At 71.5% G+C, this 461,373-nt stretch carries 380 protein-coding genes, 9 tRNA genes and 7 pseudogenes (2 of these 396 only partly in view); 169 read left to right on the top strand and 227 right to left on the bottom strand.

Features of this window, described 5'->3' with window-relative positions; genetic code table 11:
* The 6 genes from IE264_RS03060 to IE264_RS03035 all read right to left on the bottom strand — a co-directional run.
* Window positions 1-5,586 carry the 5' portion of an RHS repeat-associated core domain-containing protein gene (locus IE264_RS03060; protein WP_051821662.1) on the bottom strand. It extends 945 nt beyond the left edge of the window, so the window shows 5,586 of its 6,531 coding nt (coding positions 1-5,586); the start codon lies at window positions 5,584-5,586; its stop codon lies off the left edge, out of view.
* Window positions 5,587-5,811: 225 nt separating this feature from the next.
* Window positions 5,812-9,411, bottom strand: a complete 3,600-nt coding sequence (locus tag IE264_RS03055) for a laminin G domain-containing protein (protein ID WP_032753153.1) — start codon at window positions 9,409-9,411, stop codon at window positions 5,812-5,814.
* A gap of 422 nt (window positions 9,412-9,833) precedes the next feature.
* Entirely contained in the window at window positions 9,834-10,067 is a 234-nt protein-coding gene (locus IE264_RS03050) for a hypothetical protein (RefSeq protein WP_158706480.1), read from the bottom strand.
* Window positions 10,068-10,107: 40 nt separating this feature from the next.
* Window positions 10,108-10,181 (bottom strand) — tRNA-Ile (locus IE264_RS03045).
* A 234-nt stretch (window positions 10,182-10,415) separates the two neighbouring features.
* A tRNA-Asn gene (locus IE264_RS03040) sits at window positions 10,416-10,488 on the bottom strand.
* Between the two features lie 5 nt (window positions 10,489-10,493).
* A tRNA-Asn gene (locus tag IE264_RS03035) sits at window positions 10,494-10,566 on the bottom strand.
* Window positions 10,567-10,748: 182 nt separating this feature from the next.
* Between IE264_RS03035 and IE264_RS03030 the strand changes: the two genes are divergently transcribed.
* The 4 genes from IE264_RS03030 (at window position 10,749) to IE264_RS03015 (ending at window position 16,381) form a co-directional block, all read left to right on the top strand.
* Window positions 10,749-11,057 (top strand): secreted protein, encoded by a 309-nt coding sequence (locus IE264_RS03030; RefSeq protein ID WP_015608334.1) that lies wholly within the window; start codon window positions 10,749-10,751, stop codon window positions 11,055-11,057.
* A 66-nt stretch (window positions 11,058-11,123) separates the two neighbouring features.
* Window positions 11,124-12,578 carry an FGGY family carbohydrate kinase gene (locus IE264_RS03025; protein WP_032753156.1) on the top strand — a complete coding sequence of 485 codons (1,455 nt, stop codon included), beginning with the start codon at window positions 11,124-11,126 and terminating at the stop codon, window positions 12,576-12,578.
* 141 nt (window positions 12,579-12,719) lie between these two features.
* Window positions 12,720-14,453 (top strand): ABC transporter ATP-binding protein, encoded by a 1,734-nt coding sequence (locus tag IE264_RS03020; protein ID WP_032753158.1) that lies wholly within the window; start codon window positions 12,720-12,722, stop codon window positions 14,451-14,453.
* Window positions 14,453-16,381 carry an ABC transporter ATP-binding protein gene (locus IE264_RS03015; RefSeq protein ID WP_032753159.1) on the top strand — a complete coding sequence of 643 codons (1,929 nt, stop codon included), beginning with the start codon at window positions 14,453-14,455 and terminating at the stop codon, window positions 16,379-16,381. Before IE264_RS03020 ends, IE264_RS03015 begins: the two co-directional genes overlap by 1 nt.
* Window positions 16,382-16,396: 15 nt before the next feature.
* Here IE264_RS03015 and IE264_RS03010 read toward each other — a convergent pair whose 3' ends face one another.
* From IE264_RS03010 to IE264_RS02995, 4 genes are all read right to left on the bottom strand, one after another.
* Window positions 16,397-17,557, bottom strand: coding sequence for an RNA polymerase sigma factor (locus IE264_RS03010; RefSeq protein WP_032753160.1), 1,161 nt, complete (start codon window positions 17,555-17,557; stop codon window positions 16,397-16,399).
* A gap of 159 nt (window positions 17,558-17,716) precedes the next feature.
* Window positions 17,717-19,648: a DNA primase gene (dnaG, locus tag IE264_RS03005; RefSeq protein WP_078657312.1), complete on the bottom strand. Its 1,932-nt coding sequence runs from the start codon at window positions 19,646-19,648 to the stop codon at window positions 17,717-17,719.
* Between the two features lie 100 nt (window positions 19,649-19,748).
* Window positions 19,749-20,609 (bottom strand): class I SAM-dependent methyltransferase, encoded by an 861-nt coding sequence (locus IE264_RS03000; RefSeq protein WP_032753162.1) that lies wholly within the window; start codon window positions 20,607-20,609, stop codon window positions 19,749-19,751.
* A 113-nt stretch (window positions 20,610-20,722) separates the two neighbouring features.
* Window positions 20,723-21,331 carry a helix-turn-helix domain-containing protein gene (locus tag IE264_RS02995; protein WP_032753389.1) on the bottom strand — a complete coding sequence of 203 codons (609 nt, stop codon included), beginning with the start codon at window positions 21,329-21,331 and terminating at the stop codon, window positions 20,723-20,725.
* 93 nt (window positions 21,332-21,424) lie between these two features.
* Between IE264_RS02995 and IE264_RS02990 the strand changes: the two genes are divergently transcribed.
* Complete coding sequence (locus IE264_RS02990) at window positions 21,425-23,137, top strand: MFS transporter (protein ID WP_078657313.1); 1,713 nt, start codon at window positions 21,425-21,427, stop codon at window positions 23,135-23,137.
* Here the strand turns inward: IE264_RS02990 and IE264_RS02985 are convergent.
* The 3 genes from IE264_RS02985 to IE264_RS02975 all read right to left on the bottom strand — a co-directional run bounded on the left by IE264_RS02985 (window position 23,028) and on the right by IE264_RS02975 (window position 26,814).
* On the bottom strand, window positions 23,028-24,287 hold the full coding sequence (locus tag IE264_RS02985) for an NAD(P)/FAD-dependent oxidoreductase (protein WP_032753163.1): 1,260 nt from the start codon (window positions 24,285-24,287) through the stop codon (window positions 23,028-23,030). The two genes, IE264_RS02990 and IE264_RS02985, sit on opposite strands and share 110 nt — an antisense overlap.
* Before the next feature lie 125 nt (window positions 24,288-24,412).
* Complete coding sequence (locus IE264_RS02980) at window positions 24,413-25,765, bottom strand: deoxyguanosinetriphosphate triphosphohydrolase (RefSeq protein WP_032753164.1); 1,353 nt, start codon at window positions 25,763-25,765, stop codon at window positions 24,413-24,415.
* A 53-nt stretch (window positions 25,766-25,818) separates the two neighbouring features.
* Complete coding sequence (locus tag IE264_RS02975; RefSeq protein WP_032753165.1) at window positions 25,819-26,814, bottom strand: sirohydrochlorin chelatase; 996 nt, start codon at window positions 26,812-26,814, stop codon at window positions 25,819-25,821.
* 208 nt (window positions 26,815-27,022) lie between these two features.
* Here IE264_RS02975 and IE264_RS02970 point away from each other — a divergent pair, with 208 nt between their 5' ends.
* Window positions 27,023-27,802 carry a SanA/YdcF family protein gene (locus IE264_RS02970; protein ID WP_229887363.1) on the top strand — a complete coding sequence of 260 codons (780 nt, stop codon included), beginning with the start codon at window positions 27,023-27,025 and terminating at the stop codon, window positions 27,800-27,802.
* Window positions 27,803-27,910: 108 nt separating this feature from the next.
* Window positions 27,911-29,989 carry a molybdopterin oxidoreductase family protein gene (locus IE264_RS02965; RefSeq protein WP_032753167.1) on the top strand — a complete coding sequence of 693 codons (2,079 nt, stop codon included), beginning with the start codon at window positions 27,911-27,913 and terminating at the stop codon, window positions 29,987-29,989.
* Here IE264_RS02965 and IE264_RS02960 read toward each other — a convergent pair.
* The 3 genes from IE264_RS02960 to IE264_RS02950 all read right to left on the bottom strand — a co-directional run bounded on the left by IE264_RS02960 (window position 29,952) and on the right by IE264_RS02950 (window position 31,532).
* A complete protein-coding gene (locus IE264_RS02960; RefSeq protein WP_106973053.1) occupies window positions 29,952-30,509 on the bottom strand; it encodes a gamma-glutamylcyclotransferase family protein in 558 nt (185 codons plus the stop codon). The genes IE264_RS02965 and IE264_RS02960 overlap by 38 nt on opposite strands.
* 8 nt (window positions 30,510-30,517) lie before the next feature.
* Window positions 30,518-30,859, bottom strand: a complete 342-nt coding sequence (cutA, locus tag IE264_RS02955; RefSeq protein ID WP_015608349.1) for a divalent-cation tolerance protein CutA — start codon at window positions 30,857-30,859, stop codon at window positions 30,518-30,520.
* A 64-nt stretch (window positions 30,860-30,923) separates the two neighbouring features.
* Window positions 30,924-31,532, bottom strand: coding sequence for an NADPH-dependent FMN reductase (locus tag IE264_RS02950; RefSeq protein ID WP_032753394.1), 609 nt, complete (start codon window positions 31,530-31,532; stop codon window positions 30,924-30,926).
* 75 nt (window positions 31,533-31,607) lie between these two features.
* Here IE264_RS02950 and IE264_RS02945 point away from each other — a divergent pair, with 75 nt between their 5' ends.
* The 4 genes from IE264_RS02945 to IE264_RS02930 all read left to right on the top strand — a co-directional run bounded on the left by IE264_RS02945 (window position 31,608) and on the right by IE264_RS02930 (window position 34,696).
* Window positions 31,608-32,432, top strand: coding sequence for an aminotransferase class IV (locus IE264_RS02945; protein WP_032753169.1), 825 nt, complete (start codon window positions 31,608-31,610; stop codon window positions 32,430-32,432).
* Window positions 32,433-32,503: 71 nt separating this feature from the next.
* Window positions 32,504-32,962 (top strand): DUF5990 family protein, encoded by a 459-nt coding sequence (locus tag IE264_RS02940; RefSeq protein ID WP_032753170.1) that lies wholly within the window; start codon window positions 32,504-32,506, stop codon window positions 32,960-32,962.
* Window positions 32,963-33,352: 390 nt separating this feature from the next.
* Complete coding sequence (locus IE264_RS02935; protein WP_015608353.1) at window positions 33,353-33,898, top strand: GVDTG sorting domain-containing protein; 546 nt, start codon at window positions 33,353-33,355, stop codon at window positions 33,896-33,898.
* Between the two features lie 165 nt (window positions 33,899-34,063).
* Window positions 34,064-34,696 carry a class F sortase gene (locus IE264_RS02930; protein ID WP_015608354.1) on the top strand — a complete coding sequence of 211 codons (633 nt, stop codon included), beginning with the start codon at window positions 34,064-34,066 and terminating at the stop codon, window positions 34,694-34,696.
* 16 nt (window positions 34,697-34,712) lie between these two features.
* Here IE264_RS02930 and IE264_RS02925 read toward each other — a convergent pair whose 3' ends face one another.
* Window positions 34,713-35,504 (bottom strand): TSUP family transporter, encoded by a 792-nt coding sequence (locus tag IE264_RS02925; RefSeq protein WP_031126034.1) that lies wholly within the window; start codon window positions 35,502-35,504, stop codon window positions 34,713-34,715.
* 193 nt (window positions 35,505-35,697) lie between these two features.
* Between IE264_RS02925 and IE264_RS02920 the strand changes: the two genes are divergently transcribed.
* From IE264_RS02920 to IE264_RS02905, 4 genes are all read left to right on the top strand, one after another.
* Entirely contained in the window at window positions 35,698-36,918 is a 1,221-nt protein-coding gene (locus IE264_RS02920) for an NAD(P)/FAD-dependent oxidoreductase (RefSeq protein WP_032753171.1), read from the top strand.
* 1 nt (window position 36,919) lies between these two features.
* Complete coding sequence (gene nirB / locus IE264_RS02915) at window positions 36,920-39,490, top strand: nitrite reductase large subunit NirB (RefSeq protein WP_032753172.1); 2,571 nt, start codon at window positions 36,920-36,922, stop codon at window positions 39,488-39,490.
* Window positions 39,490-39,843 carry a nitrite reductase small subunit NirD gene (gene nirD, locus IE264_RS02910; protein ID WP_015608358.1) on the top strand — a complete coding sequence of 118 codons (354 nt, stop codon included), beginning with the start codon at window positions 39,490-39,492 and terminating at the stop codon, window positions 39,841-39,843. The genes nirB and nirD overlap by 1 nt, the downstream gene beginning before the upstream one ends.
* Window positions 39,844-39,977: 134 nt before the next feature.
* Complete coding sequence (locus tag IE264_RS02905; protein WP_032753396.1) at window positions 39,978-41,144, top strand: alkaline phosphatase PhoX; 1,167 nt, start codon at window positions 39,978-39,980, stop codon at window positions 41,142-41,144.
* Window positions 41,145-41,225: 81 nt separating this feature from the next.
* Here the strand turns inward: IE264_RS02905 and IE264_RS02900 are convergent, their stop codons facing one another.
* From IE264_RS02900 to IE264_RS02865, 8 genes are all read right to left on the bottom strand, one after another.
* Window positions 41,226-41,636 carry a VOC family protein gene (locus IE264_RS02900; protein ID WP_015608360.1) on the bottom strand — a complete coding sequence of 137 codons (411 nt, stop codon included), beginning with the start codon at window positions 41,634-41,636 and terminating at the stop codon, window positions 41,226-41,228.
* A 171-nt stretch (window positions 41,637-41,807) separates the two neighbouring features.
* Window positions 41,808-42,845 (bottom strand): ArsR/SmtB family transcription factor, encoded by a 1,038-nt coding sequence (locus IE264_RS02895; RefSeq protein WP_015608361.1) that lies wholly within the window; start codon window positions 42,843-42,845, stop codon window positions 41,808-41,810.
* Between the two features lie 533 nt (window positions 42,846-43,378).
* Window positions 43,379-46,090: a pyruvate, phosphate dikinase gene (gene ppdK, locus IE264_RS02890; RefSeq protein ID WP_032753173.1), complete on the bottom strand. Its 2,712-nt coding sequence runs from the start codon at window positions 46,088-46,090 to the stop codon at window positions 43,379-43,381.
* A gap of 381 nt (window positions 46,091-46,471) precedes the next feature.
* Window positions 46,472-47,173, bottom strand: a complete 702-nt coding sequence (locus IE264_RS02885) for an HAD family hydrolase (protein WP_015608363.1) — start codon at window positions 47,171-47,173, stop codon at window positions 46,472-46,474.
* Entirely contained in the window at window positions 47,170-48,345 is a 1,176-nt protein-coding gene (locus IE264_RS02880) for an ABC transporter ATP-binding protein (protein ID WP_190167566.1), read from the bottom strand. The genes IE264_RS02885 and IE264_RS02880 overlap by 4 nt, the downstream gene beginning before the upstream one ends.
* Window positions 48,346-48,351: 6 nt before the next feature.
* Window positions 48,352-49,251 carry an ABC transporter permease gene (locus IE264_RS02875; protein ID WP_015608365.1) on the bottom strand — a complete coding sequence of 300 codons (900 nt, stop codon included), beginning with the start codon at window positions 49,249-49,251 and terminating at the stop codon, window positions 48,352-48,354.
* The gene (locus tag IE264_RS02870; protein WP_015608366.1) at window positions 49,239-50,156 is read right to left on the bottom strand and encodes an ABC transporter permease; all 918 of its coding nucleotides are present in this window, start codon (window positions 50,154-50,156) and stop codon (window positions 49,239-49,241) included. Before IE264_RS02870 ends, IE264_RS02875 begins: the two co-directional genes overlap by 13 nt.
* Window positions 50,156-51,334 (bottom strand): ABC transporter substrate-binding protein, encoded by a 1,179-nt coding sequence (locus IE264_RS02865; protein ID WP_051821647.1) that lies wholly within the window; start codon window positions 51,332-51,334, stop codon window positions 50,156-50,158. The genes IE264_RS02870 and IE264_RS02865 overlap by 1 nt, the downstream gene beginning before the upstream one ends.
* Window positions 51,335-51,601: 267 nt before the next feature.
* Here IE264_RS02865 and IE264_RS02860 point away from each other — a divergent pair, with 267 nt between their 5' ends.
* Window positions 51,602-52,357, top strand: a complete 756-nt coding sequence (locus IE264_RS02860; protein WP_015608368.1) for a GntR family transcriptional regulator — start codon at window positions 51,602-51,604, stop codon at window positions 52,355-52,357.
* Window positions 52,358-52,419: 62 nt separating this feature from the next.
* On the opposite strand, the gene dusB is transcribed toward IE264_RS02860, so the two are convergent.
* Window positions 52,420-53,568 (bottom strand): tRNA dihydrouridine synthase DusB, encoded by a 1,149-nt coding sequence (gene dusB, locus IE264_RS02855; RefSeq protein WP_032753174.1) that lies wholly within the window; start codon window positions 53,566-53,568, stop codon window positions 52,420-52,422.
* A gap of 114 nt (window positions 53,569-53,682) precedes the next feature.
* On the bottom strand, window positions 53,683-54,225 hold the full coding sequence (locus tag IE264_RS02850; protein ID WP_032753175.1) for a DapH/DapD/GlmU-related protein: 543 nt from the start codon (window positions 54,223-54,225) through the stop codon (window positions 53,683-53,685).
* A gap of 332 nt (window positions 54,226-54,557) precedes the next feature.
* On the opposite strand from IE264_RS02850, the gene IE264_RS02845 reads away from it, so the two are divergent.
* Window positions 54,558-55,049: a hypothetical protein gene (locus tag IE264_RS02845; RefSeq protein ID WP_229887359.1), complete on the top strand. Its 492-nt coding sequence runs from the start codon at window positions 54,558-54,560 to the stop codon at window positions 55,047-55,049.
* A 33-nt stretch (window positions 55,050-55,082) separates the two neighbouring features.
* Window positions 55,083-55,448 (top strand): hypothetical protein, encoded by a 366-nt coding sequence (locus IE264_RS02840; RefSeq protein ID WP_015608372.1) that lies wholly within the window; start codon window positions 55,083-55,085, stop codon window positions 55,446-55,448.
* 162 nt (window positions 55,449-55,610) lie between these two features.
* Here IE264_RS02840 and IE264_RS02835 read toward each other — a convergent pair whose 3' ends face one another.
* Window positions 55,611-56,498, bottom strand: a complete 888-nt coding sequence (locus tag IE264_RS02835; RefSeq protein WP_032753177.1) for an MmyB family transcriptional regulator — start codon at window positions 56,496-56,498, stop codon at window positions 55,611-55,613.
* A 101-nt stretch (window positions 56,499-56,599) separates the two neighbouring features.
* Between IE264_RS02835 and IE264_RS02830 the strand changes: the two genes are divergently transcribed.
* The 3 genes from IE264_RS02830 (at window position 56,600) to IE264_RS02820 (ending at window position 59,424) form a co-directional block, all read left to right on the top strand.
* Window positions 56,600-58,078: an MFS transporter gene (locus IE264_RS02830; protein ID WP_373301902.1), complete on the top strand. Its 1,479-nt coding sequence runs from the start codon at window positions 56,600-56,602 to the stop codon at window positions 58,076-58,078.
* Between the two features lie 26 nt (window positions 58,079-58,104).
* Window positions 58,105-58,842, top strand: a complete 738-nt coding sequence (locus IE264_RS02825; RefSeq protein WP_032753181.1) for a class I SAM-dependent methyltransferase — start codon at window positions 58,105-58,107, stop codon at window positions 58,840-58,842.
* A 63-nt stretch (window positions 58,843-58,905) separates the two neighbouring features.
* Window positions 58,906-59,424: a pyridoxamine 5'-phosphate oxidase family protein gene (locus IE264_RS02820; RefSeq protein WP_032753406.1), complete on the top strand. Its 519-nt coding sequence runs from the start codon at window positions 58,906-58,908 to the stop codon at window positions 59,422-59,424.
* A 26-nt stretch (window positions 59,425-59,450) separates the two neighbouring features.
* On the opposite strand, the gene IE264_RS02815 is transcribed toward IE264_RS02820, so the two are convergent.
* From IE264_RS02815 to IE264_RS02805, 3 genes are all read right to left on the bottom strand, one after another.
* Complete coding sequence (locus tag IE264_RS02815) at window positions 59,451-59,954, bottom strand: DinB family protein (protein WP_032753182.1); 504 nt, start codon at window positions 59,952-59,954, stop codon at window positions 59,451-59,453.
* Window positions 59,955-60,023: 69 nt separating this feature from the next.
* Entirely contained in the window at window positions 60,024-60,992 is a 969-nt protein-coding gene (locus IE264_RS02810) for a glutaminase (protein ID WP_032753184.1), read from the bottom strand.
* A gap of 162 nt (window positions 60,993-61,154) precedes the next feature.
* Window positions 61,155-62,339, bottom strand: coding sequence for an alpha/beta hydrolase family protein (locus IE264_RS02805; protein ID WP_032753186.1), 1,185 nt, complete (start codon window positions 62,337-62,339; stop codon window positions 61,155-61,157).
* 200 nt (window positions 62,340-62,539) lie between these two features.
* Here IE264_RS02805 and IE264_RS02800 point away from each other — a divergent pair, with 200 nt between their 5' ends.
* On the top strand, window positions 62,540-63,031 hold the full coding sequence (locus IE264_RS02800) for an NUDIX hydrolase (RefSeq protein WP_032753188.1): 492 nt from the start codon (window positions 62,540-62,542) through the stop codon (window positions 63,029-63,031).
* Window positions 63,032-63,141: 110 nt separating this feature from the next.
* On the opposite strand, the pseudogene IE264_RS02795 reads toward IE264_RS02800, so the two are convergent.
* From IE264_RS02795 to IE264_RS02770, 7 genes and pseudogenes are all read right to left on the bottom strand, one after another.
* Window positions 63,142-63,367 (bottom strand): annotated as a pseudogene (locus IE264_RS02795) (AraC family transcriptional regulator); the annotation flags it as partial.
* A gap of 318 nt (window positions 63,368-63,685) precedes the next feature.
* A pseudogene (locus IE264_RS37840) lies at window positions 63,686-63,902 on the bottom strand (IS5/IS1182 family transposase); the annotation flags it as partial.
* Between the two features lie 33 nt (window positions 63,903-63,935).
* Window positions 63,936-64,619: a hypothetical protein gene (locus IE264_RS02790; RefSeq protein ID WP_032753192.1), complete on the bottom strand. Its 684-nt coding sequence runs from the start codon at window positions 64,617-64,619 to the stop codon at window positions 63,936-63,938.
* A gap of 289 nt (window positions 64,620-64,908) precedes the next feature.
* Complete coding sequence (locus IE264_RS02785) at window positions 64,909-65,676, bottom strand: dienelactone hydrolase family protein (protein WP_032753407.1); 768 nt, start codon at window positions 65,674-65,676, stop codon at window positions 64,909-64,911.
* Between the two features lie 197 nt (window positions 65,677-65,873).
* A complete protein-coding gene (locus tag IE264_RS02780; RefSeq protein ID WP_015608385.1) occupies window positions 65,874-66,095 on the bottom strand; it encodes a helix-turn-helix domain-containing protein in 222 nt (73 codons plus the stop codon).
* Entirely contained in the window at window positions 66,095-66,586 is a 492-nt protein-coding gene (locus IE264_RS02775; protein WP_032753194.1) for a DUF2975 domain-containing protein, read from the bottom strand. Before IE264_RS02775 ends, IE264_RS02780 begins: the two co-directional genes overlap by 1 nt.
* A 253-nt stretch (window positions 66,587-66,839) precedes the next feature.
* On the bottom strand, window positions 66,840-67,277 hold the full coding sequence (locus IE264_RS02770; RefSeq protein WP_032753196.1) for a hypothetical protein: 438 nt from the start codon (window positions 67,275-67,277) through the stop codon (window positions 66,840-66,842).
* A 625-nt stretch (window positions 67,278-67,902) separates the two neighbouring features.
* Here IE264_RS02770 and IE264_RS02765 point away from each other — a divergent pair.
* The gene (locus tag IE264_RS02765; RefSeq protein ID WP_051821648.1) at window positions 67,903-68,268 is read left to right on the top strand and encodes a DUF2834 domain-containing protein; all 366 of its coding nucleotides are present in this window, start codon (window positions 67,903-67,905) and stop codon (window positions 68,266-68,268) included.
* An 88-nt stretch (window positions 68,269-68,356) separates the two neighbouring features.
* A complete protein-coding gene (locus IE264_RS02760) occupies window positions 68,357-68,770 on the top strand; it encodes a hypothetical protein (RefSeq protein WP_032753198.1) in 414 nt (137 codons plus the stop codon).
* Between the two features lie 91 nt (window positions 68,771-68,861).
* Here IE264_RS02760 and IE264_RS02755 read toward each other — a convergent pair whose 3' ends face one another.
* The 8 genes and pseudogenes from IE264_RS02755 to IE264_RS02720 form a co-directional block, all read right to left on the bottom strand.
* Entirely contained in the window at window positions 68,862-69,818 is a 957-nt protein-coding gene (locus IE264_RS02755) for an alpha/beta fold hydrolase (RefSeq protein WP_032753201.1), read from the bottom strand.
* Between the two features lie 121 nt (window positions 69,819-69,939).
* Window positions 69,940-70,521, bottom strand: a complete 582-nt coding sequence (locus IE264_RS02750; protein ID WP_051821649.1) for a YdeI/OmpD-associated family protein — start codon at window positions 70,519-70,521, stop codon at window positions 69,940-69,942.
* 328 nt (window positions 70,522-70,849) lie between these two features.
* Window positions 70,850-71,059 (bottom strand): DUF397 domain-containing protein, encoded by a 210-nt coding sequence (locus tag IE264_RS02745; protein ID WP_032753202.1) that lies wholly within the window; start codon window positions 71,057-71,059, stop codon window positions 70,850-70,852.
* Between the two features lie 77 nt (window positions 71,060-71,136).
* A pseudogene (locus IE264_RS02740) lies at window positions 71,137-71,673 on the bottom strand (GntR family transcriptional regulator); the annotation flags it as partial.
* Window positions 71,674-71,735: 62 nt separating this feature from the next.
* Window positions 71,736-72,173 (bottom strand): annotated as a pseudogene (locus tag IE264_RS02735) (NsdA family TPR-like regulatory protein); the annotation flags it as partial.
* A 5-nt stretch (window positions 72,174-72,178) separates the two neighbouring features.
* Window positions 72,179-72,385 (bottom strand): DUF397 domain-containing protein, encoded by a 207-nt coding sequence (locus tag IE264_RS02730; protein ID WP_032753203.1) that lies wholly within the window; start codon window positions 72,383-72,385, stop codon window positions 72,179-72,181.
* 148 nt (window positions 72,386-72,533) lie between these two features.
* Window positions 72,534-72,743: a DUF397 domain-containing protein gene (locus IE264_RS02725; RefSeq protein ID WP_032753204.1), complete on the bottom strand. Its 210-nt coding sequence runs from the start codon at window positions 72,741-72,743 to the stop codon at window positions 72,534-72,536.
* On the bottom strand, window positions 72,740-73,579 hold the full coding sequence (locus IE264_RS02720) for a helix-turn-helix domain-containing protein (protein WP_032753205.1): 840 nt from the start codon (window positions 73,577-73,579) through the stop codon (window positions 72,740-72,742). The genes IE264_RS02725 and IE264_RS02720 overlap by 4 nt, the downstream gene beginning before the upstream one ends.
* A 106-nt stretch (window positions 73,580-73,685) precedes the next feature.
* On the opposite strand from IE264_RS02720, the gene IE264_RS02715 reads away from it, so the two are divergent.
* From IE264_RS02715 to IE264_RS02695, 5 genes are read left to right on the top strand one after another with little or no spacing between them, the layout of a single operon-like run.
* Entirely contained in the window at window positions 73,686-73,949 is a 264-nt protein-coding gene (locus tag IE264_RS02715) for a hypothetical protein (RefSeq protein WP_032753206.1), read from the top strand.
* The gene (locus tag IE264_RS02710; RefSeq protein ID WP_032753207.1) at window positions 73,946-74,257 is read left to right on the top strand and encodes a hypothetical protein; all 312 of its coding nucleotides are present in this window, start codon (window positions 73,946-73,948) and stop codon (window positions 74,255-74,257) included. The genes IE264_RS02715 and IE264_RS02710 overlap by 4 nt, the downstream gene beginning before the upstream one ends.
* Window positions 74,257-74,619, top strand: a complete 363-nt coding sequence (locus tag IE264_RS02705) for a hypothetical protein (protein WP_032753208.1) — start codon at window positions 74,257-74,259, stop codon at window positions 74,617-74,619. Before IE264_RS02710 ends, IE264_RS02705 begins: the two co-directional genes overlap by 1 nt.
* 38 nt (window positions 74,620-74,657) lie before the next feature.
* Window positions 74,658-75,083, top strand: coding sequence for a hypothetical protein (locus IE264_RS02700; protein ID WP_032753209.1), 426 nt, complete (start codon window positions 74,658-74,660; stop codon window positions 75,081-75,083).
* Complete coding sequence (locus IE264_RS02695; RefSeq protein ID WP_032753210.1) at window positions 75,080-75,469, top strand: hypothetical protein; 390 nt, start codon at window positions 75,080-75,082, stop codon at window positions 75,467-75,469. The genes IE264_RS02700 and IE264_RS02695 overlap by 4 nt, the downstream gene beginning before the upstream one ends.
* 12 nt (window positions 75,470-75,481) lie before the next feature.
* On the opposite strand, the gene IE264_RS02690 is transcribed toward IE264_RS02695, so the two are convergent.
* Window positions 75,482-76,324, bottom strand: a complete 843-nt coding sequence (locus IE264_RS02690; RefSeq protein ID WP_015608403.1) for a helix-turn-helix transcriptional regulator — start codon at window positions 76,322-76,324, stop codon at window positions 75,482-75,484.
* A 323-nt stretch (window positions 76,325-76,647) separates the two neighbouring features.
* Between IE264_RS02690 and IE264_RS02685 the strand changes: the two genes are divergently transcribed.
* The 8 genes and pseudogenes from IE264_RS02685 to IE264_RS37835 form a co-directional block, all read left to right on the top strand.
* A complete protein-coding gene (locus IE264_RS02685) occupies window positions 76,648-77,601 on the top strand; it encodes an SDR family oxidoreductase (protein ID WP_032753211.1) in 954 nt (317 codons plus the stop codon).
* A gap of 352 nt (window positions 77,602-77,953) precedes the next feature.
* Window positions 77,954-79,030, top strand: a complete 1,077-nt coding sequence (locus IE264_RS02680; RefSeq protein ID WP_229887357.1) for an SAM-dependent methyltransferase — start codon at window positions 77,954-77,956, stop codon at window positions 79,028-79,030.
* A gap of 82 nt (window positions 79,031-79,112) precedes the next feature.
* Entirely contained in the window at window positions 79,113-80,819 is a 1,707-nt protein-coding gene (locus IE264_RS02675) for a WD40 repeat domain-containing protein (protein WP_032753214.1), read from the top strand.
* Complete coding sequence (locus tag IE264_RS02670; protein WP_032753215.1) at window positions 80,819-82,012, top strand: glycosyltransferase family 2 protein; 1,194 nt, start codon at window positions 80,819-80,821, stop codon at window positions 82,010-82,012. The genes IE264_RS02675 and IE264_RS02670 overlap by 1 nt, the downstream gene beginning before the upstream one ends.
* Entirely contained in the window at window positions 82,002-83,174 is a 1,173-nt protein-coding gene (locus IE264_RS02665; protein ID WP_032753216.1) for a hypothetical protein, read from the top strand. The genes IE264_RS02670 and IE264_RS02665 overlap by 11 nt, the downstream gene beginning before the upstream one ends.
* On the top strand, window positions 83,171-84,055 hold the full coding sequence (locus tag IE264_RS02660; RefSeq protein ID WP_051821652.1) for a PIG-L deacetylase family protein: 885 nt from the start codon (window positions 83,171-83,173) through the stop codon (window positions 84,053-84,055). Before IE264_RS02665 ends, IE264_RS02660 begins: the two co-directional genes overlap by 4 nt.
* Complete coding sequence (locus IE264_RS02655) at window positions 84,052-84,711, top strand: GTP cyclohydrolase II (protein WP_015608410.1); 660 nt, start codon at window positions 84,052-84,054, stop codon at window positions 84,709-84,711. Before IE264_RS02660 ends, IE264_RS02655 begins: the two co-directional genes overlap by 4 nt.
* Window positions 84,708-85,955: pseudogene (locus IE264_RS37835) on the top strand (MFS transporter); the annotation flags it as partial. The gene IE264_RS02655 and the pseudogene IE264_RS37835, both read left to right, overlap by 4 nt.
* 70 nt (window positions 85,956-86,025) lie before the next feature.
* Here IE264_RS37835 and IE264_RS02650 read toward each other — a convergent pair.
* The 4 genes from IE264_RS02650 to IE264_RS02635 all read right to left on the bottom strand — a co-directional run bounded on the left by IE264_RS02650 (window position 86,026) and on the right by IE264_RS02635 (window position 88,990).
* Window positions 86,026-86,799, bottom strand: a complete 774-nt coding sequence (locus tag IE264_RS02650) for a formylglycine-generating enzyme family protein (RefSeq protein ID WP_373301901.1) — start codon at window positions 86,797-86,799, stop codon at window positions 86,026-86,028.
* Window positions 86,800-86,896: 97 nt separating this feature from the next.
* Window positions 86,897-87,115 (bottom strand): DUF6243 family protein, encoded by a 219-nt coding sequence (locus IE264_RS02645; protein WP_015608413.1) that lies wholly within the window; start codon window positions 87,113-87,115, stop codon window positions 86,897-86,899.
* Window positions 87,116-87,287: 172 nt separating this feature from the next.
* Window positions 87,288-87,491: a hypothetical protein gene (locus IE264_RS02640; protein WP_015608414.1), complete on the bottom strand. Its 204-nt coding sequence runs from the start codon at window positions 87,489-87,491 to the stop codon at window positions 87,288-87,290.
* A 116-nt stretch (window positions 87,492-87,607) separates the two neighbouring features.
* Window positions 87,608-88,990 carry a glycine--tRNA ligase gene (locus IE264_RS02635; protein ID WP_015608415.1) on the bottom strand — a complete coding sequence of 461 codons (1,383 nt, stop codon included), beginning with the start codon at window positions 88,988-88,990 and terminating at the stop codon, window positions 87,608-87,610.
* A 177-nt stretch (window positions 88,991-89,167) separates the two neighbouring features.
* On the opposite strand from IE264_RS02635, the gene IE264_RS02630 reads away from it, so the two are divergent.
* From IE264_RS02630 to IE264_RS02615, 4 genes are all read left to right on the top strand, one after another.
* The gene (locus tag IE264_RS02630; protein ID WP_032753217.1) at window positions 89,168-90,190 is read left to right on the top strand and encodes a metal ABC transporter substrate-binding protein; all 1,023 of its coding nucleotides are present in this window, start codon (window positions 89,168-89,170) and stop codon (window positions 90,188-90,190) included.
* A 36-nt stretch (window positions 90,191-90,226) separates the two neighbouring features.
* A complete protein-coding gene (locus IE264_RS02625) occupies window positions 90,227-91,009 on the top strand; it encodes a metal ABC transporter ATP-binding protein (RefSeq protein ID WP_032753218.1) in 783 nt (260 codons plus the stop codon).
* Window positions 91,009-91,908, top strand: coding sequence for a metal ABC transporter permease (locus IE264_RS02620; RefSeq protein ID WP_015608418.1), 900 nt, complete (start codon window positions 91,009-91,011; stop codon window positions 91,906-91,908). The genes IE264_RS02625 and IE264_RS02620 overlap by 1 nt, the downstream gene beginning before the upstream one ends.
* Window positions 91,909-91,973: 65 nt before the next feature.
* Window positions 91,974-92,408, top strand: a complete 435-nt coding sequence (locus IE264_RS02615; protein ID WP_015608419.1) for a Fur family transcriptional regulator — start codon at window positions 91,974-91,976, stop codon at window positions 92,406-92,408.
* A 57-nt stretch (window positions 92,409-92,465) separates the two neighbouring features.
* Here IE264_RS02615 and IE264_RS02610 read toward each other — a convergent pair whose 3' ends face one another.
* The 4 genes from IE264_RS02610 to leuA all read right to left on the bottom strand — a co-directional run bounded on the left by IE264_RS02610 (window position 92,466) and on the right by leuA (window position 96,890).
* Window positions 92,466-93,296 (bottom strand): isoprenyl transferase, encoded by an 831-nt coding sequence (locus tag IE264_RS02610; protein WP_015608420.1) that lies wholly within the window; start codon window positions 93,294-93,296, stop codon window positions 92,466-92,468.
* Between the two features lie 61 nt (window positions 93,297-93,357).
* The gene (recO, locus tag IE264_RS02605; protein ID WP_015608421.1) at window positions 93,358-94,104 is read right to left on the bottom strand and encodes a DNA repair protein RecO; all 747 of its coding nucleotides are present in this window, start codon (window positions 94,102-94,104) and stop codon (window positions 93,358-93,360) included.
* A 69-nt stretch (window positions 94,105-94,173) separates the two neighbouring features.
* Complete coding sequence (locus IE264_RS02600) at window positions 94,174-94,878, bottom strand: tellurite resistance TerB family protein (protein ID WP_015608422.1); 705 nt, start codon at window positions 94,876-94,878, stop codon at window positions 94,174-94,176.
* Between the two features lie 206 nt (window positions 94,879-95,084).
* Complete coding sequence (gene leuA, locus IE264_RS02595; RefSeq protein WP_032753220.1) at window positions 95,085-96,890, bottom strand: 2-isopropylmalate synthase; 1,806 nt, start codon at window positions 96,888-96,890, stop codon at window positions 95,085-95,087.
* 292 nt (window positions 96,891-97,182) lie between these two features.
* Between leuA and IE264_RS02590 the strand changes: the two genes are divergently transcribed.
* Together IE264_RS02590 and IE264_RS02585 are read left to right on the top strand one after the other, a co-directional pair.
* Window positions 97,183-98,262: a M4 family metallopeptidase gene (locus IE264_RS02590; RefSeq protein WP_015608424.1), complete on the top strand. Its 1,080-nt coding sequence runs from the start codon at window positions 97,183-97,185 to the stop codon at window positions 98,260-98,262.
* Between the two features lie 57 nt (window positions 98,263-98,319).
* Entirely contained in the window at window positions 98,320-98,586 is a 267-nt protein-coding gene (locus IE264_RS02585; protein ID WP_015608425.1) for a protealysin inhibitor emfourin, read from the top strand.
* Between the two features lie 46 nt (window positions 98,587-98,632).
* Here the strand turns inward: IE264_RS02585 and era are convergent, their stop codons facing one another.
* The 3 genes from era to IE264_RS02570 all read right to left on the bottom strand — a co-directional run bounded on the left by era (window position 98,633) and on the right by IE264_RS02570 (window position 101,061).
* A complete protein-coding gene (era, locus tag IE264_RS02580; RefSeq protein WP_015608426.1) occupies window positions 98,633-99,607 on the bottom strand; it encodes a GTPase Era in 975 nt (324 codons plus the stop codon).
* Between the two features lie 120 nt (window positions 99,608-99,727).
* A complete protein-coding gene (locus IE264_RS02575; RefSeq protein ID WP_032753222.1) occupies window positions 99,728-100,099 on the bottom strand; it encodes a cytidine deaminase-like protein in 372 nt (123 codons plus the stop codon).
* 38 nt (window positions 100,100-100,137) lie between these two features.
* Entirely contained in the window at window positions 100,138-101,061 is a 924-nt protein-coding gene (locus IE264_RS02570) for a helix-turn-helix transcriptional regulator (protein WP_015608428.1), read from the bottom strand.
* Window positions 101,062-101,159: 98 nt separating this feature from the next.
* On the opposite strand from IE264_RS02570, the gene IE264_RS02565 reads away from it, so the two are divergent.
* A complete protein-coding gene (locus tag IE264_RS02565) occupies window positions 101,160-102,584 on the top strand; it encodes an MFS transporter (RefSeq protein WP_032753224.1) in 1,425 nt (474 codons plus the stop codon).
* Between the two features lie 75 nt (window positions 102,585-102,659).
* On the opposite strand, the gene IE264_RS02560 is transcribed toward IE264_RS02565, so the two are convergent.
* The 5 genes from IE264_RS02560 to IE264_RS02540 form a co-directional block, all read right to left on the bottom strand.
* The gene (locus IE264_RS02560; protein ID WP_015608430.1) at window positions 102,660-103,016 is read right to left on the bottom strand and encodes an MmcQ/YjbR family DNA-binding protein; all 357 of its coding nucleotides are present in this window, start codon (window positions 103,014-103,016) and stop codon (window positions 102,660-102,662) included.
* Entirely contained in the window at window positions 103,013-104,308 is a 1,296-nt protein-coding gene (locus tag IE264_RS02555) for a hemolysin family protein (protein ID WP_015608431.1), read from the bottom strand. Before IE264_RS02555 ends, IE264_RS02560 begins: the two co-directional genes overlap by 4 nt.
* Entirely contained in the window at window positions 104,305-104,802 is a 498-nt protein-coding gene (ybeY, locus tag IE264_RS02550) for an rRNA maturation RNase YbeY (protein ID WP_015608432.1), read from the bottom strand. Before ybeY ends, IE264_RS02555 begins: the two co-directional genes overlap by 4 nt.
* A 12-nt stretch (window positions 104,803-104,814) precedes the next feature.
* Window positions 104,815-105,879 carry a PhoH family protein gene (locus IE264_RS02545; RefSeq protein ID WP_015608433.1) on the bottom strand — a complete coding sequence of 355 codons (1,065 nt, stop codon included), beginning with the start codon at window positions 105,877-105,879 and terminating at the stop codon, window positions 104,815-104,817.
* Window positions 105,880-106,020: 141 nt separating this feature from the next.
* On the bottom strand, window positions 106,021-107,139 hold the full coding sequence (locus tag IE264_RS02540) for a carbohydrate kinase family protein (RefSeq protein WP_032753228.1): 1,119 nt from the start codon (window positions 107,137-107,139) through the stop codon (window positions 106,021-106,023).
* A gap of 413 nt (window positions 107,140-107,552) precedes the next feature.
* Here IE264_RS02540 and IE264_RS02535 point away from each other — a divergent pair, with 413 nt between their 5' ends.
* Window positions 107,553-108,905, top strand: coding sequence for an MFS transporter (locus IE264_RS02535; protein WP_032753230.1), 1,353 nt, complete (start codon window positions 107,553-107,555; stop codon window positions 108,903-108,905).
* Here IE264_RS02535 and IE264_RS02530 read toward each other — a convergent pair.
* The 7 genes from IE264_RS02530 to hrcA all read right to left on the bottom strand — a co-directional run bounded on the left by IE264_RS02530 (window position 108,869) and on the right by hrcA (window position 115,383).
* Window positions 108,869-109,861: an adenosine deaminase gene (locus IE264_RS02530; RefSeq protein ID WP_032753418.1), complete on the bottom strand. Its 993-nt coding sequence runs from the start codon at window positions 109,859-109,861 to the stop codon at window positions 108,869-108,871. The two genes, IE264_RS02535 and IE264_RS02530, sit on opposite strands and share 37 nt — an antisense overlap.
* Window positions 109,862-109,905: 44 nt before the next feature.
* On the bottom strand, window positions 109,906-110,823 hold the full coding sequence (locus IE264_RS02525; protein ID WP_032753232.1) for a ribonuclease Z: 918 nt from the start codon (window positions 110,821-110,823) through the stop codon (window positions 109,906-109,908).
* A gap of 25 nt (window positions 110,824-110,848) precedes the next feature.
* Entirely contained in the window at window positions 110,849-111,208 is a 360-nt protein-coding gene (locus tag IE264_RS02520) for a histidine triad nucleotide-binding protein (protein ID WP_015608438.1), read from the bottom strand.
* Between the two features lie 68 nt (window positions 111,209-111,276).
* Complete coding sequence (locus IE264_RS02515) at window positions 111,277-112,023, bottom strand: 16S rRNA (uracil(1498)-N(3))-methyltransferase (protein ID WP_032753234.1); 747 nt, start codon at window positions 112,021-112,023, stop codon at window positions 111,277-111,279.
* A complete protein-coding gene (locus IE264_RS02510) occupies window positions 112,020-113,093 on the bottom strand; it encodes a nitronate monooxygenase (RefSeq protein ID WP_032753235.1) in 1,074 nt (357 codons plus the stop codon). The genes IE264_RS02515 and IE264_RS02510 overlap by 4 nt, the downstream gene beginning before the upstream one ends.
* Window positions 113,094-113,226: 133 nt before the next feature.
* On the bottom strand, window positions 113,227-114,366 hold the full coding sequence (gene dnaJ, locus IE264_RS02505; RefSeq protein WP_015608441.1) for a molecular chaperone DnaJ: 1,140 nt from the start codon (window positions 114,364-114,366) through the stop codon (window positions 113,227-113,229).
* Window positions 114,367-115,383, bottom strand: coding sequence for a heat-inducible transcriptional repressor HrcA (gene hrcA, locus IE264_RS02500; protein ID WP_015608442.1), 1,017 nt, complete (start codon window positions 115,381-115,383; stop codon window positions 114,367-114,369). It lies immediately after the preceding gene.
* Window positions 115,384-115,545: 162 nt separating this feature from the next.
* On the opposite strand from hrcA, the gene IE264_RS02495 reads away from it, so the two are divergent.
* The 3 genes from IE264_RS02495 to IE264_RS02485 all read left to right on the top strand — a co-directional run bounded on the left by IE264_RS02495 (window position 115,546) and on the right by IE264_RS02485 (window position 120,188).
* Entirely contained in the window at window positions 115,546-116,277 is a 732-nt protein-coding gene (locus IE264_RS02495; protein ID WP_015608443.1) for an MBL fold metallo-hydrolase, read from the top strand.
* Window positions 116,278-116,360: 83 nt separating this feature from the next.
* Window positions 116,361-117,179, top strand: coding sequence for a DUF3097 domain-containing protein (locus tag IE264_RS02490; RefSeq protein ID WP_032753236.1), 819 nt, complete (start codon window positions 116,361-116,363; stop codon window positions 117,177-117,179).
* 135 nt (window positions 117,180-117,314) lie between these two features.
* Window positions 117,315-120,188, top strand: coding sequence for an ABC transporter substrate-binding protein (locus IE264_RS02485; protein ID WP_032753237.1), 2,874 nt, complete (start codon window positions 117,315-117,317; stop codon window positions 120,186-120,188).
* Between the two features lie 25 nt (window positions 120,189-120,213).
* On the opposite strand, the gene hemW is transcribed toward IE264_RS02485, so the two are convergent.
* The 4 genes and pseudogenes from hemW to lepA all read right to left on the bottom strand — a co-directional run bounded on the left by hemW (window position 120,214) and on the right by lepA (window position 127,764).
* Window positions 120,214-121,455 carry a radical SAM family heme chaperone HemW gene (gene hemW, locus IE264_RS02480; protein WP_032753238.1) on the bottom strand — a complete coding sequence of 414 codons (1,242 nt, stop codon included), beginning with the start codon at window positions 121,453-121,455 and terminating at the stop codon, window positions 120,214-120,216.
* A 68-nt stretch (window positions 121,456-121,523) separates the two neighbouring features.
* Window positions 121,524-123,500: pseudogene (locus IE264_RS02475) on the bottom strand (SpoIIE family protein phosphatase).
* 218 nt (window positions 123,501-123,718) lie between these two features.
* Complete coding sequence (locus IE264_RS02470) at window positions 123,719-125,608, bottom strand: AMP-dependent synthetase/ligase (protein WP_032753240.1); 1,890 nt, start codon at window positions 125,606-125,608, stop codon at window positions 123,719-123,721.
* A 281-nt stretch (window positions 125,609-125,889) separates the two neighbouring features.
* Complete coding sequence (gene lepA, locus IE264_RS02465) at window positions 125,890-127,764, bottom strand: translation elongation factor 4 (RefSeq protein WP_015608449.1); 1,875 nt, start codon at window positions 127,762-127,764, stop codon at window positions 125,890-125,892.
* 228 nt (window positions 127,765-127,992) lie between these two features.
* Here lepA and rpsT point away from each other — a divergent pair, with 228 nt between their 5' ends.
* Window positions 127,993-128,259: a 30S ribosomal protein S20 gene (gene rpsT, locus IE264_RS02460; protein WP_015608450.1), complete on the top strand. Its 267-nt coding sequence runs from the start codon at window positions 127,993-127,995 to the stop codon at window positions 128,257-128,259.
* 361 nt (window positions 128,260-128,620) lie between these two features.
* Here rpsT and holA read toward each other — a convergent pair whose 3' ends face one another.
* The gene (gene holA / locus IE264_RS02455; protein WP_032753241.1) at window positions 128,621-129,607 is read right to left on the bottom strand and encodes a DNA polymerase III subunit delta; all 987 of its coding nucleotides are present in this window, start codon (window positions 129,605-129,607) and stop codon (window positions 128,621-128,623) included.
* Between the two features lie 83 nt (window positions 129,608-129,690).
* On the opposite strand from holA, the gene IE264_RS02450 reads away from it, so the two are divergent.
* Complete coding sequence (locus tag IE264_RS02450) at window positions 129,691-129,936, top strand: hypothetical protein (protein WP_015608452.1); 246 nt, start codon at window positions 129,691-129,693, stop codon at window positions 129,934-129,936.
* A gap of 121 nt (window positions 129,937-130,057) precedes the next feature.
* Window positions 130,058-130,546 (top strand): pyridoxamine 5'-phosphate oxidase family protein, encoded by a 489-nt coding sequence (locus IE264_RS02445; RefSeq protein ID WP_051821654.1) that lies wholly within the window; start codon window positions 130,058-130,060, stop codon window positions 130,544-130,546.
* Here IE264_RS02445 and IE264_RS02440 read toward each other — a convergent pair.
* The 5 genes from IE264_RS02440 to leuS all read right to left on the bottom strand — a co-directional run bounded on the left by IE264_RS02440 (window position 130,529) and on the right by leuS (window position 139,453).
* Window positions 130,529-133,069: a ComEC/Rec2 family competence protein gene (locus IE264_RS02440; protein WP_032753242.1), complete on the bottom strand. Its 2,541-nt coding sequence runs from the start codon at window positions 133,067-133,069 to the stop codon at window positions 130,529-130,531. The two genes, IE264_RS02445 and IE264_RS02440, sit on opposite strands and share 18 nt — an antisense overlap.
* Complete coding sequence (locus tag IE264_RS02435) at window positions 133,066-133,812, bottom strand: ComEA family DNA-binding protein (RefSeq protein WP_051821664.1); 747 nt, start codon at window positions 133,810-133,812, stop codon at window positions 133,066-133,068. The genes IE264_RS02440 and IE264_RS02435 overlap by 4 nt, the downstream gene beginning before the upstream one ends.
* 824 nt (window positions 133,813-134,636) lie before the next feature.
* Window positions 134,637-135,482 (bottom strand): DegV family protein, encoded by an 846-nt coding sequence (locus IE264_RS02430; RefSeq protein ID WP_032753243.1) that lies wholly within the window; start codon window positions 135,480-135,482, stop codon window positions 134,637-134,639.
* Between the two features lie 155 nt (window positions 135,483-135,637).
* Complete coding sequence (locus IE264_RS02425; protein WP_015608457.1) at window positions 135,638-136,429, bottom strand: hypothetical protein; 792 nt, start codon at window positions 136,427-136,429, stop codon at window positions 135,638-135,640.
* A 150-nt stretch (window positions 136,430-136,579) separates the two neighbouring features.
* Complete coding sequence (gene leuS, locus IE264_RS02420; RefSeq protein WP_032753244.1) at window positions 136,580-139,453, bottom strand: leucine--tRNA ligase; 2,874 nt, start codon at window positions 139,451-139,453, stop codon at window positions 136,580-136,582.
* A 531-nt stretch (window positions 139,454-139,984) separates the two neighbouring features.
* Here leuS and IE264_RS02415 point away from each other — a divergent pair.
* On the top strand, window positions 139,985-141,544 hold the full coding sequence (locus IE264_RS02415; RefSeq protein WP_032753245.1) for a ferric reductase-like transmembrane domain-containing protein: 1,560 nt from the start codon (window positions 139,985-139,987) through the stop codon (window positions 141,542-141,544).
* On the top strand, window positions 141,541-143,121 hold the full coding sequence (locus IE264_RS02410; RefSeq protein ID WP_015608460.1) for an NADH-quinone oxidoreductase subunit NuoF family protein: 1,581 nt from the start codon (window positions 141,541-141,543) through the stop codon (window positions 143,119-143,121). The genes IE264_RS02415 and IE264_RS02410 overlap by 4 nt, the downstream gene beginning before the upstream one ends.
* A gap of 66 nt (window positions 143,122-143,187) precedes the next feature.
* Here the strand turns inward: IE264_RS02410 and IE264_RS02405 are convergent.
* The 10 genes from IE264_RS02405 to IE264_RS02360 form a co-directional block, all read right to left on the bottom strand.
* Window positions 143,188-143,260, bottom strand: a tRNA-Ala gene (locus tag IE264_RS02405).
* A 148-nt stretch (window positions 143,261-143,408) separates the two neighbouring features.
* On the bottom strand, window positions 143,409-143,642 hold the full coding sequence (locus IE264_RS02400; RefSeq protein ID WP_015608461.1) for a hypothetical protein: 234 nt from the start codon (window positions 143,640-143,642) through the stop codon (window positions 143,409-143,411).
* A gap of 3 nt (window positions 143,643-143,645) precedes the next feature.
* On the bottom strand, window positions 143,646-143,834 hold the full coding sequence (locus tag IE264_RS02395) for a hypothetical protein (protein ID WP_078618663.1): 189 nt from the start codon (window positions 143,832-143,834) through the stop codon (window positions 143,646-143,648).
* Window positions 143,835-143,965: 131 nt separating this feature from the next.
* Window positions 143,966-144,038 (bottom strand) — tRNA-Ala (locus tag IE264_RS02390).
* Between the two features lie 126 nt (window positions 144,039-144,164).
* Window positions 144,165-144,818 (bottom strand): histidine phosphatase family protein, encoded by a 654-nt coding sequence (locus tag IE264_RS02385; protein WP_032753247.1) that lies wholly within the window; start codon window positions 144,816-144,818, stop codon window positions 144,165-144,167.
* Window positions 144,815-145,246 carry a ribosome silencing factor gene (rsfS, locus tag IE264_RS02380; protein ID WP_015608463.1) on the bottom strand — a complete coding sequence of 144 codons (432 nt, stop codon included), beginning with the start codon at window positions 145,244-145,246 and terminating at the stop codon, window positions 144,815-144,817. Before rsfS ends, IE264_RS02385 begins: the two co-directional genes overlap by 4 nt.
* A gap of 74 nt (window positions 145,247-145,320) precedes the next feature.
* Entirely contained in the window at window positions 145,321-147,153 is a 1,833-nt protein-coding gene (locus tag IE264_RS02375; protein WP_032753248.1) for an LCP family protein, read from the bottom strand.
* Between the two features lie 19 nt (window positions 147,154-147,172).
* Entirely contained in the window at window positions 147,173-147,790 is a 618-nt protein-coding gene (gene nadD, locus IE264_RS02370; protein ID WP_015608465.1) for a nicotinate-nucleotide adenylyltransferase, read from the bottom strand.
* Window positions 147,791-147,828: 38 nt separating this feature from the next.
* Complete coding sequence (locus IE264_RS02365) at window positions 147,829-147,990, bottom strand: hypothetical protein (RefSeq protein WP_015608466.1); 162 nt, start codon at window positions 147,988-147,990, stop codon at window positions 147,829-147,831.
* Window positions 147,991-148,074: 84 nt separating this feature from the next.
* Window positions 148,075-148,227, bottom strand: a complete 153-nt coding sequence (locus IE264_RS02360; protein WP_015608467.1) for a hypothetical protein — start codon at window positions 148,225-148,227, stop codon at window positions 148,075-148,077.
* A gap of 111 nt (window positions 148,228-148,338) precedes the next feature.
* On the opposite strand from IE264_RS02360, the gene IE264_RS02355 reads away from it, so the two are divergent.
* Window positions 148,339-149,475, top strand: coding sequence for a M48 family metallopeptidase (locus IE264_RS02355; RefSeq protein ID WP_032753249.1), 1,137 nt, complete (start codon window positions 148,339-148,341; stop codon window positions 149,473-149,475).
* On the opposite strand, the gene IE264_RS02350 is transcribed toward IE264_RS02355, so the two are convergent.
* The 13 genes from IE264_RS02350 to IE264_RS02290 all read right to left on the bottom strand — a co-directional run bounded on the left by IE264_RS02350 (window position 149,393) and on the right by IE264_RS02290 (window position 166,828).
* A complete protein-coding gene (locus IE264_RS02350) occupies window positions 149,393-150,541 on the bottom strand; it encodes an SCO2583 family membrane protein (RefSeq protein WP_032753251.1) in 1,149 nt (382 codons plus the stop codon). The genes IE264_RS02355 and IE264_RS02350 overlap by 83 nt on opposite strands.
* A gap of 230 nt (window positions 150,542-150,771) precedes the next feature.
* A complete protein-coding gene (locus IE264_RS02345) occupies window positions 150,772-151,347 on the bottom strand; it encodes an SCO2584 family spore wall biosynthesis protein (protein ID WP_032753253.1) in 576 nt (191 codons plus the stop codon).
* A gap of 156 nt (window positions 151,348-151,503) precedes the next feature.
* A complete protein-coding gene (locus IE264_RS02340) occupies window positions 151,504-152,787 on the bottom strand; it encodes a glutamate-5-semialdehyde dehydrogenase (RefSeq protein WP_032753255.1) in 1,284 nt (427 codons plus the stop codon).
* Window positions 152,788-152,884: 97 nt separating this feature from the next.
* A complete protein-coding gene (locus tag IE264_RS02335; protein WP_015608472.1) occupies window positions 152,885-153,376 on the bottom strand; it encodes a DUF8830 family protein in 492 nt (163 codons plus the stop codon).
* A gap of 127 nt (window positions 153,377-153,503) precedes the next feature.
* Window positions 153,504-154,622, bottom strand: a complete 1,119-nt coding sequence (gene proB, locus IE264_RS02330) for a glutamate 5-kinase (protein WP_031122788.1) — start codon at window positions 154,620-154,622, stop codon at window positions 153,504-153,506.
* A gap of 265 nt (window positions 154,623-154,887) precedes the next feature.
* Window positions 154,888-157,656 (bottom strand): CDP-glycerol glycerophosphotransferase family protein, encoded by a 2,769-nt coding sequence (locus IE264_RS02325; protein WP_015608474.1) that lies wholly within the window; start codon window positions 157,654-157,656, stop codon window positions 154,888-154,890.
* Window positions 157,657-157,806: 150 nt separating this feature from the next.
* Window positions 157,807-159,048 (bottom strand): glycosyltransferase family 2 protein, encoded by a 1,242-nt coding sequence (locus tag IE264_RS02320; protein ID WP_190167565.1) that lies wholly within the window; start codon window positions 159,046-159,048, stop codon window positions 157,807-157,809.
* A gap of 161 nt (window positions 159,049-159,209) precedes the next feature.
* Entirely contained in the window at window positions 159,210-161,330 is a 2,121-nt protein-coding gene (locus tag IE264_RS02315) for a hypothetical protein (protein ID WP_229887353.1), read from the bottom strand.
* 227 nt (window positions 161,331-161,557) lie between these two features.
* Window positions 161,558-163,057 carry a bifunctional cytidylyltransferase/SDR family oxidoreductase gene (locus tag IE264_RS02310; protein WP_015608477.1) on the bottom strand — a complete coding sequence of 500 codons (1,500 nt, stop codon included), beginning with the start codon at window positions 163,055-163,057 and terminating at the stop codon, window positions 161,558-161,560.
* 358 nt (window positions 163,058-163,415) lie between these two features.
* Complete coding sequence (obgE, locus tag IE264_RS02305; protein WP_032753260.1) at window positions 163,416-164,852, bottom strand: GTPase ObgE; 1,437 nt, start codon at window positions 164,850-164,852, stop codon at window positions 163,416-163,418.
* A 143-nt stretch (window positions 164,853-164,995) separates the two neighbouring features.
* On the bottom strand, window positions 164,996-165,253 hold the full coding sequence (gene rpmA, locus IE264_RS02300; RefSeq protein ID WP_015608479.1) for a 50S ribosomal protein L27: 258 nt from the start codon (window positions 165,251-165,253) through the stop codon (window positions 164,996-164,998).
* 14 nt (window positions 165,254-165,267) lie between these two features.
* Window positions 165,268-165,588 (bottom strand): 50S ribosomal protein L21, encoded by a 321-nt coding sequence (gene rplU / locus IE264_RS02295; protein WP_003969204.1) that lies wholly within the window; start codon window positions 165,586-165,588, stop codon window positions 165,268-165,270.
* A 253-nt stretch (window positions 165,589-165,841) separates the two neighbouring features.
* Window positions 165,842-166,828 (bottom strand): helix-turn-helix transcriptional regulator, encoded by a 987-nt coding sequence (locus tag IE264_RS02290; protein ID WP_032753261.1) that lies wholly within the window; start codon window positions 166,826-166,828, stop codon window positions 165,842-165,844.
* Window positions 166,829-166,995: 167 nt separating this feature from the next.
* Between IE264_RS02290 and IE264_RS02285 the strand changes: the two genes are divergently transcribed.
* From IE264_RS02285 to IE264_RS02265, 5 genes are all read left to right on the top strand, one after another.
* Complete coding sequence (locus IE264_RS02285) at window positions 166,996-167,343, top strand: hypothetical protein (protein ID WP_015608481.1); 348 nt, start codon at window positions 166,996-166,998, stop codon at window positions 167,341-167,343.
* Window positions 167,344-167,456: 113 nt separating this feature from the next.
* A complete protein-coding gene (locus IE264_RS02280) occupies window positions 167,457-167,639 on the top strand; it encodes a hypothetical protein (protein ID WP_032753263.1) in 183 nt (60 codons plus the stop codon).
* A 203-nt stretch (window positions 167,640-167,842) separates the two neighbouring features.
* Entirely contained in the window at window positions 167,843-169,249 is a 1,407-nt protein-coding gene (locus tag IE264_RS37830) for a C40 family peptidase (RefSeq protein ID WP_229887350.1), read from the top strand.
* A 115-nt stretch (window positions 169,250-169,364) separates the two neighbouring features.
* Window positions 169,365-169,967 carry an acyltransferase gene (locus IE264_RS02270; RefSeq protein WP_032753427.1) on the top strand — a complete coding sequence of 201 codons (603 nt, stop codon included), beginning with the start codon at window positions 169,365-169,367 and terminating at the stop codon, window positions 169,965-169,967.
* A gap of 70 nt (window positions 169,968-170,037) precedes the next feature.
* Window positions 170,038-171,183: an acyltransferase family protein gene (locus IE264_RS02265; RefSeq protein WP_229887348.1), complete on the top strand. Its 1,146-nt coding sequence runs from the start codon at window positions 170,038-170,040 to the stop codon at window positions 171,181-171,183.
* A 78-nt stretch (window positions 171,184-171,261) separates the two neighbouring features.
* Here IE264_RS02265 and IE264_RS02260 read toward each other — a convergent pair whose 3' ends face one another.
* On the bottom strand, window positions 171,262-172,869 hold the full coding sequence (locus IE264_RS02260) for a glycosyltransferase family 4 protein (protein WP_032753265.1): 1,608 nt from the start codon (window positions 172,867-172,869) through the stop codon (window positions 171,262-171,264).
* A gap of 173 nt (window positions 172,870-173,042) precedes the next feature.
* Between IE264_RS02260 and wecB the strand changes: the two genes are divergently transcribed.
* Window positions 173,043-174,134: a non-hydrolyzing UDP-N-acetylglucosamine 2-epimerase gene (wecB, locus tag IE264_RS02255; protein WP_015608488.1), complete on the top strand. Its 1,092-nt coding sequence runs from the start codon at window positions 173,043-173,045 to the stop codon at window positions 174,132-174,134.
* A gap of 80 nt (window positions 174,135-174,214) precedes the next feature.
* Here wecB and IE264_RS02250 read toward each other — a convergent pair whose 3' ends face one another.
* From IE264_RS02250 to IE264_RS02160, 19 genes are all read right to left on the bottom strand, one after another.
* On the bottom strand, window positions 174,215-176,854 hold the full coding sequence (locus IE264_RS02250; protein WP_032753266.1) for a glycosyltransferase family 4 protein: 2,640 nt from the start codon (window positions 176,852-176,854) through the stop codon (window positions 174,215-174,217).
* A gap of 79 nt (window positions 176,855-176,933) precedes the next feature.
* On the bottom strand, window positions 176,934-178,217 hold the full coding sequence (locus IE264_RS02245; protein WP_032753267.1) for a nucleotide sugar dehydrogenase: 1,284 nt from the start codon (window positions 178,215-178,217) through the stop codon (window positions 176,934-176,936).
* 4 nt (window positions 178,218-178,221) lie between these two features.
* Window positions 178,222-179,838 carry a glycosyltransferase family 2 protein gene (locus tag IE264_RS02240; protein WP_015608491.1) on the bottom strand — a complete coding sequence of 539 codons (1,617 nt, stop codon included), beginning with the start codon at window positions 179,836-179,838 and terminating at the stop codon, window positions 178,222-178,224.
* Window positions 179,835-180,860 (bottom strand): Gfo/Idh/MocA family protein, encoded by a 1,026-nt coding sequence (locus IE264_RS02235; RefSeq protein WP_015608492.1) that lies wholly within the window; start codon window positions 180,858-180,860, stop codon window positions 179,835-179,837. The genes IE264_RS02240 and IE264_RS02235 overlap by 4 nt, the downstream gene beginning before the upstream one ends.
* Window positions 180,857-181,975 (bottom strand): DegT/DnrJ/EryC1/StrS family aminotransferase, encoded by a 1,119-nt coding sequence (locus IE264_RS02230; protein WP_015608493.1) that lies wholly within the window; start codon window positions 181,973-181,975, stop codon window positions 180,857-180,859. The genes IE264_RS02235 and IE264_RS02230 overlap by 4 nt, the downstream gene beginning before the upstream one ends.
* A 346-nt stretch (window positions 181,976-182,321) precedes the next feature.
* Window positions 182,322-186,599 carry an Rne/Rng family ribonuclease gene (locus IE264_RS02225; RefSeq protein ID WP_032753268.1) on the bottom strand — a complete coding sequence of 1,426 codons (4,278 nt, stop codon included), beginning with the start codon at window positions 186,597-186,599 and terminating at the stop codon, window positions 182,322-182,324.
* 230 nt (window positions 186,600-186,829) lie between these two features.
* A complete protein-coding gene (locus IE264_RS02220; protein ID WP_015608495.1) occupies window positions 186,830-187,609 on the bottom strand; it encodes a TIGR03936 family radical SAM-associated protein in 780 nt (259 codons plus the stop codon).
* A gap of 124 nt (window positions 187,610-187,733) precedes the next feature.
* A complete protein-coding gene (locus IE264_RS02215) occupies window positions 187,734-188,867 on the bottom strand; it encodes a phage tail tape measure protein (RefSeq protein ID WP_032753269.1) in 1,134 nt (377 codons plus the stop codon).
* 94 nt (window positions 188,868-188,961) lie between these two features.
* Window positions 188,962-190,890 carry a TIGR03960 family B12-binding radical SAM protein gene (locus IE264_RS02210; RefSeq protein WP_031122772.1) on the bottom strand — a complete coding sequence of 643 codons (1,929 nt, stop codon included), beginning with the start codon at window positions 190,888-190,890 and terminating at the stop codon, window positions 188,962-188,964.
* Between the two features lie 52 nt (window positions 190,891-190,942).
* A complete protein-coding gene (locus IE264_RS02205) occupies window positions 190,943-192,469 on the bottom strand; it encodes a CYTH and CHAD domain-containing protein (RefSeq protein WP_032753270.1) in 1,527 nt (508 codons plus the stop codon).
* A 29-nt stretch (window positions 192,470-192,498) separates the two neighbouring features.
* Entirely contained in the window at window positions 192,499-193,692 is a 1,194-nt protein-coding gene (gene rodA / locus IE264_RS02200; RefSeq protein ID WP_015608499.1) for a rod shape-determining protein RodA, read from the bottom strand.
* Window positions 193,692-195,911 carry a penicillin-binding protein 2 gene (gene mrdA, locus IE264_RS02195; protein WP_032753271.1) on the bottom strand — a complete coding sequence of 740 codons (2,220 nt, stop codon included), beginning with the start codon at window positions 195,909-195,911 and terminating at the stop codon, window positions 193,692-193,694. Before mrdA ends, rodA begins: the two co-directional genes overlap by 1 nt.
* A gap of 99 nt (window positions 195,912-196,010) precedes the next feature.
* Window positions 196,011-196,676: a rod shape-determining protein MreD gene (mreD, locus tag IE264_RS02190; protein WP_015608501.1), complete on the bottom strand. Its 666-nt coding sequence runs from the start codon at window positions 196,674-196,676 to the stop codon at window positions 196,011-196,013.
* An 11-nt stretch (window positions 196,677-196,687) separates the two neighbouring features.
* Window positions 196,688-197,758, bottom strand: a complete 1,071-nt coding sequence (gene mreC, locus IE264_RS02185; protein ID WP_032753272.1) for a rod shape-determining protein MreC — start codon at window positions 197,756-197,758, stop codon at window positions 196,688-196,690.
* Window positions 197,759-197,935: 177 nt separating this feature from the next.
* Entirely contained in the window at window positions 197,936-198,955 is a 1,020-nt protein-coding gene (locus IE264_RS02180; protein WP_015608503.1) for a rod shape-determining protein, read from the bottom strand.
* 288 nt (window positions 198,956-199,243) lie between these two features.
* Window positions 199,244-199,657: a nucleoside-diphosphate kinase gene (ndk, locus tag IE264_RS02175; RefSeq protein WP_032753273.1), complete on the bottom strand. Its 414-nt coding sequence runs from the start codon at window positions 199,655-199,657 to the stop codon at window positions 199,244-199,246.
* A 117-nt stretch (window positions 199,658-199,774) separates the two neighbouring features.
* Window positions 199,775-200,137: a DUF4233 domain-containing protein gene (locus IE264_RS02170; RefSeq protein ID WP_015608505.1), complete on the bottom strand. Its 363-nt coding sequence runs from the start codon at window positions 200,135-200,137 to the stop codon at window positions 199,775-199,777.
* Window positions 200,138-200,145: 8 nt separating this feature from the next.
* On the bottom strand, window positions 200,146-201,678 hold the full coding sequence (folC, locus tag IE264_RS02165) for a bifunctional tetrahydrofolate synthase/dihydrofolate synthase (RefSeq protein ID WP_015608506.1): 1,533 nt from the start codon (window positions 201,676-201,678) through the stop codon (window positions 200,146-200,148).
* Between the two features lie 124 nt (window positions 201,679-201,802).
* Window positions 201,803-204,424: a valine--tRNA ligase gene (locus IE264_RS02160; RefSeq protein ID WP_032753275.1), complete on the bottom strand. Its 2,622-nt coding sequence runs from the start codon at window positions 204,422-204,424 to the stop codon at window positions 201,803-201,805.
* A gap of 138 nt (window positions 204,425-204,562) precedes the next feature.
* Between IE264_RS02160 and IE264_RS02155 the strand changes: the two genes are divergently transcribed.
* Window positions 204,563-205,600, top strand: coding sequence for a hypothetical protein (locus IE264_RS02155; RefSeq protein WP_032753276.1), 1,038 nt, complete (start codon window positions 204,563-204,565; stop codon window positions 205,598-205,600).
* 72 nt (window positions 205,601-205,672) lie between these two features.
* On the opposite strand, the gene clpX is transcribed toward IE264_RS02155, so the two are convergent.
* From clpX to IE264_RS02130, 5 genes are all read right to left on the bottom strand, one after another.
* Window positions 205,673-206,974: an ATP-dependent Clp protease ATP-binding subunit ClpX gene (gene clpX, locus IE264_RS02150; RefSeq protein WP_015608509.1), complete on the bottom strand. Its 1,302-nt coding sequence runs from the start codon at window positions 206,972-206,974 to the stop codon at window positions 205,673-205,675.
* 157 nt (window positions 206,975-207,131) lie between these two features.
* Window positions 207,132-207,815, bottom strand: a complete 684-nt coding sequence (locus IE264_RS02145) for an ATP-dependent Clp protease proteolytic subunit (RefSeq protein WP_032753278.1) — start codon at window positions 207,813-207,815, stop codon at window positions 207,132-207,134.
* 79 nt (window positions 207,816-207,894) lie between these two features.
* Window positions 207,895-208,500 carry an ATP-dependent Clp protease proteolytic subunit gene (locus IE264_RS02140; protein ID WP_043974348.1) on the bottom strand — a complete coding sequence of 202 codons (606 nt, stop codon included), beginning with the start codon at window positions 208,498-208,500 and terminating at the stop codon, window positions 207,895-207,897.
* Window positions 208,501-208,798: 298 nt separating this feature from the next.
* Window positions 208,799-210,193, bottom strand: a complete 1,395-nt coding sequence (gene tig / locus IE264_RS02135; RefSeq protein ID WP_015608512.1) for a trigger factor — start codon at window positions 210,191-210,193, stop codon at window positions 208,799-208,801.
* Window positions 210,194-210,343: 150 nt separating this feature from the next.
* A tRNA-Pro gene (locus IE264_RS02130) sits at window positions 210,344-210,420 on the bottom strand.
* Between the two features lie 184 nt (window positions 210,421-210,604).
* Here IE264_RS02130 and IE264_RS02125 point away from each other — a divergent pair.
* A tRNA-Gly gene (locus tag IE264_RS02125) sits at window positions 210,605-210,678 on the top strand.
* Between the two features lie 93 nt (window positions 210,679-210,771).
* Here IE264_RS02125 and IE264_RS02120 read toward each other — a convergent pair.
* Entirely contained in the window at window positions 210,772-210,966 is a 195-nt protein-coding gene (locus tag IE264_RS02120) for a hypothetical protein (RefSeq protein WP_015608513.1), read from the bottom strand.
* 446 nt (window positions 210,967-211,412) lie between these two features.
* Here IE264_RS02120 and IE264_RS02115 point away from each other — a divergent pair, with 446 nt between their 5' ends.
* A complete protein-coding gene (locus IE264_RS02115) occupies window positions 211,413-212,573 on the top strand; it encodes an acyltransferase family protein (RefSeq protein WP_015608514.1) in 1,161 nt (386 codons plus the stop codon).
* Between the two features lie 62 nt (window positions 212,574-212,635).
* Here IE264_RS02115 and IE264_RS02110 read toward each other — a convergent pair whose 3' ends face one another.
* On the bottom strand, window positions 212,636-213,127 hold the full coding sequence (locus IE264_RS02110) for an HD domain-containing protein (RefSeq protein WP_032753279.1): 492 nt from the start codon (window positions 213,125-213,127) through the stop codon (window positions 212,636-212,638).
* Window positions 213,128-213,352: 225 nt separating this feature from the next.
* On the opposite strand from IE264_RS02110, the gene IE264_RS02105 reads away from it, so the two are divergent.
* On the top strand, window positions 213,353-214,537 hold the full coding sequence (locus IE264_RS02105; RefSeq protein WP_015608516.1) for a cation:proton antiporter: 1,185 nt from the start codon (window positions 213,353-213,355) through the stop codon (window positions 214,535-214,537).
* A gap of 166 nt (window positions 214,538-214,703) precedes the next feature.
* Here the strand turns inward: IE264_RS02105 and IE264_RS02100 are convergent, their stop codons facing one another.
* Complete coding sequence (locus IE264_RS02100) at window positions 214,704-215,849, bottom strand: PP2C family protein-serine/threonine phosphatase (protein ID WP_015608517.1); 1,146 nt, start codon at window positions 215,847-215,849, stop codon at window positions 214,704-214,706.
* A 104-nt stretch (window positions 215,850-215,953) separates the two neighbouring features.
* Between IE264_RS02100 and IE264_RS02095 the strand changes: the two genes are divergently transcribed.
* Window positions 215,954-217,189: a GNAT family N-acetyltransferase gene (locus IE264_RS02095; RefSeq protein ID WP_078657317.1), complete on the top strand. Its 1,236-nt coding sequence runs from the start codon at window positions 215,954-215,956 to the stop codon at window positions 217,187-217,189.
* Between the two features lie 30 nt (window positions 217,190-217,219).
* On the opposite strand, the gene IE264_RS02090 is transcribed toward IE264_RS02095, so the two are convergent.
* Both IE264_RS02090 and IE264_RS02085 read right to left on the bottom strand, forming a co-directional pair.
* Window positions 217,220-218,047 carry an Fpg/Nei family DNA glycosylase gene (locus tag IE264_RS02090; RefSeq protein ID WP_032753280.1) on the bottom strand — a complete coding sequence of 276 codons (828 nt, stop codon included), beginning with the start codon at window positions 218,045-218,047 and terminating at the stop codon, window positions 217,220-217,222.
* An 89-nt stretch (window positions 218,048-218,136) separates the two neighbouring features.
* The gene (locus tag IE264_RS02085) at window positions 218,137-218,625 is read right to left on the bottom strand and encodes a ribose-5-phosphate isomerase (protein WP_015608520.1); all 489 of its coding nucleotides are present in this window, start codon (window positions 218,623-218,625) and stop codon (window positions 218,137-218,139) included.
* Window positions 218,626-218,885: 260 nt separating this feature from the next.
* On the opposite strand from IE264_RS02085, the gene IE264_RS02080 reads away from it, so the two are divergent.
* Window positions 218,886-220,319 carry an amino acid permease gene (locus IE264_RS02080; protein ID WP_015608521.1) on the top strand — a complete coding sequence of 478 codons (1,434 nt, stop codon included), beginning with the start codon at window positions 218,886-218,888 and terminating at the stop codon, window positions 220,317-220,319.
* 94 nt (window positions 220,320-220,413) lie between these two features.
* Here IE264_RS02080 and IE264_RS02075 read toward each other — a convergent pair whose 3' ends face one another.
* Window positions 220,414-221,007 (bottom strand): biotin transporter BioY, encoded by a 594-nt coding sequence (locus IE264_RS02075; RefSeq protein ID WP_015608522.1) that lies wholly within the window; start codon window positions 221,005-221,007, stop codon window positions 220,414-220,416.
* 286 nt (window positions 221,008-221,293) lie between these two features.
* Here IE264_RS02075 and IE264_RS02070 point away from each other — a divergent pair, with 286 nt between their 5' ends.
* Window positions 221,294-222,724 (top strand): amino acid permease, encoded by a 1,431-nt coding sequence (locus IE264_RS02070; protein WP_032753282.1) that lies wholly within the window; start codon window positions 221,294-221,296, stop codon window positions 222,722-222,724.
* A gap of 120 nt (window positions 222,725-222,844) precedes the next feature.
* Window positions 222,845-224,296 carry an amino acid permease gene (locus IE264_RS02065; protein ID WP_015608524.1) on the top strand — a complete coding sequence of 484 codons (1,452 nt, stop codon included), beginning with the start codon at window positions 222,845-222,847 and terminating at the stop codon, window positions 224,294-224,296.
* Between the two features lie 33 nt (window positions 224,297-224,329).
* Here IE264_RS02065 and IE264_RS02060 read toward each other — a convergent pair whose 3' ends face one another.
* Window positions 224,330-226,357, bottom strand: a complete 2,028-nt coding sequence (locus IE264_RS02060) for a hypothetical protein (RefSeq protein WP_229887346.1) — start codon at window positions 226,355-226,357, stop codon at window positions 224,330-224,332.
* Window positions 226,358-226,400: 43 nt separating this feature from the next.
* Between IE264_RS02060 and IE264_RS02055 the strand changes: the two genes are divergently transcribed.
* On the top strand, window positions 226,401-227,462 hold the full coding sequence (locus tag IE264_RS02055) for a glycerophosphodiester phosphodiesterase family protein (protein ID WP_032753284.1): 1,062 nt from the start codon (window positions 226,401-226,403) through the stop codon (window positions 227,460-227,462).
* Window positions 227,463-227,498: 36 nt separating this feature from the next.
* Here the strand turns inward: IE264_RS02055 and IE264_RS02050 are convergent, their stop codons facing one another.
* Window positions 227,499-228,179, bottom strand: coding sequence for a Dps family protein (locus IE264_RS02050; protein WP_015608527.1), 681 nt, complete (start codon window positions 228,177-228,179; stop codon window positions 227,499-227,501).
* Between the two features lie 55 nt (window positions 228,180-228,234).
* Window positions 228,235-230,460 (bottom strand): transketolase, encoded by a 2,226-nt coding sequence (gene tkt / locus IE264_RS02045; protein WP_032753286.1) that lies wholly within the window; start codon window positions 230,458-230,460, stop codon window positions 228,235-228,237.
* 207 nt (window positions 230,461-230,667) lie between these two features.
* On the opposite strand from tkt, the gene IE264_RS02040 reads away from it, so the two are divergent.
* From IE264_RS02040 to IE264_RS02020, 5 genes are all read left to right on the top strand, one after another.
* The gene (locus IE264_RS02040) at window positions 230,668-231,042 is read left to right on the top strand and encodes a hypothetical protein (RefSeq protein ID WP_015608529.1); all 375 of its coding nucleotides are present in this window, start codon (window positions 230,668-230,670) and stop codon (window positions 231,040-231,042) included.
* 204 nt (window positions 231,043-231,246) lie between these two features.
* Entirely contained in the window at window positions 231,247-231,888 is a 642-nt protein-coding gene (locus IE264_RS02035) for a superoxide dismutase (protein WP_015608530.1), read from the top strand.
* A gap of 163 nt (window positions 231,889-232,051) precedes the next feature.
* The gene (locus IE264_RS02030) at window positions 232,052-232,417 is read left to right on the top strand and encodes a metalloregulator ArsR/SmtB family transcription factor (protein ID WP_015608531.1); all 366 of its coding nucleotides are present in this window, start codon (window positions 232,052-232,054) and stop codon (window positions 232,415-232,417) included.
* Entirely contained in the window at window positions 232,414-233,259 is an 846-nt protein-coding gene (locus IE264_RS02025) for a DUF2071 domain-containing protein (protein WP_229887345.1), read from the top strand. The genes IE264_RS02030 and IE264_RS02025 overlap by 4 nt, the downstream gene beginning before the upstream one ends.
* Window positions 233,249-233,905: a CatB-related O-acetyltransferase gene (locus IE264_RS02020; RefSeq protein WP_032753288.1), complete on the top strand. Its 657-nt coding sequence runs from the start codon at window positions 233,249-233,251 to the stop codon at window positions 233,903-233,905. Before IE264_RS02025 ends, IE264_RS02020 begins: the two co-directional genes overlap by 11 nt.
* Window positions 233,906-233,958: 53 nt before the next feature.
* On the opposite strand, the gene IE264_RS02015 is transcribed toward IE264_RS02020, so the two are convergent.
* From IE264_RS02015 to IE264_RS01995, 5 genes are all read right to left on the bottom strand, one after another.
* On the bottom strand, window positions 233,959-234,222 hold the full coding sequence (locus tag IE264_RS02015) for a hypothetical protein (protein ID WP_015608534.1): 264 nt from the start codon (window positions 234,220-234,222) through the stop codon (window positions 233,959-233,961).
* Between the two features lie 153 nt (window positions 234,223-234,375).
* Window positions 234,376-235,890: a pyridoxal phosphate-dependent decarboxylase family protein gene (locus tag IE264_RS02010; protein ID WP_032753290.1), complete on the bottom strand. Its 1,515-nt coding sequence runs from the start codon at window positions 235,888-235,890 to the stop codon at window positions 234,376-234,378.
* Window positions 235,880-237,259: an MFS transporter gene (locus IE264_RS02005; protein WP_032753292.1), complete on the bottom strand. Its 1,380-nt coding sequence runs from the start codon at window positions 237,257-237,259 to the stop codon at window positions 235,880-235,882. Before IE264_RS02005 ends, IE264_RS02010 begins: the two co-directional genes overlap by 11 nt.
* 108 nt (window positions 237,260-237,367) lie before the next feature.
* Window positions 237,368-237,715, bottom strand: coding sequence for a VOC family protein (locus IE264_RS02000; RefSeq protein WP_015608537.1), 348 nt, complete (start codon window positions 237,713-237,715; stop codon window positions 237,368-237,370).
* An 80-nt stretch (window positions 237,716-237,795) separates the two neighbouring features.
* Window positions 237,796-238,446 (bottom strand): mycothiol-dependent nitroreductase Rv2466c family protein, encoded by a 651-nt coding sequence (locus IE264_RS01995; protein WP_032753294.1) that lies wholly within the window; start codon window positions 238,444-238,446, stop codon window positions 237,796-237,798.
* A gap of 145 nt (window positions 238,447-238,591) precedes the next feature.
* Between IE264_RS01995 and pepN (IE264_RS01990) the strand changes: the two genes are divergently transcribed.
* From pepN (IE264_RS01990) to IE264_RS01975, 4 genes are all read left to right on the top strand, one after another.
* Window positions 238,592-241,204: an aminopeptidase N gene (gene pepN / locus IE264_RS01990; protein WP_032753296.1), complete on the top strand. Its 2,613-nt coding sequence runs from the start codon at window positions 238,592-238,594 to the stop codon at window positions 241,202-241,204.
* A gap of 283 nt (window positions 241,205-241,487) precedes the next feature.
* Window positions 241,488-242,582 (top strand): hypothetical protein, encoded by a 1,095-nt coding sequence (locus IE264_RS01985; RefSeq protein ID WP_032753298.1) that lies wholly within the window; start codon window positions 241,488-241,490, stop codon window positions 242,580-242,582.
* A gap of 230 nt (window positions 242,583-242,812) precedes the next feature.
* Entirely contained in the window at window positions 242,813-246,121 is a 3,309-nt protein-coding gene (locus tag IE264_RS01980) for a S8 family serine peptidase (RefSeq protein ID WP_190167564.1), read from the top strand.
* A gap of 270 nt (window positions 246,122-246,391) precedes the next feature.
* The gene (locus tag IE264_RS01975) at window positions 246,392-247,420 is read left to right on the top strand and encodes an aspartate-semialdehyde dehydrogenase (protein ID WP_015608542.1); all 1,029 of its coding nucleotides are present in this window, start codon (window positions 246,392-246,394) and stop codon (window positions 247,418-247,420) included.
* A gap of 78 nt (window positions 247,421-247,498) precedes the next feature.
* Here IE264_RS01975 and IE264_RS01970 read toward each other — a convergent pair whose 3' ends face one another.
* Together IE264_RS01970 and IE264_RS01965 are read right to left on the bottom strand one after the other, a co-directional pair.
* Window positions 247,499-247,846, bottom strand: a complete 348-nt coding sequence (locus IE264_RS01970; protein WP_032753300.1) for a type II toxin-antitoxin system PemK/MazF family toxin — start codon at window positions 247,844-247,846, stop codon at window positions 247,499-247,501.
* Window positions 247,839-248,063, bottom strand: coding sequence for a ribbon-helix-helix domain-containing protein (locus IE264_RS01965; RefSeq protein WP_015608544.1), 225 nt, complete (start codon window positions 248,061-248,063; stop codon window positions 247,839-247,841). Before IE264_RS01965 ends, IE264_RS01970 begins: the two co-directional genes overlap by 8 nt.
* A 103-nt stretch (window positions 248,064-248,166) precedes the next feature.
* Between IE264_RS01965 and pepN (IE264_RS01960) the strand changes: the two genes are divergently transcribed.
* Together pepN (IE264_RS01960) and IE264_RS01955 are read left to right on the top strand one after the other, a co-directional pair.
* Window positions 248,167-250,743 (top strand): aminopeptidase N, encoded by a 2,577-nt coding sequence (pepN, locus tag IE264_RS01960; RefSeq protein ID WP_032753302.1) that lies wholly within the window; start codon window positions 248,167-248,169, stop codon window positions 250,741-250,743.
* A 176-nt stretch (window positions 250,744-250,919) separates the two neighbouring features.
* Window positions 250,920-251,450 carry a hypothetical protein gene (locus IE264_RS01955; protein WP_015608546.1) on the top strand — a complete coding sequence of 177 codons (531 nt, stop codon included), beginning with the start codon at window positions 250,920-250,922 and terminating at the stop codon, window positions 251,448-251,450.
* Window positions 251,451-251,550: 100 nt separating this feature from the next.
* On the opposite strand, the gene alc is transcribed toward IE264_RS01955, so the two are convergent.
* From alc to IE264_RS01930, 5 genes are all read right to left on the bottom strand, one after another.
* A complete protein-coding gene (gene alc / locus IE264_RS01950; RefSeq protein ID WP_032753304.1) occupies window positions 251,551-252,705 on the bottom strand; it encodes an allantoicase in 1,155 nt (384 codons plus the stop codon).
* 64 nt (window positions 252,706-252,769) lie between these two features.
* Window positions 252,770-253,699, bottom strand: coding sequence for a LysR family transcriptional regulator (locus IE264_RS01945; RefSeq protein WP_015608548.1), 930 nt, complete (start codon window positions 253,697-253,699; stop codon window positions 252,770-252,772).
* A 130-nt stretch (window positions 253,700-253,829) separates the two neighbouring features.
* Window positions 253,830-254,060 (bottom strand): hypothetical protein, encoded by a 231-nt coding sequence (locus tag IE264_RS01940; protein WP_015608549.1) that lies wholly within the window; start codon window positions 254,058-254,060, stop codon window positions 253,830-253,832.
* 20 nt (window positions 254,061-254,080) lie between these two features.
* The gene (gene malQ, locus IE264_RS01935) at window positions 254,081-256,306 is read right to left on the bottom strand and encodes a 4-alpha-glucanotransferase (RefSeq protein ID WP_032753306.1); all 2,226 of its coding nucleotides are present in this window, start codon (window positions 256,304-256,306) and stop codon (window positions 254,081-254,083) included.
* Window positions 256,307-256,618 carry a secreted protein gene (locus IE264_RS01930; protein ID WP_015608551.1) on the bottom strand — a complete coding sequence of 104 codons (312 nt, stop codon included), beginning with the start codon at window positions 256,616-256,618 and terminating at the stop codon, window positions 256,307-256,309. It abuts the gene before it with no gap.
* A gap of 325 nt (window positions 256,619-256,943) precedes the next feature.
* Between IE264_RS01930 and IE264_RS01925 the strand changes: the two genes are divergently transcribed.
* The gene (locus IE264_RS01925) at window positions 256,944-259,928 is read left to right on the top strand and encodes a beta-N-acetylglucosaminidase domain-containing protein (protein WP_032753307.1); all 2,985 of its coding nucleotides are present in this window, start codon (window positions 256,944-256,946) and stop codon (window positions 259,926-259,928) included.
* 39 nt (window positions 259,929-259,967) lie between these two features.
* Here IE264_RS01925 and IE264_RS01920 read toward each other — a convergent pair whose 3' ends face one another.
* Window positions 259,968-260,504, bottom strand: a complete 537-nt coding sequence (locus tag IE264_RS01920; protein ID WP_031122726.1) for an HNH endonuclease — start codon at window positions 260,502-260,504, stop codon at window positions 259,968-259,970.
* A gap of 315 nt (window positions 260,505-260,819) precedes the next feature.
* On the opposite strand from IE264_RS01920, the gene IE264_RS01915 reads away from it, so the two are divergent.
* The 14 genes from IE264_RS01915 (at window position 260,820) to IE264_RS01850 (ending at window position 280,469) form a co-directional block, all read left to right on the top strand.
* Window positions 260,820-261,890 carry a mechanosensitive ion channel family protein gene (locus IE264_RS01915; protein WP_015608554.1) on the top strand — a complete coding sequence of 357 codons (1,071 nt, stop codon included), beginning with the start codon at window positions 260,820-260,822 and terminating at the stop codon, window positions 261,888-261,890.
* Window positions 261,891-262,076: 186 nt separating this feature from the next.
* A complete protein-coding gene (locus IE264_RS01910) occupies window positions 262,077-263,282 on the top strand; it encodes an ROK family transcriptional regulator (protein WP_015608555.1) in 1,206 nt (401 codons plus the stop codon).
* A gap of 82 nt (window positions 263,283-263,364) precedes the next feature.
* Window positions 263,365-264,696 carry an ABC transporter substrate-binding protein gene (locus tag IE264_RS01905; RefSeq protein ID WP_015608556.1) on the top strand — a complete coding sequence of 444 codons (1,332 nt, stop codon included), beginning with the start codon at window positions 263,365-263,367 and terminating at the stop codon, window positions 264,694-264,696.
* 7 nt (window positions 264,697-264,703) lie between these two features.
* Window positions 264,704-265,645, top strand: a complete 942-nt coding sequence (locus tag IE264_RS01900) for a carbohydrate ABC transporter permease (protein ID WP_015608557.1) — start codon at window positions 264,704-264,706, stop codon at window positions 265,643-265,645.
* Window positions 265,646-265,648: 3 nt separating this feature from the next.
* Complete coding sequence (locus IE264_RS01895; protein WP_032753308.1) at window positions 265,649-266,551, top strand: carbohydrate ABC transporter permease; 903 nt, start codon at window positions 265,649-265,651, stop codon at window positions 266,549-266,551.
* Between the two features lie 2 nt (window positions 266,552-266,553).
* A complete protein-coding gene (locus IE264_RS01890) occupies window positions 266,554-267,819 on the top strand; it encodes a 6-phospho-beta-glucosidase (RefSeq protein WP_015608559.1) in 1,266 nt (421 codons plus the stop codon).
* Window positions 267,810-268,784, top strand: a complete 975-nt coding sequence (locus IE264_RS01885; RefSeq protein WP_032753310.1) for an N-acetylglucosamine kinase — start codon at window positions 267,810-267,812, stop codon at window positions 268,782-268,784. The genes IE264_RS01890 and IE264_RS01885 overlap by 10 nt, the downstream gene beginning before the upstream one ends.
* Window positions 268,785-269,224: 440 nt before the next feature.
* A complete protein-coding gene (locus tag IE264_RS01880; protein ID WP_015608561.1) occupies window positions 269,225-270,613 on the top strand; it encodes a GlnX family signal transduction membrane protein in 1,389 nt (462 codons plus the stop codon).
* Between the two features lie 11 nt (window positions 270,614-270,624).
* Window positions 270,625-271,674, top strand: coding sequence for a glutamate ABC transporter substrate-binding protein (locus IE264_RS01875; RefSeq protein ID WP_032753312.1), 1,050 nt, complete (start codon window positions 270,625-270,627; stop codon window positions 271,672-271,674).
* An 86-nt stretch (window positions 271,675-271,760) separates the two neighbouring features.
* Window positions 271,761-273,131 (top strand): hypothetical protein, encoded by a 1,371-nt coding sequence (locus tag IE264_RS01870; protein WP_032753314.1) that lies wholly within the window; start codon window positions 271,761-271,763, stop codon window positions 273,129-273,131.
* Window positions 273,128-276,043, top strand: coding sequence for a serine/threonine-protein kinase (locus tag IE264_RS01865; RefSeq protein WP_078657319.1), 2,916 nt, complete (start codon window positions 273,128-273,130; stop codon window positions 276,041-276,043). The genes IE264_RS01870 and IE264_RS01865 overlap by 4 nt, the downstream gene beginning before the upstream one ends.
* Before the next feature lie 2 nt (window positions 276,044-276,045).
* The gene (locus tag IE264_RS01860) at window positions 276,046-277,536 is read left to right on the top strand and encodes a protein phosphatase 2C domain-containing protein (RefSeq protein ID WP_032753436.1); all 1,491 of its coding nucleotides are present in this window, start codon (window positions 276,046-276,048) and stop codon (window positions 277,534-277,536) included.
* A gap of 19 nt (window positions 277,537-277,555) precedes the next feature.
* Window positions 277,556-278,917, top strand: coding sequence for a vWA domain-containing protein (locus tag IE264_RS01855; RefSeq protein WP_032753318.1), 1,362 nt, complete (start codon window positions 277,556-277,558; stop codon window positions 278,915-278,917).
* A 79-nt stretch (window positions 278,918-278,996) separates the two neighbouring features.
* Window positions 278,997-280,469 carry an FHA domain-containing protein gene (locus IE264_RS01850; protein WP_032753320.1) on the top strand — a complete coding sequence of 491 codons (1,473 nt, stop codon included), beginning with the start codon at window positions 278,997-278,999 and terminating at the stop codon, window positions 280,467-280,469.
* Window positions 280,470-280,494: 25 nt separating this feature from the next.
* Here the strand turns inward: IE264_RS01850 and IE264_RS01845 are convergent, their stop codons facing one another.
* Window positions 280,495-281,523: a methyltransferase domain-containing protein gene (locus tag IE264_RS01845; protein WP_032753437.1), complete on the bottom strand. Its 1,029-nt coding sequence runs from the start codon at window positions 281,521-281,523 to the stop codon at window positions 280,495-280,497.
* Between the two features lie 112 nt (window positions 281,524-281,635).
* Here IE264_RS01845 and IE264_RS01840 point away from each other — a divergent pair, with 112 nt between their 5' ends.
* Window positions 281,636-282,040, top strand: coding sequence for a globin (locus IE264_RS01840; RefSeq protein ID WP_015608569.1), 405 nt, complete (start codon window positions 281,636-281,638; stop codon window positions 282,038-282,040).
* Between the two features lie 48 nt (window positions 282,041-282,088).
* On the opposite strand, the gene IE264_RS01835 is transcribed toward IE264_RS01840, so the two are convergent.
* From IE264_RS01835 to IE264_RS01805, 7 genes are all read right to left on the bottom strand, one after another.
* A complete protein-coding gene (locus IE264_RS01835; protein WP_015608570.1) occupies window positions 282,089-282,790 on the bottom strand; it encodes a DUF8010 domain-containing protein in 702 nt (233 codons plus the stop codon).
* Entirely contained in the window at window positions 282,787-283,209 is a 423-nt protein-coding gene (locus tag IE264_RS01830) for an acyl-CoA thioesterase (RefSeq protein ID WP_015608571.1), read from the bottom strand. Before IE264_RS01830 ends, IE264_RS01835 begins: the two co-directional genes overlap by 4 nt.
* Window positions 283,210-283,214: 5 nt before the next feature.
* Window positions 283,215-284,879 carry an energy-dependent translational throttle protein EttA gene (gene ettA, locus IE264_RS01825; RefSeq protein WP_015608572.1) on the bottom strand — a complete coding sequence of 555 codons (1,665 nt, stop codon included), beginning with the start codon at window positions 284,877-284,879 and terminating at the stop codon, window positions 283,215-283,217.
* Between the two features lie 125 nt (window positions 284,880-285,004).
* Window positions 285,005-286,591, bottom strand: coding sequence for a Cys-Gln thioester bond-forming surface protein (locus IE264_RS01820; RefSeq protein ID WP_032753323.1), 1,587 nt, complete (start codon window positions 286,589-286,591; stop codon window positions 285,005-285,007).
* Window positions 286,592-286,798: 207 nt separating this feature from the next.
* Window positions 286,799-287,272, bottom strand: a complete 474-nt coding sequence (locus IE264_RS01815) for a single-stranded DNA-binding protein (protein WP_032753326.1) — start codon at window positions 287,270-287,272, stop codon at window positions 286,799-286,801.
* 132 nt (window positions 287,273-287,404) lie between these two features.
* Entirely contained in the window at window positions 287,405-289,369 is a 1,965-nt protein-coding gene (locus IE264_RS01810) for a YfjP family GTPase (protein WP_032753328.1), read from the bottom strand.
* Complete coding sequence (locus IE264_RS01805) at window positions 289,366-291,009, bottom strand: ATP-binding protein (protein WP_032753329.1); 1,644 nt, start codon at window positions 291,007-291,009, stop codon at window positions 289,366-289,368. Before IE264_RS01805 ends, IE264_RS01810 begins: the two co-directional genes overlap by 4 nt.
* 307 nt (window positions 291,010-291,316) lie before the next feature.
* On the opposite strand from IE264_RS01805, the gene IE264_RS01800 reads away from it, so the two are divergent.
* A tRNA-Arg gene (locus IE264_RS01800) sits at window positions 291,317-291,389 on the top strand.
* Window positions 291,390-291,500: 111 nt separating this feature from the next.
* Here the strand turns inward: IE264_RS01800 and IE264_RS01795 are convergent.
* From IE264_RS01795 to IE264_RS01770, 6 genes are all read right to left on the bottom strand, one after another.
* Window positions 291,501-294,113 (bottom strand): ATP-binding protein, encoded by a 2,613-nt coding sequence (locus IE264_RS01795; RefSeq protein WP_051821655.1) that lies wholly within the window; start codon window positions 294,111-294,113, stop codon window positions 291,501-291,503.
* On the bottom strand, window positions 294,110-294,436 hold the full coding sequence (locus IE264_RS01790; protein ID WP_158706481.1) for a hypothetical protein: 327 nt from the start codon (window positions 294,434-294,436) through the stop codon (window positions 294,110-294,112). The genes IE264_RS01795 and IE264_RS01790 overlap by 4 nt, the downstream gene beginning before the upstream one ends.
* Before the next feature lie 329 nt (window positions 294,437-294,765).
* Window positions 294,766-295,548: an ABC transporter permease gene (locus IE264_RS01785; RefSeq protein ID WP_051821656.1), complete on the bottom strand. Its 783-nt coding sequence runs from the start codon at window positions 295,546-295,548 to the stop codon at window positions 294,766-294,768.
* The gene (locus IE264_RS01780; RefSeq protein WP_032753330.1) at window positions 295,545-296,498 is read right to left on the bottom strand and encodes an ABC transporter ATP-binding protein; all 954 of its coding nucleotides are present in this window, start codon (window positions 296,496-296,498) and stop codon (window positions 295,545-295,547) included. The genes IE264_RS01785 and IE264_RS01780 overlap by 4 nt, the downstream gene beginning before the upstream one ends.
* An 86-nt stretch (window positions 296,499-296,584) precedes the next feature.
* On the bottom strand, window positions 296,585-297,253 hold the full coding sequence (locus IE264_RS01775) for a response regulator (protein WP_015608581.1): 669 nt from the start codon (window positions 297,251-297,253) through the stop codon (window positions 296,585-296,587).
* Window positions 297,250-298,419 (bottom strand): sensor histidine kinase, encoded by a 1,170-nt coding sequence (locus IE264_RS01770; RefSeq protein WP_373301900.1) that lies wholly within the window; start codon window positions 298,417-298,419, stop codon window positions 297,250-297,252. The genes IE264_RS01775 and IE264_RS01770 overlap by 4 nt, the downstream gene beginning before the upstream one ends.
* Window positions 298,420-298,815: 396 nt before the next feature.
* On the opposite strand from IE264_RS01770, the gene IE264_RS01765 reads away from it, so the two are divergent.
* Window positions 298,816-299,691 (top strand): peptidoglycan-binding protein, encoded by an 876-nt coding sequence (locus IE264_RS01765; RefSeq protein ID WP_015608583.1) that lies wholly within the window; start codon window positions 298,816-298,818, stop codon window positions 299,689-299,691.
* Window positions 299,692-299,725: 34 nt separating this feature from the next.
* Here IE264_RS01765 and IE264_RS01760 read toward each other — a convergent pair whose 3' ends face one another.
* From IE264_RS01760 to IE264_RS01745, 4 genes are all read right to left on the bottom strand, one after another.
* Window positions 299,726-300,193: an anthrone oxygenase family protein gene (locus IE264_RS01760; RefSeq protein WP_032753443.1), complete on the bottom strand. Its 468-nt coding sequence runs from the start codon at window positions 300,191-300,193 to the stop codon at window positions 299,726-299,728.
* An 83-nt stretch (window positions 300,194-300,276) separates the two neighbouring features.
* Window positions 300,277-301,914, bottom strand: a complete 1,638-nt coding sequence (locus IE264_RS01755; RefSeq protein ID WP_051821657.1) for a vWA domain-containing protein — start codon at window positions 301,912-301,914, stop codon at window positions 300,277-300,279.
* 170 nt (window positions 301,915-302,084) lie between these two features.
* A complete protein-coding gene (locus IE264_RS01750) occupies window positions 302,085-302,993 on the bottom strand; it encodes an ABC transporter permease (RefSeq protein WP_031122698.1) in 909 nt (302 codons plus the stop codon).
* Entirely contained in the window at window positions 302,990-305,782 is a 2,793-nt protein-coding gene (locus IE264_RS01745) for an alpha/beta fold hydrolase (RefSeq protein WP_032753333.1), read from the bottom strand. Before IE264_RS01745 ends, IE264_RS01750 begins: the two co-directional genes overlap by 4 nt.
* Window positions 305,783-306,118: 336 nt before the next feature.
* Here IE264_RS01745 and IE264_RS01740 point away from each other — a divergent pair, with 336 nt between their 5' ends.
* Window positions 306,119-307,558, top strand: a complete 1,440-nt coding sequence (locus IE264_RS01740; RefSeq protein WP_491590361.1) for an NsdA family TPR-like regulatory protein — start codon at window positions 306,119-306,121, stop codon at window positions 307,556-307,558.
* Window positions 307,559-307,644: 86 nt separating this feature from the next.
* On the opposite strand, the gene IE264_RS01735 is transcribed toward IE264_RS01740, so the two are convergent.
* Window positions 307,645-308,250: a DUF4291 domain-containing protein gene (locus tag IE264_RS01735; RefSeq protein WP_032753334.1), complete on the bottom strand. Its 606-nt coding sequence runs from the start codon at window positions 308,248-308,250 to the stop codon at window positions 307,645-307,647.
* A 179-nt stretch (window positions 308,251-308,429) separates the two neighbouring features.
* On the opposite strand from IE264_RS01735, the gene IE264_RS01730 reads away from it, so the two are divergent.
* The gene (locus tag IE264_RS01730; RefSeq protein WP_078657320.1) at window positions 308,430-309,374 is read left to right on the top strand and encodes a DUF4258 domain-containing protein; all 945 of its coding nucleotides are present in this window, start codon (window positions 308,430-308,432) and stop codon (window positions 309,372-309,374) included.
* A gap of 44 nt (window positions 309,375-309,418) precedes the next feature.
* Complete coding sequence (locus IE264_RS01725; RefSeq protein WP_032753335.1) at window positions 309,419-309,643, top strand: DUF2283 domain-containing protein; 225 nt, start codon at window positions 309,419-309,421, stop codon at window positions 309,641-309,643.
* Between the two features lie 94 nt (window positions 309,644-309,737).
* Here the strand turns inward: IE264_RS01725 and IE264_RS01720 are convergent, their stop codons facing one another.
* From IE264_RS01720 to iolC, 7 genes are all read right to left on the bottom strand, one after another.
* On the bottom strand, window positions 309,738-311,003 hold the full coding sequence (locus tag IE264_RS01720; RefSeq protein WP_032753336.1) for a sensor histidine kinase: 1,266 nt from the start codon (window positions 311,001-311,003) through the stop codon (window positions 309,738-309,740).
* Complete coding sequence (locus IE264_RS01715; protein WP_051821659.1) at window positions 311,000-311,713, bottom strand: response regulator; 714 nt, start codon at window positions 311,711-311,713, stop codon at window positions 311,000-311,002. The genes IE264_RS01720 and IE264_RS01715 overlap by 4 nt, the downstream gene beginning before the upstream one ends.
* 111 nt (window positions 311,714-311,824) lie before the next feature.
* Window positions 311,825-313,327, bottom strand: coding sequence for a CoA-acylating methylmalonate-semialdehyde dehydrogenase (locus IE264_RS01710; protein WP_032753337.1), 1,503 nt, complete (start codon window positions 313,325-313,327; stop codon window positions 311,825-311,827).
* Between the two features lie 18 nt (window positions 313,328-313,345).
* A complete protein-coding gene (gene iolD / locus IE264_RS01705; RefSeq protein ID WP_032753338.1) occupies window positions 313,346-315,289 on the bottom strand; it encodes a 3D-(3,5/4)-trihydroxycyclohexane-1,2-dione acylhydrolase (decyclizing) in 1,944 nt (647 codons plus the stop codon).
* Window positions 315,286-316,269 carry a 5-deoxy-glucuronate isomerase gene (gene iolB, locus IE264_RS01700; protein ID WP_032753339.1) on the bottom strand — a complete coding sequence of 328 codons (984 nt, stop codon included), beginning with the start codon at window positions 316,267-316,269 and terminating at the stop codon, window positions 315,286-315,288. Before iolB ends, iolD begins: the two co-directional genes overlap by 4 nt.
* A 27-nt stretch (window positions 316,270-316,296) precedes the next feature.
* A complete protein-coding gene (locus IE264_RS01695) occupies window positions 316,297-317,259 on the bottom strand; it encodes a Cgl0159 family (beta/alpha)8-fold protein (protein ID WP_032753340.1) in 963 nt (320 codons plus the stop codon).
* Window positions 317,256-318,308, bottom strand: coding sequence for a 5-dehydro-2-deoxygluconokinase (iolC, locus tag IE264_RS01690; RefSeq protein WP_032753341.1), 1,053 nt, complete (start codon window positions 318,306-318,308; stop codon window positions 317,256-317,258). Before iolC ends, IE264_RS01695 begins: the two co-directional genes overlap by 4 nt.
* A 145-nt stretch (window positions 318,309-318,453) precedes the next feature.
* On the opposite strand from iolC, the gene IE264_RS01685 reads away from it, so the two are divergent.
* Entirely contained in the window at window positions 318,454-319,407 is a 954-nt protein-coding gene (locus tag IE264_RS01685) for a sugar phosphate isomerase/epimerase family protein (RefSeq protein ID WP_032753342.1), read from the top strand.
* A gap of 56 nt (window positions 319,408-319,463) precedes the next feature.
* On the opposite strand, the gene IE264_RS01680 is transcribed toward IE264_RS01685, so the two are convergent.
* Window positions 319,464-319,982: a DinB family protein gene (locus IE264_RS01680; protein WP_190167563.1), complete on the bottom strand. Its 519-nt coding sequence runs from the start codon at window positions 319,980-319,982 to the stop codon at window positions 319,464-319,466.
* Between the two features lie 240 nt (window positions 319,983-320,222).
* Between IE264_RS01680 and IE264_RS01675 the strand changes: the two genes are divergently transcribed.
* Window positions 320,223-320,414, top strand: a complete 192-nt coding sequence (locus tag IE264_RS01675) for a helix-turn-helix transcriptional regulator (RefSeq protein ID WP_010064909.1) — start codon at window positions 320,223-320,225, stop codon at window positions 320,412-320,414.
* A gap of 43 nt (window positions 320,415-320,457) precedes the next feature.
* Here IE264_RS01675 and IE264_RS01670 read toward each other — a convergent pair whose 3' ends face one another.
* Window positions 320,458-321,204, bottom strand: coding sequence for a class I SAM-dependent methyltransferase (locus IE264_RS01670; protein WP_032753344.1), 747 nt, complete (start codon window positions 321,202-321,204; stop codon window positions 320,458-320,460).
* Between the two features lie 273 nt (window positions 321,205-321,477).
* Window positions 321,478-323,841 carry an MMPL family transporter gene (locus tag IE264_RS01665; RefSeq protein WP_032753345.1) on the bottom strand — a complete coding sequence of 788 codons (2,364 nt, stop codon included), beginning with the start codon at window positions 323,839-323,841 and terminating at the stop codon, window positions 321,478-321,480.
* 157 nt (window positions 323,842-323,998) lie between these two features.
* Between IE264_RS01665 and IE264_RS01660 the strand changes: the two genes are divergently transcribed.
* The 3 genes from IE264_RS01660 (at window position 323,999) to IE264_RS01650 (ending at window position 327,813) form a co-directional block, all read left to right on the top strand.
* Window positions 323,999-324,757 carry a TetR/AcrR family transcriptional regulator gene (locus IE264_RS01660; protein WP_032753346.1) on the top strand — a complete coding sequence of 253 codons (759 nt, stop codon included), beginning with the start codon at window positions 323,999-324,001 and terminating at the stop codon, window positions 324,755-324,757.
* Between the two features lie 194 nt (window positions 324,758-324,951).
* Window positions 324,952-325,275 (top strand): heavy-metal-associated domain-containing protein, encoded by a 324-nt coding sequence (locus tag IE264_RS01655; RefSeq protein WP_015608606.1) that lies wholly within the window; start codon window positions 324,952-324,954, stop codon window positions 325,273-325,275.
* Between the two features lie 102 nt (window positions 325,276-325,377).
* Window positions 325,378-327,813 (top strand): heavy metal translocating P-type ATPase, encoded by a 2,436-nt coding sequence (locus IE264_RS01650; protein ID WP_190167562.1) that lies wholly within the window; start codon window positions 325,378-325,380, stop codon window positions 327,811-327,813.
* A 541-nt stretch (window positions 327,814-328,354) separates the two neighbouring features.
* On the opposite strand, the gene IE264_RS01645 is transcribed toward IE264_RS01650, so the two are convergent.
* The 3 genes from IE264_RS01645 to IE264_RS01635 all read right to left on the bottom strand — a co-directional run bounded on the left by IE264_RS01645 (window position 328,355) and on the right by IE264_RS01635 (window position 332,660).
* The gene (locus tag IE264_RS01645) at window positions 328,355-329,644 is read right to left on the bottom strand and encodes a citrate synthase (RefSeq protein ID WP_031122682.1); all 1,290 of its coding nucleotides are present in this window, start codon (window positions 329,642-329,644) and stop codon (window positions 328,355-328,357) included.
* A 214-nt stretch (window positions 329,645-329,858) separates the two neighbouring features.
* On the bottom strand, window positions 329,859-332,084 hold the full coding sequence (gene recD2, locus IE264_RS01640; RefSeq protein WP_032758555.1) for an SF1B family DNA helicase RecD2: 2,226 nt from the start codon (window positions 332,082-332,084) through the stop codon (window positions 329,859-329,861).
* A 54-nt stretch (window positions 332,085-332,138) separates the two neighbouring features.
* Entirely contained in the window at window positions 332,139-332,660 is a 522-nt protein-coding gene (locus IE264_RS01635; protein ID WP_032758554.1) for a MarR family winged helix-turn-helix transcriptional regulator, read from the bottom strand.
* Between the two features lie 120 nt (window positions 332,661-332,780).
* Between IE264_RS01635 and IE264_RS01630 the strand changes: the two genes are divergently transcribed.
* Both IE264_RS01630 and IE264_RS01625 read left to right on the top strand, forming a co-directional pair.
* Window positions 332,781-334,454 (top strand): MFS transporter, encoded by a 1,674-nt coding sequence (locus IE264_RS01630; protein ID WP_032758553.1) that lies wholly within the window; start codon window positions 332,781-332,783, stop codon window positions 334,452-334,454.
* 79 nt (window positions 334,455-334,533) lie between these two features.
* Window positions 334,534-335,040, top strand: a complete 507-nt coding sequence (locus IE264_RS01625; RefSeq protein WP_032758552.1) for a DUF6584 family protein — start codon at window positions 334,534-334,536, stop codon at window positions 335,038-335,040.
* Here IE264_RS01625 and IE264_RS01620 read toward each other — a convergent pair.
* Window positions 335,013-335,387, bottom strand: coding sequence for a hypothetical protein (locus IE264_RS01620; protein ID WP_032758551.1), 375 nt, complete (start codon window positions 335,385-335,387; stop codon window positions 335,013-335,015). The two genes, IE264_RS01625 and IE264_RS01620, sit on opposite strands and share 28 nt — an antisense overlap.
* A gap of 227 nt (window positions 335,388-335,614) precedes the next feature.
* On the opposite strand from IE264_RS01620, the gene IE264_RS01615 reads away from it, so the two are divergent.
* From IE264_RS01615 to IE264_RS01605, 3 genes are all read left to right on the top strand, one after another.
* A complete protein-coding gene (locus IE264_RS01615; protein ID WP_032758550.1) occupies window positions 335,615-336,439 on the top strand; it encodes a helix-turn-helix domain-containing protein in 825 nt (274 codons plus the stop codon).
* On the top strand, window positions 336,426-336,650 hold the full coding sequence (locus tag IE264_RS01610) for a DUF397 domain-containing protein (RefSeq protein ID WP_032758549.1): 225 nt from the start codon (window positions 336,426-336,428) through the stop codon (window positions 336,648-336,650). Before IE264_RS01615 ends, IE264_RS01610 begins: the two co-directional genes overlap by 14 nt.
* A 101-nt stretch (window positions 336,651-336,751) precedes the next feature.
* On the top strand, window positions 336,752-337,465 hold the full coding sequence (locus IE264_RS01605; protein WP_032758548.1) for a bleomycin resistance protein: 714 nt from the start codon (window positions 336,752-336,754) through the stop codon (window positions 337,463-337,465).
* A gap of 17 nt (window positions 337,466-337,482) precedes the next feature.
* On the opposite strand, the gene IE264_RS01600 is transcribed toward IE264_RS01605, so the two are convergent.
* From IE264_RS01600 to IE264_RS01580, 5 genes are all read right to left on the bottom strand, one after another.
* On the bottom strand, window positions 337,483-338,712 hold the full coding sequence (locus IE264_RS01600; RefSeq protein ID WP_229887342.1) for an eCIS core domain-containing protein: 1,230 nt from the start codon (window positions 338,710-338,712) through the stop codon (window positions 337,483-337,485).
* Between the two features lie 300 nt (window positions 338,713-339,012).
* Window positions 339,013-339,483 (bottom strand): hypothetical protein, encoded by a 471-nt coding sequence (locus IE264_RS01595; protein ID WP_229887339.1) that lies wholly within the window; start codon window positions 339,481-339,483, stop codon window positions 339,013-339,015.
* Between the two features lie 825 nt (window positions 339,484-340,308).
* A complete protein-coding gene (locus IE264_RS01590; RefSeq protein ID WP_032758544.1) occupies window positions 340,309-340,800 on the bottom strand; it encodes a hypothetical protein in 492 nt (163 codons plus the stop codon).
* Between the two features lie 565 nt (window positions 340,801-341,365).
* Window positions 341,366-341,632, bottom strand: coding sequence for a hypothetical protein (locus tag IE264_RS01585; RefSeq protein ID WP_032758543.1), 267 nt, complete (start codon window positions 341,630-341,632; stop codon window positions 341,366-341,368).
* A 76-nt stretch (window positions 341,633-341,708) separates the two neighbouring features.
* Window positions 341,709-342,449, bottom strand: a complete 741-nt coding sequence (locus IE264_RS01580; protein WP_032758542.1) for a class I SAM-dependent DNA methyltransferase — start codon at window positions 342,447-342,449, stop codon at window positions 341,709-341,711.
* A 446-nt stretch (window positions 342,450-342,895) separates the two neighbouring features.
* On the opposite strand from IE264_RS01580, the gene IE264_RS01575 reads away from it, so the two are divergent.
* Together IE264_RS01575 and IE264_RS01570 are read left to right on the top strand one after the other, a co-directional pair.
* Window positions 342,896-343,237 carry an RNHCP domain-containing protein gene (locus IE264_RS01575; protein ID WP_032758577.1) on the top strand — a complete coding sequence of 114 codons (342 nt, stop codon included), beginning with the start codon at window positions 342,896-342,898 and terminating at the stop codon, window positions 343,235-343,237.
* On the top strand, window positions 343,234-343,650 hold the full coding sequence (locus IE264_RS01570; RefSeq protein ID WP_032758541.1) for an RNHCP domain-containing protein: 417 nt from the start codon (window positions 343,234-343,236) through the stop codon (window positions 343,648-343,650). Before IE264_RS01575 ends, IE264_RS01570 begins: the two co-directional genes overlap by 4 nt.
* A gap of 291 nt (window positions 343,651-343,941) precedes the next feature.
* Here IE264_RS01570 and IE264_RS01565 read toward each other — a convergent pair whose 3' ends face one another.
* Genes IE264_RS01565 through IE264_RS01555 form a run of 3 tightly spaced genes read right to left on the bottom strand, consistent with a single transcriptional unit; the run spans window position 343,942 to window position 347,083 of the window.
* Complete coding sequence (locus IE264_RS01565; RefSeq protein ID WP_032758540.1) at window positions 343,942-344,784, bottom strand: sugar phosphate isomerase/epimerase family protein; 843 nt, start codon at window positions 344,782-344,784, stop codon at window positions 343,942-343,944.
* Window positions 344,781-345,935, bottom strand: coding sequence for a dihydrodipicolinate synthase family protein (locus IE264_RS01560; protein ID WP_032758539.1), 1,155 nt, complete (start codon window positions 345,933-345,935; stop codon window positions 344,781-344,783). Before IE264_RS01560 ends, IE264_RS01565 begins: the two co-directional genes overlap by 4 nt.
* The gene (locus IE264_RS01555; protein WP_032758538.1) at window positions 345,932-347,083 is read right to left on the bottom strand and encodes a Gfo/Idh/MocA family protein; all 1,152 of its coding nucleotides are present in this window, start codon (window positions 347,081-347,083) and stop codon (window positions 345,932-345,934) included. The genes IE264_RS01560 and IE264_RS01555 overlap by 4 nt, the downstream gene beginning before the upstream one ends.
* 109 nt (window positions 347,084-347,192) lie before the next feature.
* Between IE264_RS01555 and IE264_RS01550 the strand changes: the two genes are divergently transcribed.
* From IE264_RS01550 to IE264_RS01530, 5 genes are all read left to right on the top strand, one after another.
* Window positions 347,193-348,269 (top strand): LacI family DNA-binding transcriptional regulator, encoded by a 1,077-nt coding sequence (locus tag IE264_RS01550; RefSeq protein ID WP_032758537.1) that lies wholly within the window; start codon window positions 347,193-347,195, stop codon window positions 348,267-348,269.
* A 120-nt stretch (window positions 348,270-348,389) separates the two neighbouring features.
* Complete coding sequence (locus IE264_RS01545) at window positions 348,390-351,683, top strand: type 2 lanthipeptide synthetase LanM family protein (protein ID WP_032758536.1); 3,294 nt, start codon at window positions 348,390-348,392, stop codon at window positions 351,681-351,683.
* A gap of 92 nt (window positions 351,684-351,775) precedes the next feature.
* Window positions 351,776-351,970, top strand: coding sequence for a hypothetical protein (locus IE264_RS01540; RefSeq protein WP_015608631.1), 195 nt, complete (start codon window positions 351,776-351,778; stop codon window positions 351,968-351,970).
* A 71-nt stretch (window positions 351,971-352,041) separates the two neighbouring features.
* The gene (locus tag IE264_RS01535) at window positions 352,042-354,957 is read left to right on the top strand and encodes a helix-turn-helix transcriptional regulator (RefSeq protein WP_032758535.1); all 2,916 of its coding nucleotides are present in this window, start codon (window positions 352,042-352,044) and stop codon (window positions 354,955-354,957) included.
* Between the two features lie 191 nt (window positions 354,958-355,148).
* Complete coding sequence (locus tag IE264_RS01530; RefSeq protein ID WP_015608633.1) at window positions 355,149-357,002, top strand: AfsR/SARP family transcriptional regulator; 1,854 nt, start codon at window positions 355,149-355,151, stop codon at window positions 357,000-357,002.
* 56 nt (window positions 357,003-357,058) lie between these two features.
* Here IE264_RS01530 and lanKC read toward each other — a convergent pair whose 3' ends face one another.
* From lanKC to IE264_RS01515, 3 genes are all read right to left on the bottom strand, one after another.
* Complete coding sequence (lanKC, locus tag IE264_RS01525; protein ID WP_032758534.1) at window positions 357,059-359,635, bottom strand: class III lanthionine synthetase LanKC; 2,577 nt, start codon at window positions 359,633-359,635, stop codon at window positions 357,059-357,061.
* Between the two features lie 64 nt (window positions 359,636-359,699).
* Window positions 359,700-360,995 carry an MFS transporter gene (locus IE264_RS01520; RefSeq protein WP_032758533.1) on the bottom strand — a complete coding sequence of 432 codons (1,296 nt, stop codon included), beginning with the start codon at window positions 360,993-360,995 and terminating at the stop codon, window positions 359,700-359,702.
* Between the two features lie 250 nt (window positions 360,996-361,245).
* Entirely contained in the window at window positions 361,246-361,404 is a 159-nt protein-coding gene (locus IE264_RS01515; RefSeq protein WP_015608636.1) for a hypothetical protein, read from the bottom strand.
* A gap of 338 nt (window positions 361,405-361,742) precedes the next feature.
* Here IE264_RS01515 and IE264_RS01510 point away from each other — a divergent pair, with 338 nt between their 5' ends.
* The 7 genes from IE264_RS01510 to IE264_RS01480 all read left to right on the top strand — a co-directional run bounded on the left by IE264_RS01510 (window position 361,743) and on the right by IE264_RS01480 (window position 369,529).
* Window positions 361,743-362,813, top strand: coding sequence for a radical SAM protein (locus IE264_RS01510; protein WP_032758532.1), 1,071 nt, complete (start codon window positions 361,743-361,745; stop codon window positions 362,811-362,813).
* An 11-nt stretch (window positions 362,814-362,824) separates the two neighbouring features.
* On the top strand, window positions 362,825-363,538 hold the full coding sequence (locus IE264_RS01505; protein ID WP_032758576.1) for an iron-containing redox enzyme family protein: 714 nt from the start codon (window positions 362,825-362,827) through the stop codon (window positions 363,536-363,538).
* Window positions 363,535-363,756, top strand: a complete 222-nt coding sequence (locus IE264_RS01500) for an aroma-sacti cluster domain-containing protein (protein ID WP_015608639.1) — start codon at window positions 363,535-363,537, stop codon at window positions 363,754-363,756. Before IE264_RS01505 ends, IE264_RS01500 begins: the two co-directional genes overlap by 4 nt.
* A 126-nt stretch (window positions 363,757-363,882) precedes the next feature.
* Window positions 363,883-367,110, top strand: a complete 3,228-nt coding sequence (locus IE264_RS01495; protein ID WP_032758531.1) for an adenylate/guanylate cyclase domain-containing protein — start codon at window positions 363,883-363,885, stop codon at window positions 367,108-367,110.
* A 3-nt stretch (window positions 367,111-367,113) separates the two neighbouring features.
* The gene (locus IE264_RS01490) at window positions 367,114-368,043 is read left to right on the top strand and encodes a S8 family peptidase (RefSeq protein ID WP_032758530.1); all 930 of its coding nucleotides are present in this window, start codon (window positions 367,114-367,116) and stop codon (window positions 368,041-368,043) included.
* Complete coding sequence (locus IE264_RS01485; RefSeq protein WP_032758575.1) at window positions 368,027-368,623, top strand: GAF domain-containing protein; 597 nt, start codon at window positions 368,027-368,029, stop codon at window positions 368,621-368,623. Before IE264_RS01490 ends, IE264_RS01485 begins: the two co-directional genes overlap by 17 nt.
* Before the next feature lie 117 nt (window positions 368,624-368,740).
* Window positions 368,741-369,529, top strand: a complete 789-nt coding sequence (locus tag IE264_RS01480) for a sugar phosphate isomerase/epimerase family protein (RefSeq protein WP_031122654.1) — start codon at window positions 368,741-368,743, stop codon at window positions 369,527-369,529.
* A gap of 10 nt (window positions 369,530-369,539) precedes the next feature.
* On the opposite strand, the gene IE264_RS01475 is transcribed toward IE264_RS01480, so the two are convergent.
* Window positions 369,540-370,748, bottom strand: a complete 1,209-nt coding sequence (locus IE264_RS01475; protein WP_032758529.1) for a hypothetical protein — start codon at window positions 370,746-370,748, stop codon at window positions 369,540-369,542.
* A 169-nt stretch (window positions 370,749-370,917) separates the two neighbouring features.
* The gene (locus IE264_RS01470; protein WP_032758528.1) at window positions 370,918-372,351 is read right to left on the bottom strand and encodes an NsdA family TPR-like regulatory protein; all 1,434 of its coding nucleotides are present in this window, start codon (window positions 372,349-372,351) and stop codon (window positions 370,918-370,920) included.
* A 314-nt stretch (window positions 372,352-372,665) separates the two neighbouring features.
* Between IE264_RS01470 and IE264_RS01465 the strand changes: the two genes are divergently transcribed.
* From IE264_RS01465 to IE264_RS01430, 8 genes are all read left to right on the top strand, one after another.
* A complete protein-coding gene (locus tag IE264_RS01465) occupies window positions 372,666-373,664 on the top strand; it encodes an acyltransferase domain-containing protein (protein ID WP_032758527.1) in 999 nt (332 codons plus the stop codon).
* Between the two features lie 132 nt (window positions 373,665-373,796).
* A complete protein-coding gene (locus IE264_RS01460) occupies window positions 373,797-375,644 on the top strand; it encodes an acyl-CoA dehydrogenase family protein (RefSeq protein ID WP_032758526.1) in 1,848 nt (615 codons plus the stop codon).
* Window positions 375,641-376,708 (top strand): 3-oxoacyl-ACP synthase III family protein, encoded by a 1,068-nt coding sequence (locus IE264_RS01455; protein WP_032758525.1) that lies wholly within the window; start codon window positions 375,641-375,643, stop codon window positions 376,706-376,708. The genes IE264_RS01460 and IE264_RS01455 overlap by 4 nt, the downstream gene beginning before the upstream one ends.
* Window positions 376,705-377,547 carry an SDR family NAD(P)-dependent oxidoreductase gene (locus IE264_RS01450; protein ID WP_032758524.1) on the top strand — a complete coding sequence of 281 codons (843 nt, stop codon included), beginning with the start codon at window positions 376,705-376,707 and terminating at the stop codon, window positions 377,545-377,547. Before IE264_RS01455 ends, IE264_RS01450 begins: the two co-directional genes overlap by 4 nt.
* 2 nt (window positions 377,548-377,549) lie before the next feature.
* Window positions 377,550-378,683 (top strand): beta-ketoacyl-ACP synthase III, encoded by a 1,134-nt coding sequence (locus tag IE264_RS01445; protein ID WP_190167561.1) that lies wholly within the window; start codon window positions 377,550-377,552, stop codon window positions 378,681-378,683.
* On the top strand, window positions 378,656-378,919 hold the full coding sequence (locus tag IE264_RS01440; protein WP_190167560.1) for an acyl carrier protein: 264 nt from the start codon (window positions 378,656-378,658) through the stop codon (window positions 378,917-378,919). The genes IE264_RS01445 and IE264_RS01440 overlap by 28 nt, the downstream gene beginning before the upstream one ends.
* Window positions 378,916-380,175, top strand: coding sequence for a beta-ketoacyl-[acyl-carrier-protein] synthase family protein (locus tag IE264_RS01435; protein ID WP_032758522.1), 1,260 nt, complete (start codon window positions 378,916-378,918; stop codon window positions 380,173-380,175). The genes IE264_RS01440 and IE264_RS01435 overlap by 4 nt, the downstream gene beginning before the upstream one ends.
* Before the next feature lie 124 nt (window positions 380,176-380,299).
* Entirely contained in the window at window positions 380,300-382,132 is a 1,833-nt protein-coding gene (locus IE264_RS01430) for a glycoside hydrolase family 3 protein (protein WP_032758520.1), read from the top strand.
* An 85-nt stretch (window positions 382,133-382,217) separates the two neighbouring features.
* Here IE264_RS01430 and IE264_RS01425 read toward each other — a convergent pair whose 3' ends face one another.
* The 3 genes from IE264_RS01425 to IE264_RS01415 all read right to left on the bottom strand — a co-directional run bounded on the left by IE264_RS01425 (window position 382,218) and on the right by IE264_RS01415 (window position 388,122).
* Complete coding sequence (locus IE264_RS01425; protein WP_032758519.1) at window positions 382,218-383,705, bottom strand: S28 family serine protease; 1,488 nt, start codon at window positions 383,703-383,705, stop codon at window positions 382,218-382,220.
* A gap of 153 nt (window positions 383,706-383,858) precedes the next feature.
* A complete protein-coding gene (locus IE264_RS01420) occupies window positions 383,859-384,227 on the bottom strand; it encodes a hypothetical protein (protein WP_032758518.1) in 369 nt (122 codons plus the stop codon).
* Between the two features lie 151 nt (window positions 384,228-384,378).
* Window positions 384,379-388,122, bottom strand: coding sequence for an ABC transporter ATP-binding protein (locus tag IE264_RS01415; RefSeq protein WP_032758517.1), 3,744 nt, complete (start codon window positions 388,120-388,122; stop codon window positions 384,379-384,381).
* 196 nt (window positions 388,123-388,318) lie between these two features.
* Here IE264_RS01415 and IE264_RS01410 point away from each other — a divergent pair.
* Window positions 388,319-388,684: pseudogene (locus IE264_RS01410) on the top strand (type II toxin-antitoxin system RelE/ParE family toxin); the annotation flags it as partial.
* Between the two features lie 30 nt (window positions 388,685-388,714).
* Window positions 388,715-389,170 (top strand): helix-turn-helix domain-containing protein, encoded by a 456-nt coding sequence (locus IE264_RS01405; RefSeq protein ID WP_032758572.1) that lies wholly within the window; start codon window positions 388,715-388,717, stop codon window positions 389,168-389,170.
* 22 nt (window positions 389,171-389,192) lie between these two features.
* Here IE264_RS01405 and IE264_RS01400 read toward each other — a convergent pair whose 3' ends face one another.
* The 3 genes from IE264_RS01400 to IE264_RS01390 form a co-directional block, all read right to left on the bottom strand.
* Window positions 389,193-390,875 carry a thiamine pyrophosphate-binding protein gene (locus tag IE264_RS01400; protein ID WP_015608659.1) on the bottom strand — a complete coding sequence of 561 codons (1,683 nt, stop codon included), beginning with the start codon at window positions 390,873-390,875 and terminating at the stop codon, window positions 389,193-389,195.
* A complete protein-coding gene (gene speB, locus IE264_RS01395) occupies window positions 390,872-391,852 on the bottom strand; it encodes an agmatinase (protein WP_015608660.1) in 981 nt (326 codons plus the stop codon). The genes IE264_RS01400 and speB overlap by 4 nt, the downstream gene beginning before the upstream one ends.
* Window positions 391,853-391,947: 95 nt before the next feature.
* Window positions 391,948-393,420 carry a sodium:solute symporter family protein gene (locus IE264_RS01390; RefSeq protein ID WP_032758515.1) on the bottom strand — a complete coding sequence of 491 codons (1,473 nt, stop codon included), beginning with the start codon at window positions 393,418-393,420 and terminating at the stop codon, window positions 391,948-391,950.
* Between the two features lie 117 nt (window positions 393,421-393,537).
* Here IE264_RS01390 and IE264_RS01385 point away from each other — a divergent pair, with 117 nt between their 5' ends.
* Entirely contained in the window at window positions 393,538-395,157 is a 1,620-nt protein-coding gene (locus tag IE264_RS01385) for a PucR family transcriptional regulator ligand-binding domain-containing protein (protein WP_063605768.1), read from the top strand.
* 35 nt (window positions 395,158-395,192) lie between these two features.
* Here IE264_RS01385 and IE264_RS01380 read toward each other — a convergent pair whose 3' ends face one another.
* Window positions 395,193-395,603: a hypothetical protein gene (locus tag IE264_RS01380; protein ID WP_032758514.1), complete on the bottom strand. Its 411-nt coding sequence runs from the start codon at window positions 395,601-395,603 to the stop codon at window positions 395,193-395,195.
* Window positions 395,604-395,700: 97 nt separating this feature from the next.
* Window positions 395,701-397,452 carry a hypothetical protein gene (locus IE264_RS01375; protein WP_229887337.1) on the bottom strand — a complete coding sequence of 584 codons (1,752 nt, stop codon included), beginning with the start codon at window positions 397,450-397,452 and terminating at the stop codon, window positions 395,701-395,703.
* A 307-nt stretch (window positions 397,453-397,759) separates the two neighbouring features.
* On the opposite strand from IE264_RS01375, the gene IE264_RS01370 reads away from it, so the two are divergent.
* On the top strand, window positions 397,760-398,557 hold the full coding sequence (locus tag IE264_RS01370; RefSeq protein ID WP_032758512.1) for a GNAT family N-acetyltransferase: 798 nt from the start codon (window positions 397,760-397,762) through the stop codon (window positions 398,555-398,557).
* A 27-nt stretch (window positions 398,558-398,584) separates the two neighbouring features.
* Here the strand turns inward: IE264_RS01370 and IE264_RS01365 are convergent, their stop codons facing one another.
* The gene (locus tag IE264_RS01365) at window positions 398,585-398,947 is read right to left on the bottom strand and encodes a hypothetical protein (RefSeq protein WP_051821899.1); all 363 of its coding nucleotides are present in this window, start codon (window positions 398,945-398,947) and stop codon (window positions 398,585-398,587) included.
* A 99-nt stretch (window positions 398,948-399,046) separates the two neighbouring features.
* On the opposite strand from IE264_RS01365, the gene IE264_RS01360 reads away from it, so the two are divergent.
* Window positions 399,047-399,541 (top strand): winged helix-turn-helix transcriptional regulator, encoded by a 495-nt coding sequence (locus IE264_RS01360; RefSeq protein ID WP_190167559.1) that lies wholly within the window; start codon window positions 399,047-399,049, stop codon window positions 399,539-399,541.
* 230 nt (window positions 399,542-399,771) lie between these two features.
* Here the strand turns inward: IE264_RS01360 and IE264_RS01355 are convergent, their stop codons facing one another.
* A complete protein-coding gene (locus tag IE264_RS01355; protein WP_015608668.1) occupies window positions 399,772-400,221 on the bottom strand; it encodes a hypothetical protein in 450 nt (149 codons plus the stop codon).
* A gap of 53 nt (window positions 400,222-400,274) precedes the next feature.
* Window positions 400,275-401,318: a hypothetical protein gene (locus tag IE264_RS01350; RefSeq protein ID WP_032758511.1), complete on the bottom strand. Its 1,044-nt coding sequence runs from the start codon at window positions 401,316-401,318 to the stop codon at window positions 400,275-400,277.
* 412 nt (window positions 401,319-401,730) lie between these two features.
* Here IE264_RS01350 and IE264_RS01345 point away from each other — a divergent pair, with 412 nt between their 5' ends.
* Both IE264_RS01345 and IE264_RS01340 read left to right on the top strand, forming a co-directional pair.
* Window positions 401,731-402,135, top strand: coding sequence for a hypothetical protein (locus tag IE264_RS01345; RefSeq protein ID WP_158706551.1), 405 nt, complete (start codon window positions 401,731-401,733; stop codon window positions 402,133-402,135).
* 5 nt (window positions 402,136-402,140) lie between these two features.
* On the top strand, window positions 402,141-402,650 hold the full coding sequence (locus tag IE264_RS01340; RefSeq protein WP_032758509.1) for a hypothetical protein: 510 nt from the start codon (window positions 402,141-402,143) through the stop codon (window positions 402,648-402,650).
* Between the two features lie 241 nt (window positions 402,651-402,891).
* Here the strand turns inward: IE264_RS01340 and IE264_RS01335 are convergent, their stop codons facing one another.
* Window positions 402,892-403,356: a MarR family winged helix-turn-helix transcriptional regulator gene (locus IE264_RS01335; RefSeq protein ID WP_032758507.1), complete on the bottom strand. Its 465-nt coding sequence runs from the start codon at window positions 403,354-403,356 to the stop codon at window positions 402,892-402,894.
* Window positions 403,357-403,419: 63 nt separating this feature from the next.
* On the opposite strand from IE264_RS01335, the gene IE264_RS01330 reads away from it, so the two are divergent.
* Entirely contained in the window at window positions 403,420-403,788 is a 369-nt protein-coding gene (locus tag IE264_RS01330; protein ID WP_032758506.1) for a VOC family protein, read from the top strand.
* 158 nt (window positions 403,789-403,946) lie between these two features.
* On the opposite strand, the gene IE264_RS01325 is transcribed toward IE264_RS01330, so the two are convergent.
* Window positions 403,947-404,300 carry a PRC-barrel domain-containing protein gene (locus IE264_RS01325; RefSeq protein ID WP_015608672.1) on the bottom strand — a complete coding sequence of 118 codons (354 nt, stop codon included), beginning with the start codon at window positions 404,298-404,300 and terminating at the stop codon, window positions 403,947-403,949.
* Window positions 404,301-404,659: 359 nt separating this feature from the next.
* Here IE264_RS01325 and IE264_RS01320 point away from each other — a divergent pair, with 359 nt between their 5' ends.
* Together IE264_RS01320 and IE264_RS01315 are read left to right on the top strand one after the other, a co-directional pair.
* Window positions 404,660-405,130 carry a MarR family winged helix-turn-helix transcriptional regulator gene (locus IE264_RS01320; protein ID WP_063605766.1) on the top strand — a complete coding sequence of 157 codons (471 nt, stop codon included), beginning with the start codon at window positions 404,660-404,662 and terminating at the stop codon, window positions 405,128-405,130.
* 216 nt (window positions 405,131-405,346) lie between these two features.
* Complete coding sequence (locus tag IE264_RS01315; RefSeq protein WP_032758504.1) at window positions 405,347-405,919, top strand: hypothetical protein; 573 nt, start codon at window positions 405,347-405,349, stop codon at window positions 405,917-405,919.
* A gap of 16 nt (window positions 405,920-405,935) precedes the next feature.
* Here IE264_RS01315 and IE264_RS01310 read toward each other — a convergent pair whose 3' ends face one another.
* Complete coding sequence (locus IE264_RS01310) at window positions 405,936-406,277, bottom strand: DUF5713 family protein (RefSeq protein ID WP_032758566.1); 342 nt, start codon at window positions 406,275-406,277, stop codon at window positions 405,936-405,938.
* A gap of 270 nt (window positions 406,278-406,547) precedes the next feature.
* On the opposite strand from IE264_RS01310, the gene IE264_RS01305 reads away from it, so the two are divergent.
* From IE264_RS01305 to IE264_RS01295, 3 genes are read left to right on the top strand one after another with little or no spacing between them, the layout of a single operon-like run.
* On the top strand, window positions 406,548-407,705 hold the full coding sequence (locus tag IE264_RS01305; protein ID WP_015608676.1) for an acyl-CoA dehydrogenase family protein: 1,158 nt from the start codon (window positions 406,548-406,550) through the stop codon (window positions 407,703-407,705).
* A 39-nt stretch (window positions 407,706-407,744) separates the two neighbouring features.
* Window positions 407,745-408,638, top strand: a complete 894-nt coding sequence (locus IE264_RS01300; protein WP_015608677.1) for an acyl-CoA thioesterase — start codon at window positions 407,745-407,747, stop codon at window positions 408,636-408,638.
* 27 nt (window positions 408,639-408,665) lie between these two features.
* A complete protein-coding gene (locus tag IE264_RS01295) occupies window positions 408,666-409,646 on the top strand; it encodes a cation diffusion facilitator family transporter (protein WP_032758502.1) in 981 nt (326 codons plus the stop codon).
* A 98-nt stretch (window positions 409,647-409,744) separates the two neighbouring features.
* Here IE264_RS01295 and IE264_RS01290 read toward each other — a convergent pair whose 3' ends face one another.
* Window positions 409,745-410,578 carry a phosphatase gene (locus IE264_RS01290; RefSeq protein WP_032758565.1) on the bottom strand — a complete coding sequence of 278 codons (834 nt, stop codon included), beginning with the start codon at window positions 410,576-410,578 and terminating at the stop codon, window positions 409,745-409,747.
* A 317-nt stretch (window positions 410,579-410,895) separates the two neighbouring features.
* Between IE264_RS01290 and IE264_RS01285 the strand changes: the two genes are divergently transcribed.
* Together IE264_RS01285 and IE264_RS01280 are read left to right on the top strand one after the other, a co-directional pair.
* Entirely contained in the window at window positions 410,896-412,611 is a 1,716-nt protein-coding gene (locus tag IE264_RS01285; protein ID WP_032758501.1) for a glycosyltransferase family 2 protein, read from the top strand.
* Window positions 412,612-412,625: 14 nt separating this feature from the next.
* Window positions 412,626-415,661 (top strand): acyltransferase family protein, encoded by a 3,036-nt coding sequence (locus IE264_RS01280; protein ID WP_032758500.1) that lies wholly within the window; start codon window positions 412,626-412,628, stop codon window positions 415,659-415,661.
* Here the strand turns inward: IE264_RS01280 and IE264_RS01275 are convergent.
* Entirely contained in the window at window positions 415,627-416,229 is a 603-nt protein-coding gene (locus tag IE264_RS01275) for a TetR/AcrR family transcriptional regulator (protein ID WP_032758499.1), read from the bottom strand. The genes IE264_RS01280 and IE264_RS01275 overlap by 35 nt on opposite strands.
* A 139-nt stretch (window positions 416,230-416,368) precedes the next feature.
* Between IE264_RS01275 and IE264_RS01270 the strand changes: the two genes are divergently transcribed.
* Window positions 416,369-417,277, top strand: a complete 909-nt coding sequence (locus IE264_RS01270) for an NmrA family NAD(P)-binding protein (protein ID WP_032758498.1) — start codon at window positions 416,369-416,371, stop codon at window positions 417,275-417,277.
* Between the two features lie 290 nt (window positions 417,278-417,567).
* On the opposite strand, the gene IE264_RS01265 is transcribed toward IE264_RS01270, so the two are convergent.
* Entirely contained in the window at window positions 417,568-418,872 is a 1,305-nt protein-coding gene (locus tag IE264_RS01265) for a DUF418 domain-containing protein (RefSeq protein WP_032758496.1), read from the bottom strand.
* Window positions 418,869-419,534, bottom strand: coding sequence for a GOLPH3/VPS74 family protein (locus IE264_RS01260; protein ID WP_032758495.1), 666 nt, complete (start codon window positions 419,532-419,534; stop codon window positions 418,869-418,871). The genes IE264_RS01265 and IE264_RS01260 overlap by 4 nt, the downstream gene beginning before the upstream one ends.
* Between IE264_RS01260 and IE264_RS01255 the strand changes: the two genes are divergently transcribed.
* Window positions 419,533-419,685 (top strand): hypothetical protein, encoded by a 153-nt coding sequence (locus IE264_RS01255; protein ID WP_158706550.1) that lies wholly within the window; start codon window positions 419,533-419,535, stop codon window positions 419,683-419,685. The genes IE264_RS01260 and IE264_RS01255 overlap by 2 nt on opposite strands.
* Before the next feature lie 39 nt (window positions 419,686-419,724).
* Here the strand turns inward: IE264_RS01255 and IE264_RS01250 are convergent, their stop codons facing one another.
* Window positions 419,725-420,345 carry an SACE_7040 family transcriptional regulator gene (locus tag IE264_RS01250; protein WP_015608686.1) on the bottom strand — a complete coding sequence of 207 codons (621 nt, stop codon included), beginning with the start codon at window positions 420,343-420,345 and terminating at the stop codon, window positions 419,725-419,727.
* Between the two features lie 121 nt (window positions 420,346-420,466).
* Here IE264_RS01250 and IE264_RS01245 point away from each other — a divergent pair, with 121 nt between their 5' ends.
* From IE264_RS01245 to IE264_RS01230, 4 genes are read left to right on the top strand one after another with little or no spacing between them, the layout of a single operon-like run.
* Complete coding sequence (locus IE264_RS01245; RefSeq protein ID WP_032758494.1) at window positions 420,467-422,089, top strand: carboxyl transferase domain-containing protein; 1,623 nt, start codon at window positions 420,467-420,469, stop codon at window positions 422,087-422,089.
* A gap of 7 nt (window positions 422,090-422,096) precedes the next feature.
* Window positions 422,097-424,040 carry an acetyl-CoA carboxylase biotin carboxylase subunit gene (locus IE264_RS01240; protein ID WP_032758493.1) on the top strand — a complete coding sequence of 648 codons (1,944 nt, stop codon included), beginning with the start codon at window positions 422,097-422,099 and terminating at the stop codon, window positions 424,038-424,040.
* Window positions 424,037-425,005 (top strand): hydroxymethylglutaryl-CoA lyase, encoded by a 969-nt coding sequence (locus IE264_RS01235; RefSeq protein ID WP_032758491.1) that lies wholly within the window; start codon window positions 424,037-424,039, stop codon window positions 425,003-425,005. Before IE264_RS01240 ends, IE264_RS01235 begins: the two co-directional genes overlap by 4 nt.
* Before the next feature lie 8 nt (window positions 425,006-425,013).
* Complete coding sequence (locus tag IE264_RS01230; RefSeq protein WP_032758490.1) at window positions 425,014-426,180, top strand: acyl-CoA dehydrogenase family protein; 1,167 nt, start codon at window positions 425,014-425,016, stop codon at window positions 426,178-426,180.
* A gap of 82 nt (window positions 426,181-426,262) precedes the next feature.
* On the opposite strand, the gene IE264_RS01225 is transcribed toward IE264_RS01230, so the two are convergent.
* The 3 genes from IE264_RS01225 to IE264_RS01215 form a co-directional block, all read right to left on the bottom strand.
* The gene (locus IE264_RS01225) at window positions 426,263-426,967 is read right to left on the bottom strand and encodes a putative adhesin (protein WP_032758489.1); all 705 of its coding nucleotides are present in this window, start codon (window positions 426,965-426,967) and stop codon (window positions 426,263-426,265) included.
* A gap of 336 nt (window positions 426,968-427,303) precedes the next feature.
* Window positions 427,304-431,659, bottom strand: a complete 4,356-nt coding sequence (locus IE264_RS01220; protein ID WP_032758488.1) for a GH92 family glycosyl hydrolase — start codon at window positions 431,657-431,659, stop codon at window positions 427,304-427,306.
* 223 nt (window positions 431,660-431,882) lie between these two features.
* Window positions 431,883-432,326, bottom strand: coding sequence for a winged helix-turn-helix transcriptional regulator (locus IE264_RS01215; RefSeq protein ID WP_032758487.1), 444 nt, complete (start codon window positions 432,324-432,326; stop codon window positions 431,883-431,885).
* 213 nt (window positions 432,327-432,539) lie between these two features.
* On the opposite strand from IE264_RS01215, the gene IE264_RS01210 reads away from it, so the two are divergent.
* The 7 genes from IE264_RS01210 (at window position 432,540) to IE264_RS01180 (ending at window position 441,073) form a co-directional block, all read left to right on the top strand.
* Complete coding sequence (locus tag IE264_RS01210) at window positions 432,540-433,982, top strand: MFS transporter (protein ID WP_032758564.1); 1,443 nt, start codon at window positions 432,540-432,542, stop codon at window positions 433,980-433,982.
* Complete coding sequence (locus tag IE264_RS01205; RefSeq protein WP_032758486.1) at window positions 433,979-434,620, top strand: GNAT family N-acetyltransferase; 642 nt, start codon at window positions 433,979-433,981, stop codon at window positions 434,618-434,620. The genes IE264_RS01210 and IE264_RS01205 overlap by 4 nt, the downstream gene beginning before the upstream one ends.
* 355 nt (window positions 434,621-434,975) lie before the next feature.
* Window positions 434,976-435,830, top strand: a complete 855-nt coding sequence (locus tag IE264_RS01200) for a siderophore-interacting protein (RefSeq protein WP_032758485.1) — start codon at window positions 434,976-434,978, stop codon at window positions 435,828-435,830.
* A 189-nt stretch (window positions 435,831-436,019) separates the two neighbouring features.
* Window positions 436,020-437,468 carry a pyridoxal phosphate-dependent decarboxylase family protein gene (locus tag IE264_RS01195; protein ID WP_032758484.1) on the top strand — a complete coding sequence of 483 codons (1,449 nt, stop codon included), beginning with the start codon at window positions 436,020-436,022 and terminating at the stop codon, window positions 437,466-437,468.
* Window positions 437,452-438,729: a lysine N(6)-hydroxylase/L-ornithine N(5)-oxygenase family protein gene (locus IE264_RS01190; RefSeq protein WP_015608698.1), complete on the top strand. Its 1,278-nt coding sequence runs from the start codon at window positions 437,452-437,454 to the stop codon at window positions 438,727-438,729. Before IE264_RS01195 ends, IE264_RS01190 begins: the two co-directional genes overlap by 17 nt.
* Entirely contained in the window at window positions 438,726-439,298 is a 573-nt protein-coding gene (locus IE264_RS01185; protein ID WP_015608699.1) for a GNAT family N-acetyltransferase, read from the top strand. Before IE264_RS01190 ends, IE264_RS01185 begins: the two co-directional genes overlap by 4 nt.
* Window positions 439,295-441,073: an IucA/IucC family protein gene (locus IE264_RS01180; RefSeq protein ID WP_032758483.1), complete on the top strand. Its 1,779-nt coding sequence runs from the start codon at window positions 439,295-439,297 to the stop codon at window positions 441,071-441,073. Before IE264_RS01185 ends, IE264_RS01180 begins: the two co-directional genes overlap by 4 nt.
* A gap of 59 nt (window positions 441,074-441,132) precedes the next feature.
* On the opposite strand, the gene IE264_RS01175 is transcribed toward IE264_RS01180, so the two are convergent.
* Entirely contained in the window at window positions 441,133-442,797 is a 1,665-nt protein-coding gene (locus IE264_RS01175) for a beta-N-acetylhexosaminidase (protein ID WP_373301899.1), read from the bottom strand.
* A 131-nt stretch (window positions 442,798-442,928) separates the two neighbouring features.
* On the opposite strand from IE264_RS01175, the gene IE264_RS01170 reads away from it, so the two are divergent.
* From IE264_RS01170 to glmS, 3 genes are all read left to right on the top strand, one after another.
* The gene (locus tag IE264_RS01170) at window positions 442,929-443,816 is read left to right on the top strand and encodes a DUF4429 domain-containing protein (RefSeq protein WP_032758481.1); all 888 of its coding nucleotides are present in this window, start codon (window positions 442,929-442,931) and stop codon (window positions 443,814-443,816) included.
* Between the two features lie 129 nt (window positions 443,817-443,945).
* Window positions 443,946-444,221 carry a hypothetical protein gene (locus IE264_RS01165; protein ID WP_015608703.1) on the top strand — a complete coding sequence of 92 codons (276 nt, stop codon included), beginning with the start codon at window positions 443,946-443,948 and terminating at the stop codon, window positions 444,219-444,221.
* An 83-nt stretch (window positions 444,222-444,304) separates the two neighbouring features.
* On the top strand, window positions 444,305-446,134 hold the full coding sequence (glmS, locus tag IE264_RS01160; RefSeq protein ID WP_015608704.1) for a glutamine--fructose-6-phosphate transaminase (isomerizing): 1,830 nt from the start codon (window positions 444,305-444,307) through the stop codon (window positions 446,132-446,134).
* Window positions 446,135-446,263: 129 nt separating this feature from the next.
* Here the strand turns inward: glmS and IE264_RS01155 are convergent, their stop codons facing one another.
* Window positions 446,264-446,785 carry a universal stress protein gene (locus tag IE264_RS01155; RefSeq protein WP_015608705.1) on the bottom strand — a complete coding sequence of 174 codons (522 nt, stop codon included), beginning with the start codon at window positions 446,783-446,785 and terminating at the stop codon, window positions 446,264-446,266.
* A gap of 886 nt (window positions 446,786-447,671) precedes the next feature.
* Here IE264_RS01155 and IE264_RS01150 point away from each other — a divergent pair.
* The 3 genes from IE264_RS01150 to IE264_RS01140 all read left to right on the top strand — a co-directional run bounded on the left by IE264_RS01150 (window position 447,672) and on the right by IE264_RS01140 (window position 449,683).
* The gene (locus IE264_RS01150) at window positions 447,672-448,874 is read left to right on the top strand and encodes a helix-turn-helix domain-containing protein (protein ID WP_015608706.1); all 1,203 of its coding nucleotides are present in this window, start codon (window positions 447,672-447,674) and stop codon (window positions 448,872-448,874) included.
* 10 nt (window positions 448,875-448,884) lie between these two features.
* On the top strand, window positions 448,885-449,490 hold the full coding sequence (gene orn, locus IE264_RS01145) for an oligoribonuclease (RefSeq protein WP_015608707.1): 606 nt from the start codon (window positions 448,885-448,887) through the stop codon (window positions 449,488-449,490).
* Between the two features lie 120 nt (window positions 449,491-449,610).
* Window positions 449,611-449,683, top strand: a tRNA-His gene (locus tag IE264_RS01140).
* 86 nt (window positions 449,684-449,769) lie between these two features.
* Here IE264_RS01140 and IE264_RS01135 read toward each other — a convergent pair.
* The 7 genes from IE264_RS01135 to IE264_RS01105 form a co-directional block, all read right to left on the bottom strand.
* On the bottom strand, window positions 449,770-450,360 hold the full coding sequence (locus IE264_RS01135) for a lytic polysaccharide monooxygenase auxiliary activity family 9 protein (protein ID WP_031126139.1): 591 nt from the start codon (window positions 450,358-450,360) through the stop codon (window positions 449,770-449,772).
* A gap of 170 nt (window positions 450,361-450,530) precedes the next feature.
* On the bottom strand, window positions 450,531-452,594 hold the full coding sequence (locus tag IE264_RS01130) for a TerD family protein (RefSeq protein ID WP_032758561.1): 2,064 nt from the start codon (window positions 452,592-452,594) through the stop codon (window positions 450,531-450,533).
* Between the two features lie 190 nt (window positions 452,595-452,784).
* Complete coding sequence (locus IE264_RS01125; RefSeq protein WP_015608710.1) at window positions 452,785-453,816, bottom strand: LacI family DNA-binding transcriptional regulator; 1,032 nt, start codon at window positions 453,814-453,816, stop codon at window positions 452,785-452,787.
* 165 nt (window positions 453,817-453,981) lie between these two features.
* Window positions 453,982-455,439: a GH1 family beta-glucosidase gene (locus tag IE264_RS01120; protein ID WP_032758480.1), complete on the bottom strand. Its 1,458-nt coding sequence runs from the start codon at window positions 455,437-455,439 to the stop codon at window positions 453,982-453,984.
* An 82-nt stretch (window positions 455,440-455,521) separates the two neighbouring features.
* On the bottom strand, window positions 455,522-456,442 hold the full coding sequence (locus tag IE264_RS01115) for a carbohydrate ABC transporter permease (RefSeq protein WP_015608712.1): 921 nt from the start codon (window positions 456,440-456,442) through the stop codon (window positions 455,522-455,524).
* A gap of 14 nt (window positions 456,443-456,456) precedes the next feature.
* Window positions 456,457-457,455, bottom strand: coding sequence for a carbohydrate ABC transporter permease (locus IE264_RS01110; RefSeq protein ID WP_032758479.1), 999 nt, complete (start codon window positions 457,453-457,455; stop codon window positions 456,457-456,459).
* 139 nt (window positions 457,456-457,594) lie between these two features.
* Window positions 457,595-458,920 (bottom strand): ABC transporter substrate-binding protein, encoded by a 1,326-nt coding sequence (locus tag IE264_RS01105; protein ID WP_015608714.1) that lies wholly within the window; start codon window positions 458,918-458,920, stop codon window positions 457,595-457,597.
* A 320-nt stretch (window positions 458,921-459,240) separates the two neighbouring features.
* On the opposite strand from IE264_RS01105, the gene aspT reads away from it, so the two are divergent.
* Window positions 459,241-460,917: an aspartate-alanine antiporter gene (aspT, locus tag IE264_RS01100; RefSeq protein ID WP_032758478.1), complete on the top strand. Its 1,677-nt coding sequence runs from the start codon at window positions 459,241-459,243 to the stop codon at window positions 460,915-460,917.
* 55 nt (window positions 460,918-460,972) lie between these two features.
* Window positions 460,973-461,373: the 5' end (the start) of a bifunctional aspartate transaminase/aspartate 4-decarboxylase gene (locus IE264_RS01095; RefSeq protein WP_032758560.1), read on the top strand. It continues 1,255 nt past the right edge of the window; the window shows 401 of its 1,656 coding nt (coding positions 1-401); the start codon lies at window positions 460,973-460,975; its stop codon lies beyond the right edge, outside the window.

Below are 461,373 nucleotides of genomic sequence, written 5' to 3'. Positions count from 1 at the left end.
GTCACTGTTCGTGGCGGGGTTCTGGTTGGCGTACGTGTAGCCGTTGAGCGACTGGTGCTGTTCGATGCTCAGGACCGGATCGACGCTGAGGAACTGGCCGACTCCTGTGTCGTACTCACGGGCGCCTATGTGCGTGAGCCCCGTGGTGATGTCGGCGGGCTTGCCCAGGAAAGCCTTGTCGTCGGGCCATGTGGTCGTCGGCTGGTCTCCCCTGGGCGCACCGAACGGCGTGCTGTAGCGCTTCGTCACCGCCTGGGTGACTGCCTCGATGGCGAGGCTGGACGTGCCGTGGTGGTCGGCGGTGAGGAAGCTGAGCTGGGTGCTCGCGGTACCGGCCGTGGCCGTCCGGACGGCGAGCGTGCGCCCTGCGGCGCTGTAGTAGCGCGTTCCGGAAAGGGACTTGGCTGTCCCCTTCACGGTGAGGCGTACCTCGGTCGCACCGAGGTAGAGGACCGTGTCACCGGCGCCGGCGGCCCGACGGATCAGGAGCTCGCCGTCGGCGTCGTAGAGGTAGCCCGTGTCGAGCGCCGGCTTCGAGCCGACCGCGGGTTCTGTCGTCCGGCTGAGATTGCCCTCGCTGTCCCAGTCCAGGGTCTGAGTGGCCTGAACACCGGGTCGCTTGGTGGTGTTGCCGGACTTGTCATAGACGTAGGCGCCGGCCTTCGCGCCCGTGGTTCTGTTCAGGGGATGGGGCTGGCCCGTCGCGGTGCCGTACTCGTATGCCGTTGTGGTTGTCGAAGCGTTCACCGAAGTGGCGTGCGTGGTCTCGGTATCACGCTGCCCCGCCGCCGTGTAGGTGTAGCTGGTCCAGTAGGGCGCGGCGCCCGTGATACCGGCCGCGGTCCGGCCGGTGGTGGCGCAGTCCGCGGTCTGCGGGGTCCAGGCCTCGGTGAGGCGCCGACGGGCGTCGTAGACGAAGCACTGGTGGTCGGCCTTGCCCGTGCCGCCGAGGGTGGCGCCGTCGGAGATCGACGTCATGTTCCCCGCTTCGTCCTGGGTGTACTTGAGGTCCTGGAGCATGTACGGGTGGGTCTGGTCCGTGACATGGCTGCGGGTGAGCCGGGCTGTCCCCTCCTCATAGGTGTTGGTGACATAGACGTTCTTGGCTCCCTCGCCACCGGTGCCCAGAGTCAGTTGCTGTACCTGGCCGAGGGCGGAGTAGTCGACGGCCCGAAGGTAGCCGGTGGCTCCGGTGACGGACGTCGCCTGGCCGAGGGCGTTGTAGCGGTGCTCGACCGTCTCCTTTGCCAACCCTCCGACCGCGGGCTCGGTGCCGTTCTGCAGTGTGCCGTCGATGCGGTAGTGGCTGGTGAAGTCCAGCGTGGCCGACACACCCGCCTTCACCAGCGGATCGGAGTCCGGAAGTGTGATCCGGGTGCCGACGGCACGGTTCAAGCTGTCGTAGGCGGTGACGGATTTCGTATAGCGCACGCCGCTCGAACCGCCGGTGTAGCGGGTGGAGGAGGTCATCTGCCCCTTCGCGAGGGTGTCGTACACGCGGCTGGTCAGCAGGTTGGCGTCGGCCTTCTCCTTGGACCAGGTGCTCTCCACGCGGCCGAGTTGGTCGTAGCCGGTGATGATGGACGCGTCGCGCGCGTCCGTCACCTTCACGGCCCGGTCGAGAGTGTCGTACTCGGTGGCGCTCCGTCCCATGTCCGGGTCGGTCTCGCTCACCTTCCGGCCGAAGAGGTCGTAGGTGTAGATCCACTTCGACCCGTCCTGGGCACTGGTGATCACGTCCTTCAGCCCGTCGGGCGTGTACGTGGTCGCGGTGGAGGTGTATGGGATTCCGAGCGTGCTGCCGTAGGCCGCGTCGTCCGGCTTCTGGCCCGCGTACTCTCGCTTCTCCACCTCGCGGCCGCGGGCGTCGGTGATGGTGCGGGTCGCGGATCCGCCCTTCACCGCGGTGGTGGCCGTCGAGTCCCCGGTGTAGCTGGTGCTGGTGGTCCACCTCTTGACACCGAAGGTGTAGAGGGCTGTCGTCGTGGGCCTCCCGGCGCCGTCGAACACCGTCTCGTTCTGCCTGGGAGCCTCGCCGTACTCGGCCCGGGTGTAGACCCCCTTCGGCGTGCTCGTGCTGTCGAAGATGTCCGCGTACGTCTCGTACTCCAGGCCGCGGCTGTCGTAGCGGGTGTCGGTCAGGAGCCGGCCGCCGAGCGGGGTCGGCGACTGGGTCTGCAGTGGCCGCAGGAGCGCGTCGTACACCGTGTAGGTGGTGTTGTACGTCTCGCCGTCGGCCTTGAGCGTGGAGGTGGCCACCGAGGACGGTTCGGTCCTGCTCAGGTGGTACGCGAAGGTCGAGTTGGGGCTCTGGCTGCCGCGGATGCGGTCGGGCGCCCAGACCTGTGTCAGCCGGCCCAGCCCGTCGTAAGCCTGTTCCGTCTTGTTCTGGTTGTTGTCATAGGTGCGCTCGGGAAGCGCGCGGCGCGGATCGAGGAAGGTGACGGCCGTGTGTCCCTTGGCGTTGGTGAGGACCGTCTTGGTCAGCGGCCCGGCAGCAACCGGGGTGTAGGCGGTGCGTGAGACGTTGTTCTGGGCATCGGTGACGGTCAGCGTACGGCCGAGGGCGTCGTAGGTTGTCGCGAGCTGCCGCTGCCAGCCGGTGGGGTTGCGCTCGCCGCCGGTCGCCGTGGCAGGGTAACCGGTGGCCCGGCCCGTCCAGGTGCCGGCTCCCTTCGTCGGCTTCTGGTCCGGCGTCCAGCCGGCGACGGTGCCGGTGTCGTAGACCGTCGCGGTGTCGGACAGTACGTCACCGCGTGTGTCCTTGTTGGCGGGAAGAGCGAGTGCGGCTTCGGTCACCGAACACGCCTTCGCCACCGTGCGGGTACGGGAGACAAGGCTGGTCAGCCCCGCTGCTTCGTTGCGGGCGTACCAGAGACGCGTGCAGGTCTCGTCTCCGGACTTCGCCAGGTCACCGAGGTCGGAGGTGGTCCTGGCCATGCCGAAGTCGTCGAAGGAACTGGCTGTTCCTGTAGAGCGCCAGGTCTTCGGCACGGTCAGATAGGTGTAGCTCGTCGATGCCGCGGTACGGACGTAGCGGGCCACCTGGTCGCCCGCTCCCGGTACGGACTGGCGGGCGGTCTCCTTGGACCAAGGCACGTTCATGGTGGCCGAGATGGGGGTGGCACCGTCGTAGACGACACTCTGCCGCAGTTCGCCGGCGTACTGCTCGGCATCCTTGAGCGCCGGGATGCCGAGTGCCGGAGCGGTGAGCGCGGGAACAGTCACGGCACGGGTGGTGCCGTCCTTCTTCTTGTCCCCGTCCATGCCCTGCAGATAGAGCGAAACCGTCTTGGAGCGGGCGGCGTCCTTCGCCCCGCCGTAGACGGTGACCTGACGGTATCCACGCCAGTCGGACCAGGTCCGCTCGTCCTTGGGCGTGAACGGCTCGTCGCTGTAGTGCCAGGCGGCGCCGCTGTACGCGTACTCGTTCTCCACCGTGTCGTTCTGACCCGCGGGATCGGAGACGGTGACGGCCAGGACCCGGTACTTCTGGAACCAGTCGACCGACGCCTCCGAAGCGCCGTTGATGTTCCAGTACTGCGGGTAGCACGAGCGGGTGTTGGAGTCCTCCTCCGCCCCGACGACCTGGGCACGCGTGCATTCGGCGCTGGACAGCGTCACTGTGGTGATCGAGCCGGTCTCGGACGTGATGGTCGACATGCGCGGCCTGGTCAGCGGCAGAATGTCGTCGGTGCCGTCCACCCGGTTCGGCCGCATCTGATAGGTGAAGGAGACGGGGTCGAGGGTGACGGCGGTGCCGGTCAGGCCAGTCCGCTTGATCGACTTCAGGGTCAGGACCTGATCGGATGTGTCTCCGATGTCCCCACCGTCCAGGTACTGCTGGGTGAAGTCCCAGGAGTCCACCGGGGCGTACTTCTTCTCCGCGGCCGACCAGGAGAAGGTGTTGACACCGGTCAGCCGCTTTCGGGAGAAGAACGCGGGCCCCTCCGCCAGGCAGTCGTCGGAGTCCTTGGCGCAGATCGCGTCGAAGGGAACGTCCGGCCAGTTGTCGGCGGTGTCCTCGTTCAGGCTGGAGCAGTCCGAGGCGGTGCAGCGTTCGGCGTAGTCGAAGGTGACCTTGGCGTCCGCGTCATCGGTGAAGAGGGCATCCTTGCGCAGTCCGTATCTGACCTCCTTCAGGTATCCACCGCGGGTGTAGGCCACTCCGGCCTTCGTCGCCTCGCTCTTCTTGTAGTAGTTCGCTTCCGCCGCGTACCAGTACGTGGCGGCGTTGTTGTTCGTGTCGACCGTGTAGTCGAGGTTCCACCGCCAGGCCTGCTTGACGGAACGGTCCGCGAAGGAACCGCCCGCGTCGTATCCGGGCTCCCCACTGTCGTCGCCGTACACAGGCACGGTCCAGGTGGAGTTGGTGCGCTCGGTGCCGGCACCGTCGAGCTTGTCGCGGCCGAAGACGTACGACGTGCCGTCTCCCTTGACGACGGTCCAGTACTCACCGTCGTTGTCCCCGTTGTCCGCGCCTGTCGACCGTGTCACCTGTGAGGCGTCGTCCCCTTCGAGCCTCCACTTGCCGGAGGTGTCGTCCTTGACCAGGCGGGACGAAACGCCGTTGAGCACCAGACGCGCGTTGTCGTACTTCCAGCACTGTTCGGAGACGTCGTCGTGGCCGTCGTCGTCACAACTGCCGTACGTGCGCTCGATGTACGACTCGGTCATCGAGAAGCCTTCACCGACCGAGGTGCCCTGGTTGTTCGTCGTCGCCGTTCGCCCGTCGACACTTCCCGAGTCGTAGGACAGCCCGAAGGACGGGGAGGGACCGGCGGCCGCGGCCGGCAGATCGAGTGCGTACGACCAGGTGAAGGAGCCGGAACTCGCGCCCGCCTGCCACGAGGACGACTCCGACAGGGCGGTGGCGCTGTAGTCGCCGACGCCCTTGGCGGACTCACCGGCGCCGGCCGCCGTCGCGGTCAGCGCGAGAACCTGCCTGCCCGAGGCGGCCCCGCCGGACCGCTTCCCGGCGGCACTCCCGGCGAGGGTGATCTGCGCGGTGACTGTGCGCTTCTTCGTATCGTTCCGCGAATCCAGAGGAGTCTGCGTCCGGCACTCGGTCTTCTCCGGCGTGGTCAGCGCACAGTCGGGCAACCGCACCAGGCGCAGCCTCCCCGACCAGCCGCCGCCGACCGCGGAGGCGAAGGAGCTGTAGTCGATGCCGACTTCGGCACGCCCTTCCCGGCCCGCCTCCGCGGTGAGGACCACACCCGTGACCCCGAGCCTGTCCGTGGCCTTCCGGTCCAGAGTGGTGAGCTTGACGTCGGTGCTCCCCTGGGCGTCGCTCCGGGTGCGGGAAGGGGCGACCGTCAGCGGCAGGCCGCCGGGCTTCGCCTCGGCCCTGCCGGCCGGTTCGAGCGTGACCTTCGCAGTGGCGGGAGCCGGCCAGGTGACCTGTTGCTCCTCCTTGGCCGTCCTCGCTTGCGCGGCGTTGGCCTCGCGGTCCTTCGCCACCCGGGTTCGGGCCTCTCTCGCACCCGGGCCGGTGACCTCCTTGACCTTGCTGACCCGCTGTTCGGGCAGGTCCGGACGTCCCAGGCCGCCCGGCTGCGCCGAAGCCACAGGGGCCAGACCCACGGGCACAGCCAGTGCCAGAACCAGGGATGCCACCAGGAGGCGGCTCTCCGGGCGTCTCGATGCCCTTCTCCATCTTCGTGACGTGCCTATGCCAAATGCCATAATGTCTGTCCCCACCCAAAGAGTCGTGTCTGAGAAGAAGTCGGTCCTCGCGGCGTCTCCTCGACGGAAACGCCGGAGCCGGGCGGGGGCGGCACGGCATTGCCGTGCCGCCCCGGCCTCCGACTAGTCGCCGGTCAGGAATTCGGCCTGTTCGTGGCTCGCCACTGCTCCGGCCCACACCCGGACTTCGGCGATGCGGCCGGGCAGGAAGTACTTCCACGTCCCGCCGCCGACCCCCTTGCCGAGGGCGAACTCACCCGAGCCGGCCTGCGCCGTGAACAGCTTCGGTTCTCCGTTGAGGACATAGCCCACCCGGAGCGAAACCGTCGCATCCTGTGCGTCGAAGATGCCCGTCAGACGCACCGGCGCGTCGATCGCCGCCTCCTCGTCGGATACCACCGAGGTGGAAGTGCCGTCCGCGTTCAGACGCCCGAAGCGCCAGAACCCGGTCGGTACCTGCCTCTCCTCCAGCGTCTCCTCGTCCAGAACGGTCCTGTGGCCCGTGACTTCGTACCAGAGCCCCCACGACGAGCCGTCGGCCGTCCGCTGGCCGAGGACCTGTCCGATGTAGCCGACCGGTTTCGCGGCCAGCTTCGTCTCGTCCAGGGAGACCAGGGTGGTCACCGTGAACGAGCCGGTGTCGTCCACCAAGGGGACATTCGCCACGGCCGCGTCGTCCACGCCGTCCAGGACCAGTTCCTCACCGTCCAGCGACGCACCACCGGTCAGTGTCAGATCACGTCTGTATCCGGAGGTGGTGTCACCGATGACCGAACCACTGCCCCGTGACGGCGACCAGTCCGCGATGAGCTCGGTGGCCGCGAACCCGGGAGCTGTGCTCACCCTCGCCTCATCGGCGACCTCGTCCGGCAGCAGGGCCCTCTGCCATACGGCGACCTCGTCGATGCTGCCGGGGAAGTAGTACTGGTGGACGTCGGCCCACTTGTAGCGGCCGATCTGCAGGGCGCCGGACGTCTGCCAGGCACCCTTGGCCGTCCTCTTGCCCTGGGAAACGCCGTTGACGTACAGCACCACCTCCTGCGTGACGGGGTCATAGGTACCCGCGAGGTGTGTCCACACCCCGACCACCGGCGGGTTCTTCGCTGCGATCCCGAAGTAGCCGACTGCCGTGGCCTCGGTCTCCTTCACACCGAAGAACCACCTGCCCACGTCCTTCGAATAGCTGAGGATGAACGGCGAGTAGCGGGCTCCATCCTGGGAGGCCACGATTCCCACGCCTGTCGTGCGGTCGAGCCGGGCCCAGGCGGAAACGGTGTAGGCGGACCGGGTCTCCAGCGCCGGACCGCCGGTCGCCGCGTACCCGGTGGTGCCGTTCAACGACAGCCCCTTGTCCGTGACCGGGTTCGCGAGCGGATCACCTGAGCTGTCGTGCGTGAGCAGGCCGCGGCGCCCGCGGTCGTCCCGCACAGCCCCTCCGGCCAGGGTGGCGTCGTCGGCGCCGTCGGCCGTGGCCGCGTCCTTGGCGACTCCGTCCGCCTCGTCGAAGCGCCACCGACCGACCGGTCCCGCACCCGCCGCGACGAGGAAGTCCACGAGGTTCTGCGCACCCCACCGGCCGACCGTGTCCTTGGCCCGCACGTACAACCGGAACGTGCCCGGCTTCGCAGGCGTGATCGTCTCCTTGACCGTCGCACCGGCACGCTCCGTCGACCATGCGGCATCCTGCGAGAGCCGGTACTGGTACGCCACGTTGGTGTCACCCGTCGCGGCGGAGAAAGTGAACGCGTCCTTCACTCCGGGGGCGCCACCGGGCGCACACGCGTTGGTGGTGCACTCGGTGTAGGTCGCGCCGAAGGCGATCTTCGGGGCCTTCGGAGCGGTCGGGTCGACCTTGAAGTAGCACCAACCGGTCGTCGAGGCGTTCGACGGACCCGGCAATTGGCTCTTGCCTCCGTTGTAGTACGAGCGCGTCCACGACCGGTACCGGTACAGCGTGCCCTCCGCGAGAGTCGCGGACGACGCCGAGAGCTTCACGTTGTCGCCGACGTATCCGCTGGTCGGACGCTCCATCTCGGTGATCGCGTTCGACCACGTCCCGTTGGCCGCCTTCTTGTCGACGTCCATCGCGACCCGCAGCTGTGCGTCCTTCTCGCCCCCGGACGCGGTCTGAGGAGTGGCGGTCAGCGTCGGCGTGGGGTCGGACACGATCGCAGGATCGGACTCCTTGGTCTCACATACCGTTCCCGATCCGGTCACCAACCCGATACCGCTCGGCTTGGCCGGCAGCCCCACGAAGTCCACGGCCAGGACAGCGTCGTTCTTGAACCGCTTCCACGCCGCGGTGTCACCCTCATCGTTCGCCTTGAGCATCAGCGTCAGCCGGGAGAATTTGCCCGCGGCGAAATCGCGCACCGTGGGCGTCAAATTCTCGTTCGTCTCATCCGGGTTGTCCTTGAACTCGATCGGCGCGTCCGGCGAATCCGGATCACACAACGAACCCCGCCCGGCAGAAACGTGCCGGTCCACCATCAAGTCCAGATTCTTCGGCCGCGACGACCACGTGGTGGATGAAGAGATGTTGTTCGTACGCACCAGATCCACCCACCGCGGATCGCACTGGAATGCCCATGGCTCCGTCACGCGGAATGTCGCGCCCAGTACCTGCTTGCCCTTCAGTTCCGCCGGGGAGAACTCGAAGTAGAGCCGCTGCACGTAACCGGGCCCGCAGTAATAGCCGGCCCACGTACCGCACTTTCCGACGCCCTTGCCCTGGCCGTCGTCCCCGTTGCCCCACCCGTAGGATTCATAGCCGTCCGAACGCAGCAGCGTCCGCTCCGACTCCCCCCACGTCACCGTCGGGTCGATGAACAGCGGGAACGCCTTTCCGTCGGTCTTCGCCAGCATGTCGGCGTCCGGGACGACGGCCAGGGCGTCCTTCGCGACCTCGACGTCGATGCGGGCGACGTTGTCCCCCTGACCGGGCTCGATGCCGGAGCCGGACGGCGCCGCCTCCGCGGCATCGCCCGGTACTGCCTGGTTCCCGGCCGCCGGCCGCGCCGCACCGTGCGCGAGCGACGTGGGAGCGTCCACGGCCGCCGCACCCGCCGAGTCCCACATCCGGGCGGGCGGCGCGCGGAAGACCGTCTTCCCGTTCCCGTCCACTGCGGTGAGGTTCCCCGAGGCGCCCGTGCGGACCTCGAGTCCGTTCGTCCTCAGCCGGAACGACAGCTTCTTCAACTCCGGTGCCGCGGCCGCCTCCGGCGTCCTGACCACCAGCACCTGCTGGAAGCTCTCGGGCGTTGCCGTGACCATCAGGTCCACATCCGGCAACACATCCTCGTAGACCGCGCTCGGGCCATCGAGCCGAGGTACCGGAAGATCCGTCGGCCACGCCAGTTCGAGGGACTGCTGATGCTTGGACAGCTTCACCAGCGGGTCGTCACCACCGCCGGAGAACTCCATGCCCACCGCGGCGGCCTTCGGCCCGACGGATCCGTCCGGCCGGCGCTCCAGCGTGGCGTCCGGCGCCTGCCAGCCGCCCCCGCCCTTGGCCACCCGCACAGGGACGACCGACTGTTCAAGGGTGAAAGTGAAACCGTCGGGATTCGCGAACACCGTCGTCCGCTCCGAACGCTCCCCGACCACCTCCACGCGACTTCCTGAGGCCACCGCCTCCGCCAGGGCCCTGCCGCCCTCGCTCAGTTCACCCGATCCCGCAGAATCGGTATCCGCAAAGCTCTCCTGGGTCGGCAACACGAGCATTGCCAGTGCGGCGGCCACCGCCACGCCACCTCTGCCCCGTCTTCGAGCACGCCGAAACCTCGCTCTGAACTCCACTAGCCCCCACCTCAGAGTTGCCTGACCTTCACAAACAGAGGCGGAGTCAACTCCAGCAGGAACCGGACGTCAACAGAGTTTTCCTTGCACGCGCGACCAAAAAGCCCCTTGGACCATGAAATCGACGCGGGTGCCCCAATTATCAGATGCGCCCGCGATCTCACCTTGCGTAAACGCCCACCGGAACCAATCGGACAGGTCCGCACCAGAAAGGCACCAAGCCGTACGCTTCCGGCGAGAAATGGAATACGGGCAACCGGTTGGACTACTGGCAGCCACTTTCCCTCCGCCAATACGAAGGTGACCCACATCACACTGCGGGCGAGGGGCGGGTCCCGCAAAGGCGGTCACGGAATCTTCGGCGGGGCAAGGGCCCGGGTGAACGAGGCGCGCTCAGCGATACCGCCCGGTTCCAGGGGGGCGGTCTCCTCCAGCAGACCCTGGATGGAGGAGTACGCGGCCAGGTGCGCGCAGGGCTCCCTGCCGCACACCGTCCGGCGGCTGCGAGCCGAGTGCGGCCTGCCGCGTCGGTGGGTCTTGACCTGGTCGAAGACCAGCGGTCCCCCAGCCCCGGGAAACACGTATCCCCAGGCCAGAACGATTCTGCCTGGGGACACTCGGTGGGGCGGGTGGGACTCGAACCCACGGCCGACGGATTATGAGTCCGCTGCTCTAACCGGCTGAGCTACCGCCCCGTTTCGGCGTGGCGCGTACAAGTGTGCGCACCGTCTGCCGCAGCATAGCCGGTCATACGATCTCTCGCTTCGGATGGTCGACTTCGCCTGATCTTGAGGACGGCGCTGCGTGCTGCCCGGTTGCAGGGGAGTTGAAGGAGACCCGAAAGAGTCACTCCGGGGGCCCTCGGGCACCCCGGGACGGCATCGGCCGGGCACGCGAAAGAGGACCCCGAGGGGCCCTCTTCCGTTCCGCTCCCCCGACTGGACTCGAACCAGTAACCCTCCGGTTAACAGCCGAATGCTCTGCCAATTGAGCTACAGGGGATCGCGCTCCCCCGACTGGACTCGAACCAGTAACCTGCCGGTTAACAGCCGGCTGCTCTGCCAATTGAGCTACAGGGGATTGCTGCGTTGCTTCGAAATCGTACCTGCCTGGCGGCTGCCGGGCGGCGCGCGTTCGCTGCGACACATACATTAGCGCAAGCAGGGGGGTGCTCCGCCAATCGGTAGCGCCCGGGGTGATCTCGGGTGCTCGCGGGTAGGCGGGCTGCACACGTCGCACCAAGCGTAGGAAGGGTGGCAGCCATGCGGTACCGGCTCACGTTCATCGCCGGAGTGGCCCTCGGTTACGTGCTCGGCACGCGAGCCGGGCGCGAGCGTTACGAGCAGTTGAAGAAGTCGGCCCGCCAGTTCACGGAGAACCCCGCCGTGCGCAACGCCGCCGAGAGTGCCGCGCACAGCGGCCGGGACTTCGCCGGCAAGGCGTACCACTCGGTCAGCGACAAGGTCGGGGACAAGGTGCCCGCCTCCGTCGCCGAGCGCGTCCGGTCGCTGCGGGACCGCAGCAGCCAGAACGGCGGTGCCGAGGACGACTGGGGGACCACCAACACCTAGGCCCCGGGGACGGCAGGCGGGAGGCGGCGGTTACGGGAAAGTCCCGCGGTGCGGCAGAATCTGTGTATGGGCATAGTCGCGGGGCTGGACAGTTCTTCCGCCTTCACTCACATCGTCGTCTGCGACGCGGACTCGGGCGCCGTGCTCCGGGAGGGGTATGCCGCCCACCCGGTCGAGGCCAAAGCAGCCGAGGTCGATCCGCAGGTCTGGCTCCTCTCCCTCGGTGAGGCGGCCTCCGGCGGGCTGCTCGAAGGTGTGCAGGCCATCGGTGTCTCCGCCCAGCAGCACGGGCTCGTACCGCTGGACCGGCAGGGCAACCTCGTACGCCCCGCCCTGCTCGGCAACGACCGGCGGGCGCAGGTGGCCGCGGCCGATCTGGTCGACGCGCTGGGCGGGCGGCAGGCCTGGGCCGAGGCGGTCGGGGCCGTACCGCAGGCCGCGCAGCCCGTGGCGAAGCTGCGGTGGCTGGCGCGGACCGAGCCGGAGAACGCCCAGCGGGTCGCTGCCGTGCTCCAGCCGCACGACTGGCTCGTGTGGCAGTTGCTCGGGCGGCCCGCCCGGCGGACCACGGACCGGGGCGCCGCCTCGGGGACCGGGTACTGGTCGGCCGGGTCCGCCGCCTACCGGCCCGATCTGGTGGAGCTCGCGCTCGGGCATCCCGCCGCGCTGCCCGAGGTGCTCGGGCCCGCCGACTCCGCCGGGATGACGCCCGAGGGGCTCCTCATCTCCGCGGGCACCGGCGAGATCATGGCCGCGGCCTTCGGGCTCGGGGTCGCGGTGGGCGACGCGGTGGTGTCGCTGGGGGCCTCCGGGTCCGTGATGGCGGTCCACCACGAGGCGCTCGCCGATCCGAGCGGGATGATCACCTCCTTCGCCGACGCCACCGGGATGCATCTGCCGGTGGTGCACGTCTCCAATGCCGTACGCGCGTTGCGCGGCACCGCCGAGATGCTCGGCCTGGACGGGCTGGAGGAGTTGTCGGCGCTGGCGCTGAAGTCCACGCCCGGCGCCTCCGGGCTGGTGCTGCTGCCGTACCTGGAGGGCGAGCGCACTCCGCAGCTCCCGCACACCGCCGGCACCCTCAGCGGGCTGCGGCGTGAGTCGATGAAGCCCGAGCACCTGGCGCGCGCCTCGTTCGAGGGGATGCTGTGCTCGCTGGCCGACGCCCTGGACGTGCTGCGCGGGCGGGGCGTGGAGGTGCGGCGGGTGTTCCTGCTGGGGGCCTCCGCCGAACTCCCCGCCGTACAGGCGCTGGCTCCGGCGGTGTTCGGCACCCAGGTCGTCGTACCGCAGCCCGCCCAGTACGCGGCGATCGGCGCCGCCCGGCAGGCGGCCTGGGCGCTCGGGGTGTCGCAGGGCACCCTCGACCCCCGCACTCCCCCGGCCTGGCAGGGCGCAGCCGCCCAGGTGCTGGAGCCGGGCGACGAGCTGGCGGTCGGTCGGGCCGTGCGCCAGCAGTACGGGGCGACCCGGGATCAGCTCCATCCCGGGGCGTTCGGCGGGGCCCAGCAGGCGGAGTGAGCCAGGTATGGGTGGAGCGCGCGTGCTCACGAACGCGCGCTCCAGCCTTGACCTGAGTTTGGGGAAAAGGGTTCGCCGCGGGAGTACGGCGTACGCGAAACTTGGTCGGCCTCTTCCCTCCGCCGACTCCGAGAGACACGCGTGCTCATAAAACTCCTGCGGGCCCATCTGGCCCCGTACAAGAAACCCATCGCGCTGCTGGTCTTCCTGCAGCTGCTCCAGACCTGCGCCACCCTGTATCTGCCCAGCCTGAACGCGGACATCATCGACAACGGTGTCATCACAGGCGATACCGGTTATATCCTGGAGTTCGGCGGTCTCATGATCGCCGTCAGCGTGCTGCAGGTGCTCTGCAATGTGGGGGCCGTCTTCTACGGGGCCCGGACGGCGTCGGCGCTGGGGCGGGACGTGCGGGGTGCCGTCTTCGACCGGGTGCAGTCGTTCTCGGCCCGGGAGCTCGGGCGGTTCGGGGCGCCCTCACTGATCACCCGCACCACCAATGACGTCCAGCAGGTCCAGATGCTGGTGCTGATGGCGTTCACCCTGATGGTCTCGGCGCCGATCATGTGTGTCGGCGGCATCATCATGGCGCTCGGGCAGGACGTTCCGCTGTCGGCGGTACTGCTGGCGGTGGTGCCGGTGCTCGGCATCTCGGTGAGCCTCATCGTGAAGAGGATGCGGCCGCTGTTCCGGACGATGCAGGAGCGGCTGGACACCGTGAACCGGGTGCTGCGCGAGCAGATCACCGGCAACCGGGTGATCCGGGCGTTCGTCCGCGACGGGTACGAGGAGAAGCGGTTCCGGGGTGCCAACACCGAGCTGACCGATGTGTCGGTGGCGACGGGGCGGCTGATGGCGCTGATGTTCCCGACCGTGATGACGGTGGTCAACCTGTCGTCCGTCGCGGTGGTGTGGTTCGGCGCGCACCGCATCGACAGCGGGGGGATGCAGATAGGGGCGCTGACCGCGTTCCTCGCCTATCTGATGCAGATCGTGATGGCAGTGATGATGGCCACCTTCATGTTCATGATGGTGCCGCGCGCCGAGGTGTGCGCCGAGCGCATCGAGGAGGTGCTCGGTACCGAGTCGAGCGTCGTGCCGCCCGTCTCCCCCGTCACCGAGCTGCGGCGGCACGGGCATCTGGAGGTGCGGGGCGCGGAGTTCCGGTACCCGGGTGCCGAGGAGCCGGTGCTGCGGGCCGTGGATCTGGTGGCGCGGCCCGGGGAGACCACCGCGATCATCGGGTCGACGGGGAGCGGGAAGTCCACGCTGCTCGGTCTCGTACCCCGGCTGTTCGATGTGACGGACGGCGAGGTGCTGGTCGACGGCGAGGACGTGCGGACGCTCGATCCGGTGCTGCTGGCGAAGACGGTGAGCCTGGTGCCGCAGAAGCCGTACCTCTTCTCGGGGACGGTCTCGACGAACCTGCGGTACGGGAATCCGGACGCGACCGACGAGGAGCTGTGGCACGCGCTGGAGGTGGCGCAGGCCAAGGGGTTCGTGGAGGGCCTTGAGCACGGTCTTGAGGCGCCGATCGCGCAGGGCGGCACCAATGTGTCGGGCGGTCAGCGGCAGCGGCTCGCCATCGCCCGGACGCTGGTGCAGCGGCCGGAGATCTATCTCTTCGACGACTCGTTCTCGGCGCTGGACTACGCGACCGATGCCGCGCTGCGGGCGGCGCTGGCGCGGGAGACGGCCGGGGCGACCGTGGTGATCGTGGCGCAGCGGGTCTCCACCATCCGCGACGCCGACCGGATCCTGGTGCTGGACGAGGGGCGGGTCGTGGGCAGCGGTACCCATCACGAGTTGATGGACGGCAATGAAACGTACCGGGAGATCGTGCTCTCCCAGCTGACGGAAGCGGAGGCCGCGTAATGGCCGGTCCGGGCGGACGGATGATGGCCGGGGGCGCGCCCACCGAGCGGTCGATGGACTTCAAGGGGTCCAGCAAGCGGCTGCTGAAGCGGTTCGGCCAGGAGAAGGCGTCGCTGTATCTGATGCTGGGCGCGGTGACCGTCAGCGTGGCGCTGTCGGTGGCCGGGCCGAAGATCCTCGGGAAGGCGACCGACCTGATCTTCGCGGGGGTCGTCGGCCGGCAGATGCGGGAGGGCACCACCAAGGCGGAGGCGATCGAGGGGCTGCGCCGGGAGGGCAGCGGTTCGATGGCCGACATGCTCTCGGGGGTGGACTTCACCCCGGGCGAGGGCATCGACTTCGGCGCGGTGGGCAGCGTCCTGCTGGCGGTGCTGGTGATCTATGTCGGCGCGGGGCTGCTGATGCTGGTCTCCACGCGGCTGTCGATCCGGGTGATCAACCGGATCGTCTTCCAGCTGCGGGAGGACCTCCAGACGAAGCTGTCGCGGCTGCCGCTGTCGTACTTCGACCGGGCCAAGCGCGGTGAGGTGCTGAGCCGGGCGACCAACGACATCGACAACATCTCGCAGACGCTCCAGCAGACGATGGGCCAGCTCATCAACTCGCTGCTGACCATCGTCGGCGTACTGATCATGATGGTCTGGATCTCGCCGCTGCTGGCCCTGGTGGCGCTGGTGACGATCCCGCTGTCGGTGGTCGTGGCGACGCAGGTCGGCAAGCGGTCGCAGCCGCAGTTCGTGCAGCAGTGGCGGGTTACGGGGAAGCTCAACGCCCATATCGAGGAGATGTACACCGGGCACAACCTGGTGAAGGTCTTCGGGCGGCAGGAGGAGTCGGCGAAGGACTTCGCCGAGCAGAACGACGCGCTGTACGAGGCCGGGTTCAAGGCGCAGTTCGCCAGCGGGATCATGCAGCCGCTGATGATGTTCATCTCGAACCTCAACTATGTGCTGGTGGCCGTCGTCGGTGGTCTGCGGGTCGCCTCGGGCACCCTGTCGATCGGTGACGTGCAGGCGTTCATCCAGTACTCCCGGCAGTTCTCGATGCCGCTGACGCAGGTCGCCTCGATGGCGAACCTGGTGCAGTCCGGGATCGCCTCGGCCGAGCGGATCTTCGAGCTGCTGGACGCCGAGGAGCAGGGCGCGGACCCGGTGGACGGTGAGCGTCCGAAGGAGCTGCTGGGGCGGGTGTCGCTGGAGAAGGTCTCCTTCCGCTACGACCCGGAGAAGCCGCTCATCGAGGATCTGTCGCTGAGCGTGGAGCCGGGGCAGACGGTCGCGATCGTCGGTCCGACCGGTGCGGGCAAGACCACGCTGGTCAATCTGCTGATGCGGTTCTACGAGGTGACCGGCGGGCGGATAGCGCTCGACGGGGTCGACGTGGCGCGGATGAGCCGGGACGATCTGCGGTCCCGGATCGGCATGGTGCTCCAGGACACCTGGCTGTTCGGCGGTTCCATAGCCGAGAACATCGCGTACGGCGCTGCGCGCGCGGTCACCCGGGAGGAGATCGAGGAGGCGGCCCGGGCGGCGCACGCGGACCGGTTCATCCGGACGCTGCCCGACGGGTACGACTCGGTGATCGACGACGAGGGGTCCGGGGTCAGCGCGGGCGAGAAGCAACTGATCACCATCGCCCGGGCGTTCCTCTCCGACCCGGTGATCCTGGTCCTGGACGAGGCGACGAGCTCGGTGGACACCCGGACCGAGGTGCTGATCCAGAAGGCGATGGCGCGGCTGGCCCACGGGCGTACGTCGTTCGTGATCGCGCACCGGCTCTCCACGATCCGGGACGCCGACGTCATCCTGGTCATGGAGAACGGGGCCATCGTCGAACAGGGCACGCACGAGGAGCTGTTGGCGGCCGGGGGCGCCTATGCCCGGCTGTACGCGGCCCAGTTCGCGGAGGCGCTGGCCGAGGTGGACTAGGGCCTGTCCGGTGGATCAGTCGAGGTAGCCGCGGAGTTGGTCGGCGAAGGCGTGGTCCCGCAGCCTGCTGAGGGTCTTGGACTCGATCTGGCGGATGCGTTCGCGTGTCACGCCGAAGATCCGGCCGATCTCCTCCAGGGTGCGGGGCCGCCCGTCCTCCAGCCCGTACCGCAGCTGTACGACCTTGCGTTCGCGCTCCCCGAGCGTGGAGAGCACCGCTTCCAGGTGTTCGCGCAGCAGCAGGAAGGCGGCGGACTCCACGGGTGAGGCGGCGTCGCCGTCCTCGATGAGGTCGCCGAAGGAGACGTCGTCCTCCTCGCCCACGGGGGCGTGCAGGGAGACCGGCTCCTGGGCCAGGCGCAGGACTTCGGTGACCCGCTCCGGGGTCAGGTCGAGCTGGCCCGCGACCTCTTCGGCGGTCGGCTCGTACCCGCGCTCCTGGAGCATGCGGCGCTGGACGCGGACCACGCGGTTGATCAGCTCCACGACGTGGACGGGGACGCGGATGGTGCGGGCCTGGTCGGCCAGGGCGCGGGACATGGCCTGGCGGATCCACCAGGTGGCGTACGTGGAGAACTTGTAGCCCCGGGCGTAGTCGAACTTCTCCACCGCCCGGATCAGGCCGAGGTTCCCCTCCTGGACCAGGTCGAGCATGGTGAGGCCCCGGCCCACGTACCGTTTGGCGACGGAGACGACCAGGCGGAGGTTGGCCTCGATGAGCCGGCGCTTGGCGGTGCGGCCCATGACGACGAGCCGGTCCAGGTCGACGGCGAGCCGGGAGTCCAGGTCCGGGGTGTTGGCGAGGCGCTCCTCGGCGAAGAGCCCGGCCTCGACGCGGCGGGCCAGCTCGACCTCGTCGGCGGCGTTGAGCAGCGGGATGCGGCCGATCTCACGCAGGTACTGCCGGAAGAGGTCGGAGGTGGGGCCGCCGTTGTCGGTCCGGCTCCGCGCCTCGCGGGGTTCGGGGACGTGCTCCGCTTCCTCCATGACGGCCTCGGGTGCGCTCATGACCACCTCGGGTGCCCTCGCGGGCGGTCCGGCCGCGGCTCCCGGGTCGTTCTCCGGGTGGTCCTCCCGGTGGTTCTCCCGGTGGTTCTCCGGGTGGTGGACGGCCCGGTTCTGCACGGGAATCGCCGACATGTGCTCGGTCGTGGTCGTCACGGTCCGGGTCTGCACGGGGGCGACCTCCAGGTGATCGCTGCCGGATGACTCTGGCAGCCCCAGTGTGGGGCACGGCACAGGGTTGCCACGAGGGGCGTGCGGGGACTTTTTGATTCCGGTCGGTCACCGGCCGGTTACTGCTCCCGGAGCCGTCGGGCCGTGCGGGTCCGGCGCTCAGAGCGCGTCGGCGCCCTTCGCCCGCAGGGACTGCGCGTACTGCTGGAGGACCCAGACCTCGTTCTGCGCGGCCGCCAGATCCTCGGGGGCCACGTTGCTGCCGAGGCGGGCGAGGCTGCCCTGGACGTCGTTGATCCGGCGGTCGACGGCGCGCAGCCGGACGTGGACGAGCTGCATGCCGGCGTACGTCTCGTCGATCGTCTTGCCGATGAAGACCTCGACGGCGAGCTCGGTGACGAGGCTGCGCACGGTGTTGTTGGGGGCCGCGTCCATGACGGCGACCAGATACTCGCGGTTGTCGCCGAGGCCCCGCTCGGCGCCGCCCGCCTCCTCGATGCACTGGCGGACGGCCGCGTAGGGCGGGGCGGTGAACTCGTCCACGCCGTACGCGTCGAAGGCCGGGGAGACCAGGGCGGGCTTCTGGAGGGCGAGCTTGAGCAGCTCGCGCTCGGTGCGGTGGGCGGGGCTGCGGAGGTTGAGCGCGGGGCCGGAGGGGGCGGTGGGGGCCTGGACGGCCTGGTGCGATGCGCCCCCGCGCCGGTCCTGGGGGCCGGGCCCCCGGCCGCCTCGTCCCTCGCCCCGGCCGTCGCCGCCCTTGTCACGGGCCCAGCGGGCGAGCTGGGCGACGCGGTGGACGACGAACTCCTGGTCGAGGATGCCGACGAGTCCGGCGAGCTGGACCGCCACCTCGCGCTGCACGCTGCTGGTCTTGATCTTGGCGACGACGGCCGCCGCCTCGTCGAGCGCGGCCGCGCGGCCCGCCGGGGTCTCCAGGTCGTACCGGCCGACGATCTGGCGCAGGGCGAACTCGAAGAGCGGGGTGCGCGGCTCGACCAGGTCGCGTACGGCGTCGTCGCCCTTGGCGAGCCGCAGGTCGCACGGGTCCATGTTGTCCGGGGCGATGGCGATGTAGGTCTCGGCGGCGAACTTCTGGTCGTCCTCGAAGGCGCGCAGGGCGGCCTTCTGGCCGGCCGAGTCGCCGTCGAAGGTGAAGATCACGCGGGCGCTGCCGTTGTCCATGAGGAGGCGGCGCAGGATCTTGATGTGGTCGTTGCCGAAGGCGGTGCCGCAGGTGGCGATGGCGGTGGTGACCCCGGCGAGGTGGCAGGCCATGACGTCGGTGTAGCCCTCGACGACGACGGCCCGGCTGGCCTTGGCGATGTCCTTCTTGGCCAGGTCGATGCCGTACAGCACCTGGGACTTCTTGTAGACGGGGGTCTCGGGGGTGTTCAGGTACTTCGGGCCGTTGTCGTCGTCGCGGAGCTTGCGGGCGCCGAAGCCGACGATCTCCCCGGCGGTGTCGCTGATCGGCCACATGAGCCGGCCGCGGAAGCGGTCGATGGGGCCGCGGCGGCCGTCCTGGGAGAGGCCGGAGGTGATCAGCTCCTTGTCGCTGAACCCCTTGCCGCGCAGATAGCGGGTGAGGTGGTCCCAGCCGGCCGGGCTGTAGCCGACGCGGAAGTGGGTCGCGGCGTCCTGGTCGAAGCCGCGCTCGGCGAGGAACTTCCGGCCGATCTCGGCCTCGGGGCTCTCCAGCTGTTGTACGTAGAACTCGGCGGCGGCCTGGTGGGCCTCGATCAGCCGGATGCGTTCGCCGCGCTGGTGGGAGGGGTTGTAGCCGCCCTCCTCGTACCGCAGGGTGATGCCCGCCTTGGCGGCGAGGCGCTCGACCGTCTCCGAGAAGGAGAGGTGGTCGATCTTCATCACGAACGCGATGGTGTCGCCGCCCTCCTGGCAGCCGAAGCAGTGGAACAGGCCCTTGCCGGGACTGACCTGGAAGGAGGGGGACTTCTCGTCGTGGAAGGGGCAGAGTCCCTTGAGGTTTCCGCCGCCCGCGTTGCGCAGCTGGAGGTATTCGGACACGACGGAGTCGATCGGGACCGCGTCCCGTACCGCCTTCACGTCGTCGTCATTGATCCTGCCAGCCACGGATGAAGTCTACGGGTGGCCGACGACAACCCGACGCCCGCAGGGCTCCGCCCCGGCCGGTGCGGGGGCCGGCCGGGGCTGGGGCCGTGGTCCGCCGGGGTCAGCCGGTGCGGCGGGCGGCCCAGACGGAGCGTTCGGTGCGTACGACGAGGTCGTCGCGGCGCAGTACGGAGCCGGGCCCTTCGGGGTCGAGGAGCCGGTCGAGCGCGGCGAGGTCCTCGGGCGTGAGCGCCTCGGCCACGCTGTGGCGCAGGCGCTGCAGGCTGCCGAGGGCGTAGGCGCCGACCGCCTCGCTGCGGGAGCCGTCGGTGTTGTCGATGTTCACCGTGATGACCCGCTCGTCCTCGACCGTGAATCCGGCCCCGGTCAGCTTCGGGCCCCAGTCGGCGCCGCGGTGGGGCACGTGTTCGGCGTGGAAGCGGTCGCTCGCCCCGTGGCAGCGCTCCTCCAGGCCGGGCCGGTCCTCGGGGGCGCCCGCGGGGAGGAAGCGGGGGAAGCCGGACAGCTCCACCACGGCGAACAGTCCGCCGGGGGCGAGCAGGTCGTGGACGGCCTTCAGCGCCCGGTCCGGGTCGGCCATGTGGTGCATCGAGGCCGACGCCCACACCAGGTCGGGGGCGCCGAGGTCGGGCCAGTCGGCGGCGTCGAGGTCGGCCTGCACGGTCCGTACGCGCCCCTCCGCACCACGGGCGCACGCCTTCTCGCGGAGGCGCTGGAGGTGCGCGGCCGAGGTGTCGACGGCGGTGATGTGCGCCTCGGGGAAGCGGTCGAGGAGGGCGAAGGTACCCGTTCCCGTTCCGCAGCCCAGGTCGACGATCCGGCGGGGCGGTGCCTGGACGGGCAGCCATCCGGTGAGGGCGGTGATGTGCCCGGCGAGGACCTGGGCGTCCAGGTCGAGGATGTCCGCCTCGCCGTGCCAGCCGTGGCTGTGGCTGTGGGTGGGGGTGTGTGCGTGCGTCATGGACCCCACGCTAGGGCAGTCATGCCTGTGTGGCACGAGTTCTCCCGGTACGGGCAAGAAGGTCGCCGCCGGTGATGCCGGGCGCGCAAGCGGAGCGCGTACCCCGCCGGCTGTCACGTCGTGTGCGGGAGGTCCGGTGCGCAGTCGTCCCCGGTGCGCCGGGTGTCGCGCAGGTGGCCTCGGCGGGCGTCGCGGTCGAAGATCCCCAGGATCTCGCACGGGCCGCCCTCGGCGCCGATCGCGTGCGGCAGCATCGTGGGGAACTCGGCGGCCTGGTTGGTCTCCACCCGGAAGCGGCGGTGGCCCAGCATGAGGACGGCGGTGCCGGAGAGGACGACCAGCCACTCCCGGCCGGGGTGCGCGCGCATCCGGGCGGGGTTGTCCGGGGGCGGCTCGGTCATCCGCTGCCGTACGACGGTCATGCCGGGGTCGCCCTTCACGGGCCAGCGCATCAGCCCGTGGGCGCCGTCGATCATCGGGCTGATGATGACGTCGTCGGATGCGGTCTCCACCAGCTGGTCGAGGGTGGTGTCCAGGGCCCGGGCGAGCGTGACGAGCTGGTCGAGGGCGAGCCGCCGCTGCCCGTTCTCGATGCGGCTGAGCGAGGACTGGCTGAGGTTGGCCCGGCCGGCCAGCTCCTCCAGGGACCAGCCCTGTGCCACCCGCAGGGCGCGGATGCGTTTGCGTACGAGGCCGTCCAGCTCGTCATTGTTTTGCTCCATGCGCAACATCGTATGCCCCTGATGCAAAGCGTGCTTAGCGTCGTGAGCTCAGGCCCGGGACAGCCGGGGCCACGCATCAGGTGAGAGGGACCCATGAGAGACCGACAGCCCGCAGAGGGAGCGTTCGCGGAACCCGGGCCAGGGAGCCCCGACGGCACCGGCACGCCGGGGCCGCGTCAGCTCCGTATGATCCTGGTCGCCGTCTCGGTCGCGTTGATGGCGGTCATCGCTTCGGTGTCCGGGCTGAACGTGGCCCAGACCGACCTGGCCGTCGAGTTCGGCGCCTCCCAGTCCACGGTCCTGTGGATCATCAACATCTACACCCTCGCCCTGGCCGCACTCCTGCTGCCGCTGGGCGCGATCGGCGACCGGATCGGCCGGAAGCCGATGCTGATCGCGGGCCTGATCGTCTTCGGCGTCGCGAGCGTGCTCGCGGGGCTGGCGCCGACGGCCGGGATCATGCTCGCCGCCCGCGTCCTCAGTGGCGTCGGGGCGGCGATGATCATGCCGATCACCCTGGCCGTGATCACCTCCACCTTCCCCGAGGCGGAGCGCGGAAAGGCGATCGGCGTCTGGACCGGGGTCGCCGGGGGCGGCGGCGTCATCGGGATGTTCCTCTCCGCGCTGCTCGTGGACGTGGCGAGCTGGCGGTGGCTGTTCGTCCTGCCGGTCGCGCTGGTCGGGGTGGCGCTCGCCCTGACGCTGCGCTCGGTCCCCGACTCCCGGGAGCACGCCGGGCACTCCTTCGACACCGTCGGCGCGCTGACCTCGGTCGTCGCGGTGACCGGCCTCATCTTCGCCCTCCAGGAGGGCCCGGAGAAGGGCTGGAGCGCCCCCGTCACCCTCGCCGCCCTCACCGTCGGCGTCCTCGCCGCCGCCGCCTTCGTGGCCCGGGAGCTGTCCCGCCGGGAGGCCGCCCTGCTGGATGTGCGGCTCTTCCGGGAGCGGCGACTGGCGAGCGGTTCGGTCACGCTGCTGGTGGTCTTCGGCGTCCAGGCGGGGATCGCCGTGGTCCTCTTCCCGTTCCTCCAGGCGGTGCTGGGCTGGTCCGGGCTGCTGTCCACCCTCGCGCTGATGCCGATGGCGGTCCTGATGATGCTGACGTCGGGGCTCGCCCCGCGGCTGGCGGCGCGGGTCGGGGCCCGTACGACGATGGCGACGGGGATCGCGCTGGGCGGCGCCGGACTCGCCCTGATGGCCCTGTTCGTCTCGGTCGGCGGCGGCTACCTGTCCATCCTGCCCGGCATGCTCGCCATGGGCCTCGGCATGGGTCTGGCGATGACGCCCTCCACCGAGGCCATCACCGCGTCCCTGCCGCGCGAGCGCCAGGGCGTGGCGTCCGCCCTCAACGACGTCACCCGCGAGTTCGGCACCGCGCTCGGGGTGGCCCTGCTCGGTGCGCTGCTGTCGGCGGGCTACCGGAGCGCCGTGGACGACCGGCTGAGCGGCATCCCCCGGGACGCGGCGGACACCGCGCGTGAGGGCGTCGCCAACGCGGTCGAGGCGGCGGGCGGTGCGGGCCCGCACCGCCAGGCGCTCCTGGACGCCGCCCAGCGGTCGTTCGTGGACGGCTGGCAGCAGGCCATGTGGGCGGGGGTCGCCGTGATGGCCGCCCTGCTCCTCCTCGTACTCCTGCGGGGGCCGAAGGGGCAGGGCCCGGGGGCGGGGGCCGGCGCCCCCGCCCTCCGGGAGGCCGTCAGAGCAGGGAGTCCAGCGGCACCGACGGATCGGCCAGTGCCTCCGGGTCATGCTGCTGACCTGCCCGGATCAGCTCCTGGATCGTCTCCGTCACGTCCCACACGTTGACGTTCATCCCGGCCAGGACGCGGCGGTCCTTGAGCCAGAACGCGATGAACTCCCGCTTCCCCGCGTCACCCCGGATGATCACCTCGTCGTAGGTGCCGGGCGGCGCCCAGCCGGAGTATTCGAGGCCCAGGTCGTACTGGTCGGAGAAGAAGTACGGCACCCGGTCGTACGTCACGTCCTGGCCGAGCATCGCGCGGGCGGCGGCGGGACCGCTGTTGAGGGCGTTGGCCCAGTGCTCCACGCGCAGCCGGACGCCGAGCAGCGGGTGGGCGACGGCGGCGACATCCCCGGCGGCGTAGATGTGCGGGTCGGAGGTGCGCAGCGAGGCGTCCACGGCGATGCCGCCGCCGTGCGCCCGCTCGGCCATCTCCAGTCCCGCGGCCTCGGCGAGGGCGGAGCGCGGGGCGGCGCCGATCGCGGCGAGGACGTCGTGGGCGGGGTGCTCCTCGCCGTCGTCGGTGCGGGCGGCCAGCACCATGCCGTCCTGGCCGACGATCTCGGTGAGGCGGGCGCCGAAGTGGAAGCGGACGCCGTGGGAGCTGTGCAGTTCGGTGAAGATCTGGCCCAGTTCGGGGCCGACGACCTGGTGCAGCGGGGTGGCCTCCGACTCGACGACGGTGACCTCGGCCCCGTATCCCCGGGCGGCGGCGGCGACCTCCAGGCCGATCCAGCCGCCTCCGGCGATCACCAGGTGGCCGTTGTCGCGGCCGAGGGCGGCCAGGACGTTGCGCAGCCGGTCGGCGTGGGCGAGCCGGCGCAGGTGGTGGACGCCCACCAGGTCGGTGCCGGGTACGTCGAGGCGGCGCGGTTCGGAGCCGGTGGCGAGCAGCAGCTTGTCGTAGTGGATGAGGGTGTTGTCACCGAGCTGCACGGTCTTCGCGTACCGGTCGAGCACCGTGACGGGCTGGCCCAGGTGCAGTTCGATGTCGGCGCCCGCGTACCAGGCGGCTTCGTGGACGAAGACGCTGTCGCGTTCCTCCTTGCCGCCGAGGTAGCCCTTGGAGAGCGGCGGCCGCTCATAGGGGTGGTCGCGCTCGTCCCCGATGAGGATCACCCGGCCGGTGAACCCTTCCGCGCGGAGCGTTTCGGCCGCCTTCGCCCCTGCGAGTCCCGCTCCGACGATGACGAATGTCCGATGTGCGTCGACCACTTGATGCCTCCTCAGTGCTGTGCTGCGCGGCGCCCCCGGCTGCGAGCGTCCCGCACGCAGCGTGATGGCGAAAGAGGGTGTGCCCCGGACAGGTCACACCCAGTGGTCAGGTTCCAGTCTGCCCCTCAGCCGCGGCGGGCGGTGAGTGCGGCGTGCAGGGATCGTGCGGAGGCGTCGGTGAGGGCCGCGATCTGGTCGACCAGGACGCGCTTACGGGTGTGGTCGTCGGGCGCCTGGTCGAACAGGGCGCGGAAGTGCGGCTCCAGGCCCTCGGGGGCGCGGGCGGTGAGGGCGGCGGCCAGCTCGGCGATGACGATGCGCTGGTCGGCGCGGAGGGTCTCCTGCTCGGCGCGCTGCATCACGTAACGGTCGGCGACCGCCTTGAGCACCGCGCACTCGTTGCGGACCGTGCGCGGAACGACGAGCTCCGCCCCGTACCGGGTGAGGCGGCCGGGGCCGTAGACCTCACGGGTGGCGGTCTCGGCCTCGGTGCAGAACCGGCCGATGAGCTGGCTGGTGGCGTCCTTCAGGCGGGCCTGGGCCACGGCGGAGCCGTCGTAGCCGTGCGGCCACCAGTCCTGGTCGATCAGCCGGTCCAGGGCCTCCCCCAGCTCCTGCGGGTCGGTGTCGGCGGGGACGTACCGGCCGATGGCGACGGCCCAGATCTCCTGGCGCTCCGGCTCGGCGTAGAGGCAGTTGGGGTCGATGTGGCCGGCGTGCAGCCCGTCCTCGAAGTCGTGCACCGAGTACGCCACGTCGTCGGACCAGTCCATCACCTGGGCCTCGAAGCAGGTGCGGTCCTCGGGCGCCCCCTTTCGGGCCCACTCGAAGACCGGGAGGTCGTCCGCGTACACCCCGAACTTCACCGAATGCGGGTCGGTGGGGTGCGCGCCGCGCGGCCAGGGGTACTTGGTCGCGGCGTCCAGGGCGGCCCGGGTCAGGTTGAGGCCAACGCTGACCAGCTCGCCGGTGCGCGGGTCGCGGACGAACCGCTTCGGCTCCAGGCGGGTCAGCAGCCGCAGCGACTGGGCGTTGCCCTCGAAGCCGCCGCAGTCGGAGGCGAAGTCGTTGAGCGCCTGCTCGCCGTTGTGGCCGAACGGGGGGTGGCCCATGTCGTGGGAGAGGCAGGCCGTCTCCACCAGGTCCGGGTCGCAGCCGAGGACCGCGCCCAGCTCGCGGCCGACCTGCGCGCACTCCAGGGAGTGGGTGAGCCGGGTGCGGGGGCTGGCGTCCCAGACGAGGGAGCGGGTCCCGGGGGTGACCACCTGGGTCTTCCCGGCGAGCCGGCGCAGGGCCGCGGAGTGCAGCACCCGGGCCCGGTCGCGCTGGAAGGCGGTACGGCCGGGGCGCTTGTCCTGCTCGGTGTCGAAGCGCTCGGTGTCGGCGGGCCCGTAGCTGCTCCCGGTGTCCCGCTCACTGTGTGTGCCTGGTGTGCCGTGTGTCTGATCTGCCCCGTGTACGCCCTGTGTGCCGTCCATGGTTCCGACAGTAGCGACCGGGACGGACAACGTGTCGTGAGCGGGCCGGGGAGTCAGGCGGAAGCGAGCAAGCTCACCATCTCGGAGGGCGCGGTGGCGGACAGTGCCTGGTCGTAGCGGTGCAGGAGCAGGCGGGCCATGGCGGGGTGGGCGCCGAGCGGAAGGGCGGCGGTGCGGGGCGCGGCCCCGGCGGCGGCGCTCGCGAAGCGGCCGGGCGCGGTGAAGTACGAGGCGACGAACGTACGGTGGCGGCCCCGGGCGGCCAGCGCGCGCAGCGCCGCGGGGACGGTGGGGGTGGCGGCGGAGGCGTACGCGGGGACCACGGGCGCCCCGAGCCGCTCGGCGAGCATCCGGGCCGTACGCCGGGTGTCCTGGGCGGAGTCGGGGTCGCGGGACCCGGCGGCGGCGAGGACCACGGCGGCGCTGCGGCTCCCCTGGTCGGCGGGGTCCCAGCCCGCCTCCACGAGCCGCCCGTACAGGGCCTCCACCAGCAGCGGGTGCGGCCCGAGGGGGGCGGCGACCCGGGTCCGTACGGCGGGGGCGGCGGCCGCCGCGGCGGGCAGGTCGTGCTTGACGTGGTGGCCGCGCCCCAGGAGCAGCGGTACGAGGACGGCGTCGGCCCCGCGCAGGCCGTCCAGGGTGTCCGGGAGGAGCGGCCGGTTCAGCTCGATGTGGCCGAGGCGGACGTCGAGGCCGGGGCGCAGGTCGCGGACCCGGTCCAGGAGCGCCAGGACGGTGCGCAGGGCCTGCGGGTCGCGGCTGCCGTGGGCGACGACGAGCAGGGTGGGCGCGTCGGGTGACCGGGGCGCGGCGGGCGGCCTGGGGGCGGCGGAGGGCCTGAGCGTGTCGGAGGGCCGGAGCGCTTCGGAGGGCCGGGTGCGGTGCATGGGCCTGCGGGTTCCGTTCCGGGAGACGAGGCTGAGCTGGGTGCCGAGCTGGGCGGTGATGCGGGTGAGGAGCTGCGCGGTGCTGTCGAGGGGCACGGTGCCTCCGCTCCCGGCGGGCGGGGGCGGTGACTGGCGAGGCTGCTGCGTGGACGGCTCCGTCATGGACCGATGGTGCCGGGTGGAGGTTGCCGGGCCGTTGCGCGAGGGTCACGGGGGTTTTCCGCAGTCTCACGGTGGGGTGGTGGCCGGTGTGCGGGGCGGGGGCCTGCACCCGTTTCTGCCGATCGGCGAACCTTTCGGGCGTTTCGCTCGTCAGGTGGGATGGGACCGAACAACGGTACGGACGACGAGGGGGGCTCCCGTGCGAGGGATGCGAGGGCTGCGAGGCCTGCGAAGGGCTCGGGAGACGCGGGAGTCGTCGGAGGCGTCGGAGGCCGGCGCGAAGAGGCAGAGACCGTGGCTGCGCCTGCCCCGGCTCTCCGTGCTCCGGCTGCCGCGCTCGCGTCGGGGCCGACGGCTCGCGGTGCAGGGCGTGATGGCCCTCTGCGTGCTGGCGCTGCTGCCCGCGACCTGGATGCGGGTGGGCACCGGATCGCAGGTGGGGACGACGGCGGACGCCCCGGCCCGCGAGGTCGCCATGGTGTTCGGCGCCGGGCTGTGGAAGGGCCGGCCGACCCCGTATCTCGCCCACCGCCTGGACGCGGCGGCCGAGCTGTACCGGGCCGGGAAGGTGAAGGTCGTCCTGGTCACCGGGGACAACAGCCGGGTGGAGTACGACGAGCCGGACGCGATGCGCACGTACCTCACCGAGCGCGGGGTGCCGGACGACCGGATCGTCAGCGACTACGCCGGGTTCGACAGCTGGGACTCCTGCGTGCGCGCCAAGAAGATATTCGGGGTCGACCGGGCGGTGCTGGTGAGCCAGGGCTTCCACATCCACCGGGCGACCACGCTGTGCCGCTCCGCCGGGATCGACGCGTACGGGGTCGGGGTCGACGAGCCACGGGACGCGACCTGGTATTACGGCGGGACCCGGGAGCTGGCCGCGTCGGGGAAGGCAGCCCTCGACGCCCTGCTGAGGCCCGACCCGCGCTTCCTGGGGCCCCAGGAGGCGGGCGTGGCGGAGGCGCTGGCCTCGGCGGCGCCGTGACGTGACGTGGGACCTCACAGCGCTCCGGGCGGCGGGCTGAGGTGCGCGTTCCGGGGGCGTAACCGGGTTCCCCCGTCCCCGTAATACCCCTCTCGCAGGCTGGGCCCCATGACCGGTGCCGAGACCCCCACCCACTGCCCGTACTGCGCCCTCCAGTGCGGGATGACCCTGCGCCCGGTACCGGGCCCGGAGGTGGCCGAGGTGGTGGAGCGCACCGGGTTCCCCGTCAACCGGGGCGCGTTGTGCGGCAAGGGGCGGACCGCGCCCGCCGTGCTGCGCCGGGGGGTGCGGCCGGCCTCCCCGCTGGTACGGAGGCGGCCCGGCGGTGAGCTGGAGGAGGCGGGCTGGGACGAGGCGCTGGGGCGGATCGCCGAGGGGCTCGGCGGGGTGCGGGCGGCGCACGGCGCGGACGCGGTGGGCGTGTTCGGCGGGGGCGGGCTGACCAACGAGAAGGCGTACGCGCTCGGGAAGTTCGCCCGGGTGGTGCTCGGGACCTCGCAGATCGACTACAACGGGCGGTTCTGCATGTCGTCGGCGGCGGCCGCCCACCAGCGGGCGTTCGGGCTCGACCGGGGGCTGCCGTTCCCGCTGGAGGACATCCCGCGCTCGGGGTGCGTGATCCTCGTCGGGTCGAACCTCGCCGAGACGATGCCGCCCGCGCTGCGGTATCTGACGGAGCTGCGGGAGAACGGGGGCCGGCTGATCGTCATCGACCCGCGTCGCACCCGTACCGCCGAGCAGGCGGATCTGCATCTGGCGCCGCGCCCCGGCACCGATCTGGCCCTCGCACTGGGGCTGTTGCACCTGGTGGTGGCGGAGGGCCGGGTGGACGAGGAGTTCGTGCGGACCAGGACCCGGGGGTGGGAGGAGGCGCGGGCCGGGGCGATGGCGCACTGGCCGGAGCTGGTGGAGCGGATCTGCGGGGTGCCGGTGACGCGGCTGCGGGAGGCGGTGGAGCTGTTCTGCGGGGCGGAGAGCGGGATGGTGCTGACCGCGCGGGGGCCCGAGCAGCAGGCCAAGGGCACCGACACGGTGGGCGCGTGGATCAACTTCTGCCTGGCCACCGGGCGGGCGGGGAGGCCGTTCTCCGGGTACGGGTGCCTGACCGGGCAGGGCAACGGGCAGGGCGGCCGGGAGCACGGCCAGAAGGCCGACCAGCTGCCCGGCTACCGCAAGCTGACCGATCCGGCCGCCCGCCGCCATGTCGCCGGGGTGTGGGGCGTCGACCCGGACAGCCTGCCGGGGCCGGGGCGGAGCGCGTACGAGCTGCTGGACGCGCTCGGCCAGGACGTGCGGGCGCTGCTGGTGATGGGCTCCAACCCGGTGGTCTCCGCCCCGCACGCCTCGCACGTGGAACAGCGGCTGGCGTCCCTGGACTTCCTCGTGGTCGCGGATGTCGTCCTCTCCGAGACGGCGGCGCTGGCGGATGTGGTGCTGCCGGTGACCCAGTGGGCGGAGGAGAGCGGGACCACCACCAGCCTGGAGGGCCGGGTGCTGCTGCGGCGGCGGGCGCTGGACCCGCCGGAGGGGGTGCGCAGCGATCTGGAGGTGCTGCACGCCCTGGCCGGACTGCTGGGCCACGGCAAGGGGTTCCCGGCCGACCCGGCCGAGGTCTTCGAGGAGCTGCGGCGGGCCTCGGCGGGCGGCGCGGCCGACTACGCGGGCATCACCTACGAGCGGATCGCGGCCGAGGACGGCGTCTTCTGGCCCTGCCCCGACGAGGACCATCCGGGGACGCCCCGGCTCTTCCTGGACCGGTTCGCGACGGAGGACGGGCGGGCCTCCTTCGTGCCGGTGGTGCACCGCGCGGCGGCCGAGGAGACGGACCGGGAGTACCCGGTGGTGCTGACGACGGGGCGGGTGGTCGCGCAGTACCAGTCGGGGGCCCAGACCCGCCGGGTCGCCGAGCTGAACGCGGCGGCCCCCGGCCCCTTCGTGGAGCTGCACCCGCGCCTCGCGGAGCGGATCGGGGTGGCCGAGGGCGAGCTCGTCGCGGTGACGTCCCGGCGCGGGCGGGCGGTGGCTCCGGCCCGGATCACCGGGGCGATCCGGGCGGACACGGTGTTCATGCCGTTCCACTGGCCGGGTGAGGGCCGGGCCAACACGCTGACCAACCCGGCGCTCGACCCGGTGTCGCGGATGCCGGAGTTCAAGGTGTGCGCGGTCCGCCTGGAGGCCGTCGGGTGACCCACCGTCCGCCGTCGATGACGCTGCCGCCGGTACGGAGGGAGCGGGTGACGGCGGCCGCGGCGAGGTAGACCCAGGCGCGCACGGTTCCCTCCCCCGGCGCGCGTTCCTCCGGAGTGCCCTCCCCCGGCGCGCGTTCCTCCGGAGTGCCTTCCCCCGGTTGCCCCTTTCCTGCTTGCTCCTCCCCCGGCAGCTCGATCTCGCGGACGACCCGCTCGTACAGATTGCGCGGGTGGCCGGGCCCCAGGTACTCCTCCAGGTGGTCCAGGAGCCCGAGCAGCTCCTCGTACACCCCGGGCGCGGCGGCGAGCAGGGTGCCGTGGACGCGGCCGTGGCCGTCGATGGCGTACGGGTAGCCGGGGCCGTCGTACAGCAGGGCCCGGGGCAGGACGGCCGCCCGCTCCCCCGACGTACGGCCCCGGAGAAACAGGTCGTGGTTGGGTTCGCCGGGGAGCAGCGTCCCGTACACGAAGAACGGCAGCTCGCCGGTGGGCGGGGAGGCGGGGTCCAGGGTGCTCATGGCCGCCGTCACAGAGCGGCTGCGGGGGCCGTCTCCGCCGTGACCCAGCCGAGGTAACGGGCGCTGCCACGGATCACCGGGATCGCGATGATCTCGGGTGTGTCGTAGTCGTGCGCCCCCTGGAGGTACTCCTCCAGCTCCTCGTAGCGCTCGGCCGCCGTCTTGAACAGCACCTGCCACTCCTGGGAGGACTCGATGGCGTTCTGCCACCGGTAGACGGAAGTGACGGGCGCGGAAATCTGCGCGCAGGCCGCCAGCCTGCCCTCCACCGCCCCCTGCGCCAGTTCGTGGGCCTTCTCCTCGCTGTCGGTCGTGGTCAGTACGGTCAGCCATGCCGGCGGCGCTGTCATCGTCCATCTCCTCGGAGTGCGGTGGGCTTCTCCGCCCGTGCACCGATTGTCGGCCCGGAGGGCGTCAGGCGCTGTACGGATGCCGGTTTCTGGCGTCGCGCAGGGCATTGCCCCACCAGGTGAGCTGGTCCAGGAGCGCCTTGGCCGCCCCGTCGGCGTCCGCCGGGTCGCGGTGGTTCCCCTCGTCGTCGAAGAGGGCGCCCGCGTTGTGGAAGGAGACGGTGTCGCGGACGGAGACGGTGTGCATCTCGGCGAAGACCTGGCGGAGCTGCTCGACGGCCCGCAGCCCGCCGGACCTGCCGCCGTACGAGACGAAGGCGACGGGTTTGGCCTGCCACTCGGCGCGGTGCCAGTCGATGAGGTTCTTGAGCGGGGCGGGGAAGGAGTGGTTGTACTCGGGGGTGAGCACGACGAACGCGTCGGCAGCCGCCAGCCGCCCCGAGACCGCCTCGACGCGGGCCGCCTCCTCGGGCGGCGGGCTGAAGGAGAGCGCGTCGGGGAGGCGGGCGGTGACGACGTCGATGAGCTCGGTCTCGATGCCGTCGTACCGGGCCGCGCGCTCCAGGAACCAGTCGGCGATGACCGGGCCGAAGCGGCCTTCGCGGTTGCTGCCGAGGATGACGGCGACCTTGAGGGGGGCGGGGGATGTCGTGGGTGCGGTTGCGGTGTCCATGGCGTCGAGCATTGAGCCTCAACCTTGGTTGAGGTCAAGTCACCGGCGGAGGAAGCCGCGATCTACGGTTGCCCCATGACGACCACCACCTCCCCACCGCCGCCGTACGTCGAGATGGACGGACACCCCGCCACCGAGGACGACCTGCGCGTCCCCGCCCTCTTCGGGTTCGGGCACTTCACCGCCATGCAGGTCAGGGACCGGAAGGTGCGGGGGCTCGGGCTGCACCTCGGCCGGCTGGAGGGGGCAAACCGGGAGCTGTTCCAACTGCCCCTGGACGGGGGCCGGGTGCGGGAGCTGGTCCGGCACGCCCTGGACGGTGCCGGGCTGCGGGACGCCTCCGTGCGGGTGCACGGGTTTCTGCCGCCGGGGGAGAGCCGTACGCGGGTCATGGTCACCGTGCGCGAGCCCGCCGCGATGGCGCCCGGGACCCGGAGCCTGATGTCGGTGCCGTACGCCCGGGCGGTGCCGCACATCAAGCGGCCGGGCGAGTTCGGGCAGACCTACTACGGGATGCTCGCCGCGCGGGCCGGGTTCGACGAGGCGCTGCTGACCGCGCCGGGCGGGGTGGTGACCGAGGGTGCCGTCACCAACGTCGGGTTCTGGGACGGCACTTCGGTGGTGTGGCCGGACGCCCCCGCACTCATCGGGATCACCATGGCTCTGCTGGAGCGCGGCCTCGCGGCGGCCGGGGAGCCGTCGGTGCGGCGGGCGGTGACGCTGGACGGGCTGGGTGCCTACCGGGGCGCGTTCATCTGCAACTCGCAGGGGATCGCGCCGGTGCGGCGGATCGACGCGGTGGAGTTCACGAGCGGTGACGGGGAGCTGGAGGGGGAGATGGTCGGAGTGATGGAACGGCTGGAGGCCGCGTACGGGAGCGCGTCGGCGGATCCCCTGTAGCCGGAAGTCAGCTCTGTCCGAAAACCGACGGTGGCGCGGCCGGTCCGCCGCCGTGACGGACCATGGGGAGCATGCAGATCCATATCGAGGCCTCAGCGCTCCCCGGCCGCACCTGCGGGCCGGACTACGACTTTCCCGGGTACGAGAACATCCACGTCGGCGTCCAGCGCAAGGACCGGCCCGGCGAGCTGCTCGGCCTGCACCCCGGGGACGCCCCGGCCGCCTCCTGGACCCTGGAGTGCACGGCGAGGAGCACGGCGGACGGGGTCGAGGTCTCGGGGCCGTACATCCAGAACCGGCTGGGCGGGCGGTTCGTCTATCTGTCGTGGGGCACCGTGGACGAGACCGGGCTGTTCAGCATGTTCCGGCGCGCCAAGCTGATGTTCAGCGACATCGAACCGGAGGTCCTCGAAGCCGCCGCGCGCTCCGGGCACCTCACCGGGCGGCTGGGGCTGACCGACGCCAAGGGGCAGCCGTTGTGTGCGCGGGTGCGGCCGCCGCTGATCTCCTGGAGTGCGACGACCCCCTGAGGCCCGAGGGAGGGGAGCCTGCCCGCCCGGATCCGACACCGCCCCCACCGGGCCCAGGGGGGGTGGGCCCGGTGGGGGCGGGTGCCGTGGGGGGCGGGGATCCGTCCCGTGGGGGGGATGTCTTGCGTGTGCCCTCGACCGGGAAGCCCATGTGTGTGATGTGCATCACATTCACCTTCCGGGGCTCACCCGATCGGCACCCGGCCCGGCAGCACGGACCGAACGGCCCAGCCGCACCGCCATGACCTGCGGCGATCCCCGGCGGCAAGGGTGCCGCGCCGGTCCGTACGGGTGAAAGCTGACCTGGCGTCAGAAGGCACCCGGTGTCGACTGCCCGTTAGGTCAGGGGCAGGACACAACCGCTCGCGCCGTCTGCCCGGAGGAATCCCCATGCGCAGTCCTGCCCGCCTCGTGACCGGTACCGCCACCGCCGCGGTCACCGTCATAGCGCTCGGTCTCACCGTCGCCCCGTCCGCGTACGCAGGCGACGACTTCGGCCGACTGGAGATCACCCCCGCGACCGCACCCCCCGGCTCCACGGTCACCGTGAACACCACCGCCTGCGGCCCCAAGGGCTCGGGCATCGGTGACGCGAACTCCCTGGACGCCGGGGACTTCGAGGTCCGCAAGGGTACGCACAAGGAGGTGCTCGTCGGCCAGTTCACCGTGCCGCACGACACCCGGCCCGGGGTCTACGAGATCGTCGTCTCCTGCGACGACGGCAAGGACGCCGTCGGGGACCTCAAGGTGATCGGCGGCGGCAAGCACGAGAAGCCGGACCACGACCGTCCGTCCGGCCATGTGCGGACCGGGGTCGGCGGCAGCGTCGAGCCGAACTCCACCCAGGTCGCCCTCGGCGTCGGGGTGATCGGCATGGCGGCGGTCGGCGGCCTGTGGCTGCTGCGCCGCCGGACCGAGTCCACCGAGGGCAGCTGAGGCCGGACGCCGGCCTGGGGCCGTGAGGCCGAGGGCCGCCGGCCCCGGCCCACGCCCCCAGGGGGAGCCCCGCCGCTCCCCCGCACCGACCGGGCCGGGCGCGTCCCCGAGCGCGCCCGGCCCGCCTTCGATCCGAGACTCACCCAGGCCTACGAGGACGACGACGTGTCCCAGAGCGCGCAGAAAGCCAGGGGCTGGCTGGTGGGCATCGCCGTACTGTGCGGCATCTGGCTCATCCAGAACGGCTCCGGCGACCAGCTGATCCCGCCGCAGCCCTCCAGCGCCCAGGCCTTCGCCGCCGGGCCCCAGCTCCAGCCCGGCTCCCCGGTCGCCGAACCGCTGCGCCCCTCCGACCCGGTCCGCATCCGCATCCCGAGCATCGAGGTGGACGCGCCGATGATGCGGCTGGGCCTCGGCCCCGACGGCAGCCTGGCCGTGCCGCCGGACGAGAACCGCAACCTCGCGGGCTGGTACGCCGACGGGGTCCCGCCCGGCGCCCGGGGCACCGCGATCGTCGCCGGGCACGTCGACAACGCCGAGGGGCCCTCCGTCTTCTACGCCCTCGGCGCCCTGACCAAGGGCACCCGGGTCGAGGTCGTCCGCGAGGACGGGCGCACGGCGGTCTTCTCGATCGACGCCATCGAGGTGTACGACAACAAGGACTTCCCCGACCAGCGCGTCTACGGCGACTCCCCGCACGCCTCGCTACGGCTGATCACCTGCGGCGGCGGGTTCTCGAAGGAGACCGGCTACCAGGGCAATGTGGTGGCCTACGCCCATCTCACCGACGTGCGGTGAGCCCCTGGAACCCCGGCTACGCCGTCCACTGGTCGTAGCCCAGCTTGGCCACCAGCGAGAACACCACGGTCAGCAGCACCGCCCGGACGAAGCCGCTCCCCCGGCTCAGCGCCATCCGGGCCCCGGCCATCCCGCCCGCCAGGTTGAAGACGGCCATCACGGCGGCCAGCTGCCACAGGACCGTGCCCTGGTAGGCGAACATCGCCAGCGCCCCCGCGTTCGTGCACACGTTGACGATCTTGGCGGTGGCCGAGGCGGTCACCAGGTCCAGGTGGAGCACGGCGGTCAGGGCCAGCACCAGGAACGTGCCGGTGCCCGGGCCGAACAGGCCGTCGTAGAAGCCGATCCCGCCGCCGACCAGCACGACCGCGGTGACGATCCGGGCCCGGGTGACCGGCCGGGCGTCGGTGTCGCCCGCCGCCGCCGTGCCGAAGGACGGGCGCAGCAGGACGAAGGCGGCCACCCCGAGCAGCGCCACCATGATCACCGGGCGCAACACCTCGCTGCTGATCCCGGCGGCGAAGAACGCCCCGGCCATCGATCCGGCCAGCGCCATCAGCCCCACCCGTACCGCCAGCCCCACCCGTACCGGGGCCCTGCGGACATAGGTGATCGCGGCGCCCGAGGTGCCGACGATCGCCACGGCCTTGTTGGTACCGAGAACATGGGCCGCCGGAACGTTCGGCAGGCCGAGCAGCAGCGCGGGCAGGAGCAGCAGCCCGCCGCCGCCCACCACCGCGTCGATCCAGCCGGCGGCGGCCGCGGCCAGACAGAGGAGAACCAGGGTGGTCAGGGTGATGTCGGGCATGTACTCGACACTAAGGGGCGGTCCGTGGGGGGATCTCTTGGGGTCCGCGGCGCGTGCAGGGGGCCGGTCCGCCGGTGGTTCCCCCGGTGTCCGTCGTCCTCACAAGGCCCGCCGGCCCGTGCTGAGCGCACGGTTCCGCCCGGGAAACCGGCGGGATGCGGCTGGGTAACACCCGCCGCCCACTGTCTTCCTCATGAGGAAGAAGACGGAGAGCGCCTTGCCCGTCGTGGTGATCGGGGCCGGTATGGCCGGTGCCCGGCTCGCCGCCCGGGTCCCCGGGGTCACCGTCGTCGGCGAGGAGCGGCACGCGCCCTACAACCGGGTACTGCTGGCGGATGTACTGGCCGGGCGGTACGCCCCGGACGTCATCGCCCTGCCGGCCACCGAGGTGCGGCGCGGGGTGCGGGCGGTCCGGATCGACCGGGCCGACCGGCTGGTCCACTGCGACGACGGCAGCGTCCTGCACTACGGGCGCCTGGTCCTGGCCACCGGCTCCAACCCGGTGCTGCCGCCGCTGCGCGGGCTCGGCGACACCCTGCCCGACGGAGTGCACCCCTTCCGCACGCTCGACGACGCCCTGGCTCTGCGCGCCGCCGTACGGCCCGGAGTGCGCGCGGTCGTCATCGGCGGCGGGCTCCTCGGGGTGTCGGCGGCCCGGGCGCTCGCGGAGTGCGGCGCACAGGTGGTGCTGGCCCAGCAGGGCGAGCACCTCATGGAGCGCCAGCTCGACCCGGAGGCGGCCGCCCTGCTCCGCGTCCACCTCGAAGCGCTCGGCGTGGAGGTGCACACCGAGTGCCGGGTGCGCGGGCTGCGCTGCACGACCGCGACCACGACGGAGTCCGTACGGGCGGTCGAGCTGGCCGACGGCTACGAGCTCGCCGCCGACCTCACCGTCCTGGCCTGCGGGGTGCGGCCCCGGACCGGTCTCGCCCTGGCCGCCGGGCTCGACGTCCGCAAGGGGATCGTGGTCGACGACGAGCTGCGCACCTCGGACCCGTACATCCACGCCCTCGGCGACTGTGCCGAGCATCGCTCCACGCTCTACGGGCTGGCCGGCCCGGCGCTGGAGCAGGCCGACGTCCTGGCCGAGGTCCTGGCCGGGCGGCCCGCCCGCTACGAGGGCACCCGGGCCCTGACCCGGCTGACCCTGCGCTCCCCGGACCCCCTGCACGCTCTCGACCTGGCCGCTTTCGGCGAGGCCCGTCCACTGCCGGGCGACGACGTGGTCCGGCTGGCCGATGCCACCCGGGGCGCGTACCGCACGGTCGTCGTCCGCGAGGGCCGGCTGGCCGGCGGGGTGCTCCTGGGCGACCTCGGCGCGGTCTCCGGCCTCGCCCGTACCTGGCAGGACGACGAACCGCTGCCGCCCGCCATGTCCCTGCTCCACCTGCTCATCGACGACGGAGGCCACTGAGATGCCGGAAACCACCATCCCGAACACCCCCACCTTCGTCCTCGTCGGGCACGGCATGGTCGGCCAGCGGTTCCTGGAGTCGCTGGCCGCGCGCGGGCTGACCCCGGCCGCCGGGCGGGCCCGGGTCGTCGTGCTCTGCGAGGAGCCCCGGCCCGCCTACGACCGGGTGCAGCTCACCTCGTACTTCGCCGGGCGCTCCCCCGAGGAACTCTCGCTGGTGGAGCCGGAGTTCATGGAGAAGCACGGCTTCGAGCTGTACGTCGGCGACCCGGCGGGGAGCGTCGACCGCGAGGCCCGGACGGTGACCGCGCGGTCCGGGGCGGTGTTCCCGTACGACACGCTGGTGCTGGCGACGGGCTCGTACCCGTTCGTGCCGCCGGTGCCGGGGAAGGACACCCGGGGCTGTTTCGTGTACCGGACCATCGAGGACCTGCTGGCGATCGAGGAGTACGCGAAGGGGGCGGAGACCGGCGCGGTGGTCGGGGGCGGGCTGCTCGGCCTGGAGGCGGCGGGGGCGCTCAAGGGACTCGGACTGCGCACCCATGTCGTGGAGTTCGCGCCCCGGCTGATGCCGGTGCAGGTGGACGAGGGCGGGGGCGCGGCTCTGCTGCGGACGATCGAGGGGATGGGGCTGACCGTCCACACCGGCGTCGGTACGCAGGAGGTCACCGCGGGCGAGGACGGGGCGGTGAACGGGATGGCGCTCTCCGACGGGTCCTCCCTCGCCACCGATCTCGTGGTCTTCTCGGCGGGCGTGCGCCCGCGCGATCAGCTGGCCCGGGAGTGCGGGCTCGCGGTCGGGGAGCGCGGGGGGATCGTGGTCGACGCGGAGTGCCGGACCTCCGATCCGGCGGTGTTCGCGATCGGTGAGTGCGCGCTCGCCTCGGACGGGCGGGTCTACGGGCTGGTGGCGCCCGGCTACGAGATGGCGGAGACCGTGGCCGAGGTGCTCGGCGGCGGGCGGGCCGGGTTCACCGGGGCGGACATGTCGACCAAGCTCAAGCTGCTCGGCGTGGACGTGGCCTCGTTCGGTGACGCGCACGGGACGGCGGAGGGCGCGCTCGACGTGGTGTACGCCGACTCCCGCTCCGGGGTCTACAAGAAGCTGGTCGTTACGGCGGACGGCACCCTGCTGGGCGGGGTGCTGGTCGGGGACGCCGACGACTACGGCACCCTGCGGCCGATGACGGGCAGCGTCCTGCCGGTCTCCCCCGAGCAGCTGGTGCTGCCGGCCGGCGCGGGCGGCCCGGTCACGCTCGGCCCGTCCGCGCTCCCGGACGACGCCGTCATCTGCTCCTGCCACAACGTGACCAAGGGCGCGATCTGCGAGCACACCACCCTGCCCGAGGTGAAGAAGTGCACCCGGGCGGGGACGGGCTGCGGCAGTTGCGTCAAGGTGATCGGGCAGCTGCTGCCGCAGAGCCAGGACACCGGCCTCTGCGGCTGCTTCCCCTACAGCCGGGCGGAGTTGTACGAGATCGTCCGGACCCTGAGGGTCACCTCCTTCACCGCTCTGCTCGACTCGCACGGCCGTGAGGAGGCGCGCGGCGGGGAGGGCTGCGAGGTCTGCAAGCCGACGGTCGGCTCGGTCATCGCCTCGCTCGCCCCGACCGTCGGCGCCAGCGGCTATGTGCTGGACGGGGAGCAGGCGGCGCTCCAGGACACCAACGACCACTTCCTCGCCAACCTCCAGCGCAACGGCTCCTATTCGGTGGTGCCGCGCATCCCGGGCGGTGAGATCACCCCGGAGAAGCTCATCGTGATCGGTGAGGTGGCCCGCGACTTCGGCCTCTACACGAAGATCACCGGCGGCCAGCGCATCGACCTCTTCGGCGCCCGGGTCGACCAGCTGCCACTGATCTGGACCCGGCTGGTGGACGCGGGCTTCGAGTCCGGGCACGCGTACGGGAAGTCGCTGCGTACGGTCAAGTCCTGTGTGGGGCAGACCTGGTGCCGCTACGGCGTACAGGACTCCGTGAAGATGGCGATCGACCTGGAGCTGCGCTACCGGGGCCTGCGCTCCCCGCACAAGCTGAAGTCGGCGGTCTCCGGCTGCGCCCGGGAGTGCGCGGAGGCCCGGGGCAAGGACTTCGGGATCATCGCCACCGCCGGCGGCTGGAACCTCTATGTCGGGGGCAACGGCGGGGCCACCCCGCGCCACGCCGATCTGCTGGCGCAGGACCTCTCGGACGCCGAACTGGTGCGGCTGATCGACCGGTTCCTGATGTTCTACATCCGTACGGCGGACCGTCTGGAGCGCACCTCTGCCTGGCTGGAGCGGATCGACGGCGGTCTGGAGCACGTACGGGATGTCGTCGTCCATGACTCGCTGGGGCTCTGCGACGAGTTGGAACGGCTGATGGCCGACCATGTGACCGGCTACCGCGACGAGTGGGCCGAGACGATCGACGACCCGGAGCGGCTGCGGCGGTTCGTGACCTTCGTCAACGCCCCCGACGCCCCGGACCCCTCGGTGAGGTTCGTCCCGGAGCGGGACCAGATGAAACCCGATCTGGAGCTGCTCGCGGGTCCCGTGCTCGCCGTCCGCACCCTCGAAGGGACCTCCTCCTGATGACCACCGACACGCTGAGCGCCCCTGTGGCCGTCGTCCGCATCGCCCACGCCGACGGCTGGGTCACGGTCTGCGACCGGGCCCTGCTGAGCCCGGGGCGCGGTGCCGCGGTGCTGCTGCCGGACGGCGGGCAGGCCGCCCTGTTCATGGACCGGTCGGGTGCGGTGCGCGCGATCGGCAACCGGGACCCGTTCACCGGGGCGTACGTCCTCTCCCGCGGGCTCCTCGGCACGGCGGACGGGCGGCCGTTCGTGGCCTCGCCGCTGCTGAAGCAGCGCTTCGACCTGGCCACGGGGGTGTGCCTGGACGACGAGGAGGTCTCGGTGCCGGTGTATGCCGTACGGGTGGAGTGACGGCCCGGACCGCCACCATCCGCCCGCCGTTCACCGCGAATTGACACTCCGTCAATGGGGCGCTCCTACAGTCCTGACGCGCGACCCGCCGGTCCGTCCGGAGCGGCGGGCCCTCACTCATCCGTGGAGTGATCGTGGAACGTCGGACCTTCTTGCGCACGGCGGTGGTCGGCACCTCGGCGGCGGCCTTCGGCGGCACCCTGTGGCGCGGCGCCGCCTTCGCCGGACCCGCCCAGCCGGCCACCGGCCCGTACGGCGCACTGCAGGCGGCCAACGGCAACGGCATCCAGCTGCCGAGCGGTTTCACCAGCCGCATCATCGCCCGGTCGGGGCAGACCGTGGCGGGCACCTCCTACCGTTGGCACAGCGCCCCCGACGGCGGGGCGACCTACGCCGACGGCTCGGGCTGGATCTACGTCTCCAACGCCGAGGTCTCCTCGGGCAGCGGCGGCGGGGCGAGCGCCGTGCGGTTCAACTCCTCGGGCACGGTGACGTCCGCGTACCGGATCCTGTCGGGGACGAACAACAACTGCGCGGGCGGCGCCACCCCGTGGAACACCTGGCTCTCCTGCGAGGAGGTCACCCGGGGGTACGTCTACGAGACCGACCCGTGGGGTGTGAACGCCTCCGTGCGGCGGCCCGCGCTCGGCCGGTTCAAGCACGAGGCGGCGGCAGCGGACCCCGACCACGGGTACATCTACCTCACCGAGGACGAGAGCGACGGCCGCTTCTACCGCTTCCGGCCCACCACCTGGGGCAACCTGTCGAGCGGCACGCTCCAGGTCCTGGTCGCGGGTACGGGCACCTCGGGGCCGGTGACCTGGGCGAACGTGCCGGACCCGGCCGCCTCCTCCACCCAGACCCGCCACCAGGTCTCCGGCGCCAAGGTGTTCAACGGCGGCGAGGGCTGCTTCTACGCGGCGGGCACCTGCTGGTTCACCACCAAGGGCGACAACCGGGTGTGGGCGTACGACGCGAACACCTCGTCGATCTCCCTGACGTACGACGACTCCCTGGTGACGGGCGGCGCGGCCCCGCTGACCGGTGTCGACAACGTCACCCGGGCCGGCTCCGGCGACCTGTACGTGGCGGAGGACGGCGGAAACATGGAGATCTGCCTGATCACGCCCGCCGACACGGTCGCCCCGTTCCTGCGGATCACCGGCCAGTCCGGCTCGGAGATCACCGGTCCGGCGTTCTCCCCGGACGGGAAGCGGCTCTACTTCTCCTCGCAGCGCGGCACCAGCGGCAGCTCGTCGGGCGGCATCACGTACGAGGTGACGGGCCCGTTCCGCAGCTGACGCACGCGGGGTGTGCGCCGGGGCTCCCCCGTGGCCCCGGCGCACACCCCGCGGTTCAGCCCCCTCGTGCGGCCGCGCGGTTCAGCCCTGGCCCTCGACGGCGGCCGGGTCCATCCACATGACCTCCCAGATGTGGTGGTCGGGGTCCTGGAACGAGCGGCCGTACATGAAGCCCAGGTCCTGGGTCTCGCCCGCCGGGAACCCGCCGGCCGCCAGCGCCGCGTCGGCGAGTTCGTCGACCTTCTCGCGGCTGTCGGCGCTGAGCGCCAGGATGACCTCGGTCGTCCTCGACGCGTCCGCGATCTCCTTCTTGGTGAAGTCCTTGAAGCGCGGCTCGGTCAGCAGCATGACGAAGATCGTGTCGCTGAGGACCACACACGCGGTCTTGTCGTCGCTGAACTGCGGGTTGATCCCGTATCCCAGCTTCTCGAAGAATCCCTTCGAGGTCGCCAGGTCCTTCACCGGCAGGTTCACGAAGATCATCTGAGCCATGGTCGTTTCCTCTTCCCGCGTACCGTCGTGCGCCGCGGTGATCCGTCCGGCGCCTTCGAGGGGGTAGACGGCGGGGCCGCCGGGAACTCATCGCCGTACACCGGACGAGTTCTCATGAGTTCCGGGCGGCCTCCGGTCAGGACATGGCGAGGGTTCAGACACCGCGAGGGTTCAGGACATGGCGAGCGGGGCGCCGCCCCGGAGCAGGGAGCCGCCCAGCGGGGTCAGCGTGTGCAGCACCGAGGAGCCGTGGCGCAGGGTGAGGACCAGGCCCGCCTCGCGCAGGACGGAGGCGTGCTGGCTCGCCGAGGCGAGCGACACCCCGGCCCGGCGGGCCAGTTCGCTCGTCGTGCAGCCGTTGCCTATGGCCTGGAGGACGGCGGAGCGGGTGTGGCCGACCAGGCGGCCGAGCCAGGGCCCGGGCTCGGCGAACTCCGGGGCGCCGGTGTGGGTGACCGGGTAGACGAGCACGGGCGGGAGCGACGGGTCGCGGTAGACGACCGGGGTGCCCCGGCAGAAGAAGGACGGCTGGAGGAGCAGCCCGCGCCCGTCCAGATACAGATCGCGGTCGACCGGGTAGTCCGCCTCCAGCACGGGCGCCCGCCACCGGATCATCGGCGGCAGGGTCGCCAGCAGCCCGTCGGCCCCGCCGTCCAGGAGCGCGCGGCCCCGCACGGCCCGGTCGGCCTCGATGCTGGCCCTGATGTGCGGCCAGTAGGGCTCGACGGCGGCGTCGTGGTAGCTGCGCAGGGCGCCGATGAGCCGGCCGAGGGGCTCGGCGCGGCCCTCGGAGAGCGCGGCGGGCAGCGCGGCCGTGAGCCGCCCGGCACCGGCGTCCTGGCCCCCGGCCCCCCGCATGCCGCGCTGCCGCCGCCGTCCGGCCGCCATCAGGTCCAGCTCGTGGCGGATGCGGTCGGCGGGGGTGTCGCGCAGGGCCTCCATTCCGACATCGAGCCCGAAGGGCTCGGCGCCTTCCTGTGAGGGGGTCAGGAAATCCGGGAAATAGCCGCGGGGCGGGACGACCGCCGCCAGCAGTTGTGCTTCACCATTCAACCGAGCTCGCGTTTCTGTCCGCCATTTCCCGAACACCGTCGAAGCCCGTCGGTCTCTCAGCCGGTGAAAACTGAGAATCGTTTCCCACATCGCGTCCGGTCTCGTGGCCATCCGCACCCGCGAAAGGTCCAGCCTGGACACATGGATACGCAGCACTACTCCCCCACCTGTTGCATCCGCAATTGCCCCCACCGAAGGGTATGCGGACCGTCACAGGAGGTCACCACGGGGTTTCGGCCAGAAGTGAAACGTCTCGCCCCGTTCCGCTTCACCCGAAAAGCTGTACGACGTCGGGTACGCATCCGGTGCCTGCCGGATGAGCACGTGAAGGCCGTGGGGGGCTTTGTGTGTTCGGCGGCGGTGGGCAACGGTGCGGCTCCGTACCCGACGGGGGTAAGCCGGGTGCGGTCCATGGGTGGGGATCCATGGACCGCACCCCGGTCCACCGGATGGCTACCCACACTTCTTTGCGCATTAAACGAAGCAATGTGCTCCAGGACACATCGGTAGCGCACATTCCGCTCCGGTCCGAGGGGCGCACATATTCCGCAGGCAAGACGAAGCGGCGGCACCCCCGCACAGGGTGCCGCCGCTTCTCGGTGTTCCGGAGATGTCATCAGGGTGGCGGGCCGATGAGGGACCCGGCCCAATTCCCTTATAAATCCCCGGAGTTGGTCATGCGTGCCGCATCAGCGGCTGTCGCTCCCCCGCGACTGGGCCGCCGCCCGGCCCGCTTCGAGGCGGGCCACCGGGATGCGGAACGGCGAGCAGGAGACGTAGTCCAGGCCCACCTCGTGGAAGAAGTGCACCGACTCCGGGTCACCGCCGTGCTCGCCGCAGACGCCGAGCTTGAGGTCCGGGCGGGTGGCCCGGCCGGCCTCCACGGCGCTGCGCACCAGCGCGCCCACGCCGTCCTTGTCGATCGTCTCGAACGGGGAGACCCCGAAGATGCCCTTCTCCAGGTACGCGGTGAAGAACGAGGCCTCCACGTCGTCGCGGGAGAAGCCCCACACCGTCTGGGTCAGGTCGTTGGTGCCGAACGAGAAGAACTGGGCGGCCTCGGCGATCTGGCCCGCCGTCAGCGCGGCGCGCGGCAGCTCGATCATGGTGCCGATGGTCAGCTTCAGGTCGGTGCCGGTGGCCGCCTGGACCTCCGCGATGACCCGGTCGGCCTCCTCGCGGACGATCTCCAGCTCCTGGACCGTGCCGACGAGCGGAATCATGATCTCGGGGCGCGGGTCGCCCTTGGCGTTCTTGCGCTGGGCGGCCGCCTCCGCGATGGCCCGCACCTGCATGGCGAACAGGCCGGGGATGACGAGCCCGAGGCGTACCCCGCGCAGACCCAGCATCGGGTTCTGCTCGTGCAGCTTGTGAACCGCCTGGAGGAGGCGCAGGTCGTTCTCGTTGGCGTCCTTGCGGGACTCCGCGAGCGCGACCCGGACGGAGAGCTCGGTGATGTCGGGGAGGAACTCGTGCAGCGGCGGGTCGAGCAGCCGTACGGTGACGGGCAGCCCGTCCATCGACTCGAACAGCTCGATGAAGTCGGCCTTCTGGAGCGGGAGGAGCGCGGCGAGGGCGGTCTCGCGCTCGTCGTCGGTGTCCGCCAGGATCAGCTTCTCGACCATCTCGCGGCGCTCACCGAGGAACATGTGCTCGGTGCGGCACAGCCCGATGCCCTGGGCGCCGAAGCGGCGGGCCCGCAGGGCGTCCTCGGCGTTGTCCGCGTTGGCCCGCACCCGCAGCCGGCGCACCCGGTCCGCGTACGCCATGATCCGGTGCACGGCTGCGACCAGCTCGTCGGCGTCGTCGGCCCCGGCGTGCATCCGGCCCTCGAAGTACTCGACGACCGGCGACGGTACGACGGGTACCTCGCCCAGGTAGACCTTGCCGGTGGAGCCGTCGATCGAGACGAGGTCGCCCTCCTCGATCACCTTGCCGCCCACCGTCATCCGGCGGCGCTTGGTGTCGACCTCCAGGTCCTCGGCGCCGCAGACACAGGTCTTGCCCATGCCGCGCGCCACGACCGCCGCGTGCGAGGTCTTGCCGCCGCGCGAGGTCAGGATGCCCTCGGCGGCGATCATGCCTTCGAGGTCGTCGGGGTTGGTCTCGCGGCGGATCAGGATGACCTTCTCGCCGGAGCGGGACCACTTGATCGCGGTGTACGAGTCGAAGACGGCCTTGCCGACGGCGGCACCGGGCGATGCGGCGATGCCCCGGCCGAGCAGCTCGGTCTTCGCCTCGTCGTCGAAGCGCGGGAACATCAGCTGCGCGAGCTGGGCGCCGTTGACGCGCTGGAGGGCCTCGGCCTCGTCGATCAGGCCCTGGTCGACGAGCTGGGTGGCGATCCGGAAGGCGGCACCGGCGGTGCGCTTGCCGACCCGGGTCTGGAGCATCCAGAGCTGGCCGCGCTCGATGGTGAACTCGATGTCGCAGAGATCCTTGTAGTGGTTCTCCAGCGTCTTCATGATCTGCATGAGCTGGTCGTACGACTTCTTGTCGATCGACTCCAGATCGGCGAGCGGCACCGTGTTGCGGATACCGGCGACGACGTCCTCGCCCTGCGCGTTCTGGAGGTAGTCGCCGTAGACGCCCTGGTGGCCGCTGGCCGGGTCGCGGGTGAAGGCGACGCCCGTACCGGAGTCGGGGCCGAGGTTGCCGAAGACCATCGAACAGACGTTGACGGCCGTGCCGAGGTCGCCGGGGATGCGCTCCTGGCGGCGGTAGAGCTTGGCCCGGTCGGTGTTCCACGAGTCGAAGACCGCGTTTATGGCCAGGTCCATCTGCTCCCGCGCGTTCTGCGGGAACTCGCGTCCGGCCTGCGTCTCGACGATCTTCTTGAACTGCTTGACGAGCTTCTTGAGGTCGGCCGCGGCCAGGTCGGTGTCGACCGTGACCTTCTTGGCCGCCTTGGCGTCCTCCAGGGCCTCCTCGAAGAGGTCGCCGTCGACGCCGAGGACGGTCTTGCCGAACATCTGGATGAGGCGCCGGTAGGAGTCCCAGGCGAAGCGCTCGTCGCCGGACTGGGTGGCGAGGCCGACCACCGAGGCGTCGGAGAGGCCGATGTTGAGGACCGTGTCCATCATGCCGGGCATGGAGAACTTGGCGCCCGAGCGGACGGAGACCAGCAGCGGGTCGTCGGCCTGGCCGAGCTGCTTGCCCATCCGGGCTTCCAGCGCCGAGAGGTGCGCACTCACCTCGTCGCGCAGCGCGGTCGGCGCCTCGCCGCTCTCCAGGTAGACCTTGCAGGCCTCGGTGGTGATCGTGAAGCCCGGAGGGACGGGCAACCCGAGGTTGGTCATCTCGGCGAGGTTGGCACCCTTGCCGCCCAGAAGATCCTTCAGATCCTTGTTGCCCTCGGTGAAGTCGTAGACGAACTTCTGGGGATCTTTGTTTTCCGACACGGGTCTCGACTCCTCGAGGACGCGGTGGCTGCCCTGACGGCCAGGAACATACCCAGATCGAAGGTGTATGGGTACGTCCACTTGGTCGTCATGCGGCCGCAACCACCCGTCCGCCAGCAGATCTAAAGAAACTCGCCGACGAGCGGGCTGCGGCCATCCGTTCAGCTCTTGAAGGCAGCATGGTCATTTCTTGACCCTCAGCTCTCATCTGAGCGGACCAGCCTGCACCTGAGTGCACTTCTCGAAGACTGTTACGTGGCACTGAGTGCCAGGTCTTCCAGAAGTGCAGCCACCACCAAAACGCTCATCTGAGCACACCCCCGATCAAGGGTGGCGCGAATCACGCTCGTTTCGGACCCCAAATTTCAGGATCCGGACGCCTCAGGGACGTCGGAGGCAGTCGCTCAGCACCCCGAGGTCCACCTCTTCCAGGCTACGGGCGAACGTCCGCCCCCGCCCCGGGGCCACCGGCAGCAGCGACGGGACGACCAGCACCGCGCACCCCGCCGCGTCGGCGGATGCGGTGCCGTCCGGGGAGTCCTCCACCGCCACACAGGCGGCGGGGTCGGCCGCGAACCGCTCGGCCGCCGTGCGGTACGGGTCCGGGTGCGGCTTGGTCCGTACGGTGTCGTCGGCCGACAGCGTGAAGGCGAAGTCCACCCCGGCCAGCGACCCGGCCACCACCGCGTCCACGACGCTCCTGGGCGAGGCGCTGACCAGGGCGAACGGCACACCGGCGCCCTCCAGCGAGGCCAGCAGCGCGGCGGCTCCGGGGCGCAGCGGGGCGCCCGCGTCGACCTTCCGGAAGAAGGAGTCGGTCAGCTCGGCTGCGGTGCGCGCCAGCGCGGCGGCCCGGTCGTCGGCGGTGGAGGGGAGGGCGGAGGCGTCGCCCCCGGTCACCCCGATCAGATGAGCGGCGGTGTCGGCGACGGCCCGGCCGACCACCTCCGGCGCGTCCGCGTCGGTCAGCCGGTGGCCGAGCCCGGCCGCGACCTCACGGGCGGTCTCCCACCAGAGCACCTCGGTGTCGACGAGGGTGCCGTCCATGTCGAAGAGGACGGCGGCGGGGGCGGAGGTCCTCACGCGTCCACCTTGTCGCCGGGGGCGGCGGCTTCCGGGGCCGCCGTCGTCTCCCGTACGGGCACGACGAGCACCGGGCGGCGGACCGGGGTGACCCGTACCCGTACACCCGGAGCGAGCTCCGTGGCGTCCCGCGAGGGCAGGTCGGCCTTGGCCGCGACGCCGTCCGGGAGGTCGAGCAGGACCCGGGTGACCGAGCCGAGGAAGGAGGCCGAGACGACCGTGGCGATGCCCTCGGGGTCGGCGGTGACGCCGATGCTCTCGGGGCGGATCAGGACGTCGACCGCGCCCCGGCCCGCGGGGATGTCCCCGTCGACCGGCAGCGAGGCGCCCGCGACCTGCACGGACCCGTCGCCGGTCAGCCGGCCGGGCAGCCGGTTCATGGTGCCGACGAACTCGGCGACGAACGGCGTGGCGGGGCGCTCGTACAGCTCGGCCGGGGGCGCGCACTGCTCCAGGCGGCCCGCGTTGAGGACGGCGACCCGGTCGGCCATGGAGAGGGCCTCCTCCTGGTCGTGGGTGACGAAGATGGTGGTGATGCCGAGCGAGAGCTGGAGGCGGCGGATCTCCTCGCGGAGTGTGAGCCGGACCTTGGCATCGAGTGCCGAGAGCGGTTCGTCCAGGAGCAGGACCCGGGGGCGCAGGGCGAGGGCGCGGGCCAGGGCGACGCGCTGCTGCTGGCCGCCGGACATCTGGTGCGGGAAGCGGCTGCCGTGGTCGGGCAGCCCGACGAGTTCGAGGAGCTCGCCCGCGGTGGCGTGCCGTTCGGCGGTGGAGACGCCCCGCATCCGGGGGCCGAAGGCCACGTTGTCGCGGGCGTTGAGGTGCGGGAAGAGGCTGTAGGACTGGAAGACCATCCCGGCGTCACGCCGGTTGGCGGGGACCGGGGTGATGTCCTCGCCGTCGACCAGGACCTCGCCGGAGTCCGGCTGCTCGAACCCGGCGAGGACCCGCAGCGCGGTGGTCTTGCCGCAGCCGGAGGGGCCCAGCAGGGCGAGGAGCTCGCCCGGTTCGGCGGTGAGGTCGAGTCCGTCGAGGGCCACGGTGGGGCCGAACGCCCGGCGCAGGGAGCGGAACTCCACCCGCGCTCCGGTGGCGGCCCGCCCTTCGGAGGCGGCGGTCCTGGCCGCCTCGGGGTGTCCGGCGGTGGTGGACGGGGCTGGCAGGGCTGACATGGGTGGCTACTCCTTGCCGGGTACGGGGGTGGGGGCGGCGGCCGGGACGGCGGTGGTGGCGGACCCGGTTCCGGCGCGTGAGAGGACGAGCAGCAGGGCCCAGGTGATGAGCAGGGAGAGCAGGGAGACGGCGACCGACATCCGGGCCTCGGCGCCGGAGACGGTGACGATCCACACCGCGAAGGGCCGGAAGCCCAGCAGCGAGGCCACGGTGTACTCGCCGAGCACCAGCGCCAGGGTGAGGAAGGAGGCCCCGGCGAGCGAGGAGCGCAGGTTGGGCAGGATGACGCCCACGATCACCTGCAGCCGGCTCGCCCCGCAGTTACGGGCCGCCTCCACCAGCGTGGGGACGTCGACCGCGCGCAGTCCCGCGTCCAGCGAGCGGTGCACGAACGGCAGCGCCAGCACGGTGTAGGCGAGGACCAGCACCACCGGGAACGACTCGTTCTGCACGGCGAGGAAGGTCTGGTAGAGCGGGGTGCGCGAGAAGTGGTCGGGCCCCCAGCGCAGGACGGTGGCGATCCCGGTGACCAGGGCGATCGGCGGCACCACCAGCGGCAGCATGCAGACGACCTCGACCACGGCCCTCAGCCGGGGCGGCCCGAGCCGCACCGCGACGAGCGCGGGGACGACGAGCAGCAGGGCGAGGGCGATGGTGGCGGCGGCGAGGGAGAGCGAGAGGAAGAGGCTCTCGGTGAAGCCGTCGGCCGACAGGATGCCGCTGTACGCCTCGAAGGTGAGGCCCTGGTTCGGTACGTGGACGGTGAAGACGAACGAGGAGAGCAGCGGGGTGACGAAGTAGAGCCCGGCGATCGCCAGGACGGCACCGCGCCAGTAGCGGGGGCGCGTACGGCGGGCCTTCACCGGGGCGAGGGCCTCGGGGGCGGCGGTGGTCAGTGCAGCCATCGGGAGCTCCGTCGCTGGAGGGGCAGATAGACCGCCATCACCAGTCCGGCGATCACGATCATGTCGAGGCTCAGCGCCAGCGCCACGTTCTCCTGGCCGACCAGGACGTTCCCGGAGAGCGCGTCGGCGATCTTCAGGGTGACCAGCGGTACGGAGCCGCCGACGAGGGCGGCGGCCGTGGCGTGCGCGGCGAAGGCGCTGCCGAAGAGGAGGACGAACCCGCCGAGCAGCGAGGGCGCGAGCACCGGCAGGCCGACGTGGCGCCAGAACTGCCAGGTGGTGGCGCCGGTGTTGCGGGCGGCCTCGCGCCACTGGGGGCGCAGCCCGTCCAGTGCCGGGACGACGACGATCACCATGAGCGGGATGAGGAAGTAGAGGTAGATGACGGTGAGCCCGGTGAAGGAGTAGAGGTTCCAGCCGAGCGCGTCCAGGTGGCCGAGCTGGGTGACCACACCGGAGATGCCGAGGGTGGCGACGAAGGCGAAGGCCAGCGGGATCCCGCCGAAGTTGGCGAGCACCCCGGAGGCGGTGAGCACGGCCCCGCGCAGCGCGCCGCGCCGGGAGGTGACGACGGCCTGGGCGATCAGCACGCCGAAGACGGTGGCGATGGCCGCGGTCAGCGCGGAGAGTTCGACGCTGCCGGTGAGCGAGGTGAGGTAGGGCCCCTGGAGCGAGCGCTGGAGGTGCTCGCCGGTGAACTCGGTGGTGCCGGCGACCGGGTCGGTACGGGTGATGGCCCCGTACAGCAGGGCGCCGGCGGGCAGTCCGAAGCAGAGTCCGGCGAAGACGAGGAGCGGGAGCGCGCCGAGCCAGGCGCGGGCCGGCCGGCGGCGGCGCGTACGGCCACCGGCCTTCACAGGGGCCGCCCCGGGTCCCGGGGCGGCGGTCGGGTGGGAAGGGGTCATCAGGAGACGGCCTTGTCCCAGTTCTCGGAGAGCGTTGCGTTGGCCTTGTCGAGCTCCTCGGAGGAGGGGAACGTCGGCGTGCCCTCGACGGCGGGAAGCTTGGCGACGAAGGTCTTGTCGGCCGTCCCGTCCTCGGTCATGGCGGGCAGCAGCACCGGGCGGGCGTACCCCTTCAGCCAGAGGTTCTGGCCCTCGGCGCTGTACAGGTACTCCATCCACAGGCGGGCGGCCGCCGGGTGCGGGGCGTCCTTGTTGATGGCCTGCGAGTAGAACTGGGCGTACACGCCGTCGGTCGGTACGGAGACCTTCCAGTCGACGCCCTTGCCCTTGAACTGGTCGGCGTACCCGGCGTTCAGGTAGTCCCAGTCGATGCTGATCGGCGTCTCGCCCTTCTCGACGGTCGCCGGGGTGGACTCGACGGGAATGAAGTTGCCGCTCTTCTTCAGCTTGCCGAAGAAGTCGATGCCGGGCTGGATGTCCCCGAACGAGCCCTTGTTGGCCAGGGACGCCGCGTACACGCCGCCGAAGGCGGAGCCGGACTTGGTCGGGTTGCCGTTGAGGGCGACCTTGCCCTTGTACTCCGGCTTCAGCAGGTCCGCGAAGGTCTCGGGGCAGGTCTTGATGCGGGCGGCGTCGCAGCCGATGGAGACGTAGCCGCCGTAGTCGTTGTACCAGCGGCCGTCCGCGTCCTTCTGGCTGTCGGGGATCTTGTCCCAGGAGGCGACCTTGTACGGGGCGAAGAGGTTCTCGGCGGCGCCGCTGCGGGCGAAGGCGATGCCGAGGTCGAGGACGTCGGGGGCGCGCTTCTGGCCCTTGCGGGACTTGACGGCGGCTATCTCGTCGGAGCTGGAGCCGTCCGGGTTCTCGCTCTTGATCTTGACCTTGTACTTGGCCTGGAAGCTCTTGATCAGCTCGCCGTAGTTCGCCCAGTCCGGCGGCAGGGCGATCACGTTGAGCTCGCCCTCCTTCTCGGCGGCGGCGACGAGCTTCTCCAGCCCGCCGAAGTCGGCGACGGAGGCGGCCTCGGTGGACTTCACCCCGTTGGCACCGGTCGCGGCCTTCTCCTCGGGCGCGGCACCGCATGCGGTGAGGGCGGTGAGGGCTGCGGTGGAGAGGGCGAGGGCGGCAACGGCACGGCTGTTGGCGCGGATACGGGGGCGGGGTCGGGCTCTGCGCACGGTAGGTCTCCCAGGAGCGAAGCGTGAGGGCCACTTGTTCATACAAGCTGGCACCAGTTCGCCCGGGCCAGGTGTCCGGGAAGTTAACGTCCCATGTCCGCCGCCGCAAGAGGGCGGGAAGAGGAAAGCGCACTATCCAGGGGTTCTGGTAGATAACGACCTCGCATCGAAACGCGTCGCGACGAGGCTAGAGTGAGCGGCAGGACCGTCACCGAAGAGCGGACCTGTACACAGCGCATCCTGCGCATGGACGGCCGAGGGGGACGTGTGGGCGCTACGCGCTACCGGGAGATCGCCGAGTCGCTGCGGCACGCCATCCGCACCGGCACCTACCCGCTCGGCTCCCGGCTGCCGTCGGAGAGCGACCTCTCCGCCCGCTGGGAGGTCTCGCGCGGCACGGTCCGCCAGGCGGTGGCACTGCTCGCGTCCGAGGGCCTGATCGGCTCCCGGCAAGGGGCCCGCCGGGTCGTGCTGCGCCAGGAGCGGCGCCAGAGCTTCCAGCAGCTCAACAGCTTCGCCCAGTGGGCGCAGGCGATGGGGTGCGAGGTGGCCAGCCGCATCCTGACCCGCACGGTGCGGACGGCGACCGATGAGGAGGCCGGGCGCCTGGACGCGGAGCCGGGCAGCGAGGTGCTGTACGTGCTGCGGCTGCGGTGGCTGGACGGGGAGCCGGTGATGGTCGAGCGGACGGTGTACGCGGGCTGGGTGGCGCCGGCCGTCCTGGAGCTGCCGGAGGACTGCGTCTCGATCATGGACAGCATCGCGGAGCGGGCGGATATCGTCGCGCACTACGGCGAGCACCTGATCGACGCGGTCGCGGCGGGCAGCGAGGACGCCCGGCTGCTGCGGGTGCGCCGGGCGAGCCCGCTGCTGCGCCAGCGCCACCTGACGTACACGGCGGCGGGCCGGGCCATCGAGTGGACGGACGACCGCTACCGGGCGGGCAGCGTGGTCTTCAACGTGATGAACTCCGCGGGGGCGGCCCCGCTGGAGCGCAGGGCGGGGCCGGACGTGCGGGGCTGAGACCTTCCCGTACGCGTACGGGCTCAGCAGTCTCGCAGCGCCGCGCTCGTACGCGTACGGACTCAGCCGCCGGAGGTGTCCAGCTCCGCCTCGGCGCTGATGCCCGAGCAGTCGTACGGGTCCTTGAGCCAGCCGTCCGGCAGGACGACCCGGTTGTTGCCCGAGGTGCGCCCGCGCGGCCCGTCGGCGCCGTCCGGCCAGGGCTGGTCGAGGTCCAGCCCGTGCAGCTGACCGCCCAGCTCCTCCAGCGAGGAGGTGATCGCCAGCTTCTTGCGCATCTCGGAGCCGACGGCGAAGCCCTTCAGGTACCAGGCGACGTGCTTACGGAAGTCGATCACGCCACGGGTCTCGTCGCCGATCCACTCCCCCAGCAGCGTCGCGTGGCGCACCATGACGTCCGCGACCTCGCGCAGGGTGGGCGCGTGCCGGGTGGGGCTGCCCTCCATGGCGCTCACGAGGTCGGCGAAGAGCCAGGGCCGCCCGAGGCAGCCGCGCCCGACGACGACTCCGTCGCAGCCGGTCTCCCGCATCATCCGCAGGGCGTCGTCGGCACACCAGATGTCCCCGTTGCCGAGGACGGGGATCTCGGGGACGTGCTCCTTGAGCCGGGCGATGGCGTCCCAGTCGGCGGTGCCGCCGTAGTGCTGGGCGGCGGTCCTGCCGTGCAGGGCGACGGCGGTGACGCCCTCCTCGACGGCGATGCGGCCCGCGTCGAGGAAGGTGATGTGGTCGTCGTCGATACCCTTGCGCATCTTGATGGTGACGGGGAGGTCACCGGCGTTGGAGACGGCCTGGTTGAGGATGGCCCGCAGCAGGGGCCGCTTGTACGGGAGCGCTGAGCCGCCGCCCTTGCGGGTGACCTTGGGGACCGGGCAGCCGAAGTTCAGGTCGATGTGGTCGGCGAGGTTCTCGTCGACGATCATCCGGACCGCCTTGCCGACGGTGACCGGGTCCACTCCGTACAGCTGGATCGAGCGCGGGGTCTCGGTCGCGTCGAAGTGGATCAGCTGCATGGTCTTCTCGTTGCGCTCGACCAGCGCCCGCGTGGTGATCATCTCGCTGACGAACAGCCCCTTGCCCCCGGAGAACTCCCGGCACAGCGTCCGGAACGGGGCGTTGGTGATGCCGGCCATGGGCGCGAGCACCACCGGCGGCTGCACGGTGTGCGGGCCGATGCGGAGCTGCGGGAGAGCGGGGGCGAGCGTGGTCATTGCTCCATTGTCGCGTACGCCGGAGGGGTGGCCGCATCAGCGCCCGGGAGGGCGCTTCGGACGGTGGCCCAGCGGGGCGGCCCAGGGCCGGAGCGAACACCCGTGCGAGGTCTGTCACCACTGGCGGTTCACCGTGGCCTTCGGGCCGGTCACCAGGGTCGCCGCCGGAACGTCCTCGGCCACCACCGCACCGGCGGCGATCACGGCGTCCTTGCCGATGGTGACGCCGGGCAGGATCGTGGCGCCGGCTCCGATCCAGACGTTCTCCTCCACGTGGATGGGGCCGCCGGTGAGGTAGTGCCTCCGCTCCTCCGGGTCGACCGGGTGGCCGCTGGTGATGAAGGTCGCCTTCGGGCCGACCATCACGCGCTCGTCGAGCCGGATCCCGGCGTAGTCCAGGAACGTGCAGTTCTGGTTGATGAACACCCGCTCGGCCAGATCGAGCCGTAGGCCGTGGTCGGTGAAGAAGGGCGGGTAGATCGTGACCCGCGGGGGCAGCGGTCTGCCGAGGATCTGCGCGAACAGGGCCGCTCTGCCCTCCTCGTCGTCGAAGGGCAGGACGTTCAGCCGGGAGGTCAGCTCGGTGGCTCGGAGGACCCGGTCGGCCATGGCCCGGAACTCGGGGCTGTGGATGCGCATGAGGCGGTCGCTGGGCATGGGTGTCACCCTGCCATCCGCCCGATCCGGGACACAGAGACCCGGGTGACCGCGCCGGCTGATATAACGTCATAACCCTTTCCACGGAGCGTATTTGAGAGCAGCCGCGGATCACCCGGAGAAATTCCCCGGTCACCATCGGCAGCCCCGACGGAATTACCGCACCTGGGGTTGCCTTTGCACGCAATGACTCTTTTCACTGCCGAGCGGTCTTCTGCGCACCTTCCCCGCGCTGAAAAGGTCTCTCCGTCGCCACCCTCCTGACCTGTAGGTGGCGACAGCGAAATCAATCAATAGGGGGATCAGTCGTGTTGAAAACCAGCACCCGCCGTATGACGCTGTCCGGAATCGCCGTCCTCACGAGCGGGGCCCTGCTCGCCACCGTGGCTCCCGTCGCCATGGCCGCCGACCGCACGCAGGAAAGGACCGTCGCGGTGGACGCGGCGGAGCAGGCGCCGCCGCTCACCGCCGAGCAGCGCCGGTTCATCGAGACGGGAATGGGCCCGGAGGCGATGGCCGAGCTGGAGAAGGCGATGAGCCAGGGCTCCTCCGGCACCGTCCAGCCCCGCGCGTTCCCGATCGCCGCCGCGGCCATCGCCGCTGCCGCCTGGTGCGCCAAGGGGGCTCTGGGCTCCATTCCCACCTCCGTGCTCAGCGATATCGCGGCTGGCAAGGCGTCCGGCAAGAAGACCTACGTCCGTAATGCCGTCATCGGCTGCATAGGCGGGGAGATCGGTGGCGTCGTCTGGAAGTTCCTGCCGGGCTGGGTGAAGGACAAGGCCGTCAATATGGTCATCGCCTTCATCATCAAGTACATCCGCTAGGGTTTCCCGGCACGACGAGCCCGCGAGGTATACATGGCCTACCTGTTTCTCTTCGGCTGCTTCCTCCTGCTGGGAGTGGCCGGCTCGCTGGCGGCCCGCGTCGGATATCGGGGCAAGGTCTGCGACGGGTCCGTCGGTTACGAGGTTCCCGCCGCGGTGAAATCGGACCCCGCGCTACGGAAGCGGGCGAACGACCTGGTGGCCTTCTGGTGCACCGGGGCCGCGATTCTCAGCTTCGCTCCTCTGGTGCCCCTCGGAAGCGTCATTCTGAGCGGCGGCGGGAAGTCGGTCTCCACCTGGGGGCTGGTCGCCTTCGCGGCCTACGGCCTGGTCATCGCGACCGTGGGCGGCTACCCCTTCGAGAAGATCAAGCAACTCGGCGCGTCCGTCGAGCGCTGAGAACACCCGGGGGCCCGAGGCGGACTACGCCTCGGGCCCCCGGTCCTCACCCGGCTCACATACTCGCGAAGGCGGAGCCGAGGACCATGCCGCCCACCAGCCCGCTGGAGCTGACGGCGCTGACAGCGAAGTGCCCTGCGGACACGACTACTTGTGACACGACTACTTGGCGGCGAGCGCGATCCGGTGCAGCCGCTCCAGCCGCGCGCGGGTCTCGTCGTCCACCGGCGGGTAGCTGACCAGGCGCGGCCCGCTCGCCGGGCCGAGCCAGAGGTTGGTGTGCTCGACGTGGAGCAGCCCCACCCGCGCGTTGCGGATGTACTTGGTCCGCCCCCGCTGGTCGACCACCTCGTGGCGCTCCCACACCTCCCGGAACTCCGGCGACTGCCGCTCCAGCCGGTGCAGCAGCGCCTTCCAGGCGGGCTCGGCCAGGTGCCCGGCCATCGAGGCCCGGAACTTGGCGGCCATCATCCGGGTGACCTCGGGCAGGTCGACGACGGAGGCCCGCCACTCGTCGTGGGTGAAGGCCAGCAGCAGGCAGTTGCGGTCCTCCGGCGGCAGCGCGTCGAGGTCGCAGAGCAGCCGGGAGTAGGTGCGGTTGTACGCGAGGACGTCGTACCGGCTGTTCTGGACGCAGGCCGGAATGGGGTCCAGCTGCTCCAGCATGGTCCGCAGAGCCGGGGTCACGGTGGGGCATTCCGTGCCGGGGGCCGGGTCGGGGGCCTCGGAGAGCGCGAAGAGGTGGGCGCGCTCGCTGGGGTCGAGCAGCAGGGCGCGGGCGAGGGCGTCCAGCACCTGGGCGGAGACCTGGATGTCCCGGGCCTGTTCCAGCCAGGTGTACCAGGTGACGCCGACCGCCGAGAGCTGGGCGACCTCCTCCCGGCGTAGCCCGGGGGTGCGCCGGCGGCGGCCGCGGACGAGGCCGACCTGTTCGGGGGTGATGCGCTCGCGGCGGCTGCGCAGGAAGGCGGCGAGCTCGTGCCGCCGCATCTCGGACGCGGACGCGGTGCCGGTCGGCGCGGTCAGCGGATCGGCTGCCATGGTCGTCATGCCTCCAGCGTGCCGGATGCCCCGGCCTGTTGCCAGGTAGCACTGGTACCAGGATAAATGGACTCTGGTACCAGGCTGGGATCGGCGGCAGAGTCGGCAGCGTGACTGAATCATCCGTACACACGTCCCCCGGTGCGGCGGTCCGGCCGACCCCCGCCGTCCGCCATCACGACCACTCCGCCCCGGTGCTCAGCACGCTGGGCCTGTTCACCGTGCTGTTGGGCGCCGCGCTCCCGCTCATCGACTTCTTCATCGTCAACGTGGCCCTGCCCACGATCGACCGCGATCTGAACGCGGGCCCCGCCCTGCTCGAACTCGTCGTCGCGGGCTACGGCCTGGCGTACGCCGTCCTGCTGGTCCTCGGCGGTCGGCTCGGCGACATGGTGGGCCGGAGGCGGCTGTTCCTCGTCGGGATGGCGGCCTTCGGAATCACGTCACTGGTCTGCGGGCTCGCCCCCGACGCCTGGACGCTCGTCGGCGCCCGGGTGGCGCAGGGCGCCGCCGCCGCGCTGATGCTGCCGCAGGTGCTGGCCACGATCCAGGCGGCGACGCGGGGCCCGCGCCGGGCCCGGGCGATGAGCCTGTACGGGGCGACGGCCGGGCTCTCCATGGTCGCGGGCCAGATCCTGGGCGGAGTGCTGGTGGCCGCCGCCCCGATGTCCTCGGTGTTCGGCGAGAGCGCGGGCTGGCGGTCGGTGTTCCTGGTGAACGTGCCGGTGGCGGTGGTGGGCCTGATCCTGGCCGCCCGCGCGGTGCCGGAGACCCGCTCGGACCGCCCGGCGCCCGTCGACGTACCCGGAACGCTGCTCCTGGCCCTGTCCCTGGTGACGCTGCTGGCCCCGCTCACGGAGGGGCGGGCCGCCGGGTGGCCGCTGTGGACCTGGGTATCGCTGGGGCTGTTCCCCTTCTCCGCGTACGCCTTCTACCGGGTGGAGCGGCGGGCGGACCGGCTGGGCCGGGTGCCGCTGGTGCCGCCGAGCCTGCTGCGGCTGGACTCGCTGCGGCGGGGCCTGGCGCTGGTTGTGCCGTTCTCGATCGGGTTCGGCGGCTTCATGTTCGTGATCGCGGTGGCGCTCCAGCAGGGCCTGCGGATGGGCCCGGCGGCGGCCGGCCTCTCGCTGGCCCCGATGGCCCTGGCGTTCTTCGCGGCCTCACTCGCGGGCCCCCGCCTGATCCGCCGCCACGGCACCCGGGTCGTCACGGCGGGCGGGCTGATCCAGGCGGTGGGCGTGGTGGTGCTGGTGCTGACCGTGCACTTCGCGTGGCAGGGCCTCGGCCTGTGGGGCCTGCTGCCGGGTGTGGCCATAGCGGGCCTCGGCCAGGGCCTCCAGCTCCCCGTACTCTTCCGGATCGTGCTCTCCGACGTACCGCCGGAGAAGGCCGGGGTGGGCGGCGGCGTGATGACGACGACGCAGCAGGCGGCACTGGCCCTCGGGGTGGCCACGCTCGGCACCCTGTTCCTGGCCCTGGTGCCCGGCCTGGGGATGCGGGACGCCCTGGTCGTGACGCTGCTGGTGCAGCTGGCGGCGGTGGCACTGACGGTCGGACTGAGCCTGCGGCTGCCGCGTACGGTGGCCTGAGCAGGCCGGGGAGGGGACGGGGACAGGTGCTGGATTACGACGACGAGGCCCGGGACTACGACGCGTCCCGCGGCGGCGAACCGAGGGCCCGGGCCGCGGCGGACGCAGTGGAACGGCTGCTGCCGCAGGGGCCTTGCACGGTCCTGGACATCGCGTGCGGCACGGGCATCGTGACCGGACGGCTGCTGCGCCCGGGGCGGACGGTGGTGGGCGTCGACCGTTCGCCCGGGATGCTGGGCCTTGCCGGAGGGCGGGTGCCGGGAGGTGTCGTACGGGGCGACGCCACGAGGCTGCCCTTCGCGTCGGACGCGGTGGACGCGGTCGTGATCGTCTGGTTGCTCCACCTGCTGCCGCGCCCCGAACCGGTGCTGGCCGAGGCGGCCAGGGTGCTGCGGCCCGGCGGGGTGCTGATCACCACCGTCGACAAGAACGACGCGTACTTCGCCGAGGACAGCGACATCGCGCGGGTCACGGCGGACCTGCGGCGCCGGTACGCACCCCACGTGCCCGACAGCACCACCCGCGTGCTCGACCGGGCGACGGAACTGGGGCTGGCGCTCACGGACCGGACGGAGTTCCCCGGCACCGGGCAGGGCCGCAGCCCCCGCGGCTGGCGCGAGGCGATCGACGCGGGCCACATCGCCTGGTGCACGCACGCCTCCCCGGACGAGGTGACCGACGTACGCCGCCGACTCGCCGCCCTACCGGACCAGGACACGGCCCGCCCGGACCCGCAGTACCGTCTGGTCGCTTTGAAGGCGTGACGCTGCGGCGGTAGTCGGCGGTCGGCGGCCGAAGCCGATGGGCCAGGCATGGGAGACTCGATCATGCCTGTGACCAACCCGTGGCTGGCCGGCCCGTCACCGAAGAAGCGGCTCGATCGCGAGCGTCTGGAAGAACGCATACTCAACCTGCTGTCGACGCAGAACATGTGCGTGCTCGCGACGGCAGGCCCGGAAGGGCCCCTCGCAACGCCCGTGCGGTACTTCCACCTCGACTTCGCGGTCATGTTCAGCACGGCTCCCGGTTCCCCCAAGATGAGGAACCTCGCCGCCGATCCCCGTATCTCCGTGGGGATCTTCGCCCCGCTGGTCGGACAGGCCGGCAGCCGAGGAGCTCAGCTCTTCGGGCGGGCCCGCGTGCTGTCCGAGGACGACCCCGACTTCGAGCACTACTGGCCGGCCTTCCGCTGGCAGTCCGACCATGTCGAGCGGTCACGTTCTCTGGACGAACCCCAGTCGGGCCCTCTCGTCGTGATCGAGGCCGAGCGGATCGTCTATACGGAGCACTGGCTGCGCCGCGAGGGCTTCGCACCACGCCAGTTCTGGACCAAGTCGGACTGTTAGGGCCAGGCCGGCGGATCGTGTGACTGTCAGCCGGTCGTGCCGTCGAGCATCTCGCGCAGGATGTCCAGGTGGCCGTTGTGGCGGGCCGTCTCCTCGGTGAGGTGGAGGAGGATCCAGCGCAGGTCGACATGGAGGCCGTTACGGATGGTTCCCTGGGCCTGCTTGTCCAGGTCGTTCCCGGCGACCAGTTCGCGGTAGCGAGCGCTCTGTTCGGCGTATTCGTCGAGCAGCTGCGTGAGCGGGAAGTCGACGGCGATACGCATCTCGCGGTCGGGGTCCTCATCCGTCATGGGGGCCCGGTCCTCCTCGCCGAGGAAGATCACCTGGAACCAGTAGTACTCGACCCAGCGGAGGTGGTTGATCACTCCGCTCATGGTCATCAGCGGTGAGCCCGGCAGAAGCGCCTTGCGTGCGTTCTCCGCAGAGACACCGTCGCACTTGGCGCGGGCGGTGCCACGTGCGTAGTCGAGGAACGTGGTGAGCTGGGTGCGGTCGTCCCACGCGGGCGGTGTGTCGTCGATTTTGGTCATCGCGCGAAGCGTCCCCGATCGCCGCGCCCGTTGTCGAGGTATTTAACGGCGGACCGGGCCTGCTCACCGTCAGAAGACGGACAGCCCGGTGAGCGTGGTGAAGCGGTCGAGGGCCGACACGCCCGCCACCGAGTTGCCGCGCCGGTCGAGGCCCGGGCTCCAGACGCACAAGGTGCACACCCCGGGCACGATGGCGATGATCCCGCCGCCGACGCCGCTCTTGCCCGGCAGCCCCACCCGGTAGGCGAACTCTCCGGCCGCGTCGTACGTCCCGCAGGTGAGCATGACCGCGTTGACCTGCTTGGCCTGGCTGCGGGTCAGCAGCGCGGAGCCGTCGGCCCGGACTCCGTGGCGGGCCAGGAACCCGGCGGAGAGGGCCAGGTCCGCGCAGGACGCCTCGATGGAGCACTGGCGGAAGTAGGCGGCGAGCAAGGTGGGGACCGGGAGCGTGATGTTGCCGTAGGAGGCCATGAAGTGGGCCAGCGCGGCATTGCGGTCACCGAAGGCCGCCTCGGAGGCGGCGACCTCCGGCATGAAGTCGATGGCGGGATTCCCGCTCTCCGAGCGCAGCAGCTCCCGCACCTGGCCCGCCGCGTCGCCGGTCAGGGCCTGCAGCCGGTCGGTCACCACCAGGGCACCGGCGTTGATGAACGGGTTACGGGGGATCCCGTTCTCGTACTCCAGCTGAACCAGGGAGTTGAAGGGGTTGCCCGAGGGCTCGCGGCCCACGCCCCGCCATATCTGCTCGCCGTCCAGGGAGAGCGCCAGGGCCAGGGCGAACACCTTGGAGATGGACTGCGTCGAGAAGGGCTGCTGCCAGTCGCCGACCCCGTAGACGGTCCCGTCCGGCTCGGCGACGGCCATGCCGAACCGCCGGGGGTCGGCACCGGCGAGCATCGGTATGTAGTCGGCGGGGGTGCCGTGGTCGGCGAGCGAGGCCATCTCCTCGGCGATGCGGCTGATCACAGCGCTGAAGCGGTGGGACCCGGCGCGCGGAGCCGGACTGCTTGCCCGAGGGGCGGCGGAGGCGTGGGACACGGCAATTCCTGACGGCGAGGGGAGCGAGGGGGCCCGGCGGGCGGAGTCGGAGCGGGAGGTCGCCCATAGTGTGACCCGCCGACCGAAATCGGCCAAGAATCCCCTCGCGCCGCCCGCCTTCAGGCCCCGGAGCCGTGCTCCTGGACCTGGCCCCCGGCCGGTTCACGCCCCCCGTGTCCAGAGGAACCGGAGCTCGGGATAGCGGTGGGTGGGGGCATCGAGCAGCGGCCGGTGGAGCCCGAGCAGGAACCGGTCGAAGAACGCGGTGGCACAGGCGCGGGTGACCGTCGCTGCGCGGTGCGGTGCGATCGTGCCGAGGTAGTCGCTGAAGAGCGGCTCGGGCCACCGCTCCCGGAGCCCGGCGGCGGCCGCGAGGGCGGGCACATCGGTGGCCGAGAGGTGACCGCCGCCCGTCAGGTGCAGGTGACGACCCCAATTTCGGTGGTGGGCCCGCCACCGCGCCCACGTCTCGTGGTCCGGTGAGGAGGTCAGCAGCAGGAAGGGCCGGTCGAGACCGGTCTCCGCCACCGTGGTGCCGAACAGGCCGCCGTCCAGGTCGAGCCCGGCGACGAAGCGCCGGTCGGTCCGCATGGCCTCGGCTGCGGCGGCACCGCCCAGGGAGTGGCCGAGCAGCCCGATGCGCTGGACGGCGACCCCGGCGAGGGGGCGGGTACGACGGCACAGCGCATCCGCGACGCAGCGCAGGTCCGCAGCCCGCACGGCGACCTCCAGCCGGTCCTGGGCATCCCAGTCCTCCGGTTCGGCCGGCAGGGCGCCGAGCACCAGGCGCCCGTCGGGGAAGCGGACGGCCGCGGCATCGTAGGTGTGGTCGACGGCCGCGACGAGGTGACCGTGGGAGGCGAGCTCCTCGGCCAGGCCGCTGGTGAGGATGCGCGAGGCGCCGCGTCCATGGCTCAGCACCACGGCGGAACGGGTCCCGGGAGCGGGGAGGCCTCCGGCACGCGCGTGCGTGCCGACGCCCTTCAGCACGCCCGGCCGCATTCCCCAGTCGCCTTCCAGCGCCGCGGCGGTGCCCGGGTCGGTGTAGGGGGCGACGGGGTTACGGCGGTGGGGCGAGGGAGCCCGGGAGCCGGCGGGGTACCAGAGCTGCACCATGAGCCTGCGGGGGCCGGGACGCGAGGCGAACGGGTCCGGGCGCCCGAGATCGGTGAGCGGCAGGGAGCGGGTGGAGACGGAGTGCCTGCCGGTGGGGCGCGGCAGCATGGCGCGCGTGACCGGCGGGGTGGTGGCCGGGGAGCGAGGGAGAGCGGCGGCGGGGGCGGTCGGCAGTGCGCCGGAGCCGAGGGCCGCGAGGGCGACGGTGAGCGCTGCGCGTCGGGTGAACACCGGTATCTCCTCGGAGGAGGGGGCGATCGGGGGAGAAATCCAGCCACACCATATTTGGTCTGGACCAATAGCGGGAGGGGTCTCGCCGCGCGCTTGCCGATCCGCCCGGAAACGCCCTGGCCCAGGGCCTGTTGCGGAAGTAGATCTTGGTGACGCCAGGGTCCCTCTCCGGCGGCTTCGCGTAGGGAGGGGCAGGAACCATGGACGCTCACGTACGGACTCGTGTTTCGGCATACGCCATCGCGGTGGAGGACGAACGGCTGCTGCTGACCCGGCTGTCGGACGCCTCACCCGTCTTCGCACCGGGTCTGTGGCACATGCCGGGCGGCGGAATCGACCCGGGCGAGCAGCCCGTGGAGGCCCTGTCCCGTGAACTCCGGGAGGAGACGGGACGTGAACTCGCCGATGCCCGACTGCTCGACGCGCGGACCTACGCGGTCCGGCGGAACGGAGTGAGCTGGAGCCTCACGGCGTTGTTCTACGCCGTTGCCCTCAAGGACGGGGCGAGCGAGGTGACCGAGATCGACGGCTCCACCGACGCGGTGATGTGGATCCCTCTGGCCGACCTCCAGGACGACACCATGCTGTCACCGGCAGCGGCCGACGCTCTCCGCATGCTCGAACAGGCTGAAGGAACTGGCCACATAGGCTCGTTGAGGACTGCGCATGCGGCAGACCGGTTGCACCTCTGAGAGTGGATCCGCGAGCAGCGTGGGGCCGCTGTCACCGCCGAGGGCATTGCGCAGTGACGAGAGTTCATTGAGCCGTTTCAACGTGCCCACGATCGAGTGACGGCGGGGTCACGACGGCTCATGTACGCCAGCCTCTCCACGTCCAACTGCTCGTGGAGGTGCTCCAGCGCCCGGGCGACGACCTCGGCGAGTAGGTCGGCGCCGATCTCCTCCGGTAAAGACCTGTCGAGGTAGCGCTCCTGACCGCCCGATCGGCGCGGCGGGACCACCAGTCGGCAGCCAGGGCCCTGCCGCCTCGTTGCCGTGGTCCGTCCGCACGATGTGGAGAGGGTCGTCTCGGGCACCCGGCATGTCAGCCAAGTCGACAACGCCCACTGAACCGCTCCGGATCGATGGAGGCCCCGGGTGAGGCTTCGCACTGACAGTGGCGGGTACATCCGCAAGCATGGATGCCGGCGCATGGATATCGCTGATAGCTACGGGGATCGTCCTGCTCGTCGGGGCGGGGCTCATCTGCTACGAGCATTGGGGATCCGGCGCGAACCGGAGCCGGAAGCATGACCTCGGTCCGGACCACACCAGCGGCGGAGGCGGAGGCGGCTGACGCTGACGGTTCGACCGAACCGCTTCAGCCCGAACCTGCCGTAGATCTCACGACCGCGCTGCAGCAGAGCATCGAACAACGGCGGCCTGTTGGGTCGGCGTGAGGCCACGGCCCGGTGAGCGTCTGAGGGGCGTCGTCACCCACGGTCCGGCTCCCATGTAGGCGCGGTCGGCCAGGACTGGAACGCCCTGACGCTCGCAGATCCCGGTGACCCGGTGCGCGGGCCGCTGTGAGGTTGTGGGCGCGGCCGGGCAGCGCAGGCCAGATCTGACCCGCCCTCTGGGCGATGCCATCCGGTGCTTAATCTCTGGGTGCCGCCAGCCAGGTCTGCCAGACGTGACGCGTATTCGGCACCTCGGGGTGGTCCAGGAGCCAGAGAACGTATCCGGCATGGCGCCGCGCCCACGGATTGTCCGAACGGGCGGCAGTTTCAAGCCGGCTGTGCAGGTCATCACTGTCCACAGCCCGGGCCACGCGCACGTACTCGCGGTCCTTGCACCGGTAAGGCCGCTGGACAACGATCTCGATCAGGTCGGCAAGCTTGGTTCTGACCGTCTCCTCGTGGTGAGCGACAGCCACGTCTCGGATGAGGCCCTGCTTTGTTCCCCATGCCTTGGCATGCCGTGTCCACTCCTGCGGGTATCTCGCCTCCCACTCCAGGAAGAGCAGTGCGTAGGAGAGACCCGGCCACGCGACGATGTCGGGACCGGCCGGCCGCTCCCACAACGCGTGGGGCAGCGAATACTTGCGGATCTCCTCGTAGTTCCTGCTCGCCGCTTTCCTCCTCAGCGAATACCCACGTCGCCACGTCCTGTTGTACCGATCCAAGGCATCCCGGGTGTTCCTCTCGGCGTCAGCCAGACGGACGAGCGCCGCAGCACGTAGAGCCGGATCGCTAGCTATCAGCCCGTACGCCCAACCCAGCCGCTCATACCACACATCGGCACCATCGATGCCCACGCCCGTATCCGCTTCCGTCGTCATCTGCTAGATCATGCTCTACCCTTCACTGCCGTCCTCCCATCAGAGCGGCCACTCCGATGGGAGGACGGCAAGGCCGGCCGCAACGCACGAGACACCCGTGCCGTCGAGGGAGGCGTTCGAGGTCTCAACCCACATGCACCGGTGTCTCGTTGGTCTCCTGTCCCGCCGCACCAACGCGCGCTCGTCTCACTGGTGTACCTGCGCGAGCACGAACCGGAGTACGTCCTGCTCGACGGGACGCTCGCCGAGTGCGACCGCGTGGGCGTGCGGACTTGAGGGGCGGGGGCTGTCAGTACCCGGCGCCGGGATGCTCACCTGGGCCATGCCCCGGATCCTCCGTCACGGGCAGGCACTCGGCGAGCAGGTCGACGACGTCGCGCCAGGCTCGCTGCGCGTGCTGAGGGTGGTAGCCGACGCCGGGGACCACAGGGTGGCCGACCGGTGGGTGGTGGAAGGCGTGCAGGGCGCCGCCGTAGACCGTGAGGCGCCAGTCGACGCCCGCGGCCTGCATCTCGGCGGTGAACGCGTCCCGTTGCGCGGGCGGCATGATCGGGTCTTCCGACCCGACCCCGGCCCACACCGGGCAGCGAATGCGCGCCGTCTCGCCCGGTCGGCCCGTGGTAGTTGCGTTGACTGTCCCGATCGCGCGCAGGCTGACGCCGTCGCGCCCTAGTTCCAGCCCGACGGCGCCCCCGGTGCCGTAGCCGACGGCGGCGATCCGGTCGGGGTCGGTCCGCGGTTCGGTGCGCAACACGTCGAGCGCCGCATGGCCGATGCCCCGCATCCGGTCGGGATCAGCGAGCAGCGGCAGGCAACGGGCCAGCATCTCCTCCGGGTCGCCCAAATAGCGCCCACCGTGAAGGTCGAAGGCCAGCGCCACATATCCCAGCTCGGCGAGAGCATCGGCCCTGCGACGCTCGACGTCGCTGAGCCCCATGCCCTCCGGTCCGAGCAGCACCGCGGGCCGACGGTCGACACCGGCCGGGAGCGCGAGGTGCCCGATCATCGTCAGACCGTCGGCCGGATACTCGACCGTACGCGTCGTAATCGTCGCCATGAGACGGGACTGTAGTGATCGTCGAGCCCGGATCGGCCGGTGCTCTGCCGCCAGCAGAACCAAGGGCTCCGGCGTAGTCGCGTCGCCCATTTCGTGATCATGTGAGTACGAGGAGGGCGAGAGGTCGGCGGGGCGTCGGTGATCCACTCACCCGCCGCCGGCAGGGAGATCGGCGATGACACGTCGGCAGGCACGGTTCATTCGCCCGCGGTGTCCTCGGCCTCCCAGCGCAGCAGGTCACCCGGCTGGCACTTGAGCACCTCGCAGAGGGCGGCGAGCGTCGTGAAGCGTACCGCCTTGGCGCGGCCGTTCTTGAGTACTGCCAGGTTGGCGGGGGTGATCCCTATGCGGTCCGCGAGTTCGCCCACGGACATCTTCCGCCTGGCCAGCATCACGTCGATGTCGACGACGATCGGCATCAGATGACCTCGCCCAATTCGGCCTGCATCTGCGCCGCTTCGACGTCGCGCGCGACCGCCTGCGCGAGCAGCATCCGCAGTACGAGCACGATGAGCGCGACCCCCAGGATGGCCACGCCGATCCCGCCCATGATGAGGGTGACGCCCGGGTCCTCCCGCTGGCCGGGCGCATTGATGGTCGTGACCGCGAACCATACGAGAGCAGCCGCAACGATCGCGCCGATGATGACGTCCACGTACCGGAAGGCGGCGTGGGAGAACACGGTTCCCCGCCGCACCATCGTTACCAGCCGCCATACACAGACCAGGGCGACCTGGGCTGTCCCGATGCCCAGGATCGTGATCACACGCAGCGGGGTCAGCGGGAGCGATCCGTCCTCCGGGTCGTTCCCGCTGACCAACGCCCACACCATCAATGCCTGTACGAACACGGTGCCGGTGAGCACCACCACGAGCACGGCGCGCAGCGCGCGCACTGTCAGCTTTCCCATGACCCATCCTTCCATCGAGTTGCGATGGGAATCTATCGACTTTCGATAGGCGAGGCAAGGGTTGGGGCATCGGTTTCGCACCATGGCGGGCTGCAACCTGATCCGCTGAGATCTCTGCGGCATGGATTGCCGCAGCCCGGCCGAAGGACACTGTCAGCGCCACGACCGCCGCTGTGAAAGCCCGCATGTCGTCCACTCCGGAGAGCAGACGGCCCGGCCCCTGGGGGCCGGGCCGCTTGCGATGCTCAGCCGGTCAGACCGGCGGGTTCGAGTACGCCTTGCGCCGGAACGCCGCCTTGGTACCCGGTCCGGCGATGCCGTCGATGTCACCGGTGTAGCCGTTGAACTTCTTCAGGTTGGCCTGGAGCGACGCGATCGTCTTGGGCCCCACGATCCCGTCGATGTCACCCTTGTAGGGAAGGGGCTGGCCGGGCCAAGTGGCCAGGAAGCGCTGCATCGCCTTCCAACTGTTGGTTCCGAGCACCCCGTCGATCTTGCCCTTGTAGCCGTACATGGTGAGGGTCCACCGCTGAATCCGCTGGGCGCCCTGCTTGTCGAGGCCGAGATTGATCGCGGCCGCGCTCGCCGGCCCGGCGAGGCCGACCACCGCCACGCCCGATGCCGCCACCGCCAGCAGCCCGCCTCTGATCAGTCCACGACGCGAGACGCCGTTCCGCCTGTTCTGCTTCATGATCTTCCCTCCGTTGGCCGGGGGTCTTCTCCCGGCTTGGCGCACACGCTAACCCGGACCATCATCGGACCCATCTTGGTTCCGGAGAAGCTCTTCCTCGTGCTGCCGATGCGCTCGGGAAGGGGTCGGTACGCGGAGGAATCTGGGCCCCGGCCGGACGTACAGCGGCAGACAAATACCCCTGGAAGCCAGGACCTTGGGCGGGTTCGCCACATCGGCGTAGCCGACCCGCGGAGGACTTCATCCTCGTACAGCAGGACGCCCCACCGCGCTCGACACGATGAGCGACGCGGAGCCGGGACTTCGAGTTCGGACTCGGCCAGCCAGTCGTACCAGGCGACTTCCCGGGGGTCGAGCGTGATCCGTGTCGTGACGACGGTTTCGCGGAGGCCTGACCAGTAGGGGCTGATCACGCCCGTTGCACAGAAATTTGAGGACGAAGCGAGGGGCCACATGCACGCTTGGCCCCTCTGCCGATTCCCGCGGCTGCGGCTTGCGCGCAACAGTCCCCCTGACCGGTCGCAGACCCCTCACAGCTATCCTCGTAACGAGCCAGCTGATCTTGCAGAGCCCTACTCCGAGGTACTCACCACCCGTATCCTCGGATTGAATTCTGGAGTGGTCGATGAACGGTCAGGACGAGACCGACAGAACCCGGCAGCGCGGCAATCGCACTCTTGAGGCCGTATTCGCTTTGCTGCTGGTTGCCGGCATCGCTCTCCCCTATGCCCAAGCAATTCCATGGCTGGCAGAGAACGGGCTGGACCTGCACCGTCTGATCGATGAGATCTTCGCGACCCGAATCAGCAGCTTCTTCGGCTGGGACGTGATCGTCGCCGTCGTCGTGCTGCTGACTGCCGTATCCGTCGACACGCACCTGTCCAAAGGCCAGAAGGCTTTGGTAGGCCTCGGCGCACTACTCGGCGCCTCGGTCGGGCTGCCGCTCTACCTCCTGCCACGCCAGCGCAACCTGCGACGCGACCCGCCCTGAACCACCGCAAAGGTCGTAGAGGTCTTCCCGAAACGCTTCAAGTACGACAACGGAGAGCCAATGCCCGAGCGAGGAAGAGGGACTCATCGTGACAGATTTCATTCGTGAAGGGCGACTCTTCAGAGTAAGTGGGTTCATTCCCTCTCACAGGCAGCTCTTTCTGACCAGCGAAGCCACATTCGAGAACGGAACCACGACGACGGTCGAGGTTTACATCGGGCATGTGGAACTGATGTTCCTCAAGCCCTACTACAGGAACGGGCTCCACATCCGGCGAGCGGCCGCCGAAGAGTTCGACGTGCTCAGTGAACGGCACGGCATTCCGGCAGAGGATGCTGCTTACACCTGGATGCTGGAGCGGGATGGCGGCAGCTTCGTGGTCGGAGGCAAACCCTCCTGGCGGGAGGCTGAGTATGAGGTGACCGGAGAGCGGAAATCGTTGTACGACCCGCGTGAACCCTGGCCGCCGGACTTCCCCGCCCACTGGGGGCAGATCGGCTGACGGCCTTCCGACCCAGCACACTGCGGCGGGCAGGGTCCATGTCCACGGTCAGGCGGCGTCGCACTTTGCGGCCTGCACGCCCGCGACGGAATCAAGATCGGACGGTGGCATCCTGCTGTTCCAGCCATCGTGAAATCACTTGGTTTGTCTCTTCGGGCATCTCCTCCTGAATCCAGTGACCGCAGTCCAGGCCGACCACTTCCACATGGGGCACGAACTCTGTCAGGTTCTCGGACCTCGGGATCGCCCAGTCCTGGTCGCCGTAGATCATGAGGGCGGGCTGCTGGATGATCGGGTCCACGTCTGCCAGCAAGCGCCAGTTGCGGTCGAGGTTCCTGTACCAGTTGATGCCACCCGTAAATCCCGATGATGCGAACGCGGAGACGTAGACGGCCAGTTCGCTGTCGCTCATGACGGGCTCACCGCGTGGTGTTACTGATCTGGCGAGATTGATCATCGCCATGCCCGGCTCAGGGGGCGCGGGGGGCACGTTCTTCCGGTAGAGGTTGCGGAGGAACTGGAATGCGTTCTCATCGAACACGGCGTCCGCAACGCCCGGCTGTCGGTTGAAGTGGACAAAGTAGAAGTCGCCACCGAGGAATTCCTCCATGGCCTCGATCCACGGCTTTTCTCCGCGCACCTGGTAAGGCAAGCTCAAATTGATCACCTTGTTCACCCGGTTGGGGTGCAACAGGGCCAGCCCCCAGACGACGAACGCACCCCAGTCATGGCCGATGAAGGTGGCGTCCTCGTATCCGTAGTGGTCGAGAAGCGCGACGAGGTCACCCGACAGGTGCTCGATGTCGTAGTCCGTCACTTCGGTCGGGCGGGATGAGTTGCCGTAACCCCGCTGGTTCGGTGCGATGACGTGGTAGCCCGCTGCGGCGAGGGTGGGCATCAGGTGACGCCAGGAGAAGGCATGCTCCGGCCAGCCGTGGCAGAGCACGATGGGCTTCCCCTCGTTTTCTCGGCCTGCTTCGAAGACTTCGAGTTCCACACCGTTGACCGGAATAATGGTGGGCTCGGGAAAATCGGTTGGATTGAGCATCACGTTTCCTTATTTCCTTTTCGGGGCGATGAGAATCACTTCGTAACATCGGCTGTTGAAGCTCTCCATAAGCGTCCGCGAGCCTTGACGTCCTTGATCTGCGCGTTGGCCGAGTGGTTGATCATGATGGCCGCTCGCCCCTCGCCATCGCCGCCGTCATCCGTTCCAGACGGGCCAGCCGGGTCTTCTCGGTGCGGGCGGTGACCAGGCGGAGGTACAGCGCGAACTGGTCGGACTTGCTGAGCGTCTCGTAGAACGCCCGCGCGGCCGGGTTCGCGTCGAGTGCCTCGACGAGATCCGGAGGCGCGGTGGCATTCCGCTGCGAGGCGTATGCCGTCTCCCAGCGGCCGTCCGCCCGCGCCGCCTCGATTTCGGCGAGGCCGCGGGGGCGCATCCGGCCCGCCGCGATGAGGGCTTCGGCCTTGGCGACGTTCACCTGCGACCAGGCGGAGCGGGGGCTGCGGGGTGTCGTGCGCTGGAGGAAGTACGTGTCGTCAAAGCCGCGCCGCAGACCGTCGATCCAGCCGAAGCAGAGCACCGTGTCAACCATCTCTTCCCAGGTGAGCGACGGGATGCCGGTGTGCTTCTTGGCGATCTTCACCCAGAGCGCGGTCCGTTCCCCGTGATGCGTGTCGAGCCAGGCTTCAAGCTCGGCCGGGCTTGCGGGGACAAGAATGTCGACGCCGTCTTCGTATTCCTGCATGAGCCGCAGAGTAGAAGCCCTATAGGACAGATGCTGACCTACCTGAGCGCACTGCTCCGGTGACCCGCTCAAGCGGCCGACTCAGCGACCTGACCGGCTCACTACTCTCATGCGCCCGATCTCCCCGCTGTGGCCGCCTGGAGGAGACGGACGGGCGCGGTCACCGCGGCGAGGCGGCATGGATACACGGCGTTGGCCTTGGTTCGCCACCGCAAGGCCCTGTGGGCGCGGCTGCCGACCAGGGGGTGCGGCAGGACGCTGGTCGCACCCGGGCAGCAGAACGCCCCACCATGCGCGGCACGGCGGGGCGTCGCTGGACCGGCAAGGGTCAGGCGGCGTCGAACTTTCCGGCCTGCACGCCCGCGACGAACGCGGAGAAGGCGGCGGTGCGGACGTCGAGGACCGGGCCATCCACGTTCTTGGAGTCGCGGACCGGGACGATGCCCTGCGAGGCGACGAGGTTGACGGCCACCTCGACGCAGTCACCGCCGTTCGAGCTGTACGAGGACGTGAACCAACGAGGAGATTCGGGCTTCACAGGGTGTCCCTTCAATAGCAGGAAGCCCCACCATGTACGTCCCGGCGAGGCGGGCGCCAGAGGGCCTCTCGGGGCCGTCACGCGTCGAAGTCGTACTCCAGGACGTAGGCCGCCGCGTCCAGGACCATCTCGTTGACCTCCACAGCGCGCCCCTCCTCCGCGTAGGCGGTCCGGCAGACGAGCATGACGGGCGTACCCGCCGGAAGGCTCAGCCTCGACGCCTCTTCCGGCAGGGGCATACGCGACCGGATCTCCTCCCGGAAGTGGACCGGCTTATGGCCCAGTTCGGCCAGCCGCGCGTAGGTGCCTCCCGGCCCGGTGTCCTGCTGGGTGATAGCCGATCCTGCGACGAGGGACGCCGGAAGGTATGACGTCGACAGCAGCACCGGTTTGCCGTCCAGCACGAACCTCCGGCTCCTGATCCACGCGCTCTCGCCCTCCCCCAGGTCGAGCACCCTCGCCACACTCTCCGGGGCGGCTCCTTCGCGCACCTCCACCTGGTCCACCACCAGGTCCCGGCCCCCGAGGTCCGCATCCCAGACCGAGCGTCCGGACTCCCACTGCTCGCGCGCCAACCGCTGGATCCCCCGACGCCTCAGCGGCTGGAAGCCACGACCCGAGCTCGTCATGCTGGAATCAGTTCAGGCCGGACGGTCTCCCGAGCCCGTTCGTACAGGGCCTGGGCGTCCGCCTGTTGTCCGGCGAGGAAAGCGCGCATGCGTGGTCCGGCTTGGGGTGACGGCACCGCTGCGGCATCGGCAAGGCGCATGGCTACCGGTCCTTGGCCCAGATCCACGGCTTGCACGCTCATTCCCCGGAGCGTGGTGCAGAACGCCAGGTGATCCTCGGACGCCCCGGCCGGCTCCAGCGCCTGGAGGTAGTAGCGCTGTGCCCGTCCGTGCAGCCCTTCGTCGACCGCCATGTATCCCGTGAGACAGCAGAGGTCCGACGCCGCCGACGTCATCGACTTGCGTACGTCCTCGGGCCCGCTTGTCCGCAGGAGCGGCACGACCGCGGCTTCCATTCGGCCAACTACGTCCGGCCGGCCCGGCACGGTGAGAGCGACGGAGAACAGGGCGACACCCAGCACACTGCGGCGGGACGGGTCCATGTCCACGGTCAGGCGGCGTCGAACTTTCCGGCCTGCACGCCCGCGACGAACGCGGAGAACGCGCCGGCCGAGACGTCGGCCACCGGGCCGTCCACACGCTTGGAGTCACGGACCGGGACGATGCCGCGCGAGGCGACGAGATTGACGGCCACCTCGATGCAGTTGCCGCCGTTCGAGCTGTACGAGGACGTGAACCACTGCGCGTGCTCGGTCATTGCGAAGGGCCCTTTCATAGCGGGAAGTTCCACCATGCACGAGCCCGAAGGGCGACGCCAGAGGGCACCTCGCGCACCTCCGCCTCCGGACAGCAGAACGCCCCACCATGCGCACGGCAGAGTGGGGCGGTGCTCGGAACTGGACCGGTCAGACGGTGTCGAACTTTCCGGCCTGCACGCCCGCGACGAACGCGGAGAAGGCGGCGGGGCGGACGTCGAGGACCGGGCCGTCCACGTTCTTGGAGTCGCGGACCGGGACGATGCCCTGCGAGGCTACGAGGTTGGCGGCTACCTCGATGCAGTTGCCGCCGTTCGCGCTGTACGAGGACTTGAACCAACGGGGGGATTCGGTCTTCACGGAGTGCCCTTTCGCAACTGGCTGATCTTGGCCGCAGACGCCGCCTTCGACAGCGCCTCGCCCTGAAGTTGATGGTAGGCCGTGAACATCGGCGCCACCAATGACGTTTCACGTTCGACGAATCCCTGTGACTGCGATTCGGCATACGCGACGATGGATCGGTCGACCATGGTCAGCAGGTTGACCGGCAGGTAGAAGGCCCTGCGCTCGCCCAGGCTGAACGGCGCCACCTGGATGATCCAGTTGGGCCGCGCGGCCATCTCCTCCAGCCGTCGGAGCTGGGCGTTCATGACCTCCGGACCGCCGACAGCCTGATGGAGGCAGCTCTCATCCATGACGACGAACATCATGGGCGGTTGTGACCGCACCAGTGCCGCCTGCCGCTGTTCCAGGAACGCGACGCGCTCGTCGGCCTGTTCGTAGGTGATGGACCCACGTTCCACGTCCCCGTAGGCGACGGCCCGCGCGTAGTCCGGCGTCTGTAACAGTCCGGGCATGAGGCCAACCTCAAACAGCCGGATCTCTACCGCTCGGCCCTCGTACCCCACGTACTCCGGGAAGCCCTCCAGCAGCGAGCCGTTCCGTAGCTCGGCCCATTCTCGCTCGAACGAATCGGCCGTGCCCGTCGTACCAAATGCCTGGTCAGACTTCCTCGAAAACCGCAGAGTCGGCGGTTTCCGAACAGTTTCCACGGCCGAAATGTGCTGACTGGAGTACCCGATCTTCGGAGCCAGCACATCCTGGCTCCACCCCCGCTCCTCCCGGTATCGCCGGATACGGGCCCCGTAGGCAGCCTGCGGGCTGCTGTCGGGGTTCAGCTGTTTGATGTTGACCATGCCGCGCTCCTTACCCTTCCTTCAACTTCAGTCAGTTGAAGGGTTCTTCACGGTAGGTCACTCTGAATCGCCCCGGTAGCCATTCAGCTACAGAGAGGAGCGATAGGTGTACGGCGTGAACGTTCGTCCGAATCCTGAAGAACCGCCCCCTGACCTGCCCGCCCCCGGCACTCTCCTGGTCGACACCAGCCGCGCCGACCGCGTCGGCGAGTTCCGAGGGGTCGCCGGCCTCTACTGGTCCCTCCGTCCCATGGGCGGCGGCATCGAGTGGGAGGTCGAGCCCCGGCACGTACGCCCCGCGCTCCCCATAGAGCAGCTCCGCGCCCGTACCGCACGCGCCAACGCCCGCAGTCGGGGTGAGGTGCTGTGAGCCGCCCGCTCGCCCGGCTACGGGTTCGGCTCGTCCTCGCCCTGGGGGCGGCGGAAATCCGGGCGCGGCTCCGGCTGCCCCGCCTCATGTGGGCGCTCACCCGGCGGCCCGCCCACCCCACCGCGCCCTTCGCCGAACTCGTACGCATCGAGTCCGACCCTGTCTACCGGGCCCTTTTCTGCGCGGAGTTGGACGCGGCACTCGAAGATCGGCTCGCGACCCGCACCGCCGTCGTGGACCAGATCGAGGCAGCCGCCGAACGGCTGAAGGCCCTGATCCGGCACGGCGACCACGAGCGTGCCGCGTGATGCGCGCGCGGTACGCCGCCGAGGTCACCGTGTCGGACGGGCAGCGGTTCTCCTCGCTCGGCCGGGTCACCGTACGGAACCGGCGGCTGGCCCTCCTGTGGCTCCGCAGACAAGCCCTCCGGCTCGCCAACGCGCACGGGTGCGCCGTACGTGACGCGTCACCCGGCGACGTACAGCCCGTCCTCTTTCACGGCTCCGACGCTCCCGAAGGGTTGCGGTTCTGGGCCACCGACGGCCGGCGTCAGGACGATGCGATACGGGCCCTCGAAGCGGGCTTTCCCCTGCTGTTCACCGTAGTTGACCCTGCCGTCGGGCTGAGCCTGACTCTCGCCGGGTGGCGCGGTTCACCGGCCGACCTCTAGGCCCCGGGCCCCAGGCCCCCTCCACAGAAGAGACCGACGTGCTGCAATGCACCGCCGTGACCCCGGCGCCCCTCGACGAGGTGCTCGTCGCCATCGCCACCCTGGACGGCGGGCTCCATGACCCGCCACCGGATCCCGCCCTCGACCACTACCTCCTGTGCGAGCTCGGCGAGCACGACTCCCGTACCGAGCACGCCGCCCTCCTCCGGTCGTCCGAGACGCCCAGCAGACCCGCCCTCTGGTTCTTCTGGACCGGTGCCGGACCGGACCGCGTCCACCGGATCGGGCCGGTGCCCTGGTGCCCCGCCGTCCTCCGCCTTCTCGACACGGGTTCCGTGTTGCAGTGCTCGTTCTTCGACCGCCACACCGCGTCCCACACCTGGGACGTGACCGATCCGCTCGGTGACCTGCTCGCCTACGGGTCCGTTTCCGACGAGGAACCGAAGGGCCGGACCCAACCATGAACCAGTGCACCGCCGTTGCCCTCCTGCCACCCCCGGACCACGTGGTCGCCCTGTCGGTCCCCGGACACCGTCCCGAAGCCGGGCACGTACTCTGCGAACTCGGTGAGGACCACGGTCACGCTCACGCGGCCATGCTCTGGGACGAGGGCGGGCGGCCCGGAAGCGCCGTCTGGGCGCGGTGGGGCGCCGAGCGGACCGAGCTGGTGCCGCTCCCCTGGTGTTCCGCCCTCGACACCCGTGGCGAGGCCTGCGGGCTGTTCGCCGGGCACCCGTCCGGGCACAGCTGGCAGGTCACCGACCCCACCCACGAGGCCATCGCCCGCCACCTCGCTGAGCAGCACCCCCACCTGTTCCCCGAGTTCAGGGAAGGGGGCGGCGGCGGGTAGGACCGCTTCGGGTCAGCGCATCGCCTGTGACCCTATGACCGACAGCAGCTGCAGGCGCTCGTAGCTCTCGCTGCCCGGCGCGGCCGTGTACACGAGCAGGCTGTGCGACTGGTCCGGGTCCAGCAGCCGCTGGCAGTTCAGCTCCAGGACGCCCACCTCGGGGTGGATGAAGCGCTTGACCTCGTGCGGGCGGATGCCGACCTCGTGCCGGTCCCAGAGGCGGCGGAACTCCTCGCTCCGGTCGAGGAGCAGCTCGGCGCAGTGTGCCGCGCGGGAGCCGGCGCCCCGCAGTGTGGCCAGTTCCCGCAGGCCGGACGCGAACATGCGGGAGAGGAAGTCGTGGTCGTCCGCCACGTACAGCGAGCGGGTGGCGGGGTCGGTGAACCAGCGGTAGCCGATGGAGCGAGCCAGGCCGGTGTGGCGGGTCGTGTCGCCGGTGAGGGCGACTCCCAGCGGGCTCTGCCGCAGGGTCTCCCCCAGTTCCGTGACGATCTCGGCGGGGGTGTCGTCCAGCCGGTCGAGGATGCGGAGGAGGCCGGGGTTGATGTGCTCACCGGTCGTTCCCCGGACGGGCGGGGTGTGGCCGGAGAGGCGGAACAGGTGGTCGCGCTCCTCCAGGGAGAGGTGGAGTCCCTGCGCGATCGAGGCGATCATCTGCTCGGACGGCTGCGGGCCGCGTTCGCGTTCCAGCCGGGCGTAGTAGTCGGTCGACATGTGGCAGAGCACTGCGACCTCCTCGCGGCGCAGCCCGCCGGTCCTGCGGCGCTGGCCGCGTGGGAGGCCGACGTCCTCGGGTTGCAGCAGTTCCCGGCGATGCCGCAGGAACGCCGCCAGGCCGCCGCGGTCGATCTCCATGCGTCCTGTCCTCCGTGTTCCGTGCGGGGCCGCCGGTCTCTCCGGGCTGTGGCACCGGGGCGCTGCTCGTGGCTCCGGTCCCCCGGCCGTGGCTCCGGTCCCTTTGTACCGCCCGGGGGCTGGCGTAACCACGGATCACCGATCCCCCCATACGCCCGGCGCGCCCCCTCGTTCCGGCCGCCGCCGACCGTAACCTCGGCTCGCCGGTCAGTGGATCGGGAGGCCCTGGATGGCCCGGAGCGATGCCCTCACCGTTGAGAGAACCGGACGGATCTCACCGACCGGATCGAACGGAACGACCCGACCGAGCGGAAGTGAGTCCCATGACCCGCAAGAGCCCTGACCTCGCCCTTCCCGACCTGTCGGGCAAACGCGCCGTCGTCACCGGAGCGAGCGACGGGATCGGGCTCGGTATCGCCGCCCGCCTCGCGGCCGCCGGTGCCGAGGTCGTCATGCCCGTACGCAACCCCCGTAAGGGCGAGAGCGCGCTCGGCGAGGTCCGGCGGCGGGTTCCCGGCGCGAACGTGTCGCTGCGGGCGCTCGACCTGTCCTCGCTGGACTCCGTCGCGGCGCTCGGCAGGACCCTGCTCGACGAGGACCGGCCCGTCCACCTCCTGATCAACAACGCGGGTGTCATGACCCCGCCCGAGCGGCAGACGACGGCCGACGGATTCGAGCTGCAGTTCGGCACCAACCACCTCGGGCACTTCGCCCTCGTCGCCCGGCTGCTCCCGCTCCTGCGCGCCGGGCAGGCCCGGGTGACCTCCCAGATCAGCCTCGCCGCCAACAGCAACGCCATCAACTGGTCCGACCTGAACTGGGAGCGGTCCTACGACGGCATGCGCGCCTACAGCCAGTCGAAGATCGCCTTCGGTCTCTTCGGCCTGGAACTCGACCGGCGCAGCCGGGCCGAGGGCTGGGGCATCACGAGCAACCTGTCCCACCCGGGAGTCGCGCCGACCAGCCTGCTCGCCGCCCGCAGCGAGATCGGCCGCGACAAGGACACGCTGGGCGTCCGCCTGATCCGCGTTCTGTCCGCCCGCGGCATCCTGGTCGGCACCGTGGAGAGCGCGCAGCTTCCGGCGCTGTACGCCGCGGCCTCGCCGGACGCGAAGGGCGGCGGCTTCTACGGGCCCAAGGGGCCCGGTCACCTGGGCGGGCCGCCCGCGGAGCAGAAGCTCTACAGCCGGCTGGCCGATGCCGGGGAGGCCCGGCGGGTGTGGCAGGTCTCCGAGGAACTGACCGGCGTGCGGTTCGCGGCGGACCGGGCGGGCTGACGCGAGGTGGCCGAAACAGCCCTGGCAGGTTCACGCCGTTCGCCGACGACATGACGGATTTCTTACGCAAGCCTTTTCAGTCAGCACCAACATATTGAAAGAATGCTGCGATAACATCCGCTCGGTAACCGGGTACAGCCCGGCCCGGCCGGTGAGCAAAGAGGCATGAATGCCCCCATCTTCCCAGCCGGGGAGGATGATCGCGCCCTTTACTTCAAATCGGGGCCGTGCCTATAGTGCGACTCCGATCCCGCACGGGAAAACGGGGGTAGCTTTGCGTGCCGTCATAGGTAATTCCGCCATAGCTCATTCCGTCATTGCTCATTCCGTGGTCGACGTCCTGAGTGAATTCATGAGCATTCTGGATTCACCGGAAGAGAACGTGTGCGTCGTCCTGACCGGGCACGGCGGGCGGACGGTCACCCTTCCCCCGGAAGAGCTGGACGCGCGGGTCGCGCGGCTGCTGCGGGAGGCCGGGCCCGCGGATCCGGGCGGGACGCCGGACTCCTTGGAGCTGAGCTCCTCGGCGGAGTACGGCAGCGTGTGGTGGGCGCACAATCCGGCCGACTGGCGTGGACCGCAGGCGCGTTCGGGGCTGCTGGCGGCCCGAGCGGCGGGCGGACGCCCCGTACGGTACGCGGTCGGGCACGCGGGCCACTCCCAGTTCGCCGTCGACCGTGCGCACCCCCTCGACGGGCGGCTCCTCGGCGCCAAGCTGGACGCCCTCAACCGGCTCCCGCCGGAGCTGCTGAGCGGTGACGGGGAACAGCCGCGGGTCATCACCGCCACCGCGCCCTCCTGCGAGCAGTTCTTCAGCCTCGGGCCCCAGCAGGCCGAGCACCTGTACTACCTGCTCTACGCCCCGCTCGGCCAGGTGGAGGTGCCGCCCGACCCGTGGGGGCTCGACACCTCGGCGTACGAGCGGGAACGGCTCGCCGCCACCTGCCGCTGGGTGCGGGAGACGCTGGGCGGCACCGGGTTCACCGTCGTGGAGCCGGGCGCCTGCGAGGGGGCGCTGACCGCTCCGCTCCGCGAGACCGGCCTCACGGTGATCCCGACCGAGCCCCACGACGAATTCCGGCGGAGACTCTCCCGGCGCCTCGGCCCCGCCGGCATCACGGCGGACACGGTGGAGGAACTCGCCGAGAAACGGCACCTCCCCGCCGACGCCTATCTCCTCGCCGAAATCTTCTACTACCTCGAAGACATTTCGGTGGTCGACGGCCTTCCCACCGATCTGCTCCTGGTCACTTCCTCGCCTGAATTCATCGAGAGTTCCGTGCGGCCCTGGTTCTCAGGACCGGGGAAAGGGAAATGGCGACCGGACGGACAGCGCACCCTCGTGCCGCCCCGCATGGATTTCCTGGTGGACGGCGTCGCTTATCAACGGAAAAGGGGAAGTGTCGGGCTGGTCTACCGCCGGATCTGACGCCCCCTCCCCCCCTCTCCTCCTGGCACCACGTGTTCTCCCCCGTACGAGCCCGCAAGCGCCCCACGAAGGGAACCCCACCGTGATCCGCCACTCCAGCCCCATCAGCGGCGTCGCCGCCCACGAGGACTCCTACGTCGCCACCGCCGGTTACGACAACCACGTCATCCTCTGGGACCAGCGCACCCGCGTCCCGCTCGCCCGGGTGGCCCACGATCACCTCGCCAACCAGTGCGCCTTCAGCCCCGACGGCAGATTCCTGGTGACCTCCTCCAGCGACTACAGCGCCCGCATCTGGTCGGTGCCCGACATGCGGCTGCGGGCGGTGCTCGGCCACCACGAGGACGACGTGGAGATGTCCGCCTTCCATCCCACCGAGGAGAAGGTGGCCACCGCCTCCCGCGACCACCGGGTCAGGGTCTTCGACTTCACCGGAGACCTCCTGCACGTCTTCAGCGGGCACACGGCGGATGTCATCTCCGTGGCCTGGAGCCACGACGGCCGGGAGATCATCAGCTCCAGCGACGACGGGACGATCAAGCGCTGGTCCCTGGCGACCGGCGGCCTCGTCGAGGACCTGGACCTCGGCGGGGTGGAGACCGACACCGTCGCCATCGGCGGGAACGGCACGGTCTACGCCGGGAACGACGAGGGGGAACTCATCGTCCTCCGGGGCGGGGAACGGCACTTCGTGCCCGCCCATGACGCGGGCATCAAGCGGGTGGTGCTGGGCGAGGAGCGGGGCCTGCTCATCAGCCTGAGCTACGACCGCACCATGCGGCTGTGGGACGTGTCCGCCGGGACCCCGCAGCTGCGCGACAGCGTCGCCCTGCCGCCCGTCGTCTGGCCGCGCACCTGCGCCTTCGCCGCGGGCTCCGAGATCGTCTTCGGCACGTTCGGCGACAGCTACCACCGCTACGACTTCGCCAAGGGCCTGTGGAGCGAAGACCCCGTCGCCCCCACCTGGGGCCTCAACGCCGTTGCCGTACACGGGGATTCGGTCTACACCATCGGTGACGCGGGGACGCTGTGGCGGGACGGCGAGGTGCACGCGCAGCCGGACAGCCTCTGCAACTTCCTCACACCCGTCGGCTCCACGGTCGTCACCGGAGGACAGCTCGGGACCGTCTTCGACGCGCTCACCGGCGCCCCGGTCCACCAGCACCGCTCCCCGCTGAACTGCGCGGCCGCCTTCGAGCGGGACGGCAGGCGCCATGTCGTGGTCGGGGCGTACACCGGCGAGGGCGTCGTGCTGGCGGAGTCCGACGACGGCACCCTGGAGCATGTCCGGGACGTCCCCCTGCACTCCAACGCGGTGAAGGGCGTCGCGCTCTCCGGCGACCTGATCTTCTCGGTCTCGGCGGACGGCGGCGCGGCCTGGCACGAGACGGCCGGGCTGACCCGGGTCCACGCCCTGGCGGAGGCGCACGGCATGATCGCCAACGGCTGCGTCGGGCTGGGCGGCGACGGCTGGTTCGCCAGCGTCTCGCGCGACCTCGTCCTGCGCCTGTGGGGCCCCGACTTCACCTCCACCGAGGTCCCCACCCCGCACCGCCACTCCCTCAAGTGCGTCAGCGCCGACGAGCAGGGCCGCTACATCGCGATCGGCGCCTACAACGGGCGCGTCACGGTCTACGACCGGGAGACCGGCCGCTGGTCCACCGATGTCCGCCCGACCACATCGGGGGTCTCCTCCCTGACGTACGACAGCGGGCGCGGCGTCTTCCTGGCCTCCTCCTACGACGGGGCCGTCCACGAGGTCGCGCCGGACGCCTCGCGGACCGTGTGATGACCGATCTGCTGGTACCGACGAGGCCCCTGGAGCCGTACGCGGTGGAAGGCGTGGAGCCCGGCGGGCGCCCCACCCGCCGGCTGACCGTGCTGACGCCCCTCTACCGCGAGAGCGCGGCCACCTTCGAGCGCTCGGCGCGCGCGGTGGCGGCCCTGGAGTACCCGGACGAGCTGCTCCAGGTGCTCTGGCTCGTCGAGGCGGGCGCCGCCGGGGACCAGGACGCGGCGCGGGCGGGCGCGGCGATGGCCGCGTACCGGCGGGCCGGGCTGGACTGGCGGCTGCTGAGGCTGCCGGACATGAGCCCCAAGGGTGCGGCGCTGAACCACGCCTTCCCGTACGCCGAGGGCGAGGTGATCGCCATCCTCGACGCCGACGTGGTCCCGGCGCCCGGCCAGGCGGCCGAGGCCGTCCTCGCGCTGGAGCGGGGCAACGCGCTCGTCCAGGCCGAGGAGATCAGTGAGCCGGGGGCCGGTCTCGCCGCGCGTGCCAAGGCGGGCGAGGACGCGGTGTGGCACGCCTCCGTGCGCGGGCTCAAGCGGCTGGCGGGCGTCCATGTCGTGGCGGGCAGCTCCGTCTACGCCTGGGCCTCCACATGGGACCTGGTGCGGCCGGTGCGCTCCGACGACGTGGAGGAGTCCTACCACTGGTCCCTGCGGCTGATGGGGGCCGGGGTGGCGACCGGCTTCCTCGCCTCGCCCTCGCGGGTCAGCGCCACCGAGCGGCCCGCCGCCGCACTGCGCCAGCGGGCCCGCTGGACCCGGGGGCAGCTGCGCGCGGTCGCCGTGAGCTGGGCCGGACTCCCGCCCCGGGGAAGGCTGCTGGGCGCCGTCACGGTCGGCTCGCTGGCGGCCAGGGCCGCGCTGCCCCTGGTGTGCGGAGGTGCCGTCGCCGTACGCGCCCTGCGCCCGGCGGCGCTCGCCCTGGTGCTGGCGGACGCGGCCTGCGTCCTGGGCGCCCGGCGCGAGGCGGCCTACCGGCAGCGTACGGACGCGGTCGGCTGGGCCCTCGTCGTGCCCTGGCACATGCTGGGGTCCCTCGCCGTGTACCTCGCCCTGTACGAGTGGGCCAGGGGGCGGCGGGGCTGGCACAGCGTGCGGGACGGGGACGGCGCCTCGGCGAACCCGGCCCCTGCACCGGCCCCTGCTCCGGCTCCGGCTCCGGCTCCGGAAGGGGTCCGTCGTGCCGACTGAGAGTGTCACCTCCACGGCGGTGATCAGCGCAGCCGTGATGGCCCACCCGCGCCGGGCGGCGGAGGCGGCCCGGCTGGCCGCCTCGCTGCCCGCATGGGGCACCCGGGTGGTCGTCGACCCCTCGCCCGAGGCCGGGCCCGGGGCACTGCGGACGGCACGGGCGGCCTGGGCCGCGGTGGCACCGGGCGCCACCCATCACGTCGTGCTCCAGGACGACGTGGTGCCGTGCCGGGAGTTCGCCGCCCAGGTCGCCCACGCCGTACGGGAGTTACCCGATACCCCGCTGGCCCTGTACGCCAACTGGAACTCCTGGAACGGCGCGGCCACCCGTGCAGCGGCCCTCCAGGGCGCCTCCTGGGTGCCCGCCGTACCGGGCGAGTGGACCCCCAGCCTGGCCCTCGTGCTGCCCCGCGCGGACGTGGACGCGCTGCTGGCTGCCGTACCGCCGGACGTCACCGGCCCCGACCCGGACGACACCGTCCTCGCCCGCGAACTCGGCCGGCGCGGGCGGCGGGTGCTGATCCCCGTACCGCACTGGGTGGAGCACGCCGACGGGACCAGCCTGGTCGGCAACGACGTGTACGGACCCCGGCACTCCGCCTGCTTCGCCGACGACACGGCCGCGGGGCCCGACCCGGCGGGACCGGTGGCGGCGGCGCCCGACGTGCTCGTCCACCTGTTCAAGGGCCGGGTCCAGCTGGTCCTTGCCGCCGACACCCGGACGCCGCGCCGGAGTTCGCGGGAGGGCTATCTGCGGGAGGCGGGGCTGGACGGGCGGAGCCTGCGCCGCTCGGCGCGGGCGGTCGCGGCCCTGCGCGCCCCGAGCGCCCTCCTCGGCGCCCTGTGCGAGGAGATCTGGTACGCCGCCTACCTCATGGCCCTGCACACCCCGGCCGGCCGGGCACCCGGCGCCGGGGACGACCGGATCCGGCTCTGTCTGCGCAGCCTGGTCCTCGGCGGCACCGCCGACCGCGCCGACCTGCGGTTGTGGGCGCTGCACCGGGTGAGCCCGCTGATGGGCCTGGCCGAGGACGGCCTGCGGGCCGGTTTCGAGGACCGGGAGGCGTACGGCCGCCCCGCACCCCTCCCGCCGGATCAGCTCGCCGCCCTTCCCGACGCCGCGCTGATCTGGTCCCACCCGCTGACGCTGGAGGAGCGATGACCGCTGATGCCGAAAGGCCGGTGACCGCTGACGCCGAACGGGCAACGGCCACCCGCCCGACCACCGTCCTGCTGTTCTCGCCGCACGCCGACGACGTGGTGCTCTCCTCCTTCGGCGCCCTGCGGCCCGGCGGCGCGGCCGTCACCGTCTTCGCCGGCGTGCCCGACGACCCCGCCCTCCTCGCCCCCTGGGACGAGCGCCTCGGAGCCCGTACGTCACGCGAGTTCGCCCTGGAGCGGCTCCGCGAGGACGCGGCGGCCTACCGGGGTACGGGGGTGGCCCTGGACGCCTGGGCCCATCTGGACGGCCAGTACCGGCCCGGCCCGCCGGACACCGGGGCCCTGCGCCGGGAGATGCGGCAGCGGATCGACCGGGCCGGGGAGGTGCGGCTGCCCGCCGCCATCGGGGACCACCCCGACCACCTGGCCGTCCGCGACACCGGACTGGCGGCCTGCCGCGAACTCGCCGCCGCCGGACGGCCTCCCCTGGTGCGGCTCTACGCGGACTACCCGTACCAGCTCTTCGCCATGAGCAACCGCCACCGCGCCCACGGCACCTGGTCCACGTACACCTGGCACAACGAGGACCCGCTCGCCCTGACCGAGTGGTTCGCGCAGCACTTCCCCGGGGGCTCGAAGGAGCACGCCCGGCCCCGGCGGCACACGCTCTCCGACGACACCGTGGCCGCCAAGGAGCGCGCGGTCCGCTGTCACCGCACCCAGGTCCCCGAACTCGACCGGGCGACCTACGGAACGCTGCTCGACCCCGCGAACCTGGGGCGCGAGTACACCTGGGACCTGCCCGCCCACCTGTGGGAGCCGGTGACCGCCGGTCCCCCGCCCCCGGGAACACCCGTCCGGCCTGGAGGAAGAGACACATGAGCAGCACGATTCCGACAGCGGCCGGGTACCGGTACCCCTTGCTGCCCGGCAAGATCCGCGCCGACGTAGCCGTACCGGTGGAGACCGGGGCGGGCACGGTGACGGCGCGCATGATGAGCTTCACCGGTCTCGTGGACGGCAGGGAGCACATCGCCCTGGTCTTCGGGGAGCGGCAGCAGGAGGTCCCGCTGGTGCGGGTGCACTCCGAGTGCCTGACCGGCGATGTGTTCGGCTCCGGGCGCTGCGACTGCGGGCCGCAGCTCCGGGAGGCCATCGACCTCCTCGCCGCCCAGGGAGGGATCCTCCTCTACCTCCGCCAGGAGGGCCGGGGCATCGGCCTGTACAACAAGCTGGACGCGTACATCCTCCAGGACGGCGGGCTCGACACCTTCGAGGCGAACCGGAAGCTGAACTTCGCCGACGACCTGCGGGACTACCGGCCCGCCGCCCAGATGCTCGCCGCGCTCTCCGTGACCGCCGTCAAGCTGCTCACCAACAACCCCGACAAGGCACGGCAGTTGACCGACTGCGGGATGGAGGTGCGCTCAACCCGCACCACCGGGGCGTTCGTGAGCGGCAGCAACCGGGGCTATCTGACGGCGAAGCGGGAGGTCGCCGGTCACCGGATCGAGCTGCCCGACGCCGAACGGACGTGACGGAGGACGAGCACGCCCCCCGCTCCAGGAAGGCCCGCCTGGCCGACCGTCTCGGGGTCCCGCGCCTGTCCGGGAACGGAAGGATCGTCACCGCGACGGCGCTGGACTCCTTCGGCGTGGGGATGTTCATCCCGTTGAACTTCCTGTTCTTCCTGCTGACCACCGACCTGACGGTCCAGCAGGTGGGGTACGGGACGAGCCTGGCGACGCTGCTCTCCCTGCCGGTGGCGCCGCTGGCCGGGATCGCCGTGGACCGCTGGGGCCCCAAGGCCTCCCTGGTCGCCAACAACCTGATCTCGACCGTCGGTTTCCTCTGCTACCTGCTCGTCGACAGCCAGGCCTCGCTGGTGGTGGTCCTCTTCGTGGTCCTGTGCGCGGAGCGCCTGTACTGGGTGGCGTGGCCCGCCTTCGTCGCCGACCTGGCCGAGGGTGAGGAGCTCGACCGGTGGTACGCGTTCACCGCCGCCGGGAAGAACGCGAGCGTGGGCCTCGGCGGTGCGGCCGGCGGCGCCCTGCTGGGCACCGGCTGGTCCGGCGCGGCCGTGCTGATCGTGGTGGTGAACGCGGGCACCAGCGCGATCACGGCGCTGCTCTTCGCCTACCCGGGGCGCGGGGTACGGACCGCCGCCGCTCCCCCGCCGGAAGCCGCCGCTCCGAAGGCAACGGGCGGGGCGGCGGACGAATCGGCGGGTGACGAGGAAGGCGGCTGGCGGTCCCTGCTGGGCGACCGGACGGTGTTCGTGCTGATCGGGGCGCAGACCGCGTTCGTCTTCGCCTGGCTGATCCCCACCACGGTGCTGCCGGTCTACCTGGTGGCGGTGCGAGGACTGCCGCCCTGGCTGCCCTCGACCGCGTTCACCCTCAACGCCCTGCTGATCGTGGTGGCGCAGTCCGCCCTCACCGCCCGGCTGGCCACGGTCCGGCGCAGCCGGGTGGTCGTCCGCAGCGCCGCCCTGATGCTCGCCACCCTCCTGCTCCTGGCGGTCCTCCCGGCGGCGGGGAGCGCGGTGGGGGTGGCCCTGGTCTTCGCGGCCGTCGCCCTGTTCACCTTCGGGCAGATGGCGGCGACCCCCGCCATGACGGCCGTCTCCGCGACCGTGGCGCCCCGCCGCGCCCGGGGCCGCTACCTCTCCGTCGTCAACCTCACCTGGACGGTGTCGGCCATCACCGGGCCGGCGCTCGTCGGGGCCCTGATCGAGGATCACACCCTGCTGCTGTGGGCGGTGCTGGCCGTGCTGACGGCGCTGGGCGGGCTGGGGTACCACGTGGCGGGGCGCATGGCGCCGGAGCGCCTCGGGGCGCCCCGGGCCCGGGTCACCGGGCCGGAGCCGCCAGCCGGAAGCCGACACCGATCGCCGACAGATCCCGCTCGTACACCCCGTGCCGACGGGCGCACCGGGCGAGGTCCCGGTCGTGGCAGAACGCGCCGCCCCGGGTGATGTGCGGATCGTGGGCCCAGTCCTCGGCCTCCGGTACGCCGTCGGGGGCGCCGGGGTAGGGCGCGTAGCGGGTGGAGGTCCACTCGTCGGCGTTGCCCGCCAGGTCGAGCACCCCGAACGGGCTTGCCCCCAGGGGGAAGGAGCCGACCGGCGTGGTGGTTCCGAGGCCCAGGTCGACCAGGTTGGCCAGCCCGGTGCGGTACTCCGTCCCCCAGGGGAACTCGCGGTCGTCGTCCCCGCGCGCGGCACGCTCCCACTCCGTCTCGGTCGGCAGCCGGAGACCGGGCTCACCGATCCGTTCCCCGAGCCAGCGGCAGTACGCCACCGCCCCGTCGTGGCGGACCCCGGTCACGGGGTGGCCGGCGGGGGCGTCGGACGGTGTCACCCCGCCGGTCTCCCGCGCGAACAGCCGCCACTGGCCGACCGTGACGGGGGTACGGGCCATCCGGAAGGCTTCCACCCGGACACGGGTGCGCGGGGCCTCCTTCCGGTACCAGTCCTCCGGGACCCCGGTGTCGGCGTAACGGCGGGCCACCTCCGCCACCGCATCGGCAGGAGTGCCCCGCCACAGGCTCCCGGCGGGTACGTCGACCCAGTCCACCCGGTTCACATCGATGCGGTCCCTGTCGTCCTTGCCGGCTCGCTCCACGCTGAACATCCTCTCGCTCGGTCGTCGCCCGGGTACGGGTGTGGGCCCGGATCACGGATGATCCGGGCCCACCGTCGTACGGGGTACTGCTCAGGTGTCAGCTCTGTGCGGGCGGCGCGTCCTGCTCGGCCGGCTCGGCGGCCGTGGCCGCCTGGGCCTCGGCGCGCTCGCGCATCTTGCGCACCAGCTCCTGCTTCTTGTCCTCGGCGACCTTGCGGTCGGAGTCGCGCGCGGTACCCGCGCCCTGCTGCTCGGCCCGGGACAGCTTCTTGCGCTGTCCGCCGACGCCGAGAAGGTTGTTGCGGCTCTTGGCCACGGCGTTCTCCCATTCGTGGTGAGGTGAGGCGGAAGTGATCAGGTGATCGAGATCGATCGGTCCGGTGGGCGGCGGGTGGTTCGGACCCCCGCCGCGCTCTCACTCGTAGATCTGGAAGAACGAAGACATGCCGAAACGGTACCCCGCTCCCGGAGCGCCCCGCACCAGGATTTCAGGCCGTCGGGTCGACCGTCGCCTGGTGGGCCTCGGTCAGGTGCTCCTGAGCCTTGAGCCAGGGCAGGAACTGCGCCGAGCGGCGCCAGCCGCAGGTGGAGCAGGTCAGCTCACGCGACATGCCCGACTTCCTTACCTGCACGACGTGTTCACGCCCGTGCTGGTCCCATCTGCTGACCTTGCTGGTGGTGATGGACGGCATCGCGTACCTCCCGGAACGACGGCGGGGGCTCCGGTGGACTGTACGACGAATGGACTGTACGACGAAGCCCCCGGTTCCGTACCCGGAACCGGGGGCCTCACGCGCTTACGGGGGCGTCAGCAGCCGATGAGGCGGGCGCCGAGGTAGGCCTGGATCTGGTCCAGGGAGACGCGCTCCTGCTTCATGGTGTCGCGCTCACGCACGGTCACCGCGTTGTCGTCGAGGGTGTCGAAGTCGACGGTCACGCAGAACGGGGTGCCGATCTCGTCCTGGCGGCGGTAGCGGCGGCCGATCGCGCCCGCGTCGTCGAACTCGATGTTCCAGTTCTTGCGCAGGTCCGTTGCCAGGCCCTTGGCCTTCGGCGAGAGCTGCGGGTTGCGCGACAGCGGCAGGACCGCGACCTTGACCGGCGCCAGGCGCGGGTCGAGGCGCATCACGGTGCGCTTCTCCATGACGCCCTTGGCGTTGGGCGCCTCGTCCTCGATGTAGGCGTCGAGGAGGAACGCCAGCATCGCGCGGCCGACACCGGCCGCGGGCTCGATGACGTACGGCGTCCAGCGCTCGCCGGCCTCCTGGTCGAAGTACGACAGGTCGGTGCCCGACGCCTCGGAGTGCGCCTTGAGGTCGAAGTCGGTGCGGTTGGCCACACCCTCCAGCTCGCCCCACTCGCTGCCGCCGAAGCGGAAGCGGTACTCGATGTCGGCGGTGCGCTTGGAGTAGTGGGAGAGCTTCTCCTTGGGGTGCTCGAACCAGCGCATGTTCTCCTCGCGCATGCCGAGGTCCGTGTACCAGTTCCAGCGCTGGTCCATCCAGTACTCCTGCCACTCCTCGTCCTCGCCCGGCTTGACGAAGAACTCCATCTCCATCTGCTCGAACTCGCGGGTCCGGAAGATGAAGTTGCCCGGAGTGATCTCGTTCCGGAAGGACTTGCCGACCTGCGCGATGCCGAACGGCGGCTTCTTGCGCGAAGTCTGCTGCACCTGGCCGAAGTTGGTGAAGATGCCCTGGGCGGTCTCGGGGCGCAGGTAGGCGACCGAGCCGGAGTCCTGGGTGGGGCCGAGGTGGGTGGAGAGCAGGCCCGAGAACTCCTTGGGCTCCGTGAAGGTGCCCTTGTTACCGCAGTTGGGGCAGTTGAGGTCGGCGAGGCCGTTGACCGGCGGCTTGCCGTGCTTCTCCTCGTACGCCTCCTCCAGGTGGTCGGCGCGGTAGCGCTTGTGACAGGAGGTGCACTCGGTCAGCGGGTCCGAGAAGGTGGCGACGTGGCCCGAGGCGACCCAGACGTCCGGGGCCAGGATGACCGACGAGTCGAGACCGACCACGTCCTCGCGCGCGGTGACCATGTAGCGCCACCACTGGCGCTTCAGGTTCTCCTTCATCTCGACGCCCAGCGGCCCGTAGTCCCAGGCGGCGCGCTGACCACCGTAGATCTCACTGGAGGGGTAGACGAAGCCACGGCGCTTGCTCAGGCTGACGATGGTGTCGATCTTGTCGGCGGCCACGGTGCTCTCTTCATTACGACGGCGACGAACGGCGAATGCTTCAGATTACCGGCGGGCGCACCCCTGGGATCAAATCGGTGGGGCCTTCGACGATCTTCGGCCCCTCCCTATGTGATGTTCCGGGCATCTCATCTGCCTTGTTGACAATCGTTTCCACTTTTGTTGAAAATGACTGTCATGAACGTACGCCGCCTCATACCCACCACCGCCGTCGCCGGAGCAGTCGTCCTCGGTCTGACCGCTCTTTCGGCCTGCTCCACCTCCAACGCAGCGGACGGGGGCAACGGCGACAAGCTGAAGGTGACCGCGTCGTTCTACCCGATGCAGTTCCTGGCCGAGCGGATCGGCGGCGAGCACGTCGCCGTCACCAGCCTCACCAAGCCGGGCGTCGAGCCGCACGACCTGGAGCTCGCCCCCCGCCAGATCGGCTCCATCAGTGAGTCCGACTACGTGCTGTACCTCAAGGGCATCCAGCCCGCCGTGGACGATGCGATCAAGCAGTCCGGTGTGAAGAACACCGTCGACGCCGCGACCCTCACCACGCTGGAGGACCACGGCTCCGAGGTCAGCGGCCACGACCACGGGCACGAAGAGGAAGCCCACGAAGAGGAAGCCCACGAGGACGAGGCCCACGAGGAGCACGCCGAGGGCGACGGCCACAACCACGGCGAGGAGGGCGGCGCCGACCCGCACATCTGGCTGGACCCGGTGAAGTACGCCGAGGTCGCCAAGGGCGTCGGGAAGTCCCTGGAGAAGGCCGACCCCGACCACGCCGCCGACTACAAGAAGAACACCGAGGCCCTGGTCGGTGAGCTGAACAAGCTGAACACGGCGTACGAGACCGGGCTGAAGAACACCGCCACCAAGACCTTCATCACCACCCACTCCGCCTTCGGCTACCTCGCCGAGCGCTACGGGCTCACCCAGCAGGGCATCGCCGGCATCGACCCCGAGGCCGAGCCGAGCCCCGCCCGGATCCAGGAGATCCACACCATCGCGGAGAAGGAGAAGGCCACCACGGTCTTCTTCGAGACGCTCGCCAGCGACAGGACCGCGAAGACCCTCGCGAAGGACACCGGGCTGAAGACCGGCGTCCTGGACCCGCTGGAGGGAATCACGAAGAAGTCCCAGGGCGCTGACTACATCGAGGTCATGGAGTCCAACCTCAGCGCGCTGCAGAAGGCACTCGGCGCGAAGTGACCCGTACCACCCGTGACATCCGGATCGGAGGCGCTCATGCCGGAGCGTGAGAACAGCACCCGCGAGCCCGTGGTCAGCCTGCGCGGCGCCACGGCCACCCTCGGCGCGCGCCCCGTGCTGCGCGGGGTGGACCTGGCCGTGCACCGCGGCGAGGTCGTCGCCCTGCTGGGCGCCAACGGCTCCGGCAAGTCCACCGCCGTACGGTCCGTCATCGGCCAGGTCCCGCTGACCGGCGGCACCGTCGAGCTGTTCGGCACCGAGCTGCGCCGCTTCCGGCAGTGGGGCCGGATCGGTTACGTGCCCCAGCGCACCACGGCCGCCGGCGGGGTCCCCGCCACGATCCGCGAGGTCGTCGCCTCCGGCCGGCTGGCGGTGACGAAGCTGCGGTGGCCCGGGAAGGCGGACCGCAGGGCCGTGGACCGGGCGATCGAGCTGGTGGGCCTCGCCGACCGCGCCAAGGACTCCGTGAGCGCCCTGTCGGGCGGCCAGCACCAGCGGGTCCTGATCGCCCGCGCCCTGGCCGCCGAGCCGGAGCTGCTGATCATGGACGAGCCGATGGCCGGGGTGGACCTGGCCAGCCAGGAGATCCTGGCGGGGACCCTGCGCGAGCAGGTGGCCCTCTCCACCTCCGTACTCCTCGTGCTGCACGAGCTGGGCCCGCTGGAGCCCCTGATCGACCGGGCCGTGGTCCTGCGCGACGGCTGCGTGACGCACGACGGCCCGCCGCCCGAGGCGCTCGGCCAGCACGCGCTGCCCGGCCACGACCACGTACACCCCCACGCGGCCGACGAGCCCGTACGGACGGGACTGCTGACCTGATGCTGTTCGAATTCCTCAACCCTCCCTTCATGCAGCGGGCGCTCATCGCGGCCGTCCTGGTCGGCATCACCGCGCCCGCCATCGGCATCTACCTGGTCCAGCGCCGGCAGGCCCTGATGGGCGACGGCATCGGGCACATCGCGATGACCGGTGTCGGCCTCGGCTTCCTGCTCTCGACCAGCCCCGTCTGGATGGCCACCGCCGTCGCCGTGGCCGGTGCGGTCGTCATGGAGCTGATCCGCTGGTACGGGCACACGCGCGGCGACCTCGCCCTGGCGATGCTCTTCTACGGGGGCATGGCGGGCGGCGTCATGCTGATCAACCTGTCGGACACGGGTTCCAACGCCAACCTGACCTCGTACCTCTTCGGCTCGCTCGCCACCGTCTCCGAGTCGGACGTCATCGCGATCTGCGTGCTGGCCGCCTTCGTGGTGCTGGTCACCGTGGGGCTGCGGCGGCAGCTCTTCGCGGTCAGCCAGGACGAGGAGTTCGCCCGGGTCACCGGGCTGCCGGTGCGGGTGCTGAACCTGCTGATCGCGGTCACGGCCGCCGTGACGGTGACCGTCGCGATGCGGGTCGTCGGGCTGCTGCTGGTCAGCGCGCTGATGGTGGTGCCGGTGGCGGCCGCCCAGCAGATCACCAAGTCCTTCAAGGTGACGTTCGTGCTCGCCGTGGTGATCGGCACGGCCGTGACCCTGGCCGGCACCGTGACCTCGTACTACCAGGACGTCCCGCCGGGCGCGACGATCGTGCTGCTGGCCATCGCGGTGTTCGTCGCGCTGACCGCGCTCGCGGCTCCGCTCGCGAAACGGCGGGCGAGGGCGAGCGAGGCGAAGGGGGCCGAGTGCACCCTGGAGGTACCGGCGGCCCGCCGGTCCTCGGGTGACGTGCGCGTTTGAGTGCGGCGCCCGGGCGGGCTGGCACAATGGCCCGACACATGTACGGGCGACACGAGGAGGCACCTGTGGCCACGGCGCCGATCAGTGGCACGAACGCAGCGCCGGTACGCGGCCGGTCCACCCGGCAGCGAGCGGCGGTGGCGGCGGCCCTCGACGAGGTCGCCGAGTTCCGCAGCGCCCAGGAGCTGCACGACGTGCTCAAACACCGCGGCGACTCCGTGGGCCTGACCACGGTCTACCGGACCCTGCAGTCCCTCGCCGACGCGGGCGAGGTCGACGTCCTGCGCACCACCGAGGGCGAGGCCGTCTACCGGCGGTGCTCGACCGGTGACCATCACCACCACCTGGTCTGCCGGCTCTGCGGCAAGGCGGTGGAGGTCGAGGGTCCCGCCGTCGAACAGTGGGCCGAGACGATCGCCGCCCAGCACGGCTATGTGAACGTCGCGCACACCGTCGAGATCTTCGGCACCTGTGCGGAGTGCGCCGCGAGCAAGAAGTAAGCGCGCGAACGTAAAGGGGCCCCTGTACGCGTACAGGGGCCCTTCTTACGTCCTACGTCACTTCTTGGCGGCCTCCGCCGCCTCCGCCGCCTCCTGCGCCCCGCCGAAGCGGCGGTCGCGCTGGGCGTACTCCAGGCAGGCCCGCCACAGGTCCCGACGGTCGAAATCCGGCCACAGAACGTCCTGGAAGACCATCTCGGCGTACGCGCTCTGCCAGATCAGGTAGTTCGAGGTGCGCTGCTCGCCGCTGGGACGCACGAAGAGGTCCACGTCCGGCATGTCCGGGTAGTACATGTACTTCGCGACGGTCTTCTCGTTCACCTTGGACGGGTCGAGCTTCCCGGCCGCCACATCCCGGGCAATGGCCTGCGCGGCGTCCGCGATCTCGGCGCGGCCGCCGTAGTTGACGCAGAAGTACAGCGTCATCCTGTCGTTGTCCTTGGTCTGCTCCTGGGCGACCTGAAGCTCCTGGACGACGGACTTCCACAGCTTGGGCATGCGGCCCACCCAGCGGATCCGGATGCCGAGCTCGTCCATCTCGTCGCGGCGGCGGCGGATCACGTCACGGTTGAAGTTCATCAGGAACTTCACCTCGTCCGGCGAGCGCTTCCAGTTCTCCGTGGAGAAGGCGTAGAGCGAGAGGTTCTTGACGCCCATCTCGATACACCCCTTGAGAACGTCCATGACGACGCCCTCACCGACCTTGTGGCCCTCGGTGCGGGGCAGACCCCGCTCCTTGGCCCAGCGGCCGTTACCGTCCATCACGACGGCGACGTGCTGGGGCACCAGCTCGCCGGGGATCTTCGGAGGCGTCGCGCCCGAGGGGTGCGGCTCGGGGGTCTTGTACGTGCGCCGGTTACGGCCGCCGAGGATCCCGCGTACTGCCATGAGCTTCTCAGTCTCCCTGTGTCACTTCTTCACGCAACGCGTCGCTCTCTTGGGGCCCGCGTCACTTCTCCACGTACCGCAGCGAGCGCAGACCGCGCTCCAGGTGCCAGTGCAGATAGGCGGACACCAGCCCGCTCCCCTCCCTGACATGGCGTGCCTCGCAGGCGTCCGCCGTCGCCCAGTCGCCGCTGAGCAGCGCGCTCAGCAGCCCCAGGGCCTGTGCCGAGGGTACGACGCTCCCGGGGACCCGGCAGTCACCGCATATGACGCCCCCCGCGGCGACGGAGAAGAACCGGTTCGGACCCGGCATTCCGCACTTGGCGCAGTCCTCGAAGCTCGGCGCGTACCCGTTGACCGCGAGCGAGCGCAGCAGGAACGCGTCCAGGATCAGATGGGGCGCGTGCTCGCCCCGGGCGAGGGTGCGCAGGCCGCCGACGAGGAGCAGGTACTGCTGGACGGCCGGCTCGCCCTCGTGGTCGGTGAACCGCTCGGCGGTCTCCAGCATCGCGGTGCCGGCGGTGTAGCGGGCGTAGTCGGCGACGATCCCGCCGCCGTACGGGGCGATGGTCTCGCTCTGGGTGCAGAGCGGCAGGCCGCGCCCGATCAGCTCGCTGCCTCGGGCGAAGAACTGCACGTCGACGTGGGAGAAGGGTTCCAGGCGGGCCCCGAACTTGGACTTGGTGCGGCGCACCCCCCGGGCGACAGCGCGGACCCGGCCGTGGCCACGGGTCAGGATCGTGATGATCCGGTCGGCCTCGCCCAGTTTCTGCGTACGCAGCACGACGCCGTCGTCCCGGAACAAGCTCATGGAGCCATTGTCACGCACACCCGGACGGCCGTTCGCCTATTGGGAAGTCCCGGGATGCCCCAGGAGCCCCTAGGAGGGCGTGCGGGCCGCGGCTGCCAGTAGGCGGGCCGTGTCGTCGGACGGGAGCTTCAGGGCGCCGCCCACCGTCGTCAGGACCTCGCGCTCGGCCGCGCTGTAGGGCCCGTCGGCGAGCGCGATGCGGGCGCCCTGGAGGAGGACCGACTCGCGGCCGGCGGTGGCCAGGTGCGGGGCGAGCGGGGCCAGAACCTCGTGGAGCTCGATGGCGAGGGTCGCGCCGCACGCCTCGGCCGCGGGGTCGGACCTGCCGCCGTAGCCGGTGTCGGCGGCCAGCACCTCCACCACGGTGTACAGCTGCTCCTGGGTGCAGTCGTCGAGCCCGGCGTCGCGTACGACCGCGACCGCGGTGTCCAGGACCGTGCGGGAGGTGGTCCCGCCGGCCGCGAGGACGGCCAGGGTGACGGTGTGGACGGCCTCCCGGAGCATCGAGGAGAACCGGGTGGTGGTGGGGTGGTCCAGGGCGTCGGTGGCGAAGCGGGCGCGGCAGGCGGCGCACTCCACGACGGGCCCGGTCTCGCCGCGGCGGGCCAGCGGGATGCCGAGGACGGTGAGCCGGCGGCGGCCGGTGAGGCGGCGGTAGTTGCGGTCCCCGCCGCAGCCGGGGCAGAAGAAGGCGCCGTCCCCGACGGCGTCCCAGACCGTGCGGATGCCGCAGAAGACCGGCCTCAGAGCGCGTTGTCCTTTGGCTGACCGCACGTCGCACACCTCCGTAACGCTCCGGCAACATTGCCGTGTGTTGGACGTGATGTTAGCCACATGCGCGAGGGGGCGTCAGTAGCCCGGAAGCCACAACCCTCGGAATATGGCCGAACCCCGACCGCCCGGAGCGGGCGATCGGGGTTCTGGGACTGCTCACGTACGGGGTCAAAGCGGACGTCCGTACGAGGGGGCGCCCGGCCGGATCAGCGGGAGGCGCGGTTGACCGCGGAGACGACCGCCTTGAGCGAGGCGCGGGTGGTGTTGGCGTCGATACCGATGCCCCACAGCACCTTGCCGTCGATCGCGCACTCGATGTAGGAGGCGGCCTGGGCGCTGGCGCCCTCGCTCATCGTGTGCTCGGTGTAGTCCAGCAGCCGGGCGTCGATGCCGGTGGCCTGCAGCGCTTCGAAGAACGCGGAGATCGGGCCGTTGCCCGTTCCGGTCAGCACGGTGTCCGTACCGTCCACGGTGGCCTCGACGGTCAGGGTGTCCGTGCCGTCGGTGTCGGTGGTGGTCTGGCCGGAGCGCAGCTGGATGCGACCCCATCGAGCCACAGCGTTCTCGGCGTTCGGCAGGTACTCGTCCTGGAAGGTGGACCAGATCTGCGTCGGGGTGACCTCGCCGCCCTCGGCGTCGGTCTTGGCCTGAATGATCCGGGAGAACTCGATCTGCATCCGGCGCGGCAGGTCCAGCTTGTGGTCGTTCTTCAGGACGTACGCGATACCGCCCTTCCCGGACTGCGAGTTGACCCGGATGACCGCCTCGTAGGAACGGCCGACGTCCTTCGGGTCGATCGGCAGGTACGGCACGGCCCACTCGATCTCGTCGACCGTCTTCCCCTGGGCCGCCGCGTCCTTCTCCATCGCGTCGAAGCCCTTCTTGATGGCGTCCTGGTGGGAGCCGGAGAAGGCGGTGTAGACCAGGTCGCCCGCGTACGGGTGGCGCGGGTGGATCTCCATCTGGTTGCAGTACTCGCTGGTGCGACGGATCTCGTCGATCTGCGAGAAGTCGATCTGCGGGTCCACGCCCTGCGAGAACAGGTTCATGCCCAGGGTGACCAGGTCGACGTTGCCGGTCCGCTCGCCCTGCCCGAACAGGCAGCCCTCGATGCGGTCGGCGCCCGCCATGATGGCCAGCTCGGCGGCGGCGACGGCGGTGCCCCGGTCGTTGTGCGGGTGGACCGACAGGCAGACGAACTCGCGGCGGGACAGGTTGCGCGACATCCACTCGAAGCGGTCCGCGTGGGTGGAGGGCGTGGAGCGCTCCACGGTGGCGGGCAGGTTCAGGATGATCTCGCGGCCCTCCTCGGGCTGCCAGACGTCACAGACCGCCTCGCAGACCTCCAGGGCGAAGTCCAGCTCGGTGTCGGTGAAGATCTCCGGGCTGTACTGGTAGCCGAAGACGGTCTCGGGGCCCAGGATCTTCTCGGCGTACTCCATGACCAGCCGGGTGCCGTCCACCGCGATCTGCTTGACCTGCTCCTTGGAGCCGCGGAAGACGACCCGGCGGAAGGTGGGGGCGGTGGCGTTGTACAGGTGGACCGTGGCCCGGCGGGCGCCGACCAGCGACTCGACGGTCCGCTCGATCAGCTCCTCGCGGGCCTGCGTCAGGACGGAGATCGTCACGTCCTCGGGGATCGCACCCTCTTCGATGATGGAGCGGACGAAGGCGAAGTCGGTCTCGCCGGAGGACGGGAAGCCGACCTCGATCTCCTTGTAGCCCATGCGTACGAGCAGGTCGAACATCTCGCGCTTGCGGGCCGGCGACATCGGGTCGATCAGCGCCTGGTTGCCGTCACGCAGATCGGTGGACAGCCAGCGGGGCGCCACGGTGATCCGGTTGTCGGGCCAGGTGCGGTCGGCGATGTCCACGGCCTCGTAACCGCGGTACTTGTGGACCGGCATCCCGGACGGCTTCTGCAGCTGCGTCGCGTTGGTGACGGGGGTGGGGCTGCCGACAGCATTATCGGCGGGGTTCACAGCACCGGCGGGGTTCACGGGCGTCGTCATGGCGTAGGGCTCCTCGGGGTCCAGCGGGGGACGGCCGACGGTTTCGCTGCAGCACCAGACTCCGCGGGGAGGGGGTCGGCCTACGACTACAGGCCCTCGCCGCGGCAGCTAAGGAGAAGCAGCCCGAAACGCATGATGCGACGAGCCTAGCCGAGGGTGGCCCGGGGTGTCGGTCCGTATCAGTATGCGGGACCGGGCATCGATGAGGGGAAAACGGTGACTCATCACTCCATTTCGTCAATCATCGTCGCAACCAGTGACAGGGCGGTGACGGAGTGCCACAGTCGATGTCATGCAGCCTCGAACCAATGAGGACGGGCTCCACCCTGTCTTCTGCACCATCGTGCCGCCCCACGTCCTCGACAAGCTGTCGCACTCCGGCGACGCCCGGCTGGCCGATCCGGCCCGCCGCACCCTGGAGGCCGACGGCCTCCGCCGCAACCGCCGTCGGCTGACGGCCCTGGCCGCCGCGCCCGCCACCCCCACGGCGGGCGCGGTCCCCGTCAAGCCCCACCGCACCCTGTACGACTGCGAGAACGGCACCTCCCTGCCCGGCCGCCAGGTCCGTGACGAGGGCCAGAAGCCGACCTCGGACGCCAGCGTCAACCGCGCGTACGCCGGACTCGGCGCCACCTTCGAACTGCTGCTCTCCGCGTACGGGCGCAGTTCGATCGACGGCAAGGGCCTGCCGCTCATCGGCTCCGTGCACTACGGCCACGAGTACAACAACGCGTTCTTCGACGGCGAGCAGATGGTCTTCGGCGACGGTGACGGGGAGATCTTCCTCGACTTCACGTACGCCATCGACGTCATCGCCCACGAACTGGCCCACGGCCTCACCCAGTACACCGCCAACCTGCGCTACGAGGGCCAGTCGGGCGCGCTCAACGAGTCCGTCTCGGACGTCTTCGGCTCGCTGGTCAAGCAGTACTCGCTGGGCCAGAGCGCCGAGCAGGCCGACTGGCTGATCGGCGCGGGGCTGCTGGCGCCCCGGGTCAGCGGGGACGCCCTGCGCTCGATGAAGGCCCCCGGCACGGCGTACGACGACGATGTGCTCGGCAAGGACCCGCAGCCCGCGTCGATGGAGGAGTACGTCGAGACGGAGGAGGACAACGGCGGGGTCCACATCAACTCCGGCATCCCGAACCGCGCCTTCTACCTCCTGGCCACCGCGCTGGGCGGCAACGCCTGGGAGCGGGCCGGGCAGATCTGGTTCGACGTGCTGACCGGCGGCGAGCTGACGGCCACCGCGGACTTCGCCGAGTTCGCCCGGCTGACGGTCGCGGCGGCGGGCGACCGCTTCGGCGAGCGCGGTGAGCGGGAGGCGGTGCTGAAGGCCTGGTCCGAGGTGGGCGTTCCCACGGCGGAGTGAGCGGGCCGGAGCGAGGCGGGCTTGAGCCCGCGACCGGCCCCGGCTAGACAGGACCCCATGCTGATTCAGGTCACCCGCACCGGCGGTTTCGCCGGCATCTCCCGCCACCACGAGGTCGACACCGAGGGCCGGGAGGACGCCACGGAGTGGGAGTCGCTCGCCCAGGAGGTCCTCGCCGCCACCCCGGACGCGCCGCCGTCCGGGGTGCCGGACGGGTTCCGCTACCGGATCACGGTCGGGGACCGCACCGTGTACTGCGCTGACCCCGATCTGACCGGGGCGCAGCGCACGCTGGTCTCACGCATCCTCAAGGAGGGCGCGTGAGACCGGCGCTTTCTTCAGGAGGCTCCTGGAACCCGGGAGGAGGCTCCTAGAACCCGAGCTTGCGCAGCTGCTTGGGATCGCGCTGCCAGTCCTTCGCGACCTTCACATGCAGGTCCAGGAAGACCGGCGTGCCGAGCAGCGCCTCGATGTGCTTGCGGGACTTGGTGCCGACGTCCTTCAGCCGCTGGCCCTTCGGGCCGATGATGATGCCCTTCTGGCTCGGGCGCTCGATGTAGACGTTGGCGTGGATGTCCAGCAGCGGCTTGTCCGCCGGACGGTTCTCGCGGGGCAGCATCTCCTCGACGACGACCGCGATGGAGTGCGGCAGCTCGTCGCGTACGCCCTCCAGCGCGGCCTCGCGGATCAGCTCCGCGACCATGACCATCTCCGGCTCGTCGGTGAGGTCGCCCTCCGGGTAGAGCGGCGGGCTCTCCGGGAGCAGGGGTGCGATGAGGTCGGCGAGCAGGCCGACCTGCTGGTCCTTGACCGCCGAGACCGGGATGATCTCGGCCCACTCGAAGCCGAGCTCGTCGGAGAGCGCGGAGACGGCGAGGAGCTGTTCGGCCAGCGCCTTCGACTCGACCAGGTCGGTCTTGGTGATGATGGCGATCTTGGGGGTCTTCTTGATCCCCGCGAGCTCCTTGATGATGTATTTGTCGCCCGGACCGAGCTTCTGGTCGGCGGGCAGGCAGAAGCCGATGACGTCGACCTCTGCCCAGGTGGTGCGCACCACGTCGTTCAGCCGCTCGCCGAGGAGCGTGCGCGGCTTGTGGAGGCCGGGGGTGTCGACCAGGATCAGCTGCGCGTCGTCCCGGTGCACGATGCCGCGCACGGTGTGCCGGGTGGTCTGGGGGCGGTTGGAGGTGATCGCCACCTTCTGACCGACCAGAGCGTTCGTCAGGGTGGACTTGCCCGCGTTGGGGCGGCCCACGAAGCAGGCGAAGCCGGCCCGGTGGGGGGAGGTGGTCTCCGTCTGCTGGGCAGCGGATTCTTGGTTCGGGCGAGCGCTCATGGCGACCATTCTCCCCGATCGCGGCGGCACTCCCGAACAGCGGTCCGCCCGGACGCGCCGGAAGGCCGGTCGGGAGGGCCCCGCGGACGGGCCGGAAGGCCGTACGGAACCGCCGCCCGGACCGGCCCGTCAGCCCGCTGTGACCCGCAGCCGCAGGGTGCCGTCCGGGCCCGCGAGCAGCACCGGCGTCTCCGGTCCGCCCAGGTCCCGTACGGCGGCGCGGTCGGCGTCGGCGGGGGTCTCGGCGGCGGAGACGACGGCCGCGGCCTCCAGCGAGGTGGCACCGCTGGCGACCGCCATCGCGACGGCGGTCTGCAGGGCGCTCAGCTTCAGCGACTCCAGCGCCACGGTGCCCGCCACATACGTACGTCCGGTCTCGTCCCGTACGGCGGCGCCCTCGGCCACACCGTTGCGGGCGCGGGCGCTGCGCGCCAGGGTGACGATCTTGCGGTCCTCGGCGTCGAGGGCGGTGGAGTCGGTGGTGCCGGTGCTGTCGGTCATGGCACGAGCATACGAAGCACCGGACCGCGCGGGCCCACTCACCCCGGCACCGGGTACATCGAGCCGCGCCGCCCCTCGGGCGAGGCGAGCCACTGGAGCCTGGCCTCGGTCCCGGTGTCCGGCAGCGGGGTGTGCAGCACGATCGCCAGGTCCGGCCGGGCGGGCACCCGCAGCTGGGTCGCCTCCAGGAACAGCCGCCCGACGAGCGGGTGCTCCACCTCCTTGCGGTTCTGCCCGGCGGGCACGATGTCGCGCCGCTCCCACAGTTCGGCGAAGAGCTCGCTGACCGCCTTCGCCTCCTCGACGACGGCCCGGAAGCCGTCGTCGTCCGGGCACTCGGAGCAGGCCGCCCGGAACTGGGCCACCACCTGCGGGGCGAGCGCCGCCCAGCTCGGCCCGGTCCGCGCCCGGTAGACCGGGTCGGTGAAGAAGTCGATCAGGCAGTTCTGCCGGATGCCGGGGCGCATACCGAGGACCGCGGCGGCCGCGTCGTTGTGGAGGACGGTGTTCCAGTACCGGTCCATGATGTGAGCCGGGTACGGCATCCACGCCTCGATCAGCCGGGTCAGCCCGTCGCACATGTCGGCGTGCGCCGGATCGACCTCCAGCGGGGGCGCGTTCAGCCCGGCGAGGACGTACAGATGGCGGCGCTCGGCGCTGCTGAGGCGGAGCACCCGGGCCACGGCGTCCAGCACCTGCGGCGAGACGGTGATGTCGCGGCCCTGCTCCAGCCACTGGTACCAGGAGACCCCGACGCCCGCGAGGACGGCGACCTCCTCCCGGCGCAGACCGGGCGTACGCCGGCGGGCGCCGCCGTCCGGGAGGCCCGCGGCGGCCGGGGTGACGCGCGCCCGGCGGCTCCTGAGGAACTCCCGCAGCTCCGCGAGCCGGTGGGCCTTGGTGTCGTCCGTCGCCTGCCGGGTTCTGGTGCCGTCCGTCGCCTGCCGGGCCGGTGTGGCCACGTACTCCCCCTGTGTCGTGGTGCGCCTGCCTGGTGGTGCGGGCAACAGGATAAGTTCCCGCTCCCCACGGATATTCCGGCCGCCGCAGGGTGGGGGCCATGGCGATCGAAACCCCTGCAACCCCTGTCACCTCGGCTCCCCCACGCTCCCCGGCCCCTGCCCCCGCGCCCCCGGCACGACTCTCCGGCCGGGCCCGGCTCGTCCTCTTCGTGCTGTGCGCCGCCCAGTTCATGGTGGCGCTCGACTTCTCCGTACTGAACGTGGCCCTGCCCGTCCTCGGTGCGGATCTGGGGCTCTCCACCTCGGGGCTCCAGTGGGCGGTGACCGCGTTCGCGCTGCCGTCGGGCGGGTTCCTGCTGCTGTTCGGGAGGATCGCCGATCTGTACGGGCGGCGCCGGCTGTTCCTCGCCGGGCTCACCCTCTTCGGCTCCTCCTCGCTGCTGGCGACCCTGGCCTGGGACCCGGCCTCCTTCCTCGCCGGGCGGGCCCTCCAGGGCCTCGGGGCAGCGGTGATCGTGCCGACCGGGATGTCCCTGCTGACCACCACGTTCCCGGAGGGCCCGCTGCGGGACCGGGCGCTCGGGATCAGCGGGACCCTGCTCTCGCTCGGCTTCACGGTGGGCATGGTGGCGGGCGGCGTCCTCACCGACACGCTGGGCTGGCGCTCCACGATGGGCCTGCTGACCGTGGCCTCGGTGGTGGTGCTGGTACTGGTCCCGAAGGTGCTGGAGGAGTCGCGTACGCCGGACCGTCCCCGGCTCGACGTACCGGGCGCGGTCGCCGTCACCGGCGGACTGCTGGCGCTGATCTACGCCCTGACGACGGCGGCGGAGCACGGCTTCGGCCGCGCGGACGTGCTGGTCGCCCTGGTCCTCGGCGTCGGTCTGCTGGCCGCGTTCGTGGTCGTGGAGTCCCGTGCGGCGGCCCCGCTGGTCTCGCTGCCGATGCTGCGGCGGCGGACGGTGGCGTTCGGCAATCTGGGCGGGCTCATCACCTTCTCGATGATGTCCACCGTCGTCTTCGTCCTGACGCTCTACCTCCAGGAGGTCCTGGGCCTCTCCCCGTTCGCCACCGGGCTCGTCTTCGGGGTGCAGGGCGTGCTGTCGGTGGTGGCGGGGATGTACGCGCCGAGGCTGATCGGCCGGATCGGCGCGCGCCGGACCCTGGTGGTGTCGCTGCTGGGCCAGGGGCTGTTCATCGGTGCACTGCTGGGGCTCGGCACGGATGCGGGGGTCTGGCTGGCGACGGCGGCGGTGTCCCTGGCGAGCATGTGCCACCTGGGCGCGATCATCGCGTACGGCCTGACCGTGACGTCCGGTGTCCCGAACGAGGAGCAGGGGCTCGCGACCGGTCTGGTCACCACGACCCAGCAGGTGGGGCTGACGGTCGGCATCCCGCTGCTGGGGGTGCTGGCGACGACGCAGGGCGGGCTGTTCGACGGCGTACGGACGGTGGTGGCGATCGCGGCGGCCGTCCTGCTGGCGGCGGGCGCGGCGGTGGCGGCGGGGCTGCGGCGCAGCTGACCCCTGTGCCGGTACGTGGACGGGCCCGCTCCCCACGGGGGAGGAGCGGGCCCGTCCACGTAACTCCTGTGTTCCCTACGGCCGGTCCAGCTTCAGCCGCTCCGCCTTCGGGAGTCCGGCGACCACCAGGTCGTAGGAGTCCTCGATCAGCTCGCGCAGCAGCTTGTCCGGGATGCCGGAGACGGTCACCGTGTTCCAGTGGCGCTTGTTCATGTGCCAGCCGGGCACGATCGCCGCCGGGTGCTCCTCGCGGAGCCGGACGGCCTCGTCCGGGTCGCACTTGAGGTTGACCGTCAGCGGCCGCGCGTCCAGGGCGGTGAGGGCGAAGAGCTTGCCGAGCACCTTGAAGACCGAGGTCTCGGGCCCGAACGGGAACTCCTCGACGCTCGCGTTGAACTCCAGGCAGAAGGCGCGCAGCCGCTCGGGCGTCATACCGTCTCCGTCTCCGCTTCCTTCTCCTCGGGCTCCACCAGCACCGTGACGATCTTGTTCCGGCGGCCGGCCGGGGATTCGGCGGTGAGCCGGAGCCTTCGGCTGTCGGGCAGCTCTACGACGGCCGACGCACCGGCGATCGGGACCCGGCCGAGCGCCTTGGCGAGCAGCCCGCCGACGGTCTCCACGTCCTCGTCGTCGTACTCGTCGAGCCCGAAGAGGTCGCCGAGGTCCCCGATGTCGAGCCGGGCGGTGACCCGGTAGCAGCCGTTCTCCAGCTCCTGGACGGGCGGCAGCTCGCGGTCGTACTCGTCGGTGATCTCGCCGACGATCTCCTCCAGGATGTCCTCGATGGTGACGATGCCCGCCGTGCCGCCGTACTCGTCGATGACGACGGCGACATGGCTGCGGTCCCGCTGCATCTCGCGCAGCAGGTCCCCGGCGTTCTTGGTGTCGGGGACGAAGGCGGCCGGGCGCATCGCGGTGGAGACCGGGTCGGCCTCGGACTCGCGGTTGATGTGGGTCTTGCGGACCAGGTCCTTGAGGTAGACGATCCCCACGATGTCGTCCTCGTTCTCCCCGGTGACCGGGATCCGGGAGAAGCCGGAGCGCAGGGCGAGGGTGAGGGCCTGACGGATCGTCTTGTAGCGCTCGATGGAGACCAGGTCGGTGCGCGGCACCATCACCTCGCGCACCAGGGTGTCGCCCAGCTCGAAGACGGAGTGCACCATGCGGCGCTCGTCGTCCTCGATCAGCGACTCCGCCTCCGCGAGGTCGACCATGGCGCGCAGCTCGGCCTCGCTGGCGAACGGGCCCTTGCGGAACCCCTTGCCGGGGGTGAGCGCGTTGCCGATGAGGATCAGCAGCTGCGGGATCGGGCCCATGATCCGGGCCAGCGGCAGCAGCACGTACGCCGAGGCGGTCGCCGTGTTCAGCGGGTGCTGGCGGCCGATGGTGCGCGGGGAGACCCCGATGGCGACATAGCTGACGAGGACCATCACGCCCATCGCGAAGGCGAGCGCCTCCCAGGTCTCCGGGAACTTCTGCAGGCAGACGTAGGTGACCAGCACCCCGGCCGACATCTCGCAGGCGACCCGCACCAGCAGGGCGACGTTGAGATAGCGCACCGGGTCGGCGGCGACCTGCGCCAGCTTCGCGCTGCCGCGCCGCCCGGCCCGGACCGCCTCGTCCGCCCGGAAACTCGACGTACGGGCGATGCCCGCCTCGGCGCAGGCGGCCAGCCAGCCGACGACGACCAGCAGGACGGCGCCGGTGATCAGGGGCGCGATCACGAGACGGTGGGGGCGGGGGACGCACCGGTGAGCCCGTGCTCACCGCGCCAGCCGTCCACGATGGCGGCCTGGAGGCCGAACATCTCGGCCTTCTCGTCCGGCTCCTCGTGGTCGTACCCCAGCAGGTGCAGCACCCCGTGGACGGTCAGGAGCTGGAGCTCCTCGTCCATGGAGTGCTGCGTCGGCGCCTCTTCGCCCTGCCTCTTCGCGACCTCCGGGCAGAGCACGATGTCACCGAGGAGCCCCTGCGGGGGCTCCTCCTCGTCCTTGGCCGGCGGACGGAGCTCGTCCATCGGGAAGGACATGACGTCGGTCGGACCGGGGAGGTCCATCCACTGGATGTGCAGCTGCTCCATGGCGTCGGTGTCCACCACGATCACCGAGAGCTCGGACAGCGGGTGGATCCGCATCCGGGCCAGTGCGTAGCGGGCGATGTCGAGGATCGCCTGCTCGTCGACCTCGGTTCCGGACTCGTTGTTGACATCGATCGACATGGTGCGCTGCGACTACTTCCCTTTTCGGCGGTCGCGTCGGCCGTCTTCCCGGCCGTCCGCCTGACCGTCCTGTTGACCGTTTCGGCTGTCGTACTTCTCGTACGCGTCGACGATACGGCCGACGAGCTTGTGCCGGACGACATCCTGCGAGGTGAGACGGGAGAAGTGCACGTCGTCCAGGCCCTCCAGGATGTCCTGGACCTGCCGCAGCCCGCTCTTGGTGCCGCTCGGCAGGTCGACCTGGGTGACGTCACCGGTGACGACGATCTTGGAGTCGAAGCCGAGGCGGGTGAGGAACATCTTCATCTGCTCGGCGCTGGTGTTCTGCGCCTCGTCCAGGATGATGAACGCGTCATTCAACGTTCGGCCGCGCATGTACGCCAGCGGTGCCACCTCGATCGTGCCCGCCGCCATCAGCCGCGGGATCGAGTCCGGGTCGAGCATGTCGTGCAGGGCGTCGTAGAGCGGGCGCAGATACGGGTCGATCTTGTCGAAGAGCGTGCCCGGGAGGAAGCCGAGCCGCTCCCCCGCCTCGACCGCGGGGCGGGTCAGGATGATGCGGCTGACCTGCTTGGACTGCAGGGCCTGGACCGCCTTGGCCATGGCGAGATAGGTCTTGCCGGTGCCCGCCGGGCCGATCCCGAAGACGATCGTGTGCTCGTCGATCGCGTCGACGTACCGCTTCTGGTTGAGCGTCTTGGGGCGGATGGTGCGGCCGCGGCTGGAGAGGATGTTCTGCGTCAGCACCTCGGCGGGCGTCTCGCCCTGGGGCTCTCCCTGTCCGGTGCCGGCCGCCCTGAGCATGGCGATCGACCGTTCCACTGCGTCCTCCGTCATCGGCGCTCCGGTGCGGAGCACGAGCATCATCTCGTCGAACAGGCGTTGGATGAGGGCGACGTCGGCCGCCTCGCCCGTGGCGCTGATCTCGTTGCCCCGGACATGGATGTCGGCCGCCGGGAAGGCCTCTTCGATCACGCGCAACAGCGAGTCACCCGATCCGAGGAGCATCACCATGGGGTGTGCGGCCGGAATCCGGATCTGGGCACGCGCCTGCGGCTGTGTGGGTGTCTGAGTCATGGGCCGGCCCTAGGGCCTGCGCATACCTCCCGTTGCAGGGTTCTCGCTGCTCGACAACCTCTGGATTACCAAGCCTACGACCTGGCAGTGACAACGCAGAGTCCTTTTACCGGCCGCGTGTACGAGGAGTCCGCCGCCCGTTCACTGGCGGAAGCCGATCGTGGGGACCGCGCGCCGCAGCGGCCAGGCGCGGGCCGTGGTGGGGAGCAGCTCCTCCAGGAACGCGTACCGCTCCAGGGCGGTGGGGTCCTGGCTCTCGCAGGTGCGGATCCGCTGCCACCAGGCGGCGATCTCGGCCCAGCCGGGTGCGGAGAGGGAGCCGCCGAACTCCTGGACCGAGAGGGCGGCGGTCAGCCCGGCGAAGGCGAGCCGGTCGGCGAGCGGCCAGTCGGCGAGGGTGCCGGTGACGAATCCGGCCACGAAGACGTCCCCGGCGCCGGTCGGGTCGAGCGCCTCCACCTCGATGGCGGGCACCTGGGCGCTGACCCCGGTGCGCCCGTCGACGGCGTACGCGCCCTCGGCGCCCAGGGTGACCACGGCGAGCGGGACGCGTTCGGCCAGTGCGTGGGCGGCGGCGCGCGGACAGTCGGTGCGGGTGTAGCGCATCGCCTCCTCGGCGTTGGGCAGGAACGCCTCGCAGTGCGTCAGGTCGGGCAGCGCGTCCAGGTCCCAGCGGCCGGTCTCGTCCCAGCCGACGTCGGCGAAGATCAGCGCGCCGTGCCGGGCAGCGGTGGCCACCCAGGGTTCGCTGCGGCCGGGGACGAGCGAGGCGATGGCCGCGCGGGCGCGGGGCGGGCACTGGGGGAACGCCGGGTTCGGGGCGGTGGGGGCCTGCCCAGGAACGGCCGGAGGGGCGGGGGCCTCGTGGCCGTGGGAGACCATCGTGCGCTCGCCCTCGTACGCCATGGAGACGGTGACCGGGGAGTGCCAGCCGGGGACGGTGTGCGACATCGACAGGTCGATGCCCTCGCCCTGTTCGAGGGCGTCCCAGCAGTACTCGCCGTAGTGGTCGTCGCCGAAGGCGGCGGCGAGGGAGGTGCGCAGGCCGAGCCGGGCCAGCGCGGTGGCCATGTTGGCGACGCCGCCGGGGCTGGAGCCCATCCCGCGGGCCCAGGACTCGGTGCCGCGCACGGGGGCGCTGTCGAGGCCGGTGAAGATGATGTCGAGGAAGACCGTGCCCGTCAGGAAGACGTCGCAGGCGGGGTCCTGCGGGGCGCGCAGCGCCAGCAGCGGGTCGATCCCTGGAGTGTCAGTGCTCACCGTGCGCTCCCCGGCCGTGCGGCAGATCTGGACAGTGTGAGATCCGGCCAGTCTGCCCGATTCGGGGCGGGGGGCGGGGCCTCCCCCGCCGATGAAAAGAGGGCCGACAGCCGATCCTGACCTGCATAAACATGCGCTGCTACCCGGGCCCGGAGCGCATAAACGCATAAGTGACCCAGATCACATCGGGGCGGCTTTCGGTCGGCCGGGAGCGCTTGATACAAATTGCCCCGCGAGCACCTTCGGGGACGTTGTCCGACGAGAGCCGCACTTCCCCGTATCTCCGCTTATCCCGCCATACCCCTCCCCGTATTTTCGCATTCCCCTGCTTGCTTCGCGCTGCCCTTCTCGGGTGCGCCCCGCGTTGCCTCCCCCTCCCCCCTGCCTGCTCAGGCATGTCATCAGGAACGCCCATGTCCTCGCGCCCCCGCGCCGCGTGGCCCCTGGTCGCCGTCTTCACCGCCGGCTACCTCGCCTCCTATCTGCTGCCCACCATCGTCGGCCGCCTCAGCGTGCATCTCGGGCTGAGTCCCGCGCAGGCGGGCCTGGTCGGCAGCGCTCTGCTGCTGAGTTCGGCGAGCGCCGGCTTCACCCTGGCGGGCCGGGTCGAGCGGTACGGGTCCCGCACCCCGGCCCGCGCCGGTCTGGTGCTGGCCGTCGTGGGGTACGGCTGTGCCGCGCTGGCCGGGTCCGTGCCGCTGGTGGTGCTCGCCGTGGTGGTCGGCGGCTTCGGCTCGGGGGCGGCGACGGCGGTCGCCGCGGCCGGGATCGCCGCGCAGCGCGACCCGCACCGGACGTCCTCGCTCGGGCTGCTCACCGTCTCCGCCACGGCGGGCGCCCTCTATCTGACGATCCCGCACCTCGGCGGCGGCCACCGGCTCCCGTTCGCCGCGATCGCCCTGGTCGCCCTCCTCGTCTGGCCCGCGACCGCACGGCTGAACGGCCCCACGGCCACCGAGGAGTCGGCCTCGCAGATCACCGGCCGGCTGCCGCACCGCCGCTCCGGTCTCGTCCTGGCGGGCGGCATGCTCGTCTGGTCCATGGCGCAGAACGCGCTGTGGGGCGTCAGCAGCCGCATCGGTGTCGTCCAGGCGGGGCTGACCGAGGTCACCGTCGGCGCGGTCTTCGCCGCCGCCCTCGGTGCGGGCCTGCTGGGTGTCATGGGCGCCGGGGTGCTCGGCGCGCGGCTGGGCAGGGCGGTACCGATCGGGCTGGGAACCGTGGTCATCGCGGGGTCCATCGTGGTCAGCTCCTCGGCCCGGGACCTCGGCTCGTTCGCGACCGGCGAGATCATGTGGAACACCGTCTACCCGGTGGTCCTCTCCTACCTGATCGGCCTGGCCGCCTCCCTGGACGTACGCGGCCGCTGGGCGGTCCTGGCGGGCTCGGCCTCCTCCGTGGGCGTGGCGTGCGGCCCGCTGTTGGGCAGCGTGCTCTCCGAGGAGGCCGGCTACCCGGCGATGGGGCTGATCCTGGGCGCGGCCACGCTGCTGGTCGCCGCGCCCGTCACCGCCGTGGCCCTGCACACCGGTGGGCGTCCGCTGGTGCCCGGCTCGGTCCGCCGCCGCGGTGGCGCCCCGGCCGCCCTGCTGGCCGCCACCACCGGCAGCCTGTCCGGTGCCGTGCCGAAGCTCGGCTCACCGGAGCAGGCCGTCACCGAACTCCGCGTACGGCGCAGGCGGCTGGTGCGCAGCGCGATCCGGACGGCCGGTCCGGACGGCGGGCCCGGTCAGTCGAACGCGTACGCCTCGACCTCGGACAGGTAGCGCGCCCGGCGCTCCTCGTCGTGGTCGAGGAAGGCCGCCTCGAAGGAGTTGCGGGCCAGGGTCCGCAGCTGCTCCGGGTCCAGGGCGAGGGCGTCGCGTACGGCGTCGAAGTTGTCCCCGGCGTACCCGCCGAAGTAGGCGGGGTCGTCGGAGTTGACCGTGCACAGGAGCCCGGCTGCCATCATCTCCGGCAGCGGGTGGTCCTTGAGCGTGTCGACCGTGCGCAGCCGCACGTTGGAGAGCGGGCAGAGCGTCAGCGGCACCCGGTCCGCGACCAGCCGCGCCACCAGCTCCGGGTCCTCCATGCAGCGCAGCCCGTGGTCGACGCGCTCGACGCCGAGGACGTCCAGGGCCTCCCGGATGTACTCCGGCGGCCCCTCCTCCCCCGCGTGGGCCACCTTGCGCAGTCCGAGCGCGGTGGCCTCCTCGTACACCTCGCGGAACTTGGCGGGCGGGTGGCCGACCTCGGCGGAGTCCAGGCCGATCGCGCTGATCCGGTGCAGATAGGGCCGGGCGGCGTCGAGGGTGCCGAGTGCGGCTTCGGCGGAGAGGTCTCGCAGGAAGCAGAGGATGAGCTGGGTGGAGATGCCGTGGGTCTCCTCGCTGCGCTCCAGCGCCCGGCCCAGCCCTTCGATGACCGTGCCGATGGGGACACCGCGGGCGGTGTGGGCCTGCGGGTCGAAGAAGATCTCGGCGTGCCGGACGCCCTGGGCGGCGGCGCGGGCCAGGTAGGCGTCGGCGAGTTCGGTGAAGTCCTCCTCCGTGCGCAGCACGGCCATGAGCGCGTAGTAGAGGTCCAGGAAGGACTGGAGGTCGTCGAACTGGTAGGCCCTGCGCAGTTCGTCGGTGGTGGCGTACGGCAGGGTCACCCCGTTGCGTTCCGCGAGGGCGAAGGCGAGCTCGGGTTCGAGGGTGCCTTCGATGTGGAGGTGGAGTTCTGCCTTGGGGAGGTGCACGGTGTCTCGCAAACGGTGGTGCGGCTTTTTCGGACTGCGGTGGTTCAGTGTTGCTGGTGCCGAGGAGGGAGCGGGACTCTGATCAGGTCCTGCGCGACGGTGAGTTCGCCGTCGAACCCGGCGGCGCGGGCCTGGGTCTCGAAGAGTTCGGGGTCGCTGTAGCGCTGCGAGAAGTGGGTCAGCACGAGGTGGCGTACGCCCGACTCCTTGGCCACCCGGGCGGCCTGTCCGGCGGTCAGGTGGCCGTGGTCGGTGGCGAGCTTCTCGTCCTCGTCGAGGAAGGTCGACTCGATGACGAGCATGTCGCACTCCTCGGCGAGCGCGTACACCCCGTCGCAGAGGCGGGTGTCCATGACGAACGCGAACCGCTGCCCGCGCCGGTGCTCGGAGACCTGCTCCAGGGTTACGCCGCCGAGGACGCCCTCACGCTGGAGACGGCCGACATCGGGTCCGGCGATGCCGTGCTCCTTGAGGAGGGCGGGCAGCATGCGGCGGGTGTCGGGCTCGGTGAGGCGGTAGCCGTAGGACTCGACGGGGTGCGAGAGCTTGTGGCTGTCCAGGGTGTACGCGGGGGTGGTGGCGAGGGCCCCGCCGGTTCCGGCGACCGGGGCCTGGGTCAGCTCGACGGTCTCGCGGTAGGCGGTGGCGTACCGCAGCCGGTCGAAGAAGTGCTGCCCGCTCGCCGGGTAGTGGGCGGTGACGGGGTGCGGCACCTGGTCGAGGTTGATGCGCTGGATCACCCCGGCGAGCCCGAGGGAGTGGTCGCCGTGGAAGTGGGTGATGCAGATCCGGTCGATGTCGTGCGCGGCGACCCCGGCCCGCAGCATCTGGCGCTGGGTGCCCTCGCCGGGATCGAAGAGGATGCCCTGACCGTCCCAGCGCAGCAGGTAGCCGTTGTGGTTGCGGTGCCGGGTGGGGACCTGACTGGCGGTGCCGAGCACCACCAGCTCGCGTACGGACATGGGAGGGGCTCCTACGGGGCGGGCGTTATCCGGGGGGCCACTGGAGGCCGCGGCCGCCCAGGACGTGGGCGTGCGCGTGGAAGACGGTCTGGCCGGCGCCGGAGCCCGTGTTGAGGATGATCCGGTAGCCGCTGCCGTCCACCTTCTCGTCGGCGGCGACCGCTCCGGCCTCGCGCAGCACGTCGGCGGCGATCTGCGGTTCGGCGGCGGCCAGCGTCGCGGCGTCCGGGTAGTGGACCTTGGGGATGACCAGGACGTGGGTCGGGGCCTGCGGGTTTATGTCGCGGAAGGCGACGGTCGTGTCGCTCTCGCGGACGATGGTCGCCGGGATGTCTCCCGAGACGATCTTGCAGAACAGGCAGTCGGTCTGCGGCTCTCCCGCCATGGCGCCGGGCCTCCTCGTTCGCTGGTGATCAGTACACGGGCATGTTAACGCCGGTCCGCCGGGGCCGTTCAGCCCCAGCGGCCGGTGCGTCCGAGGAGCAGCGCGGCCGCGGCGGTCCCCGCGGTGGAGGTGCGCAGCACGCTGCGGCCCAGCCGGTAGGGGCGGGCGCCCGCCTCGGCGAAGGCGGCCAGCTCCTGCGGGGAGACGCCGCCCTCGGGGCCGACGACGAGGACGATCGTTCCGGTGGCGGGGAGTTCGGCGGTGGCGAGGGGGGTGCTGTCGTGGTCGCGGTCCTCGTGCAGGACCCCGGCGAAGTCGGCACCGGCCAGGAGGGCGGCGACCTGCTTGGTCGTCATGGCCTCGGTCACCTCGGGGAAGCGCACCCGGCGGGACTGCTTGCCCGCCTCCCGTGCCGTACTGCGCCACTTCGTCAGGGCCTTGGCGCCGCGCTCGCCCTTCCACTGGGTGATGCAGCGGGCGGCCTGCCACGGCACGATCGCGTCGACGCCGGTCTCGGTCATGGTCTCGACGGCCAGTTCGCCCCGGTCGCCCTTGGGGAGCGCCTGGACGACGGTGATCCGGGGCGCGGGCTCGGGCTCCTCCTGGACGGCTCCGCGGACGGTGACCGTGAGGCGGTCCTTGCCCTCGGCGGCGCGCACGGTGCCGTCCGCCCAGTGGCCGAGGCCGTCGGTGAGGACGACCTCCTCGCCGGTCTGGAGCCGCTTCACGGAGACGGCGTGCCGCCCTTCGGGGCCCTCCAGGACGAACTCCGCTCCGGTGGGCATCCGTTCGACGACGAAGACCGGTGCGGTCACCGGGGGCTCCTCATGCTCAGGGCCGACCTGGCGGCCTCCAGTTCGGCGGCGAGCAGCTCGATCAGCTCGCCGACGGGCAGTTCGCGGGCCATCCGGTGGCCCTGGCCCGCCCACAGGGCCATGCCCTGGGCGTCCCCGGCCTTGGCGGCGGCCTGGCGGAGCCCGCTGGTGACGTAGTGGACCTGGGGGTAGGCGGCGGGGGCGTACGGGCCGTGTTCGCGGATGAACCGGTTGACCAGGCCGCGGGCGGGGCGCCCGGAGAAGGCGCGGGTCAGCTCGGTGCGGACGAAGAGCGGGTTGGTCAGGGCCTGCTTGTGGAGCAGGTGGGCACCGGACTCGGGGCAGATCAGGAAGGCGGTGCCGAGCTGGGCGGCGTCCGCGCCCGCCGCGAGGGCGGCGGCGATCTGTGAGCCGCGCATCAGGCCGCCCGTCGCGATGATGGGGAGCTGCACGGTCTCGCGGACCTGGGTGACGAGGGTGAGCAGCCCGGTGCCGGTGTGGTCGGCCTGCGGGTCGTCGCGGTGGGTGGACTGGTGGCCGCCCGCCTCGAAGCCCTGGACGCAGACGGCGTCGGCGCCCGCCCACTGGGCGGCCTGGGCCTCCTCGGCGGAGGTGACCGTCACGATGGTGTGCGTCCCGGCCTTGGCGAAGGCGTCGAGGGTGTCGCGGGTGGGGCAGCCGAAGGTGAAGGAGACCACCGGGACGGGGTCCTCCAGCAGGATGGCGACCTTCGCCTCGTACCCGTCGTCGCCGCTGCCGTCGGGGTCGCCGAGCGGGGTCTCGTACCAGGTGGCCTCTCCGGCGAGCTGGTGGCGGTAGACCTCGACGGCGCTGGGGTCGGCGAGCGCGGGCTGCGGCATGAAGAGGTTGACGCCGAACGGGCCGCCGGTGAGCCGGCGCAGCTGTTTGATCTCGTTGTACATGCCGTCCGCCGTTTTGTACCCGGCGGCCAGGAATCCGAGCCCGCCCGCCTCGGCGACGGCCGCGGCGAGCTGAGGTCCGGAAGCGCCGCCCGCCATGGGGGCCTGCACGATCGGATACCGGCAGAGATCGGTCAACGCGGAGGACATGACGGCATCGTGCCACGTCGGCCGCACAGGGGCCGAATCAGCCAGCGTTCGGCGTGACCGGTTCTCCCTCCGAACGCCGCACCGCCCACCGGTACGGAACCGATGGGCGGTGCGGTGAAAGGCGGAAAACGCTTCAGCGGCCGTTGAAGGCGTCCTTCAGCCGGGAGAAGAGCCCTTGCTGACCTGGCTGAAACTGGCCCAGGGGCCGCTCCTCGCCGCGCAGCTTGGAGAACTCCCGGAGGAGCCGCTCCTGTTCCGCGTCGAGCTTGGAGGGGGTCGTCACCTCGACGTGCACGATCAGGTCGCCCCGGCCGCCGCCGCGCAGGTGGGTGATGCCCCGCCCGTGCAGCGGGACGGACTGGCCGGACTGGGTGCCGGGCCGGATGTCGATCTCCTCCAGGCCGTCCAGGGTCTCCAGCGGACACTTGGTGCCGAGGGCCGCGGCGGTCATCGGGATGGTGACCGTGCAGTGCAGGTCGTCGCCGCGCCGCTGGAAGACGGCGTGCGGCAGCTCGTGGATCTCGACGTACAGATCGCCGGGCGGGCCGCCGCCGGGGCCGACCTCGCCCTCACCGGCGAGCTGGATACGGGTGCCGTTGTCGACGCCCGCGGGGATCTTGACCGTGAGCGTGCGCCGCGAGCGGATGCGGCCGTCGCCGGCGCACTCCGGGCACGGGGTGGGCACGACCGTGCCGAAGCCCTGGCACTGCGGGCAGGGGCGCGAGGTCATGACCTGGCCCAGGAAGGACCGGGTGACCTGCGAGACCTCGCCACGGCCGCGGCACATGTCACAGGTCTGGGCGGAGGTGCCGGGGGCGGCGCCCTCGCCGCTGCAGGTGTTGCAGACGACGGCCGTGTCGACCTGGATGTCCTTGGTGGTGCCGAAGGCCGCCTCGGAGAGGTCGATCTCCAGCCGGATCATGGCGTCCTGGCCGCGGCGGGTGCGCGAGCGGGGCCCGCGCTGCGAGGCCGTTCCGAAGAACGCGTCCATGATGTCGGAGAAGTTGCCGAAGCCACCGGCTCCGAAACCGCCCGCGCCGCCGCCACCGCCGTTGGCGGAGAGCGGGTCGCCGCCGAGGTCGTAGACCTGCTTCTTCTGCGGGTCCGAGAGCACCTCGTAAGCGGCGTTGATCTCCTTGAACCGCTCCTGGGTCTTCGGATCCGGGTTGACATCCGGGTGCAGCTCGCGTGCGAGCCGACGGAATGCCTTCTTGATCTCGTCCTGAGATGCGTCGCGGCGCACGCCGAGTACGGCGTAGTAGTCCGTGGCCACTTACGACTCCGCCAGGATCTGTCCGACGTAACGTGCCACTGCGCGTACCGCTCCCATCGTTCCGGGGTAGTCCATGCGGGTCGGTCCGACCACGCCGAGTTTGGCGACTGCCTCGTCGCCCGAACCGTAGCCGACCGCGACGACGGACGTGGACGTGAGGCCCTCGTGGGCGTTCTCGTGCCCGATCCGTACGGTCATGGCTGAGTCCGTGGCCTCACCGAGCAGCTTCAGCAGGACGACCTGCTCCTCCAGTGCTTCCAGCACCGGCCGGATCATCACAGGGAAGTCGTGCCCGAAGCGGGTGAGGTTGGAGGTGCCGCCGATCATCAGCCGCTCCTCCGTCTCCTCGACAAGGGTTTCGAGGAGGGTGGAAAGGACCGTGGAAACCGTTCCCCGGTCCTCGCTGTCGAAGGATTCCGGCAGCTCCCGCACCAGCTGCGGGACATCCGCGAAGCGGCGTCCGACGACCCGGCTGTTGAGCCGGGCCCGCAGATCCGCGAGCGATGCCTCGCCGAAGGGCGCGGGGCAGTCGATCATACGCTGTTCGACCCGGCCGGTGTCCGTGATCAGGACCAGCATCAGCCGGGCGGGGGCGAGCGAGAGCAGCTCCACGTGCCGGACCGTCGAGCGGGTCAGCGAGGGGTACTGCACGACCGCGACCTGCCGGGTCAGCTGCGCGAGCAGCCGTACGGTCCGGCCGACCACGTCGTCGAGGTCGACCGCGCCGTCGAGGAAGTTCTGGATGGCCCTGCGCTCGGGCGAGGAGAGCGGCTTGACGCCGGCGAGCTTGTCGACGAAGAGGCGGTACCCCTTGTCGGTGGGGATGCGGCCCGCGCTCGTGTGGGGCTGCGCGATGAAGCCCTCGTCCTCCAGCACCGCCATGTCGTTGCGGACGGTGGCCGGGGAGACCCCGAGCTGGTGCCGTTCCGTGAGCGCCTTGGAGCCGACGGGCTCCTCGGTGCCGACATAGTCCTGGACGATGGCGCGCAGCACTTCGAGTCTGCGTTCGCTGAGCATGGCGCACACCTCCAGCTGTTGTTTCCCGGTGCCTGTTGGCACTCGGTGCGTCCGAGTGCCAGTTACCCCCCGGTCAGTGTACGGGGGTGGGGTGGGGCAGGGGCAAGGGCGACCGGCCACGCCGCCGCCGGACCGTGCGGGTCGCCCCGATAGCGTCGTCCCATGGACGTCTCTTGGGAAGACTTCGGCTGGGAGCGGTTGGGCCACGGTATCGGGCGGCGTCGCCTGCCGGGCTGGGACGCCACGGTCGCGCTGGTCGCCGGGCCCGGCGGTGTGCTGCTGTACGACACCGGCTCGACGCTGCGCGAGGGCGTCGAGCTGCGGAGGCAGGCCGAGGCCCTGCTCGGGCGGAGGGTGACGCATATCGCACTGAGCCACCCCCACTTCGATCATGTGCTGGGTACGGCGGCGTTCGCCGGGGCCCAGGTGTACGGGGCAGTGGGCATCACCGCCCTGCTGCGGCGCTCGGCGGACGAGCTGGCCGGGTCGGCCGTGCACCACGGGCTCGCGGAGGAGGAGGCGCACCGGGCGGTGGACACGCTGGTGGTGCCGCACCACGAGGTGACCGGCGAGTGGACCCTCGACCTGGGCGGCGGCCGTCAGGTGCTGCTGGCCAACGTGGGCCCGGGTCACAGCGGCCATGACCTCGCGGTGCTGGTGCCGGGGACGGACGGCGAGCCTCCGGTGGTGCTCTGCGGGGACCTGGTGGAGGAGTCGGGCGAGCCGCAGGCGGGCCGGGACGCGATCACCTCCCGCTGGCCGGCCGCCCTGGACCGGCTGCTCGAACTGGGCGGCGAGGGCGCGGTGTACGTGCCGGGGCACGGGGCGGTGGTGGACGCGGCGTTCGTCCGGGCGCAGCGGGGGTCGCTGGCTGAGCGGTTCGGGGCGGGGTGAGGGTTGTCGGGCTCCCGGGGCGGAGTGGCCGCTCTGTGGCGGAGTGACGATCTTCGGGGCGGGGTGAGGATTATCGTCGGCGCATGCGCAGCTACCAGCCGGACCTGACCCCGCCGTGGAAGAGGTCCGCCCCCGTGCCCGAGGTCCCCGCCGAACCCGATCTCGTCGTGGAGGAGGTCGCCACCGGCTTCTGCGGGGCGGTGATCCGCTGCGAGAAGACGGCCCAGGGGCCCACGGTGACCCTGGAGGACCGCTTCGGCAAGCACCGGGTCTTCCCGATGGAGCCGCGGGCCTTCCTGCTGGAGGGCAAGGTGGTCACGCTGGTGCGCCCGGGGCCCGGTGGTCCGGTGCGTCCCGCCCGGACGGCTTCCGGTTCGGTGGCGGTGCCCGGTGCGCGGGCCCGGGTGGCGCGGGCGGGGCGGATCTATGTGGAGGGCCGGCACGACGCGGAGCTGGTGGAGCGGGTGTGGGGCGACGACCTGCGCATCGAGGGCGTGGTGGTCGAGTACCTGGAGGGCATCGACGACCTCCCGGCCATCGTGGGTGCGTTCTCCCCAGGGCCGGACGCCCGGCTTGGGGTGCTGGTGGACCACCTGGTGACCGGCTCCAAGGAGTCCCGGATCGCCGCGCAGGTCTCGGATCCGCATGTGCTGGTGGTGGGCCACCCGTACATCGACGTCTGGGAGGCGGTGAAGCCGTCCTCGGTGGGGATCGACGCGTGGCCGGTGGTGCCCCGGGGCCAGGACTGGAAGACGGGGGTGTGCCGGGCGCTGGGGTGGCCGGAGAACACCGGGGCGGCCTGGCAGCACATCCTGTCCAAGGTCCGCAGCTACAAGGATCTTGAGCCTCAACTCCTCGGCCGGGTAGAGGAATTGATTGACTTCGTCACCCTTCCTGAGTGATGTCCCGGGCCCGTCGCCGGCCCGCCCGAGAGGATCACGTGCCGATCCCTAGGAATGCCTGCGTCCCACACGCACCATCGGTTATGGAGGGTGGGGGGAACGGGCTCACCCGTTCACGGGGGAAGGGCACGGGCGATGCGACAAGGGAACTGGCGGGGCGGAGCGGGGAACGAGGCGGCCCTGGCCGTCTTCCGTCTGATGCAGCAGCTGATCGACCGGTACCGCAGGAACCGGCCGGTGATGCCGCTGGTGGTGATCAAGGCGGAGGACGCCGGGGCCGGGCGCGAGATCGACGAGCAGGTCGAGGCGATCGTCAGGCTGGTCCACAAGGCCAATGAGCGGCGCGGGGTGCCGGTGCAGCGGCTGGAGGGCGGCGGGGCCACCCCGTACGAGGCGGCGCTGGACATGGTCCGCACGCTGGCGGAGAAGCCGTGGGAATCGCCCGGGGCCACGCAGTACAAGCCCCTCGCCTTTCCCCGCTCACGGCTGCTCGGGGCGATCGAGCAGGCGACCGCGACCGTGGTCGGGCAGTCGGACGGGGACACCGGGGAGATCGGCGAGGAGCTGATCCTGGAGCAGCTGCGCCGGCTGCGCTGGCGGGCCGACCGGCCGCGCCGGGGCACGTGGGGGTCGTCGTTACGGAACTCGGTGCGGCCGGAGACCTTCGTCGGCGCGCTCTTCATCGCCCTGCTCAGTGTGCTGCTCGGCGAGATCGACTGGTTCCTGACGGTGCTGGTGGCGTCCCTCGCGCTGGTCGGGCTCGCCGTGGTGGGGCTGGTGGGCCGGTCCGCGCCGCCGCTGCTGTGGCTGCGCCGGGCCAGCCGGTGGTTCGCCACCACCTCCTCCCTGGCCGCCTCCAGCACCGGCTATCCCTCGGACGGCTGGTCCCGCCTCTCGCCGAGAGGGTCGTGGGACGTGATCCGGGTGCGGGCGGCGGCGGTCGCGAAGCGGGTGGCGCACGCGGGGGCGGGCGACGGGCACGCGCGCCAGTTCCACCTGGAGCTGCGGGTGCAGGCGCTGCTGGAGGACCTGCGGGACAACTACCGGCCCCGCGCGGCGGACTGGCGGCGCGCCAAGCGGACCCGGCCGCCGGTGGTGCTCCTGCACCGGGCCACCCAGGACAACGGCGGCATCCTGCTGATCAACGCGATCAACAACGTACGGTCGCGGCGCAGCGAGGTCGATCCGCTGCTGCTGCTCGCGGCGCTGCCGGCCGCCGAGGTCATGCGGCACACCCCGCCGCCCCCGGAGCGGCCGGGGGCGGTCCGGCCGGCCGCTCCGCCGGGGGCCCAGGAGCAGTACGACCGCTGGGCCGACGAGCTGAGCCTGGGGCAGTCGCCGGTGGCGGCGGCGATGCTGGCGTGGGTGCTCCAGCTGCCGCTGGCCACCCAGGAGCTGACCACCGCGCCCGCGCGGACCGAGCTGGTCACCCACCCGGTGCCGCGCACCTGGGCGTGGTGGGTGATGTCGAGGACGAGCATCGCGCTGGTCGTGGTGGGGAGTCTGCTGGGGGCGTTCCTGTGGGCCGGGCACTGGCGTGACACGTACTGCCACGGGCCGCTGACCGACCGGAGCACGGACGCGATCTGGGCCGGGCGGGACGGGTCCCGGGAGTGCGTCGGCGTGGCGACCGTGCCCGAGGTGCGCTTCGCCCGGGGCAACGGCCTGGAGCTGCTCGGGGGCGGGGAGGGCATCACGTTCGACCGGATCGAGCAGGCGATCCGGGAGGAGAACGCGGACATCGCACCGGGCGACGCGTACGTCACCGTCGTCTACGCGGGTCCGCTGACGTCGACCGGCAGGGATCCCGAGGCGACCCGCAAGGGTCTGGAGGAGCTGACCGGCGTCTATCTCCACCAGCAGGCGGTGAACAAGACCGTGAACCGGTCGGTCAAGCTGCGGGTGCTCACCGCCAACACCGGCCAGGACATGCTGCGCCAGCTCACCGCCGTCCGCAAGATCATCGAGGTGGCCCGGCGGGACCCGACGGTGGTGGGTGTGGTCGGCCTCGGCCGTAACACCGACGAGAGCGACGACGCCGCCGCGCTGCTCCGCACGGCCGGGCTGCCGCTGGTGAACACGACGAACTCCAGCAGCGATCTGCCCCGTGACTTCCCCAACTACTTCGGCCTGGCGGCGACGGACGAGGAGCAGACGTACGCGCTCGGGCTGGTCGCCCGGCAGATCGCGCGGAAGCTGGAGCGCCCGCACGCGATCGTGCTGTCGCGCAAGGACCGCAACGGGGACCTGGACCGGTACACCGCCGAGCAGCGGGACGCGGGCCGGGCGATGCTCCGGGCGGCGGGCTTCGCGCTCGGCCCCGACGTCGACTTCGACCTGGCGGGCGGCGCCAGTCTGAACGCCCCGCTCACCGGTATCTGCCAGGCGGAGCGGGTCCCGGACGCGCTGTACTTCGCCGGGCGCGTCGAGGACGTACGGGCTCTGATGCGCGGCCTGTCGGAGACCACCGGGTGCTGGAACCGGGCGCTGACGGTGTTCACCGGGGACGATCTGACGAAGGACACGTTCAGCGACAGCGCCTCCATCGCGACGAACGTCACGCTCTACCACAGCTCCCTCGCACCGCTGGACCGGGGAACGAACCCGGGTTTCTACGCGGACGCGCACCGCACCCTGCGGGCCCTGCTCGACGAGGAGAAGGTCACCGCGCTGGCCGCGGGGCGCCCGGCGTACGAGGACGAGCTGTTCTCCAGCGGGCAGACGGTCATCGCCTACAGCGCGACGGCGGCCCTGTACGACGCAGCCGCGCGCGGTGACGTCCGGAGGAGCGCCGCCGAGACCTGGGCGACGCTGCACACGGTGGAGCTGAACAACATGCCCACCGGGACGATCGCGTTCGGCCCGGCGAAGTCCTCGGTCTCCGGCCATCTGCACGGTCTGAACATCGTCAAGGTGGTCCGCCCCGGGCCGAGCGCCGAGCGGACCGTCGTCTGCGGCAAGCCCGCCGGGGTCGCGCCGCCGCTGACGGCGAAGGACTGCAAGCCGTGAGGCCCGCCTCCGGTGCGGTCCGGGATCAGTCCACCAGGTCGCGGACGACGGCGTCGGCCAGGAGCCGCCCGCGCAGGGTGAGGACCGCGCGGCCCTCCTCGTAGGGTCCGCTCTCCAGCAGTCCGTCGGTCAGGGCGCGGCGGGAGGCGGCGAGGCCGTCGGGTTTCAGCAGGTCGAGCGGGCAGCCCTCGCGGAGCCGGAGCTCCAGCAGGATGCGTTCGACCCGGCGGTCCTCCTCGCCGAGGATCTCGCGGCCGGCGCCGGGCGAGCGGCCCTCGGAGAGCGCCTGGGCGTACGCGCCGGGGTGCTTCACGTTCCACCAGCGGACGCCGCCGACGTGGCTGTGGGCGCCGGGGCCCGCGCCCCACCAGTCGGCGCCGCGCCAGTACAGCTCGTTGTGGAGGCAGCGGCCGGCCTCGGTGGTGGCCCAGTTGGAGACCTCGTACCAGTCGAATCCGGCGGCGGCGAAGGCCTCGTCCGCGATGAGGTAGCGGTCGGCGTGCGCGTCGTCGTCGGTCATGGGGATCTCGCCGCGCCGGATGCGGCGGGCGAGCTGGGTGCCCTCCTCGACGATCAGGGCGTACGCGGAGACGTGGTCGGGGCCCGCTCCGATGGCCGCGTCCAGGGAGGCCCGCCAGTCGTCGTCGGACTCGCCGGGGGTGCCGTAGATCAGGTCGAGGTTGACGTGGTCGAAGCCGGCCGCGCGCGCCTCGGCGACACAGGCCTCGGGGCGGCCGGGGGTGTGCGTGCGGTCCAGGATCTTCAGGACGTGCTGCTTGGCGCTCTGCATGCCGAAGGAGACCCGGTTGAAGCCGCCCTCGCGCAGGGCTTCGAGGTAGGCCGGGTCGACGGACTCGGGGTTCGCCTCGGTGGTGATCTCCGCGTCCTCCGCGAGCCCGAACTCCTCCTTGATCGATGCCAGCATCGTCACGAGATCGGCTGCGGGCAGGAGCGTGGGGGTGCCGCCGCCGACGAAGACCGTACGCACCGGGCGCGGGTCGTCGCCGAGGACCTTGCGGGCCTGGCGGACCTCCTCGATCAGGTGGGCGGCGTAGTTGTCGCGGGAGGCCAGGGCGCCGCCGGAGCCGCGCAGCTCGGTGGCGGTGTAGGTGTTGAAGTCGCAGTAGCCGCAGCGGGTGGCGCAGTACGGGACGTGCAGGTAGAAGCCGAGCGGGCGGTCGGCTGCGCCTTCCAGGGCGTGGCGGGGCAGCGCCCCGTCGTCGGGCACGGGCTCACCATCGGGCAGTACGGAAGGCATACCGTCCATTGTCGCTCGCCGCGGGAGCTTCCCGGACCGGGCGGCTTTCCGCCCGGTCGGGGCGGCCTCCGGCCCGTTCAGTCCGCGTGGAGCACCAGCAGCGCCACGTCGTCGTCCGGCGGCTGCTCGGCGAACTCGTGGACCGCCCGGCGGATGCGTTCGGCCGTCGCATCGGCGGGCAGCCCGGCGCACCCGGCGAGGACCCGGGCCAGCCCGTCCCCGTCGTCGAACATCAGTGGCCCCGACCGCCGCTCGGTCACCCCGTCGGTGACGCAGAGCAGGGTGTCCCCGGGCTCCAGGTCGAAGGTCTGGCTCTCGTACGCCACGTCCTCCACGACCCCGAGCAGCACCTGCGGCTCGGCCGCCGGGTGTACGGAGCCGTCGGGGCGCAGCAGCAGCGGCAGCGGGTGCCCGGCACTGACCACCGTGCAGCGGACGCCACCGCCGGGGAGCGGCACGACCTCCCCGTACAGCAGCGAGAGGAACCGGGACTGCGAGCCGTCGTGGAGCTGCCGGCCCCCGGCTGCGGCGACCATCAGGGCCGCGGCCTCGGCGGCCTCCATGGCGTCGTCGAGCAGCAGTCGGTTGAGCCGGTCCAGGACCTCGCCGACGCCGAAGCCCTCCCGGGAGAGCAGGCGGAGCCAGGGGCGGGCGAGGCCGGTGACGACGGCGGCCTCGGGTCCTGAGCCCTGGACGTCGCCGAGGACGAAGCACCAGCGGTCGCCGGGGCACGGGAAGATGTCGTAGAAGTCACCGCCGACCACGCCGTCGTCGCTCGGTTCGTATACGAGGGCGCTGGTGACGCCGGGGATCTCGGCGACCTTGCTGGGGAGCAGGCCGCGCTGGAGGATCCGGCTGATGGTGGCCTGCCGGGTGTAGGCGCGGGCGGCGCCGACGGCGAGGCCGAGGCGGCGTACGAAGTCCTCGATGAGGGACGCGACGGCCTCGGGCACCTGGGCGACGCCCTCCCGTCCGACGAGGACGGTCCCGAGCGCCCGGCCGCCCGCCGTGATCCGGAAGGCGAGCGCGGCCCCGTCACGGGCGCCGGGCTGCGGAGCCTCGTCCGCGGGTGGGGCCGACCAGGGCACGGGCACGGGGACGGATACGGGGCCGGAGCCGACGTCGGCCGGGAGGCGGAGGGGCTCCCGCTCCAGGGCGGTGCGCAGGGGCTCCGTACCGGTCTCGTCGCTGTGCCAGACCCGGGCGAGGCGGGGTTCGGCCCCAGGGCCGCCGCTCTCGGCCTCCAGCTAGATCGCGCACCAGTCCGCGAGGCGGGGCACCAGCAGCTGGCCCGCTATGGCGGCCACCAGGTCCTCGTCGAGCTGCCCGGCGAGCAGGTCGGACGCCTCGGCGAGGAAGGCCGGGGCGCCACGGCTGTCCCAGACCGCGTCGTCGCGTTCGGTGCGCCGGGCAGCGGGGGCGAGGATCTCGGCGGCGCGCAGGCCCCGCCGCAGGGCGTCCCGGTCGGGCGGGGCGGGCGGGCCGCTCCAGTCGTCGACGGGGAGCCGGGCCCAGACGGTCTTGAGGCCGGTGCGGTAGGTGATGCCCCAGGACTCGGCGAGGGTGGCGACGAGCTGGAGACCCCGGCCGTACTCGGCGGGGTCGGGGAGGCCGGCCGCGCTCTCCGCCGGCGGCTCGGTGTCCGTACGGCCCGGTGCCCCGGCGGCGCCCGGCTCGTCGGCGCCGACCGGGCGGGCCGGGTGGTGGTCGGTGACCTCCAGGACGAGGGCCGCCGACGGCTCGTCGCCGCCCTCCTCCTCCAGCCTGAGGACCAGGTCGACCGTGGTCCCGGCGTGCACGACGGCGTTGGTGACCAGCTCGTTGGTGACGGTCACGGCGTCGTCGGCGAGCCGGTCGCTGAAGCCCACGGCGGCGGGCACCCCCAGCCCGGTCCACTCCGCGAGCGCCGCCCGCACGAACCGGCGGGCGGCGGACGGGGCGAGCGGTATGCCGGGCAGGCTGGTGCGGCTGGCCAGGCGCGGGCCGTGCGCGTACCCGGCACGGGTGGTGCCGGGACGCTGCACGGTGTCCCGCTGCAAGGGGATGGGTGCCACGGTGCGGCTCCTACGGGTCCGACGACTCCGACAGAGTGACAGACCGGCCGCATCCATAAGCACCGAGTTACCGAAGTGGGCAGAAAATCGAGCAGGTTCGAACGCAAGGCTTCGGGAAACACAACGACACATGCACAGCGGGCGGGAGGGCCGGACACCTCGGTGTCCGGCCCTCCCGCCCGCGTACGCCGGCTCCCTCGGAGCAGCGGTGGTTCGCGCTACGCCTCGCGTGATCCCGCGTACATCTCGTCGATCAGCCCCTGGTACTCCCGCTCGACGACCGGCCGCTTCAGCTTGAGGCTGGGGGTCAGCTCGCCGTGCTCGACGTCCAGGTCGCGCGGCAGGAGGCGGAACTTCTTGATGGTCTGCCAGCGCTGGAGCCCCTCGTTGAGGCGCTTGACGTACCCGTCGATGAGCTCGACGGTCTGCGGGGCGGCGACCACGTCCGCGTACGACTTGCCCTCCAGGCCGTTCTCGGCGGCCCAGTTCAGGATGGTGGGGCCGTCGAGCGCGATGAGCGCGGTGCAGAAGTTACGGTCCGCGCCGTGCACCAGGATGTTGGAGACGAACGGGCAGACCGCCTTGAACTGGCCCTCGACCTCCGCCGGGGCGACGTACTTGCCGCCGGACGTCTTGATCAGGTCCTTCTTGCGGTCGGTGATGCGCAGGTAGCCGTCGGCCGAGAGCTCGCCGATGTCACCGGTGTGGATCCAGCCGTCCGACTCCAGGACCTCTTCGGTCTTGTCGGGCAGCTTGTGGTAACCCTCCATGACGCCGGGACCGCGCAGCAGGATCTCGCCGTCGTCCGCGATGCGCACCTCGGTGCCGGGGAGCGGCTTGCCGACGGTGCCGGTGCGGTAGGCCTCGCCCGGGTTGACGAAGGAGGCGGCGCTGGTCTCGGTGAGGCCGTAGCCCTCCAGGATGTGGACGCCGGCGCCCGCGAAGAAGTAGCCGATGTCGGGCGCGAGGGCGGCGGAGCCGGAGACGCAGGCGCGCAGCCGGCCGCCGAAGGCCTCGCGGATCTTGGAGTAGACGAGCGCGTCGGCGACCTTGTGCTTGGCGCCGAGCGCGAAGGGGACGGAGGCCTTGCCGGTGCGGCGGAAGTTGTCCTGGGAGACCTTGGCGTACTCGCGGGCGACCCCGGCCGCCCAGAGGAAGATCTTGTACTTGGCGCCGCCGCCCGCGCGGGCCTTGGAGGCGACCCCGTTGTAGACCTTCTCGAAGATCCGGGGGACGGCGGCCATGTAGGTCGGCTGGACGACCGGCAGGTTCTCGATGATCTTGTCGATGCGGCCGTCGACCGCGGTGACGTGGCCGACCTCGATCTGGCCCGAGGTGAGGACCTTGCCGAAGACGTGGGCGAGCGGCAGCCAGAGGTACTGCACGTCGTCGGCGTTGATCAGCCCGGTCGAGACGGTGGCCTTGGCCATGTACGACCAGTTGTCGTGCGGCAGCCGTACGCCCTTGGGGCGGCCGGTGGTGCCCGAGGTGTAGATGAGGGTGGCCAGCTGGTCGGCCGTGATGGCGGAGACCCGCTCGGTGACCGCGTCCGGGGTCTTGGCGAGGAGCTCGTTGCCCCGGGCCTCCAGGTCGGCGAGGGTGATGATCCAGCCCTCGGGGTCACCCTCGGCGGGCTCGACGCCGGCCGGGTCGATGACGATGACATGGGCGAGGTCGGGCAGCTCGGTGCGGCGCTCACGGGCCTTGGCCAGCTGCTCGGCGTCCTCCGCGATGAGGATCCGGCTCTCGGAGTCGGCCAGGATGAAGGCGGACTCCTCGGCGTTGGTGGAGGGGTAGACCGTGGTGGTCGCGGCGCCCGCGCACATCACACCGAGGTCGATGAGGATCCACTCGACCCGGGTGGCGGAGGAGAGGGCGACCCGCTCCTCGGGCTGCACACCCAGCGCGATCAGCCCGGCTGCGATCGCGTAGACCCGCTCGGCGGCCTGGCCCCAGCTCAGCGACTTCCAGTCGTCGGGACCCTCGCCCGAGGCGGACGGGACCGGGTAGCGGTACGCCTCCCCGTCCGGGGTCGCCGCCACGCGGTCGATGAAGAGGGCCGCCACGGAGGGCGGCCGGTTATCGATCAAGGTCTGTGTGTCGCTCACGACGTCCTCCGGGCCTGCGGCATTGCTACGACCGGCTTCTTTGATCCTGCGACTACTGCGACTGAGCGCCGCTGTCCTGTGCTGCTGTCCTGCTGCGCAACCTGCTTGTTCGGCTTGTTTAACTGGTGAGTAACCAACGAGTCGTGATCAGAGTAGAGCGCACTCGTCCGCCACGTAAGAGGCAACGAGCCGCCGCTTTCATAACGAAAGGGCCCTCACTCCGCACGTTACTGCGGTGTGAGGACCCTTCGGACTGCTCGTCGGCGGGTGGCGGCTCGGGGCTACTTCTTGCCCTTGCTCTCCCCGGCGGACTCGTCGGTCGACAGCACCGAGATGAAGGCGTCCTGGGGGACCTCCACGTTGCCGACCATCTTCATCCGCTTCTTGCCCTCCTTCTGCTTCTCCAGCAGCTTCCGCTTACGGGAGATGTCACCGCCGTAGCACTTGGCGAGGACGTCCTTGCGGATGGCGCGGACCGTCTCACGGGCGATGACCCGGGCACCGATGGCCGCCTGGATCGGCACCTCGAAGTTCTGCCGCGGGATGAGCTTCTGCAGCTTGGCGACGAGCCGGACGCCGTACGCGTACGCCTTGTCCTTGTGGGTGACCGCGGAGAACGCGTCCACCTTGTCGCCGTGCAGCAGGATGTCGACCTTGACGAGCTGGGCCGTCTGCTCGCCGGTGGGCTCGTAGTCGAGCGAGGCGTAACCGCGGGTCTTGGACTTCAGCTGGTCGAAGAAGTCGAAGACGATCTCGGCGAGGGGCAGCGTGTAGCGGATCTCGACGCGGTCCTCGGAGAGGTAGTCCATGCCGAGCAGGGTGCCGCGCCGGTTCTGGCAGAGCTCCATGATCGCGCCGATGAACTCGCTGGGGGCCAGCACCGTGGCGCGGACGACCGGCTCGTGCACCTTGTCGATCTTGCCCTCGGGGAACTCGCTCGGGTTGGTGACGACGTGCTCGCTGCCGTCCTCCATCTCGACCCGGTAGACCACGTTGGGGGCGGTCGCGATCAGGTCGAGGCCGAACTCGCGCTCCAGCCGCTCACGGACCACGTCCAGGTGGAGCAGGCCGAGGAAGCCGACGCGGAAACCGAAGCCGAGCGCGGCGGAGGTCTCCGGCTCGTAGACCAGGGCGGCGTCGTTGAGCTGGAGCTTGTCCAGCGCCTCGCGCAGGTCCGGGTAGTCGGAGCCGTCCAGCGGATACAGCCCCGAGAAGACCATCGGCTTCGGGTCCTTGTAGCCGCCCAGCGCCTCGGTCGCCCCGTTGTGCAGGGAGGTGATCGTGTCACCGACCTTGGACTGCCGCACGTCCTTCACACCGGTGATGATGTAGCCGACCTCGCCCACGCCGATGCCGTCGGCCGGGGTCATCTCCGGGGAGGACACCCCGATCTCCAGCAGCTCGTGGGTGGCGCCGGTCGACATCATCCGGATGCGCTCGCGCTTGTTGAGCTGGCCGTCGATGACACGGACGTACGTCACGACACCGCGGTACGCGTCGTAGACCGAGTCGAAGATCATCGCGCGGGCGGGGGCCTCGGCGACGCCGATCGGGGGCGGTACGTCACGGACGACCCGGTCGAGCAGCGCGTCCACACCGACACCGGTCTTGGCGGAGACCTTCAGCACGTCCTCGGGCTGGCAGCCGATGAGGTTGGCCAGCTCCTCGGAGAACTTCTCCGGCTGCGCGGCGGGCAGGTCGATCTTGTTGAGCACCGGGACGATGGTGAGCTCGTTCTCCATCGCGAGATAGAGGTTGGCCAGCGTCTGGGCCTCGATCCCCTGCGCGGCGTCGACCAGCAGGACCGTGCCCTCGCAGGCCGCGAGCGAACGGGAGACCTCGTAGGTGAAGTCCACGTGGCCCGGGGTGTCGATCATGTTGAGGATGTGGGTGGTGCCCGTGTCCTCACCCGTGTTGGGCGCCCAGGGCAGTCGGACCGCCTGGGACTTGATGGTGATGCCGCGCTCGCGCTCGATGTCCATCCGGTCGAGGTACTGAGCACGCATCTGCCGCTGGTCGACCACTCCGGTCAGCTGAAGCATCCGGTCGGCAAGGGTCGACTTGCCGTGGTCGATGTGCGCGATGATGCAGAAATTGCGGATCAGCGCCGGGTCGGTACGGCTCGGCTCGGGCACGTTGGAAGGAGTCGCGGGCACGCAGGGTCCTGATTCTTGAGACGCCGAACGCCGTGTCTCGGGTCGATGTCGGGTCGGTCGGATCGTCGGTCGGATCGATACGTAGGCTCCATCGTCCCACGCCTGCGGGACAGCGACCGGTTTGGGCCGGTCGGAGGGTGGCTGCTACCGTGGACAGCTGTGCCTCGTGGCTCTTCATGAGCGGCGTGGCGCCCTAGAAGATCCAACGAACCTGCAAAGGCTCTATTCGTGGCGAACATCAAGTCCCAGATCAAGCGGAACAAGACCAACGAGAAGGCGCGCCTGCGCAACAAGGCCGTCAAGTCGTCGCTCAAGACCGCGATCCGCAAGGCCCGCGAGGCCGTCGTTGCCGGTGACGTCGAGAAGGCCACCACGGCCGTCCGCGACGCCTCCCGTCAGCTCGACAAGGCTGTCTCGAAGGGTGTCATCCACAAGAACGCCGCCGCCAACAAGAAGTCGGCGCTGGCGTCCAAGGTCGGCGCCCTGCAGGCCTGAGCTTCTTCCCGAAGCTCACTGATGTGATCGCCGGAACGGACCAGACGGGCCCTCTCTCCCGTCCCTGACCGGCACCCCGCGCCGCACACCGAACCTGCGTTCGCCACGCGGGTGCGGCGCACCAAGAGTGTGACCCGGAAGCCCCGGCTCCTCGATCTCCCCAGATCAGGGACCGGGGCTTCCGCATGTCTGGTGGCCGGCGCGGGGGATTTCCCGGCCTTTCCAGCCCGTCCGGCGCACACCCCAGCCCGTCCGGCGTTTGAGGACGGAACCGGTGCTCGCACGAGGGCGCCCACCTCGCGGTGAACGCGGACCACTTCCGGGCCGGCCCGGAGCGCCACCCCAGCCCGGCGGAAACTTCCTACCGCCCAGCCCGCGCGGCCCGCGCAACAGCGACGACGGCCTTCTCCAGGGCGTACTCAGGGTCGTCCCCCCCACCCTTCACCCCCGCATCCGCAGCCGCCACGGCCCGCAGGGCCACCGCGACCCCGTCCGGCGTCCACCCCCGCATCTGCTGCCGCACCCGGTCGATCTTCCACGGCGGCATCCCGAGCTCCCGGGCCAGGTCGGCCGGCCGCCCACCCCGCGCGGAGGACAGCTTCCCGATCGCCCGCACCCCCTGCGCCAGCGCACTGGTGATCAGAACGGGCGCGACCCCGGTGGACAGCGACCACCGCAGCGCCTCCAGCGCCTCCGCCGCCCGCCCCTCGACCGCCCGGTCGGCGACGGTGAACGACGACGCCTCCGCCCGCCCCGTGTAGTAGCGCCCGACGACCGCCTCGTCGATCGTCCCCTCGACATCCGCGATCAGCTGGGACACCGCACTGGCCAGCTCCCGCAGATCGCTGCCGATGGAGTCGACCAGCGCCTGGCACGCCTCCGGCGTCGCGGACCGCCCGTGCGTCCGGAACTCCGACCGTACGAAGGAGAGCCGCTCGGCCGGCTTGGTGGTCTTCGGGCAGGCGACCTCCCGCGCCCCGGCCTTGCGCGCCGCGTCCAGGAGCGCCTTGCCCTTGGCGCCGCCCGCGTGCAGCAGGACGAGCGTGATCTCCTCGGCCGGCGCACCGAGATACGCCTTGACGTCCTTGACCGTGTCGGCCGCGAGGTCCTGCGCGTTGCGCACGATCACGACCTTGCGCTCGGCGAAGAGTGAGGGGCTGGTGAGCTCGGCGAGCGTGCCGGGCTGCAACTGGTCGGACGCCAGATCACGGACATCCGTATCGGCGTCGGCGGCGCGGGCCGCCGCCACCACCTGCTGCACCGCACGGTCCAGGAGGAGGTCCTCCTGGCCCACGGCGAGGGTGAGGGGGGCGAGCGGGTCGTCGGTGGAATTCTTCCTGGTGGCCATCGCGATCCAGCATCCCATGACCCACTGACAGCCCGGCTGCCCCGGAGGGTGGGGCAGAGGCGCCCGTACCGGAGAATGACCGGGTGAGCGATGTGAGACATGTACTGGTGCTGCCCGACCGCGACGCCGCGGAGGAGGTCGCCGGGGAGCTGGCGGACCGCTTCGGGGTCGCCGAGGAACCCCAGCTCGTACGGGACGCCCTGGCCGGCGAGGACGACGCCGAGGACGCCCAGTGGCTGGTGGTCGTGGAGGACCCGGCCGGCCGCCTGGACCCCGCGGCGCTCGACGCGTTCGCCGAGGAGTACGAGGGGTGGCTGGAGAAGCCGTAGCGCCTCCGGCCCGGCAGGTCCGGGCGGTTCGGTCCGGGGCGGGGCGGCCCCCGTCCCGGGCGAAAGGCCTAGGTCCGGCGGCCGACGCGCACCGCTCGGGGCGGCGGATAGCGTGACGGCCATGACCCCACACCCTCCGCGCAGCCCCGAACAGCGCCTGCGGGACACCCTCGGCCGCCTCCGCGACGACCTGGACGCATGGGTGGCGACCGCCTCCCCGGACGGCACCCCCTGCCTGGTGCCGCTGTCGTTCGTCTGGCACGAGGGCACCCTCCTCATGGCGACCCGGAGGACCAACCCTACGGCGGTCAACGTGACCCCCACCGGCAGGATCAGGGTCACCCTCGGCCCCACCCGTGACGTGGTGCTCATCGAGGGAGAGGCCGAGATCGTCGAGGAGACGGACCTTCCCACCGCCTCCGGCGACGCGTTCGCGGCGAAGCTCGTGTGGGACCCGCGGAAGGACTCCCCGTGGGTGTACCTGCGCATCACCCCGCACACCGTCCGGGCCTGGCGCGAGGTGAACGAGCAGGCCGGCCGCGACCTGATGCTCGACAGCACCTGGCTGGTCCCGCCCTCCTCCCTCGACCGGTCAGGGTTCCCGTCCTGAACGGCCCACCGCCCGGAGCTCCTTGCCCGCGCCCGCCACCGCGATGGCGCCGTCGGTGTCGGTACGCAGGACCCGCGCCCCGGCGGCCCTGAGCGCGTCGACGGTTCGGGGCGACGGGTGGCCGTACGGGTTGTCCGCGCCGCAGGAGATGAGCGCCAGCCTCGGCCGCGCGCTGTGCAGCAGGCCCACGTCCTGGAAGGCTGAACCGTGGTGGGCCACCTTGAGGACGTCCACCCCGGGGAGCCCCTCGGAGCTGTGCAGCAACCCCTGCTGGGCGGGCGGTTCGAGGTCGCCGAGGAGCAGCAGGGTGAGTCCGCCCGCGGCCCGTACGTGCAGGGTCACGCTGGAGTCGTTCGGCCCCTGCGCCCCCTTCACCGCCCCGACTCCCCCGGGCCCCGCACGCGGCCAGAGGACCCGCCAGTCGAGCGGTCCCGCCCGGCGCCGCTCACCGGGTACCGCCCGCACCGTCGCCACCCGGGCCGCGGCCGCCGTACGCCGGACGAACGCGGCCTGCTCGGGCGGCTCGTCGAGGCTGGTCGTCTGGACCGCGCCCACGGCCCTGCCCCTCAGTACGCCGGGCAGTCCCCGTACGTGGTCGGCGTGGAAGTGGGTGAGGATGACGAGCGGTACACGGGTGACACCGAGATCCCGCAGGCACCGGTCGACCGAGCGGGGGTCGGGTCCGGCGTCGACGACCACGCCCGTACCCTCCCCGGCCGCGAGCACCATCGCATCGCCCTGACCCACATCGCACAGCGCGAACGCCCAGCCGGGCGGCGGCCACCCGGTCACGATCCGGGTCAGCGGCACCGGCCGGACCACCACGAGGACCAGGAGCAGCGCGGCGGCCGAGCAGACCCAGGGGTGGCGCACCAGCCGAGGGGCTAGCAGCACGGCCAGGACCGTGAGCACCGCCAGGAGGGCGGCACCGGCCCAGCCCCCGGGCCACGGGGCCTCCGCCCCTGGCAGGTCCGCCCCCGTACGGGCCACCGCGGCGATCCACCCGACGGGCCAGCCCGCGACCTCGGCCAGCACTTCGGCGACCGGCGGGGCGACCGGGGCGACGGCGAGCGCCGCGAACCCGAGCACCGTCGCGGGCGCCACCGCGAACTCCGCCAGCAGGTTGCACGGAATCGCCACCAGGCTGACCCGCGAGGCCAGGACCACCACGACGGGCGCGCACACCGCCTGCGCGGCGGCCGCCGCCGCCAGCACCTCCGCGAACCGGGTCGGCATCCCCTGCCGTTGCAGGGCCGCGCTCCACCGCGGAGCGAGGGTCAGCAGGGCGCCCGTGGCCAGGACCGACAGCAGGAAGCCGTAACTGCGGGCCAGCCAGGGGTCGTACAGCACCAGGAGCACAACAGCCGCAGCCAGAGCGGGGATCAGAGACCTGCGGCGGCCGGTCCCGATGGCGAGAAGGGTGATCAGACCGCAGGCCGCGGCGCGCAGGACACTCGGCTCCGGGCGGCACACGACGATGAACACGAGCGTCAGCGCGCCCCCGATCAGCGCGGTCGCCCGCAGGGAGATGCCCAGCTTCGGTGCCAGACCCCGCCGTTCACTGTTGAGCGCCGACCCGGGTGGTCCGATGAGGAGAAAGAGGAGGATCGAGAGATTCGCCCCGGAAACAGCTAGCAAGTGCGTCAGGTCGGTGGCCTTGAAGGCGTCGTGGAGTTCGGGCGAGACCCTGGAGGTGTCTCCGACCACCAGCCCCGGCAGCAGCGCCCGCGCGTCCGGATCGAGGCCGTCCGTCGCCTCCCGAAGCCCCGAGCGCAGCTCCCCGGCCGCGCGTTGGACCGTCGTCGGGGGGCCGGTGATCCTGGGCCGCCCTTCGGTGTCCACCCGCAGCACGGCGGCGAGGCGTTCGCCCTCGTGGGCCGGGGGCGAGAGACGGCCGCCGACGCGGAGCCGGGTGGACGGCAGAATCCGCTGCCACTCCTCGCGGGCGTCCCCGGGCGAGACCATGAGGAGCACGGGCGTGCGGACCTTGGTGCGGTGGCCGCCCGGTGCGGTCACCTCGGTGATGTCGGCATCGAGCAGGAGTGTGGCCGGGGTGCTGTGGCTGCCCCGCACGCCGGGGCGGGTCGGGCGGGGATCCGATGTCACCCGTACCTGGGCGTCGACCCGCGTATGCTCCTGCGCCAGTCCGGGAACGGGTCCTCGCCGGACATCGGCGCCGTGCAGTCCCGCCGTGGCTCCGCCCGCCGCCGCGCAGAGCAGCACGGCTCCCAGCCCGGCCGCCCACTTGCCTCCGCCGGATGCGGCGGCCCCCCTGCCTCCTGCGGACGCGGCCGCCAGGAGCGCGAGCCCCACAACGGCACAGACCACCACCCCTGCGGCCACCCAGCGTCCCGGCGGCCCCAGCGCGAGAGCCGCGGCCGCCCAGACCGCCAGCGCCGGCGGAACGAGCCGCAGATCCACCGGCCCCTCCTCCCGCGCACGGACCGCCCCCGGCACACCGCTCGTCGGGGCAGCCGCGCGGTCCGCCTCGCCCCCACCGCACCCCGTCGCGCGGCCGCTCATGGCTGCACGAGCGGTCGGAGGACGGCGAACCTGCGGTCGCCGATGCCGTTGACCCGCCGGAGCTCGTCGACGGAACGGAATCCGCCGTTCTCCGTGCGGTGGTCGATGATGTGCTGCGCCAGCACGGGCCCGACCCCCGGCAGTGTTTCGAGCTGCTCCTTGGTCGCCGCGCTCAGGCTCAGCGGTGCCGCCGGACCGGAGGTGCCAGGTGCGCCCGCCGCCCCGCCGGCCGTACCGGGGGCGGCCTGGGCCTGGGCCTGTGCCTGTGCCTGTGCCTGTGCCTGTGCCTGGGGCAGCCCTACCGCGACCTGCTCGCCGTCCATGAGGACGCGCGCCCGGTTGAGCCCCGTGACATCCGTCCCGGCGCGCACGCCGCCCGCCGCCCGGAGCGCGTCCGCCACCCTCGAACCGGCCGGGAGGCTCTGGACGCCAGGCCGGTGCACCTTGCCGCTGACATCCACGACGATCTGCCCGGCCACGCCCGGGGAGGGGGAAGAGGAAGGCGGCACCCCGGCGGCCGGGCGGGGTACTGGGCTCGCGCCTCCGGGCCGTAACGGGTCTTCGACCGCCTCGGAGGCCCCCGCCTCCACCGTTTCGGGGGCACTCACAGTCTGCGGGCGCACGGACCAGAAGTGGAAGCCGGCAAGGCCGACGGCCACCAGCAGCACCAGAGCCAGGGCCGCGAGCGTCCGTGGCGCCGGCCCCCACCTGAGCCGCACCCACGGGGGCACCCGGTCCCGGATCCCCTCCACCACCCGCCGGGCCCACACGGGTCGACGCCCCTGCCCCGGGCTCTCCTCCCCCGCACTGTCGTCGGGCAAGGGATAAGGGTCTGGGCTCGGACTCAAGCTCCGGCTCCGGCTCCGGCTCCGGCTCGGACTCGGGCTCGGGCTCGGGCTCGGGCTCGGGCTCGGGCTCGGGCTCGGGCTCGGGCTCGGGCTCGGGCTCGGGCTCGGGCTCGGGCTCGGTTCAGGAACCGTGCCCGGAACAGGCCCTGGATCCTTGATCGCGACGGGTTCGGACCGTGCACCCGGAGGCGCGTCCGCCCCCTCGCCCGGGGCGGGAGCACTCCCCATCAGCGCGTCCGCCCGACGCCTCGCGGCCGCCGCGGCAAGGGCCGAACGGCCCCGCGCGGACCTCTGCCGGCCATGGGCGCCGGGTCGAGCACCGGGACGGAGCCCCGCCCGGCCGCTCGGACGGCTACCCGGACCGCGTCGCGCCCGACGCCCGGCCGCCGGGGCACGTTCGGCAGCGGCTGCGGTTCCCGCAGCCGCACCACCGCAAGCCGAGGCCGGAGTCGAAGGCGACGGCGAGGTCGGAGGCGGAGAAGCCGCGGGCGGAGCACCAGCGGACGGAGCAGCAACGGACGCGTGGTCGGGCATCGACACCCGAGAAGTACGAAGGGCCATGCCTCACGACGTTAGGCACGATCGGCCGAATCCGCCGAGCAGGCTCGATTCCTGTGGATAGCGGGCCAGTTGTGGATATCTCACTCACTCGTCCGGGGGCCTGTCGCTCCTCCGCAGAAACCCCGTCGCCACCCAACGGCCCCGTCAACGCGGCCAGATCACCGCGGCGAGATCACCGCGCCGAGCAGCCCCGGCCCGGTATGCGCCCCGATCACCGCACCCACCTCGCTGACATGGAGGTCGACCAGCCCCGGCACGCGTTCGCGCAGCCGCTCGGCCAGGCGCTCCGCGCGCTCCGGTGCGGCGAGGTGGTGGACGGCGATGTCCACCGCCGCCCCGCCCGCCCGCTCGGCGACGATCTCCTCCAGGCGGGCGATGGCCTTGGACGCCGTCCGTACCTTCTCCAGCATCTCGATCCGGCCGCCGTCCAGCTGGAGGATCGGCTTCACCGCGAGCGCGGAGCCCAGCAGTGCCTGGGCCGTGCCGATGCGGCCGCCGCGGCGGAGGTAGTCCAGGGTGTCGACATAGAAATAAGCGGATGTTCCGGCGGCCCGCTTCTCCGCCGCCGCCACGACCTCGTCCAGGCTGCCGCCCGCCTCCGCGCTCTCCGCCGCCGCGAGGGCGCAGAAACCGAGGGCCATGGCGACCATGCCCGTGTCCACCACGCGTACCGGGATCGGCGCGTCCTTCGCCGCGAGCAGCGCGGCGTCGTACGTGCCCGAGAACTCCGCCGACAGATGCAGGGAGACCACCGCGTCGGCCCCCCTCCCGGCCGCCGCCCGGTATGTCTCGGCGAAGACTTCGGGGCTGGGGCGGGAGGTGGTGACGGAGTGGCGTTTCTGCAGGGCCAGGGCGAGCGAGCGGGCCGAGATCTCCGTGCCCTCCTCCAACGCCTGATCGCCCAGGACGACGGTCAGCGGCACCGCGGTGATGCCGTGCCGTTCCATCGTCCGGCGCGGCAGGTAGGCCGTTGAATCAGTGACGACAGCGACATGGCGGGACATGAGCCGGAGGTTACCTGCCGAGGTGGGAGTGCGGGAGCCCGGCCCCGGCCCTCCGATCATCCATGGTCACTTCGGAACGCGTCCTGTCACCATCGGCCACGGACGCACCGGCCGTGAGAAGCCGGGAACACGGGAGCTCGGGAACGGCCCCGCCGTCAGTTGGTCGTCTCCGGCCTGGCGGCCTTCTGCCACGGGTACCTCGTCCGCAGGTGCGGGTCCGGCGCGGTGATCGCCTGCGGGGCCTCCTCGCGGGCCGGTCCGCCCCAGGACTCGTCCGCCGTACTGCTGTTCCCGGCCCCGGCCGTCGGCTCGGGCCAGTCCACCCCGGCGTCGTGCGCCCGCCTAGCACCGGCACCCGGCCCCTGGGAGGCGGCGCCCGAAGCCTGCTGGGGCCGCTGCTCCTCCACGGTCCAGTGGCGCAGGGCCCCCGCCTCGATGTCGATCTGCGCGTTCAGCGCGTCCAGGTCGTCGTCGGCGAACTGCCGCGCCCGGTCCCGCGCCGCCCAGCGCAGGGAGTCCGCCGAGTGCGTGATCCGCTGCGTGCGCTCCTTCAGCTGCGGCAGCAGTGCGGCGACCGTCGCCCGGTCCGGCTCGCGCTCCAGGCGCTTCAGCTCGTCGTCCAGCTCAAGGCCGTGGGCGCTCAGCCGGCGGAAGAGGCCCACCGACTCCGCGAGCGAGGAGTCCTCCGCCACACCGGCGTGCAGGGCGTCCTGGGTGGCACGCATCGAGGTGCGCAGAGCGAGCCGGAGCTGCGCCAGCTCACCCGCGACGCCGGTCTGGCCGAAGCTCTTGGCCCGGAGGGTGGTGTCCTCCACCGTGCGACGGGCCTGGGTGATCGTGCGGTCCACGCCTCGCTTGGCCGCGCCGACGGCCTTCACGGTCGCATAGACGCCCAACGCGATGAACGCGACGAAGAGCAGCGCCAAGATCGTGATCGCGGCTTCCATGAATGCCCCTGGTGTCTCGATGCGGCTGCCGGTAGCGGTCGCTCCCCTCCACCGTAAACGGAACGGGCAGGCCGAGGGTTCCTTCGGAACCCCCAACCTGCCCGTAGGGGATGGCCCTGACTACGCACCGCGACCATCAGCGGACGGCGGTCAAGCGGGGACGATGTTCACCAGCTTCGGCGCCCGCACGATCACCTTGCGGATCCCGGCCCCGCCCAGCGCCGCGACGACCGCCGGGTCCGCCAGGGCCAGCGTCTCCAGCTCCTCGTCGGTGATGGAGGGCGAGATCTCCAGGCGGGCCCGGACCTTGCCCTTGATCTGGACGACGCAGGTGACGGTCTCGTCCACGACGTACGCCGGGTCGGCCACCGGGAAGTCCTGGTGGACGACGGACTCGGTGTGGCCCAGTCGGCGCCACAGCTCCTCCGCCACGTGCGGGGCCAGCGGGGCGATCAGCAGGACCAGCCGCTCGGCCACGGACCGCGACAGCGGGCCGCCCGCCTTCGTCAGGTGGTTGTTCAGCTCGGTGATCTTGGCGATGGCGGTGTTGAACCGCATCCCCTCCAGGTCCTGGCCGACCCCGTCGATGGCCTTGTGCAGGGCCCGCAGGGCGTCCTCGCCGGGCTCCGTGTCGACGACGGTGACCTCGCCGGTCTCCTCGTCGACCACGTTGCGCCACAGCCGCTGCAGCAGCCGGTACTGGCCGACCACGGCACGCGTGTCCCAGGGGCGCGACACATCCAGCGGGCCCATCGCCATCTCGTACAGGCGCAGGGTGTCCGCACCGTACTCGGCGCAGATCTCGTCCGGCGTGACCGCGTTCTTCAGGGACTTGCCCATCTTGCCCAGGACGCGGCTGACCTTCTCGCCCTCGTAGTAGAAGGCGCCGTCGCGCTCCTCGACCTCGGCGGCGGGGACGGCGATGCCCCGGCTGTCGCGGTAGACGAAGGCCTGGATCATGCCCTGGTTGTACAGCTTGTGGAACGGCTCGGCCGACGAGATGTGGCCCAGGTCGTGCAGCACCTTGGACCAGAAGCGCGCGTACAGCAGGTGCAGCACGGCGTGCTCGGCGCCGCCGACGTACAGGTCGACACCGCCGGTGGGCTGCCCCTCGCGCGGGCCCATCCAGTACTGCTCGATCTCCGGGTCGACCAGCTTCCGGTCGTTGTTCGGGTCCAGGTAGCGCAGCTCGTACCAGCAGGAACCGGCCCAGTTGGGCATGGTGTTGGTCTCACGGCGGTACTTGCGCGGGCCGGCGCCGTCGCCCAGGTCCAGCGTCACGTTGACCCAGTCGGCGTTGCGCGACAGCGGGGTCTCGGGCTGGGTGTCGGCGTCCTCCGGGTCGAAGGTGCGCGGCGAGTAGTCCTCGACCTCCGGCAGCTCCAGCGGCAGCATCGACTCGGGCAGCGGGTGGGCGATGCCCTCCTCGTCGTACACGATCGGGAAGGGCTCGCCCCAGTAGCGCTGACGGCTGAACAGCCAGTCCCGCAGCCGGAAGTTGACGGTGCCCTCGCCGACGCCGTGCTCCTGCAGCCACTCGGTGATCTTCGCCTTGGCCTCGACGACGCCCAGGCCGTCCAGCGAGATCTCGTCGTTGGAGGAGTTGACCAGCTTCGCGTCGTACGAGCCGAAGGCGTCGTCCCACGTGGAGGGGTCGGTGCCGCGGTCGTCCGACGGCTGGACGACGCAGCGCATCGGCAGCTCGAAGGCGCGCGCGAAGGCGAAGTCGCGTGCGTCGTGCGCCGGTACGGCCATGATCGCGCCGGTGCCGTAGCCCATCAGGACGTAGTCCGCGATGAAGACGGGGACCTTCTCGCCGCTGACGGGGTTGGTGGCGTACGCGCCGGTGAAGACACCGGTCTTGTCCTTGGCCTCGGCCTGCCGCTCGACGTCGGACTTGGCGGCGGCCTGCTTGCGGTACGCGGTGACGGCCTCGGCCGGGTTCGTGTGTCCGCCGGTCCACACCGGGTGGGTGCCCTCGGGCCAGGCGGCCGGAATGATCCGCTCCACCAGCTCGTGCTCGGGCGCCAGCACCATGTAGGTGGCGCCGAACAGGGTGTCCTGGCGGGTGGTGAAGACGGTGATGCCGCCGGCGGAGTCGACCGGGAACTCGACGCGGGCACCCTCGGAGCGCCCGATCCAGTTGCGCTGCTGCAGCTTGATGGCGTCGGGCCAGTCCAGCCCGTCCAGGTCGTTCAGCAGCCGGTCGGCGTAGGAGGTGATGCGCATGTTCCACTGGCGCAGCTTGGCCTTGAAGACGGGGAAGTTGCCGCGCTCGGAGCGTCCGTCGGCGGTGACCTCCTCGTTGGCCAGCACGGTGCCCAGCCCCGGCGACCAGTTGACGGGCGCGTCGGAGGCGTACGCCAGGCGGTACTCGCCCAGCAGGTCGGCGCGCTCGGCGGCGCTCAGTGCGCTCCACTCACGGCCGTCGGGGGTCGCCCGTGTGCCGTTCTCGAACTGCTCGACCAGCTCGGCGATCGGGCGGGCCCGGTCGGCCTCGGTGTCGTACCAGGAGTTGAAGATCTGCAGGAAGATCCACTGCGTCCACTTGTAGTACTCGGCCTCGATCGTCGCGAACGAGCGGCGGTTGTCGTGGCCCAGGCCCAGCCGGCGCAGCTGGACCTTCATGTTCTCCATGTTGGCCTCGGTGGAGGCCCGGGGGTGGGTGCCCGTCTGGACCGCGTACTGCTCGGCGGGCAGGCCGAACGCGTCGAAGCCCAGGGTGTGCAGCACGTTGTGGCCGGTCATCCGCTGGTGGCGGGCGTAGACATCGGTGGCGATATAGCCCAGCGGGTGTCCGACGTGCAGCCCCGCACCCGAGGGGTACGGGAACATGTCCATGATGAACCTCTTCGGCTTGGCGGCCAGCTCCGGGTCGCCCGCCAGGTCTCCGGTGGGGTTCGGTGCCTCGTACGTCCCCTCGGCGTCCCAGAAGTCCTGCCAGCGTGCCTCGATGTCGGCGGCCATCGCCGCCGTGTAGCGGTGCGGCGCGGCCGTCTCGGCTGCGGAATTCGTCTCGCTCATGATCCTCAAAGCTCCATCGATCGTCATCTGCCGGGAAACGAAAAATCCCCTCGCACAGGAGGGGACGCCGCGCTGACTCCGACCAGGCGTTCTCACCGGTCGGGTCTCTTCAGCGCGGCTCGCTAAGCAGAAGGCGTACGGCACGCATGGCGTCAGGGTACCGCACGTGCCCGGAAGGGAGCGGGGAGCGACCGGTGGGCGGACAGCGCGCGCACGAGCCCCTCCCTGACTGCTCATTCGTCGCCCTCAGTAGTTGACGCGTGATGCTCCCGTGGGCACACGGTGTGTGTTCGGCGGGCTTCCGGTGGGCTTTCCGCGGAGCCCTGGGGCGACTCGCGGGACGGCGGGAACACCCGGGAAGCGGAGGTTACTCGGCGTACCCACTTCTATCGGGGCAACCGCGCAAAGCCCGTACTGGTTGGTATGGGGCGTCCTAGCATGCGGCAACGGGACCGCTTTGCCGAACTATTCGGAGTCGCCCCTATGAACCCTCATCGCAAGATCCGCGTATCCCCCACCATGAGCACCGGAATGAGTCGGCCTGTACAGGGCGGCCTGACTGTCACCGCGTTGGTATTCGTCCCTCTGCTCGCCGTCGCAGGGAGCGACGGCTTCCGCGCCACCCTCGATTTCACCACCGGCGTGCTGTCGCTGGTCTCGCTCAGCGCGGCCGTCGCCTGGGGCCTGCTGGCCACCGACCGGCTGTTCCTCTCCACCCGCCAGCGGATCGTCTGCCAGGGCATCCACCGGGCCACGGCCGTGGCCGCGCTCGGCTTCCTGCTGCTGCACGGAACCGTGAAGATCGCCCTCGGCCATGTGTCCCTGCTCGGCGCCCTCATACCCTTCGGCCTCGGCGTCTCGGGTACGGCGGGGCTGATCGGCTTCGGCTCGCTGGCCGGACTGCTCATGGTCGTCACGGCCGCGACCGGCGCACTGCGCAGCGCGTTCGCCCAGCCCTCCCCCACGGCCACCCGGCTCGGCCAGTCGCTGGGCTCCCCCCGGGAGGCGGGCGGGATCGCGGGGCGGTGGCGCGCCCTGCACGCCCTGGCCTATCCGGCCTGGTGCGCCGCGCTGGTCCACGGCCTGTACGCGGGCCGGGCACCCGCCACCTGGGTCGTCGTGATGTACGGGCTGTGCCTCACCGCCGTCGCCGGCGCCCTGTGCCTGCGGCTGCTGCCCCGCCCGACGAAGCGCCGGATCACCGACCGGATCGCCACGCTGATGAGCCCGGAAGGGGAGTTCGACACGCCGGACCCGGTGCTGCGCGGGTCCTCGCGGCCCAGTGCGGAACGCGGGCCCGGCACGGACCGTCAGCCGCCTACGGGAGACCCGGCGGGGTGGAGCGAGCCGGACCGGGAGGTCCGGGGCACTCCGGTGCGCCCGCGCACCCTGTCGGCGCCGCTCGCCCCGCCGACACCCCCGCCCATGCCGCTGTCCGGCTCGCTGCATTCCCTGCACGAGACGCCCGCCCCGTACGAGGCGCGTGCTCCGCACGAGACTCGCTCCCTGCACGAAGCGCCGACGGAGCTGCTGTACGGGGTCCAGACCCCGGTGTACGAACCGCCTCCGCGCAGCTCCGACCGGCTCGCCGACGGCCCTGTGGGCGGGCCGGGGATATCGGCCGGATACCGCGCCGTGTCCCAGGCCGGTGACGCCACGCTCACGCCGGGCCCCAGGTGGCCCGCCCCGTCCCCCGCACCGCCCGCGCAGGCCCACCACCGCCCGCACGGTGCCGAGCACACCTACGCGCCTCCGCAGGAACCACCGCTGTACACGCCACCGCTCAGCACGACACCCCCGTACGCCACACCGGCGTACGACACCACGGCATACGGCACCACGGCGTACGGCACAGCCGACGCGACGTCTTCCTTTGAAGGCGCCCCGACGCCCAGCACCCCCGCTCCTTCCTATGAAGCCTCCTACGAAGCCTCGTACGAAGCCTCGTACGAAGCCCCGTACAGGGCTGCTCAGGCGGCCGAATCCCCCATCCCAGCCACCACCGGCACCGGCGCCGAGCCGCCGACCGGACCGTTCTCCGCGCCCCCGGCCGGCGAACCCTGGCACGCACCCGCAGGAGACCGCCCGTGAACGACCCCCTCCCCGATGTTCCCGAGGTCCGCGTCGTCGGCCTGCCGCAACTGACCACCGGCTTCGACCTGGTGGAGCGGCTCGACCTCGCCATGCACCTGAAGGTGCACGGGCCCCTCGAACCGATGACCGGCGAGCGGCTGGCCGAGCTGGCCGAGGCGATCTCCCTGACCGGGCGGGGCGGGGCCGGGTTCCCCTTCGGGAAGAAACTGCGGGCGGTGGCGAAGGCGTCCATCCGGCGCGGGGTGCGCCCCGTCGTCGTGATCAACGGGAGCGAGGGCGAGCCCGCCTGCCGCAAGGACACCGTCCTCCTCAACCGTGCCCCGCACCTGATCCTGGACGGCGCCCTGCTGGCCGCGGAGGCGCTCGGCGCACGCACGCTGGTCGTCGCCGTCACCCGTAACTCCACCGAGGTCTCCGTACGCGCGGCCCTGGCCGAGCGCGGCCTCTCCGACCGGCGCGGCCAGCAGTTGCGCGCCCGGGTGATCCGCACCCCGGAGCGCATGGTGTCCGGCGAGGCGTCCTCGGTGATCCGGGCGGCGAACGGCGGGCCCGCCCTGCCCCCGGGCCGGCGCGAGCGGGCGGCGGAGACCGGGGTCGGCGGCTCCCCGACCCTGCTGTCGAACGCCGAGACGTACGCCCAACTCGCCGTCGCCGCCCGGATAGGCCCCCGCCGCTACGGGCACACCGGGCTGCCGAACGAACCGGGCACCGTCCTGCTCACCGTCTCCGGCGCCGTGGCCCGGCCCATGGTCATCGAGGTGCCGACCGGCGTGCCGCTGCGGTACATCCTGCAACTGGCCGGAGCGCCGCCGCTGCCCCAAGGGGTCCTGACGGGCGGCTACCACGGCAACTGGATCGACGCCGTCGCCTCCCACAACGCGGTCATATCCCGGGAGTCCCTGGCCACCGTGGGCGGTGCGCTGGGCGCGGGCGCGATTCTGCCGATCGGGCCGGAGACCTGCCCGCTCGGCGAGTCCCTCCGGATCGCGAACTGGCTGGCGGCCGAGACCGCCGGGCAGTGCGGCCCGTGCAAGCTGGGGCTCCCGGCGGCGGCGGGCGGACTCTCCGACGTACTGAACGGCGGCGGGCCCGCCGCGCTGGAGGCCCTGCGCGAGGTGACCCAGGCCGTGAAGGGCCGGGGCGCGTGCAAGCACCCGGACGGTTCGGCGCGGTTCCTGATGTCGACGCTGTCGGCGTTCACGGACGACCTGGCCGCCCATGTCCTGGACGGCGGCTGCGGCCGCGAGACGCTCGGTGTGCTGCCGCTGCCCGCCTCCGGCTACCAGGACCTGGAGGAGTCGATTCCGAGCGGCGAGAAGCTGGCGGTGGACTGGACGCTCTGCCAGGGCCACGGCCTCTGCGCGGACATCGTCCCCGAGCTCATCAGGCTGGGCCCCGACGGCTATCCGGCGGTGGCGGACGCCTCGGTTCCGATGCATCTGCGCGGGCGCGCCCAGCGGGCCGTGCGGCGCTGCCCCGCTCTGGCGCTCCGGATCGAGCAGTCGGCCGCCGAGCAGCGCCCCGCCCTGCCCGCCGCCGTCAACCGGCGGGCCCTGGGCAGCGGACGCGGCTGAGCGGGCACCACGACGAAAGAAGCGGGCCACCCGATCCGGGTGGCCCGCTTCTTCATGTGGAGCTTGTGGAGCTAAGGAGAATTGAACTCCTGACCTCCTGCATGCCATGCAGGCGCTCTACCAACTGAGCTATAGCCCCTTGTTGTCCGCCGCCCGGTTCCCCTTGGCGACATCGAGAACATTACACGGTCCCCCCGGTGCTTCACCAAATCGTTTCCGGTGCGCACACATATGCCCGAATTATCCCGGGCGTTGAACCCTCAGCCGCAGGTCAGAGACCCGGAGGCTCACGCCGTCGCGAAGGAGTAGAACCGCTTGAGGGTGCAGTGCTCCTCCAGGAGCCGCCCGTAGATCGGCTCCCCCTCCAGCTCCCGGTAGGTCTCGATGGGGTCGCCTTTTATGATCAGCGCCCGGGCGCATTCCTCGCACCAGTACTGATATTCCGGGTTGATCGGGTCCATGTCCCTGACAATGGGCGTACCGCTGCCGCACCAGTCGCACTTACGCCTGTGTGCACCCATCAGTCAGCTCCAGCTGTGGCCGCAGGCCGTGCACACGTAGGAGACCCCTCCGTTGTCGCCCAGGACTTGGGCCACGTGGGACGAACCGCAGGACGGGCAGCCGAGACGGGATCGATCTTCGGACGTTACGGAGCCGGGGAACGAGGCAACGACAAGGGGCAGGTCGGGGACGTGTTCGCGACTCGCAGGCATCGCGCTCCCTCCCGATCGGTCCGTCGCCCCCTCCGGCGCTCCGATTCTGCCATGGCCCCGCAAGGGGGTCAGCCCGCTTCACGCCCCTACGCAGAAGATCCCGCCCCCAGACGGGGACGGGATCCTGATTGTGGAGCTAAGGAGAATTGAACTCCTGACCTCCTGCATGCCATGCAGGCGCTCTACCAACTGAGCTATAGCCCCGCTGTTCGCTCTGTTTCCCTGCGTTTCCGCGCTGCGAACAAGAAGAACTTTAGCCTGTGACCTGCCGGAAAGTGAAATCCGGCCGGAGACGCCCGGAGACGGCCCGGAAACAGCGCCCGGACGGTCCTAGTCGTCGTCGCCGAGCACCGGCTCCGGCAGCGTGCCGGCGTTGTGCTCCAGCAGGCGCCAGCCGCGCGCGCCCTCGCCCAGGACGGACCAGCAGCAGTTGGTCAGCCCGCCGAGCCCTTCCCAGTGGTGTGCCTCCAGGCCGAGCAGCCGGCCGATCGTCGTCCTGATCGTGCCGCCGTGGCTGACCACGACGAGCGTGCCGTCGGCGGGCAGCTTCTCGGCGTGCTCCAGGACGACCGGTGCGGCCCGGTCGGCCACCTCGGTCTCCAGCTCGCCGCCGCCCCTGCGCACCGGCTCGCCGCGCTTCCACGCCGCGTACTGCTCGCCGTACCGCTCGACGATCTCCACGTGCGTCAGACCCTGCCAGGCGCCCGCGTACGTCTCACGGAGCGCGGCATCGTGGGCCACGGTGAGACCGGTGACCGCCGCGAGCTCGGCGGCCGTGGCCGCCGCCCGCCGGAGGTCGGAGGCGACGACGGCATCGGGCTTCAGCGAGGCGAGCAGCCGGGCGGCCCGACGGGCCTGCCCGACGCCCTCCTCGGTGAGCTCGATGTCCGTGGAGCCCTGGAAGCGCCGCTCCAGGTTCCACGCGGTCTGGCCGTGACGCCAGAGAACGATCTTGCGGCCCCTGCCGCTGCGACTGCCGTTCAGCTCTGGTCACCTTCCGTGCTGCCGTTGAGCTGTGCGTGCTCCTCGGCCTTGCCTCGGGTCCTGACCGCGTCCTCGGGGAGGGCGATCTCCGGGCAGTCCTTCCACAGACGCTCGAGCGCGTAGAAGACGCGCTCCTCGCTGTGCTGGACGTGGATGACGATGTCGACGTAGTCGAGGAGGATCCAGCGGGCGTCGCGGTCGCCCTCACGGCGCACCGGCTTGACGCCGAGCTCCTTCTGGAGCTGCTCCTCGATCTCGTCGACGATCGACTTGACCTGGCGGTCGTTGGGGGCCGAGGCCAGCAGGAAGGCGTCGGTGATCGACAGCACATCACTGACGTCGTAGGCGATGATGTCGTGCGCGAGCCGGTCGGCGGCCGCCTGAGCGGCGGCGTTGATGAGCTCGATGGAGCGGTCCGTGGCGGTCACATGCAGGCTTTCGTCGGCGGTCGGATGCAACCTCTAGGGTCTCACGGACCGCCGACAGCCCTTCACGCCGACGATTACCCGGTCTTGTAGTCCTGGCCGAGTACGGCGGAGACGTCCGCGTTGGCGGCCGGCTCGCCCTTCTTCACGGCACCGGCGGACAGCCCCAGGGTCTTGGCCACCTCCGTGGCCTTCTCCTTGTCCTCGGCGGTCCGGTAGATCACGACGGACTTGGCCTCGTCCTTGGCCTTGCCGCTGTCCACGAAGGCGTAGCCGCCGTTGACCAGCACGATCCGGGCGGACTCCCCGGCGCGGGCGTTCCCGGTGGCGTTGCGGACGGCGACCCGCAGGGGCGCGCCCTCCTCGGGTGCCTTCACCGTGCCGCCGAGGATGTCCTTGACGACGCTGCGGGTGGCCGCGTCGGTGAGGGTGCCGTCGTCCTGGACGGGCAGCATCGCCGTCTTGTAGTCACCGACCTTGGCCCGCGAGGCCAGCTTGGCGAGCGAGGCCCCGAGGTCCTTCTCCGGCAGCGACGGGTCCAGGACCTGCGCCAGCGTCTCCACGGTGACGGTCGCGGCCTTGGGGTCCTCGGAGATCTTGCGCAGCACCGCGCGCATGACCTCGCCGAACCGGGTCAGCTGCTTGGCCTCGGCCTCCCCTGGTGCCAGGTAGGTGGCGTACGCGACGGCCATCGGGCCGCTGAGCGTCTGCGCCTCCCCCTTGTTCACGAGGGGCGCGGCGCCCTTCTTGGCGTCGGGCACATCGATGTCGGTGTCCACCTCGATGTTGCCGACCTGCTCGACGAGGATCTCCAGGTACGGGGTGTCCAGCCGCCAGGTACCGCTGATCTTGGTGCCCAGCAGGGTTTCGATCGACTCCCGGGTGCCGGTCCTGCCGTCGTCGTCGACGGACTTGCCGAGCGTGGTGGTGGATCCGTCGTCACCGGCGACGGCGAGGGTGTTCGGCAGCAGGACGGTGGTGCCCTGCTTGGTGGTGGTGTTGTCGACGAGCAGGGCCGTCGAGGTGCCGCCCTTCTTGGTGTTGTGCAGGTGCACCACGATCACGTCGCGCTGCTGCGCACCGACGGCGACGGCCTTCTTCTCCTCCGTACCGGAGAGGCCGGGGAGCATGTCGGCGGACCAGAGGTACCCGACGCCGCCGACCACCACGAGCACGGCGACGACGATCAGCGCGATCATCCGGTTGCGGCCCTTGCGGCGCGCTTCCTCGCGCCGCTCGCTGCGGCTCTCGGTGAACTTCAGCCAGTCGATGACGTCCTCGGAGTCCTCGTCGGGCTCCTCGATGAACGAGAACTGCTCGGTGCGGTAGTCCGGCGCGGGGCGCTGCCCGGGAACGGCGGGGTCCGCCTCGGCCTCCGGCTCCCGCTCGGGGGCCTGCTCGCGCGGGGGCCGAGCGGCCGGCTGCGGGGCCTGCTCGGGGGCGGGAGCGGTGCCCTGCTGCGGGATGTTCCACTGCTGACCGGTGTCGACGGCGGCGGGCTGCTGCCCGGTGGCGTAGCCGTAGTCGGTGTAGCCGCCGTAGCCGTACTGCTGGCCCTGGCCGTATCCCTGGTCGGCGCCCTGGCCGCCCTGGTCCTGCTGGGGGTGCTGCCGGGCCGCGTAGGGGTCGTACTGCTGGGCCTGGGGCTGCTGGGCCTGGGGCTGCTGGGCCTGGGGCTGCTGGGCCTGCTGGGCCTGGCCGTACGGGTCGTATCCGTACCCCGCCTCCGGGGCCTGCCCCTGGTGCTGGCCCTGCTGCGCGGCGTAGGGGTCGTACTGCTGCTGGTCGTACTGCTGCTGGTCCTGCTGCCCCTGCTGCTGGTACACCGGCTGGCCGTACTCGTCGTAGCCGACGATCTGCGGCTGCTGGTAGTACGGGTCGTGGCCGTACGGGTTCTGTCGGTCGTTCACCGGTGCCCCTCTCCGTGGCTCAGTCGCCGCGGTACAGCTGGCGCTTGTCGATGTAGCGGACCACGCCGTCCGGCACCAGGTACCAGACCGGCTCCCCCTGCGCGACCCTCTCACGGCAGTCCGTCGACGAGATCGCCAGCGCGGGCACCTCCACCAGGGAGACACCGCCCTCGGGAAGCCCGTCGTCCGTGAGCACGTGACCCGGCCGGGTCACACCGATGAAGTGGGAGAGCGAGAACAGCTCCTCCGCGTCGCGCCAGGTGAGGATCTGGGACAGCGCGTCGGCGCCGGTGATGAAGAAGAGGTCCGCGTCGCCGTGGACCTCGCGCAGGTCCCGCAGCGTATCGATGGTGTACGTCGGTCCGCCACGGTCGATGTCACTGCGGCTGACCGAGAACTGCGGGTTGGACGCGGTGGCGATGACCGTCATCAGATAGCGGTCCTCGGCCAGGGAGACGCTCTTGTGGCTCTTCTGCCACGGCTGCCCGGTCGGGACGAACACGACCTCGTCGAGATGGAACTGGGCGGCCACTTCACTGGCCGCCACCAGGTGTCCATGGTGAATCGGGTCAAATGTCCCGCCCATGACGCCGATTCGGCGCTTCTCGGGGCCGGTAGGCACTTCCTGCTCTCCCATGCGTGCAGAGCCTACTGGCACAGCTGTACGCCTCTGCCTCAGCGGTCGCGGTTGAAGCGGGTGGTGATCCAGAGCAGGAACATCAGCGCGAGGAACGCGCCGACACCGGTCACGTACGGGTTGAGGCTTTCGTGGTTGCCGCCCTCGCCACCCTCGGAGGCGAGAGTGACCAGCTGGTGTGCGGTGCTCGTGAGGCTCATCGTCGGCAGGACCTATCGATCGTGAGTCGGAAGGAAGACGTCCGGCACATCGTATGCGGGCACCCCGGGCACGCTCACGCCGACTCAGTCGTTGTTGTCGTCGTTGCGGTAACCGCGCAGCAGGAACCAGGCCAGCAGCACCGCTCCGACGATCGAGGCCAGCAGCACGATCCGGAGGGTGGCTCCCGGTCCCTGTTCGTCGGCGACGGCGGCGAGCAGTACGGCGGTGTGCGGCATTTCGGGCGCTCCTCATAGTTATCCACAGCCCCCCGCACACCGTAGCGCCAGCACATACGCTGGTTTTTGTCAGGGGGACGAGCAACGTCTCGTACGAACAGGGGGCCATCCATGACCGACAGCAGTCACGAGAACGTGCCGAGCAGGGCGCGCAGGCGATTCCCCGGGATCTCGTCCCGGGCCTACGAGCACCCGGCGGACCGCTCGGCCCTGGTGGCCCTGCGCAGGCTCACCGGTTTCGACACCGTGTTCAAGGCGCTCAGCGGGCTCCTCCCGGAGCGCAGCCTGCGGCTGCTCTTCCTCTCCGACTCCGTCCGGGTGAGCGAAGCCCAGTTCGCCCACCTCAACGACATGCTGCGCGACGCGTGTTACATCCTGGACCTGGAGAAGGTCCCGCCGATGTACGTCAAGCAGGACCCGCAGCCCAACGCCATGTGTATCGGTCTTGACGAGCCGATCATCGTGGTCACCACCGGCCTGGTCGAGCTGCTCGACGAGGAGGAGATGCGGGCGGTGGTGGGCCACGAGGTGGGCCACGCGCTCTCCGGCCACTCGGTGTACCGGACGATACTGCTCTTCCTGACCAACCTGGCCGTGAAGGTCGCCTGGATCCCGCTGGGCAACATGGCGATCATGGCGATAGTGACGGCGCTGCGCGAGTGGTTCCGCAAGTCGGAGCTCTCGGCCGACCGGGCCGGGCTGCTGGTGGGCCAGGACATCCAGGCCTCGATGCGCGGGCTGATGAAGATCGCCGGCGGCAATCACCTCCACGAGATGAATGTGGACGCCTTCCTCGCCCAGGCCGACGAGTACGAGAAGGGCGGGGATCTGCGGGACTCGGTCCTCAAGATCCTCAATGTGCTGCCCCGGACGCACCCCTTCACCACGGTGCGGGCCGCCGAGCTGAAGAAGTGGTCGGAGACCCGTGACTACCAGCGGATCATGGACGGCCACTACCCCCGGCGCGACGAGGACAAGGACGCCTCGGTGACGGACTCCTTCCGGGAGTCCGCCTCGCACTACGCCGACACGGTGCGTACGAGCAAGGACCCGCTGATGAAGCTGGTCGGGGACATCGCCGGAGGCGCCGGGGACCTGGGCGGCAAGCTGCGCGACAAGTTCACCGGGGGCGCCGGGGCCGCCAGGGGCGGTGCGGGCACCTCCGCTACGGACGAGGACGGAACTCCCGAAGGGCCTGAGGGTCCTGGAGGTCCTGGGGGTCCTGAGGAGGGGCCCCGGAAGGCGTAGGGGCGCCCAGCAGCGCCAGGGTCCCGCAGAGTGCCGCCGCGGGCCTGCCCGGGGCGTACGGGTCGGTGACCGCGGGGCCCCGGCCGTCCGCCCGCTCCCCCGCCAGGAGCGGGCGGAGCGTCCCTGCGGCACCGGCCGAGCAGGACTGCGGTCCGGCCTGTACGTGGGCGGTGCGCACCTCCAGCCGGTGCAGCCGCAGGTCCTCCCGGTCGAAGCGGAAGTGCAGCTCGCGCCGGACGGTGAAGAGGGACGCGCCGTCCTCCTTCGGGGGGCCCTCCGCCGGGCGCAGGGCGTAGGTGAAGGTATGGTCCGAGACGACCTCCAGGGTGCCCGCGCCGTCCTCCGCGTACGAGAGGGTGCCCTGGACCCGGATCTGCGGGTCCGCGAGCTCCACCTGTGCCGGGTCGAAGCGCACCAGCCAGCCGGTGGCGGCGTGCAGCCCGTCGTCGGCGGGGCTGCTCATGGACCGTTCGAACTGACCCCGCTGGTCCGGGTCGAGGAGCTGTTCCACGGGCCGGCGGACCTGCCCGGTGAGGACGTCCGGGTTGAGCGAGGACTCCACCAGGTAGTCCTTGACGGTGGCGAGGGCCGTGGTGATCTGGCTGTCCGAGAAGTTCTGCGTGCGCCGCACGGAGGGGAAGTTGATGCCCTCCGCGCCGGTCCGGAAGCCGGAGAGCGGGGCGGCCAGGTAGAGCCGCTCGGGTGATCCGGCGGGCACGGTTCCGCGCGGGGCGAGGGGGACCACGGTGGTGCGCAACGGCTCGGCCCGTCGGGTGACGGGCTGCGGATAGGGATTGCGGAAGCCGATGTAGACGGCCGTGGCGAAGGCCAGGGCTATCAGGACGACCAGCACGATGGCGGCCCTGGAGCCGTGGCTGGCCGGGGCCACCGGCTCCGGCAGCGTCCGCACGGCGCGGGCGTGCTCGCCCATCCGCTCCTGGGCCGAGAACTCCTGCATGCGGGCACTGCGGATGAACGATTCGTCGAAGACGAGCGAGCGGTACTCGTCCTCGCCGCCCTCGGGGTTCTCGGGCGGGCCGTTCGGCGGGTCTGAGCGGCCTGTCATGACTTCTCTCCCGATCTCCACACCACCGGTCTGCTCGGTGCGCAACGGTCTGCTTCGGCCGTCAGGCATCCAGCAGCGAGAAGCCCCCCGGAAGCGAGGGGTCACATCTTCAGAGTAGGTCGATCGGCGCGTACGTAAACGCGGAGAGCGGCGGGAAGTGGTAGCCGCGGCTACCGCCGGACGGGTGACGTCCGACCGGTTCCCCGGCCCGGGGAACGGCGCGGGAGGGGTCAGGGGGCGCCGGGGGTGGCGGAGACCGCCGGGCGGGGGTGGACCGCGGGGGCCGGCGGAATCGCTCCGGGCTGGTCCACACCGCTGGTCACGGGCGGCGGCACCGGTTCCTGGCGGTGGGCCGAGGCGCTGCGGTAGACGGCGGAGAAGGCGAGGGCGACCATTCCGACGCCCATCACCAGGGCCAGCAGCCAGGCGACCGGGCGGTGCCAGCGGGCGGCGCCCCGGTAGGGGCGCGGACCGCCGTCCTGCCCGTAGGGGACCGGCTCGGCACCGTCGTCGTACTCGGGGTCGTAATCGAGGTCCTGGGGGTCGTGATAGGCCCTGGAGCGCCCGTAGGAGCCGTGTTCGCCGTCCCTGGGGCGGCGGGTGCGGCGGGCCCTGGCGGCATCGGCCTGCGCGCGGGCTTCCGCGGCGGCGAGGAGGCGCTCCACGGCGGTGGGTTCATGGACGACGGCGGCCCGGACGAAGTCCTCGTCGAACACCACGGAGGCGAAGTCCTTGTCCGCGCCCCCGCGGTCGTCGTCGGGCTCCCAGCCGTCCGGGAACGGCTTGCCCCCCACGTCGTCCGGCACGGATTCAGCGTAGCCCTGCCGGGACCTTTTGGGCAGGTGCTCCGGAAAGTCGTCCGGTGGGCGGGAGGGGGAACATGCGGCCGGTCCATGACCCGTGTGCGTACGCCGGGCAGGGTGGGAGGCCCCGCCCCGCCCGACGTACGGGCACTGGCAGGGCTACCGGATGTGGCCGTCGCCGGTGACGATGTACTTCGTCGAGGTCAGCTCCGGCAGCCCCATCGGGCCGCGGGCGTGCAGCTTCTGCGTGGAGATGCCGATCTCGGCGCCGAAGCCGAACTGTCCACCGTCCGTGAAGCGCGTGGAGGCGTTGACGGCGACCGTGGTCGAATCGACCAGCTGGGTGAACCGGCGGGCGGCCGCCTGCGAGGTGGTCACGATGGCCTCGGTGTGGCCGGAGGACCAGAGGCGGATGTGCGCCACCGCCGCGTCCAGGGAGTCCACGACCGCCGCCGCGATGTCGTACGAGAGGTATTCGGTCTCCCAGTCCTCCGTGGTCGCCGCGACCACGGTGGCCTTGGTCCCCTCGGCGTGGGCGAGGACCTGCTCGTCGCCGTGCACGGTGACCCCGGCCTCGGCCAGCGCGTCCAGGGCGAGCGGCAGGAAGGCGTCGGCGATGTCCTTGTGGACGAGCAGGGTCTCGGCGGAGTTGCAGACGCTGGGGCGCTGGGCCTTGGAGTTGATCAGGATGTCGACGGCCATGGTCAGGTCCGTCTGCGCGTCGACGTAGACATGGCAGTTGCCGGTGCCGGTCTCGATGACGGGGACCGTGGACTCCTCGACGACCGTACGGATCAGGGAGGCGCCGCCGCGCGGGATGAGGACGTCGACCAGGCCGCGGGCCCGCATCAGCTCCCGTACGGAGTCGCGGCTCTCGCCCGGGACGAGCTGCACCGCGTCGGCTGGGAGGCCCGAGCCGCCGACCGCGTCGCGCAGGACCCGGACCAGGGCGGTGTTGGAGGCGTAGGCGGAGGAGGAGCCGCGCAGCAGGACCGCGTTGCCGGACTTCAGGCAGAGGGCGGCGGCGTCCACGGTGACGTTGGGGCGGGCCTCGTAGATGATGCCGACCACGCCGAGGGGTACGCGGACCTGGCGCAGGTCGATGCCGTTGGGCAGTGTGGAGCCGCGCACCACCTCGCCGACCGGGTCGGGCAGCGCGGCCACGTCCCGTACGTCGGCGGCGATGGCGCGGATGCGCTCCGGGGTGAGGGTGAGCCGGTCGATGATGCCCTCGCTCGTACCGGCCTCGCGGGCTCGCTCGACGTCCTGCGCGTTGGCCTCGACGATCTCGGCGGTCCGCACTTCGAGGGCGTCGGCGATGGCCAGCAGCGCGTCGTCCTTGGCAGCGCGCGGAAGTGGCGCGATATCTGCGGCGGCCGCACGGGCCCGGTAGGCGGTCTGCGCGACCGGGGACATGTTGTCGTAGGGCGAGAGCGTGGTCATGCCCGCAGAGTAATGCGCGCTCTGCGGGCATACGGCACGTATCCCGTGATGCGAGACGGCCGGCCCGAGGGGCGGACGTCCCTGGATCGCCCCGGGGTCAGTAGGGGTGCACGCCCACGGGGGCGGCGGGCGGCGGCCCGTACCCCTCGGCGATACGCAGGTGGTACGTCTCGCGGTCGATGACTTCGAGGCCGACGATCTTCCACGGCGGGAGCTGGGCGCTGGAGCGGTGCTCGCCCCACAGCCGCAGCGCCACCGCGGCCGCGTCGTGCAGGTCGCGGGCCTCTTCCCAGTAGCGGATCTCCGCGTGGTCGCCTGCGTAACGGCTGGTCAGCAGGAAGGGGTGGTCGTGCGCGAGCTGTTCCAGGCCGCGTCTGACCTCCCCCAGCGGGGTCTCGGTCCCCGAGACGCTGAGGGTGATGTGCCACAGCTTCGACTGCTGGCGGTCCTCCTGCCGGTCCGTCACCGGCTCCTGATCGGCGGTGCCTCCCAGGGGCGTGTTCCGGTCGAAGTCGGCCCCCGCTCCGACACTCGTCAGGGCGCGGCTGCCCGTGCCTCGGGGCGACGCCCCCGGGCGCGCTCGTCTCACCGGCGGCCTCCTGTGATGTGTTGCTGTGCGGACCCCTGATTCCCCGATACAAAGTGGACCAGTCCACGGGCGGGCGTGGGGCGGTTTTGGTAAAGGTCCCTGCCCGATGGCGGGACTTTCAGCCGTTTCAGGGGGTGAGGCGTGGCACGAGAATGACGAGATCGTCCCTGTGTACGACCTCGCGCTCGTAGGCGGGGCCCAGCTCACGGGCCAGATCGCGGGTGGAGCGGCCGAGCAGCTGGGGGATCTCCTTCGCGTCGAAGTTGACGAGTCCGCGGGCGACCGGGGTGCCGCGCAGATCGCGCAGCTCCACCGGGTCGCCGGCGCTGAACTCACCCTCGACGGCGGAGATTCCGGCGGGCAGCAGCGAGGTGCGGCGCTCCACCACGGCCCGTACGGCGCCGTCGTCCAGGGTGAGCGCGCCCTGCGGGGTGGACGCGTGGGCGAGCCACAGGAGCCGGTCGGCGGAGCGGCGGCCGGTGCGGTGGAAGTAGGTGCCGGTGTCGCGGCCCGCGAGGGCGTCGGCGGCCCGGCTGGCGGAGGTGAGGACGACCGGGACGCCGGCGGCGGTGGCAATGCGGGCGGCCTCGACCTTGGTGACCATGCCGCCGGTGCCCACGCCCGCCTTGCCGGCGCTGCCGATGGTGACGCCGGCCAGGTCGTCGGGGCCGGTGACCTCGGCGATCCGGGAGGCGCCGGGGGTGCCGGGCGGGCCGTCGTAGAGGCCGTCGACGTCGGAGAGCAGGACCAGCAGGTCGGCGTGGACGAGGTGGGCGACGAGGGCGGCGAGCCGGTCGTTGTCGCCGAAGCGGATCTCGTCGGTGGCGACGGTGTCGTTCTCGTTGACGACGGGGACGGCGCCCATTTCGAGGAGCTTGTCGAGGGTGCTGTAGGCGTTGCGGTAGTGGGCGCGGCGGCTGGTGTCGTCGGCGGTGAGGAGCACCTGGCCGACGCGGACGCCGTAGCGGGCGAACGAGGCGGTGTAGCGGGCGACGAGGAGTCCCTGGCCGACGCTGGCGGCGGCCTGCTGGCGGGCGAGGTCCTTGGGCCTGCGGACCAGGCCGAGCGGGGCGAGCCCGGCGGCGATGGCACCGCTGGAGACGAGGACGACCTCGCGTTCGCCGCCGTCCCTGACCTTGGCCAGGACGTCGACGAGGGCGTCGACCCGGTCGGCGTCGAGGCCGCCGGAGGCGGTGGTGAGCGAGGAGGAGCCGACCTTGACGACGATCCTGCGGGCGCCGGTCACTTCCGGCCCGCGGCCCGACGGCGTGCGGCCCGACGGCTCGCGGCCCGACGGCGCGCGGTCCGACAGCTCGCGGTCCGACGCCGTACCGTCCGACACCGTACGGTCCGACGGCCTCTGCTCTGCCACGTGCTTCCTCGCTCTGGATCGCCCCGGTGTTCGGTGAGGGGCGTGCGTGCCGCCCCCCGGCACAGCACAGTACGCGAGCGGCCGCCCCCGCTGCCTGCCGGTTTCGTCCGGTGGACAGTCGTGGGGCGGCCGGGGTGGCTCAGCCCTGCTGCTCGTCCTTGATGGCGAGCATCCGGTCGACGACCCGGGCGGCGGCGCGGCCGTCGGAGGGTTCGCAGAAGTCGACCCGGAACTGGGCGTACTTCTCCTTGTACTCCTCGCTCACCTCGTCGATGTTCCGGATCGCGGCGACCAGGTCCTCGGAGGTCTTGATCAGCGGTCCCGGGGCGCGGGAGGTGAAGTCGAAGTAGAAGCCGCGCAGGGTGTCGCGGTAGTGCTCCAGGTCGTACGTGAAGAAGAGCATCGGCCGCCCGGAGTGGGCGAAGTCGAACAGCACCGAGGAGTAGTCCGTGATCAGCACGTCGGCGATCAGGTAGAGGTCGGCGATGTCCGGGTAGTACGTGACGTCGTAGACGAAGCCCTGTCCGGCGCCGGGGATGGAGTCGAGGACCTTGTGGTGCTTGCGGTAGAGCAGCACGTGGTCCTCGCCGAGCTCGCGCCGCGCGGCCTCGACGTCGATCTGGTTGTCCAGCTTGAAGCGGCGGCCGCCGTAGCGCTGGTCGTCGCGCCAGGTGGGCGCGTACAGCACGACCTTCTTGCCCGCGGGGATGCCGAGCTTCTCCCGTACGGCCGCGGCGCGCTTGACGCGGTCGGGGGCGTGGAAGACGTCGTTGCGCGGGTAGCCCGCTTCCAGCACCTCGCACTGGAGGCGGAAGGAGTTGGTCATGATCGGGGTGGTGAAGGCGTTCGGCGTGATGAACAGGCTGTACTGGCGCGAGCGCTGCGGGAGGCTCGCGATGTAGGCCAGGTTCGCCTTGGGGGTGCCGAGGAGGTCGGCGCCGATGCGCTTGAGCGGGGTGCCGTGCCAGGTCTGGACGACGACCTGGCCCTCCCTGCGGACGAACCACTCGCGGATGCCGCCGTTGGTGACGACGTACCGGCTGCGGGCCAGCGCCTCGTACCACTCCTTGCTGCCCCACTCGACGCCGCGTACGCCGGGCGGCAGGACGACCTGCTGGTCGTGGACCATCGCGATGTGCTCGACGTCGGTGCCGCGGCGCTTGAGCTCCTCGTAGACCGCGCGGGGCGAGTCGGAGAACTGCTTGCCGCCGAAGCTGTTGTAGAGCACGGCCTCGCGCAGCGGCAGCTTGCGCTGCTCGGGGGTGTAGACGTCACGCATGAGGCGCTGGCGGTAGGCGCCGCGCAGCTCGGGGCCGATGACCGGGCCGGACTCCACGAAGATCCGGTCGAAGTCGAGGCGCTCCACGGTGTACGTGCGGTGCTCGCCCCGGTGGGCGAGCGGCAGTACGGAGACGAGGTCGGGGCGGATCGTGACGGGGAGGTCGCGGGTGTGGTCCCACTCGCTGCGCAGGCGCAGGCGCGGCATCCAGCGGCCGGCGCGCAGCGGCACGGTGCCCTCGTAGGTCTCCATGGTGTCCGGGCGCAGGCGGGCGGTGAAGCGGCCGTCCGCGAACTCGACGGGCAGCGGGCGGTCCTCGTTGCGGCCGGTGTGGCGCAGGACCATCTTCATCTGCTCGGCCGGGCCGGCGTAGGAGCCGGCGAGCTCCAGCTCGCCGTCGGCGCTCCAGCGGACGCTGTCGACGACGGGCTGGACGGTCCGCAGCTGCGGGGTGAAGTTCCCGGCGCCGTCGGTGAGGACGGCCAGCTCGCGCCCGTCGGGCAGCGGGTGGACGTCGGTCCGCAGCTTCTCGCCGTTGGTGGCGCGGCGGGTGGTGCCGTCGGCGAAGACGATGAGCGCGCGGTACTTACGGGGCTTGCCGGGGGTGACACCGTCGGTGGGGAGGTCGGCGAGGGGCAGCTTCGCGGTGTGGCGGAGCCAGCCGTCGCCGCCGGTGCCGGTCTGCTGGAGCGGCAGGTCGGTGGCGAAGCCGCTCGGCTCGTGGTCGATGCGCAGCGCGGTGGGGAACTTGCCCGCGGGGGCCGTCACCCGGGAGCGGAGGGTGATGGTGAGGGTGTCGCCGTCGGACTCCTGGGACTCGATCTCGGCGGGGACGACGTCCACGGTGAGTTTGAGCCGGTTGCGGTCGAAGCCGGCGACGAGCCGGACGCCGTCGTCCAGGACGCGGGTGTAGCTGTGGCCGGCCGCGCCCGCGTTGTTCTTGGTGATGCTGCCCACGGACATGCCGCCGGGGCGCGGGATGCCGACGCCCAGGCGCCAGGTGCCCGACTGCCACTGGCCGCGAACGCGGAGCCGGCCCGGGTCGATGCCGATCTCGAAGCCCGACCAGTCGTAGTTGTGCAGCGCGCCCTTGGCCTCGGTCGTGGCGCGGGGCTCCTCGACCGTGCGCAGGCGCAGCGGGAGGGCGGAGCGGCTGCCCTGGCGGCGCAGCACGGCGACGCGCAGGGAGCGCTTGCCGGTGGCCGAGGGAACGTTGGGGATGTAGGCGTAGCCCTTGACGACGAGTTTGCCGTCCTCCCAGACGAGGTCCAGGAGCTTGCCGCGTACGGGGAGTTCACTGCGGTTGAAGTTGCGCACCGAGGACGGCAGCGAGGAGCTCTCGATGCCGGGCAGCTCGATACGGGCTCGCCGCAGGCCCTTCACGGAGAAGGCGCCCGGGTTCTCCCGCTCGTAGTGGAGCAGGCCCGCCAGCTCCTCGCCGCGTCCGCTGGCCGCCAGGTGCCACTTGACCCGGGCCATCGGGGAGAACTGCCGGACGATCTTGGGGGCCGCCCGGTCCAGGAAGTCCTTGGCGGCGCTGTGGAAAGCGGGGCGCTCCTCGGCCGGGGTCTCCGGGAAGTACTTCATGAGCCGGCTGAGCTCTTCGGGGATCGCTTCGAGGGACGCCACGAGGGGAGGGCCTTTCCGGGGGGACGTGCAGATGATGAACCCCTGGAAGACGGGGCGTAAATGAGACGCCTACAACGGTCTCATGGTTGCACCCCAGTATGGCGTGAGGCCAATCACAGGATCGACCCGGCCCGGCCCCTTGCTTGTCGGTCAGCCGCGGTGTGCGCGGGGGGCGCGCAGGGCGCTCAGTACCGTACGGCGGGCCTTGCGGACCACGCGGCGGGCGAAGGACACGTGCGGCTTCCGCTGCGGGGGCTCGATGCGCCGGCCGCCGACCCATTCGGTGACGGCCACCTCGTAGGCGTGCTCGGGGAGTACGGAGTCCTTGGCCGCCTCGTCGTAGTGCGGGTAGGCCAGGAGGATCCGGTCGCCCCGGCGGATCACCTCGGGCTCCTTCTTGTCGCGCAGGAAGGCCGCGATGTCGAGCAGCAGGTCCAGCCGCCCAGCGGCGAGAGCGGTGAGCCGCAACCGCTCGTGGACCTTGAGCCGGCGGCCGAGCTCCGGTGTCCAGTGGGCGTCCATCAGGGGGGCGGCGAGCGCCATCTTCTTCCGGCGTACGGCGTCGGACTGTTTCACCAGTCCGGGTCCGAACTGGGGCAGCAGCGTGATGACGAACGGACGCACCATGAGTGAGTCCCTGCGCGGGCCCGCGGGCGCCAGGTCGGCGATGAGCCCCATGAGGGCGCGGGCGGAGTCGAACCGCCGCTGGTAGCCGCCCTTCTTGGTCATCTGGTTGCGGTCCTCGCGGCCGACCAGGTAGTAGCAGGTGTAGTCGGCGACGACGGAGACGCCGTTGCCGCGCAGATAGGCCTCCATGGTGAACAGGGCGTCCTCGCCCGTCTTCAGCTTCTCGTCGAAGGCCATGCCGAGGCGTACGAGGAGGTCGCGCCGGAACAGCTTCTGGGCGCTCAGCGTGAATTTGATGTTGGACGTATAGAGGTCGGCGCGCTCGACGGTCTCTTTCCACATCGACTTCGCCGCACCGCGATTGACGCCGACGATCTTCCCGAGCACCACGTCGGTGCCCGCCCGGTCGCCCATGGCGACCATGCGTTCCAAGGCCTCCTCGCCGAAGTAGTCGTCGGCGTCGAGGAAGAAGACGTACCGGCCGCGGGCGAGCTTCAGGCCGAGGTTCCGCGGGCCGCTGGGGCCGCCGGAATTGGCCTGGCGGACGACGCGTGTGGGGATCGCCGTGCGGGCGGCGAACTCCTCCAGGTACTCACCCGTGCCGTCCGTGGAGCCGTCGTCGACCGCGACGATCTCCAGGCGTCCGGCGCCGATCGTCTGGGCCTCCACGGACTCCAGACACCGGATCAGGTAGGGCATCGCTTCATACGCTCCGATGATCACACTGACATCGGGCTCGTGGTTCGTCCTGGGCATGTCGGCCATGTGCACCCGTCGATTTGATCACGAAAGAGGGCGGATTGCCCGACTCTGCACTCTTTATGCATCGACATGCCGAACGACCCGTACATCCCCTCCCTGAGGAGAGACGTACGGGTCGCCGTCGGGGTTGCGTGACTTTCAGCCAGTTCGATCAGGTGTACGCCTCAGCGCACGGCCGAGGTCCCCTCGGTGACCGCGGTCTCCGCCGCTGCCGCCTCGGCCTCCGCCTCGGCCCCGCCCACCGCGTCCGGGTCCGCCGCGGCACCGGCCTCGGCCAGCGCCTCCGGCTCGCCCGTACCGACGCCGCTGGAGGCCGCCTCGCGGTCCGGGACGGCCACGGGCTGGTCCCCGAGCCGCTGGGCGACACCGGCGTTGCGCGCCTCGGCCTTGGCGATGAGCGCCCGTACGGCGGCGTTGAACTGCTCCATGGAGGTCGGCTCGTCCGGCCCCAGGAGGTAGGTCTTCAGCTCGTGACGGGCCTCCGCCAGCGTGTCCGCCGCCGGGTCGGCCACCGCGGCCAGCAGCTCGTCGAGCTCCTCGGCGCTGTTGGAGAGGATGACCGCGGCCCGTACGGCGGTGTTCTGCCGCTTGAACTCCTCGGCGCCGAGCGCCGCCGAGTCGGTGACCGCGTACGGCTTGCCGCTCGCGATGAAGTCGGAGACCACGCTGGAGATGTCCGAGACCATGGCGTCGGACTCGTTGAAGCAGTCGTACAGCTTGGGCTGCGCGCCCGTCACCGTACGGTGCTCCCACCAGCCGAAGGAGCGCCAGTAGGCGTCGTTCCACGCGGCCCGCAGCTGCGCCGTCTCCGCCTCGCGGGCGGGGTCGGCGAGGGAGACCCGCGACTCCTCCGACTCGTCCCCGCCGGAGCGGCCCACGGCCGCGAGCTCCGCGAGGCGGGCATCGATCCGCACCAGCTCGGCCTTGGCGGCACTCTGTGCGGCGGCCGCCCGCTCGGCCTCCTTCGCCCAGCGGGGTTCGGCGGCGCGCTCGGCGGCCGCCTTCCCCAGCATCCCGCGGATCCGGGCGTCGACCCCCTTGGCCCTGCCGCTGCGGATGCCGGTGAAGGGGTGCGGCTTGTAGATGATCCGGACCGGGTCGTCGGCGGCGAGGAGCCGGCGCACGATGTTCTCGCCCGCCAGGAGCAGGGAGGTGTTGCCGGGGTTGTCGTCCCAGCCCTCCCAGGTGGGGGCGTACAGCACGGTCGGGATGGGGTTCTTGACGGCGCCCGTCCAGCTCCGAATCGGCTCCAGCTGCGGGCGGCCGACCTCGACGATGTCCTCGTCCCGGATCCCCACGTCGGCCAGCGCGTAGCGGTCGCGGCCGGCCCGGCCGGCCGTCCAGACCTCGTCGTAGACCTTGGAGTACGGGTTGACGCTGGCGAGCTTGTCGCTGTCGCCGTGGCCGATGAAGACGTGCTTCATGGTCGGCACGCGCAGGATGTGGATGTTCTTGCCGACGTTGGCCGGATACAGACAGACCCGGACGGTGGAGAGGTCCAGGTTCATCAGGTGCGTGCCCGCCGGGACGCAGAGCACCGGGACGGAGGTCTCGGACAGCTGCGGGACCAGACCGCGCTCCCGCATGATGATCAGCGGCCGGCCCTCGACCCGGGCCATGGTCTCCAGCCACATGTTGCCCTGGTAGGCGGACTCATTGGAGCCGGAGAAGTAGAGCACCACGGTCGGCTGGTACTCGCGCAGCCAGGTGTCGACGGCCTTGAGCACAGCGGCGGCCGGGGGCACCAGGCGGCCGCGGCGGATGTACGGGACGAGCGCCGCGAGGTAGGCCAGGGCCAGCACCAGGGTGAGTGCGGCGCCGACGAAGCCGACGATGTCCTCACCGGTCCCGGCGGCGATCAGGATGCCCGCCACCGCCGGGATGTCGAGGTGCAGCATCTTTTCGGCGGAGCGGCGCAGCAGCGTGCCCGGCGGTGCGTCGGGGATCCGTACGGCGTGCAGGTCGACGTTGCGGGTGACGACCGGCATGGTGCGGCGGAGCCGGATCAGGGTCGTCAGGGCGCCGTGCGGGGCCTGCAGGCCGTAGAAGAGCAGGAAGGTGGCGACCGCCGCGTAGAAGAGCGGGTCCTCGGCGAGGTCCAGCCGGGCCAGCAGCAGGATGAGCATCAGCTGGCGCAGCAGGAAGCGGATCGGCAGTCCGGCCCGCACCTTGTTGAGCCGGTTGACCAGATAGCTCCCCCGCTGGTGCAGATACCAGTCCGCGGCATACGTGACAGCCGTGGCCGCCGCGAAGAACCAGACGTTCGGAATGAGCGCGGCGAGCATGACGCAGGGATATCCCAGCCCCATCAACAACGCTGCCGCCAGTTCTGACCTGCTGCCCACACGGGCCAGGCGAATGGCTGTCGAAATCACGAAGAACCTGCTCCAGGGGGGTGCCGGTTTGATTCACGTATTGAGGGAAATGTGAAGGTGCGGCTTCACGCATTCGGGCCTCTGCGATCGCGCTAAGCGATAACAGAGGCCCGTATAAGCACAATTGTCAAGAATTATTACACATCTTCTTGACGGTCCAGCACGGAGGCCAGCGCCTGCTCGAACCCGGAGGACGCGGAGGCTTCGGCCGTCGGGTCCTGCTGCCGTACGTCGATCACATGACCGGTCAGCGCGGAGAGCAGCACGTCCAGCGAGGTGCGCGCCACGGCCTCCGAGGAGAGCAGCGAGCCCTCCGGCTCCTGCCCGAACGCCTTGGTGCGCATCGGCGTCGCGGTCCGCTCCGGGTTGACGCAGTTGACCCGGATCCCCTCGCCCGCCCACTCGTCGGCGAGCGCCTGGGTCAGGTTGACCATGGCGGCCTTGGTGGAGGAGTAGAGGCTGTACTCGGCGCGGCCCCGGGTGTAGCTGCTGGATGTGTAGAGCAGCAGCTGGCCCTGGGTCTCGGCGAGGTACTTGTAGGAGGCGCGCGCGATCTGGACGGGGGCCAGGTAGTTGACGTTCAGGGCTTCCTGGATCGTCGTGTTGTCCGTCTCGGCCAGCTTGCCGATGCGCAGGACGCCCGCCGTGTTGATGACGTAGTCGATGCGCCCGGTCTCGGCGTACGCCTTGGAGAGCGCCTCGTCGATGTGGACCGGGTTCTCCACGTGCGTACCGGTGGTGGAGCGGCCCAGTGCGTAGACGCTCGCGCCGTAGCTCTCGGCGAGCGTCGCGATGTCGGCGCCGATCCCGTACGAACCGCCGAAGACGACGAGGGTCTTGCCGGAGAGCAGCTCGCGGTAGGCGGCCTCGTCGGCCTGGCGCGGGGCGGCGGTGGAGGCGAGCTGGAAGAGCTTGTCGGTGATGAAGACGTCGACCGGCTGGGTGACCTTCATGTTGTACTCGTCGCCCGCGACCACGTAGATCGGCACGTCGGGGAGGTACTTGAGGACCACCGAACAGTCGTCGGTCGCCTGGAAGTTGGGGTCCCCCGCCGCGATCCGGTACGCCTTGCGGATCGTGGAGAGCTTGAACGCCTGCGGGGTCTGGCCGCGGCGCAGCCGGGAGCGGTCGGGGACTTCGGTGATGAACTCCCCGTCCTCGCCGTGGGTGCGGGTCACGATGATCGTGTCCGCGGACGGGATGGCGACGTCGACGGCCTGGTAGCGGTCGAGGGCGTCGACGCAGTCCTTGATCACACGCTGTGACAGCAGGGGGCGTACCGCGTCATGGAAGAGGACGTTGCGGTCCTCGCCCTCGGCCAGGCCCTCGCCGAGGGCCGCGATGGCGCGCTCGGTGGTCTCATTGCGGGTGGTGCCGCCCTCGATGATCCGGGTGACCTTGGTCAGTTGCGCCTTGGCGACGATCTTCTCGACGTCGGGGACGAAGCCGGGCGCCATCAGCACGATGACGTCGTCGATGTCCTCGGCGTTCTGGAAGATGGTCAGCGTGTGCTCGATGACTGCCTTGCCGGCGATCTTCAGCAGCTGCTTGGGGATCGACAGTCCCACGCGCTGTCCGGTACCACCGGCGAGCACGACCGCTGTGGTCCGGGGCTTGGCTTCGTGCGGCACAGACACAGACGACCTACCTTGCTATGACGGGGGAACAGTGTGATGGTCGCACTCTCCGTGACCGTCTCGCAAGGTGGACGCCGTCCGCCGCTCGTCCTGCGGAAACCCGCAGTTCACCCTCTGGCCAGGGAGGTTGGACGGTGCGGGCCGCGACGCGGGGTGATCGAATCCACAGAGGTGTTGCGTAATCGGCACATCCGCGGCCCCGGGCACCCGGCGTGACCGCCGGAACGGCCGGACCGCCCGCCATCCGGGCCCGAGGCTACCGGACGGCCCGCCTCCATACGGAGCCGAGCCGTCCGGTCCTGCTTTCCGGTGCCCCCTGAAAGTCCTGCGGTGCTCCCCAGAAGGGGGCCGGCTCTTCCTAGAAGGGGTCGAACTCGTCGTACTCCTTCTCCGCGTCGTCGCGCTCGGAGTCGCGGTCCCGGCGGCGCTGCGCGGCGGGGCGCGGCTCCTCCAGGCGGTGGTCCTCGCCGCGGCGGCCCAGCATCTCGGCGCCGGCCGTCACGGTCGGCTCCCAGTCGAAGACGACCGCGTTCTCCTCGGGTCCGATCGCCACGCCGTCACCGGCCCGGGCGCCCGCCTTCATGAGGGCGTCCTCGACACCGAGGCGGTTGAGCCGGTCCGCGAGGTAGCCGACGGCCTCGTCGTTGTTGAAGTCGGTCTGGCGCACCCAGCGCTCGGGCTTCTCGCCGCGCACCCGGTAGATGCCCTCGTCGTCCACGGCGACGGTGAAGCCCGCGTCGTCGACGGCCTTGGGACGGATGACGATGCGGGTCGCCTCCTCCTTCGGCTTGGTGGCGCGCGCCTTCGCGATGATCCCGGCGAGCGCGAAGCTCAGCTCCTTGAGGCCCTTGTGCGCGATCGCGGAGACCTCGAAGACCTGGTAGCCGCGGGCCTCCAAGTCGGGGCGGATCATGTCGGCGAGGTCCTGGCCGTCGGGGATGTCGACCTTGTTGAGGGCGACGATGCGGGGCCGGTTCTCCAGGCCCCCGTACAGCCGCAGCTCCTCCTCGATCATGTCGAGGTCGGAGACGGGGTCGCGGTCGGACTCCAGCGTCGCGGTGTCCAGGACGTGCACGAGCACCGAGCAGCGCTCGACGTGGCGCAGGAACTCCAGGCCGAGGCCCTTGCCCTGGCTGGCGCCGGGGATGAGGCCCGGGACGTCCGCGATGGTGTAGACGGTCGAGCCGGCTGTGACGACACCGAGGTTCGGGACGAGCGTGGTGAAGGGGTAGTCCGCGATCTTCGGCTTGGCCGCGGAGAGCACCGAGATCAGCGAGGACTTGCCGGCGCTCGGGTAGCCGACGAGGGCCACGTCGGCGACGGTCTTGAGCTCCAGGACGATGTCCCGGCTCTCGCCGGGCTCGCCGAGCAGCGCGAAGCCGGGGGCCTTGCGGCGGGCGGAGGCCAGCGCCGCGTTGCCGAGGCCGCCGCGGCCGCCCTGGCCGGCGACGAAGGTGGTGCCCTGGCCGACGAGGTCGGCGAGCACGTTCCCGGCCTTGTCGAGGACCACGGTGCCGTCGGGCACGGGCAGGACCATGTCCTGCCCGTCCTTGCCGGAACGGTTGTCGCCGGCGCCGGGCTGGCCGTTGGTGGCCTTGCGGTGGGGGCTGTGGTGGTAGTCCAGGAGCGTGGTCACGGACTGCTCGACGACGAGGATCACATCGCCGCCGCGTCCGCCGTTGCCCCCGTCGGGGCCGCCCAGCGGCTTGAACTTCTCACGGTGTACGGAGGCGCAGCCGTGGCCTCCGTTACCCGCGGCGGCATGCAGCTCGACGCGGTCCACGAAGGTGGTCATGGTTGGTGCCTCCAGGTACAGCAGAAAAATACGGAATTGTCTCTGTCGTAACACGCCGAGGGCGGACCCGCTTCCCCGGTTGCCGGGAAAGCTGAGATCCGCCCTCGGAAGGTGCTGTGTGACGTTCTGCGCGCGTCGAAAGATCAGACGGCGAGCGGAACGATGTTCACGACCTTGCGGCCACGGTGCGTACCGAACTCCACCGCACCGGCGGTCAGCGCGAACAGCGTGTCGTCGCCGCCACGGCCGACGCCCGTGCCCGGGTGGAAGTGGGTGCCACGCTGGCGGACCAGGATCTCACCGGCGTTGACGGCCTGACCGCCGAAGCGCTTCACGCCGAGCCGCTGAGCATTGGAATCGCGCCCGTTCCGAGTGGACGATGCGCCCTTCTTGTGTGCCATGTGTTCTCAGTCCCTTACTTCGCAGCCGCGGGGATACCGGTGACCTTGATCGCCGTGTACTGCTGGCGGTGACCCTGGCGACGGCGGTAGCCGGTCTTGTTCTTGTAGCGAAGGATGTCGATCTTCGCGCCCTTGTGGTGGTCCACGATCTCAGCCGTGACCTTGATGCCGTCCAGCACCCACGGGTCGCTGGTGACCGCGTCACCGTCGACAACGAGCAGGGTCGAGAGCTCGACCGTGTCGCCAACCTTGGCAGTGGAAATCTTGTCAACCTCAACGATGTCGCCGACAGCAACCTTGTGCTGGCGACCACCGCTGCGCACGATGGCGTACACGCGGATCTCTCTCTCGCTCGGAACGGATCCCCTGATGCCAGCCGCTCGCACGGGCCGAAGCCCGGGGCGATCCGGAAGGATGAGCGGCCTCTCCTGGCGGACGGCGCGAACACCGACCGTTACCGGGAGGGATGTGCTCAGGGGTAGGTGCGTACGGAAAACACACCGAGGGTCAAGGTTACGGGGCGGGGGTGTGGGGGTCAAACCGGGGTGAGGGCGGCGGGAGTGCGCCTCGCCGCCTGCGAACGGAGCCCTAATCCAGCCAGCCCTGGCGCACAGCGCCCACACCGGCCTCGAAACGACTGCGCGCGCCGAGGCGCTCCATCAGGCCCGTCGCCACGCGGCGGGCCGTCCGGTGCGACACGCCGAGCCGTTTGGCGATGGCCTCGTCGGTGAAGCCGTCGGCCAGCAGCTTGAGGGCCGTCGACTCCGTGTCGCTCAAGCCGCTCTCGCTTCGCCTCGTCACCTCGCCGAACGGCTTCGCCGTCTCCCAGATGGACTCGAACAGGGCGCACAGGGCTGTCAGTGTGCCCTGGCCGGTGAGTATCACCGCGCCGGCGGCGGTGTCATCGCTGTTGACCGGGATCACCGCGGTGCTGCGGTCCGTGATGATCAGACGGATGGGCAGGGTGGGCGCAGTGCGGGCCTGTCGGCCCAGGCCGCTCAGCCATTCGGCATAGGCCACGGTGTGCGGGCTGTTGCGGACGCTGTCGAGATAGACGGTACGCATACGGATTCCCCGGCCCAGCAGGGACTCGTCCAGCGGCTTGGCGGCTTCCAGGTTCTCCGGCGTCTGCTCCCCGTCCGGGGCCAGGACCATGACCTCGTCCTTCACCTCGCGCTGCAGCAGGTCCAGCCGCTCCCGGATGCGGTCCAGGCCGACCAGGTGCTCGACACCGGGCTCGGTGACCGACGGGCGCAGATCCGCGTATTCGGAGATGAGTTGTGCGGCGGCTGCCCGCGAGGCCTCGATCCGGTGCTGCTGAGCGGCGAGTTCGGCTTGCTGGCGGGTGAGCAGGATCTCCATGCCGATGTCCGGGCTGACCGCACGGAGCCGGCCGCGCTCCTCGTGCGAGGGCCGCACGAGGGCCATCTCGCTGAGGCGGTCGAGGCCGCTGCGGACCTCTTCCTCGGTCATTTCCAGGCGACGGGAGAGATCGGCCACACCGTCGCCCGGATGCGACAGCATCGCACGGTATACGGCTTCCACCTGTCTCTCTATACCCAACAAAGTCAGCACGCGCGGCCCCCATAAAGCGACTTTCCCATGAAGTGATCTTCACGATAATCGCACGTGAATCGGCGCTGGTGGAGAGCGGGAAGAGGGTTGGCCTATTTCGTCCATGTCCCCAACGGGCCAGCCGTCAGACCCGCTTGCTTCACGGGCCGGTTGCCAACCTCAATGGCATGTATCTCATTCACGCCCAGCTGAAAGCCCCGCCCGGCGGCGGCCTGCCCCCCGACGCGGCGCGACGCGCCCTCGCGCTCACGCGTCCCGGTGAGCGGATAGAACACGTCACCGCCCATCCGCACGCCGTACCGGATCCGATCCTCGGAATCTTCGTGATGGCGGAGTCCCTGTTCGACGCAGAGGCGTTGGCGGCGGCGCTGTGCCATCGCCTGCTGGACACCCATACGGGGCTGGCCGATTGGGGCCTGCGCAGGGCGGAAGCGCCTCTGTCGGCCCCATTGGGACATGGACCTTTGGGGCCACCGGAAAGCTCTTCCCACCCCTCCGACCTGCGGCGAGAGTAGTTCTCACCGGAAGGGACACCGACCGGCCAACACGAGAGACCGGCCCCACGTCACCGCGGGACAGAGGGCCGGATCAGCCAGCCGAGTCCATCAGCGCCGAAGGGTAAGCCGCCATGAGAACCATCCGTACCGCCAAGGCCGCCGCGGTCACCGTCCTTGCCGCGGGATCACTGCTCCTCGGCCTTGAGACGGCTTCCGGGGCCACCGCCTCCGGAAGCCAGGACTCCGGCCGGCAGAGCTTCGCCGGCGCCCACCTGCTCAAGAACGACATCAAGAACGACTTCGGCTGGCAGTAGCCGGTCCGCGCAGCCCAGCTGCCGCGCCCGCGGGGCAGCCACGCCTCGCCGGGCGGGCCCCTGGCTCACGCCCGGCCCGCCCCTCGCTTCAGCCACGCTTCGCTTCGCCCACGCTTCGACGCCGCCGCGCGGACCACTCATATTCCGGCGGGCGGTCATTCCCGACTTCCACCACCTGATCGCCCCACAAGGAGCCAATAGTCATGCCCGCGACAATCTCTGCGCGCACCGCTGCCCTCACCGTGGCCCTCGCCTCCGCCACCGTCCTCGGCACCCTCGTTCTTCCCGCCGCCGCCACGGCCGCCCCCACCACCACCGCTGTCACGGCGAGCACCGCCGCCGAGGACATCGAGCGCCCCCAGGGCACAGTGGGCCCGCTGAAGACGGACGCCTCTCGCAGCCGTCTTTCCGCGTCCCCCTCGGCCGCATTGCCCGCCGGGGCGCCGATCACCCGGAGCGCGGTCATAGCCCGTGCGAAGACCTGGGCCGACGCAAAAGTGCCGTACAGCATGAACGACTACCTCGACGGCTACCGCACCGACTGCTCCGGTCTGGTCTCCATGGCCTGGAACCTCGGCACCAACGCCTGGACCGGCAACCTCGACACGTACGCCACGCGCATCACCAAGAGCGAGCTGAAGAAGGGCGACATGCTCCTCTTCCACAACCCCTCGAACCCCACGAGTGGTTCCCACGTCGTCCTGTTCGAGCGCTGGACCGACTCTTCGAAGACTTCGTACGTCGGTATCGAGCAGACCCCGCCCCACGCCGTACGCCGCACGATCCCGTATGCCTACTTCAACAATTCCGGTTCCTACGTGCCGTACCGCTACAAGAACATCATCGAGGACGTCACGGCCACTCGTGATCACGATTACACCGGGGACCTGAAGGACGATCTGCTGGGCGTGGATTCCACGGGCACTCTGCGGCTGTATTCCGGCAACGGCTCCTCCGGGGTGAACTTCACCCGCGAGGTCGGCGGCGGCTGGACCGGCATGGACAAGGTCGCCGCCGCGGACTTCAACGGCGACGGCGACGGCGACCTCGTCGCCACCAAGAAGACCACCGGCGAACTCTTCCTCTACATCGGCAACGGCAAGGGCGGGTTCAAGTCCACCGACGACATCGGACATGGCTGGACCGGCATCGAGCAGCTTGCCGCCGGCGACTTCACCGGTGACGGCAAGGCCGACATCGTCGCCGTCAACAAGACGGACGCCACCCTGCACCTCTACACCGGCAACGGCAGCGGCGTCACCCACACCAAGCAGATCGGCAGCGGCTGGTCGAAGATGACCAACCTCGCAGCCGGCGACTTCAACGGCGACAACCGCGCCGACGTCATCGCCACCCGCGAAGACACCGGATCCCTCCTCCTCTACCCCGGCACCTCCGGCGGCGGCATCGGCAGCGGCATCGAAATCGGCACCAGCTTCAACGTGATGAGCCACCTCACCCTCACCGACATCAACAGCGACGGACGCGCAGACGTCGTCGCCATCAACCGCAACAGCGGCGACCTCTTCCTCTACACCAGCAAGAGCAACAGCCTCAACTCCGGCACCGCCATCGGCCACGGCTGGAACACCTTCAAGCACCTCATCTGACCGGGCACACGCCGGTCCGGCCCGGGGGCGGACGTGGGCCCGTCACCGGGCTACGGGCTTCCGCTCCGGAGACCGTATGCTTTCCGGCAAATCCGCCTCCGGAAGGTATCCGTACGTGAACTACAGGGTCCAGCCCACCGCCCAGGTCGACGAGACCGCCGAGATCGGGGCAGGCAGCAGCGTCTGGGAACTGGCGCAGATCCGTGAGGGAGCGAAGCTCGGCGAGGGCTGCGTCGTCGGGCGGGGTGCCTACGTCGGTACCGGCGTCCGCATCGGCAACAACGTCAAGCTGCAGAACTACGCCCTCGTCTACGAGCCCGCCGAGCTCGGCGACGGCGTCTTCGTCGGCCCGGCTGTGGTCCTCACCAACGACCACAACCCGCGCTCCGTGGACCCCGACGGCAAGCAGAAGCGCGGCGGCGACTGGGAGGCCGTCGGCGTCAAGGTCGCCGAGGGCGCCTCGCTCGGCGCGCGCTCGGTCTGTGTCGCGCCGGTACGCATCGGCCGCTGGGCCATGGTCGCGGCCGGTGCCGTGGTGACCAAGGACGTCCCGGACTTCGCCCTGGTCGTCGGCGTACCGGCCCGGCAGATCGGCTGGGTGGGCCGCAGTGGCGTCCGCCTGGTCGCGCGCGAGGGTGAGCCGGGTGTGTGGGAGTGCCCGCAGAGCGGAACGGTGTACGAGGAGGAGGGCGGGGCGCTCGGCGAACGCCCGGCGTGACTCGTATCACCCCTGCGGTCCTGGTCCGAAATGTTTACCGGGTAGCTGTCCGAGGGGCGATCATAAGGCGGTGAACCCACCTTCCATGTCGGCCGGATCGACCACGCGTACCCCGGACGAGACACCCCCGAAGAATCCGGCCCCCGGCCTCCCGGCTGACGACACGACGGCTGCCAAGCCGCCGCCACGGCTCTACGCGCTCGATGCGCTCCGCGTCGTGGCGGCCCTGGCCGTCCTCGCCTTCCACTTCACCGGGATCGACAAGGCCACCACGGTCAACTGGGGCGTGAATCCCCGGGAGCTGTTCCCCTGGGTGTTCCCCTTCACCAAGTACGGCTCCTACGGGGTCCAGCTCTTCTTCATCATCAGCGGCTTCGTCATCTGTCTGTCCGCCTGGGGCCGCACCCCGGGGCAGTTCGTCCGGGCCCGTTTCCTGCGGCTCTTCCCCGCCTACTGGTTCTCGGTGGTCGTGGGCATCCTCGTCTACCGGCTGCTGCCGGACGGGACCCGTACCTCCCCCACCTACAGCGACACCTTGATGAACCTGACGATGTTCCAGGTGCCCATGAAGGCGCAGCACGTGGTCGGGGCCTACTGGACCCTCTGGGTCGAGCTCTGCTTCTACCTGGTCTTCCTGGTCGTACTGATCAAGGAAATCAACTTCCAGCGCGTCTACATCTTCTGCTGGTCCTGGCTGATCCTCTCCGTCATGCTCCAGCAGGGCGACGCGGTCCCGGTGCTGTCCACGCTGGCCCCGGCGCTGAACACCTCGCTGTTCGTCTCCGGTATCGCGATGTACCTGATCTACCGCTTCGGCCCGGACCTGAAGCTGTGGCTGCTGCTGGGCATGAGCTGGCTCACCATGCAGAGCGACCTGATCGAGCACGGGGACCGGCTGCGGGACGACCTGGACTTCGACCGCAGCCCGTATCTGGCCCTGGCCCTGGTGACGAGCTTCTACCTCATCGTCCTCGCGGTGGCACTGCACTGGCTCGACGGTCTCCAGTGGCGCTGGCTCGCCACCGCCGGGGCGCTGGTGTACCCCCTCTACCTCCTCCACGAGGAGCTGGGATGGGCCATGATCCGGACCCTGTACGGTCGGCTGGGCGCCTGGCCGACCCTGGGCGTCACCGTCTTCCTTCTGCTGGTGCTCTCCTGGCTGGTGCACCGCTACATCGAACAGCCCTCGGTCCGCTGGCTGCGCGCGAGGCTGTGACCGACACCGGTCCCCTCATGACGGAAGGCCCCGCACCGGGTTCCCGGTGCGGGGCCTTCCGTCATGAGGGGCGTGGGCTCACGCGTGGGCATCTGCCCTGGGCTCCGCGGCCGGGGCGGCCGCCTTGGGGCGGTCCGGCAGCAGGCGGCTGTAGATGCCGTCGAGGATCTCGGCCTGCGCCTCCCAGGTCCACTTCTCGAGCAGCCCGGGCTTGTCGTACGCGGCCCGGTAACGCTCGGGGTCGGCCAGGACGGCCTTGACCGCCCGCACGTAGTCCTCGGTGTCCTGGGCCCGGAAGACCTCGCCCTGACCGGTCGACCTGACCATCTCCGACATCGTGCGGATGTCGCTGACGACCTGCGGGAGCCTGGCCTGCGCGTACTCGAAGAACTTGTTGCTCAGCGCCAGCTCGTGGTTGGCCAGGTGGTGGAGCGGGCTGACGGCGGCATCCGCCGGGGCCACGAAGTCGGCCACCTGCCAGTGCGGTACGAACGGCAGGAAGTGCACCCGGTCACCGACGCCGAGCTCGTCGACGAGCTTGGCGATCGTGGCCGTGGCCGCGTACGGCTTGCCCGGCGGTACGGAGACCATGGCGACGTGCACGTCCGGCATCAGGGTGAGGCCTTCGATGATCGTCTCCACCCCGCGGACCGGGTTGATGCCACCGACGTACGCGAGCAGCGGGGTGTCCGCGCCGACGCCGCACAGCTCGCGGAGGTCCGGTACCGGGTCCGCTCCGGCCACTTCGTCGGCCGCCGGGGAGAGCACCGGAGCGTTGAGCACGACCGTCGGGAGCTCCTCGAGGTCATGCCCCTCCTTGAGCAGTTCGGCGAGGGCGGGCGAGACCGTGACCACCGCGTCGGCGAACACGGCGTGCTCCTTCTCCCAGGCCACATGGCCGGGGAGCCAGCGCCCGTGGCGCGGCGGCAGACCGGGAACGTACTCGTGGGCGTCCCAGACGAGTTTCACCGGCCGGCCGGCCGCCCGGGCGCGCACCGCGGCCCGCGCGCCGACTCCGAGCATCTTGAAGTCGTGTGCGTGGATGAGGTCGGGCTTCAGGGCGTCGATGTGCTTGGCGAAGGCGAGCTCGAAGTCCCACAGGTTGGGCGTGAGGCGACGCCAGGCCCGCTCCTTCATCAGCAGCTGCCACATGGCGGTCGTCGTGCGGTCCACCCGTGCGTCCAGCATGGACCGGCGCTTCTGCAGGTCGGTCGTCTCACGGGCGCGCAGCGCGACCCACTTGCTGTAGACCTTGGCGCTCAGCCGGGGCACCAGCAGGCGGGCCGTGGAGCCTCCGGCGCTGCGGCCCGGGTGCCCTGCCTTGGCCGCCTTCACGGACGCCTGCCGGAAGGCCAGGTCCGAGCGCCATGCCTTGGCGGCCTGGACGCGGTAGCGCGCCACCTGCGGCGAACGGTAGGCGAGCGGGCGGCGCGGGAAGGGGCGGCGCATGTCATGACGGCGCGGGTTGAGCGGGGTCGGCTTGGGAATCAGCCGCACCTCGGCGCTCCCGAGCTTCCAGGAGTGCTTCTGGCTGTCGGGCGAGACCCCGAAGAGTACGACGTCCCAGCCGGCGTCGGCTGCCGACCGGGCGGCTTTCTGCACCCGGGAGTCACCCTTGACCCCGTTGTCGACGAGCATGACGACCCGTCCCCGGGGCTTGTGCCTCGTGGTGCTGTCGGACTCCATGTATGCGCCTTTCCTGATAGCCGCCGTCACGGCCTTCTCCCCGCCGCAGACATACCGCAACGAGCGAGCATACCGGGCTTGTGGAGGGCCGCGGTGACGGTGCTCCGCAAGGGTCCACGTACCATCGGAGCCGGCCCGCAACGGGCCAGGCAGCCTCCAGGGAGAAGAACAACGTGAAGGTCCTCAGCGTCGTCGGCGCCCGCCCCCAGCTCGTGAAGCTCGCGCCCATCGCCGCGGCTTTCGCCGGCACCCCGCATCAGCACGTCATCGTGCACACCGGTCAGCACTACGACGCCGATCTGTCCGACGTGTTCTTCGACGGACTCGGCATCCCCGCCCCCGATGTGCACCTGGGCGTGGGCTCGGGGAGCCACGGGGTGCAGACCGGAGCGGTGCTCGCCGCGATGGACAAGGTGCTGGAGGACGAGCGGCCGGACTGGGTCCTGGTCTACGGGGACACCAACTCCACCGTCGCCGGCGCGCTGTCCGCGGTGAAGATGCACCTGCCGGTGGCCCATCTCGAAGCCGGCCTGCGGTCCTTCAACCGCCGGATGCCGGAGGAGCACAACCGGGTCCTCACCGACCACTGCGCCGATCTGCTGCTGGCCCCCACCGAGGAGGCCATGCGCCACCTCGCCGACGAGGGCCTGGCCGACAGGTCCCGGCTGGCGGGTGACGTGATGGTCGACATCTGCCTGCGCATCCGCGACGCGGTGAAGGCCGGGGAGCACCCCGCACCGGCACTGCCCGAGGGCATCGATCCGGCCGCTCCGTTCCTGCTCGCCACGCTGCACCGGCCGGACAACACCGACGACCCGGAGCGGCTCTCCGCCATCCTCGCCTCGCTGGCCGCGCTGCCGGTGCCGGTGGCGCTGCTCGCCCACCCCCGTCTGGTGGCCCGCGCCGAGGAGCACGGCATCAAGTTGCAGCAGGGCAATCTGCACGTCGGCCGCCCGCTGCCGTACGCGGGTCTGGTCGCCGCGGTGCTGGCCTCGGCGGGCGTGGTCACCGACTCCGGTGGGCTGCAGAAGGAAGCGTTCCTGCTGGGCCGGGCCTGCAGCACGGTCCGCCCGGAGACCGAGTGGGTGGAGACCCTGGAGGGCGGCTGGAACGTCCTCGTACCGGATCCGCAGGACCTTCCGGCCGCCGAGTGGGCCGCACTGGCCACCCGGCCTGCCCCGGACGCCCCCCGCGGCACCCCGTACGGCGAGGGCACCGCGGCCGTACGGGTCGTGCAGCTGATGGAAGAGGCGCTGCGCGGCTGATCCGGCTGCTGCCGTACACGGCATGAGGGGCTCCCCGCCTGGCGGGGAGCCCCTCATGCCGTTTCGGGCGAGCGCGCCCGCTACACCGTGAGGAAGGACGCCAGCGCGGCCGCGGTGGCCGTCCCGTCGTGGTGGGCCCGGACGTACTTCACCGAGTCGATGCCGATCCGCGCAGCCGCGTGCCGGTCGTCGAGCAGCTGCTCCAGCACCTGGCCGAGGGAGTCGGGCGAGGCGTTGACGATCGGCGGGGTGACGCCGGACAGCGCGACCGATTCGTCATCGAGGTAGGCGATGACCGGCTTGCCGGCCGCCATGCTCTCGCAGGCGAAGGTGCCGTACATGCCGACCGCGAACTGGTCGATGACCAGGTCGGCCTCCTGGACCATGGCGCGGATCCGGGACCAGGACACCTTCTCGGCGAGCTTGAGCTCGATCACCTTGCGCCGGTCCAGGTCCTCCAGCAGGGGCAGCACCCGGTCGGTTCCCTTGGTCCAGCGGGCCGACGGGGCGTGCAGCACGACCGGCCGCTTCCGCTCCATGACGGGCTGGTCGCAGGCCCAGGCGTCCACGTCGACGACGAGCGGCGCCCAGGTCGCCATCGGAAGGTCGACGAGGAGGTCGGGGGTGGTGACGAAGACCGGCAGTCCGCTCTCCTCCGCGATGCGCCGGTTGCGCTCGGCGCCGGGCAGCAGCTGCTCGGTGTAGCCCTCCGGGGCGTCGTGGAAGAGGGAGAAGGGGTTGCGGGCCATGTGGTGCAGCGGGTGGCGCACCTCGCTGCCGTGGGCCAGGAGGGCCACCTTGATGCCGGCCTTGTGCAGGGCCGGCAGGTCGCCCTCGATGCTGTCCCCGTTCAGGCCTCCGAAGACGGGGCGGAACGCGTCGGCGATCAGGTGCGTGTACCGCGGGACGATCCGCTGCACCTGCTCCAGCTGACCGTCGAGCTTCTTGAGCGCCCGGCCGTCGACATAGACGTCCGCGGGGTATTCATGCCCCGAGCTCGCGGTGCGGTGCTTGACCACCTCGGCCGAGACGTCGGCCCGCTCACGGCAGACGGCACTGGCGAACGCGGCCAGCTGACCGGCGAAGTTGGCGGGACCCAGACCGAGCTTGATCGGGGTGGAGCCGAGGGGTGTCCACTCCCCCATCAGCATCGCCGGGGGCTCTTCGCGGTCCGTGGACGCGGGGCGCTCCTGGGCGTCCCACGGAGCGTCCGGCAGCGGGCTCGGAGGCGTCTTGCCCGAGATCTCGCTGTACAGCCGCATGAGGCCCTCGCACTGGTGTTCCCAGGAGAGGTCGGTGAGGATCGCGTCGCTGATGCGTTCCTTCATGGCGTCCCGGTCGGCGATGCCACGGGTGACCGCCGCCACGAACGACTCGGCGTCGCCCGAGACGAAGACCTCGCCGACACGGTGCTCGCGCACGTAGGCGCTGAGGGTCTGCACGTCGCTGGCGACGATCGGCAGCCCCGCGTGCAGGTATTCGGCCGTCTTGGTGGGCAGCGACAGCTCGTAGTTGATGGTGCGCTTCGAGCAGATCAGGCCGAGGTCGGCGGTGGAGAGGTAGTCGGCCACCTCGTGCTGCGCCACGTACGGGACGACGTGGATGCGGTCACGGACGCCCAGCTGCTCCGCCTGCTCCAGCAGCCGGGTCAGCTCGTCGCTCTTGAAGCCGGCCACGATGGCCAGGTGGTGGTCCGGCAGCTGCGCGAGGCCCTCCACGGCGGTACCCAGACCGCGTTCGGAGGCGATCCAGCCGGAGTACACCAACAGCGGGACGTCGTCGCCCAGCTCACAGGCCGCCCGGACCGATACGCGTCCGGTGTTCTCCCCGACGACCCCGCGGATCGGCGTGTTGCGGACCACGAGCGGAGTCGTGGCGAGCTTGTGGTCGGCCTGGATGATCTCGGCGATCTCCGGTGAGACCGTCACGACCGCGTCGGCCTTGCCGATGAACTCGCGCTCCACCGCGGGGAAGGCCGAGTCCATGGCGGGCAGCCGCCACTCGACACCCGCGACGTACTCGTGGGCGTCGTAGAGCCAGGCGCACTTGAGGCCCCGGGCGCGGAGCCTGGCGGCCGCCAGCGCACCCGTGTTGATCATGGTGATGTCATTGGCGTGGATGACATCCGGCTCCAGCTCCTCGATCACCGGGCCGAAGGCCAGATCGAGATCGACCAGACCGGGCCAGTCGTGCCGCCAGTCGCCGTTCGCCTCGGCGTTCTTCGCCTTGTTGCGGGCCTTGTGGCCCTCTTCCCAGCGGTAGGCGCGCACCCTGATCCGGTGTGCGCTGCGCCGGGCCCGGATCCATGCCTTGCGGCCGGCCGCGGGAACCCCCGCCACGGGGGAGCCGCTGCTCCAGCCGATCCGGGCACTCTGCTCCCGTACCCATGCCTTGTGCTCGGCGCGCAGCTGCTCCAGCGCCTTGTTGTCCGAGACGCCCCACTGGGTCACCAGCGAACGGGTGCTCGCCTGCTTGCCCTTGGCCGCGACCCGGCGGGAGTAGTGGTTCGCCACCGGCACCCGGATGACCTTGACCGGACCGAACCAGGCGTGCTCGCGCTTCTTGCCGGTGCTACGCCCGATGAGGGTGACGTCCCAGCCCGCCCGCGCTGCGGCGAGGGCCGTTTTCTGCACCCGGGAGTCCCCGGTGATGCCATTGGCCACGATCACGGCCAGTTTGGGCCTCTTCACCGGCTTGCTCCGGGTTGCAGAGGTGCTCATTACAGAATTCCTTACCGTTCAAGAGCGCCGGGAGCACCGGCGGTGAGAGAGGCCTTGGGGCGGGGGCTTCCCGCCCCGTTCAGCCTCCTATGACAACGCGTCGCACGCCCGACCACCGGGCGGGGTCCGTCGTGCGACGGCCGTCGACCAGGACGCGGACGTCCGGGAGGTCGGCGGCGGAGAGCTCGCGGTACTCGGCGTGGTCGGCCTGGAGGATCGCCGCGGTGACGGCCTGGCTCTCGTGCGGGACCAGGCCGTGGGCGGTCAGCTCGTCGGCGGTGTACATCGGGTCCGAGACGAACGGCACCGCGCCGCGCGCCTTGAGCGCCTCGACGACGCCGAAGACACCGGAGAACGCGGTCTCCTTGACGCCTCCGCGGTAGGCGGCGCCCAGCACCAGGACGCCGACGCCGTCCAGGTCGCCGTAGGCGGCGGCCAGCAGGTCGACGGCGTACTCGGGCATCGCGGCGTTGGCCTCGCGGGCCGCGCGTACGACGGTCGCCTCGGGGTCGTTCCACAGGTACATCCGCGGGTAGATCGGGATGCAGTGGCCGCCGACGGCGATGCCGGGCTGGTGGATGTGGCTGTAGGGCTGGCTGTTGCAGGCCTCGATGACCTTCTTGACGTCGATGTCGTTCTGGTCGGCGAACCGGGCGAACTGGTTGGCCAGGCCGATGTTGACGTCCCGGTAGGTGGTCTCGGCGAGCTTCGCCAGCTCGGAGGCCTCCGCCGTGCCGAGGTCCCAGACGCCGTTGGGGCGGGGCAGGTCCTCGCGCTCGTCGAAGTCGAGCACGGCCTCGTAGAAGGCGACGCCCGCGGCGGCGGACGCCTCGTCGATGCCGCCGACGAGCTTGGGGTAGCGGCGCAGGTCGGCGAAGACCCGGCCGGTCAGCACCCGCTCCGGGGAGAAGACCAGGTGGAAGTCCTCGCCCGGGGTGAGGCCGGAGCCCTCGGCCAGCATCGGCGCCCAGCGGGTACGGGTCGTGCCGACGGGCAGCGTGGTCTCGTAGCTGACGAGGGTGCCGGGCTTCAGGCCCGCGGCGATGGCCTTGGTGGCGGAGTCCATCCAGCCGAAGTCCGGGGTGCCCTCGGCGTCCACGAAGAGCGGGACGACGACCACGACGGCGTCGGACGCGGCGACCGCGGCCGTGGTGTCCGTCGTGGCGGAGAGCAGGCCGGCGCCGACCGTCTCCTTGAGCTTGACGTCCAGGTCGTGCTCGCCGGGGAACGGCTCGGTGGCCGCGTTGACCAGCTCGACGACCTTCTCGTTGACGTCCGCGCCGATGACCTTGTGGCCCTTGGCGGCGAACTGCACGGCGAGCGGAAGCCCGATCTTGCCGAGCGCGACTACACAGATGTTCATCGGGTTACTTCCTCTTCGACCTGGACAGCATGCGGCGCAGCCGTGCGCCCACGCCGCGCTTCGGTTCCCACAGCGGGGCCGTCGTGATCACGAGCCGGCCCTTCGTGTTGGGGTTCGCCGCGGCCCGGTGGGGGGTGACGCTTCCCCAACGGCGGGCCAGCGGCATCGGCCGGCCCTCGGTGCGGACAGGGATCTCGTACGTGGAGCGCGCAACGTCGACGTAGACGCGGACGCCGCGCTTCGCCCGGACGGCCCGGACCGGGATACGAGCGGTGAGCAGGGTGCCGTCGCCGTCCCCGGCGGGCTCCCGGGTGAACTCACCGAGCACCTCCGGGAGCGGAGTCTTCTTGGGCAGCTTGCGGGCGCCCGGCTTGTCCGCACTGGCGGGCAGCGCGCCCTGGGCGAGGGCGACGACGGCCGACGACGTGTCGCCGGTGACACCGATCCGCAGCTTCAGGGCGAGACCGAGGTCCTCCCCGTTCTGCTCCCAGGCGGCCGACTCCAGCTTCGTACCGGCGGCGAGCCTGCCCGCGACCGTCTCCCGCGCCTCGTACCACAGGTCGTCGAGACCGACCCCGGCGTCCCGGAATCCGGGGTAGAGCGCGAAGGCCCGGTCCCCCTCCAGGAGGAAGGGCGGCGCCCCTTGGTCCGTCTCGTCCTCGATGGCGCGGGTGAGCTCGTCGACGGCACCGCGCCGGGCGAGGCCGAACCGCACCCGGCGCTTGACCCCCGTGCCGTCGCGCAGCTCGTCCGTGAAGTACGCGTCCAGCAGCGCGCCGACGCCCTCGCAGACCTGGCGGCGGGTGGTGAGGTCGAGAGCGGGGAAGTCCTTCTGCAGGAGCTTGGAGAGCTCCCAGTCGAAGTGCCGCTTGAGCACGGCGTCGCGCCGGGGCCCGGCCGGGATGAGTCCGGCCGTGTGCTCCATGATGCGTGCCGTGCACCGGAGGCGGGCCAGGTGGTCCGCCCGGTAGGTGATGTTGCTCGAGTCGCCGCGCTTGACCGCGTAGTAGTACGTGTAGTCGGAGAGCACGGAGATCCTGCGGGCCCGGACGCACGCCTCGATGGTGAACGGCTGGTCGCTGCCGACCGGCAGGTCCTCCGGGAACCGCAGTCCGTGCTTCTCCACCAGTTCTCGGCGGAAGAGCTTGGTGTTGGCGAGCGTGTAGGGCAGCTCCGAGTCGTAGAGGCTGACCTCCGGCCGGTCGCCCGTGTACAGCTTCTGGTGGACATAGCGCCCGTTGGTGCCGACCATCTTGCCGATGACCACGTCGGACTCGTTGGCGTCGGCACAGGCGACCATGCGCTCCAGCGCCTCTTCACCGAGGTAGTCGTCCGAGCCGATGAAGTAGACGAACCGTCCCGTGGCGAGTTCCAGGGCGCGGTTGCTGGGTGCGGCCGGTCCGCCGGAGTTCTCCTGGTGGAGCACCGTCACCGTGCCGGGGTACCTCTCGGCGAAGCGGTCCAGCTCCGGACCGCTGTCGTCGGTCGACCCGTCGTCCACGGCGATCACCTGGAGCCGTTCCACACCGATGCTCTGTCCCACCAGGGAGTTCAGGCACTCGGTGAGATACGGCATGGTGTTGTAAACGGCTACGACGACGGTGACATCTGGTTCGGTCAATTGGGCACCCCCTCTAGCGGCATGTCCGCGGCCCGGAGCGATACGGAGAGACCGGTCGTCGCCGACTCGATGACCGCGGCGGCCACCTCGACCGTACGAAGCCCCTGGCGCAAGGTGCAGATATCGGCGGGCTTGCCCTGTACAGCGTCGCGGAAGAGCTCGTGCTCGACAAGCAACGGCTCGCGCTTGGGGATGGCGTAACGGATCATGTCGCCCTCGGAGACCCCGCGGAAGGCGCGCAGCGCCTCCCATTCGGTGGTGACCGCGGCGTTGGAGTGGAAGGTGAGGTCGGCGGTGAGGGTGTCGGCGATGAAGCAGCCGCGCTCGCCGGTGACCGAGGTGAACCGCTCCTTGAGCGGGCTCAGCCAGTTGACCAGGTGGTTGACCATCGTGCCGTCGGAGAGCTGGCCGACGGCGGAGACCATGTCCTCGTGCGGGCGGCCCGACTTGGAGACGGTGTGCGCGGCGATCGAGGTGTACGTCTGGCCGGTGACCCAGCCCGTCAGGTCGATGTCGTGGGTGGCGAGGTCCTTGACCACGCCGACGTCGGCGATCCGGTGCGGGAAGGGGCCCTGGCGGCGGGTGACGACCTGGTAGACGTCGCCCAGCTCGCCGGCCTCCAGGCGGCTGCGCAGCGAGAGGAGGGCCGGGTTGCAGCGCTCGATGTGGCCGACGCCCGCGACCAGGTCGCGGGACTCGAAGGCCTCGACGAGGCGGCGGGCGCCCTCGACGGTGTCCGCGAGCGGCTTCTCGATCAGGGCGCAGACACCGGCGTCGGCGAGCTGCAGGCCGACCTCCTCGTGCAGGCCGGTGGGGCAGGCGACGACGGCGTAGTCGATGCCGAGGGCGATGAGCTCCTCGACGGTCGACAGGACGGGGGCGCCCTGGGCCCAGCCGTTCTTGTCGCCCATCGGGTCGACGACGCCGACCAGCTCGACGCCCTCCAGGCCGGCGAGGACGCGGGCGTGGTGGCGGCCCATGGAGCCGAGGCCGATGAGCCCGGCCTTCAGTACGGCGCTCACAGGTTCTCCCCCAGGGAGTTCACGGCGGTCACGATGCGCTCCAGGTCGTTCTGGGTGAGCGAGGGGTGCACGGGCAGCGAGACGACCTCGGCGGCCGCCTTCTCGGTCTCCGGCAGGTCCCAGGTGCGGCCCGCCTTCTGGTCCGGCTCCCAGTAGGGCTTGAGGCGGTGGATCGGCGTCGGGTAGTAGACCGCGTTGCCGATGCCCGCCTCGGTGAGCTTGGCCATCGCGGCGTCCCGGTCGCCCCGGATCCGCACCGTGTACTGGTGGTAGATGTGCCGGGCGCCCTCGGCGACCGGCGGCAGGGTGACGCTCGGGGCGGTGATGTTGGCGTCGAAGTAGGCGGCGTTGGCACGGCGCTGCTCGGTCCAGCCCTCGACCTTGGCGAGCTGGACGCGGCCGACGGCCGCGTTGACGTCGGTCATCCGCATGTTGGCGCCGACGATCTCGTTGGCGTACCGCTGCTCCATGCCCTGGTTGCGCAGCAGGCGCAGGGTACGGGCCAGCTCGGCGTCGCCGGTGGAGACCATGCCGCCCTCGAGGGAGTGCATGTTCTTGGTCGGGTAGAAGCTGAAGGTGCCGCCCGCGCCGAACGCGCCGACCGGGGTGCCGTTCAGCGCCGCCGCGTGGGCCTGGCAGGCGTCCTCGACCACGGCGAGCTTGTGCTTCTCGGCGATCGGCATGATCTTGTCCATCGCGGCCGGGTGGCCGTACAGGTGGACCGGCATGATCGCGGCGGTGCGGGGCGTGATCGCGGCTTCGACGGCCGCCGGGTCGAGGCCGAAGCTGCCCGGCTCGATGTCGGCGAAGACCACGTCGGCGCCGACCAGGCGGACCGCGTTGGCGGAGGCCGCGAAGGAGAACGAGGGGACGATCACCTCGTCGCCGGGGCCGATACCCAGCGCGAGGAGCAGCAGCTGGAGAGCCGAGGTGCCCGAGTTGACGGCGACACAGTGCCTGCCGTCGACCAGGCGGGAGAAGCCCTCCTCGAAGGCCGCGACCTCGGGCCCCTGCACGACCCGGCCGCTGCGCAGTACGCGTACCGCGGCCTCGATCTCGTCTTCCCCGATGACCGGACGGGCAGCAGGGATCGGCTGCTCGTTGATGCTCGTCATGGACGTCCTCCTTGAACACCGCAAGAGCTCTTTACAAGGCAGAGCTCAGGGGAGCGGGACGTCTTACGAGGCCGCGCGAAACCCCACCGGCGCGATGCCGACGCCCTGCCGAGGATTCTGGTCCGGTCTGTCTGTCACCGGGCCCGGTCACCGGTTGTAGTTTCTGCGAAGAATCCTGACAGTCCAGCGACCGCCGTCACATTATCAGGGATTTCTCAGGCCATTTCGGGCCCGTTAACCGGGTCCTGCATCAGTTCTGAAACAAAGCCCGTGGCCCGCCCCGAAAGTATCGGAACGGGCCACGGACAATGAACATCCGATTACGGATTCGGCATCCGGTGCGTCATCAGGCCGACGCTTCACCGTCGGTGGACGGCGCCGAAGCGGTCACGGAAGGCGACGACTGCTCGGCGGCGACGGTCTTCTTCGTCGCCTTCTTCGCGGTCGTCTTCGCCGTGGTCTTCTTCGCGGCGGTCTTCTTGGCGACCGTCTTCTTGGCCACCGCCTTCTTCGCCGGAGCCTTCTTGGCGGCGGCCTTGCGGGCCGTCTTCTTCGCCGGGACCGCTTCGTCGGACGCGTCGGCCTCGGCCTCAGGGGCCTTCGCCTCGGGCGCCGACTCCACGACGACGACCCCTGCCTCCTCCGCACCCGTGGGCGAACCCGCCGGAGCGGTGACCTTACGGGTCACCCGGCGCCGGGCCCGCGGCGGAGCGGCCTCCTGGGGGGCCTCCGACACAGCGGCCTCCGCCACCGGGGTCTCCGGTACGGGAGCGGCCTCGGCGGGCGCCTCGACGACCGGGTCCTCGACGGCTGCCGGGTCCGCGGTGGGCTCGGCCGGCTGCACCGGCTCCGCCGCCTCGGCCTGCTTCGGCGAACCCGCCGGGGCGGACGCCTTGCGGGTGGCCCGACGGCGCGTACGGCCCTGGGGTGCGGCCTCGGCCGGCTCGGCGGCTTCCGGGGCGGCCGGGGCCTCCTGGGCGACCGGGGCTTCCGGAGCCTTGGGCTCGGGCGTGTCGACGACAGGCGCGACCGGCTCCGCCTCTGTGACGGGAGCGGGTGCCTCGGCCACCGGGGCGGGAGCCTCGGTCCTCGGGGCACCGGCCGGGGCCGACGCCTTACGGGAGGCCCGGCGGCGGCCACGGCCACGCCCGGCTGCCGCCTCGGCCTCGGCCGGGCTGCTGTAGAACTCCTCGTCGGCGGCCGGCTCCAGGTCCGCCAGGGACACCGGGGCAGCGACCTCGGCGGCCAGCTCGGCCTCGGACTCGGTCTCGACGGGCTCGGCCGCGTGGTCGTCGTGGCCGTGCTCGTGGCCGTGGTCCTGCTCGTGACCGTGCTCGTGGTCCTGGCCCGCGCCACCGCGGCCGCGCTTCTTGGACTTCTTGGAACCGCCGCCACCGACGGACGTCGGCTGCTCCATGTGGACGATGACACCGCGCCCGTTGCAGTGGACGCAGGTCTCGGAGAAGGACTCCAGCAGGCCCTGGCCCACCCGCTTGCGGGTCATCTGGACCAGGCCGAGCGAGGTGACCTCGGCGACCTGGTGCTTGGTGCGGTCGCGGCCCAGGCACTCCAGGAGGCGCCGCAGGACGAGGTCCCGGTTGGACTCCAGCACCATGTCGATGAAGTCGACGACGACGATGCCGCCGAGGTCGCGCAGCCGCAGCTGGCGCACGATCTCCTCGGCCGCCTCCAGGTTGTTCCTGGTGACGGTCTCCTCCAGGTTGCCGCCCTGGCCGGTGAACTTGCCGGTGTTGACGTCGACGACGACCATCGCCTCGGTCTTGTCGATCACCAGCGAACCGCCACTGGGCAGGTAGACCTTGCGGTCCAGCGCCTTCATCAGCTGCTCGTCGATGCGGTACGTCGCGAAGACGTCGACCTCGGACGTCCAGCGCGAGAGCCGCTCGGTGAGGTCGGGCGCCACGTGCGAGACGTAACCGTGGATGGTCTCCCACGCGTCGTCACCGCTGACGATGACCTTGGAGAAGTCCTCGTTGAAGATGTCGCGGACGACCCGGACGGTCATGTCCGGCTCGCCGTAGAGCAGCGTCGGCGCGTTGGAGCCGCTGGTGCCCTTCGCCTTCTTCTGGATCTCCTCCCACTGACCCTGGAGCCGCTCGACGTCACGGCGCAGCTCGTCCTCGCTGGCGCCCTCGGCGGCGGTGCGCACGATGACGCCCGCGTCCTCGGGGACGATCTTCTTGAGGATCGTCTTGAGGCGGGAGCGCTCGGTGTCGGGCAGCTTGCGGCTGATCCCGGTCATCGAGCCCTCGGGCACGTAGACGAGGTAGCGGCCGGGCAGCGAGACCTGGCTGGTCAGCCGGGCGCCCTTGTGGCCGATCGGGTCCTTGGTCACCTGGACCAGGACCGACTGGCCGGACTTGAGCGCGGTCTCGATGCGGCGCGGCCCGTGGGCCATGCCGAGCGCCTCGAAGTTGACCTCACCGGCGTACAGGACGGCGTTGCGGCCCTTGCCGATGTCGACGAAGGCGGCCTCCATGGAGGGCAGGACGTTCTGCACCTTGCCCAGGTAGACGTTGCCGACGTAGCTGGTGGCCTGCTCCTTGTTGACGTAGTGCTCGACGAGCACGTTGTCCTCAAGGACGCCGATCTGGGTGCGCTCGCCGCTCTGGCGGACGACCATCACCCGCTCGACGGCCTCGCGGCGGGCGAGGAACTCCGCCTCGGTGATGATCGGGACGCGGCGACGGCCCTGCTCGCGGCCCTCGCGGCGGCGCTGCTTCTTCGCCTCCATACGGGTCGAGCCCTTGATGGACTGGACCTCGTCGAAGCCGGTGCCGGGCTCGCGCTCCTCCTTCTTGCGGGGCTCGCGGACCTTGACGACCGTACGCTCCGGGTCGTCCGTGCCGTTGTCGGCCTCGGCAGCGCCCTCACCGCTGCGGCGACGACGGCGGCGACGACGCCGACTGCTGCTCGAACCGGACGCGGAGGAGTCGTTGTCGTCGTCCTCCTCCTCGTCGGTGTCCTGGCCCTGCGCCTGCTCGGCCTCGGCGCGGGAGTCCTCGGAACGGGAGTGCGCGGGCGCCTCGTCGGCGTGCTGCTCGGCGTCGTCCGTGTCGTTGGCCTCGCCGCGACGGCGACGGCGGCCACCGCGACGGCGGCGGCGCGAGGGGCGGTCACCGTACTCGTCGGTGTCCTCGCCGTCGTGCTCGTCGGCCTCGGCCTCGGGGGCCTCCTCGGCGGGCTGCTCGGCGGGCGTCTCCACCGGGGCTGCGGGCTCGGCGGCCTGCTCGGCCTCGGCGGCCTCACCACGGCGGCGGCGACGGCGGCGCGAACCGCCCTGCGGCGCGGCCTCGGCGGGCGCGGGAGCCTGCTGGACCTCGGCGGTCTGCTGCTCCTCGGCCTCGTCGACCTCGTCCACCTCGTCGTACGGGGAGGAGGAACCGGCCGCGGCAGCGGCGGCGGCCGCCGTCTCGGGGGTCTGGAACATCGGCTCGGCGAAGACCGGGGCCTGGAACACGGCGACGGCGGGGCGCGTCGCGCGACGGCCCTTGCGGGTCGGCTCCTCAGTCTTGGCGGTGAACTCGGGGCGGCCCGCGGCGGCGGTGGCCCGGCGGCGCTGGCGTCCGCGCGGGGCGGCCTCCTCGACCTCCTCCACCTCGGCGGCGAGCTCCTCGGCGACGGCGGCGGGCAGGCTCTCGCCGGCCTCGACGCTCTCCACGGGCTCCTCGGCGGCGGGAGCGGCGGCGACCGGCTCGGCCGCCTCGCTGACCTGCGGGGTTCCGGCGGGGCTCGTGGCCTTACGGGAGGCACGACGGCGGCTGCGCGGCGCCGGGGTCTCCTCGGCGGGCGCGGCGGGCTCAGAAGAAGGCTCCACGGCGGGCGCGGGCTCGTTCACGGCTTCCGTGGCGGCGGCCTGCGGGGTACCGGCCGGGGCGGAGGCACGGCGGCGGGTACGGCCACGCGGGGCCTCGGCGGCGGGTGCGACCGGCTCGGCGGCCTCGGCGGCCGGCTCGGCCACGGGCTCGGCGGGTGCGACCGGCTCGACGACCACAGCGGCCTCGGCGGCCTGCGGGGCACCGGCGGGCGCGGTCGCCTTGCGGGAGGCACGGCGGCGGCGCGGGGCCGGGGGCTCCGGGGCGGCCTCGGGCTCGGCCTCCGGCTCCTCCTCCTGCACGAGCGGCTCGGCCGGGGTCTCGACGACCTCCACGACCTCGGCGGCCTGCGGGGCACCGGCCGGAGCCGTCGCCTTGCGGACCGCGCGGCGGCGGGTGCGCGGCGCCGGGGCGTCGCTGTCGGCGGGCTCGGCGGCCGGGGCCTCGGCAGGGGTTTCAGCGACAGGGGCCGGAGCGGCTGTCTCGGCGACCACCTCGGCGGTCTCCGGAGCGCCGACGGGGGCGGTCGCCTTGCGCACGGCACGGCGGCGCGTACGGGCGGGGGGTGCGGTCTCGGGGGCGGTCTCCTCGGGCGCGGCGGCCGGGGTCTCCACGGCGGCGGCCTCGGCGGCCGGTGCGGTCTCCTCGGTGGCGCCGGGCGTCAGGGGTGCGCCGGGCGGGCCCGCCGGGCGGGAAGCGGCGCGGCGCCTGCGGCGCGGCGGCAGCTTGTCCCCGGGGGTGTTCTCTTCGTTGTTCCCGTTGGAAGCGGGTTCGTTCGGCTGAGGCATGCGGGCGGTTCTCCCGTCGCGCTCCCGGGCGCCGCGTCTGATTCCGGTCCGGCACGGTCCGCAGTGGTGCGATACCGCTCGTCCGGGGCGCGGGCGCCGCACGGGAGCTGATGTCTGGCTCGCCGGTTCCGTACGCGGTGTTGCGCACGGCCTGGCGAAAGTCTTATGGGTCAGTGCGCGGCCCGACCCAGGTGGCTCCCGAGTCGGAGGGCTGCGCTACAACGACCGCCTTACGCGGAACCTGCACCTTCCGGCGCCGTCGCGACGGCTGCTGCGACCGCGGGATGTGCGGTCGGGGCGGCCTCGCGGTCAGGCGCGAGCGGGTCGGTCACCGTGCCGGACTCCTCGTCGAAGAGCCCCTGCGCCAGCCTCGTCACCGCAGCGGGGACGGGCGGCGCCAGGTCGGCCACAGCGCGGAGACCGGACAGGACGTCGTCGGGTCGCACGGCAGGTGTCACGTGCCGAACAACCAGCCGCAGTATCGCACAGGGCTTGTCCCCCGGCCTATCAGCCGGTTGATCAAGGGCCTGCAGGTCGGCGACGGCGGAGCGGGCGTCGAAGGTGCGGATGCCGTTCTTCGCCTTGCGCTGGACCTCGACACTCTCGGCGGCGTTGAACGCGTCGACGGCTTTACGGGCCTCGTCGGGTTCGACGCCGTCCAGGCGCATCTCCCAGACGGAGGCGGTCAGCCGCTCGGCGAGGCCCGAGGTCCGGGCCTCCACCGCGTCGGTGATGTCGAGACCGTCCGGCAGCGAGTCGTTGAGCAGCTCGCGCAGGAGGTCGGGGTCACGCGCCTCGGTGAGGGCGATCTCCAGGAACTCGGCCTCGCTGCCCGTGCCGGTGGGGGCGGCATTGGCGTACGAGACCTTGGGGTGCGGGGTGAAGCCCGCCGAGTACGCCATCGGCACCTCGGAGCGGCGCAATGCCCGCTCGAAGGCCCGCTGGAAGTCGCGGTGACTGGTGAACCGGAGGCGGCCGCGCTTGGTGTAGCGCAGACGGATGCGCTGCACTGCCGGTGCGGGCGGCGGGCCTTCGGGCTGTCGCTTGCCCAGTGGTTCTTCTCCTCGGTGCGGGGCGGGCGCTGTGGAGCGCCGCCCACGAAGTACGGGGTGGTCCCCGGGGTGCGGCTCCTGCTCACCCCTGCTTGACGAGTTTCTCGCCCAGCAGGGAGGTCTCGGACGCCTGCGCCGCGCTGGGGACAGTCGTTGTACTACCCAGAGTACGCGCAGGCACCCCCAGCGGTTCCCCGGACCGCGCCCCGACCGCCCCGCCGGCCAGTGCGCGCCAGGCGTCCCGGCGGGCCTGCCGCACGGTTTCGCGGGCGGTGGCGAGGGCCCCGTGGGCGGCGCGGCCCGCCTCCTCGGCGGCGCGTCGGGCCGGGGCCCAGAGGGCGTCCCGGACGAAGTGGCCCACCGGGGTGCCCACCGTGCGGTGGACCCAGGCCACGGGTACGCCGATCAGGTGCCGGGCCAGCCAGGCGATCCCCCGGCCCACCGCCCGGGAGAGGTACCCCGCGATCCGCCAGGCGACCTCGACGGCCGCCGCGATCTCCCGGCCGACCGGGGCGAGGATGTGGCGGTACAGCCAGGAGGCGGGGGTGACGAGCAGCGTCGTGACCAGCCAGGTGACAACGGTCCAGAGCCCGCGCCCGATGGCGGCGATGCCCCGCCACAGCAGGCCGAAGATCCAGGCGATGCCCTGCCACAGCAGACCGAAAGTCCAGGCGATGCCCTGCCACACCAGGCCGAAGGCCCAGGCGATGCCCTGCCAGATCCCGCCCAGGAACCAGGCCGTGCCTTGCCAGGCCTTCCCGAACACCCACGCCGCGCCCCGGCCGACCGGGGTGAGGACGGCCCCGTACAGCCACACCAGCGGCACCACCACGCCGTACCGCGCCGCCGGGACGAGCACGTACCTCCAGAGGGCCACCGCAGGGGCGACGACCAGCGTGGTGAACAGCCGGGCGACGCCCTGCCCCACCTTGCCGAGCAGCCAGGCCGCGCCGTGGCCGAGCGGGGTGAGGACGTTGGCGTACAGCCAGGCCAGCGGGGTCAGGACCAGGGTGTCGGCGAGCCGGGCCAGTCCGCGGCCCAGCGGGCGGAGCAGGACCCGGTCGAAGGCGTGCCAGGCGGCGGACAGCAGGTCCCAGACCATGCGGACGGGCAGGACCACGACCAGCACCACGATGCGCACGGGAATCCTGATCAGCCTGGTCAGGGCGGTCTCGGGCGCGTACCGGTCCAGTGCCTGGTGCTTGCTGTCGTCCATGCCCCCAATGACGCGCAGGCCCGGTCCGGGGTTGCCGGGCCGGGCCTGCGGAGCGTCAGGGACGCGTGACTTGTCGACCGTTACTTGTTGACCGTTACTTGTTGACCACGCTCAGCGGGAGCAGCTTCTTGCCGGTCGGGCCGATCTGGATGTCCAGGTCGAGCTGCGGGCAGACGCCGCAGTCGAAGCAGGGGGTCCAGCGGCAGTCCTCGACCTCGGTCTCGTCGAGCGCGTCCTGCCAGTCCTCCCAGAGCCAGTCCTTGTCCAGGCCGGAGTCGAGGTGGTCCCAGGGCAGGACCTCCTCGTAGGTGCGCTCACGGGTGGTGTACCAGTCGACGTCCACCCCGAACTCGGGGAGCGTCTTCTCGGCGCAGTTCATCCAGAGGTCGTAGCTGAAGTGCTCGCGCCAGCCGTCGAAGCGGCCGCCCGACTCGTAGACCGCGCGGATGACGGAGCCGACGCGCCGGTCGCCGCGCGAGAGCAGGCCCTCGACGATGCCGGGCTTGCCGTCGTGGTAGCGGAAGCCGATGGAGCGGCCGTACTTCTTGTCGCCGCGGATCTTGTCCCGCAGCTTCTTGAGCCGGGCGTCGGTGTCGGCGGCGCTGAGCTGCGGGGCCCACTGGAAGGGGGTGTGCGGCTTGGGCACGAAGCCGCCGATGGAGACCGTGGCGCGGATGTCGTTCTGGCCGGAGACCTCGCGGCCCTTGGCGATGACGTTGACCGCCATGTCACCGATCTGGAGGACGTCCTCGTCGGTCTCGGTGGGCAGGCCGCACATGAAGTACAGCTTCACCTGACGCCAGCCGTTGCCGTACGCGGTGGCGACGGTCCGGATCAGGTCCTCCTCCGAGACCATCTTGTTGATGACCTTGCGCATCCGCTCGGAGCCGCCCTCGGGGGCGAAGGTGAGACCGGAGCGGCGGCCGTTGCGGGTCAGCTCGTTGGCCAGGTCCACGTTGAAAGCGTCGACGCGGGTGGAGGGCAGCGAGAGGCCGACCTTGTCGTCGGTGTAGCGGTCGGCGAGGCCCTTGGCGATGTCACCGATCTCGCTGTGGTCCGCGGAGGAGAGGGAGAGCAGGCCGACCTCTTCGAAGCCGGTCGCCTTGAGGCCCTTCTCGACCATCTCGCCGATGCCGGTGATGCTTCGCTCCCGCACGGGGCGCGTGATCATGCCGGCCTGGCAGAAACGGCAGCCGCGGGTGCAGCCGCGGAAGATCTCCACGGACATCCGCTCGTGCACGGTCTCCGCGAGGGGGACGAGGGGCTGCTTGGGGTAGGGCCACTCGTCGAGGTCCATGACGGTGTGCTTGGAGACCCGCCACGGCACGCCGGACCGGTTGGGCACGACGCGGCCGATGCGGCCGTCGGGGAGGTACTCGACGTCGTAGAAGCGCGGGACGTAGACGCCGCCGGTCTTCGAGAGCCGGAAGAGCACCTCGTCGCGGCCGCCGGGGCGGCCCTCGGCCTTCCAGGCGCGGACGATCTCGGTGATCTCCAGGACGGCCTGCTCGCCGTCGCCGATGACCGCGCAGTCGATGAACTCCGCGATCGGCTCGGGGTTGAACGCGGCGTGGCCGCCCGCGAGGACGATCGGGTGGTCCACCGTCCGGTCCTTGGCCTCCAGCGGGATGCCCGCCAGGTCCAGGGCGGTGAGCATGTTGGTGTAGCCGAGCTCGGTGGAGAAGCTCAGCCCGAAGATGTCGAAGGCGCCGACGGGGCGGTGGCTGTCCACGGTGAACTGCGGCACGTTGTGCTCGCGCATCAGCTCTTCGAGGTCCGGCCAGACGCTGTACGTGCGCTCCGCGAGGACGCCCTCGCGCTCGTTCAGTACCTCGTAGAGGATCATGACGCCCTGGTTGGGGAGACCCACCTCGTAGGCGTCGGGGTACATCAGGGTCCAGCGGACGTCGCAGCTGTCCCAGTCCTTGACGGTGGAGTTCAGCTCACCGCCGACGTACTGGATGGGCTTCTGCACATGCGGGAGCAGAGCTTCGAGCTGTGGGAAGACCGATGCGGCAGACATCTCGCGAACCTTCGTGAGCCGGCTGGGGTGACCATCCAGCGTACCCCGCGGCTCAGTGCTTCAGATCCGCCCGCAGTACGGGATCGGAGGCGCGTGCCCACACCTCGGGCAGTTCGCGCTCCCGTGCGGCGGCGGTCGCCTCCTCGTGCCCGTACAGGAGTCCCCAGGTGAAGGTGGTCTCCCCGGCCGCGTGGGCCTCGATCGCGAGGGTGCGCAGGGCGTCGCGGGCCACCACGCTGTCCTGGTGGTCGCCGAGGACGGTCTGCACGGCCTTCACCCGCTTGGCGAACCGCTTGGCGGGCTTTCCGAGGGCGGGCCGCGCCGCCTCGCCCGCGTACCGGGCGCGCTTGGCGGCCTTGCGGGCCTCGTGCATCGCGGCGTCCCGCTCGGGTCCCGGCGGGTGCTCCAGGGCGTGGTCCATGCGCCGGGCGAGCTTCTTGTAGTCCTTGAGCACCGCGCGGGGCAGGGCCTTGGCGGGGGTGCGGGAGGCGGCGGGGCGCAGGGGCGGGTCGGCGGCGAGCGCGTCCAGGGTGTCCAGGAGGGCCAGATACCGCTTCCCGTCCAGTACGGCGACGATCCTGCGGCGCGATCCGGTGCGGCGGGCGGCCGACCAGATCCGCAGCCGCCCGCGCACCGGGCCGAGGACCAGGGTGCCGGGGAGGGCCTCGGTGCGGGCGCCCAGGCGCTGGTCGAGGACCTCCTGGTCGCGGTCGACGCCCAGTTCGCCGGCGAGCCACTTGAGCTCGGCGCCGACGGGGTCGGTGACCTCGCGGTCGAGGACCGTCCGGTAGGTCTTGAAGGCGCTCCGCAGCCGGCGGGTCGCCACGCGCATCTTGTGCACGGAGTCGGGCAGGTCACGGCGGACGGCGGGGTCGAGGCCGACGATCGTGCGGATCTGTTCGCGTACGTAGGTGAGGACGTGGTCGCCCGCGGTGTACGGCGTCGACTTCGGGGTTCCCGTGTCGTCGCGGTTCAGGTTCGTCTCCGCCAGCGCCCTGGCGAGCTTCGACGCGGAGGCCGAGGGGCGTACCCCGGCCTTGCGCAGCCGCTTCTCGACCGCGTCCAGGAAGGCGGGGTCGCCGCCGTCGGCCAGCTCGACCTCGATCTCGGTCCAGGTGGCGGTGGTGCCGGTCCCCTCCCCCGCGAGCCGTTCGGCGCACACCGTGTCGACGCTGACCTCGGCGAGGAGGGTGCCGTCGGGGTCCGTCAGGTGCTGGACGTCACGGGAGGAGAGCAGGCGGACGACGGGGGCCACCTCGCCGTGGCGGAGGCGGGAGCGGAGCAGGGCGGCGAAGGAGCGCGGCAGGGTGTCGGCGAGCGGTTCGTGGAGCTCGTCCCGGATGCCGGTGGCCACGGGGAACTTCAGGTGCCAGCCCTCGTCGGCCCCGCCGGTCCTGCGGCGCAGGGTGAGGGAGTCGGCGGCGAGGCGGAGGTCGGCGGTGTCGTAGTAGACGGCGTCCAGCTCCGTCACTCCCCGGGAGACGACCCGGCCGACCCCGGCCACCCGGCTCAGGTCGGGCAGCCGGGTGGCGTCGGTGGCTTCGTACTTCCGCTCGATCTCGCGCTTGGTGTCCGCCATATACGGACACCTACCCGCGTGAGCCGGGTTCAGGCAGACATCGGCCGCTGCACCCTGATCGACTGCAGCAGTCCGATGGCGACCCAGACGGCGAACATCGAGGACCCTCCGTAGGAGACGAAGGGCAGCGGCAGACCGGCCACCGGCATGATGCCGAGCGTCATGCCGATGTTCTCGAAGGACTGGAAGGCGAACCAGGCGATGATGCCGGCGGCGACGACCGTGCCGTACAGCTCGGTCGTCTCGCGGGCGATCCGGCAGGCGCGCCACAGGATGACACCGAGCAGGACGATGATCAGCCCGGCACCGAGGAAGCCCAGCTCCTCACCGGCGACGGTGAAGACGAAGTCGGTCTGCTGCTCGGGGACGAACTGGCCGGTGGTCTGGGTGCCTTCGAAGAGCCCGGTGCCGGTGAGGCCGCCGGAGCCGATCGCGATACGGGCCTGGTTGGTGTTGTAGCCGACGCCGGCCGGGTCGAGCGCCGGGTTGGCGAAGGCGGCGAAGCGGGCGATCTGGTAGTCGTCGAGCAGGCCGAGCTGCCAGACCGAGACGGCTCCGGCGGCCCCCGCGCCGAGCAGGCCGAAGACCCAGCGGTTGGAGGCGCCGGAGGCCAGCAGGACGCCGAGGACGATGACGGCCATGACCATCACCGAGCCGAGGTCCGGCATCAGCATGACGACGGCCATGGGGACGGCCGCGATGCCCAGCGCCTTGGCGACGGTGCGGTGGTCGGGGTGGGCCTGGTCGCCCGCGTCGACGCGGGCGGCGAGCAGCATCGCCATGCCGAGGATGATGGTGATCTTGGTGAACTCGGAGGGCTGGATCGAGAACCCGGCCGGAAGCTTGATCCAGGCGTGGGCGCCGTTGACGGTGGTGCCGAGCGGGGTGAGGACTGCGGCGACCAGCAGCACCGAGATGCCGTAGAGGACCGGGACGGCCCCGCGCAGGGTGCGGTGGCCGAGCCAGATCGTGCCGATCATCAGGGCGAGGCCGATGCCGGTGTTCAGGGCGTGCCGGAAGAGGAAGAAGTACGGGTCGCCCTGGGTGAGGTGGTCGCGGTTGCGGGTGGCCGACCAGACGAGGAGCGAGCCGAGCAGGGAGAGCGCGAGCGCGGCCCCGAGCAGCGGCCAGTCCAGCCGCCGGGCGAGGGAGTCGCGGGCGGTCAGCTTGGCCCAGGAGCCCCGCTCGGGGGCGTACCGGGCGACGGAGAATCCACCTGCCATCAGGGCCGCCTCCCGGTCGCCGCCGGTGATCCGGTGAGTCCCGGCTGCCCCGGGGGCTGCGGGATCAGGTTCTCGGGGTCGGCCTCCTGGCCCTCGGGCTCCGTCGGCGCGGGGTTGTACGGCTTGACCTTCGGGGCGTAGATCGAGCCGTCGGGCTGGATCTTCGGCAGCGCCTTCTGCGGCTTGGGCAGCAGGGCCTTCTTCACATCCTGGTTGCCCTCGGCGTCGAGGCCGTAGAGCGCGTCGTAGATCTTGCGGACGGCGGGCCCGGAGGCGCCGGAGCCGGTGCCGCCCTGGGAGATCGTCATGATGATGGTGTAGTCGTCGGTGTAGGTGGCGAACCACGAGGTGGTCTGCTTGCCGTACACCTGGGCGGTGCCGGTCTTGGCGCGCATCGGGATCTTGTCCTGCGGCCAGCCGCCGAACCGCCAGGCGGCGGTGCCGCCGGGCTCGACCACCGAGCGCAGACCCTTGTCGAGGTCCTTGATGGTCTGGGCGTTGACGGGCAGCTTCCCGGTGACCTTGGGCTTGATCTCCTGGACCGTCTTGCCGTCGGGGCTGATCACGGCCTTGCCGACGGTGGGGGCGTGGAGGGTGCCGCCGTTGCTGATGGCGGCGTAGGCGGTGGCCATCTGGATGGGGGTGACCAGGACGTCACCCTGGCCGATGGCGTAGTTGATGCTGTCGTAGGCCTTGAGCTGGTTGCCTTCGAGGCAGCTCTCGTACGCGATCTGCTGCACGTAGGTGCCGCCCTTCTTGCCCTCCTTGCACCAGGCGTCCTTGTTCGCCTTCCAGAAGTCCTGCTTCCACTTGCGGTCCGGGATGCGGCCCTTGACCTCGTTCGGCAGGTCGATGCCGGTCTCGGCGCCGAGACCGAAGTCGCGGGCGGTGGTGTAGAACCAGTTCTTGGCGTCCTTCTTGGGCTTTATGCCGCCGTCACGCACCCACTCCTCGTGGCCGAGACGGTAGAAGACGGTGTTGCAGGAGTACTTGAGCGCGTCGCCGAGGGTGATGGGGCCGTGCCCCTGGGACTCGAAGTTCGCGAAGGTCTGGCTGCCGAGGCTGTAGGAGCTGCTGCAGTTGTAGCGGTCGTTGAAGGCGTGGCCGCCCCGCACGGCCGCGCTCGCGGAGACCACCTTGAAGATGGAGCCGGCGGGCGCCTGGCCCTGGATGCCCCGGTTGAGCAGTGGGTAGTTGGACTTCTTGCTCGTGAGCTTGGCGTACTGCTTGCCGGAGATGCCGCCGACCCAGTCGTTGGGGTCGTAGTCGGGCTGGGAGGCCATCGAGATGACGCGGCCCGTCTTCGACTCCATGACGACGACGGCGCCGGAGTCGGCCTCGTACTTCCGGCCGGTGATCTTGTCGGTCTCGTCCCGGACCTTCTTCATCGCCTGGGCGAGCTCGTACTCGGCCACCGCCTGGACCCGGGCGTCGAGGCTGGTGACGAGGGTGGAGCCGGACACCGCCGGGTCGTTCTCCGCCTCGCCCATGACGCGGCCGAGGTTGTCGACCTCGTAGCGGGTGACGCCCGCCTTGCCGCGCAGCTCCTTGTCGTAGGTGCGCTCGATGCCCGAGCGGCCGACCTGGTCGGAGCGCAGGTAGGGCGACGGGCCGTCCTGGGCCTGCTGGATCTCCTCGTCGGTGACCGGCGAGAGGTAGCCGAGGACCTGCGCGGTCCGCGCCTTGCCGGGTGCGGCGTAGCGGCGTACGGCGGTGGGTTCGGCGGTGATGCCGGGGAAGTCCTCGGCGCGCTCGCGGATCTGGAGGGCCTGCTGGGTGGTGGCCTCGTCGGTGACCGGGATCGGCTGGTAGGGCGAGCCGTTCCAGCAGGGCTGCGGGGTCTTGGAGTCGCAGAGGCGGACCTTGTCGCGGACGTCCTGGGCCTTCATGTCCAGGACGTCGGCGAGCCGGGTGAGGACGCCGACGCCGTCGTCCTTCATCTTCAGCAGCTCGGTGCGGCTCGCGGAGACGACGAGCCGGGTCTCGTTGTCGGCGAGCGGGACACCCCGCGCGTCGAGGATCGAGCCGCGCACGGCGGGCTGGACGACCTGCTGTACGCCGTTGCCGGCGGCTTCGGCCGTGTACTCGTCACCGTTGCGGATCTGGAGGTACCACAGACGCCCGCCGAGGGTGAGCAGCAGGGAGAAGACCAGGACCTGGATGACGATGAGGCGGATCTGGACCCGCTGGGTCCGCCCGGTCTCGGGAATGTTGCTCACTGGGTGCCCCCGGTGGTGGTTCGGCTGGGGGTACGGGGGTCGTCCCCCGGGAGATACAGCCTCACGCGGTTCCCCCGGTGCCCTCTGTCGCGTACGGCTTCACAGTCGCTTGACCCCCTTGATGCGTCCCGCGCGGGCCGCGCGGTTGCGGGCGGCCTTGACGCGCAGTCCGCCGCGCTGGCTGCCGATGCGCAGCCCGGTGCCCGAGGCCAGCCAGCCCGCGGCCACGTCGTTCCCGCCGGAGGATGCCTCGGAGAGCGGGTCGTTCTCGGTGCGTCTGGCCAGCGCCATGATCAGCGGCACGGTGAAGGGGGCCAGCAGCAGGTCGTAGACCAGAGCGGTGAACAGCAGACTGCCCAGGCCCACATGGCGGGCGGCCGTGTCGCCGACCAGGGCGCCGACACCCGCGTAGAGCAGGGTCGAGCCGAGCGCCGCGCCGACCACGGCCGCCATCGGGGCGAAGGCCGACTTGAGCTGCCCGTTCTCCGGCCGGACCAGGCCCGCGAGGTAGCCGATGACGCAGAGCACCAGGGCGTAGCGCCCGGCGGCGTGGTCGGCGGGGGGTGCGAGGTCCGCGAGGAGGCCCGCCCCGAAGCCGATGAGCGAGCCGCTGACGGGCCCGTACACGAAGGCGAGTCCGAGGACGGTGAGGAGCAGCAGGTCCGGGACGGCGCCGGGGAGCTGGAGGCGGGCGAGGACGGATACCTGGACGACGAGGGCGACGACGACCAGGGCGATGGAGAGCAGAGTCCGGTTGATGCGCATGGGGATCAGCCCTACTCCTGGTCGTTTGCCGTGTTGTCGGGTTGCTGGTCGCCCGGTTGCTGGGCGTTGCCCTGCTGATTTCCTGCCGCGTCACCGGCCGCTTCGCCGTCGCCCGGCTTCTCGTTGATGTTGCCGACGACCTTGCCCGAGCCGTCGACGAGGTCGCCGTTGGGCTGGACGGTGACGGTGACCGTGGGGGTGGGCTTGGGCTTGGTCTTGACGGGCTGCTTCGGCAGGACCGTGTCGCGCGGGTCCGAGCGCGGGGCCTGGACGACGACGCCGACGATGTCGAGCTTGGTGAACCCGACGTACGGCTTCACGTAGACGGTCCGGGTCAGTGCGCCGCCCGAGGGGTCCACGCGGACGACCTCGCCGACCGGGACGCCGGGCACGAAGGGCTTGTCCTTGCTGGAGCCGAAGGTGACGAGCCGGTCGCCCGCCTTCACCTTGGCCTTGCCGTTGAGGAACTGGACCGAGAGCGGGCGCGAGCCCTGGCCGGTGGCGAAGCCGAGCTCGTCGGTCTTCTCCATCCGGGTGCCGACGGTGAAGTCCGGGTCGTTGGCCAGCAGGACCGTCGCGGTGTTCGGGCCGACGGTGGTGACCCGCCCGACCAGCCCCTCACCGTTGAGTACGGTCATGTCGCGGCGGATGCCGTCGTTGGCGCCGGCGTCGATGGTGACCGTCCAGGAGAAGCCCTGGGCCGCTCCTATGGCGATGACCTCGGCGCCCTTGATGCCGTACTGCCCGGCGCCCGCGTTCTTCAGCATGGCGTCGAGCTGGCGGACGCGGCTGTTGGTGCGGTCGTCGCTGCCGAGCTTGGCCTTCAGCGCGGCGTTCTCCTGCTCCAGGGCGGAGATCCGGTCGTGCCGGTTGCCGGAGTCCCGTACCGCCCCTATGGCGTTGCCCACCGGGTCGACCGCTGCCGCGACGCCGTTCTCCACCGGTCCGAAGACCGTGGCGGCGGCCTGCCGGGCACCGTCCACCGGTGACTCCTCGCCGCCTCGGATATCCACCGTGATCAGGGCGAATGCGATGGCGATCAGCAGCACCAGGAGCAGCCGGCTCTCTCGTGTGTCCCTCACGTGCGGCGGCCGTGCCTTCCTCGTCGGAATGTTCGTGCCTGTGTGTACGTGTCTGTACGTGTATCCACGTCAGTGTCTGACTCTGCGTCGGTACGTGTACAGCAACGATCTATATCAACGATCCGGCGGGCGGAGCCGCAGCGTCCGCGCGCCGGATCGGGTGATGTTGCGTCCGTCCTACCGGCGGGGCTGGGCGTCCAGCACCTGCTGGAGCGCCTCGAACTCCTCGACGCACTTGCCGGAGCCGAGCGCCACGGAGTCCAGCGGGTCCTCGGCGATGTGGATCGGCATGCCCGTCTCGTGGCGCAGCCGCTCGTCCAGTCCGCGCAGCAGCGCGCCGCCGCCGGTGAGGACGATGCCGCGGTCCATGATGTCGCCGGAGAGCTCGGGCGGGCACTTGTCGAGCGTCGTCTTCACGGCGTCGACGATCGCGTTGACCGGCTCCTCGATGGCCTTGCGGACCTCGGCGGCCGAGATGACGACCGTCTTGGGCAGCCCGGAGACCAGGTCCCGGCCACGGATCTCGGTGTGCTCGTCCTTCTCCAGGTCGAACGCGGAGCCGATCGTGATCTTGATCTGTTCGGCGGTCCGCTCACCGAGGAGGAGCGAGTACTCCTTCTTGATGTGCTGGATGATCGCGTTGTCCAGCTCGTCACCGGCGGTCCGGATCGACTGGGCAGTGACGATTCCGCCGAGCGAGATCACCGCGACCTCGGTGGTGCCGCCACCGATGTCGACGACCATGTTGCCCGTGGCCTCGTGGACCGGCAGGCCGGAGCCGATGGCGGCGGCCATGGGCTCCTCGATGATGTGCACCTGGCGCGCGCCGGCCTGCGTCGATGCCTCGATGACGGCGCGGCGCTCGACCCCGGTGATACCGGAGGGCACGCAGACGACGACCCGGGGGCGGGCCAGGTAGCGGCGCTTGTGGATCTTGAGGATGAAGTAGCGGAGCATCCGCTCCGTGATCTCGAAGTCGGCGATCACGCCGTCCTTCAGGGGCCGCACGGCGACGATGTTGCCCGGCGTGCGCCCGATCATTTTCTTGGCCTCGGAGCCGACCGCCAGAATCCCGCCGGTGTTGGTGTTGATGGCCACGACGGACGGCTCGTTCAGGACGATGCCGCGCCCCCTGACGTACACCAGCGTGTTGGCAGTCCCGAGGTCGATAGCCATGTCACGGCCGATGAACGACATTGAGTTCCCCTTGTTCCCCATGAGGATGCGTCGGGCCTTCCCAGGTAGCGAAGATGGCTTGTTCTGGTAGGCGAGGTTGGCGCTGCGGGCGTGGAAGCTTCCATCGTAGTGCCGTATGCACGGACACAGCGCGAGGGTCCTTCGCCATTGTGAGCGGAACGGGTGCCCGTCCTACCCATGGTGACGTTACGTCGGAGGGATGCGTTCCCGCGATCCCAAACCCTATGCCGAAGGGCGACCGAATTACTTCGGTCGCCCCAGGCAGGCAGCGCTGTTTGGCCGATCGGGTCAGGAAAGTCCCGGAAAGAAAAGCTTCAGTTCTCGCTCTGCGGACTCCTGCGAGTCCGAGGCGTGGATGAGGTTCTCCCGGGTGATCGTGCCGAAGTCACCACGGATCGACCCGGGCGCGGCGGCGATCGGGTCGGTGGGGCCGGCCAGGGCACGGACGCCCTCGATCACCCGCTCGCCTTCGGCCACCAGGGCGACGACCGGGCCGGAGGCCATGAACTCGACGAGCGGCTCGTAGAACGGGCGGCCCTTGTGCTCCCCGTAGTGCTGCTCCAGCGTGTCCTGGTCCAGGGTACGCAGCTCCAGCGCGGTGATCCGCCAGCCCGCCTTGCGCTCGATCCGGCCGACGATCTCGCCGATCAGGCCGCGGCGGACCGCGTCGGGCTTGAGCAGGACGAGGGTGCGCTGAGTCATGTGCGGCTCCTTGCAGGCATACGGGTGCGGTGAGGGCGAGATTACAGGGGTACGGGGGCGGGTCTGCGCCCGGGTTCACTCAGGGTCACCCCCGGGGCCCGGGCACCTTCCGTCACGTCAGGCCGTGGCCCCGCCGGTCTCCTGCTGGGCCTGCTGGGCCGCCCAGCGGGCCTTGGCCTCGTCGATCTTGCGGCCGTAGTGGATCGAGGCCCACCACAGCCCGCCGAAGACCAGGCCGAGGATGAACATCATCGGGACCACGAAGCCGCTGAGGACCAGGGCGACCTGGAGCGCCCAGCCGAGCTGGATGCCGCCGGGGCGGCCGAGCATCCCGCAGAGCAGCAGGGAGAGCACCATGCCGACGCCGCAGACCGTCCAGACCGCGGCCATGGAGACGTCGTCCAGCTTCATCGCGACGAGGCCGGCGAAGCCGATCACGAAGAACTCACCGAGCAGCGTCGAGGCGCAGAGCGTACGCATCCTTCTTCTCAGCCCCTTCCCAGCAGCAGCCGGGCCTCGCCGACCGTGATCACCGATCCGGTCACCAGGACTCCGGCGCCCGCGTACTCGTCGTCCTCCTCGGCCAGCGTGATCGCCGCCTCCAGCGCGTCGTCGAGTCGCGGTTCGACCTGGACCCGGTCGTCGCCGAAGACCTCGACGGCGATGGCGGCCAGCTCGTCCGCGTCCATCGCGCGTTCGGTGGAGTTCTGTGTGACGACGACCTCAGCGAAGATGGGCTCGAAGGCTTCCAGGAGCCCGCGGACGTCCTTGTCGCCGCTGGTGCCGACCACACCGATCAGCCGGGAGAAGCTGAACGCCTCGGAGATGCCGTCCGCCGCGGCCTTGGCGCCCGCCGGGTTGTGGGCGGCGTCCAGGACGACGGTCGGGCTGGAGCGCACGACCTCCAGCCGGCCGGGCGAGACGACAGCGGCGAACGCCTTGCGGATCGCGTCGATGTCGAGCGAGCGGGCCTGCTCGGCGCCGATACCGAAGAAGGCCTCGACGGCGGCGAGCGCCACCGCGGCGTTGTGCGCCTGGTGGGCCCCGTACAGCGGGAGGAAGATGTCGGTGTACTCGGTGGCCGCGCCGCCCAGGCCGCGCAGCGTCAGCAGCTGCCCGCCGACCGCGACCTCCCGGGAGACGATGCCGAACTCCATGCCCTCGCGGGCCACGGTGGCGTCGACCTCGACGGCCTTCTTCAGCATCACCTGCGCGGCGTCCACCGGCTGCTGCGCCAGGATGACCGTGGCGCCCTGCTTGATGACGCCGGCCTTCTCCCCGGCGATCTCCGCCGGTGTGGTGCCGAGGCGGTCGGTGTGGTCCAGCGAGATCGGGGTGACGACGGCGACGGTGGAGTCGATGACGTTGGTGGCGTCCCAGGTGCCGCCCATGCCGACCTCGACGACCGCCACATCGACGGGCGCGTCGGCGAAGGCCGCGTACGCCATGCCGGTGAGCACCTCGAAGAAGGAGAGCCGGTAGGGCTGCTGGGCGTCGACCATCTCGACGTACGGCTTGATGTCCTCGTACGTCTCGATGAAGCGCTCGGGCTCGATCGGGGAGCCGTCGAGGCTGATCCGCTCGGTGATCGACTGGACGTGCGGCGAGGTGTAGCGGCCGGTGCGCAGCTCGAACGCGTTGAGCAGGGCCTCGATCATGCGGGCCGTGGAGGTCTTGCCGTTGGTCCCCGTGATGTGGATCGAGGGGTAGGCGCGCTGCGGCTCGCCGAGCACGTCCATCAGGGCGGCGATGCGGGTGACGGAGGGCTCGAGCTTGGTCTCGCCCCAGCGTCCGGCGAGCTCCTGCTCCACCGCGCGCAGCGCCTTGTCGGTCTCGGGGTCGGTGGGTCGGGCGGGGACCGCTTCGCCCTGGGGGGACCCCGCATAGGTGCGCAGGGTGCGGCTCCCGGCTTCGATCACCGCCAGGTCGGGGTCGCGCTGGGTCTCTTCGCCGACGATCTCCTCGAAGGTGTCGTCGGGCTGGGACGCGTCGTGCCGGTCTGAAGGGCGGGGCTCACTCACGGGGCCAGTCTACGGATGGGCACCGACATCGCGCGCAGCGCCCGGCAGACTGCCCGCAGACGGTACGGCGAAGCCCCCGCTCCCCCGGTCGGTCGGGGGTGCGGGGGCTTCGCCGTACAGCTGATCAGCTCTGCGGGAGGGCCGCCAGCTGGGCGGAGATCCGCTCGATGTCGGCCTCGGCCTTGGAGAGGCGGCCGCGGATCTTGTCGACCACGTTGTCCGGGGCCTTGGCCAGGAACGCCTCGTTGCCGAGCTTCCCGGTGGCCTGCGCCTTCTCCTTCTGCGCCGCCTCCAGGTCCTTGGTGAGCCGCTTGCGCTCGGCCGGGACGTCGATGGTGCCGGAGAGGTCCAGGGCGACGGTGGCCCCGGCGACCGGGAGCGAGGCGGTGGCGTGGAAGCCCTCGCCCGCGGGCTGGAGCCGCAGGAGCTGGCGGATGGCCGCCTCGTGCGGGGCGAGCGCCGTGCCGGTCAGGGTCAGCTCGGCCGGGACCTTCTGGCCGGGCTGGAGGCCCTGGTCGTTACGGAAGCGGCGGACCTCGGTGACGACCTGCTGGACGAGCTCGATCTCCTTCTCGGCCGCGTCGTCGCGGAAGCCGGAGTCGCCCGGCCACTCGGCGATGACGATCGACTCGCGCCCGGTGAGCGCGGTCCAGAGCTCCTCCGTGACGAACGGGACGATCGGGTGCAGCAGCCGCAGCATCACGTCGAGGACCTCGCCGAGGACCCGGCCCGAGACCTCGGCCTGGCGGCCACCCGCGAAGAACGTGGTCTTGGAGAGCTCGACGTACCAGTCGAAGACCTCGTCCCACGCGAAGTGGCGCAGCGCCTCACTGATCTTCGCGAACTGGAAGTCGTCGTAGAACGCGTCGACGTCCGCGACCGTCTTGTTGAGCCGGGACAGGATCCAGCGGTCGGTGACCGACATCTCCTCGACCGGGGGCAGGTCGCCCTCGATCGTGGCGCCGTTCATCAGGGCGAAGCGGGTGGCGTTCCAGATCTTGTTGGAGAACTTCGCCGAACCCTGGACCCAGTCCTCACCGATCGGGACGTCGGTGCCGGGGTTGGCACCGCGCGCGAGGGTGAAGCGCAGGGCGTCGGAGCCGTACTTGTCCATCCAGTCCAGCGGGTTGACCACGTTGCCGAAGGACTTCGACATCTTCTTGCCGTGCTCGTCGCGGACCATGCCGTGCAGGACGATGGTCCCGAACGGCGGGACGCCGTCGTTGACGTACAGGCCGAACATCATCATCCGGGCGACCCAGAAGAAGAGGATGTCGTAGCCGGTGACCAGGACGGAGTTCGGGTAGAACTTCTCGAGGCTGTCGGTCCGTTCGGGCCAGCCGAGGGTGGAGAAGGGCCACAGGCCCGAGGAGAACCAGGTGTCCAGGACATCGCTGTCCTGGGTCCAGCCCTCGCCGGTGGGCGCCTCGTCGTCCGGTCCGACGCAGACGACCTCGCCGTTCGGGCCGTACCAGACGGGGATGCGGTGGCCCCACCAGAGCTGGCGCGAGATGCACCAGTCGTGGAGGTTGTCGACCCAGTCGAAGTACCGCTTCTCCATCTCCTGCGGGTGGATCTTGACCTTGCCGTCGCGGACCGCGTCACCGGCGGCCTCGGCGAGCGGGGCGACCTTGACCCACCACTGGAGGGAGAGGCGCGGCTCGATGGTGGTCTTGCAGCGCGAGCAGTGGCCGACGGAGTGGACGTACGGCCGCTTCTCGGCGACGATCCGGCCCTCGGCGCGCAGGGCGGCGACGATGGCGGAGCGTGCCTCGAGGCGGTCCAGGCCCTCGAAGGGGCCGGGGACGGTGATGACCGCGCGCTCGTCCAGGACGGTGATGAACGGCAGGTCGTGACGGTTGCCGATCTCGAAGTCGTTCGGGTCGTGCGCGGGGGTCACCTTGACCGCGCCGGTTCCGAACTCGGGGTCGACGTGGTGGTCGGCGACGACGGGGATCGTCCGGTCGGTCAGCGGCAGCTTGATCTGCTTGCCGATCAGGTGCTGGTAGCGCTCGTCGTCGGGGTGGACGGCGACGGCGGTGTCACCGAGCATCGTCTCGGCGCGGGTGGTGGCGACGACGATGGTCTCGTCCCCCTCCCCGTACGTCATGGAGACGAGCTCGCCGTCGTCCTCCTGGTACTCGACCTCGATGTCGGAGATCGCGGTGAGACAGCGCGGGCACCAGTTGATGATGCGCTCGGCGCGGTAGATCAGCCCGTCGTCGAACATCTGCTTGAAGACGGTCTGGACGGCCTTGGAGAGGCCCTCGTCCATGGTGAAGCGCTCACGGGACCAGTCGACGCCCTCGCCGAGGCGGCGCATCTGGCCGGAGATCTGGCCGCCGGACTCGTCCTTCCACTGCCAGACGCGCTCGACGAAGGCCTCGCGGCCCAGGTCGTGGCGGGACTTGCCCTCCTTGCCGAGCTCGCGCTCGACGACGTTCTGGGTGGCGATGCCGGCGTGGTCCATACCCGGCTGGTAGAGCGCCTCGAACCCCTGCATCCGCTTCCGGCGGACCAGGGCGTCGATCAGGGTGTGCTCGAAGGCGTGGCCCAGGTGGAGGGAGCCGGTGACGTTCGGCGGCGGGATGACGATGCTGTAGGGCGGCTTGTCGCTGTGCTCGTCGGCTTCGAAGTAACCACGCTCTACCCAGCGCTCGTACAGCTTCCCCTCTACATCGGCCGGCGCGTACGAGGTCGGCAGTTCGGGGTTGCTGGCTGGCTGCTGCGATGAGTTCTCGGTCACGGGGGACAGTTTAGGGCCGTCACAGGTCTGCACTGAAACGGATTGGTTCAGTAACGGTGTCCGGGCCGATGACCCATGTCAGGGCGGCTTCCGTCAGGATGTTGGCAACGCATAAGGAATTTCGGAGGGGACACCGCAATGAGCTACAACCAGCCGGGCCCGTACGGTGGGCAGCCGCCGCAGGGCCAGCCCGGACCGTACGGCCAGCAGCCCGGGCCGTACGGCGGCCCGCCGCCGCAGGGCCCCCCGCAGGGCCAGCCCGGCTACGGCTACCCCCAGCAGGCCCCTCCGGGCGTCCCGCCGCAGCAGCCGGGCCCGTACGGTGCGCCGCCGCAGGGCCAGCCCGGTTACGGCACCCCTCCCCCGGGCCAGCCCGGCTACGGCTACCCGCAGCCCCAGCAGCCGGGCCCGTACGGGCAGCAGCCGCCGACCCCTCCGTACGGCGGCCAGCCGCCCTACGGGGCTCAGCCGCCGCAGCCGAAGAAGAAGACCGGGTTGATCGTGGGGGCGTCCGTGCTGGCGCTCGCGGTCATCGGGGCCGGGGTCTGGTACTTCGCGGCGGGCGGCGCGAGCAACAGTGATGTGGCCGACTCCACCAAGGGCTACAAGCTGACGCCTGCCGCCGCGGTGGACGACTACAAGCAGAACCCGTCCAAGCCGGCCCGGTCCGGTCCGCTGACGGGGAAGTCGAAGTCCGACGCCGAGGCCGCGGGCGTCAAGGACCCGCAGCAGGCCGGCGCCGATTACCAGAGCGGTTCGAAGGACAACCCGCTCACGCAGAAGATGCTCCTGCTCCAGGGGTACTGGGGCGAGGTCGAGGACCCGGCCAAGGTCATCAACAACTCCTTCAACGACGCCGAGGCGAAGATGAGAGAGGGCAGCAACGGCAACAAGGTCTCGCTCGTCGGCAGCCCCAAGGACGTCAAGCCGGCCGGGTTCGACGGCGCCCTGATGCGGTGCCAGGACATCAAGACGATCAACGAGAAGGCCGACGGCACCCTCGCGAAGGGACCGACAGAGGTCATCACCCCGGTCTGCATCTGGGCCGACTACAGCACCGTCGGAATGGTCGTCGCCGTGGACGTCGGCGGCGCCCTGACCGGCAAGGGCATCCCCCAGGACGACGTCGCCGCCCTCGCCGCCAAGCTCTACAACACCTCGCGCACCAAGATCTGACGCCTCAACCCCGAAGGGGCGCCCACCGGTCGACCGGTGGGCGCCCCTTCGGCGTACGCAACTGTGCTGCCGCTACGCGGACTTCTCGTGGCGGCCGCCGCCGTCGTTCTTGCCGATCGTGCGCGGCTCGCGCGGAACCAGCGTCGGGTTGACGTGGTTGCGGACGACGTCCGGCGTGATGACGACGCGGGCGACGTCCTTGCGGGACGGGACCTCGTACATCACGGACTGGAGGACTTCCTCCATGATGGCGCGGAGGCCGCGTGCGCCGGTCTGGCGCAGGATCGCCTGGTCGGCGATGGCCTCCAGTGACTCGCGCTCGAACTCCAGCTCCACACCGTCGAGTTCGAACAGCCGCTGGTACTGCTTGACCAGGGCGTTGCGCGGCTCGATGAGGATCTGGAGCAGCGCCTCGCGGTCCAGGTTGTGGACGGAGGTCAGCACGGGGAGACGGCCGATGAACTCGGGGATCATCCCGAACTTCACCAGGTCCTCCGGCATGACCTCCTGGAACTGGTCGCTCGCCTGGATCTCCAGCTTGGAGCGGATCGTGGCGCCGAACCCGATGCCCTTGGCGCCGGCCCGGGACTCGATGATCTTCTCCAGGCCGGAGAAGGCGCCGCCCACGATGAACAGGACGTTCGTCGTGTCGATCTGGATGAACTCCTGGTGCGGGTGCTTGCGTCCGCCCTGCGGCGGGACGGAGGCGGTGGTGCCCTCCAGGATCTTCAGCAGGGCCTGCTGGACGCCCTCGCCGGAGACATCGCGGGTGATCGACGGGTTCTCGCTCTTGCGGGCGACCTTGTCGATCTCGTCGATGTAGATGATCCCGGTCTCGGCCTTCTTGACGTCGTAGTCGGCCGCCTGGATCAGCTTGAGCAGGATGTTCTCGACGTCCTCGCCGACATAGCCGGCCTCCGTCAGCGCCGTCGCGTCGGCGATGGCGAACGGGACGTTGAGCATCCGGGCCAGCGTCTGCGCGAGGAGCGTCTTGCCGGAACCCGTGGGGCCCAGCAGCAGGATGTTCGACTTGGCGAGCTCGATCGCGTCCTCGCGATTGGCACCGCCGCCGTTCTCTCCGGCCTGGACCCGCTTGTAGTGGTTGTACACCGCGACCGAGAGGGCCTTCTTCGCGGGCTCCTGCCCGACGACGTACCCCTCCAGGAACTCGTAGATCTCGCGAGGCTTGGGAAGCTCTTCCCAGCGGACCTCGCTCGTCTCCGCGAGCTCCTCCTCGATGATCTCGTTGCAGAGATCGATGCACTCGTCGCAGATGTACACACCGGGTCCCGCGATGAGCTTCTTCACCTGCTTCTGGCTCTTGCCACAGAACGAGCACTTGAGCAGGTCGCCGCCATCACCGATGCGTGCCACGAGGTGCTTCCCCTTCGCCTGGGAGGCCGCCTGGTTCAGCGGCTCCTGGTGCCTCTATCCGACGGTACCTTGCCTGGGCCCCCGTTCGGGCCCCCCTTGGCACGGTTCACACGGCCGAGACCGTGCAAACGGTATGTGCCAAGGGGAAAGACCGACGTCAGAGCGATGCGCCCGCGGTGGTCTTGCGGGTGGACACGATCTGGTCGACGAGCCCGTATGCCAGGGCGTCCTCGGCCGTGAGGATCTTGTCGCGCTCGATGTCCTCGCTGATCTTCTCCAGCGGGGTGGTCGAGTGCCGGGCCAGCATCTGCTCCAGCTGCGTACGCATGCGGAGGATCTCGTTGGCCGCGATCTCCAGGTCGGAGAGCTGCTCGCGGCCCGTCTGCGAGGACGGCTGGTGGATCAGGACGCGTGCGTGCGGGAGCGCCATGCGCTTGCCCGGGGTGCCGGCGGCGAGCAGGACGGCGGCGGCGGAAGCGGCCTGGCCCATGCAGACCGTCTGGATGTCCGGCTTCACGAACTGCATCGTGTCGTAGATCGCGGTGAGCGCGGTGAACGAGCCGCCGGGGCTGTTGATGTAGATCGAGATGTCGCGGTCCGGGTCCATCGACTCCAGGCAGAGCAGCTGCGCCATGACGTCGTTGGCCGAGGCGTCGTCGATCTGGACGCCCAGGAAGATCACGCGCTCCTCGAAGAGCTTCGCGTACGGGTCGTACTCACGCACACCCTGCGAGGTGCGCTCCACGAAGCGCGGGACGACATAGCGGTTGTCCACCTGCGGGCCGGTGTAGAGGCCGCTCGCGGAGGCGCCGGGGAAGTTGTTCATGTGGGTGTTCACCATCCTGGTGGCGTTCTGTGGGCTGGGGGTCTCGGCGTACGAGAGGTGTGCGGAAGGTGCTGCCGGTCCGGTGGGAACCGGATCAGGCACCCGTGCCGCCGCCGCCCGGGATGCCCGACGCGACCGTGATGATCTCGTCGATGAGGCCGTAGTCCTTGGCCTCCTCCGCCGTGTACCAGCGGTCGCGGTCGCCGTCGCGGATGATCGTCTCGACGGACTGGCCGGAGTGCTGGGCGGTGATCTCGGCCATGCGCGTCTTGGTGCGGAGCAGGTACTGGGCCTGGATCTTGATGTCCGAGGCCGTTCCGCCGATACCGGCGGAACCCTGGTGCATGAGGATGTCGGTGTTCGGGAGCGCGAAGCGCTTGCCCGCGGCACCGCCGGTGAGCAGGAACTGGCCCATCGAGGCCGCCATGCCCATGCCGATGGTGACCACGTCGTTCGGGATGTACTGCATGGTGTCGTAGACCGCCATGCCGGCCGTCACCGAACCACCGGGGCTGTTGATGTAGAGGTAGATGTCCTTGTCCGGGTCGGCGGCAAGGAGCAGGAGCTGTGCGGTGATCTTGTTGGCGATGTCATCGTCGACCTGCTGACCGAGGAAGATGATGCGCTCGCCGAGCAGTCGGCTGTAGACCTGGTCACCGAGGCCTCCACCGAGGGACGGCTCTCCGGCGGCGTAGGGCATCAGATTCGTCACGTATCCACCTGCTCGTCTCTGACGGCTCCGGCCGTCTCAGCGTCTTCGTACCGGGCGGGTGAGGGAATCCCCCACCCTTCCTCTTCATGGACCCTAACGCGCAGGTGGGACAACGCCATCCCGGTTCCGCAACTGTTCGCTGGGAGCGCAAGCTCCGCAGTGGGCACAGGGGTTCCGGCGCCGCACAGCGATGCGACGGGATACGGCGGCGGGCCCCGGACGCGTGGAGCGTCCGGGGCCCGCCGTGCCGATCAGCGTGAGGCTGTCGTGCGGATCAGGGCGAGGCTCAGGCCTCGTTCTTCTCCTCGGCCTTGTCGGCCGCCTTCTCCTCGGTGGTGGCCTCGGCAGCCGCCTCCGTGGTCTCTTCCTCGTCGTCCTCCAGGTCGACGACCTCACCGTTGGTGTCGACGACCTTGGCGGCCTCGACGACGACGGCGAGCGCCTTGCCGCGGGCGACCTCGCCGACGAGCATCGGCACCTGGCCACCCTCGACGACGGCCTGGGCGAACTGGTCGGGGCTCATGCCGGAGGAGGCAGCGCGCCGCATGAGGTGCTCGGTGAGCTCCTCCTGGTTGACGTTCAGCTTCTCCTTGTTGACGAGCTCGTCGAGGATGAACTGGGTCTTGATGCCCTTGATGGCCTGCTCGGAGGTCTCGTTCTCGAACTCCTCCAGGGTCTTGCCCTGGATCTCGAGGTACTTCTCGAGGTCGAGACCCATCTGACCGAGCTGGTGGTGCTCCAGGTTGTGCTTGCGGGTCTGGACCTCGTCCGCGAGCAGCTTCTCCGGGATCGGGACCTCGGCGAGCTTCAGCAGCTCCTCGAGGACCCGCTCCTGGGCCTGGGTGGCCTGGTCGTACTGCTTGGTGGTCTCCAGGCGCTTGCGGCTGTCCGCCTTCAGCTCCTCCAGCGTGTCGAACTCGCTGGCCATCTGGGCGAAGTCGTCGTCCAGCTCGGGGAGCTCGCGGGAGGCGACGGCGGTGACCTTGACGGTGACCTCCGCGGCCTTGCCCTCGGCGGAGCCGCCCTTCAGCTCGGAGGTGAAGGTGGCCTCGCCACCGGCCTCCAGGCCGGTCACGGCCTCGTCGATGCCGTCGAGGAGCTCGCCGGAACCGATGGTGTACGAGACACCCGCGGCCACGCCGTCCTCCAGGACCTCACCGTCGACCTTGGCCTCCAGGTCGATCGTGACGACGTCGCCGTCGACGGCGGCGCGCTCGACCGGGTTGGTGGAGGCGAAGCGCTCGCGCAGCTGCTCCACGGCCTTCTCGACCTCTTCGTCGGTGACCTCAAGGGCGTCGACGGTGACCTCGATGCCGGAGTAGTCCGGGATCTCGATCTCGGGGCGTACGTCAACCTCGGCGGTGAAGGCCAGCAGCTCGCCGTCCTTCAGCTCGGTGATGTCGACCTCGGGCTGACCGAGGACGTTGAGCTCACCCTCGTTGACAGCCTCGGTGTAGAACTTCGGGAGGGCGTCGTTGACGGCCTCCTCCAGCACTGCACCACGGCCGAACCGCTGGTCGATGACCCGGGCGGGGATCTTGCCCTTGCGGAAGCCCTTCACCGTGACCTGCTGGTTGATCTTCTTGTACGCCGCGTCGAGGCTGTCCTTGAGCTCCTCGAAGGGCACCTCGATGCTGAGCCGAACCCGAGTCGGGTTCAGGGTCTCCACGGCGCTCTTCACGGTTCGGTCTCCTTGGTGGCTGACTTCTTGGGGTTCTGCTGGGCCGCCGATTGGCGGCTTCGCGGACCGAGCCCGGTACATCAGACACACGGGCACGCAATTTGCATAGTAACGGCAAGGGGGAGGACTCCCACAATGCGATCTTGCTGGTGGTCGGGGTGGCCGGATTCGAACCGACGACCTTCCGCTCCCAAAGCGGACGCGCTACCAAGCTGCGCCACACCCCGTCGGTGCGACACGTAGGGTACATGCACCGGAGCCGTGCGTCGGCCGCTTTACGGGGTGGCCCGGTTTACGGGGCGGTCCTCGGGCGGTGGTCCGGCGACCGGCGTCAACGGGTGTGCGGAGAGCGCCGCCGACCCGCTACGATGCTTTCCGTGCCGCACTCCCCGGACCTGCGGTGCACCGCTCGCGGGCGTAGCTCAATGGTAGAGCCCTAGTCTTCCAAACTAGCTACGCGGGTTCGATTCCCGTCGCCCGCTCCATGCCTGGGCCCGGTCCGACGTCATCGTCGGACCGGGCCTCTTGCGTACGGGCCCTCTCGGGCACGGCGGGCCGCGCGGCGGACGCGGCCGCGCTCAGAAGCTGATCTGGTTGATCGTGTCCGCTATCGAGTTCATGAACCTGTTGATCGACGGCGCCATGCCGGTCGATGCCAGGAAGAAGCCGAAGAGCACGGCGACGAGCGCGGGCCCCGGCTTGATGGAGCCCCCGCGGATCAGCACCACCAGGACGACCGCGAACAGCAGCACCATAGACAGTGAAATAGCCACGTCTGATCACACCCTCGGTCGGTCCGCCTTGCCGGCCCGGAAGCGTGCACCACCGCGCGCCCCGTCGCGTCCATCGTGCCACCAACTCCCCGGTGTCTGCTGCCGGGTGACGGATCACACTGACCGGATCCCGCCATCCTGCCCAGCTCAGGGGGGCTCCACGCAGGACACCGCGTGCTTCTGTCGCGAAATCTGTTCGGCCTCATATTCGCCGACCCGCGATGCAGTGATCGTTTCCATATCCCCACAGGTGCTTCACAGGTAATTGAAGCCCCGGGATGCGACGTAATTCACTCACTCAACAGCCTGCCGATATGCCCCGTTTAAGCGGGATCAATGGTGCCATAACGGGCAGTGTTCGACGGTTTCACATTCGAATAGAGGGGAACACGCGATATCTCGTCGCGGTTTTACGCGAAGCAATCGACGGGTCTAAGGTGCCTTAGATGTTCCAAGCTCCGAGCGTATTCACAAGGGCCCCGCTCCCCCCGGCGACCCGGGAGTCGGAGCCCAGACGCGAGCAGACGCTCACCGCCACGCGCCCCGCCCCGGAGCGCGGTGCCCCCGCGGCCGGTGCCCCGGCCCCCTCGGCGGCGAAGAAGCGCGATCCCTACTTCGACAACGTGAAGTATCTGGCCATCGTCCTGGTCGCGGTGGCGCACGCCTGGGAACCGGTGATGGACGGCAGCCGGGCGACCCGGGCTCTCTACATGGTCGTGTACACGTTCCACATGCCGGCCTTCATCCTCATCTCCGGCTACTTCTCCCGCACGTTCGACATGTCCGCGCCGAAGGTGAAGCGCCTGATCACCGGCGTCGCCGTGCCGTACGTGCTGTTCGAGACGGCCTATTCGCTCTTCAAGCGGTACGTGGACGATGCGCCGGACACCTCGATCAGCCTGGTCGATCCGCTGTTCCTGACGTGGTTCCTGATCGCCCTGTTCATCTGGCGGGTCACCACACCGATCTGGCGCACGCTGCGTCATCCGCTGCCGGTGGCCCTCGCCATCGCCATGCTGGCCTCGGTCTCCCCCGACATCGGCGACGACCTGGATCTTCAGCGGGTCTTCCAGTTCCTGCCGTTCTTCGTCCTCGGCCTGCTGATGAAGCCCGAGCACTTCCAGCTGGTCCGGCGCCGCGAGGTGCGGCTGCTCTCGCTGCCGCTGTTCGCGGGCGCCCTGCTGTTCGCCTACTGGATCGCCCCGCGCATGCAGCTCGGCTGGCTCTACCGCGCCAACAGCGCCCAGGAGATGGACGCTCCGTGGTGGTCCGGCGCCGTGATGTCGCTGGCCCTGTTCGGCTGCGCCCTGGCACTGACCATCGGTTTCCTGGCCTGGGTGCCGCGCAGGAACATGTGGTTCACGGCACTGGGCGCCGGGACGATCTGCGGCTATCTGCTCCACGGCTTCCTGATCAAGGGGGCCGTGTACACGGGACTGTTCGACCGGCACACCTGGCTCTCCGGCCCCGTCGGCCTGGTCGTCGTCTCGGTCGTGGCCGCGGCCGCGGTGACGCTGATGTGCTCCCCGCCGGTGGGCCGGGCCCTGAAGTTCGCCACCGAGCCGGACATGAAGTGGGCGTTCCGGAAGGATCCCGCGAAGCGCTGAAGCCGCCTCCGCTCGGCTCCCCCTATCCACCCGTGACGACTGTCGCGGGTGGATCGGTGCGTTCACGGGTTGGCCGAATCCTTTCGGTCCTCGGGTGATTCCCCGTCGGCCAGTCCCAACAGCGCCCGTACCTGGGCATACTTCGCGGTCAGCCGGGTACGCGTCGGTTCGTCCAGGACCGCGAGGCGGGCCGGATCCGCGTTGTGGGCCAGATCCGCCTCCTTGATGAGCAGCGCGCCCGGGGTGGCGAGGATCCGCGCGGTGTACGCGGACAGCTCCTCGCCCGGCCGCTTGGTGACGGCGAGGACCATGTCCTTGACCTCCTGCGGCAGCGCGGCCTCCGCCAGCCATCGCGCGGAGAGCGCGTCGTCCTCGATCGCGTCGTGCAGCCAGGCCGCGGCGATCTGCCCATCACTGCCGCCACGCACCCGTACACCCTCGGCCACCGCCGCCAGGTGCTCCGTGTACGGGCGGCCCGCCTTGTCGGTCTGTGTCGCATGGGCCTGGCGGGCAAAGGCCTCGACCTGGGTCAGGTTCAGATGGTTGCCGGTCATGGCCCGACTCTATTGCCGCTGGTCAACACCGGCCCCCGCCTGCGGTGTTGACGCAAACGGGTCCCGTTTCCCAAACAGACAAAAGCTGACAATCTGACGGATTCACAGTTGCAGAGTCAATCGTTCGGTAAACTAATTACTGATGGTTTGTTGACACCCTCTTGACGCCCTCTTGACCTACCCCGAAGGAACAGGCTCATCGGACACGCAGACACCCTCCTCGCCATGGGCGGCGCCTTCCTGGCCGCTGCCGTCCTCGCCCGCCTCGGCGGCCGCATCGGGCTGCCGACGATCCCCCTGTTCATCCTGGCCGGGATCCTCCTCGGCCCCCACACCCCCGGTTACACGCTCCTCTCCAACCCGCACGACCTGGAGATGCTCTCCGCGCTGGGACTCGTCCTCCTGCTCTTTTACCTGGGGCTCGAGTTCCATATGGACGACCTCAAGACGGGCGGCCGGAAGATGGCCATCGCGGGCGGGACCTATCTGGTCCTGAACGTGGGCGCCGGTCTCGGCTTCGGATTCGCGCTGGGCTGGGGCACATCGGAGGCGCTGGTCCTCGCCGGTGTGCTCGGCATATCCTCGTCCGCCATCGTCACCAAGATCCTGGTGGACCTGGGGCGCATCGGTAACCCGGAGACCCGGCCGATCCTCGGCATCATCGTCGTCGAGGACGTCTTCCTCGCCCTCTACCTCGCCGCGCTTCAGCCCATCCTCTCCGGTGCGGACAGCCTCTCGGCGATGCTCATCGACGGTGGCAAGGCCTTCGGTTTCCTGCTGCTGCTCGCCCTGGCCGCCCGGTTCGGGACGAAGGTCATCGGCAAGCTGATGAACACCAAGGACGACGAGCTCCTCGTCATCTCCTTCCTCGGTGCCGCGGTCTTCGTCGCCGGAGTCTCCGAGATGTTCGGCGTCGCCGACGCGATCGGTGCCTTCATGGTCGGTCTGATGCTCGGCTCGACCACGTCCGGCGAGCGCATCCTCAAACTGGTCCACCCGCTGCGGGACGCGTTCGGCGCGATCTTCTTCTTCGCCTTCGGTCTCTCCATCGACCCGGGCGACCTCCTGAGCGTCTTCTGGCCGGTGCTGGCGGCCGTCGTCGTGACGCTCGCCATGAACGTGGCCGCCGGTCTCGCGGCCGCCAAGGTCTACAGCTTCGGCGCGCAGGCCACGGCCAACATCGCCACCACCCTGGTGGCCCGGGGCGAGTTCGCGCTCATCCTGGCCACGATGGCGGCGGGCGCCGGACTGGACAAGCGGCTCTCGCCCTTCATCGCCGGCTATGTGCTGCTGCTCGCCGTCCTCGCACCCCTGGCGGCCGGACGCTCGCACTGGCTCGCCAAGATCCTCCCCGGAGGACGCGGCAAGGACAGCGACAAGGACCAGGAACAGATCCCGGTGTCGGTCTGAACGGAACCCGGTGCCGGCCAGGACGGAGCCGGTGCCGGTCCGGACGGAAGCGGAGAGGTGCCCTCGGGCCGCACCCGCGAGTGACGATCACCACATGATCACTCGTGGGTGATGGGCGCCTCTCCGTTGACGGGAGGCCGTACGGAAGACCCGGTGACCGGGTTTCTCAGTGCCTGCGCGAGAGCAGCAGGAGCGCCCGGTCGTCGTTGACGTCCTTGGCGCAGGCCTCGATCAGATGCCAGGCCGCGCCCTCGAAGCCGGTGGAGACATAGCGGTCGGCCTCGCCCGTCAGCCGGTCGATGCCCTCGGCGATGTCCCGGTCGGACGCCTCCACCAGGCCGTCCGTGAAGAGCATCAGCACGTCCCCCGGCGCGAGCGAGCCCTTGACCGCGTCGAACTCGGCTCCGTCGTAGACGCCGAGCAGCGGGCCCTCGCCGGACTTCTCCTCCCAGTGCCCGCTGCCCGCATGCAGCTGGAGGGCGGGCGGGTGGCCGGCCGAGAAGATCTCGTAGTCGCCGGACTCCAGGTCCAGCACCAGGTGGATCGAGGTCGCGAACCCCTCGTCCCAGTCCTGCCGCAGCAGATAGCCGTTGGCGGCGGCGAGGAAGCCGTGCGGCGGCAGCGAGCCGAGCAGCCCGCCGAAGGCCCCGGACAGCAGCAGGGCGCGGGATCCGGCGTCCATGCCCTTGCCGGAGACGTCGGTGAGCACGGCCTCCAGGGTCCGGCCGCCGTTGGTGCGGGCCGCGACGACGAAGTCCCCGGAGAAGGACTGGCCGCCGGCCGGGCGCAGGGCCATCTCCCGGTGCCAGCCCTGGGGCAGCCGGGGCAGGGCGCTCTGGACCCGGATGCGTTCGCGCAGGTCGAAGAGCATGGTCCCGCCGCGCCGCCAGGGCACGCCGACCCGGGCCCGGAACTGGGCGAGGATCAGCCCGAAGAACCCGCAGGCGGCGACCACGAGCACGGTGCCGGGGGTGACCCGGGCGGGGCCGTCCAGGTACGGGCCGAGGGTGAGCGCCTCCACGATCAGGGCACCGGCGGCCGTGGCGTACAGGCCCAGCAGGCTGGCGGGGCGCAGCAGGAGTCCGCCCGCGACGATGGGCAGGGCGAGGGCGGCCGGGTCGATCCAGACCGGGCTGGTGATGGTGGCAAACGTGATGGCCGGAATCGTCAGCAGCAGACCGGCCAGTGCGATCCAGTCGGAGCCGTCGCCCCGGAAGTAGTCCACCCCGGATCTGCGCAGCCCGATGCGGGCCCGGTGCATCGTTCTGCGCCACCGGGCCCAGAAGTCGTCCACTCCTCCGCGACGGGCCATTGCCGGGACCCTATCCACCCGGACGCCTCCGGTGCAGGGGGACCCCGTGACAATGCGCGCGAAATCGGGTCGTCCTCTTCGGCCCGCCCTGGTAGGGATGGCCTATGACTTCAGAACTCCGTGTGCTGCGACCTGCCGAATGGGACCCCTGGTTCGCCTGTCTGGAGCGTGCGTTCGGGGGCGCGCTGAGCGCTCCGGAGTCGCGTGCGCTCTGGCGTGAGCTGACCGAGCACGACCGGAACATCGGTCTGTGGGAGGGGGAGGCGTGCGTCGGTACGGCGGGGGCGTACAGCTTCCGGCTGACGGTGCCCGGTGGTGCGGCGGTGCCTGCGGCGGGGGTGACGGCGGTGAGCGTGGCCGGTACGCACCGGCGGCGCGGGCTGCTGCGGACGATGATGCGGCGCCAGTTGGACGACGTACGTTCCTGGGGCGAGCCGCTCGCCGTGCTGACGGCGTCGGAGCCGGCCATCTACGGGCGCTTCGGGTACGGGGCCGCGACCCGGGCCATGAGCCTGGACGTCGACACCGCCCGCGTACAGCTCGAACTGCCGCCGGGCGCCGACGAGGTGCGGGTGCGGTACACGGATCCGGTGGCGGCCCTGCCCGCCTGCGAGGAGGTGTACGGGCGGCTCGCCGCGGAGCGTCCGGGGACGCCGGTGCGGCAGCCGAAGTGGGAGCAGGCCGCGGTGATCGACACGGAGAAGGACCGGGCGGGCGCCTCGCCGTTGCAGTGCGTGCTGGCCGAGCGGGACGGGGAGGTGCTGGGGTACGCCACGTTCCGGGTGCGGCCCGACTGGGACCGGGCGGGGCCGAAGGGGACGGTGGCGCTGCGGGACCTCGGGGCGCTGGACGCGGCGTCGTACGCGGCGCTGTGGCGGTTCCTGTTCGGCATCGACCTGACGTCGGCCCTGGAGGCGGGCGGGCGGCCGGTGGACGAGCCGCTGATGCATCTGGTCTCGGATGTGCGGCGGTGCCGGGCGCGGGTGCAGGACTCGCTCTACGTACGGCTGGTGGAGGTGGGGGCGGCGCTGGAGGCGCGGGCGTACCGCACGCCGGTGGATGTGGTGCTGGAGGTGGAGGACGCCTTCTGCCCGTGGAACGCGGGGCGCTGGCATCTGGTGGCGGACGCGAAGGGCGGCGCTTCGTGCCGGCGTGCGCCGGATCGTGCGCCGGATCTGGAGCTGTCGGTGCGGGAGCTGGGCGCCGCCTATCTGGGCGGGGTGTCGTTCACCTCGCTCGCGGCGGCGGGGCGGGTGCGGGAGGTGCGGCCGGGAGCGGTGGCGGAGGTCTCGTCGGCGTTCTCGTGGCATGTGGAGCCGTGGCTGCCGCACAGCTTCTGAGACGACCGGGTGCGGGGTGCCGGTGAGGTGTCAGGTGCCGGGGGCCGGACGCGGGTCCTGGCAGCGCGGGCACCAGAAGAGGTTGCGGGCGGCGAGGTCCGCCGTCCGGATCTCGCTCCCGCAGATGTGGCAGGGCAGGTTGGCCCGGCGGTAGACGTAGACCTCGCCGCCGTGGTCGTCCACCCGGGGCGGGCGGCCCATGGCCTCGGGGAGGTGTTCGGGGCGGACGGTGTCGATCCGGTTGTGCCGGACGCCCTCGTGCATCAGCTCCACGAGGTCCGCCCAGATCGCGTCCCACTCGGCGCGGGTGAGGTCCTTGCCGGCGCGGTACGGGTCGATGCCGTGGCGGAAGAGGACCTCGGCCCGGTAGACGTTGCCGACGCCCGCGATGACCTTCTGGTCCATCAGGAGGGCGGCGACCGTGGTGCGGCTGCGGGAGATCCGCTGCCAGGCTCGCTCCCCGCCCTCGTCGCCGCGGAGCGGGTCCGGGCCCAGGCGCTCGTGTATCGCGCGCTTCTCGGGCTCGGTGATCAGGGCGCAGGTGGTGGGCCCGCGGAGATCGGCGTGGTGGGCCGCGTTGACCAGGCGGAGGCGGACGGTGTCGGTGGGCGGCGGGGGCGGGGCCGTGCCGAAGCCGAGCTTGCCGAAGAGGCCGAGGTGGATGTGGACCCAGCCGGTGTCACCGAAGCCGAGGAAGAGGTGCTTGCCGTGGGCGTCGGTGGTGGTGAGGGCGTGCCCGTCGAGCAGGGCCGCGCTGTCGGAGAACTTGCCCTGCGGGCTGCTCACCCGCACCGGGGCGCCCACGAACCGTTCGGCGTGGTCCTGGGCGAGGCGGTGGATCGTGTGTCCCTCGGGCACTGCGGGCTGCTCCCTGCGGGGGTACGGGGGTGGGCATGGCCGTGCCGCCGGGTCCGGGACCCGGCGGCACGCAAGGGGTGGGAGCGGGGTCAGCCCTGCTGGGGGTGGTGGGCCGGGACCGGGGGGAGTTCGCCGGTGTTCTCGTACGCCGAGAGCATCTCGATGCGGCGCGTGTGGCGCTCCTCGTTCGAGTACGGCGTGGAGAGGAAGATCTCGACGAACTTGGTGGACTCCTCCACCGTGTGCATCCGGCCGCCGATCGCGACGACGTTGGCGTTGTTGTGCTCGCGGCCGAGGGCGGCGGTCTGCTCGCTCCAGGCCAGTGCGGCGCGGACGCCCTTGACCTTGTTGGCGGCGATCTGCTCGCCGTTGCCGGAGCCGCCGATCACGATGCCGAGGCTGTCCGGGTCCGCGGCCGTCTTCTCGGCGGCACGCAGGCAGAACGGCGGATAGTCGTCCTGGGCGTCGTAGATGTGGGGGCCGCAGTCGACGGCCTCGTGCCCGTGGGCACCGAGCCACTCGACGAGGTGGTTCTTGAGTTCGTAACCGGCATGGTCGGATCCGAGGTACACGCGCATGGTGCGAAGTGTGGCACGAACTTCGCGGGGCAGCCGTCAGCGGGGTCACACGCCCTCATTCGATGATTCGCAGGTTCGAGCCCGATTTCGTGTGTCGAACACCACTCGGGCAACGATCCGGCAAACGATCCGAAAGAGGGGGTTCCCCTTCCACCTTGTATCGGGCTTGAATGCGTGGCCTTGTCTTCGCACACCCCACGGGCACGACCCACGGCGGAGCAGGGCACACCCTCATGCTCGAAAAGGTAAGGAATCCCCCCATGACGTCGCAGACGACGCTGGCGAAGCCGGGCCAGGAGCCCGGTGAGCCGGACCGGCCGGACTCGTCGGGCGGGCTTCAGGCAGGCCTGAAGAACCGCCACCTCTCGATGATCGCGATCGGCGGCGTGATCGGCGCCGGGCTCTTCGTGGGATCGAGCGCGGGCATCGCGGCCGCGGGTCCGGCGATTCTGCTGTCGTACGCGATGGTCGGCCTGATGGTCGTCCTCGTGATGCGGATGCTCGGCGAGATGGCCGCCGCCCGCCCCAGCTCCGGCTCCTTCTCCGCCTACGCCGACCAGGCGCTGGGCCGTTGGGCCGGTTTCTCCATCGGCTGGCTCTACTGGTTCTTCTGGGTCGTCGTGCTCGCCGTCGAGGCCACGGCCGGCGCCAAGATCCTGGAGAGCTGGATCCCCGGTGTCCCGCAGTGGGCCTGGGCGCTGATCGTGATGGTCGTGCTGACCGCCACCAACCTGGTCTCGGTGGGCAGTTACGGCGAGTTCGAGTTCTGGTTCGCCGGGATCAAGGTCGTGGCGATCGGCGCGTTCGTCGTCGTCGGCTTCCTCGCGGTCTTCGGTTTCCTGCCCGGGGCGGACAACGCCGGCTCCGGTCTCGCGCATCTGACGGACTCCGGCGGGTTCTTCCCCGAAGGGCCGGGGGCCATCCTCACCGGTGTGCTGATGGTGGTCTTCTCGTTCATGGGCAGCGAGATCGTGACCCTGGCGGCCGGTGAGTCGTCGGACCCGCAGCGGGCCGTGTCGAAGGCCACCAACAGCGTGATCTGGCGTATCGCCGTCTTCTACCTCGGCTCGATCTTCGTCGTGCTGACGCTGCTGCCGTGGAACGACCCGTCGATCATCGAGAAGGGCAGCTATGTCGCCGCCCTCGATGTGATCGGTATCCCGCACGCCGGCCAGGTCATGGACTTCATCGTGCTGACGGCCGTGCTGTCCTGCCTCAACTCCGGCCTCTACACCGCTTCCCGGATGGCGTTCTCGCTCGGTGAGCGGGGCGACGCCCCGAAGTCCTTCGCCAAGGTCAACAAGCGGGGTGTGCCGCAGGCGGCGATCCTGTCCTCGGTCGTCTTCGGCTTCGTGGCGGTGTTCTTCAACTACCAGTGGCCCGACACGGTGTTCCAGTTCCTGCTGAACTCCTCGGGCGCGGTGGCGCTCTTCGTCTGGCTGGTCATCTGCTTCACCCAGCTGCGGATGCGCGGGATCATCCTGCGCGAGACCCCGGGCAAGCTGGTCGTGCGGATGTGGCTCTTCCCGTATCTGACCTGGGCGACGATCGCGATGATCTCCTTCGTCCTGGTCTACATGCTGACCGACGACACCGCCCGCGAGCAGGTCGTGCTGTCGCTGCTGGTCGCGGCGCTGGTGGTGGGGATCGCGCTGTTCCGTGAGGCGCGCGGCCGCAGGGCCGTCGCGAAGTGATCCGCGGCCGCTGACGCCTGAAGGCTCCACGAAGAGGGGCCCCGCCGGACCGTGACGGTCCGGCGGGGCCCCTCTCGTGGCTCTTCGGTGCCGGTCAGCCGCGGCGGCCGAGGAGCTTCCAGGAGGCGGGCAGGGCGCCCATCGCCAGGGCCGCCTTCAGGGCGTCGCCGATCAGGAACGGGGTGAGCCCGGCCGCGACGGCGGCGCTCAGGGACATGCCGGTGGCGAGCGCCAGGTAGGGCACGCCGACGGCGTAGATGATCGCGGAGCCGATGACCATCGTGCCCGCCGTGCGGAGCACCGAGCGGTCGCCGCCGCGGCGGGCGAGGGCGCCGACGACGGTGGCGGCGAGCAGCATCCCGAGGATGTAGCCGAGGGACGGCATCGCGTAGCCCGAGGTGCCCTCCGCGAACCACGGCATGCCGGCCATGCCGACGACCGCGTACAGCGCGAGGGCGAGGAAGCCGCGGCGGGCGCCGAGCGCGGTGCCGATGAGGAGCGCGGCGAAGGTCTGGCCGGTGACGGGGACCGGGGAGCCGGGGACCGGTACGGAGATCTGGGCCGCGATGCCGGTGAGGGCGGCGCCGCCCAGCACGAGGGCCGCGTCGACGGCGTAGCGGTGCCGGGCTGCGGGCAGCAGGTCGGCGAGGACCGCTCCGGAACGGACGGGGGCGGCAGCAGTGCTCATCGGGACTCCGCGGGTGAGGGCAGGCAGGCTGGGACGGCTCCGCCAGGCAGGTGGGGTGGGACTGCTGCCGACGTTAGCCCAGCAGTGAACGACCGATCACCATCAGCCGCCCACAAAGCGGCGGTTGACAGGTTGGTGGGGTTCACACAAAGGTCGCCTCGCAATCGCCGCTGGGCGTGATGCTCGTCACGGAGGTGGGGCGGTAGGTGGTCCGTTTTGGCGGGAGAGGGACCGCGGCATCAGACTGTAGGTTCCCCATAAATGATCCGAGAGTGACCCGCACACCATGCACGAGGCTCCCCCCACCCCGTCCGGGGCTCCCACGACCCCCGCAGAGCCCCTCCAACACGGGCTGAAGCAGCGGCACCTCACGATGCTCGGGCTCGGCGGGGTGATCGGGGCCGGGCTGTTCGTCGGCTCGGGCGCCGGGATCGCGGTGGCGGGGCCCGCCATCGTCGTCTCGTATCTGATCGCGGGGACCCTCGCGATGCTGGTGATGCGGATGCTCGGCGAGATGTCCGCCGCGATGCCCGCCTCCGGCTCCTTCTCCGTGCACGCGGAGCGGGCGCTCGGGCGGTGGGCCGGGTTCAGCGTCGGCTGGCTGTACTGGTTCCTGCTGGTGGTGGTCCTCGCCGTGGAGGCGACGGCCGCCGCGCAGATCGCCCACGGGTGGGCGCCGGCGGTCGAACCGTGGGCGTGGGTGCTGCTGTTCATGGTGGTGTTCACCGCGGCCAACCTGACGGCGGTGAAGAACTTCGGCGAGTTCGAGTTCTGGTTCGCCTCCTTGAAGGTCGGCGCGATCGTCGTCTTCCTGGGGCTCGGGGTGCTGGCCGTCCTCGGCCGGCTCCCGGACACCGACCCCGTCGGGATGACCAACCTGACCGGGCAGGGGGGTTTCCTGCCGAACGGCTGGGGCGGGGTCGTCTCCGGTGTCCTGACCGTGGTCTTCGCCTTCGGCGGACTGGAGGTCGTCACCATCGCCGCCGCCGAGACGGACGACCCGGCGCGCGCGGTGGGGCGTGCGGTGCGCAGCGCGGTGGTGCGCATCCTCTTCTTCTACGTCGGTTCGATGCTGGTCATCGTGACCGTGCTGCCGTGGACCGCCCAGCAGGCCGGGCTGAGCCCGTATGTGAAGGTGCTGGACTCGATCGGGGTGCCGTCCGCCGCGCAGATCATGAACATCGTGGTGTTCGTGGCGCTGCTCTCGGCGCTCAACGCCAATCTGTACGGATCGTCGCGGATGGTGTTCTCGCTCGCGGAGCGCGGGGAGGCGCCCCGGGCGCTGCTGAAGGTGTCGGGCGGCTCCCAGGGGAAGGCGGGCGGGGTCCCCCGGCGGGCGGTCCTGGCCTCGGTGGCCTTCGGGTTCGTCTCCGTACTGCTCAACCTGCTCTGGCCGGACACCGTGTTCCTCTACATGCTCAACTCGGTCGGCGCGGTGCTCCTGTTCGTCTGGGCGCTGATCGCCGCCTCCCAACTGCGGCTGCGCGCCCGGCTGGAGCAGGAGGCGCCGGGGGCGCTCGCGCTGCGGATGTGGTGGTTCCCGTATCTGACCTGGCTGACGCTGGCCGGGCTGTTCGCGGTGCTGATGCTGATGCTGACCGACGACGCGGCGCGGCCGCAGGTCCTGTGGTCGGCGGGGGCGACCGCGCTGGTGCTGCTGGTGGCGGTGGGACGTCAGTGGCGGGAGCGCGGGAACCCGGCGCCTGCCGACCGGTAGGCGCGTGTGCACCTTGTGTGAGCCTCGTGCCCGTATAGCGGACACCCGTTCCGTGTGAGCGGTGGAGATGCCCAGACTGTGGGTTCGTCCCCCGTCTCACCTACCGAACAGAGCTCGTCCATGGATCGGACCTCCGCGTCTCCCCCCACCGCTGACTCCGCAGCCCCCGTGACTCCCGCGCCGGCGACGGCCGACTCCGCGCTCACCCACGGTCTCAAACAGCGGCACCTCTCGATGATCGCCCTCGGCGGGGTGATCGGCGCCGGGCTCTTCGTGGGCTCCGGGGCCGGGATCGCCGCCGCCGGGCCCTCGATCGTCGTCGCGTACGCGATCTCCGGGCTGCTCGTCATGATGGTGATGCGCATGCTCGGCGAGATGTCCGCCGCCAACCCGGCCTCCGGCTCCTTCTCCGTGCACGCCGAACGGGCGATCGGCCCCTGGGCCGGATTCACCGCGGGCTGGTCCTTCTGGTTCCTGCTCTGCGTCGCCGTCGGCCTGGAGGGCATCGGCGCGGCCCAGATCGTCAGCGGCTGGCTGCCCGGGACACCGGAGTGGGCCTGGGTCGCCCTGTTCATGGTGATCTTCCTGGGGACGAACCTGGCCGCCGTGAAGAACTTCGGCGAGTTCGAGTTCTGGTTCGCCGCCCTCAAGGTCATCGCCATCACCCTGTTCCTGGTGCTCGGCCTGCTGGCGATCCTCGGCGTGCTGCCCGACACGGACGCGCCCGGCCTGACCAACCTCACCGGCGACGGGGGCTTCCTGCCCAAGGGCATGGACGGCTTCATCATCGGGCTCCTCGCCTCCGTCTTCGCGTACGGCGGCCTGGAGACCGTCACCATCGCCGCGGCCGAGTCCGAGAACCCGGTGCAGGGCGTCGCGAAGGCGGTCCGTACGGCGATGTGGCGCATCGCGGTCTTCTACATCGGCTCGATGGCCGTCATCGTCACCCTGGTCCCCTGGGACAACCCGAAGGTCGCCGAGGTCGGCCCCTTCTACGCGATGCTCGACCACCTCGGCATCGGCGGCGCCGCGCAGATCATGAACGTGGTCATCCTCATCGCCCTGCTCTCCGCGATGAACGCCAACATCTACGGCGCTTCGCGGATGGCCCGGTCCCTGGTCGCCCGGGGCCAGGGGCCGGCCGTACTCGGCCGGATCTCCTCGGGGGTGCCGCGCAACGCGGTGCTGTTCTCCTCGGTGTTCGGCTTCCTGTGCGTGCTGCTCAGCTACTGGCGGCCGGACGACGTCTTCCCGTGGCTGCTGAACATGATCGGCGCGGTGATCCTGGTGGTGTGGATCTTCATCGCCGTCTCCCAGCTGATCCTGCGCAAGCGCACCGAGCGCGAGGAGCCCGAGAAGCTCGTCGTACGGATGTGGCTCTTCCCGGTCCTCACGATCGTCGCCCTGGTGGGCATGGTGGGCATCTTCCTGCTGATGCTGCGCCAGCCGGACACCCGCGACCAGCTGCTGGCCACGGGGGCGCTGACGGCGGTGCTGATCGGCATCGGTGTCGTACGTCAGCGGCGTCGGGGGAACGACGGCGCCGCCGGGATCCCCGCGCAGCGGAAGTAGGCGCCCTCCGGGCGGCCCCCCTGCTCCGTCCTCTCACAGCAGGAGCAGCACCGCCGCGCCCCAGAGCAGCGAAACGGCCACCAGGGGCGGCCCGACCGGCATGCCCTGTCGTGCCGTCGGCGCCTCCTCGGCCGGCCGCAGCTCCGGGCGGAGCAGCAGCGCCCGCACCTCCTCGGCGGCGCGCACCGCGTACGGCTCGCGGCCCAGGCGGCGCTCCAGCCACGCCCAGCCGGTGGGGGACAGCTCCACGTTGGGGTGGTCCTTGCCCGTGCCGACGCGGATGCCGTCCTCGGAGTGGCGTACGGCGGTGATCGCGTCCCACGGGAGCTGCCGCACGCGCCATGCCCCGGTCACCCAGAGCCCGTCACGGTCGGCGGTGATCCGCCAGGTGAGGGCCGTCGACACGGCCGATACCAGCCACGGCAGGGCGAGGGGCAGCCACAACCAGTGCCACGACGGCCCGTCGTCGACCATGGCCCAGATGCCGCCGCCCTGCACCACCAGCAGGCCGAGGCCCACCGCGCGCGAGAAGCCGTGTGCCTTCCACACCCGCAGGCCGGTGGCGGGCGTCATGGAGGCGGCGATCTCCTCGACGGGCCGCTGCTCGCTGTTCCGCTCACGGTGCTTCGGTCCGCGCGTCACCAGCCCGGGGGCGGCCGGCTCCACGGCGGTGACGCTGCACTCGACCACCACCTCGGCCTCGTCCGCGTCGAGGCGTGCGGCGAGGGCGACTTCGGCGCCGGCGTAGGGAGCGCCGTACAGGAGTGCCTCGCGCAGCGGCGGGGGCGGGTCGTCGCCGGTGAGGATCGCCCTGACCTTGGTGAGGTCGACGGCTTCCGCTTCGTCATCGCCCTCTCCCCCGCCCGCCGCCCCCTCGTGCTCGTCCTCCTCCTCGTAGGCGTGCAACGAGTGGAAGTGCAGGATCGGCCGGAGGGTCTCGGTGTCGTCGGCCGCGAACACCCAGGTACGGCCGTCCTCGTGGTCCTCACGCACCAGCACCTTCAGCACCGGCAGGGCCCCGCGCCGCAGCCGTACCGAACGGGTCCGTCCGTCCACTCCGTTCGCGAAAAGCGCCAGCGCCGCGACGGAGCCGGCCAGCACCAGCAGCTCCCAGCCGAAGGCGTCGTACGGCTCCGCGACCAGCGCCGCCCAGTCGCCGTCCACCACGATGTCGACCTGGCTGTCCACGGGGAAGTCCTCGGGGAAGGCCGTCTCGAAGCGATGGGTCCGCTCGTCGGCCTCCACCTTCAGGATGTCGGCGTCGCCGTCCTGCTCCAGCGCCGCGACCCGTCCGGACAGCTGTGTGGCGCTCGCGGCCCGCTCCTCGTAAGCGTCGGCGACCTGCTGGGCCTGCCAGGAGCCGAACCCGGCGACGGCGAGCAGCAGCGCGGCCAGGGCGAAGGAGAACCGGCCCCGGCGGAACGTCAGCGCGGCGGCGGGCAGCGGCTGGACGACCGGCCCGGCCGCCTCCAGGGCCAGCGTCCGCTGCCGGCCGGCGAGAGCCAGCCGGTGGACGATCCCGGCGGTGGTGAAGGCGGCGGCCACGGGGTAGCCGAGCGCGTACGGTTCGCCGAACGACTCGGTGAACCCGCCGTCCTCGGCGAACCCCACGAGGGCGACCGCCAGCCCGGCGAGGGCGAGCCGGGGCTGCCGCCACACCCAGTACGGGGTCAGCACCAGCACGGCCGTCATCCCGAGGCCCGACCAGTCGGTGCCGCACGGCTCGGCGGACGTACAGGGGGTGAGGGGAGCCCCGTCCACGTACCAGAACGCCGTGGCGACCAGCGCCAGCACCGCCCAGAGCGGGTGCGCCCACCGGGCGGGCACGGCGGCGAGCCAGCGCCCGGCGTCGGGGGTCCGCCAGTCGGCGGTGCCGGGGGGTATGTGTTCGGCGGGCAGCGGCACGGGGGGTCTGTTCACCAGCGCATTATGGCCAGCGGCGGTGTGCGGATACGGGGCGGGGCCCGGGGTTCGCCCTTCCGGTACGGGCGCCGGCGCGGCGGGGGAAAGAGGTGGGCCACCGGACACGGCAGGGTCGGACGCCGTACGCCGGGATGTCATCCGCCCTCGCTTCCGTGGAGGCTCCGCCACCCGAGGAGCTGTCATGTCCCCTGCACCGAGGCGTCGTTCGGTCCTCCTGGCCACCGCGGCCGTCACGGCAGCCGCCACCGCCCCGGCCGGCGCGGCCACCCCGGTCCGGCACCGCGCTTCCGGCCCGCTGGTCATCGGCCACCGCGGGGCGGCGGGCTGGCGCCCCGAGCACACCGCCGAGGCGTACACCTACGCGGTGCGGGCCGGGGCCGACTGGATCGAGCCGGACCTCGTACCGACGAAGGACCATGTCCTGGTCGTGCGCCACGAGAACGAGATCGGCGGGACGACGGATGTCGCCGGGCGGCCGGAGTTCGCGGACCGCCGCACCACGAGGACGGTGGACGGCAGGGCGGTGACCGGCTGGTTCACCGAGGACTTCACGCTGCGCGAGCTGAGGACGCTGCGCACGGTGGAGCGGCTGCCGCTGGTCCGCAACCGGAACACGGTCTTCGACGGACGGGGGCGGGTGATGACCTTCCAGGAGGTGATCGACCTGGCCCGGCGGCTGTCCGGGGAGTCGGGCCGACGGATCGCGGTCTTCCCGGAGACCAAGCACCCGACGTACTTCCGCTCGATCGGGCTGCCGCTGGAGGAGGAGCTGATCCGGGTGATCCGCCGCAACCGGCTGACCGCCCGGGAGTGCGTCGTCCAGTCCTTCGAACCGTCCAGCCTGCACCGGATCGCCGCCGCCCGTCTCGGCCTGCCCCTCTGGCAGGCGCTGGGTACGAGCGGCTCCCCTTATGGTCACGCGGCGACCTATAAGGACATGATGAGCCCGGCCGGGCTGCGGGAGATCGCCTCGTACGCGCAGTGGATCGGCCCGGACAAGTCCTCCCTCGTCCCGCCGCACACGCTCCTCGCGGATGCGCATGCGGCGGGCCTGAAGGTCGGTGCGTACACCTTCCGCGCGGAGAACCAGTACCTCCCGGCCGCCCACCGCCGGGGTACCGCGCCGAACGACTTCGGCGACGCGTTCACCGAGTACGCCTTCCACTACGGGCAGGGCGTGGACGCGGTGGTGACGGACTTCCCGGACATCGCGGTGCAGGCGCGGGAGGGGCTGCGGCGGTAGGGCCGCCGACTGATTCCCAGCGGGTGGTTCCTGACCTCAGCGTGTGGTGCGCTTGCTCGCCGTCTTCTTGGCGGTCTTCTTGGCCGCCGGTGCCGCCGTCTTCTTGGCGGGGGCGGGCAGCGCCGTCTTCTTCGCCGGGGTGCGCTTGGCCGTCGCCCGCTTCGGGGACGCGGCGGCGGCCGCGGCCACCTCGGTGTCGGCACCGGCGTTGGACAGGGTGCCGGAGCTGCTCTCCAGGTGCGCGCGCACGAACCACTGGAACTGCTCCAGGCCGCGGAGGTGCTCGATGAGCAGGTCCTCGGTGACCGGGTCGAGTTCGCCCGCCTTCTCGACCGCCTCGCGGTGGGCCTCGATGATCCCGGTGTAGACGAGGTCCAGGGCGCCGAGGTGGGCGATGGCGTCGGCGCGGCCGACGCTGTAGTCGTCCCAGGTGCGCTCCTTGACCAGGACGCCCGGCGTGCCCTGCGGCTCGCCGCCCAGGGCCGAGATGCGTTCGGCGGCCGCGTCGGCCATGTCCCGTACGGCGGCGGTCTGCGGGTCGAGCATCTCGTGGACGGCGATGAAGTGCGGTCCGACCACGTTCCAGTGGATGTGCTTGAGGGTCAGGGCGAGGTCGTTGAGCGCGTGCAGGCGCAGGGTCAGGAGGTCGATGACCTGCCGGCCCTCGTCGACGCCGAGGCCGGGGACGGTGTAACGGGGGGTGCGTGCGGGGGACATGGGGCTCCTCTTCGCTTTCGGGAAACGGTCGACGGGTGGGTGTGTCGGGTGGGGTTCAGCCGGCGTCGGCGGTGCCGCCCTCGGTCGGGGTGGCGCCGGGGCGCTCGCCGCCGGGCCGGACGGAGCCGGCGGCTGCCGCGCGGATGCTCGCCAGGGCGGCGTCGGCGACCGCGCGGGGTGTGATGCCGAACTCCTCGTACAGGCGCTGGTAGTCGGCCGAGGCGCCGAAGTGCTCCAGGCTGACCATGCGGCCCGCGTCGCCCACGACGTCCCGCCAGCCCTGGGCGACGGCGGCCTCGACGCTGACCCTGGCCCGTACGCCGGGCGGCAGCACCTCGTCCTGGTACGCGTACGGCTGGTCGGCGAACCACTCGCGGCAGGGCATGGAGACCACCCGCGCGTCGTGCCCCTCGGCGGCCAGGAGCTCGCGCGCCGCCAGGGCGATGTGGACCTCCGACCCGGTGCCGACGAGGATCACGTCCGGGGTGGCGCCCCGGCTGTCGGCGAGTACGTAGCCGCCCCGGGCAGCTCCGGAGGCGGGGGCGTACGCACCCTCTCCCCGTTCCAGGACGGGCAGCGGCTGCCGGGTGAGGGCGAGGCCGGCGGGCCGGTCGTGGTGCTCCAGCACGGTGCGCCAGCAGACGGAGGTCTCGTTCGCGTCGGCGGGCCGTACGACGTCGAGGCCGGGGATCGCGCGGAGTGCGGCCAGTTGCTCGACGGGCTGGTGGGTGGGTCCGTCCTCGCCCAGGCCGATGGAGTCGTGGGTCCAGACGTAGGTGACCGGCAGCTTCATCAGGGCGGCGAGGCGGACGGCCGGACGCATGTAGTCGCTGAAGATCAGGAACGTACCGCCGTAGGGGCGGGTGAGGCTCTGGAGCGCGATGCCGTTGAGGATCGCGCCCATGGCGTGCTCGCGGATGCCGAAGTGGAGCGTACGGCCGTAGGGGTTGCCCGGGAACTCGTCGGTCTGCTTGGACGCCGGGACGAAGGACGGCTCGCCCTCCATGGTGGTGTTGTTGCTGCCCGCGAGGTCGGCCGAGCCGCCCCACAGCTCGGGCAGCACCGGCGCCAGCGCGGTCAGCACATCGCCGGAGGCCTTGCGGGTGGCGATGCCCTTGGGGTCGGCGTCGAAGACGGGGAGGCTGTCGGTCCAGCCGTCGGGGAACTCCTGCTTCAGCAGCCGGTCGAGGAGTGCGGCGCGCTCGGGGTGGGCGGAGCGCCACTCCTGGTAGCGGGGCTCCCAGGCGCGGTGGGCCTCGGCGCCGCGCTCGCGGACGGCACGGGCGTGCTCGAGTACGTCGTCCTCGACGGTGAAGTCGGCGTCCGGGTCGAAGCCGAGCAGCTTCTTGGTGGCGGCGACCTCGTCGTCGCCGAGCGCGGAGCCGTGGGCCTTGCCGGTGTTCTGCTTGGTGGGCGCGGGCCAGCCGATGATCGTGCGCAGCAGGATCAGGGAGGGGCGGCCGCTCTCGTTCTTCGCCGCTTCGACGGCGGCGAGGAGGGCGTCGACGTCCTCCACGTAGTCGCCGGTGCGGGTGAAGTCGACGGTCTGGACGTGCCAGCCGTACGCGGCGTAGCGGGCGGTCACGTCCTCGCTGAAGGCGATGTCGGTGTCGTCCTCGATGGAGATGTGGTTGGAGTCGTAGAAGGCGACGAGGTTGCCGAGCTCCTGATGTCCGGCCAGTGAACTGGCCTCGGACGTCACGCCTTCCATCAGGTCGCCGTCGGAGGCGACGACGTACACGTGGTGGTCGAAGGGGCTGGTGCCGGCGGGTGCGTCGGGGTCGAGCAGACCGCGCTCCCGGCGGGCCGCCATGGCCATGCCGACGGCGGAGGCGAGCCCCTGCCCGAGCGGCCCGGTGGTGATCTCGACGCCCCGGGTGTGGCGGTACTCCGGGTGGCCGGGGGTGCTGGAGCCCCACGTCCTCAGCGCCTCCAGGTCGGACAGCTCCATGCCGTAACCGCTCAGGTACAGCTGGATGTAGAGGGTGAGGCTGGAGTGCCCGCAGGAGAGCACGAAGCGGTCGCGGCCGAGCCACTGGTCGTCGGCCGGGTCGTGGCGCATGACCTGCTGGAAGAGCAGGTACGCCAGGGGCGCCAGGCTCATCGCGGTGCCGGGGTGGCCGTGGCCCGCCTTCTGCACCGCGTCGGCGGCCAGCAGCCGGACCGTGTCGACGGCCCGGACGTCGAGCGGGCCCCAGCCCGCCGCGTCCGCGACCGGCAGGGCCAGCTTCGGGTCACGGGGGTGAGCGCCGGATCCCTGGGGGGCGTTGGGGGGTGCCATCAAGTCCTCCTGGTCGGTGGGGCGGGCGGCGAGCGGCGCACCTGCGGTCCCCCGGCCCCGAGCCGCCCGGCTGCTTGGCCGGGTCCCCCCGGAAGCGGCGTCCAAACATGGGTGCTCGCGGGAAGAGAGGCAGGCGAGAAGACAGACCGCCTTTATAACAAGAAAAGGGAGGATAATAGGACACCCGGCGAGAGGGAGAGGCTCACCATGTCGAAGAAACCGCCCCGGCACGGCGAGGGGCCGAGCAGGTTCGAGGGCGAGGGGCAGCACGGCTGGGCCCCCGATGTCGATGAAACGACACAGAAGGCCAATCCCAGCGCTCACCGCTCGTTCCACCCGGACACGTACGCCCCGGAGCCGGACCGACCCCGCAGGAAGCCGGCCGAGGAGGAGAAGCGGGCCTCCCTGGAAGGCACCACGACGGAGAGTTCGACGAGCCGCGGGGAGGACCGCGGCGGGGACTCCGACATGCGGGAGACCGGCCGCCGGGGCAGGTCCCGGCGCCCCAGCGGCGAGAAGGACGCCTCCGCCCATACGGGCGTCGACCCGCAGGAGCGGAAGGGCAGCGACCCCACCCACTGATCCGCCCGGCGGGCCCGTCGGCCCATCGAACGGGCCCGCCACGCGTGCGCGCCACGCCCGCGACGCCACCCCCTGCCCCCCTGCGCCCCTGGTCCTAGGCCCAAGGGCTGATCACTTCGTGAACCTTCCTGCTGTTAGCCTGCTCTTGCATATAGGTTGCAATAACAACTGGACGGCATTCCCAGCAGTCGGAGGGCTCGCATCATGGCCACGTACACGCTCCCGGAACTCCCGTACGACTACGCGGCGCTCGAACCGGTCATCAACCCGCAGATCGTCGAGCTGCACCACGACAAGCACCACGCCGCATACGTCAAGGGTGCGAACGACACCCTGGAGCAGCTGGAAGAGGCCCGCGACAAGGAGGCCTGGGGCGCGATCAACGGCCTCCAGAAGAACCTCGCGTTCCACCTCTCCGGCCACATCCTGCACTCGATCTACTGGCACAACATGACCGGCGACGGCGGCGGCGAGCCCCTCGCGGCGGACGGCGTGGGCGACCTGGCCGACGCGATCACCGAGTCCTTCGGCTCCTACGCGGGCTTCAAGGCCCAGCTGACGAAGGCCTCCGCCACCACGCAGGGTTCCGGCTGGGGCGTCCTCGCGTACGAGCCCCTCAGCGGCAAGCTCATCGTCGAGCAGGTCTACGACCACCAGGGCAACGTCGGCCAGGGCTCGGTCCCGATCCTGGTCTTCGACGCCTGGGAGCACGCCTTCTACCTTCAGTACAAGAACCAGAAGGTGGACTTCATCGAGGCGATGTGGCAGGTCGTCAACTGGCAGGACGTGGCGAAGCGTTACGCGGCGGCCAAGGAGCGCGCGGACGTACTGCTGCTCGCCCCCTGATTCCGCTCCGGCGGACAGTACGTCCTGCCTCGTGATCGTCTTCTCAACCTTCACTTCGGCAGGCGGATGAACGGAGAGCCCTCGCGAGGACATGACTCGCGGGGGCTCTCCCATGCCCTGAACTGGGTTGTTAGCTATTTAGCTCATATGCTAAACATGGCGCATGGAACCCCCCTCCGCCACTTCCACCTCTGATTCCTCTGATTCCGAAGACGAGGCGAGCGCCTTCCGTGCGCTGGCCGACCCCACCCGCCGCCAGATCCTGGAGGATCTGCGCGGGGGCGAGCTGGCCGCCGGGGAGATCGCGAGCCGGTTCTCGATCAGCGCCCCGTCCATCTCGCGCCACCTGGGCGTGCTCAAGGGCGCCGGGCTCGTCACCGAGCGCCGCGACGCCAACCGCATCCTCTACTCGCTCGCCGAGGAGCGCCTCGCCATGTGCGTGGGGCGCTTCCTGAGCGCCGTGTGCCCCGAACAGATCGTGCTCCGCCACACGAAGTGGCGCCCAGCCCCGGAAGGCGACGCCTCATGATCCGGCCCCGGCTGTCCAGCACCATCGAACGCCGTCTCCTGGTGAACTACCGGGTGGACCCGTACGTGGCGGCGGCCCTGCTGCCCGCACCGCTGCGGCCCCAACTGGTGCGCGGCCAGGCGGTGGCGGGGATCTGCCTGCTCCGGATCGGCGGCGTCCGCCCCGGCTGGGCCCCGGCGGCGACCGGGCTGACCAGCGAGAACGCGGCGCACCGGATCTCCGTCGAGTGGGACGGCCCGGACGGCGTCGAGCGCGGCGTCTACATCCCGCGCCGCGACACCGCCTCCCGCCTCAACGCCTTCGCGGGCGGCCGGATCTACCCGGGCGAGCACGGCCGCGCGGACTTCACGGTGCGGGAGGAGGCCGACGCGGTACGGGTGGCGTTCGCGACCCGGGACGGCGAGGTGGAGGTCGATGCGACGGTGGAGCCGGCCGAGGAGCTGCACGGGAGCGGGCTGTTCACGGACCTGGCGGAGGCGTCGGAGTTCTTCCGCCTCGGAAGCCGGGGCCTCTCCCCCAACGCCGGGGGCACCCACCTGGACGTCCTCGAACTGTCCACGGCTGCCTGGAAGGTGACGGCGGGCCGGCCCCGTACCGTACGCTCCTCGTTCTTCGAGGACCTGGACCGCTTTCCCCCGGGCAGCGCGGTGCTGGACAGCGCGCTGGTGATGCGGGGCGTGGCGGCGGACTGGTCACAGGGGGAGCCGATGCGGGTCGGGTGCGGGGCGGGGGCGGCGCAGGGCGGCGCCGAAAATCCCCGCGCCTCACCGGGCAGGACTGCCACGATGACCTTCGCGCGCCTGCCCGTACCCCTCCCCCGGAAGCGACCCCATGAGTTCTGACCCCACGCCCGTCCCGGCCGACCCCACCACCCTGCACCCGATGCCGGGCCAGCCGCGCGTGGTGCAGCTGAAGCCGCTGGTCACCTCGGAGCTGATCGAGGTGGGGGCGTACTCGTACTACGACGACCCGGAGCACGCCACGGAGTTCGAGACCCGGAACGTGCTCTACCACTACGGGCCGGAGCGCCTGGTGATCGGCAAGTTCTGCGCGCTGGGGACGGGGGTGCGGTTCCTCATGAACGGCTCCAACCACCGTATGGACGGCCCGTCCACGTTCCCGTTCCCGACGCTCGGCGGCTCGTGGGCCGACCACTTCGATCTGCTGACGGGCCTGCCCAACCGGGGCGACACGGTGATCGGCAACGACGTGTGGATCGGCTACGAGGCGGTCATCATGCCGGGCGTCCGCATCGGGCACGGCGCGATCATCAGCTCCCGGTCCGTGGTCGTCTCGGACGTCCCGGACTACGGCATCGTCGGCGGCAACCCGGCCCGCCTGATCCGCACCCGCTACGAGGAGGCGGACATCGCGCGCCTGCTGGCGGTGGCCTGGTGGGACTGGCCTGCGGACCACCTGACGCACCACATCCGTACGGTGATGTCGGGCACGGTGACGGAGCTGGAGGCGGCGGCTCCCCGGGACTGAGACGCGAAGCGCCGCCGGCCTCCGCAAGGGAGGCCGGGCGCGCTCGGGGTCGTTCAGCCCTTGTCCTTGTTCCTGCTCTCCAGCAACTCGGCGTAGTTGTGAGAGGCGTTGCTTCCCTGCTTGCCGGGCGAGATCTTCAGGATCGCCTTGTCCTTCTCGGGGTTACCGCTGAGGTACGCCTCGGTGAGGACGTACGGCAGCCCGTCCACCCTGAACCGAATGCTGCCGTCGGGGTACGCGCTGACGCGGACCCTGCGGCCGTCGGGAAGCTCGATCGGATCGGCGACGAAGTGAGCCTTGAGCGGCTGATCAGCCATGCGGACCTCCGGGTCGTACAGGCTTACCGGGGCCGCGAGACTACCGCTGGGCCGTTGGCGGCACCACGGGTTCAGCCGCACATATCCGAGGACGACTCCACCGACCCCGACCCCGACCGCCCCTGAGCCACTCCTGCCCGGTCGCCGTACCCCTCAGCCCAGCCGGAACACCGACCCCACGAACTCCGTCAGCAGCCGTTCCTTCAGCCGGCCCGGCAGCGCGTCCAGCAGGAACAGCACCGGGGCCATGCGCTCCGGAAGGCCGCCCCCCTCCCCCAGGCCCGCGAAGGCCAGGATGCCCGCCACGTCGTCCGGGGTGAGGGTGTCGGGGTCCAGGGTCGCCGCCAGGTCGGTGAGGGCGGGGTCGGCGGTGGCCGGGGGGAGGGTGCGGGCTGTTGTCAGGGCTTCGGGCAGGTCCGTGAGCAGGGCTTCCACGCGGTCCACCGTGGCGGGGGTCAGGGTGAGGTGGAGGTTGGGCGGGAGGCCGTCGAAGGAGAGCTGGGGCTGGAGGTACCAGCCGCGTACGCGCATCTCGTCGGCCAGGTGCAGCAGCAGGCTCAGGTCGGGTGTGCCGGAGGGCCGGTCCGGTGTGGCGGAGGTGAGGACCGTGAACGCGACCAGGCCCGCCTCCGGTTCGCCGAGGATGTGGATGTCCGGGGTGGTGCGCAGGCCCTCCAGGAGGTGGTCGGAGGCTTCCGCCACGCGTGCGGCCAGGAATGTGTAGCCGTCCTCGCCTATGTGCTGGAGCACCGCCCACGCCTGGGCCAGCAGGCCCGCCGACTTGGTGCCCTGGACCGTCGGGTTGACCACCGGGTAGCCGGGCCAGCCCGCGTGGGTGAAGTACTGGTGGCGGCGGAGTTCGGCGTTCCGGTAGAGGACCACCGAGGCGCCCTTGTCCGCGTAGCCGTACTTGTGCAGGTCCACCGAGATGGATGTGACGCCGGGGAGGGAGAAGTCGAACGGTTCGACCGTGCGGCCCGCCCGGCGCAGGTACGGGAGCAGCCAGCCGCCGATGCACGCGTCCACGTGGCACAGCACCTCGTGCTCGGCCGCCGCCTCCGCGATCCTCGCCACCGGGTCGATGACCCCGTGCGCGTACGAGGGGGCCGAGGCGACGACCAAGGCGGTACGGGGGGTGATCGCGGCGGCCATCGCGGTCGGGTTGGCCTTGTACGTCACCGGGTCCACCGGGACCACCACCGGTTCCAGGCCCAGGTAGGCGGCCGCCTTGTGGAACGCGGCGTGCGCGGTGGAGGGGAGCACCAGTTGCGGGTCGGTCACGCCTCGGGTCGAACGGGCGTGGTCCCTCGCCGTCTTGACCGCGAGCAGGATCGATTCGGTGCCGCCGCTGGTGAAGGTGCCCTGGGCGCCGGGTGGGGCACCGAGGAGGGCCGCCGCCGCGCCGACCAGGTCGTTCTCCAGGCGCGCCACGCTCGGGAAGACCGTGGGGTCGAGCCCGTTGACGGTGGCGTACGCGGCATAGGCCTCGGCGGCCAGCTCGCCCAGGCCCTCGCGTCCGGCGTCGTAGACGTAGGCGAAGGTCCGGCCGCCCCGGGTGGGGGCGTCGGCGGTGCGCAGCGCCTTGAGTTCGGTGAGGATCTCTGCCGCCGGGCGGCCTGCGGGGAGCGCGTGGGCCTCTTCGGTGCTTGCGGTGGGGTCAGGCTGCACGGGTGGCGTCCTTCGGGGCGTCGGCGGGGTCCTCGCGGTAGCGGTGGAGCAGCCACAGGCTCGCGGCGGCGAGGAGTGCGGGCAGCAGGCTCATACCCGCCGTGATGCCGGTCAGCGCGGCGGCGGGCTGGGCGACCTCGTGGTCGGCGTCCGAGGAGCGGAAACCGGTCACCGTGAGGACCAGGGCGAAGACGCCCGCGCCCAGCGCGAACGCCAGCGTCTCGGCCGCCGTCCACAGGCCCGTGAACGTGGCGGCGCGGCGCTTGCCGGTGCGGGCGGTGTCGGCGGCCAGGGTGTCCGCGAGGAGGGTGAGCGGCAGCAGTTGGAGGCCCGCGTAGGCGATGCCGATGACCGCTACGGCTGCGTATCCGAGGGCATTGCCCACCTGGCCGGTGAGGGCGAGGGCCGCCGCCCCGGCGACGTACAGCAGCGTGGCGCAGCCCTGCGCGTACTTCGCGCCGCGCAGTCTGGCGAGCCTCGTCCACAGCGGCATGACCAGGACCAGCGGGCCGATCAGGCAGGCGAAGAGCGGGGTGACCGCGCCCGGGGAGCCGAGGGTGTACGTGGCGAAGTACTGGACCCCCGCCAGCATCACGCCGACCGCCAGCGCCTGGAGGAACCACATCCCCGACAGGAAGAGGAAGGGCCGGTTCGTGCGGGCCACGGCCAGTTGGGCGCGGAGGGAGGGCTCGGCGGTGGAGCGGGCCACGGCGGGGGCCCACCGGGTGGTGAACCAGGCGCCGAACATGCCCACCGCGAGGAGGACGGCCACGGCGACGCCCATCAGCCGGTAGCTCGCCGGAGTGCCACCGTCCGCATGGGCGATGGCCGGGGCGAGCGCGCCGGAGAGGAGGATCGCGGCCCCGAGGAACGCCACTCGCCAGCTCAGCACCCGGCGGCGTTCGGCCGGGTCGTCGGTGATCTCGGCGGGCATCGTCACGTACGGCACCTGGAAGACCGCGTAGGCGGTCGCGGCGAGCAGGAAGAGGGCGGCGACGTACGCGGCGGCGGCCATGCCGCGCACCGGGGGTGCGGCGAAGATCAGTGCGAAGAGGGGCGGCAGGGTGCAGGCGCCGATGAGGAGGAACGGCCGGCGCGGGCCGGCGCGCAGCCGGCTGCGGTCGGAGAGCGCGCCGACGAGCGGGTTGATCAGGACGTCCCAGGCCTTGGGCAGGAAGACCGCCGCCCCGGCGAGGGCCGGGGAGACGGCCAGCACATTGGTCAGGTAGTACAGCAGGATCAGGCCGGGCACGGTGGCGAAGGTGCCGGTGCAGAGCGAGCCGAGGCCGTAACCGATCCGCACCCGGCGCGGGAGGGGCGGGCCCGGACTCCGCTCCGTACCGCTGTCGCGGCGGCTCTCGGTCGGCATGGAGCAGATCATGAACGAGAGTTCGACCGCACGGCAAGGGGTGGGCCCGGGCGGTGTCGGCCGGCGGCTGCCCTCTTCAGCCGGTCAGTGGCTGCCCGCGTCGGCGCGTCACTGGGTGCCCTCGTCGGCGAGGCAGAACTCGTTGCCCTGGGGGTCCTGGAGGACGTTCCAGGACAGACCGTGCATCGAATGCTCGCCGATCACCGTCGCCCCCAGCCCCACCAGGCGCTCCACGTCCGCCGGGCGGTCGGGGGACGCGAAGTCGATGTGCACCCGGTTCTTGACGGACTTGGGCTCGGGCACCCGCTGGAAGCCGAGGACCAGGGGGGTGGCGGGGACGATGACGAACTCGCCGTAGTCCTGCGTCCCTTCCACTCCGAGCGCCGTGGCCCACCAGGCGGCCAGCGTCTGGGGGTCGGGACAGTCGATCGTGATCATCTCCGGTGAGAAGCGCATGGTCCTCACCGTACGATCCGCCACTGACAACGGGCCGGGAGCACGCGCGTGCTCCCGGCCCGACCAGGCAGAAGGCCCAGTCAGTCGAAGATCGGGCCCTGCGTGCGGGTCCGCTTGATCTCGTAGAAGCCGGGGATGGAGGCGACCAGCAGCGTGCCGTCCCAGAGCTTCGCCGCGTCCTCGCCCTTGGGGGCGGGGGTGACGACGGGGCCGAAGAAGGCGACCTGCTCGCCGTCCGCGCCGGGCACCGCGATGACCGGGGTGCCGACCTCCTGGCCGACCTTGTCGATGCCCTCCTTGTGGGAGGCGCGCAGCTCGGTGTCGTACGTGTCCTTGTCGGCGTACTCCGCGAGCTCGGCGGGCAGGCCGACGTCCTTGAGGGCGCCGGCGACGGCCTCGCGGGTGGGGCCCTCGCCGTTGTTGTGGAAGCGGGTGCCGAGCGCCGTGTAGAGGGGGCCGACGACCTCGTCGCCGTGGAGCTGCTGGGCGGCGACGACGACCCGGACCGGGCCCCACGCCTTGTTCTCCAGCAGGTCGCGGTACTCCTCGGGCAGGTCGTCCAGCTTGTCCTCGTTCAGGACGGCGAGGCTCATCACATGCCAGCGGACCTCGATGTCGCGGACCTTCTCCACCTCAAGGATCCAGCGGGAGGTCATCCACGCCCACGGGCAGAGCGGGTCGAACCAGAAATCGGCCGGGGTCTTGCCGTTCGCCGGGGTGTTCTCGGGCATGTCTCTCCTCAGAAGGGCCTGTTCCAACCGTTGGCGAGAACGCCGCCGGAGGGTCTGCCATTCCCCGCCTGCCCCGGCCCGCGGCCGCGTGCAAGGATCAATGGGTTCGAACACGACACATGACGCGCGTCACGAAGGAGTGCCCGTGCCCGGAGAAAACCTGTCCCGCGACGAGGCCCAGAAGAGGGCCGAGCTGCTGACCGTCGACGGTTACGAGGTCGAGCTCGACCTGCGTTCCGCCGTCGACGGGCCCGAGGGGGCCGACGGGGGCAAGGACGGGGGCGACGGGGACGCCGGTCCGCGGACGTTCCGGTCGCTGACCACGATCCGGTTCCGCTCCGCCCGTGCGGGCGCCTCGACCTTCGCCGACCTGGTGGCGCCGGGTGTGGACGCCGTGACGCTGAACGGCGCCCCGCTCGACCCCGCCGTCGTGTTCGACGGGGTCCGGGTGGCGCTGGACGGGCTCCTGGAGGGCGAGAACGTCCTCGTGGTCGACGCCCGGTGCGCGTACAGCAGGACCGGCGAGGGCATGCACCGCTTCGTCGACCCGGAGGACGGCGAGGTCTACCTGTACACGCAGTACGAGCCGGCCGACGCCCGCCGGGTCTTCGCCAACTTCGAACAGCCGGACCTCAAGGCGCCCTACCGCTTCCAGGTGACCGCCCCCGACGGCTGGCGGGTCTGGTCCAACGGGGCCGAGGAGTCGCACGAGGGCGGGGTGTGGCGGTTCGCGGAGACCAAGCCGATCTCCACCTACATCACGGCCGTCGTCGCCGGTCCGTACCACTATGTGACCGACCACTACAGCCGCTCCCTGGACGACGGTTCGACGCTGGAGATCCCGCTCGGCGCGATGTGCCGCAAGGGGCTCGCCAAGCACTTCGACGCGGATGACGTCTTCCTGGTCACCAAGCAGGGCCTGGACTTCTTCCACGACAACTTCGACTACCCGTACCCCTTCGGGAAGTACGACCAGGCGTTCGTGCCGGAGTACAACCTCGGGGCGATGGAGAACCCGGGCATGGTCACCTTCCGCGAGGAGTACATCTTCCGCGGCAAGGTCACCTCGGCGGCCTACGAGCGGCGCGCCAACGTCATCCTGCACGAAATGGCGCACATGTGGTTCGGCGACCTGGTCACCATGGAGTGGTGGGACGACCTGTGGCTGAAGGAGTCCTTCGCGGACTTCATGGGCTCCTTCTCGATGGTCGAGGCGACCCGCTTCACCAACGGCTGGATCACCTTCGCCAACAACCGGAAGGCGTGGGCCTACCGCGCCGACCAGCTGCCCTCCACGCACCCGATCACGGCCGACATCCGTGACCTGGAGGACGCCAAGCTGAACTTCGACGGGATCACGTACGCCAAGGGCGCGTCCGTACTGAAGCAGCTCGTGGCGTACGTGGGACGCGACGCCTTCCTTGAGGGCGCGCGGCGCTACTTCAAGAGCCACGCGTACGGCAACACGCGTCTGGGCGACCTTCTTTCGGTGCTCGCCGAGACCTCCGGCCGCGATATGACGGCCTGGTCGCGCTCCTGGCTGCAGACCGCCGGAGTCAACGTGCTCACCCCTGTGGCGACCTACGACGAGGCCGGGACGCTGACCGAGCTGGCCGTGGTCCAGGAGGCCGCAGCCTCCCACCCGGAGCTGCGCCCGCACCGGGTCGCGGTCGGCCTGTACCGGCGTACGCCGGAGGGTGAGCTGACGCGGTACGCCCGGGCCGAGGTGGACGTGGCCGGGGAGCGCACCGTGGTCAAGGAGCTGGCAGGTTCCGAGCGGCCCGATCTGATCCTGGTCAACGACGACGACCTCACGTACTGCAAGGTCCGCTTCGACGAGGGGTCCCTGGCGACCCTCCGCGACCACCTGGGCTCCATCACCGATCCGCTGGCCCGTGCCCTGTGCTGGTCGGCCCTGTGGAACCTGACCCGGGACGCCCTGCTGCCCGCCCGCGACTTCGTCGCGCTGGTGCTGGCGCACGCCGGGCGCGAGACCGACATCGGCGTCCTGCAGATGCTGCACGCCTGGGCGCAGTCGGCGCTGGTGAACTACGCCTCCCCCGCCTGGCGCGAGGAGGGCGGCCGGGCGCTGGCCGAGGGCGCGCTGCGCGAGCTCCGGCAGGCCGAGCCGGGCAGCCAGCACCAGCTGACGTGGGCCCGCTTCTTCGCGGCCGTCGCGGGCTCCGAGGCGGACTTCCAGCTGCTGGGCGGGCTGCTGGAGGGCACGGCCGAGGTCGACGGCCTGGCGGTCGACCAGGAGCTGCGCTGGGCCTTCCTCTCCCCGCTCGCCTCGCACGGTGCGGCGAACGAGGCGGCGATCGACGCCGAACTGGCCCGCGACGACACGGCGTCCGGCAAGCGTCACCACGTACGGTGCCTGGCCTCGCGTCCCTCGGAGGCGGTCAAGGCGCAGGCGTGGGCGGCGGTCGTGGAGTCGGACAAGCTGTCCAACGCCCTGGTCGAGGCGACGATCGCGGGGTTCGAGCAGCCCTCGCAGCGGGAGCTGCTGGCCCCGTACGCGGACCGCTACTTCGAGGTGATCGAGCGGGTCTGGGCGGAGCGGTCCATCCAGATCGGCATGCACGTGGTGAAGGGGCTCTTCCCCGCCCTCCAGGACAGCCCGGAGACGCTCGCGGCGACCGACGCCTGGCTGAACAGCCACGCGGATGCCGCTCCGGCGCTGCGCCGACTGGTCCTTGAGGCCCGGGACGACCTGGCGCGTGTGCTTCGCGGCCAGGAGTGCGACGCGCGGGCGTAGAGGGAGGGACGGACGGACTCCGAAGGCTCGCAGGCGTAGACGGACGGGCGGGTCCGGAAGCCCGCGGGCGTGAGCGGGCGGGTCCAGGGGGCGCGCGGGTTCGGTGTGTGCGCGGCGCGAAAGTGGCGCTCGCACACCTGCCCGACGCGCCCCCTCCTCATTTCCCGTGCGACGGCCCTTTTCGGTCCTCGAACACCCGTACTTTAGGGCGGCGTTGTCCGGAATTGTCGACGGGCGTGTAACAGGGGTTAGGGGACCCTGGGTTGGCGGGAAATCATCGGCCATGACCCAGAACACCCCGCTCTCCCCGCTGTCCCCTCTGTTCCCCCGCCCCCTGCATCATCTCCAGGACGTGACGCACCGCGTCCTGTCCGCCGCCCAGCTCCGGGCGCGGGGCGTCTCCGCCGCGCAGACCTCCGCCCAGTGCCTGCCCGGCGGCTCCTGGCAGCATCTGCTGCCGGGGGTCTACCTGCTGCACCCGGAGCCGCCCAGCGGCCAGGAGCGGCTGCGCGGGGCCCTGTTGTACGCGGGTCGCCCGCCGGTCTCCTCCCGGCGCACTCCCCCGGAGCCGTCGGACGCGGGGTTCGGCGAGGCGATGGTGACCGGCCTGGCGGCGCTCGCCCTGTACGGCTTCGCCGCGGCGCCGGACCTGGCGGCGCTGCACCGTATCGACGTCCTGGTGCCGCGCACCCGGCGGCTGCGCTCGACCCGCTTCGTGGAGGTGGTGCGGGCCGCCGCGCTGCCCGCACCGGTGCGGCGGGCCGGGGTGCCCGTCGCCCCGGTGGAGCGGGCGCTGGCGGACGCGGTGGCGGGGCTGGGCGACCCGGAGGACGTGCGCCGGCTGCTGACCGAGGCCGTGCGGGCCGGGCACAGCGAACCGGCCGCCGTGGTGCGGGAGCTGAGCGTGGCCAAGCTGCTGGGGCGGCCTTCGGTGGTGGGCGCGGTGGAGGCGCTGTTGGCCGAGGGGCGGGCGGTGGCGGAGGCACGGCTGTACGCGATGGTGCGCGAGCACGGGCTGCCGGAGCCGCTCTGGAACGTCGGCCTGCGGCTGCCGGGCGGGCCGGAGCTGGGCGGGGTCGACGCGTACTGGCCGGATCAGGCCGTTGCCGTCGAGCTGGACACCCGGGCACCCCGGTTCGGTGCGCCGGAGGAGGGGCGGCGGTACGGGAACCGGGCCCCGGCGCACCCGGAGGAGCCGCAGTGGTCCGCGTACGCCGCCAAGCGGGACCATCTGGAGCGGCTGGGGGTCACGGTCGTCCACCTCACCCCGAGGAAGCTGCGCGAGGCGATGGACCAGCAGGCCACGGTGGTGCGGACGGCGCTGATGGCGGCGGACGACCGGGAGCCGGCCGCGTATCTGGTGGTGCTGCCGCGCTGAGCCGGAGCTGGAGCGTCCGCTGGTGCCACTGGTCCGGACCACAGGCCCGGAACCGGCTCTCCGACGTGCGCTTTCGCCTCATTCATCCCTCGTGACGCATCGCCCCCAGTGGCGGATCTATGCCATGTACCTGTCTCGTCTCCGTCAACTCTCCACAAAGCCCTGTCATTTACGACAGGCTGAGCGGTCATCCGGTACCGAATTCCGGACTCTCTCTTTCAATTACAGGGATGCTGATGACCAAGGAATCCCCCAGCTCCATACCCGGGGCGAGACGCGCCGCTCGCATCGCGGCCGCTGCCGGCCTCGCGGCCGCACTCGCGGCCTCCAGCGCCTCGCCGGTGTTCGCCGCCGGCGACCCGGCACCGGCACCCGTCAAACCGGCCGCCACGAGCGACCGCGGCGACAAGCTCGGCACAGCGGACGCCGAGGTTCTGGCCAAGGCCGAGGCCAAGGGCGAGAAGAACGTCACGATGATGATCGCCACCACCCCGGGGGCGACCGAGCAGGTCACCGAGCAGCTGGACGCCGTCAAGGGCTCCGTGCTCGGCCAGACCTACGACAAGCTCGGCTACGTACGGGCGACGGTGCCGACCAGCACCGCCGAGACCACCATCGCGGCGGCCTCCAAGCTGAAGTCCGTTCTCGGCATCGATCTCAAGCAGGAGATCAAGCTGGACGACCCGACGCCCTCGGGCGACCGGGCCACGGGGGCCAAGCAGCTCAAGGCCACGGGCAGTTACCCGGCGCCGGGCAAGAACACCCCGGCCGCCAACCCGTACAACCCCTCCTTCGAGACGGGTGCGGTCGAGTTCGTCGAGAAGAACCCGACGGCCGACGGCCGCGGGATCACCATCGGTGTCCTGGACTCCGGTGTCGACCTCGGCCACCCGGCGCTGAAGAAGACCACCACCGGCGAGCGCAAGATCGTCGACTGGGTCACCGCGACCGACCCGGTGAACGACGGCGACGGCACCTGGCTGCAGATGTCCGCGACCGTCACCGGCCCGACGTTCACGTCCGGCGGCAAGACCTACTCGGCACCGGCGGGCAGCTACAAGTTCGCCACCTTCGCCGAGTCGGCCACCACCGGCGGCGACATGGCGGGCGACCTCAACCGCGACGGTGACACCACCGACGTCTGGGGCGTGCTGTACGACGCGGTCAAGGGCACCATCCGCGTGGACCTGAACGCGAACGCGGACTTCTCCGACGACACGGCCCTCAAGCCGTACAAGGACAAGTTCCAGGTCGCGTACTTCGGTGAGGACGACCCGGCCACCAAGATCGTCGAGCGCATCCCGTTCGTCGTCGAGACCCGTAAGAACGTGGTCTACAACGCGGCGGGCGCCAAGGCCGACTACGTCAACATCGGCGTGATCGAGGGCTCGCACGGCACGCACGTCGCGGGCATCACCGCGGCCAACGGCCTGTTCGGCGGCAAGATGAACGGCGCGGCGCCCGGCGCCAAGGTCGTCTCCTCGCGCGCCTGCACCTGGTCCGGCGGCTGCACCAACATCGCGCTGACCGAGGGCATGATCGACCTCGTCGTCAACCGTGGTGTCGACATCGTCAACATGTCGATCGGCGGCCTGCCGCCGCTGAACGACGGCAACAACGCCCGCGCCGAGCTCTACAAGCGCCTCGTCGACATCTACGGCGTCCAGCTCGTCATCTCGGCCGGCAACAGCGGCCCGGGCCTCAACACCATCGGTGACCCGGCCCTGGCCGACCACGTCATCTCGGTGGGCGCGTCGATCTCCAAGGAGACGTGGGCCGCGAACTACGGCTCCAGCGTCACCAAGAAGTACGACCTGCTGCCCTTCTCCTCGCGCGGTCCGCGTGAGGACGGCGGCTTCACGCCGACCATCTCGGCCCCGGGTGCGTCGATCAACACCACCCAGACCTGGTTCGACGGTGGTCCGGTCAAGGAGGCGGGCTACGCCCTGCCGCCCGGCTACTCGATGCTCCAGGGCACCTCGATGGCCTCGCCGCAGGCCGCCGGTGCGGCGGCCCTGCTGCTCTCCGCCGCGAAGCAGAAGGACCTGGAGCTGCCGCCGGCCGACCTCCGAGTCGCGCTGACCAGCTCGGCGACCCACATCAAGGACGTGCCCGCGCACGCCCAGGGTTCCGGTCTGATCGACATCGTCGGTGCCTGGAAGCTCATCACCAAGAAGGGCAACCCGGCGCACGAGTACAAGGTGAAGGCCCCGGTCGACACCGCGATCGACTTCGCGCTCAAGGACCCGGGCTTCGGCACCGGCCTCTACGACCGTGAGGGCGGCCTCAAGGTCGGCGAGACGAAGGTCTACGAGATCACCGTCACCCGTACCACGGGCCCGGACCGCAACGTCCAGCACAAGCTGTCGTGGAAGAACAACGACAAGACCTTCAAGCTGAGCAGCCCCGAGTACGTCTCGCTGCCGCTCGACACCCCGGTGAAGCTGAAGGTCACGGCGAAGGCCAAGACCGCGGGCGTGCACAGCGCCATCCTGGAGCTGGACGACAGCAAGACCAAGGGGATCGACCACCAGGTCCTCTCCACGGTCGTCGTCGCCAACGAGCTGAACCACCCCGGTTACGCGTTCAAGAACTCGAGCTCGGTGCAGCGCAACGGCACCACCTCGTACTTCGTGAACGTGCCGGAGGGCGCCAAGACCCTTGAGGTCGCCCTCAGCGCGCTCCGCTCGGGCAGCCAGACCCGGTTCATCGCCCTGCACCCGTACGGGACGCCGGTCGACCCGACCTCCACGGTCAACTGCTACCCGAACTACGAGAACCCGGCCAACACCTGCCGCCCGGACGTACGGTCCTACAAGGACCCGTACCCCGGCGTGTGGGAGATCGAGGTCGAGTCGCGCCGTACGTCGCCGCTGCTGGACAACCCGTTCAAGCTGGACGTCTCGCTGCTCGGCGCCTCCTTCGACCCGGCGGTGCAGACCATCGCCGAGGCGAAGATCGGCACCCCCGCCGCGGTGAACTGGAAGGTCACCAACGGCGCGGCGGCTCTTGAGGGCAAGCTCAAGGGCGGCTCGCTGGGCTCGGCCAAGGTCGACAAGCCGTCGATCTCCACGGGCCAGACCCGCCAGACCACAGTCACCATCGGTGCGGGCGTCGAGAAGCTCGACTTCGCCATCGGCGGTACGTCGGACGCCAACGCCGACCTCGACCTGTACGTCTTCCGGGGCGCGGCCCAGGTCGGCAGCGGCACCACCGCCGGCTCCGAGGAGAAGGTCAGCCTGACCAACCCGGCCGCCGGTACGTACACGGTCATCGTCGACGGCTACTCGGTCCCGTCCGGGTCGACCACCTACGACTACCGCGACGTGTACTACGCGGCCTCGCTCGGCACGCTGAAGGTCGACGCGTCGAAGACCTACAACCTGGCGAACGGCGCTTCGGCGCAGGTCGGCGCCGAGGTCGTGGTCGCCGGTGCGGCTCCCGAGGGCCGGCAGTTCTTCGGTGAGGTCCAGCTGGTCAACGCACGCAGCACCGCCGCGGGCACCGGCAGCGTCGTGATCGAGAAGGTCACGCCGTAACGGTTGCACCACCACCAGGCAGCGGGGCGGGCGCTCATCACGAGCTCCCGCCCCGCTGTCGTATGTCCACCGTGCGTGTTCATCGTCACACCGCGCCCGGGCCCGCCGCAGATGTTCCCCTTGGCACGCACGGCCGATGCAGATTCTGCGGTCCTCGCGCGATGAGTCCGCAGGTCGGACAATGGATTGGACAAGCCGGGCCCGGTCATACGCATCATGGAGCGGCAAACGGGCCGCGCGCACGTACAGCTCACGTACAGAGGAGTCCCAGTGAAGGTCGGAATCGTCGGCGCCACCGGTCAGGTCGGCACAGTCATGCTCAGGATCCTGGCCGAGCGGGACTTCCCGGTCGACGAGCTGCGGCTGTTCGCCTCCGCCCGGTCCGCAGGCTCCACGATCGACTTCAAGGGCTCCGGCGTCACCGTCGAGGACGCCTCCGCGGCCGACTACACCGGCCTGGACATCGTGCTCTTCTCCGCCGGCGGCGCGACCTCGAAGGCGCTGGCCGAGAAGGTCGCCGCCCAGGGCGCCGTGGTGATCGACAACTCCTCCGCCTGGCGCAAGGACCCCGAGGTCCCCCTCGTCGTCTCCGAGGTCAACCCGCACGCGGCCCGCGTCCGGCCCAAGGGGATCATCGCCAACCCGAACTGCACCACGATGGCCGCGATGCCCGTGCTGCGCCCGCTGCACGCCGAGGCCGGTCTCGAAGCGCTGACCGTCGCCACCTACCAGGCCGTGTCCGGCTCCGGGGTGGCCGGCGTCGCCGAGCTGCACGGCCAGGCCTCCAAGGTCGTCGCCGAGGCCGAGAAGCTGGCACACGACGGCGAGGCCGTGGACTTCCCCGAGCCGGCCGTCTACAAGCGCCCGATCGCCTTCAACGTGCTGCCGCTGGCGGGCTCGATCGTGGACGACGGTTCCTTCGAGACGGACGAGGAGCAGAAGCTCCGCAACGAGTCCCGCAAGATCCTGGAGATCCCCGGGCTGAAGGTCTCCGGCACCTGCGTCCGGGTCCCGGTCTTCTCCGGCCACTCGCTCCAGATCAACGCCCGCTTCGCCCGCCCCATCGGCGTCGAGCGCGCCTACGAGCTGCTGAAGGACGCCGAGGGCGTCGAGCTCTCCGAGATCCCGACCCCGCTCCAGGCGGCGGGCAAGGACGCCTCCTTCGTGGGCCGCATCCGGGTCGACGAGACGGTCGACAACGGCCTCGCGCTCTTCGTCTCCAACGACAACCTCCGCAAGGGCGCGGCGCTGAACGCCGTCCAGATCGCGGAGCTGGTGGCGGCCGAGCTGAAGGGCTGACGCGCGACCCTTGTATGCGTACGCGTACGGGAAGGGGCGGCCACCGGAGTCCGGTGGCCGCCCCTCCGTGTGTGCGGGTCAGAGAGCCAGGTGCCGGCGCAGAGCTCTGTCGATCTCCGCCATGCGCTGGCGGGGCACCTCACCGAGGCGCTTCAGGATCCGGTCGGGGGACACCGCCCGGATCTGTTCGCACTGCACCTTGGAGTTCTGCGGGAGGCGGCTCTCCTCCGTGGTGAGAAGCACCTGGAAACTGAGGATCCGCAAGGTGTTCGAGGTCAGCGGCACCACGGCGACGACGCCCCTGCCGGACACCTCGGCCGACCGGTTGGCGGCGTTGTTGGAGACGATCACCGCCGGACGCACCTTGTTGGCTTCGCTCCCCCGTGCGGGCTCCAGGTCCACGAGGTGGATGTCGCCCCTACGCATCTGTGAGCCCGTCGGCCACTGTGCGGTCCCACAGAGCGGCGTCCTCACTCGCGTCCCATTCCTGGAACGCCTCGGTGTACTCCGCCTCCAGGCCCGCGGTACGCAGCAATTCGATAGCGGCGTGTATGACAGCGGACCGGGAATCCGCGTCGGTCTTCGCCGCGTACTCGTCGACGAAGGCGACATCCTCCTGCGGCAGACTCACACTGATCTTCATACCATGGATGCTACCAGCGGTAGGAAGGGGGCGCTACCCATCGTCCAGCAGGGCCGGACATGGAAGGATGATCCGAAACGTCACCATCGAAGGAGATGACCGCGTGCCTGGCACGAATCTGACCCGCGAAGAGGCACAGGAGCGGGCGCGCCTGCTGACCGTGGACGCGTACGAGATCGATCTCGACCTCTCCGGAGCGCAGGAGGGCGGCACCTACAGGTCCGTGACCACCGTGCGCTTCGACTCCGCGGAGGCCGGTGCGGAGACCTTCGTCGACCTGGTCGCCCCGGCCGTCCACGAGGCCGTGCTCAACGGTGAGGCGCTGGACGTCGCCGCCGTGTTCCGTGACTCACGGATCGCCCTGGCCGGGCTGCGCGAGGGCGCCAACGAGCTGAAGGTCGTCGCGGACTGCGCGTACACCAACACCGGTGAGGGCCTGCACCGGTTCGTCGACCCGGTCGACGAGCAGGCCTATCTGTACACCCAGTTCGAGGTGCCGGACGCCCGCCGCGTCTTCGCGTCCTTCGAGCAGCCGGACCTGAAGGCCACGTTCCAGTTCACGGTGAAGGCCCCCGCCGGCTGGACGGTCATCTCGAACTCGCCGACGCCGGAGCCGAAGGACGACGTCTGGACGTTCGAGCCGACGCCGCGCATCTCCACGTACATCACGGCCCTCATCGTCGGCCCGTACCACTCGGTGCACAGCAGCTACGAGAAGGACGGCCAGTCCGTCCCGCTCGGCATCTACTGCCGCCCCTCGCTCGCGGAGTACCTGGACGCGGAGGACATCTTCGCCGTCACCCGGCAGGGCTTCGAGTGGTTCCAGGAGAAGTTCGACTACGCGTACCCGTTCGCCAAGTACGACCAGCTCTTCGTCCCGGAGTTCAACGCGGGCGCGATGGAGAACGCGGGCGCGGTCACCATCCGCGACCAGTACGTCTTCCGCTCCAAGGTGACGGACGCGGCGTACGAGGTGCGGGCCGAGACGATTCTGCACGAGCTGGCCCACATGTGGTTCGGCGACCTCGTGACGATGGAGTGGTGGAACGACCTCTGGCTGAACGAGTCGTTCGCCACCTACACCTCGATCGCCTGCCAGGCGGACGCCGAGGGCTCGAAGTGGCCGCACTCCTGGACCACGTTCGCCAACTCCATGAAGACCTGGGCGTACCGGCAGGACCAGCTGCCCTCCACGCACCCGATCATGGCGGACATCGGGGACCTGGAGGACGTCCTCGTCAACTTCGACGGGATCACGTACGCGAAGGGCGCCTCGGTGCTCAAGCAGCTCGTGGCGTACGTCGGCAAGGACGCGTTCTTCCAGGGCGTACAGGCGTACTTCAAGGCGCACGCCTTCGGCAACACCCGCCTGAGCGACCTGCTGGGCGCGCTGGAGAAGACCTCCGGCCGTGACCTGAAGACCTGGTCGAAGGCGTGGCTGGAGACGGCCGGCATCAACATCCTGCGCCCGGAGATCGAGACCGACGAGAACGGTCACGTCACCTCCTTCACCGTCCTCCAGGAGGCCCCGGCGCTGCCCGCCGGCGCCAAGGGCGAGCCGACGCTGCGCCCGCACCGGATCGCGGTCGGCTGCTACGACCTGAACGCGGACGGCAAGCTCGTCCGGACGGACCGGATCGAGCTGGACGTCGACGGCGAGCGCACCTCCGTGCCGGACCTGGTGGGCAAGGCCCGCCCGGCGGTCGTCCTCCTCAACGACGACGACCTCTCGTACGCGAAGGTCCGCCTGGACGAGGAGTCGCTGCGGGTCGTCACCGAGCACCTGGGCGACTTCACCGAGTCGCTGCCGCGCGCCTTGTGCTGGGCCTCCGCCTGGGACATGACCCGCGACGGCGAGCTGCCGACCCGGGACTACCTGTCGCTGGTGCTCTCGGGCATCGGCAAGGAGTCGGACATCGGCGTCGTCCAGTCGCTGCACCGTCAGCTGAAGCTGGCCCTGGACCTGTACGCGGCCCCGCAGACCCGTGAGGCCGCCCTCAACCAGTGGACGGACGCCACGCTGGCGCACCTGCGGGCGGCGGAGCCGGGCAGCGACCACCAGCTGGCGTGGGCCCGCGCCTTCGCGGCGACGGCCCGCAACCCTCAGCAGCTGGACCTGCTCCAGTCGCTGCTGGACGGTACGGAGGCGATCGAGGGCCTGACCGTCGACACCGAGCTGCGCTGGACGTTCGTGCAGCGGCTGGCCGCGGTCGGGCTGCTGGACGAGGAGGAGATCGCCGCCGAGTACGAGCGGGACAGGACGGCGGCGGGCGAGCGCCACGCGGCCGTCGCACGGGCCGCGCAGCCCTCGGAGGAGGCCAAGGCGGAGGCGTGGGCCTCGGTCGTGGAGTCGGGCAACCTGCCCAACGCGCTCCAGGAAGCGGTCATCAGCGGCTTCGTCCAGCCCGACCAGCGTGAGCTGCTGGCGCCGTACGTGGAGAAGTACTTCGCCTCGGTGAAGGGCATCTCGGACTCGCGCAGCCACGAGATGGCCCAGCAGATCATCGTGGGCCTCTACCCGACGCTCCACGTCTCCCAGGAGACGCTGGACGCCACGGACGCGTGGCTGGACTCGGCCGAGCCGAGCGCCGCTCTGCGCCGGCTGATGTCGGAGTCGCGGGCGGGCGTGGAGCGCTCCCTGAAGGCCCAGGCGGCGGACGCGGCGGCGGCCACCGCGTAACGCACCTCCCGGGGGCGTCCTCTCCGCTGCGGCGGCGGGGGCGCCCCCTTGGCGTACGCCCGCGTCTGCCGTACGCCCGCGCGTTTGCCGTACGCCCGCGCGCGGGGTGGTCTCCCGTGGCCTAGCGTCCGAAGGGTCGTCGCAGGATGCTTCGGTCGCAGGCCACGGGAGGGTCGATGCCCGGCTTCGCCGCCGTGCCGGTCGCGCTGGCCCTGTGCGCGGGGCTGCTGACGGGCCCCTCCCCCGCGGGGGCCCGTACGGACTGCCGCGCGGGCCCGTCGGGCTGCTACGGCCTCTATACGTACGGATACAGCCTCGGGCTGCACCCGTTCACCGGCGCGCACGCGGTCCGGGAGCAGCTGACGGACCACTTCTGGCTCTTCCCGGTCAGTGGCGCCTGCCCGAGCCGGATCCGGGCCGGGGCGCGCTGCGAGCTGCTGGGCGGGAACCCGGTCGAGGTCGAGTACATCGGGAACGACTTCTTCCAGATCAACACGTTGCCGGGGCACCAGCTGGGCCGGGGCATGCACATCCGCTTCGCGTTCTCGCGGACCCTCGGCTTCCACACCCTGACCGTCCGCGCCTGGCAGGACCGGCCCACCGACTGCACGGACGAGGCGTTCTGCACCACCGCGAACAGCGCGTTCGCCTGGGTGACCTGGCGGGTGCTGGCGCAGACGCTGCGGTTCTCCGCGTACGCCGCCTGAGCCGAGGGACCCGTTGGAATCCGCCCGGCGGGCGGGCGCAGGAGCGCAGCCGTCCGCCGGGCGGGAACTGGGGGGGCGGTGCTTTACGGGGCTACGGGGGTTACGCGCCCGACTCCTCGTAGCGGCGGGTGAGCGCGGCCGTGCCGGACTCCGTGAAGCTGCCGTGCAGCCGCATCCGGGCCACCCCGCCGTCGGGGAAGGCGTCCAGCCGGACGTGGGTGACGACGGCCTGGGCGCGGAGCACGAAGCGGTGGAGGGTGTCGGGCTGGAGGCGGGTGCGCGGGATGATCTCGAACCACTCGCCGGTGTCGCCGTTACGGCCCTGGAGGGCGATCCAGCCGGCGGAGTTGCCCTTGAGGTAGGCGGTGTCGATCTCGACCGCGCGGACGGCGCCCTGGGCGGGGAGGCGGAAGCGGACCCAGTCGTTGGTGTCGCGGACCCGGCGGCGGCGGTTCTCCCAGCCGTCGTCCATCTTGCGGGAGGTGCCCGGCAGGATGATCTGGGTGGGCGAGGAGTAGAAGCGGTCGGAGGCGTCCTCGTACGTACCGCCGTTGAGCACCGAGACCAGGTCGACCGTACCGAGCGCGGCGATCCAGGCCGGGTCCGGTACGACCTCGCCGTGCACGCGCAGGCGGGCTATGCCTCCGTCGGGGTGCTGGCAGAGGCGGAGGTGGGTGTAGCGGCGGCCGCCGGTGATCTCGAAGGCGTTGGCCGCGTGGCCGCGTACGGGGGTGGGCGGGAGGATCTCCTCCCACTTCACGTCGTCGGCGAGCAGCTCTTCGGGGCTCGGGGCGCCTTCGACGGCGGTGGCCTGCACCGATACGCGCTGGGGGTAGTTGCCGCGGAAGTGCGCGGTGTCCACGACCAGGCCGCGCACGATGCCGGGGGCGCCGAGGCGGACGATCGCCCAGTCGCGGTCCTCGGGGGCCGGGAAGGGGTGGGAGGCGTCGGTGCCACGGCGGCGGCGGGTCTCCCAGCCGTCCATGATCTTGCCCTTGTGGCCGAAGTGCTCGGGGTCGAAGACGGCGCGTTCGCGCAGGAGGAGGTTCTCGCGCTGGGCGAAGAACTCGTCGTTGGCGGCGATCACGCCCGCGCCGAGGCGGCGGTCGGCGAGGTCGACGAGTTCGGTGAAGGGGAGGTCGCCCGCCTCGCGGTAGTCGGCGTACGGGTCGCCGCCGCCGTAGGGCGCGGCGTCATTGGCGTGGGGATCGGTGTCGGAGTTCTGGAATGTGGTCTCGCTCGCGTCGAAGGTCATGCCCTTACCTTCGCGCCACCGGACTCATCAGGTCCATCGAAAGTTTTCGCAGATACTGTTCAGCTCAGCTGAACGATCCATCTCGGCCGAACGATGCCGCGACGTCCGTGAGCGCTTTGAGCACCCGGGCCACCGCCGGGCCGCTCGAAGCCCCGTGCCGGACCGCCGCCACCACATGGCGGCGCGGCCGGTCCGCCTCCAGGACCCGCATCACCACGCCCTCGCGGCGCTGCTCACGGGAGGCCATCCGGGGGACGAGGGCGACGCCCATGCCCGCCTCGACCAGGGCGAGGATCGCGGTCCAGCCGGCGGCGCTGTGGGCCTGCTCGGGGACGAAGCCCGCCGCCTCGCAGGCGGCCGTGGTGATCTCGGACCAGGGGCCCGAGCCGCCGAAGATCCAGCGGTCGGCGGCCAGGTCCGCGAGGCGCAGCGCGGGCGCGTCGGCCAGGGGATGGCCGGCGGGGAGGGCCACGTCCAGCGGGTCGGCCAGCAGCGGGAAGAGGGAGAAGCGGGGGTCGCGGGCGGTCGGGGCGTGGGCGGCCAGCGACAGGGCCAGGTCGACCTCACCGGCGGTGAGCAGCTCGTACGCCTGGGCCGCCTCGGCCTCCCGTACGCGTACGTCGGGCCCCGGGCGCCCCTCGGCGCGCAGGAGCCTCACGGCGGGGACGACGAGGGCGGGTACGGCGGTGGAGAACGCGCCGACCCTGACCTCTCCCGCCTCGCCGCGCAGATAGCCGGTGAGCTCGGCATCCGCCCGCTCCAGCTGGGCGAAGACCGCCTCGGCGTGGCGCAGGACGAGGTGGGCGGCGTCGGTGAGGCGGACCCGGCGGCCCTGGGGCTCCAGGAGCTCCACGCCGAGCTGCCTGGCCAGGTTGGTGAGCTGCTGGGAGACGGCGGAGGGGGTCATCAGGAGCGCCTCGGCAGTCGCCGTCACCGTGCCGCGGTCCCGCAGGGTGCGCAGGATACGGAGCTTCTTGACGTCCCACTCGGTCATGGCCGCAACCTACCGGGGTGCCGCCCGTGCCATCCCTGCCGTCCCTGCCGTCCGTGTCGTCCGGTGCCGGACATGCGGATGCGCCGCGCGGTAGCTCCTACCGGCGGCGCACCCTTCGTACGTGTGCGGGTCAGACCTGCTTCTTGGACTTGTCCAGGACCATGACCAGGGCCGTGATCACCAGGAACAGGGCGATGGGCGCGATGACGTAGAGACCGATGGTCTCCATCGCGCTCAGGCCCGGACCCGGGTCGTCACCGTCGTCGGGCGTGAGCGCGAGTGCCGGGGCCGACATGAGCAGCATCATCAGCGTCGTCCCGGCCGCAACGACGCCGGCGCGCTTAGCGTTCTTCTTGTCCACGGTGCCAACGTAGCGAACGCCTAGGCGGGGCGCTCGCCCGGGGGTGCCGTACGGGCCCTTGTGGGCCGCAGGACGTCCATCAGTCCGTGCAGCCGGGGCGAGGCGGCGATCTCCTCCAGGGTGACGGGGTGGCCCTCCGCGTCGGCGACGGGCAGCCGCCAGTTGGGGTACTGGTCCCAGGTGCCGGGGAGGTTCTGCGGGCGGCGGTCGCCGACGGTGTCGGGGAGCCAGACGCCCGTCATCCGGGCGGGGGTGGCGAGCAGGAAGCGGTGGACGGCGCGGACGGCCGCCTCCTCGTTGCCGTCGCCCTCGGGGAGCATCCGCAGCCGGGCGAGGAGGGCGAGCCATTCGGCGGTGGAGGTGACGTCCTCGGTGAGCTCCTCGTCCAGGGGGCGGGTGAGCAGGCCGAGGCGGTGACGGAGCGTCACATGATCACCGGTCAGCCGGGCGGCGGTGGAGGGCAGGTCGTGGGTGGTGGCGGTGGCGAGGCAGTCGCGCCGCCACTTCTCGGGGGCCAGCGGGCGGCCGTCACCGTCCCAGTCGCGCTCGAACCAGAGGACGGAGGTGCCGAGGACCCCGCGCCGGGCGAGGGCCTCGCGGACGCCGGGCTCGACGGTGCCGAGGTCCTCGCCGACGACGACGGAACCGGCACGGTGGGCCTCCAGGACGAGGACGGCGAGCATGGCCTCGGCGTCCTGGGCGACGTACGTACCGTCGGTGGGCGGCCGGCCCTCCGGCACCCACCAGAGCCGGAAGAGGCCCATGACGTGGTCGATGCGCAGGGCGCCCGCTTGGGCCAGCAGGCCGCGCAGCAGGCCCCGGAAGGCGGCGTAACCGGTGGCGGCGAGCACATCGGGGCGCCAGGGCGGCAGGCCCCAGTCCTGGCCGCGCGCGTTGAAGGCGTCCGGGGGCGCACCGACGGACATGCCGTGGGCGAAGGCGTCCTGCTGGGCCCAGGTGTCGGCCCCCGCCGGGTGCACGCCGACGGCCAGGTCGTGGACGATGCCGATCTCCATCCCGGCGTCCTCGGCGGCCCGCTGGGCGTCGGCGAGCTGGGTGGCGGTCAGCCAGGCGAGGCGGCAGTGGAGGTCGACCCGGTCCAGCAGTCCGGCGCGGGCGCGGGCGGTCCCCGGGGAGCGGGGGTCGCGCAGGGGCTCGGGCCAGCTGTGCCAGTCGGGGCCGTGCACCTCGGCGAGGGCGCACCACAGGGCGTGGTCCTCCAGGGCCTGGCCCTGCTCGGCGAGGAAGTCGCAGTAGGCCGCGCGGCGGCCGGGGGTGAGGGGCACCTCGGCGATCAGCTCCAGGGCCTGCCGCTTCAGCTCCCAGACGGCGTCCCGGTCGATCAGCGCGCCCTTGTTGAGCACGGCCTCGCTGAGCGCGGCGGCGTCCTGGCGGAGGTCGTCCAGCGTTGCCCGGTCGCGGACGTGGCCGTACTCCGGGACCGACTCGACGTGCAGGTGCACGGGGTCGGGGAAGCGGCGCGAGGAGGGGCGGTAGGGGGAGGGGTCGGTGGGTTTCCCGGGAACGGCCGCGTGCAACGGGTTGACCTGGACGAACCCGGAGCCGAGGGTGCGCCCGGACCAGGCGGCGAGGTCGGCCAGGTCGCCGAGGTCGCCCATGCCCCAGGAGCGGGCGGAGAGCAGGGAGTAGAGCTGGACCAGGAAGCCGTGGGTGCGCCCGGGCGGCTGCGGGACCCGGGCCGGGGCGACGACGAGGGTGGCGGTGGCCTCGTGGTGGTCGGGCGCGCGGACGTGGAGGCGGTGGACGCCGTAGGGGGGCTCGGTCCATCCGGCGGGAGCGGCGGGCCGGGGCCCACCCGGCTCCGTGACCCCGTCGGCGGCCTCCGGGACCGTCCCGGACGAGGCGGCCTCCGGAGCGCTCCCGGACGGGTCGGCCTCCGGGACCTTCCAGGACGAGGCGGTCTCCGGCACCGTCCAGGTGAGGGCGGGCGCCGGCGGCCCGTCGGCCTGCTCCGGCTCGACCGTGACGGCCGAGCCGGGCGGCAGCCCGGTGAGCGCGGGCGGCAGCGGCTCACCGGCCCAGACCACCACGGTGGGCGGCAGCAGGCGTGAGCGCGCCTGAGCCGCGACGAGTGACCTCCGTACGTCCTCCGGCGTGCCGGCGTCCACGCCCAGCGCGGCGAGCACGGCGATGACCGTGTCGTCGGGGACGGACACCGTGACATCCGGGGACGGGGAGTAGGAGGTGGCGACACCGTGCAGTGCGGCGAGCCGGGACAAGCCCATTCAGACTCCTGGGAACTCCATGCCCCCTGCGGTGCCGGGTGCGGTCGGCTCGCTGGTCAGAGGGGCGACGGCGGCGAGCGGAGGCTCGCTCGTGAGCGGGGTGGCATCGGCGAGCGGAGGCTCGCTGGTCAGAGGGGCGGCATCGGCGAATGAGGATTCGCCGAGCAGGAGGGAGATATCGGCGAGCGGCGGCCCGCTGATCAGGTGGGCGACATCGGCGAGGGGAAGTCCGCTGGTCAGCGGCGCGGGGTCGGCTTGGGCGGGTACCTGTTTGGAGAGGGCGGAGAGCAGAAGCTGCGCGGCTGCGGGCATGGTGGCCTCCTGGCCATGGAGAACAGGACACAGCAGGCCTACCCAGGCCTCGCGTGCGCAGACCTGGACGTGACACACACGTCATCTCCAGGCAGTTACCACGTACGTATCAGGACAACGAGCCCAACGTGCCGTGGGTCACATTCCGTTCCCCCGTCCGGCAGGTATGGACCGTTTTCAGCCAGTCCCGTCGGCCGCACCCGCCCCACCAGGCACGAAGGTGCCACTATTCCCGGCAAAGCCGACAGAACCGCCACGCGCATTGACACCCTCGCGCACGGGTGGTGGGCTCGGACCCCACTCAGGCCTTTCGAGGGAGCGCGACGTGCGGTTCGGGCGCAGGAAGCAGGCCACGGCCGTGGCCGTCGCCGTGATCGGGGGGCTGCTGAGCCCCTTCGCACCAACCGCGACCGCCGCCCCCGCCGACCCCGGCAAACCCCCCGCCACCTCGCCCGACCGCGCCGACAGCGCGCAGCCGCCCGCCGTGTGGCCCCGGCCCCAGAGCATCAAGGCCACCGGCCCCGCCCTGCCGCTCGGCACCGAGGCCACCGTCCTCGCCGCGCCGGACGCCGATCCGTACGCCGTGGCGGAGCTCCGCTCCCTGCTGCGCACCGCCGGGGTCCGGACCCTGCACGAGAGCCTGCCGGGGCGCGGGCCCCTGATCCGGATCGGCGGCACGGGCGCCGGGGAGGCGCTGCGGGCGCTGCGCGCACCCGACCGCGCCGACCTGCCCACCGGCGGCTACCGGATCGCGTCCGGCCAGGTCGCCGGGCGCGCCACCGTGGCCCTGGACGGGCTCGGTGAGGACGGCCTGTTCCACGCGGTCCAGACCCTGCGGCAGTTGGTGAGCGGCGGTGCGGTGGCCGGGGTCGTGGTGCGGGACTGGCCGGGCACGGCCGTACGCGGCATGGCCGAGGGGTTCTACGGACAGCCCTGGACCCAGGAGGAGCGGCTCGCGCAGCTCGCCTTCATGGGCCGCACCAAGCAGAACCGGTACCTCTACGCGGCGGGCGACGACCCCTACCGGCTGGCCCGGTGGCGTGAGCCGTACCCGGCCGAGAGGCGGGCCGACTTCCGGGCGCTGGCGCAGAAGGCCGAGGCCGAGCATGTGACGCTCGGCTGGGCCGTCTCCCCGGGGCAGGCCATGTGCATGGCCTCCGACCAGGACGTCCGGGCGCTGACGAAGAAGATCGACGCGATGTGGGCGCTGGGGGTGCGGGTCTTCCAGCTCCAGTTCCAGGACGTCAGTTACAGCGAGTGGCACTGCGACCTGGACGCCGAGACGTTCGGCAGCGGCCCCAAGGCGGCGGCCCGCGCGCAGGCGCGGGTGGCCGGGGCGGTCGCCCGGCATCTGGAGGAGCGCCACCCGGGCGGGGCGCCGCTGTCGGTGCTGCCGACGGAGTTCTACCAGGACGGGGCGACCGACTACCGCACGGCGCTCGCCGCCGAGCTGGACGACCGGGTGCAGGTGGCCTGGACCGGCGTGGGGGTCGTACCGAAGAAGATCACCGGGCGTGAGCTGGCCGGGGCGCGGGCCGCCTTCCGCCACCCGCTGGTGACGATGGACAACTACCCGGTCAACGACTACGCCCAGGACCGGATCTTCCTGGGGCCGTACACCGGCCGGGACCCGGCGGTGGCGAGCGGTTCGGCGGCGCTGCTGGCCAACGCGATGGAGCAGGCGTCCGCCTCCCGCATCCCGCTGTTCACCGCGGCCGACTTCGCGTGGAACCCGAAGGGGTACCGCGCGGACGAGTCCTGGCAGGCGGCGATCGACGATCTGGCGGGCGGCGACGCCGGGGCCCGGAAGGCGCTGCGGGCGCTGGCGGGCAACAGTGCGGACTCGGTGCTCGGCTCGGCGGAGTCCGCCTATCTCCAGCCCCTGTTCGCCGCGTTCTGGCAGTCCCGGGCAGCCGCCGCTCCGGTACGTGACCGGGCGGCGCGCGATCTGCGGGCGGCCTTCACCGTGATGCGGCAGACCCCCGACCGGCTCGCCACCCCCGCCGAGGGGCGCCTCGCCGACGAGGTGCGCCCGTGGACCGAGCAGCTGGCCCGCTACGGCCAGGCCGGTGAGCTCGCCGTGGACCTGCTCCAGTCCCAGGCGGGCGGCGACGGGGCGGGCGCCTGGCGGGCGCAGCTGGCCCTGGAGTCGTTGCGCGAGGAGATCGCGGCGGGTAAGGCCACGGTCGGCAAGGGCGTGCTCGATCCCTTCCTGGACCGGGCCGAGAAGGCCGCCGACGGCTGGAACGGCGTCGACCGCACCGGCGGCCGGGTCACCAAGGACACGCACAGCTATACGGTGCGGCTGGAGCGGGCCCGCCCGGTGGAGGCCGTGACGGCGCTCGCCGAGCCCGCCTCCGATCTGACCGGCGCGGTCGTCGAGGCCCATGTGCCGGGCGAGGGCTGGCGGGCGCTGGGGCAGCTGTCCCCGACCGGCTGGACCCAGACCGCGGCGAAGGGGCTGCGCGCCGACGCCGTACGGGTCACGGTGCCCGAGGCCGCCCGGACCGCTCCCCCGTCCTATCTGAGCCCCAGCCTGCCGCCGGCCCCGGCGGTCCCGGCGGGCACCCCGAAGCTGCGCGCCCTGGTGCCGTGGTTCGGGGACGAGCCGGACGCCGTGCTGGACCTGGCGCACGGCGAGACGGACGCGGAGATCGGCGGCGGGCCGAAGCGGGTCGCGGCGCGGCTGGCGGGGCGGCGTCCGGCCGAGGTGAAGGGCGCGCTGACCGCGAAGGCCCCCAAGGGCATCGAGGTGCGGGTCCCGAAGCAGACGACGGTGCCGCGCGGGTCCCGTACCGAGGTGCCGGTGGACATCACCGTTCCGGCGGACACTCCGGCGGGTGAGTACGAGGTGCCGCTGACCTTCGGCGGCCAGGAGTCCACCCTGACCGTGCGGGCCTTCCCGCGTACGGGCGGCCCGGATCTGGTGCGTACGGCCACGGCCTCCTCCTCCGCCGACGAGACCCCGGACTTCCCGGCGTCCGCCGCCTCGGACGGCGACCCGGAGACCCGGTGGTCCTCCCCGGTGGAGGACGGCGCGTGGTGGCAGGCCGAGCTCCCGCAGCCGGTGCGGCTGGGGCAGGTGGTGCTGTCCTGGCAGGACGCGTACGCCTCCGGCTACCGCATCCAGGTCTCCGCCGACGGCCGCACCTGGCGCACCGCGGCGACCGTCCGGGAGGGCCGGGGCGGGCGCGAGTCGGTGCGGATGGACGCGAAGGACACGCGGTTCGTCCGGGTGCAGGGCGACGCCCGCGCGACCCAGTACGGCTACTCGCTCTGGTCGGTGGAGGCGTACGCGGTCGCGGAGTGACCCGTACAGCGGATCACGACGGACGACGAAGGCCCGGTCTCAGGCGGAAACGCCGTCGATCCGGGCCATCACGTCGTCCGCGCCGAACGGTTGCAGATACGGCAGCCAGCGCGGGTCGCGGTGCCCGGTCCCGATGATCCGCCAGGCCAGGCCGGTCGGCGGGGCGGGCTGGTGACGCAGCCGCCAGCCGAGCTCGGGGAGGTGGCGGTCGGCCTTGACGTGGTTGCAGCGGCGGCAGGCCGCCACCACGTTGTCCCACGCGTGCTGTCCACCGCGGCTGCGTGGAATGACGTGGTCGACGCTGGTCGCGGCGGCCCCGCAGTACATGCAGCGCCCCCCGTCCCGGGCGAACAGCGCCCGGCGCGTCAGGGGAACGGGCCCCCGGTAGGGGACCCGGACGAAACGCTTGAGCCGGACCACGCTGGGCGCGGGCACGGCTCGGGTGGCACTGTGCAGGAAGGCGCCGGTCTCCTCCAGGCAGATCGCCTTGTTTTCGAGGACGAGGACGAGCGCGCGGCGGAGCGGTACGACGCCGAGCGGCTCGTACGACGCGTTGAGAACCAGGACGTGCGGCACGGTGGATGCCTCCTTGTACGCCGGCGGCGCGTGGCTCGCGCCGGGACGATCCGATCTCAGTCTCTCCTCATGCCTGGTCAAAGCGCCACCACGTACGGGTAACGGGCCGGGAGGATTTTTCTCACCCCCGGGCGCGGCGGGCGCCGGCCCGGTCCCGGAGGGCGGTCCCACCAGGGCGGCCGCGCGCACTGTGCGATCGGCCACAGCGGACGTATCCCCGGTGAGACGTGTCTCTCCCCCGAACACGGCAACGATCCACTCCCCCGGCTTCGTTAGTCTTATCGGTCAGCCGTCGTCCCTCTGGAGGTCCCCACCGTGCACCTGTCCGTCCTGTTGGCCGCAGCCCCGTCACCCGAGCCGGGCGGCTCGCTCGACGAAGCCGCCGAACAGGCCGGGAACGCGGCGGGGTGGGTCGAGGAGAACTGGTCCACCTGGCTGAGTACCGGTCTGCGGATCCTGCTGATCGTGGCGGTCGCGGTCACGCTGCGCTACCTGATCCGGCGCGCCCTGACCAATCTGATCGACCGGATGAACCGCAGCGCCCAGGCGGTGGAGGGCACCGCGCTGGGCGGTCTGCTGGTGAACGCCGAGCGCAGACGCCAGCGGTCGGAGGCGATCGGCTCGGTCCTGCGGTCGGTGGCCTCCTTCATGATCATGGGAACGGCCGTCCTGATGGTCCTGGGCGCGTTCAAGATCAACCTGGCGCCACTCCTCGCCTCCGCAGGTGTCGCCGGTGTGGCGCTCGGTTTCGGCGCGCGCAACCTGGTCACGGACTTCCTCTCCGGCGTCTTCATGATCCTGGAGGACCAGTACGGGGTCGGGGACACGATCGACGCCGGGGTGGCCTCCGGTGAGGTCATCGAGGTGGGCCTGCGCGTCACCAAGCTGCGCGGCGACAACGGCGAGATCTGGTACGTCCGCAACGGCGAGGTGAAGCGGATCGGCAACCTCAGCCAGGGCTGGTCCACCGCCGGGGTCGACGTCACGGTCCGCCCGACGGAGAAGCTGGAGCACGTCCGCGAGGCGATCACCGCGGCCGCCGAGACCATGACGAAGGAAGAGCCCTGGTCGGAGCGGCTCTGGGGCCCGGTGGAGGTGCTCGGCCTGGACGCGGTCCTGCTGGATTCCATGACGGTCCGGGTCACCGCGAAGACGATGCCGGGCAAGGCGATCGGTGTGGAGCGCGAGCTGCGCTGGCGCATCAAGCAGGCGCTGGACGACGCGGGCATCCGGATGATCGGCGCGGTGCCGCTCCAGGTGGAGGCCGAGTCCTCGGCGGACCCGACGGCCGCGATGGCGGCCCCTTCGGCGTACGCGTCGGCCACCTCTCCGCAGTCGCTGGCGGCGACCCCGATACCGCCGCCCACGACGAACCTGAACAAGTAAGCCCTTTCCCCGACGCCCCCGGCCGCCCCTGGACCCCAGGAAGGCGGCCGGGGGCGTTTGCGTGCGAGGTAACACTTTGATTGCCGGAGAGGCGGTCCCCATTGACGCCCCGGTGACCTGCGTCTTACGGTCCTCCCAGAATAGGAAAGTTTCCTAACAGAGTCGACAAGGGTGGGTGCGTCCACGATGACGGGAACCACACCGGGCACCCCCCGGGTACTGCGGGCCATGAACGACCGGGCCGCCCTCGATCTGCTGCTGGAGCACGGCCCTCTCTCCCGCACCCGGATCGGCAAGCTCACGGGCCTGTCCAAGCCCACCGCCTCGCAGCTCCTGGCCCGGCTGGAGGCGGCCGGTCTGGTCGTCGCCACCGGGACCAGCGAGGGGCGCCCCGGACCCAACGCGCAGCTCTACATGGTGAACGCGCGCGCCGCCCATGTGGCGGGGCTCGATGTGAACGAGCGGCGCATCGTCGCCGCCGTCGCGGACGTGACCGGGACGACGGTCGGGCAGTTCGAGCTGGCGACACCCGGCCGGCGTGCCGACAGCGTGGTGCGCCAGGTGGCCGACGCGCTGGACGGGGCGGTGAAGGAGGCCGGGCTCACCCGCGCCGACATCCACCGGGTCGTCATCGGCACCCCGGGCGCCTTCGACCCGAGCACCGGGCGGCTGCGGTACGCCTCGCACCTGCCCGGCTGGCACTCCCCCACCCTCCTGGACGAGCTGGCCGCGTACCTCCCGATGCCGGTGGAGTACGAGAACGACGTCAACCTGGTCGCCGTCGCCGAGCAGCGCCTCGGTGCGGCCCGCGGCCACGACGACTTCGTGCTGCTCTGGAACGAGGAGGGCCTGGGCGCCGCCCTCGTCATCAACGGGCGCCTGCACCGCGGCTTCACCGGCGGTGCGGGCGAGGTCGGCTTCCTGCCGGTGCCCGGGACCCCCCTCGTACGCCAGGTCGTCAAGGCCAACAGCGGCGGCTTCCAGGAGCTGGCGGGCGCCCAGTCGGTGCCCCGGCTCGCGAAGGCGCTCGGCATCGACACCCCGCAGCAGCCGTACGCGAAGGCCGCCGCCACCCTGCTGGAGCGGGCGGCCGCCGCGTACGAGCAGGACGAGGCGCTGACCGAGCTGCTGGGCCAGTACGCCCACCGGCTCGCCACCGGCCTCGCCTCCGTCACCGCCGTCCTGGACCCCGGGCTGATCGTGCTGTCCGGCGGTGCGGTCGCCGCGGGCGGCGAGGTCCTGCGCTCCCTGATCCAGTCCGAGCTGGCCGAGCTCGCCGCCTCCCGGCCCCGGCTGGTCGTCGGCGAGATCGACCGCACCCCCGTACTGCGCGGCGCCCTGGAGAGGGCGCTCGCCGACACCCGCGACGAAGTGTTCGACACCTCGCGCTGACCCACCGATCCCCCGTCCCTGCCCCCGTTTCCGCCCCCGTTCCTGTCGTCTGCTTCTCTTCCCCGCCCCTGGGAGCTTTGTCATGCGCACAAACCGTCTCACCGCCACCGCTGTCGCCGTCGCCGCGATATCGGTGCTCGCCACCTCGTGTACCGGCCAGACCGAGGCCGGCGGGACCGACGACCCGAAGGCGAGGACCACGATCAACTTCTGGCACGGCTGGAGCTCTCCCGCCGAGGTCAAGGCGGTCAAGGACAACGTCGACCGGTTCATGAAGGCCCACCCGAACATCACGGTGAAGGTCTCCGGCAACATCAACGACGACAAGCTCAACCAGTCGCTGCGCGCGGGCGGTTCGAACGGGCCGGACGTGGTCTCCTCCTTCACCACCTCCAACGTCGGCAAGTTCTGCTCGTCCGGCGCCTTCGCCGACCTGAAGCCGTTCATCGAGAAGTCGAAGCTGGACCTGGAGAAGACGTTCCCGAAGGTCCTCCTCGACTACACCCAGTTCGAGGGCAAGCGCTGCGCCCTGCCGCTGCTCACGGACGCCTACGGCCTCTACTACAACAAGGACGCCTTCGAGAAGGCCGGGATCACCGCGCCGCCGAAGACGATGTCCGAACTGGCGAGCGTGGCGAAGAAGCTGACGGTGGAGAAGGGCGACAGCTACCAGCAGCTCGGCTTCATGCCCACCTTCCACGGATACGAGACGGTCGCCGATCACTACCTGTCCTCGTGGGACCACACGTACTTCGACGAGAACGGCAAGTCGAACATCGCCAAGGACCCGGCGTTCGCAGAGATGTTCACGTACCAGAAGAAGCTCGTGGAGAGCCTCGGCGGCTACGACAAGCTGGAGAAGTACCGCGGCACCTTCGGCGACGAGTGGGGCGCCAAGCACCCGTTCCACACCGGCCAGGTGGCCATGCAGCTGGACGGCGAGTGGCGGCTCGGGATGGCCGAGGACGCCGGGGTCGGCTTCGAGATCGGGGTCGCCCCGATGCCCGTCGCCGACGACGAGGCGGACAGCTACGGCAAGGGCTTCCTCTCCGGAACCATCGTGGGCATCGCCCCGGCCAGCAAGAAGCAGAACGCCGCGTGGGAGCTGGTGAAGTACATGACCAGCGACACCGAGGCGGTCGTCAACTTCGCCAACGGCATCCGCAACGTGCCCTCCACCTTCGAGGCGCTGAAGTCGCCCGGCCTGAAGTTCGACCCGCGCTTCAAGACCTTCCTCGACATCGCCCAGCACCCGAAGTCCAACACCCCCGACGGGGCCGTCAACGGTTCGGCGTACCAGCTGACCCTCCAGGACTTCGGCTACCAGTACGAGAAGGGCGCGGTGAAGGACCTCCAGGCCGGCCTGGAGAAGACCGCGAAGCAGATCGACACCGACATCGCCAAGGCCAAGTAGCCCGACGATGACGACGCACACACTCCGCTCCAAGCGCCGCAGGTCGACGCTGCGGAACGCGGCCTTCATGTCGCCGTGGCTGATCGGGTTCTCGGTCTTCTTCGCCTACCCGATGGTCTCGACGGTCTACTTCTCCTTCACGTCGTACGACGGGTTCGGGGCGCCGGTCTTCAACGGGCTGACGAACTGGACGTATGTCTTCCGGGACTACCCGATGTTCTGGCCGTCGCTGTGGAACACGCTCTGGCTGGTGGTCGTCATGGTCACCTGCCGGGTCGTCTTCGGACTCGGCATCGGCCTGCTGATCACCAAGATCAAGACGGGGACGGGCGTCTTCCGGACCCTGTTCTACCTGCCCTACCTGGCGCCGCCCGTCGCCGCGACACTTGCCTTCGTCTTCCTGCTCAACCCCGGCACCGGGCCGGTCAACGCGATCCTCGGGGAGCTGGGGCTGCCGACGCCCGGCTGGTTCAACGACGCCGCCTGGTCCAAGCCGGCCCTCACCATGCTCGCGGTCTGGGGCATCGGGGACCTGATGGTCATCTTCATGGCCTCGCTGCTGGACGTGCCGACCGAGCAGTACGAGGCGGCCGAGCTGGACGGTGCCTCCGCCTGGCAGAGGTTCCGCTTCGTGACGCTGCCGAACATCGCGCCGATCGTCCTGTTCGCCGTCGTGACGGGCGTCATCCAGGCGATGCAGTACTACACCCAGCCCCTGGTGGCCGGAAAGGTCGCCTCCGGAGTCATCGGCGGCTCCGGCCAGTCCTTCGAACCCGGCTATCCCGACAAGTCGACACTGACGCTCCCCCAGCTCGTCTACAACCTCGGCTTCCAGCGCTTCGACTACGGCGCCGCCTGTGTCGTCGCCCTCATCCTGTTCGCCCTGGCCATGGCCTTCACCGCGCTGCTCATGCGGGGCCGCAACAACCTGATCCAGGCCGGTGACTGAGCCATGACCCAACTCCTCGACAAGCCCGCCCCCGCCTTCCCGGCGAAGGCCCCGCGCACGCCCGCCGCACGCACCGCACGCCGCAAGGCGCTGCTGCACTGGATCGCCGTGCACTCGCTCGGGATCGCCGCCGCGCTCTTCTTCGTGCTGCCGTTCGTCTTCGTGGTGCTCACGTCGCTGATGAACGACCAGCAGGCGCTGACCCGCGACCTGACCCCCAACACCTGGGAGTGGGGCAACTACAAGAAGGTCTTCGAGACGCCCGGCTTCCTTGTCTGGTGGCGCAACACCCTCTTGTACGCGGGACTCGGCACCGTACTCACCGTCGTGTCGTCCATCCCCGTGGCGTACGCGCTGGCGAAGTTCCGCTTCCGCGGCCGCAAGCTGTCCCTGATGCTCGTCATCTCGATGATGATGCTGCCGCCGCAGGTCGTCATCATCCCCATGTACCTGTTCTGGGCGAAGCAGATGGACCTCTCCGGCACCCTCTGGCCGCTGATCATCCCGATGGCCTTCGGTGACGCGTTCTCCATCTTCCTGCTGCGGCAGTTCCTCCTGACCATCCCGAACGAGTACCTGGACGCGGCCAAGGTGGACGGCTGCGGTGAGTTCCGTACGCTGATGAAGGTCGTCCTGCCGATGGCCAAGCCCGGTATCGCGGCCATCGCCCTCTTCCAGTTCTTCGCCGCCTGGAACGACTACTTCGGACCACAGATCTACGCCTCCGAGAACCCGGCCGCCTGGACGCTCAGTTACGGCCTGGAATCCTTCAAGGGCGCACACCACACCGACTGGAACCTGACCATGGCCGCGACCGTTCTGGTCATGGCCCCCGTGATCGCCGTCTTCTTCTTCGCTCAGAAGGCATTTGTCGAGGGCGTCACACTCACCGGAGTAAAGGGCTGACAATGAAGCTCGCAGTAGTTGGTGGCGGGTCCACCTACACCCCTGAACTGATCGACGGCTTCGCCCGGTTGCGGGACACGCTGCCGGTCGAGGAGCTGGTGCTCGTCGACCCGGCGGCCGACCGGCTCGAACTGGTCGGCGGCCTGGCCCGGCGGATCTTCGCCAAGCAGGACCACGCCGGGAAGATCACCACCACCACCGACCTGGACGCGGGCGTGGCCGGCGCCGACGCCGTCCTCCTCCAGCTCCGCGTCGGCGGACAGGCCGCGCGGAACAAGGACGAGACCTGGCCGCTGGAGTGCGGCTGCATCGGCCAGGAGACCACCGGCGCCGGCGGCCTCGCCAAGGCGCTGCGGACCGTGCCCGTCGTCCTGGACATCGCCGAGCGGGTGCGCCGCACCAACCCGGACGCCTGGATCATCGACTTCACCAACCCGGTCGGCATCGTCACCCGGGCCCTGCTCCAGGCCGGGCACAAGGCGGTCGGCCTGTGCAACGTGGCGATCGGCTTCCAGCGCAAGTTCGCCCGGCTGCTGGACGTGAACCCCTCCGAGGTCCACCTGGACCACGTCGGGCTCAACCACCTCACCTGGGAGCTGGGCGTGCGCCTGGGCGGCCCGGACGGCGAGAACGTGCTGCCGAAGCTGCTGGCCGAGCACGGTGACGCCATCGCGGACGACCTCCACATGCCGCGCCGACTCGTGGACCGGCTCGGCGTCGTCCCCTCGTACTACCTGCGCTACTTCTACGCCCACGACGAGGTCGTGCGGGAGCTCGGCACCAAGCCGTCCCGCGCCGCCGAGGTCGCGGCGATGGAGAAGGAGCTGCTGGCGATGTACGGCGACCCGACGCTGGACACGAAGCCCGAGCTGCTCGCCAAGCGCGGCGGGGCGTTCTACTCGGAGGCGGCGGTGGACCTCGCGGCCTCCCTGCTGGGCGGCGGCGGTTCGCCGGTCCAGGTGGTGAACACGTACAACAACGGGACGCTGCCGTTCCTCCCGGACGACGCCGTCATCGAGGTGCAGGCCCGGGTGGACCACGGCGGGGCGACCCCGCTGGCCGTGCCCGCGCTGGACCCGCTGTACGCCGGTCTCATCGCCAACGTGACGGCGTACGAGGACCTCGCCCTGGAAGCCGCGCTGCGCGGTGGCCGGGACCGGGTCTTCAAGGCTCTGCTCGCCCACCCGCTGATCGGGCAGTACGACTACGCCGAGGGGCTCACCGACCGGCTGATCGCGCACAACCGGGAGCACCTCGCGTGGGCGTGAACGTCTCGGTCATCGCCGTCGACGCGGGCAACAGCAAGACCGATGTGGCCTTGATCGGTGCGGACGGCACGGTCCTGGCCAAGGCCCGGGGCGCGGGCTTCCAGCCGCCCCTCGTCGGGGTGGAGGCCGCGCTCGACGTGCTGGGGTCGGTCCTGGACCGGGCGGTCGCGGAACTGCCGTCCGCGACCGGCTCTTCCGGCCACCTCTCCGCGTGCCTGGCCAACGCCGACCTGCCGGTCGAGGAGGCCGAGCTGGCCGAGGCCCTGGAGGCCCGCGGCTGGGCGGCCTCGGTCGAGGTGCGCAACGACACCTTCGCGATCCTGCGCGCGGGGGTGGACGAGCCCCGGGGCGTCGCGGTGGTCTGCGGGGCCGGGATCAACTGCGTGGGCATGGTGCCGGACGGGCGGACCGCCCGCTTCCCCGCGATCGGCCGGATATCCGGCGACTGGGGCGGCGGCGGGGGGCTCGCGGAGGAGGCGCTGTGGTTCGCCGCGCGCGCCGAGGACGGGCGCGGTGAGCCGACCGAGCTGGCCCGTACGCTGCCGGTCCACTTCGGGCTGGACTCGATGTACGCGCTGATCGAGGCGCTGCACCGGGGCACGATCCCGCCGGCCCGGCGGCACGAGCTGACGCCGGTGCTGTTCGCCACGGCCGCCGCCGGGGACCCGGTGGCAACCGCCGTGGTGGAGCAGCAGGCCGAGGAGGTGGTGGCGATGGCGTCGGTGGCGCTGACCCGCCTGGGCCTGCTGGAGGAGGAGGCGCCGGTGCTGCTGGGCGGCAGCGTGCTGGCCGCGCGCCATCCGCAGCTGAACGACCGGATCGCCGAACTGCTGGCGGCGCGGGCCCCGAAGGCGGTGGTGCGGGTGGTGTCCGAACCGCCGGTGCTGGGGGCCGCTCTGCTGGGCCTGGACCGTACGGGGGCGGCGCCGGAGGTCCACCGGCGGCTCCGGGCGCAGTACGCCTGAGCCTCCGGGCCAACCGGCCGGGGCGTCCCGTCGCGTTCACGCGGCGGGACGCCCCTCGTTCGGGGGGACGCCCCTCGTTCGGGGGGACGCCCCTCGTTCGGGGGGACGCTCCTCGTTCGGGGGAACGCCAGCGGGCCGGGGAACCGATCGGGCGTCCCGCTCGTGTACCTGATGGGGAGTCCGGAACGCCGGGGGACGGTGGGACGGCCGGGCGGTCGTGGGAAGCCGCCGACGGCGCCGGTTCGCTTATGGGGATGTTTCGGGGCACGTTGCGCCGATCGCCTTGATCGGCCGCGTCCACCCTGATCGAATGCGTTGACCGGTGCGGGATCCAGGCGTTCTTCAGGTGAATGTCCGTCCCTGAGGCCATACTTCTGGCCGGGCGCCGGCCCCGATCGGCCGGGGTCCGGGGCACCGTCAGTGACCGAGGGGGAGGTCGAGTGACACAGCTGCCGCAGGGCGGCCCGCAGACGCAGCGCGCGCCGGAGCAGGCGCCCGCGCCCATCGGCCTGCCCGCGCAGCGGCCGAGCACCTGGGCGGTGCAGAGCCGGCGGCTGCGCGCCGCGGCGACGACCGAGCCCGGCCGCCTCCAGATCATCGGGGCCGTGCTGGCGCTGCTGGTCCTGGCGTTCGGGGCGGTTACCGCCCTGGAGATCTCGCACCGCTCCGCCGCCGCCGACGACGTGGTGGGGCGCAGTCAGCCGCTCAGCGCGGACGCGGCGAACATCTACCGCTCGCTCGCCGACGCGGACACGATGGCGGCCGGCGGCTTCCTCGCGGGGGCCCAGGAGCCGAAGGCCGTCCAGGACCAGTACCGCAAGGACATCGAGGAAGCGGCACGGCTGCTGGTGAAGGCGTCGGCGAACACGGACGCCTCCACCAGCTCCTGGCAGGAGATCACCACCCTCAACGAGCTGCTGCCCGTCTACACCGGCCTGATCGAGCGGGCCCGCGCCAACAACCGGCAGGGGCTGCCGCTGGGCGGCGCCTATCTGCGGTACGCCAACCAGAAGATGACGAACGAGCTGCTGCCCGCCGCCGAGCGGCTGTACGCGGCGGAGACGGGCCGGCTCGACCGGGACTCCGCCGACGCCCGGCAGTGGCCCTTCCTCTCGCTCGCCGCCGGAATCGTGGTGCTGGGCGCGCTGGTGTGGATGCAGCGCCGCAACTACCGGCGCACCAACCGGGTGTTCAACCACGGACTGCTGGTGGCGACGGCCGCCGCCTCGGTGGTACTGCTCTGGCTGGCGGTGGGGCACACGGTGGCCCGCACCGAGCTGCGGTCCGCGATGACGCAGGGCCAGGAGTCGCTCGACGTCCTCAACAACGCGCGGATCAACTCCCTGAAGGCGCGCGCCAACGAGAACCTCACGCTGGTGGCGCGCGGCGCCGTGCTGACCGCCGACGGTTCGGCCGACCAGTACGAGACGGACTACACCACGGGCATGAAGGCCCTCAAGGCGCAGCTGAAGCAGGCCGGGCAGCTCGCGGACGACCGGAGCGGCAGCGCCCCGGTGGCCGAGGCCGCCAGGAGCGTCACCGAGTGGCAGGAGCGCCACCGCAAGGCGCGTGCCACGGACGACCGGGGCGACTACGACGGTGCGCTGAAGCAGATCATCGGCGCCGAGGACTCCACGGGGCAGTCCTTCCAGCAGGTGGACACCGCGCTGCGGAAGGCGCTCGCCCATGAGCAGGGCGAGTTCACCTCGGCCGCCGAGGACGGGCGCGGGGCCCTGCGCGGCCTGCCGACAGGAGCCGCCGCGCTGGCGGTGCTGGGAGCGGTCGCCGCGATCCTCGGGGTCAACCGCAGGCTCTCGGAGTACCGGTGAGAGGGGCAGCGATGACCAGGGCGAGAACGGGGACACGGCACCGCCCCGCGCGGGGCGGGCTGCGCGGCTGGGGCGGTGTGACGGGGATGGCGGTGGCGTGCGTGATCACCGCGTCGCTCACCCTGCTGCCGCTCTCCCGGCACGACGGGCGGACCGCGGGGGCGGACACGGTGGGCGGTGGCACGGCGGCGGCCTTCCCGGCGCGGGCCGAGGCGTGCACCGATCCGGAGGCGAGCCTGCCGCCCTCGTCGGCGGACGGACCGGGCATCGCGAAGATCAAGGCGCGCGGGAAGCTGGTCGCGGGCGTCGACCAGAACAGCTTCCGCTGGGGGTACCGCAACCCCTACAGCGGTGAGCTCGAAGGGTTCGACATCGACCTCGTGCGGGCGCTCGCCAAGGACATCCTCGGCGACCCGAACGCGGTGATCTTCCGGGCCATCCCCACCAACCAGCGCATCGCCGCCCTGGAGAGGGACCGGGTCGACGTCATCGTGCGGACGATGACCATCAACTGCAAGCGGCTGGAGCAGGTCTCCTTCTCCACCGCCTACTTCCGGACCGGCCAGCAGATCCTGGCCCCCAAGGACTCCGCCATCACGGGGTACGACGGATCGCTGAAGGGCAAGCGGGTCTGCTCCGGCGAGGGCACCACCGCGTACGAGGCGCTGGAGAAGGAGTCGTACGGGGCGATATTCAAGGACGAGTCCGACGGCACCGAGCGCGACCGGGACCAGCTGACCGTCCCCAACCAGCTGGACTGCCTGGTCCGGCTCCAGCTCGGTGAGGTCGACGCCGTCCTCACGGACAACGCCCTCGGCGCCGGGCAGGCGGCGCAGGACCCGGCGGTGGCCCTCAAGGGCGCGGGGCCCTTCACCACCGAGTACTACGGTGTGGCGGCGAAGAAGGGTGCCGACGATCTGGTGGCCCGGGTCAACAAGGTCCTGGTCGACTACCGGGCGGGCGGGGCGGACAGCGCCTGGATGGTGTCGTACCGCAAGTGGCTGGCGGCCGGACTGCCCGGCATCACGGCGCCACCGGCCCCGAAGTACCGCAGCGAGTGACCCCGGCGCGCCGGGGCGCGTACATACCGGAGCAACTGATCCCGTCCGGGCCCACCGGCCCGGCGGCGAGAGCGGAGAGGTGATCGATGGGCGTCGCGGGATCCTTCCCCAGCTTCGCGGGGAGGCCCCCCGGCCCGGTCATGGACCGGGAAGAGGCGGACCGTGCGCTGGCCCGGCTCGGCGCGGAGCACGAGGCCATCGAGACCTCGCTCCTCGCCCTGCAGGACCATGCGGGCCGCCGCCTCCTGGAGGGCGCCGAGCTGACCGGGGTCACCCGGGAGCGCTGGGCCACCACCGAGCAGTCGATCACGCTGCTGTGGGAGTACTTCGACGCCTACGCGGGTGCGCGGGAGGAGGCCAGGGAGATACGGGCCCGCCGCCGCCACCCGAACCGGGAGGACCTGGTCGCCCTGACCGAGCTGCTGCGCGGCGACGCGGTCACCGTGGCCAATCCCGGTGCGCTGCCGCCCTCTTCGGTGACGGGCCCGGCCCGGCTCTCCGAGCGGTTCTCGCTCCAGGAGCTGGTCGCCCGGATGAACGAGCTGTACGCCAGGTCGCTGGACATGGTCGTCGCCTCGGACTCCGTCTGGTCGGCGCTGCCCGCCCGGATCGACCTGCTCGCCGCCGAGCTGCACCGGACCCGTTCGCTGGCCCACTCGGTGGGCGTGCGCCCCGGTGAGCACCCGGCCGGGGACGACCTGGCGGAGATCACCCAGGAGCTCACCACCCTGCGGGTACAGGTGATCTCCGACCCGCTGGCGTTCTGGCTGCCGGGCCCCGGCAGCGCCGCGCCCGGCGGCGGACGCCCGGACACCTCCCGCTACGACCGGGCGGCCCGCGCCCTGGAGGACGTACGGCGGGAGATCGAGGCGGTGCTCGCGGTGCGGCAGGACGCCGAGGCGCGGCTGATGCGGCTGCGGGACGTGCTCTCGCGGGCCGACCGCACGCTGACCGAGGCGCGGGCGGCGCGCGGCGAGGTGCTGGCCAAGATCGCCGCCTCCGAGGTGCCCGCCGTCAGCGGACCGGCGACCGCCCTCCAGGAGCGGCTGGACATCGCGTCCGAGTACCGCAGGCGCGCCCAGTGGAACCGGCTCTCCCCGCTCCTGGAGTCGCTGGAGCAGGAGGCCGAGGAGGAGCTGCTGCGCGCCCGGGAGTCGCTGACCTCGGTGACGGCCCCGCTGGCGGTCCGCGCGGAGCTCCGCGGCCGGCTCGACGCGTACAGGGCGAAGGTGGCCCGGCACGGTCTGGCGGAGGATCCGCTGCTGATCGAGCGGTACGACGCGGCGCGCCGGATGCTGTGGAGCGCGCCGTGCGATCTGCGGGTGGCCGAGCAGAACGTGCTGCGCTACCAGCAGGCGGCGGCCGAGCTGCTGACACCGCGCCGGCCCGAGGGGGCCGACGGCCCCGAGGACCGGCGGGGCGGGTCCGGGCCCGGCGACCAGGGGGAGATTCGATGAGTACGCAGTGCCAGCGCCCGGCGTGCGAGGGCGCCTACGAGGACATGGGCGGCGGTGAGCTGTACTGCGACACCTGCGGTCTGGCCCCGGTCGTCTCGCCGACGGGCATGGTCTCCTCGCCGCCCACGGGGATCGCGGGCGGCGGCCGGGCGAGCAGCCGTGACAGCTCCTCGCAGCGCTCCTCCTCCCGGGCCTCCGCGCGCTCCTCGTCGCGTTCGTCGACCTCGCGGCGCTCGGTATCGGGGCGTCTGTCGCGCTCGCTCTCCGGCTCCTCCACCTCCCGTTCGGTCTCGGTGCGCTCCTCGGGCTCGTCGGCCGCTTCCTCCACCCGGGGGCGGCTCGGCGTCGGTCTGGTGCAGGTCCCCGACGTGCCCCGGCCCGACCCGCGTACGGCGGTGATGGAGAACCCGGAGGTGCCCGAGCGCAAGCGGTTCTGCTCCCGCTCGGACTGCGGGGCCCCGGTGGGCCGTTCGCGCGGGGAGCGGCCGGGCCGCACCGAGGGGTTCTGCACCAAGTGCGGCCACCCCTACTCCTTCGTGCCGAAGCTGACCGGCGGCGACATCGTGCACGGCCAGTACGAGGTCGTGGGCTGCCTGGCGCACGGCGGGCTCGGCTGGGTCTACCTCGCGGTGGACCGGGCCGTGTCGGACCGCTGGGTGGTCCTCAAGGGCCTGCTGGACACCGGCGACCAGGACGCGATGGCGGCGGCGATCTCCGAGCGCCGCTTCCTCGCCGAGATCGAGCACGCCAACATCGTCCGGATCTACAACTTCGTGGAGCACCTGGACCAGCGGACCGGGTCGCTCGACGGGTACATCGTCATGGAGTACGTCGGCGGCAAGGCGCTCAAGGAGATCGCCAACGAGCGCCGCACCCCGGCCGGGAAGCGCGACCCGCTGCCGGTCGAGCAGGCCTGCGCGTACGGGATCGAGGCGCTGGAGGCGCTCGGTCATCTGCACAGCCGCAATCTGCTCTACTGCGACTTCAAGGTCGACAACGCGATCCAGACCGAGGACCAGCTCAAGCTGATCGACATGGGCGCGGTCCGCCGGATGGACGACACCGAGTCCGCCATCTACGGCACCGTCGGCTACCAGGCCCCCGAGGTGGCGGAGGTCGGCCCGTCGGTCGCCTCCGACCTGTACACGGTGGCGCGGACGCTGGCGGTCCTCACGTTCGACTTCCAGGGCTATACGAACGTCTTCGTGGACTCGCTGCCGGACCCCGACAACATCGAGGTCCTCCGCACCTACGAGTCCTTCTACCGGCTGCTGGTCCGGGCCACCGACCCGGACCCGGCCCAGCGGTTCGCCTCCGCCTCCGAGATGGCCGAGCAGCTGACCGGGGTGCTGCGCGAGGTCGTGGCGCTCCAGACGGGGCGGCCGAGGCCGGCGCTGTCGACGTTGTTCGGTACGGAACTGCGGGTGACGGACACGGTGTTGTTCGCGGAGCAGGTGGACGACGTTTCGCGGCTGGGCGCCCGGGCGGCGGCCTCGGGGCGCGGTGGCCGCTTCGGACGGCGCAAGGGCGGTACGGGTCCGCTGCCGGGCATTCCGGCGCAGGGCGGCGGGGTTGTGGGGCAGGGCGGTGGTGTACAGGGGCACGGTGGCGGTGTGCCGGTCGCCCCGGGGGCGGTGACGTCGGCGGTGGCCGGTGCGCTGCCGGTGGGCGGGCAGCCGTCCGGCCCGGGGGCGGGCGCATGGCCCGCTGCGGGGGCGGCTCCGCTGACGGCGGCGGCGACCCACGTGCGGGGCGGTCCGCAGAGCGGTACGGGCACCGGTGCGTACGCCGGCCCGCAAGGCGGTACGGGTGCCGGTGCGTACGCCGGTCCTCAGGGCGGCGGCCCGGCAGCGGCGTACGCGCCCCCCGCGCAAGCCCCCGTGCCCGCACCCCGCACGGCCTCACCCGCCGCGCGGACCGGCCCGTACGGCCCCTTCGGGGCGACCGCAGGGGGTGTCAGGCTCGCCCTGTTCGACGCGCGGGCCACCGCCCTGGCGCTGCCGGTCCCCCGGGTCGACGCGAACGACCCGAACGCCGGGTTCCTCGCCGGGCTGATGGCCTCCGCGCCCGCCGAGCTGATCGCGGCCCTGCAGGCGGTGCCCGCGGCCTCGCTGGAGACCCGGCTGCGGGAGCTGCGGGCCCGGCTGGAGATGCGCGAACCGGACTCCGCCGCAGGGGCGCTGACCGACCTGGAGGGCCGGCACCCGGACGACTGGCGGGTCGTCTGGTACCGGGGCATCACCTCGCTGGTGACCGGCGACCACGAGGTCGCGGCGCTCTCCTTCGACGCGGTGTACGACGCGTTCCCCGGGGAGCCCGCGCCCAAGCTGGCGCTGGGAATCTGCGCCGAGGTGCTGGGCCAGCTGGACAACGCCGCCGAGTACTACCGCCTGGTGTGGGCGACCGATCCGAGCTTCGTGAGCGCCGCGTTCGGCCTGGCCCGGGTGCAGATCGCCGCCGGGGACCGGGCGGGGGCCGCGCACACCCTGGAGTCGGTGCCGGAGGCGTCGATCCACTACACGGCGGCCCGGGTCACGGCCGTCCGCGCCCGGCTGCGGGAGCGGGACCCCGCCGAGCCGCTGCTGGCCGATCTGACGGCCGCCGCCGTGCAGGTGGCGGCGCTGACCGGGTTCGGTCTGGACCCGGTGCGCCGCGAGCAGTTGACGACCGAGGTACTGGGCAAGGCGCTGGACTGGATACTCTCCGGTAGTCCCGGTGCCCCGCCGCCGGGCGGATCGGCGGCCGCACCTCCGGGTACCCGGAAACTGCTCGACGCCGAACTGGACGAGCGGGGACTGCGGTTGGGCCTCGAACGCTCGTACCGCATGCTCGCCCGGCTCGCGCAGCGGGGCGACGAGAGGATCGAACTGGTGGAGCGGGCCAACCGTTTCCGCCCCCGGACGTGGGTGTGAAGATGTCAGAGAGCCACCAGCAGCCCGCCCTGGCGAGGTGCCCCGGCTGCGAGGAGCCGCCGGCGTCCGGCGACCTGTTCTGCGGTGCGTGCGGCTACGACCTGTCGGCCGTGCCGGCCCGCCCCGACGACCGGCCGACGATGGCGATCACGGTGCCGCCGGCTGCCCCGGCGGCGCCTGCCGTGTCGCCGACGGGCCCGCCCGCGCCTGCCGTACCGCCCCCGGCGGCCCCGCCCGTACCCGACGCGCCCGCGCCTCCCGTGGCGGCCGTCCAGTGGCCCGCCGCATCGGAGACGGACAGCTCCGACGTGCCCGCGCCCGTGCACCGGGCGACGGACCTGCCCGGCACGGACTCGGGCGGCAAGCCGTTGCCGACGACGCCTCCGGTGCGCCACGACGACCGGGCGGCGGCGGTTCCGGCCGCCACGGAACCCGCCGCCGAGCCCGCCGAACCCCCCTACAGTCCCGACAGCTCCAACAGCCCCGACAGCTCGGGCGACTTCGCTCTGGCCGCGCCCGATCCCCGCACGGCGGAGCCCACCCCGACGCCCGCCGCCAGTACGAAGGTCTGCGTGGCCTGCCGGTCCGGCCGGGTGGACCCCGACGGATACTGCGAGAACTGCGGGCACGCCCAGCCCCGCGAGCGCGACCACATGGAGCAGGAGCTCGGCTCGGTGGCCGCCGTCAGCGACCGGGGCCTGCGCCACCACCGTAACGAGGACTCCTTCGCGGTCTCCTCGACCGCGCTGCCGGACGGTTCGCCCGCCGTCGTCGCCATCGTCTGCGACGGCGTCTCCTCGGCGAGCCGGCCCGACGAGGCCTCGGCGGCCGCCGCGGTCGCCGCCAACGAGGCCCTGCTGGAGTCCCTGCCGCGCGGCACGCACCCGCAGCAGGCGATGCACGAGGCGATCGTCGCCGCGTCCGAGGCGGTCAACGTGCTGGCCCAGGACCCGCCCGGGGCTGCCGAGCACGAGGCCCACCGCCATCAGAACGCCCCGGCCTGCACCCTGGTCGGCGCGATCATGGCAGGCGGTCTGCTGGTCGTCGGCTGGGTCGGCGACAGCCGGGTCTACTGGGTTCCGGAGGACCGGACGGGCCCGCCCGCCCGGCTCACCGAGGACGATTCATGGGCCGCGCAGATGGTGGCGGCGGGCCTGATGAACGAGGCCGAGGCGTACGCCGACGAGCGCGCCCACGCCATCACCGGCTGGCTCGGCGCCGACTCCTACGAACTGGAGCCGCATACCGCCTCGTTCAAGCCGGACCGCCCCGGTCTGGTGGTGGTCTGCACGGACGGCCTGTGGAACTACGCGGAATCCGCCGAGGAGATGGCCGCCGCCGTGCCTCCGGAGGCCCACCTGCGCCCGCTGCACGGCGCCCAGGTCCTTGTCGGACACGCGCTCGACGGCGGGGGCCACGACAACGTAACAGTGGCTCTGCTCCCGTTCACCGTGGAGCAGCAAGGGGCAGGATCGGCCTGCACCACCGTTTGAGTCTCAAGGAGCAGACCGGATGGCCAACTTCTCGAAGTCGAACGTGCCGCAGTTCTCCGTCGACGTGTACCAGAACGAGTTCCTGCCGGAGGGCGGCCGCGAGGTCAACGGGATCGTCACCGTCACCTCGACCGGCGGCGGCACCACCGGCGGCATCCCGCTGCCCGGCGCGGCGGCCGCCCCCGGGTACGGCCCGGGGCAGGCACCGAGCGCCGCGGTGGTGCTGATGGTCGACTGTTCGGGCTCCATGGACTACCCGCCGACGAAGATGCGCAACGCACGCGACGCGACGGCGGCGGCCATCGACACCCTGCGCGAGGGCACCCGGTTCTCGGTGGTCGCCGGTACGCATGTGGCGAAGGACGTCTATCCCGGCAACGGGCAGCTCGCGGTCGCCGACGCGCGGACGAAGGCCCAGGCCAAGGAGGCCCTGCGGAAGCTGAGCGCGGGCGGCGGGACCGCGATCGGCACCTGGCTGCGGCTGACCGACCGGCTGCTGGGCGCCGCCGACGTCGACATCCGGCACGGCATCCTGCTGACCGACGGCCGCAACGAGCACGAGGCGCCCGAGGACCTGCGGGCCGCGCTGGACTCCTGCGCGGGCCGGTTCACCTGTGACGCCCGGGGCGTCGGCACCGACTGGGAGGTGAAGGAGGTCACCTCCATCGCCTCCGCGCTCCTCGGCACCGCCGACATCGTCGCCGACCCTGCGGGTCTCGCCGCCGACTTCACGCAGATGATGGAGAACGCGATGGGCAAGGAGGTCGCGGACGTGGCGCTGCGGCTCTGGACGCCCGTCGGGGTGGAGATCCGGTTCGTGAAGCAGGTGGCACCCACGGTCGAGGACCTGACCGGCCGGCGCACCGAGGCGTCCCCGCGCGCCGGGGACTACCCGACCGGCTCCTGGGGCGACGAGTCCCGCGACTACCACGTGTGCGTCCTGGTCCCCGAGGCCGGGATCGGCCAGGAGATGCTGGCGGCCCGGGTCTCGCTGATCCTGCCCGACCCCTCCGGCGCGGGGGCTCCGCAGGTCCTCTCCCAGGGGCTCGTCCGGGCGGTGTGGACGGACGACATGGTGGCGTCGACCTCGATCAATCCGCAGGTCGCGCACTACACAGGTCAGGCGGAACTGGCACAAGTCATCCAGCAGGGGCTGGACGCCCGCAAGTCGGGCGACTTCGACGGAGCGACGGCGAAACTGGGCCGTGCGGTGCAATTGGCATCGGCGTCCGGGAACCAGGACACTGCGAAACTGCTTTCGAAGGTGGTCGACGTCGTCGATGCGGCGACAGGTACTGTGCGACTGAAAGCGAAGGTCGCGGAAGCGGACGAGATGACCCTCGAAACGCGCTCGACCAAGACAGTTCGCGTCAAGAAGTAGCAGCATCTGGTGGCCGAACGGTCACGATCGACAGCATGACGGCCCCCGGGGCCGGACGAGGAGAGGGGGAAGCGCCGACATGCCGACCTGCCCGAACGGACACCAGTCGGGTTCCGAGGACTGGTGCGAGGTCTGCGGACACCGCATGACCGGAACGGGCGCCCCCGCCGGCGCCGTCCCCCCGCCCCCTCCGCCGCCCCCCGCGCCCGGTTACGGCTACCCGCCGCCCGCAGGCAACGACGGCGGCCCGCCGACGATGCAGGCCGAGCTCTGCCCGCAGTGCCGCACGCCTCGCGAGGCGAACGCGCCGTACTGCGAGGAGTGCCGCTGGAACTTCCTCACCAACACGGCGACCTCGTACACGCCGCTGGCCCCGCAGCACGGGACGCCCGGCGGCCCGGGTGGCCCCGGCGGGCCGCCGCCCGGTCTCAACCTGCCGCCCGGCTTCCTGTCCCAGCAGGGCCCCGGCGGATCCCAGCAGGGTCCCGGCGGACAAGGCGGCCAGGGCGGTCCCGGAGGACAGGGCGGCCAGGGTGGTCCCGGCGGTCCCGGTGGCGGGTCCCAGCAGCACGACCCGTTCGAGTTCCAGGCTTCGCGGCCCTCGCAGATGAACCGTCCCGCCGAGCCGCTCGCTCCGGAGCGGACCGGTCCCGGCGGCCAGGACGAGCGCGGTGGCCAGGGCGGCCAGGGCGGCCCTCCGCCGCACGCGTTCCAGCAGGGCCCGCCGCCTCCGCCGGCCTTCCAGCAGCAGGGGCCGCCGCCGCACCAGCAGCAGTCGGCTCCGTCACCGTTCGAGCGGCAGCAGTCGGCGCCCTCGCCGTTCGAGCCCCAGCAGTCCTCGCCCTTCGAGCCGCAGCAGTCCTCGCCCTTCCCGCCCCAGCAGCAGCATTCCGCGCCGCCGCAGCAGCAGTCCCCGCACGGTGGCGGTGGCGACGACTGGGTGCTGCCACCGCCGTCCCAGGCGCAGGCACCGCAGCCGCCTCAGGCCTTCCAGCAGCAGGCCCCGTACCAGGGCGGGCAGCAGGGTGGGCAGCAGGGGCCGGGCGGCCGGCAGGGCGGGCACCCCGACCAGCATCAGGGGAACCAGGGATACGGCCAGGACCAGGGGTACGGCCAGGCCCCCGGTCAGGGGCAGCCTCAGCAGGCCGCGTCCTGGACCGCCGTCATCGCGCCGGACCGTGAGTACTTCCTGGCGATGATGCAGCGCAGCGGCCCCGAGGCGACCGGGCTGAACCTGCCCGCGTACTCCCCCGAGCAGCGTCTGCCGCTCACCGGGACCCAGGTCACCATCGGCCGCCGCCGGCACAGCACGGGCGAGTCCCCGGACATCGACCTGTCGGTGCCGCCGGAGGACCCGGGCGTCTCGCACCAGCACGCGGTGCTGGTGCAGCAGCCCGACGGCGGCTGGGCGGTGGTCGACCAGAAGTCCACCAACGGCACCACGCTCAACGGCGCCGAGGACCCGATCCAGCCGTACGTCCCCGTCCCGCTCCAGGACGGCGACCAGGTGCACGTCGGGGCCTGGACGACGATCACGATCCGCCGGGACTGAGACCCGTCCCCCTGCGGGCCGGAGATCACCCGGCCAGGGGCCAGGTGTACGGCCCCTCCGGGTCGTCCAGCCAGGCCCACTGCCGGCCGTCCGCGACCGTGATGCCGTACCTCTCCCGCTGCGGGCGCTCCTCGCGCTCCCAGAGGGAGAGGGCCTCGTGCGGATCGAGGCTGCCGGCGGTCAGGGTCAGCAGGAACCGGAAGAGCTCGTTCCCGATCGCCCGTCTCGGCACTCCGCCGGAGCGCGCGACGGGTCCGGGCAGCGGTGAGGCCCCGCGCAGGGGCACGAAATACGCCGGGGTGTGCAGGAAGTGCCCCTCGGCGCGCCGGCCGTGCGCCGTCGCCCGTACCTCCAGCGAGACGAGCCCGGTCGCGACCGGAGCGAGGATGCGCGCGCCGGGCGAGCACTGCTCCGGCCAGGCGGGCGGTACGGAGGGCAGCGTGCAGGTCGCGATGATCCGGTCGTACGGGGCCTGCTGCGGGGAGCCCCGGGCCCCGTCGCCGGTGACGACCGTCGGGCGGTACCCGGCGGCGGCGAGGTGGCTGCGGGCCGCGTCCGTGATCTCCGGGTCCAGATCGACGCTGGTCACCGCGGGGGCGCCGAGCCGGTGGGAGAGCAGCGCCGCGTTGTAGCCGGGGCCGGTGCCGATCTCCAGGACGGTGTGCCCGTCCCGCACGTCGAGGGCATCGAGCATCAGGGCCATCAGCGAGGGCTGGCTGGAGGACGAGATGAGTTCGCCGTCCCGCATCCGGGTGGCCAGGGGCTCGTCCCCGTACACCCCGCGCAGCCAGCGCCGGCGCCGTACGGGATCAGGGTCCTCGCCCCAGAGCCGCTCGTAGCCCCGGCTGCCGTGCACGTAGTAGTACGGCACGAAGAGGTGGCGCGGCACCTGTTCGAAGGCGGCGCGCCAGGCGGGGTCGGTGAGCCCGCCCTGCGCGACGATGTCCCGCACCAGGGCCTGGTGCGCCGCGTCGGCCTCGGCGTCCGTATCCGCGCCGGTACCGGCCTCGGCGTCCGTATCGGCCTCGGAAGGGACTTCCCGGTGTGCGCCCATGCCTCCACTGTCCTGCGGCGGCGCGGCGGAGGCGACCGGGCCGGGCGGGATGGTCCCGGCCATTGGTCCTAGGACCCCTGACCTCGGCCGGTGCGTCTGCGACCATGGACGGGTGACAGAGATTCCGCGCGACACGCTTCAGGAGCAGACCTTTTACGAGCAGGTCGGCGGCGAGGAGACCTTCCGACGCCTGGTCCACCGCTTCTACGAGGGGGTCGCGGGCGACGAGCTGCTGCGGCCGATGTACCCGGAGGAGGATCTGGGCCCGGCCGAGGAGCGCTTCACCCTGTTCCTGATGCAGTACTGGGGCGGCCCGCGCACCTACAGCGACCACCGGGGCCACCCGAGGCTGCGGATGCGGCATGCCCCGTTCCGGGTGGACCGGGCGGCCCATGACGCCTGGCTGGCTCATATGCGGGTCGCGCTGGACGAGCTGGGTCTGGCGCCCGAGCACGAGAAGCAGCTGTGGGACTACCTGACGTACGCGGCGGCCTCGATGGTCAACACGGCCGACTGACGCACCGCGGGCTGGAGGAAGGCTGACGGGCCGGGCGGATCGCCCGGCTCAGTTGTGCCCGACGGTCAGGGCCAGCGCACCCAGCCCGCTCACCGGGTCGCGGCGCAGGGCGACCGACCCGAACGGGGTCCGGAGCCGCAGCCAGCCGCCGGAGGCGAACAGTGAGACGGGGAAGCCGGGGTCGGCGCGCAAGAAGCCGAGGGACTGGGCGGCGTGGACCGCGCGCAGCGGCAGCTCGGTGGCGCCGACGGGCCGGGACCAGATCTCCCGGCCGATACGGTCGCGCTCGGCGCGGGTGCGCTGCTCTTCGGGCAGCGCCTCGTCCCGCGTACGGAATTCGGCGACGGCCGCGTCGAGGGAGGCGCGCAGGGCGTCCGGCCCGGGCAGGCCGGCCTGTTCGCGCCAGGGTCCCCGGGGCGGCAGGACGCCGGTCCACGGCGGCCCGGTGACGGGGGCGGGCAGCGCACCGCCCCGCTCGCCCGGGCCCTCCCCGGAGATGTCGAGGGACTCCAGCAGCTCGCCCGCCGACACCGTGACGTCGAGCGTCTCGGGGCGGGCCAGGCGGGCCGTACGGATCGCGAGCACCTCGAAGGAGGGCGGGCGGCCGAACACGGCCAGTGCGTCGCCGCCGCCCGCCTGCAACCGGACCGCGGCGGCCCGGTCGTAGTGGAGCAGCCGGCCGAGGAAGGCGGCGAGATCCGCCGCCTCCCTCGGGTCGGCGAACAGCAGCGACTGCACAGGCACCTTCATGCCGCGGCGGGCTCCTCTGCCAGGTACTTCTGGAGGAAGAGCTTCTCCTCGGCAGAGATCCGCCGGGGCCGCTCGGCCTCCAGGTTGTACGGGACGACGACGGTCGAGGCCCGTACGTACACCTGGTCGGGGTCCTTGATCTCATAGGCGATCGTCAGCGACGCGGCGCCGATCTTCGTGACCCACGACTCGACGGTGACCGGCTCGTGCCGGTGCACCAGCGGCCGTACGTAGTCGATCTCGTGCCGGGCCACGACGGACCCGCCCGAGAACGACGGCGAGCCGTCGCCCGGCGCCAGCCGGAACATGAAGTCGATGCGCGCCTCCTCCAGGTAGCGGAGGAAGACCACGTTGTTGACGTGGCCGAAGGCATCCATGTCCGACCAGCGCAGGGGGCAGCTGTAGATGTGACGGGCCAAGACGATCAGCCTCGCGTGAGCTTCTTGTACGTGGCGCGGTGCGGGCGGGCCGCGTCCGCGCCGAGCCGCTCGACCTTGTTCTTCTCGTACGACTCGAAGTTGCCCTCGAACCAGTACCACTTGGAGTCACCCTCGTAGGCGAGGATGTGCGTGGCGACGCGGTCCAGGAACCAGCGGTCGTGGGAGATGACCACTGCGGCGCCCGGGAACTCCAGCAGTGCGTTCTCGAGCGAGGACAGGGTCTCCACGTCGAGGTCGTTGGTGGGCTCGTCGAGGAGCAGCAGGTTGCCGCCCTCCTTGAGCGTCAGCGCCAGGTTGAGGCGGTTGCGCTCACCACCGGAGAGGACACCGGCCGGCTTCTGCTGGTCGGGGCCCTTGAAGCCGAACGCGGAGACGTAGGCGCGCGAGGGCATCTCGACCTGGCCGACGTTGATGTAGTCCAGCTCGTCCGAGACGACGGCCCAGAGGGTCTTCTTCGGGTCGATGTTGGCGCGGGACTGGTCGACGTAGGAGATCTTGACCGTGTCGCCGACCCGGATGGCGCCGCTGTCCGGCGTCTCCAGGCCCTGGATCATCTTGAACAGCGTGGTCTTGCCCGCACCGTTGGGACCGATGATGCCGACGATGCCGTTACGGGGCAGCGTGAAGGACAGGTCGTCGATGAGGACCTTGTCGCCGAAGGCCTTCGAGAGGTTCTCGACCTCGACGACGATGGAACCGAGGCGCGGGCCCGGCGGGATCTGGATCTCCTCGAAGTCCAGCTTCCGCATCTTGTCGGCCTCGGCCGCCATCTCCTCGTACCGGGCGAGACGGGCCTTGGACTTGGTCTGGCGCCCCTTGGCGTTCGACCGCACCCACTCCAGCTCTTCCTTGAGCCGCTTCTGGCGCTTCTCGTCCTTGCGGCCCTCGACCTTGAGGCGGGTGGCCTTGCGCTCCAGGTACGTGGAGTAGTTGCCCTCGTAGGGGATCGCGCGGCCGCGGTCGAGCTCGAGGATCCACTCGGCGACGTTGTTCAGGAAGTACCGGTCGTGGGTGACGGCGACGACGGCACCCGGGTACTTCGAGAGGTGCTGCTCCAGCCAGTTCACCGACTCGGCGTCGAGGTGGTTGGTGGGCTCGTCGAGGAGGAGCAGGTCCGGGGCCTCGATGAGCAGCTTGCAGAGCGCCACACGGCGCTTCTCGCCACCGGAGAGGTTGACGACCGGCCAGTCCCCGGGCGGGCAGCCCAGGGCGTCCATGGCCTGCTCCAGCTGGGCGTCCAGGTCCCACGCGTTCGCGTGGTCCAGGTCCTCCTGGAGCTTGCCCATCTCGTCCATGAGCGCGTCGGAGTAGTCGGTCGCCATGAGCTCGGCGACCTCGTTGAAGCGCTTGAGCTTGCCCATGATCTCGGCGGCGCCGTCCTGGACGTTCTCCAGGACGCTCTTGCTCTCGTCGAGCTTCGGCTCCTGCATGAGGATGCCGACGCTGTACCCCGGCGACATGTACGCGTCACCGTTGGACGGCTGCTCCAGGCCCGCCATGATCTTCAGCACCGTGGACTTACCGGCACCGTTGGGCCCCACGACACCGATCTTCGCGCCGGGCAGGAAGTTCAAGGTGACGTCATCAAGGATCACCTTGTCGCCGTGCGCCTTGCGCGTCTTGCGCATGGTGTAGATGAACTCAGCCAAGAGAAACCGTCCGGCAGCAATAGAGGTGTGGGCAGATACACCCCATCTTGCCTGACGGCCGTCCCCGGACGGAAACCCGTCCGGGGATCGGCCGGTGCGCGACCGTCACGGTCGCGCACCGGTCACTACTCAGCGTGCTGGTGCGCTTCCTTCCGGCGCAGGACGAACAGGGTGCAGCCGCCGATGACGAGGAGGCCGACGGCGAGGGCCGCGATCATCGGGGTGGTGCTGGAGCCGCCGGTCTCGGCGAGGTCGCCCTCCAGGCCGGAGGTGGTGGTGCCGGTCGAGGCGGGGACGGACTGGCGGGCGCTCTGAGTGCCGACTCCGGTGTCGTCGTCGCTCTGCCGGTCGGCCTCGGCCGCGATGACGCTGCCGCTGGTGGCGCAGTCCAGCACGCCGGTGAAGTTCTTCCGGAAGCCGCCGGGGCCGGTGATGGTGAAGTCGTACGCCTGGTCCTCGGCGACCGGGATCGTCACCGTCTCGGTGGTTCCGGCGGCCACGGTGTGCTCGGTGCCGCCGAGCTCGAAGGTGAAGGGCTCGTCCCCCTGGTTGGCCGCGGTGATGTCCACGCCGCCGGCGGCGCAGTTCTTCCGGGCGGTCAGCGCCGGGGCGGCGCCCGTCTCGGCCCAGGTGGCGGTGGCCCGTGCGGAGACCGTGGACTCGCTGGAGCCGGCCAGGATCTGGGTCTGGGTGCGGGTGGTCCCGGCGAACGCCCGGCCGACCGGTACGGAGGTGGTCGTCTGGACGGTCAGCGAGGCGGAGCCGTCGGTGCTGCCCTTCGGTACGGCGAAGTAGAGGCGGGCGCCGTCGGTGGCGGAGGTGACGGGCACGCCCTTCTCGTCCGTCACCGAGATGCCGCTCGCCGCCGCGTCCACCGGGGGTGACACGGAGACCTGGTCCGCGTCCGTACGGACGATCACCGGGCCCAGCCGCTCCCCGGCCCGGCCGGAGACCGCCGCGGGCTCCAGCGTCAGGGAGGCCCGGGGTTCGGCGACGTTGCGCGCCCGCTTCTGCAGCCAGTCGGCGAGCTTCTCCGCCTGCTTGTCCGACGCGGTGACATCGGCGTCGTCCGAGTAGCGCCAGATGGCGACCTGGGTGCCCGCGGCGGCGGTCCGCTCGGTGAGCGGGCCGGTGCCCGCCGCCTCGGCCAGTGCGGCGAGGTCGTCGACCTGGGGGTAGGAGTGCTGGAGGATCCACCGGATCTTCCCGGCGTTCCGGTTGGCACCGAGGGAGGTCTCGGCCCAGGGGGTCTCCAGGTACTTCGCCTGGTCCTGGGTGGGGTTGTGGAGGTCGATGCAGTACGTCTTGAGCTTGCCGCCGCCGTCCACGGTCATCTCGAAGAGCCCGGCGGGCAGCTCCTGCGTACGGTCGGGGGCGCCGTTCTCGCCCGGCATGCGGAGCACGGCACTGTCGAAGGTCTTCAGCCCGTCGAGCACCGCAGCCGCGCCGCCCTGGTGCCGGCCCGGGTCGTCGGCGGCCGCCGTGCCCGTCCCGGCGAGGGTGGCCGCCGTGACGAGACCGGAGAGCAGCAGAGCGGTCACCGGGCGGAGGGCGGCCCGGCCGCGCCCCCTCCGTCCGGCCCTGCGGGTCTCCCCGGTGCGCCCGGCCCCGGCGGCCTCCCCGACGCGGCCGGTTCTGCCGGTCTCCCCGATGCGCGCGGCTCTGCCGCGGACGGCGTGCACCGCCTTCGCGTCGGACGGCGAAGCGGACACAGAAGACGCAGAAAACACAGAATTCCCCTCCGGGCGAGGCCCTCGCGCGTGGTGCGCGTGTGGGGAATGCCCCGCCAGCAGACTCAAGTGACCCATGAGCTCTGGGAATCCTAAGGACCGGGCGAACCACAGTCCCCCGTACTGCCCTCGGTCAACCATTCCGAATCGGAATCGTTATCCCCGGGGCGCCCCTCCCGGCCAGCCCTTTCAGGACACCGCCACCTTTTCCCGCACGGCGAAGGACACGTCCGTGGTGCCGCCAGGCGCTCCTTCCGACCCGCCGTCAGGCCCGTGGTGCGACGGCGGTGTCAGCGCGGGTTCGGTCCTGACGACCCGCCGGAAGGCGGCGGTACCCCGGCTCAGGTCGTGGCCCACCGCGACCGCCTCGAGGTCCACGAACGTCCTTCGCCCGCCGTCCTGTTCCTCGTCGCGGACCTTCAACCGGCCGTGCACCACGAGGGGTTCCCCGATCCCCACCGAACCGGCCAGATTCGCCGCCAGCGTCCGCCAGGCCCAGACCGTGTAGAAGCTGGTGGGTCCGTCCGTCCAGAGCTGCGTCTCGCGGTCCCGGCGCCGCGGTGTCACGGCAAAGCGGAATCGCGCCATTCCCCCCGTCGCCGTCTCGCGGAACTCCACCGCCGTGGCGGCGTTTCCCACCAGCGTCACCATCGTCTCGTTCATTTTCCGCCCCCGTATTCCTTCGTTCCCGCCGTACCGGTCGTTCCGGTCGTTCCGTCCACCGGTGTGCTGACTTCATCCGGTGTGCTGACTTCATGGTGGACGCCGGAAGCGAATGGCGCGGGAGCCTGTGGACTACTGGCCGGTTGTGGAAAACTCCGTCACCGCCGCATACCGCTCCCGCACCTCCCGGTACCGCACCAGCTCCGCCGAGACCGGGTCCAGGACCCTGGCCCGGCCGCATCCGGCCGCCGCCTCGCGCAGCCGGCGTTCGGCGTCCTGCCCGTAGCGCCGGGCGGGGCCCCGGATCGCCGCCGCACAGGACCACTCCACCAGCGGCCCGCCGACGACTCCGGCCAGCATGATCAGGGCGGGGGTGACGAGCCCCGGTTCCAGGATCCCGACGATCTGGCCGAGCAGCCACAGACCGCCGAAGATCTGAAGCAGCGTCATGGACACCTGGGCCAGCACCGCGGCGGGCCACCACTTCGGCCTGGGCGGTTTGGCCGGCCGCCCGCCGAACGCGGGGCCGGTGACCGGACCCCGGCCCGCCTTTACACCGCCCCGCCCGGCACCGGCCGAAGCGCCCGCCGCCTTGCCCGGGTCCTTGGCGGAAACGCCCCCCGCGGCCGCCAGCTCGTCCAGCGCCTCCGGCAGCCCCTTCGCCCCGCTGAACGCCGCCTCGCGCACCGCCTGCGCCCAGGGTGCGGGCAGTCCGTCGGCGGCGTCGTCCGCGACGATCCGGACCGCCTGCTCCACGCGCTGCCGGGCCGTCAGCTCCTCCTCGGGCGGGGCGAGCGCCTGGCCCATCCGGTCCAGGCTGCCCGGCAGCCCCCGGGACTCGTACCAGCGCCACAGCCGCAGCCACGGCGTCCCGCAGGCGCGCCCGGCGTTCCTGCGCCACTCCCGCTCGGCGGCCTCCCCGGCGGCGGCCGCTCCGACGGCCTCGGCCAGCCGGTCGGTGAACTCCTCGCGGGCCCGCTCACCGAGTCCGGGCCGCCCCTCAGCCACGTACACGGGGCGCAGCCGCGCCGCCGCCGCGTCCACGTCGGCGGAGAGGCGGCGGGTGGCGGCCGTGCGGTCCTGGACGAACCGGCCGACCATCTCGCGCAGTTCGGGCACCCCGTCGCCGGTCAGCGCGGACAGGGACATGACGGTGGCGCCGGGTTCGCCGTGCTCGCCGAGCGCCATGCCGTCCTCGTCCAGGAGCCGGCGAAGGTCGTCGAGCACGAGGTCGGCGGCCTCGCCGGGCAGCCGGTCGATCTGGTTGAGGACGACGAAGGTGACCTCCGCGTGCCCGGCCAGGGGGCGCAGATAGCGCTCGTGCAGGGCGGCGTCGGCGTACTTCTCCGGGTCGACGACCCAGATCACCGCGTCGACCAGCGCCAGCACCCGGTCCACCTGGTCCCGGTGGGCTGTCGCGGCGGAGTCGTGGTCCGGCAGGTCGACCAGGACGAGCCCCTGGAGCGCCTCGTCGAAGGCGGCGGGTCCGGGGTGCGGCCTGCGGCGCAGCCTGCCGGGGATCGCGAGGCGGTCGAGCAGGCCGGCGGCCCCGTCGGTCCAGCTGCACGCGATGGGCTGGGAGGTGGTGGGGCGGCGCAGCCCGGTGTCGGAGATCTGCGCCCCGGACAGGGCGTTGAACAGGGTCGACTTGCCGCTCCCGGTGGCCCCCGCGATGGCGACGACCGTGTGCCGGGAGGAGAGCCGCTGCCGGGCGGCGGCCTCGTCCAGTACGCGTCCGGCCTCGGCGAGGGTGTCCCGGTCGAGCCGGGCGCGGGAGAGGCCGACGAGTTCGCGCAGGGCGTCGAGCCGGGTCGGCAGGGGGCCGTCGGAGGGCCCGTACGCCTCGACCTGCGGCCGTACGTCGTCCTCGTCGGGAGGGGAGCCGACGGAGTCGGGTGAGTCGGCGGAGTCCGTGGAACTCTTCTCCGTACGGGAGTCTCCGGTTCCGGAATCGCCGCTGCGGGCGTCGGCCGCCGCGGCGCGCCGTGCGATGAGCCCGTCGTCCCAGCGGCCGTCCTTGCCCCGCGCCTCCTTCTCCTTCCGTTCGCCGGTCTCCGTCGTGCCGTTGCCCTGGTCCTCGTCCGTGACGGCGGTCATCGCTGCCACCTCTCCTTCTGCAGTACGGAAAGCGCGGCGATCAGTTCGGCCTGCGGTTCGGGGGCGACGTCGAGTGCGTCGAGCGGGGCGAGCCTGCGCTCGCGTTCGCCGCCGAGTACCTGGTCGAGATAGGTCGTCAGGAGTTCGCCGCCCTTGTCCCTCAGGCGCAGCGCGCCCTGGGCGCCGATGCGTTCGGCGAGCTGCTCCCCCGCCGCCCGGGCCCGCCGGCCGCCGAGCAGGGCCGCCGCGAGGAGGGCGGCGACGGTCTCGGGGTCGGGCGCCACGCTGCGTTCGAGCTGGCGCACCTCTTCCTCGGCGAGCTCCTCCAGGACCCGCCGCCACCGCCGTACGGCCACCGCGATCCGGCCCTCGATGTCCTCGGCCGGCCCCCATCCCCCGGCTTCCCGCCCGGCGCCCTCGAACCGGAAGACTCCGGCGGCGGGCTCGCGGCCCCACTGCGTACGGATCTGCTCGTCGGCGGCGGACGCGGCGCACTGGAGCAGGGCGATCAGGCTGTCGACCAGCGCTTCGAGGAGTTCGCCGGGTGCGCTGTAGAGGGGGTAGCCGCGCCACCGGGTCCGGGCGTCGCCGGAGAGGACCGCTCCGCTCTGGAGCCTGCGGCGGATCCGGGCGGCCTCCTTGCCGTAGGCGTCCTGGACCACGCCGGTGAGCCGTACGGACGCCGCGTACTGCGCGGCGACCGCGCCGGCCAGCTCGGGGATCCGTACGTTCAGCGATTCGATGAGCCCGGACGCGGTGCGCCCCACCGCCTGCTGCCGGGCGGCGGGGTCCTGGGCCCGGTGGGTGAGCCAGGCGCGCAGCGGGGCGACGGCGGTGGTGGGGAGCAGTCCGCTGCCGCCGCCCGCGGATTCGGGGAGCTCGGGGATGGTGAAGCGGGGTACGTCCCCGAGCCCGGCGCGGGTCAGGAGCGCCGCGTACTGCCGGGAGACCTCGGCGATCACCTGGTGGGGGACCCGGTCGAGGACGGTGACGAGGGCCGCGTCGTACTCCTTCGCCGTACGCAGCAGGTACCAGGGCACCGCGTCGGCGTACCGGGAGGCGGTGGTGACCATCACCCAGACATCGGCGGCGCAGATGAGTTCGGCGGCCAGGACCCGGTTGCGTACGACGAGCGAGTCGATGTCGGGGGCGTCGAGGATGGCGAGCCCGCGGGGCAGGCTGACCGCGGTCTCGACCCGCAGCACGTTCCCCTCGTCGTCCGCGCCGGGGCCGAGGTCGTCGAGCCCGTCGGGGTCCCGGGCCTGACCCGGCGGCAGCCAGATACGGGTGAGCTGCGGGAGCACCCGTACGCCGGCGAACCAGTGGTGGTCGTCGGGGTGACAGACCAGCACCGGGGTGCGGGTGGTGGGCCGCAGCACCCCGGCCTCGCTGACCCGGCACCCCACCAGCGAGTTGACCAGCGTGGACTTCCCCGCCCCGGTGGATCCGCCGATCACGGCGAGGAGCGGGGCCTCGGGGTCCTTGAGCCGGGGCAGGAGGTAGTCGTCGAGCTGTGCGAGGAGTTCGACCCTCGTCTGCCGGGCGCGTTCGGCCCCCGGCAGCGGGAGTGGAAGACGCACGGCGGCGACACGGTCGCGCAGGGCGGAAAGTGCGTCGATGAGCTGAGGCCGTACGTCCATGGTCACCACATGCGAAGAATGCCCAATTTTGGCGCCTTTTTGAAGCGTATAGGCCCCTCTGCGCGGCGGTTCCACCCTCTGGACAGAGTCGGGACAGAGGGGACGAGTGGGGCGCAGGCATAACGAGTGCACAACACCCGGGCCGCAGGGCGCGAAAAGCGGTGCGGGATCCGCACCCACCTGCGATTATCGGTTCGCTTCACCGAACCTCCACATCGTGCCACGCAGGTGAAGCAACCGGGTCCAGGCGATCGGAGCCCTATCCTTGTCCCGGCACGGCCACGGAACCACCCGATCAGGACTCCCGGCCCCCGTAGCTCAGTGGATAGAGCAGGCGCCTTCTAAGCGCTTGGCCGCAGGTTCGAGTCCTGCCGGGGGCGCACCGCCCGCACGACCGTAAGGCCCTCCGCACCGGAGGGCCTTTTCGCTGGTCGGGGCAGGTTAGCGGGGTGTGGCGTAGTGGCGGCGTAAGCAAGCGGCGACGCCAGACTTCACAATGCGAACACTCCAGCCTCTTCCTCGAAAGTCTTGGCGAACGCCCCGCGAAGGGAGGGGTCGGCCACGAAAGCCTCTCGGAGGACCCCCACGCAATGCGCGGCTTGCGCTTCCCGTCCAAGCTGGGAGGCGGCCCGCAGAGCCATGCCACAGCTCACCACCCGTACATACGGAGTCAGGGCGGTACCGCCGACCTCCAACGACTCCATGGCATGCCGGAGGGACTCGTCCCAGTTCTCCATGACCCCGTATTCACGGGCCAGCACTTGATGCGTGGAGGCAACGTCCTTCACGTCCCCGAAGAGCTTCAGCGCTTCGATCGCGGCGGCCGCACCTTCTACCGCCTCCTCAATTCTTCCGTCCTCGAACAGGAGGGGAATGTGGGAGATCATGGCCTTGGCCAGCCTCTGACCGTCACCGAGTTGAGCGAAGACGGCTCGAGCCGCCGTCGAGTACTCCACCGCCTCGCTATTCCTGCCGAGGCGGTGAAGAACCTCGGCAGCATTGCTGTGGGCGAGCGCCTCTCCCGAAAGATTCATGACATCACGGCAGATCTCAGCGTCCCTCAGATGAAGGGCCAGAGCCTCTTCGATGCGACCTTGACGCCGAAGGGTGATGGCAAGATCATTGGTGACCATACTGATCTTGTGCTGGTTGCGGATCTTCGAGAACTTCTCCAATGCTTGCTTCTGGAGCTCTTCGGCCTTCTGCAGCCGCCCCATCTCGGCGTGTGCCAGGGCCAAGGTGTTGAGCGTCTCCGCAGCCCCTGATTCGTCCGCTGTGTCGATACAGACGGCCAGGTCCCTCTCGAAGTATTCGATGGCCTTCTCCATCTCACCGGCAGCCCGGTGAATTGTCCCGAGGTTGTACAGGACCTTTCCCACCTCATGCTTGAAGTCGAGCTTCTCGTAGATCGACAAGCTTTCCCTCAGAAGAGGAATAGCCTCATCAGTCTGACCGACGTCCATCTTCAGGCATCCAAGAAGATTGGCTGCGCCGGCCAAAAGACCAGGCTGATTGCACGCGCGCGCCGCTGCGTAGATCTCTTCGGCACAGGTCAGAGCCTGGGAAAACTCCCTGCGGTAACGGGACAAGTTTGCTCGAGCAGTCAGGAACACGAGAGCCACAGCCTGCTCATCGACCTTTTGAGCAGCCCGTGCCCCAGCATCGATAACCGTCTCCCACTCGCTCCAGTGACCCACTGTTTCGCAAATACCGGACAGCGCCAGAGCCAGGCGTACCACATGTTCGGGAGATTCGTACGCTTCAACCACACCCAAGCCCGCCACCGCGTTGGGAAATTCCGACTCCACCCAAGATGCCGCGGTTTCGATAGAGTCGATCTTCGCACTTCCATCGTCCGGAACTTCAATCGCGAACACGCCCCCCAGAGTGAACTGAGCCTTCAGCGCCGAATTTTGAAGCCAGAGGAACATACGTCGCCGGTCATCCTGGTTTCGGTCGGCCGGGTCCTTCTCCATCTTCTCCCGCGAAAATACTTTCAGTAGGTCGTGAAACCTGAACCTTCCCGGCACCTCTGTCTGCTCGACAAGGTTCGCCTCCGACAGCTTCTGCAACATCCTGGATGCCTGTCGAACCTCAAACCCGGTCACGGCCGAGCAGATGCCCGCACCGAAATCGGCACCCGGCACGTGAGCGAGTCTCTTGAAAGCGTTCCGGGCCCCCTTCCCCATTTTTCGGTAGGAAAGATTGAACGCCGCCCGGACCGCCAGGTCACCGACTCTCAGCGCTTCGATTCGCTCACGCTCATCACCCAACTCCCGAGCAAGGTCCGACAACCTCATGTTACGTGTGGAATGCATCCGGATCGCGGCGATCCGCAGGGCGAGGGGGAGGTGCCCACAGAACTCGGCAACGCGCTGCGCATCGTGTGGCTCCCGGTCGACAACCTCGTCACCGACCACCTTCCTCATGAAATCGAGCGATGTCGAGATGGGAAAGGTTTCAAGATCACAGCGGTGGACGGATTCCAGGCCCATCAGCCTGTTCCGGCTCGTCACCAGTACCAGGGCCCCAGCACTGGGCGGGAGCAGCGGACGAACCTGCTTTTCGTCGGCAGCGTTGTCGAGGATTATCAGCAGGGAACGGCCCGTGACCGTTTTCCGGTAGGCGTCCAGGCGGAGGGCCGGATCACCAGGAATTTCTTTCTCAGGAACGCCCAGCGCCTGCATGAAACGAGCCATGATCTCTTCCGAGGCCGCCGGCCGATCATCAACGCCACGCAGATCGGCATAGAGCTCCCCATCCTCGTAGGTCATCCCCATCCGATGGGCAAGATGAACAGCGAGGCAGGTCTTCCCGACCCCGGGCTTCCCGGTCACCACTGCCGTCACGGAGCGTTGGCCCTTCCTGCCGTCCAGCACCTCACGCTCGATCACCTCGATCTCGGCGACACGACCGGTGAAGTCGGGCACTCCGGGCGGCAGATTCCGAGCGCGCGAGACCAGGGTGGGTTCCTCGCGAAGAACATGGAGGTTGAGGGTGTTGTTCACGACCGGATTCGTGATGACGGGCGCCACGTTGTCCCCTCCGACGGCTACGGCGGCCTCGCCGCCGGCCTCGACGGACAGTGCCCGGTCCCGCCTCATGAAGCACCGCCCGAGCCATGGGCGACATCCGTCTCGATGGTGCCGATCGCCGCTTCACCTACCGCCACAGCTCCCGCCCCGGTTGCCGAGACTCCCTGGCCGGCCGTTTCGTCCTCTGCGATCGCGACTCCGACGACCTTGGTGGAGATTCGCTCGTACGAGGAACCTCCGACCGCGACCGCACCCGTGCCGGCAGCGTTGACCACCGGAGGTCGATTCTGCGGCGAGGTACCCCTGTAGAGATAGATCTGCGGCAGAACGCCGAACAGGACCAAGGCGGCCAGAGCAGCCCACCAGGGACCCGATGGATTGTTCGTCACCACGTTTGTGACCATTCCAGTCGCGGCAGCGATTACCCCTGCGGTAACCATCGCTGTCACTCGTCCAACTGTTGTGGACATCCAACCCGCTTTCCATGCTGCCGGGGACCGAGTGTCAGAACATTTCCGCAGCCCCGAACCGTTCGGGAGGACTTCTCGAACACCCATACAGGCGTAGAATTTCGTACACCGGCAGGGCCATACCCTTGGCAGCTGACAACTATTCCTGCTTTCCCACGCCCGCGATCAGAGCAGGGCGGGTGGTCCCCTGCAATGCGCCGGGACCCCCCGAATACACCGCAGAGGTGCGGCAATGTATGCGGGCAGCCCCTTCACGCGTCCCGTCGCCTGAGCAGCAGCAGTGCGGCGAGGGAGACGGCGGCCGTGCAGGCCGCGACCAGGAGCAGGGAGGGCCAGGGGCCCAGGCTGCCCACTGTGTCGGCTGCGGCGTCCGAGGTCTGGGTGAGCTTCTCCAGGGCCGCCGTCGGGGAGAGGCCGGCGATCCAGCGTTCGGCGTTTCCGAAGAGGGGGCCGAAGAGGGACGGCAGGAGCAGCAGGCCGATCACCGTGGTGACCGCGCCTGCGGAGTGGCGTACGAGGGTGCCGACGGCCAGGCCGAGCACGGCCGCCACCGCGAAGGACGCGGCGATGCCGAAGAGGGCGGGCAGTGGGTCTCCTTGGGCGTAGCGGCCCTCCGGCAGCATCGCGTTCCCTACCAGGTAGGCGGTCGAGCAGGAGAGCAGGGCCAGGACGTACATCACCCCCGCGACCAGGGCCGCCTTGGCCGCGAACACCGTGGACCGGTGCGGGACGGCTGCGAAGGTCGTCCGGATGGTGCCGCTGCTGTACTCCCCCGAGACCACCAGCGCACCGACCACCGCCGCCAGCATCTGGGCGACGACGGAGAGCGTGAGGCTGCCGCCGAGGACGGTGTCGTCGGGTTGCAGGCTGCCGGTGGCGGCGACGAAGACCGCGCCCAGGACGGGCAGTACGGCGGTCGCGGCGGTCGTCCACACCGTGGAGCGCACGCTGCGGAACTTGATCCACTCATAAGCCAGGGCGTGCCGGAATCCTGTCTTCTCCCTGCGTCCGGCGGGGAGGGTGAGCGTGGTCATCGGACTGTCTCCTTCTGGCCGGCCGGGGGGATCGCGGGGGTTCGTTCCTCGGTCCGGTACTCCACCGAGGACTGCGACAGCGTCGTGTAGACCTCCTCCAACGAGGAGTGGGCGGGGGTGAGTTCGTGGACGGCGACCCCGTGGTCGCGGGCCAGGTCACCGATGGCCGCCGCGTCCGGTCCGTCGACCCGCCAGCCGCCCGTGGCGTCCAGGCGGACCTGCGCCCCCACCGTCTCCAGCAGGGCCCGGAGCTTCTCCGGTTCGGGGGACCGTACGAGCGTGTGGGCGCGGGAGTTGGTCTCGATGAAGTCCCGCATCGTGGTGTCCGCGATGAGCCGGCCCCGGCCGATCACGATGAGGTGGTCGGCCGTGAGCTCCATCTCGCTCATGAGGTGGCTGGAGAGCAGGACCGTACGGCCCTGAGCCGCCAGGGACTTCATCAGCTCGCGGATCCAGCGGATGCCCTCGGTGTCGAGGCCGTTGACCGGTTCGTCGAGGATCAGCACCTCCGGGTCGCCGATGAGCGCGGCCGCGATGCCGAGCCGCTGGCCCATGCCGAGCGAGAAGCCCTTGGTGCGTCTGCGGGCCGTCGCGGCGGGCAGCCCGACCAGGTCGAGCACCTCGTCGACGCGGCTCCGCGGGATGCCGTTGCTCGCGGCGAGTCCGGCCAGGTGGTGGTAGGCGGAGCGGCCGCCGTGGACGCCCTTCGCGTCGAGCAGCGAGCCGACCGCGCGGAGCGGTACGGGGAGGTCCCGGTAGGCCTTGCCGCCCACGGTGACCCGTCCCCCGCTCGGGGAGTCGAGGCCCAGGATCAGCCGCATGGTGGTCGACTTCCCGGCGCCGTTCGGGCCGAGGAAGCCGGTCACCCGGCCGGGCCGGACGGTGAACGAGAGCTGGTCGACGGCGGTCCGCCCGCCGTAGCGTTTGGTGAGTTCCGTTGCTTCGATCATGGTTCCGACGCTACGAGCGGGGGGCCGTTCGCGAATCCTCCGGCGGGAGCCGGGCCCTACTCCCGCCGGAGTAGGTACGACAGGCCCTAGCGTTCGCCCGCCCTGACCAGGCCCGTCTCGTAGGCGAGCACCACCAGCTGGGCCCGGTCGCGGGCGCCCAGCTTCGTCATGGTCCGGCTGACGTGGGTCTTCGCCGTCAGCGGGCTCATGATCAGCTCCCGGCCGATCTCCTCGTTGGTGAGCCCGGCGGCGACGAGCGCCATCACCTCGCGCTCCCGGCCGGTGAGGGCGGCGAGCCGTTCGGCGCCCGCCGCCTCGGGGGCCTTCAGCCGTGCGAACTCCTCGATCACCCGGCGGGTGACGGCCGGGGCGAGCAGGCTCCGGCCCTCGGCCACCGTCCGGATCGCGGCGCGCAGGTCGTCCGGCTCGATGTCCTTGAGCAGAAAGCCCGCGGCGCCGTGCCGCAGGGCCTCGAAGACGTACGCGTCCACCTGGTACGTGGTGAGCATGACCACGCGGACCCCGTCCAGCGAGCGGTCCCCGGCGATCCGGCGGGTGGCCTCCAGGCCGTCGACGCCGGGCATCCGGATGTCCATCAGGACGACGTCGGGGCGGGTCGTGCGGACCGCCTCCACGGCCCGGGCACCGTCGGCCGCCTCCGCGACGACCACCAGGTCGTCGGTGAGGTCGAGCAGGGCGCGGAACCCCGCGCGTACGACGGTCTGGTCGTCGGCGAGGACCACCCGCACGGTCATGGGGCCGCTCCTTCGGTGGGCAGCTGGGCGTGGACGCGGAATCCCCCGCCCGGCACCGGACCGTACGCGAGCGTCCCGCCCACCGCGAGCACCCGCTCCCGCATGCCGATCAGCCCGAAGCCCTCGCCGGCGGCAGGCTCGGAGCGGGGTGGGCCGTCGTCCACGATCTCGATGTCCAGGTGCGTGTCCCCTCCGGTCAGCGAGACCGCGACCCGCCCGGCCCCCGAGTGCTTCACCACGTTGGTCAACGCCTCCTGCACGATCCGGTACGCGGTCGTCCCGACGACCGCCGGGTAGGCGGCGCCCGCAGGCGCCCGGCGCAGAACCACCCGTACGCCACCGGCCTCGACCCCCGCCACCAGCTCGGCCAGCTGGTCCAGGCGGGGCGCCGGGGCGGTGGACTCCGTCGCGCGCAGGACGGACAGGGTGGCGCGCAGTTCCCGTACGGCCTCCTTCCCGGAGGCCCGCACCTGCGTCATCGCCCGGCGCGACACCTCCGGCGCGGTGTCCAGCGCGTCGAGCGCCACCCCGGCCTGCACGGTCATCGCGGACACGGTGTGCGCGAGGATGTCGTGGATCTCCCGGGCGACGCGCACCCGCTCCTGCCGCACCCGGCGGTCCGCCTCCCGCTCCCGTTCCTCCTCCGCCCGTGCCGCGCGCGCCGCGTACTCCGCGAGCAGCTCCCGCCGGGTCCGTACCGCCTCGCCCAGCAGCAGCGGGACGAGCGGCCAGACCATCTCCAGGACCGGCAGCCCCTGCGGGTTGACCACGTCCCGCCCCACGATCAGGGCGACCACCCCCGATACCGCGGCGGCGGCCAGGCCGGTCCACAGGGTGCGGCGGCGGTCGCCGAGGACGGCCACGGTGTACAGCGCCACGATGACCGGGAGGTTCAGCAGCTCGCCGATGTGCCCGTGCAGCGCCCATCCGGCGCAGGCGGCCCCGGTCACGCACAGCACCGTGACGGGCAGGCGGCGGCGGAAGGCGAGTGCCACGAGCGAGACCGCGAGCAGGGCCCAGGTGAGCGCGTCGTCCTGGCGGTAGCCGGGGTCGTTCACCGCCGCGTCGGACGCGGTGAACAGGCCCACCACCGCCACCACCAGCAGATCCGCGACGAGCGGCGGCAGGGCGCGCACCCGGGCGGCGAGGCGGTCGAAGGTCATCACCCCCTCACCGTAGGAGCCGCGGTGGCGGGGCGCATACGACAGCGGGAGTAGGGCGCGGCGCGGACGGGCGCACCCACGTCCCCGCACGCGCGTGCGGGTCCCCGCAGCCGGAACTACGGCCCCCTCCGCCCCTCGCACCCCACTAAGCGGAATCCGTGGCACAAGAGTGGCGGACCGACGAAACGTTCGGTACGGGACGACGTTCAGGACAGCGCAAGAACGGGCAAATCGATCCTGTACGGCCCGACGGCGCAATCCCGTCGCAGGGCGCCCCCACTCTCTCCGCAAACCCGTTCGGGCGAGCGCAACTTCGTTGTGCCGTCCGGCATCCGAGCCTGCCCTCCCCCCACCGAACACCCCTGCGAACCGACGCACCACCTGGAAAGGAGCGCCACGATGGCGACGCCGCTGTCCGCCGACAAGCTGCTCAAAGCCCTCCGCGACGAAGGCCTCCACGTCGTCGAACACCGGAGCTGGCGTACGAACAACCGGAATCACAAGGGACCCTGGGGCCCGACGCACGGCGTCATGATCCATCACACCGTCACATCGGGCACCGCCTCCTCCGTCGAGCTCTGCTACAACGGCCACTCCGCCCTCCCCGGCCCCCTCTGTCACGGGGTGATCGCCAAGGACGGGACCGTCCACCTCGTGGGGAACGGCCGGGCCAACCACGCCGGGCTCGGCGACGACGACGTGCTGCGTGCGGTGATCGCGGAGAAGGCCCTGCCGCCGGACAACGAGGCCAACACCGACGGCAACCGCTACTTCTACGGCTTCGAGTGCGTCAATCTCGGGGATGGGAAAGATCCCTGGCCCGCCGCACAGTTGCTGGCGATCGAACGGGCCGCCGCGGCCGTCTGCCGGGCGCACAACTGGTCGCAGCGGTCGGTGATCGGGCACCTGGAGTGGCAGCCGGGCAAGGTCGACCCGCGCGGCTTCACCATGAACTCGATGCGCACCAGGATCGGCAAGCGGCTGGACGGTTCGCCGGACGGGCCCTCCCAGCCGCCGCCGAGACCGACGTACGAGCCGTTCCCCGGGTCGTCCTTCTTCGCGGTGGGCCGCAGCAGCCCGGTCGTCACGGCGATGGGCAAGCGCCTGGTGGCCGAGGGCTGCGGCCGGTACACGGTGGGCCCCGGACCGGCCTGGTCCACGGCGGACCGGAACTCGTACGCGGCCTGGCAGCGCAAGCTGGGCTACACGGGCACCGACGCGGACGGCGTCCCGGGGAAGACCAGCTGGGACCGGCTCAAGGTCCCCAACGTGTGAGTCCCCCCGGCCCCCCGGCCCGCCGCCCCCGGGTCTACAGCGCGACGGCCAGCAGGACGCACGCCACCAGCGCGAGCGCGGTGCGGACCTGGTGGAGGGTGTTCCAGCGGGGTTCGAAGGCCTTGCGGGCGGCGCTGTCGTCGCCGCCCTCCGACTGCGCGAGCGCGTTGTTGAGCGGGATGTTCCCGGCGATCGTGATCAGGTGCCCGGCGACCGCGCAGACGAGCGCCCCCACGATCGCGGGGCCCGCCACCTCGTCGTGCTCGCCGAGTCCGGTGAGGAGCGCGGCGGCGGGCAGGGCGACCACGCCGAGGAAGAGTACGAGGAAGAGGGGTCCGGGGACCTTCTCGTTGAAGCGGCGCATGGCCGCCGTGAACTGTTTGTCCGTCAGTTCGGCGAGGCCCGGCATGATCGCGATCAGGAACGTCAGCATGAAGCCCGCGTAGAGGCCGGTGACGATCACGGAGAGCACCAGGAGCAGGGAGGTCATGGCGGACATCATGACCGGTGAAAGCCGTTCGCACAGCCGTATTTCGCCCGGCTGGGGCTGTACGAACATCGCCCCCGGTCAGGATGTCCGCCGGCTCAGCCGATCTCCCCCTCGCCCGTGTCTCCCCCGGCCTCCGGCTCGGTCCCGTTCCTGAGCGCCTCCGCCTGACCGATCGCCGTCGCCAGCTTCCGTACGGCACTGTCATCGGTCTCGCTCGCCAGCTTCGTGGCCCGCGAGGCCAGTTCACCGAGTGCGGGTGTGCCGGGCAGGTCGCCACCGCGCAGGGTGTCGGCGAAGTACGCTGCGACGGCCGCCACTCGGAGCCGCTGCGGCGTGCCGCCGCCCCACAGGTCGCCGTCGATCGCCCCGGTCCGGACCGACCCGCTCTCCTCGTACGCCTTACGGGTCTTGGGGTCCAGCCACCGCACGGTCGCCTCCGCCACCGTGCCGGAGGCGCCCTCGCGCAGCCGTACGGCGTAGAGCGCGGTCACCGTGTGGCCGGGGCCGACCTCGCCGCCGTCGACGCTGTCGTCGCGGAAGTCCTCGTCGGCGACCTTGCGGTTCTCGTAGCCGATCAGCCGGAACTGCTCCACCGTCTTGCGGTCGAACGCCACCTGGGCCTTGGCGTCGCGCGCCGTGAGTTCGATGTGGGCGGGCAGCTGGTCGACGAAGACCTTGCGGGCCTGCTCCTCGTCACCGACGTAGGTGGTGTGGCCGTCGCCCCGGTTGGTGAGCCGCTCCATGAACGCGTCGCCGTAGTCGCTGCCGACGCCGACCCCGAAGAGCGTGATGCCGTATTCGCGGCGGGCGGAGTCGATCCGCTTCAGGATGCTGTCGGCGTTGGTGTCGCCGGTGTTGGCGAGGGCGTCGGAGAGCAGCACCACCCGGTTGTTGACGCCCTTGCGGTGGCCCTTGACGGACTCCTCGTAACCGCGCTTGATCCCCGCCTCCACGTTGGTGGACTGGGCCGGATCCATCTCGTCCACCGCGTCCCGGATCTTGTTCCGGTTGCCCTTGAGGCGGGTCATCGGCAGCCGGGTCTCGGCCTCGTCGCTGAAGGTGACCACGGAGACGGAGTCGTCGTCGCGCAGCTCGTCGGTAAGGATGTTCAGGGACTCCTTGACGAGCCCCAGACGGCCGGGGCCCGCCATGGAGCCGGAGATGTCGACCACGAACGTGAGGGCGGCGGGCGGCCGTTCGCTGTCCGGCGGGGCCGCCTTGGTGGCCAGCCCGACCCTCAGCAGCGACCAGTCGGAGGCCCCGGAGCCCTCACCGATCCGTGCCCCGTCGACGCTCACGGAGAACCCGTTGCCCTTGGGCCGCTGGTACCCCTGGCGGAAGCTGTTGACGAACTCCTCGGGCCGGATGTTCACGGGGTCGGGCATTGCGCCGTCGCCGAGGGTGCTGCGCGCGTAGCCGTAGCTCGCGGTGTCCACGTCCAGGGCGAAGGTGGAGAGGTAGTCCGGGGCCGCGACGTCCCTCCGGGCCGTGTCACCGCTCTCCTCGGACTGCCGGCCCTCCTCCGGCGCCACCGCGTCGGGCGCGGGCTGTCCGCCGCCGGTCGCCCCCTGCGGCGGGCGTGCGCCGGAGCGCTTGTCCGCGGCGGTGGAGCCGTCCGACGACCCGGAGCCGCCGCACGCGGTGAGCAGCATCCCGCCGGCGAGCAGGAGCGCCACCGCCCCGGCCCGGCCCCCTGCCCGTGCCCCTGTTCGCTTGCCGTTTCGCTGGTTCATCCGTAACCCCCCACGTCATCACGGTGTCTCCGACACCTGTGAATGTGACGTACGAAGCCGCCCGCCGGAGTCGACGAAAGCGTTGCGGAACCATCTCGATGCGGCAACAGAGGCCCGGCAGGGGCCCGGTGGAGCGCCTTCGCGGTCGGCAAACCGACGGAACATCAGGTTCAGGACACGATGTCCTTACGACTGAACCCGCGGAAGGCCAGAGCGAACAGGATCAGGGCGTACGTCACCGAGATCGCCGCTCCCTTGATCATGCCGCCCCACTCCAGCTCCGGCTGGAGCGCGTCCGCCCACGCGAACTGCCAGTGCGCGGGCAGGAAGTCGCGCCAGGAGCCGAGCGCGGTGACGGCGTCGAGCACATTGCCGACGATGGTGAGGCCGACCGCACCGCCGACCGCGCCGAGCGGGGCGTCCGTCTTTGTCGAGAGCCAGAACGCCAGCCCGGCGGTGACCAGTTGGGAGACGAAGATGAACGCGACGACGAGCGCGAGGCGGGGCACGGTGTCCCCGGCCGCCAGCGCTCCCCCGGTGGGCAGTTTCAGCGGGCCCCACCCGTAGGCCGCCGTGCCCGCCGCCAGCGCGACGAGCGGCAGCAGCACCATCGCGGCGAGGCTGAAGCCGAGCGCGACGACGAGCTTGGACCACAGCAGCCGCACACGCGGCACCGGTGCGGCGAGCAGGTAGCGCAGCGAGGCCCAGCTGGCCTCGGAGGCGACGGTGTCCCCGCAGAACAGGGCCACCGGCACCACCAGCAGGAAGCCGGCCGAGACGAACAGGGAGGTGGCGGCGAAGTTGGCGGCGGACTCGGTCGCCACGTCCATCAGGTTGATCCGGCCGCCGCCCCGGCCCCCGCCGCCGTCCTCGCCGTCCGGCGTGCCGCCGATCGCGAAGGCGACGATCAGGATGAAGGGGAGGGCGGCGAGGATCCCGCCCATGAGCAGGGTGCGGCGGCGCCGCAGCTGCCGCATGGCCTCGACCCGGAGGGGGAGCGTGCGCCCGGCGCGGTAGCCGGCTGCCTCCGGGTGCTCGGCCGCCACACGGGCCTCGGGGGGCTGGGTGGGGGCGCTCATGCTGCTCCTCCGGAGATCAGGGTGAGGAAGGCGTCCTCCAGGCGGCGGTGCGGTCCGACGCCGGTGACCGGGACGTCGAGCCGGACGAGGTCGGCGACGAGCCGGGAGGTGGTGGCCCCGTCGAGGCGGACGAGGAGTCCGCGGCCGTCGTCGGTGCGGACGGCGGAGCCGATGCCGGGCAGGGACGCGACCTTCTCGGCGAGCGGCTCGGACACGGGCTCCGCCACGGTCACCAGGATCATGTCGCCGGAGCCGGTGATCTCGGCGACCGGACCGGCCTGCACGAGCCGGCCCCGGTCCATGACGACCAGGTGGGTGCAGGACTGTTCGACCTCGGAGAGGAGGTGGCTGGAGACGATGACGGTCCGGCCCCCGGCCGCGTAACGGATCATCACGTCACGCATCTCGCGGATCTGCGGCGGGTCGAGCCCGTTGGTCGGCTCGTCGAGGATCAGCAGGTCCGGCATGCCGAGCATGGCCTGGGCGATGGCGAGCCGCTGCCGCATGCCCTGGGAGTACGTCCGTACGGCACGGGCGAGCGCGTCGCCGAGGCCGGCGATCTCCAGGGCCTCCTCGATGTGGGCGTCCTCGGCGGGGCGGCCGGTGGCCTGCCAGTACAGGTCGAGGTTGGCGCGCCCGGAGAGGTGCGGGAGGAAGCCCGCCCCTTCCACGAAGGCGCCCACCCGGGAGAGGACCGGGGCTCCCGGGCGGATGGCCTGCCCGAAGACGCGGATCTCGCCCTCGTCGGGGGTGATGAGCCCCATGAGCATGCGCAGGGTGGTCGTCTTGCCCGCGCCGTTGGGGCCCAGCAGCCCGAGGACCTGGCCCTTCTCGACCCGGAAGGAGAGCTCGCGCACGGCGTACCGGTCGACGGACTTCGCGTACTTCTTCGAGAGCCCGGTGATCTGGAGCGGTACGTCGGTGAGCGCGGGGTCCGGCGCCGGGGTCGCGGTGCGGCGGCGCGCGGTGATCAGCAGACCGGCCGCGATGACGAGGGCGGCGGCCGGGAGGCCCCAGGTCCACCACGGGAGGGTGGCGGCCGCGGTGGCGACGGCGGGTGCGGTGGGGACGGTCAGCGGTCCGTCTGCGGTCACGGTGTAGGTGGCGGGTTCGGCGGGGGACGCGTACCCGAGGTCGGTGGCGGAGAAGACGAGCCGCATCCGGTGCCCGGCGTCGAACTCGTGGTCCACGGCGGGCAGCGCCAGCTCGATCGGCTTGCCCTGCTGGTCGGGGGTGATCCGGTAGGGGGCGACGAGCTGGGAGGGCAGCACCTGCTGCCGGCCGTCCGGCGACACGTCGTACACCTTGCCGAAGAGCACCGCGTCCTGGCCCGCGGCCTCCTTGACGTTCACGCGGACGGTGGGTGTGCCGGTGACGTGGACGGGGGTGGCCAGCGGGGCCGACTCGAAGCGGCCGAACTGCCCCGGGAAGTCGAGCGAGAGGCCGACGCCGAGCGAGGAGAGCTGGGAGAGTCCGCCGCCGACGCCCGGTACGGCGGAGATGGCGGGCGGCACGGCCCCGGCCGGGTTGCGGAACGTTTCGGCGGAGCCGGTGGGCTTGGTGGCGGTTCCGGATCCGGTCCCGGTTCCGGCTCCGGCCTCGGCCTCGGTTCCGGCTCCGGCCTCGGCTCCGGCTCCGGTCTCGGTTCCGGATCCGGTTCCGGCGGACGCGCCGCCTCCGCCTGTCGCCCGGAGCGGGATCTCCCGGCCGCCGCTGCGCAGCCCCGGGTAGGTGTCGCTGCTCGCACCGCGCTTGAGGGCGGCGCCGTCGGTGGAGTCGATGCCTCCGGTACGGGTGACGCGGAAGGCGGGCCCGGTGTCGGTGCCGGTCTCCTCCTTCAGGTACCGGTCGAACCAGGAGCCGACGCGCCCTTCGACGCGCGCGGTCTCGCTGTCGCCGCCGTCGTGCCCGCCGGAGATCCAGTCGACGGAGACGGGTGCGCCGTTGGCGCTGATCGCCTTCTGCATGGAGTCGGCGTGGCCGAGCGGGAAGAGGGAGTCGGACTGGCCCTGGACGAGGAGCGAGGGCACCTTGATGCGGTCGGCGACGGCGGACGGCGAGCGCTCGGTGAGCAGCTCGGTCGCGGCCGCGTCGGGCTTGCCGCTGACGGCGACGCGCTCGTACATCTCGCAGAGCTTCTTCTCGAACTTCTCGCAGCCGCCGCCGGAGGTGACGAAGATCCCGGCCCAGAGCTTCTTGAAGACCCCGTCGGGGAAGAGGGCGTCGGCCAGGTTCCAGTACGTGATCACGGGGGCGATGGCGTCGACCCGCTGGTCGTACCCGGCGGCGAGCAGGGAGACGGCCCCGCCGTAGGAGGCGCCGGTGAGGCCGACCCGGGGGTCGCCCTTCTTGTCCAGCTCGACCTCGGGCCGCCCGGCGAGCCAGTCGATGAGCCCGGAGACGTCCTTGACCTCGCCGTCGGGGGCGTTCAGCGAGATCGCCCCGCCGGACTTCCCGAACCCGCGCGCCGACCAGGTCAGCACCGCGTACCCGTCGGCGGCCAGCTTCTCGGCCTGCGCCCGTACGTCGTTCTTGCTGCCGCCGAAGCCGTGGCCGATGAGCACGGCGGGCCGCTTACCGGAACCTCCGGCGGTGAAGTACGAGGTGTCGATCTCCACCCCGCCCGGCCGCAGCATCCGGTCCTCGCGCTGCACGGCGGGCGGGCCGTCGTCGGCGACAGCGGTCCAGGTGCCGCCGCCCACGAGCACGGCGAGCACGGCGACGGCCGCGGCCCACCGGGCAGGGGTGCGGGGCAGCAGGCGCCGCCATCGAACAGTAGGGGTCTCCATCCCTCGACCCTAAACGGAGGATGCCACCGGCCGAAGTGCCGCCAGGGTGAGGTGGGCAGCCTCCCTGAGAGGTACGGTGCGCCCTCCCCGTACTCCGGACGCGGTACGAGCCTTATCCCTTCCGAAGGCCATTGCGGACATTGGGCGCGCAACGGGCTCGGTGGATCTCCTGGGCACCGCCCGGAGCCCGGCTGCCGGGTGGGGCACCGGAGACACCCCGTACCGCCCGCGCCACCCGGCGGAACTATTTTCGGGAGCCGCGCAAGAAGATCACATAGAGGAGGAATCCCACCGGAAGGTGAACTTCCAGAGTCACCGCCGGAGAGAGAATCACCGATAACTGGATCAGGTCGAACACTTTCGGACCTCCTTCTCGGAATTCGCCGATACACGCGCTGCCTTCGGGCCGTCCCGGCCGGCAGTCCCCGCTCCCCTCATGACAGCGCGGGAGACCGGTACGCACAGGGCCTTGCTCACCGGGTGAACGAACTCGCCGCCCGCGAAGGGCAGTCGGGCCGGTACACCCATACGTCCGTGGCCAACTGGTGTCGCCGTGGCATGGTCCCGAAGTGGCCGACCCCCCGGCTCATCTGCGTTTCCCTGTCCGAGGCCCTGGGCAGACCGGTGTCCCTCGCGGAGGTCGGGATGCGGGGAGGGGAGCGCGACGCGAGCGAGCTGGGCCTGGAGTTCGCCCGGCGCCAGGACGACGCCGTGACCGAAGCAGCAGCCTATTGGAGCGCAGTGAACCGCCGTCAGTTCCTCACCCACCACACCTTCGCCGTCTCGGCCTTCGCCACCCCGTTCAGCCGCTGGCTCATCGATCCGGCGGAGGAGACGCGGGCGCGCGAGTCCGGGCCCGCGGTCGACCGGGAACACATCGCGGAGCTCAGGGAGGCCGCCGACAGTGCGCGGCTGTGGGACTCGCGCTTCGGCGGGTCGAACCGGAAGTCGGCGTCGCTCACGGAGTACCTGTACGAACGGGTCGCGCCGCTGCTCCGCGGCAGCTATTCGGAGGCCGTGGGGCGCGATCTGTTCCGGGTGACGGCGGAGATGGCGCGGCTGGCGGGCTGGACGGCGTTCGACGCGGGCCGGCACAGCATCGCCCAGCGCCACTTCATCCAGGCGCTGCGGCTGGCCCGGGCGGGCGGCGACGCCGATCTGGGCTCGTACATCCTGGCCACCATGGCGATGCAGTCGCTGATGCGCGGTTTCACGTCCGAGGCGATCGACATGGCCCAGGGCGCGTACCGGCGCGGACAGACCCTCGATCCGCGCGTGGCGGGGTTCGCGAAGCTGATCGAGGCCCGGTCGCACGCCCGCGCGGGCGACGAGCGGTCGACGAGCGCGTGCATCGCGCAGTCGGAGCGGCTGGCGGAACGCGGCGCGGACGGTGAGGGGCCTGCCTGGATCGGGTTCTTCAACCAGCAGCGCATCATCACCGACGCGGCCGAGGCCTTCCGCGACCTGGGCAACCACCGGGCGACCTTCGCGTGGAATGCCGCCGGTCCGATGCCGTCGGACGCGTTCGCCCGCTCCCGGAGCGTACGGCTCTCGGTCCTGGCCTCGGCCCACGCCCAGAACGGCGACCTCGCCCAGAGCCTGCACCTGGGCCGCGAGTCGCTGAGCCTCTTCACCCGCCTGGGGAGTCTGCGGGGGATGGAGTATCTGCGCGTCTACGGCCGGTCGTTGGAGCCGTGGCGGAGGGACCCGCAGGTGGTCACGTACCTGGCGGACGTACGCAAGGCGACGCGGACGCTGGCCGCGGCGGCGGCCTGAGCTCAGTTGCTGGCGGGCACCGGCTGCGGGGCGCTGGGATCGGGTCAGGGCCCGACGGGCACCGGCTGTGGGGCCCTGGGATCGGGTCAGGACCCCACGGGCACCGGCCGGGGCGCGGCGAGATCGAGCGGCGCCTCCACCGGCAGCAGGGCGGCGGCCTTCTCCCGCTCCCCCGCCCGCACCGCCGCGTGCACCTCGCGGGCGAGCGGAGTGACATCGCGTACGGAGACGGTCCACTCGTCCGCGTACCGCCGGGCGGCCTCCCCGCTCAGCCCCAACTGCAGGGAGCGGTACGGCAGCGGGTTCAGGTCCAGGTCGCGCTCGGGGTCCCACTGCACCCGGGCGGGGGCGGCGCGCAGACCGCGTTTCCAGGCGGCCTCGTCCGGGTGCACATCACGTACGTAGTGCGAGAGTTCGGCATGCGCGAGGGCCCACTCCAGCCCGCTCCGGTCGATCTCGACGGCGAGCACGACCTCCTGCCCCTCCTTGGTGCCCCACCCGCAGCGGTACATCATCCACAGGAAGCTGGGCTTGATCCACGTCATCCGGTCCCGCTTCCAGACGCCGGGGAACCGCCCGTCGCGCGCGGCGGGAAGCCCGATGGCGGGCCTGTAGGCCTGGTAGACGGTGACGGTCGTGGCGGTGTGGAGCGCGCGGATCTCGTATCGGGGCGGCAGGGCGGGGGCGTTCATGGAGCCAGGATGCGGGACGGGTGAGGGGCGCGGCATCCCGTTTTCCCGGGGCGACCCCCTCCGACCGGCGGGGTCGCCCACCGTCCCGCGGCGGATTCCCCGGGCGCGGGCCCGCTGCGAGGCTTCTGGGCGTTGTTGTTCACCACGGGCCCGGTCTCGGGCCGGCAGCAAGGACGTACATGTCTCGCACCACCGATCGATCCATCCGACGTCACCGCAGCGCCGCCCGGATACTCGTGGCCGGCTGCACCGCTGGGGCCGTACTGCTCACCGCGACGGCCGCCCGGGCCGACGGCGTGTCCACCGCGCGGGTCGTGCAGGCCGCCGAAGCGGTGGAGCGCGTCACCGGGACCGCGGACCTCGTCCCGGGGACCGCGCTCGCGGGCGGTGCCACCCGCTTCGCGGTGCCCGCCGACGCGGGCACCGCGCGGATCACCGCTCCCGCCACCGCCGACGGGGCGGTGGAGTCCACCTACGGCGAGGACACCGTGCGGTTCGGGCTGCCCGGCGGGGCGCACTCGTCCGCCGCGCGCAGCACCGGCGGGACCGTCGTGTACGCCGACGCCGAGGAGGGCTTCGACCTCGCGGTGCAGCCGAACCGGGACGGCGTGCGGGCCCTGATCACCCTGCGGGACGCACAGGCGCCGACCGAGTACCGCTTCCCGCTCGACCTGCCCGCCGACGCGGTGACCGAGCACCTGGAGGACGGCAGCGTCCTGGTCAGCCACGGGGACACCTACCTCGGCACCTTCGACGCGCCCTGGGCGAAGGACGCGAACGGCGAGGCCGTGCCCACCGAGTACCGCGTCGAGGGCGGCGCGCTCGTCCAGACCGTGCGCCCCGGGCCGAACACCGCCTACCCCGTGGTCGCCGACCCCGCGTGGTTCATCCCGCTCGCCATCATCGCCGGGCGCCTTCTGCTCTCCACCGGCGTCAAGAGCATCTCCAAGCACGCCGCCCAGCGGATGGCCCAGCGGGGCATCAGCCAGGAGATGGTCGCGCGTACCGTGAAGAACGGCAAGAAGACCAAGGGCAAGTCGGCCGGTACCTGGAAGTACGTCAGCGGAAAGATCTGGGTCGTGGTCAACAAGGCCGGCAATGTCGTCTCCGTCGGCCGCAACTGACCCCCACCCTCGCTGAGCGGAACAGAGCGGAACGGAACGGAACAATGCACATCGAGTACGACCACGACAACGACGTCGCGTACGTCTCCCTCGTCGCGCACATCGCCGACGGGGCCGCCGGCCGGCAGTTCACCCTGGAGACCCCCGGCGGCGCGGACCTGAACCTCGACTTCGACGAGGCGGGGCGGCTGCTCGGCTTCGAGGTCATCGGAGCCCGGGCCGGGCTGCCGGAGGAGGTCCTCCGGCAGGCCTCGCGCACGGACGGGTAGCGACGACCGCTACGCACCGGTCGCACGGACCGGTAGCGACAGCCGTACGTACCGGGGGGCTACGTACGGCAGTTGCGTACGGCCGTGGGGCCGGTCAGACCGGGTACTCGGCGCGGACGAGGAATCCGCCGCCGGGCAGCGGTGCCGAGGTGAACGAGCCGCCGAGGAGCTGGGCCCGTTCCCGCAGGCCTACCAGACCGTTCCCGCCGGCGGGCAGCTCCGGCGCAACGGCGCTCCCGTCGGCGGCGGTGTTGCGCACCTCCACGTGCAGCCGCCCGCCGTCCGGCCCCACCCGCACCTCGGCCCTGGCCCCTGGGGCGTGCTTGCGTACGTTGGTGAGCGCCTCCTGCACCGTCCGGTACGCGGCACGCTCCACGGCCTCGGGAAGCGGGCCGGCGAGATCGCCGAGGTCGCCCAGGTGCAGCTCGACCGGCAGGGCGCTCTCCTCGACCAGCCGGCCCAGGTCGGCGAGGCGGGGCTGCGGGGCCAGGTCGCCGGTGTTCCCGCCGTCCGCGCGCAACACCCCCACCAGGTGCTGGAGTTCGGTGAGGGTGTCCACCGACAGGTCACGGATCACACCCGCGGTCTCCCGCACAGCCCGAGCGCCGGGCTCCGTCACCTGGAGCACCCCCGCCTGGAGGCTGATGAGGCTGACCTTGTGGGCGACGACGTCGTGCATCTCCCGGGCCAGCCGGGCCCGTTCGGTGGCCAGGGTGTGCTGCGCCAGCAGGCGGTTCTCGCGCTCCCGGCTCTCCGTGATCTCGCGCAGTCTCTCCCGCCGGCACCGCGCCGACCGGCCCAGCACGAAGGCGCCGACCCCCAGCGCGCAGGAGTCGAGCGCGTCCAGCACGGTGTCGTGGTCGAGGCGGAGCAGCGTGACGTCCCCGAGCGGGAGGGGGAGGAACTGCGCCAGCGCGACCAGTACCGCGCCGACGGCTCCGGGGGCAGCGCTGCGGCGGTGGACGGCCAGGAAGTACAGGGCGATGAGCGGCGCGAACGCCAGATGGCCGAGGTAGAGCCCGGGGATGCCTGCGGCCAGGGCCAGTTCGGGCTGCCGCCGCCGCAACACGAGTGCCCCGGCGGCGGCGAGAGCGCCCCACAGCACCGGGCCTGCGTGGACGGCGTTGACGACCAGCCCGTCCAGGGCGGCGACACCGACGGGGAGGGCGGCCGACCTCAGCCGCCGGATGGTGCGTGGGGCCGGGGCAGCGGAGGCCGGGGCTCCGGGGGCCGGGCGCGGGAGCGGGAGCGGGGCATCAAAGGCCGGGGCACCGGAGGCCGGGGCACCAAGGGCCGGGCGCGGGGCGCCGGAAGCCAGGCTCTCGGCGCTCATCGGTCCCGTACCGGCGTAGGCGCTCATCGTCCCCGTACCGGCGGCTCGGCCCGTCCTCGTACCGGCGGCTCGGCCCGTCCCCGTCCCCGTACCGGCGGGTCGGTCATCCCCGCGCGGTCGGCGACCACCGCGGCCTGGACGCGGTTGACCCCGCCCAGCTTCGCGAGCACCGAGCTGACGTGGTCCTTCACCGTGGAGTGGGCCAGATGCAGCCGCCCGGCGATGTCGCGGTTGGAGAGGCCGCGGCGCACCAGGGCAAGCACGTGGCGTTCCCGTTCGGTCAGCGCCTCCACCCGGCGGGCCGCGTCACGTGCGGTGGCGGCGGCGAGGTAGCCGCCGATGACCGGGGCCGTGGCCTCGGGGGCGAGGATCCGGCCGCCGTCGGCCAGCACCCGTACGGCGTGGATCAGCTGCTCGGGCGAGGAGTTCTTCATCAGGAAGCCCGCCGCTCCGGTCGTCAGGGCCGCCTCCACGTACTCCCCCGCGTCGAACGTCGTCAGCATCGCGACCGCCGGGGCCGGTGTCATGGCGGCGACCTGCTCCAGCACGGTCAGGCCGTCGACGTCGGGCATCCGGATGTCCAGCAGCAGCACGTCCGGCCGGTGGCGCGCGACCGTTCCCGTCGCGTCCCCGCCGCCGCAGTCGGCCACCACGCCGATGTCCGCCGCCGAGCCGAGGATCGCCCGCAGGCCCGACCGGACCAGCGGCTCGTCATCCACGACGACGACCCGAATCACCTGTGTTCCCCCTCGCCCCGTGCACCACAAGTCCACGAAGGGTACGACAATCACCAAAACGCCCGCCCGCAGCATCTTCGCTACGGGCGGGCGGGGGTCCGGATCAGGCTGTCAGTGGTTGCGCGGGAACCCCAGGTCGACGCCCGACGGCGCGTCCGCCGGGTCCGGCCAGCGGGTGGTGACGACCTTGCCGCGGGTGTAGAAGTGCACGCCGTCGTTGCCGTAGATGTGGTGGTCCCCGAAGAGGGAGTCCTTCCAGCCGCCGAAGGAGTGGTAGCCCACGGGCACCGGGATCGGCACGTTGACGCCGACCATGCCCGCCTCCACCTCCAGCTGGAAGCGGCGGGCCGCGCCGCCGTCCCGGGTGAAGATCGCGGTGCCGTTGCCGAACGGCGAGGCGTTCATGAGGGCGACGCCGTCCTCGTACGTCTCCACGCGGAGCACGCACAGTACCGGGCCGAAGATCTCGTCCCTGTACGCGTCGGAGTCGGTGGAGACCTTGTCCAGGAGGGAGAGGCCGATCCAGTGCCCGTTCTCGAAGCCCTCGACCGTGTGGCCCGTGCCGTCGAGGACGACCTCCGCGCCCTGGGCGGCGGCGCCCGTGACGTAGGAGGCGACCTTGTCGCGGTGGGCGGCGGTGATCAGGGGGCCCATCTCGGAGGCGGGGTCGTTGCCGGGGCCGATCGTGATCTTCTCGGCGCGCTCGCGGATCTTGGCGACCAGCTCGTCGCCGATCGCGCCGACCGCGACGACCGCGGAGATCGCCATGCAGCGCTCACCGGCGGAGCCGTACGCCGCCGAGACCGCCGCGTCGGCCGCCGCGTCCAGGTCGGCGTCCGGGAGGACGAGCATGTGGTTCTTCGCGCCGCCGAGGGCCTGGACGCGCTTGCCGTTGGCGGAGGCGGTGGCGTGGATGTAGCGGGCGATGGGGGTGGAGCCCACGAAGGAGACGGCGGCCACGTCGGGGTGGTTGAGCAGGCCGTCGACGGCGACCTTGTCACCGTGCAGGACGTTGAGGACGCCGTCCGGAAGCCCGGCCTCCGACGCCAGCTCGGCCAGCAGGACGGCGGCCGACGGGTCCTTCTCGCTCGGCTTCAGCACGAACGTATTGCCGCACGCGATCGCCAGCGGGAACATCCACATCGGCACCATGGCCGGGAAGTTGAACGGGGTGATGCCCGCGACGACGCCGAGCGACTGGCGGATCGAGGAGACGTCGACCCGGTTCGACACCTGGGTGGAGAGCTCGCCCTTGAGCTGGGTGGTGATCCCGCACGCCAGCTCGACGATCTCCAGACCGCGGGCGACCTCGCCCAGCGCGTCCGAGTGGACCTTGCCGTGCTCGGCGGTGATCAGCGCGGCGATGTCGTCGCGGTGGGCGTCCAGCAGCGCGCGGTAGCGGAAGAGGATCGCGGTGCGCTGGGCGAGGGAGGACGTGCCCCAGGTCGCGTACGCGGCCTTCGCCGCCGCCACGGCCGCGTCGACCTCCTCCGCCGAGGCGAGCGCCACCTGGGTGGTGACCGCGCCGGTGGCCGGGTCCGTGACCGGACCGTACGCGCCCGACGTGCCCTCCACTGTCTTGCCGCCGATCCAGTGGTTGACGGTCTTCGTCATGACGTTCTCCTTCAGGCTTCAGAGGTGACGGCGTCGGGCAGCGACCTGCCGGTCGTACTCTTCCCGGGCCTTGACCGCCGCAGGTCGGCTCGCGGTTTCGGCCACCGGAACATCCCACCACGCCTGTGCCGGAGGGGGCCCCGACACTGTGTCGGGCGTTTCGGTCTCGACGTAGACACAAGTGGGGCCGTCCGCGCTGCGGGCCTCCGCGAGGGCTTTGCGCAGGTCGTCGACGGTGGTGGCGCGCAGCACGTGCATACCGAGGGAGGCCGCGTTGGCGGCGAGGTCGACGGGGAGCGGCGGGCCGGTGAAGCCGCCGTCGGCGTCGCGGTGGCGGTAGGCCGTGCCGAACCGTTCGCCGCCGACCGCCTCGGAGAGTCCGCCGATGGAGGCGTACCCGTGGTTCTGGAGGATCAGCAGCTTCAGGGGCAGGTTCTCCTGGACCGCGGTGACGATCTCGGTGGGGTTCATCAGGTACGTACCGTCGCCGACGAGGGCCCAGACGGGGCGGGACCGCTCGTGGTTCCGGGTCGCGAGCATGACGCCGATCGCGGCCGGGATCTCGTAGCCCATACAGGAGTAGCCGTACTCGACGTGGTACTGGTCGCGGGAGCGGGTGCGCCAGAGCCTGTGCAGGTCGCCGGGGAGGGAACCGGCGGCGTTGATGAGGATGTCGTCCTCGGTGAACAGGGCGTCGAGCAGTCCGATGACCTGTGTCTGGGTGGGGCGCGCGGTGAGGTCGGGGGTGGTGAAGGACGCTTCGACCCGTTCCTCCCACGCCTCCTTCGCACCGGTGTACTCCGTCTCGTACGCCGGGTCGATCCGGTACGCCCGTCCGGCGAGCGCGCTCGTGAGCGCCTCCAGGCCGGTGCGGGCGTCGGCGACCAGGGGGAGGGCGGCGAGCTTGTGGGCGTCGAAGCCGGTGATGTTGAGGTTGAGGAAGCGGACGGCCCGGTTCTGGAAGAGCGTGCCGGAGGCGGTGGTGAAGTCCGTGTACCGGGTGCCGATGCCGATCACCAGGTCGGCGGTGCGGGCCAGCTCGTCGGCGGTCGCGGTGCCGGTGTGGCCGATGGAGCCCACGTCCGCCGGGTGGTCGTGGCGCAGGGCCCCCTTGCCCGCCTGGGTGGAGGCGACCGGGATGCGGGTGGCGGCGGTGAAGGCGGCGAGGGTCTCCTCGGCTCCGCTGTGGCGGACCCCGCCGCCCGCGACGATCAGGGGGCGGCGGGCGGAGCGCACCGCCCGTACCGCCGCTTCCAGTTCGGCCACGTCGGGCGCCTGCCTGCGGACCCGCCAGACCCGCTCGGCGAAGAACTCCTCCGGCCAGTCGTACGCCTCCGCCTGCACGTCCTGCGGCAGCGCGAGGGTGACCGCGCCCGTCTCGGCGGGGTCGGCGAGGACCCGCATCGCCTGCAGCGCGGCCGAAATCAGCGCTTCCGGGCGGCTGACCCGGTCGAAGTAGCGCGAGACGGGCCGCAGGCAGTCGTTGACCGACACATCGCCCGCGTACGGCACTTCGAGCTGCTGGAGCACGGGATCGGCGGGCCGGGCGGCGAAGGTGTCGCCGGGGAGCAGGAGCACCGGCAGGTGGTTGATGGTGGCCAGGGCGGCGCCGGTGACGAGGTTGGTGGCGCCGGGGCCGATGGAGGTGGTCACGGCGTGGGCGGAGAGCCGGCCGGACTGGCGGGCGTACCCCACGGCCGCGTGCACCATGGCCTGTTCGTTGCGGCCCTGGAGGTACGGCATGCGGTGCGCGGTCCGGTTCCCGTTGCCCGCCTCCACGAGGGCCTGGCCGATCCCGGCGACGTTGCCGTGGCCGAAGATGCCCCAGGTGGCGCTGATCAGGCGGTGGCGGCGGCCGTCGCGCTCGGTGTACTGCCGGGCGAGGAAGGCGACCAGGGCCTGAGCGGTGGTCAGGCGGCGGGTGGGGGCGGGCCGTGCGTTCGCGGGACTCGTCGGGCTCAACCTGTTACCTCCGGGCCGGGCGACGGATGCGCCGTGTCCGGGCGGGCCGTCTGCGGATACGCCGTGCGGTGCTGTGCCGTGTGCTTGGACGCGGTGTGCTGCTCTGCCGTGTACAGCGGCAGTCTGGCGTCGACCGGCTCGTCTCGCCAGGTGTCGCGGATCCATCCGTGGTCCGGATGGTCGCGGATCAGCCAGGCCCGCTCCTCCCCCGGCCCCGCCATCACGTTCAGGTAGTACAGCGTCCGGCCGGGCGGGGCGATGGACGGGCCGTGCCAGCCGTCGGGGATGAGGACCGCGTCGCCGCTGCCGACCTCGGCGAGGACATCCGTACCGCCCTCGCGCGACGGCGAGACCCGGTGGTAGCCGAGGCCGCCGCCCTCCACCTCGAAGTAGTAGATCTCCTCCAGCTCGCACTCCTCGCCCGGGACGTGCTCGTCGTGCTTGTGGGGCGGGTAGGAGGACCAGTTGCCGCCGGGCGTGAGGACCTCGACGGCGATCAGGCGGTCGCAGTCGAAGGTGTCGGCGGCGGCGAAGTTGTTGACCTGGCGCGAGCAGTTCCCGGTGCCGCGCAGTTCGACGGGTACCTCCGGCGCGGGGCCGTAGCGAGCGGGGAGTCGTCGCTCGCACTTCGCTCCTGCCAGGGCGAAGCGGCCTCCTGCGCCGGAGGCGATCTGCGCTCGGTCGTCGCGCGGCACGTAGGCGAAATCACTCACCCCGCTGAACACGCTTTCCCGGCCCAGCAGTTCAAAGGTGCCACCTGCCGTATGCACCGTACAGCCACCGGTCAACGGCAGGACGATCCATTCGCACTCCCCGGTGACGAGCGTATGAACTCCACCCGGCTCCAGCTCCAGAACGCGCAGACTGGACCGGTCCCATCCGGCCATTTTCGGATCGATGTCCAAGACATAGGGCCCTCGCCCGGCACTGCCGGAGGGCAGGTGGTGGCGTGCGCCGTGGCGCTCCTGGTGCGTGTCCATACCCACTCCCTACCCGCCCTCTCCCGGCTACAGCAGCGATACGGCCGTGTCGACGGCGCCCGCCACGTCCCCGTCGACCGGGTAGAGCAACGACCGCCCCACGACCAGCCCCCGTACGGTCGGCAGCCGGAGCGCCTCGCGCCACTTCCCGTACGCCCCGTCGAGGTCGTCGCCCACCTCCCCGCCGAGCAGCACCGCGGGCAGCGTGGACGTCTCCATGACCTGGGCCATGTCGTCCGGGTCCTCGGTGACGGGGACCTTGAGCCAGGTGTACGCGGAGGTCCCGGCGAGGCCCGACGCGATGGCGATGGAGGTGATCACGGCGGCGGCGCCCAGGTCGTTGCGGAGGCGGCCGTCGACGCGCCCGCAGAGGAACGGCTCGACGAAGACGGGCAGCCGGTGCGCGGCCATGGCGTCGATGGTGCGGGCGGCGGCGTGCAGGGTGTCCAGGGAGCCGGGGTCGTCGTGGTCGATGCGGAGCAGCAGCTTCCCCGCGTCGAACCCGTGGCGGACCAGGTCCTCGGGCCGGTGCCCGGTGAAGCGGTCGTCCAGCTCGAAGGTGGCACCCGCGAGCCCGCCCCGGTTCATGGAGCCCATGACGACCTTGTCCTCCAGGGCGCCGAGGAGGAGCAGGTCGTCCAGGACGTCGGCGGAGGCGAGGACGCCGTCGACGCCGGGGCGGGAGAGGGCGAGGCAGAGCCGCTGGAGGAGCTCGAACCGGTTGGCCATGGCGAGGGCCCGGTCCCCGACGGCGAGGGCGCCGCGTGCGGGGTGGTCGGCGGCGATGATCATCAGCCGGCCGGGGTGGGGCGGGCGCGCACGCTCCGAGGCGGAGGTGTCGGCGGTGTCGGCCGCACGGAGCAGAGGGCGCCGCTTCCGTCGGGCGGCGGCTTCGGCGATGGCTTCGGGGCGCTCGGCGCGGAGCCGGACGAGGTCGCGGACGGAGGGTGCGGCGGGGGTGGCGGGGGCCGTGGGACGGGCGCGGGTCATGAGGCCGCTCCGGTGGGCCCGGAGGCGATGTCTTCCGTGACCGCCCCCTCCGTAAGGGCCCGCTCGACCTCGTCCGGGAAGGGCATCGCGGAGGAGCAGGCGAGCCGGGAGGCGACGATGGCCCCGGCGGCGTTCGCGTACCGCATGATCCGGGCGATGTCCCATCCGGCGAGCAGCCCGTGGCAGAGCGCCCCGCCGAACGCGTCCCCGGCGCCGAGCCCGTTGACGACCTCCACGGGCAGCGGCGGTACATCGGCGGTGGAGCCGTCGCGGTGGACGGCGAGGACGCCCTTCGGCCCCTGCTTGACGACGGCGAGCTCCACCCCGGCCGCGAGCAGGGCGCGGGCGGCGGCGTGCGGTTCGCGCTCGCCGGTGGCGATCTCGCACTCGTCGATGTTGCCGACGGCGACGGTCGCGTGGGCGAGCGCTTCCCGGTAGTGGGCGGGCGCCACCGAGCCGTGGTCCCCGCCGTCCCAGAACATGGGCCGCCAGTCGAGGTCGAACACGGTCGCGGTACGGGGTTCCGGGGCCGGGTCCTCGCCGCCGGCCGCGCTCTCGCCGCGGGCGTTCTCGCTACGGACCCGCAGGGCCGCCAGCGTCGCGGCCCGGCTGGGCTCGGCGCTGAGCCCGGTACCCGTCATCCAGAAGATCCGGGCCTCGCGCACCGCGTCGAGGTCGAGTTCCGGCGGGTGGATCTCCAGATCGGGCGCCTTGGGCTGCCGGTAGAAGTAGAGGGGGAAGTCGTCCGGCGGGAAGATCTCGCAGAAGGTGACCGGGGTCGGGTACTCCTCGACCTCCGTCACCCACCGGTCGTCCACCCCGAACCCCTTGAGCTCCTGGTGGAGGTACTCCCCGAAGGCGTCCCGTCCGGTCCGGGTGATCACCGCCGTCCGCCGTCCCAGCCGCGCCGCCGCCACCGCGACATTGGTCGGGGAGCCACCGAGGAACTTGCCGAACGTCTCGACCCGGGCGAGCGGCACCCCGATGTCCAGGGGGTAGATGTCCACCCCGATCCGCCCCATGGTGATCACGTCGTACGGCTCAGGCATACGCATCCCTTCGATCCGCCTGCGCGACCCACCGGTGGCCGGCCGATCCAGGTCTAGCCCCCTCCCGGGAGCCCTGTCAACATTTTGTCCGGACATTCGGACGAACTCTTGACACTCGTCCGTGCGGGCCGCGACGCTGGGCGATATGACCCCCTCCGCACCCTCTCCGGCCCGCATCCGTATCGGCTCGGCACCCGACTCGTGGGGGGTGTGGTTCCCCGACGACCCGCAGCAGGTGCCCTGGCAGCGCTTCCTCGACGAGGTGGCCGAGGCCGGGTACGCGTGGATCGAACTCGGTCCGTACGGCTATCTGCCCACCGACCCGGCCCGGCTGAAGGACGAGACCCGCAGCCGTGGGCTGACCGTCTCCGCCGGCACCGTCTTCACCGGATTGCACCACGGCCCCGACGTCTGGGACCGGACCTGGGCGCATGTCGCCGACATCGCCGAACTGACCCGGGCCATGGGTGCGGAACACCTGGTCGTCATCCCCTCCTTCTGGCGCGACGACAAGACGGGCGAGGTCCTGGAGGACCGCACGCTCACCCCCGCGCAGTGGCGTGACCTGACCTCGCAGACGGAGCGGCTGGGCCGGGAGGTCCGGGAGCGGTACGGGCTCCGCATCGTCGTCCACCCGCACGCGGACACCCATGTCGACAGCGAGGAGAACGTCAACCGCTTCCTCGACGCCACCGACCCCTCCCTGGTCTCGCTCTGCCTGGACACCGGGCACTACGCCTACTGCGGCGGCGACAGCGTCAAGCTCATCGAGACCTACGGGGAGCGCATCGGCTACCTCCACCTCAAGCAGGTCGACCCCGGGATCCTGGCGGCGGTGGTGGCGGACGAGATCCCGTTCGGCCCGGCCGTGGCCCGGGGCGTGATGTGCGAACCGCCCGGGGGTGTCCCCGCCCTGGAACCGGTCCTGGACGCGGCGCGCGCCCTGGACGTCGACCTGTTCGCGATCGTGGAACAGGACATGTACCCGTGCGACCCGGACAAGCCGCTCCCGATCGCCCGCCGCACCCGCGAGTTCCTCCGCTCCTGCGGAACACCCGGCAGGCCCGGAACTCCCGGAGCTCCCGGAACGGCGAGCTGAAACCGCCCCGCCGGGCCCCTGTCAGGCTCCGTCAGCCCCCTGCCGGACCCCCGTGGTCACACCCCCGTACGCCCGTCGATGCGCTCGCGGATCAGGTCGGCGTGCCCGCAGTGGCGCGCGTACTCGCCGATCATGTGGAGGTAGATCCAGCGGAGCGTCACCTCGCCGCCCATGAACGGGCTGGTGTCGTCGAGCCCCCGGGCCGCGCAGTTCTCCCGGCCCCGCCGGGCCTCGGCCTGCCACACCGCCACCGCGCCGCCGTACGTGGCATCCTCGGCAAGCTCGAACCCGCCGTCATGGCCCCCGCCCCCACCCTCGTCGGCCGGGGCGAAGAGGGGTGGGACGTCCTCCTGCGCGAGGACCCGCCGGAACCAGTTCCGCTCCACCGCCGCAGCGTGCTGGACCAGCCCGAGCAACGTCATCGTGGAGGGCGCCGCGGACGCCTCACGGAGCTGCCCCTCGGGCAACTCCTCGCACTTCTGGGCGAGGGTGGCGCGGTAGAAGTCGAGCCAGCCCTCCAGCGAAGTGCGCTCGTCGGCGACCAGCGGGGGCATCGGACGTTCGGAAGTGCTCATGGTCATCATCGTGGCATCCGGGTCTGACATCGCCCCGGTTCCTCACCACAGCCAGCTGTTCGCCCCTTCTGTCACGGCAGTCACTGTTTCGCCACACATATCTCCGTTACGCGGGTTTTCCGTCACAGGCGTACAACAGCCCCACCCCGCCTGCCGTTCGAGGTCGTTCAACCGGGCGCAGGCTGAGTGATCACCGGAGCAGTACCGGTCAGAACAGAACAGCGCAGAGAGGTGTCACGGATGACGGACAGAACACTCTGGTCCTACAAGGACATTGCCGCGCACATCCAGGTCCAGCCGGACACCGTCCGCTCCTACCGCAAGCACGGCCTCCTCCCCCCGCCCGACCAGGTGAAGAACGGAAAGCCGTACTGGTACGGCGACACCGTCCGCGCCTGGGTCGCCTCCCGCCCCCGCAACCGGGGCCGTTGACACCGGCCCCCGTCCCCGAAGGTCCGACGGAGAACCACTGCCGCTACCGGGGCGACTTGCGGAACAGCGCCGCCCAGAGAAAGGACTCACCGAAGACCGGGGACCCGGGCGCTTCGTCGTGCATGCGGCGCAGCTCGATCTCCGTCAGGTCGGAGAAGACGCGGCGCAACTCCTCGGGGGTATAGGCCAGTCCGCCCTTCAGGCTCCCCTGCCGGTAGAGCTCCTCGTCCGGCAGCTCGGAGCCCATGCCGCCCTCCCCCGCCGCAAAGCAGGTGAGCGCGAAATGGCCGCCGGGAGCGAGGCAGCGGTCGAGGAGAGCGAGGTAGCTGATACGCCGGTGGGGCGGCAGGTGGTGGAAACACCCGGAGTCATGGATCAGGTCGTACGGGCCCGCCAGCTCCGCCCCTTCCGACGTCAGGACAAAGGCGTCCCCGCAGTGGAACCGCGCTTCGGCCCCCGAGAGACAGGCCCGCTCCCCGGCCCAGGCGATCGCCGCCGGGGAGAGGTCGATCGCGTCGACGTCGAAGCCGAGCGATGCCAGCGCGTGCGCGTTGCGCCCGGGGCCGCAGCCCAGGTCGAGCGCGCGGCCCGGGGTGATCAGCCCCCGCTCGACGTACGAGACGAGGCTCTCGTCGGGCTTGTCCACGAAGAAGGGCACCGGCTTCGAGCGGTCCCCGTAGAAGTCGTCCCACCATGAAGCGGCGTCGGTGGTCCAGCGGTGCGCCTCGGGCACGAACAGGCTGTCCAGAAGCGTGAGTACGTCGTCCGTCGTGCGGATGTTCCGGTCCATCCGGCCCCCTTTCCCCATGCGCCAATTTTAGGAAGCCGGCGGAAGAAAGACCAGGTCAGAGGTTGTTGGCCGGTCGCCTCAGGGGGCGCCTGAGGGGCTGGTCCGAGCAGGAAGCCCCCTGCCCCCTGACCCCTGGCTGCCAGGGGATCCGCCCACCTGCCACGGGGCGTCAGGAGGCCTCTCCCGCCCGGCCCGAGACCCGTTTCTCAACGGGTCTCGGGCCGGGCGGGAGAGCAAGGCGCCCTGGAGGATGGCCCGGAAGAAGCCACTGGCCTACGCCCCCGTGGTGACCTTCTCCCCGCCCCGGGCGCCCTCGGGTATCTCCCCGTCGGCCGTGGGCTCCCCCGGGCCGCCGGGCTCACCCTTCGTGCCGGAGGCGGCCGGGGCCGACTCCCCTTCGCTGAGGCCGAACCTCTGGTGGAAGGCGCGCAGCGGCTTGGGCGCCCACCAGGTGGCGCGGCCCGTCAGCTTCATCACGGCGGGGACCAGCAGGCTGCGGATCACCATGGCGTCCATGAGGACGGCGAGGGCGATCCCGAGCCCCAGCATCTTGGTGTTGGTGACCCGTGAGGTGCCTATGGCGACCATCACGACCGCGAGGATCACGGCGGCCGCGGTGATCAGTCCGCCGGTGCGGGAGAGTCCGAAGGTGACCGAGCGTTCGTGGTCGCCGGTCCGGTCGTACTCCTCCTTGATGCGGGAGAGCAGGAAGACGCCGTAGTCCATGGAGAGCCCGAAGGCCACGCAGAACATCAGGACGGGCAGGGTCGTCTCGATGTCTCCGGTACTGGTGAAGGCGAGGATCCCGGAGAGGTTCCCGTCCTGGAAGACCCAGACCACCGCCCCGAACATCGCCGTCAGGCTGAGGGCGTTGAGCAGGACCGCCTGGATCGGGATGAGCACACTGCCGGTGAGCAGGAAGACCAGGAGCAGCGTCACCACCACGATGATGCCGATCGCCCAGGGCAGCCGGTCCGCGATGGCGTCCTTGGAGTCGACCAGGACCGCCGCCGTGCCCGTCACCGAGGTGTCGAAGGAGTCGGCGGGCATCGCGCGCAGGTCCCGTACGAGCTGCTGGGTCTCCTCACCGACCGCCTGGCCCTCCGGCAGCACGCTGAAGTACGCGGTCGCGTCCGCCGCGACCGGGCCCTCGACGCGCAGCACGCCCGGGACCTTCTCGATCCGGTCCTTGAGGGCTGCGTACGCGGCGGGTGTCCCCTCCCCCTCGACCAGCATCTCCAGGCCGCCGCCGGGGCTGCCGGGGAAGCCGTCGCGGATGTGCTCCTGGACGACCCGGGACTCGGCGCCGGCGGGGAGCTGGCGGTCGTCCGCCGTACCGAACTTGACGCCGAGGAAGGGCAGTCCGAGGAGGACGAGGCCCACCGTGGTGACGATGGCGAAGACAGGTGCCCGGCGCATCACCAGCTCGGCGAAGCGCGCCCACCCCTTGCCGGTCTCCTCGGCAGCGGCTTCCGCGGCCGCCTTCCTCTTCCCGCGGCGCAGCAGGCGGCGCAGGTCGAGCGCGTTGACCCGGGGGCCCAGCAGCATGAGCGCCGCGGGCAGCAGGATCAGTGCGGCGGCCGCGGCCAGCAGGACCACGGCGATCCCGGCGTAGGCGAAGGACCGCAGGAAGTACTGCGGGAAGACGAGCATCGCCGACAGGGACACCGCCACGGTCAGCGCGGAGAAGAGCACCGTGCGGCCGGCCGTGCGCAGCGTGGTGCCGACGGCCGTCCGGGTGTCGGCTCCGGCGTCGAGCTCCTCGCGGAAGCGCCGGACGATGAACAGCGCGTAGTCGATGGCCAGTCCGAGGCCGAGGGCCGTGGTGAGGTTCATCGCGAAGACCGAGACATCGGTGAACTCGGTCAGACCGCGCAGCACGGCGTTGGTGCCGAGGATGGCGACGATGCCGACGAGGAGCGGCAGCATGGCGGCGATCGCACTGCCGAAGACCATGACCAGCAGGACGAGCGTCACCGGCAGGGCGATGAGCTCGGCCCGCAGCAGGTCCTCCTGGATGATCGTCTGCATCTCGTGCTGGACGGCGACGGGCCCGCCGATCGAGACCTTCACCGGGCCGTTCTCCCCCGCGAAGGCGGGAGCGATCCGTTCGAGCGTCTCGCCCGCCTCCGTCTCGTCGCCCCCTATCCGGGCCGCGATGAGCGCCTCGCGGCCGTCCTCGGCGCGCAGGGCGGGCGACTCCGTCTCCCAGTACGAGGTGACTCCGGATATGCCCTGCTCGGCGGCGAGCCGCTCGGTGAGCCGTGCGGCCTCGGCGGCCACCGCCGGATCGTCGACGGATGCGGTGCCGCTCTCCACCAGCAGGAGCAGGTTGGGCTGCGAGGCGGGGAACTCCCGCTCCAGGGCCTCGGTCGCGTAGGACGACTCGGCGTCGGGGGCCTGCCAGCCACCGCTGCCCATCCGGTCGGCCACCCCGCTCCCGGCGAACACGGCGAGGGCGGTGATCACCAGGGCGGCCAGCAGGGCGAGCCGGGGCCTGGCGGTGACGAACCGGGTCCAGCCCCCGATGCGCTGCGGAGCGGGACCGACGCGCTGCCGAGCGGGCCCGACAGGCTGCGGACCGGTCCGCACGGACTGCGGGCCGGGCGAACCGGGTGGACCGTTGACTTCGGACATGGTGCGGTGTCCCCTTCACCGAGACCCGGGCAGCACAAGGCAGCATGGGTCAGTCATTGCCACTTACACTGGCAAACACGAGTAGTCGCTCGCGTTTCACAAGAATGCGAGCGAGCACTCGCGTTTGTCAAACGCATCATGAAAGCTGGGGATTGCCGTGCCGGAGGCCAGAGCCAAGAAGGGCGCCGCAGGGGACGGCGCAGCCGGAAAACCCGCGGCCGGCGGGGCGACGGAGGGCAGCGCGGGGACGACCCGCCCTCGCCGCCGCCAGGCCCGCGGCGAGGCCCGCATCGCCCAGCTGCTCCAGGCGGCGGCCAGCGTCTTCTGCACCAGCGGCTACACCGCCTCCAGCACCAACGCCATCGCCCGCGAGGCCGGCGTCTCACCGGGCACGCTCTACCAGTTCTTCCCGAACAAGGAGGCCATCGCCGTAGAGCTCGGCGACCAGCTCCTCAACCGCTGGCGCCACACGTACGGCGCCGCCTTCGACCAGACCCACACCGAGCTGCCGCTCGACCGGATGCTGGACGCCGTCCTCGACCCGCTCATCGCGTTCAACTGCGAGAACCCGGCGTTCTTCGTCCTCATGCACGGTTCGGAGATCCCCGGCCGGATCACCGAGGAGCACGACACCCTGCACGCCACCATGCTGAGCCGGGTCGAAGAGATCCTCGCCGGCTACCTCCCGGACGTGCCCGCCGCTCAGGTCCACCGCGTCGCCGACATGGCTTTCATGGCGTTCAAGGCCGGACTCGACCTGATCATGGCCCACGAGGGCGAGGAGCGCGACGCCTACATCCGGGAGCTGAAGACGATCATGTTCCGCTACCTGGACCCCCTGCTCGGCGACGACTCGCCCCACCAGGCCACGAAGAACTGCCAGGCCCCGCAGCCCCACCAGGGCCGCACTCCCTAGAGCGGGCACCGTCGGCAGCACCCGGCGCGCCCGGCTCCCACAAATACCCCCTAGGGGTATAGTATGGAGTGAGTGAGGCGCCCCGGGCTCCCCTGTGGCCCCTTGCGCCACACTCGTATACCTACAGAACGTGTCGACCGAAGACGCGCTGACGAACGCCGACGAACTTCGTGTCCGCCGAAGAGGAGAACGCCATGACCGCCGAGACCGAGACCACCACCCAGTCCACCGGCTCCTGCTGCTCGCCCACCGGTTCCTGCCACGACGGCGGCGCCGCCGACGTGCAGATCGAGGCGACGGACTCGGTGACCACGGTGTACGAGGTGAAGGGCATGACCTGCGGCCACTGCGAAGGCGCCGTGTCGGAGGAGATCTCCGCCCTCGGGGGCGTGACGTCCGTCGAGGCCGTCGCCTCCACCGGCCGCGTCACGGTCTCCTCCAAGGCCCCGCTGACCGAGGACGCCGTACGCGCCGCCGTCGACGAGGCCGGTTACGAGCTCGTCGGCCGGGCCGCCTGAGCGCCCGCGCTCCACATCGCTCCACTCTTTTACCGTCGGGCCGGGCCTGCCAGCAGATACTGGTGAGGTACGGCCCGACCTGCGTTACCCAGGAGTTCGGACATGGCCAGCACAGCAGCAGCCGGGACCCCGGCCGCGAACGCCACCGGGGCCGAGCTCATGATCGGCGGCATGACGTGCGCCTCGTGCGCCGCCCGCGTCGAGAAGAAGCTCAACCGGATGGACGGCGTCACCGCCACGGTGAACTACGCGACCGAGAAGGCGCGTGTCACTTTCGCGGAGGGTCTGGAACTGGCGGACCTCGTCGCGACGGTCGAGAAGACCGGCTACACGGCCCGCCCCATCGCACCCCCGGAGCGGGAACCGGGAGGGAAACCGGGAGGGGACCCGGGAGGGGACCCGGGAGGGAAGCCGACGCCCGAGCAGGGACCCGCTCCGGAGCAGGGACCCGGACAGCGGCCCCAGCCGGAGCCGGGCCCCGAGTACCGGCAGGAGCCCGAGCAGGCCACCGACCCCGACCCCACCCCCGCCGACGTATCGGCGGCAGCCGCCGAAGCGGAACAGGCCTCCTCCCTCGCCGCGCTACGGCAACGGCTCATCGTCTCCGCCGTGCTCAGCGTCCCCGTCGTCCTGCTCGCCATGGTCCCCGCGCTCCAGTTCGACAACTGGCAGTGGCTCTCCCTCTCCCTCGCCGCCCCCGTCGTCGTCTGGGGTGGCCTGCCCTTCCACCGCGCCACCTGGACCAACCTCCGGCACGGCGCCGCCACCATGGACACCCTCGTCTCGATGGGCACTCTCGCCGCCTTCGGCTGGTCGCTGTGGGCCCTGTTCCTCGGGGACGCGGGGATGCCGGGCATGCGGCACGGGTTCGACCTCACCGTCTCGCGCGCCGACGCGAGCTCCACGATCTACCTGGAGGTCGCGGCCGGGGTCATCACCTTCATCCTGCTGGGCCGCTACCTGGAGGCGCGCGCGAAGCGGAAGTCCGGGGCCGCGCTGCGGGCGCTGATGCACCTGGGCGCCAAGGACGTCACCGTACTCAGAAGCGGTACGGAGGTACGCGTCCGAGCCGACCGGCTCGTCGTCGGTGACCGTTTCGTCGTGCGCCCCGGGGAGAAGATCGCCACCGACGGGACGGTTGTCGAGGGCAGCTCGGCCGTGGACGCGTCGATGCTGACCGGTGAGTCCGTGCCCGTGGAGGTCACCACCGGTGACTCCGTGACCGGGGCGACGATCAACGCCGGCGGCCGACTCGTCATCGAAGCCACCCGCATCGGCTCCGACACCCAGCTCGCCCGCATGGCCCGCCTCGTCGAGGACGCCCAGAACGGCAAGGCAGCGGCCCAGCGCCTCGCCGACCGCATCTCCGCCGTCTTCGTCCCCATCGTCATCGCCCTCGCACTCGGCACCCTGGGCTTCTGGCTCGGCAGCGGCGCCGGGCCCACCGCCGCGTTCACCGCCGCCGTCGCGGTCCTGATCATCGCCTGCCCCTGCGCCCTCGGCCTCGCCACCCCCACCGCCCTCATGGTCGGCACCGGCCGCGGCGCCCAACTCGGCATCCTCATCAAAGGCCCCGAAGTCCTCGAAACCACCCGCCGCGTCGACACCATCGTCCTCGACAAGACCGGCACCGTCACCACCGGCAAGATGACCCTCCTCACCGTCCACACAGCCCAGGACACGGACGAGAACACCGTCCTGCGCCTGGCGGGGGCTCTGGAGCACTCCTCCGAACACCCCATCGCCCAAGCCGTCGCCACAGGCGCGGCCGACCGCCTCGGAGCCACCCTCCCCACCCCCGAAGACTTCGCCAACATCCCCGGACTCGGCGTCCAGGGCGTGATCGAAGGGCACACCGTCCTCGTCGGCCGCCCCCGCCTCCTCGCCGACGCGGGCATCGCCCTCCCTCCGGAGCTGACCGCCGCCCTGGCGGAGTCCCAGGAGCAGGGGCGTACAGCGGTGGCCGTCGCCTGGGACGGAAAGGCGCGCGGTGTGCTGGGGGTGGCCGACGCCGTCAAGGACGGCAGCGCGGCCGCCGTGGCCCAGCTACGGGCCCTGGGACTGCGGCCCGTCCTCCTGACCGGCGACAACCGGGCGGTGGCCGATGCCGTGGCCCGCGAGGTGGGCATCGACGAGGTGTACGCGGAGGTCATGCCCGAGGGCAAGGTCGACGTCGTCAAGCGCCTTCAGGCGGAGGGCCGGAGCGTGGCCATGGTCGGCGACGGGGTCAACGACGCCGCCGCCCTCGCGACGGCAGATCTGGGGCTGGCGATGGGCACCGGGACGGATGCGGCGATCGAGGCGAGCGACCTCACGCTGGTTCGTGGAGATCTCAAGGTGACTGCTGACGCAATCCGTCTTTCCAGGCGTACTCTTTCCACCATCAGGGGCAACCTCGTCTGGGCCTTCGGGTACAACGTCGCGGCACTGCCCCTGGCTGCAAGTGGCCTGCTCAACCCTATGATCGCGGGAGCCGCCATGGCGTTTTCGTCCGTGTTCGTCGTCACGAACAGCCTTCGGTTGCGTGCCTTCACGTAACTTCCACAAAGAGATTTAGATCACACCGTTCTCAGGGTAACCATCTGGTGGGTTCATGAGTCTTAGAGTGCGATGCCAAGGATGTCTTGGGGGACGTCCGATGGAGTGTCTTGGGGGACGCTCCTGTGGCAAGCGTTGAGCCGGGGCACGTGCACCGGGGAGCTTTGAGCGGCCCTCCCGTGCGTACGTACCCCGGCAGACCGCAGCACAACAACGGGAGCTTCGGCTCCCCGCAGACGCCCGGCCGGATCCCGTGGGGGGAATCCGCTCCGGGATATGGGAAGCGCCCTGACCGTCAACCCGTGGGGGGATTGGCGGCAGGGCGTTTCTCGCATGCACAGCCGCTCAGCGTTCAGGACGGCCTCACGCTCGCCCTGAACGCCGAATCGCCCCGGACACCGCGCTCTGTGCGAAGCGCGGTACGCGGGGCGAAGGCAGTCGGCCGAAGAGGCCGGGCACTACGGGGTGGTGCGGAACCCGGTGGTGCGGTGGTGCGAGGTCCGAGTCAACGGCCCTCGACCGGGTCGGTACGAGGTCCGGGTCAGCGGCCCTCGACCGGGACGAAGTCGCGCAGGACCTCGCCGGTGTAGATCTGGCGCGGGCGGCCGATGCGGGAACCCGGCTCCTTGATCATCTCGTGCCACTGGGCGATCCAGCCCGGAAGGCGGCCGAGCGCGAAGAGCACGGTGAACATCTCGGTCGGGAAGCCCATGGCCCGGTAGATCAGACCGGTGTAGAAGTCCACGTTGGGGTAGAGGTTGCGCGAGACGAAGTAGTCGTCGGAGAGCGCGTGCTCCTCCAGCTTGAGCGCGATGTCGAGCAGCTCGTCGGACTTGCCGAGCGCGGACAGCACGTCGTGCGCGGCAGCCTTGATGATCTTGGCGCGCGGGTCGAAGGACTTGTACACCCGGTGGCCGAAGCCCATCAGGCGGACGCCGTCCTCCTTGTTCTTCACCTTGCGGATGAAGGAGTCGACATCGCCACCGTTGGCCTGGATGCCTTCCAGCATCTCCAGCACCGACTGGTTGGCGCCACCGTGCAGGGGGCCCCACAGCGCCGAGATGCCGGCGGAGATCGAGGCGAACATGTTCGCCTGCGAGGAGCCGACCAGACGCACGGTGGAGGTCGAACAGTTCTGCTCGTGGTCCGCGTGCAGGATGAGCAGCTTGTCCAGCGCCGAGACGACGACCGGGTCCAGCTCGTACTCCTGGGCGGGGACCGAGAAGGTCATGCGCAGGAAGTTCTCGACGTACCCGAGGTCGTTGCGCGGGTAGACGAAGGGGTGCCCGATCGACTTCTTGTACGCGTACGCCGCGATCGTCGGCAGCTTCGCCAGCAGGCGGATCGTCGAGAGGTGGCGCTGCTCCTCGTCGAACGGGTTGTGGCTGTCCTGGTAGAACGTGGACAGCGCGCTGACGACCGAGGACAGCATGGCCATCGGGTGGGCGTCACGCGGGAAGCCGTCGAAGAACCGCTTGACGTCCTCGTGCAGCAGCGTGTGCTGGGTGATCTCGTTCTTGAAGGTCGCCAGCTCGTCGACCTTGGGAAGGTCGCCGTTGATCAGCGTGTACGCGACCTCGAGGAACGACGAGCGCTCGGCGAGCTGCTCGATGGGGTATCCGCGGTAGCGCAGAATGCCCTGTTCACCGTCGAGGTACGTGATGGCGGATTTATAGGCGGCGGTATTGCCGTATCCGCTGTCCAGCGTCACCAGGCCGGTATTGGCCCGGAGCTTCCCGATGTCGAAGCCCTTGTCGCCGACGGTGCTGTCGATCACCGGGTAGGTGTACTCGTCATCGCCGTACCGCAGTACTACAGAGTTGTCGCTCACGTCATCCCTCACCGACGTAGTGCCTCTTCTTCGAGGTGCCCTGACTGTCTCCACCCTCCCCCATTCGGCTCAGGAGAGTGCACTCGGGGTCGTCCATTGGACCTACTGGCGGCACTGAGTGCCGCCAACTTACTCATCCTGCCCCCTTGACTGCGGTTCCGGAAGACCTCCGTGATGTTTCCCACCGATTTGATCGATCATTTTTGTGCAGGGGTCACGCGAAGTCTTCTCCCGAGCCGCCCCGGAGCCGGAAATCCAGCGCCGTACAGCGTCTGCCTGCGGAAACCGTGCGGACGGCCTGGCCGATCGCCTTACGGGACCCGACCAGGACGACGAGCTTCTTGGCGCGTGTCACGGCCGTGTAGAGCAGGTTGCGCTGGAGCATCATCCAGGCGCTGTTGGTGACGGGGATGACGACGGCCGGATACTCGCTGCCCTGGGAGCGGTGGATCGTCATGGCGTAGGCGTGGGACAGCTCGTCCAGCTCGTCGAAGTCGTAGGGGATCTCCTCGTCCTCGTCGGTGCGGACGGTGAGCTTCTGTTCGTCCACGTCCAGGGCGGTGACGACGCCGACCGTGCCGTTGAAGACGCCGTTCTCGCCCTTGTCGTAGTTGTTGCGGATCTGGGTGACCTTGTCGCCGACCCGGAAGACGCGGCCGCCGAACCGCTTCTCGGGGAGGTCGGGGCGGCCCGGGGTGATGGCCTGCTGGAGCAGCCCGTTCAGATTCCCCGCACCCGCCGGGCCTCGGTGCATCGGGGCGAGAACCTGCACGTCACGGCGGGGGTCGAGGCCGAACTTTGCCGGGATGCGGCGGGCCGCCACATCCACGGCGAGCTTGCCCGCGTCCTCGGTCTCGTCCTCCACGAAGAGGAAGAAGTCGCTCAGCCCCTCGGTGAGCGGCTGCTGCCCGGCGTTGATCCGGTGGGCGTTCGTCACGACACCGGACTGCTGGGCCTGACGGAAGATCCGGGTGAGCCGGACGGCCGGGACCGGGCTCCCTTCCGCGAGCAGGTCACTCAGCACCTCCCCCGCCCCGACCGAGGGCAGCTGGTCGACATCGCCCACGAGGAGGAGGTGGGCACCGGGTGCCACCGCCTTCACGAGCTTGTTGGCGAGGAGCAGATCGAGCATCGACGCCTCGTCCACGACGACCAGATCGGCGTCCAGCGGACGGTCACGGTCGTACGCCGCGTCCCCTCCCGGCTTCAGTTCGAGGAGCCGGTGCACGGTGGACGCCTCGGCCCCCGTCAGCTCCGCCAGCCGCTTGGCGGCCCGCCCGGTGGGCGCGGCCAGCACGACCTTCGCCCGCTTGGCCCGTGCCAGCTCGACGATGGACCGTACGGTGAACGACTTCCCGCAGCCGGGTCCGCCGGTCAGGACGGCCACCTTCCGGCTGAGCGCGAGCCGTACGGCCTCCTCCTGCTCGGGCGCGAGCGTGGCCCCCGTACGCGTCGCGAGCCAGGCCAGCGCCTTCTCCCAGTCCACGTCCTGGAAGGCCGCCATCCGGTCCTCCCCGGTCCGCAGCAGCCGCCGCACCTGCCCGGCGAGGGAGAGCTCGGCCCGGTGGAACGGCACCAGATAGACGGCGGTGATCGGCTCACCGCCCTCCGGGGACGGCACCTTCTCCCGTACGACACCTTCCGGATCGGCGGCGAGCTCGGCCAGGCACTCGATGACGAGCCCGGTGTCGACCTGGAGGAGCTTGACCCCGTCCGCGATGAGCCGCTCCTCGGGGAGGTAGCAGTGCCCCTGGTCGGAGGACTGGGAAAGGGCGTACTGCAGGCCGGCCTTGACCCGCTCGGGGCTGTCGTGCGGGATGCCGACCGCCTGGGCGATCTTGTCGGCGGTGAGGAACCCGATGCCCCACACGTCGGCGGCCAGCCGGTAGGGCTGGTTCTTCACGACGGAGATCGAGGCGTCCTCGTACTTCTTGTAGATGCGGACGGCGATGGAGGTGGAGACGCCGACGCCCTGGAGGAAGACCATGACCTCCTTGATCGCCTTCTGCTCCTCCCACGCGGCCGCGATCATCTTCGTGCGCTTGGGGCCGAGGCCGGGGACCTCCACGAGCCGCTTCGGTTCGTTCTCGATGATGTCGAGGGTGTCGACGCCGAAGTGGGTGGTGATCCGGTCGGCCATCACCGGCCCGATGCCCTTGATCAGCCCGGAGCCGAGATAGCGGCGGATGCCCTGGATGGTGGCGGGCAGGACGGTGGTGTAGTTCTCGACGGTGAACTGCTTGCCGTACTGCGAGTGCGAGCCCCAACGGCCCTCCATCCGCAGCGACTCACCGACCTGCGCGCCGAGCAGCGCACCGACCACCGTGAGGAGATCGCCGGCGCCGCGCCCGGTGTCGACGCGGGCGACCGTGTACCCGTTCTCCTCGTTGGCGTACGTGATCCTCTCCAGGACCCCTTCGATGACGGCCATGTTGGACATGACCCGACGCTACCGGGTGCCACTGACAGTGCGGTTCGCAGCCCGGAAGGCCGCCTACTCGGCGGGCCCGCCGTCCCGGTACTCGTTGTCGAGCAGGGTGTCCATGGTCGAGCTCAGATGACCGATGAAGTCCTCGAACCGCTGGATCTCCTGCGGTGAGTACGCGGCCATCACCTCCGCCATCCGTTCCGCGTACGGGCCGAAGAACGCCTCGGCGCGCGGCCGGATGTCGGGGCTGCTGCGCAGCGTGACGACCCGGCGGTCGGTGCTCTCACGGGTGCGGACGATGTGCCCGGCCTGTTCGAGCCGCTTGAGGAGGATGGCCGTCGCGCCGGAGGAGAGCGAGACGCGCTCACTGAGGCGGGCGGGCGAGAGGGGTGTGCCCTTGTCCTCGGCGTACAGGATCTCCACCAGGGCCACGGCGTCGGTGGAGTGCAGCCCGAGCCAGGTCGCGAAACGGCGCGTGAACTCGGTGTAGTTGGCTCCGAACGCACGCAGGCCGTCCATGAGGTGGTCGACGCGGGTCGCGTCGTCGCTGCCGCCGTCCCTGTCGGCTCCCGCATCGGCGTTGGCCATGGCTCTGTCCACCCTCTCTCCCGCTCCCGGTCTCGCTTTGACAACCTACCGTGCGCATTTTACCTTTACCGCAAAGCTATTTACCTTTGCGGTAAAGCAAAAATAGGGAGTCGAAGCGCCATGCCCGAACCTTCCGCACCTTCCGAACCTTCCGCACCTTCCGAGCCCGCGGAAACCCCTCCCTCGGTACGCCAATGGCTCGGCCTCGTCGCCGTGGCCCTGGGCGTCGCGCTGATCGTCGTGGACATCACGATCGTCAACGTGATCCTCGCGCCGATCATCGAGGACCTCTCCATCGGCTCGTCCGAGGCCCAGTGGATCCAGGAGTCGTACGCGATCACCTTCGCGGCCCTCCTCCTGGTCACCGGACGCCTCAGCGACCTCTACGGCGCGCGCAGGATCTTCCTGCTGGGCCTCGTCGTGTTCGGCGCGACGAGCATGCTGGCCGCCCTCGCACCCAGCGGCGGACTGCTGATCCTCGCCCGGTTCGCCCAGGGCATCGGCGGGGCGATGATCCTGCCCACCTCCCTGGCCCTGCTGAACGCCATGTTCTCCGGCCGCGCCCGTGGCCAGGCGTTCGCCGTCTGGGGCTCGACCATCGGAGCGGCGGCGGCCGTGGGCCCGCTGCTGGGCGGCCGGCTCGCGGACTTCTCCTGGCGCTGGGCCTTCGGCATCAACATCCCGCTCGTCGCGCTGATCGTGGCGGGCGGGCTGCTGTATCTGGACGTGTCGCCGCGCACCCGGGGCCGTATCGACGGCGTCGGAGCCGCGCTGTCGGCGGCCGGCCTCGGCCTGCTCGCGTACGCCCTCATCGAGGGCCGCTCGCACGGCTGGCTGATGACGACGGAGCCGCTGGAGATCGGGGGCTTCTCGTGGAGCGACGGCCCCTCACCGGTGCTGGTGGCCTTCCTCGCCTCCGCCCTGGCCCTGGGGGCGTTCTGGCGGCGGCAGGCGGCGCTCGGCCGGTCGGGCGGCGAGCCGCTGATGGACGTCGGCCTCTTCTCCATCCGCTCGTTCCGCAACGGCAACTTCGTCACGCTGATGGTGGGGCTCGGCGAGTTCGGCATCATCGCGGTGCTGCCGCTCTGGCTGCAGTTCGCCCTCGGCTACAGCGCGTTCCAGGCGGGCCTGGCCCTGGTCGCCCTCGCCGCGGGCAGCTTCGCCGCCTCCGGAGCGAGCTTCCCCATGTCGGCCACGGTCCCGGCCCTCGCCCAGGTACGGATCGGCCTGGTCCTGGAGGCAGCGGGGCTGGCGATGCTGGCGCTGATCGCCTCGACGGACAGCGCCTGGTGGCTGATCGCGATCGCGCTGTTCGTGTACGGGGTGGGGGTCGGCTTCGCCACGGCGCAGGTCACCAACATCGTGCTGGTGGACGTCCCGTCCCGTAGCGCCGGCCAGGGCTCGGGCATCCAGAGCGCGGCGCGTGAACTCGGCTCGGCGCTGGGCATCGCGCTCCTCACGACCCTCTTCTTCAGCACGCTGGCGTCCGGCATGACCGACCGCCTCACCCGGGAGGGAGTGGCCGCCGAGGAGGCGGAGCGGCTGGGCGATGTCGTCACGGAGAGCGCCGGTTCGGTGATCGGTGCCTTCGCGGAGGACCCGCGTACGGCGTCGGCGGCGGAGGCGGCGCGCGAGGCGATGGCGGTGGGGGTGCAGGTCTCCGGGTACGTCTGCGCGGGGCTGCTGCTCCTGGCGCTGGCGGCGACGCTGTTCATGTCGCCGAAGGCCCCCAAGGGTGACCGGGCGGAGGAGGAACGGAGGGAGCGGCAGGGGGTGGACGGCCCGGCCCGGTGAACAACTCACTCGTCCCCCGGGCCCGGCCCGGTGAACAACTCGCTCGTACGTCCCCCTCCCCCGCCCCCATCATGAGCGCATGGCCCTGAACGACACCCTGGCCCGCGTGGACGCGGACCTCGCCGCCGGACGCATACCGGTGGCGAGGCAGCGCCTGCGCGGGCTGGTCTCCTCCTACCCGCACGAGCCCGCACCGCGCCGCCGCCTGGCCGAGGTCTACCGCCTGTACGGGGATGCGGCGGAGGCCGGCCGCTGGATGTACCTGGAGGAGGACCGCTCACCGGAGGAGACGGCGGCCTTCGAGGAGCGGTACGCCAACGCCGTACGCCTGATGCGGGCCGTTGCCTGGCGAGGCACGGAGTCGGACGCGCCGACACCGTTCGCCGCCGGGCAGTTGGCTGCCGTACGGGAGGCCGCCTCGGAGACCCTGGGGCGGCCGGTCACGTGGGACGGGCTGGTGGAGGTGAAGGGGGACGCGCGGGAGAGCGGGCGGCTGGCCGATGCCTTGGCGGGCGGCGGGTGTCTGCTGCTGACCGTTGTCTTCCTGGGGATCTGGGTCTACGGGCTGGTCTCGCTGTTCGACTGAGGCTGGGACTCGGACTCGGACTGGGACTGGGGCGCTTCGTGCTGAGAGAGCGCCGCCTCCAATCGGGACCCCCTGCTCTCCGCGATCCGCTGGACCTGCTCCAGAGACTCTTTCAACCGACTGGCCAGGAAGTGGATTTGCGGCGCGGTGGCGCCGGGCTCGACCAGCAGACCGTCGGCGTGCCCGAGCAGCTCGTAAGCCATGTCGAGCTGGATCTCCTCCACCTCGTCGGCCCTCCGCGACACGTATCCGGTGCCGTCCCCCAAGACGTAGCAGGGCTTGCCACCCGTACCCGTCCACGGCAGCAGCCGCGCGACGGAGGCATCCCGCCCACCGACCACCCTCATGCGACGGCCTCGCTTCCAAGGGCGTGACGAAGGCCCGGGGATGGTGGCAGCGGGTTCGGGGGCCGGGCGGTGGTGTGTTGCATGGGGGGCCTGCTTTCTTGCGCTTCGGACGGATGAGGTTCGCTTCTTTCCGTAGCGAACCCATCACAGAGTGGGGTCGCGAGTGGCTACGCTGCTAGGGGGTCGGGCATGACGGCAGGCTGGTCAGATCGAGGAGTTGGGCGCGCATGAGGGTGAACGGACGGCCGCGTACAGCACGGCAGAAGTACGGGGAGGAGCTGAAGCTCCGACGCCTGGCCGCCCGGATGACGCAGGAGGCGCTGGCGCGGGAAGTGGTCTGCTCACCGACGCTCATCAGCCACTACGAGGCGGGGCGGCGGCTGCCGAGCCCGGACGACGCACGGCGGATCGACCGGGCACTGGGGACGGACGGGTTCTTCGAGCGGTGGCTGCAGGACCTGGAGACCAAGTACACCGACCATTTCGCGGCGGTGGCAGAGCTGGAGCTGCAAGCAGTGCTCATCCAGCAGTTCGCGCTGACGCTCGTGCCCGGCCTGCTGCAAACGAACGACTACGCACGTGCCCTGTTCCAGGCATACCGCCCCAACCATCGCCGGGAGGAGGTTGACCAGGATGTCGTCATCCGAACGGAGCGCGCCCGAGTCCTGGACGGCCCGATGAATCCGGTGCTGTGGACCCTGCTGGACGAGGCGGTGCTGCGGCGGCGGGTCGGCGGCCCGCAAGTGATGGCCAGGCAGCTGCGGAAGATCGCGGATATGGCCGAGGCGGGACGCCTGCGGCTACACGTGCTGCCGTTCGAGGCCGGGGCTCACTCCCTCCAGCAGAGCCTGTTGACGCTGATGAACTTCGCGGACTCTGCTCCGGTGGCGTACGTCGAGGGCTTCCAGACCGGCAACTTGATGGACGATCCGCGCTTGGTGGCGTCCAGCCGCACGGCCTACGATCTCGCTCTGAGCGATGCGTTGTCGCACCAGGAGTCGGTGGCCCGCGTGCGGGCCGCAGCGGAGGAGCACGAACATGGGCAGCAGTAGGCGGAGCGTTGCAGACGCATCCACGCTCACGGGCTGGTTCAAGTCCAGCTACAGCGGCGGAGACCAGGGCGAGTGCCTTGAGGTCGCCCGCGGTTACGCCACTGTCCCCGTACGCGACAGCAAGACCCCCGCCGGCCCCGCGCTCGCCCTCTCCCCCCAGGGCTGGACCCGGTTCGTCACCGCCGTCAAGCATGGCGAGCTCTCCGCCTGACGTACGACGACCCTCCAGCGGCCCCGTCACGGTCACCGACCTGACGGGGCCGTTGTCATGCCCCATTACCCGACTACTCAAACTTGACTAGGGTCGGGGTCATGACTGAGAAGACCATCCCGCTACTGCCTTGCCGGACGGAACTGATCCAGTCCGTGGTCGACTTCTACACAGCCCTGGGCTTCGAGACGACGCACCTGCAGAAGGGCCCGTACGTGTACGCGGTGGTCGAGCGCGGAGCCGTCGAGATCCAGCTGTACGGCATGAAGGAGTACGACCCCGCCGCATCGCACTCCAGCTGCTACGTGCTCACCGACGACGTCGACGGCCTGCACACCGCGTTCCGCGCGGGCCTCAAGGCGGCGTACGGGCGCATTCCGACGCGCGGGCTGCCGCGGATCGGGCCGCTGAAGGACATGTCGTACGGGGTACGGCAGTTCCTGACGACCGACCCGACCGGGAACACCATTCGGGTGGGGCAGGTGATCAGCGGCGACAGCGCCGAGGAGGCCTCCTCCGCGCCGAAGGAGACCTTCGCCCGCGCCCTGCACATGGCGGACCTGTTCGCGGACTCCAAGCAGGACTATCCGGGGGCGGCCAGGATCATCGACCGGGTCCTGAATCTGGAGGGCGAGCAGCCGACCCCGGTGCAGCGGGTCCAACTGCTCGTAATGCGCGGGGACATCGCGCAGCGGGTCGGGGATGCGGAGGCGGCCCGCGCCTGGCTGGAGGCGGCGGGGGCGGTCCAACTCAGCGCCGAGGAGCGGGAGACGGCTCGCGATGCCCTGGCCCGGCTGGGTGATCTGCGGGGGTGAGCCGGGGGGCGGCGGGGTCAGGTCATGGTGACGACCGAGTACCGGTCCGCCGCCGAGCTGTCCCACGCGGTCTGGACCCGGCAGCGGACCGGCTGGCCGGTCGCGGTCAGTCCGTTGGCCGCGATGGCGCCCGACGGGTCGCTCAGGGTGCTGAACAGGCCCCCGGCGGGACCGGCCCCGCCCCGGGTGAATCCGAGCGTGGCCGGCGCCACGGTGGTGGGATAGAACGCTGCGTCACCCGTGATCGTGTATGTGCCCCGGGTGGTGTCCTTGCGTTTCCGTCCCGGGATGATGGAGGCGAGGGAGAAGGTGTCCTCCCCTCCGTCGGAGACGTTGCCCTGTGCGTCGACGAGCCACAGCTCCCAGTAGCGTCCGACGGTCGCGAACACGTCCGACGCCTTGGCCGTGACGTAGGAGTCGATGTTCGCGGCGGGCAGGGCCGTCCATGCCGAGCCGTCCCACTGCTCCACGGCGAAGACCCGGTTGATCTCCTGGATGATCAGCCCTTGCTGGGGCGGGTTGACGCTCAGCTGCCGCCTGCGTTCGAAGTAGCCGCACTCGCCTTCCTGCTCGTCCGCCGGCAGGTTGGTGAGGGCCGCCTGTGACGCCACGGTGGCGGGGGCACGCTGGACCGCCGGGTGCGAGTGGCCCGCCGATTTCGATGCGGCGCGCTGTACGGGGGCGAAGCCCGGGACGAGGTGTTCCGCCGAGGCCTCCGCCTCGGCGGGCAGGGGCCGGCTCAGGGCCGCCGTGGCGTTCGCCTCGGCCGCGCGCTCGAAGCGGTCCGAGGGGTCCGAGACGCGCAGCCCCGATCCGGTGTCGGTACCGGCCACCGGGCCCTGGCGCTGCTGGATCACGTGGGTGAGTTCGTGCGCGAGGGTGTGCTTGTCCGTGCCGCCCCGGCCGAGCACCACGTGGTCGCCCGAGGTGTAGGCGCGGGCGCCGATCTCGGAGGCGGACCGGGCGGCCGAGGCGCCGTCGTGGATGCGTACGGAGTCGAATGTCCCGCCCAGGCGCATCTCCATCTCCGTGCGCACCGGTTCGTCCAGTGGTCGCCCCGGGGAGCGCAGCACGTCGTGCACGCTGGAACGCTGTACGGGTGCGGCCTCGGACCCCGTACCCGTGGCGGTGTCCTGGTGGCCGCAGGAGGGATCGTGGACGTGCCGCTCCTGCTCGATCATCCGGGCGACCGCCGCGTTGCCGATGGAGCGCTGGAGGGCGTCAGCCGTTGCCGGAGTCAGGGGCATGTCGGCCCGGACCTCGTGATCCGTCACGGACGGGAGACGGCCGGTCCTGCTGTCGGGCGCCTTGGACGGCGACGCCTCTTCGTTGCGCGGGTCATGCGTCCTACCGTGCACAAGCCTCTCCTGCCCGTCGCGGCACCCGCACCACCCGCGGCTGCCCGAAATCCAGCTCTATCAGGCTCACTTGCGGTGGTGAAGGGCTGCGAGTGCAGACCCGAGGGCACCCACGGGCGCCCTCGTGGACGTGCACGCCCGGCCGCCCACTGCCCTGCCCGGGCGGGTCCGGCCGGACAGACGGGTCGTCTACAGGTCAAGTACCGCCCAGACCCGTCGGCCGTCCTCCGCAGTGTCCGTTCCGCAGGACACCGCGCCCAGCCGGGTCAGTTCCGGCAGCACCGCATCATCGGCAGCCTCGCGCACCGGCTGGTGGGAGAGAGCCACGATCAGCGCCTGCCGGCCTTGGTCCGCGAGGTGGACGGACACCTTGCGGCCGCCGTCGGCCACCGCTGTGCGCACCAGCAGCTCCGTCAACTCCCCCGCAGCTCGGTCCACTTCTCGGTAGCCCCACTCGTGCAAGCGATGGAGTACGTGGGCCGATGCCTTCTTGGGCGACCAGGAGGCGGCCTCCAACGGCCAGTTCGCGGACCGCCGGTTCCGAACCAGCATCTGGGCACGCGCCGTGGCCGCAAGGCTCGTCTCCGGGCGGGGCGGGGAGATCGGGCGCTTGGGCGGGGGTGGGGTCTTCGGCGGATGGTCCGGGGTGTGATCCGACACGATGGCTCCCAGGATCGGCGCGGACATCCAGCGTAGGGCCGGGTGTTGTGGCCCATGGCTGCGATCGGCCATTCCTTCACCCGTACAGATCGGTGCTGTCCAGCGCCGTGTTCGGCGGGCGGTCGGAACACCGGATGACCGGCTGATCCACACCGGACCGGGGAGACGCGCGCGTCGGCCTACGTGGCGGCTGGTGCTAGCCGATGCGGGCGGCTCACTCGGCATCGGGCGGCCCATCTCAGGAGGACAGTTTTCGCTCTGTCACCATGTAAGGGTGAGAGACGCGCCCGTAGGTCAAGGAATGACAAAGACCCTATAAACGCGCAGGTCAGAAAGAGTGGTCCCCGCGCAGGCGGGGGTGTTCCGGAGCTCCCGGCCGAGGGCGGGGACGCGCTCGGGTGGTCCCCGCGCAGGCGGGGGTGTTCCGAGCTGAGTCGGGGGGTGGGTGCCGTTCTTCCCGTGGTCCCCGCGCAGGCGGGGGTGTTCCGGTGCCGGGGTCCAGGGCGGCCAGGAGCGGGAGGGGCGGGGGTGTTCCGGGAACGCGGCGCTTACCAGCTGCCCCCGGACACACGGCGGCCCCCACCAGCCGGTGGGGGCCGCTTTGCTCCCGCACACCCTCGGCCAGTTCGTACTTGAGCCGGTGATGCCGGTCCGTCTCCACAGCGGGCGACGGCGTCTTCCTCATCAGCTGCCAAGCGGTGTTCGTATTCGCCGGTATCTGCTGCATCAACTGTTTCCAGCCAACAGCCGCGCACCGGTTGGCGAACTTGATGTGGTACTCACACTTGGCCGGCGGGGGAGGCACGTCATCGTTCTTGCCTAAGCTCACTCATCCTCCGACGGGGACATGGGTACGTCTCCGAAGTCGCCCTCCCCGTGATCCTGGGTGAGGGTGGCATGCAGCTCGGGGTCGGCGTAGATCTCCGCCGTGTGCTTCCAAGCCGCGATCACCGTGGTGATCGGGGCCAGGCTACCGAGAGAGGTGCTGGCCCGAGCGGTTTCCACGAACTCCAGCAGGAACTCCTGGACGGCTTTCTGCGGGAGGAAACGAACCCAGGGGAACGCCTCGGGGAATACGCGGGTCAGGAGCTCTACGGCGGCGGGGCTCTCCTTGAGGAGAGCAACGAACATGCGGGTGGTGGACTCGACGACCTGGACGGCCTGGTCGGCTCGCGCGGCGGTGGTGAGGTACAGGTCCTCTTCGTCGCGGCGGTGGAGCAGAAGGCCGCGGCGGGCGTTGACCTGCATGCGCGCGACGGTGTCCTTGGGCTTTTGGATGAGCTCCGAGAAGTTCGCTTCTGCAGGCATTGTGGTCATGACTTGGAAGGTACTTCAAAGGTCTACCGTTGTCCACAGTTATCCCAGATTGGCACATTGGGTACACCAGCCAGATGGGTACCTGACCTGCCTAGACAGCCAAAACAGCGACGGGGCCCAAAAGAGTCACCCTGTGGACAAGCGCACCCAGAACCGCTTCGCCGGGTGACAAACCGGGCACCACGGCGACGACCGCAACCCGTCCTCGTCCTCCCGATCCCGCCGGCGGGTGACCTCACCACAGTCGGGATCACCGCACTGCGGCACCCGCTCCCACTCCTGCGGTCGACTATCGCGAGTCCGGCTCCGCAAGGCGACGCATCCGGGTCGAGAGCGTCGCGGGCGGCAGCCCGTTCGCGTTCAGCGGCAATCGCCCGGTCCCGCTCCTTCCATATGCTCTGGCTGACGAGCCGCAGCATCCCCCCGGGGTTACTGGCCAGCAGGCCCTCCCTGTGCCTCCGGTCGGAAAGCGGCTGGAAGCGCGAGATCAGGAGATCCAGCCGACTGGCCTGCCTGGAGGACGCGTTCAGGGGTCGTGGTCAGTTGCGGACGCCCTTCGGCGTCCTCAGGCAGACGGGGTCAGCCTCTTAGCCGTGCTGCAGTGGCTCGTCCTCGTGTGCCGCCACAGTTGAACGACCGTCAGCCCGAGCAAAGCGGTGAACGCCACCAGGAGGACCGCCGTGATCCCCGTCTGCCGGCCGGCCCCGTCGCGGTCGAGCTGCAGGACCAGTCCCAGCAGGGAGAGCACCATCCCGCCGGTGTACACCGAGCGGACGCGGCGCAGTTGACGTACAGCGCGAGGGGCGAGAGCTACACGCTTCATGAAGGCCATGTGCGACGGATACCCCGGGGGCGCTCAGGCAGTCGCCATCGTCGCCCGGTTCGAACGAAGGGTGCCGTGCCCTGTTTCAGGCCGGCTTGCGCCATACGGAGATGTGCTTGGCCGAGTCCTGCGTGAACGGCGCCCCGTCCCAGTCCGCGACACGGCGTTCCAGCTCCAGGCCGGCGATCCTCGCCATCAGGTCCAGCTCCGCCGGCCAGGCGTACCGGTGACGGGAGTTGGCCCGGCGGTAGCGGCCGTCGTCGCCGTCACGGGTGAAGTGGTGGGACACGAGCATCTGCTCGACCAGGTCGACGGTGTCGAAGCCGAGATGCCGCTCGGAGACGTCGAACGGCACCGCCGTCTGGCCGGGCGGCAGAAACCGTAGCGGCGGCATGAGCAGCTCGATGACGAATCGGCCCCCGGGCTCCAGATGGCGTGCGGCGTTGCGGAAGCAGTCGACCTGCTCGTCCTGGGTGAGCAGGTTCGAGATGGTGTTGTAGACGAGGTAGACCAGGGTGAAGCCGCCGGGGACGACCGTGGTCGCCATGTCCCCGATGGTCACCGGGAGCGTGTCCTCGTCGGCCTTGCGGCGCAGCACCGCCGCCATGTGCTCGGACAGTTCGATGCCCACCACCGGTACGCCGCGTTCCCGGAGCGGAACGCCCACGCGTCCGGTCCCGATGGCGAACTCCAGGGCCCGGCCGTCCCCCGCCAGCTCGGCGAGGAAGGCCAGAGCTGGGCCGAGAGCGGTGGCCGAGGAGTTCTCGGCCTCCTCGGCGTCGTAGCGGTCGGCGGTCGCACGGGTCCACAGTTCGCTGCTCGTCATGGACGGCCACCCTGCCGGGCGCCGAGGGCGCTGTCGACGCAATTAGTCGAAGGGGAAGGGAGCCTGGGCCTGTGGGAGTGGGCCGAGCGGGGACGGGGTAATTCGCTGGTCCGTCTCCCGTTCCCGTTGTTACCGTGCTCGCACCTCCGTCGCGGTGCCGACCGCGGGTGACCTCTGGGCCGTGCGCCCTGGAAAGCAGTGATGTATGCCCCGGCCAGTGATTCCGAGCCTCCCTCGTCGCGCCTGTGGCGCCGGGGCGACCGGGCCTGACCGCCGCATGGGCAGCCGTCCTTCCACCGACTGCTGACGCACCACGCACCCACGGCCTCCGGCCCTTCTCCACGCCTCCGACGCGAGGGGTGCTCGGTACTTCCCTGCTGCTTTGTTCCTCACCTTCGGCAAGGAGTATCCGGGTGTCACACGACAACCCCCAGCACCGCTCAGCCATGTCCTCGCTGGACACCTTCACCTGCGTCCGCTGCGGCCTGACCGTCGCCGCGTCCGCGCCCGACGGCGGCCGGCGCAACCACTGCCCCAGCTGCCTGCACTCCCAGCACCTCGTCGACCACGTCGAGGGCGGCCCATCCGACTGCGAGGGCCGGATGACACCCATCTCCATCGCGGTGCTCCGCACCGGTGACTGGATGGTCGTCCATCGCTGCGTCCGTTGCGACGAGCTGACCTCGAACCCGGTCCGCGGGGACGACAACCAGCTGATCCTGATGCGGATGGCCGTGCGGCCACTGGCCCAGCCGCCCTTCCCGCTCGAAGCGTTCGGTGACCTGTGACGCGGCGCGGAGCCCGGACGGCCGGGCGGCGCCCCCAGCGGGCGAAGGACGTACTGCACGGGCCTGCCGGGACGCGCGGCGACGCGTTCCGGTGCGTCGGCTGCCGGCTCGACGTGTCCGTGGTCGCGCCGGGCACCGCCCACCGCAACCACTGCCCGTCCTGCCTCGTCAGCCTGCACGTGGACCGGCGGGTGCCGGGAGACCGGGCGGCGGGGTGCGGCGGGCGGATGACGGCGCTGAGCCTGTCGGTGCGGGCGGACGGCGAGTGGATGCTCATCCACCACTGTCTGACGTGCGGCGAACTGAGCGCCAACCGCATCGCGGGCGACGACAACGCGCTAGCCCTGATCCGGCTGGCGCTGCGGCCGCTCGCGGACGCCGGTATCCCGGCGCGGGTCCTGCTCGCGCTGTGAACAGGCGGGCGCGATGAGGTGGGCGTGATCGGGGGCCGTCCGGTGACCGCCGGGCGGCCTCTGGCCCCCTGACCCATGGGGCGTTCCCCGCCCCCGGGCCATGGTCCGTCGCCCCAAGAAGCGGAATGGGGCCCGGCCTCGCGGCCGGACCCCCCTCGCTTTCCCCCCGTCGGGCCTTCCCGTTCCCCCCGGACCCCTCCCCGGAAGTCCCGACGCCATGTGTGACCCGGGAGGGTACGTAAAGGTTGCAGCCCTTTACGATCTCTTTACTTTTGGTTTCGAGCAGGGCTCTCAGCAGGCATGTTGCACATAGCGCTCCGCCACCTCGGCCAGCACTTCCGCCCCGTCACGGGCCCAGAGCGCCTCGTTGAAGATCTCCACCTCGATCGGGCCGTCGTACCCGGCGGACTCCACCTGGCTACGGAACGAGCGGAAGTCCACGCTTCCGTCGCCCAGTTGGCCCCGGCCCAGCAGCACGCCCGCCGGAAGTGGGGTGATCCAGTCGGCCAGTTGGAAGGCGTGGATGCGGCCGCCCGCCCCTGCGCGGGCGATCTCGGCGGGGGCCCGGTCATCCCACCAGACGTGGTACGTGTCGACGACCACCCCTACCCGCTCGGCCGGGAAGCGTTCCGCGATGTCCAGGGCCTGGGCCAGGGTCGAGACCACGCAGCGGTCCGACGCGAACATCGGGTGCAGCGGTTCGATCGCCAGGCGTACACCGCGCTCCGCCGCGTACGGGGCCAGTTCGGCCAGTGCGTCGGCCACCCGCTCCCGCGCCCCGTACAGGTCACGGCTGCCGGGCGGGAGGCCGCCGGAGACCAGGACCAGGGTGTCCGTGTTCAGGGCCGCCGCCTCGTCCACCGCCCGGCGGTTGTCGTCCAGGGCGCGGGCCCGTTCGGTGGGGTCCAGGGCGGTGAAGAAGCCGCCCCGGCAGAGGCTGGTGACGGTGAGCCCGGCGTCGGCGAGGAGCCTTGCCGTGCGCTCGACGCCGTACGCCTGGACGGGCGCCCGCCACAGGCCCACCTGGCCGATGCCCGCCTTGACGCAGCCCTCCGTCAGAGCGGGGAGCGACCACTGCTTGATCGTCTCCTGGTTGATCGAGAGGCGGGAGAGGGGGGAGAAAGGGGTGGTCATGCTGCTCCTCCGTTGGTCGCCAGGAGCGCTCGCATACGGTGTGCCGCCAGGTCCGGGTCCGGGAACAGGCCCAGGCCGTCAGCCAGTTCGTACGCCTTCGCCAGGTGCGGCAGCGAGCGTGCCGACTGCAGGCCGCCCGCCATCGTGAAGTGGCTCTGGTGGCCGGCCAGCCAGGCCAGGAACACCACGCCCGTCTTGTAGAAGCGGGTCGGCGGCCGGAAGAGGTGGCGGGAGAGTTCGACCGTCGGGTCGAGCAGGGCGCGGAAGCCTGTCACGTCCCCCGTGTCCAGCACCCGTACCGCATGTGCCGCCAAGGGGCCCAGCGGGTCGAAGATGCCCAACAGCGCGTGACTGAAGCCCCGTTCGTCCCCCGCGATCAGCTCCGGGTAGTTGAAGTCGTCGCCCGTGTAGCAGCGCACCCCGCCCGGGAGGCGGCGGCGTACATCGATCTCGCGTGCCGCGTCCAGGAGGGAGATCTTGATGCCGTCCACCTTGTCCGGGTGTTCGGCGATGACCTTCAGGAACGTGTCCGTCGCCTCGTCCAGGTCGGTGCTGCCCCAGTAGCCCTCCAGCGCCGGATCGAACATCGGGCCCAGCCAGTGCAGGATCACCGGCTCCGATGCCTGGCGCAGGAGGTGCGCGTACGTGGCGAGGTAGTCCTCCGGGCCCTTCGCCGCCTTCACCAGTGCGCGGGACGCCATCAGGATCGGCTGTACGCCGTTCTCCTCGGCGAGGGCGAGTTGCTCCTCGTACGCTGCGCGGACCTCGGCGAGGGTCGGTTCGGTGGTCTGCGGCAGCTGGTCCGTGCCCACTCCGCAAGCGATCCTCCCGCCCACCGCCTTCGCCTCCACCGCCGAGCGGCGGATCAGTTCGGCCGCGCCCGCCCAGTCCAGGCCCATGCCCCGCTGTGCCGTGTCCATCGCCTCCGCGACGCCCAGGCCGTGCGACCAGAGGTGGCGGCGGAAGGCGAGCGTGGACTCCCAGTCGACGGCCGCCGGGTCGTCCGGGCTGATGTCCGCGTAGGGGTCCGCCACCACATGGGCCGCCGAGAAGACCGTACGGGAGGTGGGCGGGAGCCCGGTGGGGGGCAGGTCCAGCGGGGTGGCGCGGGGGGTGTACGGGCCCTGGGGCAGGGGGACGGCCGCCGTCACAGCGTCAGCTCCGGGACCTCGAAGCGGCGGCCCTCCGCCGACGACTTCAGTCCCAGCTCGGCGAGTTGGACGCCCCGCGCGCCGGCCAGCAGGTCCCACGTGTACGGCTCGTCCAGTGCCACATGGCGCAGGAACAGCTCCCACTGCGCCTTGAAGCCGTTGTCGAACTCCTGGTTGTCCGGGATCTCCTGCCACTGGTTGCGGAACGGTTCCGTGACCGGGAGGTCCGGGTTCCAGACCGGCTTGGGGGTTGCGGACCGGTGCTGTACGCGGCAGTTGCGCAGGCCCGCCACGGCGGAGCCGTGCGTACCGTCCACCTGGAACTCGACCAGCTCGTCGCGGTTGACCCGGACCGTCCAGGAGGAGTTGATCTGCGCGACCGCCCCGCCCGCCAGCTGGAAGATCCCGTACGCCGCGTCGTCGGCGGTCGCCTCGTACGGCTTGCCGTGCTCGTCCCAGCGCCGCGGAACGTGCGTCTGCACATGGGCCGTTACGGAGGTGACCTGGCCGAACAGCTCGTGGAGCACGTACTCCCAGTGCGGGAACATGTCCACGACGATGCCGCCGCCGTCCTCCGCGCGGTAGTTCCACGAGGGGCGCTGGGCCTCCTGCCAGTCACCCTCGAAGACCCAGTAGCCGAACTCCCCGCGGACGGAGAGGATTTCGCCGAAGAAGCCGCCGTCGATCAGGCGCTTCAGCTTCAGCAGGCCCGGGAGGAATATCTTGTCCTGGACCACGCCGTGCTTGATGCCGGCGTCCCGGGCGAGGCGGGCCAGGTCGAGGGCGCCCTCGACGTCCGTGGCCGTGGGCTTCTCGGTGTAGATGTGCTTGCCCGCCGCGATGGCCTTCTTGATCGCCTCCACCCGGGCCGAGGTGACCTGGGCGTCGAAGTAGATGTCGATCGTGTCGTCCGCGAGCACCGCGTCCAGGTCCGTCGACCACTCGGTCAGGCCGTGCCGGGCCGCCAGCTCCTCCAGGGCGTGGGCGCGGCGGCCGACGAGGACGGGCTCGGGCCAGAGCACCTCGCCGTCACCGAGGTCCAGGCCGCCCTGTTCGCGGATCGCGAGGATCGAACGCACCAGATGCTGCCGGTATCCCATGCGACCCGTGACGCCGTTCATGGCGATGCGCACTGTCCTGCGTGTCACGAAGTTCCCTCCATACAGCCGTAGCAAGCGCTTTCTATACGAGATGACGCTAGCCTGCCGACAGCGGCCGGACAAGAGGTGGCCGCCCGGTACCTCACGGAGGACAGCGATGACAGTCACCCTGGCGGACGTGGCGGCTCGCGCCCGGGTGTCCCCGGCCACCGTCTCCCGCGTGCTGAACGGCAACTACCCGGTCGCCGCGTCGACCCGGGAGCGGGTCCTGCGCGCGGTGGACGACCTGGACTACGTGCTCAACGGGCCCGCCAGCTCGCTCGCGGCCGCCACGTCGGACCTGGTCGGCATCCTGGTCAACGACATCGCCGACCCCTTCTTCGGGATCATGGCCGGGGCCGCGCAGACCCAGATCGGCGGGCCCGGGGACGGCTCCGGGCGGGCGGGCGGCGAGAAGCTGGCCGTCATCTGCAACACCGGCGGCTCCCCCGAGCGCGAGCTCACCTATCTCACCCTCCTCCAGCGCCAGCGCGCCGCCGCCGTCGTGCTCACCGGCGGGGCGGTCGAGTACCCGGCGCACCAGGCCGCGATGGCCGCGAAGCTGGCCAAGCTCGCCGACGCCGGCACCCGGATCGTCTTCTGCGGGCGTCCCCCGCTGCCCGAGGGGGACGCGCTCGTCGCCGCGCTCGCCTTCGACAACCGGGGCGGCGGCCGACGCCTCACCGAGCACCTCATCGCCCTCGGCCACCGCCGGATCGGGTACGTCGCCGGGCCCCCCGAGCGCACCACCACCCGGCACCGGCTGGAGGGCCACCGCGAGGCCCTGCGGGGCGCGGGGCTCGACACGGACCCGGCGGACGAGGAGCGGCTCACCGTGCACGGGCCCTACGACCGGCGCTCCGGGTACGAGGCCACCCTCGAAATACTGCGCCGGGAGCCGGGCGTGACCGCCGTCGTCGCCGCCAACGACACCGTGGCGCTGGGCGCCTGCGCCGCCGTGCGGGACCAGGGGCTGCGCATCCCCCAGGACATCTCGGTGGCGGGCTTCGACGACCTGCCGTTCTCGGTGGACGCCGTACCCGCTCTGACGACCGTACGGCTGCCGCTCTTCGAGGCGGGCGCGCGGGCGGGGCGGCTCGCCATGGGCAAGGAGAACCCGCCGCCCGGCGGTATCGCCACCATCGCGGCCGAGCTGATGATCCGGGGGTCGACGGCTCCGCCCCGGGTGGGCTGAGGCCCCAACTGCGGGCCGGGGGACGAAAGATGGGGGCAACTCCCCCATGTGCCCCAGCACCCTCCCCCGACAGGATGGTCGCGGGCGGTCCGGTGGGCCGCTCCCGACCTGGGAGGTGCGGTGGAGAAGGAACTGATCGGCAGCGGCGGTACGGGGGCTGCTGCCCGGATCGCTCTCCCGGGCACGGACGGGGTCACCGGGCCGGCCGGGGGCATCGGCACGAACACGCCCGCCGGGATCACCGGCATCAACACGCCCGGCGCGATCACCGGCGCGAATGCCTCCACCGCCTCCGCCGGGTTCACCGGCACGTTCCGGGCCGCCCCCGGAAGCGCCAGGACGGATGGGGTCGCCCCCGCGTCCGGCCTCACAGCCACCGGCCCGGCAGCCACCGCCGGGTCCCCCGGAGCGCCCCGTACGAACGGGACGGGCCGGACCACCGGCGCGGGCGGACCGCACACCGCCGTCGGCACCACCAGCAGTGTCGCCGGTACCGGCCCCTGGTGGCTTCCCGGGGTCGTCGGGGAGCTGCCCATGGGGGAGCCCGACTGGGTCTCCTTCGTCCGGGACGTCATCGCCGACGCACCGCCCGAGGCCGTCATCGCCGAGCGGGACCACCCGGGGCTGACCGGGTTCGCCCTCGTCGTGGCCCCGTTCGCCGAGCGGGCCGCCGGGCGGCTGCTGACCTCGCCGTCGAACAACGCCGTACGGGCCGGGACCGCCGTCGGGCTCGCCCCCGTACTGGAGGACTTCCGGTCCCATCTGACCCGGCGGCTCGCCCGGCTCGCGGCCCGGACGCTCGTGCTGGAGCTGCACAAGGCGCGGCGGGCGGGGCGGCTGGCCGGGGACGGGCCCGAGGCGCGGTTCCGGGACTTCCTGCGGCTGACGGCGGCGCGCGACGGGCTCGCGGCCTTCCTCACCGCCTATCCCGTACTGGCCCGCATCCTGGCCCGCACGAGCCTGGCCGCGGCGGACGCCCTCACGGAGATGCTCGGCAGGCTCGCCGACGACCGGGAGCTGCTGGACGCCTCCGGTGTGCTGGGCGACCGGGCGCCGGGGGCCGCGCCGGGAGCGCCCGCCGCCGGGCGGGGGCCGAGGGCCCTGACCGGGGTCGAGGCCGGTGCGGGCGACAGCCACCGCGGGGGCCGCTCGGTGATGATCCTGCGGTTCACCGACGGCAGCCGGCTCGTCTACAAGCCGCGCCCACTCGCGGCGCACCGGCACTTCAACACCCTGGTGGAATGGTTCGGTTCGCTGCCCGGGGCGCCGTCCCTGCGGGCGCTGCGGGTGCTGGACCGGGGTGACTACGGGTGGGTGGAGTTCGTCGAGGAGCGGCCCTGCTCGTCCACGGCGGAGACCCATCTCTTCTACCGGCGCCAGGGCGCGCTGCTGGCCCTGCTCCACCTGCTGGACGGGACCGATCTGCACCAGGAGAACCTGATCGCCTGCGGGCCGCACCCGGTCCTGGTGGATGTGGAGACCCTGTTCCATCCGCCGCTCTCCCAGGCGCACTCCGCCGACCCCGCCGCCCGGGCCCTGCACGACTCGGTGCACCGGGTGGGGCTGCTGCCCCAACTGCTGGTCGGGGACTCGGCCGCGCTCGACGTCTCCGCCATCGGGGGCGGCCGGGCCGCCGCCTCCCCCATCGAGACCGCCGACTGGGCGGACGCGGGCAGGGACACCATGCGGCTGGTACGGCGCTCCGCGCGGTTCACCGAGTCCGCCAACCGGCCCCGGCTGCAAGGGGTTCCGGCCGATCCGTCCGCGTACACCGACTCCCTCTGCGAGGGCTTCCGGGCCGGCTACACCTCCATCAGCGACTACCGCGACGAACTGCTCGGCAGGCGGGGCCTGTTGACGGACTTCGCGCAGGACGAGGTACGGGTCGTGCCCCGGCCGACCTGGACCTACACCACGCTGCTCGACGAGTCGACCCACCCCGACCTGATGCGGGACGCGGCCGAACGCCACCAGGTCCTCTCCCTGCTGCGCACCCCCACCCTGGGCGTGCCCGCGCTGCCCGGTCTGGAGGACGAGGAGATCGAGGAGCTGTGGGCCGGTGACGTGCCGGTCTTCCTGACCCGTCCCGGCTCCACGGACCTGTGGAGCGGCACCGGGCGCGCGGTGCCGGTGGCGCCGGGGCCCACCGGGCTGGCCCGGGTCGAGGAGAAGGTGCGGGCCATGGACACGGTGGACCGCCAGGACCAGGAACGGATCATCCGGGCCGCCATGGTGTCCACCTCGTCCGAGCCGCCGCACCGGGCGGAGGGCGGCGCACGGGCCCGGACGGCCGCGACGGCCCCGGAGCCGGAGCAACTCCTGTCCGCCGCACGGTCGGTGGGCGATCAGCTCGTCTCCCTCGCCTACCGGCACAAGGAGCGCACCAACTGGATCGGCCTGGAGCTGCTCGGCGAGCGCTACTGGCGGCTCGCGCCGATGGCGGCCGACCTCGCGAGCGGCTACACCGGCCCCGCGCTCTTCCTCGCCCAGCTGGCCGCCCTCACCGGCGCCGAGCGGTACGCCGAGACGGCCCGCGAGGCGCTGGCCCCGGTGCCCGGACTGCTGGACGCGCTGCACGGCCGGGTCGACGACCTCATGGTGCTGGGTTCGGGGGCCTTCGCGGGTCTCGGCGGCATCGCGTACGCCCTGGCCGAGGTGGGTTCGCTGCTCGGCGACCGTGCGGTGCTCGACCTGGCGGGCCCGGCCACCCGGCTGGCCTGCGCGGCGAGCGCGGCCGAGGACGGGTACGGGGTGCGCGGCGGGGCGGCCGGCGGGCTGGTCTCCCTGCTCGCGGTGCACCGCACCACCGGCCGGGCCGAGGCCTGGCGGGGTGCCGAGCGCTGTGCCGAGCGGATCTCCATCGCCCCGCTCCCGGTGGCCGGGGGCTTCGCGGAGGGGGCCGCGGGGATCGGCTGGGCGCTGCTGCGCTTCGCCGCGGCGGGGGGCGGTGAGCAGTACCGTACGGCGGGGCTGCGGGCCCTGCGCCGGGCGGCCGTCGAGGTGACCGGGGGCCGGGCCTGGTGCGAGGGGGCCGCCGGGGTGGCCCTCGCGATCGCGGACAGCCCGGACGCGCTGGCCGACCCCGACCTGTCCGGCTGGCTGGCGGAGCAGGCCGGTGAGCTGGCGGACTCCGCCCCGCTCGCCGACGACAGCCTCTGCCACGGCGAGCTCGGGCTGCTGGAGCTGCTCGGCCACGGCGCCCTGACCGGTGACCGCACCCCGTGGGTGCGCCGGGCCGGGACCCTGCTGGCCGCCGCCGACCGGGAGGGGCCGCGCTGCGGAACCCCCGGACACGTACCGCACCCGGGGCTGCTCACCGGCCTCTCGGGGGTAGGGCACGGACTGCTGCGGGCGGGATTCCCCGACCGGATCGGCTCCGCGCTGTTGCTCAATCCGTCCGCAGGGGCCGCGTGATCCGTCAGCCTGCGGCCTGTTCCAGCCTTTCGACCCGTACCGAATCATTTGTTGACCTACCGTCAGAAACCCCAGCAGAGAATGAGGCAGAGATGACGCACATCAGCGAATCGGCGATGCAGGGATCCGGCCAGCTCGCGCACGAGGGCGCTTACGACCACCCGGCCGGGCAGATTTCCCTCGGTATCGGCGGCGGGCTGGGGATGCGCAGCAGGCTCCTCAGCGCTTCGGAGGGCGAGACGGGCAACACCATCGACCTGCCGTGGACCACCATGATTCCCCTTTAACCACTGCTGGGCCCGCATTGTGGCGCATTGGGCCACTGCCGCATGAGTTACGACTCCAGTAGCCTGCGGCCATGCGAGCCACTTCGCCGGTCATCGTCGGGCGGGACGAGGAGATCGGCCTGCTGAGCAGCGCCCTGGACGCCGTGCAACGGCGTTCGGGGCGCGCCTTGTTCTTCCTGGGCGAAGCGGGGATCGGGAAATCCCGGCTGGTGGGTGAATGCGCCTACCGGGCCTATGGACTCGGCATGCCCGTGCTGCGCGGCCGGGCCACGTCGACCGGTCTCGTCGTCCCTTTCCGGCCACTTGTCGAAGCGCTCTCCTCCCGCTTCCGGGCCGCCGGCACGCCGACCGACCCCGAGCTGGCGCCCTACCATCCCGCGCTGGCCCGGCTGGTCCCCGAGTGGCGCCAGGAGGCGTCCCCCGGCTATCCGGAGACCGTCGTGGAACTGGCGGAGGCGCTGCTGCGGCTGCTGTCGGTGCTGGGCCGGGAGTCCGGCTGCGCGATCCTGCTGGAAGATCTCCACGACAGCGACACGGAGACCATCGCGGTGGTCGAGTACGTCATCGACAACCTCGCCGACCTGCCGATCCTGCTGCTGGGGACCCTGCGCCCCGAGGCGGGGGCCGCCCTCGACCTCGTACGGTCCGCCGAGCGCCGCCAGGCCGCCACCGTCCGGGAGTTGAAGCCGCTCGCCGACGACCAGATGCGGGCGCTGACCGGCGCGTGTCTGGAGGCGGCGCCCGAGGAGATACCCCCGGTGGTGCACCAGCGGCTGGCCGAACGCGCGGGCGGCAACCCGTACCTGGTGGAGGTGCTGCTGGCGGATCTGCTCGACACCGGCCAGTTGCGGCGGGCGGAGAGCGGCTGGGTGGCGGCGGACGATCCCGGCGGCCCGGTCCCCTCGGGGATCGTGCGGAGCTGGACCCGCAGACTCGACCGGCTGGACGAGCCGGTCCGGGACCTCTTACTCGCGGCGGCCACCCTGGGCGGCCAGTTCTCGGTCTCCGTGCTCCAGACCGTCACGGGCTTCGAGGACCGGGCCCTCTTCACCCATCTGCGGTCCGCCGTCGAGGCAGGCGTGATCGCCCCCGACGGCGCCGCCCCCGACCGGTACGCCTTCCGGCACTCGCTGACCGCCGAGGCCCTGATCTCCTCGCTGGCCCCCGCCGAACGCGCCTCGCTCGCCCGCCGTGCCGCCGGGGCCGTGGAGCACTCCGGCCACCCGCTCGACGAGGACGGACAGCAGCTCGTCGCCTCCCTGCACCTGGCCGCCGGCAACCGTTCGGGGGCGGCGCTGCGGTTCGCGGAGGCCGGAAGACGGATGCTCGCTTCAGGGGCCCACGGTTCGGCCGTGGTGCTGCTGGAGCGGGCCTGCCCCCTGGCCGCCGACGCCGACCGGGCCGCCATCGCCGAGTCCCTGGCGGTCGCCCGCGCCGAGGGCGGTGATCTGGACGGCGCGCTGGAGCTGGCCGAGACGCTTCCTCCCGTGCCCGCCCGTAGCGAGGCCGCCGACCGGCGCGGCGAGATCCACATCAAGATCGCCTGGGTGGCCGTGATGGCCGAGCGGGCCGCCGACGCGGCCCGCCAGATCGCCGCCGCCCGCACCCTGCTCGGGCAGGAACCCGCCCCCGGCAGCCGGGCCGCGCTCGGTGTCGCCGACGCCCATCTCGCCCTGCTGCCGGGCCAGGAACACCGGTGCCCCGCGGAGACCGAGGCGGCGGCCCGGGAGGCCGCGGAGATCGCCGAGGCCGAGGGGCTGCCCGTGGTCGCCTGCCAGGCCTGGCAGTTGCTGGCGCTGCTGCTGCGTGAGAAGGGGTTCGACGAGGCGGATGCCTGTCTGGAGCGGATGCTCTCCCTCTCCACCGAACACGCCCTGCCCGTCTGGCGGGTGGAGGCGCTGGTGCGGCTGGGCGCCAATGCCTTCATGCGGACCGGGGACGCCTCCCGGCTGCGGTCGGCGCGGGCCGCGGCCACGGAGCTGGGGGCGCTGCTGCTGACCCAGACGGTGGACGGGCTGCTCGCCATGAACGCAGTGCTGTGCGCCCGTTGGGACGAGGCGCAGGAGATCATCGACCGTTCGCTGGAGGCCAGTGCCCGGGTCGGCAACCTCTCCGCCCACCGCTATCTGCTGCTCTCCGCCGCCACGATGGCCGCGCACCGGGGGCGGCGGCGGGACATGGACCGCTCGCTCGCCACGTTCCGCCGGGCGGGCGGTGAGCAATCGCTGCTCGTGCCCCACCAGTTGGGGCTGTGCAAGGCGATCGGGGCGCTGCTGGAGGAGGACCGGGAGCGGGCCCTGGCGGGGCTGGACGCGGTGCAGGCCTGGGAGCGGGACCACCCCAGCTACTTCTATCTGAGCGGGAGTTACGGGCTGCGCCCCTTCCTGCGGGTGCTGGCGGGTGCGGCGGACCGGGCCGAGTTCGAGGCCGTACGTGCCTCGCCCGGAGCCCAACTCGCCTGGAACGGGCAGTTCCTGGAGCTGGCGGACGCGGTGCTGCTGGGCCGGGCCGGCGACCGGGCCGGGGCCGCCCGTCTGGTGGCCTCCTTCGACGCCCGGTCCACCGCCTTCCCCGTCGCCCGCCACCTGGGCCTGCGGCTGGTCGCGGACGCGGCCCGCGCCGACGGCTGGGGTGAGCCGGTGGCCTGGCTGCGGCGGGCCGAGGAGTTCTTCTACGGGGTCGGGGTGCAGCCGGTCGCCTCCGCGTGCCGGGCGGCCCTGCGGCAGGCGGGGGCGAGCGTCACCCAGCACCGGGGCGGCTGGGACCGCATCCCGGTGTCGCTGCGGACCAGCGGGGTCACCCCGCGCGAGTACGAGGTGTTCGTGCTGCTCCCGGAGCGGCCGGGCAACCAGCAGATCGCCCGGCGGCTCTCCATCTCGCCGCGCACGGTGGAGAAGCACATGGCCAGCCTGCTGAGCAAGACGGGACGGGCGGACCGTTCGGCGCTCTGCGAGTTCGCGGCGGAGTGCGCGGTCGAGCCGGCCTGAGGCGGCCGGGGGGCGCACCCCCACACAACATGGGTGGCGCGGGCACAACATGGGGGCACGGGGCGCTTTCGGTCGGGTGTGCGGGCGGAACATACGGGCAGTCCCCCGATGTGCGCATGCCGTGACGGCGACAGGATCAGAAGCGTGCGTACGGCAGTCTGCCGCCCGTCCCCGCTTCCGGAGGCCCGCTGATGATCCGACCTCCCGCCCGACCGGCCCCCGCCGGTGCGGTGTACTTCTCGCTGCTCGGTCCGCTGACCGCCGTACGGGACGGCCGCCCGCTCCCGCTCGGCCCGCGCAAACAGCGCCTCGTCCTCGCCACGCTGCTCTCCCGCCCCAACACCCCCGTCCCCGTCGATGTGCTGACCGACGCGGTGTGGCCCGACGACCCGCCCCGGACCGCGCGGAAGAACCTCCAGGTCTATGTGAGCGCGGCCCGCGCCCTGCTGGGCAGCACCGACGGCGACAACCGCGACCGGGTGGTCCACGGCTGCGGCGGCTACCGGCTCCGCATCGACGAGGGCGAGCTGGACACCCTGCGCTTCCGGTCCCTGGCCCGCGCCGGGCGGGACGCCGGTGAGCGCGGTGATCTGCGGACGGCGGCCCGGCTGCTGCGCGAGGCGCTGGACCTGTGGGAGGGGCCGCCGCTGAACGATCTGCGGGACTCCACCGGGGTGGCGGAGGAGGCCGAGCGGCTGGAGGCCCGCTGTCTGACCGTGTACGAGGACTGGGCCGAGACCGAGATCGAGCTCGGCCGGGCCGCCGTCGCGGTGGACGGCCTGCGCGATCTGGTGGAGCGCCACCCGCTGCGGGAGCGGCTCCGGGCGGCCTGGATGAACTCGCTGCACCAGTCGGGGCGGCAGGCCGAGGCGTTGGCGGTGTACGACGACTACCGGCTCCTGCTGGCCCGGGAGCTGGGCCTGGAGCCGAGTCCGGCGATGGCGGCCCTGTACCGGGCGATGCTGGGCCGGGGCCGTGCGCCCCGGCCCCCGGCGGCCGGCCGGGACACCGTGCGCGGTGCCGCGCTGCCCGCCGCCCCCAGGGACTTCACCGGTCGCCGCGAGGAACTGCGGGACGTGCTGGCCCTGTTGGGCTCTCCGGACGAGCGTGTGGTGGTCGTCTCGGGGCCCGCGGGCTCCGGCAAGTCGGCGCTGGCCCTGCGGGCGGCCCATCTGCTCGGTGACGGCTTCCCCGACGGGCGGTTCCACGTCCAGGTCCGGCGGGAGGACGGCACGGCCCGTACCCCCGCCGATGTCCTGGCCGAGCTGGGGCGGTTGTGCGGGGTGCGGGTCCCGGTGGTTCCGGCGGGGCCGGCCGGGGCGGAGGGCGGGCCGGACGCGGCGGTGTCGCAGGACGCGGAGGACGCCTGGCAGGAGTGGCTGTCGCTGCACCGGGCGCTGATCGTCCTGGACGACGTACCGGACGAGGCTTCGGTACGGGGGCTGCTGCCCCGGTCGGGGCCGTCCTCGGTGGTCCTCACCGCGCGCGGGCAGCTGGCAGGTCTTGCCCCGGTGCACCGGGTCGCCCTGGGCGCGCTGGCGGACGGCGAGGCCCTGGAGCTGCTGGGCAAGCTGATCGGGCCGGGGCGGCTGCGGACCGATCCGGCGGCGGCCCTGCGGATCGTGAGGGCCTGCGGGGCGCTGCCGTTGGCGGTGGGGGTGGGCGGGATGCGGCTGGCGGTGCTGCGCCATCTGCCGCTGGCGGAGTACGCGGACCGGCTCGGCGATCCGTCGGCGGCCCTGGACGAACTGGTCGCCGGGGATGTCTCCGTACGGCTGCGGATGGCGTCCGGCTGGCAGGACCTGGCGGCGGACGACCGGCGGGCGCTGGGGCTGCTGGCCGGTCCCGCGCAGGAGGGCGGCTTCACGCTGGACGGGGCGATGGAGGCGCTGGGGTGCGGGGAGCGGGCCGCGATCCGTACCGTCGAGTCGCTGATCGACGCGGGGGCGGTGACCTCGCCGACCGGGGAGGTCACTGCGCACGCCGCGCTGTACGAAGTGCCGCGGCTGCTCTGTCTGTACGCCCGGGAGCGTGAGGGCTCGTAAGGGGGCGTGCCCGCCGGGCCCGGAGCCTGGTGACCCCCAGCCCGCTCGCCCCGGGGTCACCCCAGGGTGAGCAGGTCCAGCAGTCCGCTCTTCGCGGTGGCGTCCGTGGCGCCCGACAGGAAGTCCAGGGACAGCAGCAGTCCGGCCGCCCCCGTCGCCAGGTCGGCGGAGCAGCGCCGCAGGGTCGCGCCGGGGACGAGCAGCCGGTCCTCGTCGGCGAGCAGGTGCCAGGTCAAGTTGCGTACGGAGGCCAGGACTTCGGTGCCCGTACGGCCGTCGGGCGCCAGTTGTCCCGCCGACGCGACGAGTCCCGCCCGCCCCATGAACAGGCCGGGTTCGCGGACGAACTCCATGGCGCAGCCCTTGCGCACCCCGGGGATCAGGGCGCCGAGGGCCGGGTCCTCGTGGCGGGCCGTGTACGCCTGGGCCACCAGGGCGACGCCCGAGCTGCCCTGGTTGAGGTAGAGCAGGTTCCGCCCGCCGTCCCGGACCTGGAGCGTGCCGTCGTCCAGGGTGACGAGGTGTCCGGCCTCGCGTTCGATGGCGGTGCGGGCGGCCTCGCGCAGCCAGTCCTCGCCGGTCAGCGCGTGGAGTTCCAGGTGGAGCAGGGCGGCGCCGCTCAGCCCGCGCAGCAGCCCCGCCGACTCCGGGAGGCGCATCCCGTCCACCTCCTCGCCCCGGGCCAGCAGGTCCAGGTCGCGGGCGGTGCTCAGGGCGGTGTCGATGAGCCGGGTGCCGGGTTCCGGGCCGTAGGAGGCGCGGGCCATGCGGAGGGCGGCGAGGGCGATGCCCGCGCGCCCGGTGAACAGGTCCGCCGAAGGGGCCGGGGAGGCGGTGGACATCGCCCGGTCCCACAGCTCCCGGCCCTGTTCGGCGCGGCCGAGGAGGGTGAGGACCAGGGCCGTTCCCGGCAGCCCGTCGAAGAGGCCGCCCGCCTCGGCGGGGTCCCGGCGGAGTGCGGCGGCGGCGAGCCAGTCGGTCCACTCGCCGGGGACGGGGGCGCCCGTGCGGTGCAGGGCGTACAGGACACCGGCGGCGCCGTTGGCGAGGTCGGTCCCGCCGGTGGCGAAGAGGCCGGGACCGCCGGGGAAGAGGCGGTCCGTCCGTTCGGGGGTGGCTCCGGCATGGATCCCGGCCAGCAGACGGGTGCGGATCTCCGCCCAGTCCACCTCCGGCTCGAACAGAGCGGCCACCTCGGCCTCGCGCCGCCGTGAGGCGTCCAGGCCGTGCAGCAGTGCGGGCCTGGCCGGTCCCGCCCCGGCGGGGAGTCCGTACCTGCGGCGGGCCCAGCTCTCCAGCGTGAGTGCCTTCGCCCGCTCCAGGCCGGCCATCTCCGTGAGCGGCATCAGCATGGTGAGCCAGGTCGCCCAGAGCGCGTACGCGTCGGCCTCCGCGCCGGGGGTCCCTGGGGGTGCCTGGAGGCCCTGGGCGCCGGCGAGCGGGGTGTCGTGGTCGTCGAGCGCGGTGGCGTACTCGAAGTCGACCAGCGCGATACGTCCGTCGGGCCGGACGATGATGTTGGACGGGTGCAGATCGCCGAAGCGCAGACCGCGCGCGTGGATCTCCTCCAGTGCCCGGGACAGCTCGCCCACCATGGCGTCGGTCCAGGCGACGTAGGGGGCGAGTTCCTCGGCCGTCACCGCCCCGCGCACGAGGGCGAAGCGGCCGACGATCTCCTCCAGAAGGGTGTTCCCCTCGATGTGTTCCTCGATCAGGAAGTGGTGCTCCCAGACGGTCCGTACGCCGTGCACCTCGGGTACGCAGTCGAGCCCGGCCAGGGTCGTCAGCGCCCGGTGCTCGCGGTGCAGGCGGGTGACGGCGTCGTCGCCCGCTCCGTCGAGGCCACAGTGCGGACGGGCCTCCCGCAGCACCACGCGCCGGCCGGTCTCCCGGTCCTTCGCCAGGTAGATCCCGCCCGCGTTGGAGAACTGGAGGGCCTCGGTGACCGTGTAGGGGAAGGTGTCGTCGCGGGCGGCGGCGCGCGCCGCGAGGTGCGGGCGCAGGAACGACGGCACCTCGACCCAGGAGGGCGTACGGAAGACGACCCCGCGTTCGTCGGGGACCAGCCGCCCGGAGGGGTCCCGCAGGGCGAGTACCCGGCTGCCGTCGGCGTCGGCGCACCAGCGGGGCACGTAGGCGCCGTAGCGCGTGTAGACAGGGGCGTCCCCGATCCGCAGGTCGCTGAGGACGTAGGGGCCGCTGCGCCCGGCCAGGGCCGTGGACAGTTCTTCGGCCAGCGCCTGGAAGACGGCGTCGTCGGGCGGGTAGACGGCGATGAACTTGCCCGCGCCGCTGCGGTTCATGTGTTTGTCCGCCATCAGCGACAGCGCCCGGGTGCTGCGCAGGAACTTGAACGGCACACCGTGGCTCAGGCAGATCCGCGCGGTGTCCCGCAGGGTGGCCTCCGCCTCGTCGGGCACGGTGGAGACATGGATCTTCCAGCCCTGCTCGGCGAGTTCGGCGTGCTCGGGCACGAGGGAGGTCCACAGGCCAACAGCCTCGCGGCGCCAGCCCGCCGGGGGCGGGTCGGTGTCGAGCCGGTAGCGGGAGTCCGCGTCGGGCAGCCGGGCCGGGGTGTCGAAGTACGTACGGTCGGCGAGGCAGTAGAGCTGGGTTTCCTGGACGCCTGGCACGCTCGGCTCTCTCTACTCGAAGGGGCTCGCTCGATGGTGCTCGCTCGCAGGGGCTCGAAGGGGGTCAGGCCCCGGGGGTGACGCGCTCGGCCCCGGGCTCCACCGGGTCGGCGGGCTCCGGATCCACCGGGTCGGCGGGGGCCGGATCCTGGGCCGGCGGGGCCGGCTCCCTGCGCGCCGAGGCGGCGAAGGTGACCACGAGGGCCGAGGCGGCCAGCACACAGCCGGTGAGGGCGAAGGCCCACCGGGGGCCGAAGGCCATCAGCAGGGCTCCGCCGGCCAGCGGCCCGAACGGCTGGACCATGGAGGAGAGGAAACCGGCCGCGCTCTGCACCCGGCCCACCTTCTCCTCCGGCGTCACGACCAGCAGCTTCGACAGGAAGCCGATGCTGGCGACCGTCGACAGGAACATGCAGAGCGCGCACATCAGCCCGGCCACCACAGGCCGGCTCAGCCACGCCATCACCCCGGCGGCGGCCACACAGGTCCAGCAGGTGGCGACGATCAGGACCCGGGAGTGCCGGGCGGGGCTGATCCGTGGCGCGAACAGCGCACCGGCCAGGGCCCCGGCGGAGACACAGCTGATGACGAAGCCGCCGCCGATACCGGAACGGCCTCCGTCGGAGAACGCCGTCAGGGCGATGAAGGTGAGGGCCCCGAACGCGAAGTTCATGCCCAGGCCGAAGATGAGGAGGACCGTCCGCAGATAGGGGATCTTCCACAGGAAGGTGAGCCCCGCGGTGAGTTCGCGCTTGCTGAACGCGGAGCCCGCCGTCGTCCTGGCCCGGGAGCGGGTACGGACGAGGGCCACGCAGACGGTCGAGGCGAGCAGGCCCAGCGCCTCGATCGCGAACGGCAGGGCCGGGTGGATGCCGAACAGCGCGCCCCCGACGAGCGGTCCGACCAGCCGGGCCGTCTGGGTGCGCGCCTGGAGCCGTGCGGTGGCGGTGCCCATCTGGTCGGCCGGGACGACCGCGCGCATCAGGCCGAAGACGGCCGGCGCGTAGACGCTGCTGATGACCGCGCCCGCCGCGGCGACGAGCAGGACGAGGGGCATGGGGGCGTGCCCGTAGAACACGGCGATCGTGAGGGCGGTGACGACGGTCAGGCTGCCGACGTCGCACAGCCTCATCAGCCGGCGGCGCTCGATCCGGTCCGCCATCACCCCGCCGGGCAGCATGGTGATGAGGACGGCTCCCACGGACACCGTCCCGACCGCTCCCGCCTGCACCGCGGAACCGGTCTCCTTGAGGACCAGCAGGGGAAGGGCGAGGGCGCTCATCTGCCCGCCCAGGACCGCGAAGAGGCCGCTCAGCCAGAGCAGCCGGAAGTCCCGGTTTTCGCGTAGCGGCTTGGTCATCGTGCACTCCCGGTGGTGGGCGGGGTCGTGGTCCGTGCGGCGGGTGTCGCTCCTGCGCGGTGCCGGAACCGGCCGCGGGTGTCACTCCCCTTCGGTGCCGGAATCGGCGGCGGGTGTCACTCCCCTTCGGTGCCGGAATCGGCGGCGGGGCGGCTCCGTCGTGACGGAACCGCCCCACATCACCGGCCGGCCGGGCGCCACGGCGGGGAGGGCCTCCTCGGCCTCCGTGGCGCCGCCCCGGTGCGTCCGGTCAGTTCTCCAGGACGACGCTGAGCACGCTGACGCAGCTGCCCGGGGCGACGACCTTGTCGACGGACGTCTCCTGGAGGTCCAGTACGGAGTGCGCCTCGACCTCGGCGCCCTCGGTCTCGTTGTTGTCGTCGGCCGCGGGCTTCGTGTTCTCGGACATGGTGGTCTCCGTCCACTCGTCACTGCTGGGCCCGGAATCCTCGGATGCGTACCGCGGTCTCCGGCGGCGGGCCGTTGCCTGCCGTTGCCGAGAAAGTTAGGAGCGCCGGCCTCGGGGACGCTTCGGCGCCGGTATGGCGGCGGTATGGGGCCAGCTCGACGGCTCCGGACCCGTGTCCCGGGGCCGCCCGCCGCCCTCCGGAGCCTCTCTGACCTGCGCCCATACCGCCGCCGAAGCGATGACAGACCGCCGGTGAACCGGTACGCCACAGCCTGGGCGGGCGCGCACCGGCCCCTGAAGTCCGGACACGCCCCCAGCCCCCGAAGGAGGCGGCCCGTATGGAACTCGCCGAACTCGTCGGACTCCGGCCCTTCCCGGCCGCCGGTCTGCTGCTCGGCCTCACCCGCCGCTGCCCCCTGCGGTGCGGGCACTGCTCCACCGGGTCGGACCTGACCGTGCGGGAGGAGCCGGACGCCGGGCAACTGCTGCGGTTCGTGGGCTCGTTCACCGAGGAGAACCGGCCGGACGTGGTCATGCTGACGGGCGGGGAGCCGCTGCTCCTGCCGACGCTCGCCGGCGAGCTGAGCTTCCTGGCGCGCCGCGCCGGATCGCGTACGGCGGTGCTGAGCGGCATGTTCTTCGCCCGCTCCAGGGAGATCCCGCCCGCGATCCTGCGCGCGATCGCCCAGGTCGACCACTTCTCCGCGAGCCTGGACGTGCACCACGAGCGGGAGGTGGCGCGAGCCGACGTGTTCCGCGCCCTGCACCGCATCCGGGAGTCGGGGGTCTCCGTCAGCTTCCACCTCACCGGGACCGGCGCGGACGATCCGTACCTGGCCGACATCACCCGGGCCATCGACCAGGAGTTCGGCGGCCGGGTGCCGTCCCTGGTCAACGAGGTGCGGCCGTTCGGCCGGGCCGCCTCGTGGGCCAGGCCCGCCCGCACCGGCCCCGACCCGTCGGTGGCGGCGCCCTGCTCGATGGCCGCCTGGCCGGTGGTCGCGTTCGACGGCACGGTGCTGGCCTGCTGCAACCAGGACACCGTGGACCGGCGGCCCGCCCCGGCCCATCTGGACCTCGGGCACATCGCCTCCGACGACTGGGGGACCGTACGCCGAAGGGCCCTGGAATCCCCGGTGTTACGGATGATCCGCACGGTCGGCCCGGCCCATCTGGCCGCCCGCTCCGGTGCCGCGCCCCACCCGGGCTCCTACTGCGACGGGTGCCGGGCGCTGGGCGGCGACGAGGCGGTGACGGCGGCGGCCGGTGCGGTGGCGGCGGGCCCTGCGGGTGCGCTGCTCGACCTGGCCGCCGCCCGGCGCGGTGCGCTCGGCGGGCCGGAGGGGGTCGTCCGGCGGCACGGCTGCTCGGCCTACGCCCCACTGGTGGGCGCCGGGAGCGCGCGGTGAGCACCGGTGTCATGGGTGCCTCGGCACGGTTGCGGACCAAACTGCAGCTGCTGGAACCGGAGTTGCGGGGCGCGACCGCGTACATGTGGCGCCCCGAGGGGCTGTTGCCGCGCTACCGGTCCTATCTGTGCACCATGCACGCCGTGATCCGGGCCTCCGTCCCGCTGATGGAGCTGGCCCTGCGGCGCACGTACGAGGCGCCCGGCGACCCGTTGTCCGAGCCGCTGGCCGCGTATCTGGCGGAGCACATCCAGGAGGAGCAGGGGCACGACGCCTGGCTCCTGGAGGATCTGCTCGTGGCCGGCGCGCTCCCCGGGGACGCGCTCGACCCGCTGCCGCCGCCGGACGTGGCCGCCCTCGTCGGCCCCCAGTACTACTGGATCGAGCACCACCACCCGGTCGCCCTGCTCGGCTACATCGCGGTGCTGGAGGGGTACGCGCCCGCCCCCGGGCTGACCGACCGCATCGCCGGGACGACCGGGCTGCCCGCCGCCGCCCTGCGGACCGTACGGGAGCACGCGGCGCTCGACACGGACCACCTGGACGAGCTGCACGCGCTGCTGGACCGGCTGCCGCTGACCCGGGACCAGGAAGCGGCCCTCGCGGTCAGCGCGCTGCACTCCCTCGACGCGCTCACCCGGCTGTTCGTCCGGCTCGGGCGCTCCGCACCGGCGCCGTCGCTGCGGGGAGCCGGACCCACCCCACCGACGGGAGTCACCCGATGACCGGACCACCCCCGACCACACCCGAACCGCCCCCCATGGACGCGGTGTTGTACGAAGCGGGGTTCCCCGTGGACCTCCTCACCGAGGAGCAGCGGCTGGTGCTGAGCGAGCTGACACCGCAGGAGCTCACCGTGCTGCTCGACGTCAAGAGCCGGCTGGACGCGGTGGGCCCCGAGGTCCAGGCCCACGGCGAGATCGCGGGCGGCGCGCTGTTCTAGGGCGTGCCCGGCGGAAGGCGCCCGCGCCAGGACGGGGGTCCGGCGCGAGCGCCTTCCGCCCGGACCGGACGAGGGCGCCGTCCGCCCCGGATCGGAAGAGTTGGACCGGAAGAGTTGAGGACCGTCATGACCTGCCCCTCGTGCCGACAGGAGCTTCCCTCCACGGCCCGGTTCTGCTCGTCCTGCGGGACGCCCTGCGCCGGACCGGCGGCGGTGGCGGCCCCGGAGCCTCCCCCGGAGGACGAACGCAAGCCGGTGACCGTGCTGTTCTGCGACCTGGTCGGCTCGACCGCGCTGTCGGGGGTGCTGGACCCGGAGACCCTGCGCACGGTGACCCTGCGGTACTTCGAGGCGATGAGCGCCCAGATCGTGGCGCGCGGCGGCACCCCGGAGAAGTTCATCGGGGACGCGGTGATGGCGGTGTTCGGGGTGCCGGTGGTCCGTGAGGACGACGCCCGGCGGGCCCTGGCGGCGGCGCTCGGGATGCGCCGGGCGCTGGACGCCCTCAACGAGGAGCTGGAGGCCTCGCTCGGTATCCGGCTGACGACCAGGGTCGGGGTCAACACCGGTCAGGTGGTGGCCGGTTCGGACGCCACCGCCCGGCAGGCCCTGGTCTCCGGGGAGGTCGTCAACATCGCCGCCCGCCTTGAGCAGAACGCGGGCCCCGGCGAGATCCTGATCGGCCCGCAGACCCTCCTCGCCGCCGGGCCCACGGTGACGGCCGAGGCCACCGGCCCCCTGCAACTCAAGGGGAAGCGGGAGAGCGTGGAGGCGTACCGGCTGCTCGCACTGGGGGCGGACGACCCCGAGCTGCTGCGCCGCTTCGACGCCCCCTTCGTCGGCCGCACCACCGAACTGGACTCCCTGGACATCGCGTTGGCGAAGACCGTACGGGGGGACCGGTCCGGTCTGCTGGGGGTGACCGGTGAGGCCGGCATCGGCAAGACCCGGCTCGTACGGGAGTGGCTGACGCGCCGCACCGACGCGCTCGTGTACGGGGCGGGCCGCTGCCGCACCTACGGGGACCACGGCACGCTCGCGCCCCTCGCCGACGCCGTACGCCCCCTGCTCCCCCACCCGGACGATGTCCCGGCCGGGCCCCGGGACCCGGCGGCCGAGGACGCGATGGCGCTGCTCTCCGGGGGCCTGCTGCGCGACGGCACGCCGAACGCCTCCTTCGAGGACATGTGCGCCGCGCTGACCGTGGTCCTGAAGCGGGCGGCCCTGGCCCGCCCGGTGGTCCTGGTCCTCGACGACTGGCACGCCGCGGCGCCCCTGCTGGTGCGGACGGTGGACCGGCTGACCGGCGGGGCCGGGCCGGGCCGGGTCCTGGTGATCTGCGCCGGCCGCCCGGAGGGGGCGGACGGCACGGGGGCGGACGGCACGGGGGCGGACGGCACGGGGGCGGACGGCACCGGGTCTGCGGAGAAGAAGCAGGGGCGCCTCCAGCTCACCGGTCTCCCCCGCGCGGAGGCGGCCCGGCTCGCCGCCGGTCTGGCACGGCTCGACGGCCGTCCCGCCCCGGCCGACGACCGGCTCCTGGCCCGCTCCGAGGGCAATCCGCTCTACCTGGAACAGCTCCTGGTCGGTGACCGGGCCGCCGCGTCGGGTCCTGAAGGCGAGCTGCCGCCCACGCTCCAGGCCCTGCTGGGCGCCCGGATCGGGGCGCTGGCCCGGACCGAGCGCGCGGTGGTGGACCTGGCCGCCGTGATCGGCCGGGAGTTCGCCGCGGCGGAGCTGGTGCGGCTGGAGACGGCCGTACGGACGGAGCAGCCCGGACCCGCCCCGGAGACCCCCGCCACCGGGTCCGGCTCCCCGGACCGCCGCCGCGTCGACGAGGCGCTCGCCGCGCTGACCCGGCGACGGCTGGTGGAGCCCGCGCCCTCCGGGGCCGGGGACTCCTCGGCGTACCGGTTCAGCAGCGGGCTGGTCCACGAGGTCGCCTACGCCTCGCTCTCCAAGCGGGCCAAGGCGGAGCGCCACGCGTGGGCGGCCGAGCTGCCGAGCGTGGAGCGGACCGGGGACGGCGCGGTCGGGGGCCACCTGGAGCGCGCCTACCGCTACCGCGCCGAACTGGGGCTGCTGGACGACCGGGCCCGGCTGCTGCGGGACCGCGCCGCCACCGCGCTGGGCCGGGCCGGGGCGCAGGCCGCCGCCCGGTCCGACCTGCACTGGGCGCACGGGCTGCTGGAGCGGGCCGTGGAGCTGCGGCCGGAGGAGGCGGGGGCGGTGCTGGGGCTCGGTGAGGTACGGGTGGCGCTCGGCCGGGTCGAGGAGGGCGCCGAACTACTGCGCAGAGTGAGGGATCTGGACACGGCACCGGTGGCGGCGGCGCACGCCCGGCTGGCGCTGGCGGTGCTGGACCCGGCGGCCGGCCCCGGCCCCGCCGCCACGGCCCGCGCGGTGCTGCCGGTCTTCGAGGCGGCCGGGGACGCACGCGGCCGGGCGCGGGCCCACCTGCGCCTCGCCCAGCAGCTCCAGCGGTCGGGGCGGCACGAGGAGGCCGAGCGCGACCACGCGCGGGCCTTGGAGCACGCGGTGGCGGCCGGGGCGGAACCGGAGCGGGCCGGGGCCCTGGGCGCGATCGGGATCTCGCTCTGGCGCGGCCCGGTCCCGGTGGACCGGGCGGTGGAGCGCTGCCGTGCCCTGCTGGCGGCGCACGGTTCGGGCCGGCCGACGGTCCGGGTCACCCTCAACTGCCCGCTGGCCGTGCTGTACGCGCTCCAGGACCGGTCCGGCGAGGCGTACGGGTGCCTGGCCGAGGCGGACCGGCTGGCGGGGAAGCTCGGGTTCGCGGAGGCGGAGGTGTTCCTGCCGGTGTTCCGGGCGACCGTGGAGGCGCTGCTCGGCCGGGAGGCGGAGGCGCTGGAGCTGCTGGCCCTGGCGGACGCGGCGGCCCGGCGCACCGGGGCGGCGGGGATGCGGACGGCCGTCGCGCTGGACGCGGCCCGGCTGGAGCTGGACGCGGGCTCCGAGGACCGGGCGGCGACCTGGCTGGCGGGCATCGGTGAGGCGTCGGAGCTGAGCCGTGCGGACGCGGTCGACCTGGAGGGGCTGCGGGGCCGGCTGGCGGCCCGGGACCGCCCGGACGAGGCGCTCCACCACGCCGAGCGGGCCGTACGCGCCTCCCTGCTCACCGATTCGCCGCTGGTGCAGGCGTCCGCCGAACTGGACCGGGCCCGCACGCTCGCCGCGCTGGGCCGCCCGGCGGCCGCCGAGGCGGCGGCCCGGAGCGCCGGGGAGCACTTCGCGGGCAAGGGGCACTTGCCCGGGGCCCGCCGCGTAGCGGCCTTCCTCACGGCACGGGCGGGGCGCACCCGTACAGCGATGGTCACGACGAGGGAAGGGAGCTGACCGATGGGCACCACGGCGGAGACGACAACGGCAGCCGGAACGCGGCCCGGCCCCGGGCTGGGCCTCACCTGGAGCCTGCGCGGGCGCGGCCCCGAGGACGTGCCCGTCCTGGGCGACCCGGGACCACCGGGCGGACACCCCGCCGGGCCCGCCACCGGACGCGGAGTACGCGTGTGCGTGGTGGATTCCGGGGTGGAACGCGACCACCCCCTGGTCGGCGAACCCGCCGGTTCCTGGGTGGTCGTCAAGGACGCGGAGAGCGGCGAGATCACGGTCGAGCCGACGACCACCGGCGACACCTGCGGGCACGGCACCGCGTGCGCGGGGATCATCCGCCGGACCGCGCCGGAGTGCGAGATCCACAGCGTCCGGGTGCTCGGCGAGCGGTTCTCCGGCACGGGGGACATCCTGATGGCCGGGCTGCGCTGGGCGGTCGAGCAGCGCTTCGACGTGGTGAACCTGAGCCTGTCGACCACCCGCACCCGGTTCGCGCAGGAGCTGCACTCCCTCGCGGACAGCGCCTACTTCGCCCGTACGGTGATCGTCGCCTCGGCCCACAACACCCCGGTGGAGAGCTTCCCCTGGCGGTTCGCCTCGGTGATCTCCGTCGGCAGCCACCAGGAGGACGACCCCGACCTCCACCTCTACAACCCGGACCCGCCCGTGGAGTTCTTCGGGCCGGGCCAGAACGTGTCCGTGCCCTGGCTGGGCGGCCGGACGATCCGCACCACCGGGAACAGCTTCGCCACGCCGTACGTCGCCGGGCTCTGCGCGCGGATCCTGTCGGAGCACCCCCGGATGACGGCCTTCCAGCTCAAGAACGCCCTCTACCTGTCCGCGGCCAATGTGCGGCACGAACCGGGCCCTTCACACCCGCGTCCTTCAACAGCGGCAGGAGATACAGGAGATGACCGCGATGACTCCGAGAACTGAATCCGCCCCCGTGCCCGCCCCCGCCCCTTCTGACGCGCCCCGCAACGAGCTGCTCCAGTCGGTCGTCGATGTGGCCCGGGCCATCTTCGGCGCGGCGGCCAGCTCGGTCCTCCTGCTGGACGAGGAGGCGGACGAGCTGGTGTTCCGGGCGGTCTCCGGAGAGGGCCAGGAGTTCCTGGTGGGCCGCCGGTTCCCGGCCGGGCGGGGCATCGCCGGCTGGGTGGCGACCTCCGGCGAGCCGATGGTGGTGGACGACCTGGCCGCCGACCCGTCCTTCGACCGCTCGCTGGCCGAGTCCACCGCGTACGTCCCGAACTCCCTGATGGCGGCCCCGCTGATCAGTGACGCCCGGGTCCTGGGCGTCCTGGAGGTGCTGGACGCCTCGCCGCAGGCGCGCTCCAGCGTGCGGGAGCTGGACCTGCTGGCGATGTTCGCCCGGCAGGCGGCGGCGGCCCTGCGGGTGATCACCCCGGACCCCCTGGCCGCCGCCTCCGCCGGACGGGCGCTGGAGGGGGCGCAGCGCGAGGACGCGCTGCGGCTGCTCGGTAGCCTGGAGCAGGTGCTGCGGGGCACCGGCTGAGACCTTTTCCGCGCGGGCCCGGGTCCGCCTGCCGTGCGTAGCGGCCGATGCGGCGGGCAGGAGCCGGGGGAAGGCGCCGGACACGCTCCCGCGCGGTGACGATGGAAGGAAACGCACGTGAAGCTCGCTTTCTCCACTCTCGGGGTGCCGGGGATGCCGGTGGCCGAGGTCGTACGGCTCGCCGCCGAGCACGGTTACCGGGGCGTGGAGCTGCGCGCCCACCCCGAGGAGCCCGTACACCCGGGGCTCTCGTCACTGGAACGGGCCGATGTGGTCGAGGCGTTCAAGGCGGCCGGGGTGGAGATCCTGACCGTGGCCGGGTACGCACAGGTGGCCGCCGAGGGGGACGACGAGGCCGTCTCCGCCGAACTGGCCGGGCTGGTCAAGCTCGCCCGGGACCTGGGCGCCCGGTACGTCCGCGTCTTCCCCGGCGGCGGCGACCAGGACCCGGCGGACGCCGACGCGACGGCCGCCCGCCGGCTGGGCGCGGCAGCGCCGGCCGCCGCCGACATGGGCGTCTCCATCCTGCTGGAGACCCATGACACGCACCGCGCGGGCGCCGACGTGGCCCGGGTCGTGGGCACGGTCGGCCACCCCAGGATCGGAGCCATCTGGGACGTCCTGCACACCTGGCTGGCCGGCGAGGCCCCCGAGGCCAGCCACGCGGTGCTCGCCCCGCACCTCGGCTACGTACAGGTGAAGGACGTGGCGTCGGCGGACGACCTCACCCCGCTGCCCCTGGGCGCCGGGGTGCTGCCGCTGGCGGCCTGTCTGGACGGTCTCGACCCGGAGACCTGGGTCTGCTGGGAGTACGAGAAGCGCTGGCACCCGGGCGCGGCGGAGCTCCCGGGCCTGCTGGGCGCGGGCCGGGACCACCTGCTGCGGCTGGGGGCGCCGAAGCAGTGACGCCCCGCGCTCAGGGGGCGGAGGAGGCCTCGCCCGCCGTCTCCCGGGCGCCGAGACCGGAGGGCAGGGCCGTCGAGCGGACCGTGCGGCGGATGTGGCCGGTGGGGCCCAGGCCGTCCAGGACCCGGGCCACCTCGCGGCTGCCGCCGCCCCGCCGGTCGGGTCCGCCGGGTCCGTCCTGGGCCGTCGCGGTGTGCAGGACGGTGATGGTCGCCCCGTCGACGTCCTCGGGCCGGAGCCGGTCCAGGCTCGTGACCTCGCGGACCCGGAGCCCGGAGCGGGCGGCCCGGGCGAGTGCGCTGCGTACCAGCGGGCTGTCGCCCCGGCCGGTGACGAGGAGTGCATCGGACTGGCCGAGGACGGAGCCGACCGCCGTGTCCAGGTCGTCCGTCGTGTAGCACCACTCCCAGGGGTGCTGGCCCCGCAGGCGCGGGAAGCGGCGGCGGAGCACCCGGAGGATTCCGGCCGCCCCGGAGACCACGGCACCGGGCGCCACCACGAACGAGAAGCGTTCCGGGTCCGCGACGGTGAGGGCCTCGGCCTGCGCCTCGGTCGCCGCCCGTTTCACGGTTCCGGCGGGTGCCCTGCGCGGCCAGCCGCCGCCGGTCCCGGCCGCGGGCGCGCCGACGACCACCACCTCGTCCCCCCGGGCCACGGACCGGTGCAGCGAGCGTTCGGCCAGGACGGCGGACGGGCACCCGGAACGGGCGGGGCACCCGCAGGCCAGCCAGGCGCCGCCCGGTGCTCCCGGGCCCTGCGGCGGCACGGCGGCGTGCGGTGCCGGGGCGGCGGGCGGCGCCGGCCGGGTGTCCGGATCCCCGGGCGGGGCCGTCTCCTCGCTCACGTACAGCACCCGCCGTGTCCGTAACACCGCCTGCCAGGACTCGATCTGCCGATGGGCGAAGGCGAGCGCCGCGCTGTCCTCGCTGCGGGCCGCGAGCGCGATGCCGCGGTGGCCGCCCTCCGGCCGCTCGTAGGAGACGGCGACGACGGTCGTCCCCACCGCGCCCCGGCCGTCGCCGTTCACGGCCGCTTCCGCCCAGGGGCGGGCGTCGACGGTGAACCCGGCCCGCCGGGCGTGCGCGGAGAGGAGCGGGTGGGCGGGGCAGTCCATCGGGCCGCGCACGGGGTGCCACCACGTCGTGGCGACCGAGAGCGCGCCCGGCGCGACGGGGAGAGAGGCGGAGGGGAAGACATCGGAGCGTTTGCTGCGGTTCATTCGTTCCTGCCGGTGGTCCACGGAAAGCCCGAAGACGGAAGATCGTCGGGAGCAGGCCGTACAACCGGTGGGCCGGGACGGTTCTTCCGGCAGCGGCCCGCCCTCACTCCTCTGGCTCAGTGAACCGGCCTCCGGGGGCCGTTGCGGGCCGCCGGAGGCCGCCGGAGGCTCAGGTGGCGGGCCCGTGGGACGCCGGCCGCCGCCTGTGCATCTCGCGTACGCGGCCGAGCAGCGCGGTCACGACCGGATTCGCGCTGTGCGGGCGGGCCTTGGCGGTCAGCAGGCGCACCCGGTCGTCCGCGCGGGCGCTGTCCACGCGCGGGTAGAGGTCGAGGAACTCGTGCCATGTGCGGCACGCCTGTTCCAGGTGGCCGATGGCCAGTTGGGTCTCCGCGAGTTCCGCGAGGGAGAGCGCGCGGGAGCGGCGTTCGTCGGCGGGGCGGTGCCGCAGGGAGAGATCGAGCGCCCGGGCGGCGGCGTGCCGGTCGCCCCGGCTCGTCGCGACGGCGGCGCGCTGGAGGGCGAGCGAGCCGGGATGGAACGCGCCGACGGGGGTGTCACCGTTCTGCGAGCGCTCCAGGCAGCGCTCGGCCGCCGCGAGGTGGCGGGCGTGCCGGGGGTCGCCCCGGCCGGCCAGGGCGACCGCCAGCTGACCGTGGAAGAAGGCCTGTTGGTGCGGGGGCACCTGGTGCAGGGCCGTCTCCGCCGCCCGTTCCGCCAGGTGGTGGGCCTCGGCGAAGTGCCCGAGCGCGTGGGCCTGCACGCTCAGCCCGCGCAGGGCCAGCCCGCACCCGACCCGGTCGCCCGCCTCACGGGCGAGTTCGACGCTCGTGAGGTAGAGGCGCTGGGCCGCGGCATGACGGTTCATGTCGAAGTGGGTGAAGGCGCAGAGGTAGGTGAGCCGGGAGGCGACCGTGAGCAGTTCGCGCCGGACGGCGGGCTTCATGTCGCGCTGGAGCCAGGGGAGGACCGAGGCGGAGAGGTACTGCCGCAGGGGCTCGTACACCGGTCCGGCGCCGAGGACGGCGTCCCCCCGGGAGAAGAGGGCCAGCAGCTCGTGCGCGGCCGCCACATGGGCCATGCCGACGCGTCCGGGCGGGAGGGGTGAGCGCCTCCCGGGCTCCGGCGGCCCGCGGTGTATGGCGGCGGGGCCGTGCGGCACGGTGAGCGCTCCGTGCGGGATTGCCGAAGGCCCGTACGGGATCGCCAACGCGGCCAGCGAGTAGGCCCCGGCGAGGGCGACCCGGCGCCGGCCGGTGGTACGCAGCACCTCGTCGAGGCGTTCCACGGCGCTCGGCTCCCCGGCGGGCGCTCCGGGGCCGTGGGCCGCGCCCACGGCGGGGCCGAGGCCCGTGTCCTGCTCCCGCACCGGGCGGCCCAGGCGGCGGGAGAGGGCTTCCGCGACCAGGGCGGGCACGGGCCGGCGGGGGCGGCTGCCGGCCAGCCAGTGCGCCACCGCCGTGCGGTCGTAGTGCAGGGCCGTCCCCTGTACGGCACCGAGTGCGTTGACCTCACGGGCCAGTTGCGCACCGCTCCACCCGGCCTCGGCGAGGAGGAGGCGCAGGGCCTGGTTCGGGGTCCGGCGGGTACGGCCGCTCCTCATCGGCCCGCCCCTGCCCCTGCTCCTCTGCTTTCTCTGCCTGCTCTGCCTGCTCCTGTGTCCTGTTGCTTCACCCTGTTCTCCCCTTCCCCCCTGGTGAGCGCCACCGTTCAACATGCTTGCGTGTTCAACATGTCTGGAACCCGCCCACGCCGGTTCGGGCCCACCCCTCGCACAGACTCAGCGTGAAGGCCAACCCCCCGCCCCACACAGTGCGCATTGCGTAGCGCGTCGCCCGCACGACCCGCGCCCGTGCACTCCCCCGCTGTCGTGGCCGCGCCGAACGAGCCCCCTCCCCAGCCGAACGGAGGAACACCATGCGTGCCGGTCCAGCCCACTCCCCCGATGTCCCCGACCGCCCGGTCCCCTGGCGGCGGTCCGTCCATCTCTTTCCGGGCCAGGGCGACTTCTCCGTCAGCTCCCTGGTCCGCGCCGCCCGCACCACGCCCGGCCTGCGGACGGCCGTCCGGGAGGTCTTCGAGGAGGTCGACGCCGTGGCCGCCGAACGCGGGCTGCCGGAGCTCGGCCGGTGGCTGCTGGGGCCCGAACCGCCCAGCGGGCGCGACCTGGCGCTCGCGGCCACGGGGACCGCCCAACTCGCCCTCTTCGGGGCTTCGGTGGCCGTGCACCGGGCGCTCAGCGGGGCGTACGGCGTGCCGTCGGCGGCCGTGGGGGTGAGCTTCGGTGAGATCGCCGCGCTCACGGCCGCCGGAGTGTTCGGCGTGGCCGACGGCGCACGCGCGGCGCACGATCTCGCCGTCGTCCTCGCTTCCTGCCCCGGCGGGCTGACGGCGCTCAGCTGCTCGGAGCGGTCGGCGCGGGCCCTGCTGGCGGAGGCGGGGGCGGCGGAAGCCGTGGTGGCCGTGGTCAACGACGAGCTGTCGGTGGTGGTCGCCGGGCCGACGGCCGCTCTGGTTCTGGTCGAGAAGGCGGCCGAGGACCGGCGGGTGGGGGCCGTACGCCTGCGGCTGCCGTTCTCCTCCCACCACCCCGCGCTGGGCCGCGCGGCCGAGGAGTTCGCCGCCGCCGTACGGGCCTACCCGCGCTCCGGCGCCCGCTTCCCGGTCCACTCGGCCGTGGCGGGCCGCCGCTACGGGCCCACCGACGACCTGGCCGCGCGGCTGGCCGACTGCCTGGTCCGGCCGGCCGCGGTGCCCCCCGTACTCCGCCAGGTGATGGCCTACCGGCCCGGTGTCCTCTTCGAGGCCGGTACGGGCAGCGCCCTGGCGTCCAGCGCCCGCAGCGTGCTCGCCGCCGCCCTCGACCCGGCGCCGCCGGTGCGCGCCCCGCTCACGGAGCCCGGCTTTCCGTGGTGACCCTCCCCCCCCCAGTCGAGACCCCTGCCAATCCCCTGCCGATTCCCGTCGATCCCCCGTCATTTCCCGTCGATCCCCTCACGGACCGAAACCCATGACGCTCCCGCCACCCCCCTCCCGACCGGAGAACCCATGACGCTCCTCGCCGATTCCGTCCCCGAAAGCGCCCGTGAAGAGATACGCCGGCTCCTCCACGGCCCCTGCGATCCCACAGCCCTGTCCGCCCTCATCACCCTGCGCAAGGCGCTCGCCGACGATCCCGGGCCGGTGTACGGGCCCGGCCGGGGTGCGCTCCTGCTGCGCCGGCTGCGCGCACTGGCCGAGGCGCTGCCGCCCGGGGCCGGGATCCTCGACGACCCGGCCCGGCTCGCCGCCGTCCACGCCGCTGCCGCCGTCGCCGACCCGTCCCTCTGTCTGGCGGGGCTGGTCCACCATCTGCTCTGCCTGGGCTCCCTCACCGAACTCTCCGACGATCCGGAGGGGTTGGAACCCCGGCTGTCGGCGCTGCGGGAGGGCCGGGCCAAGGGTGTCTACCTGATCACCGAGGCGGGCCAGGCCAACAGCCACCTCGCCACCGCGACCCGCGCCGACCTCGACCCGGCCGACGGCTCGTTCGTCCTGCACACGCCCGGGCCGGGGGCCGCCAAGTTCGGGAGCGCCGGCACCTGGGGCGTGGAGCAGACCGGTGTGGTCCTGGCCAGGCTCTTCGCCGGGGGCGCCGACCACGGGGTCTTCGCGTTCATGGTCGGCCTCACCGATGAGCAAGGCCCGCTCCCCGGGGTCGAGTTGTCCTCCCCGATCGCCCTGGACGCCCTGCCGCTCGACTACGTACAGGTACGGTTCCACCGCGTCCGGGTGGCGCCCGCGCACTGGCTCTCCGACGGGGCCCGGATCGGCCCCGACGGTACGGTCCACGATCCCGCCGGATCCCCGGAGCAGCGTCTCCAGCGCACTCTGCGGGTGGGGCAGGGGCTGTGGGCGGCGATGCCCGCGGTGGCCGCCGCCACCTCCCGCCGCACCGCCGTCCAGGCCGTCGGCTACGCCCGGCGGCGCCGCACCGGGAGCAGCCTCGCCCCCGGGGTGCCGCTGCTCACGTACCGCACCCAGCAGACCGTGGTCCTCGGCGCCCTCGCCGACGCGTTCGCCCTGACCTGCGCCGCCGACGGGGCCCTGGCCGTACGGACCGAGGGCCGGTCGGCCGCCCCGCCCGGCCCGGAGGGCGGCGAGGAGAAGATGGGCTTCACACCGTGGGCCGCCGTCAGCCAACCGCTCGCCGCCTACAAGGCCGTGACCGTCCGCACCGCCGCCCGCCTGACCGCCGAGTGCCAGCACCGGTGCGGCTTCTCCGGCCATCTGACCGCGAACCGCCTCGCCGCCTACCAGGGCTTCCACCACGCCTTCGACACAGCGGGCGGCGACAGCCAGCTGATCTTCTACGACATAGGCCGCTCCCTCGTCGAATCCCTCGACGAGCGGGAACAGCAGCAGGAACAGCTGCCGGACCCCACCTCCCCCCACTGGTGGCCCGCCCTCCTCCGCCGCCATCAGCACGCTCTCGTACGGGAGTTGAGGCGGCGCGGCGGGTCGGATCCGGCTTCGGACCCCTTCGAGCGGTGGAACCCGCTGCTGGAGCAGGCGGGACTGCTGGGCGAGGTGCGGGCGACGCTGCTCGTGGCCGACGACGTCACCCGCGTACTGGGACGGCTCCGCGACCAGGGCCTCGTACGGGCCCTGACTCCGCTGGCAGCGCTGCACGGTGTCCTCTCCGCCCGCCGCCGGTCCGGTTCGCTGCTCGCCCTCGGAACCCTGGAACCGGCGGACATGGCTGCGCTGTCCGAGGCCACCGACCGGCTGTGCGAAGCGGTGATGGAACAACTGCCGCTGCTGGTCGAGGTGTTCGACGAGTACGGCGATCGTCCCGGCGTCGCCCCCGCCCCGCCGGCCGCCGCGCTCACCTGGACGCTCGGGAGCGCCTCATGACCGGCACCCGCCGCGTCGGCGTCCTCGGTATGGGCACCCACCTCCCGCCCGGCGTCCGCACCAACGAGGAGGTGGCCCGCGACGCCGGGGTGACCGCGCAGTGGATCGGGGAACGTACCGGCGTCCTGACCCGTCATGTCGCCGGACCCGACGAGGCGGCCTCCGACCTGGCGGCCCACGCGGTCCGGTCGGCGGTCGAGGCCGCAGGGATCGACATCGCGGACGTCGGGCTGCTGGTCTGCGCGACCTCCACCCCCGACGAGCTGGGGCCCTCCACCGCCTGCCGTGTCCAGGCCCTCGTCGACGCCCACCGGGCCGTCGCCCTGGACGTCGGCGCGGCCTGCTCCGGCTGGCTGTTCGCGGCCAAGGTGGCGTACGACTGGCTGCGCGGCGCCGAACGGGACGGCTACGCGGTGGTGGTCGGGGTGGAGGCGTACTCCAAGTTCCTGGACCCCACCGACCGGGGCACCTCGGTCCTCTTCGCCGACGGGGCGGCGGCCGCCGTACTGGGCCCGGTGGAGGGCCCGTTCGGGTTCGCGGACTTCCGGCTCGGCTCCGACGGGACGCAGGCCGGACTGGTCCTGATCCCGGGCGGCGGCAGCCGGCTGCCCGCCGCCCCGGCCACGCTCGCCGCCGGGAGCCATCACATCCACATGGACGGGCGGAGCGTCAGCCGGTTCATCGTCGACGTGCTGCCCCGGCTGATCACCGAGGCCCTGGACCGGGCCGGGCTCGGCGTGAAGGACATCGCGTGCTTCGTCTGCCACCAGCCCAACCCCGTACTGCTGCGGCGGCTCGGTGACCAGCTCGGTATCCCGCCGGAGAGCCTGGTCGTCGTCGGTGACGAGGTCGGCAACATCGGGGCCGCCAGCGCCGCCTACGCGCTCGCCGCGGCCGCCGACCGGCACGGGCTGCGCCCCGGGGACCGTGTGCTGCTCACCGTGTTCGGCGCCGGCATGACCTGGGGCAGTGCACTCCTCACCTGGAGCGGGGCCCGCGCCCTGATGCCCGTACCCGCTTCCGATCCCTCGGTATCCGACGTGTCAGAAAGGAACCTGCCATGAACGCACTGGACCTCTTCCGCCTGGAGGGCGCCCGCGCCCTGGTGACCGGCGCCTCCCGGGGCATCGGCCGGGCCGTCGCGGAAGGCCTCGCCGACGCGGGGTGCGACCTCGCCGTGACCGCCCGGACCCTGCCCGCACTCGACGCCACCGTACGGGCGGTGGAGGAGCGGGGCCGCAAGGCCGTGGCGCTCGACGGGGACCTCGCCGAACCGGGGGTGGCGGCGGCGCTGGTCGACCGGGCCGCCGCCGCGCTCGGCGGGCTCGATGTCGTCGTGCACAACGCGGGCACCCTGCCCACCGCCGAGGACGGCAGCGCGCTGCTGGTTCCGCTGCAACACGCCGAGCAGCGGGACTGGGAGACCGTCATCTCCATCAACCTCAACGCCACGGCCGCCGTCTGCCGGGCCTCGCACCCGCATCTGCTGGAGTCGGACCGGGCCAGTCTGGTGCTGATGTCGTCGATCGCCGGGATCGTCGGCACCCCGATGATGGAGGCGTACGCGGCCACGAAGGCGGCCCAGTTGTCGCTGGCGCGCAGTCTGGCGGTCGGCTGGGCCCGGCAGGGGATACGGGTCAACGCGCTCTGTCCCGGGTGGACGCGTACGGACATGACCGCGTTCGCCAGCGAGGCCGGCCCCCTGTCGGACTGGCTCACCGGCCATGTGCCGATGGGCCGTTGGGCGACCGCGGACGAGGTGGTCGGGGCGACGCTCTTCCTCGCCTCCCCCGCCGCCTCGTTCGTCACCGGGCACGCGCTCGTCGTCGACGGCGGGCTCGCGGTGCCGGACGGCGGGCTGGCCGGTCACCCCAAACCGCCCTCCCCGTTCGCGGCAGCCTGAGCATGCGCGCCGACGACTCCACCGCGGACACCGCCGTCATCTCCGGTGTCGGCTCCTGCCTCCCGCCGCGCGTGGTCGACAACGACGCCGTGATCGCGCGCGGCGCCCTGCTGACCGACGCGGGCTGGATCCGGGACCGCACCGGCATCGAGCGCCGCCGGCACGCCTCCCCCGGTACGAGCACCGGTGATCTGGCGGTCGGCGCGGGCCGGGCGGCGCTCGCCTCCGCCGGGGGCGCCCGACCGGACCTGGTGCTCCTCGCCACCTCCACCCCCGACCACCCGTGCCCCGCGACCGCCCCGGAGGTCGCCCACCGGCTCGGCCTCGGGACGGTCGCCGCGTTCGACGTGTCGGCGGTCTGCTCGGGGTTCCTGTACGCGCTGGCCGTCGCCACCGGCCTGGTGCGCGGCGGGGTGTGCACCGCGCCCCTGGTGATCGCGGCGGAGACGTACACCTCCATCGTCGACCCCGCCGACCGGGGCACCGCCCCGATCTTCGGCGACGGGGCCGGTGCCGTGCTGCTGCGGCCCGGCGTACGGGAAGAGCCCGGGGCCGTCCTCGCCACGGACCTCGGCTCGGACGGCGGCGGCCGGGCCGCCATCACCGTCCCGGGCGGCGGGGCCCGGCACCCCCGCCATCTGCCGCCGCCCGCCCCGGACGCGCACTTCTTCCACATGGAGGGCCGTGCCGTATACGCCCACGCGGTACGCCGCATGACGCAGTCCTCCGACGCCGTGCTGCGGCGGGCGGGGTGGACACCCGACTCCGTACGGGCGTTCATCGGCCACCAGGCCAACCAGCGGATCCTCGACTCCGTCGGCGACCGGCTGGGGATCGCGCCCGCGCACCGGTACGGCAACATCCGCGAGCTCGGCAACACCGCCGCCGCCTCGGTCCCCCTGGTTCTGGCCGACCTGTCCGTGCACCGGGCGGTGGCCCCCGGCGAGCGCACCCTGCTCACCGCTTTCGGCGGCGGCTTCACCTGGGCGTCCGCCGCCCTGACCTGGCCCGACGTCAGGCCACTGACCGAGCCGCCGGACACCGTCCCCCTCCCCCGTACCGCCACCACCCCTCCGCCCCCTGATTCCGCCCCCGTGAGGAGCCCCCAGTGGAACGCGTCTGCACCCACCTCGTGACCCTGCTCGGCGACAAGTTCGAGGTCGCCCCCGAGCTCATACGCCCCGACACCACCCTCGGTGAACTGGACCTGGACTCCCTCGCCGTGGTGGAGCTCTACGTCACCCTCCAGGAGGAGTGGGGCGTCCCGCTCGACGACTCCGCCGCCACCGCCGAGCTGACGGTCGACGAGGTGGCCCGGTCGGTGGCCGGGCTCCTCGCCGCGAACGGGACGCCCGGGGACGCGGCGCCGTGACCGACGACATCGCCGTCACCGGCATCGGCCTGGTGACACCCGGTGGCACCGGCACCGAGGCGACCTGGGACGCGGTGTGCGCCGGGCGGGCGACCGCGCGCACCGACCCCGTACTGGCGGAGGCGGGTGCGCCGGTGCGCCTGGCCTGCCGGGTACCGCCTCAGGAGCCTCGGAAGCCTCAGCAGCCTCAGGAGCGGGTACGGGGGCGGCTCTGGCGGTTCGACCCCGCCACCCGGTTCCTGCTGACCGCCGCCCGCGAGGCCGTCGCGTCGGCCGGGCTGGACCCGGGGCGGTGGGACCCCGCGCGGGTGGCGGTGGTCGTGGGCACGGCGGCGGGCGGGGTCTCCACGCTGGAGGCGCAGCACCGCAAGCTGCTGGCCTCCGGTCCCGGCGCGCTCTCCCCGATGACGCTCCCCGCCTTCCTCCCGAACATGGCCGCCGGCCACCTCGCCATCGAACTCGGCGCCACCGGGCCCTCGTTGCAGACCTCCACGGCCTGTGCGTCGGGCGCGACGGCGATCATCACGGCCGCGCTGCTGCTGCGGGCGGGGATGTGCGACATCGCGGTGGCGGGCGGTACGGATGCCATGGTCACGCCCCTGTGCGCCTCGGCGTTCGCCAAGCTGGGCGCGCTGTCCCGGCGGGAGGACGACCCCGGCGCCGCCTCACGCCCCTTCGACCGGGACCGCGACGGGTTCGTGCTGGGCGAGGGGAGCGGGGTGCTCGTCCTGGAACGTACGGACCACGCGGCCGCCCGTACGGTCCGGCCCCTGGCGTTCCTCGCCGGGTTCGGGGCGACCGGCGACGCCCACCACGCCACCGCCCCGCACCCCGAGGGCGCCGGGCTGCGCGCGGCGACCCGGGAGGCGCTGGCCCGGGCCGGGCGCTCCCCGGGCGAGGTCGGCCACATCAACGCCCACGGCACGAGCACCGCACTGAACGACGCGGTGGAGGCCACGGCGATCCGGGAGCTGTACGGCCCCGGTCACGCCCCCTCGGTCACCTCGGCCAAGGGCGTGCTGGGGCACACCATGGGCGCGGCCGGGGCGATCGAGGCGGCGCTGACCGTGCTGAGCATCGCCCGCGGGACCGTACCGCCCACGGCCGGCTTCACGGCCCCGGATGCCACCACGGCGGGCATCGACATCGTCCGCGCGGCCGCCAGGCCACAGCAGGTCGGTCTCGCCCTCAGCCACTCCCTGGGCTTCGGCGGGCACAACACGGTCCTGGCGTTCACGCGCGCCCGGCACGGATGACGGACCCGGCCACTCCTTCGCGCGCGTGTCGCTCGCGTTCCGCTCCCGCCCCCTTGACCGAAAGTTACTTTCCCTATATCCGTATCATCTTGGAAGTTTCTTTCACCCCCGGGAAGGAGCTCACGTGCCCCACCGCACCTCACGACGCACCCTCCTCACCGCCACCGCCGCCGCCACGGCCGCCGCGGCCACCGGCGTCCTCTCCGCCACCGGCACCGCATCCGCGCACTCCACGAACGCCTCCACCGACCGTCGGCTGCGGCGGATCATCGCCGGGATGAGCCTGGAGGAGAAGGTCGGCCAGCTCTTCGTGATGCGGGTGTACGGGCACTCCGCCACCGACCCCGACCAGGCCGACATCGACGCGAACCTCAAGGAGATCGGGGTCCGCACCGCCGCCGAGCTGGTCGCCACGTACCACGTCGGCGGGATCATCTACTTCACCTGGGCGCACAACACCCGCGACCCGCACCAGATCGCCGCCCTCTCCAACGGCATCCAGCGCGCCGCCCGGGCCGGGCGCTCCCGCGTCCCGCTGCTCATCTCCACCGACCAGGAACACGGCATCGTCTGCCGGGTCGGTGAGCCCGCAACCCTGCTGCCGGGTGCGATGGCGCTGGGCGCGGGCGGCTCGCGCTCGGACACCCGGCGGGCGGCCTGGATCGCGGGCGCCGAACTGGCCGCGGTCGGCATCAACCAGAACTACGCGCCGGACGCCGACGTGAACGTCAACCCGGCCAACCCGGTCATCGGCGTACGCTCCTTCGGCTCCGACCCCGAGTCGGTGGCCGAGCTGGTCGCGGCGCAGGTGAAGGGGTATCAGGGCGCCGGGGTCGCGGCCACCGCCAAGCACTTCCCCGGCCACGGCGACACCAGCACCGACAGCCACACCGGGCTGCCCGTCATCGGGCACACCCGACAGCAGTGGGAGGAGCTGGACGCGCCGCCGTTCCGGGCCGCGATCCGGGCCCGTATCGACTCGGTCATGACCGCGCACATCGTGGTCCCGGCGCTCGACCCGTCCGAGGACCCGGCCACGCTCTCCCGGCCGATCCTCACCGGCATCCTCCGCGAGGAGCTGAGCTACGACGGGGTGGTGGTCACGGACTCGCTCGGCATGGAGGGCGTACGCACGAAGTACGGCGACGACCGCGTGCCGGTCCTCGCGCTGCTGGCGGGCGTGGACCAGCTGCTGAACCCGCCGAACCTCTCCGTCGCCTGGAACGCGGTGCTGGAGGCGGTCCGCGGCGGCGAGATCAGCGAGGCCAGGATCGACGCGTCCATCCTGCGGATCCTGCGGCTGAAGACGAAACTGGGCCTGTTCCGCGACCCGTTCGTCAGCGGCCGGGGCGTCGACCGCACGGTCGGCGTCCGCAAGCACCTCCTCGACGCCGACCGGATCGCCGAGCGCACGACGACCCTGCTCGCCGACCCCGGCGCCCTGCTCCCGCTCTCCCGCCGCACCCACCGCCGGCTCCTCGTGGTGGGTGCCGACCCGGCGTCCCCGTCCGGCACGACGGGCCCGCCGACCACGACCCTGACGGGCGCCTTCACCGAACTGGGCTTCTCCGCAACGGCGTTGTCCACCGGTACGGCCCCGAACCAGGCGAAGATCGCCGAAGCCGTCGCCGCCGCACAGGGCAGGGACGCGGTGGTCGTGGCGACGTACAACATCACGGCGGGCAGCACCCAGCGCACCCTCGTCGACGCCCTCGTGGCGACCGGCGTCCCGGTGGTCGCCGTCGCGATCCGCAACCCGTACGACGCCGCCCACCTCACCGGCCGGGGTCTCGCCGCGGTCCTGGCGACCTACTCCTGGACGGATGTCGAACTCCGCGCCGCCGCCCGGGTGATCGCGGGCCGCGCCGACCCGGAGGGCAGGCTCCCGGTCCCGGTCCAGCGGGCGGACGACCCGGCGCGGGTGCTGTACCCGGTGGGTCACGGGCTGTCGTACTAGGGCGGATCCACACCCGGCAGCGCGGCGCCCGCCGGCTCTCCTCCGTACGAAGGGGAGCCGGCGGGCGCTGTGTTCACGGCAGCGGCTACGGGCGCAGGATGCCCTCGCCGCGCTCGACCTCGCCGTTGAGCTGGTCGAGCTTCGTGTCGAACTTCGCCAGCGGCTTCGCCTTCGCCGGGTCCGCCTGGACCGCCGCCGGGGCGACCCCCGCCCAGCGCAGGATCGCGGCAGTGGCCTTCGCCCTGCGGTCCTCGGGCAGACCGGAGACCCGGGCGCCGTGGTTGCCGCCCGGCACGGTGTACACGTAACTGTCCTTGGCACCGCGCCCCAGCCGGAAGGGCTCCGCACTCCACGGGTCGTTCTCCCCGTACACGTACAGCATCTGCCGGGCATTGTTCCGGACCCAGCTGTCCACGTCCCGCATCGCGCCCCGGTCGAACTTCATCGGGATGGAGCGGGGCACGAAGCTGCGCGGGGCCTGGTAGCCGTAGCGGCTCAGGTTGCCCAGCCAGGGCTGCCTGATGTCCGGCGATCCGAGCTGGGTGCCCGCCTGGTAGTAGTACGGCGTGTACGTCTCCAGGTCCTGGTCGGAGTAGAAGGAGAAGCCGGAGATCCCGTCGACGGAGTCCCAGATCGCGTCGTCGGTGGCGTTCTTGGCGTCGGCCGGGATCTCGGAGCAGTCGGCGAGCAGGCTGTACTGCCAGAAACCGAAGACGTAGTCCATGACGGCGGCCTCGTAGGCCCGGTCGAGGGAGCCGAGGGTGGTGAAGGTGAGGCCGTTGGCGGCGGCGTACTCCTTGAACCTCTTCTGCAGCGGGGCCCGGCGGATCAGCGCCTCGCGCTGCACCGCCTGCAGCTTGTCGCGGCACTCCTTGGTTCCGACGTTCCGGAAGAACCGGTCGTACGCCGAGTCCTCACGGTCGTCGACATCGTTGGGCGCGACGTACGCGACGACGCCGTCCATGTCCTTCGGGTAGAACCGCTCGAAGTACGTGGCGGTCATACCGCCCTTGGAGCCGCCGGTGGCCAGCCATTTCTTCGGGTAGACCTTCTTCAGCGCCGTGAACACCCGGTGCTGGTCACTGGCCGCCTGCCAGATGTCGAGCTTGGTCCAGTCGGCGGGCGCCGGGCGGGACGGGGTGAAGAAGCGATACTCCAGGGAGACCTGGTTCCCGTCGATGATCTGCGTCGGCTCGCTGCGGCTCGGGTTGGTCGAGACGTTGTAGCCGCTGGTGGCGAAGACCGTGGGACGGGCGGTGTCCTTGTGCAGCACGGTGATCCGCTGCTGGAACGTGCCCTTGGACGGGCGCCGGTGGTCGACCGGCTGGGTGTAGTCGAGGACGAAGTAGCGGTATCCGGCGTAGGGCTTCTCCTCGATCAGGTTCATGCCCGGGATCGCCAGGATGCGGTCCTTGATGTCCTCGTTGCCCGTTTCGCCGCCGCGTACGGCGGCGAGGCCGCTCCTCTTCGCATCCGGTTCCGCGGCGGTGGCCGCACCGGCCGAGGCTCCCGCCGCTCCCAGCGTGCCGATGAGCACCGCGAGCGAGAGAACCCCTGTGAGCGCCTTGCGCATACACCCTCCCCTTGATTCACAACAGTCGCCGTGAACTTAGCGAGGGCAACGCACTGCGCGCCAGACCCAGTTGCGCGTGTCCTGGTTCCTCACGCGTTTCCCGTACAGGGCCCTGCGGGGCCCTACGGTGTCCTACGGGGCCTTACGGTCCGGTCAGCAGAGGATCCAGCCGGTGGAGGCCGACTTCCCGGCGACCGTTCCGGTGGCCCGGACGCAGCGGTTGAGGGCGTTCACCGTCACCGGGCCGGCCATCTTGGTGAACGAGCCGCTGTCCTTGACCACGCGTCCGCCGCGAGGCTGGAGCGTGACGCTCATCGCCCGCTTCTTGCCCGGCTTCTTGGCGACGGTGACGGCACACACGTGGGCGCGGCTCTTGTAGACGCGCAGCTCGCCCGTCGCGAACGCGACCGTCTTCGCGGGGCGGCCGGAGCAGGCGGGCGCGGCCTGGGCCGCCGTGGCCGGGGCGCCGAGGAGGAGCACGAGACCGGCCAGCAGCGGCAGGACGAGCAGGCGCGCCGCCACCCCCTCGCGTCGAGGCCGCCCCTGCGGTCCCCTGGATCCCGCCGCCCTGTCGAACACTTTCGCCCCCACCTGACATCTGTACGCACCTGTGCGTCCCTGGCTACGACGCAGCAGACCCCCGGGAGGTTGCACGGGCGGGCCGGGGCTCGCCTCAGACGCCCGCGGGCTCGTCCTCCCCTATGCCCTCGCCGATGTCCTCCCCTATGAACGTGCGCCACAGCCGTGCGTACCGCCCGTCCAGGGCCAGCAGCTCGTCGTGCGTACCGTCCTCGGCGACGCGCCCCTGGTCCATCACCACGACCCGGTCGGCACGGGCGGCGGTGGTCAGGCGGTGCGCCACCACCAGCGTGGTGCGGCGGCCGGTGAGCCGGTCGGTGGCCTGGTTGACCAGGGCCTCGCTGGCGAGGTCCAGGGCAGCGGTGGCCTCGTCCAGGAGCAGGATGTCCGGGTCGACGAGCTCGGCGCGGGCGAGCGCGATGAGCTGGCGCTGCCCGGCGGAGAGGTTACGGCCGCGCTCGGCGACCTCGTGGAGGTAGCCGTCCTCCAGGGTGGCGATCATCTCGTGCGCGCCGACCGCGCGGGCGGCGGCCTCCACCCGGGCGTCGGTGGCGTCGGGCAGCCCGTAGGCGATGGCGTCGCGGACCGTACCGGGGAAGAGGTACGCCTCCTGGGGGACGACACCGAGGCGGTGGCGGTAGGCGGTCATGTCGAGCCGGCGCAGATCGGTGCCGTCGGCGGTGACGCGGCCGCTGGTGGGGTCGTAGAACCGGGCGACGAGCTTGACCAGGGTCGACTTCCCCGCGCCCGTCTCGCCGACGAAGGCGACGGTCTGCCCGGCCGGGATGTGCAGGTCGATGCCGGTGAGGGCCTCTTCCTCCTTGCCGTACGCGAAGGAGACGTCCTCGAAGGCGATCTCGCCGCGCAGGGAGAGCACGTCGAGCGGTTCGTCCGGGTCGGCGGTGGAGGTGGGTTCGCGCAGGAGCTCCTGGATGCGGCCGAGGGAGACGGTGGCCTGCTGGTAGCCGTCGAAGACCTGGGAGAGCTGCTGGACGGGGGCGAAGAACAGGTCGATGTAGAGGAGGTAGGCGACCAGGGCGCCGGTGGTCAGCGTGCCGTTGTCGACCCGGCCCGCGCCGACGATGATCACGGCGGCCGCGGCGATCGAGGCCAGCAGCTGGACGAACGGGAAGTAGATGGAGATCAGCCACTGGCCGCGCACCCGGGCCTGGCGGTAGTGGTCGCTGCGCGCGGCGTAGCGGGCGGCCCCGTCGTGCTCCCGGCCGAAGGCCTGGACGATGCGGAGGCCGGAGACGGACTCCTGGAGGTCGGCGTTGACGCCGCTGATGCGCTCACGGGCCAGCTCGTACGCCTTGACGCTGCTGCGGCGGAAGAAGTACGTCCCGATGATCAGCACGGGCAGGGTCGCGAAGACGACCAGGGCGAGCTGGATGTCCAGGACGAGCAGGGCGACCATGATGCCGAAGAAGGTGACGACGGAGACGAACGCGGTGACCAGGCCGGTCTGGAGGAACGTCGAGAGGGCGTCCACGTCCGTCGTCATCCGGGTCATGATCCGGCCGGTCAGCTCACGCTCGTAGTAGTCGAGGCCGAGCCGCTGGAGCTGGGCGAAGATCTTCAGGCGGAGCGAGTAGAGGACCCGCTCGCCGGTCCGGCCGGTCATCCGGATCTCGCCGGTCTGGGCCACCCACTGGACGACCACGACGGCCAGGGCGATCGCGGAGGCCGCCCACACCGCGCCGATCGAGACCTGGGTGACGCCCTCGTCGATCCCGTGCCGGATCAGGACCGGCAGCAGCAGGCCCATCCCGGCGTCCACGGCGACGAGCCCGAGGCTGACGAGCAGTGCGGCACCGAAGCCGCCCAGCAGCCGGCGCAGTCCGTAGGAGTCCTCGGACCGCACGGCACGCGCCTCGTCGACCTGGGGGGTGTCCGTGGCGGGCGGCAGGGCCTCGACCTGGGCGAGCAGTTCGGGGGTGGCGGGCATCCCGGCGACCGTGGCGTCCCGCTCCTCCTCCTTGCGGATCCACAGCTGGGGCGTGACGCCGCGCTCGGCGTCGAACTCGGCGTCCAGCTCCTGCTGGAGGGCCCGGCCGCCGTCGGGGTCGGCCTCGCCGCGCTGCGGCCGGTGGCCCGGGGACGTACCGCCGAGTTCGTCGGGGTCGGTGAGCAGACGGCGGTAGAGCGGGGAGGTGCGCTCCAGCTCCGCGTGGGTGCCGAGGGCGGCGAGTTTCCCGCCGTCCAGGACGGCGATGCGGTCGGCGAGCTGGAGGGTGGAGCGGCGGTGGGCGATGAGGAGCGTCGTGCGGCCCGCCATCACCTGCTTGAGGGCCTCGTGGATCTCGTGCTCGACGCGGGCGTCGACGGCGGAGGTGGCGTCGTCCAGGAGGAGGAGCCGGGGGTCGGTGAGGATGGCGCGGGCGAGGGCGACCCGCTGGCGCTGGCCGCCGGAGAGGGTGAGTCCGTGCTCGCCGACTGTGGTGTCGTACCCGTCGGGCAGCGCGGAGATGAACCCGTGGGCCTGGGCGGCGCGGGCGGCCTGCTCGATCTGCTCCTGGGTGGCGTCGGGGAAGCCGTAGGCGATGTTGGAGCGGACGGTGTCGGAGAAGAGGAAGCTGTCCTCGGGGACGAGCCCGATGGCGGAGCGCAGGGACGCCTGGGTGAGCTCGCGGACGTCGTGGCCGCCGATGAGGACGGCGCCGTGGGAGACGTCGTAGAAGCGGGGCACCAGGAGCGAGACGGTGGATTTGCCGCTGCCGGAGGCGCCGACGATCGCCATGGTCTCGCCGGGTTCGACGGTGAGCGAGAAGCCGTCGAGGACCGGGCGCTCCTCGTCGTACGCGAACCGTACGTCGTCGAACTCGATCCCGGCCGGGGCGTCGGCGGGCAGCTCCTTGGTGCCGTCCTTCATGGAGGGCTCGGTGTCGATGAGCTCCAGGACGCGTTCCACACCGGCGCGGGCCTGCTGGCCGACGGTGAGGACCATGGCGAGCATCCGGACCGGGCCGACGAGCTGGGCGAGGTAGGTGGAGAAGGCGACGAACGTGCCGAGGGTGATCTCTCCCCGGGTGGCCAGCCAGCCGCCGAGGGCGAGCATGGCGACCTGGCCGAGGGCGGGCACGGCCTGGAGGGCGGGGGTGTAGCGGGAGTTCAGCCGGATGGTGCGCAGCCGCCCGGCGAAGAGCCGCCGGCTGACCTCACGGAGCTTGCCGGTCTCCTGGTCCTCCTGGCCGAACCCCTTGACGACCCGGACCCCGGAGACGGCCCCGTCGACGACTCCGGCGACGGCGGCGGCCTGGCCCTGGGCGTACCAGGTGGCGGGGAAGAGGCGGGCCTTGGAGCGGCGGGCGATGAACCAGAGGGCGGGGGCGACGGCGAGGGCGACGAGGGTGAGCGGCAGGGACAGCCACGCCATGATCACCAGCGAGATGATGAAGAGCAGGACGTTCCCGATGGTCATCGGGAGCATGAACAGCAGCCCCTGGATGAGCTGGAGGTCGCTGGTGGCCCGCCCGACGACCTGCCCGGTGGACAGCTCGTCCTGACGCTTCCCGTCGAGCCGGGTGATCGTCGTGTACATGTCCGTACGCAGATCGTGCTGGACGTCCAGGGCGAGCCGGCCGCCGTAGTAGCGGCGGATGTAGGTGGCGATGTAGACGAGGACGGCGGCCCCGATGAGGAGGCCGGTCCAGACGGCGAGCGAGCGCGTGTGGTCGGTGACGACGTCATCGATGATCACCTTGGTGATCAGCGGCACGAGGGCCATGACGGCCATCCCGGCGAGCGAGGAACCGAGCGCGAGCACGACGTTCCGCCGGTACCGCCACGCGTACCCGGTCAGCCGTCGGCCCCACCCCTGTTGCTCTGCGCCCGTCACGCGTTGCCTCCCGGCCTGTCCGCTGATCCGTCTGTTCTCGCCTGATCTTCCGGAAGGCACCAACACGGCGGGGAGCGGATTTCATCCCTCCGCAACAAACGGGGCGAGTCAAGGCGCGACGCCCCCTTCACTCGTCCGGTGGACTTCCGGCTCCCTCCATACCGATATACACTGCCGAATATATACGGTTCACTATATGGAAGAACCCTTCATCATCGAGATCGAGCCGGAGGTCCGACTGTGGCTGACGAACCTGTCGGCGAATGACTACGAACGGGCGGCACACGCGGCGGGCAGGTTGGCGCGGTGCGCGACCACGCTGGACGAGCCGCACTCCCGGTTCATCGGGGACGGAGTGCGGGAGCTCCGGTTCGAGATGGGGCGCAATCGTGAAGCCGTGCGGATCTCGTACTGGCTGGCGCCTGGGCGCCGGGTCGTCCTGCTGACCGTCTTCCGCAAGACGCGGCAGCGCGAGAATGCGGAGATCGCCCGCGCCAGGCGCGCCAAGGCGATCTGCGAGACGGAGCACGAGCCCGCCCACGACACATTCATCCGCGATGTCTGGACGCGACGTCTGGAAAGGAAGAGCCACATGGTGAGTCACGCACAGTGGAAGCTTGCCCGGGACCGGAAGGTCGCCGAGAGCATCTCGGAGGGCGAGGACAGCGCCGAGAGCGCGGAGCGCGTGCGGCGCCGCCTGGAGCTGGATCTGGCCTGGGACCTCGGACAGGCCGTCTACGACCGTCGTACGGCGCTGGGGCTGGCCCAGACCGAGCTGGCCCGGCGTGCCCGGATGAGCCAGCCGCAGGTATCCAAGCTGGAGCTCGGGGGGTCCATGCCGACGGTGCCCCTGCTGGCCCGGCTCGCCCGCGCCCTGGACGCCGACTTCAGCCTGACGCCGCTGGGTGAAGGCGTCCGGGTCTCCTTCATCCCCCATGACCCCGCCCATACGGAGGCCGCCACGGAACGCGCGCCCGCGTCCGCCGCCGAAGCGGAGACGGACGCGGACGCGGGTGCGGGTGCGGAGAGGGCGGCGGCCACAGGCTGAGCGAATACGCCGGCCGCACGGCCTACAGGTGCGTCGGCTCGAACATCCGCAGCAGGGCCGGAAGCACGACGACCGACGGCCCCGGGGCCGCGAGAGCCTTGCCGAGGTCGGCGGCGAGCGACTCCGGTGTCGTACGGACGGCGGGCACGCCGAAGGACTCGGCCAGGGCGACGAAGTCCGGGCGGGAAAGCTCGGTCCCCGTGGCCTCGCCGAAGGCGCCCGTCATGTACTCGCGCAGGATGCCGTAGCCCCCGTCGTCCACGATCAGCCAGGTCAGCGGCAGGTCGTACTGGCGCGCGGTGGCCAGCTCCGCGATGGAGTACATCGCCCCGCCGTCACCGGAGACCGCGAGCACCGGGGTCGTCGGGTCGGCGGAGGCAGCCCCGATGGCCGCCGGGAAGCCGTAGCCGAGGCCGCCCGCGCCCTGGGCGGAGTGCATGGTGTTGGGGCGCCGCGCGTCGAACGCGGACCACGCCCAGTAGGCCAGGATCGTCATGTCCCAGAAGCTGGGCGACGCGTCGGGCAGCGCCTCGCGGACGGCGGCCAGGACCTGCTGCTCCAGGGAGAGCTCCTGGGCGTCGATCCGGACCCGTACCTTCTCCAGCACCGTCGCCACGCGTTCCGCGGCACCCGCGTCCTCGCGCCGCTCCACCGCCTCCAGCAGCTCGGCCAGCGCCTCGCGGGCGTCGGAGTGGATACCGAGGGCGGGGTGGTTGGACTCCAGCTTCCCGGCGTCCGCCTCGATCTGGATGACCCGGCCGCGCGGCCGGAAGGTGTGGTAGTTCGAGGAGAGTTCGCCGAGCCCGGAGCCGACGACGAGCAGGACGTCCGCGTCCTCCAGGAAGTCGGTGGTGTGCCGGTCCTCCAGCCAGGAGCGCAGCGAGAGCGGGTGCTCCCAGGGGAAGGCGCCCTTGCCGCCGAAGGTGGTGACGACGGGCGCGTCGAGCTTCTCGGCGAGCGCGCGCAGCTTGCCGGAGGCGTCGGACCGTACGACTCCGCCACCCGCGATGATCACCGGGCGTTCGGCGTTCGACAGCAGGTGGGCCGCGGCGATCGTCAGCTCGGGGCGCGGGTAGAGCTCACGCGGGGTGGCGTCCATGGCGCTGACGACCGGCAGAGTCGTTTCGGCGAGCAGCACGTCCTGCGGGATCTCCACCCAGACCGGCCCGTGCGGGGCGGTCAGCGCGGACTCCCAGGCGGCGGCGATCGCGGACGGGATCTGCGAGGCGGAACGCACGGTGTGGACGGACTTCACGATGTCCCGTACGGAGGCCTGCTGGTCGCGCAGCTCGTGCAGATAGCCGTGGCGCCCGCCGCCGAGCCCCGCCGTGGGGACCTGGCTGGAGATCGCGAGGACGGGCGCGGAGGCGGCGGCCGCCTCCTGGAGCGCGGCGAGCGAGGTGAGCGCGCCGGGCCCGGTGGAGAGGAGCAGCGGCGCCACTTCACCGGTGATCCGGCCGTACGCGTCGGCGGCGAACCCGGCGTTGTTCTCGACGCGGAGTCCGACGTACCGGAGGGAGGAGCGGCGCAGCGCGTCGAACATGCCGAGCGCGTGCTGGCCGGGCAGCCCGAAGACGGTGGTCGCGCCGAGCCCCTGGAGCGACTCCACGACGAGGTCACCACCGTTGCGGCCGGGCGGCGGGGTCAGTACGGCGGCGGCCTGCGCGGCGGTGAGCTGCGGCCGGTCGTCGTGGTCGTGGCTCACTTGGCTTCCTTGTCTGCCTTCGCCGCCGCGATCTGACGGGACATGATCGTCGTCAGCTCGTACGCGGTGTGGGAGGCGGCCACGGAGGTGATCTCGGCGTGGTCGTACGCGGGCGCCACCTCGACCAGGTCGGCGGAGACCAGGTGGCAGGAGGAGAGCCCGCGCAGGATCTCCAGCAGCTCGCGGGAGGTGAGGCCGCCGGCCTCGGGGGTGCCGGTGCCGGGGGCGTGCGCCGGGTCCAGGACGTCGATGTCGATGGAGATGTAGAGCGGCCGGTCCCCGATGCGCTGGCGCAGCTGGTCGGCGATCTCGTCGACGCCGCGCCGCATGACGTCGGCGGAGGTGACGATGCCGAAGCCCATCTTCTCGTCGTCGGTCAGGTCCTGCTTGCCGTAGAGCGGGCCGCGGGTGCCGACGTGGGAGAGGGCGGAGGTGTCGAGGATGCCCTCCTCGACGGCCCGGCGGAAGGGGGTGCCGTGGGTGTACTCGGCGCCGAAGTAGGTGTCCCAGGTGTCCAGGTGCGCGTCGAAGTGGAGCAGGGCGACGGGCCCGTGCTTCTTGGCGACGGAGCGCAGGAGGGGCAGGGCGATGGTGTGGTCACCGCCGAGGGTCATCAGGCGTGCGCCGGTGTTCAGCAGGTCGTCGGCGGCGGCCTCGACGGTCTCGACGGCCTCGTTGATGTTGAACGGGTTCGCCGCGATGTCCCCGGCGTCCGCGACCTGCGCGAGGGCGAACGGCGAGGCGTCCTGGGCCGGGTTGTACGGGCGCAGCAGCCGGGAGGCCTCACGGATCGCGTTGCCGCCGAAGCGGGCGCCGGGCCGGTAGGAGACCCCGCTGTCGAAGGGCACGCCGACGACGGCGACATCGGCCCGCCCGACCTCGTCGAGCCGGGGCAGCCGGGCGAACGTCGCGGGCCCGGCGTACCGCGGGACGCGGGAGGAGTCGACGGGACCGCGCGGCGATTCGGTGCTGCTCATGGGGGTGGTGTGCCTTTCGTTCGGTTTCGTACGTGTCAAGTGTGCGGGGTCCGGTGAGCGAACCCAGCCCGTCCGGCGTTCGAGGACGGAACCGGTCAGGTGGTGGCCGGCTCCGGGTCAGGCGCGCCCCGCCCCGCCACCCGCTCCCGCCAGGCGGCAAGCACAGCCACATCCGTAGGCGGGGTCGCCAGCGACACGACGACGTACACGGCCAGCGAGGACAGCAGCCCGTAGTAGATCGGCTGGTTGGCGAGGATGCCGTAGTACGCCATCAGCCCGACCACCGCGACACCCCCCACGCACACCGCCGACAGCGCCCCCGCCGCCGTCCCGCGCCGCCACAGCAGCCCGCCCAGGATCGGCACGAGGAGCCCGCCCACCAGCAGGTTGTAGGCGACGGTCAGCGCCTGGACCACGTCGTTCAGGGCGATGGCGATCAGAATGACCGCGATCCCCATGATCAGGATGAACGCCCGGTTCCCCCTGACCTCGTCATGCGGCTCATCGCCGTCACCGCCCCCGCCCCCACTCCGCACCACGGCCCCCCGCAACCGGGACCAGATGTCGTTGTTGGCGACGGTCGCGCAGGCGATCAGCGCCCCGGAGGACGTGGACATCACGGCGGCCAGCGCGGCGGCGAGCACCAGCCCCCGCACCCCCACCGGCAGCTCGTCCTTCACGATCGTCGCGAACGCGGCGTCCGCGCTCGCCAGGTTCGGGTACATCACCTTGGCCGCGGTACCGATGACGGCTCCGGCGATGGCGTACACGAGGCAGTACGTCCCGGCGACCGTCCCGCCCCACCGGGCCGTGCGGTCGCTGCGGGCGGTGAAGACCCGCTGCCAGATGTCCTGCCCGATGAGCATGCCGAAGGTGTAGATGAGGACGTACGTGAAGATCGTCTCGCCGCCGATGCCGAGCGGGTCGAAGTACTCGGTGGGCAGCTGGGCCTTCATCTCGCTGAAGCCGCCCGCCTTGACGACGGCGATCGGCAGGAGGAGCAGCAGCACCCCGATGGTCTTGACGACGAACTGGACCATGTCGGTGAGCGTGATCGACCACATGCCTCCGAGCGTCGAGTACGCGACGACGATGGCACCGCCGAGGACGATGGCGACCGTGCGGTTCACGTCGAAGAGGACGTCGAAGATGGTGGCGTACGCGATGGTCGAGGTGACCGCGAGCATCAGGGTGTACGCCCACATGACGACGCCGGAGATGATCCCGGCCCGCCCGCCGTAGCGCAGGTCGAGCATCTCGGAGACGGTGTAGACCTTCAGCCGGGCGATGCGCGCGGAGAAGAAGACGGAGAGCGCGAGCAGCCCGAGCCCGATGGTGAGGACCATCCAGGCGCCGGAGAGCCCGTACTGGTAGCCGAGCCCGACGCCGCCGATGGTGGACGCGCCGCCGAGGACGATGGCGGCCATGGTGCCCGAGTACATCCAGGGCCCGAGGCGGCGCCCGGCGACCAGGAACTCGCTCTTGGACTTGGCGCGGCGCATGCCCCACCAGCCCATGGCGAGCATGCCGGCCAGGTAGACGACGATCACGGCGTAGTCGACAGCCATGGGCTTCCCTCCGTCTCGCGCAACAGGTGCAGTGCGGGTGGTGCAGGTGCGAGGAAGACGGTAGGTGGCCGAAAGGCAGCGTTGAAGTGTACGTTTCCTCCACTCTCACCGCCGCGAATGGACGAACCCTCCATGCCGACACCGCCCGCCCACTCCCCCGGCCCGCCGGCCCCGCCCATCCCCCTCGCCGAACTCCTGGCGAGCAAGGACCTGGGCCTGCGCCGGATCGCGGGCCCGGCCGACGCCGACCTCCTCTGGGTGCACACCTCGGAGATGGCCGACCCCTATCCGTACCTCCTCGGCGGTGAGCTGCTGCTGAGCGCCGGGGTGCTGCTGACGGACCCGGACCACTACGTGGCGCGGCTGGTGGAGGCAGGGGCAGCGGCGCTGGGTTTCGGCGTCCGGCCGGTGCACGAGACGGTCCCCGAAGCCCTGATCGAGGCGTGCGACCGTTACGGTCTGCCGCTGCTGGAGGTCCCGCCGGAGACCCCGTTCACGACGATCGCGCGGGCGGTGTGGCGGCTGATGGCGGAGGCCCGCCACCGGGAGCTGCGCCGGGTGACCCGGGCCCAGCAGGCCCTGGCGACGGCGGCGGCCCGCCCCGACCCCGTACCGGCGGTCCTGCACCAGCTCGCCGCGCAGCTGAGCGGCCGGGCGGTGCTGCTGACGGGGCGGGGCGAGGAGGTCCACGCGGCGGGCCGGCGCCCGCCCCCGGAGGCGGCGGCAGCGCTGGCACGCCTGGCCCGGGTGGTCGCCCGCGAACGCCCCGGCTCCCCCGCGTCGGCCACCGACACCCACGGCGGCACGCACCTGGCCGCGTACGCGCTGGGCGGCGGCGAGGGCCTCGCCCTGGCCCTGGCGACCCGGCGGCGGGAGGCGGGCGACCACACGGTGGCCGGGATCGCGGTGGTCCTGCTCTCCCTCCTGGCCGCCCCGCACCAGGGCGCGGACGCGGCGGACCGCTCGGCGGCGCTGGTACGGCTGCTGCTCGGCGCCACGCCCGCCGAGGTGGCCCCGCTGCTGGGCTCCGCAGGCCCCTGGACGGTGATCCACGCCCGCCGCAGCGACGGCACGACGGCGGACGCCCTGACGGCCGGGGCGCTGGGGGCGTCGCTGGGCTCGGCGCTGGTGGACGCGGGGCGGGAGGGCGGCGACACGGTACGGGTCCTGCTGCCGTCGACCGCCGGGGAAGCGACCCGGGAAGCGGGCGGCGGCGAGGCGGCAGCACGACGGGAAGCAACCCCGCAACCGGGCGGCGGCGAGGCGGCAGCACGACGGGAAGTGACCCCGCAACCGGGCGGCAAGGAGCCCCCGACACCCCCACAAGCCCCCACCGTGCCCCCACAACCGGGCTGGACCCTCGGCGTCTCCGCCCCCACCCCGCTCGTGGCCCTGGGCTCCGCCGACCTCAGGGCGGCCCGCGCCCTGGCCCACGCGGAGGCGACCCGGGCCCCGCTGACGGTGGACACCCCGGTCACCGGCTTGGCCGCCCTCATCCCACCCGGCCAGGCGGCCGCCCACGCCCGCACCCTCCTCGCCCCGCTCACCCCGCCGCTGGCCGACACCCTGCGCTGCTGGCTCTCCCTGCACGGCAGTTGGGACCGTACGGCGGTGGCCCTGGCCGTCCACCGCAACACCGTCCGCCAACGCATCGGGCGGTGCGCGGTGTTGCTGGGCGTGGACCTCAACGACATGGACGTACGAACGGAGTTGTGGTTCGCGCTACGGCAGGAATAGCCGCCCGCAGCGGACGGCCGGCCCTCGCATCCGCCCTAAGGGTGCTCCCCGACGCGACGGTCGGTCCGGGAAAGGACGCCGGTGACGGACGCCGAGAACGGCTCCCGCTCGGTGCGCGGCAGCGGTACCTCGACCAGCTTGCCGTCATAGATCATCCACAAGCCGAAACAGTCGTCGTCCTCGTCACGGACGAGGACTTGAACAGAGCTCGGCTCCGGCCACGCCAGAGACTCCAAGTGGCTCAGCAGCCCTCGCCAGTTGTGGCGGATGAACTGGACGACCCACACATAACACTCATCGGTCGCCATGGACGACCCGTCGAACATGCCGTCGTCCACCCGCGTGAAGCACTGGTGCCACTCCCGGTTCTCATCGGGGCGGGTGAGGGGTTCCATGACCCCTTCGGCCCTGCGCGCCAGGACCATGACCTCTGCAAATCTGCTCATCAGCCCATGATGCCCGGGCCGGCCATGACAGGCGTGAGGTCATGACGGCCATGATCCGGCCGAACGGAACCGAGGGGTGAATCAAGCGGCAAGAGGTCTACTCGGCATCGGAGGCCGTGGCCTTGGACCCGGAAGGTACCGCGGACCCTGCACCGGTACCCCCGCCGTTCGTCCCCGCCTCGATGGCGGCGAAGCTCCGCCGTCGAAGCTCATCGCGTTCGACGTCCGGGATCGTCATCGACTCGGCGAGCACGGCGGCGAGCGCGCCCACTTGGGTGCTGCCGATGTCGGAGTGGAAGAGCCACCGGATGTTCTCGTCGCGCGTGATGAGGTCGATCGCCGACCGCCCGCCTCTGTCCTGTGCGGTCGCCGCACGGACGTATCGCACCCGGTCGACCGGGATGTCCGGCCGGATCTCGCCCTGCTCGAGGAACGCGCTCGTCCTGGCCGTGATGATGCGGCGGTCCGTGACAGCGACCAGCGTCTTTGCCGCCGCCTTGTCCCTCGCTGCCGCCAGCATCTCCTTCGCTCCGCTGAAGATCGCAGAGACGGGATTGGACGCATCCGGCTGATCGGGGAAGCCGATGACTCGCAGGGTCTCGCCGTCCTCGAGGAACCATCGCAGGATACGAAGGTACGGCCCGAGATCGAGCGATTCGGGTGCGCAGACCACACCCGGAGCATCGAGCGGAAGGGCAGGCGGATGGAGAACATCGGCAAGGGGCTCGATGGCCTCCAGAAGCTGGGCGGAGGTCCGACGGGCTGCGGTCGAGTCCTTCCGCTTTCCCGGCAGTGGCAGCGTGTCGCGTCCGGGAAGCTCGGCGATGATGCGCAGTTCCCGCGTCAGCGAGTCGACAAGGGCCGTCGTCTCGGCGAGAGCGGATTCGAGTTCCTTGCCGGTGTGGCGCGCAATGGCATCGACGAGCAGGGCCTCACCGGCGTCTTCGGCTCCAGCGGTTCTCGCTCTCGCGGCGTGGAGCGCCTGATATCCGGTCCACGCCTTGAGGGAGGACAGGAGGGCATGGGCATCGAAGACGATCGCCTCCGCGTTCGTCTCCAGATACTCACGACGGCCGCGCGAGTCGACTCGCTGGATCTGCCGGACGTGACTGTCGACGTTCATTCGGTACAGGTCGAGTTGCTTGCGCAGCGACGCTTCACTGCCCGTGACGGTGTCCCACAGGGACGTCGGAACCGATCCGATCTCTCGCGCCCGGTCGACCACTTGGTCCACGGTGGCGACCAGCGCCGTCAGCTCGGCCCACTGCCCGTGGCGGACGGTCGCGAGCACCTGGCTCGTCAGCGCGATGTTGGTTCTGACAAGGCCTGTGACCTCACTCAGCTGCATCTGAAGGGCGACCATGGCCAGCGCAGGCCCGATGGCGGCCGCGTTCCGGGCGGCGCTCACCGCGTTCACGGGGATGAGGCGGGCCTGGGCGATGATGCGGCCACTGGACGAGAAGACCGTTCCGAGGTTCGCACCGTCCTTGACGGCGAGCGTTCCGCCGGCCTTCAGCAGGGCCTGTGTCGCGTCGGTGATCCTGTAGAGCCCTTGCACACTGGCGAAGGCGGTTCCGAGGTTGCCGGCCAAGGTCGCCGCATTACCGACCGAGGCAAGGACGGCGGAGAGCTGCTTCCGGTCGGCGGCCGAAACGAGCCCGAAGTCGATCAGATCGAGCTTGAGTTCCGCCGGGACCTCGCCGAAGACAACAGCGACCCCCGGGAGCACCTCGGCCAGGACCGTCGATGCCGTCGTGGAGTCGGTGTCCACGTCGGGTTCGGGGTCGTCCGCACCAGGTGAGTCGGCGGTCTCGGTCAGGCCTTTCTCCTCAGGCTCGGCGGTCTCCATCGAGTCCGAAGGGTCCTGCATACGATCTCCTACCCCGGGGGGGCGCGTGACGGCCAGACGTCGTCAGCGTTCACTGCCGGAGTCTATGGCTCAACTCCCTCCGGATCAGCCCGAATCGACCGGTCGGCGCACGAACGCCGTCGGGCATCAGCTTGAAGTCACGCCATCCCCCCGACGCCTCTCTCGACGTGGTGCGTCGCCTCGGGATAGGGGCCGGGGACCGAAGCCAGGAGCAAAGGGCCGGAGCCGGAGCCGGAGCCGGTAAAGCGTTCGCACCACCACGGACGCGCTCACTAGCCTGCCGCCCATGACCTCGCTCGCGCGCCACCAACTGTCCCCCGCCGAAACCGGTCCGGCGCTGCGCGCACTGTACGAGTGGACACCGGCCGATGCCCCGGCCGGCGGTCTCCACCCCGGGGACGTGGGCTGGCTCCTGCGGTTGGATGACGCGGCCGTCCATCTCTGGACCGACGGTGAAGTCCCGGTGGCCGTCGGCTTCCTGGACGGCCCCGTGCTGCGCGTGACCGCAGCGCCCGACGCCGATCTCGGGGCGCTCGCGGCCGATGCCGAGGAGTTGCTCGTACCCGGCAACGACTGGTCCGACGGCCTGCCCGTACCCGGGTGGGTGCCCGAGCAGGAGGAGTCCTGGCTCGTCCTGTCGTGGACCCCGCGGCCGGTTGTGAGCCGCGCCGAGCCGGTCGGGGCGGCCATGACGGCCGACCGGGTGCAGGTGCACCGGGAAGCCTTCGCGGGATCCACGTTCACTGTCGAGCGGCACCGCACGATGATGCGGTCACCGGCGGCCGGGCTGGCCTGCGAAACACTCGTCCGTACGCCCGCCGGGGAACCCGCGGCCGCCGCGACCGGATGGTTCGCCGGCGAAGGCAGGTGCGGGCTGCTCGAACCGGTCGGCACCCATGCGGACCATCGCGGGCACGGCTACGGGCGCGATGCCGTGCTGGGCACGTGTGCGGCCCTGGCCCGCCGGGGCGCGAGTGCGGTTGCCGTCATGACCCCGTCCGCGAACGAGGCCGCGGTGGCTCTCTATCGATCGGCCGGGTTCACCGTCGTACGAGAGAACCGCGACTGGGCTCGCCCTCGATGAATGTGCACCGCCCGGGCACGCGCAGGCTCAGACCTCGATCACCAGCTGCTCGATGAGGCCGTGACCGCCGAGGGCGAACTGGAAACGCAGGTCGACAAGACCGCCCGGGAAGTCGCCTTCGAGCCGCTGCGTGACGGTCCAGCGGTCCGCGTCGGTCCGCTGCGCCCCGAGAAGTTCGGTCGTGTACGTGTACTCGCTCGCGGCGCCCGTGAGCCACCGACCGATCTCGGCATGGCCCCGGTACGTCTTGCCCTCGTCGGTCACGGCGGCGTCGGCCGCGAGGGTGGCGAGCGCGGCGGCGGTGTCGCGGGCGGTGTGCGCCACGAGGTAGCCGCTGATCGCGGTGGGGAGTTCGGCGGGGTCGTTGCTCCGGGACGGATCGGCACCCATGGTTGCGCTCCTTCGGTGGCTACAGCTGACTGACTACAGGCGACTGCTAAAATAGAAGCCAGTAACTTTCACTTTAGCAGTAACTCGAAGGGGTGCCACATGGCAAGCCGCATCAGGCTGGAGGACCGCGAGTGCCCGCTGTCCACGACCGTGCAGCACGTCGGTGAGTGGTGGACGCTGCTGCTGCTCCACGACGCGTTCGACGGCTACACGCGCTTCGACCAGTTCCAGCAGAACCTCGGCATCTCCTCCAGCATGCTGACCACCCGCCTCAAGACCCTCATCGACGACGGCCTCCTGGAGCGCCGCCCCTACCGGACCAACCCCGTCCGGCACGAGTACGTCCTCACCGACCTGGGCCGCTCCCTCCGCCCGGTGATCGTCGCCCTCGCCGCCTGGGGCAACTCCCGCCTCGCGCCCGAGCAGCGCAGCATGATCCTGGTCGACGCCGCCTCCGGCGAGGAGGTCGAACCCGTGGTCACCGACGCCACCAGCGGCCGGCGCCTGGACGACAGCGAGGCCTACGTGTTCACGGCGGGCCCTGCCGCAAGCCCCGGCATGCGCGCCCGGTACGTGCCTGCCGCCCCTGAATGAGCCGACCGCCTCCACAGGAATGCCGTTGCGCCCCCGCCCGGCCTTCGGTGCAGGTGAGTGAGCAGCGCTGCGGAGCCGGCAGTCCGGCCGTGCGCGGTGAGAGGCCGCTGGCCGAGGTCTTCACGGGCGCGTCGCTGCCTCCTCGGCGCGATGCCGCCGGTGTCCTCGCGTACACCGAGTAGGCGCGCGTCGACAACCCTGGCGTTCCAAGATGAGCTGCCGAACCGGGTCTACCAGGGTGAGCGGGTGTCGCGGCATGCTTCCGGGGTCTGCTCGGGCAGAGCCGTGTTCTGGTCGGTGCGCAGCAGCACGCCTGGGTCGGGTTCGAATTCCTCATTGGGCGGTGCCGGCTGGTGGAAACGCTCGGTGCGCGGAATGGTGACTTCCACCAGTCGGCCCTCGTGGAACATCCATAGCCCGAAGCAGTCGTCGTCCTGGTCGCGAAGCAGAACCTGCACCGAATGCGGGTGCGGCCACGGCAGCGACTCCAAGTGGCTGAGCAGGCCCTTGCGGGCACGCACTTTCTCGAACTCCAGGGCCCACCCGAACTCGTAGCCCCAGTGCCCCGCTATCGGGACGAAGCGGCCCCGCCACGTGCGTTCCGGGTCGTCCTGAGTCAGCGGTGCCATCACCTCGTCCGAACAGCGGGCGAGCACGATCACCTCGGCGTCTCTACTCATGCCGGAGTATCCCCGCATCCGCCTGATCCACCGCAACCGAATTCCACCCTTCTTCAGGCGGCGGCCTGTTGGTCTTCGTGTGCGTGACCGGTTCGGCAGTCGCGGCAGTGGCCGGGGGTGGGGGCGCGGAAGGCGCGTTCGCAGCCGTCGCAGGTCTGGAAGGGGGTGACGGTGGTGCGGTGAGGGGGTGGTGGGAGGAGGGCGGTGAGGCGGTGCTTGACGAATTGGTAGGGGTACTTGACGGGCTCCGGCGCGTTGGTCGTAAGCGCGTGGCGGATGGTGTCGGGGTGGGTGTCCCGTTCGAGCCAGGCCGCGACTCCGGGGACCAGTCTGTGGACGTGTTCCTCGGAGAGGGTGAATTCGGGTGAGTGGTGGTGCAGGTCGCTGAGGAGTGCGGCGGAGATGCGCTCCAGTTCGGGGGTCAGCTCGCGGGGCCGGGGCAGGGGCGGGCGCGGAGGCTTGGGCGCGGTCGGGGGCGGTACGAGGGGGACGAAGGAGGCGTGGCCCTGCGGTACGGGAGCTTCCGGTGCGGGAGCTTGCGGCGCGGGGGCGTCCGGTACGGGGGCGTCCGGTGCGTGGTGCTCGGGCTGTGGAGCCGGAGCCAGAGCGGGACCCCGAGCCGGGGCCTGAGCCAGAGCCGGGCCCGGAGCCGGAGCCGGTACAGGTGCCCTGACCTGCGGAGCAGGCGGAGCCTGTTGCGGCAGGGCCGCCGCACCCCGGGGCCGTAGCAGCGCCGCCGGCTGGTTGCAGAACACCGTACGGGTCACGATCCGGCCGTTCGGCAGCCGCGTACGGGCCCGTTGCAGGTAGCCGTGGGCCTCCAGCTCCCGCAGGGCGGCGGCGATCAGCTTCTCGCCCTCGGGGAAGCGGGCGGCGAGTGCCTTGATGCCGACCTCGGTCCCCTGGGGCAGGGACTGGATGCGTACGGCGAAGCCCACGGCGGTCGTGCTCAGGCCGGGGTGCTGGGCGAGGTCGTTGCCGACGACGGTGAACCGGTCGGTGTGCCGGATGACGACGTGGATCACGCCACGGGCCGGGAGAGGGCCGGGAATCTCTGTCAGGGCGCGCGTGAGCGCAGTATTCTGCTTGGTATCCATCGGGAAGTTCTGCTTCTTCCTTGGTGGTCAGGCCCTCGATCGGGATGTGGAGTCCCGGCCGGGGGCCGACGTATGTCTGATGTCTGGTGGCGTGAGCATATGCCCGCCAACCGGTGCGAAATCCAGCTCAGTTGGCAAACCTCACCCGTGTGGGTGACGAGCCCCCCGAGACCCGCCAGGTGAAAGCCGGGTGGGTCGGGTGGGTTATTTCTCTTGGTTCTTTAAGTAGTTGATGTCCCGCGTCACCACGTCGCGGTCGAGCGCGATCCGGTGGGCGCTTTTCACGGGGTACCGGGTCGCACCCGCGCACGATCCGGTGGCGGGGCCGTCACCGTACGAGTCGGAAATCGGCCAGGCCGGGCTGAGTACGAACGCTCATGCCCGCCGCCAACCAGCTTTCTACCGTGGGCCCATGAGCACAGGTACGCCGTACACGAGCGCCCTCCCCTGCACGCCGGACCAGTGGCCGTTGCTCTACCTCTGCACGGTGGCCGTCCTGGCCGGATTGGGTCTGCTGGTGAACCTCGGCGTGCTCTACCTGTCCGTCTTCGCCACCGACGACTGCGGCTCCACCACGTCGACCCCGTTCCGCTGCACCACGGCGGGCACGCTGACGATGTACGCACTGCCGTGGATGGGCCTGATCGTGGCGGCCGTGGCCGCCGTCGGCCTGGGCCTCGACGCGTTCGGGCGGGGTGGCTCCCCCTGGCGGTTCCTGCTCGTCGGGGCCGGTGCGCATCTGGTGTCGATCGGCGCTGTCGTCGCCGTGGCGATGTGGGGCCGCCGGAAACAGCAGACGACGACCGAAAGGGCCTGACCCCCGTGAGCATCGGCATCGACGCGTACCAGTACTGGAAGGCCAAGGCGGTCCGGCGGCCCGACGACGTGACGACCACGACCCCGTTGAACTGGCAGGCGGAGAAGTACGGCGAGGCCGAGCAGCGCCTCACCCTCCGTCACCTGCCGTCCGCCGCGCGCCCCACCGAACGCGCCACCGCCGCCGACGCCCTGACGAAACTGGCGCTGAGCGAGTCCATCCGCCGCACGGTCCTGCGGTACCGAGGTGGCACCGTGCACGCCGCCCTGGAGCTGGGGGCCACCTGGGCCGAGGTGGCCACCGCGCTGGACTGCACCCCGGAGGAGGCCCGCGCCGCGCTCCGGTCGTACGCGGAGGAGCAGCGGCAGCGCCACGAGGACGACCGGATGGCGGGCCAGAACCCCACGGGCTTCGCCCCGGAGCAGTACCGCTCCGTCCTCGGCCTCACCGAACTGGCCAACCACGAACGTACGCCGCAGCCGTCAGCGAAGCAGCCGGACGAGCCACTGTCCTGACGGGTGCTCCTCCCCCGAGTCGTCAGGGATCCCCGAGCCTGAGGCCCCGACTCCGCACGACCCGGCGCACGTCACTCAGGGAGTGCGTCAGGGCCGCGCTGACGTGGCGGAGCTGGATGTCGTCGGTCTGCTCGTCGGCCGGCATGTCGTCGGCGTGGTCCAGCAGTTCGAGCGCCCTCGCCTCTGCCTCCCCTTCTACGCCTTACGGTCGACGGTCAGCCTCGTGCGCCGCGGGGATGAGCTATGCGCCGTCGTCGCCGTCGCCGTCGCGCAGGGAATGGATCATGCTCTGCAGGATCCGGAACGCGCCTGACTGCTCGGTCTCGGTCATGCCGGCCAGCATTCTGACCTCGACGGACCGGACTGCCACGGTCGCCTTCTCCAGGCTCCGTCGGCCGCGAGGTGTCAGCTGCGCGGGAAGCACCTTCCCGACGCGCGCCTCCGCAGGCCTGGTCACGTAGCCATCTCGTTCCAGGGCCTGGAGCAGCACGTTCATCGACTGCCGTGTCACGAACGCGCCACGCGCGAGCTCGGAGTTCGACAAGCCCGGCCGTTGAGCCAGCAGCTCCAGGCAGGAGTAGTGCGTCACGCTCATGCCGAGCGGCCGCAGCACCTCCTCCATGGCTGCGCGCAGGGCGCTCGAAGCCTCTTTCAGCAGGTAGCCCAGCGATTTGTCCAGGTCGACGCCGACACCGTTTTGACTCATGTCAGAAGTCTGACATACATTCGCTCGTGTCAGGATTCTGACACGAAGAGAAGGAGCATCATCATGCCCGCCACCGGCCCCGACTTCATCTCTCTCCAGGTGCGCGACCTCGACGCTTCACAGGCGTTCTACGAGCAGTACCTCGGCCTCGTCCGCTCGCAGGCCGGACCGCCGCACGCCGTCGTCTTCGAGACGAAGCCGATCGCGTTCGCACTCCGCGACGTCGTTCCCGGCACCGATCTCGCATCCGTGGCCCAGCCCGGCATCGGTGCCGCGATCTGGCTCCACGCCACCGACGTCCAGGCCATCCACGACGCTCTCGTCGCAGACGGTCACACCATCGTCTCCGCGCCGGTCGACGGCCCCTTCGGCCGGACATTCGCCTTCGCCGACCCCGACGGGTACCACGTCACCCTCCACGACCGCGCCTGATACGCCCACGCCATCGGACGATCACCGGTCCCCGACGGCCCCGGAGGCGTCCCGGCGCCCCCGGCGCCTCCGCAGGAGACAAGCGGGCGGGGCGGGACGCAACCCTCGCGTCCCGCCCCGCCCGCTGTCACCTCTGTGCCGTCGGCGTCGCCGTCGGATCAGACGCGACGGTGGCGTCCGTAGTACTCACCCGTCGTGCGGTGGAAGTCCGCGTCGCCGACGTGCTTGTCCTTGTCGAACTCCGGGGCGTCCTTGATCTGGTCCTTCGTGAGGTCGATGTAGACCTTCTGGTCATCGGCGTCGATCCGGCTCACCGTGCCCGCCGGAAGCAGGACGTGCTTGCCGAAGATCCATACGCCGGTGTCGACCACCAGGTACGAGGACGTGACGTCGTCGGAGTGCTTGTCGACCTTGCCGATGCTGCCGTCGGTCGCCTCGACCTTGTAACCGATCAGGTCGGTGCCGGCGGTGTGGCCGGCGGTCGGCTGGTAGCCCCACAGGTTCTCAGTCATAAAAACTCCTTCGATCGCACGTGAATGAATTTGGTTCAGCGGCACGCGTCCCTCGTAAAAGGTGTGCTTTCCGCCGTGCTCACTTCCTGAGCAACCGCTGACAGCCTCGTGCCCGGCCCCCTCGGCACCATGTCTGCGAACTCGTGCGTTTTTCGATCCATTTCGCGGGAATTCGACGCCCCCGCGCCGCGCCCGCGCACACCGAAGGAAGAATCATGGGTTTCGGAACGGCTGGGGCGTCAACGCTATGGAAGACCTGCCCGCAGGCGCGGACAGGCCCGCAGCTCGACCGAGGGTGTTCCAGCATGGGCGTAGAGCGGTCAGGCCCTGATCACAGGCTCCGCGATGTGGCGCGGGCGATGCGTGGGGTCATCGAGCTGCTGGAGGTCCACTGGACGCGGGTGCCCGACGTGACGTCGCCCGTCACCGTGTCCGCGCCGCAGCTCCGCGTCATGTACGTGCTCGAACGCCGGGAAGGCATCAATCTGCGGCACCTGAGCGCCGAGCTGGCCGCCGCGCCGTCCTCGGTGAGCCGGCTGTGCGACCGGCTGGAAGCCCTCGGCTTCGCACGGCGGTCCTCCAGCCCGTCCAGCCGGCGGGAGGTCGAGCTGCACCTGACCACTCAGGGGCGGGCCCACCTCGACCGGCTGCGGGCCCGGCGCGAGGAACGGCTGGCGGCCGCCCTGGAACGGGCGGCACCGGCCTCGCGAGCCCGGCTCATGGAGGCGGTGGAGACCATCCGCGCCGCACTCACCGTCGCCCAGACGGAACCGCCCGCCCCCAGGACGGAGCGTCCACCGGACGACGGGCCGGAGCGGCGTACGGGGTGAGTCACGGCAGTGGCACGAGCGGGAGCCGGCGTACGGGTGACCTCAGCGGTGGCACAGGCAGGAGCGGGCGTACGGGGTGCACGGGGTGACCTCCGCGGCTGCGAGGCCGCGCTCCCCCTCCCGGGGGATGCAGCCCGGCACGGCCTCCCCCGCGCGGGGAGCGAGTTGGCTCTCATGGGGGATCTCTCGCTGTGCCCGCGTCACGACGATGGAGTCATGACGCTGAAGATGATCCTTCACCGGCCGCCGTCCGTCGGCGACACCGAGCGGCCCGTGCCCCGCTGGGCGCTGCGCCTGGCGTACGCGCTTCCGCTGCTCCTGCTGCCGTCGTGCCTGTGGCGGCTGCCCTTCGCCCTGCACTTCGAGATGGGGCAGGTGCACGAGGGCGGCGGCATGCCCGGCTACTGGCTGAGCATCCCGTACGTCGTCGGGCTCAGCGTGTTGTCGGAGCTGATCGCGATACTGACCATCGGGCTGGTCCGGGGCTGGGGAGAGGTGGCGCCCGCCTGGATCCCGGTCATCGGCGGCAGACGCGTCCGGCCGATGGCGGCCGTCGTCCCGGCCGTCCTCGGCGGCCTGATACTCACCTTCCTGTTCACCTCCGTCCCGATCGGCGACGGTCGCCGGCTCGCCCCCTACGGCATCGCCGACAGCATCGGATACAGCAACGACGCCTGGCAGGCGCTCGCGGCGGTGTGCGTCACGCCCATCGCCGCGTGGGGTCCCATCACCATCGCTCTCGCGATCGCCTACTACCGCCGCCGAACCCCCGCCCGCCCGCCGGAGTGACGCCCGGCCCGTGCCCTCACCACTCCCGCGCCGCGATCAGTTGTTCCCCGTCCGCGTCCGCGAAGCCGTACGCCTGCGCGATGAACCAGAACGCCTCGCCTATCTCCTCGCGCGCCACCGTCTCGATCTCGCTGCCCGCCGCCTCGAACTCCGCCTCCAGGGCGTTGAACTCCTCGGTCGCCCCCTCGGTCATCCGGTACAGCGCCGCCAGGTCCCCGGGCCGCTCGGCCTCGATCCGCTCGCACAGGCGCAGGAGCACCGCCCTGCCCCGGTCCAGGACGTGATCCGGGAAGTAGTCGTCCTCGTACAGCGGGAGCAGGAACGCGTGCTCCGCCACCTGCCGGTTCGTGATCGTCACGATGTTGCCCCCATGCCCCTCCGCGCGCCCCGGGCCCCGCCCCGGACGCGTACCGATCCACTCCCGGCGATCCTGCACCACGCCACTGACAACGACCCCGGCCCGGCCACGCTCGCGCGTGCTCAGCATCACCCTGGACAGCTCCGTGACCGACCGGTAACTTCGAGGGGGAATGAGCAAGCGCTTAGCCATGCCCGGTGAGCGCATGCCCAGCCGACGAACACATAGGCACCAGCCGTCGAACACTTCAGCCGACCAAGGAGGCACCCCGTGCGCCGTACGGTATTCAACGAGGACCACGAGGCGTTCCGGGAGACCATCCGCGCCTTCATCGCCGCCGAGGTCGTGCCGGTGTACGACGAGTGGTTCGCCGCGGGCCAGGTGCCGCGCGAGTTCTACCTCAAGCTCGGCGAGCTGGGCATCTTCGGCATCGAGGTCGACGAGGAGTACGGCGGCGCGGGCATCGACTCGCACAAGTACGAAGCCGTCATCTACGAGGAGACCGCCCGCGCGGGTGTCTCCTTCGGCGGCTCCGGCGTCCACACGCTGCTCGGCCTGCCCTACGTCAAGATGCTCGCCACCGACGAGCAGAAGAAGCGCTGGCTGCCGAAGTTCGCGACGGGCGAGGAGATGTGGGCCCTCGCGATGACCGAGCCTGGCACCGGCTCCGACGTCGCGGGCATGAAGACCACCGCCAAGCTCTCCGAGGACGGCACGCACTACGTCCTCAACGGCTCGAAGACCTTCATCACCGGTGGCGTCCACGCCGACCGTGTGATCGTCTGCGCCCGTACCGCCGCCCCGCGCGAGGACGACCGCCGCTTCGGCATCTCCCTCTTCGCCGTCGACACCAAGTCGGAGGGCTACTCGGTCGGCCGCAAGCTCGACAAGCTGGGCCTGAAGACCTCCGACACCGCCGAGCTGGCGTTCGTCGATGTCAAGGTCCCGGCCGAGGACCTCCTCGGCGAGGAGAACAAGGGCTTCGGCTACCTCGGCACCAACCTGGCCTCCGAGCGCTGGGGCATCGCCTTCGGCGCGTACGCGCAGGCCGCGGCCGCCGTCCGGTTCGCCAAGGAGTACGTCCAGGAGCGCACGGTCTTCGGCAAGACCGTCGCCTCGTTCCAGAACACCAAGTTCGAGCTGGCCGCCTGCCAGGCCGAGGTCGACGCGGCCCAGGCCGTCGCCGACCGCGCGCTGGAGGCCCTGGACGCCGGTGAGCTCACGGCGGCGGAGGCCGCGTCGGCCAAGCTGTTCTGCACCGAGGTCGCCCACCGCGTCATCGACCGCTGCCTCCAGCTGCACGGCGGCTACGGCTTCATGAACGAGTACCCGATCGCCCGCCTGTACGCGGACAACCGGGTCAACCGCATCTACGGCGGCACCAGCGAGGTCATGAAGTCGATCATCGCCAAGTCCATGGGCCTGTAGAAAGCCCACAGCCGGTTCGGTAAGGACTACGTTCTCTCCATGAGCGCAGCACTCGATTCCCTGCTCGATCTGCTCGACCTGGAGCAGATCGAGCGGGACATCTTCCGGGGCATGAGCCGCAGCGCGGTCGTGCCCCGGGTGTTCGGCGGGCAGGTCGCGGCCCAGGCGCTGGTCGCCGCGGGCCGGACGGTCCCGGCGGACCGGGGCGCCCACTCCCTGCACGCGTACTTCCTGCGGGCGGGCGACCCGGGCGCGCCGATCGTCTACAGCGTCGACCGCATCCGCGACGGGAAGTCCTTCACCACCCGCCGGGTCGTCGCCGTCCAGCACGGGCAGCCGATCTTCCACCTCTCCGCGTCCTTCCAGAGCTACGAGGAGGGGCTGGAGCACCAGGCGGACATGCCCGCCTCCCCTGATCCGGAGACCCTGCCCACGGCCGCCGAGATGCTGCCCCGGTACGCGGACCGCTTCAGCGATCCGGGGATGGTGGACCGGCTGATCGAGGCGCGGGACGCCGTCGACCTCCGGTATGTGGACGCGCCGCCGTTCGGCACGGTTGGTGAGGCGCGCGAGCCGCGCTCGCAGGTCTGGTTCCGGACCAACGGCAAGCTCGCGGACGACCCGCTGCTGCACGTCTGCATGGCCACCTACGTCTCCGACATGACGCTGCTCGACTCGGTGCTCCTCGCCCATGGGCGGGGCGGCTGGGCGGTCGGGGACGTGGTCGGGGCCAGCCTGGACCACGCGATGTGGTTCCACCGGCCCTTCCGGGCGGACGAGTGGCTGCTGTACGACCAGGAGTCGCCGTCGGCCTCCGGCGGGCGGGGCCTGGGCCAGGCCCGTATCTACACCGCCGACGGGCGCCTCGCGATCACCGTCATCCAGGAAGGTGTCGTCCGGGTTCCGCGTGCCCCCGGGATGAGCGCCACCTGACGCCCCGATTCGGACATACTCCCCACCATGAGTGACGCGAAAGCGGACAGCACAGCTGATGGCGGGGAGTCCACGTTCACGGTGATCGTGGCGGCTCTCGCCAACCTCGGCATCGCCGTGGCGAAGGCCGTCGCCGGGCTGATCAGCGGGTCGAGCGCGATGCTCTCCGAGGCGGCCCACTCGGTGGCGGACACCGTCACCGAGGTCATGCTCCTCACCGCCCTCAAGCGGAGCGAGAAGCCGGCCGACGAGGACCACCCCCTCGGTTACGGCCCCGAGCGGTACATCTGGGCGATGCTCGCCTCCATCGCCACCTTCGTCGGCGGTGCGGTCTTCTCGATCTACGACGGGGTGCACACCCTGATCGCGGGCGAGGAGCTGGGCAACCCTCTCATCTCGTACATCGTCCTCGGCGTCGCCTTCCTGCTGGAGGGCTACTCCCTGCGCACCGGGGTCAAACAGGTGCGGCGCGAGGCGTCACGGCTGCGGGTGCCGGACACGTACTACCTGCGCCACACCCCCGACACCGCCGTGAAGGCCGTCGTCATGGAGGACTCGGCGGCCCTCGTCGGGCTGCTGCTGGCCGCGGGCGGGCTGCTCGGCGGGCAGCTGACGGGGTCCGGGGCCTGGGACGGGATCGCGTCCTGCCTGATCGGCCTGCTGCTCGTGTACGTGGCCTGGGTCCTCGGCCGGTCCAACGCGCAGCTGCTCATCGGGCGGCCGCTGCCCGCGTCCGTGCGGGCGGGGGTGCGCGACGAGCTGCTGTCCGTCCCGCACATCGTCGACGTACTGGAACTCACCACGCTCATCCAGGGGCCGGCCGAGATCCTGATCGCCGCGAAGATCGACTTCCGGGACATGGCCACCGCCGAGGAGGTCGAGTGGGCCTGCGAGGAGGCCGAGGCGCAGCTGCGGGAGCGGTTCCCCTCGGTCCAGCGGGTGTACCTGGACCCGACGCCGGGGCCTGAGCAGCGGCGGCGGCGACAGCAGGAGCACCCCGGTCTCTGAAGCCCCTGCTCGTCCCGGTTGTTCCGGTTGTTCCGGTTGTTCCGGTCGTTCCGGTCGTTCCGGTTGTTCCGGTTGTTCCGGGGAAACGCCCCGAGCCTCTACGCTGCGGACTCCTCGGCCGGCTCCTCCTCCGGCTCCTCCATCGGCTCCGCCTCCAGCAGCCCCGCCGCGTGCAGCAGGTAGTCCGTCATGGGGTCGTAGAAGCGCGGGTCGGTGACGTGGTCGTCCAGGGGAACGGTGACCTGGAGGGTGCCCTCCGCCTCACCGAGGAACAGGGCCGGGTCGTTGCAGTCCGCGTAACCGATCGCGTCCAGCCCGCGCTGGCCTGCGCAGCCCGCCCAGCCGTGGTCCGCGACGACGAGGTCGGGCAGCGGGCGGCCCAGGTGGGCCATGGCGTCCAGGATGGCCGCCATGGGGGCCGGGGAGTGGGTGTGCCAGAGGGTCGCCCCGCGCTCCAGCATCGCGACATCGGCGAACTGGAAGACCATGCCCTCGTCCGCCATCAACCCGGAGGGGATACGGACGATCTCGCAGCCCGCCCGGCGCAGGGCGTCCGCCGTCTGCCGGTGCACGTCCAGCAGGCCGCCGGGGTGGCCGGTGGCGAAGAGGACCCGCTCGTGGCCGTCCGCGGCCTTGCGCAGGCGGGCCGCCATCCGCTCCAGGGCGTCGACCGTCAGCTCGGGGTCGATGGTGTCCTGGCCCGCCCGGTGCGCGGGGTCGTCGTTCACGCCGCAGCGCTCGGCCATCACCGCGAGCACGTCCTGCTCGTCGGTCCAGCGGTCGCCGAGCTCCAGGCCCAGCCAGTAGTGGCGGTCCCCGTTGGCGAGCTTGCGGTAGTGGGAGAGGTTGTTGTCGCGAGGGGTGGCGACGTCCCCCGCGATACGCGAACGGACGAGGTGGTCGACGAGGGCGGCGCGGCTGGGTATCGGCATGAACCCATTGTGCCGTCCGGGGTGCGGGGTGTGCCCGGTGTCCCGTACGCCGGGCACGCCCTGCCGGGATCCCGGCAACTCTTCCGGGACTGTTCACCCCCGCGTGACCTGGCCCTTCCTCCGCCGGACGGGTCCGGCCGCTCGAATGGAACCACCCAGAGGTCTGGACCAATCGAACCACGCCAATCCGCTGTCTCATTCCGTCCGTTGCCTCGGTCTCGCGCAAGTGGTCTATACCTTTGGCGCTAGGGTGGCCACCGGAAACGAGTACTGAAACAGGTACGGAAACGGGTACATACACAGCCGTGGGGGGCTTTATGACCGTGCATCACCTGCCGCAACCACCGTCCGACGACGAGCTCTACTGGTATTTCGGGCCGCAGCGCCGCTGGGTCCTGGTCAGCAGTTCGCTCGCCTTCGTCTTCACCGCGGCCACCATGTTCGCCTTCGCGCTCCGGACGCCTGCCCTTTGGGCGTTCCTCGCCATCCTCGGCCTCAACGTCGTGGCCCTGCTGCTCTCCTCCGTCAACAGCCTGCGCCAGCGCCGGCTGACCCGGCAGTCGCACGAAGTCCTCGTCCACGCCTGGCAGCCGGCCGAACTGCCCTCCGTGGACCTGTACTTGCCGACCTGCGGCGAACCGCTCCCCGTCCTCGCCAACGCCTACCGCGCCGTCGCCGCCGTGGACTGGCCCGACGCGCTGACCGTCTGGGTCCTGGACGACGGCGACCGGCCCGAGGTCGCCGCGCTGGCCGCCTCGTACGGCTACGCCTACGTCGTCCGGCCCGACCGGGGACATCTGAAGAAGGCGGGCAACCTCAACCACGCGCTCACCCTGAGCAGCGCCGAGTTCATCGCGATCCTGGACGCGGACTTCGCACCTCGCCCGGACTTCCTGCGCCACCTCGTGCCCTACCTCGCCGACCCCGCCGTCGGCATCGTGCAGAGCCCCCAGTGCTTCGACACCGACGAGACGATGGGGTGGATCCAGCGCGCCGCCGGTTCGGCGCAGGAGTGGTTCTTCCGCTGGATCCAGCCCTCGCGCGACGCCAGTGACGCCGCCATCTGCTGCGGCAGCAACGCCGTCTACCGGCGGGCCGCGATCGACCTGGCGGGCGGCTTCGCCCGGCTCGACCACAGCGAGGACCTGTACACCGGGCTCGCGCTGCACGAGCAGGGGTTCCGCACCCAGTACGTCCCCGTCCTGGTCGCCAAGGGCACCTCGCCCGACGAGGTCACCTCCTTCGTCAACCAGCAGTACCGGTGGGCGATGGGCAACCTCCACCTGCTGGGGACGCCCGTACTGAAGCGGATGCGCGCGCCCTGGCGGATGCGGCTCTGCTTCTACGAGGGTGTCGTCGGGTACCTCACGACGGCCGTGAACACCTTCGCCGCGCCGCTGCCGCCGCTGGTGATGATGTTCTGGTATCCGGACCACATCCGGCCCTGGCACGTGCTGCCGCTGCTCGCCCCGCTCTGGCTCTGGCACGTGCTGCTGCCCCGGATCAGCCGGACCCGCTGGCGTGTGGAGGTGATCCGCGCCAACGTCCTCACCAGCGTGGCCGCCGCGACCGCGTTCTGGCACACCCTGCGGGGGCGCAGCGCCGCCTGGGTGCCCACGGGGGCGCAGAGCAAGGGGAGTTCGGGCTCCATGGCCCGCCGGGTGGTGGGCGTCTCGCTGGTCTGGCTCGTCCTGTCCAACGGGGCAGCCGCCGCCGGGATCGCGCTGGCCGTGGCCCGTAACGGCTGGGAGCCCAACTGGGGGCTCCTGCTCTACCTGTTGGTGCAGCTCCAGATCAATGTGCCGTTGATGCGGGACCTTTCGGCCGAGCTGCGGCCGGGGGCCGGGGGCGCTGCGATCCCGAAGCCGCGCAGTGCGGGTGCGGGTGGGAGAACCCTCCTCGCCGCCCTCCGCTCCCCCACCGGCATGCTGCCCCGCCGCTGGCCCGAGACCCTCGCCGCCTCCGCCGTCCTCCTGCTCACCGGTCTGCTCGCCTCGGGGTGGGTCAACCCGATGCTCCCCTGGTCGAGCTGAAAGGCCTTCTCGCCATGCCCTTCCTCCTTGCTCCCGGCCCCCGCCGGAAGCCCTCCGCACCACCGCTCACACCGCCGCCGTCCCGCTACGGCGGCGAGTCCGGGCCGAGCCCGCACCGGTCCGCGTTCCGGCCCGACATCGAGGGGCTGCGCGCGGTCGCCGTCCTGGCGGTCCTCGCCTTCCACGCCGAAATCCCGGGCCTGGCGGGCGGGTTCATCGGCGTCGACGTCTTCTTCGTCATCTCCGGGTACCTGATCACCGGCCTCCTGGTCCGCGAGGCCATCAGCACCGGCCGGATCCGGCTCGGCGACTTCTTCTCCCGGCGAGCCCGGCGGCTGCTGCCATCGGCCGCCGTGGTGCTCGCGGCGGTGGCGGTGGCCGGGGCCTGGCTGACCGTGCCGCTGCGCCGCACCGACCTGGAGTACGACGTCCTCTCGGCGGCGCTCTCCCTCGCCAACTGGCGGTTCGTCTCCCAGCGGACCGACTACCTGGCGGCCGGGCACGACCAGAGCCCGCTGCTGCACTTCTGGTCGCTCGCCGTCGAGGAGCAGTTCTACCTGTTCTGGGCCCCGCTCCTCGCGGTGGTCGTCCTCTGCGCCGCCCGTGCGGTCCGCCGGGGGCGTGCCGTGCGGTCGGTGGTGGCGCTCGTGACCGGGGCGCTGGTCCTCGGCTCGTTCGCGCTGTCCCTGCACTGGACGGAGGACTCCGTCTCGCTCGCGTACCTCGGAACTCCCTCGCGTGTCTGGCAGTTCGGCGTCGGCGCGCTGCTCGCGCTGCTGCCGTGGCATCTGCTGCGCGGCCCGCGCACGCTGCGGCTGCTGTGCGGCTGGGGCGGGGCCGCGGCGATCGGCTGGTGCGTGGTGGCGTACGACGCCTCGACGCCGTACCCCGGTTATGCGGCGCTCGTCCCGACCCTGGCCACCGCCGCCGTGATCCTCGCGGCGATACCCGGGCGGGGCGAGCGGAACGTCCAGGGCCCGTACGGGGTCGGGCGGCTGCTGGCGGGCCGGGCGCCCCGGGCCGTCGGGCGGCTCTCGTACACCCTCTACCTGTGGCACTGGCCGGTGCTCGTCCTCGCCGAGGCCCGGCTGGGTGCGCTCGGCTGGCCCGCGAGGACCGCGCTGACGCTGGCCGCCGTGCTGCCCGCGCTCGCCACGATGCGCTGGGTCGAGCAGCCGCTGCGCCGCAGCCGTACGGTCTCCGAACTCCCCCGGCGCGGACTGGCGGTGGGCGTCTCCGCCATCGTGCTGCCGGTCGCGCTCGCCCTGGTGGTGGGCACCGCGACCCTGCACCTGATGGGCCCCGCCACCCCGGTCGACGTCAAGGGCCTGCCGCCGGGGGCCGTCTCCGGGCCGTCGCTGCTCGCGCGGGCTGCCGGGGCTTCCCCAGGGGACGGCCCGGTGGTGCCGAACCCTGCCCAGGCGCGCAAGGACTTCCCGCCGGACCGGGACTGCCAGGTCGCCCCGGAGGTGACCCGCAGCCCGGAGTGCCTGTTCGGCGCGGTGGACAGCCCGGACCGGATCGTGCTGCTCGGCGACTCGCACGCGGGCCAGTGGTTCTCCCCGATGCTGGCACTGGCCGCCCAACGCGGCTGGGCGCTGCAGGAGTTGGTCAAGCAGGGCTGTCCGCTGCCGCAACTGGCGGTGGACAGCCCGCAACTGGGCCGCGCCTACCGGGAGTGCGACACCTGGCGCGCGGGCACCCTGGACCGGCTGCGTACGGGGCCCAAGCCCAGGCTCATCGTGATCGCCTCGCTCAACCGGTACACGACAGACCGCCAACTCCTCACCGCCGCCTGGGAGAAGACCCTCAAGCCGCTGCGGGCGACCGGTGCCCCGATCGTGTACATCGAGGACACCCCCGTACCCGGGACGGACATCCCGGCGTGTGTCTCCGGCGCTCCGGACGATGCCGCCGCCTGCGCGTTCAGCCGGGCGGAGGCGGTTCCGGCCGATCCGCTGGCGCGGCGGATCGCGTCGGGGGCGGTGCCCGGCGTGCGGTCCATCAGCGTGAACCCGGTGCTCTGCCCGGGGAACGGGCCGACCTGCCCGGCCGTACGCGACCGCATCCTGCTCTACCGGGACGACGCCCACCTCACCAACGTGGCAGCCGTCGTGCTGGCCCCCCGGCTGGAGCGGCTGCTGACGGACTCGGGCGCGCTGCCCGCCGCCACGGCCCCCGCGACCCCTGCCGCGCCCGCCGCGCCCGGTGCCGACGGCTGGACCGAGCTGCTGCGGGACGACTTCGACGGCCCGGCGGGCAGCCGCCCCTCCCCCGCCGACTGGCAGTACGACCTCGGCACCTGCTACCCCGGCTGCCCGGCCCCGCAGTGGGGCACCGGCGAGATCGAGACCATGACCGACTCGACGGACAACGTCCGCCTGGACGGGAAGGGCGCGCTGGAGATCGTCCCCACCAGGGAGGGTGAGCAGTGGAGTTCGGGGCGGATCGAGACCGTACGTTCCGACTTCGCACCGCCGCCCGGCGGAGTACTGCGGATCGAGGCGTCGATCGCGCTGCCGGACGTGACCGGGCCGAAGGCGGCGGGCTACTGGCCGGCGTTCTGGACTCTGGGCGCCCCGCTGCGCGACGGGTACACCGGCTGGCCGGGCGTCGGTGAGCTGGACATCATGGAGTCCGTCAACGGCCGGGACACCGTCTTCGGTTCGATGCACTGCGGGGTGCTGGAGGGCGGGCCGTGCGAGGAGCCCGTGGGCCTGACCTCGGGTCCGCAGACGTGCGCGAGCTGCCGTACGGAGTTCCACTCGTATGCCGTGGAGGTCGACCTCGGCGCGCGGGAGGTGCGCTGGTATCTCGACGGCCGCGTGTACCACCGGGTGAGCGCCGGGCGGATGGACGCCGGGACCTGGAAGCGGGCGGTGGACCACGGGGTGTTCCTGATCCTGAACGTGGCGATCGGCGGCAAGCTCCCGGCAGCGGACGGCGCCACGGCCGGGCCCGCCACCGAGCCGGGCCATCCGATGCGGGTCGATCAGGTCACGGTGAAGGTCAAGGTCAAGGGCGGGGAAGGGGGCGGGGGCTCGGGCTGAGGCCTTCGACGGTGAGAGTGAAGAGGCGGTCGGCCTGGACCGCCGGTTCGGCATGGTGCTCGGTGGCCAGGGCGATGCCGACGGCAAGGGTGAGCAGGTCGTGGAAGGTGACGCCCGGCCTGACCGCCTCTTCGCGGAGGGCGCGGCGGAGCAGAGGGGTCGCCGCGCTTTCGAGCACCGCGCCGCAGGAGTGCTGCGCCTGGGCGGCGGCGGGTTCGGCGGCGGGGACGTCGGTGGGGGGCTCGTAGGTGAGGACGTCCGCGAGGCCGCGGGCCGAGACGGCGTACCGCACGAGGTCGTGGAGCCAGTCCAGCAGCGCGGCCCGGCTGTCGTCGGCCCGGCTCAGCTGGTCCGCGCGCTCGCAGAGGGCCTGGATGCGCTCCTGGAAGACGGCTTCGAGCAGGGCCTGCCGGGTGGGGAAGTGCCGGCGCACGGTGGCGGAGCCGACGCCCGCGGTGCGGGCGACCTGTTCGAGGGAGGCGGCGGCACCGTGCCGGGCGACCTCGGCCTCGGCCACGGCCAGGATGCGGCTGTAGTTGCGGCGGGCGTCCGAGCGCTGACCGGTCACGTGCTCTCCTTCTCTCCTTGCTAAGTGGTGGGCCCCGCCATATCGTAGCGAGTGCGAAACGGCGGGGCCCGCCGTTTTGTGTTTCCCGAGCTGCGCCGTCCCGAGCCGCTCTGTTCCCCCTACACGAGGAGACACCGCCATGGCATCACGTTCCGCCCCCGTACTGGTCACCGGTGCCACCGGACGCCAGGGCGGGGCTGTCGCCCGAGCACTGCTGGCCGCCGACGTGCCGGTGCGCGCGCTGGTACGCGACCCGCACTCCCCGCGCGCGAAGGCCGTCGAGGCCCTCGGCGTGGAACTGGTCACCGGAGACCTCGCCGACCGGTCCTCGCTGGACCCGGCCTGCGCGGACGTCCGTGCCGTGTTCTCGGTGCAGATGCCGCCGATGGACGAGACCGGCGTCGACTTCGCCGGAGAGCTGGCGCAGGCGACCAACCTGATCGAGGCGGCGCGCGCTGCGGGCGTGCCCCAGTTCGTCCAGTCCTCGACCAGCGGGGTCGGCCGGCACACGGAGACCCCGGGGTGGGCGGAGGGCCGCTGGGCGGCCATGGCGGGCTACTTCGACACCAAGCAGGCGATCCTGGAGAAGGTGCGCGGGGCGGGCTTCGCCCGCTGGACCGTGATCAAGCCCGCGTTCTTCATGGACAACCTGCCCCAACTGGCGCCCCACGGGCCCGAAGGCGGACTGGCGACGGTCCTGCTGCCGGACACGACCCTGGCGCTGGTGGCGACGGAGGACATCGGTGCGGCCGCCGCCCACGCCATCCAGGAGCCCGACCGCTTCCACGAGGTGGAGCTGGAGCTCGCCGGTGAGCTGCTCACCATGGAGGAGGTCGCCCGGACGCTGTCCACCGCGTGGGGGGTCCCGGTGGAGGCACCGACGATGAGCCTGGACGAGGCCCTCGCAGCGGGCATGCCTGCATGGGGGGCCGGTCACGTCTGGAGCAACGCCATCACCCAGCCGGCCCGCCCCGAACTCGCCCTGGAGCTCGGGATTCCGGTGACCACGCTCGCCACCTGGGCGCGCGAGCACCTGACGGCGGCCTGAGGGGAACCGCCGCCTCCGGCAGGGGCGGGAAGGCAGCACACAGCAGCACGGCAGATGGGCGGGACGGCAGATCGGCAGCACCGCAGATCGGCCACGCGCGGGTCCCTCCCCCCGTTACCCAGGGACCCGCGCGAGCCGTCGTGCGGGCCGAGCGCGCTCGTACGGCGCGGTCGGCCGGGGCCCGGTTCCGCACGATGGTGCGGCCGTGTCCGGACACCGGAAGTATCGCCTTCCGCCCGAGGAGGGGGCGAACGCTTTTCCGGGAGAACGCCCTCCGGGGAAACGCCTGTTCAGGCGCGAGGCGTCGGCCGGCCCCACAACGTGACCGCGCGCAGCAGCCGTTCGACCGGGCCGAGCCGGTGGCGTTCCATCAGCCGGGCGGAGGCGGCGAGTTGGCACCCGTAGAAGAGCAGCGCCCCGCCCAGCACGGCCGCCGCGGCGACCCGGCCGTACAGGGCGGCCCCGTAACCGGTGAAGACGAGCGCCATCACGAGGGACTGCACCAGGTAGTTGGTGAGGGCCATGCGGCCGGCCGGAGCCAGCCGGGCGGCGAGGCGGGCGCCGCGCGGAGTGGTGAACCAGAGGAGCAGACCGCAGGCGTACGCCCCACTGAGCGCGGGTGCGGTGAGCATGCCGACGATGAACATCGGGATCTCCCAGCGGGCGCCCAGCGGCCCCACCGTGCCCGCCGCCATGAGTACGCCGCCGGGCAGCCCGACGGCCAGGCCCCAGCCGCAGATCCGGCGCAGCCGGGCCACGCGGTCCGGGGTGCCGGTGCCCGTCAGGAGCCGGCGCCTGCCCGCCACGAACCCGGCCAGGAACGCCGCGACGACCATGCCGCCCATCATGAGGAGCCCGGCCAGGATGTCGGTCCAGGCATCCATGTTGGCGCGGACCACGTCCGCCGGGCCGCCCCGGTACGCGGCGGTCAGCTCGGCCGTGGAGGCCGCGAGGCCCTCGTCGCCCCCGCCCGTGTCCACCAGGGCGACGGCCGCCCCGAGGAGCAGGTAGAGCGCGGCCACGGCCCCGTACACCCGGAGCGCGGCGCGCCACATCCTGGCCGGGTCGACGGTCCGGGCCGCGAAGAGGACCAGGCCGAGGACGGCGTACGTGGTGAGGATGTCGCCCGGGTACAGCAGGACCGCGTGCAGGGCGCCGAGCACGAACAGGCCGAGGAGGCGGCGCAGCATCCTGGGCGCGAAGGGGGCGCCGTCGCGTTCGGCCGAGTCCATCTGGAGGGTGGTGCTGTAGCCGAAGAGGAAGGAGAAGAGCAGGTAGAACTTGGTCTGGACGAGCATCATGACCAGCCAGTGCGCCGCCTGGTCCAGACCACTGGCGCTCGGCCCGTCGCCGCCCCGCCCTTCGATGCCCGCCATCACCAGGACATTGGCGAGGAAGATGCCGCAGAGCGCGAAGCCGCGCAGCGCGTCGACCTCGACGATGCGGTGGGGCCCTGGCATCACGGCTGCGGGCTCGGCCGCTGACGTGTGCCGGATGGGCCCGATGTGCCCGATGTGCTCGATGTGCCCGATGTGCTCGCTGTGCCCGCTGGTCTCGCTGGTCTCGCTGGTCTCGCTGGTCTCCGGATGCTTCACGGGACGACGGAGAGCACGGTCACCACAGTCACCGTGGAGATCGCGGCCTGGAGGTTGCGGATGGCCTCCCGCACGCTCACGCCCGCCCAGTGGCCGTCGGCGATCTCCGCCATCCGCGGGGCCACCTGCTTCTTCGGCAGGCCGGGGAAGGTCTGCGGGTGCATCCCCGTGGCGTGCAGCAGAGCGACCAGCGCGCTGGTGCGGGCGTCCGGCTCGGCCCCGTGCAGCACCACCGCGGCCAGTCGTGCGCGCAGCTCCCGTTCGACGGATCCGTCGGCCTCCGGGTAGCGGCGCACCGGGAAGACGCCGAGGGCCCGGTGCTTCTCCTCGGTCACCAGGCCGCGGGCGCAGAGGCCGGCCACCACGTCCTGCGAGCCCTTCGCGTGCTCCCGGGTCAGCCAGTCGACCACCTTGCGGCTGCTGGAGGCCCCGTGGACCCAGCGCACCAGCCGGTCGAGCCTTCCGTCGAGGAGGGCGTCGCCGGTCGGGGTCGGGTCGAAGACCTCGACGCGGCCGCCCTTCACCGTGACGCGGCCCGCCATGACCAGCTCCAGGAGCATGCCCGCGGCCACGCCCCAGCGCGCCGCCGACTCCCCCTTCGCCGCGCCGGTCGTGTCGTCCAGCGACAGCAGCATGATCTCTTCGCCCAGCGAGACGGCCATGGTCAGGCTCCCCCGTACTCTCTTCGTCCCGATCGATGTCCCGACCGGCGTCCCGATCGATGTCACGACCGGCGTCCCGATCGATGTCACGACCGGCGTCCCGATCGATGTACCGACCGGTCTCCTCACCCTGCTCCTCGGACAGACGTGAAGAACCCGCCCGGGGTTGCCCAGGGGGCGGAACTCCTGCTCAGGAGGGGTCCGCGGCCGCCGCGAACGCCCCGCGCGCCAGCCGGTGCAGCAGCGCGGCGGTGGCCTCGCGCCCGGGGCGGGCCTCGGGCCGGGCCAGGTGCGGGGTGGAGTTCAGCAGGCCGAAGACGGCGTGCACGGTGACGCGGGCCTCGTTCTCGGGCAGGCCGGGGTAGAGGGCGCGGACGACACCCACCCAGACCTCCACGTACTCGCGCTGGAGCCGGCGCACCCGCTTGCGGTCCGTGTCGCGCAGCCGGTCCAGCTCGCGATCGTGGAGGGTGATGAGGGGGCGGTCGTCGAGGGCGAAGTCGATGTGGCCCTCGATGAGCGCGTCCAGGAGGGCTTCCGGGGAGCCGTCGCCCCGGGCGGCGTCCTCCGTCACCCGGAGGCGGCCGCCGTCCAGCAGCCGCTCGCTGATGCCGACCAGCAGCTCGGCGAGCATCGCGTCCTTGCCGGGGAAGTGGCGGTAGAGGCCGGGGCCGCTGATACCGACCGCGGCGCCTATCTCGTCGACGCCGACACCGTGGAAGCCGCGCTCGGCGAAGAGGCGCGCGGCCTCCCGCAGGATCTGCTCGCGGCGGGTGGGGGCCGCGACGCGGGCGGCGGCATGGGTGCTCATGAGGATTCATTCTAGACAGGGCCGTTAGCGCTCGTTAACCTGAGGGAAACGCGTTAACGCTCATTAACAGCAGACGGTTATCACGCACATGATCGCGGTACGGGCAAGGGGGCTCGACACGATGCAGCAGGCACCGGTCCTGGCGAGCGCGGCCGATCCCGCCTCGGAGGCCTGGCAGGCCAACGAGGCGGCGCATCACGCGCTCGCCGACGAGCTGGCGGCACGGCTCGCCACGGCACGGCTGGGCGGGGGTGAGAAGGCGCGGGCCCGCCACGAGGCGCGCGGCAAGCTGCTCCCCCGGGACCGGGTGGACACCCTCCTCGACCCGGGCTCGCCCTTCCTGGAGCTGGCCCCGCTGGCGGCCGAGGGGCTGTACGGGGGCGCCGCCCCGGCGGCCGGGGTGATCGCCGGGATCGGGCGGGTCAGCGGCCGGGAGTGCGTGATCGTCGCCAATGACGCGACCGTCAAGGGCGGCACGTACTACCCGATGACCGTGAAGAAGCACCTGCGCGCGCAGGAGGTGGCGCTGGAGAACCGGCTCCCCTGCCTCTACCTGGTCGACTCGGGCGGCGCGTTCCTCCCGATGCAGGACGAGGTCTTCCCCGACCGGGACCACTTCGGGCGGATCTTCTACAACCAGGCCCGCATGTCGGGGGCGGGCATCCCGCAGATCGCGGCGGTGCTGGGCTCCTGCACGGCGGGCGGGGCGTACGTCCCGGCGATGAGCGACGAGGCCGTCATCGTCCGCAACCAGGGCACGATCTTCCTCGGCGGCCCGCCGCTGGTGAAGGCCGCGACCGGTGAGGTCGTCACGGCGGAGGAGCTGGGCGGCGGCGAGGTCCACTCCCGTACGTCGGGGGTCACCGACCATCTCGCGGAGGACGACGCGCACGCCCTGCGGATCGTCCGCAACATCGTGGCGACCCTCCCGGACCGCGCCCCGCTCCCCTGGTCGGTCGAGCCGGCCGAGGAGCCGAAGGTGGACCCGGCGGGTCTGTACGGCGCGGTGCCGGTGGACTCCCGCACCCCGTACGACGTACGCGAGGTCATCGCCCGGGTGGTGGACGGCTCGCGCTTCCAGGAGTTCAAGGCGGAGTACGGTACGACGCTGATCACCGGGTTCGCCCGCATCCACGGCCACCCCGTGGGGATCGTCGCGAACAACGGGATCCTGTTCTCCGAGTCGGCCCAGAAGGGCGCGCACTTCATCGAGCTGTGCGACCAGCGCGGCATCCCGCTCGTCTTCCTGCAGAACATCTCCGGCTTCATGGTCGGCCGGGACTACGAGGCGGGCGGCATCGCCAAGCACGGCGCGAAAATGGTCACGGCGGTGGCCTGCACCCGGGTGCCGAAGCTGACGGTCGTCGTCGGCGGTTCGTACGGCGCGGGCAACTACTCCATGTGCGGCCGGGCGTACTCGCCCCGCTTCCTGTGGATGTGGCCCAACGCCAAGATCTCCGTCATGGGCGGTGAGCAGGCGGCCTCCGTCCTGGCCACCGTCAAGCGCGACCAGCTCGGTGACGACTGGAGCGCCGAGGACGAAGAAACGTTCAAGGCCCCGATCCGCCAGCAGTACGAGACTCAGGGCAACGCGTACTACGCCACCGCCCGGCTCTGGGACGACGGTGTGATCGACCCCGTGGACACCCGCCAGGTGCTGGGCCTCGCCCTGACCGCCTGTGCCAATGCCCCGCTGCCCCAGAAGGACCCGGCCGGGCCCGGCTTCGGCGTCTTCCGGATGTGAGGAACAGATGACGATGTTCGACACCGTTCTGGTCGCCAACCGCGGCGAGATCGCCGTCCGGGTGATCCGGACCCTGCGCGAGCTGGGGGTGCGCTCGGTCGCGGTCTTCAGCGACGCGGACGCGGACGCCCGGCATGTGCGGGAGGCGGACACGGCGGTACGGATCGGCCCGCCGCCGGCCGCCGAGAGCTATCTGAGCGTGCCCGCACTGCTGGAGGCGGCCCGCCGGACCGGCGCCCAGGCCGTCCACCCCGGCTACGGCTTCCTCGCGGAGAACGCGGCCTTCGCCGCCGCCTGCGCGGAGGCGGGGCTGACCTTCATCGGCCCGCCCGCCTCCGCGATCTCGCTCATGGGCGACAAGATCCGGGCCAAGGAGACGGTCTCGGCGGCCGGGGTCCCGGTGGTCCCGGGTTCGTCCGGCAGCGGCCTGACCGATGCCCAACTGGAGTCGGCGGCAAGGGAGATCGGCACCCCGGTGCTGCTGAAGCCCTCCGCGGGCGGCGGCGGCAAGGGCATGCGCCTGGTCCGGGACGCGGAGGTGCTGGCGGAGGAGATCGCGGCGGCGAGGCGCGAGGCCCGCTCTTCCTTCGGCGATGACACCCTCCTCGTGGAGCGGTGGATCGACCGCCCGCGCCACATCGAGATCCAGGTCCTGGCCGACGCCCACGGCAACGTGATCCACCTCGGCGAGCGCGAGTGCTCGCTCCAGCGCCGCCACCAGAAGATCATCGAGGAGGCGCCGTCCGTCCTCCTCACTCCGGAAACGCGGGCGGCGATGGGCGAGGCGGCCGTGCAGGCGGCGCGCAGTTGCGGCTATGTCGGCGCGGGGACGGTGGAGTTCATCGTCCCGGGCAACGACCCGGCCTCGTACTACTTCATGGAGATGAACACCCGCCTCCAGGTCGAGCACCCGGTCACGGAGCTGATCACGGGCCTGGACCTGGTGGAGTGGCAGCTGAGGGTGGCGTCGGGCGAGCAACTCCCGTACGCACAAGAGGACATCCGCCTCACCGGCTGGGCGATCGAGGCCCGCGTCTGCGCCGAGGACCCCTCCCGCGGCTTTCTGCCATCCGGCGGTACGGTGCTGGCCCTGCGCGAGCCGCAGGGCGGCGGGGTGCGGACGGACTCGGGGCTCAGCGAGGGCGTGCCGGTGGGCAGCCTGTACGACCCGATGCTGTCGAAGGTCATCGCGTACGGCCCCGACCGCGCGACGGCCATCCGCAAGCTGCGGGCGGCCCTCGCGGACACGGTGATCCTGGGCGTCCCGACCAACGCGGGCTTCCTGCGCCGCCTGCTGGCCCACCCGGACGTGATCTCCGGCAACCTCGACACGGGGCTGGTGGAGCGCGAGGCGGAGGGCCTGGTGCCGGACGGGGTTCCGGACGAGGTGTACGCGGCGGCGGCCGCGGTCCGCCGGGAGGTGCTGGAGCCCCGGCCGGACGCGGGGGGCTGGACGGACCCGTTCTCCGTGCCGAGCGGGTGGCGGACGGGGGGGACCCCGGCGCCGCTGGTGTTCCCGCTGCGGGTGTCCGGCGCGGACCCGGTGACGTACGAGGCCCCGGCCTCCGCGACGGTCACGGCCGACCGGGTCTCGGTCGAACTCGACGGCACGGTGGGCCACTTCCACCGCTCCGGCGACTGGCTCGGCCGGGACGGCGACACCTGGCACGTCCAGGACCACGACCCGGTGGAGGCGTCCCTGAGCGGGGCCGGCCGGGGCGGGGCGGACACGCTGGCGGCGCCGATGCCGGGCACGGTCACGGTGGTGAAGGTGGCCGTCGGGGACGAGGTCGAAGCAGGTCAGAGCCTGCTCGTGGTGGAGGCGATGAAGATGGAACACGTGATCTCCGCCCCGCACGCGGGGACGGTCACGGAGCTGGACGTCACGGCGGGCGCGACGGTGGCGATGGACCAGATCCTGGCGGTAGTGGCCCCTCGGGAGGACTCATGACCACGCTCCCCATGAAGGTCCCGGCGCCCGGTCTGCCGGCCCGGGTCCGGATCCACGAAGTGGGCGCGCGGGACGGCCTGCAGAACGAGAAGGAGACCGTCCCGACCCCGGTGAAGGCGGAGTTCATCCGCCGCCTGGCCGTGGCGGGCCTGACGACCATCGAGGCGACGAGCTTCGTGCACCCGAAGTGGGTGCCCCAACTGGCGGACGCGGAGGAGCTGTTCCCGCTCCTCGGCGAGGTCGCGGACATCGGTGACGTGTCCCTCCCGGTCCTCGTCCCGAACGAACGCGGCCTGGACCGGGCGCTCGCGCTCGGGGCCCGGTCGATCGCGGTGTTCGGCTCGGCGACGGAGACGTTCGCCGCACGCAACCTGAACCGGACGGTCGACGAGTCGCTCGCGATGTTCGAGCCGGTGGTGGCCCGCGCCAAGGCGGACAAGGTGCATGTGCGCGGGTACCTGTCGATGTGCTTCGGCGACCCGTGGGAGGGCGCGGTGCCGGTGGCGCAGGTCGTCAGGGTCGCGAAGGCGCTGATGGACCTGGGCTGCGACGAGCTGTCGCTGGGCGACACGATCGGGGTGGCGACGCCGGGCCACGTAACGGCACTGCTGACAGCGCTGAACGAGGCATCCGTCCCCACGCCCTCCATCGGGGTGCACTTCCACGACACGTACGGCCAGGCGCTGTCCAACACCCTGGCGGCGCTCCAGCACGGGGTGACGACGGTGGACGCCTCGGCGGGCGGCCTGGGCGGCTGCCCGTACGCGAAGAGCGCCACGGGCAATCTCGCCACCGAGGACCTGGTGTGGATGCTCGACGGCCTAGGAATCGAAACGGGCGTCGACCTGTCCGAACTCACCGCCACCAGCGTCTGGCTGGCCGAACACCTGGGCCGACCGAGCCCATCCCGCACGGTCCGCGCCCTGACCCCTTCCCTTTCTTCCTCCCCCTCCCACAAGGAGTGAGCCACACCATGTCCCTGGACCACCGGCTGACCGCCGAGCACGAGGAACTGCGCCGCACGGTAGAGGCGTTCGCGCACGACGTGGTCGCGCCGAAGATCGGCGACTTCTACGAGCGCCATGAATTCCCGTACGAGATCGTGCGCGAGATGGGTCGGATGGGCCTGTTCGGGCTGCCGTTCCCGGAGGAGTACGGCGGGATGGGCGGCGACTACCTCGCGCTCGGGATCGCCCTGGAGGAGCTGGCCCGGGTCGACTCCTCGGTGGCGATCACGCTGGAGGCCGGGGTCTCGCTGGGCGCGATGCCGCTCCACCTCTTCGGCACGGAGGAGCAGAAGCGGCAGTGGCTGCCGAAGCTCTGTGCGGGCGAGGCGCTGGGCGCGTTCGGCCTGACCGAGCCGGACGGCGGCTCGGACGCGGGCGGCACGCGGACGACGGCGGTGCTGGACGAGGCGAGAGACGAGTGGGTCATCAACGGCTCGAAGTGCTTCATCACCAACTCGGGCACGGACATTACGGAGTTGGTGACTGTAACGGCCGTGACGGGCCGCAAGGAGGACGGCCGCCCCCGGATCTCGGCGATCATCGTCCCCTCCGGCACCCCCGGCTTCACGGTCGCGGCCCCGTACTCCAAGGTCGGCTGGAACGCCTCGGACACCCGCGAACTGTCCTTCACCGACGTCCGCGTCCCGGCGGCGAACCTGTTGGGCGAGGAGGGCCGGGGCTACGCGCAGTTCCTGAGGATCCTGGACGAGGGCCGGGTCGCGATCTCGGCCCTGGCCACGGGCCTGGCGCAGGGCTGCGTGGACGAGTCGGTGAAGTACGCGGCCGAGCGCCACGCCTTCGGCAGGCCGATCGGCGCCAACCAGGCGATCCAGTTCAAGATCGCCGACATGGAGATGCGCGCCCACATGGCCCGCGTGGGCTGGCGCGACGCGGCTTCGCGGCTGGTGGCGGGCGAACCGTTCAAGAAGGAGGCGGCGATCGCGAAGCTGTACTCGTCGACGGTCGCGGTGGACAACGCCCGCGAGGCGACACAGATCCACGGCGGCTACGGCTTCATGAACGAGTACCCGGTGGCGCGGATGTGGCGCGACTCGAAGATCCTGGAGATCGGCGAGGGGACGTCGGAGGTCCAGCGGATGCTGATCGCACGGGAGTTGGGGCTGCCGGCCTGAGTCGCGGCCCGCGGTCCCGATCGCTTCCGCACCGGCCGCCGTGGACTGGTTCACGGCGGCCGGGGGCCACTCCCACCCCGCCTTACTTCTTGCGGCGCTTGGTCGGCTTCTCCGGTTCCGGGGAGGGGGACGGGGACGTCGTGCGGAGCATGACCGTGTAGTTACGGTGCTCGAAGAGCCGCTCGATCTCCGGGATGCTGGAGGAGCCCACGCCGCAACAGGCGTAGTGCACGGTCAAGGGGGCTTCGTCGTTCCCCTGCGCCTGATGGGCGTCGGCGAGGTCGGCCACCTTGTCCCGCAGGGTGCCGCCCTCCACCGAGGTCGCGCCCTCGGCCAGATGCTTGGCCTCCAGAGGCATCAGCTTGTAGTTGATGACCTCCTGGCCCGCCGTGTAGGTCTTGGGAAACCCGTCGGGCATCGGCTTGCGCTTGTTGTTGGGGCCGACCAGTTCGAGGTTGTCCGCGGCCGGCGGCTCGCCGGACTCCACGAGCTTCGCCACCTCGTTCTCCAGCCAGGCACCCGGCGGGGCGTAGACGATCAGCTCGATGCCCTCCGGCACGGTGAAGGTCGCCTTGAGCGCGCGGCTGCGCGGGTTGTCGGGGTTCTTGGGCAGGCGCTGGTTGTCGCCGAACCGGCCGTGCCCGCTGATCACGGTGGTGCTCCGGCTGCTCGTGCTCGCTTCCGGCTCCCCGGTGTCCTCCCCCGGCATCCGCTGCACCGGCAGCGCCGCCCGGCTGTCGAGCATGCGGCACACGGCGGCGTTCCCGGCCGAGCGCTGCAGCTCCATCAGCCGGCCTCCGGTCTCCTGCACCGATGCGGGTGGCGTGGAAGCCGCGCGAGTCCCCGGCTGCAGGAGCCTGAGCGATCGGTGGCCCTCTTCCGCCTCTTCACGCGTGTGCATGAGCCACTCCCTTCGGTACGGAATCCACGCGGAGGGGCGCGGGAAGGGATCAACACTAGGGCGCCCGGACCGACGGCGGCAGAGCGCCGGGGCGGTGGTCGGGGACAGTGTCCCTTGCCCTCTCGGGCCACCGGGGGCGGCACCCTGCGGGCCCGGGGGCCGTACGGCGGAGAGAGTCCCCAGCTCCTGCCGTACGGACCCGGCAACGGTCGACCAGCAGCCCTACCGCCGTGCGGCCGGCGGCACCGCCACCCCCTCCTCCGTCACGTACTTCACGCCGGCCTCGCTCTTCGTGATCGTGAACGCGTCCAGGGTCTCCCCCACCTCCTTGTCCGTCGTCGACCTGTCATCCCACTTGGCGCCGATGACCGCCTCGTAGCGGATCGTGTCCTTCGAGACCGTGATGCCCTGGAACGTCGACGTGTGGGCCGCGCGGGCCACCTGCGTGGCGCCGTTGCGGGTCCAGACGTTGTCGTCGGCCGGGGACAGCTCGTAGTACTTCGGGCCCGCCATCGCGACTGCGTAGACCGGGCCCGTCGTCACGCCCGGGGTGTCCGTCGCGTCCGCGTTGACGTAGCCGCGGGCGTAGACGTGGTCGTGGCCCATCAGGACCAGGTCGATGTCGTGGCGCTGGAAGACCGGGAGCCAGGCGTCACGGATCGGCTTCTCGTCGCGGCCGACCGCTGCCGAGAAGACCGGCTGGTGGAAGGTGGCCACCGACCACTTGTTGGGGTTGTTCGCCAGGATCTGGTCGAGCCAGCGGGCCTGGAGGTCCAGCCAGAGCTTCTGCGGGTCCGGGCAGTCGACCGAGCAGGACGGGAGGTTCGGCGGGGTCATCAGCTCGCGTGCGTCGTGCGTGCTCGCGTTGAGGGTGATGAAGCGGACGTTCTGGTAGTCCGTGTAGTACGCCGTCTCCGTGATGGACTTCGCCATGTGGGCCTCGTAGGCCGCCCGTTGGCGCTCCGCCCCGCTGTCGTTCTTTGCCGGTACGGCGGTGGGGCCGTTGGCCGGGTAGGCGAACGTCGACTTCCACGTCTTCAGGAACAGGTCCGCGTTGTACTCGTGGTTCCCCGGTGCCGCGATCACATTGGTCGTCTGGCTGTGGCCGTTCATGGCGCCGAACCACTCGTCCCACAGGCCGTCGTTGCCGCCCGAGTCCACCAGGTCACCGGCGTTGACGCTGCCGATCGCCTGCGGGAAGCGCTTGTACGCCTGGTCGACGACCGGGGCCCACTTCGCCTTCAGGTCGTTCTGGGCGTCGCCGAAGTAGAGGAAGGTGAACTCCTCGCCCGGCTTCCCGGCCGAGGTGAAGGTGTACCGCCCGCTCAACTTGCCGGCGTGGCCCACCTGGTACTCGTACGCCGTCCCCGGCTTCAGCCGGTCCATCACCGCCGAGTGCGTGCGCGTGGGGATGCCGTTGCTCAGAAGTTCCTCGTTCGTGGTTGCCTTCGCCTTTCTCCAGGCCGAGTTGGAGCCCGCCTGACGGTACTGCGCCTCCCCCTGTGTCGTGCCGCTGCCCGTCCGCCACGTCACCGCCTGGGAGGTGGAGGGCGTGGTGGTCGGGGTGAGGACTATGCGCTCCGGGATGACGCCCGGCGCCTTCAGGTCCGGGTTGGTCGTCAGGGCCACGTCGAAGACGTGCATGATGCCCCGGTCCGTGCCCTGCGGCAGGACCACCGACTTCACGCGCTTCTTTCCGTCCAGCACCTGCGGGACCGTGCCGAAGACCACCGTGCGGGTGGTGTCCGACGTGCCGTTCACCTTGTTGCGGCCCTCCGTGGCCACCAACGGGGCATTGCCGTAGAGGTAGTTGGTGCCGGGCGTCCAGTCGGTGAACTGCACCGCCACGTTCTGCGTCGAGCCGTCCTCGTACTCCACCGACGCCAGACCCTGGGACGGGCCGTTGGTCGCCAGGCCGAGGAAGGAGATGCCCGTCGCCTTGATCCCCTTGCCGCCCCGGGCCGTGAGGTCGATCCGCTGGCCGTGCGGGATCCAGTTGTCCGGCTCGCCCGCCTCGGTCTTCGGCCAGGTGAACGTGGCTCCCGTGTCGCCCAGCGGCAGCTTCGCGCCGGGGGTCGCGCCCGCCGCCGCCAGCTTCTCGCGGGAGAGGGAGTTGTCGCTGAGGTCGAGCGAGCCGAGCTTGCCCTGACCGTCGGGGGTCGAGCCGATGTTGTTGCGGGCGTCGGAGCCCTCCGTGTACGACGGCGGTACGTCGGCCGCTCCCGTACCCCAGGTCGCAGGGGTCGCGCCCATCGTGAACGTCAGCTCGCCGCCCGCCCGCGCGAAGTCCTCGTTCAGCCAGGACCTGGTGGTGGACTTCCCATTGACCTTCAGGCCCGTGATGTAGGGCTTGTCGGCCGCCGCTCCCGCCGCCTTGACCGTGATCCGGCGGTCGCTGTCCGCGCTGTCGATCGTGATCCTGTCGAACATCGGTGAGCTGAGCACCAGGTTCGCCGTGCCGTACACCGTGGGGTTCATCCCCAGGTTCGCCCACACGTACCAGGAGCTCAGCGACCCCAGGTCGTCGTTGCCCGGCAGGCCCGACGGGGTCGCGCCGTACATCTCGTCCGTCGCCCGGCGCAGCACCTCCGACGTCCGGTGCGGCTGGCGCAGCCAGTTGTAGACGTACGGCATCGAGAAGCTCGGCTGGTTGGAGAGGTAGGCGCCCGTGGTGTTGTAGACGCCCGCGTCCAGGGCCTTGGTGTGCTCGTCCAGGTCGCGCGTGACCGGCTCGATGCCGCCGCGCTTCTCGATCAGCGTGCCGATGTTCTGCGGGACCATCCAGCCGTACTGGTAGCCGGTCGCCTGCTCGAACTGGTTCCCGCGCTCACCGAGGTTGAAGGAGCGGTCGAAGCCGTTGCGGCCGCGCGGGCGGATGCGGTCCGTCTCCGGGTCGAGCAGGTTCTGCCAGTTCTGCGCCCGCACCATGAACTGCTCGTGGGTCTTCTTCTCGCCCAGCCTGTCGGCCAGTTGGGCTATCGCGAAGTCGTCGATCGCGTACTCAAGGGTCTTGGATGTGGCCGAGTCGCCCTTGCCGTTGTCGATGAACCCTGCGCTGAAGTACTGCTGTGCGTGTGCCCGCTTGGTCGTGTCCGCGGGCAGCTGCTGCGTCTTCCGCATCGATGCGAGCGCCGCCTTGCGGTCGTAGTCCACGCTGCCGAACGCGTCGATGGAGGACAGCACCACCTGGAGCGAGTCACCGCTCATCTTCTGCTGCGACTGGTTCAGGTGCGGCCAGTTGGGCCAGGCGCCCGTCTGCTTCACCAGGTCCACCAGCGACTGGTTGATGTCGGAGCCGACCTTCGGGAAGAGCAGCGCGATGAGCTGCGCCTGCCCCCGGTACATGTCCCAGCCCGCGTACGTGACGTAGTGGTGCCGGCCGGGCGCCACCTTGCGGACCTTGCCGTCGTGGCCCGGGTACTGGCCGTTCACGTCATCGGCGGTGTTCGGGTGGAGGAGGGAGTGGTAGAGCGCCGTGTAGAACTTCACGCGCTCCGGCTTCGTGCCTCCGGTGGCCTTCACCGTGGACAGCGTGTCCTTCCAGACCTGCGCGGTCGACCTGCGGACCTGGTCGAAGCTCCGGCCACCGGTCTCCTCCTCCGCGTTGCGGGCCGCGTTCGCCACGCTGACGTAGCTGAGCCCGGTCCGCGCGGTGACCGTCGCGCCCTTCGGGAAGACGAGGTACGCCCCCGAGCCGTGCTTGGCCGCACCGCCGCGCGCGGTCGCCGCGCCCGGGGTGACCGCGCCGCCCTGCCAGGTGCCGTACGAGGTGAACGCACGGTCGAAGGTAGAGGAGAAGTAGGCGCGGTACCGGCCGCCCTCGTCGCACACCGACGCCGTCTCGACCCAGCCGCTGACCGTGCGGCCCTCGACCGTGACCTCGCTGTCGAAGACCCGGTTGTTGGAGCCCGCCACGTCCAGGATCAGCGTCGAGGAGTCCTTGCGGGCCGGGAACTCGTACCGGTTGACGGCGGTTCGGGTGGTCGCGGTCAGCTCCGTCTCCACGCCGTTGCCGAGGCCGACCGTGTAGTGGCCGGGGGCGGCCGTCTCGTCGCGGTGGTCGAAGTCCAGGTAGTACGGGTCGATCTTCGTGCCGGGGCTGGTCGGCAGCGCGCCCCCGTCGAGCGGACCGGTGTACGGGAGCACCGGGAAGTCGAAGGCGCTGAACCGGCCCTCGCAGCCGGTGCCGGACAGCCGGGTCATCCCGAAGCCGCGGATCTTGTCGGCGCTGTACTCGTAACCGCCCTTCTGGTCCCCGTCCGACGAGCGGTACGTCGTCGGGCTCGACTGGACCATGCCGAACGGGGTCGTCGCGCCCGGCCAGGTGTTGCCGTACGCGCTGTTGCCCTTGTTCTGGGCCGGGTCCAACTCCGTGCCGATGAACGGGTCGACCGCGTCGTACGGGCTGATGGCCGAGGCGCGCGGGGCGACATCCGTGGCGGCGGTGGTGGCTGTGGCGGTGGCCGGTGTGAGGCCGGCTACGAGCGCGCCGGACGTGAGCGCGGCCACGGCGACGGCACGCAGCCGGGCCCGTCTCCTGCGTGGTGCCGGGCGTTCGGCGGCGGTGGGTTCCCGCATGAGCGGTCCTCTCGGGGCAGACGGAAGGCGTGGATCGCCGACCCGGGGAAGGGGGCGGACAGAACGTATGACAACGTTGTCCATCCCCCGTCCGGGCGCAGGCACCACAGTGCTCGGCACAGTTTTCCCGCAGCGGGCCGCCAGGGGAAGAGCTGGGCAACAGCCCGTGTCCCGCGAGGCCGCGCCCCGGAGCCGATGGCGATGCCGTAGGGGCCGCACCCCCTCAGACGACAGGCGTCTCCGCGGCCTGGCGGCTGTCGTACTCCGCGCGCGCCCTGGCGATCTCCTGCTGGTGGCCCTCGGTCCAGTCGACCAGGGTCCGGATCGTCGTGTGCAGGGTCGCGCCCATCGGCGTCAGCTCGTACTCCACGCGCGGCGGGACCACCGGATAGACCGTGCGCCGCACCAGGCCGTCGCGTTCGAGCTGGCGCAGGGTCACCGTCAGCATGCGCTGGCTGATGCCGTCGATCAGGCGGCGCAGCTCGGAGAAGCGCAGCGTCCGGCGCTCCAGGTGCGCTATGGCGAGCAGCGACCACTTGTCCGCGACGCGGTCGAGGATCTGCCGCACCTCGCAGCCCTCGCGGACGTCCCACTGACTGATGTCGAAGTCCTGCTCGTCGCCGGTATCGCCGCAGTGACTCGGTGACTTCGAAGTGCCTTCTTCCATGGTCCCCCACAGTGCCGCATGCTTCGAGTGGTTACAAGAGGGAACCGACCAGCACTTCGGTAACTCACGTTCGATCCGCGCGGATTGAGCGCCGCTCCCCTCGAATCCCTTACTCCGGACCGCTGTTGCAGCGGTTCGCCATGCCCTCTTCCTCGTCCAAGGAGAAGTCCCGTGTCCACACCACCCTCCCCTTCGAGCAGCGGCACCGACCGCATGACCGGCCGCGCGTGGGGTGTGCTGCTCGTGCTCTGCGGTGCGATCTTCCTCGAAGGCATCGACGTGGCCATGCTGAACGTGGCCCTGCCCGCGATCCGCGCCGACCTGGGGCTGTCCACCGGCACCCTCCAGTGGGTGATGAGTGCGTACGTCCTCGGCTACGGCGGCTTCATGCTGCTGGGCGGCCGGGCGGCCGACCTGTTCGGGCGCCGGCGGATGTTCATCCTCTGGCTGGTGGTCTTCCTCCTCTTCTCCGGTCTCGGCGGACTCGCCACCGAAGGGTGGATGCTGATCCTCGCCCGGTTCGTGACGGGCATCGCCGCCGCCTTCATGACCCCGGCCGGTCTGTCGATCATCACCACCGGCTTCCCGGAGGGGCCGCAGCGCAACAAAGCCCTGCTCGTCTACTCCGGCACCGCGGCGGGCGGCTTCTCCATCGGGCTGGTCGTCGGCGGTCTGCTCTCCGCCGTCGACTGGCGCTGGGTGTTCTTCGCCCCGGTCATCCTCTCGTTCGGCATCCTGCTCGCCGCACTGCGGCTCGTCCCCAAGTCGCCGCGTCCCGACCGCACCGGGCAGGGGGTCGACCTGGCCGGAGCGGTCACCGTCACCCTCGGCATCCTGCTCCTCGTCTTCGGCGTCGAGCGGGCCACACACACCTCGGCCGCCTGGACAACGGCCACGATCGGCACCGCGCTCCTGCTCTTCCTCGCGTTCGTCCTCATCGAGCGCCGCTCGGCCTCGCCGCTGGTGCGCCTGGGCATCTTCCGCAACGGGTCGCTGGTCCGCGCCAACGTGTCGGGGCTGCTCTTCGCCGCGGGCTTCTTCGGCTTCCAGTTCATCGCCGTGCTCTATCTGCAGGAGCTGCGAGGCTGGTCGTCCCTCCAGACGAGCTTCGCCCTGATCGTCATCGGCGTGGACGCGGTCCTCTCCCCGCTGCTCACCCCCAAGCTCGTGGCGAGGTTCGGCAACGCACGGGTCATCTTCGGCGGACTGCTCCTCGCCTCCCTCGCGTACGCGCTGTTCCTGCCGCTCGGCGCGGACCGGACCTACCTCGCGATGCTCCCGAGCCTGGTCATGCTCGGTGTGGCCTTCTCACTGGCGTACGGTCCGCTGACGATCACGGCCACCGACGGCATCGCCGAGGAGGAGCAGGGCGTCGCGGGCGGGCTGCTCTACACCTCCTTCCAGTTCGGTGCCGCGATCGGCCTGTCCTCCGTCGCCGCCGTCAACATCGCTGCCACCGAAGGAACTACACCGGCTGCCCTGCTCGACGGCTACCGGGCGGCGCTCTTCGTCCCGCTGGCCGCCGCCCTGATCGCCGCCGCCGTCAGCGCCTTCGGGCTGCGGCGCCGGCCGGGCAGCCGGTCCGGGGCCGGGGTCCCCTCCTCCCCGGAATCCGTTCGACAGGCCGACCGGCCGTCGGGCAAAGTCCCTGCATGAACCACCGATACTGGCCCCTCCACGGGCTCCGGATCCGTACACCCCGCCTGGAACTGCGGCTGCCCGACGAGGCGCTCCTCGACGAGCTGGCCTCGGTCGGCGCCGGCGGGGTGCACGCCCCGGACACGATGCCGTTCACCGTGCCGTGGACCGACGGTGAGCCCGCCGAGGTCGGCCGGGCCACCTACCAGCACGTGCTGAGCACCATCGCCGGATGGACGGCCCAGGAGTGGCACCTCTCCCTGGCCGTCCTCCACGAGGGCGAGGTCGTGGGACGGCAGGACGTGATGGGCCGGGAGTTCGGTGTACGGCGCGAGGCGGTGACCGGGTCGTGGCTGGGCCTCGCCCACCAGGGGCGGGGCATCGGGACGGAGATGCGGGCCGCCGCCCTCCATCTGGCCTTCGAGGGGCTCGGCGCCCGGTACGCGGTCTCCGAGGCCAGGACGGACAACGGCGGCTCGCTGGGCGTCTCGCGGCGGCTCGGGTACGAACCCGACGGCCTCCAGGTCCAGGTGATCCGCGGGACGGCCACCACCCTGCAACGGCTGCGGCTGGACCGGGCCGGGTGGGAGAAGCACCGCAGCGTCGACGTCACCGTGGAAGGACTCGACGCCTGCCGCGCCGACTTCGGGGCCTGAGGGCCCCGGGGAGGGCAGGGCCAGGGCTATAGGAGGCGGGCCGGGGAGCAGGCGCCACGGGAGGCGGACCGGGGGCGGGCGCCATGGGAGGTCGGCCGGGGAGCAGGCGCCCTGGAAGGCGGGCCGGGCAATAGGCGCCACGGGAGGTGGGCCGGGGGCGGGCGCCATGGGGGCGCGCCCGCCCCCGGCCTTCCGGTGGGCCCGCCCCCGGCCTTCCGGTGGGGCGACACTCGCGACCAGGGCTCTCCCAACATCGTGACCGCTAACCAAGGTTAGGCTAACCTTCCTTCGGACTGCCGTCGCCGGAGCCGGGCCCGTCCGCCCGCCGCTCCCGGCCCGCCCCGGAGGAGCCCCGTTGACGACTGCCGCCGTGCCCCATGTCGCCCCGTTCCGGTTCTTCGACCTGACCGTCCTGCGGGTCAGGCGGCTCGGCCCCTCCATGCTCCGGATCACCCTGGGCGGGCCCGGGGCCGAGGGGTTCAGCGCCGGGGGCCGCGACCAGAGCCTGTCGATCTTCCTGCCGCACCCCGGGCAGCGCGAGGCCGTGGTGCCCGAGGGCGAGGACGGGGCCTGGTACCCGAAATGGCGGGCGCTGCCCGAGGACGTACGGGCGGTGATGCGGTCGTACGCCGTGCGGGCCCAGCGCGTGAAGGCCGACGGCTCCACCGAGGTGGACATCGACTTCGCGCTCCACGGTGACGGCGGCCCGGCCTCCCGCTGGGCACTCATGGCCGCGGCGGGCGACCCGCTCAAGGTGCTGGGCCCCGCGGTCGAGGACAACACCTCCGTGCGCTTCCGGCCGCCGAAGGACACCGACTGGGTCCTCATCTGGGCCGACGAGACGGCTCTGCCCGCCGCGTCCGCCGCCCTGGAGTGGCTCCCCGCGGGGATGCCCGCCCGGGTCTGGCTGGAGGTGCCGAAGACGGAGGACCGGCAGGCCCTCAACACCGCGGCCAAGGCCCGGATCAGCTGGCTCGTCCGGAGCGAGGGGGCCCTGCCCGCCATGGAGGCCGTGCGCGCCGCCGAGCTCCCCGAGGGCACCCCGTACGTCTGGATCGCGGGCGAGTCGTCCGAGGTGCGGGCGCTCCGCCGCCACCTGGTCCAGGAGCGCGGCTTCGACCGCAAGCGGGTCACCTTCGTCGGGTACTGGCGGCGCGGGCTCAGCGAGGAGCAGCTGCGGGCGGAGACACTCGCCCGGGCCGGGGACTAGCCACACGCACGCACACAGGGGCACCCCAAAAGTGAATCAAAGCGGACAACTTCCGCACCACCAAGGCCCGGGAAGAGCCGGTGATCGAGTTAGGTTAGGCTAACCTCACTTCGACATCGCGTCCCTCGTCCCCCCTTCCCCTGCCCGGAGGGACTCGATGAAGTTCCCCTCACCCGGGAGGACCCCTTCATGCGTTCGCACCTGCTCAACAACACGACTGCGGAGCAGTACCGGCGTACCGTCACCGCAGGAGTGGAACGGGTCGCGGCCAAAATCGCCGCCACCGACCGCCCCTTCAGCGGAGTCGGCGTCGACGAGCTCTCCCCCGTCGTCGACGCGATCGACCTCGACCGGCCGCTGGGCGATGCCACCGCCGCCCTGGACGAGCTCGGCGAGGTCTATCTCCGCGACGCCGTCTACTTCCACCACCCCCGTTACCTGGGCCACCTCAACTGCCCGGTCGTCATCCCGGCCGTCCTCGGCGAGGCGGTGCTCTCCGCGATCAACTCCTCCCTGGACACCTGGGACCAGAGCGCGGGCGGCACCCTCATCGAGCGCCGGCTGATCGACTGGACCACCGAGCGCATCGGCCTCGGACCGGCCGCCGACGGCATCTTCACCAGCGGCGGTACGCAGTCCAACCTCCAGGCCCTGCTGCTGGCCCGCGAAGAGGCCAAGGTCCGGCCCGAGCACTACACCCGGCTGCGGATCCTCACCTCCGAGTGCAGCCACTTCAGCGTGCAGAAGTCCGCCAAACTGCTCGGCCTCGGCCCGGACGCGGTGATCTCCGTCCCCGTCGACAGCAACAAGCGCATGCAGGCCGTGGCCCTCGCCCACGCCCTGGAGCAGTGCGTCGCCGAGGGCGCCGTCCCGATGGCCGTCGTCGCCACCGCCGGCACCACGGACTTCGGCTCCATCGACCCGCTGCCCGAGATCGCCGCGCTCTGCGAGCAGTTCGCCACCTGGATGCACGTGGACGCCGCGTACGGCTGCGGTCTGCTGGCCTCCCGTGAGCGCCGCGGCCTCCTCGAAGGCATCGCGCACGCCGACTCGGTCACCGTCGACTACCACAAGTCCTTCTTCCAGCCGGTGAGTTCCTCCGCCGTCCTGGTCCGCGACCGGGCGACCCTGCGCCACGCCCTGTACCACGCGGAGTATCTGAACCCGCGCCGGATGGCCGAGGAGCGGATACCCAACCAGGTCGACAAGTCCCTCCAGACGACCCGCCGGTTCGACGCCCTCAAGCTGTGGATGACGCTGCGCGTCATGGGCGCGGACGGCATCGGCGAACTCTTCGACGAGGTCTGCGACCTGGCCGCCGAGGGGTGGAAGCTGCTCGCCGCCGACCCGCGCTTCGACGTGGTGGTCCAGCCGCAGCTCTCCACACTCGTCTTCCGCCACATCCCGTCCGGCGTCACCTCCCCGGACCAGATCGACCGCGCCAACCTCTACGCCCGCAAGGCCCTGTTCGCCTCCGGTGAGGCGATCGTCGCGGGCACCAAGGTCGGCGCCCGCCAGTACCTGAAGTTCACCCTCCTCAACCCCGAAACGACCGTGGACGACATCGCCGCGGTCCTCGACCTGATCTCCGGCCACGCCGAGCAGTACCTGGGAGACTCCCTTGTCCGCGCTTCCTGAGCCCCACGACTTCATCGGGATCGGGCTCGGCCCGTTCAATCTCGGACTGGCCTGCCTGACCGAGCCGATCGACGAACTGAACGGTGTCTTCCTGGAGTCCAAGCCGGACTTCGAGTGGCACTCCGGGATGTTCCTCGAAGGGGCCCATCTCCAGACGCCGTTCATGTCGGACCTGGTCACCATGGCCGACCCGACCTCGCCGTACTCGTTCCTCAACTACCTGAAGGAGCGCGGCAGGCTCTACTCGTTCTACATCCGGGAGAACTTCTACCCGCTGCGGACCGAGTACAACGACTACTGCCGCTGGGCCGCCGCCAGACTGAGCAGCATCCGGTTCAACGAGACCGTGGAGGCGGTGACGTACGACGAGGGCAGCGAGCTCTACACCGTGACCACCGCCGCCGGGACCGTCCTGCGCTCCCGGCACCTGGTCCTCGGCACCGGAACCCCGCCGTACATCCCCGAGGCGTGCCACGGCCTCGGCGGGGACTTCCTGCACAACTCCCGTTATCTGGAGGGGAAAGCCGAGCTCCAGAAGAAGAAGTCGATCACCCTGGTCGGCAGCGGGCAGAGCGCGGCGGAGATCTACTACGACCTGCTCTCCGAGATCGACACGTACGGCTACCGGCTCAACTGGGTGACCCGCTCCCCGCGGTTCTTCCCGCTGGAGTACACCAAGCTCACGCTGGAGATGACCTCCCCGGAGTACATCGACTACTTCCACGCGCTGCCCGAGGAGACCCGCTACCGGCTGGAGACCGGGCAGAAGGGGCTGTTCAAGGGCATCGACGGGGAGCTGATCGACGCGATCTTCGACCTGCTCTACCAGAAGAACCTGCCCGGCCCGGTCCCGACCCGGCTGCTCACCAACTCGGCGCTGCTCAGCGCGCGTTACGACGAGGAGGGCGGCGCGTACAGCCTGGGGCTGCGCCAGGAGGAGCAGGGCAAGGAGTACGAGCTCACCACCGAGGGCCTCATCCTCGCCACCGGCTACCGCTACGAGGCGCCCGCGTTCCTGGCGCCCGTCGAGGGCCGGCTGCGCCACGACAGCCGGGGCCGCTTCGACGTGGCCCGCAACTACAGCATCGACACCACCGGGCGCGGGATCTTCCTGCAGAACGCCGGGGTGCACACCCACTCGATCACCTCGCCCGACCTGGGCATGGGCGCCTACCGCAACGCGTACATCATCGGCGAACTGCTCGGCCGTGAGTACTACCCGGTCGAGAAGTCCATCGCCTTCCAGGAGTTCGCGATATGAACCAGCCCCACAGCGAAGAAACCCCGGGAAAACCCGGCACGTTCACCGTCCGCCCCCTCGACCCCCTCGCCGACGCCGAGCTGGTGCACGGCTGGGTGACCCACCCCAAGGCCGCGTTCTGGCTGATGGGCGGGGCGAAACTCCAGGACGTGGAGCGGGAGTACATGGCGATCGCCGCCCACCCGCACCATGACGCGTTCATCGGCCTGCACGACGGCGAGCCCGCCTTCCTCATCGAGCGGTACGACCCCACCGAGGTCGAGCTGAAGGGCCTGTACGAGGCGGAGCCCGGCGATGTCGGGATGCACTTCCTGGTCGCGCCGACCGACACCCCCGTGCACGGCTTCACCCGGGCCGTGATCACCGCCGTGATGGATTTCCTCTTCACCGACCCGGCGGTGCGCCGGGTCGTCGTCGAGCCCGACGTCACCAACAGCGCCGTCCAGGCCCTCAACAAGGCCGTCGGCTTCGAGGTGCTGCGGGAGATCGCCAAACCGGAGAAGGACGCACTGCTCAGCGCCTGCACCCGCGAGCAGTTCGAAGCAGCAACCGGAGGAACCGACCGATGACGACCGCCCTCACCGACAGCGTCGCCCACCTCTCCCCGGACCGCTGGGCCACCGCAAACCGACTGCTGGTACGCAAAGCACTGGCGGAATTCAGCCACGAACGACTTCTCACCCCCGTTCCCGTCGGCGAGGGCCGCTACACCCTCCGTAGCGACGACGCGGGGACGGAGTACCGTTTCACCGCACGCCTCTTCGCCCTGGACCACTGGCAGATCGAGGCCGGGTCGATCACGCGCCACCGGCACGGGTCCGAAGTGCCGCTCGACGCGCTGGAGTTCTTCATCGAGCTACGGGTCGCACTCGGGCTGACCGAGGAGATCCTGCCGGTCTACCTGGAGGAGGTCTCCTCCACCCTGGCCGGAACCGCCTACAAACTCACCAAGGAACCGGCCACCTCCCGGCAGCTCGTCGCCGCCGGTTTCCAGGCCGTCGAGACCGGGATGACCGAGGGCCACCCCTGTTTCGTGGCCAACAACGGCCGGCTCGGTTTCGGGGTCGACGAGTACCGTGCGTACGCCCCCGAGGCCGCCTCCCCGATCCGGCTGGTGTGGCTGGCCGCCCGCCGCGACCGGGCCACCTTCACGGCGGGCGCCGGTCTCGACTACGACTCGCTGGTCGCGGACGAGCTGAGCGAGGAGACCCGGGAGCGGTTCGCCGCCACCCTGAGCTCCCTGGACCTGGACCCGGACGCGTACTTCCTGCTGCCCGTGCACCCCTGGCAGTGGTGGAACAAGCTCGCCGTCACCTTCGCCGGTGAGCTGGCCGAGCGCCATCTGGTGGTGCTCGGGGAGGGCGAGGACGCCTACCTCGCCCAGCAGTCGATCCGTACGTTCTTCAACACCGACCACCCCGAGAAGCACTACGTCAAAACGGCGCTGTCCGTCCTGAACATGGGCTTCATGCGCGGCCTCTCCGCCGCCTACATGGAGGCCACACCCGCCATCAACGACTGGCTGGCCGGGCTGATCGAGCGCGACAGCCTGCTGACCGCCGCCCGGTTCTCGATCATCCGGGAGCGGGCCGCGATCGGCTACCACCACCGGGCGTACGAGGCCGCCACCGCCAAGGGCTCCCCCTACCTGAAGATGCTGGCCGCGCTCTGGCGCGAGAGCCCCGTCGCCGGTCTGGCGCCGGGCGAGCGGGTCGCCACCATGGCCTCCCTGGTCCACACCGACCACGAGGGCCGCTCGGTGGCCGGGGCGCTCATCGAGGAGTCCGGACTCGACCCGCAGGTGTGGCTGCGGCACTACCTGGACGCCTACCTCGTCCCGGTGCTGCACAGCTTCTACGCCTACGACCTCGTCTACATGCCGCACGGCGAGAACGTGATCCTGGTCGTGGAGGACGGCGTCGTCACCCGCACGATCTTCAAGGACATCGCCGAGGAGATCGCGGTCATGGACCCGGACGCGGTGCTGCCGCCGAAGGTCGACCGGATCCGCGCCGAGGTCCCCGAGGACATGAAGCTGCTGTCGGTCTTCACCGATGTCTTCGACTGCTTCTTCCGCTTCCTGGGTGCGGGCCTGGCCACCGAAGGGGTCCTGGACGAGGACACCTTCTGGCGGACAGTCGCCGAGTGCGTGCGCGGCTACCAGGAGTCGGTGCCCTACCTCGCGGACAAGTTCAAGCAGTACGACCTGTTCGAGCCGGAGTTCGCGCTCTCCTGCCTCAACCGCCTCCAGTTGCGCAACAACCAGCAGATGGTCGACCTCAACGACCCTGCGGGCGCACTCCAGTTGGTGGGCCGCCTGAAGAACCCGATCGCGAAGTTCTGAGCGGTCGTCACAGACCGGTGAGCGCCCGGGGACGGTCCCCCGGGCGCTCACCTCTTTCCTCACGGCCCCCAGTCCACCTGCGGGGAACGGTAGAAGTCGATCCCCAGCGCGGTCAGCCGCGGCCCCTGGGCGGCCAGCCGCACCCGGTACGTCTCCCAGTCCCGGGCCGCCGCAGGTGACCAGCCGATCTCGGCGGCGCCGAGCAGCCGCGGGAAGGCCATCGCCTCGATCTCCGTGCTGTCGGTGAGCGTCTCGGTCCAGAGCGGCGCCCCCACCCCGAGGACGGCCTCCTGCGGAGCCCCCTCCAGGTAGGTCGCCGGATCCCAGTCGTAGGACCTCCGCACCTCCACCAGACCGGCCCAACTCAGCCCGAGCGGGGTGTCCTTGGTGTACTTCATGTCGAGGTAGACCCGGTCGGCCGGGGAGAGCACCAGCTTCGTGCCGCCCTTCGCCGCGTCCGCCACCTGCTTGCGCTCGGCGGCGCCCGTCCGGTCGTACCCCCAGTACTGCGCCACCGCGCCCTTAGCCGGCACCGCACCGGTCAGCTGGTGCCAGCCCATCACCGTCTTGCCGTACTTCCCGACCACCGCCTGGGCCTTCGCCATGAAGGCCACGTAGTCCTCATGGCTGGTGGCGTGCGCCTCGTCGCCCCCGATGTGGAGGTACTTCCCCGGGGTGAGGGCGGCCACCTCGCGCAGCACGTCGTCCACGAAGTCGTACGTCACCGGCTTGGACACGCACAGCGAGCTGAAGCCGACCGTGGTGCCGGTGTAGAGCGGCGGGGCGATCCCGTCGCAGTTCAGCTCGGCGTAGGAGGCGAGGGCGGCGTTGGTGTGGCCGGGCAGGTCGATCTCGGGCACGACCTCCAGGTAGCGGGAGGCGGCGTACCGGACGATCTCGCGGTACTGCGCCTTCGTGTAGTACCCGCCGGGTCCGCCGCCGACCTCGGTGGAGCCGCCGTAGGTGGCGAGCCGGGGCCAGGAGTCGACGGCGATCCGCCAGCCCTGGTCGTCGGAGAGGTGCAGGTGCAGCTTGTTGACCTTGTAGAGGGCGAGCTGGTCGATGTACCGCTTCACCTCGGCGACCGAGAAGAAGTGGCGCGAGACGTCCAGCATCGCGCCCCGGTAGCCGTAGCGCGGCGCGTCGGTGATGGTGCCCCCCGCGACCTTCCAGGGCCCCTTCTGCCGGCTGTCCGCCTCCACCCGGTCCGGGAGGAGCTGGCGCAGCGTCTGGACGCCGTGGAAGAGCCCGGCCGGGGTGCGGGCGGTGATGGTGAGCGCGGCGGGCGTGGAGCGCAGCCGGTAGCCCTCATCGCCCAGGGACCGGTCCCGGGCGCCCAGCTCCAGCCGGATGCCCCCGGGGCCCGGCCGGTCGGTCACGGGCAGCGCGTAGCCGGTGGCGGGGCGCAGGAGCTCCGCCAGGTACGCCCCGATCCGCCGGACCTCACCGGAGCCGCCCGCCACCCTGACCGGGGTCGTGGAGGTGATGGCGTACGGGGAGCCGCCCGGCACCACCTTCGCGGGGACGGGCACCAGCTGCCCGAGGGGGCGGGGTGCGGAGGCGGCGGCGACGGAGGAGGTCGCGGCGGTGGAGGAGAGGGCGGCCGCCACGACGATCAGCAGCGTGCCGAGGAGGGCGGGGAGGGGTCTGCGCCGGGCCGTGCGGGGAGGTGCGGTCTGCCGGGTCGTGCCTGGGGTCTGCCGGGTCGTACGTCGCTGTCGCACAAGCCTGTCCCTTCGACGGGTCCACCTGCGGATCCAACGGGCAACCGAACGCCGCCCATGCGTATCGCGGAGCCGTGGACGGGTCAAGGACCGGGGGCCGCCCCCGGCCACCGGCTGGCAGAATCGCGGGCATGGCAGAAATCATCCAGCGCGACGGCACATGGACGTTCGACGGGGAGACGGTACGCATCGTGCCGGGCGGCAAGGCGCACCCCGTCCGGCTGGCACTGGGTGAACTCGCCGTTCCGGTCGAGGCCTTGGCGGGCATCTCGTTCGAGCAGGACCGCAAGGGCGGCCGGCTGCGGCTCCGGCTGCGCGGTGGCGCCTGCCCGGTGCTGCGGGCCGCCGACGGGCGCCTCAAGGACGGCTCCGACCCGTACGTCCTGGCCGTGGAGAAGGACCGTACGGGGGTGGCGGAGTACTTCGTCGACGAGGTCCGCAACGCGCTGCTGATCGAGCAGGTCCCCGAAGGGCCGGTGGACCGCTTCCTGCTGCCGGGGCCCGCGCTGCCGGTCTCCGGCGGGGGCGGCGACGGCACGGCGTCCTTCGACGGCGAGACCGTCCGGCTCACCTGGAACTGGAAGGCCGAGGAGGCCAAGACCGCCGGCGGTCCGGTCTCCTTCCCGCTGTCGCGGATCGCGGGGGTGCGCTGGCTGCCCTCGATAGGCATGGAGAACGGCTCCCTGCGGTTCGAGCCGGTGGAGGGCCCGGTCCCGGCCCCGCCGAAGTACGACACGTACTCCCTGGATCTGTGGGGGCTGTCCAAGAAGGAGTACACGGCGGTCCTGGTCGCGGCGGCGGTCCTGGCCCGGCTGCCGCAGGCCCGTACGGCGGCCGTGGAAGCGCCCGCCGGGCCCCCGGCCCTCACCAAGACGCCCGCCCCCGCCTCCGTCCCGGCGGCGGACGATCACGACGTGCTGCTGCGCCGGCTGCGGGAGCTGGGCGAGCTGCACCGGGCCGGGGTCCTCACCGACGAGGAGTTCAGCACGGCGAAGCAGGCGATCCTGAGCCGGATGTGAGCCACATGTGACCCGGAATGTGAGCCGCACCTCATCCATGTGACCGATTCGAGCACCTTTCCAGCCCCCTCCTGCCCGATATCGGGCAGATTTCTTGCGTAAGGGCGCTCCGACAAGCAATATCGACGCGTGCTTGAACGCCGCTCGTCGCACGACGACCTCATCGATCACCTCGTACGCTCCACCGCGCTCCAGCGCGGCGAGGCGGCCCGGGTGATCCTCGACGTGCTGGCGTACTTCGACGAGGGCACCGACGACTTCGTCCGGCGCCGCCACCGCGAACTGCAGTCCGGCGGCCTGGTCAACACGGAGATCTTCGAGCGGATCGCGGCCGAGCTGCCGCACCGCGCCGTGGCGCCGCCGGAGCTCTCGCTCCGCCAGCTGCGCCGCATCGTCTACGGCTGACCGGCCACGGCCGGTAGCCGGGCGCCCGTGCGGGGCGCCGAACGCATGCGTGTACGTGTACGTCGAGGAGGGGCAGAGAATCCATGTGCGGAATCGTCGGATATATCGGAAAGCGTGATGTCGCACCGCTGCTGCTGGAAGGCCTGCAGCGGCTGGAGTACCGGGGGTACGACTCCGCGGGCATCGTCATCACCGGCAAGGCGGCGGCGGGCAAGCCGGGCGCGCTGAAGATGGTCAAGGCCAAGGGCCGGGTCCGCGAGCTGGAGGCCAAGGTCCCCAAGCGGTTCGCCGGCACCACCGGCATCGCGCACACCCGCTGGGCCACCCACGGCGCCCCGAGCGACGAGAACGCCCACCCGCACATGGACGCGGAGAACAAGGTCGCCGTCGTCCACAACGGGATCATCGACAACGCCTCCGAGCTGCGCGCCAAGCTCACCGCGGACGGCATCGTCTTCCTCTCCGAGACCGACACCGAGGTGCTGGTCCACCTGATCGCCCGCGCCCAGGCCGAGACCCTGGAGGAGAAGGTCCGCGAGGCGCTGCGCTCGGTCGAGGGCACCTACGGCATCGCCGTGCTGCACGCCGACTTCAACGACCGCATCGTGGTCGCCCGCAACGGCTCCCCGGTCGTCCTCGGCATCGGCGAGAAGGAGATGTTCGTCGCCTCGGACGTCGCCGCCCTGGTCGCCCACACCCGCCAGGTCGTCACGCTGGACGACGGCGAGATGGCCACCCTGAAGGCCGACGACTTCCGTACGTACACGACGGAGGGCTCGACCACGACGGCCACGCCGACCACCGTGGAGTGGGAGGCCGAGTCGTACGACATGGGCGGCCACGACACGTACATGCACAAGGAGATCTCCGAGCAGGCCGACGCCGTGGACCGGGTCCTGCGCGGCCGGATCGACGACCGGTTCTCCACCGTCCACCTGGGCGGTCTCAACCTGGACGCCCGTGAGGCGCGCGGGGTGCGCCGGATCAAGATCCTCGGCTGCGGCACCTCGTACCACGCGGGCCAGATCGGCGCCCAGCTGATCGAGGAGCTCGCCCGTATCCCCGCCGACGCCGAGCCGGCCTCCGAGTTCCGCTACCGCAACCCGGTCGTGGACCCCGACACCCTGTACGTCGCGGTCTCCCAGTCGGGCGAGACGTATGACGTGCTGGCCGCCGTCCAGGAGCTGAAGCGCAAGGGCGCCCGCGTCCTCGGCGTGGTCAACGTGGTCGGCTCCGCGATCGCCCGGGAGGCCGACGGCGGTACGTACGTCCACGCGGGCCCGGAGGTCTGCGTGGTCTCCACCAAGTGCTTCACCAACACCGTGGTCGCCTTCGCGCTGCTCGCCCTGCACCTGGGCCGGATCCGTGACCTGTCGGTCGCCGACGGCAAGCGGATCATCGAGGGGCTGCGGAAGCTCCCCGGGCAGATCAGCGAGATCCTGGCGGGCGAGGACGAGATCAAGCGGCTCGCGGCGGAGTACGCGGACGCCAAGTCGATGATGTTCATCGGCCGGGTGCGCGGCTACCCGGTGGCCCGTGAGGCCTCGCTGAAGCTGAAGGAGGTCTCGTACATCCACGCCGAGGCCTACCCGGCCTCCGAGCTGAAGCACGGGCCGCTCGCGCTGATCGAGCCCGCGATGCCGACCGTGGCGATCGTGCCGGACGACGAGCTGCTGGAGAAGAACCGGGCCGCGATGGAGGAGATCAAGGCGCGCAGCGGCCGTATCCTCGCCGTCGCGCACCAGGTCCAGGAGAAGGCGGACCACACCATCGTCGTACCGAAGAACGAGAACGAGCTGGACCCGATCCTGCTGGGCATCCCGCTCCAGCTCTTCGCGTACCACACGGCCCTCGCGATGGGCCGGGACATCGACAAGCCGCGCAACCTGGCGAAGTCGGTCACGGTCGAGTAGTCGGCCGGCAGGACGTACAACGAGTCGGGCCCCGGCACCGTCGTGAGAACGACGGTGCCGGGGCCCGACTCGTTGTGCTGCAAGGCCTTCTGGCGGCCCCTCAGGGGCTTCCCACGACCTTCCGGGTCCTCAGGGGATGACGATGACCGGGCGCTGAGCGCGGCGGGCGAGGCGGCCCGCCACCGAGCCGAAGATGCGGCCGACGATGCCGTGGGTGGAGCCGACGACGATGGCGTCGGCGGAATACTCGCGGCCGACCTCCTCCAGCTCGTGGCAGATGTCGCCGCCGCGCTCCACCAGCACCCAGGGCACGTCGGAGAGGTAGTCCGCGCAGGCCAGCTCCAGGCCGAGGACCTCGGTGCGGTGGTCGGGGACGTCGACGAAGACGGGGGGTTCGCAGCCCGCCCAGACCGTCGTGGGGAGCCGGTTGGCCACGTGGACGATGATCAGGCCGGAGCCCGATCTGCCGGCCATGCCGATCGCGTAGGCCAGGGCCCGCTCGCTGGAGGTGGAGCCGTCGAAACCGACCACGACTCCGTGCCGGAAGGCGGGATCGCACGCAGGGCGCGCTTCTTCGACCGTCCGCGGCTCCGACCGGGGGTCGGCTACCTGCTTGCGGTCTGCGGGTTCAGGGATTTCGTGACCGGCCATCGGTGTCTCGGCGAAGAGAGTCCTCGTGAGGAGGGAGCGGTTTCGAGAGGTGCGTCTGCAGGTGGAGAGCTCTGTCCGGGAATCATCTTCCCAACCCCATACCCCCAAGGGTACGGCGTCACTCCTCCACCGCCCAGACCCCCGCAAAAGCACGCGTGACGTTGGAGGGAGCATGCCCGAGGTGGTCCGGGATGGCAATGCCGGTTGTGTCGTACACGGGCCTCGGAGGCTCCGGACGAGGGTGACCGCCCTGTTTTCCGGGGTACCCGGCGGCCGTGCGGAGTACTCGGGAGCGACGCGCGCCGGGCCGGCGGCCCGTACCGCCGGTTCTCGTCGACTGCCGCCCACCGGTCGGTAATCCGGCTGCCATTGGCCCGGGAGCCGCCCGGACCCCGGCAGCCCGCCTCTTTCCGCCCCGGCGGCCCGAACGCGCCACGCTTCACCGGGCCGAGGGAGCGCATCGGGGCGGCCGTCAGGCGGAAGTTGTGCGCCGGGCGTGACTGGAACCAGCGCACGCAACCGTTGGTTTTCAGCCAACTTCATATCCGGACCGAACCCTTCGCGGAATGGCCGGAGGACCTACCGCCCACCAGGCAGGAAGAGACCGCGCGGTACGCTTTCACCCGACGCGGACGGGCCACGTTCGTGAAGGGCACTTCCCTGTGCGCTTCGCGGGTGAAACGCTTCGTGATCGAACGCTTCACGCCACGTTTCCTTATCGACATAGCGCCGGTGGGGGAAGGTGTCACGGCGGGACCACGCGACGCAGTAGATTCGATCTTGAAAATCGGGGACTGGGGAAACGTGCGAAACCGAGGGGAAACGTGCAGGAGCGGCAGGCCCGTAAGGACCAGGGAGACGCGAACACCGAGGGGGGCTTAGCGTCATGAGCCAGGACTCCGCCACCGCGACGGAGGCCGCACGCAAGCTGACCGGGCGGCGACGCCGGGAAGTCGTTGCCGTGCTGCTCTTCAGCGGCGGCCCTATCTTCGAGAGCTCCATCCCGCTCTCCGTTTTCGGAATCGACCGGCAGGACGCGGGAGTTCCCCGCTACCGCCTGCTGGTCTGCGGCGGCGAGGACGGACCACTCCGCACGACGGGTGGACTCGAACTGACCACGCCGTACGGCTTGGAGGCGATCAGCAGAGCAGGCACCGTCGTGGTGCCCGCCTGGCGGTCGATCACCTCGCCGCCGCCCGCCGAGGCACTGGACGCGCTGCGGCGCGCCCATGAGGAGGGCGCCCGCATCGTCGGCCTGTGCACGGGAGCCTTCGTGCTCGCGGCGGCCGGCCTGCTGGACGGCCGCCCGGCCACCACGCACTGGATGTACGCACCGACGCTGGCCAAGCGCTATCCGTCGGTGCACGTCGACCCGCGAGAACTCTTCGTGGACGACGGCGATGTGCTCACCTCCGCCGGTACGGCCGCCGGCATCGATCTCTGCCTCCATATAGTCCGCACCGACCACGGCACCGAGGCGGCGGGCGCACTCGCCCGCAGGCTCGTCGTGCCACCGCGGCGCAGTGGCGGGCAGGAGCGCTACCTGGACAGGTCTTTACCTGAAGAGATCGGCTCCGACCCGCTCGCCGAGGTCGTGGCCTGGGCGCTTGAGCATCTGCACGAGCAGTTCGACGTGGAGACGCTCGCGGCGCGCGCCTACATGAGCAGGCGGACCTTCGACCGCAGGTTCCGCTCGCTCACGGGGAGCGCACCGCTCCAGTGGCTGATCACCCAGCGGGTGCTTCAGGCACAGAGGCTGCTGGAGACCTCCGACTACTCCGTCGACGAGGTCGCCGGCCGCTGCGGCTTCCGCTCACCGGTCGCGCTGCGCGGGCACTTCCGCCGCCAGCTCGGCTCCTCCCCCGCCGCGTACCGGGCCGCCTACCGGGCCCGTCGTCCGCAGGGGGTGGCGGAGAGCGCCGCGACGGTGCTGGAGACGGTCGTGCCCAGCCAGGGTGCGCCGTCCGGCCGCAGGGGCACACCGGTGTCGGTATCGGCGTCGGCGGGCTCCTCGGAGCACTCGCTGCCGGTCCCTGACGCGTACGTTCCCGGGCGCCCGGCCCTGCCGGGACAGCGGAGCGCCCCGTAGGGTGGGGCGCATGAACGACCGCATGGTGTGGATCGACTGCGAGATGACCGGGCTCTCGTTGACGGATGACGCACTCATCGAGGTGGCCGCCCTGGTCACCGACTCGGAGTTGAACGTGCTCGGCGACGGGGTGGACATCGTGATCCGCCCGCCGGACGCGGCGCTGGAGACCATGCCCGAGGTGGTGCGGCAGATGCACACCACCTCGGGTCTCCTCGACGAGCTGGCCGGGGGCACCACCCTGGCCGACGCCGAGGAGCAGGTCCTGGCGTACATCCGCGAGCATGTGAAGGAGCCCGGCAAGGCCCCGCTCTGCGGAAACTCGATCTCCACCGACCGCGGTTTCCTGGCGCGGGACATGCGGGAGCTGGAGGGCTACCTCCACTACCGGATCGTGGACGTGTCCTCGGTCAAGGAGCTGGCCCGGCGCTGGTACCCCCGGGCGTACTTCAACAGCCCGGACAAGAACGGCAACCACCGGGCGCTGGCGGACATCCGTGACTCCATCACGGAGCTCCGCTACTACCGGGAGGCGGTCTTCGTACCGCAGCCCGGCCCGGACTCGGAGCGCGCCAAGGAGATCGCGGCGCGCCAGGTGACCCGCGCCACACAGTAGGAAACCGCTGGTCAAGGGCGTTCCGACGCCCGCGGACCGGCCCCGGGAAACGGGGGCGCGAGCACCCTCCCGGACCCTGTACACTTTTTCTCGGCCGGTCGGAAACGACCGGACGACATGGTGGGTATAGCTCAGCTGGCAGAGCACCTGGTTGTGGTCCAGGATGTCGCGGGTTCAAGTCCCGTTACTCACCCTGAGGGAAGGGCCCCGGTCTTCGGACCGGGGCCCTTCTTCATGTCTGCTCCTCCGGTCGGGTTCGCGTCTGCTCTTCCGGTCAGGTCAGAACGTGACGTCGGAGCAGGCGTAGAAGGCGTTGCCGGTGTCCGAGATGGTCCAGACGCCGAGGATCAGGTGCTTGCCGGACTTCTGCGGCAGGGCGCCCGCATGGGTGACCGTGGCGCCCGGCTGCCGTCCGCCGAACGGCACGGTGAGGAAGGGCTGCGGCTCCAGGTCGGCGCGCGTGAGCGGCTTCGCGGGGTTGTAGCCGTCCTTGGTGACGTAGTACCGGAAGTCGGTCGTGGCGTGCCGGGCGGTGATCCGCCACCGGAACGTGTGGCTCTGCCCGGCCTGTACGGCGGAGGCGGGCCAGGCCCCGCCGCGCGGGTCGTCCAGCTCGGCGAAGCGCTGGTTGCCTCCGGCGCAGATCAGCCCGTCACGGGGGCCGCCGGCCGGGAACCCCTTGGGGCCTTCGACGCTCGGCGGCTCCCACTGGATCTGCCCGCAGTTGCGGACGGTCCCGTTGCCGCAGAGCTGCTGGCGGCTGACGGGGGAATCGGTGTAGCCGTGACTCTGCGCGCTGCCCGAGGTGGCCAGCAGGGAGACCCCGGCGACGCCGAGGCCGAGGAGTAAGGCGGTGATCTTTCTGCGCATGTGGTGCTCCTGAGGTGAGGGGTGGAGCTTGCGGACAGATGGATCGGGTCCGGACCGGGCGGCGGCTCGCACACTTGGTCTAGACCAAGACGGAGGCTAGTCCTGTCTTTTGGTCATGTCCATACCACTAGAGGCCGTTACGGCGGTGGCTCCGGCCCCTCGTCAGCCCGTCAGCCCGTCGGCTCCTCGTTGCGGGAGCGGCGCGGGGCGGGGGCCTCCACCTGCGCGACGACCTGGGCGTGGAAGCGGTCCACCGCCTCGTCCACGCTGCGGATGAAGCCGGTCTCGGCGCTGCCCCGGCCGCTGCCCATGCCCTTGAACAGGGAGAGCCGGAAGCCGGTGATCTGCGCCCCGTCCTTGGGGACGATGTCGGCGGGCTCCGGGCGCAGCCGTTCCAGCGTGCCGCGAGGACCGGCGCCCGGGCCGTCGACCAGCGTCTCGATGTGCAGGTCGGCGGGGGCCTCGGCGAGCCGCCTGATCAGCCGCTTGACCCGGCTGAGGGGGTAGCCCGGCTCGGCGGACGGGACCTCGATCGACGTACGGAGCTTGCCGGTGCGCAGGTCGGCGGTGATGGCGAGGACGCCCGGGGTGCCCTCGATCCGGATCTCCGCGTTCAGCCGCCCCTGCTCGCAGAGGTGGTCGGCCAGCTCGGCACGGCGGGCACCCGGGTCGGAGCCGCGCCGGGCGCGCTGGACCGGCAGGACCTTCTGCCCCAGCTCGCCGCCCAGCCGCAGGCAGACCTGGCGGACCAGGCGCTCCCAGTTCTCGATGACCTCCAGGGCCCGCGCGTCGCCCTGGCACAGCGTCTCGTCGTCGATCCCCCGGCGGACCGGGACCCAGGCCGCACCCATGTTCTGGAACCCGTGGCAGCCGGAGTTCTCGTGCTGGAGGTAGTGGAGGAGCTCCTGGAGCAGCCAGGCGTGGGCGGCGTTGCCGACGCCCTCGTGGCGGATCAGCATCTGCGCCTGGTGCACGACCTCGGCCCAGGACAGATGCCAGAGGGCCACCTTGTGCTTGCGCCGGCCGTCGATCCGGACGTCGACGAGCGGGCTGCCTTCGAGCGCCACGTCGTTGGAGAGCGTGATGACGGCCTCGTACCCCCGGCGGGCGGCGATGTCCATGTACGCCTGCACCTGGTCCGGCTTGAGCGCGTTCCCGTTGGTCTTGGTCTCGACCAGCGCGGTCCACAGCTTGCCCGCCCGTTCGACCCGGACCACGCCGTCCGGGCGCCGGGGCGACTCCCCGTGCGGCAGCGTCACCTCGGTGAACGTCTCCATCCGGCCGGCCGGTGCGCCGAACCCGGCGGTGAGACGGCGGCCGAACTCCGGCACCTGGGCCATCACCGACAGGACGACGGAGGTGGCCCGCGTCTCGCGCTCGCGGTCGCTCTTGAGCGCCGAGACGGGGAACAGCCGGGCGGAGCGCCACGATTCGTTGTCGGCGAGGCTCTTCCTGGTCGTACGGGGGAGGGTGACCTTCTTCTTCGCCGTACGGGGACGGCGAGCGGGCTTGGCCGGAGCGGCGGGGCCGTCCTGCGCCGGGGCCGCGGGGACGTCGTCCGGGCGGGCGCCGGTGGCCTGGGCGGGGACCCGGGCGGGGGCGGTGGGCTGCCCGGCGGGCTCCGGCAGCGGGGCCTCCTCTGCGTACTCCTGCCCCTGCTCCTGCTCGCCCTGTTCCCGCGCATCCTCCTCCGCCGCGTCATCGTCGATGTCGACGCCGTAGTCGGTCGCCAGCCCCGCGAGCCCCGACGCGTACCCCTGGCCGACGGCGCGGAACTTCCACTCCCCCGAACGCCGGTACAGCTCGCCGAAGATGACCGCACTGACCTCGTCGGCCTCCTCCACGGCGAACCGGACCAGGCCGTCGCCCGCGCTGTCCGCGAGGGTGAGGCGGAGGTCGTCCAGCTCGCCGAAGCGGGATCCGCCGTAGCGGCTGGCGGCGACGACCACCTTGTCGATCTCCTCCGGCACGGCGTCCAGATCGAAGCTGATCCGGTCCTCGCTGCCGTCGGCCGTGGGTGTCTTGCCGAGGAGCTGCACGCTTCCGTTGCCGGCCACCGGGTTGTTGTAGAAGCAGAAGTCGACGTCGCTGCGGACCTTCCCGTCGCCGTCGAGCAGCAGTACGGAGACGTCGGCGTCGCCCTCACCCGTGGCGCTGCTCCACCCCAGGCTGACCATCACCGAGCCGACGTCCTCGCTCAGCGCCGCAAGTCCGACATTGGCGCCCTTGACCATCTCGTGCACGAGGCCCCCCAGATGCACAGCCGCTCGGAGCGCACCCGGCAGCCAGCTGTGTGACGTGTGTGGTGCGTCACACATTCGTCGTACGCAGCGAACATTAGCCCTCGGAGCGGAGACGCGTGAAGAACTTGTGAAATCCGGAAGTCCCGCCGCCGCTACCAGGACAGGCGACTCCCGGCCACCGTCATGACGAGTCGCGGACCACCAGCTCCGTCGGGAGCACCACCGTCGGCCGCTCCCCCGTGCGCCCCGCGATCTCCTCCAGCAGGAGCTGGGCCATGCGGCGGCCCATCTCCTCGATGGGCTGGCGGACGCTGGTGAGGGCCGGGTGCATATGGCGGGCGACCACCGAATCGTCGAAGCCGATCAGGGCCACGTCGTCCGGGATGCGGCGGTCCGCCTCGCGCAGGACCTGGCGGGCGCCGGCCGCCATCACGTCGGAGGCCGCGAAGACCGCGTCCAGGTGGGGGCGGCGGGCCAGCAGTTCGCGCATCGCCCGTGCGCCGCCCTCCTCGGTGAAGTCGGCGGGCGCGATGAGGCGTTCGTCCGGGGGCAGGCCCGCGGCGGCGAGGGCGGCGCGGTAGCCGTCCAGGCGGCGCTGGGCCCCGTAGACCTCCAGGCGGCCGGTGATCGTGGCGACCGAGCGGCGGCCCCGGGTGATCAGGTGCTCGACGGCCGCCCTCGCCCCGTCGAAGTTGTCCGAGTCGACCGAGGCCAGCGGCTCGTTCGCGTGCCGGGCGCCGCTGATCACGCAGGGCATGCCGAGCTGTTCCAGCAGTTCGGGCAGCGGGTCGTCGGCGTGCACCGCGACCAGCAGGACGCCGTCGACCCGGTGCGCCGTCAGGTACTGGGCGAGCCGGCGGCGCTCGCGGTCGTTGCCCGCGAGGGTGAGGAGCAGCTGCATCTCGGTGTCGGCGAGAGCCGCGCCCACGCCGCGCACTATGGCGGAGAAGTACGGCTCCGCGAAGAAGCGGGTCTCCGGCTCCGGCACCACGAGCGCGATGGCGTCGGTGCGGTTGCCGGCGAGGGCGCGGGCGGCGCGGTTGGGGACATAGCCCAGCTCGGCCACGGCCGCCTGGACCGCCTCTCGGGTCGCCTCGCTGACCCGGGGCGAGCCGTTGATGACCCGGGAGGCGGTGCCGCGGCCGACCCCGGCCCTGGCCGCGACCTCTTCGAGCGTGGGCCGCCCGCCGTTCCGTACTCGCGCTGCCGCCATGGCTGCCTCCCCGTTCCCGGTCAATTTCTCACAGCCGTACAGTCAATCCAAGTCCTGGATCGATCACCCCGACGAGCGTACGGACAGTGTATTGGGAGCGCTCCCAAGCCGGGGAAAGGCGCGGGCCCCGGTCGGGGGTGACCGGGGCCCGCGGCTCTCAGGAGGTCAGGCTTCCGGCGGCAGGCCGTGGCGGGCGATCACCTCGCTGTACCAGTGGGCGCTGGACTTCGGGGTGCGGAGCTGGGTCTCGTAGTCGACGTGCACGGCACCGAAGCGCTTCGAATAGCCGTACCCCCACTCGAAGTTGTCCATCAGCGACCAGAGGAAGTAGCCGCGCACGTCCGCCCCGTCGGCCACCGCCCGCTGTACGGCGGCCAGATGGCCGTGCAGGTAGGCGATGCGCTCCGGGTCGTGGACCCGGCCGTCCGCGTCCGGGACGTCCTCGAAGGCCGCGCCGTTCTCGGTGACCATCAGCGGCAGGCCCGGGTTCTCACGGGAGACGTCCATGAGGAGGGCGTGCAGGCCGTTCGGGTCGACCGACCAGTTCATGGCGGTGCGCGGCTTGCCCTCGGCGAGGTGGAACGCCACGTGCTCCGAGCCCGGCCACGGGGAGTGGTCGCTGTTGCCGTGACCGTCGTTACGGGTGTCGCCGGCGCCGGAAGCGGGCGTGGAGACGATCGTGGGCGTGTAGTAGTTGACGCCCAGTACGTCGATGGGGCGGGCGATCGCCGCCAGGTCGCCGTCGTGGACCAGGGCGGACCACTTCACCAGACGGTCCGTGTCGGCCAGCAGGTCCTCCGGGTAGGCGCCGTGCAGCATCGGGCCCGTGAAGATCCGGTTGCCCACCGCGTCGATCCGGCGCGCCGCGTCCGCGTCCGCCTCGCTGCCGGTCAGCGGGCGCACCTGGTGGAGGTTGAGGGTGACCGAGGTCTGCGCGGTGGCGGGGAGGTTGGTGCGCAGCGCCTCGGTCGCCCGGCCGTGGGCCAGGTTGAGATGGTGGGCGGCCCGCAGCGCGGCGGCCGGTTCGGTGCGGCCGGGGGCGTGGACCCCGGAGCCGTATCCGAGGAAGGCCGTGCACCAGGGCTCGTTCAGCGTCGTCCACATGCCGACCCGGTCGCCGAGCGCGCGGGCCATGATGGCCGCGTAGTCCGCGAACCGTTCGGCCGTCGCGCGCTCGGGCCAGCCGCCCGCGTCCTCCAGCTCCTGGGGCAGGTCCCAGTGGTAGAGCGTGGCGACGGGCGTGATGCCGGCCTCCAGCAGCTCGTCGACGAGCGAGCGGTAGAAGTCCAGGCCGCGTTCGACGGCGGGGCCCCGGCCGGTGGGCTGGACCCGGGACCAGGAGACGGAGAAGCGGTACGCCTTGAGGCCGAGCCGCTTCATCAGCGCGACGTCGTCCCGGTAGCGGTGGAAGTGGTCGGCGGCCACGTCCCCGGTGTCGCCGCCCAGGACCTTGCCGGGGGTGTGGCTGAAGGTGTCCCAGATCGAGGGGGTGCGGCCGTTCTCGGTGGCCGCCCCCTCCACCTGGTACGCGGCCGTGGCGGCGCCCCAGACGAAGCCGGTCGGGAAGGGGGCGGGGGCCGCGGGGGCCTGCTGCGGGGCGGTGTCGGATCGTACGACTGTCATGTGGGAGCGCTCCCATGGGGGTAGGCGAAGGAGAGGGGTGGAGGCGGCGGTGCGGTCCGGGCCGACCGCACCGCTCGTGGCGTCAGCCCTTGACCGCGCCGGACATGATCCCGCCCACGATCTTCTTGCCGAAGACCACGAACACCACCAGCAGCGGCAGCGTGCTGATCAGCGCGCCCGCCATGACGATGGACTGGTCGGGGGTGTACGAGGCGGAGAGCTGGCCGAGGGCCACCTGCAGGGTCGGGTTCTGCTGGTTGAGGGCGAGGTAGGGCCAGAAGAAGTCGTTCCACGCCTGGACGAAGGTGAGCATCCCCAGCACCATCATCGCGGGGCGGGCCACCGGCAGCACCACGCTCACGACGATGCGGAGGTTGTTCGCCCCGTCGATCTTGGCCGCCTCGATGAGCTCGTACGGCAGCGCCTCGATCAGGTACTGGCGCATGAAGAACACGCCGAACGCGCTCACCAGCGTCGGGAAGATCACCGATTCGAGCTGCCCGCCCCAGCCGAGGCCGGACATCATCATGAAGAGCGGGACCACGCTGAGCTGCGGCGGGATCGTGAGCGTGGCGATGACGGCGGTCATCAGCCAGCCCCGGCCCCGGAAGCGCATCTTGGCGAAGGCGTAACCGGCGAGCGTGCAGAAGAAGAGCGTCGCGGCCGTGATGGACGACGAGACGATGATGCTGTTGAGGATCGCCTTGCCGAGGTTGGCCTGCTCCCAGGCCGTGGAGACGTTCTCCAGCAGCTTGCCGCCCGGCAGGAACGGCGGTGTGGTGGCGAGGACTTCGTCCTGTGTGCGGGAGGCCGCCACCAGGGTCCAGTACAGCGGCAGCAGCGATCCGAAGCCGACGACGGCGAGCGCGATGTACGCGAACGGGCCGCCCTTCATCTGCTGGCCGGCGCCCATCCTGAAGCGGCTGGGGCGGTGCGGGGCGCTGCCCTTCGGGGCCGGCGCGAGCTTCACCGGGGCGGTGGGCGTGGTGCTGGTCATGGTCATGGAAGGGCTCCCGGTCAGACCGCGGACTTGCGGACGAAGCGGCCGATGAACCAGTTGGCCGCGGCGATGATGAGCAGGAGCGCGAGCATCGCCCAGGCCACGGCGGCCGCCGGACCGAGGTGTCCGAGGTTCCAGCCGTAGTTGTAGAGGTAGATGCTGAGCGTCTCGTACTGGTTCTCGTTGCCGCCGGTGGCGCCGAGCGCGCCGCCCTCCAGCAGCAGTGGCTCACCGAACAGCTGCATGGACCCGATGGTCGAGATGACGATCGTGAACAGGATCGTCGGCCGCAGCGAGGGAATGGTGACCTTGCGGAACTGCTGCCAGCGCGAGGCGCCGTCCAACGAGGCCGCTTCATAGAGGTCGTTGGGGACCGCCTGCATCGCCGCCAGGTAGATCAGCGCGTTGTAGCCGGTCCAGCGCCAGATCACGATGATGGAGATCGCGAGCTTCGAAGTCCAGTGCCCGTTGGCCCAGTTGACCGGGTCGAAGCCGACGAGGCCGAGCGTCCAGTTCAGCAGTCCGCCGTCCGCCCGGAAGACCAGCGCGAAGACGAGGGCCGCGGAGGCGACGGAAGTGGCGTACGGCGTGAGGATGACCGTGCGCCAGAACGTGCTGGCGCGCAGGCGGTAGTTGAGCAGATGGGCGAGGCCGAGGGCCACCAGGAGCTGCGGGACGGTGGAGATCACCCCGATCAGGAAGGTGTTGCTGACCGAGGTCCAGAACTCCGGGTCGTGCAGGATCTTGTCGAAGTTCTCCCAGCCCACCCACTCCATGGAGTCCAGGCCGGTCATCTCCACCCGGTGCAGGGCGATCCAGCCGGTGTAGAGCAGCGGGTAGAGACCGAAGGCCCCGAAGACCAGGAAGAACGGCGCGATGTAGGCGTACGGGGACGCCTTGTCGTCGAACCGCCACAGCCGGCTGCGCCACAACTGCCGCCGCTCGGACGGTGGTTTTTCCCGGGGTTCGCGGGGCGGGGATGCGTACGCGTCCCGGGTGGGGGTCGAGGTTGCCACGGGCGGGAGTCCTTCCCTGGGGGCGCTCCGCCGGAGGTGGACGGGCGGGCGGAATGTGTGTGGAGGGGCGGCGGGCGCGGCCGGGGCGGACGGGCGCGGCAGGGGTCGCCCGCCCGCCCCGGTGTGCGGCCGGTTCAGCTCAGCCGATCGCCTTGTCGATCGTCCGGACAGCGACGTCCCAGGCCGCGTCCGGCTTCGTTCCGCGCTGCTCCATGTTGTTGATCTGCGTGGAGATCGAGTCCTTGATCACGCCGTCCTTCGGGCCGAGCACCGCCTCGGGGATGGACTTCGCCCCGTCCGCGTAGATCTGGCCGATGGGCGCGTCGTTGAAGTACGGCAGGGTGGCGCTCTTCACGTCGGGCAGCTCGTAGGCGCCCTGGTTGGACGGGAACACCCCGATGGCCTTGAAGACGGCGGCCTGCTGCTCGGGCGCGGTCAGCCACTTGACGAGCTTGGTGGCCTCGTCGACGTTCTTCCCGGACTTCGGGACGGCGAGGAAGGAGCCGCCCCAGTTGGCGGCGGTGGTGCCGGGGGCGCTGGTGATGTCCCACTTGCCCTTGTTGGCATCACCGGCGTACGTGGAGATCTGGCCGGCCATCCAGGCGGGGCAGACGACGGTGGCGACGGTGCTCTTGCGCAGGGCCGACTGCCACTGGTCCTCGAACTGGGCGAGGCCTTGCGTCAGCTTCTTGGACGCGGCCTCGGCGGCGAGGTCCCAGCCCTTGGCGACGCTGGCGCTCTCCTTGTAGACCGGCTTGCCGCTCGCGTCGTAGTACTGCTCGGGGCTGGAGCTGACGACCGCGTTGAACATGGCGCTCGCGGAGTCCATGAAGTACGTGCCCTTCGGCGCCTTCTTCTTGTACTCCTCACCGAGCGCGAGGAAGTCCTCCCAGCCGCCCGCGGTCCGCTTCGCGACCTCGGTGCGGTCGGTGGGCAGGCCCGCCTTCTCGAACAGCTCACGGTTGTAGCAGAGGGACATCGGGCCGATGTCGGTGCCCGCGCCGATCACCGCGCCGCTGGGGGCGGTGGCCTGCTTGGCCTTCCACGACACCCACTCGTTGACGTCGATCACCTTGGAGAGGTCGGCGAAGGAGTCCGCCTTGGTGTCGACGATCTCCTTGATCCGGCCGACCTCGATGCCCTGGACGTCCGCGAGGCCACTGCCCGAGTTCAGCTGCTGGAGCAGCTTGGGGTAGTAGTTCTTCTCCTCGGCGGTGGTGTCCTCCTTGACCGTGATCTTCGGGTTCAGCTCGTGGTACTTCTCGAAGAGTCCGGCCTCCTTGTACCCGAACTGGCCGAAGTCGGCCAGGGTCAGCGTGATGTTGCCGTCGGCGTCGGCCCCCTTGCTGCCGGAGTCGGACGAGCCGCCGCAGCCGGTGAGCAACAGGGCGGTGACCGTCAGGCCGGTGGTGGCCACGATCGCGGTTCTCCGGCGTCGACCGGCAACGCTGCGGGTGATGCGCATTCCACTGCTCCTTGTTCCGGGGAGTCCTACGGAAAGGAAGCGCGCGAGATCCCCTCCCGTTGTTGTGGGAGCGCTCCCATGCGCCGATGCCGGAAGGTTCCTGCCTCAAGGGGGTGGGTGTCAAGAGTTGAAGACGATTCCGTTGCCGAAGGATGTCCACCGCGTCACGCGGCGGCGGCCGGGCCGCCCACCCGTCGGAAGGTGAACGGGGGCGGTCGGCGTCCGGCGAAGTGCCGGGCGGGCCCACCCCTGTTAATTTCGCCCTTATGCCCCCTTTGATCATTCTGCCGCTCGGCACCGGACCGGGTGGGTGAGGCGGGATGGGCGTTCTGCGCGACCATCCCGAACTGGCTCTCTTCTTCTGTCTCGCCGCCGGGTATCTCGTCGGCAAGCTCCGCGTCGGACCGATCACGCTCGGCGGCATCTGCGGCACCCTGATCGTGTCGCTGCTGATCGGCACCCGGCACGTCAGCGTCGACGACGACGTCAAGACCGTCTTCTTCGCGCTGTTCATCTTCTCGCTCGGCTATATGGCCGGGCCGCAGTTCTTCGCCAACCTCAACCGCTCCAGCCTGCGCTTCTTCGCGCTCTGCCTGATCGAACTGGTCTGCGTCCTCGGTATCGCCTACGGGCTGGCCAAGGCCTTCGACCTGGACGTCGGCACGGCCGCCGGGATCCTGGCGGGGGCGGCCACCGAGTCCGCCGTCGTGGGGACGGCGACCGAGGCGATCGGCAAACTCAGCGACCTGACCTCCGAGCAGATCACCCAGTACCAGGGGCACGTGGCGACCGCCTACACGGTCTGCTACCTGTTCGGCCTGATCACCATCGTCCTCTTCACCAGCCAGATCATGCCGATGCTGCTGCGCATCAACCTGGCCGACGCCTCCCGCGAGCTGTGGGAGAAGATGCGCGGCGGCCACGCCGGACTGGAGTCCGACGAGCGCGAGGCGCTGCCCGGCATGGTCGGCCGCACCTATCTGGTGACCCTGGCCGACGGACGTACGGTCGGTGACCTGGAGAGCTCACTGGGCGGCCACATCACGGTCGAGGGGGTCAAGCGCGGCAGCAAGCTGCTGACGCCCTCCCCCGGCCTGGAGCTGACCCTCAGCGACCTGGTCCAGATCGTCGGCCGGCGCTCCGCGATCATCGAGGCGGGCCGGGAGATCGGCCCGGAGACCCCGGCCGTACCCGGGCTCGACACCCCGCTGGCCACCAGCCAGGTCGCCGTCACCGAGAAGGCGACCGCCGGTTCGACCATCGACCGGCTGGAGAAGAACCATCCGGAGTTCCGCAAGGACGGCGTCTACATCACCGCCGTCCTCCGCAACGACCAGCACCTCCCCGCCAGCGGGGAGACCGTCCTCCAGCGGGGTGACATCCTCACCCTGGTCGGCGCCCGGGGCGGGCTGAACAAGCTGGTGGCGAGGATCGGCGCGGTGGTCAAGAACGACTCCACCGACTTCGTCTACATCGGTTTCGGCATCGTCGCCGGCTCCCTGCTCGGCCAGATCGTGGTCAAGCTCGGGGACGTCCCGATGTCGCTCGGCACGGGCGGCGGCTGCCTCATCTCCGGCCTCGTCTTCGGCTGGTTCCGCTCCCGCAAACAGACCTTCGGCGCGTTCCCCCCGCAGGCCGCGACCACGCTCAAGGACATGGGCCTGGCCGTCTTCATCGCCTGTACGGGGCTGGCGGCGGGGCCGCAGGCCTGGCCGCTGCTCAAGCAGTACGGGGCGCTGCTGCCGTTCGCCGGGATCGCCATGGTGCTCGTCCCGGCGACGATCTCCCTCATCGTCGGGCGGAAGCTGCTGAAGATCGAGAAACCGCTGCTGATCGGCGCCATCGCCGGACAGCAGTGCTCGACCCCGGCGATCACCTCCATCACCCAGGTGGCCCAGAGCTCCGTACCGTTGCTCGGCTACACGATCACGTACACGCTCTCCAACTTCCTGCTGCCGCTGACCGGCCCCATCCTCGTCGGCGTGCTGGGGGCCTGAGATGACGACGCCCGGCCCCCCGACCACCGACGACCTCCACGGAGCGGACACCGCCATGCCCAAGACCACCCGCCTCAGCCGGGAGGAGATCCGGTCCTTCGCCCAGCTCTCGCCCTTCGAGCTGAAGGACAAGTTCATCCGGATCGCGACGGAGGCGCAGAGCGACAAGCCCGGCCAGAAGGGGAAGACGACCCGGGCGATGCTCAACGCGGGCCGGGGCAACCCGAACTGGACCGCGACCGGCCCCCGCGAGGCGTACCACGCGCTCGGCTACTTCGCGATTCAAGAGTCCCGCCGGGTCTGGACGGCGGACAACCTCGGCGGGATGCCGGAGGAGGAGGGGTGCGCGGAGCGGTTCGAGCACTTCGTCCGTACGCATCCGGAGCTGCCCGGCATCGAGCTGCTGAAGGCGAGCGTGGACCTGGCGGTGAAGCGGTTCGGCTTCGACCGGGACGC

The organism is Streptomyces microflavus (assembly GCF_014650075.1).
Classification (GTDB): Bacteria; Actinomycetota; Actinomycetes; order Streptomycetales; family Streptomycetaceae; genus Streptomyces; species Streptomyces microflavus.
This window is presented reverse-complemented; position numbering and strand designations above follow the sequence as displayed.

What these genes read in the sequence shown, in the direction of transcription:
- IE264_RS02770 (WP_032753196.1), bottom strand. Translation starts at nt 67,277, where the DNA reads ATGAAGCAGAACAGGCGGAACGGCGTCTCGCGTCGTGGACTGATCAGA.
- IE264_RS01895 (WP_032753308.1), top strand. Translation starts at nt 265,649, where the DNA reads ATGACCCAACTCCTCGACAAGCCCGCCCCCGCCTTCCCGGCGAAGGCC.
- IE264_RS02250 (WP_032753266.1), bottom strand. Translation starts at nt 176,854, where the DNA reads ATGAGCACCTCTGCAACCCGGAGCAAGCCGGTGAAGAGGCCCAAACTG.
- IE264_RS01510 (WP_032758532.1), top strand. Translation starts at nt 361,743, where the DNA reads ATGGAACTCGCCGAACTCGTCGGACTCCGGCCCTTCCCGGCCGCCGGT.
- IE264_RS02685 (WP_032753211.1), top strand. Translation starts at nt 76,648, where the DNA reads ATGACCCGCAAGAGCCCTGACCTCGCCCTTCCCGACCTGTCGGGCAAA.
- IE264_RS01675 (WP_010064909.1), top strand. Translation starts at nt 320,223, where the DNA reads ATGACGGACAGAACACTCTGGTCCTACAAGGACATTGCCGCGCACATC.
- IE264_RS02490 (WP_032753236.1), top strand. Translation starts at nt 116,361, where the DNA reads ATGCGCAGCTACCAGCCGGACCTGACCCCGCCGTGGAAGAGGTCCGCC.
- IE264_RS01285 (WP_032758501.1), top strand. Translation starts at nt 410,896, where the DNA reads ATGACCGTGCATCACCTGCCGCAACCACCGTCCGACGACGAGCTCTAC.
- IE264_RS01780 (WP_032753330.1), bottom strand. Translation starts at nt 296,498, where the DNA reads ATGATCGAAGCAACGGAACTCACCAAACGCTACGGCGGGCGGACCGCC.
- IE264_RS01530 (WP_015608633.1), top strand. Translation starts at nt 355,149, where the DNA reads ATGATCCGACCTCCCGCCCGACCGGCCCCCGCCGGTGCGGTGTACTTC.
- IE264_RS01245 (WP_032758494.1), top strand. Translation starts at nt 420,467, where the DNA reads ATGCAGCAGGCACCGGTCCTGGCGAGCGCGGCCGATCCCGCCTCGGAG.
- rpmA (WP_015608479.1), bottom strand. Translation starts at nt 165,253, where the DNA reads ATGGCACACAAGAAGGGCGCATCGTCCACTCGGAACGGGCGCGATTCC.
- IE264_RS03030 (WP_015608334.1), top strand. Translation starts at nt 10,749, where the DNA reads ATGCGGTACCGGCTCACGTTCATCGCCGGAGTGGCCCTCGGTTACGTG.
- IE264_RS01745 (WP_032753333.1), bottom strand. Translation starts at nt 305,782, where the DNA reads ATGGAGACCCCTACTGTTCGATGGCGGCGCCTGCTGCCCCGCACCCCT.
- IE264_RS01725 (WP_032753335.1), top strand. Translation starts at nt 309,419, where the DNA reads ATGCACATCGAGTACGACCACGACAACGACGTCGCGTACGTCTCCCTC.
- IE264_RS02440 (WP_032753242.1), bottom strand. Translation starts at nt 133,069, where the DNA reads ATGAGCGGCCGCGCGACGGGGTGCGGTGGGGGCGAGGCGGACCGCGCG.
- IE264_RS02140 (WP_043974348.1), bottom strand. Translation starts at nt 208,500, where the DNA reads ATGCCCTACGCCGCCGGAGAGCCGTCCCTCGGTGGAGGCCTCGGTGAC.
- IE264_RS02820 (WP_032753406.1), top strand. Translation starts at nt 58,906, where the DNA reads ATGCCTGTGACCAACCCGTGGCTGGCCGGCCCGTCACCGAAGAAGCGG.
- IE264_RS01105 (WP_015608714.1), bottom strand. Translation starts at nt 458,920, where the DNA reads ATGCGCATCACCCGCAGCGTTGCCGGTCGACGCCGGAGAACCGCGATC.
- IE264_RS02975 (WP_032753165.1), bottom strand. Translation starts at nt 26,814, where the DNA reads ATGACGGAGCCGTCCACGCAGCAGCCTCGCCAGTCACCGCCCCCGCCC.
- IE264_RS02815 (WP_032753182.1), bottom strand. Translation starts at nt 59,954, where the DNA reads ATGACCAAAATCGACGACACACCGCCCGCGTGGGACGACCGCACCCAG.
- IE264_RS01765 (WP_015608583.1), top strand. Translation starts at nt 298,816, where the DNA reads ATGGCGACGCCGCTGTCCGCCGACAAGCTGCTCAAAGCCCTCCGCGAC.
- IE264_RS01490 (WP_032758530.1), top strand. Translation starts at nt 367,114, where the DNA reads ATGGGCACCACGGCGGAGACGACAACGGCAGCCGGAACGCGGCCCGGC.
- IE264_RS01235 (WP_032758491.1), top strand. Translation starts at nt 424,037, where the DNA reads ATGACCACGCTCCCCATGAAGGTCCCGGCGCCCGGTCTGCCGGCCCGG.
- IE264_RS02320 (WP_190167565.1), bottom strand. Translation starts at nt 159,048, where the DNA reads ATGGCCGACATGCCCAGGACGAACCACGAGCCCGATGTCAGTGTGATC.
- IE264_RS02070 (WP_032753282.1), top strand. Translation starts at nt 221,294, where the DNA reads ATGCACGAGGCTCCCCCCACCCCGTCCGGGGCTCCCACGACCCCCGCA.
- IE264_RS01850 (WP_032753320.1), top strand. Translation starts at nt 278,997, where the DNA reads ATGCCGACCTGCCCGAACGGACACCAGTCGGGTTCCGAGGACTGGTGC.
- IE264_RS02565 (WP_032753224.1), top strand. Translation starts at nt 101,160, where the DNA reads ATGGCGATCGAAACCCCTGCAACCCCTGTCACCTCGGCTCCCCCACGC.
- malQ (WP_032753306.1), bottom strand. Translation starts at nt 256,306, where the DNA reads ATGGGCTTGTCCCGGCTCGCCGCACTGCACGGTGTCGCCACCTCCTAC.
- IE264_RS01425 (WP_032758519.1), bottom strand. Translation starts at nt 383,705, where the DNA reads ATGCGCAAGGCGCTCACAGGGGTTCTCTCGCTCGCGGTGCTCATCGGC.
- IE264_RS02660 (WP_051821652.1), top strand. Translation starts at nt 83,171, where the DNA reads ATGACCGCTGATGCCGAAAGGCCGGTGACCGCTGACGCCGAACGGGCA.
- IE264_RS02880 (WP_190167566.1), bottom strand. Translation starts at nt 48,345, where the DNA reads ATGTCAGCCCTGCCAGCCCCGTCCACCACCGCCGGACACCCCGAGGCG.
- IE264_RS02415 (WP_032753245.1), top strand. Translation starts at nt 139,985, where the DNA reads ATGAGTCGGCCTGTACAGGGCGGCCTGACTGTCACCGCGTTGGTATTC.
- IE264_RS01665 (WP_032753345.1), bottom strand. Translation starts at nt 323,841, where the DNA reads ATGTCCGAAGTCAACGGTCCACCCGGTTCGCCCGGCCCGCAGTCCGTG.
- IE264_RS01845 (WP_032753437.1), bottom strand. Translation starts at nt 281,523, where the DNA reads ATGGGCGCACACCGGGAAGTCCCTTCCGAGGCCGATACGGACGCCGAG.
- IE264_RS01210 (WP_032758564.1), top strand. Translation starts at nt 432,540, where the DNA reads ATGACCGGCCGCGCGTGGGGTGTGCTGCTCGTGCTCTGCGGTGCGATC.
- IE264_RS02180 (WP_015608503.1), bottom strand. Translation starts at nt 198,955, where the DNA reads ATGTCGTTCATCGGCCGTGACATGGCTATCGACCTCGGGACTGCCAAC.
- IE264_RS02025 (WP_229887345.1), top strand. Translation starts at nt 232,414, where the DNA reads ATGATCCGGCCCCGGCTGTCCAGCACCATCGAACGCCGTCTCCTGGTG.
- IE264_RS01390 (WP_032758515.1), bottom strand. Translation starts at nt 393,420, where the DNA reads ATGGCTGTCGACTACGCCGTGATCGTCGTCTACCTGGCCGGCATGCTC.
- IE264_RS02775 (WP_032753194.1), bottom strand. Translation starts at nt 66,586, where the DNA reads ATGGGAAAGCTGACAGTGCGCGCGCTGCGCGCCGTGCTCGTGGTGGTG.
- IE264_RS02630 (WP_032753217.1), top strand. Translation starts at nt 89,168, where the DNA reads ATGAACGTACGCCGCCTCATACCCACCACCGCCGTCGCCGGAGCAGTC.
- IE264_RS02950 (WP_032753394.1), bottom strand. Translation starts at nt 31,532, where the DNA reads ATGGACACCGCAACCGCACCCACGACATCCCCCGCCCCCCTCAAGGTC.
- IE264_RS01550 (WP_032758537.1), top strand. Translation starts at nt 347,193, where the DNA reads ATGACAGTCACCCTGGCGGACGTGGCGGCTCGCGCCCGGGTGTCCCCG.
- IE264_RS02920 (WP_032753171.1), top strand. Translation starts at nt 35,698, where the DNA reads ATGAGGAAGAAGACGGAGAGCGCCTTGCCCGTCGTGGTGATCGGGGCC.
- leuS (WP_032753244.1), bottom strand. Translation starts at nt 139,453, where the DNA reads ATGAGCGAGACGAATTCCGCAGCCGAGACGGCCGCGCCGCACCGCTAC.
- IE264_RS01230 (WP_032758490.1), top strand. Translation starts at nt 425,014, where the DNA reads ATGTCCCTGGACCACCGGCTGACCGCCGAGCACGAGGAACTGCGCCGC.
- IE264_RS02680 (WP_229887357.1), top strand. Translation starts at nt 77,954, where the DNA reads ATGAGCATTCTGGATTCACCGGAAGAGAACGTGTGCGTCGTCCTGACC.
- IE264_RS37830 (WP_229887350.1), top strand. Translation starts at nt 167,843, where the DNA reads ATGCCCGCGACAATCTCTGCGCGCACCGCTGCCCTCACCGTGGCCCTC.
- IE264_RS01215 (WP_032758487.1), bottom strand. Translation starts at nt 432,326, where the DNA reads ATGGAAGAAGGCACTTCGAAGTCACCGAGTCACTGCGGCGATACCGGC.
- IE264_RS01685 (WP_032753342.1), top strand. Translation starts at nt 318,454, where the DNA reads ATGACCCCCTCCGCACCCTCTCCGGCCCGCATCCGTATCGGCTCGGCA.
- glmS (WP_015608704.1), top strand. Translation starts at nt 444,305, where the DNA reads ATGTGCGGAATCGTCGGATATATCGGAAAGCGTGATGTCGCACCGCTG.
- IE264_RS02355 (WP_032753249.1), top strand. Translation starts at nt 148,339, where the DNA reads ATGACCGACAGCAGTCACGAGAACGTGCCGAGCAGGGCGCGCAGGCGA.
- ndk (WP_032753273.1), bottom strand. Translation starts at nt 199,657, where the DNA reads ATGACTCAGCGCACCCTCGTCCTGCTCAAGCCCGACGCGGTCCGCCGC.
- IE264_RS01465 (WP_032758527.1), top strand. Translation starts at nt 372,666, where the DNA reads ATGCGTGCCGGTCCAGCCCACTCCCCCGATGTCCCCGACCGCCCGGTC.
- hemW (WP_032753238.1), bottom strand. Translation starts at nt 121,455, where the DNA reads ATGGACGGTATGCCTTCCGTACTGCCCGATGGTGAGCCCGTGCCCGAC.
- recD2 (WP_032758555.1), bottom strand. Translation starts at nt 332,084, where the DNA reads ATGTCCAACATGGCCGTCATCGAAGGGGTCCTGGAGAGGATCACGTAC.
- IE264_RS01860 (WP_032753436.1), top strand. Translation starts at nt 276,046, where the DNA reads ATGTCAGAGAGCCACCAGCAGCCCGCCCTGGCGAGGTGCCCCGGCTGC.
- IE264_RS01500 (WP_015608639.1), top strand. Translation starts at nt 363,535, where the DNA reads ATGACCGGACCACCCCCGACCACACCCGAACCGCCCCCCATGGACGCG.
- era (WP_015608426.1), bottom strand. Translation starts at nt 99,607, where the DNA reads ATGGTCGCCATGAGCGCTCGCCCGAACCAAGAATCCGCTGCCCAGCAG.
- IE264_RS01355 (WP_015608668.1), bottom strand. Translation starts at nt 400,221, where the DNA reads ATGAGTAGAGACGCCGAGGTGATCGTGCTCGCCCGCTGTTCGGACGAG.
- IE264_RS02640 (WP_015608414.1), bottom strand. Translation starts at nt 87,491, where the DNA reads ATGCCGTCCATCACCACCAGCAAGGTCAGCAGATGGGACCAGCACGGG.
- IE264_RS02245 (WP_032753267.1), bottom strand. Translation starts at nt 178,217, where the DNA reads ATGAACATCTGTGTAGTCGCGCTCGGCAAGATCGGGCTTCCGCTCGCC.
- IE264_RS01485 (WP_032758575.1), top strand. Translation starts at nt 368,027, where the DNA reads ATGACTCCGAGAACTGAATCCGCCCCCGTGCCCGCCCCCGCCCCTTCT.
- IE264_RS02315 (WP_229887353.1), bottom strand. Translation starts at nt 161,330, where the DNA reads ATGCTCGCCGCGCTCATTCCGAACGTCTGGTTCTTCGCGGCGGCCACG.
- IE264_RS01760 (WP_032753443.1), bottom strand. Translation starts at nt 300,193, where the DNA reads ATGATGTCCGCCATGACCTCCCTGCTCCTGGTGCTCTCCGTGATCGTC.
- IE264_RS01225 (WP_032758489.1), bottom strand. Translation starts at nt 426,967, where the DNA reads ATGGAGCTGCAGCGCTCGGCCGGGAACGCCGCCGTGTGCCGCATGCTC.
- IE264_RS01670 (WP_032753344.1), bottom strand. Translation starts at nt 321,204, where the DNA reads ATGGACCGGAACATCCGCACGACGGACGACGTACTCACGCTTCTGGAC.
- IE264_RS02155 (WP_032753276.1), top strand. Translation starts at nt 204,563, where the DNA reads ATGAGCTACAACCAGCCGGGCCCGTACGGTGGGCAGCCGCCGCAGGGC.
- IE264_RS02365 (WP_015608466.1), bottom strand. Translation starts at nt 147,990, where the DNA reads ATGAGCCTCACGAGCACCGCACACCAGCTGGTCACTCTCGCCTCCGAG.
- IE264_RS01405 (WP_032758572.1), top strand. Translation starts at nt 388,715, where the DNA reads ATGGTGAGTCACGCACAGTGGAAGCTTGCCCGGGACCGGAAGGTCGCC.
- IE264_RS01475 (WP_032758529.1), bottom strand. Translation starts at nt 370,748, where the DNA reads ATGAACCGCAGCAAACGCTCCGATGTCTTCCCCTCCGCCTCTCTCCCC.
- IE264_RS01730 (WP_078657320.1), top strand. Translation starts at nt 308,430, where the DNA reads ATGTCTCGCACCACCGATCGATCCATCCGACGTCACCGCAGCGCCGCC.
- IE264_RS02350 (WP_032753251.1), bottom strand. Translation starts at nt 150,541, where the DNA reads ATGACAGGCCGCTCAGACCCGCCGAACGGCCCGCCCGAGAACCCCGAG.
- IE264_RS02935 (WP_015608353.1), top strand. Translation starts at nt 33,353, where the DNA reads ATGCGCAGTCCTGCCCGCCTCGTGACCGGTACCGCCACCGCCGCGGTC.
- IE264_RS02690 (WP_015608403.1), bottom strand. Translation starts at nt 76,324, where the DNA reads ATGGAGATCGACCGCGGCGGCCTGGCGGCGTTCCTGCGGCATCGCCGG.
- IE264_RS02360 (WP_015608467.1), bottom strand. Translation starts at nt 148,227, where the DNA reads ATGCCGCACACCGCCGTACTGCTCGCCGCCGTCGCCGACGAACAGGGA.
- IE264_RS03025 (WP_032753156.1), top strand. Translation starts at nt 11,124, where the DNA reads ATGGGCATAGTCGCGGGGCTGGACAGTTCTTCCGCCTTCACTCACATC.
- IE264_RS02065 (WP_015608524.1), top strand. Translation starts at nt 222,845, where the DNA reads ATGGATCGGACCTCCGCGTCTCCCCCCACCGCTGACTCCGCAGCCCCC.
- dusB (WP_032753174.1), bottom strand. Translation starts at nt 53,568, where the DNA reads ATGACCACGCTCGCCCCCGCTCTCCCGCAGCTCCGCATCGGCCCGCAC.
- IE264_RS01785 (WP_051821656.1), bottom strand. Translation starts at nt 295,548, where the DNA reads ATGACCACGCTCACCCTCCCCGCCGGACGCAGGGAGAAGACAGGATTC.
- IE264_RS02870 (WP_015608366.1), bottom strand. Translation starts at nt 50,156, where the DNA reads ATGACCCCTTCCCACCCGACCGCCGCCCCGGGACCCGGGGCGGCCCCT.
- recO (WP_015608421.1), bottom strand. Translation starts at nt 94,104, where the DNA reads ATGAGCTTGTTCCGGGACGACGGCGTCGTGCTGCGTACGCAGAAACTG.
- IE264_RS02210 (WP_031122772.1), bottom strand. Translation starts at nt 190,890, where the DNA reads ATGTCTGCCGCATCGGTCTTCCCACAGCTCGAAGCTCTGCTCCCGCAT.
- IE264_RS01375 (WP_229887337.1), bottom strand. Translation starts at nt 397,452, where the DNA reads ATGGAGACCGCCGAGCCTGAGGAGAAAGGCCTGACCGAGACCGCCGAC.
- IE264_RS02285 (WP_015608481.1), top strand. Translation starts at nt 166,996, where the DNA reads ATGTATCTCATTCACGCCCAGCTGAAAGCCCCGCCCGGCGGCGGCCTG.
- IE264_RS02590 (WP_015608424.1), top strand. Translation starts at nt 97,183, where the DNA reads ATGCAGCCTCGAACCAATGAGGACGGGCTCCACCCTGTCTTCTGCACC.
- IE264_RS01805 (WP_032753329.1), bottom strand. Translation starts at nt 291,009, where the DNA reads ATGGACGTACGGCCTCAGCTCATCGACGCACTTTCCGCCCTGCGCGAC.
- IE264_RS01295 (WP_032758502.1), top strand. Translation starts at nt 408,666, where the DNA reads ATGAGTGACGCGAAAGCGGACAGCACAGCTGATGGCGGGGAGTCCACG.
- IE264_RS01905 (WP_015608556.1), top strand. Translation starts at nt 263,365, where the DNA reads ATGCGCACAAACCGTCTCACCGCCACCGCTGTCGCCGTCGCCGCGATA.
- IE264_RS01330 (WP_032758506.1), top strand. Translation starts at nt 403,420, where the DNA reads ATGCCCGCCACCGGCCCCGACTTCATCTCTCTCCAGGTGCGCGACCTC.
- IE264_RS01710 (WP_032753337.1), bottom strand. Translation starts at nt 313,327, where the DNA reads ATGACGAAGACCGTCAACCACTGGATCGGCGGCAAGACAGTGGAGGGC.
- IE264_RS03000 (WP_032753162.1), bottom strand. Translation starts at nt 20,609, where the DNA reads ATGACGCACGCACACACCCCCACCCACAGCCACAGCCACGGCTGGCAC.
- IE264_RS02850 (WP_032753175.1), bottom strand. Translation starts at nt 54,225, where the DNA reads ATGCCCAGCGACCGCCTCATGCGCATCCACAGCCCCGAGTTCCGGGCC.
- IE264_RS02765 (WP_051821648.1), top strand. Translation starts at nt 67,903, where the DNA reads ATGAACGGTCAGGACGAGACCGACAGAACCCGGCAGCGCGGCAATCGC.
- IE264_RS01185 (WP_015608699.1), top strand. Translation starts at nt 438,726, where the DNA reads ATGAACCAGCCCCACAGCGAAGAAACCCCGGGAAAACCCGGCACGTTC.
- IE264_RS01855 (WP_032753318.1), top strand. Translation starts at nt 277,556, where the DNA reads ATGGCCAACTTCTCGAAGTCGAACGTGCCGCAGTTCTCCGTCGACGTG.
- IE264_RS01945 (WP_015608548.1), bottom strand. Translation starts at nt 253,699, where the DNA reads ATGACCGAGTGGGACGTCAAGAAGCTCCGTATCCTGCGCACCCTGCGG.
- IE264_RS01970 (WP_032753300.1), bottom strand. Translation starts at nt 247,846, where the DNA reads ATGCGTAGGGGCGACATCCACCTCGTGGACCTGGAGCCCGCACGGGGG.
- IE264_RS01955 (WP_015608546.1), top strand. Translation starts at nt 250,920, where the DNA reads ATGCCCGGCTTCGCCGCCGTGCCGGTCGCGCTGGCCCTGTGCGCGGGG.
- IE264_RS01625 (WP_032758552.1), top strand. Translation starts at nt 334,534, where the DNA reads ATGGCCCTGAACGACACCCTGGCCCGCGTGGACGCGGACCTCGCCGCC.
- IE264_RS02780 (WP_015608385.1), bottom strand. Translation starts at nt 66,095, where the DNA reads ATGCCGATCGTCGTCGACATCGACGTGATGCTGGCCAGGCGGAAGATG.
- IE264_RS01385 (WP_063605768.1), top strand. Translation starts at nt 393,538, where the DNA reads ATGGACGAACCCTCCATGCCGACACCGCCCGCCCACTCCCCCGGCCCG.
- IE264_RS02535 (WP_032753230.1), top strand. Translation starts at nt 107,553, where the DNA reads ATGTCCTCGCGCCCCCGCGCCGCGTGGCCCCTGGTCGCCGTCTTCACC.
- IE264_RS01655 (WP_015608606.1), top strand. Translation starts at nt 324,952, where the DNA reads ATGACCGCCGAGACCGAGACCACCACCCAGTCCACCGGCTCCTGCTGC.
- IE264_RS01130 (WP_032758561.1), bottom strand. Translation starts at nt 452,594, where the DNA reads ATGGTCAAGGGCGCCAATGTCGGACTTGCGGCGCTGAGCGAGGACGTC.
- IE264_RS02925 (WP_031126034.1), bottom strand. Translation starts at nt 35,504, where the DNA reads ATGCCCGACATCACCCTGACCACCCTGGTTCTCCTCTGTCTGGCCGCG.
- IE264_RS01255 (WP_158706550.1), top strand. Translation starts at nt 419,533, where the DNA reads ATGGTCAGGCTCCCCCGTACTCTCTTCGTCCCGATCGATGTCCCGACC.
- IE264_RS02075 (WP_015608522.1), bottom strand. Translation starts at nt 221,007, where the DNA reads ATGAGCACTGCTGCCGCCCCCGTCCGTTCCGGAGCGGTCCTCGCCGAC.
- IE264_RS01965 (WP_015608544.1), bottom strand. Translation starts at nt 248,063, where the DNA reads ATGAAGATCAGTGTGAGTCTGCCGCAGGAGGATGTCGCCTTCGTCGAC.
- IE264_RS01180 (WP_032758483.1), top strand. Translation starts at nt 439,295, where the DNA reads ATGACGACCGCCCTCACCGACAGCGTCGCCCACCTCTCCCCGGACCGC.
- IE264_RS01350 (WP_032758511.1), bottom strand. Translation starts at nt 401,318, where the DNA reads ATGGATACCAAGCAGAATACTGCGCTCACGCGCGCCCTGACAGAGATT.
- IE264_RS02020 (WP_032753288.1), top strand. Translation starts at nt 233,249, where the DNA reads ATGAGTTCTGACCCCACGCCCGTCCCGGCCGACCCCACCACCCTGCAC.
- alc (WP_032753304.1), bottom strand. Translation starts at nt 252,705, where the DNA reads ATGACCTTCGACGCGAGCGAGACCACATTCCAGAACTCCGACACCGAT.
- IE264_RS02095 (WP_078657317.1), top strand. Translation starts at nt 215,954, where the DNA reads ATGACTTCAGAACTCCGTGTGCTGCGACCTGCCGAATGGGACCCCTGG.
- IE264_RS02445 (WP_051821654.1), top strand. Translation starts at nt 130,058, where the DNA reads ATGACCCCACACCCTCCGCGCAGCCCCGAACAGCGCCTGCGGGACACC.
- IE264_RS01195 (WP_032758484.1), top strand. Translation starts at nt 436,020, where the DNA reads ATGCGTTCGCACCTGCTCAACAACACGACTGCGGAGCAGTACCGGCGT.
- IE264_RS01650 (WP_190167562.1), top strand. Translation starts at nt 325,378, where the DNA reads ATGGCCAGCACAGCAGCAGCCGGGACCCCGGCCGCGAACGCCACCGGG.
- IE264_RS02785 (WP_032753407.1), bottom strand. Translation starts at nt 65,676, where the DNA reads ATGGCGACGATTACGACGCGTACGGTCGAGTATCCGGCCGACGGTCTG.
- IE264_RS02585 (WP_015608425.1), top strand. Translation starts at nt 98,320, where the DNA reads ATGCTGATTCAGGTCACCCGCACCGGCGGTTTCGCCGGCATCTCCCGC.
- IE264_RS02015 (WP_015608534.1), bottom strand. Translation starts at nt 234,222, where the DNA reads ATGGCTGATCAGCCGCTCAAGGCTCACTTCGTCGCCGATCCGATCGAG.
- IE264_RS01290 (WP_032758565.1), bottom strand. Translation starts at nt 410,578, where the DNA reads ATGCCGATACCCAGCCGCGCCGCCCTCGTCGACCACCTCGTCCGTTCG.
- IE264_RS01575 (WP_032758577.1), top strand. Translation starts at nt 342,896, where the DNA reads ATGTCCTCGCTGGACACCTTCACCTGCGTCCGCTGCGGCCTGACCGTC.
- aspT (WP_032758478.1), top strand. Translation starts at nt 459,241, where the DNA reads ATGGGCGTTCTGCGCGACCATCCCGAACTGGCTCTCTTCTTCTGTCTC.
- nadD (WP_015608465.1), bottom strand. Translation starts at nt 147,790, where the DNA reads ATGGGAGAGCAGGAAGTGCCTACCGGCCCCGAGAAGCGCCGAATCGGC.
- IE264_RS02970 (WP_229887363.1), top strand. Translation starts at nt 27,023, where the DNA reads ATGCGAGGGCTGCGAGGCCTGCGAAGGGCTCGGGAGACGCGGGAGTCG.
- IE264_RS01470 (WP_032758528.1), bottom strand. Translation starts at nt 372,351, where the DNA reads ATGAGGAGCGGCCGTACCCGCCGGACCCCGAACCAGGCCCTGCGCCTC.
- IE264_RS02750 (WP_051821649.1), bottom strand. Translation starts at nt 70,521, where the DNA reads ATGCAGGAATACGAAGACGGCGTCGACATTCTTGTCCCCGCAAGCCCG.
- IE264_RS01520 (WP_032758533.1), bottom strand. Translation starts at nt 360,995, where the DNA reads ATGACCAAGCCGCTACGCGAAAACCGGGACTTCCGGCTGCTCTGGCTG.
- IE264_RS02100 (WP_015608517.1), bottom strand. Translation starts at nt 215,849, where the DNA reads ATGGCCCGTCGCGGAGGAGTGGACGACTTCTGGGCCCGGTGGCGCAGA.
- IE264_RS01250 (WP_015608686.1), bottom strand. Translation starts at nt 420,345, where the DNA reads ATGAGCACCCATGCCGCCGCCCGCGTCGCGGCCCCCACCCGCCGCGAG.
- IE264_RS02960 (WP_106973053.1), bottom strand. Translation starts at nt 30,509, where the DNA reads ATGAGCACCCTGGACCCCGCCTCCCCGCCCACCGGCGAGCTGCCGTTC.
- IE264_RS02170 (WP_015608505.1), bottom strand. Translation starts at nt 200,137, where the DNA reads ATGCGTACGCTCTGCGCCTCGACGCTGCTCGGTGAGTTCTTCGTGATC.
- IE264_RS01320 (WP_063605766.1), top strand. Translation starts at nt 404,660, where the DNA reads ATGCGTGGGGTCATCGAGCTGCTGGAGGTCCACTGGACGCGGGTGCCC.
- IE264_RS01325 (WP_015608672.1), bottom strand. Translation starts at nt 404,300, where the DNA reads ATGACTGAGAACCTGTGGGGCTACCAGCCGACCGCCGGCCACACCGCC.
- IE264_RS01870 (WP_032753314.1), top strand. Translation starts at nt 271,761, where the DNA reads ATGGGCGTCGCGGGATCCTTCCCCAGCTTCGCGGGGAGGCCCCCCGGC.
- IE264_RS01810 (WP_032753328.1), bottom strand. Translation starts at nt 289,369, where the DNA reads ATGACCGCCGTCACGGACGAGGACCAGGGCAACGGCACGACGGAGACC.
- iolB (WP_032753339.1), bottom strand. Translation starts at nt 316,269, where the DNA reads ATGGACACGCACCAGGAGCGCCACGGCGCACGCCACCACCTGCCCTCC.
- IE264_RS01565 (WP_032758540.1), bottom strand. Translation starts at nt 344,784, where the DNA reads ATGACCACCCCTTTCTCCCCCCTCTCCCGCCTCTCGATCAACCAGGAG.
- IE264_RS02845 (WP_229887359.1), top strand. Translation starts at nt 54,558, where the DNA reads ATGACGCTGTCCGGAATCGCCGTCCTCACGAGCGGGGCCCTGCTCGCC.
- IE264_RS01240 (WP_032758493.1), top strand. Translation starts at nt 422,097, where the DNA reads ATGACGATGTTCGACACCGTTCTGGTCGCCAACCGCGGCGAGATCGCC.
- IE264_RS01580 (WP_032758542.1), bottom strand. Translation starts at nt 342,449, where the DNA reads ATGACGAGCAGCGAACTGTGGACCCGTGCGACCGCCGACCGCTACGAC.
- IE264_RS01345 (WP_158706551.1), top strand. Translation starts at nt 401,731, where the DNA reads ATGAGCACAGGTACGCCGTACACGAGCGCCCTCCCCTGCACGCCGGAC.
- IE264_RS01535 (WP_032758535.1), top strand. Translation starts at nt 352,042, where the DNA reads ATGCGAGCCACTTCGCCGGTCATCGTCGGGCGGGACGAGGAGATCGGC.
- IE264_RS02400 (WP_015608461.1), bottom strand. Translation starts at nt 143,642, where the DNA reads ATGGGTGCACACAGGCGTAAGTGCGACTGGTGCGGCAGCGGTACGCCC.
- IE264_RS01620 (WP_032758551.1), bottom strand. Translation starts at nt 335,387, where the DNA reads ATGAGGGTGGTCGGTGGGCGGGATGCCTCCGTCGCGCGGCTGCTGCCG.
- IE264_RS01455 (WP_032758525.1), top strand. Translation starts at nt 375,641, where the DNA reads ATGACCGGCACCCGCCGCGTCGGCGTCCTCGGTATGGGCACCCACCTC.
- holA (WP_032753241.1), bottom strand. Translation starts at nt 129,607, where the DNA reads ATGGCCACCAGGAAGAATTCCACCGACGACCCGCTCGCCCCCCTCACC.
- IE264_RS02030 (WP_015608531.1), top strand. Translation starts at nt 232,052, where the DNA reads ATGGAACCCCCCTCCGCCACTTCCACCTCTGATTCCTCTGATTCCGAA.
- IE264_RS02800 (WP_032753188.1), top strand. Translation starts at nt 62,540, where the DNA reads ATGGACGCTCACGTACGGACTCGTGTTTCGGCATACGCCATCGCGGTG.
- hrcA (WP_015608442.1), bottom strand. Translation starts at nt 115,383, where the DNA reads ATGCTCAGCGAACGCAGACTCGAAGTGCTGCGCGCCATCGTCCAGGAC.
- IE264_RS02080 (WP_015608521.1), top strand. Translation starts at nt 218,886, where the DNA reads ATGACGTCGCAGACGACGCTGGCGAAGCCGGGCCAGGAGCCCGGTGAG.
- IE264_RS02545 (WP_015608433.1), bottom strand. Translation starts at nt 105,879, where the DNA reads ATGACTCAGACACCCACACAGCCGCAGGCGCGTGCCCAGATCCGGATT.
- IE264_RS02260 (WP_032753265.1), bottom strand. Translation starts at nt 172,869, where the DNA reads ATGGAGTCCGACAGCACCACGAGGCACAAGCCCCGGGGACGGGTCGTC.
- IE264_RS01980 (WP_190167564.1), top strand. Translation starts at nt 242,813, where the DNA reads ATGCTGATGACCAAGGAATCCCCCAGCTCCATACCCGGGGCGAGACGC.
- IE264_RS01865 (WP_078657319.1), top strand. Translation starts at nt 273,128, where the DNA reads ATGAGTACGCAGTGCCAGCGCCCGGCGTGCGAGGGCGCCTACGAGGAC.
- IE264_RS01280 (WP_032758500.1), top strand. Translation starts at nt 412,626, where the DNA reads ATGCCCTTCCTCCTTGCTCCCGGCCCCCGCCGGAAGCCCTCCGCACCA.
- IE264_RS02050 (WP_015608527.1), bottom strand. Translation starts at nt 228,179, where the DNA reads ATGTCCCCCGCACGCACCCCCCGTTACACCGTCCCCGGCCTCGGCGTC.
- IE264_RS03055 (WP_032753153.1), bottom strand. Translation starts at nt 9,411, where the DNA reads ATGCTCGTGTTGCCGACCCAGGAGAGCTTTGCGGATACCGATTCTGCG.
- IE264_RS01615 (WP_032758550.1), top strand. Translation starts at nt 335,615, where the DNA reads ATGAGGGTGAACGGACGGCCGCGTACAGCACGGCAGAAGTACGGGGAG.
- IE264_RS01360 (WP_190167559.1), top strand. Translation starts at nt 399,047, where the DNA reads ATGGCAAGCCGCATCAGGCTGGAGGACCGCGAGTGCCCGCTGTCCACG.
- IE264_RS02395 (WP_078618663.1), bottom strand. Translation starts at nt 143,834, where the DNA reads ATGCCTGCGAGTCGCGAACACGTCCCCGACCTGCCCCTTGTCGTTGCC.
- IE264_RS01900 (WP_015608557.1), top strand. Translation starts at nt 264,704, where the DNA reads ATGACGACGCACACACTCCGCTCCAAGCGCCGCAGGTCGACGCTGCGG.
- IE264_RS01835 (WP_015608570.1), bottom strand. Translation starts at nt 282,790, where the DNA reads ATGAAGGTGCCTGTGCAGTCGCTGCTGTTCGCCGACCCGAGGGAGGCG.
- IE264_RS02520 (WP_015608438.1), bottom strand. Translation starts at nt 111,208, where the DNA reads ATGGCGGGAGAGCCGCAGACCGACTGCCTGTTCTGCAAGATCGTCTCG.
- IE264_RS02730 (WP_032753203.1), bottom strand. Translation starts at nt 72,385, where the DNA reads ATGACCGAGCACGCGCAGTGGTTCACGTCCTCGTACAGCTCGAACGGC.
- IE264_RS01125 (WP_015608710.1), bottom strand. Translation starts at nt 453,816, where the DNA reads ATGGCGGCAGCGCGAGTACGGAACGGCGGGCGGCCCACGCTCGAAGAG.
- IE264_RS01750 (WP_031122698.1), bottom strand. Translation starts at nt 302,993, where the DNA reads ATGAGCGCCCCCACCCAGCCCCCCGAGGCCCGTGTGGCGGCCGAGCAC.
- IE264_RS02695 (WP_032753210.1), top strand. Translation starts at nt 75,080, where the DNA reads ATGAACCAGTGCACCGCCGTTGCCCTCCTGCCACCCCCGGACCACGTG.
- IE264_RS01875 (WP_032753312.1), top strand. Translation starts at nt 270,625, where the DNA reads ATGACCAGGGCGAGAACGGGGACACGGCACCGCCCCGCGCGGGGCGGG.
- orn (WP_015608707.1), top strand. Translation starts at nt 448,885, where the DNA reads ATGAACGACCGCATGGTGTGGATCGACTGCGAGATGACCGGGCTCTCG.
- mreD (WP_015608501.1), bottom strand. Translation starts at nt 196,676, where the DNA reads ATGCGCATCAACCGGACTCTGCTCTCCATCGCCCTGGTCGTCGTCGCC.
- IE264_RS01220 (WP_032758488.1), bottom strand. Translation starts at nt 431,659, where the DNA reads ATGCGGGAACCCACCGCCGCCGAACGCCCGGCACCACGCAGGAGACGG.
- IE264_RS02655 (WP_015608410.1), top strand. Translation starts at nt 84,052, where the DNA reads ATGAGCAGCACGATTCCGACAGCGGCCGGGTACCGGTACCCCTTGCTG.
- IE264_RS02840 (WP_015608372.1), top strand. Translation starts at nt 55,083, where the DNA reads ATGGCCTACCTGTTTCTCTTCGGCTGCTTCCTCCTGCTGGGAGTGGCC.
- IE264_RS02040 (WP_015608529.1), top strand. Translation starts at nt 230,668, where the DNA reads ATGTCGAAGAAACCGCCCCGGCACGGCGAGGGGCCGAGCAGGTTCGAG.
- IE264_RS02005 (WP_032753292.1), bottom strand. Translation starts at nt 237,259, where the DNA reads ATGCCGACCGAGAGCCGCCGCGACAGCGGTACGGAGCGGAGTCCGGGC.
- IE264_RS01600 (WP_229887342.1), bottom strand. Translation starts at nt 338,712, where the DNA reads ATGCCCCTGACTCCGGCAACGGCTGACGCCCTCCAGCGCTCCATCGGC.
- IE264_RS01120 (WP_032758480.1), bottom strand. Translation starts at nt 455,439, where the DNA reads ATGACAGTCGTACGATCCGACACCGCCCCGCAGCAGGCCCCCGCGGCC.
- IE264_RS02990 (WP_078657313.1), top strand. Translation starts at nt 21,425, where the DNA reads ATGAGAGACCGACAGCCCGCAGAGGGAGCGTTCGCGGAACCCGGGCCA.
- IE264_RS02790 (WP_032753192.1), bottom strand. Translation starts at nt 64,619, where the DNA reads ATGACGACGGAAGCGGATACGGGCGTGGGCATCGATGGTGCCGATGTG.
- IE264_RS01630 (WP_032758553.1), top strand. Translation starts at nt 332,781, where the DNA reads ATGCCCGAACCTTCCGCACCTTCCGAACCTTCCGCACCTTCCGAGCCC.
- IE264_RS01720 (WP_032753336.1), bottom strand. Translation starts at nt 311,003, where the DNA reads ATGAGCGCCTACGCCGGTACGGGACCGATGAGCGCCGAGAGCCTGGCT.
- IE264_RS02340 (WP_032753255.1), bottom strand. Translation starts at nt 152,787, where the DNA reads ATGACCACGCTCTCGCCCTACGACAACATGTCCCCGGTCGCGCAGACC.
- leuA (WP_032753220.1), bottom strand. Translation starts at nt 96,890, where the DNA reads ATGACGACGCCCGTGAACCCCGCCGGTGCTGTGAACCCCGCCGATAAT.
- IE264_RS02625 (WP_032753218.1), top strand. Translation starts at nt 90,227, where the DNA reads ATGCCGGAGCGTGAGAACAGCACCCGCGAGCCCGTGGTCAGCCTGCGC.
- IE264_RS02060 (WP_229887346.1), bottom strand. Translation starts at nt 226,357, where the DNA reads ATGACATCCCGGCGTACGGCGTCCGACCCTGCCGTGTCCGGTGGCCCA.
- IE264_RS01115 (WP_015608712.1), bottom strand. Translation starts at nt 456,442, where the DNA reads ATGACCATGACCAGCACCACGCCCACCGCCCCGGTGAAGCTCGCGCCG.
- IE264_RS02085 (WP_015608520.1), bottom strand. Translation starts at nt 218,625, where the DNA reads ATGCGCGTGTACCTCGGATCCGACCATGCCGGTTACGAACTCAAGAAC.
- rodA (WP_015608499.1), bottom strand. Translation starts at nt 193,692, where the DNA reads ATGGCAGGTGGATTCTCCGTCGCCCGGTACGCCCCCGAGCGGGGCTCC.
- IE264_RS01445 (WP_190167561.1), top strand. Translation starts at nt 377,550, where the DNA reads ATGCGCGCCGACGACTCCACCGCGGACACCGCCGTCATCTCCGGTGTC.
- IE264_RS01365 (WP_051821899.1), bottom strand. Translation starts at nt 398,947, where the DNA reads ATGGGTGCCGATCCGTCCCGGAGCAACGACCCCGCCGAACTCCCCACC.
- IE264_RS02980 (WP_032753164.1), bottom strand. Translation starts at nt 25,765, where the DNA reads ATGGACGGCACACAGGGCGTACACGGGGCAGATCAGACACACGGCACA.
- IE264_RS01635 (WP_032758554.1), bottom strand. Translation starts at nt 332,660, where the DNA reads ATGGCCAACGCCGATGCGGGAGCCGACAGGGACGGCGGCAGCGACGAC.
- IE264_RS02055 (WP_032753284.1), top strand. Translation starts at nt 226,401, where the DNA reads ATGTCCCCTGCACCGAGGCGTCGTTCGGTCCTCCTGGCCACCGCGGCC.
- IE264_RS01985 (WP_032753298.1), top strand. Translation starts at nt 241,488, where the DNA reads ATGACCCAGAACACCCCGCTCTCCCCGCTGTCCCCTCTGTTCCCCCGC.
- IE264_RS01370 (WP_032758512.1), top strand. Translation starts at nt 397,760, where the DNA reads ATGACCTCGCTCGCGCGCCACCAACTGTCCCCCGCCGAAACCGGTCCG.
- tkt (WP_032753286.1), bottom strand. Translation starts at nt 230,460, where the DNA reads ATGGCACCCCCCAACGCCCCCCAGGGATCCGGCGCTCACCCCCGTGAC.
- IE264_RS01890 (WP_015608559.1), top strand. Translation starts at nt 266,554, where the DNA reads ATGAAGCTCGCAGTAGTTGGTGGCGGGTCCACCTACACCCCTGAACTG.
- IE264_RS02995 (WP_032753389.1), bottom strand. Translation starts at nt 21,331, where the DNA reads ATGGAGCAAAACAATGACGAGCTGGACGGCCTCGTACGCAAACGCATC.
- IE264_RS02720 (WP_032753205.1), bottom strand. Translation starts at nt 73,579, where the DNA reads ATGGTCAACATCAAACAGCTGAACCCCGACAGCAGCCCGCAGGCTGCC.
- IE264_RS02495 (WP_015608443.1), top strand. Translation starts at nt 115,546, where the DNA reads ATGGACGTCTCTTGGGAAGACTTCGGCTGGGAGCGGTTGGGCCACGGT.
- IE264_RS02485 (WP_032753237.1), top strand. Translation starts at nt 117,315, where the DNA reads ATGCGACAAGGGAACTGGCGGGGCGGAGCGGGGAACGAGGCGGCCCTG.
- IE264_RS01540 (WP_015608631.1), top strand. Translation starts at nt 351,776, where the DNA reads ATGACGCACATCAGCGAATCGGCGATGCAGGGATCCGGCCAGCTCGCG.
- IE264_RS02755 (WP_032753201.1), bottom strand. Translation starts at nt 69,818, where the DNA reads ATGCTCAATCCAACCGATTTTCCCGAGCCCACCATTATTCCGGTCAAC.
- IE264_RS01930 (WP_015608551.1), bottom strand. Translation starts at nt 256,618, where the DNA reads ATGCCCGCAGCCGCGCAGCTTCTGCTCTCCGCCCTCTCCAAACAGGTA.
- IE264_RS02610 (WP_015608420.1), bottom strand. Translation starts at nt 93,296, where the DNA reads ATGGCAGTACGCGGGATCCTCGGCGGCCGTAACCGGCGCACGTACAAG.
- ybeY (WP_015608432.1), bottom strand. Translation starts at nt 104,802, where the DNA reads ATGTCGATCGATGTCAACAACGAGTCCGGAACCGAGGTCGACGAGCAG.
- IE264_RS01585 (WP_032758543.1), bottom strand. Translation starts at nt 341,632, where the DNA reads ATGGCCTTCATGAAGCGTGTAGCTCTCGCCCCTCGCGCTGTACGTCAA.
- IE264_RS02000 (WP_015608537.1), bottom strand. Translation starts at nt 237,715, where the DNA reads ATGCGCTTCTCACCGGAGATGATCACGATCGACTGTCCCGACCCCCAG.
- IE264_RS01150 (WP_015608706.1), top strand. Translation starts at nt 447,672, where the DNA reads ATGAGCCAGGACTCCGCCACCGCGACGGAGGCCGCACGCAAGCTGACC.
- IE264_RS01775 (WP_015608581.1), bottom strand. Translation starts at nt 297,253, where the DNA reads ATGACCGTGCGGGTGGTCCTCGCCGACGACCAGACCGTCGTACGCGCG.
- IE264_RS01590 (WP_032758544.1), bottom strand. Translation starts at nt 340,800, where the DNA reads ATGACCACAATGCCTGCAGAAGCGAACTTCTCGGAGCTCATCCAAAAG.
- nirB (WP_032753172.1), top strand. Translation starts at nt 36,920, where the DNA reads ATGCCGGAAACCACCATCCCGAACACCCCCACCTTCGTCCTCGTCGGG.
- IE264_RS01380 (WP_032758514.1), bottom strand. Translation starts at nt 395,603, where the DNA reads ATGAGCAGATTTGCAGAGGTCATGGTCCTGGCGCGCAGGGCCGAAGGG.
- IE264_RS02280 (WP_032753263.1), top strand. Translation starts at nt 167,457, where the DNA reads ATGAGAACCATCCGTACCGCCAAGGCCGCCGCGGTCACCGTCCTTGCC.
- IE264_RS02105 (WP_015608516.1), top strand. Translation starts at nt 213,353, where the DNA reads ATGGGCGGCGCCTTCCTGGCCGCTGCCGTCCTCGCCCGCCTCGGCGGC.
- IE264_RS02900 (WP_015608360.1), bottom strand. Translation starts at nt 41,636, where the DNA reads ATGGCTCAGATGATCTTCGTGAACCTGCCGGTGAAGGACCTGGCGACC.
- IE264_RS01155 (WP_015608705.1), bottom strand. Translation starts at nt 446,785, where the DNA reads ATGGCCGGTCACGAAATCCCTGAACCCGCAGACCGCAAGCAGGTAGCC.
- IE264_RS01605 (WP_032758548.1), top strand. Translation starts at nt 336,752, where the DNA reads ATGACTGAGAAGACCATCCCGCTACTGCCTTGCCGGACGGAACTGATC.
- cutA (WP_015608349.1), bottom strand. Translation starts at nt 30,859, where the DNA reads ATGACAGCGCCGCCGGCATGGCTGACCGTACTGACCACGACCGACAGC.
- IE264_RS02145 (WP_032753278.1), bottom strand. Translation starts at nt 207,815, where the DNA reads ATGGTGAACACCCACATGAACAACTTCCCCGGCGCCTCCGCGAGCGGC.
- IE264_RS01695 (WP_032753340.1), bottom strand. Translation starts at nt 317,259, where the DNA reads ATGACCCGCGCCCGTCCCACGGCCCCCGCCACCCCCGCCGCACCCTCC.
- IE264_RS02425 (WP_015608457.1), bottom strand. Translation starts at nt 136,429, where the DNA reads ATGGAAGCCGCGATCACGATCTTGGCGCTGCTCTTCGTCGCGTTCATC.
- IE264_RS01460 (WP_032758526.1), top strand. Translation starts at nt 373,797, where the DNA reads ATGACGCTCCTCGCCGATTCCGTCCCCGAAAGCGCCCGTGAAGAGATA.
- IE264_RS01205 (WP_032758486.1), top strand. Translation starts at nt 433,979, where the DNA reads ATGAACCACCGATACTGGCCCCTCCACGGGCTCCGGATCCGTACACCC.
- IE264_RS01170 (WP_032758481.1), top strand. Translation starts at nt 442,929, where the DNA reads ATGGCAGAAATCATCCAGCGCGACGGCACATGGACGTTCGACGGGGAG.
- IE264_RS01300 (WP_015608677.1), top strand. Translation starts at nt 407,745, where the DNA reads ATGAGCGCAGCACTCGATTCCCTGCTCGATCTGCTCGACCTGGAGCAG.
- IE264_RS02215 (WP_032753269.1), bottom strand. Translation starts at nt 188,867, where the DNA reads ATGGACGACAGCAAGCACCAGGCACTGGACCGGTACGCGCCCGAGACC.
- IE264_RS01680 (WP_190167563.1), bottom strand. Translation starts at nt 319,982, where the DNA reads ATGAGCACTTCCGAACGTCCGATGCCCCCGCTGGTCGCCGACGAGCGC.
- IE264_RS01270 (WP_032758498.1), top strand. Translation starts at nt 416,369, where the DNA reads ATGGCATCACGTTCCGCCCCCGTACTGGTCACCGGTGCCACCGGACGC.
- IE264_RS01610 (WP_032758549.1), top strand. Translation starts at nt 336,426, where the DNA reads ATGGGCAGCAGTAGGCGGAGCGTTGCAGACGCATCCACGCTCACGGGC.
- IE264_RS02835 (WP_032753177.1), bottom strand. Translation starts at nt 56,498, where the DNA reads ATGACGACCATGGCAGCCGATCCGCTGACCGCGCCGACCGGCACCGCG.
- speB (WP_015608660.1), bottom strand. Translation starts at nt 391,852, where the DNA reads ATGAGCAGCACCGAATCGCCGCGCGGTCCCGTCGACTCCTCCCGCGTC.
- IE264_RS02035 (WP_015608530.1), top strand. Translation starts at nt 231,247, where the DNA reads ATGGCCACGTACACGCTCCCGGAACTCCCGTACGACTACGCGGCGCTC.
- IE264_RS02945 (WP_032753169.1), top strand. Translation starts at nt 31,608, where the DNA reads ATGACGACCACCACCTCCCCACCGCCGCCGTACGTCGAGATGGACGGA.
- IE264_RS02705 (WP_032753208.1), top strand. Translation starts at nt 74,257, where the DNA reads ATGCGCGCGCGGTACGCCGCCGAGGTCACCGTGTCGGACGGGCAGCGG.
- IE264_RS01260 (WP_032758495.1), bottom strand. Translation starts at nt 419,534, where the DNA reads ATGGCCGTCTCGCTGGGCGAAGAGATCATGCTGCTGTCGCTGGACGAC.
- IE264_RS01515 (WP_015608636.1), bottom strand. Translation starts at nt 361,404, where the DNA reads ATGTCCGAGAACACGAAGCCCGCGGCCGACGACAACAACGAGACCGAG.
- IE264_RS02575 (WP_032753222.1), bottom strand. Translation starts at nt 100,099, where the DNA reads ATGACCGACAGCACCGGCACCACCGACTCCACCGCCCTCGACGCCGAG.
- IE264_RS02965 (WP_032753167.1), top strand. Translation starts at nt 27,911, where the DNA reads ATGACCGGTGCCGAGACCCCCACCCACTGCCCGTACTGCGCCCTCCAG.
- IE264_RS02875 (WP_015608365.1), bottom strand. Translation starts at nt 49,251, where the DNA reads ATGGCTGCACTGACCACCGCCGCCCCCGAGGCCCTCGCCCCGGTGAAG.
- IE264_RS02560 (WP_015608430.1), bottom strand. Translation starts at nt 103,016, where the DNA reads ATGACGCCCGAGCGGCTGCGCGCCTTCTGCCTGGAGTTCAACGCGAGC.
- IE264_RS01135 (WP_031126139.1), bottom strand. Translation starts at nt 450,360, where the DNA reads ATGCGCAGAAAGATCACCGCCTTACTCCTCGGCCTCGGCGTCGCCGGG.
- IE264_RS01735 (WP_032753334.1), bottom strand. Translation starts at nt 308,250, where the DNA reads ATGAACGCCCCCGCCCTGCCGCCCCGATACGAGATCCGCGCGCTCCAC.
- IE264_RS01495 (WP_032758531.1), top strand. Translation starts at nt 363,883, where the DNA reads ATGACCTGCCCCTCGTGCCGACAGGAGCTTCCCTCCACGGCCCGGTTC.
- obgE (WP_032753260.1), bottom strand. Translation starts at nt 164,852, where the DNA reads ATGACCACCTTCGTGGACCGCGTCGAGCTGCATGCCGCCGCGGGTAAC.
- IE264_RS02205 (WP_032753270.1), bottom strand. Translation starts at nt 192,469, where the DNA reads ATGGCGGACACCAAGCGCGAGATCGAGCGGAAGTACGAAGCCACCGAC.
- IE264_RS01995 (WP_032753294.1), bottom strand. Translation starts at nt 238,446, where the DNA reads ATGCCCGAGAACACCCCGGCGAACGGCAAGACCCCGGCCGATTTCTGG.
- IE264_RS01910 (WP_015608555.1), top strand. Translation starts at nt 262,077, where the DNA reads ATGACGGGAACCACACCGGGCACCCCCCGGGTACTGCGGGCCATGAAC.
- IE264_RS01755 (WP_051821657.1), bottom strand. Translation starts at nt 301,914, where the DNA reads ATGAACCAGCGAAACGGCAAGCGAACAGGGGCACGGGCAGGGGGCCGG.
- IE264_RS02225 (WP_032753268.1), bottom strand. Translation starts at nt 186,599, where the DNA reads ATGCCTCAGCCGAACGAACCCGCTTCCAACGGGAACAACGAAGAGAAC.
- IE264_RS02510 (WP_032753235.1), bottom strand. Translation starts at nt 113,093, where the DNA reads ATGTCCTCCGCGTTGACCGATCTCTGCCGGTATCCGATCGTGCAGGCC.
- IE264_RS02430 (WP_032753243.1), bottom strand. Translation starts at nt 135,482, where the DNA reads ATGTCCCGCCATGTCGCTGTCGTCACTGATTCAACGGCCTACCTGCCG.
- IE264_RS01505 (WP_032758576.1), top strand. Translation starts at nt 362,825, where the DNA reads ATGGGTGCCTCGGCACGGTTGCGGACCAAACTGCAGCTGCTGGAACCG.
- nirD (WP_015608358.1), top strand. Translation starts at nt 39,490, where the DNA reads ATGACCACCGACACGCTGAGCGCCCCTGTGGCCGTCGTCCGCATCGCC.
- IE264_RS01315 (WP_032758504.1), top strand. Translation starts at nt 405,347, where the DNA reads ATGACGCTGAAGATGATCCTTCACCGGCCGCCGTCCGTCGGCGACACC.
- IE264_RS01450 (WP_032758524.1), top strand. Translation starts at nt 376,705, where the DNA reads ATGAACGCACTGGACCTCTTCCGCCTGGAGGGCGCCCGCGCCCTGGTG.
- IE264_RS02670 (WP_032753215.1), top strand. Translation starts at nt 80,819, where the DNA reads ATGACCGATCTGCTGGTACCGACGAGGCCCCTGGAGCCGTACGCGGTG.
- IE264_RS03015 (WP_032753159.1), top strand. Translation starts at nt 14,453, where the DNA reads ATGGCCGGTCCGGGCGGACGGATGATGGCCGGGGGCGCGCCCACCGAG.
- IE264_RS02230 (WP_015608493.1), bottom strand. Translation starts at nt 181,975, where the DNA reads ATGACGAGCATCAACGAGCAGCCGATCCCTGCTGCCCGTCCGGTCATC.
- IE264_RS02110 (WP_032753279.1), bottom strand. Translation starts at nt 213,127, where the DNA reads ATGACCGGCAACCATCTGAACCTGACCCAGGTCGAGGCCTTTGCCCGC.
- iolC (WP_032753341.1), bottom strand. Translation starts at nt 318,308, where the DNA reads ATGCCTGAGCCGTACGACGTGATCACCATGGGGCGGATCGGGGTGGAC.
- IE264_RS01815 (WP_032753326.1), bottom strand. Translation starts at nt 287,272, where the DNA reads ATGAACGAGACGATGGTGACGCTGGTGGGAAACGCCGCCACGGCGGTG.
- IE264_RS02115 (WP_015608514.1), top strand. Translation starts at nt 211,413, where the DNA reads ATGTTCCAAGCTCCGAGCGTATTCACAAGGGCCCCGCTCCCCCCGGCG.
- IE264_RS02940 (WP_032753170.1), top strand. Translation starts at nt 32,504, where the DNA reads ATGCAGATCCATATCGAGGCCTCAGCGCTCCCCGGCCGCACCTGCGGG.
- IE264_RS01795 (WP_051821655.1), bottom strand. Translation starts at nt 294,113, where the DNA reads ATGAGGCGGGACCGGGCACTGTCCGTCGAGGCCGGCGGCGAGGCCGCC.
- IE264_RS02620 (WP_015608418.1), top strand. Translation starts at nt 91,009, where the DNA reads ATGCTGTTCGAATTCCTCAACCCTCCCTTCATGCAGCGGGCGCTCATC.
- IE264_RS02525 (WP_032753232.1), bottom strand. Translation starts at nt 110,823, where the DNA reads ATGTCCGTACGCGAGCTGGTGGTGCTCGGCACCGCCAGTCAGGTCCCC.
- IE264_RS01335 (WP_032758507.1), bottom strand. Translation starts at nt 403,356, where the DNA reads ATGAGTCAAAACGGTGTCGGCGTCGACCTGGACAAATCGCTGGGCTAC.